386 protein-coding genes, 9 tRNA genes, 3 rRNA genes and 1 other RNA gene (2 of these 399 only partly in view) are annotated in these 461,373 nt (G+C 38.3%); 164 read left to right on the top strand and 235 right to left on the bottom strand.

The features are described from left to right. On the bottom strand, nucleotides 1–29 hold the start of the coding sequence (gene carB / locus PCNPT3_RS04325; RefSeq protein ID WP_015464650.1) for a carbamoyl-phosphate synthase large subunit. 3,202 nt of this gene lie to the left of the window's left edge; 29 of the gene's 3,231 nt are visible here — the first part of the coding sequence; it begins with the start codon at nucleotides 27–29; the stop codon falls past the left edge of the window. Nucleotides 30–56: 27 nt separating this feature from the next. Beyond that, nucleotides 57–1,196: a glutamine-hydrolyzing carbamoyl-phosphate synthase small subunit gene (carA, locus tag PCNPT3_RS04320; RefSeq protein WP_015464649.1), complete on the bottom strand. Its 1,140-nt coding sequence runs from the start codon at nucleotides 1,194–1,196 to the stop codon at nucleotides 57–59. Between the two features lie 546 nt (nucleotides 1,197–1,742). Here carA and PCNPT3_RS04315 point away from each other — a divergent pair. Continuing rightward, on the top strand, nucleotides 1,743–3,197 hold the full coding sequence (locus PCNPT3_RS04315) for an aminoacyl-histidine dipeptidase (RefSeq protein ID WP_015464648.1): 1,455 nt from the start codon (nucleotides 1,743–1,745) through the stop codon (nucleotides 3,195–3,197). 269 nt (nucleotides 3,198–3,466) lie between these two features. Next, nucleotides 3,467–4,921 carry an aminoacyl-histidine dipeptidase gene (locus tag PCNPT3_RS04310; protein ID WP_041771404.1) on the top strand — a complete coding sequence of 485 codons (1,455 nt, stop codon included), beginning with the start codon at nucleotides 3,467–3,469 and terminating at the stop codon, nucleotides 4,919–4,921. An 81-nt stretch (nucleotides 4,922–5,002) separates the two neighbouring features. Here the strand turns inward: PCNPT3_RS04310 and PCNPT3_RS04305 are convergent, their stop codons facing one another. From PCNPT3_RS04305 to yceD, 13 genes are all read right to left on the bottom strand, one after another. Continuing rightward, nucleotides 5,003–5,779 carry a TatD family hydrolase gene (locus PCNPT3_RS04305; RefSeq protein WP_015464646.1) on the bottom strand — a complete coding sequence of 259 codons (777 nt, stop codon included), beginning with the start codon at nucleotides 5,777–5,779 and terminating at the stop codon, nucleotides 5,003–5,005. Further along, nucleotides 5,773–6,789 (bottom strand): DNA polymerase III subunit, encoded by a 1,017-nt coding sequence (locus PCNPT3_RS04300; protein WP_015464645.1) that lies wholly within the window; start codon nucleotides 6,787–6,789, stop codon nucleotides 5,773–5,775. The genes PCNPT3_RS04305 and PCNPT3_RS04300 overlap by 7 nt, the downstream gene beginning before the upstream one ends. Then, nucleotides 6,790–7,446 (bottom strand): dTMP kinase, encoded by a 657-nt coding sequence (gene tmk, locus PCNPT3_RS04295; RefSeq protein ID WP_015464644.1) that lies wholly within the window; start codon nucleotides 7,444–7,446, stop codon nucleotides 6,790–6,792. Between the two features lies 1 nt (nucleotide 7,447). After that, on the bottom strand, nucleotides 7,448–8,446 hold the full coding sequence (gene mltG, locus PCNPT3_RS04290; RefSeq protein ID WP_015464643.1) for an endolytic transglycosylase MltG: 999 nt from the start codon (nucleotides 8,444–8,446) through the stop codon (nucleotides 7,448–7,450). A gap of 19 nt (nucleotides 8,447–8,465) precedes the next feature. After that, the gene (gene pabC / locus PCNPT3_RS04285) at nucleotides 8,466–9,281 is read right to left on the bottom strand and encodes an aminodeoxychorismate lyase (RefSeq protein WP_015464642.1); all 816 of its coding nucleotides are present in this window, start codon (nucleotides 9,279–9,281) and stop codon (nucleotides 8,466–8,468) included. Nucleotides 9,282–9,403: 122 nt separating this feature from the next. Next, nucleotides 9,404–10,645 (bottom strand): beta-ketoacyl-ACP synthase II, encoded by a 1,242-nt coding sequence (fabF, locus tag PCNPT3_RS04280; RefSeq protein ID WP_015464641.1) that lies wholly within the window; start codon nucleotides 10,643–10,645, stop codon nucleotides 9,404–9,406. 123 nt (nucleotides 10,646–10,768) lie between these two features. Beyond that, complete coding sequence (acpP, locus tag PCNPT3_RS04275) at nucleotides 10,769–11,002, bottom strand: acyl carrier protein (protein ID WP_015464640.1); 234 nt, start codon at nucleotides 11,000–11,002, stop codon at nucleotides 10,769–10,771. 270 nt (nucleotides 11,003–11,272) lie between these two features. Further along, nucleotides 11,273–12,007 carry a 3-oxoacyl-ACP reductase FabG gene (gene fabG / locus PCNPT3_RS04270; RefSeq protein ID WP_015464639.1) on the bottom strand — a complete coding sequence of 245 codons (735 nt, stop codon included), beginning with the start codon at nucleotides 12,005–12,007 and terminating at the stop codon, nucleotides 11,273–11,275. Nucleotides 12,008–12,009: 2 nt separating this feature from the next. After that, nucleotides 12,010–12,951, bottom strand: coding sequence for an ACP S-malonyltransferase (gene fabD / locus PCNPT3_RS04265; protein WP_015464638.1), 942 nt, complete (start codon nucleotides 12,949–12,951; stop codon nucleotides 12,010–12,012). Nucleotides 12,952–13,013: 62 nt separating this feature from the next. Further along, a complete protein-coding gene (locus PCNPT3_RS04260) occupies nucleotides 13,014–13,973 on the bottom strand; it encodes a beta-ketoacyl-ACP synthase III (protein ID WP_015464637.1) in 960 nt (319 codons plus the stop codon). Continuing rightward, nucleotides 13,963–15,006: a phosphate acyltransferase PlsX gene (gene plsX / locus PCNPT3_RS04255; RefSeq protein WP_015464636.1), complete on the bottom strand. Its 1,044-nt coding sequence runs from the start codon at nucleotides 15,004–15,006 to the stop codon at nucleotides 13,963–13,965. Before plsX ends, PCNPT3_RS04260 begins: the two co-directional genes overlap by 11 nt. 7 nt (nucleotides 15,007–15,013) lie before the next feature. After that, a complete protein-coding gene (gene rpmF, locus PCNPT3_RS04250; RefSeq protein WP_015464635.1) occupies nucleotides 15,014–15,187 on the bottom strand; it encodes a 50S ribosomal protein L32 in 174 nt (57 codons plus the stop codon). A gap of 17 nt (nucleotides 15,188–15,204) precedes the next feature. Then, a complete protein-coding gene (yceD, locus tag PCNPT3_RS04245; RefSeq protein ID WP_015464634.1) occupies nucleotides 15,205–15,729 on the bottom strand; it encodes a 23S rRNA accumulation protein YceD in 525 nt (174 codons plus the stop codon). Between the two features lie 125 nt (nucleotides 15,730–15,854). Between yceD and PCNPT3_RS04240 the strand changes: the two genes are divergently transcribed. After that, entirely contained in the window at nucleotides 15,855–16,433 is a 579-nt protein-coding gene (locus tag PCNPT3_RS04240; protein WP_015464633.1) for a Maf family protein, read from the top strand. Between the two features lie 205 nt (nucleotides 16,434–16,638). Here PCNPT3_RS04240 and uvrB read toward each other — a convergent pair whose 3' ends face one another. Then, nucleotides 16,639–18,648, bottom strand: coding sequence for an excinuclease ABC subunit UvrB (gene uvrB, locus PCNPT3_RS04235; RefSeq protein ID WP_015464632.1), 2,010 nt, complete (start codon nucleotides 18,646–18,648; stop codon nucleotides 16,639–16,641). Between the two features lie 1,239 nt (nucleotides 18,649–19,887). Here uvrB and PCNPT3_RS04230 point away from each other — a divergent pair. Further along, nucleotides 19,888–20,487, top strand: coding sequence for a YajG family lipoprotein (locus PCNPT3_RS04230; RefSeq protein WP_041771403.1), 600 nt, complete (start codon nucleotides 19,888–19,890; stop codon nucleotides 20,485–20,487). A 9-nt stretch (nucleotides 20,488–20,496) separates the two neighbouring features. Further along, nucleotides 20,497–21,042 (top strand): peptidylprolyl isomerase, encoded by a 546-nt coding sequence (locus PCNPT3_RS04225; protein WP_015464630.1) that lies wholly within the window; start codon nucleotides 20,497–20,499, stop codon nucleotides 21,040–21,042. A 61-nt stretch (nucleotides 21,043–21,103) separates the two neighbouring features. On the opposite strand, the gene minE is transcribed toward PCNPT3_RS04225, so the two are convergent. From minE to minC, 3 genes are read right to left on the bottom strand one after another with little or no spacing between them, the layout of a single operon-like run. Next, on the bottom strand, nucleotides 21,104–21,367 hold the full coding sequence (gene minE / locus PCNPT3_RS04220; RefSeq protein ID WP_015464629.1) for a cell division topological specificity factor MinE: 264 nt from the start codon (nucleotides 21,365–21,367) through the stop codon (nucleotides 21,104–21,106). Between the two features lies 1 nt (nucleotide 21,368). Next, entirely contained in the window at nucleotides 21,369–22,181 is an 813-nt protein-coding gene (minD, locus tag PCNPT3_RS04215; protein ID WP_015464628.1) for a septum site-determining protein MinD, read from the bottom strand. Between the two features lie 13 nt (nucleotides 22,182–22,194). Next, the gene (minC, locus tag PCNPT3_RS04210) at nucleotides 22,195–22,920 is read right to left on the bottom strand and encodes a septum site-determining protein MinC (RefSeq protein WP_015464627.1); all 726 of its coding nucleotides are present in this window, start codon (nucleotides 22,918–22,920) and stop codon (nucleotides 22,195–22,197) included. 125 nt (nucleotides 22,921–23,045) lie between these two features. Between minC and PCNPT3_RS04205 the strand changes: the two genes are divergently transcribed. From PCNPT3_RS04205 to PCNPT3_RS04185, 5 genes are read left to right on the top strand one after another with little or no spacing between them, the layout of a single operon-like run. Continuing rightward, entirely contained in the window at nucleotides 23,046–23,327 is a 282-nt protein-coding gene (locus PCNPT3_RS04205) for a YcgL domain-containing protein (protein ID WP_015464626.1), read from the top strand. 1 nt (nucleotide 23,328) lies between these two features. Further along, nucleotides 23,329–24,348 carry a lytic murein transglycosylase gene (locus PCNPT3_RS04200; protein WP_015464625.1) on the top strand — a complete coding sequence of 340 codons (1,020 nt, stop codon included), beginning with the start codon at nucleotides 23,329–23,331 and terminating at the stop codon, nucleotides 24,346–24,348. 2 nt (nucleotides 24,349–24,350) lie between these two features. Continuing rightward, the gene (locus PCNPT3_RS04195) at nucleotides 24,351–24,791 is read left to right on the top strand and encodes a YcgN family cysteine cluster protein (protein ID WP_015464624.1); all 441 of its coding nucleotides are present in this window, start codon (nucleotides 24,351–24,353) and stop codon (nucleotides 24,789–24,791) included. A gap of 11 nt (nucleotides 24,792–24,802) precedes the next feature. After that, entirely contained in the window at nucleotides 24,803–25,153 is a 351-nt protein-coding gene (gene arsC / locus PCNPT3_RS04190) for an arsenate reductase (glutaredoxin) (RefSeq protein WP_015464623.1), read from the top strand. Then, nucleotides 25,153–25,560: a DUF2069 domain-containing protein gene (locus tag PCNPT3_RS04185; RefSeq protein ID WP_015464622.1), complete on the top strand. Its 408-nt coding sequence runs from the start codon at nucleotides 25,153–25,155 to the stop codon at nucleotides 25,558–25,560. Before arsC ends, PCNPT3_RS04185 begins: the two co-directional genes overlap by 1 nt. 107 nt (nucleotides 25,561–25,667) lie before the next feature. On the opposite strand, the gene hda is transcribed toward PCNPT3_RS04185, so the two are convergent. Together hda and PCNPT3_RS04175 are read right to left on the bottom strand one after the other, a co-directional pair. Beyond that, entirely contained in the window at nucleotides 25,668–26,396 is a 729-nt protein-coding gene (gene hda / locus PCNPT3_RS04180; protein WP_015464621.1) for a DnaA inactivator Hda, read from the bottom strand. Between the two features lie 8 nt (nucleotides 26,397–26,404). Next, nucleotides 26,405–27,451: a DUF2066 domain-containing protein gene (locus PCNPT3_RS04175; protein ID WP_015464620.1), complete on the bottom strand. Its 1,047-nt coding sequence runs from the start codon at nucleotides 27,449–27,451 to the stop codon at nucleotides 26,405–26,407. A 280-nt stretch (nucleotides 27,452–27,731) separates the two neighbouring features. Here PCNPT3_RS04175 and purM point away from each other — a divergent pair, with 280 nt between their 5' ends. Together purM and purN are read left to right on the top strand one after the other, a co-directional pair. Continuing rightward, complete coding sequence (gene purM, locus PCNPT3_RS04170; RefSeq protein ID WP_015464619.1) at nucleotides 27,732–28,772, top strand: phosphoribosylformylglycinamidine cyclo-ligase; 1,041 nt, start codon at nucleotides 27,732–27,734, stop codon at nucleotides 28,770–28,772. Nucleotides 28,773–28,775: 3 nt separating this feature from the next. Next, the gene (gene purN / locus PCNPT3_RS04165; protein WP_015464618.1) at nucleotides 28,776–29,429 is read left to right on the top strand and encodes a phosphoribosylglycinamide formyltransferase; all 654 of its coding nucleotides are present in this window, start codon (nucleotides 28,776–28,778) and stop codon (nucleotides 29,427–29,429) included. 153 nt (nucleotides 29,430–29,582) lie between these two features. Here the strand turns inward: purN and PCNPT3_RS04160 are convergent, their stop codons facing one another. From PCNPT3_RS04160 to rnm, 6 genes are all read right to left on the bottom strand, one after another. Further along, complete coding sequence (locus tag PCNPT3_RS04160) at nucleotides 29,583–30,263, bottom strand: LrgB family protein (protein WP_015464617.1); 681 nt, start codon at nucleotides 30,261–30,263, stop codon at nucleotides 29,583–29,585. 1 nt (nucleotide 30,264) lies between these two features. Further along, the gene (locus tag PCNPT3_RS04155; RefSeq protein ID WP_015464616.1) at nucleotides 30,265–30,642 is read right to left on the bottom strand and encodes a CidA/LrgA family protein; all 378 of its coding nucleotides are present in this window, start codon (nucleotides 30,640–30,642) and stop codon (nucleotides 30,265–30,267) included. Between the two features lie 551 nt (nucleotides 30,643–31,193). Continuing rightward, nucleotides 31,194–32,024, bottom strand: a complete 831-nt coding sequence (gene galU / locus PCNPT3_RS04150) for a UTP--glucose-1-phosphate uridylyltransferase GalU (protein WP_015464615.1) — start codon at nucleotides 32,022–32,024, stop codon at nucleotides 31,194–31,196. Nucleotides 32,025–32,234: 210 nt separating this feature from the next. Continuing rightward, nucleotides 32,235–33,122, bottom strand: a complete 888-nt coding sequence (rluB, locus tag PCNPT3_RS04145; protein ID WP_015464614.1) for a 23S rRNA pseudouridine(2605) synthase RluB — start codon at nucleotides 33,120–33,122, stop codon at nucleotides 32,235–32,237. A 173-nt stretch (nucleotides 33,123–33,295) separates the two neighbouring features. Continuing rightward, the gene (locus PCNPT3_RS04140) at nucleotides 33,296–33,916 is read right to left on the bottom strand and encodes an L-threonylcarbamoyladenylate synthase (protein WP_015464613.1); all 621 of its coding nucleotides are present in this window, start codon (nucleotides 33,914–33,916) and stop codon (nucleotides 33,296–33,298) included. Then, nucleotides 33,913–34,773 carry an RNase RNM gene (rnm, locus tag PCNPT3_RS04135; protein ID WP_015464612.1) on the bottom strand — a complete coding sequence of 287 codons (861 nt, stop codon included), beginning with the start codon at nucleotides 34,771–34,773 and terminating at the stop codon, nucleotides 33,913–33,915. Before rnm ends, PCNPT3_RS04140 begins: the two co-directional genes overlap by 4 nt. 344 nt (nucleotides 34,774–35,117) lie before the next feature. On the opposite strand from rnm, the gene PCNPT3_RS04130 reads away from it, so the two are divergent. The 11 genes from PCNPT3_RS04130 (at nucleotide 35,118) to PCNPT3_RS04080 (ending at nucleotide 48,068) form a co-directional block, all read left to right on the top strand. After that, complete coding sequence (locus PCNPT3_RS04130) at nucleotides 35,118–36,704, top strand: anthranilate synthase component 1 (protein WP_015464611.1); 1,587 nt, start codon at nucleotides 35,118–35,120, stop codon at nucleotides 36,702–36,704. Between the two features lie 4 nt (nucleotides 36,705–36,708). Continuing rightward, a complete protein-coding gene (locus PCNPT3_RS14250; protein WP_015464610.1) occupies nucleotides 36,709–37,317 on the top strand; it encodes an aminodeoxychorismate/anthranilate synthase component II in 609 nt (202 codons plus the stop codon). After that, the gene (gene trpD / locus PCNPT3_RS14245; RefSeq protein ID WP_015464609.1) at nucleotides 37,318–38,322 is read left to right on the top strand and encodes an anthranilate phosphoribosyltransferase; all 1,005 of its coding nucleotides are present in this window, start codon (nucleotides 37,318–37,320) and stop codon (nucleotides 38,320–38,322) included. Further along, entirely contained in the window at nucleotides 38,316–39,734 is a 1,419-nt protein-coding gene (gene trpCF / locus PCNPT3_RS04115) for a bifunctional indole-3-glycerol-phosphate synthase TrpC/phosphoribosylanthranilate isomerase TrpF (RefSeq protein ID WP_015464608.1), read from the top strand. Before trpD ends, trpCF begins: the two co-directional genes overlap by 7 nt. 41 nt (nucleotides 39,735–39,775) lie before the next feature. Further along, complete coding sequence (trpB, locus tag PCNPT3_RS04110; protein WP_015464607.1) at nucleotides 39,776–40,966, top strand: tryptophan synthase subunit beta; 1,191 nt, start codon at nucleotides 39,776–39,778, stop codon at nucleotides 40,964–40,966. Beyond that, nucleotides 40,963–41,772, top strand: coding sequence for a tryptophan synthase subunit alpha (trpA, locus tag PCNPT3_RS04105; protein WP_015464606.1), 810 nt, complete (start codon nucleotides 40,963–40,965; stop codon nucleotides 41,770–41,772). The genes trpB and trpA overlap by 4 nt, the downstream gene beginning before the upstream one ends. A 215-nt stretch (nucleotides 41,773–41,987) precedes the next feature. Continuing rightward, on the top strand, nucleotides 41,988–42,560 hold the full coding sequence (locus PCNPT3_RS04100; RefSeq protein WP_015464605.1) for a septation protein A: 573 nt from the start codon (nucleotides 41,988–41,990) through the stop codon (nucleotides 42,558–42,560). Nucleotides 42,561–42,562: 2 nt separating this feature from the next. Then, on the top strand, nucleotides 42,563–42,868 hold the full coding sequence (locus PCNPT3_RS04095; protein WP_015464604.1) for a YciI family protein: 306 nt from the start codon (nucleotides 42,563–42,565) through the stop codon (nucleotides 42,866–42,868). A gap of 602 nt (nucleotides 42,869–43,470) precedes the next feature. Continuing rightward, nucleotides 43,471–44,772: an alanine:cation symporter family protein gene (locus PCNPT3_RS04090; protein WP_015464603.1), complete on the top strand. Its 1,302-nt coding sequence runs from the start codon at nucleotides 43,471–43,473 to the stop codon at nucleotides 44,770–44,772. Between the two features lie 9 nt (nucleotides 44,773–44,781). After that, complete coding sequence (locus PCNPT3_RS04085; RefSeq protein ID WP_015464602.1) at nucleotides 44,782–46,482, top strand: FAD-dependent oxidoreductase; 1,701 nt, start codon at nucleotides 44,782–44,784, stop codon at nucleotides 46,480–46,482. Nucleotides 46,483–46,820: 338 nt separating this feature from the next. Continuing rightward, nucleotides 46,821–48,068: a YeeE/YedE family protein gene (locus PCNPT3_RS04080; RefSeq protein WP_015464601.1), complete on the top strand. Its 1,248-nt coding sequence runs from the start codon at nucleotides 46,821–46,823 to the stop codon at nucleotides 48,066–48,068. Between the two features lie 151 nt (nucleotides 48,069–48,219). Here PCNPT3_RS04080 and dapD read toward each other — a convergent pair whose 3' ends face one another. Next, nucleotides 48,220–49,248, bottom strand: coding sequence for a 2,3,4,5-tetrahydropyridine-2,6-dicarboxylate N-succinyltransferase (gene dapD / locus PCNPT3_RS04075; RefSeq protein ID WP_015464600.1), 1,029 nt, complete (start codon nucleotides 49,246–49,248; stop codon nucleotides 48,220–48,222). A gap of 358 nt (nucleotides 49,249–49,606) precedes the next feature. Beyond that, nucleotides 49,607–50,413 carry a co-chaperone DjlA gene (gene djlA, locus PCNPT3_RS04070; RefSeq protein ID WP_015464599.1) on the bottom strand — a complete coding sequence of 269 codons (807 nt, stop codon included), beginning with the start codon at nucleotides 50,411–50,413 and terminating at the stop codon, nucleotides 49,607–49,609. A gap of 211 nt (nucleotides 50,414–50,624) precedes the next feature. Here djlA and lptD point away from each other — a divergent pair, with 211 nt between their 5' ends. The 5 genes from lptD to PCNPT3_RS04045 are packed head-to-tail and all read left to right on the top strand — an operon-like array spanning nucleotide 50,625 to nucleotide 56,968. Beyond that, nucleotides 50,625–52,955 (top strand): LPS assembly protein LptD, encoded by a 2,331-nt coding sequence (gene lptD, locus PCNPT3_RS04065; protein ID WP_015464598.1) that lies wholly within the window; start codon nucleotides 50,625–50,627, stop codon nucleotides 52,953–52,955. 10 nt (nucleotides 52,956–52,965) lie between these two features. After that, nucleotides 52,966–54,276 carry a peptidylprolyl isomerase gene (locus PCNPT3_RS04060; protein ID WP_041771398.1) on the top strand — a complete coding sequence of 437 codons (1,311 nt, stop codon included), beginning with the start codon at nucleotides 52,966–52,968 and terminating at the stop codon, nucleotides 54,274–54,276. Continuing rightward, the gene (gene pdxA / locus PCNPT3_RS04055) at nucleotides 54,273–55,283 is read left to right on the top strand and encodes a 4-hydroxythreonine-4-phosphate dehydrogenase PdxA (protein ID WP_015464596.1); all 1,011 of its coding nucleotides are present in this window, start codon (nucleotides 54,273–54,275) and stop codon (nucleotides 55,281–55,283) included. Before PCNPT3_RS04060 ends, pdxA begins: the two co-directional genes overlap by 4 nt. A gap of 54 nt (nucleotides 55,284–55,337) precedes the next feature. Beyond that, nucleotides 55,338–56,156 (top strand): 16S rRNA (adenine(1518)-N(6)/adenine(1519)-N(6))-dimethyltransferase RsmA, encoded by an 819-nt coding sequence (gene rsmA, locus PCNPT3_RS04050; RefSeq protein WP_015464595.1) that lies wholly within the window; start codon nucleotides 55,338–55,340, stop codon nucleotides 56,154–56,156. Further along, nucleotides 56,156–56,968, top strand: coding sequence for a symmetrical bis(5'-nucleosyl)-tetraphosphatase (locus PCNPT3_RS04045; protein WP_015464594.1), 813 nt, complete (start codon nucleotides 56,156–56,158; stop codon nucleotides 56,966–56,968). The genes rsmA and PCNPT3_RS04045 overlap by 1 nt, the downstream gene beginning before the upstream one ends. Nucleotides 56,969–56,990: 22 nt before the next feature. Here PCNPT3_RS04045 and folA read toward each other — a convergent pair whose 3' ends face one another. Continuing rightward, nucleotides 56,991–57,479, bottom strand: coding sequence for a type 3 dihydrofolate reductase (folA, locus tag PCNPT3_RS04040; RefSeq protein WP_015464593.1), 489 nt, complete (start codon nucleotides 57,477–57,479; stop codon nucleotides 56,991–56,993). Nucleotides 57,480–57,591: 112 nt separating this feature from the next. Here folA and PCNPT3_RS04035 point away from each other — a divergent pair, with 112 nt between their 5' ends. Beyond that, on the top strand, nucleotides 57,592–58,578 hold the full coding sequence (locus PCNPT3_RS04035) for a DUF2333 family protein (protein WP_442852367.1): 987 nt from the start codon (nucleotides 57,592–57,594) through the stop codon (nucleotides 58,576–58,578). An 85-nt stretch (nucleotides 58,579–58,663) separates the two neighbouring features. Here PCNPT3_RS04035 and PCNPT3_RS04030 read toward each other — a convergent pair whose 3' ends face one another. The 3 genes from PCNPT3_RS04030 to PCNPT3_RS04020 are packed head-to-tail and all read right to left on the bottom strand — an operon-like array spanning nucleotide 58,664 to nucleotide 60,271. Next, nucleotides 58,664–58,999 carry a PBPRA1643 family SWIM/SEC-C metal-binding motif protein gene (locus tag PCNPT3_RS04030; RefSeq protein ID WP_015464591.1) on the bottom strand — a complete coding sequence of 112 codons (336 nt, stop codon included), beginning with the start codon at nucleotides 58,997–58,999 and terminating at the stop codon, nucleotides 58,664–58,666. A 31-nt stretch (nucleotides 59,000–59,030) separates the two neighbouring features. Beyond that, nucleotides 59,031–59,495: a threonine/serine exporter family protein gene (locus PCNPT3_RS04025; protein ID WP_015464590.1), complete on the bottom strand. Its 465-nt coding sequence runs from the start codon at nucleotides 59,493–59,495 to the stop codon at nucleotides 59,031–59,033. Continuing rightward, nucleotides 59,495–60,271 carry a threonine/serine ThrE exporter family protein gene (locus tag PCNPT3_RS04020; protein ID WP_015464589.1) on the bottom strand — a complete coding sequence of 259 codons (777 nt, stop codon included), beginning with the start codon at nucleotides 60,269–60,271 and terminating at the stop codon, nucleotides 59,495–59,497. Before PCNPT3_RS04020 ends, PCNPT3_RS04025 begins: the two co-directional genes overlap by 1 nt. Before the next feature lie 469 nt (nucleotides 60,272–60,740). Between PCNPT3_RS04020 and rsmE the strand changes: the two genes are divergently transcribed. From rsmE to ruvX, 4 genes are all read left to right on the top strand, one after another. Beyond that, entirely contained in the window at nucleotides 60,741–61,469 is a 729-nt protein-coding gene (gene rsmE, locus PCNPT3_RS04015; RefSeq protein WP_041771397.1) for a 16S rRNA (uracil(1498)-N(3))-methyltransferase, read from the top strand. A 21-nt stretch (nucleotides 61,470–61,490) separates the two neighbouring features. Further along, nucleotides 61,491–62,438 carry a glutathione synthase gene (gene gshB / locus PCNPT3_RS04010; RefSeq protein ID WP_015464587.1) on the top strand — a complete coding sequence of 316 codons (948 nt, stop codon included), beginning with the start codon at nucleotides 61,491–61,493 and terminating at the stop codon, nucleotides 62,436–62,438. Nucleotides 62,439–62,661: 223 nt separating this feature from the next. Beyond that, nucleotides 62,662–63,285 (top strand): YqgE/AlgH family protein, encoded by a 624-nt coding sequence (locus tag PCNPT3_RS04005; protein ID WP_015464586.1) that lies wholly within the window; start codon nucleotides 62,662–62,664, stop codon nucleotides 63,283–63,285. After that, nucleotides 63,282–63,731, top strand: coding sequence for a Holliday junction resolvase RuvX (ruvX, locus tag PCNPT3_RS04000; RefSeq protein ID WP_015464585.1), 450 nt, complete (start codon nucleotides 63,282–63,284; stop codon nucleotides 63,729–63,731). The genes PCNPT3_RS04005 and ruvX overlap by 4 nt, the downstream gene beginning before the upstream one ends. Before the next feature lie 60 nt (nucleotides 63,732–63,791). Here the strand turns inward: ruvX and ung are convergent, their stop codons facing one another. Next, nucleotides 63,792–64,442, bottom strand: coding sequence for a uracil-DNA glycosylase (ung, locus tag PCNPT3_RS03995; RefSeq protein WP_015464584.1), 651 nt, complete (start codon nucleotides 64,440–64,442; stop codon nucleotides 63,792–63,794). A 335-nt stretch (nucleotides 64,443–64,777) separates the two neighbouring features. Here ung and grcA point away from each other — a divergent pair, with 335 nt between their 5' ends. Next, nucleotides 64,778–65,158 (top strand): autonomous glycyl radical cofactor GrcA, encoded by a 381-nt coding sequence (grcA, locus tag PCNPT3_RS03990; RefSeq protein ID WP_015464583.1) that lies wholly within the window; start codon nucleotides 64,778–64,780, stop codon nucleotides 65,156–65,158. 84 nt (nucleotides 65,159–65,242) lie between these two features. On the opposite strand, the gene tesB is transcribed toward grcA, so the two are convergent. The 4 genes from tesB to thrA form a co-directional block, all read right to left on the bottom strand. After that, on the bottom strand, nucleotides 65,243–66,124 hold the full coding sequence (gene tesB, locus PCNPT3_RS03985) for an acyl-CoA thioesterase II (RefSeq protein ID WP_015464582.1): 882 nt from the start codon (nucleotides 66,122–66,124) through the stop codon (nucleotides 65,243–65,245). 65 nt (nucleotides 66,125–66,189) lie between these two features. Beyond that, nucleotides 66,190–67,467 carry a threonine synthase gene (gene thrC / locus PCNPT3_RS03980; protein ID WP_015464581.1) on the bottom strand — a complete coding sequence of 426 codons (1,278 nt, stop codon included), beginning with the start codon at nucleotides 67,465–67,467 and terminating at the stop codon, nucleotides 66,190–66,192. Continuing rightward, nucleotides 67,464–68,423, bottom strand: coding sequence for a homoserine kinase (gene thrB / locus PCNPT3_RS03975; RefSeq protein WP_015464580.1), 960 nt, complete (start codon nucleotides 68,421–68,423; stop codon nucleotides 67,464–67,466). Before thrB ends, thrC begins: the two co-directional genes overlap by 4 nt. Before the next feature lies 1 nt (nucleotide 68,424). Beyond that, nucleotides 68,425–70,887, bottom strand: coding sequence for a bifunctional aspartate kinase/homoserine dehydrogenase I (gene thrA / locus PCNPT3_RS03970; RefSeq protein ID WP_015464579.1), 2,463 nt, complete (start codon nucleotides 70,885–70,887; stop codon nucleotides 68,425–68,427). A 563-nt stretch (nucleotides 70,888–71,450) separates the two neighbouring features. Here thrA and arcA (PCNPT3_RS03965) point away from each other — a divergent pair. Beyond that, on the top strand, nucleotides 71,451–72,170 hold the full coding sequence (arcA, locus tag PCNPT3_RS03965; protein ID WP_015464578.1) for a two-component system response regulator ArcA: 720 nt from the start codon (nucleotides 71,451–71,453) through the stop codon (nucleotides 72,168–72,170). Nucleotides 72,171–72,601: 431 nt separating this feature from the next. Here the strand turns inward: arcA (PCNPT3_RS03965) and PCNPT3_RS03960 are convergent. The 8 genes from PCNPT3_RS03960 to PCNPT3_RS03925 form a co-directional block, all read right to left on the bottom strand. Next, a tRNA-Leu gene (locus tag PCNPT3_RS03960) sits at nucleotides 72,602–72,687 on the bottom strand. A gap of 14 nt (nucleotides 72,688–72,701) precedes the next feature. Next, a tRNA-Cys gene (locus PCNPT3_RS03955) sits at nucleotides 72,702–72,775 on the bottom strand. Between the two features lie 16 nt (nucleotides 72,776–72,791). Beyond that, nucleotides 72,792–72,866: transfer RNA gene (locus tag PCNPT3_RS03950), tRNA-Gly, on the bottom strand. 765 nt (nucleotides 72,867–73,631) lie between these two features. Then, a complete protein-coding gene (gene ygjK, locus PCNPT3_RS03945) occupies nucleotides 73,632–76,199 on the bottom strand; it encodes an alpha-glucosidase (RefSeq protein ID WP_015464577.1) in 2,568 nt (855 codons plus the stop codon). 512 nt (nucleotides 76,200–76,711) lie between these two features. After that, nucleotides 76,712–77,272 (bottom strand): CDP-diacylglycerol--glycerol-3-phosphate 3-phosphatidyltransferase, encoded by a 561-nt coding sequence (pgsA, locus tag PCNPT3_RS03940; protein ID WP_015464576.1) that lies wholly within the window; start codon nucleotides 77,270–77,272, stop codon nucleotides 76,712–76,714. 122 nt (nucleotides 77,273–77,394) lie between these two features. After that, complete coding sequence (gene uvrC, locus PCNPT3_RS03935) at nucleotides 77,395–79,233, bottom strand: excinuclease ABC subunit UvrC (protein ID WP_015464575.1); 1,839 nt, start codon at nucleotides 79,231–79,233, stop codon at nucleotides 77,395–77,397. A gap of 8 nt (nucleotides 79,234–79,241) precedes the next feature. Further along, complete coding sequence (uvrY, locus tag PCNPT3_RS03930) at nucleotides 79,242–79,886, bottom strand: UvrY/SirA/GacA family response regulator transcription factor (protein ID WP_015464574.1); 645 nt, start codon at nucleotides 79,884–79,886, stop codon at nucleotides 79,242–79,244. Between the two features lie 473 nt (nucleotides 79,887–80,359). Continuing rightward, nucleotides 80,360–80,450 (bottom strand) — tRNA-Ser (locus PCNPT3_RS03925). Between the two features lie 337 nt (nucleotides 80,451–80,787). On the opposite strand from PCNPT3_RS03925, the gene aqpZ reads away from it, so the two are divergent. The 7 genes from aqpZ (at nucleotide 80,788) to PCNPT3_RS03890 (ending at nucleotide 90,408) form a co-directional block, all read left to right on the top strand. Beyond that, on the top strand, nucleotides 80,788–81,474 hold the full coding sequence (gene aqpZ / locus PCNPT3_RS03920) for an aquaporin Z (protein ID WP_015464573.1): 687 nt from the start codon (nucleotides 80,788–80,790) through the stop codon (nucleotides 81,472–81,474). Between the two features lie 473 nt (nucleotides 81,475–81,947). Then, nucleotides 81,948–84,029 carry a methyl-accepting chemotaxis protein gene (locus tag PCNPT3_RS03915; protein WP_015464572.1) on the top strand — a complete coding sequence of 694 codons (2,082 nt, stop codon included), beginning with the start codon at nucleotides 81,948–81,950 and terminating at the stop codon, nucleotides 84,027–84,029. A 473-nt stretch (nucleotides 84,030–84,502) separates the two neighbouring features. Then, nucleotides 84,503–87,082, top strand: a complete 2,580-nt coding sequence (gene leuS, locus PCNPT3_RS03910; RefSeq protein ID WP_015464571.1) for a leucine--tRNA ligase — start codon at nucleotides 84,503–84,505, stop codon at nucleotides 87,080–87,082. A 64-nt stretch (nucleotides 87,083–87,146) separates the two neighbouring features. Continuing rightward, nucleotides 87,147–87,677, top strand: coding sequence for an LPS-assembly lipoprotein LptE (locus tag PCNPT3_RS03905; RefSeq protein ID WP_015464570.1), 531 nt, complete (start codon nucleotides 87,147–87,149; stop codon nucleotides 87,675–87,677). A gap of 2 nt (nucleotides 87,678–87,679) precedes the next feature. Further along, the gene (holA, locus tag PCNPT3_RS03900; protein WP_015464569.1) at nucleotides 87,680–88,675 is read left to right on the top strand and encodes a DNA polymerase III subunit delta; all 996 of its coding nucleotides are present in this window, start codon (nucleotides 87,680–87,682) and stop codon (nucleotides 88,673–88,675) included. Beyond that, nucleotides 88,662–89,345, top strand: a complete 684-nt coding sequence (gene nadD, locus PCNPT3_RS03895; protein ID WP_015464568.1) for a nicotinate-nucleotide adenylyltransferase — start codon at nucleotides 88,662–88,664, stop codon at nucleotides 89,343–89,345. Before holA ends, nadD begins: the two co-directional genes overlap by 14 nt. Before the next feature lie 118 nt (nucleotides 89,346–89,463). After that, nucleotides 89,464–90,408, top strand: a complete 945-nt coding sequence (locus PCNPT3_RS03890) for a YeiH family protein (protein ID WP_015464567.1) — start codon at nucleotides 89,464–89,466, stop codon at nucleotides 90,406–90,408. A 306-nt stretch (nucleotides 90,409–90,714) separates the two neighbouring features. On the opposite strand, the gene PCNPT3_RS03885 is transcribed toward PCNPT3_RS03890, so the two are convergent. Then, complete coding sequence (locus PCNPT3_RS03885) at nucleotides 90,715–92,001, bottom strand: cation:proton antiporter (protein ID WP_015464566.1); 1,287 nt, start codon at nucleotides 91,999–92,001, stop codon at nucleotides 90,715–90,717. 306 nt (nucleotides 92,002–92,307) lie between these two features. Here PCNPT3_RS03885 and PCNPT3_RS03880 point away from each other — a divergent pair, with 306 nt between their 5' ends. After that, entirely contained in the window at nucleotides 92,308–93,729 is a 1,422-nt protein-coding gene (locus PCNPT3_RS03880; protein ID WP_015464565.1) for an MATE family efflux transporter, read from the top strand. Nucleotides 93,730–93,871: 142 nt separating this feature from the next. Further along, on the top strand, nucleotides 93,872–94,855 hold the full coding sequence (gene acuI, locus PCNPT3_RS03875; protein ID WP_015464564.1) for an acrylyl-CoA reductase (NADPH): 984 nt from the start codon (nucleotides 93,872–93,874) through the stop codon (nucleotides 94,853–94,855). A 362-nt stretch (nucleotides 94,856–95,217) separates the two neighbouring features. On the opposite strand, the gene PCNPT3_RS03870 is transcribed toward acuI, so the two are convergent. The 7 genes from PCNPT3_RS03870 to PCNPT3_RS03840 form a co-directional block, all read right to left on the bottom strand. After that, nucleotides 95,218–97,131, bottom strand: a complete 1,914-nt coding sequence (locus tag PCNPT3_RS03870) for a methyl-accepting chemotaxis protein (protein WP_015464563.1) — start codon at nucleotides 97,129–97,131, stop codon at nucleotides 95,218–95,220. Nucleotides 97,132–97,498: 367 nt separating this feature from the next. Continuing rightward, nucleotides 97,499–99,409 (bottom strand): methyl-accepting chemotaxis protein, encoded by a 1,911-nt coding sequence (locus PCNPT3_RS03865; protein WP_015464562.1) that lies wholly within the window; start codon nucleotides 99,407–99,409, stop codon nucleotides 97,499–97,501. Nucleotides 99,410–99,788: 379 nt separating this feature from the next. Further along, on the bottom strand, nucleotides 99,789–101,699 hold the full coding sequence (locus PCNPT3_RS03860; RefSeq protein WP_015464561.1) for a methyl-accepting chemotaxis protein: 1,911 nt from the start codon (nucleotides 101,697–101,699) through the stop codon (nucleotides 99,789–99,791). A 662-nt stretch (nucleotides 101,700–102,361) separates the two neighbouring features. Then, nucleotides 102,362–103,546 carry a DEAD/DEAH box helicase gene (locus PCNPT3_RS03855; RefSeq protein ID WP_015464560.1) on the bottom strand — a complete coding sequence of 395 codons (1,185 nt, stop codon included), beginning with the start codon at nucleotides 103,544–103,546 and terminating at the stop codon, nucleotides 102,362–102,364. A gap of 326 nt (nucleotides 103,547–103,872) precedes the next feature. Continuing rightward, entirely contained in the window at nucleotides 103,873–104,889 is a 1,017-nt protein-coding gene (locus PCNPT3_RS03850; RefSeq protein WP_015464559.1) for a lipoate--protein ligase, read from the bottom strand. Nucleotides 104,890–104,948: 59 nt separating this feature from the next. Then, a complete protein-coding gene (locus PCNPT3_RS03845) occupies nucleotides 104,949–105,266 on the bottom strand; it encodes a DUF805 domain-containing protein (protein WP_015464558.1) in 318 nt (105 codons plus the stop codon). Between the two features lie 142 nt (nucleotides 105,267–105,408). After that, entirely contained in the window at nucleotides 105,409–106,140 is a 732-nt protein-coding gene (locus tag PCNPT3_RS03840; RefSeq protein ID WP_015464557.1) for an SIMPL domain-containing protein, read from the bottom strand. A gap of 1,013 nt (nucleotides 106,141–107,153) precedes the next feature. Between PCNPT3_RS03840 and PCNPT3_RS03835 the strand changes: the two genes are divergently transcribed. Next, on the top strand, nucleotides 107,154–109,127 hold the full coding sequence (locus PCNPT3_RS03835; protein ID WP_015464556.1) for a transglycosylase SLT domain-containing protein: 1,974 nt from the start codon (nucleotides 107,154–107,156) through the stop codon (nucleotides 109,125–109,127). Between the two features lie 129 nt (nucleotides 109,128–109,256). Here the strand turns inward: PCNPT3_RS03835 and PCNPT3_RS03830 are convergent, their stop codons facing one another. The 3 genes from PCNPT3_RS03830 to rsmI all read right to left on the bottom strand — a co-directional run bounded on the left by PCNPT3_RS03830 (nucleotide 109,257) and on the right by rsmI (nucleotide 111,193). Continuing rightward, nucleotides 109,257–109,529: a hypothetical protein gene (locus PCNPT3_RS03830; RefSeq protein ID WP_015464555.1), complete on the bottom strand. Its 273-nt coding sequence runs from the start codon at nucleotides 109,527–109,529 to the stop codon at nucleotides 109,257–109,259. Between the two features lie 406 nt (nucleotides 109,530–109,935). Next, nucleotides 109,936–110,296, bottom strand: an RNA gene (gene rnpB, locus PCNPT3_RS13635) — RNase P RNA component class A. Nucleotides 110,297–110,332: 36 nt separating this feature from the next. After that, nucleotides 110,333–111,193: a 16S rRNA (cytidine(1402)-2'-O)-methyltransferase gene (gene rsmI / locus PCNPT3_RS03825; RefSeq protein WP_015464554.1), complete on the bottom strand. Its 861-nt coding sequence runs from the start codon at nucleotides 111,191–111,193 to the stop codon at nucleotides 110,333–110,335. A 119-nt stretch (nucleotides 111,194–111,312) separates the two neighbouring features. Between rsmI and PCNPT3_RS03820 the strand changes: the two genes are divergently transcribed. The 4 genes from PCNPT3_RS03820 to PCNPT3_RS03805 are packed head-to-tail and all read left to right on the top strand — an operon-like array spanning nucleotide 111,313 to nucleotide 114,778. Further along, nucleotides 111,313–113,244, top strand: coding sequence for a penicillin-binding protein activator (locus tag PCNPT3_RS03820; protein ID WP_015464553.1), 1,932 nt, complete (start codon nucleotides 111,313–111,315; stop codon nucleotides 113,242–113,244). Then, nucleotides 113,213–113,581, top strand: a complete 369-nt coding sequence (locus tag PCNPT3_RS03815; protein WP_015464552.1) for a YraN family protein — start codon at nucleotides 113,213–113,215, stop codon at nucleotides 113,579–113,581. The genes PCNPT3_RS03820 and PCNPT3_RS03815 overlap by 32 nt, the downstream gene beginning before the upstream one ends. Nucleotides 113,582–113,598: 17 nt before the next feature. Next, nucleotides 113,599–114,186 (top strand): SIS domain-containing protein, encoded by a 588-nt coding sequence (locus PCNPT3_RS03810; RefSeq protein WP_041771392.1) that lies wholly within the window; start codon nucleotides 113,599–113,601, stop codon nucleotides 114,184–114,186. 4 nt (nucleotides 114,187–114,190) lie between these two features. Beyond that, the gene (locus tag PCNPT3_RS03805; RefSeq protein WP_015464550.1) at nucleotides 114,191–114,778 is read left to right on the top strand and encodes a BON domain-containing protein; all 588 of its coding nucleotides are present in this window, start codon (nucleotides 114,191–114,193) and stop codon (nucleotides 114,776–114,778) included. A gap of 36 nt (nucleotides 114,779–114,814) precedes the next feature. On the opposite strand, the gene PCNPT3_RS03800 is transcribed toward PCNPT3_RS03805, so the two are convergent. From PCNPT3_RS03800 to PCNPT3_RS03745, 12 genes are all read right to left on the bottom strand, one after another. After that, entirely contained in the window at nucleotides 114,815–115,039 is a 225-nt protein-coding gene (locus PCNPT3_RS03800; protein ID WP_015464549.1) for a zinc ribbon domain-containing protein, read from the bottom strand. Between the two features lie 240 nt (nucleotides 115,040–115,279). Then, complete coding sequence (der, locus tag PCNPT3_RS03795) at nucleotides 115,280–116,746, bottom strand: ribosome biogenesis GTPase Der (RefSeq protein WP_015464548.1); 1,467 nt, start codon at nucleotides 116,744–116,746, stop codon at nucleotides 115,280–115,282. A 76-nt stretch (nucleotides 116,747–116,822) separates the two neighbouring features. Then, nucleotides 116,823–118,022 carry an outer membrane protein assembly factor BamB gene (gene bamB / locus PCNPT3_RS03790; RefSeq protein ID WP_015464547.1) on the bottom strand — a complete coding sequence of 400 codons (1,200 nt, stop codon included), beginning with the start codon at nucleotides 118,020–118,022 and terminating at the stop codon, nucleotides 116,823–116,825. Nucleotides 118,023–118,033: 11 nt separating this feature from the next. Then, complete coding sequence (locus PCNPT3_RS03785) at nucleotides 118,034–118,708, bottom strand: YfgM family protein (RefSeq protein WP_015464546.1); 675 nt, start codon at nucleotides 118,706–118,708, stop codon at nucleotides 118,034–118,036. A 26-nt stretch (nucleotides 118,709–118,734) separates the two neighbouring features. Beyond that, nucleotides 118,735–120,006 carry a histidine--tRNA ligase gene (hisS, locus tag PCNPT3_RS03780; protein ID WP_015464545.1) on the bottom strand — a complete coding sequence of 424 codons (1,272 nt, stop codon included), beginning with the start codon at nucleotides 120,004–120,006 and terminating at the stop codon, nucleotides 118,735–118,737. Between the two features lie 91 nt (nucleotides 120,007–120,097). Then, nucleotides 120,098–121,207 carry a flavodoxin-dependent (E)-4-hydroxy-3-methylbut-2-enyl-diphosphate synthase gene (gene ispG / locus PCNPT3_RS03775; protein WP_015464544.1) on the bottom strand — a complete coding sequence of 370 codons (1,110 nt, stop codon included), beginning with the start codon at nucleotides 121,205–121,207 and terminating at the stop codon, nucleotides 120,098–120,100. 48 nt (nucleotides 121,208–121,255) lie between these two features. Next, nucleotides 121,256–122,158, bottom strand: a complete 903-nt coding sequence (locus PCNPT3_RS03770; RefSeq protein WP_015464543.1) for a RodZ domain-containing protein — start codon at nucleotides 122,156–122,158, stop codon at nucleotides 121,256–121,258. 14 nt (nucleotides 122,159–122,172) lie between these two features. Continuing rightward, nucleotides 122,173–122,952 carry a type IV pilus biogenesis/stability protein PilW gene (gene pilW / locus PCNPT3_RS03765; protein ID WP_015464542.1) on the bottom strand — a complete coding sequence of 260 codons (780 nt, stop codon included), beginning with the start codon at nucleotides 122,950–122,952 and terminating at the stop codon, nucleotides 122,173–122,175. 128 nt (nucleotides 122,953–123,080) lie between these two features. Further along, complete coding sequence (locus PCNPT3_RS03760) at nucleotides 123,081–124,199, bottom strand: bifunctional tRNA (adenosine(37)-C2)-methyltransferase TrmG/ribosomal RNA large subunit methyltransferase RlmN (protein WP_015464541.1); 1,119 nt, start codon at nucleotides 124,197–124,199, stop codon at nucleotides 123,081–123,083. Nucleotides 124,200–124,297: 98 nt separating this feature from the next. Then, nucleotides 124,298–124,528: a FeoC-like transcriptional regulator gene (locus PCNPT3_RS03755; RefSeq protein WP_015464540.1), complete on the bottom strand. Its 231-nt coding sequence runs from the start codon at nucleotides 124,526–124,528 to the stop codon at nucleotides 124,298–124,300. Then, nucleotides 124,525–126,798, bottom strand: a complete 2,274-nt coding sequence (feoB, locus tag PCNPT3_RS03750; RefSeq protein WP_015464539.1) for a Fe(2+) transporter permease subunit FeoB — start codon at nucleotides 126,796–126,798, stop codon at nucleotides 124,525–124,527. Before feoB ends, PCNPT3_RS03755 begins: the two co-directional genes overlap by 4 nt. Beyond that, the gene (locus tag PCNPT3_RS03745; RefSeq protein WP_015464538.1) at nucleotides 126,795–127,025 is read right to left on the bottom strand and encodes a FeoA family protein; all 231 of its coding nucleotides are present in this window, start codon (nucleotides 127,023–127,025) and stop codon (nucleotides 126,795–126,797) included. The genes feoB and PCNPT3_RS03745 overlap by 4 nt, the downstream gene beginning before the upstream one ends. Before the next feature lie 177 nt (nucleotides 127,026–127,202). Here PCNPT3_RS03745 and yciH point away from each other — a divergent pair, with 177 nt between their 5' ends. Beyond that, nucleotides 127,203–127,529: a stress response translation initiation inhibitor YciH gene (gene yciH, locus PCNPT3_RS03740; protein WP_015464537.1), complete on the top strand. Its 327-nt coding sequence runs from the start codon at nucleotides 127,203–127,205 to the stop codon at nucleotides 127,527–127,529. A 59-nt stretch (nucleotides 127,530–127,588) separates the two neighbouring features. Here the strand turns inward: yciH and yacG are convergent, their stop codons facing one another. From yacG to coaE, 3 genes are read right to left on the bottom strand one after another with little or no spacing between them, the layout of a single operon-like run. After that, nucleotides 127,589–127,768 (bottom strand): DNA gyrase inhibitor YacG, encoded by a 180-nt coding sequence (gene yacG / locus PCNPT3_RS03735; protein ID WP_015464536.1) that lies wholly within the window; start codon nucleotides 127,766–127,768, stop codon nucleotides 127,589–127,591. A gap of 9 nt (nucleotides 127,769–127,777) precedes the next feature. Beyond that, nucleotides 127,778–128,512 (bottom strand): cell division protein ZapD, encoded by a 735-nt coding sequence (zapD, locus tag PCNPT3_RS03730; protein WP_015464535.1) that lies wholly within the window; start codon nucleotides 128,510–128,512, stop codon nucleotides 127,778–127,780. A 58-nt stretch (nucleotides 128,513–128,570) separates the two neighbouring features. Beyond that, on the bottom strand, nucleotides 128,571–129,167 hold the full coding sequence (gene coaE / locus PCNPT3_RS03725; RefSeq protein WP_015464534.1) for a dephospho-CoA kinase: 597 nt from the start codon (nucleotides 129,165–129,167) through the stop codon (nucleotides 128,571–128,573). A gap of 100 nt (nucleotides 129,168–129,267) precedes the next feature. Here coaE and nadC point away from each other — a divergent pair, with 100 nt between their 5' ends. After that, on the top strand, nucleotides 129,268–130,128 hold the full coding sequence (gene nadC, locus PCNPT3_RS03720) for a carboxylating nicotinate-nucleotide diphosphorylase (RefSeq protein ID WP_015464533.1): 861 nt from the start codon (nucleotides 129,268–129,270) through the stop codon (nucleotides 130,126–130,128). Between the two features lie 245 nt (nucleotides 130,129–130,373). On the opposite strand, the gene mutT is transcribed toward nadC, so the two are convergent. From mutT to PCNPT3_RS03705, 3 genes are read right to left on the bottom strand one after another with little or no spacing between them, the layout of a single operon-like run. Beyond that, nucleotides 130,374–130,757, bottom strand: a complete 384-nt coding sequence (gene mutT, locus PCNPT3_RS03715; protein ID WP_015464532.1) for an 8-oxo-dGTP diphosphatase MutT — start codon at nucleotides 130,755–130,757, stop codon at nucleotides 130,374–130,376. A gap of 56 nt (nucleotides 130,758–130,813) precedes the next feature. After that, nucleotides 130,814–133,537 carry a preprotein translocase subunit SecA gene (gene secA, locus PCNPT3_RS03710; RefSeq protein WP_015464531.1) on the bottom strand — a complete coding sequence of 908 codons (2,724 nt, stop codon included), beginning with the start codon at nucleotides 133,535–133,537 and terminating at the stop codon, nucleotides 130,814–130,816. A gap of 35 nt (nucleotides 133,538–133,572) precedes the next feature. Further along, nucleotides 133,573–134,511, bottom strand: a complete 939-nt coding sequence (locus PCNPT3_RS03705) for a M23 family metallopeptidase (RefSeq protein ID WP_015464530.1) — start codon at nucleotides 134,509–134,511, stop codon at nucleotides 133,573–133,575. A 30-nt stretch (nucleotides 134,512–134,541) separates the two neighbouring features. On the opposite strand from PCNPT3_RS03705, the gene PCNPT3_RS03700 reads away from it, so the two are divergent. Then, nucleotides 134,542–134,997: a DciA family protein gene (locus PCNPT3_RS03700; RefSeq protein ID WP_015464529.1), complete on the top strand. Its 456-nt coding sequence runs from the start codon at nucleotides 134,542–134,544 to the stop codon at nucleotides 134,995–134,997. 48 nt (nucleotides 134,998–135,045) lie between these two features. On the opposite strand, the gene lpxC is transcribed toward PCNPT3_RS03700, so the two are convergent. From lpxC to mraZ, 16 genes are all read right to left on the bottom strand, one after another. Then, on the bottom strand, nucleotides 135,046–135,972 hold the full coding sequence (gene lpxC / locus PCNPT3_RS03695) for a UDP-3-O-acyl-N-acetylglucosamine deacetylase (RefSeq protein ID WP_015464528.1): 927 nt from the start codon (nucleotides 135,970–135,972) through the stop codon (nucleotides 135,046–135,048). A 165-nt stretch (nucleotides 135,973–136,137) separates the two neighbouring features. Continuing rightward, complete coding sequence (ftsZ, locus tag PCNPT3_RS03690; RefSeq protein ID WP_015464527.1) at nucleotides 136,138–137,343, bottom strand: cell division protein FtsZ; 1,206 nt, start codon at nucleotides 137,341–137,343, stop codon at nucleotides 136,138–136,140. Nucleotides 137,344–137,387: 44 nt separating this feature from the next. Continuing rightward, on the bottom strand, nucleotides 137,388–138,632 hold the full coding sequence (gene ftsA / locus PCNPT3_RS03685; protein WP_041771389.1) for a cell division protein FtsA: 1,245 nt from the start codon (nucleotides 138,630–138,632) through the stop codon (nucleotides 137,388–137,390). Nucleotides 138,633–138,641: 9 nt separating this feature from the next. Next, the gene (locus tag PCNPT3_RS03680) at nucleotides 138,642–139,334 is read right to left on the bottom strand and encodes a cell division protein FtsQ/DivIB (protein WP_015464525.1); all 693 of its coding nucleotides are present in this window, start codon (nucleotides 139,332–139,334) and stop codon (nucleotides 138,642–138,644) included. A gap of 72 nt (nucleotides 139,335–139,406) precedes the next feature. Next, nucleotides 139,407–140,330: a D-alanine--D-alanine ligase gene (locus PCNPT3_RS03675; protein WP_015464524.1), complete on the bottom strand. Its 924-nt coding sequence runs from the start codon at nucleotides 140,328–140,330 to the stop codon at nucleotides 139,407–139,409. Continuing rightward, nucleotides 140,327–141,790 (bottom strand): UDP-N-acetylmuramate--L-alanine ligase, encoded by a 1,464-nt coding sequence (gene murC, locus PCNPT3_RS03670; RefSeq protein WP_015464523.1) that lies wholly within the window; start codon nucleotides 141,788–141,790, stop codon nucleotides 140,327–140,329. The genes PCNPT3_RS03675 and murC overlap by 4 nt, the downstream gene beginning before the upstream one ends. Next, nucleotides 141,787–142,878, bottom strand: a complete 1,092-nt coding sequence (gene murG / locus PCNPT3_RS03665) for an undecaprenyldiphospho-muramoylpentapeptide beta-N-acetylglucosaminyltransferase (RefSeq protein ID WP_015464522.1) — start codon at nucleotides 142,876–142,878, stop codon at nucleotides 141,787–141,789. The genes murC and murG overlap by 4 nt, the downstream gene beginning before the upstream one ends. Next, a complete protein-coding gene (ftsW, locus tag PCNPT3_RS03660) occupies nucleotides 142,868–144,082 on the bottom strand; it encodes a putative lipid II flippase FtsW (protein ID WP_015464521.1) in 1,215 nt (404 codons plus the stop codon). The genes murG and ftsW overlap by 11 nt, the downstream gene beginning before the upstream one ends. Beyond that, a complete protein-coding gene (gene murD, locus PCNPT3_RS03655; RefSeq protein ID WP_015464520.1) occupies nucleotides 144,075–145,412 on the bottom strand; it encodes a UDP-N-acetylmuramoyl-L-alanine--D-glutamate ligase in 1,338 nt (445 codons plus the stop codon). Before murD ends, ftsW begins: the two co-directional genes overlap by 8 nt. Nucleotide 145,413: 1 nt before the next feature. Next, nucleotides 145,414–146,496, bottom strand: coding sequence for a phospho-N-acetylmuramoyl-pentapeptide-transferase (gene mraY / locus PCNPT3_RS03650; protein WP_015464519.1), 1,083 nt, complete (start codon nucleotides 146,494–146,496; stop codon nucleotides 145,414–145,416). 23 nt (nucleotides 146,497–146,519) lie between these two features. Beyond that, on the bottom strand, nucleotides 146,520–147,944 hold the full coding sequence (locus PCNPT3_RS03645; RefSeq protein ID WP_015464518.1) for a UDP-N-acetylmuramoyl-tripeptide--D-alanyl-D-alanine ligase: 1,425 nt from the start codon (nucleotides 147,942–147,944) through the stop codon (nucleotides 146,520–146,522). Continuing rightward, entirely contained in the window at nucleotides 147,941–149,416 is a 1,476-nt protein-coding gene (murE, locus tag PCNPT3_RS03640; RefSeq protein WP_015464517.1) for a UDP-N-acetylmuramoyl-L-alanyl-D-glutamate--2,6-diaminopimelate ligase, read from the bottom strand. The genes PCNPT3_RS03645 and murE overlap by 4 nt, the downstream gene beginning before the upstream one ends. Then, nucleotides 149,416–151,251, bottom strand: coding sequence for a peptidoglycan glycosyltransferase FtsI (locus tag PCNPT3_RS03635; RefSeq protein ID WP_015464516.1), 1,836 nt, complete (start codon nucleotides 151,249–151,251; stop codon nucleotides 149,416–149,418). Before PCNPT3_RS03635 ends, murE begins: the two co-directional genes overlap by 1 nt. Continuing rightward, nucleotides 151,248–151,559: a cell division protein FtsL gene (gene ftsL, locus PCNPT3_RS03630; protein ID WP_232207371.1), complete on the bottom strand. Its 312-nt coding sequence runs from the start codon at nucleotides 151,557–151,559 to the stop codon at nucleotides 151,248–151,250. Before ftsL ends, PCNPT3_RS03635 begins: the two co-directional genes overlap by 4 nt. Before the next feature lie 8 nt (nucleotides 151,560–151,567). Then, nucleotides 151,568–152,509 carry a 16S rRNA (cytosine(1402)-N(4))-methyltransferase RsmH gene (gene rsmH / locus PCNPT3_RS03625; protein WP_015464514.1) on the bottom strand — a complete coding sequence of 314 codons (942 nt, stop codon included), beginning with the start codon at nucleotides 152,507–152,509 and terminating at the stop codon, nucleotides 151,568–151,570. Further along, nucleotides 152,509–152,967 carry a division/cell wall cluster transcriptional repressor MraZ gene (gene mraZ, locus PCNPT3_RS03620; RefSeq protein WP_015464513.1) on the bottom strand — a complete coding sequence of 153 codons (459 nt, stop codon included), beginning with the start codon at nucleotides 152,965–152,967 and terminating at the stop codon, nucleotides 152,509–152,511. Before mraZ ends, rsmH begins: the two co-directional genes overlap by 1 nt. A gap of 311 nt (nucleotides 152,968–153,278) precedes the next feature. Between mraZ and rsfS the strand changes: the two genes are divergently transcribed. The 5 genes from rsfS to PCNPT3_RS03595 are packed head-to-tail and all read left to right on the top strand — an operon-like array spanning nucleotide 153,279 to nucleotide 157,857. Next, the gene (gene rsfS, locus PCNPT3_RS03615; RefSeq protein ID WP_015464512.1) at nucleotides 153,279–153,605 is read left to right on the top strand and encodes a ribosome silencing factor; all 327 of its coding nucleotides are present in this window, start codon (nucleotides 153,279–153,281) and stop codon (nucleotides 153,603–153,605) included. Then, on the top strand, nucleotides 153,605–154,075 hold the full coding sequence (gene rlmH / locus PCNPT3_RS03610; RefSeq protein ID WP_015464511.1) for a 23S rRNA (pseudouridine(1915)-N(3))-methyltransferase RlmH: 471 nt from the start codon (nucleotides 153,605–153,607) through the stop codon (nucleotides 154,073–154,075). The genes rsfS and rlmH overlap by 1 nt, the downstream gene beginning before the upstream one ends. Before the next feature lie 2 nt (nucleotides 154,076–154,077). Next, the gene (gene mrdA, locus PCNPT3_RS03605; protein ID WP_015464510.1) at nucleotides 154,078–155,964 is read left to right on the top strand and encodes a penicillin-binding protein 2; all 1,887 of its coding nucleotides are present in this window, start codon (nucleotides 154,078–154,080) and stop codon (nucleotides 155,962–155,964) included. A gap of 1 nt (nucleotide 155,965) precedes the next feature. Next, nucleotides 155,966–157,063: a rod shape-determining protein RodA gene (gene rodA, locus PCNPT3_RS03600; RefSeq protein ID WP_015464509.1), complete on the top strand. Its 1,098-nt coding sequence runs from the start codon at nucleotides 155,966–155,968 to the stop codon at nucleotides 157,061–157,063. A gap of 17 nt (nucleotides 157,064–157,080) precedes the next feature. Next, nucleotides 157,081–157,857: a septal ring lytic transglycosylase RlpA family protein gene (locus PCNPT3_RS03595; protein WP_015464508.1), complete on the top strand. Its 777-nt coding sequence runs from the start codon at nucleotides 157,081–157,083 to the stop codon at nucleotides 157,855–157,857. A gap of 67 nt (nucleotides 157,858–157,924) precedes the next feature. Here the strand turns inward: PCNPT3_RS03595 and pmbA are convergent, their stop codons facing one another. Then, nucleotides 157,925–159,253: a metalloprotease PmbA gene (gene pmbA / locus PCNPT3_RS03590; protein WP_015464507.1), complete on the bottom strand. Its 1,329-nt coding sequence runs from the start codon at nucleotides 159,251–159,253 to the stop codon at nucleotides 157,925–157,927. 97 nt (nucleotides 159,254–159,350) lie between these two features. Between pmbA and yjgA the strand changes: the two genes are divergently transcribed. Next, the gene (yjgA, locus tag PCNPT3_RS03585) at nucleotides 159,351–159,866 is read left to right on the top strand and encodes a ribosome biogenesis factor YjgA (protein WP_041771386.1); all 516 of its coding nucleotides are present in this window, start codon (nucleotides 159,351–159,353) and stop codon (nucleotides 159,864–159,866) included. Between the two features lie 81 nt (nucleotides 159,867–159,947). Here yjgA and PCNPT3_RS03580 read toward each other — a convergent pair whose 3' ends face one another. Together PCNPT3_RS03580 and punR are read right to left on the bottom strand one after the other, a co-directional pair. Next, nucleotides 159,948–161,642, bottom strand: a complete 1,695-nt coding sequence (locus PCNPT3_RS03580) for a methyl-accepting chemotaxis protein (RefSeq protein WP_015464505.1) — start codon at nucleotides 161,640–161,642, stop codon at nucleotides 159,948–159,950. 159 nt (nucleotides 161,643–161,801) lie between these two features. Further along, complete coding sequence (punR, locus tag PCNPT3_RS03575; protein ID WP_015464504.1) at nucleotides 161,802–162,704, bottom strand: DNA-binding transcriptional activator PunR; 903 nt, start codon at nucleotides 162,702–162,704, stop codon at nucleotides 161,802–161,804. A 107-nt stretch (nucleotides 162,705–162,811) separates the two neighbouring features. Here punR and punC point away from each other — a divergent pair, with 107 nt between their 5' ends. Both punC and PCNPT3_RS03565 read left to right on the top strand, forming a co-directional pair. Then, nucleotides 162,812–164,035 (top strand): purine nucleoside transporter PunC, encoded by a 1,224-nt coding sequence (gene punC, locus PCNPT3_RS03570; protein WP_015464503.1) that lies wholly within the window; start codon nucleotides 162,812–162,814, stop codon nucleotides 164,033–164,035. 823 nt (nucleotides 164,036–164,858) lie between these two features. Further along, nucleotides 164,859–166,553, top strand: a complete 1,695-nt coding sequence (locus tag PCNPT3_RS03565) for a SulP family inorganic anion transporter (protein ID WP_015464502.1) — start codon at nucleotides 164,859–164,861, stop codon at nucleotides 166,551–166,553. Nucleotides 166,554–166,695: 142 nt separating this feature from the next. Here PCNPT3_RS03565 and tldD read toward each other — a convergent pair whose 3' ends face one another. The 13 genes from tldD to gyrA all read right to left on the bottom strand — a co-directional run bounded on the left by tldD (nucleotide 166,696) and on the right by gyrA (nucleotide 186,376). After that, nucleotides 166,696–168,141: a metalloprotease TldD gene (gene tldD, locus PCNPT3_RS03560; protein WP_015464501.1), complete on the bottom strand. Its 1,446-nt coding sequence runs from the start codon at nucleotides 168,139–168,141 to the stop codon at nucleotides 166,696–166,698. Nucleotides 168,142–168,670: 529 nt separating this feature from the next. Next, on the bottom strand, nucleotides 168,671–172,588 hold the full coding sequence (locus PCNPT3_RS03555) for a YhdP family protein (RefSeq protein ID WP_015464500.1): 3,918 nt from the start codon (nucleotides 172,586–172,588) through the stop codon (nucleotides 168,671–168,673). A gap of 2 nt (nucleotides 172,589–172,590) precedes the next feature. Then, entirely contained in the window at nucleotides 172,591–174,063 is a 1,473-nt protein-coding gene (gene rng, locus PCNPT3_RS03550) for a ribonuclease G (RefSeq protein ID WP_015464499.1), read from the bottom strand. Beyond that, nucleotides 174,053–174,628, bottom strand: a complete 576-nt coding sequence (locus tag PCNPT3_RS03545) for a Maf family protein (protein WP_015464498.1) — start codon at nucleotides 174,626–174,628, stop codon at nucleotides 174,053–174,055. Before PCNPT3_RS03545 ends, rng begins: the two co-directional genes overlap by 11 nt. Nucleotides 174,629–174,630: 2 nt before the next feature. Further along, nucleotides 174,631–175,104 carry a rod shape-determining protein MreD gene (mreD, locus tag PCNPT3_RS03540; RefSeq protein ID WP_015464497.1) on the bottom strand — a complete coding sequence of 158 codons (474 nt, stop codon included), beginning with the start codon at nucleotides 175,102–175,104 and terminating at the stop codon, nucleotides 174,631–174,633. Then, nucleotides 175,091–175,981: a rod shape-determining protein MreC gene (gene mreC, locus PCNPT3_RS03535; RefSeq protein WP_015464496.1), complete on the bottom strand. Its 891-nt coding sequence runs from the start codon at nucleotides 175,979–175,981 to the stop codon at nucleotides 175,091–175,093. The genes mreD and mreC overlap by 14 nt, the downstream gene beginning before the upstream one ends. 69 nt (nucleotides 175,982–176,050) lie before the next feature. Beyond that, nucleotides 176,051–177,094: a rod shape-determining protein gene (locus PCNPT3_RS03530; protein WP_015464495.1), complete on the bottom strand. Its 1,044-nt coding sequence runs from the start codon at nucleotides 177,092–177,094 to the stop codon at nucleotides 176,051–176,053. Nucleotides 177,095–177,859: 765 nt separating this feature from the next. Continuing rightward, the gene (locus PCNPT3_RS03525; protein WP_015464494.1) at nucleotides 177,860–179,227 is read right to left on the bottom strand and encodes a TrkH family potassium uptake protein; all 1,368 of its coding nucleotides are present in this window, start codon (nucleotides 179,225–179,227) and stop codon (nucleotides 177,860–177,862) included. Next, nucleotides 179,224–179,892 carry a potassium channel family protein gene (locus PCNPT3_RS03520; protein WP_015464493.1) on the bottom strand — a complete coding sequence of 223 codons (669 nt, stop codon included), beginning with the start codon at nucleotides 179,890–179,892 and terminating at the stop codon, nucleotides 179,224–179,226. Before PCNPT3_RS03520 ends, PCNPT3_RS03525 begins: the two co-directional genes overlap by 4 nt. A 121-nt stretch (nucleotides 179,893–180,013) precedes the next feature. Then, nucleotides 180,014–181,303 (bottom strand): 3-phosphoshikimate 1-carboxyvinyltransferase, encoded by a 1,290-nt coding sequence (aroA, locus tag PCNPT3_RS03515; RefSeq protein ID WP_015464492.1) that lies wholly within the window; start codon nucleotides 181,301–181,303, stop codon nucleotides 180,014–180,016. A gap of 12 nt (nucleotides 181,304–181,315) precedes the next feature. Next, nucleotides 181,316–182,416, bottom strand: coding sequence for a histidinol-phosphate transaminase (gene hisC / locus PCNPT3_RS03510; RefSeq protein ID WP_015464491.1), 1,101 nt, complete (start codon nucleotides 182,414–182,416; stop codon nucleotides 181,316–181,318). A gap of 38 nt (nucleotides 182,417–182,454) precedes the next feature. Next, nucleotides 182,455–183,543 (bottom strand): 3-phosphoserine/phosphohydroxythreonine transaminase, encoded by a 1,089-nt coding sequence (serC, locus tag PCNPT3_RS03505; protein ID WP_015464490.1) that lies wholly within the window; start codon nucleotides 183,541–183,543, stop codon nucleotides 182,455–182,457. A 112-nt stretch (nucleotides 183,544–183,655) separates the two neighbouring features. Continuing rightward, on the bottom strand, nucleotides 183,656–186,376 hold the full coding sequence (gene gyrA, locus PCNPT3_RS03500) for a DNA topoisomerase (ATP-hydrolyzing) subunit A (protein ID WP_015464489.1): 2,721 nt from the start codon (nucleotides 186,374–186,376) through the stop codon (nucleotides 183,656–183,658). Between the two features lie 250 nt (nucleotides 186,377–186,626). Here gyrA and ubiG point away from each other — a divergent pair, with 250 nt between their 5' ends. Then, nucleotides 186,627–187,367 (top strand): bifunctional 2-polyprenyl-6-hydroxyphenol methylase/3-demethylubiquinol 3-O-methyltransferase UbiG, encoded by a 741-nt coding sequence (ubiG, locus tag PCNPT3_RS03495; RefSeq protein ID WP_015464488.1) that lies wholly within the window; start codon nucleotides 186,627–186,629, stop codon nucleotides 187,365–187,367. 125 nt (nucleotides 187,368–187,492) lie between these two features. Here ubiG and phoA read toward each other — a convergent pair whose 3' ends face one another. Both phoA and PCNPT3_RS03485 read right to left on the bottom strand, forming a co-directional pair. Next, the gene (phoA, locus tag PCNPT3_RS03490) at nucleotides 187,493–188,902 is read right to left on the bottom strand and encodes an alkaline phosphatase (RefSeq protein ID WP_015464487.1); all 1,410 of its coding nucleotides are present in this window, start codon (nucleotides 188,900–188,902) and stop codon (nucleotides 187,493–187,495) included. 230 nt (nucleotides 188,903–189,132) lie between these two features. Continuing rightward, nucleotides 189,133–189,999, bottom strand: a complete 867-nt coding sequence (locus tag PCNPT3_RS03485) for a LysR substrate-binding domain-containing protein (protein WP_015464486.1) — start codon at nucleotides 189,997–189,999, stop codon at nucleotides 189,133–189,135. A gap of 125 nt (nucleotides 190,000–190,124) precedes the next feature. Here PCNPT3_RS03485 and PCNPT3_RS03480 point away from each other — a divergent pair, with 125 nt between their 5' ends. The 9 genes from PCNPT3_RS03480 (at nucleotide 190,125) to purU (ending at nucleotide 201,685) form a co-directional block, all read left to right on the top strand. Continuing rightward, nucleotides 190,125–191,255 carry an S-(hydroxymethyl)glutathione dehydrogenase/class III alcohol dehydrogenase gene (locus PCNPT3_RS03480; protein WP_015464485.1) on the top strand — a complete coding sequence of 377 codons (1,131 nt, stop codon included), beginning with the start codon at nucleotides 190,125–190,127 and terminating at the stop codon, nucleotides 191,253–191,255. Between the two features lie 73 nt (nucleotides 191,256–191,328). Beyond that, nucleotides 191,329–192,168: an S-formylglutathione hydrolase gene (gene fghA / locus PCNPT3_RS03475; protein WP_015464484.1), complete on the top strand. Its 840-nt coding sequence runs from the start codon at nucleotides 191,329–191,331 to the stop codon at nucleotides 192,166–192,168. Nucleotides 192,169–192,762: 594 nt separating this feature from the next. Continuing rightward, complete coding sequence (nrdA, locus tag PCNPT3_RS03470; RefSeq protein WP_015464483.1) at nucleotides 192,763–195,036, top strand: class 1a ribonucleoside-diphosphate reductase subunit alpha; 2,274 nt, start codon at nucleotides 192,763–192,765, stop codon at nucleotides 195,034–195,036. Nucleotides 195,037–195,111: 75 nt separating this feature from the next. Next, complete coding sequence (gene nrdB / locus PCNPT3_RS03465) at nucleotides 195,112–196,257, top strand: class Ia ribonucleoside-diphosphate reductase subunit beta (RefSeq protein WP_015464482.1); 1,146 nt, start codon at nucleotides 195,112–195,114, stop codon at nucleotides 196,255–196,257. A gap of 3 nt (nucleotides 196,258–196,260) precedes the next feature. Then, on the top strand, nucleotides 196,261–196,509 hold the full coding sequence (yfaE, locus tag PCNPT3_RS03460; protein ID WP_015464481.1) for a class I ribonucleotide reductase maintenance protein YfaE: 249 nt from the start codon (nucleotides 196,261–196,263) through the stop codon (nucleotides 196,507–196,509). 254 nt (nucleotides 196,510–196,763) lie between these two features. Beyond that, the gene (locus tag PCNPT3_RS03455; RefSeq protein WP_015464480.1) at nucleotides 196,764–198,407 is read left to right on the top strand and encodes a cation:proton antiporter family protein; all 1,644 of its coding nucleotides are present in this window, start codon (nucleotides 196,764–196,766) and stop codon (nucleotides 198,405–198,407) included. Nucleotides 198,408–198,617: 210 nt separating this feature from the next. Next, nucleotides 198,618–200,288, top strand: coding sequence for an asparagine synthase B (asnB, locus tag PCNPT3_RS03450; protein ID WP_015464479.1), 1,671 nt, complete (start codon nucleotides 198,618–198,620; stop codon nucleotides 200,286–200,288). Nucleotides 200,289–200,367: 79 nt separating this feature from the next. Next, nucleotides 200,368–200,844: a YchJ family protein gene (locus PCNPT3_RS03445; RefSeq protein WP_015464478.1), complete on the top strand. Its 477-nt coding sequence runs from the start codon at nucleotides 200,368–200,370 to the stop codon at nucleotides 200,842–200,844. Between the two features lie 4 nt (nucleotides 200,845–200,848). Next, a complete protein-coding gene (purU, locus tag PCNPT3_RS03440) occupies nucleotides 200,849–201,685 on the top strand; it encodes a formyltetrahydrofolate deformylase (protein WP_015464477.1) in 837 nt (278 codons plus the stop codon). Nucleotides 201,686–201,803: 118 nt separating this feature from the next. Here purU and PCNPT3_RS13495 read toward each other — a convergent pair whose 3' ends face one another. After that, nucleotides 201,804–202,346 (bottom strand): VC2046/SO_2500 family protein, encoded by a 543-nt coding sequence (locus tag PCNPT3_RS13495; protein WP_015464476.1) that lies wholly within the window; start codon nucleotides 202,344–202,346, stop codon nucleotides 201,804–201,806. 133 nt (nucleotides 202,347–202,479) lie between these two features. On the opposite strand from PCNPT3_RS13495, the gene PCNPT3_RS03430 reads away from it, so the two are divergent. The 3 genes from PCNPT3_RS03430 (at nucleotide 202,480) to PCNPT3_RS03420 (ending at nucleotide 206,285) form a co-directional block, all read left to right on the top strand. Continuing rightward, nucleotides 202,480–202,563 (top strand) — tRNA-Tyr (locus tag PCNPT3_RS03430). 129 nt (nucleotides 202,564–202,692) lie between these two features. After that, nucleotides 202,693–204,327 carry a tetratricopeptide repeat protein gene (locus PCNPT3_RS03425; RefSeq protein WP_015464475.1) on the top strand — a complete coding sequence of 545 codons (1,635 nt, stop codon included), beginning with the start codon at nucleotides 202,693–202,695 and terminating at the stop codon, nucleotides 204,325–204,327. 323 nt (nucleotides 204,328–204,650) lie between these two features. Then, a complete protein-coding gene (locus tag PCNPT3_RS03420) occupies nucleotides 204,651–206,285 on the top strand; it encodes a response regulator (protein WP_015464474.1) in 1,635 nt (544 codons plus the stop codon). A 168-nt stretch (nucleotides 206,286–206,453) separates the two neighbouring features. Here the strand turns inward: PCNPT3_RS03420 and hrpA are convergent, their stop codons facing one another. Both hrpA and queE read right to left on the bottom strand, forming a co-directional pair. Next, nucleotides 206,454–210,326 (bottom strand): ATP-dependent RNA helicase HrpA, encoded by a 3,873-nt coding sequence (gene hrpA, locus PCNPT3_RS03415; protein WP_015464473.1) that lies wholly within the window; start codon nucleotides 210,324–210,326, stop codon nucleotides 206,454–206,456. A 102-nt stretch (nucleotides 210,327–210,428) separates the two neighbouring features. Continuing rightward, a complete protein-coding gene (gene queE, locus PCNPT3_RS03410; RefSeq protein WP_015464472.1) occupies nucleotides 210,429–211,106 on the bottom strand; it encodes a 7-carboxy-7-deazaguanine synthase QueE in 678 nt (225 codons plus the stop codon). Nucleotides 211,107–211,216: 110 nt separating this feature from the next. On the opposite strand from queE, the gene queC reads away from it, so the two are divergent. After that, the gene (gene queC / locus PCNPT3_RS03405; RefSeq protein WP_015464471.1) at nucleotides 211,217–211,882 is read left to right on the top strand and encodes a 7-cyano-7-deazaguanine synthase QueC; all 666 of its coding nucleotides are present in this window, start codon (nucleotides 211,217–211,219) and stop codon (nucleotides 211,880–211,882) included. Between the two features lie 55 nt (nucleotides 211,883–211,937). On the opposite strand, the gene PCNPT3_RS03400 is transcribed toward queC, so the two are convergent. From PCNPT3_RS03400 to PCNPT3_RS03390, 3 genes are all read right to left on the bottom strand, one after another. Continuing rightward, on the bottom strand, nucleotides 211,938–213,404 hold the full coding sequence (locus PCNPT3_RS03400; RefSeq protein WP_015464470.1) for a glutamate synthase subunit beta: 1,467 nt from the start codon (nucleotides 213,402–213,404) through the stop codon (nucleotides 211,938–211,940). Further along, complete coding sequence (gltB, locus tag PCNPT3_RS03395) at nucleotides 213,404–217,921, bottom strand: glutamate synthase large subunit (protein WP_015464469.1); 4,518 nt, start codon at nucleotides 217,919–217,921, stop codon at nucleotides 213,404–213,406. Before gltB ends, PCNPT3_RS03400 begins: the two co-directional genes overlap by 1 nt. Nucleotides 217,922–218,315: 394 nt before the next feature. Beyond that, nucleotides 218,316–220,544, bottom strand: coding sequence for an NADP-dependent isocitrate dehydrogenase (locus PCNPT3_RS03390; RefSeq protein ID WP_015464468.1), 2,229 nt, complete (start codon nucleotides 220,542–220,544; stop codon nucleotides 218,316–218,318). Nucleotides 220,545–220,800: 256 nt separating this feature from the next. Between PCNPT3_RS03390 and PCNPT3_RS03385 the strand changes: the two genes are divergently transcribed. Continuing rightward, a complete protein-coding gene (locus PCNPT3_RS03385; RefSeq protein ID WP_041771379.1) occupies nucleotides 220,801–221,412 on the top strand; it encodes a pseudouridine synthase in 612 nt (203 codons plus the stop codon). Between the two features lie 78 nt (nucleotides 221,413–221,490). On the opposite strand, the gene lpdA is transcribed toward PCNPT3_RS03385, so the two are convergent. The 6 genes from lpdA to PCNPT3_RS03355 form a co-directional block, all read right to left on the bottom strand. Continuing rightward, nucleotides 221,491–222,921: a dihydrolipoyl dehydrogenase gene (gene lpdA / locus PCNPT3_RS03380; RefSeq protein WP_015464466.1), complete on the bottom strand. Its 1,431-nt coding sequence runs from the start codon at nucleotides 222,919–222,921 to the stop codon at nucleotides 221,491–221,493. A 190-nt stretch (nucleotides 222,922–223,111) separates the two neighbouring features. Next, a complete protein-coding gene (gene aceF / locus PCNPT3_RS03375; RefSeq protein WP_015464465.1) occupies nucleotides 223,112–224,695 on the bottom strand; it encodes a dihydrolipoyllysine-residue acetyltransferase in 1,584 nt (527 codons plus the stop codon). A gap of 96 nt (nucleotides 224,696–224,791) precedes the next feature. Further along, nucleotides 224,792–227,455 carry a pyruvate dehydrogenase (acetyl-transferring), homodimeric type gene (gene aceE / locus PCNPT3_RS03370; protein WP_015464464.1) on the bottom strand — a complete coding sequence of 888 codons (2,664 nt, stop codon included), beginning with the start codon at nucleotides 227,453–227,455 and terminating at the stop codon, nucleotides 224,792–224,794. Nucleotides 227,456–227,570: 115 nt separating this feature from the next. Beyond that, nucleotides 227,571–228,335 (bottom strand): pyruvate dehydrogenase complex transcriptional repressor PdhR, encoded by a 765-nt coding sequence (gene pdhR / locus PCNPT3_RS03365; RefSeq protein WP_015464463.1) that lies wholly within the window; start codon nucleotides 228,333–228,335, stop codon nucleotides 227,571–227,573. Nucleotides 228,336–228,764: 429 nt separating this feature from the next. Then, the gene (gene arfB / locus PCNPT3_RS03360) at nucleotides 228,765–229,184 is read right to left on the bottom strand and encodes an alternative ribosome rescue aminoacyl-tRNA hydrolase ArfB (protein ID WP_015464462.1); all 420 of its coding nucleotides are present in this window, start codon (nucleotides 229,182–229,184) and stop codon (nucleotides 228,765–228,767) included. Then, entirely contained in the window at nucleotides 229,175–229,789 is a 615-nt protein-coding gene (locus PCNPT3_RS03355; protein WP_015464461.1) for a tRNA-uridine aminocarboxypropyltransferase, read from the bottom strand. Before PCNPT3_RS03355 ends, arfB begins: the two co-directional genes overlap by 10 nt. 30 nt (nucleotides 229,790–229,819) lie before the next feature. Here PCNPT3_RS03355 and rrtA point away from each other — a divergent pair, with 30 nt between their 5' ends. Beyond that, a complete protein-coding gene (rrtA, locus tag PCNPT3_RS03350) occupies nucleotides 229,820–230,398 on the top strand; it encodes a rhombosortase (RefSeq protein ID WP_015464460.1) in 579 nt (192 codons plus the stop codon). Between the two features lie 354 nt (nucleotides 230,399–230,752). Here the strand turns inward: rrtA and PCNPT3_RS03345 are convergent, their stop codons facing one another. The 5 genes from PCNPT3_RS03345 to flgJ all read right to left on the bottom strand — a co-directional run bounded on the left by PCNPT3_RS03345 (nucleotide 230,753) and on the right by flgJ (nucleotide 240,416). Beyond that, nucleotides 230,753–232,663, bottom strand: a complete 1,911-nt coding sequence (locus PCNPT3_RS03345; protein ID WP_015464459.1) for a DUF3413 domain-containing protein — start codon at nucleotides 232,661–232,663, stop codon at nucleotides 230,753–230,755. Nucleotides 232,664–233,633: 970 nt separating this feature from the next. After that, nucleotides 233,634–235,340, bottom strand: a complete 1,707-nt coding sequence (locus tag PCNPT3_RS14385) for a flagellin N-terminal helical domain-containing protein (protein ID WP_015464458.1) — start codon at nucleotides 235,338–235,340, stop codon at nucleotides 233,634–233,636. A gap of 264 nt (nucleotides 235,341–235,604) precedes the next feature. After that, nucleotides 235,605–237,110: a flagellar hook-associated protein FlgL gene (gene flgL, locus PCNPT3_RS03335; RefSeq protein ID WP_015464457.1), complete on the bottom strand. Its 1,506-nt coding sequence runs from the start codon at nucleotides 237,108–237,110 to the stop codon at nucleotides 235,605–235,607. 241 nt (nucleotides 237,111–237,351) lie between these two features. Next, the gene (gene flgK / locus PCNPT3_RS03330) at nucleotides 237,352–239,433 is read right to left on the bottom strand and encodes a flagellar hook-associated protein FlgK (RefSeq protein WP_015464456.1); all 2,082 of its coding nucleotides are present in this window, start codon (nucleotides 239,431–239,433) and stop codon (nucleotides 237,352–237,354) included. Continuing rightward, complete coding sequence (gene flgJ, locus PCNPT3_RS03325; RefSeq protein WP_015464455.1) at nucleotides 239,433–240,416, bottom strand: flagellar assembly peptidoglycan hydrolase FlgJ; 984 nt, start codon at nucleotides 240,414–240,416, stop codon at nucleotides 239,433–239,435. The genes flgK and flgJ overlap by 1 nt, the downstream gene beginning before the upstream one ends. A gap of 145 nt (nucleotides 240,417–240,561) precedes the next feature. On the opposite strand from flgJ, the gene PCNPT3_RS03320 reads away from it, so the two are divergent. Then, a complete protein-coding gene (locus tag PCNPT3_RS03320; RefSeq protein WP_015464454.1) occupies nucleotides 240,562–241,896 on the top strand; it encodes a Na+/H+ antiporter family protein in 1,335 nt (444 codons plus the stop codon). Nucleotides 241,897–241,990: 94 nt separating this feature from the next. Here the strand turns inward: PCNPT3_RS03320 and PCNPT3_RS03315 are convergent, their stop codons facing one another. The 7 genes from PCNPT3_RS03315 to flgB all read right to left on the bottom strand — a co-directional run bounded on the left by PCNPT3_RS03315 (nucleotide 241,991) and on the right by flgB (nucleotide 248,167). After that, nucleotides 241,991–243,091, bottom strand: coding sequence for a flagellar basal body P-ring protein FlgI (locus tag PCNPT3_RS03315; RefSeq protein WP_015464453.1), 1,101 nt, complete (start codon nucleotides 243,089–243,091; stop codon nucleotides 241,991–241,993). A 186-nt stretch (nucleotides 243,092–243,277) separates the two neighbouring features. Then, the gene (gene flgG / locus PCNPT3_RS03310; RefSeq protein WP_015464452.1) at nucleotides 243,278–244,066 is read right to left on the bottom strand and encodes a flagellar basal-body rod protein FlgG; all 789 of its coding nucleotides are present in this window, start codon (nucleotides 244,064–244,066) and stop codon (nucleotides 243,278–243,280) included. 33 nt (nucleotides 244,067–244,099) lie between these two features. Then, a complete protein-coding gene (locus PCNPT3_RS03305) occupies nucleotides 244,100–244,846 on the bottom strand; it encodes a flagellar basal body rod protein FlgF (protein ID WP_015464451.1) in 747 nt (248 codons plus the stop codon). Between the two features lie 333 nt (nucleotides 244,847–245,179). Then, nucleotides 245,180–246,601, bottom strand: coding sequence for a flagellar hook protein FlgE (gene flgE, locus PCNPT3_RS03300; RefSeq protein WP_015464450.1), 1,422 nt, complete (start codon nucleotides 246,599–246,601; stop codon nucleotides 245,180–245,182). A gap of 12 nt (nucleotides 246,602–246,613) precedes the next feature. Further along, entirely contained in the window at nucleotides 246,614–247,312 is a 699-nt protein-coding gene (locus tag PCNPT3_RS03295; RefSeq protein WP_015464449.1) for a flagellar hook assembly protein FlgD, read from the bottom strand. Nucleotides 247,313–247,322: 10 nt separating this feature from the next. Further along, nucleotides 247,323–247,745 carry a flagellar basal body rod protein FlgC gene (gene flgC, locus PCNPT3_RS03290; protein ID WP_015464448.1) on the bottom strand — a complete coding sequence of 141 codons (423 nt, stop codon included), beginning with the start codon at nucleotides 247,743–247,745 and terminating at the stop codon, nucleotides 247,323–247,325. Between the two features lie 20 nt (nucleotides 247,746–247,765). Further along, complete coding sequence (gene flgB / locus PCNPT3_RS03285; protein WP_015464447.1) at nucleotides 247,766–248,167, bottom strand: flagellar basal body rod protein FlgB; 402 nt, start codon at nucleotides 248,165–248,167, stop codon at nucleotides 247,766–247,768. Nucleotides 248,168–248,230: 63 nt separating this feature from the next. On the opposite strand from flgB, the gene PCNPT3_RS14380 reads away from it, so the two are divergent. After that, nucleotides 248,231–248,359, top strand: coding sequence for a hypothetical protein (locus tag PCNPT3_RS14380; protein ID WP_269571699.1), 129 nt, complete (start codon nucleotides 248,231–248,233; stop codon nucleotides 248,357–248,359). Here the strand turns inward: PCNPT3_RS14380 and PCNPT3_RS03280 are convergent. Together PCNPT3_RS03280 and PCNPT3_RS03275 are read right to left on the bottom strand one after the other, a co-directional pair. Further along, entirely contained in the window at nucleotides 248,345–249,178 is an 834-nt protein-coding gene (locus PCNPT3_RS03280) for a CheR family methyltransferase (RefSeq protein WP_015464446.1), read from the bottom strand. The genes PCNPT3_RS14380 and PCNPT3_RS03280 overlap by 15 nt on opposite strands. Before the next feature lie 17 nt (nucleotides 249,179–249,195). Then, the gene (locus PCNPT3_RS03275) at nucleotides 249,196–250,128 is read right to left on the bottom strand and encodes a chemotaxis protein CheV (RefSeq protein ID WP_015464445.1); all 933 of its coding nucleotides are present in this window, start codon (nucleotides 250,126–250,128) and stop codon (nucleotides 249,196–249,198) included. Nucleotides 250,129–250,234: 106 nt separating this feature from the next. Here PCNPT3_RS03275 and flgA point away from each other — a divergent pair, with 106 nt between their 5' ends. The 3 genes from flgA (at nucleotide 250,235) to flgN (ending at nucleotide 251,840) form a co-directional block, all read left to right on the top strand. Continuing rightward, nucleotides 250,235–250,927: a flagellar basal body P-ring formation chaperone FlgA gene (flgA, locus tag PCNPT3_RS03270; RefSeq protein WP_015464444.1), complete on the top strand. Its 693-nt coding sequence runs from the start codon at nucleotides 250,235–250,237 to the stop codon at nucleotides 250,925–250,927. A gap of 151 nt (nucleotides 250,928–251,078) precedes the next feature. Next, the gene (gene flgM / locus PCNPT3_RS03265) at nucleotides 251,079–251,396 is read left to right on the top strand and encodes a flagellar biosynthesis anti-sigma factor FlgM (RefSeq protein WP_015464443.1); all 318 of its coding nucleotides are present in this window, start codon (nucleotides 251,079–251,081) and stop codon (nucleotides 251,394–251,396) included. Nucleotides 251,397–251,420: 24 nt separating this feature from the next. Beyond that, nucleotides 251,421–251,840: a flagellar protein FlgN gene (flgN, locus tag PCNPT3_RS03260; protein ID WP_015464442.1), complete on the top strand. Its 420-nt coding sequence runs from the start codon at nucleotides 251,421–251,423 to the stop codon at nucleotides 251,838–251,840. Here flgN and PCNPT3_RS03255 read toward each other — a convergent pair whose 3' ends face one another. After that, nucleotides 251,841–252,323, bottom strand: a complete 483-nt coding sequence (locus tag PCNPT3_RS03255; RefSeq protein WP_015464441.1) for an LPP20 family lipoprotein — start codon at nucleotides 252,321–252,323, stop codon at nucleotides 251,841–251,843. A 401-nt stretch (nucleotides 252,324–252,724) separates the two neighbouring features. After that, on the bottom strand, nucleotides 252,725–253,498 hold the full coding sequence (locus tag PCNPT3_RS03250) for a FlgO family outer membrane protein (RefSeq protein ID WP_015464440.1): 774 nt from the start codon (nucleotides 253,496–253,498) through the stop codon (nucleotides 252,725–252,727). Between the two features lie 339 nt (nucleotides 253,499–253,837). Between PCNPT3_RS03250 and PCNPT3_RS03245 the strand changes: the two genes are divergently transcribed. After that, nucleotides 253,838–253,913, top strand: a tRNA-Arg gene (locus tag PCNPT3_RS03245). Nucleotides 253,914–254,355: 442 nt separating this feature from the next. On the opposite strand, the gene PCNPT3_RS03240 is transcribed toward PCNPT3_RS03245, so the two are convergent. The 6 genes from PCNPT3_RS03240 to PCNPT3_RS03215 all read right to left on the bottom strand — a co-directional run bounded on the left by PCNPT3_RS03240 (nucleotide 254,356) and on the right by PCNPT3_RS03215 (nucleotide 261,126). Then, nucleotides 254,356–254,904 (bottom strand): disulfide bond formation protein B, encoded by a 549-nt coding sequence (locus PCNPT3_RS03240; RefSeq protein ID WP_015464439.1) that lies wholly within the window; start codon nucleotides 254,902–254,904, stop codon nucleotides 254,356–254,358. Nucleotides 254,905–254,914: 10 nt separating this feature from the next. Next, entirely contained in the window at nucleotides 254,915–255,070 is a 156-nt protein-coding gene (locus tag PCNPT3_RS14240; protein ID WP_041771251.1) for a DUF5993 family protein, read from the bottom strand. Nucleotides 255,071–256,797: 1,727 nt separating this feature from the next. Beyond that, on the bottom strand, nucleotides 256,798–258,123 hold the full coding sequence (locus PCNPT3_RS03230; protein WP_015464438.1) for a DEAD/DEAH box helicase: 1,326 nt from the start codon (nucleotides 258,121–258,123) through the stop codon (nucleotides 256,798–256,800). A 188-nt stretch (nucleotides 258,124–258,311) separates the two neighbouring features. Continuing rightward, the gene (locus PCNPT3_RS03225) at nucleotides 258,312–258,614 is read right to left on the bottom strand and encodes a YfcZ/YiiS family protein (protein ID WP_015464437.1); all 303 of its coding nucleotides are present in this window, start codon (nucleotides 258,612–258,614) and stop codon (nucleotides 258,312–258,314) included. A 161-nt stretch (nucleotides 258,615–258,775) separates the two neighbouring features. After that, nucleotides 258,776–260,428: a phosphoglucomutase (alpha-D-glucose-1,6-bisphosphate-dependent) gene (gene pgm, locus PCNPT3_RS03220; RefSeq protein ID WP_015464436.1), complete on the bottom strand. Its 1,653-nt coding sequence runs from the start codon at nucleotides 260,426–260,428 to the stop codon at nucleotides 258,776–258,778. Between the two features lie 56 nt (nucleotides 260,429–260,484). Beyond that, entirely contained in the window at nucleotides 260,485–261,126 is a 642-nt protein-coding gene (locus tag PCNPT3_RS03215; RefSeq protein ID WP_015464435.1) for a regulatory protein, read from the bottom strand. A 134-nt stretch (nucleotides 261,127–261,260) separates the two neighbouring features. On the opposite strand from PCNPT3_RS03215, the gene PCNPT3_RS03210 reads away from it, so the two are divergent. The 5 genes from PCNPT3_RS03210 to fur all read left to right on the top strand — a co-directional run bounded on the left by PCNPT3_RS03210 (nucleotide 261,261) and on the right by fur (nucleotide 263,661). Next, complete coding sequence (locus PCNPT3_RS03210; protein ID WP_015464434.1) at nucleotides 261,261–262,055, top strand: alpha/beta fold hydrolase; 795 nt, start codon at nucleotides 261,261–261,263, stop codon at nucleotides 262,053–262,055. A gap of 48 nt (nucleotides 262,056–262,103) precedes the next feature. Then, nucleotides 262,104–262,316: a DUF2788 domain-containing protein gene (locus PCNPT3_RS03205; RefSeq protein WP_015464433.1), complete on the top strand. Its 213-nt coding sequence runs from the start codon at nucleotides 262,104–262,106 to the stop codon at nucleotides 262,314–262,316. 78 nt (nucleotides 262,317–262,394) lie between these two features. Then, complete coding sequence (gene ybfE / locus PCNPT3_RS03200; RefSeq protein ID WP_015464432.1) at nucleotides 262,395–262,664, top strand: LexA regulated protein; 270 nt, start codon at nucleotides 262,395–262,397, stop codon at nucleotides 262,662–262,664. A 19-nt stretch (nucleotides 262,665–262,683) separates the two neighbouring features. After that, complete coding sequence (gene fldA / locus PCNPT3_RS03195) at nucleotides 262,684–263,211, top strand: flavodoxin FldA (protein WP_015464431.1); 528 nt, start codon at nucleotides 262,684–262,686, stop codon at nucleotides 263,209–263,211. Between the two features lie 24 nt (nucleotides 263,212–263,235). Beyond that, nucleotides 263,236–263,661: a ferric iron uptake transcriptional regulator gene (gene fur / locus PCNPT3_RS03190; protein ID WP_015464430.1), complete on the top strand. Its 426-nt coding sequence runs from the start codon at nucleotides 263,236–263,238 to the stop codon at nucleotides 263,659–263,661. A gap of 132 nt (nucleotides 263,662–263,793) precedes the next feature. Here fur and PCNPT3_RS03185 read toward each other — a convergent pair whose 3' ends face one another. The 4 genes from PCNPT3_RS03185 to clcA form a co-directional block, all read right to left on the bottom strand. Continuing rightward, nucleotides 263,794–264,411 carry a trimeric intracellular cation channel family protein gene (locus PCNPT3_RS03185; protein ID WP_015464429.1) on the bottom strand — a complete coding sequence of 206 codons (618 nt, stop codon included), beginning with the start codon at nucleotides 264,409–264,411 and terminating at the stop codon, nucleotides 263,794–263,796. A 526-nt stretch (nucleotides 264,412–264,937) separates the two neighbouring features. Further along, nucleotides 264,938–265,285: an iron-sulfur cluster insertion protein ErpA gene (gene erpA / locus PCNPT3_RS03180; RefSeq protein WP_015464428.1), complete on the bottom strand. Its 348-nt coding sequence runs from the start codon at nucleotides 265,283–265,285 to the stop codon at nucleotides 264,938–264,940. Nucleotides 265,286–265,347: 62 nt separating this feature from the next. After that, entirely contained in the window at nucleotides 265,348–266,082 is a 735-nt protein-coding gene (locus PCNPT3_RS03175) for a DUF6776 family protein (protein WP_015464427.1), read from the bottom strand. Between the two features lie 9 nt (nucleotides 266,083–266,091). Continuing rightward, entirely contained in the window at nucleotides 266,092–267,504 is a 1,413-nt protein-coding gene (gene clcA, locus PCNPT3_RS03170) for a H(+)/Cl(-) exchange transporter ClcA (protein ID WP_015464426.1), read from the bottom strand. Between the two features lie 180 nt (nucleotides 267,505–267,684). On the opposite strand from clcA, the gene hemL reads away from it, so the two are divergent. The 4 genes from hemL to rraB all read left to right on the top strand — a co-directional run bounded on the left by hemL (nucleotide 267,685) and on the right by rraB (nucleotide 272,469). Next, complete coding sequence (gene hemL, locus PCNPT3_RS03165) at nucleotides 267,685–268,962, top strand: glutamate-1-semialdehyde 2,1-aminomutase (RefSeq protein ID WP_015464425.1); 1,278 nt, start codon at nucleotides 267,685–267,687, stop codon at nucleotides 268,960–268,962. Between the two features lie 116 nt (nucleotides 268,963–269,078). Then, entirely contained in the window at nucleotides 269,079–271,349 is a 2,271-nt protein-coding gene (gene parC, locus PCNPT3_RS03160) for a DNA topoisomerase IV subunit A (protein WP_015464424.1), read from the top strand. 1 nt (nucleotide 271,350) lies between these two features. Beyond that, nucleotides 271,351–272,091 carry a 1-acylglycerol-3-phosphate O-acyltransferase gene (locus PCNPT3_RS03155; RefSeq protein ID WP_015464423.1) on the top strand — a complete coding sequence of 247 codons (741 nt, stop codon included), beginning with the start codon at nucleotides 271,351–271,353 and terminating at the stop codon, nucleotides 272,089–272,091. A gap of 9 nt (nucleotides 272,092–272,100) precedes the next feature. Next, a complete protein-coding gene (rraB, locus tag PCNPT3_RS03150; RefSeq protein ID WP_015464422.1) occupies nucleotides 272,101–272,469 on the top strand; it encodes a ribonuclease E inhibitor RraB in 369 nt (122 codons plus the stop codon). Between the two features lie 66 nt (nucleotides 272,470–272,535). On the opposite strand, the gene PCNPT3_RS03145 is transcribed toward rraB, so the two are convergent. The 5 genes from PCNPT3_RS03145 to PCNPT3_RS03125 all read right to left on the bottom strand — a co-directional run bounded on the left by PCNPT3_RS03145 (nucleotide 272,536) and on the right by PCNPT3_RS03125 (nucleotide 277,780). Beyond that, nucleotides 272,536–272,928, bottom strand: coding sequence for a DUF2750 domain-containing protein (locus PCNPT3_RS03145; RefSeq protein WP_015464421.1), 393 nt, complete (start codon nucleotides 272,926–272,928; stop codon nucleotides 272,536–272,538). A gap of 1 nt (nucleotide 272,929) precedes the next feature. Further along, the gene (ubiK, locus tag PCNPT3_RS03140) at nucleotides 272,930–273,193 is read right to left on the bottom strand and encodes a ubiquinone biosynthesis accessory factor UbiK (RefSeq protein ID WP_015464420.1); all 264 of its coding nucleotides are present in this window, start codon (nucleotides 273,191–273,193) and stop codon (nucleotides 272,930–272,932) included. A 161-nt stretch (nucleotides 273,194–273,354) separates the two neighbouring features. Continuing rightward, nucleotides 273,355–274,887, bottom strand: a complete 1,533-nt coding sequence (locus PCNPT3_RS03135; RefSeq protein WP_015464419.1) for a DUF3369 domain-containing protein — start codon at nucleotides 274,885–274,887, stop codon at nucleotides 273,355–273,357. Nucleotides 274,888–274,895: 8 nt separating this feature from the next. Further along, entirely contained in the window at nucleotides 274,896–276,587 is a 1,692-nt protein-coding gene (locus PCNPT3_RS13490) for a sensor histidine kinase (RefSeq protein WP_015464418.1), read from the bottom strand. Between the two features lie 290 nt (nucleotides 276,588–276,877). Beyond that, a complete protein-coding gene (locus PCNPT3_RS03125) occupies nucleotides 276,878–277,780 on the bottom strand; it encodes a TIGR01212 family radical SAM protein (RefSeq protein ID WP_015464417.1) in 903 nt (300 codons plus the stop codon). 185 nt (nucleotides 277,781–277,965) lie between these two features. Here PCNPT3_RS03125 and tcdA point away from each other — a divergent pair, with 185 nt between their 5' ends. Continuing rightward, nucleotides 277,966–278,766, top strand: a complete 801-nt coding sequence (tcdA, locus tag PCNPT3_RS03120; RefSeq protein WP_015464416.1) for a tRNA cyclic N6-threonylcarbamoyladenosine(37) synthase TcdA — start codon at nucleotides 277,966–277,968, stop codon at nucleotides 278,764–278,766. Between the two features lie 59 nt (nucleotides 278,767–278,825). Here the strand turns inward: tcdA and mazG are convergent, their stop codons facing one another. Further along, nucleotides 278,826–279,641 carry a nucleoside triphosphate pyrophosphohydrolase gene (gene mazG, locus PCNPT3_RS03115; protein ID WP_015464415.1) on the bottom strand — a complete coding sequence of 272 codons (816 nt, stop codon included), beginning with the start codon at nucleotides 279,639–279,641 and terminating at the stop codon, nucleotides 278,826–278,828. A gap of 339 nt (nucleotides 279,642–279,980) precedes the next feature. Between mazG and PCNPT3_RS03110 the strand changes: the two genes are divergently transcribed. Together PCNPT3_RS03110 and PCNPT3_RS13670 are read left to right on the top strand one after the other, a co-directional pair. Beyond that, entirely contained in the window at nucleotides 279,981–281,465 is a 1,485-nt protein-coding gene (locus PCNPT3_RS03110; RefSeq protein ID WP_015464414.1) for a sodium-dependent transporter, read from the top strand. A gap of 1 nt (nucleotide 281,466) precedes the next feature. Continuing rightward, nucleotides 281,467–281,580: a methionine/alanine import family NSS transporter small subunit gene (locus tag PCNPT3_RS13670; protein WP_015464413.1), complete on the top strand. Its 114-nt coding sequence runs from the start codon at nucleotides 281,467–281,469 to the stop codon at nucleotides 281,578–281,580. A 37-nt stretch (nucleotides 281,581–281,617) separates the two neighbouring features. On the opposite strand, the gene PCNPT3_RS03105 is transcribed toward PCNPT3_RS13670, so the two are convergent. From PCNPT3_RS03105 to lepA, 7 genes are all read right to left on the bottom strand, one after another. Beyond that, a complete protein-coding gene (locus tag PCNPT3_RS03105; RefSeq protein ID WP_041771374.1) occupies nucleotides 281,618–282,844 on the bottom strand; it encodes an aminotransferase class V-fold PLP-dependent enzyme in 1,227 nt (408 codons plus the stop codon). Between the two features lie 129 nt (nucleotides 282,845–282,973). Then, the gene (gene pdxJ, locus PCNPT3_RS03100; protein WP_015464411.1) at nucleotides 282,974–283,714 is read right to left on the bottom strand and encodes a pyridoxine 5'-phosphate synthase; all 741 of its coding nucleotides are present in this window, start codon (nucleotides 283,712–283,714) and stop codon (nucleotides 282,974–282,976) included. After that, entirely contained in the window at nucleotides 283,714–284,436 is a 723-nt protein-coding gene (gene recO / locus PCNPT3_RS03095) for a DNA repair protein RecO (RefSeq protein ID WP_015464410.1), read from the bottom strand. Before recO ends, pdxJ begins: the two co-directional genes overlap by 1 nt. Nucleotides 284,437–284,541: 105 nt before the next feature. Then, the gene (gene era / locus PCNPT3_RS03090) at nucleotides 284,542–285,444 is read right to left on the bottom strand and encodes a GTPase Era (protein WP_015464409.1); all 903 of its coding nucleotides are present in this window, start codon (nucleotides 285,442–285,444) and stop codon (nucleotides 284,542–284,544) included. Next, complete coding sequence (gene rnc / locus PCNPT3_RS03085; RefSeq protein WP_015464408.1) at nucleotides 285,441–286,136, bottom strand: ribonuclease III; 696 nt, start codon at nucleotides 286,134–286,136, stop codon at nucleotides 285,441–285,443. The genes era and rnc overlap by 4 nt, the downstream gene beginning before the upstream one ends. After that, nucleotides 286,137–287,057 carry a signal peptidase I gene (lepB, locus tag PCNPT3_RS03080; protein ID WP_015464407.1) on the bottom strand — a complete coding sequence of 307 codons (921 nt, stop codon included), beginning with the start codon at nucleotides 287,055–287,057 and terminating at the stop codon, nucleotides 286,137–286,139. An 87-nt stretch (nucleotides 287,058–287,144) separates the two neighbouring features. Continuing rightward, nucleotides 287,145–288,941, bottom strand: coding sequence for a translation elongation factor 4 (lepA, locus tag PCNPT3_RS03075; RefSeq protein WP_015464406.1), 1,797 nt, complete (start codon nucleotides 288,939–288,941; stop codon nucleotides 287,145–287,147). A 414-nt stretch (nucleotides 288,942–289,355) separates the two neighbouring features. Here lepA and PCNPT3_RS03070 point away from each other — a divergent pair, with 414 nt between their 5' ends. Further along, nucleotides 289,356–289,814 carry an RNA recognition motif domain-containing protein gene (locus tag PCNPT3_RS03070; RefSeq protein ID WP_015464405.1) on the top strand — a complete coding sequence of 153 codons (459 nt, stop codon included), beginning with the start codon at nucleotides 289,356–289,358 and terminating at the stop codon, nucleotides 289,812–289,814. A gap of 545 nt (nucleotides 289,815–290,359) precedes the next feature. Here the strand turns inward: PCNPT3_RS03070 and PCNPT3_RS03065 are convergent. Together PCNPT3_RS03065 and PCNPT3_RS03060 are read right to left on the bottom strand one after the other, a co-directional pair. Continuing rightward, nucleotides 290,360–291,742 (bottom strand): L-cystine transporter, encoded by a 1,383-nt coding sequence (locus PCNPT3_RS03065; RefSeq protein WP_041771250.1) that lies wholly within the window; start codon nucleotides 291,740–291,742, stop codon nucleotides 290,360–290,362. Between the two features lie 203 nt (nucleotides 291,743–291,945). After that, nucleotides 291,946–293,997, bottom strand: coding sequence for a S9 family peptidase (locus tag PCNPT3_RS03060; RefSeq protein WP_015464403.1), 2,052 nt, complete (start codon nucleotides 293,995–293,997; stop codon nucleotides 291,946–291,948). Between the two features lie 269 nt (nucleotides 293,998–294,266). On the opposite strand from PCNPT3_RS03060, the gene ald reads away from it, so the two are divergent. Beyond that, nucleotides 294,267–295,379 carry an alanine dehydrogenase gene (ald, locus tag PCNPT3_RS03055; protein WP_015464402.1) on the top strand — a complete coding sequence of 371 codons (1,113 nt, stop codon included), beginning with the start codon at nucleotides 294,267–294,269 and terminating at the stop codon, nucleotides 295,377–295,379. A gap of 150 nt (nucleotides 295,380–295,529) precedes the next feature. Here the strand turns inward: ald and PCNPT3_RS03050 are convergent, their stop codons facing one another. From PCNPT3_RS03050 to murI, 3 genes are all read right to left on the bottom strand, one after another. Beyond that, on the bottom strand, nucleotides 295,530–296,123 hold the full coding sequence (locus PCNPT3_RS03050; protein ID WP_015464401.1) for an HD domain-containing protein: 594 nt from the start codon (nucleotides 296,121–296,123) through the stop codon (nucleotides 295,530–295,532). 9 nt (nucleotides 296,124–296,132) lie between these two features. Next, a complete protein-coding gene (locus tag PCNPT3_RS03045; protein ID WP_015464400.1) occupies nucleotides 296,133–296,759 on the bottom strand; it encodes an HD domain-containing protein in 627 nt (208 codons plus the stop codon). A gap of 105 nt (nucleotides 296,760–296,864) precedes the next feature. Further along, on the bottom strand, nucleotides 296,865–297,680 hold the full coding sequence (gene murI, locus PCNPT3_RS03040) for a glutamate racemase (protein WP_015464399.1): 816 nt from the start codon (nucleotides 297,678–297,680) through the stop codon (nucleotides 296,865–296,867). A gap of 370 nt (nucleotides 297,681–298,050) precedes the next feature. Here murI and trmA point away from each other — a divergent pair, with 370 nt between their 5' ends. The 4 genes from trmA (at nucleotide 298,051) to PCNPT3_RS03020 (ending at nucleotide 302,596) form a co-directional block, all read left to right on the top strand. Continuing rightward, on the top strand, nucleotides 298,051–299,148 hold the full coding sequence (gene trmA, locus PCNPT3_RS03035; protein WP_015464398.1) for a tRNA (uridine(54)-C5)-methyltransferase TrmA: 1,098 nt from the start codon (nucleotides 298,051–298,053) through the stop codon (nucleotides 299,146–299,148). A gap of 378 nt (nucleotides 299,149–299,526) precedes the next feature. Continuing rightward, nucleotides 299,527–300,690 carry an aminotransferase-like domain-containing protein gene (locus PCNPT3_RS03030; RefSeq protein WP_015464397.1) on the top strand — a complete coding sequence of 388 codons (1,164 nt, stop codon included), beginning with the start codon at nucleotides 299,527–299,529 and terminating at the stop codon, nucleotides 300,688–300,690. Nucleotides 300,691–300,718: 28 nt separating this feature from the next. After that, complete coding sequence (locus tag PCNPT3_RS03025) at nucleotides 300,719–301,843, top strand: M14 family metallopeptidase (RefSeq protein ID WP_015464396.1); 1,125 nt, start codon at nucleotides 300,719–300,721, stop codon at nucleotides 301,841–301,843. 360 nt (nucleotides 301,844–302,203) lie between these two features. Further along, nucleotides 302,204–302,596, top strand: coding sequence for a hypothetical protein (locus tag PCNPT3_RS03020; protein ID WP_015464395.1), 393 nt, complete (start codon nucleotides 302,204–302,206; stop codon nucleotides 302,594–302,596). On the opposite strand, the gene PCNPT3_RS03015 is transcribed toward PCNPT3_RS03020, so the two are convergent. Beyond that, nucleotides 302,574–302,933 carry an HMA2 domain-containing protein gene (locus PCNPT3_RS03015; RefSeq protein ID WP_015464394.1) on the bottom strand — a complete coding sequence of 120 codons (360 nt, stop codon included), beginning with the start codon at nucleotides 302,931–302,933 and terminating at the stop codon, nucleotides 302,574–302,576. The two genes, PCNPT3_RS03020 and PCNPT3_RS03015, sit on opposite strands and share 23 nt — an antisense overlap. A gap of 238 nt (nucleotides 302,934–303,171) precedes the next feature. On the opposite strand from PCNPT3_RS03015, the gene PCNPT3_RS03010 reads away from it, so the two are divergent. Genes PCNPT3_RS03010 through PCNPT3_RS02990 form a run of 5 tightly spaced genes read left to right on the top strand, consistent with a single transcriptional unit; the run spans nucleotide 303,172 to nucleotide 306,932 of the window. Continuing rightward, on the top strand, nucleotides 303,172–303,501 hold the full coding sequence (locus tag PCNPT3_RS03010; protein WP_015464393.1) for an HMA2 domain-containing protein: 330 nt from the start codon (nucleotides 303,172–303,174) through the stop codon (nucleotides 303,499–303,501). A gap of 11 nt (nucleotides 303,502–303,512) precedes the next feature. Beyond that, entirely contained in the window at nucleotides 303,513–304,226 is a 714-nt protein-coding gene (locus PCNPT3_RS13485; protein ID WP_015464392.1) for a YtxH domain-containing protein, read from the top strand. Further along, nucleotides 304,216–304,479 carry a hypothetical protein gene (locus tag PCNPT3_RS03000; protein WP_015464391.1) on the top strand — a complete coding sequence of 88 codons (264 nt, stop codon included), beginning with the start codon at nucleotides 304,216–304,218 and terminating at the stop codon, nucleotides 304,477–304,479. Before PCNPT3_RS13485 ends, PCNPT3_RS03000 begins: the two co-directional genes overlap by 11 nt. Next, complete coding sequence (locus tag PCNPT3_RS02995) at nucleotides 304,479–306,539, top strand: heavy metal translocating P-type ATPase (RefSeq protein ID WP_015464390.1); 2,061 nt, start codon at nucleotides 304,479–304,481, stop codon at nucleotides 306,537–306,539. Before PCNPT3_RS03000 ends, PCNPT3_RS02995 begins: the two co-directional genes overlap by 1 nt. 15 nt (nucleotides 306,540–306,554) lie before the next feature. Beyond that, complete coding sequence (locus PCNPT3_RS02990) at nucleotides 306,555–306,932, top strand: hypothetical protein (protein WP_015464389.1); 378 nt, start codon at nucleotides 306,555–306,557, stop codon at nucleotides 306,930–306,932. Here PCNPT3_RS02990 and PCNPT3_RS02985 read toward each other — a convergent pair. The 7 genes from PCNPT3_RS02985 to ftsY all read right to left on the bottom strand — a co-directional run bounded on the left by PCNPT3_RS02985 (nucleotide 306,898) and on the right by ftsY (nucleotide 313,858). Then, nucleotides 306,898–307,722 carry a prephenate dehydratase gene (locus PCNPT3_RS02985; protein WP_015464388.1) on the bottom strand — a complete coding sequence of 275 codons (825 nt, stop codon included), beginning with the start codon at nucleotides 307,720–307,722 and terminating at the stop codon, nucleotides 306,898–306,900. The genes PCNPT3_RS02990 and PCNPT3_RS02985 overlap by 35 nt on opposite strands. A gap of 57 nt (nucleotides 307,723–307,779) precedes the next feature. Beyond that, entirely contained in the window at nucleotides 307,780–308,628 is an 849-nt protein-coding gene (gene rpoH, locus PCNPT3_RS02980; RefSeq protein WP_015464387.1) for an RNA polymerase sigma factor RpoH, read from the bottom strand. A gap of 155 nt (nucleotides 308,629–308,783) precedes the next feature. Further along, on the bottom strand, nucleotides 308,784–309,788 hold the full coding sequence (locus tag PCNPT3_RS02975; RefSeq protein ID WP_015464386.1) for an ornithine cyclodeaminase: 1,005 nt from the start codon (nucleotides 309,786–309,788) through the stop codon (nucleotides 308,784–308,786). 420 nt (nucleotides 309,789–310,208) lie between these two features. Further along, a complete protein-coding gene (locus PCNPT3_RS02970; RefSeq protein ID WP_015464385.1) occupies nucleotides 310,209–310,517 on the bottom strand; it encodes a hypothetical protein in 309 nt (102 codons plus the stop codon). 158 nt (nucleotides 310,518–310,675) lie between these two features. Beyond that, nucleotides 310,676–311,665, bottom strand: coding sequence for a permease-like cell division protein FtsX (gene ftsX, locus PCNPT3_RS02965; RefSeq protein ID WP_015464384.1), 990 nt, complete (start codon nucleotides 311,663–311,665; stop codon nucleotides 310,676–310,678). Beyond that, entirely contained in the window at nucleotides 311,658–312,338 is a 681-nt protein-coding gene (gene ftsE, locus PCNPT3_RS02960) for a cell division ATP-binding protein FtsE (RefSeq protein WP_015464383.1), read from the bottom strand. Before ftsE ends, ftsX begins: the two co-directional genes overlap by 8 nt. Next, entirely contained in the window at nucleotides 312,335–313,858 is a 1,524-nt protein-coding gene (gene ftsY, locus PCNPT3_RS02955; protein WP_015464382.1) for a signal recognition particle-docking protein FtsY, read from the bottom strand. Before ftsY ends, ftsE begins: the two co-directional genes overlap by 4 nt. Nucleotides 313,859–313,950: 92 nt before the next feature. Here ftsY and rsmD point away from each other — a divergent pair, with 92 nt between their 5' ends. Further along, nucleotides 313,951–314,553, top strand: coding sequence for a 16S rRNA (guanine(966)-N(2))-methyltransferase RsmD (rsmD, locus tag PCNPT3_RS02950; RefSeq protein ID WP_015464381.1), 603 nt, complete (start codon nucleotides 313,951–313,953; stop codon nucleotides 314,551–314,553). Between the two features lie 63 nt (nucleotides 314,554–314,616). Here rsmD and PCNPT3_RS02945 read toward each other — a convergent pair whose 3' ends face one another. Further along, complete coding sequence (locus PCNPT3_RS02945; protein WP_015464380.1) at nucleotides 314,617–315,405, bottom strand: AraC family transcriptional regulator; 789 nt, start codon at nucleotides 315,403–315,405, stop codon at nucleotides 314,617–314,619. A 397-nt stretch (nucleotides 315,406–315,802) separates the two neighbouring features. Here PCNPT3_RS02945 and PCNPT3_RS02940 point away from each other — a divergent pair, with 397 nt between their 5' ends. Further along, nucleotides 315,803–316,693 (top strand): DMT family transporter, encoded by an 891-nt coding sequence (locus PCNPT3_RS02940; RefSeq protein WP_015464379.1) that lies wholly within the window; start codon nucleotides 315,803–315,805, stop codon nucleotides 316,691–316,693. A gap of 224 nt (nucleotides 316,694–316,917) precedes the next feature. Here PCNPT3_RS02940 and PCNPT3_RS02935 read toward each other — a convergent pair whose 3' ends face one another. Genes PCNPT3_RS02935 through PCNPT3_RS02910 form a run of 6 tightly spaced genes read right to left on the bottom strand, consistent with a single transcriptional unit; the run spans nucleotide 316,918 to nucleotide 322,387 of the window. After that, nucleotides 316,918–317,316: a SufE family protein gene (locus tag PCNPT3_RS02935; RefSeq protein ID WP_015464378.1), complete on the bottom strand. Its 399-nt coding sequence runs from the start codon at nucleotides 317,314–317,316 to the stop codon at nucleotides 316,918–316,920. Between the two features lies 1 nt (nucleotide 317,317). After that, nucleotides 317,318–318,550 (bottom strand): SufS family cysteine desulfurase, encoded by a 1,233-nt coding sequence (locus tag PCNPT3_RS02930; protein ID WP_015464377.1) that lies wholly within the window; start codon nucleotides 318,548–318,550, stop codon nucleotides 317,318–317,320. After that, nucleotides 318,547–319,779 carry a Fe-S cluster assembly protein SufD gene (gene sufD / locus PCNPT3_RS02925; RefSeq protein WP_015464376.1) on the bottom strand — a complete coding sequence of 411 codons (1,233 nt, stop codon included), beginning with the start codon at nucleotides 319,777–319,779 and terminating at the stop codon, nucleotides 318,547–318,549. Before sufD ends, PCNPT3_RS02930 begins: the two co-directional genes overlap by 4 nt. After that, nucleotides 319,769–320,515 (bottom strand): Fe-S cluster assembly ATPase SufC, encoded by a 747-nt coding sequence (gene sufC / locus PCNPT3_RS02920; RefSeq protein ID WP_015464375.1) that lies wholly within the window; start codon nucleotides 320,513–320,515, stop codon nucleotides 319,769–319,771. Before sufC ends, sufD begins: the two co-directional genes overlap by 11 nt. Nucleotides 320,516–320,536: 21 nt before the next feature. Continuing rightward, nucleotides 320,537–321,997 (bottom strand): Fe-S cluster assembly protein SufB, encoded by a 1,461-nt coding sequence (gene sufB / locus PCNPT3_RS02915; RefSeq protein WP_015464374.1) that lies wholly within the window; start codon nucleotides 321,995–321,997, stop codon nucleotides 320,537–320,539. A gap of 21 nt (nucleotides 321,998–322,018) precedes the next feature. Beyond that, nucleotides 322,019–322,387 carry an iron-sulfur cluster assembly accessory protein gene (locus PCNPT3_RS02910; RefSeq protein ID WP_015464373.1) on the bottom strand — a complete coding sequence of 123 codons (369 nt, stop codon included), beginning with the start codon at nucleotides 322,385–322,387 and terminating at the stop codon, nucleotides 322,019–322,021. An 831-nt stretch (nucleotides 322,388–323,218) separates the two neighbouring features. Here PCNPT3_RS02910 and PCNPT3_RS02905 point away from each other — a divergent pair. Continuing rightward, nucleotides 323,219–325,177 carry an LTA synthase family protein gene (locus PCNPT3_RS02905; protein ID WP_015464372.1) on the top strand — a complete coding sequence of 653 codons (1,959 nt, stop codon included), beginning with the start codon at nucleotides 323,219–323,221 and terminating at the stop codon, nucleotides 325,175–325,177. Nucleotides 325,178–325,876: 699 nt separating this feature from the next. Continuing rightward, nucleotides 325,877–327,115: a RidA family protein gene (locus PCNPT3_RS02900; protein ID WP_015464371.1), complete on the top strand. Its 1,239-nt coding sequence runs from the start codon at nucleotides 325,877–325,879 to the stop codon at nucleotides 327,113–327,115. A gap of 509 nt (nucleotides 327,116–327,624) precedes the next feature. Here PCNPT3_RS02900 and PCNPT3_RS02895 read toward each other — a convergent pair. From PCNPT3_RS02895 to PCNPT3_RS02885, 3 genes are all read right to left on the bottom strand, one after another. Further along, nucleotides 327,625–328,764 carry a M28 family metallopeptidase gene (locus tag PCNPT3_RS02895; RefSeq protein ID WP_015464370.1) on the bottom strand — a complete coding sequence of 380 codons (1,140 nt, stop codon included), beginning with the start codon at nucleotides 328,762–328,764 and terminating at the stop codon, nucleotides 327,625–327,627. A gap of 580 nt (nucleotides 328,765–329,344) precedes the next feature. Next, nucleotides 329,345–329,488, bottom strand: coding sequence for a type B 50S ribosomal protein L36 (ykgO, locus tag PCNPT3_RS02890; protein WP_015464369.1), 144 nt, complete (start codon nucleotides 329,486–329,488; stop codon nucleotides 329,345–329,347). Between the two features lies 1 nt (nucleotide 329,489). Next, the gene (locus tag PCNPT3_RS02885; protein ID WP_015464368.1) at nucleotides 329,490–329,750 is read right to left on the bottom strand and encodes a type B 50S ribosomal protein L31; all 261 of its coding nucleotides are present in this window, start codon (nucleotides 329,748–329,750) and stop codon (nucleotides 329,490–329,492) included. A gap of 326 nt (nucleotides 329,751–330,076) precedes the next feature. Here PCNPT3_RS02885 and PCNPT3_RS02880 point away from each other — a divergent pair, with 326 nt between their 5' ends. Further along, nucleotides 330,077–331,243: an acyltransferase family protein gene (locus PCNPT3_RS02880; protein ID WP_015464367.1), complete on the top strand. Its 1,167-nt coding sequence runs from the start codon at nucleotides 330,077–330,079 to the stop codon at nucleotides 331,241–331,243. A 483-nt stretch (nucleotides 331,244–331,726) separates the two neighbouring features. Here PCNPT3_RS02880 and PCNPT3_RS13480 read toward each other — a convergent pair whose 3' ends face one another. The 3 genes from PCNPT3_RS13480 to PCNPT3_RS02860 form a co-directional block, all read right to left on the bottom strand. Then, nucleotides 331,727–332,575 (bottom strand): hypothetical protein, encoded by an 849-nt coding sequence (locus PCNPT3_RS13480; protein WP_015464366.1) that lies wholly within the window; start codon nucleotides 332,573–332,575, stop codon nucleotides 331,727–331,729. Continuing rightward, entirely contained in the window at nucleotides 332,568–334,289 is a 1,722-nt protein-coding gene (locus PCNPT3_RS02865) for a hypothetical protein (RefSeq protein ID WP_015464365.1), read from the bottom strand. The genes PCNPT3_RS13480 and PCNPT3_RS02865 overlap by 8 nt, the downstream gene beginning before the upstream one ends. Before the next feature lie 620 nt (nucleotides 334,290–334,909). Beyond that, nucleotides 334,910–334,994 (bottom strand) — tRNA-Leu (locus PCNPT3_RS02860). Between the two features lie 231 nt (nucleotides 334,995–335,225). On the opposite strand from PCNPT3_RS02860, the gene PCNPT3_RS02855 reads away from it, so the two are divergent. Further along, nucleotides 335,226–335,786 carry an RDD family protein gene (locus PCNPT3_RS02855; RefSeq protein ID WP_015464364.1) on the top strand — a complete coding sequence of 187 codons (561 nt, stop codon included), beginning with the start codon at nucleotides 335,226–335,228 and terminating at the stop codon, nucleotides 335,784–335,786. A gap of 107 nt (nucleotides 335,787–335,893) precedes the next feature. Here the strand turns inward: PCNPT3_RS02855 and lptG are convergent, their stop codons facing one another. Next, on the bottom strand, nucleotides 335,894–336,958 hold the full coding sequence (gene lptG / locus PCNPT3_RS02850; protein WP_015464363.1) for an LPS export ABC transporter permease LptG: 1,065 nt from the start codon (nucleotides 336,956–336,958) through the stop codon (nucleotides 335,894–335,896). Further along, nucleotides 336,958–338,055 (bottom strand): LPS export ABC transporter permease LptF, encoded by a 1,098-nt coding sequence (lptF, locus tag PCNPT3_RS02845; RefSeq protein ID WP_015464362.1) that lies wholly within the window; start codon nucleotides 338,053–338,055, stop codon nucleotides 336,958–336,960. The genes lptG and lptF overlap by 1 nt, the downstream gene beginning before the upstream one ends. Nucleotides 338,056–338,232: 177 nt before the next feature. On the opposite strand from lptF, the gene pepA reads away from it, so the two are divergent. Genes pepA through PCNPT3_RS02830 form a run of 3 tightly spaced genes read left to right on the top strand, consistent with a single transcriptional unit; the run spans nucleotide 338,233 to nucleotide 343,066 of the window. Beyond that, nucleotides 338,233–339,735, top strand: coding sequence for a leucyl aminopeptidase (pepA, locus tag PCNPT3_RS02840; protein ID WP_015464361.1), 1,503 nt, complete (start codon nucleotides 338,233–338,235; stop codon nucleotides 339,733–339,735). Continuing rightward, nucleotides 339,732–340,199 carry a DNA polymerase III subunit chi gene (locus PCNPT3_RS02835; RefSeq protein ID WP_015464360.1) on the top strand — a complete coding sequence of 156 codons (468 nt, stop codon included), beginning with the start codon at nucleotides 339,732–339,734 and terminating at the stop codon, nucleotides 340,197–340,199. Before pepA ends, PCNPT3_RS02835 begins: the two co-directional genes overlap by 4 nt. Next, the gene (locus PCNPT3_RS02830; protein ID WP_015464359.1) at nucleotides 340,199–343,066 is read left to right on the top strand and encodes a valine--tRNA ligase; all 2,868 of its coding nucleotides are present in this window, start codon (nucleotides 340,199–340,201) and stop codon (nucleotides 343,064–343,066) included. Before PCNPT3_RS02835 ends, PCNPT3_RS02830 begins: the two co-directional genes overlap by 1 nt. Before the next feature lie 64 nt (nucleotides 343,067–343,130). Here the strand turns inward: PCNPT3_RS02830 and PCNPT3_RS02825 are convergent, their stop codons facing one another. From PCNPT3_RS02825 to glpE, 9 genes are all read right to left on the bottom strand, one after another. Continuing rightward, complete coding sequence (locus tag PCNPT3_RS02825) at nucleotides 343,131–344,534, bottom strand: YfcC family protein (RefSeq protein ID WP_015464358.1); 1,404 nt, start codon at nucleotides 344,532–344,534, stop codon at nucleotides 343,131–343,133. Nucleotides 344,535–344,552: 18 nt separating this feature from the next. Next, nucleotides 344,553–345,662 carry an NAD/NADP-dependent octopine/nopaline dehydrogenase family protein gene (locus PCNPT3_RS02820; RefSeq protein ID WP_015464357.1) on the bottom strand — a complete coding sequence of 370 codons (1,110 nt, stop codon included), beginning with the start codon at nucleotides 345,660–345,662 and terminating at the stop codon, nucleotides 344,553–344,555. Between the two features lie 202 nt (nucleotides 345,663–345,864). Then, nucleotides 345,865–346,794, bottom strand: a complete 930-nt coding sequence (locus tag PCNPT3_RS02815) for a LysR family transcriptional regulator (RefSeq protein WP_015464356.1) — start codon at nucleotides 346,792–346,794, stop codon at nucleotides 345,865–345,867. Between the two features lie 161 nt (nucleotides 346,795–346,955). After that, nucleotides 346,956–348,476, bottom strand: a complete 1,521-nt coding sequence (locus PCNPT3_RS02810; RefSeq protein WP_015464355.1) for a YifB family Mg chelatase-like AAA ATPase — start codon at nucleotides 348,474–348,476, stop codon at nucleotides 346,956–346,958. A 265-nt stretch (nucleotides 348,477–348,741) separates the two neighbouring features. After that, nucleotides 348,742–350,241 carry an APC family permease gene (locus tag PCNPT3_RS02805; RefSeq protein ID WP_015464354.1) on the bottom strand — a complete coding sequence of 500 codons (1,500 nt, stop codon included), beginning with the start codon at nucleotides 350,239–350,241 and terminating at the stop codon, nucleotides 348,742–348,744. Between the two features lie 68 nt (nucleotides 350,242–350,309). Beyond that, on the bottom strand, nucleotides 350,310–353,555 hold the full coding sequence (locus PCNPT3_RS02800) for a glycoside hydrolase family 2 TIM barrel-domain containing protein (RefSeq protein WP_015464353.1): 3,246 nt from the start codon (nucleotides 353,553–353,555) through the stop codon (nucleotides 350,310–350,312). Between the two features lie 707 nt (nucleotides 353,556–354,262). Next, nucleotides 354,263–356,251, bottom strand: coding sequence for a transketolase (tkt, locus tag PCNPT3_RS02795; protein ID WP_015464352.1), 1,989 nt, complete (start codon nucleotides 356,249–356,251; stop codon nucleotides 354,263–354,265). A 363-nt stretch (nucleotides 356,252–356,614) separates the two neighbouring features. Next, on the bottom strand, nucleotides 356,615–356,956 hold the full coding sequence (locus PCNPT3_RS02790) for a DUF6572 domain-containing protein (RefSeq protein ID WP_015464351.1): 342 nt from the start codon (nucleotides 356,954–356,956) through the stop codon (nucleotides 356,615–356,617). 5 nt (nucleotides 356,957–356,961) lie between these two features. Further along, a complete protein-coding gene (gene glpE, locus PCNPT3_RS02785; RefSeq protein WP_041771366.1) occupies nucleotides 356,962–357,273 on the bottom strand; it encodes a thiosulfate sulfurtransferase GlpE in 312 nt (103 codons plus the stop codon). Nucleotides 357,274–357,400: 127 nt separating this feature from the next. Between glpE and rfaD the strand changes: the two genes are divergently transcribed. From rfaD to PCNPT3_RS02760, 5 genes are all read left to right on the top strand, one after another. Continuing rightward, a complete protein-coding gene (gene rfaD, locus PCNPT3_RS02780; RefSeq protein WP_015464349.1) occupies nucleotides 357,401–358,351 on the top strand; it encodes an ADP-glyceromanno-heptose 6-epimerase in 951 nt (316 codons plus the stop codon). Nucleotides 358,352–358,917: 566 nt separating this feature from the next. Beyond that, a complete protein-coding gene (waaA, locus tag PCNPT3_RS02775) occupies nucleotides 358,918–360,189 on the top strand; it encodes a lipid IV(A) 3-deoxy-D-manno-octulosonic acid transferase (protein ID WP_015464348.1) in 1,272 nt (423 codons plus the stop codon). A gap of 33 nt (nucleotides 360,190–360,222) precedes the next feature. Further along, the gene (locus tag PCNPT3_RS02770; protein ID WP_015464347.1) at nucleotides 360,223–361,266 is read left to right on the top strand and encodes a glycosyltransferase family 9 protein; all 1,044 of its coding nucleotides are present in this window, start codon (nucleotides 360,223–360,225) and stop codon (nucleotides 361,264–361,266) included. Between the two features lie 596 nt (nucleotides 361,267–361,862). Then, nucleotides 361,863–362,630 carry a glycosyltransferase family 2 protein gene (locus PCNPT3_RS02765; RefSeq protein WP_015464346.1) on the top strand — a complete coding sequence of 256 codons (768 nt, stop codon included), beginning with the start codon at nucleotides 361,863–361,865 and terminating at the stop codon, nucleotides 362,628–362,630. Nucleotides 362,631–362,990: 360 nt separating this feature from the next. Further along, a complete protein-coding gene (locus PCNPT3_RS02760) occupies nucleotides 362,991–363,704 on the top strand; it encodes a 3-deoxy-D-manno-octulosonic acid kinase (protein ID WP_015464345.1) in 714 nt (237 codons plus the stop codon). On the opposite strand, the gene PCNPT3_RS02755 is transcribed toward PCNPT3_RS02760, so the two are convergent. The 3 genes from PCNPT3_RS02755 to pgi form a co-directional block, all read right to left on the bottom strand. Beyond that, the gene (locus PCNPT3_RS02755) at nucleotides 363,680–364,696 is read right to left on the bottom strand and encodes an NAD-dependent epimerase (RefSeq protein WP_015464344.1); all 1,017 of its coding nucleotides are present in this window, start codon (nucleotides 364,694–364,696) and stop codon (nucleotides 363,680–363,682) included. The two genes, PCNPT3_RS02760 and PCNPT3_RS02755, sit on opposite strands and share 25 nt — an antisense overlap. A gap of 15 nt (nucleotides 364,697–364,711) precedes the next feature. Continuing rightward, complete coding sequence (locus PCNPT3_RS02750; RefSeq protein WP_015464343.1) at nucleotides 364,712–364,900, bottom strand: hypothetical protein; 189 nt, start codon at nucleotides 364,898–364,900, stop codon at nucleotides 364,712–364,714. 485 nt (nucleotides 364,901–365,385) lie between these two features. Further along, a complete protein-coding gene (gene pgi, locus PCNPT3_RS02745; RefSeq protein ID WP_015464342.1) occupies nucleotides 365,386–367,038 on the bottom strand; it encodes a glucose-6-phosphate isomerase in 1,653 nt (550 codons plus the stop codon). Between the two features lie 223 nt (nucleotides 367,039–367,261). Between pgi and ubiE the strand changes: the two genes are divergently transcribed. From ubiE to hemB, 8 genes are read left to right on the top strand one after another with little or no spacing between them, the layout of a single operon-like run. Next, nucleotides 367,262–368,017, top strand: coding sequence for a bifunctional demethylmenaquinone methyltransferase/2-methoxy-6-polyprenyl-1,4-benzoquinol methylase UbiE (gene ubiE / locus PCNPT3_RS02740; RefSeq protein WP_015464341.1), 756 nt, complete (start codon nucleotides 367,262–367,264; stop codon nucleotides 368,015–368,017). An 11-nt stretch (nucleotides 368,018–368,028) separates the two neighbouring features. Beyond that, nucleotides 368,029–368,655 carry a ubiquinone biosynthesis accessory factor UbiJ gene (locus PCNPT3_RS02735; protein ID WP_015464340.1) on the top strand — a complete coding sequence of 209 codons (627 nt, stop codon included), beginning with the start codon at nucleotides 368,029–368,031 and terminating at the stop codon, nucleotides 368,653–368,655. 26 nt (nucleotides 368,656–368,681) lie between these two features. Then, on the top strand, nucleotides 368,682–370,319 hold the full coding sequence (gene ubiB, locus PCNPT3_RS02730) for a ubiquinone biosynthesis regulatory protein kinase UbiB (RefSeq protein WP_015464339.1): 1,638 nt from the start codon (nucleotides 368,682–368,684) through the stop codon (nucleotides 370,317–370,319). Nucleotides 370,320–370,375: 56 nt separating this feature from the next. Then, on the top strand, nucleotides 370,376–370,594 hold the full coding sequence (tatA, locus tag PCNPT3_RS02725; protein WP_015464338.1) for a twin-arginine translocase TatA/TatE family subunit: 219 nt from the start codon (nucleotides 370,376–370,378) through the stop codon (nucleotides 370,592–370,594). Further along, nucleotides 370,594–370,983, top strand: coding sequence for a Sec-independent protein translocase protein TatB (gene tatB, locus PCNPT3_RS02720; protein ID WP_015464337.1), 390 nt, complete (start codon nucleotides 370,594–370,596; stop codon nucleotides 370,981–370,983). The genes tatA and tatB overlap by 1 nt, the downstream gene beginning before the upstream one ends. Next, nucleotides 370,980–371,744, top strand: a complete 765-nt coding sequence (gene tatC / locus PCNPT3_RS02715; RefSeq protein ID WP_015464336.1) for a twin-arginine translocase subunit TatC — start codon at nucleotides 370,980–370,982, stop codon at nucleotides 371,742–371,744. The genes tatB and tatC overlap by 4 nt, the downstream gene beginning before the upstream one ends. An 18-nt stretch (nucleotides 371,745–371,762) precedes the next feature. Beyond that, nucleotides 371,763–372,551, top strand: coding sequence for a TatD family hydrolase (locus PCNPT3_RS02710; protein ID WP_015464335.1), 789 nt, complete (start codon nucleotides 371,763–371,765; stop codon nucleotides 372,549–372,551). Nucleotides 372,552–372,562: 11 nt separating this feature from the next. Next, nucleotides 372,563–373,573 carry a porphobilinogen synthase gene (gene hemB, locus PCNPT3_RS02705; RefSeq protein ID WP_015464334.1) on the top strand — a complete coding sequence of 337 codons (1,011 nt, stop codon included), beginning with the start codon at nucleotides 372,563–372,565 and terminating at the stop codon, nucleotides 373,571–373,573. A 92-nt stretch (nucleotides 373,574–373,665) separates the two neighbouring features. Here hemB and PCNPT3_RS02700 read toward each other — a convergent pair whose 3' ends face one another. Next, entirely contained in the window at nucleotides 373,666–374,820 is a 1,155-nt protein-coding gene (locus PCNPT3_RS02700) for a Wzz/FepE/Etk N-terminal domain-containing protein (protein WP_015464333.1), read from the bottom strand. Nucleotides 374,821–375,178: 358 nt separating this feature from the next. Then, complete coding sequence (gene tsaD / locus PCNPT3_RS02695) at nucleotides 375,179–376,195, bottom strand: tRNA (adenosine(37)-N6)-threonylcarbamoyltransferase complex transferase subunit TsaD (RefSeq protein WP_015464332.1); 1,017 nt, start codon at nucleotides 376,193–376,195, stop codon at nucleotides 375,179–375,181. A gap of 251 nt (nucleotides 376,196–376,446) precedes the next feature. On the opposite strand from tsaD, the gene rpsU reads away from it, so the two are divergent. The 8 genes from rpsU to aspA all read left to right on the top strand — a co-directional run bounded on the left by rpsU (nucleotide 376,447) and on the right by aspA (nucleotide 386,617). Next, nucleotides 376,447–376,662, top strand: a complete 216-nt coding sequence (gene rpsU / locus PCNPT3_RS02690) for a 30S ribosomal protein S21 (RefSeq protein WP_015464331.1) — start codon at nucleotides 376,447–376,449, stop codon at nucleotides 376,660–376,662. 19 nt (nucleotides 376,663–376,681) lie between these two features. Then, nucleotides 376,682–377,125, top strand: a complete 444-nt coding sequence (locus PCNPT3_RS02685; RefSeq protein ID WP_015464330.1) for a GatB/YqeY domain-containing protein — start codon at nucleotides 376,682–376,684, stop codon at nucleotides 377,123–377,125. Nucleotides 377,126–377,204: 79 nt separating this feature from the next. Further along, nucleotides 377,205–378,950 (top strand): DNA primase, encoded by a 1,746-nt coding sequence (dnaG, locus tag PCNPT3_RS02680; protein WP_015464329.1) that lies wholly within the window; start codon nucleotides 377,205–377,207, stop codon nucleotides 378,948–378,950. A gap of 95 nt (nucleotides 378,951–379,045) precedes the next feature. After that, nucleotides 379,046–380,878 (top strand): RNA polymerase sigma factor RpoD, encoded by a 1,833-nt coding sequence (gene rpoD / locus PCNPT3_RS02675; RefSeq protein ID WP_015464328.1) that lies wholly within the window; start codon nucleotides 379,046–379,048, stop codon nucleotides 380,876–380,878. 192 nt (nucleotides 380,879–381,070) lie between these two features. Further along, nucleotides 381,071–381,147: transfer RNA gene (locus PCNPT3_RS02670), tRNA-Ile, on the top strand. 1,525 nt (nucleotides 381,148–382,672) lie between these two features. Further along, nucleotides 382,673–383,773 carry an O-antigen ligase family protein gene (locus PCNPT3_RS02665; protein WP_198006670.1) on the top strand — a complete coding sequence of 367 codons (1,101 nt, stop codon included), beginning with the start codon at nucleotides 382,673–382,675 and terminating at the stop codon, nucleotides 383,771–383,773. Beyond that, nucleotides 383,770–384,570, top strand: a complete 801-nt coding sequence (locus PCNPT3_RS02660; protein ID WP_015464326.1) for a glycosyltransferase — start codon at nucleotides 383,770–383,772, stop codon at nucleotides 384,568–384,570. The genes PCNPT3_RS02665 and PCNPT3_RS02660 overlap by 4 nt, the downstream gene beginning before the upstream one ends. A gap of 586 nt (nucleotides 384,571–385,156) precedes the next feature. Next, entirely contained in the window at nucleotides 385,157–386,617 is a 1,461-nt protein-coding gene (aspA, locus tag PCNPT3_RS02655; RefSeq protein WP_015464325.1) for an aspartate ammonia-lyase, read from the top strand. A 237-nt stretch (nucleotides 386,618–386,854) separates the two neighbouring features. On the opposite strand, the gene PCNPT3_RS02650 is transcribed toward aspA, so the two are convergent. Then, nucleotides 386,855–389,764 (bottom strand): UvrD-helicase domain-containing protein, encoded by a 2,910-nt coding sequence (locus tag PCNPT3_RS02650; RefSeq protein WP_015464324.1) that lies wholly within the window; start codon nucleotides 389,762–389,764, stop codon nucleotides 386,855–386,857. Nucleotides 389,765–390,257: 493 nt separating this feature from the next. Here PCNPT3_RS02650 and dcuC point away from each other — a divergent pair, with 493 nt between their 5' ends. Then, nucleotides 390,258–391,625, top strand: a complete 1,368-nt coding sequence (dcuC, locus tag PCNPT3_RS02640) for an anaerobic C4-dicarboxylate transporter DcuC (protein ID WP_015464322.1) — start codon at nucleotides 390,258–390,260, stop codon at nucleotides 391,623–391,625. A gap of 134 nt (nucleotides 391,626–391,759) precedes the next feature. Here dcuC and nsrR read toward each other — a convergent pair whose 3' ends face one another. Then, a complete protein-coding gene (gene nsrR / locus PCNPT3_RS02635) occupies nucleotides 391,760–392,209 on the bottom strand; it encodes a nitric oxide-sensing transcriptional repressor NsrR (RefSeq protein WP_015464321.1) in 450 nt (149 codons plus the stop codon). A 101-nt stretch (nucleotides 392,210–392,310) separates the two neighbouring features. Here nsrR and hmpA point away from each other — a divergent pair, with 101 nt between their 5' ends. Continuing rightward, nucleotides 392,311–393,495, top strand: a complete 1,185-nt coding sequence (gene hmpA, locus PCNPT3_RS02630; protein WP_015464320.1) for an NO-inducible flavohemoprotein — start codon at nucleotides 392,311–392,313, stop codon at nucleotides 393,493–393,495. Between the two features lie 214 nt (nucleotides 393,496–393,709). Here the strand turns inward: hmpA and cysG are convergent, their stop codons facing one another. From cysG to PCNPT3_RS02610, 3 genes are all read right to left on the bottom strand, one after another. After that, the gene (gene cysG / locus PCNPT3_RS02620; protein WP_015464318.1) at nucleotides 393,710–395,128 is read right to left on the bottom strand and encodes a siroheme synthase CysG; all 1,419 of its coding nucleotides are present in this window, start codon (nucleotides 395,126–395,128) and stop codon (nucleotides 393,710–393,712) included. A gap of 348 nt (nucleotides 395,129–395,476) precedes the next feature. Next, a complete protein-coding gene (gene mdh, locus PCNPT3_RS02615; protein WP_015464317.1) occupies nucleotides 395,477–396,421 on the bottom strand; it encodes a malate dehydrogenase in 945 nt (314 codons plus the stop codon). A gap of 123 nt (nucleotides 396,422–396,544) precedes the next feature. After that, entirely contained in the window at nucleotides 396,545–397,318 is a 774-nt protein-coding gene (locus PCNPT3_RS02610; protein WP_015464316.1) for a transporter substrate-binding domain-containing protein, read from the bottom strand. 382 nt (nucleotides 397,319–397,700) lie between these two features. Here PCNPT3_RS02610 and argR point away from each other — a divergent pair, with 382 nt between their 5' ends. The 3 genes from argR to hpf all read left to right on the top strand — a co-directional run bounded on the left by argR (nucleotide 397,701) and on the right by hpf (nucleotide 399,312). Beyond that, nucleotides 397,701–398,153 (top strand): transcriptional regulator ArgR, encoded by a 453-nt coding sequence (gene argR / locus PCNPT3_RS02605; protein WP_015464315.1) that lies wholly within the window; start codon nucleotides 397,701–397,703, stop codon nucleotides 398,151–398,153. 24 nt (nucleotides 398,154–398,177) lie between these two features. Then, nucleotides 398,178–398,576, top strand: coding sequence for a type IV pilin protein (locus PCNPT3_RS02600; protein WP_015464314.1), 399 nt, complete (start codon nucleotides 398,178–398,180; stop codon nucleotides 398,574–398,576). Nucleotides 398,577–398,877: 301 nt separating this feature from the next. After that, a complete protein-coding gene (gene hpf, locus PCNPT3_RS02595) occupies nucleotides 398,878–399,312 on the top strand; it encodes a ribosome hibernation-promoting factor, HPF/YfiA family (RefSeq protein WP_232207370.1) in 435 nt (144 codons plus the stop codon). Nucleotides 399,313–399,365: 53 nt separating this feature from the next. Here the strand turns inward: hpf and tyrA are convergent, their stop codons facing one another. Together tyrA and PCNPT3_RS02585 are read right to left on the bottom strand one after the other, a co-directional pair. Then, complete coding sequence (tyrA, locus tag PCNPT3_RS02590) at nucleotides 399,366–400,490, bottom strand: bifunctional chorismate mutase/prephenate dehydrogenase (protein WP_015464312.1); 1,125 nt, start codon at nucleotides 400,488–400,490, stop codon at nucleotides 399,366–399,368. After that, nucleotides 400,477–401,568 carry a 3-deoxy-7-phosphoheptulonate synthase gene (locus PCNPT3_RS02585; protein WP_015464311.1) on the bottom strand — a complete coding sequence of 364 codons (1,092 nt, stop codon included), beginning with the start codon at nucleotides 401,566–401,568 and terminating at the stop codon, nucleotides 400,477–400,479. The genes tyrA and PCNPT3_RS02585 overlap by 14 nt, the downstream gene beginning before the upstream one ends. Nucleotides 401,569–402,500: 932 nt before the next feature. Between PCNPT3_RS02585 and PCNPT3_RS02580 the strand changes: the two genes are divergently transcribed. The 7 genes from PCNPT3_RS02580 (at nucleotide 402,501) to PCNPT3_RS02550 (ending at nucleotide 411,169) form a co-directional block, all read left to right on the top strand. Continuing rightward, nucleotides 402,501–403,940 carry a YfcC family protein gene (locus PCNPT3_RS02580; protein ID WP_015464310.1) on the top strand — a complete coding sequence of 480 codons (1,440 nt, stop codon included), beginning with the start codon at nucleotides 402,501–402,503 and terminating at the stop codon, nucleotides 403,938–403,940. A gap of 133 nt (nucleotides 403,941–404,073) precedes the next feature. Continuing rightward, the gene (gene arcA / locus PCNPT3_RS02575; RefSeq protein WP_015464309.1) at nucleotides 404,074–405,294 is read left to right on the top strand and encodes an arginine deiminase; all 1,221 of its coding nucleotides are present in this window, start codon (nucleotides 404,074–404,076) and stop codon (nucleotides 405,292–405,294) included. A 64-nt stretch (nucleotides 405,295–405,358) separates the two neighbouring features. Then, entirely contained in the window at nucleotides 405,359–406,270 is a 912-nt protein-coding gene (arcC, locus tag PCNPT3_RS02570) for a carbamate kinase (protein WP_015464308.1), read from the top strand. A gap of 87 nt (nucleotides 406,271–406,357) precedes the next feature. Beyond that, nucleotides 406,358–407,362, top strand: coding sequence for an ornithine carbamoyltransferase (argF, locus tag PCNPT3_RS02565; RefSeq protein ID WP_015464307.1), 1,005 nt, complete (start codon nucleotides 406,358–406,360; stop codon nucleotides 407,360–407,362). A gap of 523 nt (nucleotides 407,363–407,885) precedes the next feature. Then, nucleotides 407,886–408,818, top strand: coding sequence for an aspartate carbamoyltransferase (gene pyrB / locus PCNPT3_RS02560; protein ID WP_015464306.1), 933 nt, complete (start codon nucleotides 407,886–407,888; stop codon nucleotides 408,816–408,818). Between the two features lie 10 nt (nucleotides 408,819–408,828). After that, the gene (gene pyrI / locus PCNPT3_RS02555) at nucleotides 408,829–409,293 is read left to right on the top strand and encodes an aspartate carbamoyltransferase regulatory subunit (RefSeq protein ID WP_015464305.1); all 465 of its coding nucleotides are present in this window, start codon (nucleotides 408,829–408,831) and stop codon (nucleotides 409,291–409,293) included. A gap of 787 nt (nucleotides 409,294–410,080) precedes the next feature. Continuing rightward, nucleotides 410,081–411,169 (top strand): methyl-accepting chemotaxis protein, encoded by a 1,089-nt coding sequence (locus PCNPT3_RS02550; RefSeq protein WP_015464304.1) that lies wholly within the window; start codon nucleotides 410,081–410,083, stop codon nucleotides 411,167–411,169. A 290-nt stretch (nucleotides 411,170–411,459) separates the two neighbouring features. On the opposite strand, the gene PCNPT3_RS02545 is transcribed toward PCNPT3_RS02550, so the two are convergent. The 7 genes from PCNPT3_RS02545 to gmhB form a co-directional block, all read right to left on the bottom strand. Further along, nucleotides 411,460–411,912, bottom strand: coding sequence for a GNAT family N-acetyltransferase (locus PCNPT3_RS02545; RefSeq protein ID WP_015464303.1), 453 nt, complete (start codon nucleotides 411,910–411,912; stop codon nucleotides 411,460–411,462). 147 nt (nucleotides 411,913–412,059) lie between these two features. Next, a complete protein-coding gene (glpD, locus tag PCNPT3_RS02540; protein WP_015464302.1) occupies nucleotides 412,060–413,559 on the bottom strand; it encodes a glycerol-3-phosphate dehydrogenase in 1,500 nt (499 codons plus the stop codon). A 650-nt stretch (nucleotides 413,560–414,209) separates the two neighbouring features. Continuing rightward, nucleotides 414,210–414,325, bottom strand: a 5S ribosomal RNA gene (gene rrf / locus PCNPT3_RS02535). Between the two features lie 218 nt (nucleotides 414,326–414,543). Further along, a 23S ribosomal RNA gene (locus tag PCNPT3_RS02530) occupies nucleotides 414,544–417,435 on the bottom strand. Between the two features lie 467 nt (nucleotides 417,436–417,902). Beyond that, nucleotides 417,903–417,978 (bottom strand) — tRNA-Glu (locus PCNPT3_RS02525). Nucleotides 417,979–418,047: 69 nt separating this feature from the next. After that, nucleotides 418,048–419,592, bottom strand: a 16S ribosomal RNA gene (locus PCNPT3_RS02520). Together the 16S, 23S and 5S rRNA genes with 1 tRNA gene alongside form the textbook arrangement of a ribosomal RNA operon. A gap of 496 nt (nucleotides 419,593–420,088) precedes the next feature. Next, on the bottom strand, nucleotides 420,089–420,649 hold the full coding sequence (gene gmhB / locus PCNPT3_RS02515) for a D-glycero-beta-D-manno-heptose 1,7-bisphosphate 7-phosphatase (protein ID WP_015464301.1): 561 nt from the start codon (nucleotides 420,647–420,649) through the stop codon (nucleotides 420,089–420,091). A 67-nt stretch (nucleotides 420,650–420,716) separates the two neighbouring features. Here gmhB and rcsF point away from each other — a divergent pair, with 67 nt between their 5' ends. Continuing rightward, nucleotides 420,717–421,091 (top strand): Rcs stress response system protein RcsF, encoded by a 375-nt coding sequence (gene rcsF / locus PCNPT3_RS02510; RefSeq protein ID WP_232207369.1) that lies wholly within the window; start codon nucleotides 420,717–420,719, stop codon nucleotides 421,089–421,091. A gap of 2 nt (nucleotides 421,092–421,093) precedes the next feature. Beyond that, the gene (gene tsaA, locus PCNPT3_RS02505; RefSeq protein WP_015464299.1) at nucleotides 421,094–421,783 is read left to right on the top strand and encodes a tRNA (N6-threonylcarbamoyladenosine(37)-N6)-methyltransferase TrmO; all 690 of its coding nucleotides are present in this window, start codon (nucleotides 421,094–421,096) and stop codon (nucleotides 421,781–421,783) included. Here tsaA and PCNPT3_RS02500 read toward each other — a convergent pair. Beyond that, entirely contained in the window at nucleotides 421,767–422,318 is a 552-nt protein-coding gene (locus PCNPT3_RS02500) for a rhomboid family intramembrane serine protease (RefSeq protein WP_015464298.1), read from the bottom strand. The two genes, tsaA and PCNPT3_RS02500, sit on opposite strands and share 17 nt — an antisense overlap. 61 nt (nucleotides 422,319–422,379) lie before the next feature. Here PCNPT3_RS02500 and PCNPT3_RS02495 point away from each other — a divergent pair, with 61 nt between their 5' ends. The 4 genes from PCNPT3_RS02495 (at nucleotide 422,380) to PCNPT3_RS02480 (ending at nucleotide 427,592) form a co-directional block, all read left to right on the top strand. Next, a complete protein-coding gene (locus PCNPT3_RS02495) occupies nucleotides 422,380–424,101 on the top strand; it encodes a proline--tRNA ligase (protein WP_015464297.1) in 1,722 nt (573 codons plus the stop codon). Between the two features lie 109 nt (nucleotides 424,102–424,210). Then, a complete protein-coding gene (locus PCNPT3_RS02490; protein ID WP_015464296.1) occupies nucleotides 424,211–425,218 on the top strand; it encodes an alpha/beta fold hydrolase in 1,008 nt (335 codons plus the stop codon). Nucleotides 425,219–425,229: 11 nt separating this feature from the next. After that, complete coding sequence (locus tag PCNPT3_RS02485; RefSeq protein ID WP_015464295.1) at nucleotides 425,230–426,024, top strand: Cof-type HAD-IIB family hydrolase; 795 nt, start codon at nucleotides 425,230–425,232, stop codon at nucleotides 426,022–426,024. 77 nt (nucleotides 426,025–426,101) lie between these two features. Next, the gene (locus PCNPT3_RS02480; protein ID WP_015464294.1) at nucleotides 426,102–427,592 is read left to right on the top strand and encodes a hypothetical protein; all 1,491 of its coding nucleotides are present in this window, start codon (nucleotides 426,102–426,104) and stop codon (nucleotides 427,590–427,592) included. Here PCNPT3_RS02480 and dacB read toward each other — a convergent pair. Continuing rightward, a complete protein-coding gene (gene dacB / locus PCNPT3_RS02475; protein WP_015464293.1) occupies nucleotides 427,589–429,004 on the bottom strand; it encodes a D-alanyl-D-alanine carboxypeptidase/D-alanyl-D-alanine endopeptidase in 1,416 nt (471 codons plus the stop codon). The two genes, PCNPT3_RS02480 and dacB, sit on opposite strands and share 4 nt — an antisense overlap. Before the next feature lie 373 nt (nucleotides 429,005–429,377). Here dacB and rraA point away from each other — a divergent pair, with 373 nt between their 5' ends. Continuing rightward, entirely contained in the window at nucleotides 429,378–429,893 is a 516-nt protein-coding gene (gene rraA / locus PCNPT3_RS02470; RefSeq protein WP_015464292.1) for a ribonuclease E activity regulator RraA, read from the top strand. A gap of 38 nt (nucleotides 429,894–429,931) precedes the next feature. Here rraA and PCNPT3_RS02465 read toward each other — a convergent pair whose 3' ends face one another. Continuing rightward, complete coding sequence (locus tag PCNPT3_RS02465) at nucleotides 429,932–430,165, bottom strand: cell division protein ZapB (protein WP_015464291.1); 234 nt, start codon at nucleotides 430,163–430,165, stop codon at nucleotides 429,932–429,934. Between the two features lie 144 nt (nucleotides 430,166–430,309). Between PCNPT3_RS02465 and PCNPT3_RS02460 the strand changes: the two genes are divergently transcribed. Continuing rightward, nucleotides 430,310–430,525 (top strand): DUF1653 domain-containing protein, encoded by a 216-nt coding sequence (locus PCNPT3_RS02460; protein ID WP_041771245.1) that lies wholly within the window; start codon nucleotides 430,310–430,312, stop codon nucleotides 430,523–430,525. 340 nt (nucleotides 430,526–430,865) lie between these two features. On the opposite strand, the gene cysE is transcribed toward PCNPT3_RS02460, so the two are convergent. Further along, complete coding sequence (gene cysE, locus PCNPT3_RS02455; protein WP_015464289.1) at nucleotides 430,866–431,645, bottom strand: serine O-acetyltransferase; 780 nt, start codon at nucleotides 431,643–431,645, stop codon at nucleotides 430,866–430,868. Between the two features lie 2 nt (nucleotides 431,646–431,647). Then, on the bottom strand, nucleotides 431,648–432,604 hold the full coding sequence (locus PCNPT3_RS02450; protein ID WP_015464288.1) for a cation diffusion facilitator family transporter: 957 nt from the start codon (nucleotides 432,602–432,604) through the stop codon (nucleotides 431,648–431,650). A gap of 346 nt (nucleotides 432,605–432,950) precedes the next feature. Between PCNPT3_RS02450 and PCNPT3_RS02445 the strand changes: the two genes are divergently transcribed. Then, entirely contained in the window at nucleotides 432,951–433,652 is a 702-nt protein-coding gene (locus PCNPT3_RS02445; protein ID WP_015464287.1) for a response regulator, read from the top strand. A 98-nt stretch (nucleotides 433,653–433,750) separates the two neighbouring features. Then, nucleotides 433,751–434,215 carry a tRNA (uridine(34)/cytosine(34)/5-carboxymethylaminomethyluridine(34)-2'-O)-methyltransferase TrmL gene (gene trmL, locus PCNPT3_RS02440; RefSeq protein ID WP_015464286.1) on the top strand — a complete coding sequence of 155 codons (465 nt, stop codon included), beginning with the start codon at nucleotides 433,751–433,753 and terminating at the stop codon, nucleotides 434,213–434,215. Nucleotides 434,216–434,309: 94 nt separating this feature from the next. Here trmL and recJ read toward each other — a convergent pair whose 3' ends face one another. Together recJ and dsbC are read right to left on the bottom strand one after the other, a co-directional pair. Further along, nucleotides 434,310–436,034, bottom strand: a complete 1,725-nt coding sequence (gene recJ / locus PCNPT3_RS02435) for a single-stranded-DNA-specific exonuclease RecJ (protein ID WP_015464285.1) — start codon at nucleotides 436,032–436,034, stop codon at nucleotides 434,310–434,312. A 365-nt stretch (nucleotides 436,035–436,399) separates the two neighbouring features. Beyond that, nucleotides 436,400–437,134, bottom strand: a complete 735-nt coding sequence (dsbC, locus tag PCNPT3_RS02430; RefSeq protein ID WP_015464284.1) for a bifunctional protein-disulfide isomerase/oxidoreductase DsbC — start codon at nucleotides 437,132–437,134, stop codon at nucleotides 436,400–436,402. Between the two features lie 230 nt (nucleotides 437,135–437,364). Between dsbC and PCNPT3_RS02425 the strand changes: the two genes are divergently transcribed. The 5 genes from PCNPT3_RS02425 to PCNPT3_RS02405 all read left to right on the top strand — a co-directional run bounded on the left by PCNPT3_RS02425 (nucleotide 437,365) and on the right by PCNPT3_RS02405 (nucleotide 441,730). Next, nucleotides 437,365–437,670, top strand: a complete 306-nt coding sequence (locus PCNPT3_RS02425; protein WP_015464283.1) for an ArsR/SmtB family transcription factor — start codon at nucleotides 437,365–437,367, stop codon at nucleotides 437,668–437,670. Nucleotides 437,671–437,684: 14 nt separating this feature from the next. Beyond that, nucleotides 437,685–438,107, top strand: a complete 423-nt coding sequence (locus PCNPT3_RS02420) for a YeeE/YedE family protein (protein ID WP_015464282.1) — start codon at nucleotides 437,685–437,687, stop codon at nucleotides 438,105–438,107. A 1-nt stretch (nucleotide 438,108) separates the two neighbouring features. After that, nucleotides 438,109–438,540: a DUF6691 family protein gene (locus PCNPT3_RS02415; protein WP_015464281.1), complete on the top strand. Its 432-nt coding sequence runs from the start codon at nucleotides 438,109–438,111 to the stop codon at nucleotides 438,538–438,540. Nucleotides 438,541–438,787: 247 nt separating this feature from the next. After that, a complete protein-coding gene (locus PCNPT3_RS02410) occupies nucleotides 438,788–439,384 on the top strand; it encodes an SPOR domain-containing protein (protein WP_015464280.1) in 597 nt (198 codons plus the stop codon). 21 nt (nucleotides 439,385–439,405) lie between these two features. Beyond that, the gene (locus tag PCNPT3_RS02405; protein WP_015464279.1) at nucleotides 439,406–441,730 is read left to right on the top strand and encodes a hypothetical protein; all 2,325 of its coding nucleotides are present in this window, start codon (nucleotides 439,406–439,408) and stop codon (nucleotides 441,728–441,730) included. Nucleotides 441,731–441,792: 62 nt separating this feature from the next. Here the strand turns inward: PCNPT3_RS02405 and relA are convergent, their stop codons facing one another. Both relA and rlmD read right to left on the bottom strand, forming a co-directional pair. Next, a complete protein-coding gene (relA, locus tag PCNPT3_RS02400; RefSeq protein WP_015464278.1) occupies nucleotides 441,793–444,006 on the bottom strand; it encodes a GTP diphosphokinase in 2,214 nt (737 codons plus the stop codon). Nucleotides 444,007–444,118: 112 nt separating this feature from the next. Further along, entirely contained in the window at nucleotides 444,119–445,456 is a 1,338-nt protein-coding gene (gene rlmD / locus PCNPT3_RS02395; protein ID WP_015464277.1) for a 23S rRNA (uracil(1939)-C(5))-methyltransferase RlmD, read from the bottom strand. A gap of 91 nt (nucleotides 445,457–445,547) precedes the next feature. Between rlmD and barA the strand changes: the two genes are divergently transcribed. After that, nucleotides 445,548–448,307, top strand: a complete 2,760-nt coding sequence (gene barA, locus PCNPT3_RS02390) for a two-component sensor histidine kinase BarA (RefSeq protein WP_015464276.1) — start codon at nucleotides 445,548–445,550, stop codon at nucleotides 448,305–448,307. A gap of 56 nt (nucleotides 448,308–448,363) precedes the next feature. On the opposite strand, the gene PCNPT3_RS02385 is transcribed toward barA, so the two are convergent. The 4 genes from PCNPT3_RS02385 to rplU all read right to left on the bottom strand — a co-directional run bounded on the left by PCNPT3_RS02385 (nucleotide 448,364) and on the right by rplU (nucleotide 451,512). Beyond that, nucleotides 448,364–449,452, bottom strand: a complete 1,089-nt coding sequence (locus PCNPT3_RS02385) for a mechanosensitive ion channel family protein (protein WP_015464275.1) — start codon at nucleotides 449,450–449,452, stop codon at nucleotides 448,364–448,366. 85 nt (nucleotides 449,453–449,537) lie between these two features. Then, nucleotides 449,538–450,704 carry an Obg family GTPase CgtA gene (gene cgtA, locus PCNPT3_RS02380; protein WP_015464274.1) on the bottom strand — a complete coding sequence of 389 codons (1,167 nt, stop codon included), beginning with the start codon at nucleotides 450,702–450,704 and terminating at the stop codon, nucleotides 449,538–449,540. Between the two features lie 222 nt (nucleotides 450,705–450,926). Further along, nucleotides 450,927–451,184, bottom strand: a complete 258-nt coding sequence (gene rpmA, locus PCNPT3_RS02375) for a 50S ribosomal protein L27 (RefSeq protein ID WP_015464273.1) — start codon at nucleotides 451,182–451,184, stop codon at nucleotides 450,927–450,929. A gap of 16 nt (nucleotides 451,185–451,200) precedes the next feature. Next, nucleotides 451,201–451,512, bottom strand: coding sequence for a 50S ribosomal protein L21 (gene rplU / locus PCNPT3_RS02370; protein ID WP_015464272.1), 312 nt, complete (start codon nucleotides 451,510–451,512; stop codon nucleotides 451,201–451,203). A 339-nt stretch (nucleotides 451,513–451,851) separates the two neighbouring features. Between rplU and ispB the strand changes: the two genes are divergently transcribed. Further along, nucleotides 451,852–452,823, top strand: coding sequence for an octaprenyl diphosphate synthase (gene ispB, locus PCNPT3_RS02365; protein ID WP_015464271.1), 972 nt, complete (start codon nucleotides 451,852–451,854; stop codon nucleotides 452,821–452,823). A gap of 54 nt (nucleotides 452,824–452,877) precedes the next feature. On the opposite strand, the gene PCNPT3_RS02360 is transcribed toward ispB, so the two are convergent. The 6 genes from PCNPT3_RS02360 to hflX all read right to left on the bottom strand — a co-directional run. Then, nucleotides 452,878–454,095, bottom strand: coding sequence for a Cache 3/Cache 2 fusion domain-containing protein (locus PCNPT3_RS02360; protein WP_015464270.1), 1,218 nt, complete (start codon nucleotides 454,093–454,095; stop codon nucleotides 452,878–452,880). 873 nt (nucleotides 454,096–454,968) lie between these two features. Continuing rightward, on the bottom strand, nucleotides 454,969–456,531 hold the full coding sequence (locus tag PCNPT3_RS02355) for a sulfatase-like hydrolase/transferase (protein WP_015464269.1): 1,563 nt from the start codon (nucleotides 456,529–456,531) through the stop codon (nucleotides 454,969–454,971). Between the two features lie 361 nt (nucleotides 456,532–456,892). Beyond that, the gene (locus tag PCNPT3_RS02350) at nucleotides 456,893–458,206 is read right to left on the bottom strand and encodes an adenylosuccinate synthase (protein WP_015464268.1); all 1,314 of its coding nucleotides are present in this window, start codon (nucleotides 458,204–458,206) and stop codon (nucleotides 456,893–456,895) included. 149 nt (nucleotides 458,207–458,355) lie between these two features. Continuing rightward, the gene (gene hflC / locus PCNPT3_RS02345; RefSeq protein ID WP_015464267.1) at nucleotides 458,356–459,222 is read right to left on the bottom strand and encodes a protease modulator HflC; all 867 of its coding nucleotides are present in this window, start codon (nucleotides 459,220–459,222) and stop codon (nucleotides 458,356–458,358) included. Then, nucleotides 459,222–460,397, bottom strand: a complete 1,176-nt coding sequence (gene hflK, locus PCNPT3_RS02340; RefSeq protein ID WP_015464266.1) for an FtsH protease activity modulator HflK — start codon at nucleotides 460,395–460,397, stop codon at nucleotides 459,222–459,224. Before hflK ends, hflC begins: the two co-directional genes overlap by 1 nt. Nucleotides 460,398–460,497: 100 nt before the next feature. Continuing rightward, nucleotides 460,498–461,373, bottom strand: the 3' portion of a protein-coding gene (hflX, locus tag PCNPT3_RS02335) for a ribosome rescue GTPase HflX (protein WP_015464265.1). It continues 417 nt past the right edge of the window; 876 of the gene's 1,293 nt are visible here — the last part of the coding sequence; the start codon falls outside the window, past its right edge — the gene reads right to left on this strand; its stop codon occupies nucleotides 460,498–460,500.

Here is a 461,373-nt window from a genome sequence, read left to right as displayed (position 1 = left end):
ATACTTTTTAAATCATTACGTTTTGGCATAGCTATTTTTACCTTTTATTGAATTTTTTATTGTTGTTTTTTATATTGCTGGATCAAGGTAATAAAATGATTAAATAAAGGGCCCGCATCATTAGGGCCGGGGCTTGCTTCGGGGTGTCCTTGGAAACTAAACGCAGGTTTATCGGTGCGCATTATTCCCTGTAACGATCCATCAAACAAAGAAATATGCGTGGCACACATATTATCTGGTAAGCTTTTTTCATCGACTGCAAAGCCATGATTTTGACTGGTGATCATTACTTTTTTAGTTTTTAAATCTTGTACCGGATGATTCGCACCATGATGTCCGAATTTCATCTTAACGGTTTTAGCGCCACTGGCTAACGCCAGTAATTGATGCCCTAAACAAATGCCAAAGATAGGTATATTTGTTTTTAACAGTTCAGAAATCGCATCTATCGCATAATCACACGGGGCAGGATCGCCCGGTCCATTGGATAAAAATATGCCATCAGGGGCTAAAGCTAAAACCGCACTGGCGGATGTTTTAGCGGGGACTACCGTCACAGAGCAACCTCTATCAACAAGCATACGTAAAATATTACGCTTAACGCCATAATCAAAAGCGACCACATGATAAAGACTGTCAGTGCTATCTTCCGGTAAACCTTGGGTTAATGTCCAGCTACCTTGTCGCCATTGATAACTCTCTTTGGTGCTCACATGTTGCGCAAGATCCATACCTTTAAGCCCAGGGAACTGCTGTGCTTTTTTTAATGCAGCCTCAACGTCAATATCATCTCCTGCCACGATACATCCCGAAAGAGCCCCTTTTAATGCTAATAAGCGAGTGAGTTTTCGTGTGTCTATTTCCGCTATTGCAACAATATTATGCTGTTTAAGATAAGTACTTAAGCACATTTGACTGCGGAAATTACTGACCAGTAAAGGTAAATCTCTGATCACGAGTCCACATGCGTGAATTGCCTCTGATTCTTGATCTTCATCGTTGATGCCGGTGTTACCGACATGGGGGTAAGTTAATGTTACTATTTGGCGGGAATAAGAAGGATCCGTTAATATTTCTTGGTAACCTGTCATCGAAGTATTAAAAACAACTTCACCAACACAGTAACCCTCAGCGCCAATTGCAACGCCTTTAAAAACAGTTCCATCTTCTAATATCAAAACAGCCGAATGACTCAAGATAACCTCCTTTAAACTATTCAAACCTTTTCATTTCACATCAAAAACAGTTTGAAAAGTAAACAATAAAAATAAAGTTTACGGTACTTAGCGGAAGCTTTTTTTTCCGCCAAATATCATAAAATTTGGCAAATTCGCAACAGCTTATAGATCTTATTAACAATTACCTAACATTATTTCATTTTTCGGTGCTTTATTTAATGGAATAACCTTTGGAACATCCATTTAGATTAAAAAGCAAGCGTAATACCTTGTAACTACGTATTTTAAAATTATTACTAGGAACAGATTAAATAAATCCCGCAATGTGCATTAAATAACCAACCTTTTACGGTCTGTTTTATTGCTTAATTTTTTCTAAAATACATCTCTTTATTACCTATTCCCCCTCTGTAAAAAAAAAAGATCTTAAATCCAATGCAACCCTATTAACTTCCACACATTCCCATAAGCATTTGATCATAATGGGATCCAAATTTAAAACCTACATAGCCTATTTGATATAATGTGCTTTCACGTCCTCCGTTTATTATAAGGTTTTTTATTATGCAAAGTTTACAGTCAACATTAGCTGCAGATGTTTGGTCTTATTTCGCCATTATTTGCTCTATTCCCCATCCTTCAAAACATGAAGAGAAGTTAAAAGCATGGATCAGCGCTTGGGCGGTAGATAAAAATATTGATTGCAGGGAAGATGAAGTTGGTAATTTAATATTAAGAAAGCCGGCCAGTACTGGATTTGAAAACAGAACCCCTGTGATCTTACAAGCACATTTAGATATGGTGCCTCAAAAAAACACCCATATAGAGCATGACTTTTTAGTCGACCCTATAAAACCCATCCGTAAAGGTGAATGGCTACATGCAGACAACACCACATTAGGTGCAGATAATGGCGTTGGCCTTGCCTCTTGTTTAGCGGTTCTCGCGGATAACTCAATACAACACGGCCCATTAGAAGTCTTACTTACCGTTGATGAAGAAACAACAATGGCCGGCGCAGAAGGCTTACAAAAAGGTACACTACAGGGCAAGATTTTACTTAATACTGACTCAGAGCAAGAAGGTGAATTATATGTAGGTTGTGCTGGTGCCATCAATATTAACGTCAGTTTTGATTATACTACAGCGCCTTGTAAAGCAGAGTCACAAGCTTTCGAAATAAGTCTTGATGGACTCAAAGGCGGTCATTCGGGTTGCGATATTCATCTGCAACGTGCCAATGCGATTTTAGTATTAGGTGAGCTTTTAAATAATATCGAGGGGATCTCATGGGATCTTGCTACCTTACAGGGCGGTAGTTTATGTAATGCTATCGCGCGTGACGCCAAAGCCATTATTGTTTGCTCTGAAAATGATGAAGTCGCACTAAAAACCTATCTTGAAAATAAAGAAAAAGAATTAACAACACAATTTAAACACAGTGAAAGTGGTATTGCGCTAAGCCTTAAAAAGGTAGCACTTCCAGACGTCGCATTAAGCTCTATCTCTAAAAAGAACATTTTAGATGCGATTGTGCAGTGCTTAGATGGTATTTATAGCATGGACAAAAATTTCGCAGATGTTATTCAAAGTTCAAGTAACTTTGGCGTGCTAAATCAGCATCACAGTAAACAGTTTTTTGAAATCGAAGTGTTGATCCGCTCTCAAGTTGAAACTGAAAAACAAATATTAGCAGAGATCATATACCAAAACTTTAAAAAACGTGGCGTAGATGCGCGTAAAGAACAAGATTACCCGGGTTGGATGCCAAATATAGACTCAGCTATCTATCGTTTAATGGAAGCACAATATATTGCTCTTTTTGATAAAAAACCAGAAACAATGATCATTCATGCTGGCCTTGAATGTGGTTTGTTTATTGAGAACTATCCGCAATTAGATATGATATCTTTTGGGCCTACCATCAACTTTCCACACAGCCCTGATGAAAAAGTAAATATTGCCAGTGTCGATAAATATTGGCAATTACTACTGGCAACCCTCAAAGCCATTAAGTAATTTAACGCCCTTTAAAGGCATTTATAAAGCCTCTTTAACAGTTTAGGGAAGCGATTAAAAAGATACTAACGCAAACATTTACTCTTATTAGCTACTGGTAATTTTAAGTAAATGGTATTAAAATCAACGGCCATACCTGTTTTAAGAGGCGATAGACGCCTCATTTAAGGCGCACACGCAAATACCCCGAGAATATGCGGGTATTATTTTTTGATGGGTTCGATGTAACCAAAACGATACTCATTGCAGTTTTATCAAAAGGTTATTTTATGCAAACATTACAATCAAAACACGCATCTGAAATTTGGTCTTATTTTGCCGACATCTGCGCTATCCCACACCCTTCTAAGCACGATGAAAAATTAAGACAATGGATAATAAACTGGGCACAAGAAAAAAACATAGAATGTGTTAAAGATGAAGTCGGTAATTTGATTTTAAAAAAACCTGCGAGCGCAGGCTTTGAAAATAAAAGTGCCATCATTTTACAAGCGCACTTAGATATGGTCCCTCAAAAAAACAGTAATACTGAACATGACTTTTTAGTTGATCCCATTCAGACGCACATTGATGGCGAGTGGCTACATGCAAATGACACCACATTAGGTGCCGATAACGGTATTGGCATGGCATCTTGCTTGGCAGTTCTAGCCGACAATACGTTGCAGCATGGTCCGTTAGAAGTCTTATTAACAACCGATGAAGAAACGGGAATGGTAGGCGCTTTTGGACTTAAAAGTGGTGCACTACAAGGCTCCATTTTAATCAATACAGACTCTGAGCAAGAAGGTGAATTATACGTAGGTTGTGCCGGTGGTATTAATGTCAATGTGAACATGCATTATGAAAAAATGGAAGTAGAACCGACTGATAGTGCTTACGAAATTACTTTAACAGGTCTTAAAGGTGGTCACTCCGGTTGTGATATTAACCTTGGGCGCGCCAATGCAGTTAAAGTACTTGTCTCTGTATTAAATAACCTAGCAGCCATTCCCTTCCATTTATCGACACTGCAAGGCGGTAGTTTACGTAATGCTATTCCACGTGAAGCCAGCACTATTATTGTGTGTGATAAGCAGTACCAAAACAGTTTAGAAACACTGATAGCGACATTAAATCAGCAATTAGTGAGCGAATTTAAAAATGCAGAAGACACCTTATCATTGCAAATCAAAAGCACCCTTTTACCGACTTCTATATTGACAAACAGTAGCCAAAAAAATCTCTTAGACTGTCTTTTCTCATGCCCAAATGGGATCGTGTCTATGGATGATAATTTTTCTAATGTTGTACAATCATCGAGCAACCTCGGTGTGTTGGAGCAAAATAAGACTAACCTGCGTTTTGAACTACAAGTCTTAGTACGCTCACAAGTTGAAGATGAAAAACAAAAAATAGCAGAGCAGATCAGTCAGCATTTTCAAGCTCATTTAGGAAAAGTGCGTAAAGACGGTAATTACCCAGGTTGGAAACCAAATGTTGAGTCCAAAATCTACAAAATAATGGAAGCACAATATATCAAGCTCTTTGATAATAAGCCCAAAACAATGGTTATCCATGCAGGACTTGAGTGTGGACTTTTTAGTGAGAAATATCCGCACTTAGATATGATATCTTTTGGTCCTACGATCAAATTCCCACATAGCCCAGATGAAAAAGTACATATTGACAGTGTTGATAAATATTGGAAATTATTGATCGCAACACTAAAATCTATCGATTAATAACGAAAAAGCCTTTCTCGGTTTAAGTATCATGATACTTAAACCGAGAAAGGCCACTATTACAAGAATATATACCCAGAACTATTTATACGCCCCTTTAAACAAACTAAAGAAGTTCTGCGTCGTAATTTTCGCTAACTCCTCCAATGATACATGTTTTAAATTCGCCACAAATTTTGCAACATCACGCGTAAATGCAGGCTCATTTTGTTTGCCACGATGTGGCACAGGTGCCAAATAGGGAGAGTCTGTTTCTACTAACAATCGGTTTAAAGGAATAGCCCGTATCACCTCTTGCAACTCCGTGGCATTTTTAAAGGTTGCAATACCTGAGACTGAGATATAAAAACCCATTTTCATCGCCTCTTCGGCCATAGCAAGCGATTCAGTAAAGCAATGTAAAACGCCCCCTACTTTCTCAGCTCCCTCTTCTTTTAAAATAGATAAGGTTTCTTGGCGTGCGTCACGAGTATGAATAATTAAAGGTTTATTGAGTTTAATTGCAACTCGAATTTGTTTGCGAAACGTATCTATTTGCCACTCTTTGGTTTCCGGAGAGTAAAAAAAATCTAACCCCGTTTCACCGATAGCGACGACGTTATTAGCGCTAGCATATTCTAATAAAAGCGCTTCATCGAGTTCGTCACCCGGGTACAAAGGATGCACGCCACAGGTACTGAAAATATTTTTATGGCCCGATATTAACTGCGCCATGCTTGGGTAATCTTCAAGCGTCACGCACACACTGAGGAAATAATTCACCCCTTGTGCTTGGGCTTTATTGATAACATCCGTTAAATCTTTATGCCGTGCGTCGTAATCAAGACGGTCCAAATGACAATGAGAGTCAACTAACATAAATGTTTTTCCTTAAATTCATTTTTTATTTCTATTAATAATGCATTGATCAATAGCTCTTTCTTTAATGCTTTTTGGTCACGTATCAAGTTTCGTGTTTTTAAAAGTTTCGCGGATAAATCACGTAAACTACTCAGACTAATTTGTGCACACCAAATATCAAGCTGAGGCCGAGCAAACGCGTAAATCGCGTCTTCATACAGGCCTTGAGGGTTTAATTTTATTTTTTGGATCTCATGTAACAGAAAAAATAATAGCTGTAAGCGTGCATGAGGCACTTTACTGAGAAAAGCACTAAAATCAAAGAGTGATGATGCATCTACTAACATTTTAAAGAGGCCTTCAACACAATCTCTGCGTTCATCAACCGCCAACCCAGCTTGCAATTCTTGTAAATAATTAAGCAGCACTAACGGGCAACTTTGAAATTGACGCAATACACCTAAATCAGTCACTTGTACATTTTGCTCATCTAGCCAGCTTAATAATTGCGCATCATTTGGCGTATGTATATGCTGATGTAATACGCGACTTAATAATGTTGGCATTAATTGGTGATGCGTATCAGCGAGTAAAATCAGGTAACTATTGCCTTGTGGCTCTTCTAACGTTTTAAGTAACGCATTGGCAGCTGCTTTACTCAGTAAAGCGCTATCTTTAATGAGTACGACTTTATTATCACCTAAATGCGGGCGCTCATTAAGCATATTAATCAAGGCGCGCACTTCATCAATGCCAATGGCTTTGTTATTTTCGCTTTTTAATATATAAAAATCTAAGTGATTTCCCGCACTAAATAATCGACAAGAATGGCAATGTCCACAGGCCCCGTTCGCCTGTTTATCTGAACATAATAGATAAACAGATAATTGTGATGCCAACTTATATTTTCCTAAGCCCACACTGCCGGTAAATAATAAACCATGGGCAAGGCGCCCTTGCTGATAGGTTTTTAATAATTCATTAAATACAGGGCTGAGCCATGGGGTTGAAACTTCTTTCTTTTGCATTTATTTTAAACTCACTAACCAATTATCTAATTGCTTAAAAATAGCTTTCTCTACTTGCGCAGGTGTTTTTGATGCATCAATCGTGACAGCACTTTCATCATCAGCCACCAAATTTAAGAACACTTGACGTGTCCGCTCAAAAAAATCAATGGCAAGACGCTCAATTCTGTCTAACTCACCTCGTCCACGCGCACGTTGTAATCCAAGAGCGGGATCAATGTCCAAATATAGCGTAAAGTCCGCTTTAAAATCCCCCAGTGACAATTGCTTTAATGAGTGGATAAAATGCATATCTAAACCGCGCCCGCCACCTTGATACGCAAGAGACGAGTAATTATGCCGGTCACCAATAACAATGTGCCCTTGTGCCAAAGCGGGTTTAATAACCGCTTCAACCAATTGCACTCTTGAGGCGTACATCAATAATAATTCAGCTTTATCATCGAGGCTTTCATCATTAAGATCCATTTTAATAATATCACGCATATATTCGCCCAGTTTAGTGCCTCCAGGCTCACGCGTGTAAGTCATTTTAGACGTAGGCACTCCCTGCTCTGCAAGCCAGTTACCGATATAGCGTATCGCGGTGGTTTTCCCAGCACCTTCTAACCCTTCGATCACAATAAATTTATTTTCTAATTTCTTCTGAGCTGACATGTTACTTTCCTAAAATATATTTTCTAACTGCACGCACATGCTCTTTTAAATTCTTTGAGAAATAAGACGTACCGTCACCTTTACTCACAAAATAAAGGTACTTTGTTTTCGCTGGATGTAAGGTTGCATATAAAGCTGCTTCACTTGGCATTGCGATGGGCGTAGGCGGTAATCCTTTGATGACATATGTGTTATACCGCGTTTTTTCACGTAAATGCTTACGGTAAATTCGCCCTTTATAATTATCCCCCATGCCATAAATGACAGTAGGATCAGTTTGCAAACGCATACCTAAACGTAAACGGTTAACAAAAACAGAGGATATTTTGTTTCTGTCACTCGCTAAGTTACTCTCTTTTTCAATAATAGAGGCCATGATCAACGCCTCGTAAGGCGTTTTATAAGGTAAATCTTTATCACGCTCAGCCCACAACCGCGCCAATATGTTTTGCTGATGCAGATACGCTTTTTTTATGATCTTGTAAGCGCTCATATTCGCATTGTAATGGTAGGTTTCTGGAAATAGTAAACCCTCTAGTTTTTTATGGGGGATGTTAAGCGCAGCAATGATTTCACTTTCTGTTTTTTGTAATGGCCGTAAAGAAGATTCTTTTTGTAAACTCACTAACCAGTCTTTAAAAGTGCTCCCTTCGACAAAGGTAACTTTGTATTGGTATTCTTTACCTTTATTAATTAAGGTTAGGATATCTAATAAATTAGAGCCTTCTCGAAGCTGGTAAGTGCCTGATTTTATAGCTGTTAACTCAGGATAACGTTTTGCAAGTAAACGCCACCATCCTAGATTTGGGATGATCCCCGCATCAAAAAACTTTTGACCTAATCGCGTAAAATTACTACCTGGTTTAACAACAAACAGCTGCGTTTTATCTATCAAAGGGGTTTTCAAATATTCCGTTAGTTGCTGCTGCACATAGATAAGCGTCCCCAACGTTAATATAATCATAATGCTGATCGTAATTGCGACTTTTTTTAAACACATTCGGTTTGCCTCTTTCACACTAATAATCAATAAGTACTTGCAACTGTGCACTTAATTTAAAATGCTTCGCATTATAACTGTGCTCATTATATTGCGTTACTGGGACAATCCCCATTAATGCATTACTTAAACAAAGCGCCTGCGCGCGATAAACATCCTTGATACTGACCTCTTGCTCGACGATAATCATACCATTCGCAAGGGCTGCCTGCATGATGTGTCGACGCTGCACGCCGGCAACGCCGCAATAATCTAAACGGGGGGTTACCCAGTTATTATCTAAATATAAAAAAACATTGGCACTACAGGCTTCAATAACATGCTCGAATTCATCACAAACAAGGCCTTCTAGTGCATGCTTACTCTCTAATTCATGTTTTATTAACACTTGCTCTAAACGATTTAATGTTTTGAGTCCTGCTAATTGTTGCTGGCGACCTAAACGCGTCTGGCATTGGATCAATGCGATACCACGTTTCTGCCATTGCAGGTAATGCTCAGGAAAGGCACTTGAACTGACGATACGTAAAACGTCTGTGCAAGGTAAAGTACTGTAGCCTCGCACCGTATTACCCCGCGTTAAAATCACTTTTATTACCGCGTGAGCGCTACTTTTTAACGATCTTGCGACGCTATCAACTTCCGCCGTTAATGCGATCCAGTCGACCTTTGGAAAAAATAATTTTTGAGCGCCGAGTTGTAAGCGCTGTAAGTGCAAGTCCCATAGGCATAATTGCCCATATTGTACTTTTATCGTTGAAAACAATCCATCTGCATAAGCCAGACCACGATCTAATGCACTGATCTGATTTTCTTCTATGCCGTTAATTAACATAAGATGTCTTTTATTTAGCTATAAAAAAGCCCGATTTGAAATCGGGCTTTTTTTATACCCCTTTTTAAATCAAAATATAGCGCTTAAAATGTTCTTTAAACCGCTATGCCTCGATATAAAAATTAGATACGTTTGAAAATTAATGAACCGTTCGTACCACCAAATCCAAATGAATTTGAAAGCGTGTATTCGATATGTGCAGGACGCGCTTTGCCGTCAGTGACATAATCAAGATCACAACCTTCACTTGGGTTCACTAAGTTAATAGTAGGTGGCGCTAATTGGTCGCGCAGAGCAAGAATACAAAATACAGCTTCAATTGCGCCAGCAGCTCCTAACAAGTGCCCTGTCATTGATTTTGTTGAACTCATCATGACATCTTTAGCAGCAGCACCCCAGATACTTTTAACAGCTTGCGTTTCAGCAATATCGCCCGCGGGTGTAGAGGTACCATGTGCATTGATATATTGAATTTGACTTGGTTCAATATGTGCGTCTTTTAATGCATTTTTCATTGAAAGTGCAGCACCTTCACCACTTGCAGGTGGTGACGTCATATGAAATGCATCGCCACTCATACCAAAACCAACGAATTCAGCGTAAATTTTAGCGCCACGTGCGACTGCATGTTCATACTCTTCAAGTACAAGTACGCCAGCCCCATCGCCTAATACAAAACCATCACGCGATTTATCCCAAGGACGACTCGCCGTTTCAGGTGAATCATTACGTGTAGATAATGCACGAGCAGCAGCAAAACCGCCCATACCGAGTTCGCTCGACGCTTTTTCAGCACCGCCCACTAACATCACATCTGCATCACCATATTGGATCATGCGCGCGCCCATACCGATACTATGTGTACCTGTTGTACAAGCCGTCGTTATCGCAATATTAGGGCCTTTTAGACCATGATTAATAGACACATGCCCAGAGATCATATTGATGATCGTAGCGGGAATGAAAAAAGGACTAATTTTACGTGGGCCACTTTTTTCTATATTACGAACATTGGTTTCAATCGTGGAAATGCCCCCGATCCCAGAGCCAATAGCAACGCCGATACGCTCAGCATTATCAGCCGTTACAACAAGGCCTGAATCTTCAAGTGCTTGAGCAGCAGCGACTACGCCATACTGAATAAAAGTATCCATTTTACGTGAATCTTTTTTACTCATATAGTCTTCAACATTAAAGTTTTTGATTAAACCTGCGAATTTACAAGCATATTTCTCAGTATCAAAGTGTTCAATATTTGCAATACCACTTTTACCTGCCTTGATAGCATCCCAAGACTCTTCAACTGAATTACCAACCGGTGTTAATAAGCCTAAACCCGTGATCACAACTCTGCGTTTTGACACTTTATATCTCCTACAATACAATTTATCTAAATAATTACTTTATGCGTATAAAACCATTATCTAGATAAACAGAAAAGACGGTCAAAGACCGCCTTTAAAAATTAATCTCGTACAAAGTAACGCTTATGCGCTTTTTTGAACGTAATCGATAGCTGATTGAACCGTAGTGATTTTTTCAGCTTCATCATCTGGGATCTCAGTATCGAACTCTTCTTCAAGAGCCATTACTAATTCAACCGTATCTAAAGAATCGGCACCTAAGTCGTCAACGAAAGAAGCTGAGTTAACTACTTCATTTAGTTGTACACCCAGTTGCTCTACGATGATGTTTTTTACGCGTTCTTCGATATTGCTCATTTTTATTTTCCTTTGTAGATACGCTAATGCGTTAATTGCGATAGTTTATTCTATCACGCTTAATATTCAAGTATTCTATCACTGGTTAGACCAGTTATACTCAGATTTATTTCAATAAACAGATGAAAATCAAATTTCATTAGATAAAGTGAAGTCTAACGCCTTTTCGCGATAAAGAAAAGAGATCTCAATATATTAGCATGGAAAAAGGCATCAATTCATCCCTTTTGCCCACTAATCACCTATCCAAAAAAAATTCAGGTTTATCAATTAAACCATGTACATACCACCATTTACATGGATAGTTTCACCGGTAATGTAAGCTGCGCCATCAGAGGCTAAAAAAGCAACAGTGGCAGCGATTTCACTGGCAAAACCTAAACGTCCTGCCGGTACATTGGCAAGCGTCTTTTCGCGTTGCTCATCCGTTAATGCTTTGGTCATATCTGTTTCAATAAACCCAGGTGCGACTGTATTAACCGTAATACCACGACTTGCAATTTCACGTGCAAGCGATTTTGTAAAACCAATCACGCCCGCTTTAGCGGCTGCATAATTCGCTTGCCCTGCATTACCCATAGTGCCGACAACAGAGCCAATATTAATAATGCGTCCCGCGCGTTTTTTCATCATAGGGCGCATCACCGCTTTGCTCATTTTAAAAATTGGCGTTAGGTTTGTATCGATAATATCATTCCATTCGTCATCTTTCATGCGCATTAATAAATTATCACGCGTAATACCCGCATTATTAACCAAAATATCAACGCCGATATAATCTTTTTTAATAACAGCAAAAAGGGCTGCAATAGAATCATTGTCGGTTACGTTTAAGACAAAACCTTTACCTGAATCGCCTAAATATTCACTAATAGCAGTAGCGCCTTTTTCACTGGTTGCAGTGCCTAATACCGTTGCTCCTAGAGAGACAAACTTTTCAGCGATAGCACGGCCAATACCACGGCTTGCGCCTGTTACTAATACTACTTGATCTTTCATTGTCATGATTATTCCCCTTGTACTGCACTTAATGTTGCTTCTAATGAATTTGCATCATTAATGAATTGCGCCGTAAAACTTTTATCAATACGGCGAACTAAACCACTTAATACTTTGCCAGGGCCCGCTTCAATTTGCATCGAAATACCTTGCTCTGCCATTGTTTTAATAATACGAGTCCATTGTACTGGGCAGTATAATTGGCGCACTAATGCATCTTTAATTTTATCAGCATCCGTTTCTGTTGCAACATCTACATTGTTAATTACTGCTATTTTAGGCGTTTTAAATTCGATATTTTTTAATGCAATGGCTAATTTATCAGCCGCCGGCTTCATTAACGCACAATGTGATGGTACAGAAACAGGTAAAGGTAATGCGCGTTTTGCGCCAGCCTCTTTACATAACACGCCAGCACGCTCAACGGCAGCTTTATTGCCAGCAATAACCACTTGCCCTGGTGAATTAAAATTCACTGGCGCCACAACTTCGTTTTCACAGGCCTGTGTACACGCTAATGCAACTTTCTCATCATCAAGACCAATAATCGCATACATTGCCCCCACACCAGCAGGTACCGCTTGTTGCATTAATTGACCACGTAATTCAACTAATTTAATCGCATCTTTAAAGTCCATCACACCGGCACATACTAGTGCAGAGTACTCACCTAAACTATGCCCAGCAATAATCGAGGGTAATGGTCCACCTTGCTCTGCCCAAACACGCCAAATAGCAACCGAAGCTGCCAATAATGCTGGCTGCGTTTTATCAGTTTGATTTAAGGCTTCGACCGGGCCTTGTTGTACTAATTGCCACAAATCATAACCAAGTACGTCTGTCGCTTCTTGATATGTTGCCAAAACAGAAGGATATTTTTGCGCAAGCTCACTGAGCATACCCAAACTTTGGGATCCTTGTCCGGGGAAAGTAAATGTAAAGTTTGTCATAAATTTATTCCTTAAAATAAAAAACAGGAATAAATTCCTGTTTTAAAATATTTTTATTGAGATCACATGCGAATAAGTGCGCTGCCCCAAGTAAAGCCACCGCCAAATGCTTCTAATAAAACGAGATGACCGGCTTTAATTTTACCTGAGCGAATGCCTTCATCAAAAGCGAGTGGCACAGAGGCTGCTGATGTATTTCCGTGCGACTCTAATGTTAAAATAACTTGATCCATCGACATGCCTAGTTTTTTAGCCGTTGCACTAATTATGCGTTTGTTGGCTTGGTGTGGCACTAGCCAATCGAGATCTTCTTTGGCAATATTATTAGCAGCTAACGTTTCAACGACCACTTGGCTTAATTTTTTCACCGCCACTTTAAACACTTCATTACCCGACATTGTTAAGTATGCGTTTTTATCCGCCTCTTTAGGGTCGCGCGATGCATTGGGTAATTTTAATAATTCACCAAAACGTCCATCGGCATTAATGTGTGTTGATATAATGCCTATTTCTTCACTCGCACTGACAATCACCGCACCGGCGCCATCACCAAATAAGATAATAGTCCCTCTATCAGAAGGATCGCAGGTAGCCGCTAGCGTATCAGCGCCAATGACTAAAATATGCTTTGCACTGCCGGCTTTAATAAAGTTATCAGCAATACTCAGTGCATAAGCAAAGCCTGCACACGCAGCTGACACATCAAAAGCGGGGATATTATAAATACCTAAAAAATTCTGCACTTCACACGCAGCCGATGGGAAAGCATTATGATTACTGGTTGTTGCTACAATAATTAAATCTAAATCACTGGCCTCGAGATCAGCCGCTTGCAATGCTTTTAAACCCGCTTCTTTGCCCATAAACGCAATCGTTTCGTCTTTATTGGCAATATGGCGTTCTTTAATTCCCGTACGTGTCGTGATCCATTCATCGCTGGTCTCTACCATTTTCTCTAAATCACTGTTACTACGTATCGCGATCGGTAAATAACTACCTGTACCTGTAATTTTACTGTTCATGTAATAAAAAATCTCGCTCTAATAAAACTGTTTCTAATTTATTCGCTATTGTTGTCGGGATCTGCCACTGGATCTCTTTGATAGCCTGCTCAATCGCATAACTCAATGCAACTTCATTCGCACTGCCATGACTTTTGACAACAATGCCTCGCAGACCAATTAAACTAGCGCCATTATACATATCTGGGTGTAAATGTTTAAAATGCTTTTTCAATATGGGATTTAACAGTTTACCTAATAACTTACTGTATAGGTTAGAATTTACTGCTTCTTTTAATTGGCGCAAAAAGACAACGCCCATTCCCTCATAGCTTTTTAAGGCAATATTACCACTAAAGCCATCCGTCACTACCACATCCGCAGGGCTAGAAAAAAGTTCATTCGCTTCAATAAAGCCAATGTAATTAATATGTTCTGTTTGCTCTAGTAACATAGCCGCGCGTTTAATAACGTCGCTTCCTTTGTTTTTTTCTCGTCCCACATTAAGTAGTGCAACCGCAGGTTTTTTTATCTGCTCAACTTGTGCACATAACTCACTGCCCATGATAGCAAAATTAAATAATGTATCACTATCACATTGCAATGTGGCACCTAAATCTAATAAGTAGGTGTGTCCTCGCCCCTTGCGAGGTAATCCTGTCACCAGTGCAGGCCGAGAGATACCCTCTAACATTTTCAATGACTGCTTAGCAAGTAACATTAATGCACCGGTATTACCCGCACTCACGCAGGCATCAGCTTGCCCTTTTGCGACTAATTCTAAAGCAACATGCATGGAAGTATTACGCATATGGCGCAGTACATAAATAGGATCGTCAGACATTGAAATTGCATGTTCAGCATGCAAAAATAATAAACGCTCATGCGTTAATAGATGATGTTTTTTTAAGAGGGGTATTATAATGGCGCGCTGGCCAACTAACGTTAAAAAAAGTGAAGGATTAAGTTGTAAGGATTTAACCGCGGCTAAAATAGAAATATGGGGGCCGAGATCGCCCCCCATGGCATCTAGCGCAACATGAAGTTTACGCAAAGCGAACTTATAGTTCGATTACTTTTTTGCCTTTATAGAAACCATCTGCAGTCATGTGATGACGACGATGAGTTTCACCAGATGTAGCATCAACTGTTAGTTGTGCTGGAGCACTTAGTGCATCATGAGAACGACGCATACCACGTTTTGAACGAGTTTTACGACTTTTTTGTACTGCCATGTTAAAATTCCTACTTGTTATTTGCGCTTTAGTTGAGCTAGAGCATCAAATGGGTTGGGACGTTGTGCTTCTTCTTCTTCAATCTCACCAAAGCTAACAACAAGTTTACTTTGATTACAATCTTTTATTGCATGCTTTGCAATTTGAGGAAGACTCAATATCAGCTCATCTTCAACTATTTGATGAAGATTTACCTCCCCATTTTGATCATAATAAATGGGTTCATACACGTCTGGTAAATTATTTTCCTGCTCTTCATTATGAACTGGACAATACGTAAATTCAGCTTCGCACTGATAAAGCATAGGCTCATTGCACCGTTGACAAGAAAGCTCTACTGCAACACTGACTTTCCCATGAAATATTCGCAACTTTTGTTGGTCAATATCAAATGAAAATGCGGTGTTGATATCAGATTGAATACTGATTGTTGATTCAGCGAAACGTTTCATCAAAGATTTGGGTAATAGAGATTCTATTTGCAAACCTTTTTGAGCAGCTTTAACCGGATCAACGCTAATCGGTAGTTTAACCTTTTGCATGAGGCGAATAATATAGATAGGGAAGTCGATAGTCAAAGAAAAAGAAACAATTTTATCAATTAGATTAGTATTATTATTTTTTTGCCCATAAAATAATAATACTATCCCATAACGAGTACTTATTTATGCTTAAAATTGTCTTAGCATCAACGTCACCTTTTCGTAAACAGTTATTTGAAAAATTAAACTGCCCTTTCGTGACCACAAAACCTAACATTGATGAAAGCCCCTTAGAAAATGAAACCGCAAAACAACTCGTAGAACGCTTAGCCATTGAAAAGGCACAAGCCTGCGCGAGCGAATTTAAGCATGCTTTGATTATTGGCTCAGATCAAGTATGTGTAAATAATGGCGAGATCTTGGGTAAACCGGGTGATTTTGAACATGCATTCTTACAGTTAAAAGCGGCCAGTGCCAAGAAAATTACATTTTATACTGGCCTTGCGCTACTCAATACAAAAACGCAGCAGGTACAATCTCTCGTCGAATCTTTTGTGGTGACTTTTAGGCCCCTCACTGATGAGATGATAACCAATTACCTGCATCAAGAACAACCTTACCAATGTGCGGGCAGTTTCAAAAGTGAAGGCTATGGCATTGCTCTGTTCGAGCGTTTAGAAGGTAAAGATCCCAACAGCTTAATTGGTTTACCCCTCATCTCTCTTATTAGCATGCTTGAAAAAGAGGGCGTTAAAATTATTTAACGCGGTATTTGCATATACTCGATGCTTTATTGGGCACTCGCGAATATGGCATCTATCTAAAAGTGCAACCCTTGTAAGAACTACCCCTCTTTATCGGTTGCAACGTGACACTGCTATTCAAATGAGCGCCCAAAAGGGCTATCCGTATCTGACTTACTAATTTTTCATCAGATGACGCATGGATTTAATGCAAGATTGTGTCGCATTAAGAGATTAAAATTAATTGCGCCTGTAATTCACTAATTTCATCGCGCAGTTGCGCGGCTTTTTCAAACTCCAAATCTTTTGCGTGCACAAACATCTGTTTTTCTAAACGTACCATTTGTTTTAGCAACGTTTTCTCGTTAGCCACTGGCGTTGCTTCTTTTTTCCACAGTTCAGATGTTCCCTTTCGCGACTTTTTAGGGCTACGTTTTCCCAATTGCAATATATCATCAACCGCTTTATTTAATCCTTGTGGCACAATATTATTATCAATATTATATTGATGCTGTAATTCTCGGCGCTGCGTCGTGATATGTATTGCCTTTTGCATCGATTTAGTGACTTTAGCTGCATATAATATCGCCTTGCCTTTAAGATGGCGGGCAGCCCTTCCCATTGTTTGAATTAAAGAGCGCTCCGATCGTAAAAAACCTTCTTTATCGGCGTCCAATATTGCCACTAATGAGACTTCAGGAATATCTAAGCCTTCACGCAGTAAATTAATACCGATTAAAACATCAAAAATGCCTAACCTTAGATCGCGAATAATTTCAATGCGCTCAACCGTATCCACATCCGAATGTAAATAACGCACTTTTACGCCATGCTCTGTTAAGTAATCCGTTAAATCCTCTGCCATTCGTTTAGTCAGCGTTGTCACTAAAACACGCTCTTTTAAAGGCACGCGTAAATTAATTTCAGATAATAAGTCATCGACTTGCGTATGTACGTCACGCACCTCAATCAAGGGATCTAAAAGCCCTGTTGGGCGGATAACTTGGCGCACAATATCCCCCTTTGATTTTTCAATTTCATAATCAGCAGGCGTGGCCGACACATAAATTGTTTGCGCCGCCAACTTTTCAAATTCACTAAATTTTAACGGTCGATTATCCAGCGCAGATGGTAAACGGAAACCATAATTCACTAGGTTTTCTTTGCGACTGCGATCGCCTTTATACATCGCGCCAATTTGAGGGATGGTCACGTGGCTTTCATCAATAATAAGCAAACTTTTCGCAGGGAAATAATCAAAAAGCGTCGGTGGTGCTGCGCCCTGATCTCGCCCAGAAAGGTAACGAGAATAATTTTCAATACCCGAGCAATAACCCAGCTCGGTCATCATTTCAATATCAAATAAGGTGCGCTCAGAGATACGTTGCTCTTCAATTAATTTATTATTGCTTAAAAAACTTTTTTTACGCTCAACGAGTTCCTCTTTTATACTCTTAATCGCTTTTATAATTTGCTCTCTAGGGGTAACGTAATGCGTTTTAGGATAAATGGTTACCCGTGCGAGCTTATCTAACGTTTGTCCGGTTAAGGGATCAAACACACTGATGTTTTCAACTTCATCATCAAACAGTTCAATACGTAACGCTTCTATTTCTGAATCAGCAGGGAAAATATCAATGATCTCACCGCGGACTCTAAAAGTACCTCGACTTAATTCCGTGTCATTTCTCGAATATTGCAAGTCCACTAAACGCTGTAAAATTTCACGACTCGAAATAAATTCCCCCACACTTAAATGTAACATCATTTTTAAATAAGCTTTGGGATCGCCAAGACCATAAATTGCGGAAACAGAGGCAACTAACACCACATCAGTACGCTCTAATAAGGCTTTGGTTGCAGACAGACGCATTTGCTCAATATGTGCATTAATGGCAGCATCTTTTTCTATAAAGGAGTCTGTGCTCGGTACATATGCCTCTGGCTGATAATAATCATAATAAGACACAAAGTATTCAACGGCATTATTAGGGAAAAAAGCTTTCATTTCACCATAAAGCTGGGCTGCTAATGTTTTATTGGGCGCCAAAATTAAGGTCGGACGATTTAACTGCGCAATGGTATTAGCAAGCGTAAACGTTTTACCGGAGCCGGTAACACCTAATAACGTTTGAAAAGCCACCCCATCTTCAATACCTGCCACCAAAGACTCGATAGCTTGGGGCTGATCGCCAGCCGGTGAGAATTTAGCATGTAATTCGAATTTTTTTTGCATATCGCATCGATACCTCAAGTATGTAAAGCAGTAAACCAAAGAGACTTGGCCTATCATCCTAACCGCGCATAGAGTGATGCTGCGTTGTGTATTATAACCGTAATGATGTGTTCAATTTTACGTGCTCTTTACGGGCAGTTTCAATGTCACCACCTCATGCAACAGATAAAATGCTCCCTTTCAAAAAAATCACACGTTGAATAGTCGAGGAAGCACATATCCGCTCAAACATCTAAAGCTAATATGTTTAAACATCGCGTCCAAGGCAAAATAAAAATCGAGATCTATGATACTTCAAGATGCAAAAGCAGCAAGAACAATTGGACACCGCTTCTTTGAATAAGCTAAAAATCCACTACATCTAATCACCCATCACTTTACTGTTATCACTCTCAATCGATAACTAAAAAGATAAGTACTCTAACGTATTTTTAAATAACAAGTCTATAAACGTCGCGAACACAAATAGGATAAAAGAATAAAAGGACAAAAAAAATACTTATTGTGGGTTAATTGTCTTTTCTCCATCAGATCTAGAAAAAATAAACACATCTAAGTCAAAATAAAAAGCTTTCTTTTTCTTGCTTAAAGTGCAGTGTACTTTAGTGGTAAAAACCAAGTTTCTGAGTGATTAATTTGTGATTGTCAATGCATTTATTTCTTATTTGACAAAAATAATACACATTATAGATTGACATTTAATCGGCCGTTAAAATATGATAAAAAATCAAACCAAATAGAAACCAGCCTCACTTGACATTAGTAACTCATTGTTTTTACAACGTTTAATTATTTGTTTGTTTTTGCACCGATCTAATCGAATGCGAGCGCTCATCAGCCTTGCAGGACTTTATAATAAAAGTTCCCACAGAGTTATCCACAGAAAAAGTGGATAACCTTCGCTAAGTGAGAGTACATCATTGCTGCTAGCCCCTAAACTTATTTTACAAGCAATTTTCAAAGAGAAACATCACCTTGCCATGCTTAAAAATCAAACTAATTAATTTATTTAATAATTTATTTAATATAAAAGTAGAAAAACAAAAAAAGGACTTTGATCATACTTATAAGAAAAAAATAACCCCTATTTCACATCTTATTTTCTTTTTTAATACTATTATTTCGCTATTTTGGATTTTTTTGATTAAAATTAGTTTTTATATTTATACTAAAAGGTGCTTTATCATGTTTCTCTCCCTCTCTTGTGCTCACCTAAATAACCAACCAAGCACACACAAAGTGCAACGTAGATTCAAAAACCTGCTTTCTGCAACAAGTGTGTTTATTTTATCCGCCTGTAGCTCTCAACCGCAAAATAGTGTCGCATTACAACTACCCACTATAAACGCGCCTACAACATCATTACAAAGCAATATGACGTGGCAGTTAACGGCCATGGATAGACGCATTGCACATTATTTAATTGCCATTAGTGATGGGGATGATGTCGCAACATTAATTAATGAAAAGAACAGTACACTGATGTTAATTAAAACGCGCTTACAAAACGCCTGGGAAAAACAACAATTAAACATTAAAGATGCAAACGATAGCGCCCCCAAAATAGAGATACACCTCATTAAACTACTCACTAACGTACAACAAAATACCTTCAGTTATACTCAAAGTGGCCAAATCCAGATAAAAATAAGTTTAAGTACGCAGCAAAAGCATTTTAGTAAAATGTTTAGCCAAAATTACTCTCAAGAAGGCGCCTTTAAAGCCGATGTTAATGATTTAACCACTAACTTAAATACGCAGCTCACGACTTTATTAAATAGCATCACTCAAGATACTGAACTTAATGCTAAACTACGCCTTTTAAATACGCCCATATAGGAAGATATAATGAAATTACTGATCCCTTTTTTATTGTTGATCACAAGTAGTGCCTTATTCGCACAGAGCCCCTCTAATGTCACGATTGAGACATCAAAAGGTAATATTGAGATCACTTTATTTGCTAAAAAAGCCCCTATCTCTGTGGCGAATTTTTTAGCTTACATTAAAAAAGATAACTATAAAAACAGTGTTTTTCATAGAGTTATCAATGGTTTCATGATCCAAGGTGGTGGTTTTTTAGCGAATGGACAAAAAATGCAAACTAATGGCGCCATTGAAAATGAATCGCATAATGGACTAAGCAACTTAAGAGGCACGCTTGCTATGGCAAGAACCAATGCGCCACACTCAGCTAAACGCCAGTTTTTTATTAATCATAAAGATAATTTATTTCTAGATGGCGCAATGAATAAATGGGGATATAGCGTATTTGGGAAAGTGGTGACGGGAATGGATATTGTTGATGAGATAGCGCTTGTTGCAACGAACAGTCGTGATAAACCACTACAACCTATTATTATTTATCGTATTGTTCTTAATACACAAAAATAATCATAACACTCAGGATCTCAAAAGCGTGCGATCCTGAGTACTACTTTAAACAAACAACCTATTAATAATTTTTAGGCATGGCAACATTCACTTCTAAGACAGAAACATCATCACCCTTATTACTAAACTCACATTTTACATCATCCGCTGTAATATCCATATATTTACGGATCACATCAACAATTTCTTTTTGCAACGCCGGTAAATAATCGGGAGAAATTGAATTTGAATGTTCATGCGCAACAATGATTTGCAAACGATCCTTCGCTTGTTTAGCACTGCCTTTTTTCGGCTTTTCGTGACGAAAATAACTGAGTAATCCCATTTTAGGCTCCAAATAAACGGCTTAAGAAGCCTTTTTTTGTATAAGTAACAAAACGAAATTCACGCTCGATACCCAGTAAACGATCCACTGCATCTTGGTAAGCTTTACCGGCATCACAATTAGGATTTAGAATAACGGGTTCACCCAAATTAGAGGCATTAAGCACATCTTGTGACTCGGGTATCACGCCTAACAAATCAATACCTAAAATATCATTGATATCATCGATACTTAACATCTCTTCTTTCTCGACGCGCTCTGGGCAATAACGCGTAATAAGCAAATGCACTTTTACCGGGTTTAACTCTAATTCAGAGCGTCGAGATTTACTTGATAACATGCCGGTAATGCGATCAGAATCGCGTACGGATGAAACTTCAGGGTTGGTCGTTACAATCGCTTCATCTGCAAAATAAAGCGCCATCATTGCACCCTGCTCTATTCCTGCTGGTGAATCACAAATAATATATTCAAAACCATCTGCTTTCAATGCTTGGATAACGCGCTCAACCCCTTCTTTACTTAACGCATCTTTATTGCGTGTTTGTGAAGCTGGGAGTATAAAGAGATTATCGATGCGTTTATCTTTTACTAACGCTTGTTGTAAATTTGATTCGCCATTGATCACATTGATCAAATCATAAACAACACGACGCTCACAACCCATGATCAAATCTAAATTTCGTAGACCAATATCAAAATCAATGATCACCGTTTTTGCGCCTGACATAGCAAGACCCGTTCCAATTGCTGCACTGCTCGTCGTTTTGCCTACGCCACCTTTTCCTGAAGTGACGACAATTACTTTTGCCATTATTTTCCCTTACCTAATTTACTTTATTTAAACTGGTTAATACAAGTTGTTCATCTTGCATTGAGACGACACAACTTTTTCCGGAAAATTCAACCGGTAGAGCATCACTTAATTTATACACGCCCGCAATAGAAACCAATTCTGGGGAAAAAGTTTGACAGAAAATAGACACTGTTTTTTCTCCCATCGCACCGGCTAACGCTTTACCTCGTAATGCGCCATATATATGAATATTACCATCAGCAATCACTTCAGCTCCAGCACCAACATCACCATTGATAATCAAATCACATTCTTTTGCGTAAATTTGTTGCCCAGATCGTACTCTGCCATTATGTATTTTTGTTTTAACTTGCGTATTGATCATTTCTTGTTCAATACTTTCTGTTTTTGGCTTTATATTCAAAGTCTCATTCTCTCGAATTTTTTCTTTTTTCTTAAAAGAATGCGATGAGCTTCTTAATATTGAAATCCCTTGAGTTTGAGCATTAGATTTTTGTGTTGCACTCAAATCTCCAGAGATCCCAACTAAAATAAACCTTTGAGCCGCGACTACTTTTTTTAACTCTAAAAAGTCAATTTCTAAATTATTATTATCAAGCGCTACAACCACTGGCGCATAGCTAAAAAAATCAGGTGCCATTAAGCGTTTTTGATTTAGCTCATCCGCTAAATCTATGAGCTCTGCGCACTTCACATTGACCACGAGTAGTGCAAAATTTAATGATTTTAATGCCATAACTATCCTATTTTTAACCTTTTATTGAATTGACTTAAAAATCAGTGAGTTTCTCTAAAAATTAAACCTGAATACATGTTATAGTTTGCATTCACATTAGGCAAGTAAAGGGTTGCATTCGTATTATGTTATGTGCAGTATACAAAAGTATTAGAAAATCACAAACTTATCTTTTTATCTCAAAAAGAGATGAATTTTCTAGTTTGCCCAAGGCCTTACTTGAAACCTTCGGTCCACCCAAATTAATTTCTATGATGAATTTAAAAAGTGGCAGTCAACTCGCTATGATAGAAGCAGATAAAGTGATCAAAGCGATACTATTACATGGCTATTACTTACAACTTCCTCCGCCTCCGATTGATAATTTAAAAGAACATAAAGAGTGGCTTGACCAAAAAGGAAACTAACATGGTATTACCGAGCAAAAAACCTCTACAAGCGATATTGAGTGTCTTACTCAGCTCTACAATATTCAGTAATTTTGCCTACGCTGAAAAGCTACCTTTTAATGATTACATTAACACCCTAAAAAAAGAGGCCATCACTAAAGGTATCGATAGCGATATTGTCAATAATGCCTTTCATAACGTTAAGTTTTTAAAACGTAGCGTGACCTCCGACAAGCAGCAACCACAATTTAAATTAAGCTTGGATGACTACCTAAGTAAGGCAGTACCCGAGTGGAAAGTAAAACGCGCGCGTAATGCTTATCGTGACAATTACACTTTATTGAATGAGATTGGAAAAAAATATAACGTGCAACCTCGTTTTATCGTATCTCTATGGGGTATTGAAAGTAACTTCGGACGTATCACTGGACGCCACGATGTTATTTCATCCTTGTCCACGATGGCCTACGAAGGTCGCCGTGAAGCTTTATTTAAAAAACAACTGTTTGCAGCCCTCTCTATTTTAGAAGCCGGTTATATTGAACAAGAGAATTTTTTAGGATCTTGGGCAGGCGCAATGGGACAAGTACAATTTATGCCTACCTCATACCTGCATTATGCGGTTGATCATGATGGTGATGGGAAAAAAGATATTTGGTCAAATCTTGGCGATGTTTTTGCTTCCGCCGCTAATTATCTTAAAATGGAAGGTTGGGAAGGATCTGAAACGTGGGGTCGACAAGTTAAACTACCGACGAATTTTGATCAGACACTCTTTGGTTTAAAAACAGAAAAAAGTTTGCAGCAATGGCAACAACTCGGTGTTCGTCGCTTTGAAGGTGGTGCATTACCTAAAGTGTCATTACAAGCATCCGTGATCAAACCTGATGAAAATGGCGACAGAGTCTATCTTATCTATAACAATTATAAAGTGTTAATGCACTGGAACCGCTCATATTACTTTGCAAGCGCAGTTAGCTACCTTGCCGAACGAATTAATAACCCACGCATTAGTGCACCGATCACGAGTAATAAATAAAAATGAGTCATTTTTGGGAAGAAAAAACATTATCACAAATGAACGCACAAGAGTGGGAATCTCTTTGTGATGGTTGCGGGAAGTGCTGTTTAAATAAAATTATTGATGATGAGACAGAAGAGCTACATTTTACCAATGTAGCTTGTAAACTGTTGCACACTAAAACATGTCAATGCCGTCACTACCCGCAACGTTTTAAATACGTAAAAGACTGTGTTAAAGTTTCTTTGGATGATATTGAGCAATTTCATTGGTTGCCAAAAAGTTGTGCATATCGCCGCCTTGTGGAAGATAAACCATTACCCGTCTGGCACCCTCTTTTGACAGGCAGTAAATCAGCAATGCATAAAGGCGGATTTTCAATTCGCGGTAAAGTTATTTCTGAGACCAAAATCGACATCACCTATTTAGACGAATATATCGCCACATGGCCGGCACAATAAAAGGAATCAAGATGACAGATATTACAATCTACCATAATCCGCAATGTACCAAAAGTCGTGCAACACTCGCGCTTATTAGTAACCAACAGAATAAGGTTACTGTCATCGAGTACTTAAAAGAGGCGCCGACGAAATCGCAATTACTGCATATTATAGGTTTACTCGGTTACAGCTCAGCGCACCAATTAATACGCTACAAAGAAGATATATACAAAGTATTGGCATTGAGCGATAGTAGCGATGAAGATGCATTACTTGAGGCTATGTGCAATAACCCTAGGCTGATAGAGCGCCCTATCGTATTGGCAAATAACCAAGCGCGTATCGGTCGCCCACCAGAATCTGTACTGGAAATTCTTTAATGAGCACACAACCGATCGCCAAAAAAACACATTTTTATCAGATCATTGCACAAATAGGTTATTTTTCATTACTCTTACTTGTCCCCTTATGGCATCTTTATTTATCGCCACCAGGATTCAATATCAACCCTTGGCTGATTACAAGTATCTGGCTTATCCCCCTGCTATTCCCTTTGCGAGGTATTTTAAGAAAGGATCCTTATACTTTTGCTTGGTGTGGGTTCATCGCACTGATCTACATCATGCACAGTACCATCATACTTTACAGCGAACCCTCAGAAGTACTGCTTGCTAGTATAGAGTTGTTTTTTTCGAGTCTATTTTTATGGGGATGTATCTATTTTGCCAAATATCGAGGTATTGAATTAGGTTTAAGTATTCGCAAAAAAAAGAAAAGCAAGCATTAACAATAGGATGTAAGAGATCGTTTTACCCTTTATTCGTGGCCACGTCGATTTAACATAGAGCAGATAAATCGATTGGCCCGCCATCCTCTTCTTCATATACGCCTAAATTACAAATCAAGCACCTCTTTAACAAAGGGGATCGTTAATTTGCGTTTTGCTTCAAGTGACGCATTATCCAAGCGATCTAAAGTATCTAGTAATGTATCCATCTCTCGAGAAAGCCTATTCAGTAAAAAACGGCCTACATCAACGGGTAATTTCATGCCTTTTAATTGTGCTCTAAGCTGCAGCGCACCTAATTTTTCTTCATCATTAAGAGGCTCAAGGTGATAACAAGCTCCCCATTCAAAACGTGATACAAGATCTTTTAACTCAATACCAATTTGCTTGGGTAAATGCATCGCACTGAGCACTAAACTTGCCCCTGTTGGACGATTTTCTTTATTATCTAACCAGCGATTATAAAAGTCAAAAAGGGCTTTTTCCCACTCCGCATTACCCGCAATAGCATCTATGTTATCAATACAAACTAATGTCACTGATTCCATATTTTCAAAAATATCTAAACTCATACCTTGATGATGATGCAGTGGTATATAAGATACACTTTCCCCACGCTCATCAACCTCACTACACAATGCATGCAATAAATGAGAGCGACCACTACCTGCATCACCCCACATATAAAGAACAGGCTCACCAAGACCTACCGCACTATTTTTTAATTGCGTTAATAAACTGGCATTTTTTCCCGGATAAAAACTCGCAAAAGTTTCATCATCTGGAAATTTTAATGCCAGTAAGGGATACTGAAAACGTAATTCATCCTGAGGCATAGCTCTCCTTAGTGCCAATCAAAGTAAAAAGGTTTACTTTCTGCTGGCATTGGGCGTAAATGTGGCTGTATCGCAAAGGCATTTGCAAAACTCTGTAGCCCACCTTTAATTTTAACTTTAAGACTCACTAAATTATGCTTAACACTTAATATCTGATAAGACGAAATAGATGGCATATCAGAGAGTAGTTGGTGCATTTTTGTTAACCTCGTTAACGAATTAATACCTTTAATATAAATGCGCTGATAAAATTTTTCATCCGTATTTTCTAAAATAGCATATTGACGCGCATAATAGTCACTAATAGCGTCCAACATTTGTTGGATAACCTCTGCTTTTTCGCCCTTTTTCACACTCGATAGTAATACTTTATTTTTTGAGGTACTAAAAAGTTGCCAAGATAATTGCCATTGAGTTGCATTAATTTGACGCAAGTCTGCACTGACGATATTTGCCACTTGATAACGCGTCGATGCACGAGCAAGTATATTATAAAAACGTCCAGAAACATCGCTCAGTGAGATAGCGAGGTTATCCTCCAAGTCCATTAAAGGAAATTGCAGAGGGATGCCTCGCGCCAGTTGCTCTTGCTGTATTGTTTCTGACAGCGTGCTATCAGCACGTCGTTGCAAATAACTGTCGGACACTAACAGGCGCCCTGATTGATCCGTTTTTATAAGCCATATCAAGGTAGTCGGACGCGTTTTACCCCAAATAGGTTGTTGCAAGGAACTCAGTACTCTATTAATTTTTTGCTCATCAAAGTTTGCAATAAAATAAGTGTGTTTTTTACCTTTATAATAGGAGAACTGCGCAAGCATCGCGTTGATGTCTTTTAATGAAAGCTTACTACCGGGTAAATGGTTGACCTCTTTATTACCTGACACTTTCACAAACACTTGCTGTAAGGCAAGTATTTTTAATGTAGATTCCTCTTGTCCTTGTCGTACAACTATTTTGCCTTGATAAGGATTTGAAAGTTGCGACCCAGTAGCCGAACCACAAAAAATCACTATCAAGATCAAAAACAATTGTTTAACTGAGAATAACTTCATGCTGCCCCCTATAAAATAATGGATCTCGATCATAAGCAGATATTTATCTATTGCAAGATGATAATGAACATTAAAGAATATAATTGCTGATATCCCTCACTATCTTATTTTTTAGTATAAAAAACAATCAAAAACAGATTCCATTAAAATATTTGTCACAAATCAAGGGATCTGCTCATAAATCATTAGATCCTAACGGGATTGCTGTTAAAATGCGCTTAGTTTTACAACTCAAATAAAAGCGATAAGCGCTTTTCACTTAATTTTGCGAGGATTGCAAGTGAGCAACGAAAAAACCTCTTTAAGCTATAAAGACGCGGGTGTTGATATTGACGCCGGTACAGCATTAGTTGAACGAATTAAAGGTGTAGCAAAACGAACTAAACGCCCAGAAGTAATGGGAGGTCTCGGAGGGTTTGGCGCATTATGCCAAATTCCAGCAGGCTATAAAGAACCTCTTCTGGTAGCCGGTACGGATGGTGTAGGCACTAAATTACGCTTGGCTATCGATCTTAAAAAACATGATACCGTCGGTATCGATTTAGTCGCCATGTGCGTCAATGATTTAATAGTACAAGGTGCAGAGCCTCTTTTCTTCCTTGATTATTATGCAACGGGAAAGTTAGACGTAGACGTGGCAGCTGCTGTCGTCACTGGCATTGGTGAGGGTTGTTTACTCGCTAATTGTTCTTTAATTGGCGGTGAAACAGCAGAAATGCCCGGTATGTACGCGAATGATGATTACGACATTGCAGGTTTTTGTGTCGGTATTGTTGAAAAATCTGAAGTCATTGATGGCACTAAAGTTGCCAGTGGTGATGCGCTTATCGCATTAGCATCAAGTGGCCCACACTCGAACGGTTATTCCCTTATTCGCAAAATTTTAGAAGTCTCTAAGGCAGATACCAATGCACCTTTTGCAGGTTCAACATTAGGTGATACCTTATTAACACCCACTAAAATTTATGTTAAATCGACACTTGAGTTAATTAAAAATTGCCCTGTACATGCTATTTCACATATCACCGGTGGTGGTTTTTGGGAAAATATTCCACGCGCACTACCTAAAGGCAGTAAAGCCGTGATTGATGGTGCAAGTTGGCAATGGCCTGAAATATTCACTTGGCTACAAAAAAGTGGCAACGTCACTGAAAACGAAATGTATCGCACATTTAACTGTGGTGTTGGACTCGTTATTGTCGTACCTGACAGTGAAAAAGAAAAAGCCATTAAAATATTAAATGAGCAAGGCGAAAAAGCGTGGTTATTAGGTTACATTGCGGATGTAACAGATGAAAATTCACAAGTTGAGATAAACTAACCCATGCAGACCAAAAAAATTATTGTGCTTATTTCTGGTGATGGCAGTAATCTTCAAGCTCTCATTGATAAATTACATCATCCTAAAGACGCTAAAGATGCATCGGAAATCGTATTAGTCATCAGTAATAATGCTGACGCTTATGGACTACAACGCGCAAAAGACGCAAATATTAAGCAGTTGGTTATCCGCAGTAATGCGCAAATAACACAAGCTGACTATGATGCGCTATTGAGTATTGAAATTGAAAAACAGCAAGCTGATCTGATTTTATTGGCTGGGTTTATGCGTATTCTTGGTGCACCTTTTGTGCACCAATATGGGCATAAAATGCTAAATATTCATCCTTCTTTACTGCCTAAATATCAAGGTATTAATACCCATCAACGCGCCCTTGATAATGCAGATAAAGAGCACGGTGCAACGGTTCATTTTGTTACCCAAGATCTGGATAATGGCCCGATTGTATTGCAAGCGAAAGTACCTGTTTTTGATGACGATAATGTAGATGAATTAAGCGCTCGTGTGCGAACACAAGAGCATTTAATTTATCCTCTGAGTGCACAATGGTTTTTATGCGGACGTTTAAATATTAATAAAGGTAAAGTAGAGCTCGATGGTAGAGCACTTTCACCGACAGGTTACGCGCCCGATTAAAAAAGAGAGATCTAAAAAAACCGACATTATTGTCGGTTTTTTTATGCGCTAAATTCCGCTATATACCTATATACCTATATACCTATATACCTATATAAGATAAGGCAATAATCGTTATTTATCTGTCACTCTAAGCTTAATGATTATTACGGGCTATACGATGCATAAGTGATATAAAATAGGCATAAATATCGCCGTTAATATGGCGCATACGATCAAAGCAAGTGATGAGAATGCACCAATTTCTTGATCGCCTTCTAACGCCTTAGCAGTGCCCAGTACATGTGATGCACAGCCAATAGCAATCCCCTTTGCCTGCTTGTTTTTTACGCCCGCCAATTGCAGTAAAGGCAAACCAAACGTCGCACCAAATAATCCCACAAAGACAACGATAGCAGCCGTTAATGACACAATCCCCTTTAAACTTGCACTGACTTGTACTGCGATAGGCGTCGTTATCGATTGCGGTGCAAGCGTTGCCGCCAGCTGCGCATTGGCACCTAATAAAGGCAGAAGGTAGAAAGCGAAAATAAAGCCAATTAAAACGGCTAATAAACAACTCAGCATAATTATTTTAAATTTTTCTTTGATCAAATGCCTCGCCGAAAAAAGAGGCACTGCAAGTGCAACAACGGCAGGCTCAAGTAACTGCGTTAATATACTGGTGCCTTGAGAATACTGGCCGTAGGATAAATCACCTAAAACGTGTATTAATATAAAAAATATGACCGTCAATAAAAAAGGGTGTAACAACGCAATAGGCTTTAATGCATAAATATATTTACTGATGAAAAAAACGCCAATCGTTACGGGTAACGCAAAATAAAGCCACATTTTAACGACCTCGCTTAGCATCTAAAAACTGAAATAAATGACCCACACTAATAAGAATAAATGACGTAGTAAATACGATTGAAAAAACAATCACCACCCAATTCTCTAAGATCACATCAAAATAATTAATGAGTCCAACGGCTAAGGGCACAAATAAAATAACCATATATTTCAAAAATACATTAGCACTCATCACTATCCATTGCAGTTTTACTATTCCCGAGCTTAAAGCTAAAAACAGTAAGATCAAGGCGATGATACTACCCGGAAATGGCATCGGCAATTGCGCAGCAATAGCTTTTCCTATCGCTGTAAATAAAAATATTAAAGCAAGTCCGCGCATAAACTCAAATATGTTTTTTAGTAATAACGTTTTCATTTTTACGTTTTAATCCTCATTTATACCCAAGGAATTAATTAAGTTTTCATGTGTTGCGCAGGAAAAATTAACACTAGCAAGGCATGAGTTGTAGGAGATAGTTGTTCTCACTTCAAAACTCACAACGCAGGGTGGGATAATTTCAACAAGCAAGACGGAGCACCTTTTTAGTTCCTTTGGTATTATTAACTCTGTATAAAATTGGGTCACCACTCTTTAAAGTCACAAACTTTTAACTAAAACCCAGCCAAAGATCACAATTTCAATGGAAATAGGGTGACAACTGTTTTTTGATTATATAAAAATTAATTGAAAAAATCATAAACTATTACAGAATATAACGTTATTTTGTACGAGAGAGAGCACTACGCGGGCAATGATATATCATGATTTAAGAGATAAGAAAAAAAGTGAGAAAAAGAAATGATGTGAGAGATAAAAACGCTGAGTGTATTGTTAAACGCCTCACTCCTTTATTTATAATAATAACAGCGTTAATATTCACTAATGTCGGTGAATATTTAACGCGTTATCATCTATCTTAAATCTTTTTATTCGCGATAAAGATTTTCATAAACGTAATTTGTTGCCTCAATAAATCCGGGTACACTGCCACAATCAAAACGTTTCCCTTTAAATTTATAAGCTAATACACGTCCCTTTTGGGCTTGCTCTAAAAGTGCATCGGTGATTTGAATCTCACCACCCTTGCCGGGCGCTGTATTTTTTAATATTTCAAATATATCCGGCGTTAAAATATAACGACCAATGATAGCCATATTACTTGGCGCCGTTCCCGGCTCTGGTTTTTCAACCATATCATCAACACGGTAAAGGTTGTCTTCAATTAAACTCCCTTTGATAACACCATATTTATGCGTTTCATTTTCAGGCACTTCTTCTACCGCCACAATAGAGCACTTATGTTTCTCATATAAAGCGACCATTTGCGATAAAACGCCCTGCTCCGCACCATCTTTTACGCACAGATCATCCGCTAAGACAACGGCAAAAGCCTCATCACCGATCAATTGTTGTCCGGTTAAAATAGCATGGCCGAGACCTTTCATTTGACGCTGGCGAATATAAGTAAAACTTGCTTGCTCCATGATCGCGCGGATATCTTGTAATTTATCTTCTTTAGGGGTGCCACTAATTTGATGTTCAAGTTCATAATTAATATCAAAATGATCACTTAATGAATGCTTACCACGACCAGTGACAATACACATGCCTGTCATCCCAGCTTCGAGCGCTTCATCAACGCCAAATTCAATTAAAGGCTTATTAACAATCGGCATCATTTCTTTGGGCATAGATTTTGTGGCAGGTAAAAAACGGGTACCGTATCCAGCGGCAGGAAATAAACACTTTTTGATCATACGTCTCTACTAAGATAAATTAAATGGGCCTATAAACTTAACACTTATTATGCAGACAAGAAATAAAAATGATATTTTTTATGCCGTTATATGTTTTTTATCAAACAAAATCTTCTCTCGAGCATTCCCAGCCCCAAAAAAAAATAAAAAAAAAGCAAAGTTCACTGACTTTGCTTTTTATAAAAACTAAAATAAAATGACACTTTTATTTTAGTGACGCGTTCTTGCCGTACTGCGACGACGCACTCCTGCTTTACGGTGCTGAGTGTGTTTTTTCACTGCGCGTCTGATACGTGCTTGCGTATTTTTAGTTTTATTGTCATCAACACGTACTTTAGTTTCCGTTTCTTTCGACAAATCGACTAATTTTCTAAAGTAATTGACTTCTTTTAGGTTCAGCTCTATCCAGCCACCTTGTGGAAGTTGCTTGTCTAAATGCAGGTGCCCATAACGAACACGCATTAAACGACTTACCTGTACGCCTTGGCTTTCCCATAAACGACGCACTTCACGTGTACGGCCTTCCGTTAATACCACATGATACCAGCGGTTAATACCCTCTCCACCCGCTTCTTTACCAGACTCTTTAATAGAAAGGAATTTAGCCTCACCATCTTCAAGTTTTACGCCCATACGTAAACGGTTAAGCATCGCATCATCGACGTTTCCAAAGATACGCACGGCATATTCACGCTCAACTTCACGGCTTGGGTGCATCATTCGATTCGCAAATTCACCGTCAGTGGTAAATAACAATAATCCTGATGTATTAATATCTAAACGACCAATCGAGATCCAGCGCGCACCATTTAAACGTGGTAGACGTTCAAATACTGTTTTTCTGCCCGCTTCATCACTGCGAGTACACACTTCACCTTCCGGCTTGTTGTACGCCAGAATACGACAAATTGTATTCTCTTCCGTAATATATTTAACCGTATGACCGTCAACACGCAATATTTGCTCTACAGTAACACGCGTACCAAGGCCAACAACCTGTCCATCTACACTAACGCGTCCTTCTTGGATCACTGTTTCCATCTTGCGACGTGAACCTAGACCAGATCGTGCTAATACTTTTTGTAACTTTTCACTCATCATTCTCTCCCTTGGGTAATTCTCATTATGCCAACTGATACTTGCATTATCGCTTGTATCCCTACTTTGCATGGAATACAGCTTGTCGCTATTTCCGTTAACATCTCACTTTTTGTGTCATTTGTTATGCATGGCAAAACATCTAGCACTTTTATAAATAATGTACTTAAATTCTATTGAAACGGACTAATATCCCCAGCACCTTCGCGCATAATAGCAATACTGTCTTCTGAAAAATCAATGACCGTCGTTGGCGACTCGCCTAAATAACCGCCATTTAAAATTAAATCGACCTGATTTTCTAATTGGTCGCGTATTTCTTCGGGATCATACTCTGTACTATCATTGCCCGGTAAAATTAAACTGGTCGTCATTAAAGGCTCGCCCAACAATTCTAATAATGCAAGTGCAATAATATTATCCGGAATGCGAATACCAATGGTACGTTTACTGGGATTCATTAAACGTTTTGGTAACTCTTTCGTTGATTTAAAAATAAAGGTATATGCGCCGGGGGTGTTCTTTTTTAACATACGATAGGCTTGATTATCAATCCGTGCAAATGTCGATATTTCAGACAGGTCCCGACACAATAAAGTGAAATTATGTTTTTTATCAAGGTCGCGTAAGTGGCGAATACGTTCAAGACCTTGTTTATTATCCATTAAACAACCCAGTGCATAACCCGAATCGGTCGGGTAAATGATCACGCCATTATTTTTTAATGTTTCGACCGCTTTTTTCAAAAAACGAACTTGTGGGTTTTCAGGGTGTACATATAAAAATTGACTCATGATTTCTTCTCTTTAAGGGCATCAACTACCGCCCAATCTTGCCATACTGGTATTGCGATCTCGGGTAAGTGTAAACCTTTACCCAGATCTCTCCAACGACCTACAAAATGAAAATCACTACCTTGAGATGCCAGTAATCCATATTCTTTACTCCACATCGCCAATTGTAAACGCATTTGTGGTGATTGTTGCCCGCGTGCGACTTCCATTGCATCGCCACCAGCAAGTTTAAATTCAGTAAATAATCGGCGCATCCATTTATTGGATAATTTATATTGATCCGGATGCGCTAAAATAGCTTGTCCACCCGCATTATGTATTGCCTCAATTGCAAGGTGCATATCGACCCAATTATGTGGGACATAACCAATATTGCCACGGCTCAAATACTTATCAAATACTTTGACAAAAGTAGGCGCTACGCCTTGCTCTACTAAATAGCGAGCAAAATGAGCGCGCGTAATGGCGCCCTCTCCCGCTAACGCTTTAGCGCCTTCATAAACACCTTCAATATTCGCTTTAGCAAGACGTCTGCCCATTTCTAAAGCGCGGATCTCGCGCTTTTCTTTTTGTAATAAAATAAGTTCTGATAATGCTTGATGTTGTACATCGATATTAACACCGACCACATGAATTTCATGATTTAACCAATTGGTGGTAATTTCTATGCCATTGATAAGTTTTATTTTCAAGCCTAAATCAGCAATGGCTTTATGTGCGGGCGCTAAACCATCGATAGTATCGTGATCGGTCAGCGCTAATATATCAACTTGTCGATTAGCAGCTCTGATCACTAATTCTTGTGGCGTTAATTGACCATCTGATGCAGTGCTATGCGAATGTAAATCAATTAACATATATTTCCTAAAAATAACCTTGACATTAATGCGCTTATCGCAAAGGATAGAAGCATAATTTTTATGGAATGCATGATATATGATTTTTAATACAATTACTCTTACTCTTTATTGGTGGCACTTATTCTCCCTTCGCGAGCAATGAGGTTTTTGTGTATAAAATTTTCCAAAACCAAATTTAAAAGCTCGCAAATTGCGGGCTTTTTTTGTATTTGGCGTTTAAAAAAATAATGGGAATAAATATGAACATCAGTAATAAGATCCTTTTTCGATATTGGCGATAATAAATATTCAGCAATAAAAGTCGAAATTTATTAATACGCTAAGATTTAAAGGATATAAAAATGAATACATTACACCCCATTGGTGTTTTAAAAAGCTTTCATGTTGAAAGCCGCTACGTACCAAAATCATTACCCCTTTTTCAAGTGTTAACGAAAAACACACATAATAATTTGTTGTTTGATTCTGCAGAAATCTCCACCAAAGCACATTTAAAAAGTATTATGTTACTCGATGCCTGTTTGAAAATAACCTGCCAGGGGTTACAAGTCACTTTTGAAGCCTTAACTGATAATGGCAAAGATTTGCTGGTTTTTATCACCCCTCAGTTTTCAATCCAATACATTATTAGCCAAAGCGCCCGAAAACTTTGCGTTATATTTCCAAAAGCAGATGCGGATATCGATGAAGAACAACGTTTAAAAAGTGCATCTCCTATGGACGCCCTACGCTGTATACTCGAAAAAATAAGAGTGCGTAGCCAACACCCTCAAGCACTTTTTTTGGGTGGTATTTTTGCTTATGATTTTATTGGCACTTTTGAGCAGTTAATCGACGTCACAGAAAGTACCAACATTTGCCCCGATTTTGTTTTTTATGTGGCTGAAACACTCCTTATTCAAGATCATCAAAATAAAACATGTGAAATTTTAGGCTCCGTTTTTGGTGGGCTATACAGTGATGAAAATGAACGGCGCATTCAGGCTCGCCTCTGTGAATTGCAAACTATTTGCGCTGACTTTAAAGCGCAAGAAATGCCGGTTATCCCATTACAAGGGAAAATAAGTACCGATGTCAGCGACCAAAAATACAAAAAAATTGTCACAGATCTTAAACAACACATTATAAATGGTGATATTTTCCAAGTCGTGCCTTCACGCAGTTTTTATCTGCATTGCCCCAATCCCATGGGCGCTTATGCAAAACTAAAAGAAACTAATCCTAGCCCCTATATGTTTTATCTAAAAGACAGTGAGTTCACCCTCTTTGGCGCATCTCCTGAAAGCGCATTAAAATATACAAAAGACAGTAATGATGTCGAAATATATCCTATTGCAGGGACACGCAGGCGAGGCTTTAACCCCGATGGTTCCATCAATAAAGATTTAGATAGCCGTTTAGAATTAGATTTACGCTTAGATAAAAAAGAAACGGCCGAGCATTTAATGCTGGTAGATTTAGCGCGCAATGATGTTGCCCGCATCAGCATACCGGGAACGCGCCATGTCGCAGAGCTGTTAAAAGTCGATCGTTACAGCCATGTGATGCACTTAGTCTCTCGTGTTGTGGGTAAATTGCGCACCGATTTAGATGCCTTACATGCGTATCAAGCGAGCATGAACATGGGCACTTTAGTTGGCGCCCCTAAAATTCGCGCATCGGATCTGGTGCGTAGCGTTGAGAAAAAACGCAGAGGCAGTTATGGAGGCGCAGTAGGCTATATTAATGGTCAAGGGGATATGGATACCTGCATTGTTATTCGCTCGGCGTTTGTTAAGGATGATATTGCACAAGCGCAAGCCGGTGCTGGCGTTGTCTTTGACTCCGACCCTACGCTTGAAGCGGATGAAACCCGCCATAAAGCGGCAGCCGTATTAAGCGCTATTGCACAAGCTCATGGTGTCACCCTTAATGATGTAGAGGTATAATTTGATGCAAACATCCCCTAAAAGCACCTTATATTTTCTCGATAACTTTGACTCTTTTACTTACAATTTAGTGGATCAGTTTAAAGCGCTCGGTCACCCGGTGAAAATTTTCCGTAATAACCAAAGTGCCCAGAAAATAAAAAAACACATGGATGACTGCCCTGATAATGTTTTACTTGTTTTATCACCTGGGCCCGGCGCGCCAAGTGATGCTGGTTGCTTAATAGAGTTGATTAAATTATGTCGCGGCAATATTCCCATGCTTGGTATTTGTTTGGGCCACCAAGCTTTAATTGAGCAATACGGTGGACGCATAATTAAAAGCGCTGAAATTGTGCACGGTAAATCCTCATTGATACAGCATTGTAACAATCGTATGTTTGCAAACCTTCCTCTGCCACTTTGCGTGGCACGTTATCACTCGTTAGTGGGTACTGACATTCCTGATGAACTTGAAGTGATTGCTGATTTTAACGGGATGTGCATGGGCGTTTATCACGCCAAAGATCGCGTGCTAGGTTTCCAGTTTCATCCAGAATCTATTTTAACCTGTGAAGGTGCACAGCTATTACAAAATAGCTTACATTTTTTACTCCAAGAAGGAGCGCATTAAATGCAGATATTAGAGCAGTTATATGCAGGCAATTCCCTGACTCAAGCGCAAAGTCATGATTTCTTCAGCCAAGTCGTTAAAGGTGAAATTGATCCCATCGTATTAGCTTCAGCACTCACCGCATTAAAAATAAAGGGTGAAAGCATTGCTGAGTTAAGTGGCGCGGCGAGTGCATTGATAGCGAATGCCAAAGCGTTTCCACGGCCAACTGAGCCTTGTACTGATATTGTCGGCACCGGAGGTGATGGCCTTGGCACCATTAACATTTCCACTGCCAGCGCCTTTGTAGCAGCAGCTTGCGGTTTAAAGGTTTGCAAACACGGTAGCCGTAGCGTTTCGAGTAAATCGGGATCGTCCGACCTATTAAGCGCCTTTGGGGTGAATGTTGATATGTCAGCGCAACGTGCGCGCCAATGTTTAGATGCCCTCAACATCTGTTTTCTCTTTGCGCCAGCATATCATGCGGGCATGCGCTTTGCGGCCCCCGTACGCAAAGCACTGGCAACACGATCTATTTTTAATTTATTAGGCCCCCTTATTAACCCCGCCCGTCCGAGTACGGCATTACTGGGTGTTTACGCGCCAAATTTACTGCTACCGATGGCAAAGGTGCAACAGCAACTGGGCATGCAACGTGTGATGGTGGTATTTGGCAGTGGCCTTGATGAAATCGCATTACATGGCGAAACGCAAGTTGCCGAACTGGTGCGCGGTGAAATTATTGAATATACACTCTCAGCCGACGATTTTGGGGTGAAAAATTATCCCCTTGAGGCAATATTAGGTGGCACGCCAACACAAAACAAAGAGATCATTGAACGTATTTTAGAAGGCCAAGGCACCCCCGCACAACAAGCTGCCGTTGCGGTTAACACCTCTGCATTATTGGTCATTAATGGCCTTGCTAATGACTTTAAAAGTGGCACTCAAATGGCGCTTAAAAGTATGCAAAGTGGCAAACCACTGCAACTCATAAAACAACTTGCGGAGATGAGCCAATGCTAACTGACAATCCTTTACAAAACAGCTGTTTACAAGATACGATTTTAGGTGACATTGTTAAAGATAAAATCCTTTGGGTTAAAGCGCGTAAAATAGCGGAGCCACTACAAAGCTTTAAAGAGACACTCGTCAATAGTGATCGCGATTTTTATCAGGCATTAACCCAAACTGACAGCGTTTTTATCCTCGAGTGCAAAAAAGCATCGCCTTCAAAAGGCTTATTACGCGCTGATTTTGATGTGCAACATATCGCGCGTCAATACGCGCCTTACGCCAGTGCCATTTCTGTTTTATGTGATGAAAAGTATTTTCAAGGCAACCTTGAATATATAAAAAAAGTACGTGACGTTTTAAAGCAACCCGTTTTATGCAAAGACTTTATTGTCGACAGTTACCAAATTTACTTGGCGCGCCATTACCACGCCGACGCCGTATTATTAATGCTATCGGTGCTCGATGACGAAACGTATCAAACGCTTAGCGATCTCGCGCAGCGCTTTAACATGGGCGTACTCACCGAAATAAGTAATGAGAGTGAGCGCCAGCGCGCCGTCGCCCTTAATGCAAAAGTCATTGGCATTAATAATCGAGATCTGCGTGACATGAGCATTGATTTACAACGCACTCAAACACTCGCCCTGAATATTCCCGAGGATAGGATCATTATCAGCGAATCGGGTATACAAGATCACAGCCAAATTGTGAAACTTAGCCAATACGCTCATGGATTTTTAATCGGCAGTACGTTAATGGCGCAAGATAATATTGATTTTGCCTGTCGTAAACTAATTTTAGGCGAAAACAAAGTGTGTGGACTCAAGCATGCTCGCCATGCAGCAGACGCCTATCAAGCAGGCGCTATTTATGGTGGATTAATTTTTGTTAAAAAGTCGCCTCGTTATGTCACTCTCAATGAGGCCCGTTTAGTCATGAATGGCGCGCCACTACACTACGTTGGCGTCTTTCAAAATGCAGAAATAACGATCATCATTGATATTGTTAAGCAATTAAACTTACGCGTTGTGCAACTGCACGGCGATGAAGATGCAACTTACATAAACGCGCTTAGATCGCAGTTACCCGCGCAATGTAACATTTGGAAAGCACATGGGATCAGTAACTCTCTGCCTGACTTTAGTGCTTATGATGTTGATAAACACCTGTTAGATACGCGTATTGGAACGCAGCAAGGGGGGTGTGGTAAAACCTTTAACTGGGATCTATTAAACGCCCTGCCAATCAAAAAAAATCAATGTATTTTAGCCGGTGGATTAACACCTGACAACGCTAAAGAGGCGGCTTCTATGGGGTTTTCTGGACTTGATTTTAACTCTGGTGTTGAAACACGCCCCGGTGAAAAAAACAGACCATTAATGATGCAAGCCTTTACACAATTAAAGCAATACCGGCGCTAATTCGACTCTCATAACTCACTCTTTTATTTAAGGTAATACAAATGCAAAAATTAAATCCCTATTTTGGACAATTTGGCGGTATGTATGTACCACAAATTTTAGTCCCAGCACTTAAACAATTAGAAAATGAATTTATTAGCGCCCAACAAGATCCTGACTTTATTGCCGAATTATCTGAACTATTAACCGAATACGCAGGCAGACCTACCCCGCTGACTTTATGTCGTAATTTAACCAAGGGTAAAAAAACCAAATTATATTTAAAACGTGAGGACTTATTGCACGGTGGCGCGCATAAAACGAATCAGGTGTTAGGCCAAGCCTTACTGGCTAAGCGCATGGGAAAACATAAAATAATTGCCGAAACCGGTGCGGGCCAGCATGGCGTTGCAACGGCCTTAGCTTGCGCTTTATTAAACCTTGAATGTAAAGTTTATATGGGCGCCGTCGATATCGAACGCCAAAAACCCAATGTTTTTCGGATGCGTTTAATGGGCGCAGAAGTAATATCGGTAAGCTCCGGCGCTGGCACCTTAAAAGATGCCTGTAATGAAGCATTACGTGATTGGGCAGGCAGTTTTGACGACACGCATTATCTATTGGGCACCGCCGCTGGGCCGCATCCTTTTCCAACTATCGTGCGTGAGTTTCAAAAAATAATTGGTGAAGAGGCTAAGCAGCAGTGCCTGAAAAAAGAAGGTATTCTGCCACATAAAGTCATTGCCTGTGTGGGTGGTGGCTCTAATGCTATTGGTATTTTTAATGATTTCATTGAAGATGAAAGCGTCGAGCTTATCGGCGTTGAGCCTGGTGGCTTAGGCGTAAAAACGGGCAAGCATGGCTGCCCTATTAAGCATGGCTCAAAAGGTATCTTTTTTGGAATGCACTCTTTAATGATGCAAGATGAGCATGGCCAAGTTGAAGAGTCTTATTCTATTTCTGCCGGACTCGATTTCCCATCAGTAGGGCCTCAGCATGCGCATTTAGCCGAAACCGGCAGAGCAAGCTATGTTAATGCTACCGACGCCGAAGCATTAGACGCCTTTCACGCACTCGCGAAACAAGAGGGCATTATTTGCGCACTTGAATCCGCACATGCTTTGGCACATGCTTTAAAAATCATTGAAAATGAGGATAAAGATCAGGTGATCATTGTTAATTTATCCGGCCGTGGTGATAAAGATATTTTTAACGTCGCTAAAATTTTTGAAGAAAAAGGAATTCTGTCATGAATAACCGTTATGCAACACTCTTTAATAACCTCAAGGCTAAAAAACAAGGGGCTTTTGTGCCTTTTGTTACCATTGGAGATCCTGATCAAGCGCGCTCTTTAGAAATAATTAACACCTTAATTACAGCGGGTGCTGATGCGCTTGAGCTAGGGATCCCCTTTTCAGATCCTGTCGCCGATGGCGTCGTTATCCAAAATGCATCTATTCGCGCTTTAAGCGCAGGCGCAACGCCAGATACCTGCTTTGCTATCATTAAAGAAATACGCGCATTACATCCCGACATTCCGATTGGTTTACTCCTATATGTCAATTTAGTTTATCGTAATGGTATCGAAAACTTTTATGAGCGCGCTAAAAATGCGGGCGTAGATTCCATCTTAATTGCCGATGTACCGTTACATGAAAGTGCTCCTTACCGTCGCGCCGCAAAAAAATATGGCTTGCAGCAAATTTTTATTGCGCCACCAAACGGCGATACAGAGACGCTTAAAAATGTGGCAGAGCACAGCCAAGGCTATACCTATTTACTAAGCCGTGCGGGCGTCACGGGAAGCGATGCAAAAGCGGGTATGCCCGTTGAAAACATGCTAAATACATTGCATCAATATAACGCGCCTCCGCCGCTGCTTGGCTTTGGGATATCGACGCCTCAACAAGTAAAAGAAGCAATCACATCAGGGGCCGCTGGCGCGATCTCTGGATCTGCTGTCGTCAAGATCATCGCCAATAATCTACAACATCAAAATAAATTACTCAGTGAGATGCATACCTTTATTAAAGAGATGAAAGCTGCTACCTTTAATTAAAACATTAAGGGCTTAAAGAAGCATGTGACGCGGCAGCGCACATGCTTTTGAACAAAATACGCTAATTTTTTATATTGTGTATTTAATAAACGAGAGGAAACATTTACATCATCTACTAACCCCCGTATAAAGAGAGACAGTTGTTGAGTTAATCAGTCAACTATAAAATCAGCATCGACACTACACTGCCATTTGATTAAACCAAAGAGAGAAAAATGAAACAATTACGCGAATTTATTCCCCTGATAGTCTTTTTTATTGTTTATAAGATGAGTGATATATATACGGCAACCGCCGCATTAATGATCACGATGACACTGAGTTTTATTTTGAGTTATTTTCAAAATGGCAAAAAAACAGATAAAATGCAGATCATCACTCTCGCCATGATCTTAGTTTTCGGCTCACTCACCTTAATACTACACGATGATGTTTTTATTAAATGGAAAGTAACTGCTGTGTATGGCTTATTTGCCATTGCCCTTTTTGTCACTCAATTTATATTTAAAAAACCTGCATTAAAACAAATGTTAGGTAAAGAGTTGATCCTACCAGATAAAGTGTGGAACACATTAAATAGCGCATGGATGCTATTTTTCATCGTGCTTAGTGTCCTTAACCTTTATGTTGCTTTTAATTTATCTCAAGAGATTTGGGTTAATTTCAAAGTGTTTGGTCTACTCGGTGCAACCTTGATTTTTACCGTATTAAGTGGTGTTTATATTTATAAATACCTGCCACAAGCTAAAAAAGATGAAGCCTCTGATATCAGTCCCCCAAAGGAGTAAATATGTTATATGTTATTTTTTCCGAAGATGTAAAAAACAGTTTAGCATTACGCGTTGCGACGCGTGAGGCTCACCTTGCACGCTTAGAAACATTGCAGCAACAAGGCCGATTATTAATAGCTGGCCCTAACCCTGCCATTGATAAAAGCGACCCAGGTGATGCCGGTTTTAGCGGCTCAACGGTGATAGCAGAATTTAACTCTTTAAGTGAAGCGCAAGCTTGGGCTGATGCGGATCCCTATCAAAAAGCTGGGGTTTACGCATGCGTAACCGTTAAACCCTTCAAACAAGTTTTTCCTAAAACTTAAACTTAATGGCATCTTTTAGATAATAAAAAGGTGCCATCTAAACTTAGGCTTAATTAATAGTTATCACTCATACAGGAAACAAGATATTCCCCTTCTATTTTTGACTTCGCTGCGTTCACTTGATTATTATATTGTAAATTTATTTTTTGATGAAAGCATAAGGTTAAAGAGGTGGATGTCCGGCTTATCTTATCCCACCAAAGAATACCTTCCATCGTTTGTCGATGTTCAGACTTGTTATCACTATATCTTCAAGAAAAATGGCTTTTAACTTCGAGCATCGTTCATCAGAGAGCATTAATCGGGCATGGTGATCTCGTTGTTTTTAGCGAAGTAAATGATACGAGATAGCCCTCCACTTCCACTCATAAAACACTTCTTTGAACAAAATACAAACAAATGTCAACAGCCCCTAGTCGTTTTTTTGTTTAAAAAACCATTTATTGTACTAGATCAACATTCATGATCGTTTATGACTCATACTGACAGACAATACCCACCTGTAGGTACTTCCGGTTAGTATACACCTAAGACAATTGTTGTTATAACTTTTTAAATTTATCTGTTATCGCGTTGATGTTGAATGAAAAAAGAGTAAATAAATGATCGCGACAGCTATTAATTTATCAAGTGAAATTTTGTGGGAGTTTTTTCTACCACTGCTTATTTTATTAGGCTTATTTATCAATATTAAAATGATAAAAAACCATGCAAGCCTGAGCAGACCTGACGCTACGCTGTGGGAATTTAATAAAATAAAAGGGGCTTTATCTATTTCATTAGCCTCTAAAGTGGGTACGGGAGCAATTATTGGTGTGCTTGCTGCTATGTGGGAAAGTAGTATAGACGGAGTGAGTACGGGCGTCGGTGTTGTTTTTTGGGTGTTTGTAGGTATTTTGTTTTTGGTCCCTATCACTTATTCAGAAGTGTTGTTTACTCAAATTTGCCAACAATCACCACGGGATTTTATTGCTACCCATCTAAATGAAAAATCAGCAACTATTTATGCCGTAGGTTTAGTTGCTCTCTATGCCTTTGGGTTTGTTGGATTTCAGTTGACAGGTGTGCAAACGGTGGTGCGATACGTATCAGAAACCTATCTAGACTATTCATTTAGCCCGAGTAATGCGCTACTTTATATCGTATTGCCCATTATTATTTTAGCTACTATGGTCATTATTACCAAAAGCCACCAGCTATTTATTAATACCCTTTCGTCACTCATTTTCTTTATTATCATTGCCTACCTGCTGTTTTTTTTGCTTTTTGTTTATCAAACCAGTTATTTTATTGGTGAGTACTTTAAACAGATAACGTCACAAATAATGAGCCTTTCAACGGTTGCCATTGGTTTGCCACTCGGGTTAATTATCGCTTTTCAACGAATTATTCAAATTAGTGAAACCTCATTAGGTACGAGTGCATTATCTAGCTCAGACAGAGAAAACTCACCTCGTCGAGAGGCACTTATCCAAACTATTTCGACATTAATCAGTATCTTTATTGCCGTTATTATTACCAGTTATATCTTTGCTTATGGACAAACTCATATCGAATCAGTCGCACTGTCTGCAAGTGGTTTTGAGCGCATCAGTGGTTATATCTTCACGGTGTTTTCTGTGACAGGTTATGCGGGGTTAGTGGTCGTATTACTGTTTTTTATTGTTTCTGGATTTACCACTATTTTAGGCTCATTTCATTATGTGAATACCAGTTTAAAACTTTCTGAAAATGGGATCATTATTACTTATATATTATTAATTTCTCTCTCTGGGGCCTTAAGTGTGACCCATTTTGAACTTATTTTTGAAGCATCCAATTTATTAATGTTTATTGTTGGTTTTATAAATTTACTGGCAATGGCACTCTTTATTTATAAAAAAACGTCAAATCTTAAATCTTAAGGATCTATTATGAACAAAAAAATATTAATTGTTGGTGGTGTTGCTGGAGGTGCTTCAACGGCAGCACGTTGTCGTCGTCATAGTGAAGAAGACACTATTATCATGTTTGAAAAAGGCCCACATGTCTCTTTTTCAAACTGTTGTTTACCGTATCACCTAAGTGGTGTTGTTGCTACAGCAGAAGAGCTCGTATTAATGAGCCCGAAGCAGTTTGCGGATCAATACAATATTGATGCGCGTGTTGCTAGTGAAGTCGTCTCCATTGATCGCGCGGCTAAAACAATTTTAGTGAAAAATGTTGAAACAGGAGAAGAATACAATGAACATTATGATAAATTGATTCTTTCCCCTGGTGCTAAACCTATTGTGCCCCCTATTCCAGGCATTGAAAAAGTAAATACTTTTTCAATTCGCAATGTGGTGGATATTGATCGTTTAAATAAATTTATCAAAAAAGGTGATACTAAAAATATCAGTGTGATTGGTGGTGGCTTTATTGGTGTTGAAACGGCTGAAAACTTAAAAGAGGCGGGATACAACGTTACGTTGATTGAAGCGATGCCACAGATTATGAAACCGTTTGATTACGATATGGTACAGATCCTTCATAAAGAGTTACATGATCATGGTGTAAACTTGATTGTTAATGATAAGGTTGAGCGCTTTTCAGAAAATAAAATAATCCTTAGTTCAGGCAAAGAGGTGGATACCGATGTTGTTGTAATGGCAATTGGTGTAAGACCTGAAACAGATTTAGCAAAACAAGCAGGACTTGATCTGGGTAAAACGGGGGCGATGAAAGTCAATCAAAATTACCAAACGAACGATGCAGATATTTATGCAGTGGGTGATGTGATTGAGGTTTATAGCTATTTATATAATGATTACTTCCAATTACCCCTAGCAGGTCCTGCTCAAAAACAAGCGCGTGCTGTTGCTGATCATATTAATGGTATGGCAATAGATAACCGTGGTTATATTGGTTCATCCGTGATCAAGGTATTTGATTATAACGCAGCTTCTACGGGTTTAAACGAGGGGATGATCAAAGCATTAGGGCTTAATCTCTGTTACAACACGGTTAACATTATTCCTAATGACAAAGTTGGTTTAATGCCATTTGGTGCGGTTGCACACTTTAAATTAGTCTATGAAGTGCCAACTGGGCGCATTCTAGGCGCACAAGCGATTGGTAAAGGTAACATCGACAAACGTATTGATGTGATTGCAACGGTGATCAAGTTCGGTGGCACGATTTACGACTTGAAAGATTTAGAGCTTTGTTATGCACCGCCATTTGGTACTGCAAAAGACATTGTTAACTTTGCAGGTTATGTAGCAACCAATTTAATGAACAGTGACTTTAAACAAGTACACGGTAGCAATATCCGGCCACTTGTTGAAAGTGGTGCATGTATTGTTGATGTACGTGAAGAAAGTGAATTTGCACAAAGTCATATTAAAGGTGCAATTAATATACCATTGAGTGAAATTCGTCAGCGTACTGATGAACTTCCTAAAGATAAACCACTCTATCTGCACTGCCGTAGTGGTCAGCGTAGTTATAATGCGGTACTTGCACTGCAAAATATGGGCTTTACCGATGTTTATAATGTATCCGGTGGTTTCATGGGACTTTGTTTCTATGAGTACTTTAATGATAAAACATTAAAGCGTACACCCATTGTAACTGATTATAACTTCGACTAAAAATGTCGTGACATAAATAGATAAATGATCTCCTAATGAGGTCATTTTTAGATACATACTCATGATGCTTCAAGGTACACAGTCAGCAAGGAAAATTGTTCCAAGATACTAGGCATAAAATTGAACTATCGCTATTTTATATAGAAATTTTATAACAACGCAGATTGGTGTAAATTGCCTTTTCCTACGGGGCGCAAGCTTGAAAATTAGCCCTACGTTGTAACAATCTAAAATTAAAATAACAATTACCTCATCTGTGCCTTACTCTGATTTCCTTATTTATATCTGACAAAGTAGATTGAGATAACATGAGTATCATTATAGATATTGGATAAAAAATGAATAAAACTCAGAATATATTAGGTGCATTTGTTGCCTTAAGCGTTGTTGTTTTTGGTGCCATGTTATTAAAAACAGATGCACTGTTTTTCCGCCTATTATTAGGCCTCGGCTTAGGTTATGCACTCACACGTGGTTTCCTTGGTTTTGCGGGTAGTGTTAATCGAGCTTATAACGGTGGCTCTACAAAGTTGATGATTGTATTAATGTTTATGTTTGTTATAACGGCAATCATTAATGCGGGATTTTTATTAAACGGTGAGTTAAGTCATTACGATTTGTGGATCAACCCTATCAACTTAGGCTTAGTGGTTGGTGGTTTGATGTTTGGCTTTGGTATGAGTTTTTCATCATGTTGTGCCTCTGGAGTGATGACTGATTTGGTGACTGACTTACCTCGCGCAGGGATCACACTGGTCTTTTTTGCTATGGGTGTTTACCTTGGTTTTCCCTTACAAAGTAGTTTACCAATGATCAAAGATACACTGTTTTCAAGTAGTAGCTTTGTAAGTAAAGGAGTCTTTATGCCCGATCTTTTTGGCAGTGGGTTATATGCTTACCTTGGTGCTATTTTACTGACCATTTTATTTGCTTCTATTGTTATTTACCTGTCGAAAAAATATGAAAGTAAGCGCCGTGCTTCTGGCACATTCTACGGTATAGATTCTGAAGTAGAGCAGGAAAAATTAGCTCAAACTGAAAAAACAGAGCAAATTAAACCTTTTAAATTGCTCTGTTGTGAAACTTACGAAAAATTGTTTGTCGCGCCGTGGTCAATGCAAACAGGCGCTGTGATGATCATTGTTTTGTTTACATTAATGTTAGCAACAACACAAATGGGCTGGGGAGCATCAACACCTTATGGTATCTGGTTTGGTAAAGGGATGATGTTATTAGGCGTTTCTGTGGAGAGTGTTGCCAATTTTGCTGATCGTCCTATTGGCATGTTTACAACGCCTTTTTTTGAACATCAAATCACCGTGCAAAATGTTGGTATTGTGATGGGGACTCTTATTTGTGTATTACTGATGGGGCGGTTTAGCTTTAAATCTAGCTATTCAGCAAAACACCTCATGTTATTTGCAATGGGTGGTTTGTTGATGGGGTTAGGAACTCGTTTTGCGAATGGCTGTAATGTAGGCGCCCTTTATACTCCGATTGCTAATTTATCATTATCAGGTTGGATCTTCTTAGTCTTCTTAATTACGGGCGGTATTTTAGGTAATAAAGTCGCCCAGAAAACATAACTTATATAGAGTAACGGTAACTTCTCATAAACGGGTGCCAGTATTTAAAGACGTTAGTCATCTTTTGACTATCTCTGACAATAAGGGCATCTTTTAGATAAGAAAAAAGGCGATATCATCGCCTTTTTTCTTGTTTTGCCGATGCTACCAATTAATTTGAATGCAGCATACTATTTAGTTCCACCGCACTCTTATTCGCTAAACATTCAATTTGACCAGTGATGGAATTACGACGGAAAAGAAGATCGTTTTGCCCCGCAAGGTCACGCGCTTTAACAATCTCAATTTGTGCGCCTGATTTATCAAGTAATTTAACTTTAGATCCCGCAGTAACGTATAAGCCCGATTCAATAGTACAACGGTCGCCCAAAGGAAACCCAAGGCCCGCATTAGCGCCCAATAAGCTATTCTCACCTATTTTAACGACCACTTTACCGCCACCACTTAACGTACCCATGATAGATGCACCGCCACCAATATCAGAGCCTTCACCGACCATAACCCCTGATGAAATACGCCCTTCAACCATACTAACGCCGGTGGTTCCTGCATTAAAGTTAATAAAACCTTCATGCATCACAGTAGTGCCCTTACCCACATAAGCGCCCAATCGCACGCGAGACGTATCGGCAATACGCACACCTTCTGGCACAATGTAATCCACCATTTTAGGGAATTTATCCACACAATCAACGCTGATAACATCCCCGTTTAAACGTGCTTCAATTTGACGCTCTGCAAGCTCAGGTAAATCAATAGGGCCTTTATTTGTCCAAGCAATATTATGTAATACAGAAAATATGCCGTCTAAGCTCAGTGCATGCGGTTTTACTAAACGATGAGAAATAAGCTGTAACTTTAAAAACCCCTGCGCCACACTTGCTGGTGCATCGTCCGTCTCTAAGATAGTTAACACTAATGGCTGAGTTGATTTAGCAGCTGCCACAGCAAAGTCAGCATTACTTGTTTCATCTGCGCCATTAAAGGCAGCACTTAGTTGCTCTGCTACTTCAGGACTTATTTCAAGCGTTACATTACCGCCTTGATAACCGCTAAGCGCGCCAACTATCGCGACTAAATCATCACTTGGAGCAAGCAATGGATAAGGATAAAAGACTTCTATGATTTTGTTTTGACGGTTTTTTGTGGCCGTACCAAACGCAAGTGCAAATGTAGACATAAGATAGCTCCGATGTGGAAATTTAAAAAAGTAGCAATATTAGTATATTGATACTAGAAATTGTATTTTGATTAAACGTTGTATTGTAATTAAAAACGGTATTGTGCTTAAAATCTGTATTGATATTAAAGCTGATATTGATATCAAAAGTTGCCTTCATCATAAAGAAGGCGTTTGTATATTTAAAGAAATATATAACAAAGACCAAAATTAATCGTAAATTCACTTTTTCATCGACTCGATGCCATTTCAAAAAGCAGACAAAAAAAAGATAATAATATAAGTCCTATATTATTATCTTTTAAAGACAAAATTTGGAGCGTTTATACCTCGCTAGGCGGTGTATTATCTCTCGCGTTTATTTTATCTGGCGAGTTTTACGCAGTAATTCATACGCTTTTTGAATGTCTTGTGTTTTTTCTTTGGCTAAGTTCATCATCTCTTCAGGTAAACCTTTCGATGCCAGTTTATCTGGGTGATTTTGACTCATTAATTTGCGATAAGCACGTTTAAGCTCTTTGTCACTCACATTTTCATCAACACCCAATATTTTATAGGAATCACTGCTACTTTGTTGCGATTGTTGCTGGCGTTGACCTTGATGATAGTGTTGTTGGCCTTCGACCATTTGCAGTAAACGATCTAATTCAAAACGTGAAAAGCCTAATTGCTCTGCAATAATGTATAGGATCGCTTTTTCACTTTCATCAATCGCGCCATCTGAAAATGCCACTTGGATTTGGATCCCCAAAAACATTTGCAACACATTACGATCACCTCGCACCATTTGTGCAAATTCAGACAACGTCTCCTGCAACGGGAAATTATCGTTTTTACCAAAGGCAAAAGACGCTTTTGCTTGTGCGCGCATCTCACCTTGCAGGCGCATTTGATCCATGTATGCATTGGCAACTTGAATGTCTGTGGTGGTGACTTGACCTTTCGATTTGGCCATGTGGCCCATTACCGAAAAGGTCGTATCAAAAAATATTTTTTGCCGAGCACGACTATTATTGGTATTCGAAAATAAGCCATTTTGCATATCAAAATTAATCGCCGTCGCACGATCAAAACGGTGCCCTAACCAAATACCTAATAACATCCCGAAAATATGACCAAACATAAAACCAAAAAAAGCGCCGAGTATCTTTCCCCAAATTCGCATAATGCTAAAAACCTTCTGTTCTAATATGAATTAAGCGTATATTGACTAACTATTTGTCTTTTTACCAATTTTTTACACAATTAACGACATTTAATCGAATATTTGTTAACAAAGATTGGAGCACCCGAGAGTTTGCTTTATGATAGCACTTTCTGTTTTCTATTTTTCAAGCATCATGTATTCTTTTTTATGGCGTTTCAGTGAGTAATTAATGTTTAAATTTTTCGCTTTATTTATTATTTTGTCCCCCTTTTTAACGCTCAATGCAGCCACTTTATCTGTCACGCCAGAAAACCATGAAAAAAATAAAGAGCAAACCGCCTCCATTCGCGCTACAAGCTCGCGTTCGACCCTTGAATTTTTCAACCAATGCTATCGAAATGTTCCCGCGGTGATCCCTAACACCTCAACGACACCCGCGAATCAATTACCGGTTAATATCAGTGCCTTCAATTTATTTGGTTTAACCGATAAACTTGTTTATCGTGATGATGTAGAGCTAACACATGACGATAAATTTTTATCTTCAAATAAATTAACTTATTTTGTAAAAGACAAACGCGCCATTGCAGAGGGGGATGTAAAATTTGTCAATGGTAACGTCACCTTGCATGCAAAACGCATTGCCACTGAAATGCAGACTAATCAAACCTCTTTTTATCAAAGTAATTATCAATTTCATGGACGTAATGGCCGAGGTGACGCTGCGCGCATTTTCGATAACGGACAAGATTTATACGAACTTAATGACTCGACATACAGCGCGTGCCCACCCGAAGATAACACTTGGTCATTAAGCGCAACAACCCTCTATATTGATAATAAAGAGGAAGTCGGTAGCGCCTATAACGCAGTGCTGCGCATTAAAGATGTGCCAGTCTTTTATTTCCCTTATATTACTTACCCTACGAGTGATAAGCGTAAAACAGGCTTGCTTTTTCCCTCTTTTGATCTGTCGACTAATAATGGTTTTACCATCTCTCAACCTTTATATATCAATATAGCCCCGAATATGGACGCCACTATTACGGCGAAAAGTATGCAAAAAAGGGGCACGCTACTCTCTGCAGAGTATCGCTACTTATTTGATATTGGTGGTGGTAAGTTTCAAGCTGAATATTTAGCTAATGATAAAATAACCGATGATAAACGTTACCTATACCACTGGGATCATAACGTTAGTTTTGCTAAAAATTGGAATTTCAACGCCACTTATTCAAGCGTCAGTGATGATTCTTATTTTAGTGATATTGATACCCCTTATGGTGAACGCAGTGATAACCAATTACTACAAACCGCCAATTTAAGCTATCGCACCAAAAACTGGAACAGTGAGCTTGAAGTTCGTAATTTCCAAATTTTAGGTAACGGCGATAGCCCGCATAAAGTGTTACCAAAACTTTCTTTTAATTTATACCAACCTTTGAATTGGAAAAGTTTACAACTTGATTTGTATTCCGAAATTTCACGCTTTACCCATGATGATGAAAACGTCTATACCGGTACGCGTGTTCATATCGAGCCTAAATTATCATTACCCTTATATTATGACTCAATATTTATCAATACCGAGTTAAAATATATGCTGAGTCTTTATGAGCAAGATATCCCAACGCTCTCTCAAAAATATTCTTGGTATCGTGACTTAGAAAGTCAAGTGCTACGCGCTATTCCGTCTTTTAAAATAAATTCAGGGGTGAATTTTGAACGCGATTTTACTTTTTTAAACAGCGATTATCGACAAACGCTGGTGCCACAAATACAATACTTATATGTGCCTTATCAAGATCAATCTGCCATTGGCCTCTATGATACAACCTTAATGCAACAAGATTATTATGGGCTTTTCCGCGATAACAAATTCTCCGGCTATGATCGCATTAGTGATGCAAACCAGCTCACTCTCGGGGTATCATCGAGCTTTCTTAATGCGCAGGGGCAAGAGAAAATGCGCTTTGCCATTGGTCAAAATTACTATATTACGGAGTCTGATGTAACATTACCCGATAAAACGCGGGTAAGCACCAGTAGCTCTTCTATTATTGGCGAATTTGATGTTAATTTTGCAGGGAAATACTTCTTACACAGTGGCTTAGAATGGGACAGTGAAAATAATATTATCAAGCGCGCTAATAGCACCTTTGAAAAACGCTGGTTCTATAATACCTATGCGCAGCTCAATTACCGTTATATTGCACCAACCGATAATGAGGACTTACAAGTCAACCAACTAGGCACTAAAATAAATTGGTCTATTAATGCGCAGTGGACCACTTTCGCCAGTTACTATTATGATTTAGAATACGATACCTCTTTTGAAAGTATTGTGGGTCTAAAATATCAATCGTGTTGCTGGGCAATTGGCTTAAGTTATGAAGAGCACATGTCGCCTTATTATGGCCCATTGTCTTCCATCAATGACAACTATACAACCGAACAAAATTTTAGCCTTACTTTTGAACTAATGGGCCTCGGTGGCGTCGGATACTCCGATGGAGATGAAAGTCTATTTGATTATGGCCGCCCTTTTTACTTACAATAATGGATATAAAATGAGATCGATACAATCCCTAATCGTGACAATGATCTGCACAATACTTCTGAGTGGCACCGTTGTCGCTAGCACTGAGCATCTAGATCAAATTGAAGCGATTGTTAATCAAGAAGTGATCTTAAGCAGTGATGTTAAGCGCATGGAAAAAGATATTCGCGCGCGTTATTTAAAAATGCAACAAGCACTGCCATCTAAGCAAAAGTTGCGTCAACAAATTCTCGATAAATTAATCAATGACAGCTTACAGCTACAAGTAGCAGAGCGCATGGGTCTGCGCCTTGATAACGCGCAAGTGGATCAAACCATCCAGCAGATATTAAAAAAAGAGGGTAAGAACATTGCCCAATATCAGCAAGAACTCTCTCGAAAAGGTCAGAGTTATCAAGCTTTTTCTGATAGCGTTCGTAATGAACTCACCATCAATGAAATACGTCAAATGCAAGTGCGTCAACGCCTTAACATTTCTGAACAAGAAATAAATTTAATGGTGCAACGTTTAAATAAAGACGGTAAAAAAAATACGCAGTTCCATTTTATTCACATTCTCTTAAAAACAGATCCAAATGCCCCTTTACACGCACAGCAACAAGCAAAAAAAATAATGCAACGCTTAGCACAAGGTGAAAGTGCAAGTAGCTTAGCGCGTCAATATTCTCAAGGCCCTAAAGCATTAGACGGCGGCGATTGGGGATGGCGAACAGTCGATGAGATCCCCAGTTTATTTGCAGATAAGTTTGATGAATTAAAAACGAAAAAAGGCGATATTCTTGGCCCTTTTAAAACGCGACTAGGTTTAAGTATCATTCAAGTTTCTGATAAAAAAGGCATAAAAAACACCACTACACTGGAAGTCAATGCACGCCATATTTTAATTAAATCTAATATTATTTTAAGTGATAAAAAAGCAAAATTATTACTCAACACCTATCGCCAAGAAATATTAGAGGGTAAAGCAAACTTTGCAGAGCTTGCGCGCGCGCACTCACAAGATCCTGGATCAGCAGTAAAAGGCGGTAATTTAGGCTGGGCAGATCCCAATATGTATGTACCTGAATTTAGAGACAGAGCGCAGTCATTACGTATTGGTGAGATAAGTAAACCCTTTCATACGATGCATGGCTGGCATATCCTTGAAGTATTAGAAAAACGTCAAGCTGATACCACTGAAAAAGCCAGTAAACAAAAAGCCTACTCTATTTTATATAAGCAACGTTTTCCAGCTGAGGTGTATGCCTGGATGAATGAGATCCGTCAAGAAGCTTATATTAAGATAGTTAATGATAAGCCAAACGCGGCGCAAAAAAAATGAACAGCATAAAATTTGCACCGATCATTATTACCGCTGGCGAGCCAAGCGGTATTGGTATGGATATTGTACAAGCACTGGCTAGCCAAACATGGTCATTGCCTATCGTAATTTGTTGTGATAAAAATTTATTAGCAATACGTATCAAGCAATTAAATAATCAGATTGAACTCATTGATTATGCCTTAAATACGCCCTTAGAAACATTAGGGTTGGGTCAATTATATGTTGCCCATGTCCCTTTAAAAAAAGAAGTTAAGACGGGACAACTTGATAAAGAAAACGCGCAATACGTGCTTGATATGTTGTCTTTTGCAAATGATGGGTGCCTGTCGGGTGCGTTTTCAGCCTTAGTAACTGGCCCTGTACATAAAGGCATTATTAATGATGCTGGCATTGCTTTTAGTGGCCACACTGAGTTTTTTGCGCAGCAATCAAATACTGAGTTAGTGGTCATGATGCTGGCAACAGAAGGCTTACGCGTCGCATTAGTCACCACACACTTACCGCTAAGAGACATTGCAGATGCCATCACCAAAGAGCGCTTAACCCATATTATTCATATTTTACAACGTGAACTTAAAATTAAATATGGTATAAAAAAACCGCGTATTTATGTGTGTGGTTTAAATCCTCACGCGGGTGAGAATGGACATATGGGCACGGAAGAAATTAAAATAATAGAGCCTGCATTACAGCAGTTACGTCAACAGGGCATTGATTTAATCGGTCCTTTACCTGCTGACACCTTATTTCAAGAAAAATATTTAAAAGATGCAGATGTGGTACTTGCAATGTACCATGATCAGGGTCTACCTGTTTTAAAGTATAAAGGTTTTGGTAAGGCCGTTAATATCACACTGGGCTTACCTTACATTCGCACATCAGTTGATCATGGCACCGCGTTAGATATTGCAGGAAGCGGTCTTGCTGATGCAAACAGCTTGTTTTGTGCTCTGAATGAAGCCATTAGAATGGTACAAAACACAACAAAAAAAATAAATCCATAGCGTCACTATTTAGAGTATTCTAAAGCGCATAAAATCAAGTAACAAGAGTAAAACATGAATAATAAAACCCATTTAGGCCACACCGCACGTAAGCGTTTTGGACAAAACTTTTTACACGATGATTACATCATCGACTCTATTGTGGCGGCAATTTCACCACAATATGATGATAATATTGTTGAAATTGGGCCTGGACTCGGCGCTTTAACCGAGCCTGTTGCAGAGCACGTAAAAACGCTTCATGTGATTGAATTAGATCGCGATCTTGCAGATCGTCTTGCTAAGCACCCGACGCTTTCTAAAAAACTAAATATTACCCAAGCAGATGCATTGCAGTTTGATTTTAGTCTACTTGCAAGTAAAGAGAAGCAGCTGCGCGTGTTTGGTAATTTACCTTACAATATATCAACGCCTTTAATGTTCCATCTTTTTGAGTACGCAGATAAAATTAAAGATATGCATTTTATGTTGCAAAAAGAAGTGGTTAACCGTCTTTGCGCCGGACCTAACTGTAAAGCTTACGGCAGACTAACGGTGATGGCACAGTATTATTGCAAAATAATCCCAGTGCTTGAAGTGCCACCGAGTGCTTTTATTCCAGCACCTAAGGTTGACTCTGCGGTTGTACGTTTAGAGCCTTATGACGTGCCTCCTTTTGTTGCTAAAAGCTTAAAAGCGTTGAATCAAGTCTGCTCTATGGCCTTTAATCAACGTCGTAAAACGATTCGTAATGGACTACGTGAATTATTAAGCGTTGAAGAATTACAATTGTTAAATGTTGATCATACTAAACGCGCTGAGAATGTGAGCGTTGAAGAATATGTGCGCTTAGCAAACTATGTAACCGATCGTAAAGAGAAAGCTGCAATATAATGGCAACTTATATCGTCGGTGATGTACATGGCTGTTTTAATGAATTAAAGCAGCTTTTAGTGCTGGCTAATTTTAATAAAAAAGAAGATGAATTATGGCTAACGGGCGACCTTGTTGCACGTGGCCCAGACTCTCTTTCGACATTGCGCTTTGTCAAAAACCTTGGCAATGCCGCAAAAATAATATTAGGTAATCACGATCTACATTTACTGGCGATATGGCAAGGCGTGCAAAGTGCAACACCACAAGATAACGTGGATGCTATTTTAAATGCACCCGATTGTCATGAATTATTAGATTGGTTACGTAAACAGCCACTGTTACTGCGCCATCCCAAATTTAATTTTATGATGGTGCATGCGGGTATATTACCGCAATGGTCTACCCATGAAGCGGAAAAGTTAGCGACAGAAGCGCAACATGCGCTTTGTGCGGATGATTTTAAACATGTACTGCAAACTATGTATGGTAATGCACCCAGTAAATGGTCTGCAACATTACAAGGGGATGCTCGCATCCGCTTTATTATCAGTGTTTTTACACGTATGCGCTACTGTTACCTTAATGGCAGTCTTGACTTTAAAAATAAGCTCCCTCCTGAAAAAAATAATGCTCACGAGCTTAAACCTTGGTATGAACTTAACGAGCATAGCCAAAGTAATAGCATTATATTCGGACACTGGGCAGCCTTACAGGGCAAGGTAACCAAAACTAACATCTACGCGTTAGATACTGGCTGCGTTTGGGGTGGGTATTTAAGCATGCTACGCTGGCACGATAAAAAACTATTTTCATGCCCCGCATCAATCTAGCTAAAAATGCGTTGCAAAAGCATTATACTCGCTCGAACGTCACAAATTGATAGTTATAGCCGTTTTTAGTATCTTTCAAATGCACATCACGTGCTACTTCCTTCCACGACCCTTGTTTTTCATAATCAGGAAAATAAGTATCACCGGCGACTTTAAGCTCAATAAAGGTTAAATAAAGGCAATCAACTTGTTCTAAATATTTTTCATAGAGACTCGCTCCACCAATGATCATAACCTCAGTTGCATCTTCAACAAGTGCTAATGCTTGCGTCATGCTTTGTACACACACCACCCCTTCTATACGCAACGTGGTATCTCGGCTAAGTACGATATTTTGTCGCCCCGGTAATGGAAATCCTATCGATTGATAGGTTTTTCTACCCATGATCACCGGTTTTCCTAATGTCACTTTTTTAAAAAATGCCAGATCAGCCGGTAAATGCCAAGGCATTTTATTGTCTAAACCAATCACTCTATCCGCAGCCATGGCAGCGATCATTGATATCTTCATCTTATTCCTTATAATTTTTTGCTCAGATTAACAAAATATTTACTTAATTGATGCATAATATTTCATGCTTTTGTTATGCTAAGTTAATCCTTTATTAAAATGGTGCATAAAAATTATGTTAGGAAAAAAATCGATCCTCAGTGTGACTGTCATTATTGCCTTTACTCTTTTTGCTATCTCCATTTGGTGGGGACAAATGCCTGATGCTTATAATGTTTTTGAAAAAACCAAACAAACAGCAAAACAGGAGCAGCAAACGATTGTTGTAGGCTACACGACCGTCTCGACTTTAATTGATGTCACAGAGTGGTTACTTGAGAAGCCCGGTGGTTTTTTAAGTAATGACATGATGCCACCGAGCTTAATGATGGACAATATGCCCGCATTTGAATACGGTGTTTTAGAACAAGTACGCGATTTAGCCTTGGTCATGCGTTTGGACTTTAGCCGTTCACAATCGCAATCTAGCGTCAATAAAGATTTAGAAAAAGCGCAGAGCAAATTAAATATTTCACATAAAAGTTGGCTATTTCCAAGCGCCGAAGGTGAATATAAAGATGCCATAAAAGCCCTAAAACACTACCGCTCACAGTTGGTTACCCATGAAGCACCTAATGCTCAATTTTATACCCGTGCGGATAACTTAGCCGATTGGTTACGCAAAGTTGAGAAACGTTTAGGCTCTATTTCCCAACATTTAAGTGCCAGTGTTGGCCAAGACCAATACGATATTTCTTTAGCTGGCGATCCGAGCGCGAAGCAATCCACAAAAACCGCTACAAATGCACAAATTAAAACAGATTGGTTAAAAATTGATGATGTTTTTTATGAAAGTAAAGGCGCGACTTGGGCAATTTTACAATTTTTAAAAGCGGCTGAAATTGATTTTGCGGATGTACTCAAAAAGAAAAATGCACAGGTAAGTTTAAAACAAATCATACGCGATCTTGAAGGTACGCAAGAAACCCTTTGGAGCCCTATGGTACTTAATGGTGATGGTTTTGGTCTATTAGCGAATCATTCATTAGTAATGGCAAATTATGTATCGCGCGCCAATGCTGCCCTCATTGATTTACGCAGTTTACTCGAGCAAGGCTAATAAAAGAGTTCGACAAAAAAAAGTAAAAAAAAGAGATCTCGTCGGTATGACAGATCTCTTTTTTTATACGATATTAATAATGCGCTTAAGCACAACATTTTTTATATTTTTTACCGCTACCACAAGGGCAAAGTGCATTACGTTTTGGCGTAGCTTGCACGCTCACTGTTTGGGGCTTATTTAAAAAATAATGTAACGGCTCAATATTTTCATCCCTATCAGCATTCACTTCAATACTTGCAAAGAGTTCATGCTCTTTTAGCAGTAATAACACTTCTTCTTTACGCTCTTGTGTTTGCACACTCAATTGTAATGGCGCATCTTCACTACCTGATTTAAGTTCGCGCTTCGTATTAAAACCACAGCTAGTGTGCTTAGGTTTCTTCGTTTTTCTACCTTTAAAGAAAAATTTATCTGACATCTTGATATCCTCAATATTAATGAGGCGCAGTTTATACTATTGGCCTGCCGCGGTAAATCAAAATGGACGGTAGAGCAAGACCAAAACTTAATGCGCTTAAAATAAACAGCGTGCGTAGCCCGTTTTCAGTAATGATTGCCATTATTTCGGGACTATAACCTGATGAATTAAGTTCCATCAAGCCTATCACTGTCGTAAATGCAAAACCACCCGGGATCATAGGGATCACGGAGGCAACTGTAAATACAGGCCGAGGTATAAGATGCTTACGCGACCAATATAAACCTAAAAATCCCATGGCACTTGAGGCTAAAAATGTAGCGCCTTCAATGGGCACGCCCGATGTCATTAATAAAAAACGTAAACTGTGCGCAAACGCGCCACCAATGGCACAATAAATAAGCATTTTCCGGGGGACATTAAAGACCATGGCAAAACCAACGGCAGGGATCCATGCAAACCAAGCATCGATTATAAATAATGTAAATAACTCCATTAGTGGATCCACCCTGATACGCCGGTTAGTAGCATTGAGATAACAATCCCAAAAGAGACGCTTATTGTAAGTAATGTAGCAAAGACCCAGCGCGCTATTCCCGTATTAATATAACCTTTAAGGACATCAGAAACCGCATTTATAAAGGGAAACCCTGGCACTAAAAGTAACACGGAGGCGGCCATTGCAATTTGAGGTTTCTCTCCAAATTCAAAAAAAACACCCAGACTTGCAATCGAGGTTGCTGAAAAAGCAGAGATAGCAAAAATCACAAAAGGATTGTGGTGCCGGGCTGCCAACTCTTGACGAAAAAACATAGCGATACTTGATGCGAAAAAAGTCGTCAGATAAACCTGCCAGTCGCCACCAAAAAAATGACTAAAGCTTGAACACGATAAACCAATCATAAAAATCACCAAATAACGATTGTATTTATAAGGCTTTAAACGATTTAAACGCTCTTTTACTTGACTAATATCTAACAATTTTTTTTCTAACATCAAACAAATACGTTGCACTTCACAGACCATTTGCATATTAATGCCTCGATCATAGCAACGACGTGTTGTGGTGACACAATCTTCACCAAATAAACTGGTCAAAACAATCGCATCAGAGCTTACCGAAAGTTCGATACTCGATGCGCCTAAGGCAATGCCTATGCGCTGCGTAGTTTGCTCCACTAAGCGGCTTTCGGCGCCGTGTTGCAGCAGTATTTGTCCTGCTTTTATTGCGATGCGTGTTAACTCGATTTGCTCTTCACGGCTTAAGACCATTAATTAAACATCCTTATTTCTAAATAGTTGGTTGTTACTCACAAAAGGGACTCTTGAAATTATTTTTATTTATCCCTTTTTTAAATGCACATATACCCATGTTCTCTCATCTGCTTTCTCCGCCTCTTTGATGATAATACCAAAGGAACTGAAAAGGAGATCCGCATTGCTAGTGTTAATTTTTCCTGCGCAATACATGGAAGCTTAATTAATTCCTTTGCTATAACAATTCAAGGCGCACCGCTTGTTAATCGTATTGCCTTTGCATTGGTTGCAACGCACCAATACTATTCGAGCATCCTGTGCACAGGGCTCATATTGCTGGATGCATGTGAGTATGCAACGATACATTGACTAATAGCTTAGCATTTTGCAGTTAAAATTATTCACCCGTATTATAAATAAAAAAAATTTATCGCCTATTTTCATTTATAATCATCTTTTACCATCAATAAATAGACATTCAATTATGCGCTATCCTAGATTTTACGATCCGCAATCTTTTAGTCTCCATAACGAGTTTGAACTTGCAGACAATGTCGCTCAACATATACATGTTTTGCGTCTTAAAGAAGGCCTTAATATCATTCTTTTTAATGGCTTAGGTGGACAATTTACCGCCACCTTAATAAACGTAAAAAAACGCAGTTGCACGGTGAAAATAACGGCTTTTACGCAAACAGACAATGAAAGCCCACTGCATTTGCATTTAGGGCAAGTTATCTCCCGTGGTGAACGCATGGAGTTTATTATTCAAAAGTCCGTAGAGCTTGGTGTTAATGAGATAACGCCTCTGCTTAGTGAGCGTTGTGGCGTAAAAGTAAATGTCGAACGTATGGCCAAAAAACACCAACAATGGCAAAAAATAGCTATCGCAGCTTGCGAACAATCAGGACGAAATATCGTTCCCATTGTGCACCCGCCACAACAGATGCAACAATGGTGTACACAATCAACAGATGCCCTGCAGCTCACTCTGCACCCGCGCGCATTGTTAAGCATTAAAACATTGCCCGATAATATCAGTAATATACGCCTACTGATCGGCCCTGAAGGTGGCTTAAGTGATGGCGAAATTAATTTAACCAAAACACTTAATTTTACCGAAACATTATTAGGCCCACGCGTATTACGCACAGAAACAGCAACACTAACTGCTATTAGCGCATTACAATTTCGTTTTGGCGATTTAGCCTAAATTTGAAAAAAAGGAACATATATGAGCATTAAAATTGGTATTTTGATGGATCCCATCGAAAATATAAACATTCATAAAGATTCAAGTTTTGCCATGCTTTTAGAAGCGCAGTCACGTGGTTGGGAACTTTACTATATCACCATGAAAGATCTGTACTTAGAAAATGGACGCTGTTTTGTAGAGAGTAAAAAGCTCAGCGTACAACGTAAAGAAAATGATTTTTATCAATTAGAGGCTCCTATTGACCACCCTCTTGCTGATTTAGATGCTCTGCTCATGCGTATAGATCCACCGTTTGATACTGAATATATTTATGCGACCTATTTACTGGAACGCGCAGAAGAAGAAGGCTGTTTGATCGTCAACAAACCTCAAAGTTTACGCGATGCAAATGAAAAGTTATTTACTGCGTGGTTTAATGAATTTACACCTGAAACATTAGTGACTCGTAATGCTAAAAAAATCCGTGAATTTCATCAAAAACATCGTGATGTTATTTTAAAACCGCTCGATGGTATGGGTGGCGCATCTATTTTCCGAATTAAAGAAAATGATGCGAATTTAGGTGTGATCATCGAAACACTGACTGAGCATGAAAGTCGTTATTGTATGGCACAGGCTTTTATTCCCGAAATTACACAAGGGGATAAACGCATCTTAATTGTTGATGGTGAGCCAATGCCTTATGCACTTGCGCGTATTCCAGCAAAAGGTGAAACACGTGGAAACTTAGCTGCGGGAGGACGTGGCGTAGCGCAGCCATTGTCTGAATCCGATTGGCATATCGCCAACTCTATCGGCCCTAAATTAAAAGAAAAAGGCCTTATTTTTGTTGGTCTCGATGTGATTGGGGATAAAATTACGGAGATAAATGTCACCAGCCCAACCTGCATTCAAGAGATAGATAAAGCTTACGGAACAAATATTGCAGGTAAATTAATGGATGCGATTGAAAAACGAGTACGATAACTTGTTATTTTTTTGCCATACTTATAGCAATGGAATTAATTAAGTGGTCGTATATTACGCAAGAAAAATTAGCACTAACAAGGCGTGAGTTGTAGGAGATAGTTGTTCTCACTTCAAAACTTACAACGCAGGTAGGGATAATTTTTAAAGCTAGACGGATCACTTTTTAGTTCTTTTTGTATTAAAGTACTCATTAACATATTGCACCTTATAAGGGGCTCATATGAAAGATAAAAACACACAGAATAGCAGGACAGATCTGCATGTAAGCAGCCAAAAAACAACGATTTTAAGTACGCTTAAAGATCATTTTTTAATTGCGATGCCCACATTAACAGATCCTTACTTTAAACAGTCTGTTGTCTATCTTTGTGAACATGACGCGCAAGGTGCAATGGGCTTTATTATTAATTTCCCGGTGAAATTGAGCATACAAGACTTACTCAAAAATGTTGATACTATCAAACATCAACCGCAGCCCCCGCTGACGCAATCCGTCTATCTCGGTGGCCCCTTAGAGCTTGAACGCGGATTTGTATTGCATAGCCCCATTGCTGATAGCTCGCAAAGTACGCAATTAAATGACGATTTATTAATGTCTAATTCTAATGCTGTTTTATCTATATTGGGCACCGATCGCGCGCCCGATAATTACATGGTCACGCTCGGCTATTCAAGTTGGAGCTCAGGTCAATTAGAGCAAGAAATGCAAGACAATCATTGGCTCACGATAAAGAGCGAAAATGATATTATTTTTGATATCCCCGTCGAGCTACGCTGGACAGAATCATTACGCCGTTTAGGTATCTCGCCAGAGCAGTTAAGTAGCACAACAGGACACGCATGATAGAAAAAGAGTTAGAAAAACCCCTAAAATCTCTGATGGGATTTGATTTTGGTAGCAAAAGTATCGGTATTGCGACAGGGCAAATGATCACAATGACCGCTCAGCCTCTACTGGCAATTAAAGCGCAAAATGGAATTCCTAATTGGGATAATTTAGAACAACTTATTAAAGAATGGCAACCCGATATGCTTATCATCGGTTTACCTCTTAATATGGATGGCACAGAGCAATACATTACCCAACGCGCCAAAAAATTTGCAAATCGTTTACATGGCCGTTTTGGCGTTAAAATCGCATTACAAGATGAACGTTTAACCACCGCCAGTGCCAAAGAATTTATCTTTGAACTCGGTGGCTATAAAGCGCTAGATAAAGGCAAGATAGACAGCGTTTCAGCGGCTTTAATACTTGAGAGTTGGATGAGCCAATATGTGATCCCTTCATAAAACGTGAAGAAGAGACGATATTAGACTTTTTTAAGCCCTCTTCATGAGGGCTTTTTATTTTTACCAATGTATAGGATCTTTGTTTTGCGTACTCAATAATTCATTCACTTGCTTAAAATGCTGACAACCTAAAAAACCTCGATAAGCAGATAAAGGAGATGGATGACTTGATGTTAAAATATGATGCTTTATGGGATCAATCAAAGCGGCTTTTTGTTGCGCATAATTTCCCCAGAGTAAAAATATCACACCACATTGAGAGTCATTAATTTCTCGGATGATATTATCGGTAAATACTTCCCAGCCTTTTTTAGCATGACTACCTGCCTTTGATTTTTCAACACTCAGCACGGCATTAAGTAATAATACGCCTTGCTTCGCCCAATGCGTCAAATCACCTGATAAGGGAACTTCAAAGCCACTTATACTGCTTTCTAATTCTTTATAAATATTACGTAACGAGGGTGGAATCTTCACGTTTTCAGGTACCGAAAAACTCAGTCCGTGCGCCTGCCCTTCACCATGATATGGATCTTGGCCTAAAATAACCACGCGAATTTTATCTAAAGGTGTCAACGTTAACGCATTAAAGCGTAATTCTTTGTCAGGAAAAATACTTTTTTCAAGTGCTTCCTGCTGCTTTAAAAACACGTGTAAATCTTGGTAATAAGCAAGACTACTTTGTTGCTTAATAAAATCATCCCAATTCACCTTACTCTCCTTTTTCTCTTATTATAAAAGAATACGTCTGCAGACACTCTTTTTCAGTTATCAACATCATATTAACAAAAAGCAGCTAAAATAAATAATGATCCTAATAAAACAAACACAAAATCCCGTATAATTGCACATTTAAAATTTGCATTGATACTGCTCAATAAAAAGCCACAAATCCCACAAAAATAATATGTGATTATTGATTTACATCAATTCAATCACGCCATATAATAAATTCAGATTTATTATATAGACCTATATGTTTAAATTATTTACATGCTTGTAACTAAATGACATATTTTATCTTTTACTTTTAAAAGGAGCTTATTATGGCTTTTGGTATTCAAATCACTAAATCTGAAAATCCTTCTCTGCTTAATTCATTTTGGTTATTAGATGAAGCAAATTCTAAAGCACGTTGCTTATGTGTTAAAGACAATGCTTATGTAGAAGATCAAGTTATTGCTATCAAAGATCTTGGACACATTGAATATAAAGAAATTGCGATTCAAGCACCTGCGGCACAAGAAGGTGGTCAACACTTAAACGTGAATGTTTTACGTCGTGAAACGTTAGAAGATGCTATCAAGCACCCAGAAAACTACCCACAATTAACTATTCGTGTTTCTGGATATGCAGTGCGTTTTAACTCATTAACGCCAGAGCAACAACAAGATGTACTAACGCGTACATTTACAGAAAAAATGTAATGCTCAAATGATTCTATTGTTCCCTATTTTATGAGAGCAAAAAAAAAGAAGCCATCGGCTTCTTTTTTTAACTTAAAAATAAAATTAGGCGTCAACGCTACTTTTCTTATTTCTCTTACGGATCAAACCTTCTTGAATGGTTGATGCGACCAACAAGCCTTCTTGCGTGAAAAACTGTCCACGGACGAGTCCTCGTCCATCTGAAGCAACCGTGCTTTCAACCGCATACAAAAGCCACTGATCTAAACTAAAATCATGATGGAACCACATGGCGTGATCTATCGTTACCACCTGCATATTAGGATCAAAAAAAGCAATGCCGTGGGGTTGTAACGCCGTAGGAAGAAAATTAAAATCAGACGCGTAAGCTAATAAATAGCGATGCACACACAAATCTTCTGGCATTTTACCATTGGCTTTAAACCAAACAAAACGCTTCGCAGGTGAACTCACAGGTTCGATAGGATGAACAAAAGTGACAGGACGCATTTCAATCGGCTTTTCCGCGACTAATTTCTCACAAATCCCCTCAGGCAAAAGATCAGAATGCATTAAAGCCATATCTTGTTCCGAAATAAGACTTTCCGGTTTAGGGACATCAGGCATCACATCTTGATGCTCAAAACCACTCTCCTTTTCTTTAAAAGAAGCGGTCATATAAAATAATACGTTACCATTTTGAATCGCCCTAACCCGGCGGATTGACAACGACTTTCCATCTCGGATACGCTCAACATCGTAAACGATGGGTTTATCAACTTGTCCAGAGAGTAAAAAATAAGAATGGAAAGAATGCACTTGCTGCTCGCTACGCACCGTTTCTTTTGCAGCGCAAAGTGCTTGTCCCATCACTTGTCCACCAAAAACAATGCCTAAACCTAAATCTTGGCTTTCCCCCCTAAATAAATTTTCTTCTAATTTCTCTAAGCTTAATTGTTTTAATAGATCTTTTAATACTTTACTCATTTTTACTCCAAAAAAAGAGCGAATAAGATATTATTCGCTCTTTTTATAATCTACTCTTTAATATTTTACATCGCCATTAAAAATTCACGTATCGCACTAAAATCAGCACCAAAGTCTTGAGACAATAAAGGAAGATCCGCACATGACGCTAAGGCTTCGGGAAGCTCGACATGATTGCCTAAAATATCTTCAACGCTCTCTTTGAATTTCGCAGGGTGTGCGGTACATAAGAATAACCCTGTTTCTCCGGGTTGCAACTGTTTTGTTAGCTCCGCGTACGCGATTGCGCCATGAGGCTCACATAAATAACCTAACGCATCTAACTCACGTAACGCATCGATAGTTTGAGAATCTGTTGTCACGCCATAACCTAAGCACTCTAAAGGCCAACCCTGCACATTAAATAATTCTTCAATCCGAGGCCAGTTATTAGGCGCGCTGACATCCATTGCATTTGATAACGTTGCCAATGTTTGTCGTGGCGTCCACGATTTTGTTTTTAAATAACGTGGCACCGTATCATTACTGTTTGTAGCAGCGATAAAACGTTTTACCGGTAAGCCTAATGCTTTAGCAAGCAAACCTGCCGTTAAATCGCCAAAATTACCACTGGGCACCGATATTACTAGGTTTTCACGTTGCTTCGCATCTAATTGCGCAAACGCTTCAAAATAATAACAAATTTGGGCCAATATTCGGCTAATATTAATCGAATTTGCAGAATTTAAGGCGATTGCTTCACGTAATTCTTGATCATCAAAGGCCTGTTTCACTATTGCTTGGCAATCATCAAACGTACCCTCTATTGCCAATGTTGTAATATTTTTACCCAAAGTACAAAACAGCTTCTCTTGCATCACACTGATTTTACCTTTGGGATATAAGATCACCACATTTACATTTTCCATTTCAAAAAACGCATGTGCGACAGCAGCCCCTGTATCACCCGATGTCGCCGTTAATATAGTGGTTTTTTTACCCGCATTAAATTGGGCTAAACACTGCGCCATAAAGCGCCCACCAAAATCTTTAAAAGCAAGTGTCGGCCCATGGAAAAGCTCTAAGGCATGAATATTTTCACTCACTTTGACGACCGGTGCGGGGAAGGTAAAGGCTTTTTCTAATATCGCATCTAAAACATCTTTACTGACTTCACCGCCCAACATATGCGCTAATATTGCACTTGAACGAGGCACTAACTCCATGCGTAACAAAGAGGCTAAGTTATCGAGTTTTTTAATTGAATCAGGAAAAAACAAACCTTGATAGCGGCCCAGTCCTTGCTTTAATGCTTGCTCAAAATTAACTTGCTCTGATCTGTCTTTAATATTATATAGTTTCATAATTTCCCTTCGAATACATGTGCGCCTTGTTCGTCAAGCTGACAAACATGACAAAAACCTTCTTCATTTTGAAGGAAATTGTTAATTAACCACTGCTCCATTTCCTGTGCTTTTTTAATATCATTAAAGACACTAAAAATAGTCGGCCCCGATCCTGATATCCCCATGGCGAGTGCCCCACAACGCTTTGAAAATGTTTTCGCAGCAAGAAAACCCGGGATAAGTTGGGCGCGATAGTTTTCTGCAATGACATCTTCTTGCAACAGTTTTGCAGCCATGGAAGCTTGCTGCGTATAACTCGCATGCACAAACGCACTTAAACGTCTGCCATAGGTTAATGTATCCGCAAGTGAGTATTGTTTCGGTAAAATATCGCGCGCACCCGCGGTTGATATAGAGGTACCCGGATAAGCAAGTACCCAATACCAATCTTTAAAAGACGGTATTTTTTGACTGATCACATTATTTTCCATGATCATCAGTTGCATTCCACCAAGATATGACGGCGCCACATTATCATAATGAACGCCACCACTAATTTTACCTTCCATCGCCCCCATTAACCCGAGTAGCGTTATCTCATCTAGCGGGTACTTATGCCAAGCATTGAGTGCGACTAAGGCGGCCACAATTGAACTCGAACTTGAACCGAGCCCACTGCCCACCGGCAAGTTTTTTTCGAGCACCATTGAAACAGGTAATAACGTTACGTCCGTCGCAAGTAAAGCCTCTTTAAATGCCTCATAACAATCAACCACAATATTTTGCTGTGGGGGTTGTGGCAATTTATGTGCAAATGGCCCGATTGATGAGAAATCAAAGGCAACCTCAGCAGAGCCTATTTGTACTCTGTCACCTAAATGCGTTGCATTTATTGGCGTCATCGCAGCACCTAACGCATCAAAACCCACACTTATATTGGCACTTGATGCGGGCGCATAAACTACAATAGACATATTAAATCTCCTTTTTCCAGTTTAGCGTGCGTAAAATATCAGCAAATAACCCAGCAGCTGTCACTTTAGCTCCCGCACCGTAACCTCTTAAAACTAAGGGAAGAGGCTGATAATATTGACTATAAAAAGCGAGGGCATTCTCCCCTTCTTTGACTTTATTTAAAGGGTCGTCCGCATCAACCGCCTGTATGCTACATTTACATTTACCGTGCTCAATACTGCCGACATAACGCAGTACTTGTCCTTTTGAAGCGGCTTCTTGTTGCCACTTTTTAAAATAAGCATTGGCATCATCTAAGCGCGCCATAAATTCATCCGTTGAACCACTGATATCAAAATCCGGTGGCAATGCAGATTGCACATCTATATCGTCAAGGCCGATTTGCATGCCAGACTCACGCGCTAAAATGAGTAATTTACGCGCCACATCTAAGCCACTTAAGTCTTCACGAGGATCTGGCTCAGTAAAGCCGATATCACGCGCTTTTCGCGTCACGGCTGAAAAATCTAAACCGGCATCTAACTGACCAAAAATAAAGGACAATGAACCCGATAATATGCCACTAAACTTAAGCAGTTGATCGCCCGCATTAAATAAATTTTGCATGTTTTCAATGACAGGTAAACCGGCTGCAACATTGGTATCATAAAGAAATTTACGACGTTGCTTAAGCGCGGTGCTACGCAAGGCCAGATAATAATCCATGCTACTGGTATTGGCCTTTTTATTCGCCGTCACCACATGAAATCCCGCATTTAGAAAATCAATATAAGTATCCGCTACTTGTTCGCTACTCGTACAATCAACAATCACTGGATTACAAATTTGCGAATCATTGACCAATGCTTGCATTTTATCTAACGCTAAAGGCTGTATCGACTGTGTCAGTTGGGCGCTCCAACCTTGTAAATCTATGCCTTTCTCATCAAGTAACATAACGCGACTATTAGCAATTGCACAAACACGTATTTGAATATTTCGACTCGCTAAACGCAGTTGTTGACGATGTACTTGTTCAATTAACGCACTACCAACCCCCCCACAACCAATGAGGAAAATATCAATATATTGGACATTACAAAAAAAGCTTTGATGGCAAGCTTGTACGGCTCGCAAGGCCTTTTTCTCTGCGACGACCACTGAAATAGAACGCTCAGATGAGCCTTGTGCTATCGCGGTAATATTAATAGAGGCTTGTGTCAGTGCGGTTAAAAATCGAGCTGCAACGCCTTTTGCTTTACGCATACCATCACCCACTAAAGAGATAATAGCCTGCTCTTTAATGACATCGATTGGCTCTAATAAGTTATTGTCAAACTCAAGGTTAAACTCTTCTTTTAACGCCTTTAATGTTGTATCCACGTCGATACTGTGAATACAAAAACTTAAACTATATTCTGAAGACGATTGTGTGATCAAAATAATAGAGATCCCGGCGCGCGATACAGTGCTAAAAATTCGCCCTGCCATACCCACAATGCCTTTCATACCCGGACCTGAAATACTCAGTACACTTAAGTCCGTTAAATCAGAGATCCCTTTCACTTCTAAATCTGACGTACTTTGCTCACCACCAATTAACGTCCCCGGAGCTTCTGGGTGATGGGTGTTTTTTATCAAACAAGGAATATGGTGCTGCGCTATGGGTGCGATGGTTTTAGGGTGTAAGACCTTTGCCCCAAAATAGGAGAGTTCCATCGCTTCGGCATAACTTAAAGCGCTAAGCAATGTGGCATTTTGTACTGCACGAGGATCGCAGTTATAAATACCATCGACATCAGTCCAAATTTCACAACATTGTGCTTTTAAACAAACGGCTAACACGGCAGCGGAATAATCAGAGCCATTACGCCCCAACACCACGGTTTCGCCTTTCTCATTACCCGCCGTAAAGCCAGGCATAATATGAATAGTATCGTCAGACAAGGCCATCGAAGCAAAGCGCTGACAAGAGAGATTAATATCAATTTGCGCTTCAAGATACCCGCCTTTAATGGAGATAAAGCTTTGCTCTGCTTGAAATTGTTTTACTAAATAACCTTTACTGAGCAATAATTCTTGCATGCAAATCACACTCAGCAATTCCCCTTTACAAAGAATTTTAGCTTCCACAGAGGCAGGGCATTGCCCGAGTAAGCGCACGCCTTCTAATAAATTACTTAACTTTTTAAGTTCTTCCGAAAATATTTTTTTCAAGATTGACGCATTATATTTCGGATTGCTTGCTTTTAAACCTTTCAGCAAAGAGGTGAATATCTTATGAATATCAACAACATGACGTTGAGCAGATCTACCTGTGCTCATTTTTTCAACGATAGAAAGTAAATTATTAGTTACGCCAGCTGGCGCAGATAACACTAAAGCGACTTGCGACTTTTTTTGTTGCGCAATAACAATATCAGCCACTTTTTCAAAACATTTTGCATTTGCTAATGACGTCCCACCAAACTTTAATACTCGCATCGTTTCTCCTGCATATAAAAATAAAAGCACGACTACATGCTTTGAATAACGTATCTACTCAGCCATATTTGCATAATAACGATTTAATATTATTTGCGATGGGTGTATAAGCGCTTGAATAACATCAAAAAAATAAAATATCAAAAATAAAACACTGACATATAATAAAGACTATTTAGTGAAAATTATAAAACGCTTATTTACTAACCTAAATTAAAAAAAGGGAGAAAGACAGCTTCTTTTATTTTTTATTTTAAAATTTAACATTAAATATAAAAAACCACTAAAAATAGGAACTATTACATTGATATATATCAAATTTATAGATATCTTGATGATCATTTGCTACCAATATAGTTGTGATCTCAATGTTAATTATTTATAGTCATAGCACAAAAAAAGAAGAAGAACGCTGTGTTAAGCTTTATTTGTCCTAATTTTCCTCTAAAAGTCAAAATAAAATCTACACAAATACAGGATCTTTGCAAAAGGGTTTTGTAATACGTTGACTTTTTTAGATCCATCTACACGGATGAAATATACTCAAAATATAGGAGTTTCCCATGTCTACTGCCAACATACTCATTGTTGAAGATGAATTAGTGACACGTAATACTTTAAAAAGTGTTTTTAAAGCGGAAGGTTACAATGTATTAGAAGCTAATGATGGTGATGAAATGCATCAGATCATTAAAGAAAACAATATTGACTTGATCATAATGGATATTAATCTTCCCGGTAAAAATGGACTATTATTAGCCCGTGAATTACGTGAAAATCAAAATATAGCATTAATATTTTTAACGGGTCGCGATAACGAAGTAGATAAAATATTAGGTCTTGAGATTGGAGCGGATGATTATATCACCAAGCCTTTCAACCCTCGTGAGCTTACTATTCGCACACGAAATTTATTAACACGTACGATGCAAGAAAACATTTACTTTGAAGAGGTCCGTCAAAAAGTAGAAAGTTATAAATTTAATGGCTGGACGCTTGAAATAGATAGCCGTTCATTGCTAAGCCCTACTGGCGAAGTTTTTAAACTACCACGTAGTGAGTTTCGTGCCATTTTACACTTCATCGAAAATCCAGGTAAAATTCAAACGCGTGCAGAATTACTGATGAAAATGACAGGACGCGAATTAAAAGCACACGATAGAACCGTTGATGTGACGATCCGCCGCATCCGTAAACATTTTGAAAGTATTGCCAATGGTAAAGAGATCATTGCCACTATTCATGGTGAAGGTTATCGTTTTTGTGGTGAGCTAGAGTCATAACCCGAACGAATTAATGTTGTACAAATAGCATTTATTTGTACAACAAGCCCTTTCTTAGCACTCTCTTAGTTTCCTTCGTTCTCATGCTTCTCGCTATGACGCATGACGCATGACAAAATAACGTCGCACGATGTCCCCAAGATCGTATCTATCCATGATCACTTAAAAATAGAAAATAAGAAATCAACAACATAGACGAGTTCAGTACATCGCTACATACAACGTTTCTAACGCATTATTTTTGCATATCCACACAATGCACATAAAAGCACAAAAACCCTCGTACGCGTCGTTATTGGCACTGAAAACACACCTAAGAACGGTTCATCAAACTATCCGTCAAATATACAATCATTAAAACAAAGCCTAGCGAACTTATCTTAAATTTTAAGCAAAAAAAAGCCTCGTATAAATACGAGGCTTTCTAAAACTGGTGCCCGGAGCGAGACTTGAACTCGCACACCCGTAAGGCGAGGGATTTTAAATCCCTTGTGTCTACCGATTCCACCATCCGGGCAAAACTTTTAAAATTGGAGGCGGAACCCGGAGTCGAACCGAGATGGATGGATTTGCAATCCACTGCATGGCCACTCTGCCATTCCGCCAAAATTTTAATCTAATTGGAGCGGCACAAGAGGCTCGAACTCTTGACCCCAACCTTGGCAAGGTTGTGCTCTACCACTGAGCTAGTGCCGCTTCATATTAGACTTACCAAAAAGTTAATGTAAACATTTCCCTTTCCGATGTGGCGCATTTTAAGGGTTTTCGCTCCTGAGTCAACCCTCTTTTAATGATTTTTAACTGTTCGCTGTTTTTTTGCACGAAATGTTGAGTTATAAAGCAATGTGTTAGGGTTAAGTGCCTATCTTGTCTTTTTTTTAAGCGCAGAGCTTTAATAAGTAACGTTGCTAACGTGCGCATTGTTTTTGATTGTGAGCACTTTTTAGTAAAATTTTTCAGAGATACAAAAGTGATCCTAAAAAAATACAACTAAAACTAACCAAGTCAGCATCTCAAAGGCTTCAATAAAAAAAGCCAAACTCGCAGCCAGCACTTGCCAATTTGTGATCTCACCAATAAATGAACACCTAGAAACGCACATAATTAAACTTGTAAAAATCGTGCAGAGAAAGATACTTTATCACCCACTATATCTTGATGTGAGATCAGTGGTTTACGTAACAGAAATATGAGAATAAATGTGATAGAAACAGAAAATATCAACTTTAATACTAATATTTCACCAACATTAGCTTGCGCTAGAAAACAATAAAGAGGTAACCCACTAAAATTAAAAACGAAAACGAAAACGATGCATTAGCCTAAATATACAAAGCAGTAAACGGGACCTTTCGCGTTTAAATCAAATCATCAGGCACTAACAGCGCCCGATGATTTGTATTAAAAAGAAGAAAAAATGCCAACATGACATATTTCCTTCTTTCTAACATATCGACATCACTAGAAAAAATCACGATATAACATAAACAAATGCGCAGAACTCCACGAGAAATTCGTGGCACCTTGCACCGCGCCTGTTTCGGGGTTGTAATTCTCACGAATTGCGCCATCACCGATCATACCTTGCGCATCTTCAAACAAGTCATCAGCTATCCGTCTTGCATCATCGCCATATCCATAACTTTCCATGCCTTTTACGCCAAAATAGAACTGATCTAACCAAACACGGCCACGCCAGTAAATTTCGGGATCGTAAGCAGGGTTTGATTGTGACGCCGTTGGTAATGATATGCCAGCACCCGGAAAGTGTGTTGAACTATCAAACTCATCCGGATCAAGCATCGTTTTAACGACCAAATCTGCATGCTCTTGTGTGGCAGCGCCATTAAATAAAGGACTCCATCCTTCAGGACCTCGACCACGTGCAACAATGGGTAAACCTGCACAGTCATTTGCTAATGGCGCAGGCGTCGTACCATCTGATAGCACATTTAATTTAATATCATAAAAGAAGCCTGAATCAGTATCGAACATACACTCGTTGATATAATGTTTTATTTTTTCAGCGCCCGTTATAAACTCTTTAGCACGCGCTTTACCCTCGACGCCAGTTGATACTAACTCGGCCATTTCGGCTAAATATTGATTATCACTGTACATATACGAAGCTTGATCGACTGACTCTTGCAGCATAGAGAAGCCCAGTAAAGCGCCCGTATCACCCACACGATTTTCAGCAAAACGCACTTGCCAATCGGCTTGTGCACGTTTTAAATCTCCAGCATATGTTTTATCTGCATACGCTTGTAATTGTTTCTCAGTGATAAAACCAAAGCGTGCCGCATTATCTTCCCCAGACTCCCAGCCTGTCGCCACCTGCGCGCCAACGCTAATATCAGTATATTTACCTTCATCTAATATCGTATTATAGTTATTGAGTCCTTTTATTTTATACCAAGTGGGCGTTGACGATTCATCCTTACCTATCACACTATCACCAAATGCATTTGCATCTTCAACCGAGTTCATCGCCACCCAAACATACATCTCACCCGTCTCTGTATTATGGGCGGGATCAACGGCGGCACCAAATTCAGGCACGCCATTGTGGTTATGATCGCGATTTGTAAGCCACCAATCATGGTATGCCACAAGTTTTGGATACATTTCATCTATCCATTTTTGTGCATCGTCCTTGCGTTCGAACTCCTTGATCAGAGCATGATAAACTTCCATCACCGACCAAGCTGCTAAAGAAGGTTTCGTATTACGCTCATTCCAGTTTTCCGAACCCGCGCCACCGCGGCTTTCCGGTAAGGTATAAGTCGCGACATCTAATAAATAACCCGCATCTTGTGGACGAATAATGTCATTATCTTGGATCTGATTTTGAAAAACTGTGCGGATATTATCCATCGCCACATCGGGATTAAAATGCGCCATCGCATAAGCTTGTTTCCACGTATCCCACGGCCACGTATTTGCCCCTGAGAAATAACGCGCAGTGACAGAAGGTGTTACGGTTGATTGCTTAATATCGCCCGCTTTAGATCGCCAATTACCGTTAAGCGTCATCATCGCTTTAACCGCCACACGTTGTTGCTCTGGGCTTGCATCTTTGTTGCTCAAACCATGCGCTAAATAACTATCCCAGCGATCAGATGATGCTTGCATATAACTACGAGGATTGGCAAAGATAGCAATTATTTTTTGTTTTTCTCGCACCACTTCAGCGTTATTGTGTAAGTTAGAGTATGTAGTATAGAATGTACTGCTTGTGTTACCTTGAATATATTGTGTTGCCGAAGCATCAAAATGCCTACCATCTACCACGTTAACGTTATCAATTGAGCGTTTAATAAGAAACTCTGCATCACTATCGTTACGAATGGTCCAAGTATCTTTCATTTCACCAAATTTAATGCTCAATCCATTCTCAATTGTCGCCATACGTCGATTATATTCAGGATATTTACTTTCAACTGATTGAACATCGCCAAGAGAAGAGTAATCCTGCACTAAATCCCCACTCCAACTTAATGCAAAAGACGTGTTTTTATCCATTAAATTGGTGATGGTTGTTTCAACTAAAGAGGTGCGATCTGTCACAAAGCGTAATATCATTTGCACGCTTACTTTATCGGTAGTCAGAACTTGTACTAATGCCCCAGGCATACTGTATATATTGGCATCTGCAGTGGACAAATCAAACTCTTCGCCTGTATCTGCATCACTTAATGTAAGCTTATCGAAACTTTCACCCGACATGAAATTAGCATATTCTTGCGACACCTGCATAATGCCACCGAATCCTCCGTAACCGCTTGCATCTTTTGGCAATAAGTGTCCATGCCAAGCGCCATTATCGATAAGTGCATTATATTTTAAATTTTGATAATCCTCACTGTCATAATCAAATAAATAACGTGGATCACCCTGCCTATCGATCACATTTTTAAATTCCGTGCTAGGTAGGGCCGGAGCCTGGCTATCTTCACTTTCATGACAGGCGCACAATACAAAAGAAGAGGCGATAACAACAGCCAGTAACTTTTTTTTAAATTTCATAATATATCCCTTTTTAAGTATAAACATAAAGTTCAGTGCATTTTAAGCTTGCAAGTAAAAACATCAACTCTAATAGGTTGATTTGAATTATGTTTTAAACATTATTATGTAACGAAGTGTAATAGCACAAGCGACCTCTAATAACAAAATGATAAGAGGATCGTAAGTTGATGATGATATCTAGAAGAAGTCATGTAGATGAGAGGCTAAATCAGAATAAAAATAAAGGGGCCTAAAGGGCCCTGTCAATATTAATACCAAAGGAACTAAAAAGGTTACCCGTCTTGCTTGTTGAAATTATCCCACCCTGCGTTGTGAGTTTCGAAGTGAGAACAACTATCTCCTACAACTCATGCCTTGCTAGTGTTAATTTTTCCTGCGCAATACATGAAAACTTAATTAATTTCTTTGCTATAAGTCCCTTTCTTTGCACAAAAATAAAATGTCTGCCTGCCACGCTAAAATAAAACTCGATACAATATATATTTTAGCGCATGAGGGCCAAGAGAAGCTTAAACGTCTGTCGCGCTCGACTTATTTAATGCAGGCCAAGCCACTTTTAAATAAACAAGCATTGACCATAACGTCAAGGCAGTCGCAATATACAAGAAAGTAAAGCCGACCCATTCCATCGCAACGTTATATTGCCAAATCAATAGAAATAACGCTAACATTTGCGTTGCTGTTTTTATTTTTCCAACCCATGAGACAGCCACACTCGCACGTTGCCCAACTTCAGCCATCCATTCGCGTAACGCTGAAATAACAATTTCACGACAGATCATAACCATTGCAGGGATAGTTATCCAAATAATAGCGTAATGATCCACAATCATCACTAACGAAACAGCGACCATAATTTTATCAGCTACCGGATCAAGAAAAGCACCAAAAGGGGTAGATTGATTTAAACGACGCGCTAAATAACCATCTAATATATCCGTCAGTCCAGCAAGCCAAAATACAAAGGCAGCAGCAAGAGCAGACCACTCAACGGGTAAATAAAATAAAACAACAAAAATAGGAATTAAAAAAAGACGAAAACCGGTTAATATATTAGGAATATTTAACATGACGTACCTTTTATTTTACATACTGATTTTGATACCAATTTTCACTAATAAGTGAAAACCGAGAGAACCTAAAAAGAGAATACTATTCTTGCATTTTATGCCTTAAAAATGCAAACGGTTATTTAATTATGTCCATGTAATTGTTCATAGATCCGCGTCGCCAAATGTACACTTATACCTGATAGTTTTGCAAGTTCATCAATCGTTGCCACTTTGATCCCTTGTAAACCGCCAAAATGATTAAGCAATTGCTGACGTTTTTTAACGCCAACACCTAATATATTCTCGAGTGTACTACTACGACGTTTTTTATCACGCTGACCTCGATGGCCCAAAATAGCAAAACGATGCGACTCATCTCGGATCTCTTGAATTAAATGCAAGGCGGGTGAATCACTATCAATATCTAAAATCTGATGGGTTTGCGCTAAAATCAAGGTTTCTTCCCCCGCTTTACGCGCCACCCCTTTTGCAATGCCCACCAGCAAGGGCCATTTAAGGGAGAGATTATCACGTAATTTATCCAGCACTTTCTCCGCTTGTGAAAGTTGCCCTAAGCCCCCATCAATAAAAATAACATCCGGGATATTTTCAAGGGTTTGCTTATCTTTAAAGCGCCGAGATAAAACTTGCGCCATCGCAGCATAATCATCACCGGGCGTGATCCCTTGAATATTAAAATGCCTATAAGCCGACTTTTTAGCTCCATTTTCATCAAAGACAACACACGACGCCACCGTTTTCTCGCCCATCATATGCGAGATATCGTAACATTCCATACGCCGTATGGGCGCATCTAGAGACAAAAAACCTTCCAATAACAAGTAGCGTTTACTAAGACTACTCTTTTTTGCTAAATGGCTACTAAGTGCCGTGATGGCATTGGTTTTAGCCAAAGCAATAAATTTACCGCGAGTCCCTCGCACATCCACTTTTAGTTGCACTTTATAATCGCAATATTCGCTCAGTAACGCCGTAAAGGAATGGCGATCAGTAAAGTCATCACTGAGTAATATTTCTTTGGGTACGGCGCGCCCATTTTGACCTGATAAATAGAACTGGCTTAAAAATGCCAGTAATAATTCATCCTTTGATGAATGTAGAGGCACTTTAGGAAAGTAATTGCGACTACCTAAAATGCGCCCCTGCCGGATAAACAGCAAATGAAAACTTGCCACACCTTGCTCATAAGATAGGCCTAACACATCCACTTGCTCAATATCACCACTGACCCATTGTTGCTCTTGTACTTTTTTTAATGACTGGATCTGATCGCGCCTAATGGCTGCTTTTTCAAACGCGAGTTGTGTACTCGCAGATTGCATTTCAACAATTAAAGTCTCTATAACCTGTTGGCTTTTACCTTGTAAAAATTCACTGGCTAATGCAACTTGATGTGAATATTCCTGCTCAGAAAATCCTTTAACACAAGGTGCAAGGCAACGTTTTAGTTGAAATTGTAAACACGCACGAGAGCGATTAGCGTAATAACTATCAGAGCATTGGCGAATAGGAAATAATTTATTCATTAAATTTAAAGAACTACGCACCGCGCTACCACTTGGGTAAGGGCCAAAATAAGTGCCTTTTCTTTTTTGATTTTTACGCCTAACTAAACTCAGTTGAGGGTGTTTATGCGCACTGAGAAAAAGGTAAGGATAGGATTTATCATCACGTAACAATATATTATATTTAGGCTTATATTGCTTTATAAAGTTATGCTCTAATATCAGCGCCTCGGTTTCAGTGTGTGTCACCGTCACTTCAATATGCGCAATATGGCTCACTAACGCGAGCGTTTTGGGGTGTTTTTGAGTCAAACTGAAATAGCTGTTTAAACGCTTCTTTAAGTTTTTAGCTTTACCAACATAAATAACCTCTTCGCGCACATCAAACATGCGGTAAACACCCGGCGCTGAGGTTAATGTATTAAGAAAGGCATTAGCGTCAAATAAATCCATTTAAAAAATTAGAGCATATCAGCATCAAGCATGCCGTAACGGATAGCTAAATGCGTTAATTCAACATCGCCATTAATACCCAGTTTTTCAAATAAACGATAACGATAGCTATTAATTGTTTTAGGATTCAAATTGAGTTGTTCTGAAATGTCGACCACGCGTTGGCCTTTGGTTATCATCATCATAATTTGCAGTTCACGCTCAGAGAGCATGCTTAAAGGATCGTCTGCGCAATCTGATATTTGAGATAATGCCATCTGCTGAGCAATCTCAGGAGCTAGATAACGTTGTCCACTATTCACGATACGGATAGCATTTAAGACTTCTTCAGGTCCAGCCGCTTTACTTAAATATCCGCAAGCCCCAGCTTGCATTACTTTGGTTGGAAATGGGTTTTCTGTATGCATGGTGAGCATAATGATTTTACTCTCTTCATTAAAGCGTAGTATTTTATGCATCGCTTCTAACCCACCAATACCGGGCATATTAATATCCATTAAGATCACGTCAGGAAAGTTATTCCGACACCATTTAACAGCATCTTCGCCACTTTTGGCCTCGCCAATAACCTTCATACCGCGGACATCATCAATAATACGCCGAATACCCGTACGCACTAATACATGATCATCAACCAAAAGAATGTTTATCAAAATGTCTCCTTTAATACCGATAAAGTATTAAATTTAATTAAATTTAGATGCGATGATAATGCGTGTTATATGTTGATATGTCGAGTCTCTTTATTGAGGCCGAAGAATACACTCTAAAATATGAATAGGTCTGAGCATACATGCATACCATATCACCTAAAAATGCTTTATCTGATACTCGCACAAATAACGATTCAAGATAACACCTTATAAAGGGTTATTTCCTTTACATTGGTTGCACCGTAAAATTGGTGTTTTTGCGAGAGCCCTAAAGGACTCGCGACTTGAACTTATCTTTGTCGTTGAGGTGTTATTATAAACATTATGTAGAATGGCTATGTTGAAATTTCACACGAAAACGATTGTAACGTCATGTACTCAGAAAACAGTATTGGCATAAAAGATAATATCCTAGAAGATATATTATTCTAGACAGCAAAAAGCCCACTACAATGTAGTGGGCTTTTTTAATGTGGCGGAGGAGGTCGGATTTGAACCGACGGAGAGCTATAAACCCTCGCTGGTTTTCAAGACCAGTGCATTCAGCCGCTCTGCCACCCCTCCAGAACAAGGCGGATAATAAGTAACTCAACGCACATTGTAAAGCGATAATACCAAAAAACCGTTTGTTTGCTGATATATTCAGCAATTCGTTTATTTTAACCACTAAATAACTTAGACACATGTTATTCGAGCGATTTTTCAAACGGATAAGCTCATTTGTATTATTGATTTTTCATCGAAAATATCGAGGGTATAGATCTTGCCCACATAAAAGATAACTTTTATGGCATTACTACACCTAATTTTTAATTATGCTCTATATTTGTTTTTAATATAATTTAGCGAATGTAAAAATCTAAATAACTTAAACACATAACGATCAAAAATAGGGATGCAGATGAACAAATATATGGCAGAATTTATTGGTACTTTTTGGCTGGTTTTAGGCGGCTGTGGTAGCGCAGTCTTAGCAGCCTCATTTCCCGATGTTGGCATTGGCTTATTAGGTGTCTCAGTGGCATTTGGTTTGACCGTTTTAACTATGGCCTTTGCTATTGGACATATTTCTGGTTGTCATTTGAATCCGGCTATTTCTATCGGCTTATGGGTCGGTGGACGCTTCGATGCCAAAGATTTATTGCCTTATATTGCATCACAAGTCTTAGGTGGTATTGCCGGTGCTGGGATTTTATATCTCATCGCCAGTGGACAAGCGGGCTTTGATTTATCATCAGGCTTTGCAGCCAATGGTTATGCTGAGCACTCCCCAGGCCATTACTCCATGACAGCGGCACTTATCATTGAGATCGTAATGACCGCTATGTTTCTGATTGTTATTATGGGTGCAACCGATAAACGCGCGCCAGCAGGTTTTGCGCCTATCGCTATCGGCCTGTGTTTAACATTGATCCACCTTATCTCTATCCCGGTTACCAATACCTCCGTTAACCCCGCACGTAGCACCGCAGTCGCTCTTTATGTTGGGGATTGGGCAACGTCTCAACTGTGGTTATTCTGGGTTGCTCCTATTATCGGCGCTATCATTGGCGCACTTATTTATAAAGTCATGGCTAAAGAGTCTTAATTTTATAAAGGCATACTATTTATCAAAAATAAGTAGTATTAATACCAATAGAATTAATTAAGTTTTCATGTCCTACGCCGAAAAAATGAGAACTAGCAAGGCGTGAGTTGCAGTAGAGTGTTGTTCTCACTTCAAACTCACAACGCAGGTAGGCATAATTTTAACAAGTAAGACGGATCACATTTTTAGTTCCTTTGGTATAAGGATGCGCGCTTACTCAAAGCGCGCTTAACTATCACTTGTTTTTGACTTGTTAAGTTTAAAAGCACTTGCTTAACAAATACTCTCCTATATATACACCTACTCCTATTATGGGCTCTCGTTAAAACACGAAATTAGTGTGTTTTATGTTCCAGTTTTGTTTGAATTTTGATCCTTTTAGGTTAATAACGCTATCAACTCTCGATTTGTTGAGGTAACCTGCCGTAAAGTTTAGATTAAGACACTGAAAATACAGAAATAAAAGGATTTATATGAAATTTTCAAGTATTAAGCAGCAGATATTATTATTCGGCGGGGTAAGCCTCATCGCAGTAGCCTTTACCATTATCATGTATAGCTACTACACCAACAATCAGCTATTACACATCACCCATGAATCTGTTTTGGAAAACGCAGAGCAATCTTTAAAAAACAACCTAACATTGCGCGCACAACTCGAAGCAACCAACATTAAGCTAATTTTTAATCATGCCATGGAAGTGTCTAATACTTATGCGCAAGCGTTTAGTCATAAAGATCCTAATATTTCATCAATAAGTCTCAATCAATTACTCAAAAACACATTAAAAAATGACCCTAATTTGCTCAGTGCTTATACTGGATGGGAGAAAAATGCATTTGTTCTTGATGACTTTTATAGCAACGCTAAAAGTCTGCAAAAAAGTGGCAACTATGCCCCCTATGTAAACCGCTCTGCTTCTGGCGAGATAGGGATCTCTGCATTAGGTGATTTTTATACAACAGAGCTCACCAAAACAGGGGTGCGTAATTCCGAGTGGTATCTGTGCCCAATGGAAACCAAAGCCGCCTGTGTGATAGAGCCTGCATCTTATGACGTACTTGGAAAACCGACGTTATTAAGCTCTTTTGTTGCTCCCGTTATACGCGATAATCAATATTTAGGTATGTTTGGTGTTGATTATTCACTTAACTTTTTACAAACAGTTGCCATCAATAGCGCTAAAAATATTTTATCCGGTCAAGCGCGCGTTATTATTTTAAGCCCTTCCGGTATTATCAGTGCTGACAGCAAAAAACACAGCAATGTCGGTAAAAAGATAAAACAATCTAATCTCTATAAAAACATTAAAGACAGAAAACTCAATAGCACAGTGATCAGCGCAGATAATCTAATCGCAAACGCGGGTTTTACAACGGTAAATACTCAAACACAATGGCAAGTTATTGTCATTGTGCCGGTAGATGTCGCACTTGCTGATGCCCGAAATATTGTCGCGCGGATAGACAGTGAATTTAAAGCAAACTTAAATGGCCAAATATTAGTGGGCAGCATCGCCTCAATATTAGGGCTTCTTCTAATGACTTTTGTGGCTCACTCTATTGCGGCCCCCATTAAAACCCTGCTCCTTCGAGTGCAAGATTTAACCCGTTCAGGTGGCGATCTTACTCAACAAATAACGCTCAACCGAAATGATGAAACGGGCCAATTGGCACGCTCATTAAATACATTTATTGAAAATGTACGCAATATTGTCAGTGATATTGCGGGTACGGTCGACTCTTTGACGCACAGTGTCAGCATGACAGCAGAAGCTACCACAAAGGGCCGAGAGCAAATACTCACACAACGTCAAGAAATAGAGCAAGTCGCGACTGCGGTGAATGAAATGGCGTCTACTGCGCATAGTGTTTCAGAAAACGCACAGCAAACAGAGCATGCGGTGCAATTAACACAAGAAGCGGTCGCCAAAGGGCAAAGTGTCGTGGCAGAAAATGCGACCGGATTACATGATCTGAGTGATAATGTACTGCAAACAACCCATGTTATTGAAGCGCTTGAACAACAAATTGATGAGATTGGTAGCATTTTAGACGTGATCCGTAATATCTCTAATCAAACCAATTTATTGGCCTTAAATGCAGCCATTGAGGCTGCCCGTGCGGGAGAGCAAGGTAAAGGATTTTCTGTGGTCGCAGATGAAGTACGTAATCTTGCCACTAAAACGGCGCATTCGACAGATGAGATCCAAACCATGATTGACTCTTTACGTAATAATAGTAAGCAAGCCGTTACCACCATGCAATTTAATCGAGATCTTGCCGAAAAATGTATGGCTCATGCTCAAAGTTCAGTACTAGCCCTTGATGAAATCAATCTACAAAGCAGTAAAATCCAAGATATGACGCATCAAATTGCAAGTGCTGCCGAAGAGCAAGCAGCGGTGACCGAAGATGTTAATCGCAGTATTGTTGCCATTAATGATGTGGCTGAGAAAATTGACCAGGGCGCGTCAATAGCACAACAAGAAAGTAATAACGTCGCGGCATACACCCATGATGTCCGAGGAAAAATAGACCATTTTAAATATTAGTCTTTAACCTAACAACAGAGACTCTCTAAGCCTGCTTTGCGCAGGCTTTTTTATCTTAAAATTTCCATATTACCTCCAGAGATTTTATAGGCCCTTCACGCGCAGATATCCCTTGTTAAGAGACTTCTTTTTTCATTTTTAACGCATACAAAGTATTCGAACTAGCGACGCAAAGAGCCCTCCCCTAATCTGACTTACTTATTTTTAACCTGAAGTAGCAGGCCTATAATACCAAAGGAATTAATATAGCTTCCATGTATTGCGCAGGAAAAATTAACACTAGCAAAGAGATAGTTGTTCTCACTTCAAAACTCACAACGCAGGGTGGGATAATTTCAACAAGCAAGACGGGTAACCTTTTTAGTTCCTTTGGTATAAGTAAGGCCTGCGGTGCATAATGATTGTTGCTTAGCAGTTGCTGCTGTATCCTAACAACTTACTTTTACTCATTTACATTGTCGGGCAGAATTAAAATGCAAAAGTCATATGATCCAAAAGAAATCGAAGCTAAATTTCAACAGCATTGGGAAACACAACAATCCTTTAAAGCCGTTGAAGATCCTTCAAAAGAAAAATATTACTGTCTTTCCATGTTCCCTTACCCAAGTGGTAAACTACATATGGGCCATGTTCGTAATTATACCATTGGTGATGTCGTTTCTCGCTATCAACGCATGCAAGGTAAAAATGTAATGCAACCTATGGGTTGGGATGCATTTGGCCTACCCGCTGAAAATGCAGCCATTAAAAATAATACGGCGCCAGCAGGATGGACCTACGAAAATATTGCTTACATGAAAAAACAACTCAAGCAATTAGGTTTTGGTTATGATTGGACGCGCGAAATTGCGACATGTAAACCCGAATATTACCGTTGGGAACAATGGTTCTTTACAAAATTACTTGAAAAAGATTTAGTTTACAAAAAAATGGCAACGGTAAACTGGGATCCAGTTGATCAAACCGTACTTGCTAATGAACAAGTGATAGATGGACGAGGCTGGCGCTCTGGCGCACTTGTAGAGCAAAAAGAAATTCCACAGTGGTTTATTAAAATCACCGCTTATGCACAAGAATTACTCGATGATTTAGACAAACTCGATGAATGGCCAGAGCAAGTTCGCACCATGCAACGCAATTGGATTGGTCGCTCTGAAGGTGTTGAAATGGACTTTCGTGTTGTCGGTAGCGATGAGAAACTTTCTGTCTACACCACGCGCCCCGATACAGTGATGGGCGTCACGTATGTCGCAGTAGCAGCGCAACATCCACTAGCGCAACAAGCTGCTAAAAACAATGCAGCATTAGCCGATTTTTGCAATAAATGTAAAAACGTAAAATTAGCAGAAGCTGAGCTTGCAACGATGCCTAAAGAAGGTGTCGATACAGGTCTAAAAGCGATTCACCCTATAACGGGTAAAGAAGTGCCAATTTGGACTGCAAACTTTGTATTAATGGGCTATGGCTCAGGCGCTGTTATGTCAGTGCCTGCACATGATCAACGCGATTATGAATTTGCAATACAATACGGACTTGACATTAATGCCGTCATTAAAGCTGCCGATAGCGATGTAGATGTTAGCGAAAAAGCGTATACCGACAAAGGTATTTGTTTTAATTCTGGCGAGTTTGATGGTTTAAACTTTGAAGAGGCCTTTAATGCTGTTGAAGAAAAACTAAGCAGTGAAAACAAAGGTAAGCGTAAAGTTAACTTCCGCTTACGTGACTGGGGCGTTTCTCGCCAACGTTACTGGGGAACACCTATCCCAACACTGACGCTAGAAGATGGCAGCATTGTTCCCGTCCCTGAAGATAGATTACCGGTGATTTTACCAGAAGATGTAACCATGAATGGTATTACGTCGCCTATCAAAGCAGATCTTGAGTGGGCAAAAACCACTTATAAGGGTCAAGTGGCGTATCATGAAACCGATACCTTTGATACCTTTATGGAATCGAGTTGGTATTATGCGCGTTATTGCTCACCTCAAAGTGACACACAAATGTTAGATCCTGAAAAAGCTAATTATTGGCTTCCTGTGGATCAATATATCGGTGGTATTGAGCACGCTATTTTACATCTATTATACTCACGTTTTTTCCATAAATTATTACGTGATTTTGGTTTAGTCAATTCTGATGAACCGTTCAAAAAATTATTAACACAAGGCATGGTACTCGCTGACGCTTTTTATTATGAAGATGAAAAAGGCGGAAAAGTGTGGATATCACCTAATGATGCGATCACGCAAACCGATGATAAAGGTAAAATCATCAGTGCCAAACTTGAAAATGGACAAGTGCTTATTTTTGATGGCATGTGTAAAATGTCTAAATCTAAAAATAATGGTATCGATCCACAGATAATGATTGATAAATATGGCGCCGATAGCGTGCGTTTATTTATGATGTTTGCGGCCCCTGCGGAGCAAACGTTAGAATGGTCTGATTCTGCATTAGAGGGCTCATTACGTTTCTTAAAACGTTTATGGAAACTAGCGAATGATCATATTGAGTTAGGTAGTGTGGATGCACTCGACATTAAATCTCAAAATGACGGGCAAAAAGCCTTACGCCGTGAATTACATAAAACCATCAAGAAAGTAACCGACGATATTGGTCGTCGTCAAACGTTTAATACGGCTATCGCATCGGTGATGGAACTGATGAACAAGTTACTTAAAGCGCCGACAAAAAATGCACAAGATCGTGCTATTTTACAAGAAGCATTAGTAGCAGTTGTTAAACTACTTTCACCCATCACGCCACATATTTGTGCAGAGTTATATGAACTCTTAGGTGAAAGTGATGAGATTTTAACCGCGCCTTGGCCATGTGTCGATGAATCAGCTTTAGTTGAAGATTCAGCACTTATTATTGTACAAGTGAACGGTAAATTACGCGCTAAATTAACGGTAAGTAAAAATGCCTCTCAGGAAAGTGTAGAGACACTTGCCTTAGGACATGAAAATATCGTTAAATTTACAGAGGGTAAAAATATTCGTAAAATTATTTTTGTTCCCGGTAAATTGTTAAATATTGTGGCGAACTAACCACTCTAAAGGCAACACCGAAAATGGTGTTGCCTTTAATTCTAATTATCTTTAAAGGCTTATTATGTTTATCTACACGCATCGACATTTTTACGCTAAATTACTTAGCTTCTTTACCGCCTTTTTATTATTGAGCGGTTGTGGATTCCACATTAAAAATAGTGATGGTCTGGTTGATAAATATCCACAAATTTATGTGAAAAGTACGCGAAATAGTGATTTAACACGATTTGTTTTGATTCGTTTACGTGGCGCTGGCATTGAGATTGTCGACACCCCAAATGAAAATGTGGCTAAACTGCTGATATCTTCGCCAAGGCGTAGTGAACGCACAATATCTCTGTACAGTAACGCTCAAAATGCAGAGCAAGAACTCGGTTATAATATTGAATATTCAATCACTCGCCCAGGGCAATTAACACAAAACTTCAAAGTAAACTTGTACCGTGATTTTTTAGATGATCCCGCCCAAGCTTTGGCAAAATCTCGTGAAGCTGAATTACTTACCAAAGAATTAGATATGATTGCAGCCGATCATATTATCAGCACCATGCTCTCTTTAAAAAGTACGTTGCCAAGCCCAAGTGAACCTTAAAAATGCGAATTTATCCCGAACAATTAGCACAACACTTAAAACAAAAAATACCCGCATGTATTTTAATATTTGGCGATGAGATCTTATTTTCATTAGAAGCCTTACAACAGATTAAAACGAGTGCAAAACAGCAAGGTTACTTAGAAATATTTCAATTTGATATGGGTGTCAATTTTGCCAGTGATGATATTTTTAACCACTTTGTAAGTCGCTCTTTATTTAGTGAAAAAAAAATAATTCTGCTTACACTACCTAAAACAAGCAAAGAAAATACCGCGTTTATCCGTGAGGTAACGCCTTTACTTAATGAAGATATTTTATTAATAATACAAGGCCCAAAACTAAACACACAACAAATGAACAGTGTTTGGTTTAAACAATTAGAAAAAATCGGACTCTTTGTTGCGACCTTAGCACCTAACCAGCAACGCTTCCCTCAGTGGATATTTCAGCGTTTAAAATCGTTACAGCTTGAAGCGAGTAATGAGGTTATTGAATACCTTTGTGTACATTTTGAAGGTAATTTATTAGGTGCTAAACAAGAATTTGAAAAATTAGCATTGATCTATCCAAAGCAAAAATTAACCTTGCAACAAGTCGAAAAAAATATCACCACGCATTGCCACTTTTCAATTTTTCAATGGGTTGATAGCCTGTTAGTGGGTGCACAAGGACGTTCTTTACGTATTTTAAAACAACTACAAAATGAAGATACTGAGATCCTTTTATTAAGTGCGACGCTTAGCAGTGAAATACAAAAACTACTTAAAATAAGTTACCAAAAGAACACAGTCGCACTTGAACAATTATTAGAGCAGCAACAACCAAAACTGTGGACAGCCAAAAAACAAATACTTAAAAAAGCATTAACACGATTAGATACGCAGCGACTTGAGCAATTAGTACAAATGTCAGCTCAGCTTGAAATTGCAATCAAAGTAGAGAATAGCCCTCAAAGTTGGCTTTTATTAGAGCGGATATGTTATGCCTTTATCTGATCCCAAAGTAACATCGATCGTCAAGCAACAAGCCATTGGTTTTTTAGGCGGTACGTTTGATCCTATTCATTTTGGTCATCTGCGCCCGGCTTTAGAAGTCTGTGAAAGAGTAAACCTACAAACACTCTTTTTATTACCCAACCATATTGCGCCACATAAATCATCCGCGCAGTGCAGTGCAACGCGGCGCGCTCATATGGTACGCCTTGCCATTAAAGCACAACCAAAATTACGTATCGATACACGCGAATTAAATCGCGCGCAGGCAAGTTACACGATTGATACCTTAAAAGAGCTTAAACAAGACTACCCGCATACTCCAATCTGCTTTATTATGGGTATGGACTCATTACTTAGCTTTGATAGTTGGCATCAATGGCAAGATATTCTTAATTATTGTCATCTTATCGTCTGCCATCGCCCCGGCTGGAAATGTGACTTTAATAACAAGATAAGCGCCTTACTCAAGGCACATAAAACATCGCATAAAGATGACTTACATTGCTTACAAGCCGGTAAAATATACTTCCAAGAAACAACCCAACTTGAAGTTTCATCTTCACAAATACGTGATGCGTTACAACAACATCGCAGTATTGATTATTTATTACCTAATAGCGTAATCGATTATATAAAAACACAACAATTGTATAAAAACACGCCTGATTAATATCGCGATCATACAGATCATTGCGATATAAACAAAAGTAAGCATTTCGAACAATAATAGCGATATTTAAGCGCGATCATTCAAACTATCTCAGTCCCATTTTCACCCTGGAAATATGATGCAAACACCCTCTAAAAAAAATTATAAATTCAAAGATCTTATCTTTTTTAGCACCGCTCTTTTCTGCCTAAGCCCCATTGTTAATTCTCCCGTTGCGTTAATACTCGGCTTTATATTGTTGAGTTTTGGTCTCGTCCCTACGTACATTGATACTGGCACTATCACTAAAAAATTATTGGCTTATTCGATTATCGGTTTAGGTTTTGGTATTCAGCTAGAGCAGGCTATCGAGGTCAGTAAAAATGCAATAGGGCTTATCTGCACCTCTATTTTTGGGGTATTAGTGATCGGCACATTACTTACAAAGTGGTTAAAAATAGATGCTAAAATGGGCCATTTAATTGCCTCTGGTACCGCAATTTGTGGCGGTAGCGCCATTGCTGCCGTTGCCCCTGCTATTAAAGCTAAAAACCAACAAATCTCGCATGCCCTTGCCGTTGTCTTTATTTTAAATTCAATTGCGCTTTTTGTTTTCCCTTATGTGGGCCACCTTTTAGAAATGAGTCAGCATGCTTTTGGTGTGTGGTGTGCGATTGCAATACATGATACCTCTTCCGTCGTCGGAGCCGCCTCTGCGTATGGTGATGAAGCCTTGCGTATCGCGACAACATTAAAGTTGTCTCGTGCTCTGTGGATAGTACCTCTTGCCTTGATAAGCGCCTTGGCCTTTAAAGAGCGCCGCCATAAAATACGCATTCCACTGTTTATCATTTTTTACTGCTTAGCCATTTTAGTTAGTAGTTACTTCCCTCAAGGGGGTGATATTTACTTGATTATTTTTAACCTATCAAAACATACTTTAGTTTTATGCCTGTTTCTCATTGGCGCGAGTATCACCTTGAAACAGTTCAAAGAGGCCGGTTATAAACCTTTACTACTTGGGGTTTGTTTATGGTTAATGGTGAGTGTTTGCTCGCTTATTTATATACTCTTTTTCTTATAACGCATCATGCAACGATAACAAGCAATAACAAGCAATAAAAAAGCGCAGACTCTATTTATAGAGCCTGCGCTTTTTATTCATTAGCAAGAGGATCCCATTTTCAGAGGCTTCAAAACAGCATGGGTTTTGAAGCGAGCGCCCAAAAAACACTCATTTTTATGCTTGATATGTTGTTATAAAATACCTATGTAAATAATGCCCAGGTAGAATAATGCCAAGGTAGAATGACACTTTTCAATTTGATGCAAAGAAACTATGCCTGAGCAGGCTTACTGACAGTGCATCTTGAAGTCTCATGAGTATCTACTACTTTTTATCGTGCGCATTTTGCCAAAGTTTGGCTTTTTCTATTAAAGGAATGATCGTTGATCCCTGGATCAATATCGAGAAAAACACCACCGCATAAGTCATCACTAATATGATTTCCCGTACATCAATATTTTTATCGGGTAAAACCATAATACCACTTGGAATGGCCATGGCCATAGCCAGTGCCAGACCACCTCGAAGACCCCCCCATGTTAAAATAGAGACAGAATAAGGATTGTAAACTCGGCAACAAGAAAAGCTAATATATGAGAGTTTAACGCTCAAATAACGCGCCACTAAAACAATGGGGATAGCAATTAACACCACTAACACATCTTCAATGTGAAAAGTAAATTGGAGCATGCTTAAACCGATCAATAGAAATAAAATACCATTTAAAAACTCATCGACAAGTTCCCAAAAATGATCTAATTGTGCTTTACTCTCCTTAGAAAAGCCTTTAATACGGGTCCAATTACCTATCATAATACCGGCAACTACCATTGAAAGAGGGCCTGATACACCTATCATTTGCGCGAATACATAACCACCCGTCGGGATCCCGACCGTCAGTAATAACTCCATCGCATGATCATCTGTCGCGCTGATCAAACAATGGAAAAAGAAACCGAGCACTAAGCCATATAAGATCCCGCCAATGGCTTCATGCAAAAATAACATACTCACTGATGAAACAGTCGGCTCACCCGTTGCAAAGGCAATACTAAAAATAGTCATAAAAATAATTAAACCAAAACCATCATTAAAAAGAGACTCCCCTTCTATTTGAATCGCAATTCGCTTTGGTGCTTGTAGTTTTTTAACGATCGCCAATACCGCGATAGGATCTGTCGGTGAAATAAGCGCGCCAAAAAGGAGGCAATAGATAAAATCAAACGGTAAGCCAATAAGTTGACATAAATACCAAAGCGCAATACCCACAAAAGCCGTTGAGAAAAGTGTCGCTCCTAATGCTAATATGGTTATTTCCCATTTTTGATCGCGCATATGATCCAGCTTTATCCCTAAACCACCCGCAAATAATAAAAAACCTAACATACCTTTTAATAGAAAACTTTCAAAATCAAGCCCTGCTAATTGGGCACTGGCAATTTCTTGCAGTTGAGTAAAGCCATTTTTCCCTGCGATAATAATGATCACCGACAAAAGTAAGGAGCCTGCGGTAATAGCGATAGTATTTTGCATATGTCCTATTTTGCTATTAACAAACGTAATTAGCATAGCGGCAGCTGCAATAAAGCAAAAGGTAGCATAAACTGACATCTTATATCCCATAAATAAATTGTAAAAAAAATAAGAGAACATTAATCATTAAAGGTGTAAATATCAATACCGAATTGTGTGTATTTTAACAATTATTTTACATGAACAATGCTTTTATTATCTAACAACACACTAGAAAGCCTTTAAATAAGGCTGACAAAATATATTAAATCCAATTTACAGAGCACCTTATATTTTTTTATTTTTTTTATAACTAAAATGAGAAATAAACAACACAAACAATTAATATCAAGTTAAAATGAAAACTACATCTTAATAAATTTAATAAAATAAAGAGAAATAAGCATGTCAGCAAATATCATTTTTATCGATGATCCTAAGCATATCCGTAAAACCTTTTGGAAATATGCAATTCCATCTCTGATCTCTATGTTGGCAAGTGGTTTATATCAAATCATCGATGGTATCTTTATTGGTTATTATATTGGTGCACACGGACTTGTTGCGATTAATATTGCTTGGCCCATTATTGGTATCATTATGGGCCTCGGTTTGATGATAGGTATGGGTAGTGGCAGTTTGATCTCTACTTACTTAGGTAAAAAAGAAAAAAAGAAAGCAGAGAATATTTTATTATCGAGCTTTATTTTAATTCTTATCTTTGGCGTTATTTCTTACTTTTTTATGCAACAGTTTGCGATCCCGTTAATGCGCATGCAAGTCAACTCGGAGCCCGCGCTTCAACTTGCAATTGATTACATGAAAGTTGAAACACTTTTTTCGGTGTTCATTATTGCCTCTATGGCAATGCCTTTTTTAGTACGTAATGATTTATCCCCAAACTTTGCGACCGGCTTAGTGATATTAGGTGCAATGATAAACTTAGCCTTAGACCCTCTGTTTATTGGCTATTTTGACTGGGGTATGAAAGGAGCTGCTTACGCAACCTCTATTGCACAAGCGTGTGTTAGCATTATTGCCCTCTATTATTTTTTTAGTGGCAAAGGTTACTTAAAAGTTAAAATTAAAAACTTTAAATATCAATGGAGTATTTTACAACGCAGCCTTTGTCTTGGTGCGTCTTCTTTTACCATGTATCTCTATTTTAGTTTTGTCATGGCGATACATAATCTATTATTTTCTCAATATGGTACTGAGCACAGTGTGGCAGCTTACGCCATTGTGGGTTATTTAATGATTTTCTATTACCTTTTTGCAGAAGGCATCTCTGAGGGAATGCAACCCCAAGTCAGTTACTATACAGGGGCGAAATCCACTGAAAATGTCAATAAAGTCCTTTTTTTATCCTTAAAAATAGTTTTAAGTGTGGGCGTATTGTGGATAATCGTACTTAATTTATTTCCGGCACCTTTTATAAAATTATTTGAAAATAATAATGTGATCCTTTTAAACGAGGCGATCACAGGCATACATTTACATTTATTCAGTTCCTTTTTAGATGGCTTCCTGGTCATTAGTACCGTCTATTTCCTATCCGTCGGCGAAGCTAAAAAATCATTGTTCGTCTCACTTGCAAACATGTTAATTCAATTACCTTTTCTTTATTTTTTACCAAAGATATATGGATTACATGGCGTCTGGCTGGCATTACCCATCTCTAATGTTTTATTAACCCTTTTAATTGCACCCATTTTATATTATGACATCAAAAATCGTAGAGCAAAAAACAGTCCAAAGAAGCCTTGTGACGATCCTAAAGAGATAAACAACAACACTTTTACGTCTGAAAAAAAATATAAGCCTTAATTAAAAACGGTTATACGCTCTTTTTGTATAACCCTTCTCCCTATAAAATAAAACCATATAAAATGACAAGCCCTCTTTTTTAATATGGTTTTAACATTTACACTGTCTACGTTTCCTTTTCTCCTTTGTATGGATATTATTTATGTTTAAAGCCTTAGTATTAGATCAAGTCGATAATAAAACGATCGCAGAAGTGCGCCAGATTGATAGCTCTTTTTTAGCCAATGAAGATGTTTTAATCGATGTAGAATATAGTTCAATTAACTATAAAGATGGTTTAGCTATCACAGGTCTAGGGCGCATCGTTAAAAATTTCCCGATGATACCCGGTATTGATTTATGCGGTCGCGTTATTACATCTAAAGATGCGCGTTACGCTGCCGGCGATAACGTTATTTTAACCGGCTGGGGAGTTGGTGAGAGTCACAGTGGTGGAATGGCAGAAAAAGCCAGCTTAAAAGGCGACTGGTTAGTCCCCCTTCCTAAGCAACTATCACCTCAACAAGCAATGATGGTTGGCACTGCAGGCTTAACCGCAATGCTTTGTGTACAAGCTTTAATTGATGCAGGTGTTAGCACCGAGGATGGCGAGATATTAGTGACCGGTGCAAGTGGCGGCGTTGGCACCGTTGCTATTGTTTTGCTTAGTGAGCTCGGTTACAAGGTCGTTGCTGCCAGTGGAAGATGTAAAGAAAACCAAGACTTGCTCCTTAGCCTTGGCGCAGTGCGCACTATCAGTAGAGAAACATTAGAAGAGCCTGCACGCGCATTAGAGAAGCAACTGTGGGCAGGCGCTATTGATACCGTTGGCAGTAAAATATTAGCCAAAGTATTAGCACAAATGCAATACAATGGCGCCGTCGCAGCGTGCGGCCTTGCCGGTGGTTTTGATTTACCGAGCACCGTGATGCCTTTTATTTTACGTGCGGTAAAACTTTTAGGTGTTGACTCTGTTTTATGCCCTTATACTAAACGAGTGGCCGCTTGGCAACGTTTAGCAACGTTATTACCACCACGTTTTTATCAGCAAGCTTGCCATGAAATAACACTAGATGAAGCTATCCCTTACGCAACAAAAATCATACAGGGTGAGATCACTGGTCGTACGGTTATTAAAATAAAATAAGTAAAATGCTAAAAGGGGCAATAATAATACCAAAGAAATTAATTAAGTTTTCATGTATTGCGCAGGAAAAATTAACACTAGCAAGGCGTGAGTTGTAGAAGATAGTTGTTCTCACTTCAAAACTCACAACGCAGGTAGGGATAATTTCAACAAGCAAGATGGGTAACCTTTTTAGTTCCTTTGGTATAATGCCCCTTATACCAATGGAATTAATTAAGCTTCCATGTATTGCGCAGGAAAAATTAACACTAGCAAGGCGTGAGTTATAGGAGATAGTTGTTCTCACTTCAAAACTCACAACGCTGGTAGGGATAATTTCAACAAGCAAGACGGGTAACTTTTTTAGTTCCTTTGCTATTAATTTAACTGAGTTTAAATTGTGCCACTATCGCGACTAATTGCGTATTACAACTGACAATGTCAGTACTAATATCTAAACTTTTTTGACCTTTGACCGTTAGCTCGACCACCATGTCTTGAATGGCGCTCATTTGTCGACTAATATCTTCAGTCACCGAGCTTTGCTCTTCGGCTGCCGTCGCAATTTGTGTTCCTAAATCATTAATTTCTAAAATTGATCCAGACATAGCATCAATACTTGAAATCGCTTTATTGGTATTATCCAAACTTTCATTACAACTTAGTTTGGTATGCGCCATTGCGCCCACCACAATATCAGCACCTTTACGCAGTTCATCAAGCATCAAATTAATTTCAGCCGTACTTTTTTGCGTCCTCGCAGCCAGATTTCGAACTTCATCGGCAACCACTGCAAAACCTCGACCTTGCTCTCCTGCACGGGCGGCCTCAATGGCTGCATTTAATGCAAGCAGATTGGTTTGATCTGCAATGTCCCCTATCACACTCAGAACCGTGGTTATTTGTAAAATATCCGCGTTCATCGTGGCAACACTGACTTCCATTTCCTCTATCTCTGTCGCCAAAGTACTTACACTATTTCCGGCATCACTCACAATCGCTTTAGATGCAATTGATTCATCCGTCGATTTTTGTGTAAACAATGCAGATTGAGCAGCACTTTCTGCGACACTGTCCGCCGTTGAGCTCATCTCGGTGATAGCCACCACAATTTGCTCTGTTTCTTGTGTATGTGCATTTAAAACATGCATATTTTCTTGTGCATCATTGGTTAATTCATTTGCACTACCACTTAACTGACAGGTTGCATCATTAATTTCTAACATCATCGATTGTAAATTAGACACGAATTGATTCACTGATCTAGCGATGTCATTCAAATCGTCTTTTGTATTGCCTACCTCAAGACGTTTAGTAAGGTCGGCATTACCCTCAGCTAAGCCTGCAATTGTTTCTTTTAAGGACAAAATAGGACGGTATAACTTATTCAACCAAAAAATAAGGATCACAATAGCCAAAATAATTAATGCGAATGCACTTGCAATAGATAAACGTAACGCCTCATCAAGACCTGCAAATATCTTATGCTTATCAACGCTCATCACTAATGTCCATTGCACCTCATCACTAAGAGAAAACGTTTTAAAAGAAGAAACTACTTCCGTATTGTTATATAAGTAGGTAAGTTCCCCCACCTTATTAGTTTGTGTTTTGCTTTTTAAAGCGAGTAATTGAGGATCATGATTAATATTCTCTATTTTTAATTGTTGATCCGTTGTCGCAATGCGCTCTCCATTGTGTGCGTATAAAGCAAGACTACCCATTTCAAGTTTATTTTCACCTAACATAGCATTGATGTTTTTTAAATCCACATCTGCTAACAACACGCCTTTAAATTTTCCATCCGAATACACAGGTTGTGCAATACTGATCAAATATTGCCCCTTCGTCATCGCATCTTCATAAATATTAGTAACAATACTTTTACCTGCTTGTTTCGCACTTTTATACCAATCTCGCGTGCGAGGATCATAAGTAGAAGGATCTAACTCACCATATTCAGAAGCATAACTGCTCCCATTACGATAGCCCATGACGACATTGATAGCATTTGTCGACAAACTAATTTGTTTTGTCATTAAAATTAGTTCATCTTTATTGGTATGTTCAGCAAAGCCAGGTGCAGTGGCCTGTAATGCCGATTTAACAGATAATATCCAACTTTTAATCTTAAGCGCTTCTTCTTTTACTAATAAAGTAGAGTGACGACTATTTTGATATTGGATCTCACTTGATAATTTTTGATAAGCAATAAAATTGGAAACACACAAACTCACCGCAACTAAAATAACGGAGGCCATAATAATACGACCTTTAAAACTTTTAAAAAAATTCATACTTTTCTTTCCCTGAATATATTTTTCTGCCTTTAATACACTAAGGATCCAAGATACTTAGCAGCTTAAATTCACAATGTGTCACGATAAAAGGAAATACTAGCATGAACGCTCGCTTTGCAATCAAATAAAGATCACTTAATAAACTATTATATTATATAAATATCACATACATAGCGCATTTTGTACATACAGCGAATAATATGAACCTTGATGCTGACGATATTCATAATTGTTAGGATTAAAATATTTATCCGAAGATATATTAAAATAGAGAAGATAAATCTCTTTTTATCTTCAGAAGAATTTATGAAAAAAAAAGAATGCCGAAGCATTCTTTTAAAAGAGAAAGAAAAATAATAAAGTATTAACTGAGTTTAAATTTGCCAACGATTGTTTCTAGTTGAGTATTACAATTAGATATATCTGTGCTGATATCCAAGCTTTTTTGACCATTATGACTCAGTGTATTTACCATTTCACGTATCGCCGTCATCTGTCGACTAATATCTTCAGTGACCGAGCTTTGCTCTTCTGCAGCCGTCGCAATTTGGACACCCAAATCATTAATTTCCATGATAGATCCCGACATAATATCGATACTCTCAATGGCTTTATTAGTGTTTTCTAAGCTTTCATTACAGCTTACTTTGGTATGCGCCATCGCACCAACGACGATATCAGCGCCTTTACGCAACTCGTCAAGCATACTATTAATTTCAGCCGTACTTTTTTGAGTGCGCCCTGCCAAGTTTCGGACTTCATCGGCAACAACCGCAAAACCACGGCCTTGCTCACCCGCACGCGCAGCCTCGATAGCAGCATTTAGTGCTAATAAATTAGTTTGGTCGGCAATATCACCAATCACCGTTAACACTTGACTGATTTTGAGAATGTCCGTATTCATATTACTAACACTGACTTCCATCTCATCAATCTCTGTCGCAAGCGTCGTGACACTTTGTCCGGCACAACTCACAATTTCTTTAGATGCCAAAGATTCATTACTCGACTTCTGTGTAAACAGCGCAGATTGTGCAGCACTTTCGGCAACACTTTCGGCCGTTGAGCTCATTTGCGTTATTGCCACTACAATTTGCTCTGTCTCTTGAGCGTGTGCATCTAATACCTGTGTGTTCTCATTCGCATCAGCAGTCAATGTATTCACACTTTTACCCAAATGTTTCGTCGACTGTTCTATTTCTAGCATCATTGACTGTAGATTACTCACAAATTGATTAACAGAAACCGCAATATCATCTAAATCATCTTTCGCATTAGATATCACAAGACGTCGCGTTAAATCAGCATTGCCTTGTGCAAGTGCACCTATGGTCTCTTTTAAAGATAAAATCGGACGATAAAAACGTTGTAATAAGACTATTAAAATAAAAATAGCGACGAGAATCAAACTCAGCGCAGTAATAATGGTTTGTTGAAATGCTTTAGCAAGGTCGGCAAATACGATATCTTTATCTGCAGTCATCACCAGAGTCCACTGCACACCATCATTTAAGGTAATATTTTCAAAATAGGAGATCGCATTAATATTTTGATAAACATACTCTAAATTACCTTCTTTACTTTTATCGATAGCTAATTTAAGTGCATTTAACTGCGGATCATTCTTTAACTTATCCTGACTGGATGAAGAGGTTGTTGAAGCAATACGAAGTCCATCTTGTGTATATAAATCAAGATCACCTATTTGAGGTTTACCGTTTAAAAGCATCGCATGGGTTGCTGTTAATTCTATATCCGCTAACAGTACACCTTTCAAAACACCATTTAAGTAAAAAGGCTCTGCGATCGAAACTAATTGATTTTTCGTTACCGAATCTTTGTAAATATTAGTAATAATTCCTTTGCCTGCGCGTTTCGCTTGCTGGTACCAACCACGGCTACGTGGATCATAACTCGATGGATCTCGTTTTCCATTAGCAGAATCAAAAGAGCTACCATCGCTATAACCGACTAATATCATGCTGGCAGGTGTTGTTAAATGGATATGCTTAAGCATTAAAACAATACTTTCTTGCTGTTTAACATCTGCGAAACCAGGCGCAGTTGCCTCAATAGCATCAATCATTGTATCTATCCAATTTTTGATTTTTAGCGATGACTCCTTGACTAATAAGGTCATATATTTATTATTTTGAGTATGCATCTCATTCGATAATTTTTGATATGCCAAAAAATTAGAAATACATAAACTGACAGCCACAAGTAATGCCGATGCGCTAATAATACGTCCTTTAAAACTTCTTAAAAATTTCATAAATCATACCTTCCTTAGAGATGATAGTAGTTAACTTTTTAAATTTATTGGTACCCTTTGTTTGCCTAGACATTTGTCCTTTAAAACTAAAAATCCATAAATAAAGTACTTTTTTGTTTTCATCATTTTTTCCTAAAACGAGATAACACTATTATAAAATAGCAAAAAAACAAAAAAAAACCACCTTTGTTAACAATAATTTAACATTCCCCGTGACTGATATCATAAAAAACAATCATTACACTCTGTTTTTAATAATATTAAAAACTTAATAATCTTAATTTTCCTTACTTACTCCGCGCCTCTCTTGTTTTAAAAACAAAAAAAAAGAATGCCGAAGCATTCTTTTAAAATAAAAGCGGTAGATCTATTTAAGTATTTAACTCAATTTAAATTTTCCGACTATCGCTGTTAACTGCGTATTACAAGTCGCAATATCAGCACTAATATCTAAACTTTTTTGACCGTTATGACTGAGTGTTGTGACCATCTCACGTATTGCTGTCATTTGACGGCTAATGTCTTCTGTGACTGAACTTTGCTCTTCAGCAGCCGTTGCAATCTGCACACCTAAGTCATTAATTTCCATAATAGAGCCTGACATAGCATCAATACTCTCTATCGCTTTATTAGTATTATCTAAGCTTTCATTACAGCTTACTTTAGTATGCGCCATGGCGCTCACAACAATATCAGCCCCTTTGCGTAACTCTTCAAGCATACTATTAATTTCAGCCGTACTTTTTTGAGTACGTCCCGCCAAGTTGCGAACTTCATCGGCAACAACTGCGAAACCACGTCCTTGCTCACCCGCACGAGCAGCTTCAATCGCGGCATTTAATGCCAATAAATTAGTTTGGTCAGCAATATCGCCAATGACCGTTAACACTTGGCTAATTTGTAATATATCGGTGTTCATATTACTCACACTGACTTCCATCTCATCAATTTCGCTTGCAAGCGTCGTCACACTTTGACCCGCAGAACTCACAATCTCTTTAGAAGCTAAAGATTCTGTACTTGATTGTTGTGTAAATAGTGCAGATTGAGAAGCGCTTTCAGCAACACTCTCAGCCGTTGAACTCATTTCAGTTATTGCCACTACAATTTGCTCAGTTTCTTTAGCATGCGCATCTAATACCTGAGTATTTTCATGCGCGTCGGCAGTCAATGTATCAACGCTTTTGCTTAAATATTTTGTCGCATCTTCGATTTCTAACATCATCGATTGCAAATTACTCACAAATTGGTTAACAGAGATGGCAATATCATCTAAATCATCTTTATTATTAGAAATAGTAAGACGACGCGTTAAATCAGCATTACCTTGCGCAAGTGCGCCAATGGTCTCTTTTAACAACAAAATAGGACGATAAAAGCGTTGTAATAATAATACTAATATAAAAATAGCAACAACGATCAACACGAGAGCAGTAATAATAGATTGCTCTAAAGCCTTACTCAAATCTGCAAATACAACATCTTTATCCGCAGTCATCACAACCGCCCAGTCAATATCATCACTTAATGAGATCTTTTTAAAATATGAGATCGCATTCATACTGTTATAGACGTACTCCAAGCTGCCTGTTTGATTATTATCAATGGCAATTTTCAGCGCATTTAGTTGCGCATTATTTTTTAAATCTTTTTGAGCAGAAGAGTTGATGGTAGATGCAATGGCGATTCCCGCCTGAGTATATAATGCAAGATCCCCTATCTGAGGCTTACTATGCTCCAACATGATATCGGCAACCGTTAATTCAACATCCGCTAACAACACACCTTTAAACTCGCCATTTAAATAAAAGGGCTCAGCAATACTCACCAGTTGTTTTTTCGTTAACGCATCATTATAAATATTAGTAACAATACCCTTGCCGGCTTGTTGTGCTTTTTTATACCAATCTCGAGTACGTGGATCATAACTAGACGGTTCACCTTTACCAAATTCAGAATCAAAAGAGATCCCATCGGTGTAGCCCACTAAGATATTACTCGCCTCTGTCGCTAAGCGAATTTGCTTCACCATTAACAGGCGACTTGCATCACTTCTGTTTTCGGCAAAGCCAGGTGCACTTGCGTTAAGCGCATTTTTAAGCGCGAATATCCAATCGTGAATTTTAAGTGAAGAGTCTTTCACTAAAAGTGTCATGTATCTATTATTTTGCTGATACATCTCATTTGATAATTTTTGATATGCCAAGAAATTAGACGCACACAAACTGACTGCGACTAATAATGCAGATGCACTAATAATTCGCCCTTTAAAACTTCTTAAAAAATTCATAAATCAGACCTTCCTTAGAAATGATACGTATTTATATTTATTAGCATCTAAAAAGTAATCGATTGTCGATTAATTTTTAAGTGTTTTTGTAATATTTATCTCAATTATATCTTTTATATCATATACATACTCATAAAACGAAGGTAATACTAAATATTTATAAATAAAGTGCATTTGTTTGTTTAATTAGTATTTTTTTATAAAATCATATTAAAATCGTTAAATTATAGCGGTAAAATAAATAAAGCAATATTGAAATTGTACGTTAAATAACAATGACATATACATTAAAAAGAGGATGCACCTCTAAGATCAAACAAACAACACCAGAAAAGCTTTTTAAAGCACTATATATCAAAAAATATAGGTATATTGTGCTTTGACAGCCCACCCTAAAACGACTTTTAAATGTCTAATATCAATACCCCCATCAGAATTAAAATTTTTAATCCTTAAAATAATCAATCCATCATCGTTTTATCGTAAGATAAAGAATACAAAGAGATCATGCCAGCATCATATGCGTATAAAACTGCACAAAGTCAGAGATAATTCCCTGTTTATAAAATATAACAGTGCGTAGCACAGAAAATAAAAGGCACTTTACAGGCATAAAAAAACCACGATAAACGTGGCTTTTAATTTTTATGTAATAAAAAATTCTAACGTGATTTAAATTTTTTGTTATCGGGTTTTAACGAAGATTCTGGTAATTCTTTTGTTGGTTCAAATCCCGCTATTATTTTACGCGGAATAAGCGCACCTAAACGTTTTTCGATATAGCACAAACTTCTAAAATCATCTCGAGACACAAATGAGATAGCATGACCCGTCGCACCAGCTCGCCCAGTTCGCCCAATGCGATGTATATAATCATCCGCTTGATCAGGAAGATCATAATTTATCACGTAATTTAAGTTATCAATATCAATACCACGAGATGCCACACCTGTTGCCACTAAATATGCCAATGTGCCCGCTTTAAAGTCTGCGAGTAAGGTTTCTCGTACACTTTGACTTCTGCCACTATGAAACGATTCGGCTTTAACACCTCGTTTTTCTAGTTGGCTCACAAGTTTTGCGGCGCCACGTTTAGTTTCTATAAAAATAAGGGCTTGATCCCACTTATTCTCGGTTATTAAATGGCTTAGTAATGCTGATTTTTTATCTTTATCAATAGGGATCAAATATTGATTTATTTTGGGCTTGTTATGTTTTTCTCTAATAGTTATTTGCACCGCATTTTCAATGGCAGTTTTTGCTAAAAAACGCACTTTAGGTGATAACGTTGCCGAAAATAATAAATTTTGTCGTATTTCTGGTAAACGCTCCAAGATTTTATTGATATCACCAATAAAGCCCATATCTAGCATTCTATCTGCTTCGTCTAATACCAGTATTTGTATCTCATCAAAGTGAATGGCACGTTGCGTATACATATCGAGTAAGCGCCCCGGTGTGGCCACTAAAATATCCACGCCAGCAATTAAGGCTTCTTTTTGCGAGGTATCATCAACGCCACCGTACATAGCAAGTGAAGTTAAGGATAAATGTTGGCTATACGCTTTGACATTAGCTTCTATTTGGATAGCAAGTTCACGTGTTGGCGTTAAAATTAACACGCGAATACGTTTAGCCCGAATTTCAGGCTCATCTTTTAAACGCTCTAAAATAGGTAAAACGAAGGCCCCCGTTTTACCCGTACCTGTTTGCGCGCAGGCAATCACATCTCTGCCTTTTAAAATAACAGGGATCGCCTTTTCTTGTATTGGGGTTGGTTTTTTATAACCAAGTTCAGAAATGGCCTGTAAAATTTGCGGGCTTAAGCCAAGCTTAGAAAATGACATGTAGGATCTCAATGTTAAAATAAATAAAAAAGGTAACTCATACCTCTGCAATTAATTAAGTGATCGTATATTACGCAGGAAAAATTAGTACTAACAAGACGAGAGTTGCAGGAGATAGTTATTCTCACTTCAAAACTTACAACGCAGGTTGGGATAATTTAAACAAACAAGACTGATCACTTTTTAGTTCTTTGGGTATTTAACCAAATAATAATATCTATTCTAACACGAAGATGAATGCTGCGTACACGCACAATAAAAAACTTCCCTCTGCGTATACACATGTCACTTAAAAATGTTTTCTCTGCACAGCCTCTGATAGTAGTTTAAGTGATCACTTCTATTAACCATTTTTGTAATTCAGTGAGATCAACGCGGCGTTCAGGAAACTGTGCAGTAACCTTATCAATAGCTTGTGTAAACGTCTGCGTATTAAATGTTTTATCTAAAATCAACCTAGAAAGCATCTCTAATGGTGCAGGATCTAAACTATCAGTAAACATTTTAGCTTCAACAATACATCCCTTTTGCACATTTAAGTGTAATTCAACGCCTCCCCATGTAAAACGTTCATCTAACGTATACATAAATTCAGGAGCCTGACCAAAATTCCATTGCCAACTACTTTGATGCTCAAACTTTTCCTTAAACCCCTCCTCCGTTAAAAACGTTTGCGCCGAAACATATTGAACTTCGGTACGCTCTCCATAATAATCACAAAAAGCATCAATAATGGCATCACAGACCTTTTCATGATCAATGCTAGGGGTGATCTCACTTAAATTAGTCACCCTAGCACGCACTGAGCTTATACCTTTGGCTTTTAATTTTTTAGGATCGGGGTTTAAATAATCTGCTAAACGGCTTAAATTTGCATTTAATAATAAGGTCCCATGATGAAAACCTCGATCTTTCGCTTCCCGATAAGCGGATCCTGAAAACTTTTTTTCTCCCTCATGATCTTCAATAACAAAATCATTACGGCCACTTGATTTAGCCTTAATGCCTAAGCTAAGTAACGCATCAAGAACGATCTTTGTAGAAATACTTTTATTATACTCAGGCTTACTCGCCATGAAGGTGAAATTAGTATTCCCTAGATCATGAAAGACTGCCCCTCCTCCTGTTTGTCTGCGTGCTAAGGTTATGCCATCACGTTGCATCTTTAAGGTGTTACACTCTTTCCAAGGATTTTGCGCTCGGCCAATGATCACACTATCAGCATTACGCCATAAAAAAAGAATACGCTTATCAACAGACATTGAGCGAAAGATCAGATCTTCTACCGCCAAATTAAAACAAGGCTCTGTACTGGTAGAAATCAAAATTCGAATACTAGACATAACAATCCTATGCACTTAAAAGAGAGAATAAAAAAAAACGACTTAACTACCTAGCAAGATTAAATTGACACCACAAAGACATCTTCTTTCGTTTTTTGCGCTAAAAGTACCAAGAGAATAATCAAACCAATAATGGGAATAAAACACAATAATTGCCACCAGCCAGAGCGCCCAGTATCATGCAAGCGCCGAGTTGCAATACTAATGCTGGGTAAAAAGATAACCACGCTAGCAATAACAGATAAAATCGTAATATTTAAAAAAGCTAACGAGACATTTATCACTAAATAAATAAGAACAAACATCCAATACTCTTTTCTGGGTGTACGGCCTTTAAAATCAGAATATTGCTTAAAAGCATTAATAAAATGGTTCATTTTTCCTTATCCTTGGTAGTAAAAACAAGATACGCCAACAAAAACGCACCGTTTTAATTTCATAAAAGTCATATATATATCACAATACAGACCATGTTTCACCTGTGTTATCTCCTTACTAGAAAAATACACAGACACAATGTTAATCGGTCAAAAAGAAAGTTACCCGCGTCACGACTCTGATATCTTTTTCGATTTTTTGCGTGTCACCATAGTTTTGTCCTGCGTCGCGAATGACAAAGTTACCTTGTTGCGCACGCCTGATCCCCCCTACCTTTACGCCTGCATTAATGGCAAATTCATTGGCTGCTAAACGTGCATTTTGAGTGGCTTCTTTTAACATGGCAGGTTTGATGCTATTGAGTTTGGTAAAGTAATAACTGGGCGCTCTATTTTGAAGGTCTAGCCCTTGCGCTATTAGCTGATTTAGTTTTGAACGAACCACTGCAAGTAAGCGTACTTTATCGGTACTGACCTCTATAATCCCCTCTAGCACATACTTTTCTTCAACCAATTTGCCATTTGCATCTCTAAACTCATCTTTTATATAATTAACCACCCCCGGAAGGATCTCTTCTGCACTAAAACCACTTTTTAATAATAAGGTGATTATTTTATCTTTATCTTGTTCTGATTTTTTATAGAGCGCAGGGATCTCTTTTTTATCGGTACCCGATACCGTATACGCGATTGACCAATAAGCTTGATCAGCTTCAACCTTACGTTCAGCAAGCCCCCTCACTTCAGCTGTATTAATAGCGATACGTGAATTATATAATGTTTGACTGATAAAATAGCCAGCCAGACTTAAGCCGCCAGCAAGTAATCCCGCACTTATTAATAGCTCTAAATTGTTTGATTTTTGTTTTCCCATCTCTTTCTCCGCCCCATAACACACGCAAGCGTGCTTTAATATAACAGCCGACTACAGGCCTTTAATGCAGTGTACGCTTCTGAGCCTCATTAACAAAGAGAGGTGATAGCCCGTTTGATCAAGCTTTCATTTATCTCTACATTCATTAAGAATATTTATAAAGACAAAAGATTAAAATCACGGGGATATTGCACCAATAGTCTTTTTATTTCTGACCCTGGGATATCTAATGTTTATTTCTCCATTTTCAGGTTGCATTGTAAGGAGTCACCATCAAAAAATACTGCGCAGTCATTAACTCAACAAGCCATTTACTCGTATTGATAACATCTAAAATAGAAACAGAGCCTGCTTATGTGAATATATATGTGTTTGAATTTTATTCGCATGAAAAACGTAAACTATGACATTTAATTGTTTCGCCAATGATTTAAAGTCAACCGCTTTACCTTCTTTTTGTACGATTAAAAATAACGTTTGCCTTACGATATTTTACAAATACATTTTTGTGGGGATGCCTATTGTTCCTAGTACTAATCTACTGCTTGTGCGCAATCTACTACCGGCGGATGAGTAAACTTTTTATCGTGTATCAAGTAGCGTATAAAGCTGTATTTTTTTGCGAAGTGACAATGACAAACATCTCATAAAAGTCTTTAATTTGACTTTAAATTACCTTTTATAAAACAATACGCCTACAATAACGTAATAAAAGAACAATAAACTAAAAAAAGGCTTATTTTACGAGTACTTAATTTAAAAAGTCAAAGAATACTGGGCGCACACTTGTTCATCATATACAGTGTCTATGATCTCATTTAACCTTTGCTGTGAGGAGCGACATATTAGTTACATTCGAAACGCTAAATAAAATTAATAACAGACTAAATATCGCGTAATAAAAAGGAAAAGGAAGCCTATAACCTACGCCTCTGTGTAATGCATTCTATTTTGTTCAATACAAAGTGCTGCTCGCACACAAATATACATGTTTATAAAAAGGCTCCTTTAATATGAAAGCACTGAAATATTCAACCTCCATTAGCGCTCATGTCACGCTCATTTTCCTGTCCTTATTCATATCTACATCCCTTAGCGCACGGCAGATAATACCCATTAATGAACAAGATTTATCTTCGATAGAAAAACAACGTGAAAATTATCAAAATGCAAAAAAAATGCTGTCATTAGGCAATTTTGATGAATATGCACAGTATAGAAATAAAGTGGGCAATTACGCATTAGCACCTTACTTAGATCATCAGTCTTTACTCTTACAATTGCAGAATAAAAACCCCAAAGAGATCAGTGACTTTTCAAAGCACTATGCTTCATTACCCTTTATTCGATCATTACCTTATAAATATTTAAGCTATTTAGGAGAAAACGAGAAATGGACTGAGTTTTTGACTTACTTCCCTAATGAGCCTTACAGTGAAAAATTACGTTGTTACTATTATCAAGCGACATTATCTGCAGGTGATTGGCGCAAAGCATGGCAAGGTGCAAATAAACTTTGGCTCAAGGGTGCCTCTGTACATTCGGCGTGTGATCCGTTGTTTGATTCCTGGGAGCAAGCTGGAGGCAAGACTGACACTCAAATATTAGAAAGAATGTCATTAACGTATGAAAAAGGTAATGGTCGACTCTTAAAAATATTAAACAAAACATTAAAATATCAAAGTAGCCAAAAAACAGCAGATAAAATGCTAGCGTTGCATAAAAATTCCAACGATGTAGGTAATTACGCTGAAATTAATGCTATCACTCCCCTTAATAAACGCATCGTCATAGCGACGTTTAAACGCTTAGTGAGAAAAGATATTGCGTTAGCCGTGCAACAATATCAACAAGTCGTTACGGGCCAAGACTTAAATGCAACGCAGCGCCAACTATTAGCGGATTTTGCCTCCTTTAGACTTTTTTCAACTAAAAATAAAGAACTTATCGATTGGCGAGACAAAATGATAGCAAAGAGCCACTCTAAATCCTTACTCGAATTTAGGATCCGTCTTGCTATTGGTCAGTCTGATTGGCCACGCGTAGAACAATGGATAGACAAGTTACAACCTAAAAATCAACTCAGTACTCGCTGGCAGTATTGGTTGGCACGTGTTGAGCTTAAAACTCAACGAGTAACGGCTGCGAATAATCGCTTACATGCTTTATTAGGTAGCCGAGATTTTTACAGTATTGCGGCAGCTGAGCGTTTAAATGAAAATATTAAATATCCCGTTTCAGTTGCAGATACGCCCCCTGCAGAGCCCGTTAAATTTAAAAAAGCACTATTGCGTATTCATGAATTATTAAAATTAAATAATGACAGTGATGCAAAACGAGAATGGCAATTTATTCTCACCCAAAGCAATTCGACGCAAGCACTTGAGCTTGCAAAATATGCAAGCTTACAAAAATGGTCTCATTTTGCAATTTTAGCGACTATAAAAGGCCGCCTATGGGAGTATATTAGCTTAAGGTTACCCATTGCTTACCAAGACTCTTTTGATTTATACAGTAAAAAATTCAACGTAAGTAAAATCACCATGATGGCTTTATCTCGTCAAGAAAGTGCATTCTCTCCACTGGCAAACTCTCCCGTTGGCGCACGAGGATTAATGCAAATTATGCCTGCAACGGCTAAATATACGGCCAAAAAAATGGGGTTTAACTATCAAGGCTCTGACAGTCTTTTTGATCTATCAACCAATATGAATATAGGGACAAATTATCTTAAAGGATTACTAACCGAATATAACGACAATCGGATCTTTGCTTTTATTGGCTACAATGCAGGCCCCAATAGAGTTAAGCGTTGGCGAGAAAGAAGTAATGGAACATTAGATGTATATGCCTTTATTGAAACGATCCCTTTTAAAGAGACACGAGGCTATGTGCAAAATGTTCTCATGTTTGAACGCTATTATCGTGATCTATTAGGCCTTAAAGGACAGTTTATAACTAAAAATGAATATCATACTAAGTATTAGCCTTCGATTGATATATCGTTGCGATTAAAGAAAAGGGAATAAGCATTAACAATGCTTATTCCCTTTTCGTTTTTAATGTACTTTTAATAAAGGTATTTAATAAAAAAACAGTGCGAGTGCCATTTTAATTTAACTCATTATTTCATCTTCGTCTAAACGATCCAATTTTTTTAAATAAGCAGTTTGGATGCACTCTAACTCAGCAACAGACAGAGGCGCTAATTTTGCATGGCAATATCGACACACTTTTGCATTTATTTGAACTTTTTCAGAACAATCAGGGCATTCTCTGGATTTTTCTACTTTTGCTTTTAGCATCTGCAAATCTTTTAAACGTTTTTTTCCCGCTAAATTATGAATAGCAAAAAAGATAATAACCATCAATATTAATATAAATAACATTCTATTTTCCTTCTTAAGGCCGCATCAAAACAACTTAAAACAAAGAACTTCTTATTTTCCCCTGTATGAATATAACTATCTTAGCAATATCAACAAATCCTTTTTTATATCCCCACGCTCACAAGTAGAAGATCTCACAAGACAAAATAATATCACGGCCCATTAATGCCTGTCAGTATCTCCGCTTTTTTAGTATGGGTTTATTTAAAATTTGAGAGTTCAAACAAAAATAGGGATCTATTTGAAAATAATGTCTTAATTTTTTACCTTAAAATTCACTCGGGTTTAAGTAAACAAAAAATCTATTTTAATACGAGTTGAGAAATCATATGACTAAGGAAAGGCTTTATTTTCGGCTGAAAATGAAAAAACCCATCAACAATAAATTGTTGATGGGTTTTAAAATGGTTGGAGTCGGCCGATAAGCCGGGTTCTGTCGTGGATCGTCATTCCTCTAGGCCGCCAATCACTCGACGGCTCAAGCAACCTACCCGCTTCCAGTATGGGCCATACCTCAGGAAGCCTATTTGGTTTTGCTTCAGGTGGAGTTTACCCTGCACTAATGATCACCCATTAGCCGGTGCGCTCTTACCGCACCCTTTCACCCTTACCGACAAATAAATTTGCAGGCGGTCTTCTCTCTGCTGCACTTGTCGTTAGCTTGCGCTACCCAGGCGTTACCTGGCACCCTGCCCTATGAAGCCCGGACTTTCCTCCCCTCTATAAACTATAAATAGCAATAAAGCGGCGACGATCTAGCCAACTCCGCAGTAATTATAACGCACTCTTTTTAGCGATGACAGTTATAAATTCTCTAATCCCCATTTATAAAGGTCATTTTTCTTTTGCTGATGGATTTGTGCTGTTAAAGCAGCCGCTTTTTTTAACGGAAGCTGATCTTTTAACAAACGTAATGTATTTAAGGCATCTTCAGGGATCCTATCCTCTTGTAAACTTGCCCCTGCTACCATTAACACAAACTCACCGCGACAATGATTGGTGTCTTGCTCTAGCCAAGTCAACATTTCTGATGCGGGAAAACTATAAAAAGATTCAAATGTTTTAGTTAATTCGCGGGCTATCACCAATTTACGTTCGCCACCAAAGATCAAGATGATCTGTTTAACCGTATCCATAATACGTCGTGGTGACTCATAAAATACCATGGTACGTTTTTCTTCGATCAACGCTTTTAATTTATCTTGTTTGCCTTTTTCTTTCGCTGGCAAAAAACCTTCAAAGGTAAATCGGTCTGTTGCAAGGCCGGCACTACTTAACGCAGTGATCACAGCAGATGGCCCCGGAATAGGGACAACATCAACACCAGCAGCGCGACACTCATTCACTAAATGATAACCGGGATCGCTGATTAAAGGCGTGCCTGCATCAGAAATAAGCGCGATGGCAAGGCCTCCTTTGATTTTTTCTATCAATACTTTGGCGCGATCGCGCTCATTGTGATCGTGTAACGCAAACATCGGTTTTTTTATTTGATAATGATGTAATAATTTACCACTATGACGGGTATCTTCAGCTGCAATAATATCCACCAACCGCAAAGTTTCAATCGCGCGATAAGTAATATCACTAATATTTCCTATCGGTGTCGCAATGATATAAAGTTTTGCTGGAAATGATGATAAAATCTGACTACTTTCAGACATTAGGGTCGCCTTAATAAAATAATATTGTTTAACTGAAGCCACAATATTACACTATAGAGCTAGGGTTACCTACCGCCAAATTAACTTGCTTATTTTGAGGCCTATCAAAGGATAATATTTTGAATTTTTTTACGTTTAAAAAAACTAATTATAAACTGTTAACTGTAGCATTAAGTTTTCTGCTATTAAGTGCATGTAGCACCTCGCTTTCAATGCGAGAAAACACCCCTCCAGCACTTTTTTCTCAATTAGAAAACAATGCGACTTATTATCTTGAGCAAACTAAAGTTGCTAATGATGAGGCGCGTACACCGTGGCAACTCGTCACATTACAAGCATTGATAAGTGAGCATAAATTAATACTGGCTCAGTCACTCATTGAGCACTTACAAAAAATACCTTTAGATGCACCTTTAACACTGTCTCAAAATGCCCATTTTACCCTTTTAATGGCAGATAAATTTTATGCAGAAAAAGATTTCGACAATGCGCAAAAGGCACTCAATCAAATTAATAAAGCAATTTTGTCTCCGCTTGCTTTAATACATTTTTATCATTTACAAATTGATTTAAATATCACAGCAGAAGCGCACTTAGAGGCATCTGAAAATATATTCCAGTTACTGCCACTATTAAGAGACGCGGACGATGACGAGCTACAAAAACAGCACGACAGTCTACTCAACCAACTTGCTTTATTGTCTCCTGATACTTTAGCCCTGCTAATACAAAAAAGTAGCAATACAACAACCGAGACTACGCAGCAAGCTTGGTACGAATTAGCTCAGATTTATCAAAGTTATCAATTACGCCCTAATCAGTTACTGCGTAAAGTAAATGCTTGGCAAACTCAATATCCTGCTCATCCGGCCTCTGACATTATTCCCTCTCAGTTAGTCAATATCGATATGTTAAGTCCTTATACTCCTAAAAGAATAGGCGTAATATTGCCCCTTTCAGGTCGTTTTGAATTACCTGGTAATGCACTGCAAACCGGTTTTTTAGATGCTTATTACAAGCAAATACAACAACAAAAAAGTAATAACACGTTTAATGAAGCAATGAGTGAAAACATATTCTTCTATGATAGCCAGACTCAAAACATGCAAGAAATTGAAGCACAACTTCGCCTTGATAATATTGATTTTGTGGTGGGCCCTCTGCTAAAAGAAAATATACAAACACTATTACCTTTAATTGAAGATATACCTACGCTAGCGCTTAATGCATTGAGCTCTGAAGATGATATTAACGCATTAGATGATGTGCAGTGGCATTATGCTTTCCCTCTTTCTCCTGAAGAAGAAGCGAAACAAGCAGCAGAGCTTATTACCTATCAACAGCATAAACATCCGTTAGTCATTGCACCAAAAGGATCTTATGGTGAGCGAGTTAGTTTGGCGTTTAGTCAGCGCTGGGAAAGCCTACACCCTGCAGAAAAAAAACCGATAGAGCGTCATTATTTTACGAGCAAACGTCAATTAGGCACCTTTGTAGACAGCGTATTACAAAATAAAGCCAGTAAACGCCGCATTTTACAAATGCAGGCGATCACTCTTCTGCCTTTAGAAACAGAAGTGCGCAGTCGCCGAGATATTGATGCTATTTATATTATTAGTAAACGTGATGAGCTTATTTTATTAAAACCTTTTATTGATGTATCGGTTAGCCCTTTTGCTAAAACAATTCCACTGTACGCAAGCTCTCGCAGTAATAGTTTAGATCGTAGCAAGCAAAATAAAGAGCTATCTCAGTTAATATTCTCTGATTCACCCTTTTTATTAGCCCAAAATCAGAAACGCTTAAATGCGATACAAAAAGAGTGGAAAAACAAATCTTTTAGTACACTACGCCTTTATGCATTAGGTTTTGATAGCTACCAACTCATCAACCAACTGGTATTTTTACAACATGATCCTAAAGCGACTTATAATGGTGCTATCGGTAAGCTTTCAGTCACTAAACATAATTTAGTACATGCGAAGCTCTCTTGGGCTAAATTTGAAAATGGGGTAATGTTTGACGTACCTGCGCCGACGACAGCCAAGTAACGCTAAAGGCAATAAAGCAGAGCAACAAGCCTTACTCTATTTACAAGAGCAAGGCTTAGTGCTTCTTTATCGAAATTACTATTGCAGCTATGGCGAAATAGACTTGATCATGCGCGATAAACAAACGTTAGTCTTTATTGAAGTACGTTATAGAAAAAATAATGCATTTGGAGGTGCATTAGCCTCGATAAGCCCGTCAAAACAGCGTAAAATAATTGCAACCGCAGCCTTTTTTTTGGCAAAGCAACAAAATGAATACGATTGTCGCTTTGATGCTGTTGCTATTGATGATAGCGCCACCTCACCACAATGGATCCAAGGCGCTTTTCAAGCATAAGATGAAATAATTCAATGATAAATAAAACCATACAAGCTCATTTTGCAGAGAGCATTCAAACTAAAATAGTGGCTGCAGAAGCCTTACCCGAAGCCATAGAAAAAGCAGCAAGAGCACTCAGTGAAGCGTTGCTACGCGGCAATAAAATACTTGTTTGTGGTAATGGAGGCGCGGCTGCACTAGCACAAATATTTGTCGCTCATCTGCTTAACAAATATGAAACGGATCGCCCCGCTTTACCTGCCATTGCTATCACCGCTGATTCAGTCTTGATTTCTGCTATCTCAACAGACAGTCATTTTGATGAGATTTATGCAAAACAGCTTTCTGCGATTGCCCAAAGTGGCGATATCCTGCTGGCAATCAGCCATGGAGGCAATAGCCGAAATATGATCCGCGCTGTTGAAACTGCGCTCAGCAAATCCATTCAACTCGTCGTTTTAAATGGTGTTGATGGCGGTGAACTTGCAGGTCTATTAGGCTCTGATGATATCGAAATACGTGCCCCAAGTGATAAAGGCTCCCGTATTGAAGAGATCCACCTTCTGGTGATAAACTGTTTAAGTGATCTCATTGATCAACAACTTTTCTTAAAAGTAGAATAAACACATGAAAATATATTTTAAAATTTTATCTTCTGTATTTCTAGCATTCGTATTACAAGGTTGTGCAGGAGGACTTATCATCGCAGCCGGAACAGCAGCCTATATCAGCAGTGATGAACGCAGTGTCACAGAGCAGTTCGATGACGGGAAAATTTCAAGTGATGCGCTCGATACTATCAACCAATTAAACATTGCTCGTGATGATTTACGCATTAATTTAATTACCAACAGCGGTTATTTATTAGTACTGGGCCAAGTAAATGACGCGCAGACAAAAGATAATATTTCAAAGAGTCTTGCGAAAATTGATGGTATAAAAGAGGTATATAATCAACTTCGTATCCAACGCCCCATTGATTTTTCGCAGCAAAGTAAAGATTCTTGGATCACCACAAAAGTTAAAAGTCAGTTCACCAGCGACGAGCGAGTGAACCCATTAAAAATTAAAGTGATCACCGAAAATAGTGAAGTTTTCTTAATTGCAAAAATTGATAGCAAGATGGCAAAATATGCCACCAATATTGCACGTAATGTCGACGGCGTAAAAAAAGTAAATCGTGTATTTCAACTTTCTGATGAAAAAAAAGATTAATCTGATATAAATAAGGACTCTAACAGAGTCCTTATTTTATACTTCTAACAAATGATAAATCGCCGTTTTTTTACTCTTCAACTCATTACACTTATGACACCAAAAATTAACGGCGCCACAAGCTTGAAGGCGCTCTAACTCATCGCCACAATCTTGGCAGTCAATCTGCAGTTTAAAATTAACTTGGCAATACTGACACTGGCGCTCTAACGGCCCTGTGCGTATAACGGGTTGCTTGCATCGCGGACAATCTAATTGCATCTAATGCTCCTTATTTGTGCCCTAAGGGCGCTTTACGCTAAAAAAACACCTTTTAAACACCTCCCATCATTGATAAATAAAATCGAGTAATACTCGAATGTAATGGTCGATAACTTGGGCTGCTTAAATAAAATCTACACATAAAAAAAGCACCTAATAAAGCGCTGATATTTGCTCTATTAAATGCCATAAAAGTATCACCTAATCAGTGACACTTGATTTACTAAGAAGAAAATAAATTTATTTTTTCTTCTTATTGTGGAACTTCATCATACGCTTACGCTTATGCATTTGATTTGGCGTTAGCTTATTACGACGCCCTTCAAATGGGTTAGTACCTTCACGAAATTCAATACGAATTGGTGTGCCCATAATACGCAATGAACGACGGAAGTAATTCATTAAATAACGTTTGTATGAATCAGGTAATTTTTTAACCTGATTACCATGGATAACAATCAATGGTGGATTGTAACCGCCGGCATGTGCATAACGTAATTTTACGCGGCGACTTTGTACCATTGGTGGATTATGATCATCTACAGCCATCGTCATAATACGCGTCAACATAGAGGTTGAAATACGCTTAGTTGACGAGTCATAAGCTTCTTCAACAGACTCATATAAATGCCCAACACCTGTGCCGTGCAATGCTGAGATAAAATGAATTTTAGCAAAATCGATAAAGCCTAAACGACGATCTAACTCCGTTTTTACACGCTCTTTATCGTAATCGGTCATGCCATCCCATTTATTAACGGCAATCACCAATGAGCGACCTGAATTTAACGTGTAACCTAATAAACAAAGATCTTGCTCTGCAATACCGTCACGTGCATCAATCACTAATAAGACAACATTCGCATCTTCAATCGCTTTCAATGTTTTAATGACTGAAAACTTCTCAACCGTTTCATTCACTTTTTTACGCTTACGTACGCCCGCAGTATCAATTAAAATATACTCACGATCGTCTCGGCTCATCGGAATATAAATACTGTCACGTGTAGTGCCGGGTTGATCGAAAACAACCACACGCTCTTCACCTAAAATACGGTTGATCAGTGTCGATTTACCCACATTAGGTTTACCAATAATGGCAAGTTTAATCGGCAAGTCAGCTAAACGCTGTTGCTCTCTTAACAGTTTTTCTTCATCATCTTCAATAAGTTCAGGATCAAGATCAAACTCAGCGTCATCAAGATCTTCAGAATGGTCAAAAAAGCCATCTAAAGCGGTATCAATCATTTTACGCACACCTTTGCCGTGTGCAGCCGCAATGTGGTAAACCTCTCCCAATCCAAGGGCATAAAATTCAGCACAAGCACTGTCAGCATCAATGCCATCAGTTTTATTTGCCACTATAAATACTTTTTTCTCTTGCTTGCGCAAATGATCTGCAATGGCTTGATCTGCCACCATTAGACCAACACGCGCGTCGACCATAAATAGCACGGCATCCGCTTCATCAATAGCAAGTAATGATTGGCCAGCCATTAAAGAGTCAATACCCTCTTCATCACCGGTGATACCACCCGTATCGATAACAATAAATTCATCTTCATCAAGCTTTGCTTGACCGTATTTACGATCGCGCGTTAAACCAGGAAAATCAGCAACAAGAGCATCTCTTGTGCGTGTTAAACGGTTAAATAGTGTTGATTTACCCACATTTGGGCGCCCCACTAAGGCTATCACTGGTAACATATTTACATAATCCTATACAAAAAAGCCCCTCGACAAAAAAGGCGAAGGGCTATTATACGTGCTAAGCACGATATTACTAATTCTTATTAAACAACGGCTTTTCGATTGCCACTATTTTACCACTACGCGTCTGTAAATACAGATAATTATTTGTTTCATACGGTGCGCTATATAGGCCATCTGAATCAATGAGTTGTTGTGCAACAAAGTGCCCATCTTCTCTATTTAACCAATGTAGATAACCTTGTGCATCACCAACCACAATATATTGGTTAGCAATACTCACTCCCGTTAAATTACGGTAAGTTAATTGCTTATTAACCCATAGTTGCTCACCACTGTCACTATCGACAGCAAAAATATAACCGCGCTGGTCGGTAAGAAATAATGTTTTTCCAGATAACGCTAACGCATTATATCCAGAATATTCTTTTGACCAAAGTTGCTGACCTTTAAGTAAATCAATCGCTAATAGATTACCGTTATAAGCTAATATATAAATAATACCATTATGTACAATTGGCGCCATATCCACATCAACGATACGATCTAATTCCGTTGCACCAAAAGGTCGAGCGACAGGAAGTTGCCAAAGTGGTTGACCATTTTTAAGCAAGGTTGTTGCAATAAACCCATCGGCACGTCCATAAACTATACCACCTTGCGCTATTACCGGCGTTGCACTGCCTCGCAATGTTAGCTTAGGTAGCTTATTTGTTAATGTCCAAAGCTCTTCACCTGTAACACTGTCTAACGCCGTCAAATCACCTCGACTCGTATGTATTATCACGATCCCTGATGCATAAACGGGTTGGGCTATCACCTCACCACGGACTTTAGCAAGCCACAACAAGTCACCCGTATATTTATCTAAGGCAAAAACTTGCGCATTTTCAGTGCCAATCAACAGCATATCTCCGGCAAGGCTTATGCCACCAGAAAAGCGCGCTGAGCGATTGAGTTTATTACTTTCATGCTTTGCAAAATTGACTGACCAAAGTGATTTTCCACTTTGCGCAGCAAACGCTTTTACTCGGCCATCGCGAGATGCCACGTAAACAAAGTCTTCATCCGCAACCGGTTGCAATTGTGAGTAATACTTATCAATACCCGATCCCACACTGTCTTCCCAAGCGATCTTAGGTTGATAGCTCGCCTCAAAAATAGGAAGCTCCGCCATTTTAACGACATCTTCATCACCTGAAAAAACAGAGCACCCACTCAGTAACAGAGCGCCAAGTCCCATACAAACGAGTTTATTTATGCGTTGCTTCATTTATTTCTGTCCTATTTATCAAGAACAGGTGCGGATACACTATCTGCTTGTTCAAGCGTTAGATCATTAAATTGTAACTGTAACAAAGGATCGATTCGCCCTTGGCTTGCTTCAATGCCACGTTTAAAAGCAAGACGTGCGTTTTCTAAATCATTTTGTAATAAGTAAACAGATCCTCGTGCTTGCTCAACTTGTGCCATAAAACTTTTTTCAGAGATCAACGCTAATGTTTCAAGAGCATGATCATATTCTTTTAGTTGCGCTTCTACGCGCGCCAAACGTAAATTGATCACTGGATTTAATGACTCAGAATAATCGCTGACTTGTAATTGTTTTAATTGTGTTTTAGCTAAATTAAAGTCTTTTTGTAGTACCGCTTCTTTGACTAAAGAAAGGCTTGCTAACAGCGCATAATTATTACCACTGTTGGCACTGATAAATTTCTCAATTACAGTAAAATCTTTATTTGAACCTTGTGCGGTAAACTTGATCATCATATCTGTATATTCTTGTGACACTTCCTCTTGAGAAGTTGCCGCCGAAGAATGATAAAAACGCCATCCCCACAATGAAGCTAAAACAACTAAGGCTGTAATAATAAAAGTATTACCATTTTTTTTCCACCATCCTTTGATGGCATCAACTTGCTGTTCTTCTGTTTCATAACCTTCGATAATATCAACCACGAGTAGTCCTCAATTAATTTGTTTTATTAAAAATAAGTAGGTAATACAGTAAGTAAGCTATCCATATCAACTGTTTGTTGATCTATTTTACCTGATAAGTCTTTTATTGTGACGCTGTTACCTTGTAATTCATCTTCTGCAATGATCAACGCTAATCGTGCGCCACTTTTATCTGCACGTTTCATCTGTTTTTTAAAGTTACCCGCGCCACAATGATGCATCATTTTAAGGTGTGGTAATTCAGTGCGAATTATTTCTGCCATTTTAAATCCAGCAAGATCTGTGTTTTCGCCCACTAACACACTATAAATATCAACATCTGATGCGATATCTTTATTGAGTTCAAGTTCATTTAACATTAAAACAATACGTTCAAGGCCCATCGCAAAGCCGACAGCTGGCGTCGATTTACCCCCTAATTGTTCTACTAAACCATCATAACGACCACCGGCACAAATTGTTCCTTGTGCGCCCAAGCTTGATGTTACCCATTCAAAAACAGTACGGTTATAGTAATCAAGGCCACGGACAAGACGTTCATTGATAACATATTTAATGCCGGCAGCATCTAAATATTTTTGTAGCTGTTTAAAATGCTCAACTGATTCATCATCTAAATGTTCAGATAATTTAGGCGCATCGACAAGAAGAGCCTGTACTTGCGGATTTTTACTGTCTAAAACGCGCATAGGATTGGTTTTCATACGGCGTTTACTGTCTTCGTCTAATTGGTCTTCATGCTTCTCTAAAAATGCAACTAAGACTTCTTTGTAAGCCGCACGTGCAACATTTGATCCTAATGAATTAATTTGTAATTCAACATGCTCATTAATGCCGAGCGCTTTCCATAATCGCGCTGAAAGTAAAATAACTTCCGCGTCGATATCGGCACTTGCCATACCAAAGGTTTCTACACCAAATTGGTGAAATTGACGATAGCGACCTTTTTGTGGGCGTTCATGACGAAACATCGGGCCGGTGTACCATAGGCGACGTTCTTGATTGTACAATAAACCATGTTCATTGCCTGCGCGAACACAAGATGCAGTGCCTTCAGGGCGAAGCGTTAAACTGTCACCGTTATCATCAAAGGTATACATCTCTTTTTCAACGATATCAGTCACTTCACCAATTGAACGTTTAAATAAAGCCGTACTTTCTACCAGTGGCATCCGAATTTCAGAATAACCATAACTGCTTACTACTTGTCGTAATAGTGATTCTAATTTTTGCCAAACAGGGGTTTGATCAGGAAGAGTATCATTCATTCCTCGTATAGCTTGGATCTTCTTTGCCACGATAATTTCTCAATGCAGTTAGTAAAAAAATAAACAAAGATTATAACGAAAAAGCCTCATTGATGTAAACATAACGGGCTTTTCAATAAAATTAAACTTTTATAATCAAATTTTTAGGATCTGTGCGACTTATGCGTGCACGAATTTTAGCTTCTAATTGGTCAATGACCTTATCATTATCAAAACGGTCTCTTTGACGCTTGCCATCTTCGTAGAATCCACTTTTATTGCGTCCACCGGTAATGCCGATGTCCGATATTAAAGCTTCACCAGGACCGTTAACAACGCAGCCAATAATAGAAACATCCATCGGCATGATCACATCTTCTAAACGCTTTTCTAGCTCATTCACGGTCGCAATAACATCAAACTCTTGGCGAGAGCAAGTAGGGCAAGCAATAAAATTAATGCCTCGGCTACGAATACGCAGTGATTTTAAAATATCAAAGCCAACTTTGATTTCTTCAACGGGGTCAGCAGCTAACGATACGCGTAACGTATCACCAATGCCTTGCGCAAGTAACAGGCCCATGCCCACAGCAGATTTAACACTACCACTGCGCAGTCCACCGGCTTCGGTAATGCCTAAATGCAAGGGTTGTTGGATTTCTTTGGCCAGCAATTGATAAGACTCAACAGCCAATAGTGCATCAGATGCCTTTACACTGACTTTAAATTCATCAAAATTAAGACGCTGTAAAATATCCACATGACGCATTGCAGATTCCACTAAAGCGGCAGCGGTAGGCTCTCCATATTTTTCTTGAATATCGGTTTCTAATGATCCGCCGTTAACACCTATGCGAATGGGGATATTATAATGACGGGCACAATCAACGACACTGCGAATGCGTTGTTCATTACCAATGTTTCCGGGGTTAATACGTAAACAGTCTACGCCATATTCCGCTACTTTGAGGGCGATACGATAATCAAAATGAATATCAGCAATTAAAGGTAAAGAAGTACGTTTTTTTATTTCTTTAAAAGCTTCAGCGGCATTCATTGTAGGTATAGAGATACGAACAAGATCTGCGCCCACCGCTTCTAAACGTTGGATTTGTGCAACGGTTGCATCAACATCGGTGGTTAATGTATTAGTCATTGATTGCACACTTATCGGTGCATCACCACCGACAGCAACATTACCGACCATGATCTTTTTTGACAGGCGGCGCACAATAGTGGAGGTATGGCTCATTCTTAATTACTCTTTATATTTAATTGTTATGATAGAGAGCCAAAAATATCAAGTCATTGGTAATACAAATACTGCGCTTTTTCCAGACTCAAAATTGTTTTTAAGGATCTCGTTTTGGTATTGTATTTCAACAACACTCGGATCGCCTAATTTTAACTGAAAAGGGGGCTCGCCTTGTAACGTTAGCACTCTCCCTCTTTTATATAAGCCAAATGCCACGCGTTTATTTTTAGCATCTTTGATCTCAGTCCAACAGTCTGCAGAATAAGTTAACGACATAGAAACTAAAAGAGGCTTGTTTTCTACAATATCTTTGGGGGTTTCTTTGTTGGCTACCTTGACACTGACCTCACTTTTAAGACTTTGTTCTGTTTTTTGTATTGGTGCACTTTCTTTGACTAAAGATTTTTCATCCGCTTGAGAAGGCACTACACTTTCATCCTCTATGTTATCAACAGGAATAGTGATCGCCATATTATGGATCTCTCGAGCTTGTTCATCTAGCTCAACGCTATTATTTATATTTATATCAAATTTAGAAAAATCATATATTTGTTGCCAATAATTCACAATTAATGCACCTAACAACATAATAACCAAGGTACTAAAAATTGCCCCCGTATGCTGACTTTTATTAAGAGCGGGGGTAAACAGACTGGGTTTAGCAAGTACTTTTTTTTCTTTGCGTAGCGCACTTAACGAAGTAAACTCTTCAAACGTGTCAAGATCATCTAATCCCACTAGCCTTGCAAAGTTGACTAAATATCCACGTAAATAAATAGGTGAACACTTTTTTTCTTCGAGGATTTTTTCCACAGAGAATTCAATGTTTTCTATAATGTTTTTATGTATATTAAGTTTTTCAACGACATCTTGAACAGAAAACTCACGCTGCATCCGTGCATTTTGTAACGCTTGTCCAAGAGGTAAATTCTGTTTATCACTGCTCATTTTTACCGCCACCATTAATAATCATGATTTAAATATTTTAATGCTTGTTGTGAATCTGGAAATTGAAGCACTAACGCTTGCGAGTATTTATCAAAACTTGCTTTTTTATTTTCAGCAGCGCTTAAACGAACCCACAACCATAAACTTTCTGCTGATGCTTTTTTTATTTTGTCATAACGAAGAAGACTTACATATGCATCTTCATACGATTTTTGATTTATATATAACCGTGCTAATGCCAGGTTAAGATAAACCTTTTGGGGCCCGTGAGATAATGCAGATTGATAATAATGTAATGCTTTACTTATCTTCCCTGATTTTTCAGCGCACATTCCCGCATTTTCATACGTATTTGCCACCGCATTATACGCGGACTGTTCGATTGCCTTTATAAAGGCTTGATCAGCAGCGTCATAACGCCCATCTCTGCATAAAAACGCCCCGTAATTATTATAAGTATCCGCATTATCACGCTCTAATAACAAGGCTTTCTTATAATAAAACTCTGCAAGATCACTTTCGTTCACCTTTTGATAGTAATAAGCAAAAACCCGATTAACGCTGGCATCCTCGGGTTGGTATTTTAAGGCCTTATCTAAATTTTCTTTGGCTAATTGCATGTTCTCTTGACGCAAATAAAGCAAAGCTAATTTAACGCGCGTTCTTGCAGCGCCAACAGGATCAAAGCGCATCACTGCACCAGCACCTGTATTTTTAGTTACAACAGTCACATCTCCAGATACACAACCTAAAAGTAAAGTTGTAGATATGAGGATGGCTAATATAAAACGCATAAAGTCCCTAAAAAAATTTAATACTTATAACAAAAGTAGATTAACCATATTGAACGAAATCAAATAATTTTTCATTGTTTTTTTATTGTAATCCAATATAGATCTAAAAAAAACAGATTATTTTATTTTTAACATTCTGAAATTGCTATGTTTTCACCCATTTGTCGTTTTCTCATGGTGCGTTTAGTTCGATCTATCACATCTCCCACAAGTTGACCACACGCAGCATCAATATCATCGCCTCGTGTTTTACGGACAATAACAGTGTAGCCATATTCCATTAAAACTTTATTAAAACGATCCACTCGGCTGTTACTCGGTTTCTTGTAACTGTTATCCGGGAAAGGATTAAAAGGAATAAGATTTATTTTACACGGCGTATCTTTCAATAAGATAGCCAATTCATGCGCTTGATCTGTCGAGTCATTAAAGTGATCTAGCAAGAGATATTCAATGGTAACCTTACCTCTGTTTGCTTTTGATTTTGCTATATAACGCTTAACACCTGCTAAAAAATCTGCAATGTTATATTTATCATTAATAGGCATCATTTGCGAACGTAATTCATCATTTGAGGCGTGCAGTGATATAGCTAAAGCCACATCGATGCGATCTCCTAAAATATCTAACGCGGGAACCACACCCGAAGTTGAGATAGTGACGCGACGTTTTGATAAAGCATAACCAAAATCATCAAGCATAAGCTCCATCGCAGGTATTACGTTATTTAAGTTTAGTAAGGGCTCACCCATACCCATCATAACGACATTAGTGATAGGTCTCTTACCACTCTCGCCCATGACGCCTACAATTTTTGCCGCACGCCAAACTTGACCAATAATTTCAGACACCGTTAAGTTTCGATTAAAACCTTGCTGCGCTGTAGAGCAAAAATTACATGCTAACGCGCAACCCACTTGCGATGACACACATAATGTTGCTCTGTCTTTTTCAGGGATATAAACGGTTTCGATATCTTGATCGCCAACCTTCATCACCCATTTAATCGTACCATCTTTACTACGTTGTTCAACGCGCACTTCAGGTGCCACAATTTCTGCACATAACGTTAATTTTTCACGCAGTTTTTTATTAATATTACTCATTTCTGAAAAATCGTCACAACCGTAATGATAGATCCACTTCATTACTTGCTCTGCACGAAAGGCTTTTTCACCCATATCAACAAAAAATGCACGTAAACCTTCGCGGTTTAAATTTAGTAGGTTTACTTTTTTAATACTCATGGGGCCCCATACAACAAAATCCAAAAAAAGGATTGTACAAAGGATAAACGAAGATAGCTAGGCAAAAAGACCTCCTCTTTAAAGAAAGTCTTTTACCATTATAGCGTAGTGATGATAGGGATTTGTTTTTTAGGCGAATAATCATAAAAAATAGTCTGTATACCCGCATCACCTTGGAGATGTATTGTTTTATACAATTTCCCGCGTTGTAGCAAAACTTGCATCATAGGGGCTAGTCCTTGCGCGCTTAAATGAAAATGAGTTAATAAACACGCTTCACTCACCCGCTCTCGTTGTTGCACATATTGTTTTATCGACTCTAAAATCATAAATGCACCTTTTGTTGCAATACATTACCGCGACGCTTTAATAAAAATAAAACGCTGAACATAATAAAAATCGACAGTGTAATATAAATAACACTTATTTTAGGTTGTTGCATAAAAGTCGCTATCTGATAATAAAGCGTGGCAACAATATACGCACTTAAGGTTGTCCACAGTGCAATAAATTTAGCCCACGTCCCACCAACTTCTCGCACAATTGCCCCCATAGCGGCGGCACAGGGTGCATATAATAAAATAAATAAGAGATAAGCAAAGGCGGCCTCCTGACTAACAAACGCTTTTTGAATGTTTTTATAAATACTCAAATCGACACCTTGCTCAGTAGCTGCAATATCTAAATTAGCAATATCACCGACATTTAACCCCAAAGGATCACCCATGCTTATACCAAACAAGTTCTCAGGGATAGTTTGCAAAGCCTCATTAAATTTATCTAATAATGAAAATGACGTTTCCTCAGGTATTGATGGCGTACTATAAAGATTGTTTAAAGTGCCAACCACCGCCTCTTTAGCAAAAAGACCGGTAATAATACCGACTGTCGCAGGCCAATTATCCGCTTTAACGCCCAAGGGAGATAAGATAGGCGTCACCCACTTTGCGCCTTGACTCAACACTGAATCTTGGCTGTCTTGGTGGCCAAAACTGCCATCTAAACCAATAGAGTTAAGTACATTTAATAATGTCACCACCAACACAATGATTTTCCCAGCCCCCAATAAAAAACCTTTTAATTTATGCCACGTTTTAATCAATGTACTTTTAAGCGTTGGAAATTCATAATCAGGTAATTCTAAAAACATATTTTCACTTTTACCGGGTAAAACAGTACGGCTTAATACAAACCCCGTTAATACTGCGACGCTAATACCGATAAAATACAAAAGAAAAACAATGTTTTGTCCATTATCAGGAAAAAAGGCACTGGCAAATAAAGCATAGACAGGTAAGCGAGCCCCACATGACATAAAAGGAGACATCACCACCGTTAATAGCCGTTCCCGCTCTTTTTCTAAGGTGCGAGCGGCCATCACGGCCGGCACAGTGCACCCAAAGCCGATGATCATCGGCACAAAAGATTTACCGGGCAAACCAAGCCATTGCATAAATCGGTCAATAACAAAGGCTGCCCGAGCTAAATAACCTGAGCTTTCTAAAATGGATAAAAAAAGATATAAACACGCAATCACAGGAATAAACGTAAGCACCGTTTGTATCCCATTTCCCATACCGAATGCCAGTATATTGATAAGCCAATCAGGCACTGACATCGCGCCTAATATAAGCGCAAAGCCATCTACAAAAACAGCCCCAGAAAACAGATCAAAAAAATCAATAAAAGCACTGCCTATATTGATTGAGAACATAAACATCAGATACATCACCAAAAGGAAAAAAGGAATGCCAATATATTTATGCAACGTGAATGCATCTATTTTTTCTGTGATAGACCGTCCTAAATGGCCTTCAATACGCACAGATTTCTGCGTTATTTGATAAATAAAACTATAACGCGTTTCAGCGATTTGTAAGTCCACATCGACCTTAATATCAAAAAGAAGCTCTGTTACTCGCCTTTGTTTATCTTTTGTAAAGTAGCGATTAAGCGAGCTATCTTTTTCTAAAACTTTAATAGCTAACGCACGCAGACCTAATGTACTCGGGTCAAACTGCTTTTCTAACGCACTAATAACCCCTTCTAGCTCATCACCATAATTAAGGCGTAATGCAACCCGTTTTTCTAATTGCAGGTGCACACTTTGTAGCTCCTTAATTAAGTTAGACACCCCCACTTTATCATGCGCACTGAGCATAAATAATGGGCAACCTAACTCTCTTGCAAGACGTTTCGTATCAATGCATAACTTTTTCTTTTTCGCCACATCGAGTTTATTTAACACGGCAACCACTGGCAAACCTAACTCACGAAGCTGTAAGGTCAGATACAAACTACGCTCTAAACAACTTGCATCAATAACATTAATAATGATATCTGGCATATTTTGCATGACATAATCAAACGCGATACGCTCATCAATAGAGCCCCCCAACGCATCCTGATCTAAATTATAAATTCCGGGAAGATCAATCAAGGTAACAACTTGTCCATTATGTAACTTAAAAGTACCTGTTTTTTTATCAACGGTAACACCACTCCAATTACCCACGCGCTGATGAGATCCAGTCAAGGCATTAAAGAGTGTTGTTTTACCCGAATTAGGATTACCTATGGTTGCAATAGTCAGGTTCATTTTTCAGCCTTAACGAGAATAAACTGGGCTAAGGATTTTCGCAGAGCGATACGATTATTTGCACAAACAACCGCCAAGGGGTCGCCCAAAGGAGCAACGCAGAGAAGATCAACTTTTGCATTAGGTAAAAAACCTAAATTAAGTAATTTCTTGCGTATTGCAACGTCCATATTTGACATATTAATAATATAAGCTGAATCGCCTACTTTTAAATCCGATAAAAACATGCATTACTCCCGAGTATTTGACTATCACCCATCTCTCTACTTATCTCTTTAATCGACACGGTTGTTAATAATTACCATTCACAACCATACTAGCTTAAAATACATTGTAGCGCATGGTTTTTCCGTGACAGTCCTTAATTATGTTAAGCTGAAAAAGAAATTAATAAGGAATATGCTATGGACTTTAATGATCTAAATCTCGTTTACTCTACTGACATAGGTAAAATAGAGCCAACCAAAGAAGAAAAATCTCCCCCTAAAAGTGATGGTATTATTCGTTTACACCGAGAAACTAAAGGCCGAAAAGGTAAAGGTGTGATTTTAATAAAAGGCTTACAACTCGATGAAAAATCGTTAAAGTCTCTCGCCAAAGAGATAAAAAAACGCACCGCAACAGGTGGCGCCATTAAAGACTTTGTGATTGAGATTCAAGGTAACGATCGTGAATTAATAAAACAAATACTCGAGAAGAAAGGTTATAAAGTGAAGTTTTCGGGGGGGTAAATGGATCATGTGACGGAGCATCATGATCCTCTTTTTTAACTAAAAATTAAAAGATAAAATCAATCGAAATATATACTTTTACTCGAAGATATTTCCGTAGATTCACCTTTAATAGCATGCGCTTCATTTGCCCACTCACCTAAGTCAATTAACTGGCAACGTTTGCAACAAAAAGGCCTAAATTTACTCGCCTCTACCCATAACACATCTTTTTTACACGTTGGACATTTTACTTGCATTTTTATTTCCTAACAACACGTCTGTTTAAAGACAATAGAATCAGAGAGATGATGCTCTATCTCTGCACTCATAAAGCGGATAGAATAACGATCCTTATGCCCACTCATCATTGGATAAACGGCATCATCATCGAGAATTTCAATGATCACAAAGCCACAGTTTTCAATTTGTTGTTGCTGAAAAAAACCATTGAGCGCTGTTTGTTCTGACATTTGACCTTGTGAACGCTTTATTTTTAAAAATAAAGAGATAGATTTTTCTAAAAAATAAAAATGCTCCATCCAATATTTAACGTCTTTTTGGCGTTTTTCTAACGTGTCATTAACCCAGAAATGATATTGAGGAAGATCAAAGTCACACGTGCCTGCTGGCATCGAAAAACGTTGTTTTAATGACGTTAAAAATCGATTTTGTTTAAAAAAGCGCAATTGTTTGGGCATCTCGGAAACACCATTCATAAACGTATCCATCTCAGCCAACAACGCATTAACGGCGTCGTGGTCAACGTCATCCACAGTTAGCCAACTTGCCATCTCTTCCATTAAAAGACGCAGATCTTTCACTAAATCATGGCGTATATCACAACGCTCTGTCATCTCTAACAAATCAAAAAAACCTTTAAAGAAGGCAACTAAATCATTTTTATTTTCAACATTGATACTTTCTTTTATTTGTAAAAAAAGAAATTCAAAGCGTAAATAACTACGATATTTCTCATTGAGAGGATATTCGAAAGTGATCATCTTTTATTTTTCACTCTTACTTAAATAGACCTAAATCGTACAGGAAAAAAGCATAAACTTAAATGCTAAAAGATCTAAATTTATGATCTAATTTGGTAACTTCATCTTTTAGCTGCGTTAAACTGGCCGTACTGTTATTGATAACAAAATCCGCTCGAGATAAACGCGCTTCTCGTCCAATTTGGCTTGCTATGATAGCTTTTATGGTTGCAATATCGGTATTATCGCGCGCGCTTACGCGTTGTAATTGTATTTCTTCATCCACGTCTACCACTAAACAATGATCACAAAAAACATCGAGGTTATTTTCAAATAGCAAAGGCGCTTCAAAAATCACATAATCTCCCCGCGCGTGTTGTAACTGCAATAACATTTCAGTTCGGATCAAGGGGTGTAATAACGCATTCAAATACGCTTTTTTATTCTCATCAGAAAAAATAATACGGCGCAGTAACGGCCGATTCAATTGCCCATTAATTAAAATTTCCGGACCAAAATAAGCACTAATTTCAGCCAATACAGGCTGATCTTTTTGAACCACTAAGCGCGCAATAGCATCCGCATCAATGATCACAACCTGATGCGCTAAAAACAATTTTGACAGTGTTGACTTTCCACTACCAATACCACCTGTTAAGCCAATAACGACTGTCATTGCATTCTCCTCAATAATTACGCTTATTTTATAGTGAGATCATTGCTATTGATAACCTATTAAGGTTATATTTGCCTTTTTAGTCATTGATGGAAACAATATGCGAGAACAAGAGATAGCAGAAAGCGTCCAACGAGCCTTAGATGAAGACTTAAAGGGAGACTCTGGCGTACAATGTGATATTACAGCACAACTTATTGCACAGAACAAACAAGCAAAAGCGGTGGTGATCACCCGTGATGACGCTGTTTTTTGTGGCCAAGCATGGACAATTGAAGTCTTTAAACAATTAGGCAATGATGTAAAAATCACTTGGCATGTTAAAGATGGTGATTTTGTACCCGCAAATAGTCCTCTTTTTACGCTTCAAGGCTCAGCGCGCTCCATGCTGACAGGTGAACGAACAGCATTAAACTTTATTCAGACATTATCAGCTATCTCAACACAAGTTAAAGCCTATATGGATTTAATTGCAACCACCCAATGTAAGCTACTCGATACGCGTAAAACGCTTCCAGGCCTGCGTAATGCATCTAAATATGCGGTTTTATGTGGTGGCGGACATAACCATCGTATTGGCCTTTTTGATGCTTATCTTATTAAAGAAAATCATATTTTAGCGTGTGGTGGCATTAAAGAAGCCATTAACATGGCTAATACTCACCACCCAGAGCTTTGGGTTGAAGTTGAAGTTGAAACGCTTGATGAACTTCGCCAAGCATTAGATGCAGGCGCACAGCGTATTATGCTCGATAATTTTACGATAGAAATGATGCAACAAGCGGTGTCACTCAACAAAGCACATAGCAACGTTGCAGATTTAGAAGTATCTGGCAATGTCAGTAAAAAAACTATCTTAGCTTTTGCCCAAACGGGTGTTGATTATATTTCTGTCGGCGCATTAACCAAGCATATTCAAGCCGTTGATCTTTCGATGCGCTTTGTCGATAACGACGAGTAATACCAAAAGAACTAAAAAAGTGATCAGTCTTGCTGGAAAAATTATCCCTACCTACGTTATGAGTTTTGAAGTGAGAGCAACTATCTCCTACAACTCACGCCTTGTTAGAGCTGATTTTTCCTGCGTAATACATGAAAGCTTAATTAATGCATTGCTATAAATAAAAATCTGCCTTAGTAAGGTAGACTTTTATTTTCCCTTACACACTTATCCCCATGTTATCTCAATGGATGGCTTACACTTTTTTAATTTAATTTTTCCAGAACACTCTTGTTAGCCTCTGGAAAATCATACTCACTTAATCCACTTGCACTCACCCAGCGCACTTCTTGATCTAAGTGAGAGCACACTTCACCCCGATACTTTTCAACCAGATAAAAATATAAATTCAATTGCCGATCGCCATAATCAAAATACACATGTTCAAGCAAATGATAATCAATGGCTACCAAACCGACTTCTTCTTCTAGCTCACGACACATCGCCTGAGCGGGTGATTCTAATGGCTCTACTTTGCCACCCGGAAACTCCCATTTCCCTCCTTGATGGCGCGTTAAGCCTCTAAGGCTCAATAAATATTGCGCCTTTTGATTTTTTACAATACCGATACTAATTTCTATTATTTTCATATTCTTTACACAAAAAAAATGACTCATAATGAGTCATTTTATTAAAAAAGATAAATTTAACCTAATTTACCATGACATTGTTTATATTTTTTACCAGAGCCACAAGGACAAGGCTCATTACGCCCTACTTTTCGATCCGTGCGCACGAAAGTATCATGCCCATCTGAGATTGAATCTTGAGCATCTGCATCGCTGTTTACTTCCGCATGCTGCATTTCAAGTTTAGCGCGTAACTGTGCTAAGCGATGTTGCTCTGCTATCGCATCGACTTCTTGTTGGCTTTGCACTTGCACCTTAGATAAAATAGCCACGACATCATGCTTTAAGTTTTCTAACATTTCTAAAAACATTTCAAACGATTCGCGTTTATATTCTTGCTTAGGATCTTTTTGCGCGTAACCACGTAAATGAATACCTTGGCGGAGATGATCCATCGCTGCTAAATGCTCTTTCCATAAAGTATCAATCGTTTGTAACATAACCGACTTTTCAAAGCCGTTTAATACTTGTATACCGACTTGCTCTTTTTTGGCTTGATAAGCGGCGCTTGCTGCCGTTAATATATTTTCACGAATTGTTTCTTCTGCAAGATTAGGCTCATCTTTTAACCAGTTTTGAATCGGCAGCTCAACTAAAAATTCACTTTTTAAGCGGCGCTCAAGTCCCGAAAGATCCCACTGCTCTGTTAATGACATTGGAGGCACGTATTGATCAATACACGTATTAAAGACATCATCCCAAATATGCTCTATCGTCTCATTGATCTCTTCTGAGTCCATCACACCATTACGTTGCTGATAAACAACTTTACGCTGATCATTGGCCACATCATCAAAATCGAGTAAAGATTTACGCATATCAAAGTTGCGTCCTTCAACTTTACGTTGTGCGTTTTCAATAGCGCGCGTTACCCATGGATGCTCTATCGCTTCTCCGTCTTCCATGCCTAATTTTTTCATCATGTTCGATACTTTTTCTGATGCAAAAATACGCATCAGAGGATCTTCCATTGATAAGTAAAAACGACTTTCACCGGCATCACCCTGACGACCAGAACGACCACGAAGTTGATTATCAATACGTCGAGACTCATGGCGCTCTGTCCCTATAATATACAAACCACCGGCGGCAATAACTTCATCGTGCTCAGCTTGCCAAGCCGTTTTCTCAGCGTCTATTGCAGCTTCAGAGCAATCGCCAAGTTTTGCAATACGGGCGTCAAGATTACCACCTAAAACAATATCGGTACCACGTCCTGCCATGTTAGTTGCAATAGTTACCGAGCCTAAAGCGCCGGCTTGCGCTACGATATCCGCTTCTTTTTCATGGAACTTTGCATTTAACACACTGTGTTTAATGCCTGATTTTTCCATTAATTGGGATAATAACTCCGAATTTTCAATTGAAACAGTACCCACTAAAACAGGTTGGCGACGCGTTAAACGCCCTTTAATATCTTTGACAATCGCAGCATACTTTTCGGTTTCAGTTAAATAAACCAAGTCGCCACCATCAAGGCGTGTCATCGGCTTATTCGTTGGAATAACAATGGTCTCTAAACCATAAATAGATTGAAACTCAAACGCTTCCGTATCAGCCGTACCCGTCATACCTGATAATTTTTCATACAAACGGAAAAAGTTTTGGAATGTGATAGACGCTAAGGTTTGATTTTCATTTTGAATACTAACATTTTCTTTGGCTTCAACTGCTTGATGCAAACCTTCAGACCAGCGACGACCAGGCATAGTTCGCCCAGTATGCTCATCAACAATAACCACTTCACCTTTGTCATTAACGATATATTCAACGTCTTTTTCAAATAATGTATGGGCGCGTAAAGCTGCCGTTACATGGTGTAATATCGTAATACTAGATGCCGCATATAAAGATTGGTTCTCTTCAAGTAGGCCTCTTTCGTGTAAAATATTTTCTACTTTTTCTTGACCACGTTCAGTAAGGAGAACCTGTTTATTTTTCTCATCTATCGTGTAATCACCCTCACCGATATACTCTTCCGTATCTTCTTTATCTTGACGCGTTAATAACGGGATAACAGAGTTTAATTGCGTGTACAAACTTGAATCACCATCAGTTGGTCCTGAGATGATCAAAGGCGTACGCGCTTCATCGATTAAGATAGAATCCACTTCATCGATAATGGCGTAATGTAACGGTTTCATTACACGCTGAGATGCATCAAATGCCATATTGTCGCGTAAGTAATCAAAACCAAATTCATTATTGGTGCCGTAAGTAATATCCGCAGCATACGCTTCTTTTTTTTCTTCTGATTGCATGCCCGATAAATTAATGCCCACACTTAAACCTAAAAACTCATACAGTTTTGCATTCCAAAGTGCATCACGTTTTGCTAAATAATCATTCACGGTAATAACATGTACGCCCTTACCGGATAACGCATTTAAGTAGGCAGCTAATGTAGCCGTTAATGTTTTACCTTCACCGGTGCGCATTTCTGCGATTTTATTTTCATTTAAAACCATGCCACCAATTAATTGAACATCAAAATGACGCATGCCAAATACACGTTCAGAGGCACTACGCACAACAGCAAAAGCTTCGACTAAAAGACTATCTTCCGTTTCTCCAGAGGCAAGGCGCGCTTTAAATTCTACGGTTTTTTCTTTTAACTGCGTATCAGTCAACGCAGTCATCTCAGGCTCTAATTTGTTTATTTCTATAACGAATTTACGTAATTTTTTTAAGTAGCGGTCATTGCGACTGCCTATTATTTTTGTTAGTAATTGTGTGATCATTGTATTTGTCTCATCATGTAAAAATATATTAAATTTTATTTGGCGGATTTTTTTTCATTATTTTGTCGCCGCAAATAATAATTTGGATTAATGCGCTTATCTCTTTTTAAAACCTCATAATGCACATGTGGCCCTGTTGACCTACCCGTGCTTCCCATCAATGCAACTTGTTGCCCTTTTTTAACAACATCGCCCACTTTTACTGATACTGACTGTGCGTGCGCATAACGCGTTACAAACCCCTTTCCATGGTTGATTTCGACCATTTTTCCATAACCACTGCGATGCCCAGAATAACTAACAACACCTGCTGCCGTTGCAATAATCGGCATCCCCATAAAACCGGCTACATCAACTCCTTTGTGCGACCTAAATTTCCCAGAAAAGGGGTCTTTACGCAAACCAAATGGCGAAGATAACCAAGATCCAGAACCTTTAACGGGGCGACCTGAAATATACAACTGATTTATGACGTGGTGTTTATCTAATGCGATTTCAAGGAAAGTGAGTTGATTTTTTTTGTTTTTAAGATCAACATCAAGTTTTTCAATCTTATTGAGCAAAGGTAAAAATGCACTTGCTTGTATATCTATCGTTTGTAGTCTGTCATTTTTAGGTTGCACACTAAAATCAAATTCTTTTTTTGGTAGATCTGATTTCTCAATAACCCGAGATCCTAACGCATTGAGTTGCTGTAGTTGGGCTTGAAGCTGGCTAATTTTTTGAGTTAATATTTGGAGTTTTTCATCCGTTTGCACTTTAATTAAATACAAATATTTGTCTTTTTCTACTTCTTTTTTTAGCATCGCATCTACTTTAAATGCATTAAACTGACCTTGGTAATGATCTTGGATCAACCAAATAGTAGCCATAATAAAGGCACTAAAAAAAACACAAACCAATAAAAATTGATTTTTTGTTAAAGAAAACAGAAGATCTGTTTTCTCTCTTGAATAGATAACCGTTATACTCATAGCTCTTTTTTCACTATAGATAAAAAATAAATGACTAGAATCTGTCAGCCTAAACCCATCTCTTCTCTATTGGAAAAAAATAGCTTACAACATGATGCTTCACTCATGACTCAACTTAACATTCTACTACAACACCAGCTAAAACAACATAAGATAGACGGTTGCCGTATAGGAAAATTAAAAAATGGGAGCTTGCTTATAGAAATGCCGAGCGCCTTATGGCAACAACGCTTGCAATTTATACGTAATGACCTCATGAGTGCATTACGCCAGCAATATCCGGCATTAGTCAGTATTAAATTTAAAGTTAACCCCAAACTTAATCTGTTAAAAAAGACCGTTAAACGAAAACCTCGAAATCAAATGAAAGTGGCGGCTAAAATGCCAATCGATGTCGCGAATTCTTTTTTAGCATTAGCTGAAAATGCAGAGCCCGAGCTAAAAAAAGCATTACAATCTTTGGCTAAATATGCAAAAAAAGAATAAAAAAAACCCGTTAATATTGATATTAACGGGTTTTTTAACAATTTTTTATTAAAAGGCTAAAGCAGGCTCAACATATTGTACGGGAGACTCGGTAGCTTCATCTTCAAAAGTAACCATTTCCCATGCTTCTTGATCGGCTAACAGAGCGCACAAGAGTTTATTATTTAAAGCATGCCCGGTTTTAAACGCTTTTAAATGTCCTAAGATAGTATGTCCTGACAAATATAAATCGCCGATAGCATCTAATACCTTATGTTTTACAAATTCATCTTCGTAACGTAAACCTTCTGGGTTTAGCACGCGAAACTCATCTAAACCAATGGCGTTATCAAGGCTTGCACCCAGAGCAAGATTATTGGCTTGTAATTGCTCAATACCTTTCATAAATCCAAATGTTCTGGCGCGACTGATCTCTTTTACAAACCATTCACCCGAAAACTGACTTTTAATGTGTTGATTTTGACCTTCAAAAATAGGGTGATCGAAATCAATTTTAAAATCTAAGCTGAAGCCATTATCTGAAGGTTGCAACTCCGCAAATTTACCTTCTTTTTCATCTTCGACGCGAATTGTTTTTTTCACGCGGATAAATTTTTTCGGTGTATTAAGCTCGGCAATACCGGCAGCTTGTAATAAAAAGATAAAGGGACTTGCACTACCATCCATTACTGGAATTTCTGGTGCATCAACATCGATGATAATATTATCAATACCGAGCCCAGCAAGGGCTGCCGAAAGATGCTCAATCGTCGAAATTTTATCGCCTTGTTCATTGACTAAACAAGTACATAATAAGGTTTCTTGCACGGCATGAGCGTGCGACTTAAACGTAACAATGGGATCTAAATCAATACGGCGGTAAACAATACCCGTATTGGCGCTAGCAGGATGCAACTCAATGGTTACTTTTTTCCCTGAATGCAAACCGATACCGGTTGATTTCACGCTTTTCTTTAATGTTCTTTGTTTGATCATTTTTAATCCTCCCACTAGTCACTTTAAACACGCACACTATATCAGTTTGAGACGGACATCACAAATCAGTGATTTTTTATGCCCGCCATTCTTTATGCGAATTTAACTGTTCTATTGTTGATATTTTTATCCGCTTCGTTATTAAGAAAGCGGATATAAAATATATTAATCGGCTTGTTTACGTAAAAAAGCAGGGATATCTAAATAACTACCTTCTGGTTTTTTAACGTCTTCTGTTACTTTTTTCTCTTCCACTTTAGTGGCTGTTTCCACTTTTTTGTCTTCAGAAATGATTTTTTCTTCGACAACGGCGGTTTCTAAAGGTAACGCTATTGGATCTGATTTTACTGGGCTTACATCAGATCGACGAACACCGAGTCCAGTGACAATAACTGTCACGTGTAATTCTGCATTATCGATACTTGGATCAACCGTAACACCAATAATGATTTGTGAGTCGTCTGATGCAAATTCACGTAATGCGTCACCGACCGTCTCATATTCATCCCAAGTAAAGTCCATACCTGCGACAATATGCACTAATACACCACGTGCATTAGATAAATCAACATCTTCAAGTAAAGGACATGCAATCGCTTGCTCTACCGCTTCTTCTGCGCGCTCTTCACCCGTTGCAATACCAATTCCCATCACAGCGGTCGTGCCAGCTTCGGTCATCACAGTACGTACATCAGCAAAATCGATGTTAATTTGGCTGTCTTCATTATTAATTATTGCAGAGAATCCAGAAACTGCATCATACAACACACCATTAGCGGCTTCTAATGCACCCAGAAAACTCACGCCTTTAGGTAATGATTTTTGTAATTTGTCATTAGGAATAATTAAAAGAGAATCAATATGCTCAGAAAGGCGTGCAATACCTTGATCTGCATAGTTAATGCGTTTTTTGCCTTCGAAAAATGACGGTTTAGAAACAACGCCAATAGTCAGCGCGCCCAATTCATTAGCAATTTCAGCAACAACTGGAGATGCCCCCGTTCCTGTACCACCACCCATACCGGCAGCAATAAAGACAACATCTGCACCTTCAAGTAATGCGCGAATATTGTCTTTATCTTCAAGTGCAGATTTGTAACCAATCTCAGGATTTGCGCCCGCACCAAGGCCATGCGTAATACTCGCACCTATTTGCAAACGAACATCGGCTTTAGATGATCGTAATGCTTGTGCATCCGTATTCAAAGCAATGAATTCAGCACCTTTCAGCCCTTGTGCAATCATATGATTAATTGCATTACCACCACCACCACCGACACCAACAACTTTAATGACGGCTTGCTCTCTGTGCTCTTCATCGACTATTTCAAACATTTGCTCTTTTTCCACTGTATTTAAATCATCAGACATTATGTATACCACCTTGATAAACAAATATATCGCTCAATTTTTCATTAAAATTCTTTCTTTATCATAGCTTTTAATTTATTAAACATTTGCATAAAACGACTTTCTTGATGCACGTCTTGCATCTCAGAATACTCATTATTTTTATAGCGTAATAGACCTAGGGCAGTTGAATATGCAGGAGACTCTACCTTATCTGTTAAGCCTTGTATATTTTGCGGTTTACCTATTCTAATTTGCATATTATCAAAAACATTTTCAGCCACACTCACTAAGCCTTCTATTTGTGCCGCGCCACCTGTGATTACAATCCCCGCTGCCAACTGACGTTGTAAGCCTTTCGTTGCAAAGCTACTTTCTAATTTATACAGCTCTTTTTTCACTAAGCCAAGTAACTCACTATAACGGGGCTCGATAACCGCTAACAAATCTTGACGAGGGATCTGCTTTGTTGCACGCCCCCCCACACCAGGTAACTCTATTAACTCACCTAACGTATTATTATCTAACACTAAACAGCCATGTTTTATTTTTACTTTTTCAGCAGACGGTAACGGTGAACTAAAAGCGATTGCAATATCACTGGTTACTGAATTTCCTGCATAATCAAGAACAACACTATGTTGTAATGCCCCACTAATATAGACTGATATATCCATTGTGCCACTGCCCATATCAACAACGCACACACCTAAATCTTTTTCATCTTCACTTAAAATCGCACTACTTGAGGCGACCCCTGAAAATGTCAGTTGATCAATGCATAATCCACAACGCTCAACCGCTTTTTCTAAGTTTTTAACTAAGTCATTATGGCAAATAATCAGATGTACATCTGCTTTTAATTTTACGCCAGAAAGACCGATAGGATTATGGATCCCACTTTGAGAATCGATGGAATAGCTTTGCGGAATAACATGTAATAAGCGCTGATCATCACGAATTTTTATCGAACGCGCATTATGTAATACACTTTCAACATCATAAGCACTCACTTCATGATCCTCGATAACCCAAGTCCCCGAGACATTAAGCGAGGTAATATGCGCACCTGATATCGATAAATTAATCGATGTTACTTTGCAATCAGCCATTTCTTCGGCTTCTGCCAATGCCTGATAAATGGCCATAACCACAGAATCTAAATCTGTAACAGCGCCTTTATCTACGCCTTTAACGGCAGCCTCCCCAACACCAACAATATTAATGTTACCATTATCAAGATGCTCACCAATGATCAACACGATTTTATTGCTACCAATATCAAGACCGACGGTATAACTACTTTCCATATCTAACACTCACTTTTTCTTTTGTTTCCAGCCAATAGCAAAACCTGTATCGTAACGTAAATCGACATAATCAATTTTATCGATATCGTATTTCCGTTCTAATAACGGAAATACCTTTAAAAAGTTTTGAATACGATCTAATTTTTGCTCTTGTCCTAAATTTAATTTAAAACTATTTTTAAGTACTATCCGTGTCGCTTGTCGTGCATCATTTTCTAATGACGCTATTTCAAAATCATTCACTTTTAATAATTGGCTAATTCTTTTATAAGATATCAACACATCATTTGCGAATTCATCTTTTCCATACAGAGAAACGTATTCCCCTTTTAATCCTTTTGGTGATGCATATACTATTTCACCAAAACGATTCAATAAATTTTTATCATTCCAAATAGCCACTATCGATTGTTCCACAATATGGATCTTGATAGTCGCGGGCCAACGCTTACGAATTGAGGCAGAATACACCCAAGGTAAAGCTTCTAACTGATGTTGTATCTCTGCAATTTCAAGCGTAAAGAAATTTAATCGGTCTTTTTGCTTAATTAGTATGTTACGTACATCTTGTAACAAAACATGCTTTTTCTCTCCGGTTAATATCAGTTCAGTCAGCGGTAATGACTGCTCATCAGTTAACCATGTTTTAATTTTTATAAAACTGTTTGCGATCAAGTACACTAGACCAATAAAGAATAACAAACTCAACAACTTAGGTAAATTTATTCTTTTTATTTTTACAGTTATATGCGATATATTTAACATAAGCAATTATTAAGCCAACGTTTGCGTTAATATTTCCAACACTAACTGTTCAAAACTATAGCCCGCTTGCTTCGCAGCCTTCGGCACTAAACTCGTTTCAGTCATGCCCGGCACACTATTAATTTCGAGTAAAAACCACTGTTTATTAGTGTCACGCATAAAATCTACGCGCCCCCAACCTTGGCAACCAATGGATGAAAAAGCGGCATTTGCCAATTTATTAAGCGTTTGCATCTCTTGATCATCAAGGCCACAAGGACAGTAATATCGTGTTTCCGTCGACTGGTATTTTGCTTGATAATCATAAAAATCATTGTCAGTTGCCATTTTTATAGCTGGCAACGCGGCGCCAGAAAGCATTGATACAGTGTATTCTTCGCCTTCTATCCACGTTTCAAGTAACACTTTTTTATCAAACTTAAATGCATCTAATAATGCCTTATTTAAGTCTTCGACATTATCTACTTTTGCCATGCCAATACTTGAGCCTTCGTTAACAGGCTTAACCATCACTGTTCCTGACAATTCTTTTAGTATATCTTTTGCTTGCGAGGGATCATAGTGGTTTTTGATGATAATTTGATATTTAGCAGTGGGTAAACCGACACTTTTCCAAATTTGTTTCGTTTTTGACTTATCCATCGTAATGGCAGAGCTTAAAACGTCGCTACCCGTGTAAGGTATTTGTAAATAGGTGAGTAAACCTTGTATTGTACCGTCTTCACCACCTCGACCATGTAAAACAATAAAGGCACGATCAAAACCTTGTGCTTTAAGTTGTGTTACATCATCGATTTTAGGATCTATCGCAATAGCATTAATGCCTTGCGCAACTAAGGCGGATAATACCGCTTGCCCAGATCTTAAAGAGACTTCGCGCTCAGCGCTCGTTCCGCCAAATAATACGGCAACTTTACCAAAATTTAAGCTCATGACGGTGTACTCTCTTGTTTCATTTTTTCAATATCTAATTTAAAAGCAGCTAATGTTTTCACCACTGCCCCTATATTTCCTGCACCTTGCGTTAACACTAAATCGCCATCTTCCATTATCTCAGCTAACGCTGCCGGTAATGCTTCTGGCGAGGGTACAAAAATAGGCTCTTTATTACTTTGCAAACGAATAGTGCGACATAATGATCGACTATCCGCCCCTGCAATTGGCGCCTCTCCTGCACTGTACACATCAAGTAATAATAATTGATCTACTTGCGCTAAAACATGAGCAAACTCTTCATAAAGATCTCGCGTTCGTGTATAGCGATGAGGCTGATACGCCATTACTAAACGCTTTTCAGGCCATCCAGCACGTACGGCATTTATCGTCGCTTGCACTTCGGTTGGATGATGACCATAATCATCAACCAATAAAACATTGCCTCGCCCTGTTGCAAACTCACCATATTGCTCAAAGCGGCGCCCTATACCTTCGAAATTATGTAGCGCTTCAATGATGAATTCGTCATCAATATTCTCTTCCATTGCCACTGCAATAGCAGCTGCTGCATTTAACGCATTATGCTTACCCGGCAAATTAAGTTGCACTTTAAGCACATCTTTATTCACACGATGTAAATCAAATTCACAGTGACTCCTTAATTGTGAAAAATTAGAGATACGAATATCTGCTTGCTCATGGAAACCATAAGTCACACATTGACGCGCGAATCGAGGGATCAAGCTTTCGACGACACTGTCGTCTAAACACACCACAGCCGTGCCATAAAAAGGTAAATTTTGAATGAAGCGCACAAAGGTATCTTTTAAAATTTCAAAATCGCCTTGGTAAGTATCCAGATGATCGGCTTCAATATTTGTAACCACTGATATCATTGGCTGTAGATGTAAAAAAGACGCATCACTTTCATCGGCTTCGGCAATTAAATAACGACTTTGCCCTAATTTTGCATTGGTACCCGCACTGTTCAACAGTCCACCAATCACAAAGGTAGGATCTAGTTTTGCTTGTCCAAATATACTTGCTATCAAACTCGTTGTGGTGGTTTTTCCATGCGTTCCTGATATTGCTATACCGTGACGATAACGCATTAACTCTGCCAACATTTCAGCGCGGCGCACTACGGGAATACGTGCTTGCTCAGCAGCTAATAATTCGGGATTGTTAGCATCGATAGCGGTTGATACCACCACCACAGAGGCGCCATAAATATTTTTTTGCTCATGGCCAATAAATATTTGCACGCCTAACGCGCGTAAACGGCGCACCACTGCATTTTCTGCTATATCAGAGCCTGTGATTTTATAGCCTTCATATGCTAATACTTCGGCAATGCCTCCCATTCCAGCACCACCAATACCAACAAAATGGATTTGTTTAACACTGCGCATTCCAGGGATAGTAGTGCGTATTTGTGCAAGATCTATATTTTTCATAATGAGTTATTCTTTTTATTCGTTAAAAGGGTTTCTTCACAGATAATGGCAACTCTCTCGGTTGCATCTATGATCGCACTTTCTTTGGCATTTTTAGCCATCACACTCAGTAATTCTCTATTTTGACTGAATGTCGACAAATAAGCACTTAATTTATCTTTACTAAGATCTTTTTGCGCTAATAATAATGCGCCTTGCTTCGTCACTAGCGATTGTGCATTTTTTGTTTGATGATCATCAACGGCATAAGGTAGCGGTACAAAAATAGCTGGTAAGCCAACGACGGCGACTTCTGCAACAGTTAATGCGCCCGCACGGCAAATGATCACATCAGCCCACGCATAAGCACTGCCCATGTCATTAATAAATTCTTGCACGTCTGCATTGATGCCTTTTTCACGATAAGCGCGCTGTAACGACTCAAAATGACCTTTACCACTTTGATGTAAAACACTTAATGTCTGAGCGTCAAAGTCAGCAATAACGCTTGGCAATAAATCATTTAATACTTTCGCCCCCAAACTGCCACCCACGACCAATACTTTCAATGCTTCTTTTTTAGACGATATTTTTTTTATGGGCAGAGATAAAAGCGATTTTCTAACAGGATTACCTACTAAAACAGCCTTCTTAGTGTTAAACGCACCCGAAAAGCCCATTAATACCTTTTTGGCAAAGCGCGATAATATACGATTAGTCAATCCAGCCACCGCATTTTGCTCGTGCAATATGACAGGGATCCCTAAACTCCAAGCAGCAAGCCCACCAGGGCCACTCGCAAAACCACCCATGCCTAACACCAAATTAACTGAGCGTTTTTTTAACACTTTACGTGCACTCACAAACGATTTAAGGATATGTATCGGCGCCATTAGTAAGGCTTTAAAACCATTTCCACGTACGCCAACAACATCGATAAAATCAATCTCATACCCATATTTTGGGACGAGTTGTGCTTCCATGCGGTTTTTTGTGCCCAGCCAGCTCACCTGCCATCCTTTATCACGCATGGTATCAGCAACCGCAAGCCCCGGAAATACATGACCTCCGGTGCCACCTGCCATCACGAGTAATGTTTTATTGCTCATTTATTTTAATTTCCTTTTTTTTACGTGCCGTTTTTTTCTGGCCATCGACATCCTTGTCATCAATATTTCGCCTTTCAAAATCAATTCTTAACAGTAGCCCAACCGCAAGAGCAATGGTCAATAAGCTTGAACCACCATAACTCACTAAAGGTAATGTTAAGCCTTTCGTCGGCACCATTCCTGATGCAGCCCCAACATTTACCGCTATCTGAAAAAAGAACCATATCGCAATACCTATCGCGACATAGCCTGAAAACACCAAATTATGTTGTAATGCCTTTTTACCAATCGAGAATGCTTTGTACACCAAGTAAAATTCTAAAATGATAACAATGGTTACCCCAATAAAACCTAATTCTTCTGCTAAAATAGCCATAATAAAATCAGTGTGTGCTTCAGGAAGGTATTCTAGTTTTTGGACAGAATTCCCCAGCCCCTCACCAAATATACCGCCTCGACCAAATGCCATTAATGACTGTGTTAATTGATAACTTCGACCAAAAGGATCTGCCCATGGATCCATAAACCCAAAAACACGTGCCATGCGATAGGGTGATACTAAAATTAAAGCCACAATAACGGCCAATAATGAGATCATTATGCCAATAAAAGAGATAAGTTTTGCATCGGCAATAAAAAGCATTCCCATCATCACCACCACAATAACAACCGTAGAGCCTAAATCTGGTTGTAATAACAATAATAATGAAAAGCCCGACAATATGATCAATGGCTTTATAAAACCTTTGATCGTATCAATCACTTCTTCTTGGCGGCGCACAAGATAACTGGCTAAAAATATAATAATGGCAAGCTTAGCAAACTCTGATGGCTGTATATTAATCATGCCGATACGTAACCAGCGATGCGCGCCATTCACTTCTGTGCCGACAATAAGAACAGCAAGCAAACCTAAAAAGGCGATACCTAGGAGTAACATTTGTCTTTCATACCAATGACGCACCGGAATACACACCATCCCCGCTATGGTCAACAAACAAAGTACGACATACAATGAATGCCGTTTTAAAAAACGAAAAGGATCATCAGATATGCTGATCCCTTCCTGAATAGAGGCAGAAGCCACAATCACCATGCCAATCGCCATCAAGCAAAAGGTCACAACGAGTAACTTCCTATCATAAGGGAGCGAGTCTACTTTCTCAGGCTTAAAGCAAGCCTTTAATGTTTCAAGTTTAAACATGATATTTTTTTTCCAAGGCATTAACGAGTGTTTTAAAGTGATCGCCACGTTGCATAAAGTTTTTATACATATCAAGGCTTGCACAAGCGGGGCTAAACATCACTATATCGCCAGCAGTGGCGGCTTGCTCTGCTAAACACACCGCCTGCGCTAAATCATCAACACGTTGAATGCGAGGATCCACGCTTGCAATTAAAGCTGCATCTTCGCCAAAACAAAAGATATCGCCTTGAACTTCATTAAAGACAGGCCGTAATAGAGAAAAATCGGCCCCTTTGCCTTGTCCCCCTAAAATCACATGCACTTTTCCGGAAATGCTCTGCGATAACCCCATCAATGCAGCCTGCGTTGCACCAACGTTGGTACCTTTAGAGTCATTTATCCAACGCACGCCGTGCACTTGTGCTACAAATTCACAGCGATGCTCTAACCCTTGATAATTTTCTAACACCGCTAGCATTATATTTTTATCAAGACCGACTGCATCCCCAAGTGCTAAAGCTGCTAAAGCGTTCATCCAATTATGTCTGCCACTGAGTTTTAATTTTTTTACGTTAAGTAGCGTTTCACTACCCATACTAATGAACGTTTCATTGTTTTGTTTTACAAGCTGAAAATCTGCATTTTCAGCGCCAAAACAGATCTGATCTAATGCACAAGACAAAGGTTTAGTTTGCGCATCTTCAATATTAAACAAGGCTTTTTTGCATTGCTGATAAATAATATGTTTGCTTTGAATATAATGATCATATGAGCGATATCGATCTAAATGATCGGCACTAATATTTAAAATGGTGGCAATGTCTGCATTTAAAGACGTGGTTGTTTCTAATTGAAAACTCGAAAGTTCTAAAATATATAAGTTAATATTAGGATCTAACAAATCTAAAGCAGGGGTGCCAATGTTTCCGCCGATCGCGACGTTTAATGGACTCGCGCTTGCCATCTCGCCTAATAAACTGGTTACCGTTGTTTTTCCGTTGGATCCGGTGATAGTGACCACTTTGGCATGTGCATAAGACGGCGTCTTAAGCACCCGTGCAAACAGCTCTATATCACCGATAAGCTCACAACCCGCATCTTTAACCTGTTGTAATGCCGGCGTCGCCAAAGCAATACCCGGACTTACCACCAACAATTTAAAATTAACTAAGAAAGACGCATTAAGAGGACCACAAAAAAGTTCAACACGCGCATCTAACTTATCTACGCCAGGAGGATGCTCACGTGTATCAAAAAGACTCACCTGATAACCTGCTCGTAAAAGAAAGTTAACACTCGATATACCACTTTTTCCGGCACCTATTACTGCGACTTGCTTTTTTGACATTTTAACGCACCTTTAAAGTCACAAGACCAATTAAAACTAACACAATCGTAATGATCCAAAAACGCACGATAACGCGAGGCTCTGGCCAACCTTTTTTCTCATAATGATGATGTATTGGCGCCATTCTAAAAATACGTTGTTTACGTAATTTATAAGAGCCCACCTGTAAAATAACCGATAGCGTTTCTATGACAAAAATACCCCCCATAATAACAAGAAGAATTTCTTGGCGCACTAAAACAGCAATAACCGCCAATAAAGCGCCCAATGCGAGAGAGCCAACATCGCCCATAAATATTTGAGCAGGATAAGTATTAAACCAAAGAAAGCCCAAACCAGCTCCCACCATCGTGCCACAAATAATAACTAATTCACTGGCGAGGGGAATATAGGGAATATATAAGTAATGCGCATAATTAACATGGCTTGTTAAATATGCAATTAAAGCAAAAGCGCCCGCTACCATCACAGTCGGCATGATAGCTAAACCATCTAGTCCATCGGTTAAATTCACCGCATTACTGGTTCCCACTATCGTAAAATAAACCAGAGGGATAAATAACAAACCTAAATAAGGCATGTATTCTTTAAAGAATGGCATTACAAAGGTCATTTCCGCTTCACTGGTCGAGGTCATCATGATCACCACCGCAATGAGCAGAGCAAAAACAGACTGCCAAAAGTATTTCCAGCGAGCAATAAGTCCATCTGGATTTTTACGGACGACTTTTAAATAATCATCAATAAAACCAATAGCGCCGAAAGACAGCATCGTAAATAAAGAGATCCAAACATAATGATTATCTAAACGCGCCCATAATAACGTCGACAACGTGATAGCCAGTAAGATCATCACCCCACCCATTGTCGGAGTGCCTGATTTACTAAAATGAGATTCTGGCCCATCATTACGTACTATTTGCCCTATTTGCATTTTTTGTAGAAAACGGATCAATTTAGGACCCAACCATAATGAAAATGCTAACGCGGTCAATAAAGCCATAACCATACGCACTGATAAATACGTTAATATATGAAAAAAAGTAAAATGATGTGCAAGTAATTCTGCCAGCCAAACTATCATTGGTGATCCCTATCTATTTATTATTATGTTTTTAATTTCGTGATGAAAGCGACAATCTCTTCCATTTTTGCACTCCGCGATCCTTTTATAAGCATCGTGGTAAGCTGTTCATTCTTATCTAAATATTCTTTTATAAAAGTTTTTAACTGTGTTTTATTGGCAAAATGTTGTGCCTTTTGTTGGCCCTTACAATGTAAATTAAACGCTTCGACTGTGTGTAAACTGTGTGTGCCGACGGCTAATAACAGAGGAACATTTTGCATAGCGGCGTACTCCCCCACTTTTTGATGTTCAAGCTCAGTATGAGTGCCTAATTCGCCCATATCCGATAAAATAAGCGCCTGCTTCGTCGATGTTGCACAAAGTACATTAATAGCGGCCTTTACCGAGGCTGAATTAGCGTTATATGTATCATCAATGATAGTGAGAAAATCATTCACTTCAATACGCGCGACGCGCCCAGAAACACCCGGCAATTGGGCTAATCCCTTGGCAACATTCTCTAACGAGCAGCCCAAGGCTACCGCCATACTCGCAACCGCTAACGCATTGCTTACATTATGTTGTCCGGGTATCTTTAAACTTATTGATTGTGTGCCCGTACAAATTGGGGTTTTTACATGCAGGATAAAATTGGCATTACCGTGTGCATCAAACTCAATCGCATCCGCAAAAAAGTTTGCCTGCGCTAACGTTTGTGAAAAAGTAAAAATGCATTGCCCTTGCGCTTGTAATTGACTTAAATACGTTTGCGAAAAATCTGCATCTAAATTGACGACTGCGGTCCCGTCTGCTTGTAAATGGCGCCAAATTTCACCTTTGCTACTCGCAACACCGGCAAGCGATCCAAAACCTTCTAGGTGCGCCGCCATGATATTATTAATCAAGGCAACTTTTGGCTGGACGAGTTGCGCTGTGTAATTGATTTCACCCGGGTGATTTGCGCCCAATTCAAGTACCGCAAAACGTGTGTTTTGCGTTAATCTAAGGAGCGTTAATGGCACCCCGATCTCATTATTAAAATTTCCGGCTGTCGCCAATAATGCACTGTCATCTTGACAATGCTCACGTAAAACAGCGCTTAATAATTCTTTACAGGTCGTTTTGCCATTACTTCCAGTAATAGCGATACAGTTGAGCCCTTTAATTTTATCGCGCACATAAGCACTTAATGCACCTAAAGCAAGACGCGTATCCGTCACCACAATCATTGCAATATCATGATCACTTGCTTGCTCAACTAACAGTGCTTTAGCACCTGTAGATATGGCGTTATCTAAAAACAGATGCGCATCAAAGTTTTCACCTTTTAAAGCCACAAACAATGCTTGCTCCGCCAGGTTTCGCGTGTCCGTTGCAATCGCATCTATTGATAATAAAGCATCTTTAGTGCGTAATAATTTGCCTTGCGTTGCTTGCGCTATTTCTTCAAGCGTTAACCGGATCATGCTTGTTCCTCTTTACGTAATGCCGTCAATAATTCACGATCACTGTAATGAATTCGCTCTTTACCTATAATTTGATAATCTTCATGACCTTTACCTGCCACTAAAATAATATCACCAGCAGATGCATGTTTTAATGCGTAGCGAATAGCCTCTTCACGAGAATGAATACATTGAACACCCTCTTTTTTAGTAAAGCCCGCTAAAATATCCTGCATAATGACAGATGCCTGCTCAGTGCGCGGATTATCATCCACCAAGATAACTTGGCTGGCTAATTTTTCTGCCACTTTAGCCATTTCAGGGCGTTTGCCTGTATCTCTATCACCACCACAACCAAATAAACAGATCAACTCCCCTTTTTGACTGTGTTGATGCAAGGCCTGTAACGCTTTTTCTAATGCATCAGGTGTATGCGCATAATCCACGACAAAGGTAATATCTTGTTTTGAAAAATAATACTGCTCCATTCGCCCTGGCACCGTATTTAACTTTAAAAATACTTTTTTAAGCTGGGTAATTGAAAAACCTTCGGCTAATAACTGACATAACACCGCACTTAAATTTTGAACATTAAAATGCCCGTAAAATGGCGCTGATATTTGCCCATCACCCCATGATGATTGGAAATTAAAACAGATCCCTTGTTTCTGATAAAATATCTCTTTAACGGTAAAATACTGCTTTTGATTTGTCGCTTTTCCATAGGATATCGCATCGCTAAATTCCGATAGCCACATCTCGCCTGTTGGATCATCGATATTAATAATACGTTGTTGCAGGGAATATTCGCTGAACAAACGTTTTTTGGCCAAGCCGTAGCACGCCATGGTGCCATGATGATCAAGATGATCACGCGTAAGATTAGTAAAAATAGCACTATAAAAGGGTAAAGCTTGTACCCGCCCTAAATCCAATCCATGCGATGACACTTCCATCAAAGTGTATTGCGCACCTTGTTGCTGGTAGGATGCAAGCTCTGCAAAAATCGAGATAGCATCTAACGTCGTATTTAAACTGCTTTTTAACTGTCCAAACAAACCATTACCAATGGTGCCCATTTGTGCATTTTTAACATCTAAAAGTTGCAATGCGTTCGCCAAAAGACTGGCTATTGTTGTTTTACCATTCGTTCCGGTGATACCGATTACTTTGTGTAAATTCTTTTTGGGAAAATAAAATTGATAGGCGATTTGACTGATCAAATAAGGCAATTTAAAAACTAAAATCTCAGCAACCTGAGCATGCATTTTAATATCACCGTGCTCCGCACTGTGCATTGTTTCAGATAAAACAACACATGCACCTTGGTGTATCGCTTTTTCAATAAAAGAGCGCCCGTCGAGTTGCGCCCCTTGTAAAGCGACAAATAATCCGTTTTTTTTGATTTCACGGCTATCTAAGCTCATCCCTTGCACATCTAGATTAGCTAAATAGGCAGGTACTTTAAAAGGCAACAATAAATCTAAACGCATTATAACGACTCCAATAACGTATAATTTGAATCCATCGCATCAGGGCGCACATGACTCAATAATAAAGCACTTTTCATGACGATCGAAAAAACAGGGGCTGCGACATCACCCGCATAATAATGATCGCCAGCAGGATCGTTGATCATCACAACTAATGAAAAACGAGGGTTGCTCACTGGCGCAATGCCTGCGAAAATAGCGACATAATCATCACCATAACCGCCACTGTTTGCTTTACGTGACGTACCGGTTTTACCGGCCACGCGATAACCATCTACGCGAGCTTTAAGCGCAGTACCCCCTTTTTGCGTCACGCCTTCTAACATATGCAGTACTTGATCTGCTATTTTTTTAGAGACCACCTGTTCACCACCGACAGGATTGGTGTTTTTCAAAATAGTGGTAGGATACTTTATACCCCCACTGCCTAAAATTGCGTAAGCTTTGGCAAGTTGTAACGTAGTAGTAGTAATGCCATATCCAAACGACATGGTTGCAAGCTCAAAATCAGACCAACGATGGCGAATGGGTAAATTGCCCACACTTTCTCCTATTAAAGAGATGCCAGTGTCATTACCAAAGCCAAATTGCGCCATGGTTTCTTGTAATTTTTCAGGCCCTAAACGTAACGCCAATTTACTGATCCCAATATTACTCGATTTTTTTAAAATCATGGCTAAATCAATTTTACCCAGATTATGACCATCACGAACTCTTCGCCCACCAATATGCATCCATCCGGGAGAAGTATTTATGATCTCATCAACTCGGGCTTTCTTGTTTTTTAGCGCACTGACAATAACTAAAGGCTTCACGGTAGATCCCGGCTCAAAGGTGTCGGCAATGGCTCTGTTTCGTGATTTATAGGCTTTATACTGGCTACGATCGTTTGGATTAAAAGAGGGGTAGTTCACCATGGCATAAATTTCACCCGTATGTACGTCTAATAGTACTAACGATCCTGATGTTGCATCATTCATTTTCACCGCGCGTTTAAGCTCACTGTATGCGAGTGACTGTATACGTTGATCAATACTGAGTTGTAAATTTCCTGCGAGTCTCTTCTTACTAATGATCTTAATATTCGCAATCACATTACCATCGCGATCTTTGCGCACACGTTTTTTACCATTTTGACCTTGTAAATAGGTGTTGTAGCTTTTTTCAATGCCTTCAATGCCTTTTGCATCTAAATCTGTAAAACCTAAAATATTGGCATTGATTTCACCCGTAGGATAATAACGATGCGATTCTAATTGACTCGCTATACCTCTGATTTTTAATTTTTTGATATATTGTACGATAGGATCATTTACTTGGCGTTTAAGATACACAAAACGCCCCCTAGGTTTACTGACCACCTTCGCTAATTTTTTCAGATCATAATTTAAGACTTCCGCTAATGCAGACCATTTTTTAGACTCATAAAATTTCTTTTTGGTATACTTCACTTTACCGTTACGAGTGTTAATTTCTTTACTTTCTAGCCATTGTTGCTTGGTAAATGCATACGCTTTTTTTACAACTTTAGGATCTACCCAAATCGCATAAGCAGGGACACTGATAGCTAACTCTTCACCATAACGATCTGAAATATTACCCCGATGCGATATAGACTGTGTTACACGTAGACTACGTTTATCCGCCTCATTACTTAAATAATCTTTTTCTATTACTTGAATATAAGCAAGACGACAAATCAAAGATATGCCAACCAGAACAATCACCGTACCCACAAAATAATACCGCCAAGGTGAAAATGAGTGATACACTTTTTTCTTTTTGGCTTGTTTTTTATTTTTTACGCGCACCACACTTTTTCTGATTTTTATCATAATTCAACCAGGACACTTTGCTTTATAGAAGCCTGCGTCATAGATAGTTTTTTCATCGCGATACGGCGAATACGACTATGCTCATCTAAGGTATGCTCTTCTATTAGTAAATTACGCCACTCTATTTGTAAGTTATCTTTTTGTTGCGACAATTTATCCTTTTGTGTGATCAATTCTCGCGTTTGGTGAGTCATATAAATATTAAAGAAGGCGCTGAGAACAAGCGCACCTCCTAAACCAATAATTAAGAGGTGGCGTCGCATATCCGCAAGGATCAATAACAATAAACTGGTTTGTTCTTCGGCCACATCTAAACTCACTCTGGTTGGGCTGTTTTTTTAGCGACACGTAACACTGAACTACGTGAACGTTTATTTTGTTCAATTTCGCCAGCACTCGGTTTTAATGCTTTTCCTTGTGCTTTCATGGTTTTCCCTGATTGCATTTGTGCATCTGTTAAGGGTAAACCCGGCGGATATTCACGGCCTTTTTCTTGCTTGCGGATAAAACGTTTTACTATTCTATCTTCTAATGAATGGAAACTTATCACCGATAACAAACCATCGATAGCTAAGATATCTAATGCCCCATCCAACACTTTATGGATCTCTTCAAGCTCACTATTTACGTAAATACGGATAGCTTGAAAACTACGCGTCGCAGGATGTTTCTTTTTCTCTCTTTTAGGGCATAAGCGTGAGATCAAATTCGCTAAATCTAACGTACGTAGGAAAGGGGTTTCTTCGCGATCAGCGACAATTGCACGCGCAATACGATAAGCAAACTTTTCTTCTCCAAAGGTTTTTAAAACCCAACTAATATCCTCCACATCCGCTTTTGCAAGCCACTGTGCAGCGCTGATACCCGTTGTTGGATCCATGCGCATATCTAAAGGGCCGTCGCGCATAAAGCTAAAGCCACGTTCGGCCTCATCAAGCTGTGGTGAAGACACACCAAGATCTAATAAAACGCCATCAATTTGTCCAGCCAAGCCTAATTCTTTAACATAATTTGCAAGATCTGAAAAAGGCCCGTGAATAATAGAAAATCGCGCATCTTCTTGCATCAATAGCTCTGCCGTTACAATCGCGCGAGGATCTCTATCGATCGCAATTAAGCGCCCTTTAGGCCCTAATTGTTTTAAAATATGACGAGAATGTCCGCCACGACCAAAAGTAGCATCAATATAGATACCCTCTTCTTTAATTGCTAAGCCGTTGACCGCCTCATCAAGCAATACCGTTATATGTTCAACCATTACAATGAAAACCCTTGTAAACTTTCTGTTAATTGATCACCTGTCGGAAGACCCAGTTGCAAATCTTGTTGCACCTGTTTTAGCCATAAGGCTTCATCCCACAGTTCAAATTTATTAAGTTGGCCTACCAACATTAATTTTTTTTCTAATTTTGCATGCGTACGCAGTATAGGGGCAATCAATGTGCGCCCGCCTTTATCTAATTCACTTTCACTTGCGTAGCCTAATATCAAGCGTTGTAGACGTCGTTGTTGTGGATCAGTACTGGATAACCCACTCAATTTTTTTTCAATGAGTAACCACTCATTTAAGGGGTACAGTAATAAGCAAGGTGATTGTAAATCAATGGTGCAGACAAATTTCCCCTGGCACATTTGCATTAATTCGTCACGATAACGTGTCGGAATAGCAATACGCCCTTTATTGTCTATGTTAATTGCACTTGCACCACGTAACATCGTTAAAATCCAATATAATAAAGAAAAAGACACCTTCTACTGCAAACAACACCCACTTTACACCACTTTTCACCACTTTTTACGACAATACTAATAAAGTATGCTTATTTTGCAAGAAAAGGATCCGTTATTTTAATGATTTTTATCACAGTCCCTCTAAATAACGTTTTACACTCTACTTTTTAAGTATATCTTTCTTGATTTCTCACTAAAAAGGTGAATTTATTATCAAGTAGGGTATAACTCTTCCGTGTGCATGTTATACTTATTCGCTATATAATTTTTAAATCCACTTTTTAAAGGAACATCCTTTGCAAGACCAACAATTAAAAGAATTTGTACTTGAACAACTTGAAGACATGAAAGCGAAAGATATCATCGTGATAGATGTATCTGGTACCTCCGATGTCACTGATACAATGATCATTTGTACCGGCAATTCAAAACGTCATGTACGCTCAATTGCAGAGCAAACCGCACTTGCTGCAAAACGTAAAGGTGAAGCACCTTTAGGTGTTGAAGGACTAGAGGACAGTAAATGGGTATTAGTCGACTTATTTAATATCGTGATCCATGTCATGCAAGACGAAACACGTCAATTTTATGATCTAGAAACCCTTTGGGGATACTCTGATTAATGAAAATTCAGTTGATCGCAGTGGGCACAAAAATGCCCGACTGGGTTGAAAAAGGATATCAAGAGTATGCACGACGTTTCCCTAAAGAGATGCAACTAGAATTAGTTGAGATCCACGCAGGGAAACGAGGAAAAAATGCGGATATAAAACGTATTTTGAAAAAAGAGGGAGAGCTCACTCTAACAGCCATCCCTAAAGGCAATAAAATTGTCACCCTAGAAGTTACCGGGCGGGCTTGGACAACTGAACAGTTGGCAGATGAAATGCGCAAATGGAAACTAGATGGGCGTAATATTAGTATACTAATTGGAGGCCCAGAAGGTCTTGCTCCGGAATGTATTGCCAAAGCAGAACAACGCTGGTCACTATCGGCCCTTACCTTACCGCATCCTTTAGTACGTATTATTACAGCAGAAAGTTTATATCGCGCTTACACACTGACCATTAATCACCCTTACCATAGAGAGTGATCGTGCAAAAAAAACGCATCAACATCAGAAACCATTCAGCAGAATCTTCTCTTTTTATGCGTCGTTCTATCGTCATCTTTATTGCCATCGCTATTTCACTCACCATCTTAGTCAGCAATCTTTATTATTTACAAATCACCTCTTTTAATAACTATCAAACCAGATCCAATGACAATCGAATTAGTGTGCAAATAGTCCCTCCAAACAGAGGCTTGATTTATGATAGAAATGGCATTATTTTAGCTGAAAATCGTCCCATTTATAGCCTAGAAGTCATTGTTAGAAACACCAAAAATTTACAACAGAATTTACGCGATTTACAAAAATTACTCTCTATTAGCGATAAAGAAATCGCCTCTTTTAAACGCCGAAATAATTATTCTCGATCCTTTAAAAGTATTGAACTTAAAGATCAACTCACCCAAAAAGAAGTGGCACTATTTACCGTTAACCAATATAAATATCAAGGTTTTTCAATCAGCGCCAACCTAAAACGTTATTATCCTTTTGGCGACAGTTTTACCCATGTATTGGGCTATATTGCCAAAATAAATGATAAAGATATTAAACGTATTAAAGCGCGAGGAGACAGCGCGCTCTATCGTGGAACACGCTATATCGGAAAACTGGGCATTGAAAAATCCTATGAAGGATTATTACATGGTAAGCCGGGTCGCCGCCAAGTAGAGGTTGATAGTTGGGGGAAAGTTATTCGTGTATTAAGCTTTACGCCCCCTGTTCCAGGTAAAGACATTAAATTAAATTTAGATGTAAAATTACAATTAAAAGGACAGGAACTCTTAGGCGATCACAGAGGCAGTATTGTGGTGCTTAATGCTAAAACAGGAGGCGTACTGAGCTTAATTTCAAATCCCAGTTATGATCCTAACCTTTTTGTACAAGGGATCAGCTATAAAAAATACAAAGCCTTATTGGACTCCAAAGATCGCCCTTTAATTAATCGCGCAACACAAGGACGCTACTCGCCAGCATCCACCATAAAACCACAAATGGCATTACTGGCATTAAATGAGAGTGTGATCACCGAGCACAGTAAGATTTATGATCCAGGTTGGTGGATAGTACCTGGCTCAAAACGCCGTTTTCGTGATTGGAAACGCTGGGGCCACGGATGGGTAGATGTCAATCATGCCATTGAACAAAGTTGCGATACCTTCTTTTACCACACAGCCTACAAATTAGGCATCGACAGAATAAATCCGTTTATGCGTAAATTTGGATTTGGCGATTACAGTGGCCTCGATATTGGAGAAGAAACCAAGGCTATCATGCCCTCTCGAGAATGGAAAAAGTCACGATTTAAAGCACCTTGGTACGATGGAGACACGATTTCAATTGGTATTGGGCAAGGCTATTGGACAACGACCCCTATTCAACTGGCTAAAGCTACGGCCATTTTAGCGCGCAGGGGGAAAATCATTGATCCCCAAATATTACGCGCCATTTTATCCGATGATGGTGCATTTACCCCGATACAAAGCACGCGGGCCCCGATCACATTAAAAAATAAACATTATTGGGATATCGCACTCAATGCAATGCTATCAGTGACGAGCAGTCGTGTCGGCACCGCGCGTCGCGCTTTTGCCGGCGTAGATTATACCGTTGCAGGGAAATCAGGGACCGCACAGGTCGTCAATATAAAAGAAAATGAGCGTTATGATGCAAGTAAACTTAACGAACGACATCGAGATAATGCGATGTTTGTTGCATTTGCCCCCTTTGAATCACCTGAGATAGTCGCTATTGTCGTATTAGAAAATGCAGGGGGAGGCAGTAGTCAAGCAGCCCCTATTATTCGAAAATTACTGGATGAATATTTTCATAATTCCTCTCCTGTTACCTCTTTGCAAGGGTTTAGTTTTTAATATGGTTAATATTCCTTCAAATAAAAGTATTTTTTATCGCTTACATTTAGATCCTTGGTTATTACTGGGGATTTTAATGTTAATGGGAGTCAGTTTAACCGTTCTATATTCTGTTGATGGTTATGAACTCGTTGAGCGCCAGTTGGTTCGCTTAGCGATTGCGCTGGGAACCATGTTTTTTTTGGCGCAATTTTCACCCGATTTTTATCAACGTTGGAGCCCCTTTATTTTTTCTGTTTGCGTCTTATTACTCATTGCCGTACTGATCTTTGGGCATACAGGAAAAGGCGCACAGCGCTGGCTAGATCTTGGTTTTACTAAATTCCAGCCTTCTGAAATAATGAAACTCATCATGCCACTGATGATTGCATATTACATCAGCCAAGACACCTTACCTCCAAAATTTAAAAATATTTTTATCGCTTTTCTACTGGTTATCATCCCCACCTTATTGATAGCCAAACAACCCGATCTTGGCACCTCTATTCTTGTCGCCTCTGCCGGTGTTTTTGTACTTTTCCTATCCGGTATATCTTGGCTCTATATTTTTATTGCAGGCGCAGCATTACTCGCTTTCGTCCCCATTTTATGGTTCTTTTTAATGCATGATTATCAGCGCGGACGCATTTTAACCTTACTGAATCCGGAAGCGGATCCCTTAGGTGCCGGCTACCATATTATCCAATCAAAAATAGCCATTGGATCAGGGGGGCTATGGGGGAAAGGTTGGTTACAAGGGACACAATCACAACTTGAATTTTTACCCGAGCGTCATACCGATTTTATATTTGCTGTCTTTTCAGAGGAATTTGGCCTAATTGGCGTTTTACTTTTATTAGCACTATATTTATTCATTATTTCACGAGGGTTGTGGATAGCGAATCAAGCGCAAGATGCTTATACTCGATTGGTCGCCGGCAGTATCACCTTGACTTTCTTTGTCTATGTTTTTGTTAATATTGGCATGGTGAGTGGTATTTTACCCGTAGTAGGTGTACCTCTGCCTTTAGTCAGTTATGGCGGTACATCCATCGTTACTTTGCTCGCAGGATTCGGGATTTTAATGTCGATTCATACTCATAAACGTTTTAATAGCTAATAATATAAAGAGCAATAATGAAAATTTTCAATATTTTAATACTGTGCATTAGTCTCTTAGTACTGAGTGCATGTAGTAGTAATCGTTACGCTATTAATGATGATCATGCACCTAATAAATCGAGCATCCCCCCTTTAGCGCATATAGAAAATGCATCGCCTCGTTATGAGCCCTACTCTCGTGGTGGTAATAAAGATTATAACGTGCGCGGTATTCATTATAAGGTTTTAAAAAATGTAACCTCCTTTACGGAGAAAGGTAATGCGTCTTGGTATGGGAAAAAGTTTCATGGCCACTTAACCTCTAATGGTGAGCGTTATAATATGTTTGCCATGAGCGCTGCCCATAAAAATCTGCCATTACCAAGCTATGTAGAAGTCACTAATCTCAAAAACAGTAAAAAGATCATTGTACGTGTTAATGATCGAGGCCCGTTTCATTCAAAGCGCATTATTGATCTTTCCTATGCAGCAGCAAAAAAACTCGACATGCTTGCATCGGGTACAACGCCAGTTTCAATCAAGTTATTACATTTTCAAAAAGAAAGTCCTTTTGTAAAAGGTGCATCAACAAAAAAATATTATATACAGTATCTCGTGACATCGCAGCAATCAAAAGCGCAGACGCTTGATGCTAAGTTATCAGATAAATATAACGTTGCGTCCACTTTCACGAAGCAAGGTAATAATTACCGCTTACGTTTAGGGCCATTAAACGGTGAAGAGACTGCACAGTCATTATTAAATAAAATGCGACCTCAATACCCTGGTGCCTTTTTAGTACCCATAAAATAAAAGTCCAAAAGACCAACACATACTCATATTTTTAAAGCATCATAAATATGAGTATGTGTGCAAACCTTTACAGTCCTGCCACTTTCATTTTACTGATTAAAATAGAGCCTGTCTTGAGGCTACTGCGAGGATCAACATCCGAGCCAATCGCTTGCATATCCATAAACATATCTTGTAATTTCCCTGCTATTGTAATTTCATGTACAGGGTAGGCAATCACACCATTTTCAATCCAAAAACCGGCAGCACCGCGTGAATAGTCTCCTGTAACCATATTTACACCTTGGCCCATAAGCTCCGTGACAAATAAACCGTTGCCCATTTCTTTAAACAGTCCTGCTAAGTCTAAATCACAATTAGATTTAACAAACCAATTATGGATACCGCCACTGTGACCTGTGCTTTGCATTTTTAATTTACGCGCAGCATAACCTGTTAATAAATACGTTTGCAAAACGCCGTCCTGCACAATTAGTGCATCTTTCGTTTTCCCGCCTTCTTGATCAAAAGGAGAGCTGGCGATACCTTTTATTATGTGAGGTTTTTCTTCTATGTTCATCCAATCGGGAAATATTTTCTGGTTTAAACTGTCCAATAAAAAGGTAGATTTACGATATAAGTTCATGCCACTAATAGCGCCCACAAAATGACCAAACAAACTCGTTGCCACTTCAGGTGAAAATATAACCGCTGTTTCTTGGGTTTTAATTTTGACAGCGCCAAGGCGCTCTACACTGCGTTTTACTGCATCGTTAGCAACCCACTGCGCAGAATACAGGTCGCGCATATCACGCGCACTTGTATAACTGTGATCACGTTGCATTTCCTCGCCTTTTTGCGCTATCAACACACAACTTAAACTATGGCGACTACTGGCGTAACTTTCTAAAAAATCATTACTATTACCATAAACACGTAAACTTGAGTGACTATTTACCGCTGCGCCGTCTGAATTTACAATTAATGGATCGCTATTTAAGGCAAATTCTTCACATTCTTTAGCCAGAGCGAGTAACTCATCGGTATTAAGTGCACTTGGGTGGTATAAATCTAAATCAAGCACCGAACGCTCTAAGCAGTCCGTATCTAACAACCCGGCAAACGTATCTTTACTGGTGTATTTTGCAATATCAATGGCAGCTTTTACGGTTGCATGAATAGCCTCCGGACTTAAATCTGCGGTCGATGCACTGCCTTTACAGTTTTGCACATAAACGCTGATCCCCATCGCACCGTCAAGATTAAACTCAATATTTTCAACTTCCCCTAAACGGGTGTTTACCGAGATCCCCGAGCTTTTTCCTAGTGCGACTTCCGCTTGATCTGCGCCTAATTTCTTTGCGATCATCAACGCATCTTGCACTGCATTTTCAAGTTGTTTTTTCTGCTCAATCATATTTTATCTACCAATGCTAAAAATTAAATTTAGAAAGCTAAAGAATACACGTATAATGTATAAAATACCCCTATTAATCTGTAACGGCAAAACTATTATGAATAAAAAAATTGAAAGTATAAATGATGAAGAGATCAGTAAATCACAAATAAAACGCGATGCGGATGCTCTAAAACTCATCGGTCATGAACTGATTGCCTTAAATAAAAAACAACTGGCTCAAATTCCAGCTAGTGAGTTGCTGTTTCATTCCATTGCCGTTGCCCATAAAATTAGCACTAAACATGAAGCACTGCGTCGCCAGATACAATTTATTGGTAAAGTATTGCGCCATGAAGACACTGACGCTATTAGCACTACACTAGATCGACTAAAAAACAAACATCAACAACTGACGCACGCTATGTTGCGTTTAGAAGCATTACGAGATGAACTCATTGAGCAAGGTGATCCAAAAATCAATGACTTACTCGATAAGTTCCCTTCTCTTGAGCGTCAAAAAATACGCCAATTCGTGCGTCTAATCAATAAAGAGAAAAAAGCAGAAAAGCCAGCTAAAGCGGCCAAAGCGGCCAAAGATTTGTTTATGTATTTAAAACCTATTTGTTTATAAAAAATACAGTCCCATAAAAAAAGGAGGCAATGCCTCCTTTTTTTTATGCTTGATCCAAAGCGCCCTTACACAAAAACGCTCTTAAATAGAAAATTGTGTTAATGATTTTTTTAATTGTTGAGCAATCATCGCCAGCTCTTTACTTGCTTTAGTGGTCAACTCAGCGCCTGTCGATGTTTTATCCGACATTGCACTTACCTGTACAATGTTTGTATTTATCTCCTCGCTTACGAGACCTTGTTGCTCAGCTGCGCGCGTCACTTGTTCACACATTACCGTTATTTCTGCAATTGAAGATGATATCAATTCAAACGCTTCACCCGACTTTTTAACTGCCACCACGGTACGCTCTGTTTGCTTTTGACTTTTATGCATAATATCAACGGCGCCTTCACTGCCCTTTTGTAATTGATCAATCATGCTTTGTATTTCTTTAGCCGAATCTTGCGTTCGTTGTGCAAGCGTGCGCACTTCATCAGCTACAACCGCAAAACCTCGACCATGCTCGCCAGCACGCGCAGATTCAATGGCTGCATTTAATGCCAACAAATTGGTTTGCTCTGCAATACTGGTGATCACGTCCATGACTTTATTAATACCATCACTTTGTTTTTGCAATAAACCTACCGTTTCAGTAGCCGTGCTGATATGTGCAACAAGACTATCGATTTCAGTGATTGCCTCGCCAATAATAACTTGCCCTGCAGCCGTGTTCTTATTCGCATCTTGAGCATGTTTTGCGGTTGTTCCAATACTTTCTGCAACGTCATTCACCGATGAGTTCATTTGATCCATCGCCGTCGCAATACGATCTGTTTCAGAGCGCTGCTGATTGATTATTTTTGAGGTTTCTTCAGTGAGATCTTGCATACCGGTAGAAGAGCGAGAAAGATCGCCGGTGATCCCAGATATTTCATTGATCATCGACAGCAATTTATTCTTCATACCACTCATTCCATGCAATAACTGCCCAATTTCATCTTTACTTGTAATGTTGATATTTTCTCGTAAATCTCCTGACGATATCGTGATGGCAGTGCGAATACCTTTTAAAATGAATTGGCTTAAAATATGACTGACAAATAATGCAATAAAAATACAAATTACGCCAAAGATAGCCAATGTTTTTAATGCATTTTGTTCATATTCTTGCGCCTTAGTTGCGCTTTCCTTCGTAAATTTCTGAACATTGCCTAACAAATCTTCGACTTCATGCTCTAACGCTATTTCTTCTTTTACTATTTGTTTCGACTTCAATAATGCACGAGAAACATGCCCCTCTTGAAATAAAAGAAAAGTGTCTTGTGCATGCTCATCATAGCTTTTATGGGCAACTTTAATATGCTCAAGAGATTTTAAAATTGACTTAAACTTAGATTTTTCTGTCGAACCTTCGCTTGAAGAAGCATACAAACTCAGCGCATGTTTGGCTTGTTTAGTGGCTAAATCTAATAGATTTTCTATTTTTTTTGTTTTTTCCATAAATACCGTCATTACGGTGTCTAGCTCTTTTTTTGCATTTTGATTAGTGCGCACCAAAGGGCCGTTATGCAAGCCTCGTTCAAATAATAACGCTTGCTCAAGTTGCCTAATGGTAATGCTAGAAAGTTGCTGGGATAGAGGAATATCCTCTTCAACTATAATGGTCAATTTATTACCGATAGTATTTAACGACAAACTAGCATAAACAAAGCTTAACAATAAGAATGCTAGCATCAAAAAGGAGTAACCTTGCAACTTAAACTTTAAAGGTAAATCTCTAAAAAATTGTATCATGCTCTCTCACCCTATATTTAATTTAGCCATTAAGTGTAGGATCGTTTTTATAAGTAGAATATTTTTTTTCCTATTGTGAGCTTGCGCGCACAAAATAAAATTCACTACACTTTAAGTTGCCTACGCGGGATGATAATAGTCGTTTTACAAAAAAACAGCTTACGCAAGCCATTGTTGATGTAGTTTTTCACTGTCCCCTAGATAATCTAATAGCCATGCGACCGCGGGTGTTAAACATTCATTTTTCCAAGCCAAGCAACAAGGACTTTCTTTGGGCACATCCAAAAGATCTTTTTTGATTAATTTCCCCGATGCTATCAATATTCGCGACCGATGCGTCGGCATGATGCCGACGCCTAAACCTGCCATGAAGCATTGCTCAGCGCTGTGCCAATTTGGGACAACTAAGCGCCTTTGATTGTCTAATAACCAAGTGGTACGTTTGGGTAATTTTCGCGAACTATCATCAAGGCATATACAAGGGTATTTGATTAAATCACTTTCTTTTAGTTTCCCTTCTTTTAGAGCAAGGGGATGATCTGGCGCTATCACAAAGTCCCATAATAACGAGCCCATCGCGCGATACGATATATTACCGCCAATGGGTACTACTGCCGTAGCGCCAATCGCAATATCAGCACGTCCATCCGCTAACGCATCCCAAACGCCATTAAACACTTCCATGGTAAGCAGTAACTCTACATCTGGAAATTGTTCGTAAAAATCAGCCACCAATTTATTAACACTGTCTTCGTGCACAACATTATCCAACGCAATAGATACACTGCTCTGCCAACCATTTGCAACACGCTGCGTTTGAAATTTAATATCATCCATCTGTTTTAATAATAAACGCGCTTGCTCAACAAAATAAATCCCTGCAGGCGTTAGTGCTACTTTTCTGTGCGAACGTTTAAATAAACTCACCGATAATTTATGTTCAACCCATTTAACACGATAACTGATTGCACTTGGCACTTTATGCAGCTCTAAAGCTGCGTTAGCAAAGCTACCGAGACGCGCCACCGCGTCAATAACCAACAGATCTTGATAGGAAAACATACGAATCAAATTTTTTGATGAAAGGGGTGAAAATATACCGTTTCACAAGCCTATATAGCAAGCATAAACTGTGAAATGTCTTAAAATAAAATTAATAAGAGAATAAAATGCACAATAAAAATAAAGCGATCCCTTATATCTGGCTATCAGGTTTAAGTATGCTCGGTTTTTTAGCAACCGACATGTACCTTCCTGCGTTTGATGTGATCCGTCAAGATTTAGGCACCAGCCAACAAATGATAGGCTGGTCATTAACTATTTTCCTTTTTGGTATGGCTGGCGGACAGCTTGTTTATGGTCCTCTTACCCAACGTTTTGGAAAAAAATTAGTTCTTTCTGCCAGTTTACTTATTTTTAGTATCGGCAGTATTATGTGTGCACTTTCAACGCAAATTGAAGGGCTTCTCTTCGGCCGTTTAATACAAGCACTTGGCGCTTGTGGATCAACTATTATTTGGCAGTCGTATGTTATGGAAAAATACGATGCGAAAACATCACAGCGTATTTTTGCAACCATCATGCCTTTAGTTGCATTGTCTCCGGCTCTTGCCCCTCTTTTAGGCGCAGTACTTGAAGCACATCTCGGTTGGCAAACCATTTTCTATGCATTGATCTTAATTGGTTCAATGTTAATGTTGCGCGCTAATTTAATTGATTTTAGTACGCCACAACAAGAAAACATGGCCGATGCACAGAGCGTTCCAAAACTCGGCGTTATTGCACAATACATCGAAATTTTAAAATCAAAAAAATTCACCGGTAACATGCTTATTTATGCAACCTGCTCAGCTGCTTTTTTTGCATGGTTAACGGGATCTCCTTTTGCAATGACAGCAATGGGCTATTCAGGTACCGATATTGGTTTTAGCTACCTTCCACAAACAGCTGCCTTTATTATCGGTGGCTATACTTGTCGCACACTGTTAAATAAATATGCATCTCAGCAAATTTTACCGTGGTTATTAAAGCTCTTTATTCTGAGTGTGATCGTCATGTTTGTTGTGGCAACTCAATTTACAACTGATAGCATTATCCCGCTACTTATCCCAATGTGCTTTATGGCAATGGCTAACGGCGCAATTTACCCTATTGTTGCTAATAAAGCGCTTTCAGAGTTTAGTAATAATAGTGCATCGGCTGCAGGCTTAATGAATTTCTTACAAATGATGTTCTGCGTTATTGCGAGTGGTATTGTTTCAGCGTTAAGCGAATATGGCGTCGTTGCGATGACAGCTGTGATGCTTGCACAAGCAGTGCTTGTCGTTATAGGTTATGGTTTTATTGCAAAATCTAATAAAGCAGAAATGCTAGAAGTTGCAAAAGCGAGCTAGTCTTAATTACATTGGCGTAGTATTTACTGCGTCAATGATCTTCCTCTAAATGACGCATTCGATATAAATACACTCGCTAATATACGGCTAAAAACAACGCTAAAAGACGGAAAAAACAAGGCATTAACAGAGTATAATTTATCTAAATAATCCCCACTTACACTTCCAGAAACAAAACCTAAAATAAGAATAAAATACAATTTAACACGTTTTTTATCGCTTCTTTCTTCCGTAAATATCAGCCAAAATGGGAAGTGTCATTACTTTCAGCCGGAGTACATAATCGCAGACAAAGATCTAAAATATCACCTATGATCGCATGACTATTATGACCACATTTCATCAATCAAATAATAAATATTTCAATAATTAATATATCAGTTTGGTCCTGCGATATTGGACGCAACATTTCCCCGAGCTACTTATACCCGTTTTATCCATACGATGTATTACCTCATGTTAAATATAATACGCAGTAGCACAAATAACAAAAGTCCTTAAAATCACGAAAATAGATAAAACGCGCCATTTGGGTGCGCGTAAACGCTATGAATGAATAATGTCACTGCTCAGTGCTTTCCATTATAAATCTATTAATACTTTAACGAATTTTCATCGATATGGTGTTACCTTAACTCGCACTAATCTTTAATATATGTATTTTTGACAAATAAAAAAGACCTATGTGATATTATAATTAGAAAATAAACCTTGTTCATAATCAATGGCAAATAAACTCATGAGTTAACCTCGCACTAACGTTTTGACTAACAACTCCTTTACTCCCTTTCTTTACAAAGAAAATTACGATGAAAAGAGCAATATGAAAACTATTTTTAAACCCAAATTATATACCTTATTAAAAAATGGAATTAGCAAAGAACAAGTTTTATCAGATATCTTTGCAGGTATTATTGTCGGTATTGTGGCCCTTCCTTTATCCATCGCATTTGCTGTCGCGAGTGGCGTCTCTCCGGAGAGGGGGATAATAACGGCTATTGTGGCAGGTCTTGTCATTGCAATATTTGGTGGGAGTAGAGTGCAAATTGGGGGACCTACCGGCGCTTTTATTATTATAGTTTTTGGGATAGTTCAAGAATATGGAATAGATGGGCTTATGATGTCAACTATTTTAGCCGGAATTATTCTCATAATATTTGGTTTTTTAAAGTTAGGATCTTTACTAAAATATTTTCCTCACCCTTTAATTGTTGGATTTACGAGTGGAATTGCGTTAGTTATTTTATCAACACAAATTAAAGATGCTTTAGGTTTAAATATAGAACATCTTCCCTCTTCATTTATTGATAAATGTATTTTGTACTTTAACAACATAACAAGCCTTAATATTTATGCTTTAATTACGACACTTATCACTATCTTTATCATTATTTGTTCAAAATATTTAACAAAAAAAATACCAGGTTCTTTTATTGCTATTATCCTTGTTACTTCTGTCGTTGTATTTTTTGATATCCCCATTAATAATATTGAAACGTTTTTTGGTGATATCCATAGTGAGATTTCATTTGCAATACCAAATTTAGATTTTGCAAATATTACTCATTATTTTGCCCCTGCATTAATTATTGCCATTCTTGGTGGTATTGAGTCACTACTATCAGCCGTTGTTGCAGATGGTATGATAGGTGGAAATCATCGTTCAAATACAGAACTTATTGCTCAAGGTATGGCAAATATTATTACTCCTTTTTTTGGTGGTATTCCCGCAACAGGTGCAATCGCCCGAACAGCAACAAATGTTAAAAATGGGGGAAGAACGCCTATCGCGGGAATAACTCACGCAATCGTTTTATTTCTAATAATGATGTTTTTTGCTGACTTAGCAAAATTAATTCCGATGCCTTGTTTAGCCGGAATATTAATTGTAATTGCATATAACATGAGTGAATGGAGATCATTTGTTTCCATCATTAAAACGTCTAAATTTGATGCTATTGTTTTATTAAGTACCTTTTTGCTTACCGTATTAGTGGACTTAACCGTTGCTATTGAAATTGGAATAGTATTATCCTCATTATTATTTATGAAAAGAATGGCGGATATTAATACAAACATTCAAATAGAGGATGATGACATTGATACTCTTGAAGAGTATAGAAATCTACCAGAAGAAATCGGAACATATGAAATTGCAGGACCACTCTTTTTTGCCTGTGCAAAATCATATACAGAAACAATTAAAAGTATTGCAAATAATAATAAAATATTAATAATAAGAATGAGATATGTTCCTTTTATTGATTCTACTGGACTAAATAACCTTGAAGAAACTATCAAATTTTTACATGATGATGGGATTGTTGTTATTTTATCCGGAACCATAGATTCTGTTTATGAAGATTTGAGAAAAAAAGGAATTGTTACTTTACTTGGAAACAATAATATCTTTAAACTATTTCCTAAAGCATTAACACAGGCAAGAATAATTAATGAAACAATTAATGAAACAATTAAAGGGGCAGATTCAACGTTGACGTTGAATCTGCAGCGCTAAAGAAAACTGTGCAACGGTGCCAGTGAGGTGTGGCACCGCCTGATGACTAAAGCCCAATAAACCAACTGCATTTATACTTCCAGCGAGAAAAGTAGAATAATGCAGTCCGTTTTATCTGTTTAAATATCTATTTGATGTTGTATTAGTTTGTTCCACCTACCGTTATTTGATCAATTTTCAATGCAGGTTGACCCACTCCAACAGGGATACTTTGACCTTCTTTACCACAAACACCGACCCCCGCGTCAAGGCACATATTATTGGCAACCATTGATATTTGTTGCATGGTTTCAAATCCATTACCAATTAAAGTTGCCCCCTTAATAGGTGTGGTTATTTTTCCATTTTCTATTAAATAAGCCTCTGAGGCAGAAAACACAAACTTTCCTGAGGTAATATCAACTTGTCCGCCACTAAAATTAGGCATATAAATACCTTTTTCTACGCTCGCTATTAATTCTTCTTGGTCATATTTACCATTGAGCATAAATGTATTGGTCATGCGAGGAAGCGGTAAATGTGCATATGACTCCCTACGGGCATTGCCCGTAGGCTCAACACCCATTAAGCGCGCGTTTAATTTATCTTGCATGTAACCTTTTAAAATGCCCTTTTCAATAAGTACATTACGCTGCGCAGGCGTCCCTTCATCATCAATATTAATGGATCCTCTGCAATTTTTTAAGGTGCCATCATCGATAATAGTACAATGCTCTGATGCTACTTTTTCACCAATTTTTCCCGCATAAACGGAGGCGCCTTTGCGGTTAAAGTCGCCCTCTAAACCATGGCCAACTGCTTCATGTAATAATATACCCGGCCAGCCAGCACCTAAAATAACAGGCATCATTCCGGCCGGTGAGACCTTGGCATCAATGTTTGTTAAAGCTTGATGCACCGCAGCTTTTGCATAACCAAATGCGCGAGACTCACCTTCAACGTTTTCGCTGAAATAAGTCAAATCAAAACGACCACCACCGCCAGCACTGCCATGCTCTCTTTTACCATTTTTGTTTACTAATACAGAGACACTAAAGCGCACTAAAGGGCGTATATCAGCGCCTAATGTGCCATCACTCGCTGCAATTAAAACCTCTTCATAAATAGAGTTTAAAGAAATTGTCACATCACAAACAGCCGGATCTAAAGCACGCGTAAAAACATCAACCTCTTTAAGTAAGGTTATTTTCGCCTCTTGAGCCATGCTATTTAACGGGTTAGATATTCCATAAACGAGAGGTTTTTGCTGTGGAAAAATTAATTTAACTTGTTTATCTTGGCCACTTTTAACAATACTACGGGCTGCGTTTGATGCATCTATAATGGCTTTTTCTGTTATTTGATCTGCATAAGCAAACCCTGTTTTTTCGCCACATACCGCGCGGATCCCAACCCCTTTGTCGATGTTATAACTGCCGTTTTTAACGATGCCATCTTCAAGTAGCCAAGATTCATGGCAACTTGATTGAAAATAAAGATCTGCATAATCTATTTTTGCTGAGCATAAGTGACTCAATCGTTTTTCTAAATCTTCAATCGATAATTGTGCAGGCGTAAGAAAAGAAGCACAAACTTGCTCAAAAGACATATTTTTTCCTTTATTTAAGTAGCGATAGATATTTTATATCACATCTATCACCCACTATATTTATATTAATTTTCATTGATAATACCAAAGGAACTAAAAAGGTTACCCGTCTTGCTTGTTGAAATTATCCCTACCTGCGTTATGAGTTTTGAAGTGAGAACAACTATCTCCTACAACTCACGCCTTGCTAGTGTTAATTTTTCCTGCGCAATACATGAAAACTTAATTAATTCCTTTGCTATAAGCTGAGTATACTCAACACCTAAATAGATCTAAAACAATTTATCTGGCTAATATTGTCACCTAAAAAACACCTCAGTGTCTTCTTAACGATAGTTTTTCGTCTGTATAAAGGATAAACCCACAGCATAGGTGCAGGTTATACATTAAAGAGATACCGCCATCGAATATAACAAAAAATGGCATTAAACAGCGTAAGAGAGATAACTCATCATATGCCCTTTAAACAATTAAAGCGCATATTTTCAAGCGCCTTATCACTCACCTTAAACGAGGTTCCTTCTCAGTATTATTTTTTAGACTCTTGGTTTTTCTGCGTACCCTTTTCTTTTTGTCTCTCTATATTTTGTAACTGAATCGCTTCTAAAGCCGCACTATTTTGTAATTTAACCTTGCCTTTTTGGCGTGAGAGAATACTCACCACAGGATCATTAAGCGCACCTTTGACTGAAAAATCAATACGCACAATAGCATCCACCACAGGCTCTAATATTTTAGTCAGTAATAACACAGCGGCTCCCGTTAAGGGATTGATGGCAAAAGCGGTCAACAAGGGTAAACTCGAGGTGACAGCCGGACTATAACTTAAATGATAATTGGTATCAAAATTAGGCAGGTCAATTAAACCACCTCCCGTCAGCTTTCCCGCTGAGCCGTTTAAGTAAAAATCATCATTTTTTATAATGCCATTGGTGATGGTGGCGCTTAAATTCATATCGTCAAAACTAAAGCCTTTCGCAAAAACATCTCCGAATTCCATATTTAAAGAACGCCTGATACCATCTAAGCTTAATATACTTAATAAACGCGCCCCTTTGTCGCTCACTTTCGTTATAGACCCATCGTTAAAATCAGCTCTAAAATCCCCGTTTAATGTCTTAAGGTTAAACTGCCATGGAGCGCCTATCCAGTTAAGCGATCCCTCTAATAACGCATCATTAGCCACCAAAGGACTGCTAAAACCAAAACGTTTGACTAAATCACCTTCTCTATTAGCAGTGCTTTTTATGCTCAGTGTCGTTTTATGTCTATCCCAAACACCTGATATTTTTGTTATTTCTTGGCCTTTACCAATATCCATTTTATTAATATTAAGTAGGTTTTTAGTCGGATATATATGTAGCGATAAAGGTGAAAGATCGATTTGTTTATAACGGCAGTCGAGACACTGAACAAATAATTCTGGATAATCAGTAATAAAATTACCACTCGTAGTGCCAGACTGATAAGTAGAGAGATCAAGTGATTGTAAATTCAACTTATCCAATACAACATCAATTCGTGCGGGCAATCCATCTCTGTACTCTAATTTTCCCTGTAAATCATTCGAAAATATATTTGCATACCAAACATCTTGCCCTGCGGTCATTTTTTTGAAAGCCTGTATATTTAATGCAAATAAAGGTTGTTCAAAAAGGCTAATACGTTTTATTTTAGCGCTTATTTTCTTGATGTTAACTAACGATTCATTCTTCTTTTTTGCGAAAAGTTGTGGGAGATCAACCTTAAGTTGTCGCCAATAATTAAACCAAGGCGTTAACACAATATTATCAAATTGCAGATGCACAGCCTGTTGGTTTTTCACTAATAGCGGAATATCTTTTTGGCCTAGGTTTAATTGTAAATAGGTTATTTTGGGCGTTTTATTGGTATAATTTAAAGCGCCATATAACGCCAATTTATGCTTGATTTTGAATACTATATTAGATTCCTGTTGATCCCCAGCAAGAGCCACCGATACAGGCCAAGATTGTAATGCATTTTTATGATACGGTGCTGGCAATAAAATGCGGACACCTTGCGTCTCTGACTTTAGGTTTACCTGATAATCATAGCCACTATTATAGGCATAAGAAAAGTTAACATCACCTTGCCACTCTATCTCTCCAGAGGCTTTTAATACAGGTAGCCAGGATGTTTTTTCCGATAACCTATCAAGGCTCCAGCTCCCACCTAAGTCCGCTTTTACATCGTAATGCGTTGCACTTTGAGTACTTGAAAAAGCAAGTTGTAACGCTTCATTATATAAAGTGGCTTCTATATTACTTGCCTGCAGCTCTGCATCTACAAAACTAAATTCGCCATTTACATGGCGTAAAGGGATATTAAGATCTGAACCGAATACAAAATCGATATCATTATCTTTTAATTGCACCACCCCTTCGATTCTCGTTTTATGTTTTTCCCGCGAGAAAGGGATACTTATTTTTAATTGACCCGAGACCTCTTTTTGTACATTAATAATATCTAACGCTTTGCCAACTGTTGATTTTAAAGGGGATATATTTAAGTAGTTATGTATTTTTTTAGCGTCATCACGAATATCGGCCAAAATAATTAAAGAGCCCTTCGGCGACAACGTATCCACATAACCGCTTAGTTTTCTTATCGAAAGATCCCCTAATGATGCTCGTTTAGCGGTCATTGTTAATGACGCATTTTCAAAAAACAAATCCAGATCAAGATCTGTCAGCCCTGGCCATTTTCCATAAAAATCATATTGTGCATCACGAACAGGTACCCAAGCTTGAAATATTCCCTCTTTTTTCCTAAAGGGATAGGCAGATAATGCCCCGTACCAAAGTATTTTCGCACCTTGTACGTGGCCTTTTTTAAGAGTGGGGGCAAGGTAATTAAAGACCCCTTCTCCAATGGCTTTAATGGGGTAATAATATTGCACTTTACTGGCATCATTGAGCGAGGCATAACTGTACAAACTTAAAAAAACCTGTTGGTTATGCGCTTTTTTATTGGGGATAAATAAAGAAAATTCACTCTTTGATTCGATGTCTGTTGTATTTAATACAATGTTATCACTAAATAACTTTAACCCTTTGGGGGTTTGTTGCCAGTATACATCGATAAGTCCCGATGTAATGGGCATCGCGCGACTAAATAAACCATCAAAGTAAACCTTTTGAGTCGGCAATTGAATGCTTAATAAACCGTTATCAACATCACCAGATAACGAAATTTCAGCATTACTTAATCCTGGGATAGCGCCTTTGGCTTTGTTTTTAAATGCACTTAAATGCACGAAAAACTGTCGCTTTTCAGATGCTTTCTTTTGCAACTTAAATTCATCTAAATTGGCATCTAATGCGATGTCTTTAAGTTTTAGTGCTTGCTCTTTTGCTGGGGGATTAAACAGTAAGTAAAAAGGCAATGCTTTTGCGAGCGTCACTCCTTTGACCTGCATTGCTACGTTGCTATTATCGCCAGTACCACTAAAGCTTAACGTACTATCTGCATTGTTATTTTGTTTTATTTGTACATCATAACTATCAAAGCGCCAGCCTTGACGCGAATTTGTTAATTGTAAATAGCCCGAGTTTAATTGCCAATCTTGTGTTTGAGAAAACTGTTGCCAACTTAACTGGCTAGGACGTAGGCGTACTTGTAGCGATTCTAGTCTTTTATCCGAAAAACTCAGCCAAGCTTGAAAGCCAATACGCGCATCGAGCAATGTTGCACTCGGGTCGATTTTCCCAGACAAATAGTTATTAATATTTAAGTTATTAGCTGCCACATATAATTCACCCTGTAGATCCTTTTCAGTATTTTCAACTTCACCACTTAAATTAAGTACAAACTGCAAAGCATCTTCATTCGGTGCATCTGACGTCTTTGCGCGTCCGACACCTTGGTGTAGTTTTCCTGAATTAACCCAGCGAAGCTCTTCAATAAAAACTGTTTTCTTAACCCCAAAATGATCATAAAAATGTAAGCGACTATTACTAATAGAAAAACGTTTTAATTGATTTAAAAAAATATTTTCTAGGGTACGCACCGTTAATGAAGGTTTATCGGCAGGATCAGTATCGCTAATATTACTTTTTAACGTTAAATCTGCTCCCTGGAGAGAGATGCGATTAAAATTAAGACGACGCTCAAAAATAGAATCCCAAAAATTCAAATGTAAAAAGAGGTGATCTAATTTAAGTGTAAAGGGGAGCCCTTTGGAATTGGGTAATTGTAACTGATTAAGGGTGACAACGAGACCTGAAAAATCAACACTAGCAGAAATATCTTCGACACTAAATTTTACGCTGTATTCCTCAACAAGCCAACTTGCAACTTGTTCTTTATAATCACCGACACTGACAAAAAAAATGCGAGCAGTGGTTAACAATGCTGCAAAAATAAACAGTTTTACAGCAATTAAAACGGAAAAACGCTTAAACCATTTTAGAGTGAAATGTTTCAAAGTTACATCATGACCACATCAAACTGCTCTTGACCGTAAAGTGGCTCGGCATAAATAGTCACCTCTTTAGACATAAATAAGATAAGTTCACCCAAACTATGAGATTCATCACCACGCAGTGCATCTGCTACTGCAGGTGAGGTATAAACAGCAAAGTGTTCAGCATCATAAGCACGGTTAACACGCAATATTTCACGCAAAACTTCATAACATACCGTTTCAACCGTTTTCACATAGCCACGACCATTGCATTGCTCACATGGGCTACAAAAAATATGCTCAAGACTTTCTTGAGTGCGCTTACGCGTCATTTCGATTAAACCAAGGGGTGAAAAATCATTAATATGTGTTTTAACGCGATCTTTACTCAACGCCAGCTCTAAGCTTGTAAAAACACGACGCTTATGATCATTCGACTGCATATCAATAAAATCAAGAATAATGATCCCGCCTAAATTACGTAACCTTAGTTGACGCGCTATCGCTTGCGTTGCTTCAATATTGGTATTAAAAATAGTTTCTTCTAAATTACGGTGGCCAACAAAAGCGCCGGTATTAATATCGACAGTGGTCATCGCCTCGGTTTGATCAATGATCAAATAGCCACCTGATTTCAGTTCTACTTTTCGCTCTAATGCACGTTGCACTTCATTTTCTGCATCAAATAGGTCGAAAATAGGACTTTCACCCGAATAATATTCAATTTTATCTTCAAGCTCAGGCACAAACTCATGAGTAAACTTTTGTAGTTCAGTAAATTTTAATTTTGAATCGATACGCACTCTGTCGATTTCTGTGCCAACAAAGTCGCGTAAAATACGAAAAGCTAACCCTAAATCTTGATACAGTAATTTGTTTTTAGATTTAAAGCGGGCACGACGTTTAAGTACTTTTGCCCATACGCGTTGTAAAAATGCAGCATCATGTGTTAATTCATTTTCTGGCGCGCCTTCGGCTGCAGTGCGGATAATAAACCCACCTAATTCATTGATACAGGTTTGAGTAATCGCTTTTAATCTATCGCGTTCAGAGGAACTTGCAATGCGCTGTGAAACACCCACATGTGAACTACCAGGCATAAAAACAAGGTATCGAGAAGGGACGGTAATATCGGTTGTTAGCCGAGCACCTTTCGTGCCGAGTGGATCTTTAACCACTTGCACCATTATATCTTGACCTTGGCGCACTAATTCAGAAATATCAGCAACTTTAAATTTAACTTTTTCCGTTTGTGCAACACATTCTGTGTGTGGCACGATATCTGACGCGTGTAAAAAGGCTGCTTTTTCTAAACCGATATCCACAAAAGCTGCTTGCATTCCTGGTAGAACGCGACAGACTTTACCTTTATATACATTGCCAACAATGCCTTTAGTACCTTGTCGTTCAATATGTAGTTCTTGTAATACGCCACCTTCTATCAATGCCACACGCGTCTCTGTAGGCGTAATATTCATTAATAATTCAACCGACATGATGCGCTCCTATTAAAAATTCTTTAATTAATTGATCTGTTTCATATAAAGGTAAGCCAACAACCGCGCTGTAACTCCCACTTATATGTGTCACAAATTTACTTGCAAAGCCTTGAATAGCATAACCTCCCGCTTTATCTTGAGGCTCTCCACTTTGCCAATAATCTGTAATTTCTTGTGTCGTTAAGATTTTAAAGGTGACCGCCGTTTTAACAACAACAGAGGATCCTTTTTTGCCATCATATAAGGCAACAGCTGTAAATACATGGTGCGTTTTAGCGGATAATCTCTGCATCATTTGCAAAGCATGTTGCTGGTTTTGGGGCTTTTCAAGCACTTCGCCATCAATAACCACAATGGTATCGGCGCCCAACACTATCTGCTGCTTATCACTATTCATAAAGCCTGCTTGCGCTTTTTGTGTGGCTAAGCGTAATACGTAATCTTCTGCGAGTTCACCGCTATTTTGGCACTCTTCTATATCGGCTTTAACGCAACAAAAAGACACGTTGATTTGTTGCAGAAGTTCGGCGCGACGAGGTGAACGAGAGGCTAAATATATCATGATCAAAGTACCTTAAAGCGAATACGCACCATTCGTAAAAAAAGAAAAAACCAAGGCCAAATAAGCATCGATGAAAAAATAGACCAAAAATAACTTTTATGTAATAAGATATCTTGCTGAGTCGATGCTATCCAATACAATGACAACTTAATACATAACGCGGCAATACCAATCAATAGCGTTGTTTGTACCAGTGTAAAATAACGAATTCGTTGAAAATCAACGCAAACAAAATATGCGAGTAACGAAAAGAGTAACGCATGCATGCCTAACATTGAGCCTAATAGAATATCCAATATTAGGCCAATAAAAAAAGCATGTACAATACCGATACGTTGCGGCGTAGCGAGTACCCAATAAAAAATAATTAAAATCATCCAATCCGGACGAAAAGCATTTAAAAAGATGGGCAAAGGAAATATGGCACACAACAAAGCCACGAAAAATGTAATATATATAATACTATAGTGGCGCATTCTCTTTTATTGCCTCTTTCTCTAGTGTCGTTTTGTCTCGTTTTGCCTGATCTTTATCAGAATTGTGCCACAATAATAATAAATAGTGACTTTGTCCTAACTTGGTAACAGGCGTCGCTTCAACATCCGCATAGGCTGCCCCTTTTGTATATTTAAAGTGGCTAATGGTTGCCACCGGATAGCCTTCAGGAAAACGACCGCCAAGGCCTGATGTCACTAATAAGTCACCCTCTTTTAAATCAGCATTACTAGGGATAAAAGGCACATCTAATTTATTCCAAGAGCCACTTCCGTGCACAACGGCGACTAAATCATTACGTTGCACTCGAACCGGAATACCATGACTTGCATCGACCAAAAGAAGCACGCGACTCGTTAAACTACCCACCTCTGAAATTTGCCCAACCACACCGACATCATTAATCACAGGTTGCCCTAAATACACTCCATCGAGTGCACCTTTATTAATTAATAATTGATAACGAAAAGGATCAGATCGCAAGCTCATCACTTCTGCAAGCATACGTTTACTGGTAAAATCACGATGTGAGTTGAGTAACTTACGTATTTTTTTATTTTCAAGCTGCAACTGAGAAAGTAATAATCGGTCTGCGGTGAGCAATGTATTTTCTTTTTCAAGGCGTAGGTTACGCACTTTTAATTCTTCGCGCGTTACTACTAATTTTGAAAAAGAGGAGACGAATGATTGAGGAATATCCGCAACATACTGAATAGGGCTAACAAGAGAATTAAGGTACAACCGAGAGGATGCAAATAAGTTATATCTACTTTCTGCAACAAGCAAAATAAGCGATATGACAATGATAACGATGAGTCTTAATAAGTACGAAGGTCCGCGCGAGAAAATAAGTTTCATGGTTACCGAAAAAATAATAAAAAGAAAAAGAAAAAGAAAATGGCAATAGCTTAACTATTGCCATTTTTATCAATCAGTTTGAAATAAATCACTACCGTAGGTATCAATCATTTCTAAGGCCATACCGCCCCCACGAGCCACACATGTTAATGGATCATCTGCAACAATAACGGGAATACCTGACTCTTCAGATAGTAGGCGATCTATTTCACAAAGAAGCGCTCCCCCACCCGTTAAGATCATGCCTTGTTCAGCAATATCCGCAGCCAATTCTGGTGGCGTTTTTTCTAAAGCCAGCATCACAGCTGAAACAATACCACTTAATGGCTCTTGGATTGCTTCTAAGATTTCATTACTGTTTAACGTAAAGCTACGCGGAACGCCTTCTGCAACATTAACGCCACGTACTTCAATTTCTTTAACTTCATTAATCGGATAAGCAATCGCGATACTTTTCTTAATACGCTCAGCCGTCATTTCTCCAATAATACAACCATAATTACGACGCACATAACTAATAATTGCTTCATCAAATTTATCACCGCCAACGCGAACTGAAGACGCGTAAACAACACCATTTAATGAAATAACTGCCACTTCGGTAGTACCACCACCTATATCAACGACCATTGAACCTTTCGCTTCAGAAACAGGCATGCCTGCACCAATAGCAGCAGCCATAGGCTCGTCAATTAAAAATACTTCGCGTGCGCCCGCACCTTGTGCAGATTCACGAATAGCACGACGTTCAACTTGTGTAGAGCCACATGGCACACAAACTAAAACACGTGGGCTAGGACGTAAAAAACTATTGTTGTGCACTTGCTTGATAAAATGCTGTAACATTTTTTCAGTAATATAAAAATCAGCAATCACCCCATCTTTCATCGGACGAATTGCTTGAATGTTACCGGGCGTTTTCCCGAGCATTTGCTTCGCCGCATGGCCAACTGCAGCCACACTTTTTCCAGCTCCATTTTTATCTAAGCGGATAGCGACAACAGAGGGTTCATCAAGAACAATCCCCTGGTTTTTAACATAAATAAGTGTATTTGCTGTTCCTAAATCAATCGATAGATCGTTAGAAAACATACCTCGAAACATTTTAAACATGAACGATTTCCAAAAGAGCGTAAATTAAGGACTGTACTGTACCAATCCCCTCATATTTCAGCAAGAAAAGAAAGTAAATAGCGTATGAGATCGTTGTTTTTGTCTCATTTTTTACGTTTAAATGCATAATTAACCAACAATGACAAAAATATTATTAATAAATCACCACTGTTTTTCTAAGCAAAGGGCCGATTATAAAATCAAAAAATTCAGTAATGAGAAAAACAACCCAATATAAAAACCTTATATTAATAAAACCTAAAGTAATGTCGCCCTTAATAACTTAAATAATATCATTGAGAATAAAAAATGCCGTGCCGTTACAGATACAACATTAGAAAATTAATTTTTATTTATAAGTACTCGCTAGGGTAACGGTAAAAGCGTAGCCATTACTAATAGTTATCCCTCATCATCGCACACAAAAAAAGTGTTTTTGCTATCACCCTAAATGGCTCACAGTGCGCTTATCTTGGTTGTTATATATTTTGGAGGAGGTTTTATAAAGCATCCATAAAGATGTTTGATAAGGTATAAGGGCTCTAAACGTAACCATTGTTGAGAGTTATTCCCTTTTCTTTGATTTTCGAGCGAAGAGATGTTTTCGCTATCTGATCGAGAGCACCGAAATAACATTATCTTTTGTGGCGGTGTTAGATATGTGTTGTTATTAAAGCATCAATGTAAAATAACACGACTTACATGTATGCCGATAAGATAAGCCCACGAACATGCTGATTTTGAAGCAGCATGTCAGGGGAGATATCAACCCGCAAACACGTGACCCTCAGGATATTTTAACAATGTTGGCTTAGGTCTGGCCAACATATATGCCAATGTTAAAGGCCCTATTCGGCCAATGATCATCACCACTATCATGATAACTTTACCCGGCTCTGAAAGTTGCGCCGTTAATCCCGACGTCAACCCTACCGTTGCAAACGCTGAAATAGTCTCAAACATAACCATCGACATAGGCGCATCTTCGCTGATCATCAGCGCAAACATGGCGCCAATAAGCACCATAAAGCTCACCACAATAATGGCTAAACATTTTGTAACCGTTGACCAGGGGACCGAACGTTTTAAAATAACGACTTTATCGTTTTGCCTTAAAAAAGACCACGTTGATATCATCGCTACGACAAAAGTAGATACTTTTATCCCGCCTCCCGTTGAGGTTGAACCGGCTCCAATCATCATTAACACCATCAAAACCAACAATGCGGGATGCGTTAAATTTTCCACCGAAATACTATTAAAACCCGCGGTACGCGCTGTTGCAGATTGAAAAAACGCAGCCAACCACTGCTCGCCTGTACTGAGTATACCGAGGGTACTCATATTATCTTTTTCTAAAAACCAGAACAGAAGCGTGCCCACTAAAAGTAAACAAGGCGTCGCAATAAGCATGATTTTAGAATGTAGCTGTAAATGATTAAAACCACGCAGTCGATTACCGTGTAGATCTGATATCACCGTAAAACCGAGGCCCCCTAAAATAAATAGGCCTGCTATCGTAAAGTTCACAGTAGGATCACCGACAAAACTCGTCATACTGTCGCTAAACAATGAAAAACCCGCATTATTAAAAGCAGAAACCGCATGAAATAAAGCGCTGAACACCCCCTCTCGCCAGCCCAAAACAGGGACAAATCGAAAGGATAAAAAGATCATGCCGATCAGCTCAGCGACGCAGGCAAAAACAATAATATGTTTTACTAAACGGCGTAAATTAACGGAATTATTTTGCCCTAAGGCTTCTTTGGTTATCGATTGCTGACGTAAACTAATACGTAATCCAAACATATACAATAAAATAGCCGACAACGTCATTTGACCCAGCCCGCCAATTTGCATCAGTAGCATTAATAAGATTTTACCAGACACACTAAAATGCGACCCTGTATCTACAACGCCTAGTCCCGTCACACTAATTGCAGACGTTGCCGTAAATAAAGCGTCAATAAAACTCAGTCCAGACACGGAAAAAAAAGGAGTGGTTAATAAAAGAGCAAAGGGCAATAAAATGGCTAAAAAACTAACTAAAATAACCCGAGGCTCAGACCAGCGTTTTTTACCTTTTTTATTTTTTAAATGTAAAACGCCACTTTTCTTATATAAAACACTCATAAATTATTCAATTGCTCTTTAATTTTACTTTCTTGGCCTGCAATGATCAAAATATCTCCCACTTCAAGCTTGGTATCGCGATCTGGGTGGTTATACAGAGTAGCGCCACGTTTATACGCTAAAATAGACGTTTCATCACAGACGCCACAGGGATGTTCATGCAGAGGAGAACCAAAATATTCACAACTTACCACCACCTCAGTAATAGCAAGCCCACTGCCAAGAGACAGATAATCAAAAACGCGCTGATCAAGCATATTACGCGCAATACGGATCCCCATGTCACGCTCTGGACTGATAATTTTATCTGCGCCTATCTTTTTTAATATTTTTGCGTGATATTTGTTTTTCGCTTTAACCCATACAGCTTTGGCACCACATTCTTTGAGCACCAAGGTGGTTAATATACTGACGTTTATGTCATCACCAATGGCGACCATCACAATATCGTAATCTTCTAATTTTAACTCAGCAACGCTTTCTTCATCACCACAATCAGCAACCACGGCATGACTTACAAATTCAGCGGCTTTTTTTACAAAGCTCTCTACAATATCGATAGCCAATACTTGTGCGCCTTGATCTGCTAACTCTTGACAAAGCGCCATACCAAAACGTCCTAAACCGATCACCGCAAACTGTTTGTTATGTAGATTCTTTTTCATTACGTTTACTCTTTACATTAAATTTACAAAGGCATTAGACAACGAAGAGCCCTGCAATTGCAAGGCTCTTTTTATGTTTTATATATGTTTATCACTTAATATTTTTGTCTTTATTTCACATTTAATAACAACTTACACTGCTAAATTTATTGAAAAAATCAGGAAACGTTTTAGAGGTGCACTGAGGATCATTGATGCTCACGCCCGTTTTAGCCAAAGCCACTAACGAAAAACACATGGCAATACGATGGTCATCATAAGTATCAATACAAGCATCTTTAAATACTTTTGGTGGCGTAATACTGATGTAGTCCTTACCTTCGACAACCTCTGCGCCCACTTTACGCAACTCTTTGGCCATGGCATATAATCGGTCTGTTTCCTTCACCCGCCAATTATAAATGTTACGAATGTGCGTGGTGCCTTTTGCAAAGAGAGCCACCATCGCAAGCGTCATTGCTGCATCAGGGATATGATTAAAGTCCATATCAATCGCTTTTAACGGCCCTTTACTCGCTTTAATATAATCATCGCCCCACTCTATCTTGGCGCCCATCGCTTGCAGCGCATCAGCAAAAGCAATGTCGCCTTGAATGGATTTTTTACCGACCCCTGTCACTGTAATAGAGCCACCCGCAATCGCGCCGGCAGCTAAAAAATAAGAGGCAGAAGAAGCGTCGCCCTCAACTAAATAGTCGCCAGGCGCCGTATAGGTTTGCTTACCTTTAACGATGAAGGTTTGATAGTTATCATGCTCAACCTCAACACCAAAGTCTTTCATGATTTTCAACGTAATTTTTATGTAAGGCTTAGACACTAATTCGCCGATAATTTCGATACGAGTATCCGCACTTGCCATTGGCGCTGACATTAAAAAAGCCGTTAAAAATTGACTCGAGACACTGCCGTCTATTTTTATATTGCCACCTTTAAGACCTTGGCCTTGAATGCGCAGTGGCGGATAATTTTCAGTTCCTAAATAACTGACTTTGGCGCCCGCATCTCTTAAGGCATCAACGAGAGAGCCAATAGGTCGCTCAAACATGCGCGCTTCACCCGTTAAGACATAATCGCCTTGGCCTAAACATAATGCTGCACAAAGGGGGCGCATGGCAGTGCCCGCATTGCCTAAAAAGAGTGTTAACTCACCCATTTCTTGGGTATTAAATGCACGCCCAAGACCGATTATCGTACATTGTGTTTTTTGCGCAGATAAACTTACCTTAACCCCTAACTTTTGTAGCGCACTGAGCATATGCGCGACATCATCACTATCAAGTAGGTTGGTTAAATGCGTCGTACCTTTACTTAAGGCTGCCAGTAATAAGGCGCGATTAGACAGGCTTTTTGAGCCAGGAAGGTTGATTTCACCCTGCACTTTACGGATGGGTTGCAGACGCAGTTGTTGCATAGTTTGACTCTCTTATTTTAAGACGTGCGTTAATGCACCTTTAAAGCGCTGATTTTGTGTTTCTGTACCAATGCTAACGCGTAAATGATTTTTTAATCCATATGGACCCAAAGGTCGTACTATCACCCCTTCTTTTAATAATGCCTGATACACATCATCTGCAGAGCGTTGTACATCTACCATAATAAAATTGCCTTCCGAGGCAATAAAATCAAGAGAGCTACGTTTAAAGTAGTCACTTAAATTTTTCATTCCGGCATTATTTAATGCGACTGTTTGTTGTAAATAAGCGCGATCATTTAAGGCGATAAAGGCAGCTTTAAGCGCCAATGCATTACAATTAAAAGGCTGGCGAATACGGTTTAATATTTCGGCTATCGATGAATTTGATAAACTATAACCGATGCGAAGCCCCGCTAAGCCATAAGCTTTAGAAAAGGTGCGCAGCACAATCAAATTAGGAAACTCAACTATCCACGCACTACTGTCTTCGGCATGCTCTACATTCACATACTCAAAGTAAGCTTCATCTAGCACTACTAAAACGTGTGTAGGTACGCGTGAAATGAATGTTTTTAAGGCATCAGGCTTTAAAAAGGTTCCCGTAGGATTATTCGGATTTGCAATAAAGACAAGTTTAGTGCGAGGCGTAATAGCATCTAACATTGCCTCTAAATCATGCCCGTATTCACGCGCAGGTACCACGACGGCGCGCGCCCCAATCGATTGAGTCAGCAAACCGTAAACAACAAAAGAATACTGCGCAAAGATAACTTCATCAGATGCGCAGACAAAAGCATGGGTCAACATTTCTAATAAATCATTAGAGCCATTACCCAAGGTAACTTGCGCAGCTTTTAATGCGTATTTATCCGCTAACGCTTGTTTTAAATAATGGCCATTAGCATCCGGATAAAGTGAAAGCTCATCGATACATTCAATTAAGCCTTTTTTAACAGCAATACTTACGCCTAATGGATTCTCATTAGAGGCTAATTTAACAATATCCGTAATGCCCATTTCACGTGCAAGTTCATCACTGGGTTTACCTGGCTGATAAGGGTGTAATTTTTGCACCCCCACATTGGCTAACTTTAAAAAATCAGTACTCATGAAAATCCTCTATTATCCCCTATCATGCAGGCTATTATCTATATATTATCTTTTTCAAAATCAGCCATAAACTTAACCAAAGCTTGTACGCCAGCAAGAGGCATGGCGTTATAAACGCTCGCACGCATTCCACCTACCGATTTATGCCCTTTTAGGGTTAATAAACCCGCCGCTTTTGACGCACTTAAAAAAGCACTGTTTAAACTTTCGTCCACCAGCGTAAAAGGAATATTCATACGGCTACGTACCGATTTATCAATATTATTTTCATAAAAGTTACTGCTGTCGATAAACGAGTAAAGTAGCGACGCTTTCTCTATATTTCTTTTTTCTACCTCAACTAAACCGCCTTGTGCTTTTAACCATTTAAAAACAAGGCCCGCTAAATACCAAGAATAAGTAGGTGGCGTATTGTACATTGAATTAGATTTGGCCTGTATTTCATAATCAAAAATAGAGGGAATAGCGCGCCTTGCGTGACCAATTAAATCCTCACGAACAATCACAATCGCTAATCCTGCAGGGCCTATATTTTTTTGCGCGCCTGCATAAATAAGACCAAATTTTGAAACGTCTATCGGACGCGATAAAATCGTTGAACTCATATCAGCAACTAAAGGCACAACACCGGTTTCTGGAATTTCAAAAATTTCAATACCATCTACGGTTTCATTAGGGCAATAATGTACATAAGCAGCGCCCGCATTAATCGGCCACTGCGCACACGGTAAGACACTGGTTTTACCTTGCTCGGTGATGGTGATTATATTTGTATCGGTAATACGTGCATATTTTTTAGCTTCAAGCGTCGCAGATTTTGACCACTGCCCCGTTAGTAAGTAGTCGGCTTCTAACTTATCACCTAATAAATTAAAAGGAATAGCTGAAAACTGCCCCCGTCCACCACCATGACAAAAAAGGACTTTATAATTATCAGGAATATCCATTAAATCGCGAAGATCTTGCTCCGCCTCACTGGCCATTGCCATATATTCAGGACTACGATGACTCATTTCCATCACCGAAACACCATTGTCTTGCCAATTACAAAATTCCTTTTGGGCTTGTAACATAACATCATGAGGCAACATTGCAGGGCCGGCACAAAAATTAAATATGTTATTCATGGTATCGCTTGTCCTTGTTTATAAAATCAAAAATCCAGAGGGCTGTCTTATCCTACAAGCCTAAAATAAAATAAGCGACTTATGTCGCTTATTTTATTGTTACCATTTTTACTTATTCAGAAAGCGTCTCATCGTTGCTTTCTGTTATTTCGGGATCCAGCTCGGCTCCCTCTTTCTGCTCAACTGGGATGTTTTGTGTTGTTTCATCATCCTCATAAACAGGTAACTCATGTACCTCTTCAATGCGTTGTAGCGCCACTATTTTTTCATCATCACGCGTACGGATAAGCGTCACGCCTTGGGTATTACGTCCCACAATTGAGACACCATGTACCGGAGTACGCACTAACGTTCCACGATTTGAAATCAACATGATCTCATCGTTTTCATCAACTTGTACTGCGCCAACAACTTTACCATTACGCTCACTCACTTTAATCGAGATAACGCCCTGCGTCGCACGACTCTTCGATGCATAATCGCTCAATGGAGTACGTTTACCATAACCATTTTCAGTACAGGTTAAGATGTGCCCCGTTGCATTCGGTACAATTAAAGAAACCGCTTTTTCGCCTTCTTTAAGTTTGATACCACGTACACCCGTCGCAGTACGTCCCATTGGACGAACCCCTTTAAACTTGATCTCTTGTACGCCATTTTCATCGAGTACAGGGTTACCTTGCTCATCGACAACTAAAGTTTCTTCTGCTTCTTTAAAGCGTACAACTTTACCCGCATCTGAGAATATCATGATCTCATTCTCACCATTGGTTATCAATGCGCCAATCAGTTCATTATCATCATTTAAGTTGATAGCAATCAGACCACTTGCACGAGGACGACTATAAGCACTTAATGCTGTTTTCTTAACCGTACCATTGGCCGTTGCCATAAATACAAATTTATCATCATCATAGGTACGAACCGGTAAAATAGCGGTGATACGTTCGCCTTGCTCTAACGGTAAGATATTAATAATCGGACGACCACGTGCTTGACGAGATGCTAAAGGCAATTGGAATACTTTTAACCAGTATAAACGTCCACGCGTAGAGAAACACAAGATAGTATCGTGTGTACTTGCCACTAATAACTTATCAATAAAGTCTTCGTCTTTCATTTTCGTTGCTGATTTACCTTTACCACCACGACGCTGCGCTTCATAGTCGGTGAGTGGTTGGTACTTCACATAACCTTCATGCGATAGCGTCACGACAACATCTTCTTCAGTGATCAAGTCTTCCATACAAAGATCTGTCTCAGACGCGGTGATTTCAGTACGACGAGCATCTGCAAAATTAGCACGAACATCGTTTAATTCTTCAGTGATCACTTCCATTAGACGATGAGGGTTTTCTAAAATAAATAACAGAGCAGTGATAATTTCAATTAATTCTTTGTATTCATTTAATATTTTTTCATGCTCAAGACCCGTTAATTTATGCAAACGCATATCCAAAATGGCTTGGGCTTGTGTGTCTGTCATGAAGTACAAATCATCACGCATACCAAATTCAATCGCAAGTCCATCTGGGCGCGCAACATCAACACCTGACGCTTCTAACATCGCTGCGACATTACCGAGTTTCCAGCCTTGTGCTTGTAATGCAGTTTTTGCTTCAGCAGGCGTTGATGAATGACGAATAAGCTCAATGATAGGCTCAATGTTCGCCAATGAAATCGCCAAACCTTCTAATAAATGCGCACGGGCTCGTGCTTTTTTCAATTCAAACACGGTGCGACGTGTTACCACTTCACGGCGATGCAAGATAAATGCATGTAACATTTCTTTTAGGTTCAATAATTTAGGTTGGCCGTGATCCAGGGCTACCATATTGATACCAAATGACGATTGCATTTGTGTTTGTGCATAAAGGTTATTTAAAATAACCTCCCCCACTTCACCACGTTTCACTTCAATCACCATACGCATGCCGTCTTTATCTGACTCATCACGCAGTGCACTGATACCTTCTATTTTTTTATCTTTAACTAATTCAGCAATTTTTTCAATTAAGCGTGCTTTATTAACTTGGTAAGGTAGTTCATCAACAATGATCGTTTCACGACCTGTTTTTTCATTGACTTCAACGCGGGCTTTAGCGCGGATTTTTAATTTTCCACGACCGGTTTTATAACCGTCAATAATGCCTTTACGGCCATTTATAATGCCCGCGGTTGGAAAATCTGGACCGGGGATATATTCAATTAATTGATCAATAGTAAGATCAGGATTATTAATTAACGCTAAGCAACCATCAATCACTTCACCTAAATTATGTGGTGGGATATTGGTTGCCATACCAACCGCAATACCTGATGAACCATTAATAAGTAGGTTAGGTATTTTTGTTGGCATTACTTCAGGAATAAGCTCAGTACCATCATAGTTGGGTACAAAATCAACCGTTTCTTTATCTAAATCGGCCAATAATTCATGCGCGATCTTATCCATACGAATTTCGGTATAACGCATTGCAGCCGCGCTATCCCCATCTACAGATCCGAAGTTACCTTGTCCGTCAATCAACATGTAACGTAATGAGAAATCTTGTGCCATACGTACGATTGTATCGTAGACCGCAGTATCACCATGTGGATGGTATTTACCGATAACATCACCAACAACACGTGCTGATTTTTTATAAGGTTTATTCCAATCATTACGTAATACGTTCATCGCAAACAAAACGCGACGATGCACAGGCTTAAGGCCATCACGTACATCAGGCAAAGCACGCCCAACAATAACGCTCATTGCATATTCAAGATAAGAGTTCTTTAATTCATCTTCAATGTTAATTGGAGATACATCGGGTGCAAATTCACTCATAGGGATAGAGATCCTTAAATTTTTAGGGTGGACCAGTTTAACATAAAGCCAACACTAATGATTGCTTCTTTTATGCTTTAAATGGCCTTATATAAGCGCTATGGGTTAAATAAGCCCCTTTGCTTTGATTAGGTTGTTTTTTGAACAGCTTGTTTTTGTGTAAAATCGCTTACAGAGCCAAATAAATGCATTTATAAAACAAACAATATTGGGTACAATCTCTGTCTTTGAATTAACAGAGTACACCTGCATGTCTCAAAATATCCCATCCACTGAAAATGATAAATACGAAGAAAATGTAGATCCTAAAGAAATTGAAAAATTTTCAGCTATGGCGACGCAATGGTGGGATCTTGAAGGCGACTTTAAACCCTTACATATGCTAAATCCCACACGCCTCGAATATATCGAACAAGGTGTTGATGGTTTATTTGCTAAAAGTGTCGTTGATATTGGCTGCGGAGGGGGAATTTTAGCTGAAAGTATGGCAAAAAAAGGCGCTAAGGTGATTGGTATTGATATGGCACATGCCTCATTACAAATCGCACGTTTACATGCCTTAGAGACGGCAACCACATTAGACTACCAAAAAACCACAGCAGAGGCCTTTGCCAGCGAACATAAAGCGCAATTTGATGTGGTGACTTGCATGGAAATGCTAGAGCACGTTCCCGATCCCGCTTCTATTATCCAAGCGTGTTGTTCTATGCTAAAGCCCGGTGGCAGTGTGTATTTCTCAACCATCAATAAAACAATGAAAGCTTACTTGATGATGATATTAGGCGCAGAGCATGTATTAAGGTGGGTACCTAAAGGCACTCATGAATACAAGAAGTTTATTCGCCCTTCTATCTTACTGGCAGCAATCGATAACACCTCATTAAAGTGTGTCGATTTATGTGGCGTTGAATATCGCCCTTTACATCATGATTTTCACATTACAAAAAATGTCTCTGTTAATTATATGTTGCACTGCATTAAAGCTAAATAGTATTAAAACGCAATAAAACAAATGCACGTTAATAAAAATCCGACGTTATCAAAAAACAAATAGCGTCGGATTTTTGTAAAAGAAGAAGCCGATTTAAAACCGTATTACCTCTTTATTAATGATACTTATTTAATACCGAGGGCGCGTTTCATTGTAAAGAAGAGATCTGTTTGATCCGTTAAACCGACAATATTACCCGCATAAGGGCCATATGCTGCAACGCGAAGTTGTGCTCCCGTATGACCCATACTGTCGCCTTCCGAATTACCGTAACTTATCGCCATGGGTGCACCATCTTTTGTCATTAATGCTTGGGTTAGCCCTGGTGCTTTTGTCTCCGGGTACACAATTTGTGACGCATGCGCATGATCAGCGGTGACTATCACTAATGTATTGCCCTCTTTTTTAGCAAATGCTAGCGCGACCTGTACCGCTTCATCAAGATCGACCGTCTCACCTATTTGTCCACAGGCATTCGCCGCATGATCTTGTTTATCAATCGATGCACCTTCGACTTGTAAGAAAAAACCTTTAGGTGAATCTTTTAATAAATTAATCGCGACTTCTGTCATTTCACCTAATGTAGGAATGTTTTCAGTACGAGCAGGATTGTTTTTACAGATCACGGCCGGTTTATCTAAGTTGCCATGATAAGACGCTTTAGGTCCAAGCCAGCGTACCGGCATGTTACCGGGTGAAAATAGCCCGAGTAAAGGATGTTTTTGATCCGCTTTTTTAATACTTTGCATCTCTTTGACATTACTCACTAATTGATAGCCGCGAGCCAGTGCTTGTGCTTTTAATGTTTTACCGCGCCATTGCCCACTTAACGCTTTTTCTGAAAACGTTGCAGATCCACCACCAAGTACCACATCTGCACGCGTATTTAATAATTGCTCAGTAATCGATCCTTTGCCACCATTTTTAAGTAACGCTTCAGGACATTTTTTTGCCGTCACATTAGGTCCATAACATTTTCGTTGTGATACATGTGAATATAATGCAGCTGGCGTGGCATCTTGAATTTCAGCAGTAGATACATTCCCCGTGGCTTTATGTGCTTTTTTTGCAAGCTCAAGAATAGTAGGGTGTGCATTGCCAAAAACATCGACGCCTAATGCACCATTATATGTTTTAACGCCCGTTGACCACGCCGTCGCAGAGGCTGCAGAGTCCGTGACATAATCAGGTTTTTGTGTTTTTTTATTAAGGGAATAATGCGTATATTGGCCTGTTAATGGAAGTGCATCAATACCAGGAAAGAAACCACCAGCACCATACACATAGTTACGTGCAATCGTAATTTCTGAGTCGCCCATGCCATCGCCAATTAATAAAATCACATTTTTGGCACTCTTATTATTTTCTAGCATTTTTTGAAGCTCTGGGCTGATATCATTATTTAAGCGCCTGGCTCCTCCTTGTTGGGTTATATCACCCTGTGCACTGCGATCTAAGAATTGATTATTTGCATATACCCCAGGTGTTGCAAAAAAACCCATTAAAGCCAGTGCTGTCAATGCTGATGTTTTCATAATATTCCTAAGTTAATAATGTCTGTGCCGAGGAGACTAACCTATCTTTATTACATATTTATGGCACTTTTATGAAGAAAAATACACCAGCATCACTTTTGCTATGCAAGTCAGTAGATACCCCATAAAAATTTAGCCACCTAACACTCGCATCTAAGATGAACTATCTGCATTTATTTTTAATGCTTATCAGCGAAAACGCGCCCTATTGGTGCTATATCACATACTTTTTATTGTAAATTATTTGCCAAAAAGTCAATTAATAGCCGTATTTTAGGTGCAACATAACGATTTTCAGGATAAATAGCCCAAATAGCCTCATCGTTTGGGCGCACACTGTCTAACACTCTAATAAGTTGACCGGACTTAATATATTCATCTACATAGTCATTTGCAAGCTGGATCAAACCAATGCCTTTAAGCGCGGCATCCACCAGCCCAATACCACTATTACAGCGTATATTACCTTTAACGCGTATATTCTTTTCTTTACCTTGCTCATTAAAATGCCACATATCGCGCGTGCCTAATAAGCAATTATGTGTTCGCAATTCAGAGGTTGAGTGTGGCACTCCAAATTTTTCAATATAGGCTGGTGAGGCGCACACATAAGTTGAGCGTAGCGCCAATTTTTTAGCCAATAAATTAGAATCTTCTAAGCTCCCAAGACGAATAGCTAAATCAAACCCTCCCGCCAATAGATCAATTCGTTGATTACTCAACTCACTAATGATCTCTATTTGGGGATGTAATTTTATAAAATCATTTAATAACGGTTGAATTTTTTGCTCACCAAAGGTGATAGGGGCAGATAGTTTTATCGATCCTGATGCTTGCTGTTGTAAATTACTCAATGCATCTTCCGCAGCTTTTAAGCCTTCTAATACATTTTTACAATCTTTATAAAATAGTTGCCCTTCTTGAGTCAAACTCACTTTACGAGTACTACGATAAAAAAGTTTAATATTTAATCTTTTCTCTAATGCGCTCACTTGCCGACTGACTTGCGCTGTCGAAATATGTAAGTTCTTAGATGCCATGGTAAAACTTTGCGTTGCAGCGACTGCCACAAATTCATTGATCCCTTGCCAACTCATTATTACATCCTCGTAAAAGTGATTTGCATTTTAGGTGTATTATTATTTATTCAGTAACGACTATAATCATCAATAACAGAACAGACAAGTAGAATAAACAATCATTACTCAAAAAGGACAATACAATGACAGATAAATTTATCAAATCTAAGGCCGCTATCGCTTGGGGTCCTAATCAGCCTTTATCTATTGAAGAAATAGATGTCATGCTACCGCGTAAAGGTGAAGTATTAGTTAAAATCATTGCATCTGGTGTTTGCCATACCGATGCATTTACTTTATCCGGTGATGATCCTGAAGGCATTTTCCCCGTTATATTGGGCCATGAAGGTGGCGGTATTGTTGAACAAATTGGCGAAGGCGTAACCAGTGTTGCTGTCGGCGATCACGTGATCCCTTTATATACGCCGGAATGTGGTGAATGTGAATACTGCCTTTCTGGAAAAACAAATCTATGCCAAAAAATAAGAGAAACGCAAGGTAAAGGCTTAATGCCCGATGGCACAACTCGCTTTTATAAAGATGGCCAACCTATTTTTCATTATATGGGCTGCTCTACCTTCTCTGAATACACTGTTTTACCTGAGATAGCTCTCGCTAAAGTAAATCCAGATGCACCTTTAGAAGAAGTTTGTTTACTCGGTTGTGGCGTAACCACAGGCATGGGCGCAGTGATGAACACGGCAAAAGTAGAGGAAGGCGCGACCGTCGCTATTTTTGGAATGGGAGGCATTGGTCTTTCTGCTGTTATTGGCGCAACCATGGCAAAAGCGAGCCGTATTATTGTGATTGATATTAATGAAAGCAAATTTGCACTTGCTAAACAATTAGGTGCAACCGATTTTATTAATCCTAAAGATCATAAAAAACCTATCCAAGACGTTATTGTTGAACTCACCAATGGCGGTGTCGATTATTCGTTTGAATGTATTGGTAATGTCGATGTGATGCGCAGTGCATTAGAATGTTGTCATAAAGGTTGGGGCGAATCTGTGATCATCGGTGTTGCCGGTGCAGGTAAAGAAATTAGTACCCGTCCTTTCCAACTGGTCACAGGGCGAGTTTGGCGTGGCAGTGCTTTTGGTGGCGTAAAAGGTCGTACAGAATTACCTGATTATGTTGAACGTTATCTACAAGGTGAATTTAAACTTTCTGATTTTATTACCCACACGATGGGCCTTGATAAAATTAATGATGCCTTTGATTTAATGCATGAAGGTAAAAGTATTCGCAGTGTGATCCATTTTAATCTTTGATCCTATCAATAATCCTTTTCAGCTTTAAATCCATCTAAAGCTGAAAAGGCCTTTAAACAGAGAGCATTTTCTTATGATCATTGAAAACATTAGCAGTAATAAAGTATTTAATGGCTGGCATAAACAATATTCACATGCCTCCAACGTACTTCATTGTAATATGCGTTTTGCCATTTTTTTACCCCCTCAAGCCACAGCAGTAAATAAAGTCCCGGTTGTATATTGGCTATCAGGCCTGACCTGTAACGATGAAAACTTTATGCAAAAAGCAGGCGCGCTAAAAATAGCGGCTGAATTAGGCATCGCAATTGTAGTGCCCGATACAAGTCCTCGTGGTAATGATGTACCCGATAATAAAGAGTATGATCTGGGCATGGGAGCGGGCTTTTACGTCAATGCGACACAGGCACCTTGGAATACACATTATCAAATGTATGATTATGTATTGCATGAATTGCCAAAACTCATTGAAGCACATTTTCCTGTCAATGACGTGCGCTCTATCAGTGGTCATTCAATGGGAGGCCACGGCGCATTAGTATTAGCTTTACGTAATCCAGAAGTATACCGTTCTGTCAGTGCATTTAGCCCTATTTGCGATCCGCTACATTGCCCTTGGGGAACTAAAGCAATGCGCGCCTATCTCGGTGATAATACCGACACTTGGGCTAAATATAATGCCAGTGAACTCATTAAAAAAACGAAAAGTACGTTACCAATACGTATTGAACAAGGTGAGAGTGATCCTTTTTTAAGTGATCAATTACATCCACAAACGTTTATTGATGCGGCTAAAGTTAATAATCACCCGATTATTTTTAATTTACAACCGGGATTTGATCATAGTTATTACTTTATTAGCTCTTTTATTGAAGATCATTTACGCTTTCATGCCCTTTATTTAAAAAGTTAAACACACGATAACATTTGTTTTACAGCCCATTATCTTTATTAACAATGATGAATATGGGCCGTAAAACACACAAAAAAAATAAAATATAGGGCTCTTCTTTGCCTATCAACAAAAAAACTATTTTTCCGCGTTATCTAGCACACCTTAATGAAAACTAATCTGCCTTATCTTTTTTGCAAAGGTGCGTCATAAAAAAAAACAAAACCACACCTAAATCAACGCGCTATTTTTCTTGTGCTTTTTTATTAATCGAAGTAATAAACATGAAAAACAAGATACAAGCTGAATTTCTTATTAAAAATTATACACTCTTTTTAAAGTGCAAAAATATTCTAAATAATTATTGCATTTTACTAAAAACAGCTACGACTTAAAGACAAATGTTAGTAAGTACCAACACAAATGTCAGTTCTGATTTTATACACAATTTTATCCACAATAAGAAGAAAATTATTCACTTGAAAAAAAATAAAAACACGCTATCTTGTGTCTCCAGTTTCATACAAACACAATATATAGTGTTTTTGTGGGAAAACGCGGATCGTATAGATAACGATCAACGTCTTGTGATCATCACTCAATTAAGGCTGACCGATGAATAAAAAAATCTTTGTAACCAAACGTAATGGCTCGACAGAATGTCTCGATCTTGAAAAAATTCACCGCGTTATTACCTGGGCATCGGAAGGTTTAGAAAACGTCTCGGTATCACAAATTGAGTTAAACTCCCATATTCAATTTTATGATGGGATCCGCACCAATGACATTCATGAAACCATTATAAAAGCAGCCGCCGATCTTATCTCAGAAGACTCGCCAGATTATCAATATTTAGCGGCTCATTTAGCTATTTTCCATCTACGCAAAAAAGCATATCGCCGTTTTACGCCTCCTAGTGTCTTTGAACATGTGAGTAAAATGGTTTCAAAAGGTAAATATGATGCTCACCTGTTAGAAGATTACACTAAAAAAGAATTCGAAAAGATGGAGAAGTTTATCGATCACAAAAGAGATTTAACATTCTCTTATGCGGCCGTTAAACAACTTGAAGGTAAATACCTTGTACAAAATCGAGTTACTGGGGAAATTTATGAAAGCCCACAATTCTTATATTTGTTAGTCGCAGCATGTTTATTTAGCAATTATGATAAAAAAATACGTTTAGATTATGTGCAACGCTTCTATGATGCTATCTCAACCTTTAAAATTTCATTACCCACGCCTATCATGGCAGGTGTACGTACGCCGACAAGACAGTTTAGTTCTTGTGTTCTCATTGAAGCGGACGATAGCCTTGATTCAATTAATGCGGCAGCGAGTTCAATTGTAAAATACGTTTCTCAACGTGCCGGAATTGGTATTAATGCAGGACGTATCCGCGCATTAGGCAGTCACATTCGTGGTGGTGAAGCATTTCATACAGGTTGTATTCCTTTTTATAAGCACTTTCAAACTGCCGTTAAATCTTGCTCTCAAGGGGGCGTTCGTGGTGGTGCAGCAACCATTTTCTATCCCCTTTGGCATTTAGAAGTCGAATCTTTATTAGTGCTTAAAAATAACCGTGGCATTGATTCAAACCGTGTACGTCATCTTGATTATGGTGTTCAACTGAGTCGCCTCTTCTATCAACGTTTAATTGATAAAAAAGACATCACCTTATTTAGCCCTTCAGATGTCCCTGGCCTATATGATGCATTTTTTGAAGATCAAGATGAATTTGAGCGTCTCTATACGCTTTATGAGGGCGATGACAGCATTCGTCAGAACTCTATCAGCGCAGTAAACTTATTCTCTTTATTAATGCAAGAGCGTGCCAGTACAGGCCGTATTTATATTCAAAATGTAGATCATTGTAATACGCACAGTCCTTTTGACAGTAAAGTTGCCCCAATACGCCAAAGTAATTTGTGCTTAGAAATTGCGTTACCCACTAAACCGCTTCGTCATATTATGGATGAAGAAGGTGAAATTGCGTTATGTACGCTTTCGGCTTTAAATTTAGGCGCGATTAAATCTCTCGATGAATTAGAGCCACTTAGTGAACTTGCAGTGCGCGCATTAGATAATCTGCTTGATTACCAAGATTATCCGATTATTGCAGCTAAAAACAGTTCAATGGCACGCCGCACACTGGGTATAGGCGTTATCAACTATGCTTATTACTTAGCAAAAAATGGGGTTAAATATTCAGATGGCAGTGCCAATAATCTGACCCATAGAACTTTTGAAGCCATTCAATTCTACTTACTAAAAGCGTCAAATAAATTAGCAAAAGAGCGTGGCGCTTGCCCTAAATTTAATGAAACACGTTATTCACAAGGTATTTTACCGATTGATACGTATAAAAAATCAATCGATAGTATTTGTGATGAAAAATACCACCTTGATTGGGAAACGTTGCGTAAAGATATTGTTAAACATGGTTTACGTAATTCTACATTGTCGGCATTAATGCCTTCAGAGACATCAAGCCAAATATCAAATGCAACGAATGGTATTGAGCCTCCACGTGGTTTTATCAGCATTAAAGCCAGTAAAGATGGTATTTTAAAACAAGTGGTTCCTGAATTTGAGAAATACCGTGAAAATTATGAATTATTATGGGACATCCCAAATAACAAAGGTTATATAAATTTAGTTGGCATTATGCAAAAATTTATCGACCAAGCTATTTCTGCTAATACAAATTATGATCCGAAACGTTTTCCTAACGAAAAAGTATCGATGACCACCCTTTTAGGTGATCTTTTAACGGCTTATAAAATGGGATTGAAAACGCTTTATTATCATAATACCCGTGATGGTGCGAGTGATGAAAATGTCATTGCAGAAACGGATGACTGTGCCGGCGGCGCGTGTAAAATTTAACTCTTTTAAGATAATAACGGATCCGTGTGAGCCGTTATTATCTTGATATTAATCTCTAGACTTGAGGAATACCCCATGGCCTATACTACTTTTTCAACAATTCCCAATGATGCATTAAAAGAACCCATGTTTTTTGGTAACCCAGTCAATGTGGCACGTTATGATCAACAAAAATTTGAAGTGTTTGAGAAACTCATTGAAAAACAATTAAGTTTCTTCTGGCGCCCTGAAGAAATCGATGTGAGTCGAGATCGCATTGACTTTATGAACTTACCAAGTCATGAGCAACATATCTTTATTTCAAATTTAAAATATCAAACATTGCTTGATTCTATCCAAGGTCGTAGCCCTAATATGGCTTTGCTTCCGATTGTCTCTTTGCCGGAGCTTGAAACATGGATTGAAACATGGTCATTTTCTGAAACTATCCATAGCCGTAGCTACACTCACATTCTCAGAAATTTATTTACGGATCCGAGTGAAGTTTTTGAAGATATCGTGACCAATGTGGAGATCCAAAAACGCGCGTCAGATATTGCCCAATACTATGACGCATTGATCCATGCCGTACAATTTATGCAATTACATGGTTTAGAGCAGTCTAAAATTGAATATCTGGATCTCGATGGCAACCCTGAAAAACTCACGTTGCGCGTTATTAAGAAAAAATTATACCTTTGCATGTGCTCTATCAATGCATTAGAAGCCATCCGCTTTTACGTTTCTTTTGCCTGCTCATTTGCTTTTGCTGAGCGCGACTTGCTCGAAGGTAATGCAAAAATTATAAAATTAATTGCCCGTGATGAAGCGTTGCACTTAAACTCTACGCAGCAAATACTTAACATTTGGGCCGATGGGAAAGATGATCCTGAAATGGCAGAAATTGCCATTGAATGTCACGCCAAAGGTCGAGATATCTTTTTAACAGCAGCGGCTCAAGAAAAAGAATGGGCGGCATACTTATTTAAAGATGGCTCAATGATTGGCTTAAATGAAGTTATTTTATGTCAATATGTTGAATACATTAGTAATGTGCGTATGCAAGCGATTGGTTATGAAGCGCCTTTTGAAATAAAAAACAACCCTATCCCTTGGATAAATCACTGGCTAATTAGTGATAATGTACAAGTTGCCCCACAAGAAGCTGAGATCAGTTCATACCTTGTCGGTCAAATTGATAGCAAAGTCGATACTGATGAACTAAGCAGTTTTGAACTATAGAAAATGACTTTCATCTGCACAATTAATAAGCAACACTACCTTTTTGATAAGCAAAAAAGCTTACTTGAAAACTTAGAAGCGCATGCACTCAGCCCTGAGTTCCAATGTCGAGATGGACATTGTGGTGCATGCCGCTGTTTGCTTATTAAAGGCCAAGTTAACTATCCAAATATCCCCCTTGTTTATTTACGTAACAATGAGATTTTAACCTGTTGCAGCCGAGCAGATGCAAACATAGAAATAGCATTATAGAAACAGATAAAAGCGCCGAAAACATTTTTATGGCGCTTTTATGCTCTGCTCTTATTTTTTTATGTGGCAGGTGTTAACAACGCTTTTTATTTTATTATTTTATGATAACTTAGTGAATACTCACCGCACAACTGCGTAATAAACTACTGTAATGCGTACAAAAAGCACAAAATAACTGAAATTAAAGCAGATTTATTGTATTAATTAATTTATTCTCTAAAATACATCAATTAAACAACTCATTAAGTGAATGCATGGATCATACCCTACTACTTTTTATTGGTACCGCCTTTAGTTTTGGGATGCTTATTAATATGACAGGCCTACCTCCTATGGTGGGTTTCTTAATTGCAGGTTTCGCACTTAATTACTTAGGTTTTGAAGAAAGCCAAACACTCAGTACACTCGCCCATTTAGGCGTCACGTTATTACTATTTTCGATTGGTTTAAAACTCAATATTCGCACTCTTTTAAAAAGGGAAGTTTGGGGTGGTGCCAGTATTCAGATGTTTTGCAGTGTACTTTTTTACAGCCTACTTCTGCTTATTTTTAAACAACTTGGTTTAAGCTTTTTTAATCATTTAGACACCCCTGGTTTAATTTTAGTCGCCTTTTTACTTAGCTTCTCAAGTACTGTTTTTGCCGTGAAAATTCTTGAAGCCAAAAGTGAAACAAATTCACTTTATGGACGAATAGCTATTGGCATGTTGATCATGCAAGATATCTTCGCCGTGCTATTTTTAACCATTTCAGTGGGTGAGCTTCCCTCCATCTGGGCTTTTGGGCTTTTTGCCCTTCCTCTGTTGCGTCCTATTTTGTTTAAGTTACTTGATAGGGCCGGCCATGGGGAGTTATTGGTTTTATATGGTGTATTTTTAGCCTTAGGCATGGGCGCAGGTTTATTTGAATATTTAGGCTTAGAGGCCGATTTAGGCGCCCTTGTCGCAGGTATGCTACTCGCAAGCCATCGCACGGCTAAAGATATGGCCAATGCATTATTTAATATGAAAGAAATATTTTTAATTTGTTTCTTCTTAAGTATCGGCTTAAAAGGCCTCCCTAATATTGATCACTTTATGATAGCGATCCTGTTATCTTGCCTTTTATTGGGTAAAACAGCTTTGTATTTCTTTACGCTAACCAAATTCAATCTACGCTCTCGCACCTCTTTATTTGCGGCGTTTTCTCTTGCCAATTACAGTGAATTTGGACTCATTGTTGCATCCTTAGCTTATGCTAAAGGCTGGTTATCTTCCGATTGGCTCACCATCACCGCCATTGCGGTTTCACTCAGCTTTATTATTTCAGCCTTACTCAATAAATACTCAGATCCTATTTACAGTCACTTTACGCACTCTTTGAAACGCTTCCAATCCAAACGTTTACATAAAGATGATCGTCCTGTACGGGTAGGTGATGCTCAAATATTGGTAATGGGTATGGGCCGTATTGGCGTCGGTGCATATGATGCCTTAAAAATACATTATGGAAAAAAAGTCATGGGGGTCGATTATGATCACCAAACGACTATCAAGCATCGAAAATTAGGGAGACGCGTGATCACCGGCGATGCACTCGACTCTGATTTTTGGACTAAATTACAGCTCACGGATAACATTAAACTGATATTACTGGCAATGCCGGATCATAACGGTAATCGTTACGCCGCCGAGCAATTAAACAAAATAGATCATTATAATTTTAAAGTTGCCGCATTAGCGCACTATAAAGACGATGAAAAAGAATTACATAAACTCGGTGTTGCCCCAGTGTTTAATATGTATGAAGAGGCGGGTTCTGGATTTGCTCACCATGTATGGGCAGAGCTTGCCGACACGTTAAGTGAAGAAAACGCCCTTAAAGAGACTAAAAATCCAAATGTTAATTTTGAAGAATAATCATATCTATGAATACGCTAACGCAACCTCTCTGTCGCGTTAGCGTTCACTTTCACCTTCCCTTTTTATTTACCGCCTTGCGCTGCAATAAAAATAAACGCCTTTATAAAGCAACGTGCTATTCTCTAATTTCGTTCTGTTTTGCAGACGCAAATAGAAATTGAATTAAATAAACCCTGACTTAAAAGGGTAAAGAAAAAGGTAACCTTTATGTGCTCTATTTTTTGTGTACTCGATATAAAAGGTGATGCACTTGCATTACGCAAAAAAGCAATTGAAATGTCTACACTTTTACGTCATAGAGGTCCCGATTGGTCTGGTATTTACGCCTCAGAAAAGGCCATTTTAGTACATGAGCGCCTCTCTATTGTCGATGTAGAAACAGGCGCGCAGCCTCTTTTTAATGAAGATGAAACCCACATTCTCGCTGTTAATGGTGAAATTTATAATCACCAACAACTGAGCCTTGCATTAAAAACAGATTACCCTTTTAAAACCAAATCTGATTGTGAAGTGATTTTGGCACTATATGCAGAAAAAGGCGCCGATTTTTTAGATGATCTTAATGGCATGTTCGCTTTTTGTCTTTATGATGCAAAAAAAGATAAGTACCTTATTGGTCGCGATCATTTGGGAATTATCCCACTGTATATGGGCTGGGATGAAAAAGGTAACTTTTATCTTGCTTCAGAAATGAAAGCATTGATGCCAGTTTGCGTGAAAGTAGAAGAATTTCCAGCAGGACATTACTTAGACAGTGAAATCGGTGTTGTCACCAAATACTACCAACGTGATTGGATGGAGTATGACGCGGTCAAAAATAACCAAGGTAGCCCTAAAGATATCGCAGTAGCCCTTGAAGATGCCGTTAAACGCCAACTCATGTGTGATGTGCCTTACGGCGTACTGCTTTCGGGTGGATTAGACTCGTCTCTTATCTCCGCTATCACCCAAAAATTTGCTAAAAAGCGTATTGAAGATAACGATGGATCTGATGCTTGGTGGCCTCAACTGCATTCGTTCTCAGTGGGCCTAAAAGGCTCTCCTGATTTAGCAGCAGCTGAAAAAGTAGCAAAAGAGTTAGGCACCATACATCATCCGATTATTTTTACAGAGCAAAACGGTATTGATGCGTTAAAAGAAGTAATTTACCATTTAGAAACTTATGATGTCACCACTATCCGCGCCTCTACGCCAATGTATTTAATGGCGCGAAAAATTAAAGCGATGGGCATTAAAATGGTCCTTTCGGGTGAAGGTGCTGATGAAATATTTGGCGGATATTTATACTTTCATAAAGCGCCAAACGCAAAAGAGTTTCATAATGAATTAAATAGAAAACTCAATAAACTACACCTTTTTGATTGCCTACGCGCCAACAAATCAATGGCAGCTTGGGGCGTTGAAGCGCGCGTACCTTTCTTAGATAAAGAGTTTTTAGATGTCGCAATGCGCACTAATCCCGATCTTAAAATGATCACCGGTAAACGCATCGAAAAAGATATTCTTCGTGAAGCGTTTAAAGGCCAATTATTAGATGAAGTGTTATGGCGTCAAAAAGAGCAGTTTTCTGATGGCGTAGGTTATAGCTGGATTGATACTTTAAAAGCCTATATTGAAACGCAAGTGAGCGACCAAGAACTTGAAAGCGCTGAATTTAAGTTCCCAATTAATACGCCTGACACCAAGGAAGCTTATTTCTATCGCTGTATTTTCAAAGAACACTTCCCTCTGGACAGTGCTGCGCTCTGCGTGCCTTTTGGAAAATCAGTTGCTTGCTCTACGGTTGAAGCTTTAGCTTGGGATGAAAGTTTCCAGAAAAATGCAGATCCATCAGGACGCGCTACCGGTATTCACAATGATGCCTATAACGCCAAATAGCAGCCAATAAAACAGAGTCACTTCAAATCACTTAAACTGACCTGCTTTGCGGGCAGTTTAAGACATAAGGTAAACATCATTGCAAAGCCCTAACACTTGTCCATGTCGTAGCTCTCAGCCCTATCAAACCTGCTGCTCCCCCTTGCATCAAAACCTGCAACAAGCACAAACATGCGAGCAATTAATGCGCGCACGTTACAGTGCCTTCATTTTGCAATTAGGTGAGTATTTATTTAATACTTATGATGCAGACTTTCGAGGTGAGTTAACCAAGGAACAATTATCTGAGCCCAGTTTGACATGGGTAAACTTAGAGATAATTGCGACCGAAAGTTTAAAAGTGCAAGGGTTTGTGGAATTCAAAGCCTATTATATTGAAGCAGACACGCTCACCTACCACCATGAACGCTCCAACTTTATAAAAAAAAATGACCATTGGTTCTATTGCGATGGTGTTTTTTATCCTGCGAATAAGAGTATTACGATTAAACGCAATGATCTTTGTCCTTGTGGTAGCCAAATAAAATATAAAAAATGTAAGCATTTAAGGGAATAAAACCATGCAAAAAAAAATATTATTAACGGATTGTCCTGACAGTAAAGGCCTCATTGCTCACATTACAAATGTCTGCCAAAAAAACCAACTTAACATTATTAAAAACAATGAATTTGTAGATCATCAACACCAACGTTTTTTTATGCGCACCGAGCTCGAGGGGTGTTTTGATAATTGCACCTTACTCGAAGATTTAGATTTTTATTTACCTAAAGGCTCAAGTCGTCAATTAGTCTCACAGCAGCGTAAACGTATTGTGATATTAGTGACGAAAGAAGCGCACTGTTTGGGTGATATTCTGATGAAGAGTACTTATGGCTCAATGGATGTCGAAATCGCAGCCGTGATAGGTAATTACACGATATTAGAAGATTTAGTGACTAAATTTAACATTCCTTACCATTGCATTAGTCATGAAGGGATATCAAGAGAAGAGCACGAAGATAAAATAATGCAATGTATTGCACCTTATCAGCCAGATCTCGTCATTTTAGCGAAATACATGCGCATATTAAGCCCTAAATTTGTCAGCGCTTATGCCAATAGATTAATTAATATCCATCACTCTTTTTTACCCGCTTTTATAGGTGCGAGGCCGTATCAACAAGCCTTTGATAGAGGCGTGAAGATCATTGGTGCAACCGCCCATTTTGTAAATAACAATTTAGATGAAGGGCCCATCATTACGCAAGATATTGCGCATATTGATCATGCTCATAACGTAGAGAGCCTGATCAAAGTGGGCAGAGATGTTGAAAAATCAGTGTTAAGCCGTGCGTTACAGCATCTCATTGACGATAAAGTGTTTGTTTACGCTAATCGCACCGTGGTGTTTAAATAAAGGCATAAAAGAAAATAAATACAAGATCAGGCGTCACAAATAAGGCTTGTTGCATTTTCTCTCGCAATAAAGAGAAACGTGGCGCTTTTATACGCTCGATGCAGGTGAGATGATAGGATTAATAATGTGCATGTATTTTTATAGGCCGACCACTGAGTTGCATTGCCTGTAGGTTCTGCATCAGTTGATGATCCACGCCACCGCTTACATCCGCGCTTAACGCCCCCGCGAGTGGCATTTTCCCCGCAAGACGGCGCTGCGCCAGTAACGACAAATTATCCACCACATCACTGCTAATATCCGCTGATGGTTGACGCGATAGCAAGGCTTCATTATTCAGTAAATAACGTAAACGAATACTGCTGAAGCGTTGTGCCTGCACGTCACTATTTAACGCTTTTGCCTGTGTTAATGTGATCCCCTCATTAACTAATGGTTGAGGCTCACTTAAACAAAATGCATCTCGTAATGCTAATTTTTTTAGTGGATCTTCTTTATTGTCCGCTAGACTAAATTGTGAGAAATCTCGGACATCGCTCGAGAGCAAACTCAATAACAAATTAAATTTATGTCGAGCACCGCTTGTTAGCGCAATATTTAATTGCGATCCCAATTGCCATTCATTAATTAATAAAGCCGGTGCGTTTTGCTCAACATTCATACTATGATTCATTATTTATTAAACACAGAAGATATATCGGCAACAATCTGATTTTATTTAATGTTTTTCACAGTTATTTACTATTTAAGCTTCACAATCAGAAATAATCTGATATTATCGGTTGCGTAATAAAGGAGGGGTTCCCGAGTGGCCAAAGGGAGCAGATTGTAAATCTGCCGCGTAAGCTTCGGTGGTTCGAATCCACCCCCCTCCACCATTTCTTGCCAAAATCAATTGTATCTTATTAATTTAAAAGTCTTTTTCTTATATCTCTAGCCTACTTATAACAATCCCCTGTTGTTTCCTGTTAATATAAAGAATGCTTCATAAAGAGAGCAAGGAAATAATGTTTAGCTATAAAAATAAAAAAATTCTTATCGTTGATGATCAAAAAGCATTTCACGTTATGCTCAAAACAATGCTGACCAATCAAGGTGCAAAAAGTATCACCTTCGCAGATACTGCTGACAGTGCGATGCGCTGTGCCCATCGTCGTCTTTTTGATATTTATCTCGTTGATTATAATTTAGGCGCGGGAAAAAATGGCATACAATTACTTGATCACCTACGTAAAAAAAATCTTATTCCAGTGCATGCTTTATGCTTTATCATTACCGGAGATAACACCAAAGGCATGGTCCTAACCGCCATAGAAAAAGCCCCTGATGATTATTTAATGAAACCTTTCTCGCCCACACAACTACTTAATAGGCTCACTAAAGCGGCGCAGAAAAAAGACATGTTAATGGATATTTTGAAAGCATTAAAAAGTAAAAATTATGCACAAGCCATCTTTTTATGCAAAGAAAAAATTGAAAAAGAACCTAAATACACCACCCTTTGTAAAAATATGCTCGCCGATATTTATATTACAACTGAGCAATACCCTGAAGCAGAAAGCATATTAAAAGAATTAGTCAATAAACGTGCATTAATGCAAACCAGTATTAGTTTAGGCCAAACCTATTACCTGCAAGATAAACTCAGCGAAGCTATCGCTATTTTACAAGACATTGTTTTACACCGCCCTTTACAAATAAAAGCGTATGAATGGTTAGCACGCGCTTATAAAAAAAAGGGTGATTATAATAAAGCGCTGTCGACGCTAAGCACTGCTGCCAATATGACCAATCACAGTATTGAGCGTCACCAAGAAGTGGCACTATTAGCAAAAGAGATGCATGAGCATAAAATTATGCTCAATAGCCACCACGCTATATTAAATTTAAGTCGAAACTCTTTCTATCCTGACCCTTGCTACTTAGCAAATTACATTCACAGCATTATTGATTATGCGCAGTTTACTGATGATATCAATAATAAAAAATCAATATTAAAAATGGTCAATTCAGCACTTTATCAAAGCCGCTTTGAAGAAGGCAGAAATGATAATTTTGACTTTAATCAGTTTGATTTTCTTTGCCAAGCCAAAATATTCTTTTCTTTAAATGAGCATTTAAAAGCAAAACGTCTTATTTTAAAAACAATACATAACAGTGACAAAGTCATTAATGAAATAGACACCACGACACTCTGTGAAAGTGTACTTTCTCTGCTTGATATTGGTGAATTTGATGATGTAAAACCCTATTTAGATGAGCTTAATCGACGTGATATTATCGATCCTACGATGCAGGCTAATATTGAAGAGCACACAGGAAATAATTTAAGTATGCGTATCAGTGCATTTAAAGCGCATAATAAAGAAGGAATTGATGCCTTTAGAAATGGTAATTATGTTTACGCATTACAATCGTTTAATCGCGCCCTCAAATTAGAGCCTTTAAACTCCGGCGCTCTTTTAAACAGTATACAAGTATATCTAAAGCAGCTTTTAAGCAAAGAAAAACATCAGCGCCAAGAGCAACTTCAAGCATGCCAAGCAAAATTTAATTTATTACGTAATACACATTTATCTCCCGACCATCGACAACGCTATAATGATTTACAAAAAGAATTTAACATCGAAAAAAGAAATTAAAAAACACCCACCTGTTGATACTTTTAGAACCAAAATTTTAACAGAATTGTTCTACATTAATTTCTTATAACAGCATGCCACAACGAAGATGAATTAAAGTCTCGTACCTGACCAATGATCTTGATCTCACAGATATCACAGATATCACAGATATCACAGATATCATAATATGCCCTTCTTTTTTTCACCATTTTTCTTTTATATATATTTTATTATTAGGTTTTATTGTTATATTTTTTTGTTATATTTCGTATTTTTGCATATTTACATCTCCTGTCTACTGTTAACATCTAAACATCCTTATTAACGTTAGCAGGGAACTAATGTTTAACTATCAAAATAAAAAAATTCTTATCGTTGATGACCAAAAAGAATTTTCAGTCATGCTCAAAGCGATGATCAGCCATCAAGGCGCAAAAAGCATTACCTTTGCGGACAGTGCTGATAGTGCAATCGACTGTGCCCATCGTGACTTTTTTGATGTTTATTTTATTGACTATCATTTAGGGGCGGGTAGAAATGGCATACAATTACTCGACTACTTACGTAACAGCAATCTTATTCTAGTGTCTGCGTTATGCTTTATTGTTACCGGCAACAGTAACCAAGATATGGTATTAAGCGCTATTGAAAAAGCGCCCGATGATTATTTAATAAAACCTTTTTCACCGACGCAATTACTCAATAGACTCACTAAAGCTACCCATAAAAAAGATATGTTAATGGGTATTTTAAACGCGATAAAAGACAATAATCTTACCCAAGCCATTCTTTTATGCCATGAAAAAATTAAAAGCACATCAAAATACAGCACACTATGTCAAAATATACTCGCCGATATTTATATTAAAACAGAGCAATACAGTGACGCCGAAAAAATATTAAAAAAACTCGTCAATAAACGCGCCGTAATACAAACCAGCATTCGTTTAGGGAAAACCTATTATTTACAAAATAAACTCAATGAAGCGATCGCTATTTTAGAAGATATTATCTTACATCACCCGTTACAAATTAAAGCCTATGAATGGTTAGCGCGCGCTTACAAAAAAAATAACGATCACAATAGAGCGCTATCAACTTTGACAGCGGCGGCGAACATGACCAATCACAGTATTGAGCGCCACCAAGAAGTGGCACTATTAGCAAAAGAGATGCATGAATATAAAATCATGCTCAATAGCTATTACGCGATATTACTTTTAAGTCGAAGATCCTTTTATCCCGATCCTTGCCATTTAGCCAATTATATTCACAGTATAATTGACTATGCACGATCCAAAGATGAACTTCATCATAAGAAATTGATTTTAAAAAAAGCAAGATCGACACTTTATCAAAGTCGTTTTGAAGAGGGTAAAAATAAGGGTTTTGACTTTGATCAGTTTGATTTTCTTTGCCAAGCCAAAATATTCTTTTCTTTAAATAAGCATTTAAAGGCAAAACGTCTTATTTTAAAAACCATACATAATTGTGAAAAATCCGTATCTGACATCGACACCACAACGCTATGTGAAAGTGTACTTTCTCTGCTTGATATTGGTGAGTTTGATGATGCTGCGCCCTATTTAAAGGAACTAAATCAGCGTGACATTATCGATTCGACGATGCAAGCTAATCTTAAAGAGCATACGGGCAATAATTTAAAGGTACGTATCAATGCATTTAAGACACTAAATAAAGAGGGTATTAATGCATTTAAAAAGGGCGATCATAGCCAAGCATTACACTGTTTTCATCAGGCACTTAAACGAGAGCCCTTAAATTCAGGCTCTATCTTAAATAGTATCCAAGTGTATCTTAAACTGCTCCTAAGCGCAGAAAAGCTGCAACGTAAGCAGCAACTTCAAGCCTGCCAAGAAAAGTTTAATTTATTACGCCATACTCATTTATCGCACCATCATCGACAACGTTACAATGATTTGCAAAAAGAATTTAATATTGAAAAGGTAAATTAATCTACCTTATACCAAAGGAATTAATTAAGTTTTCATGTATTGCGTAGGAAAAATTAACACTAGCAAGGCGTGAGTTGTAGGAGATAGTTGTTCTCACTTCAAAACTCACAACGCAGGGTGGGATAATTTCAACAAGCAAGACAGATAACCTTTTTAGTTCCTTTGGTATTATCCCTGTAATTGCGCTAATTTTAATTTCACACGTTTTGCCGATATTGGGTAAGCCGTTCCTAATTGTTGCGCAAAGAACGACACACGTAACTCTTCAATCATCCAGTATATTTCGGCCAATAATGGATTTTCTCTTTCATTACTGCGCATCAAATTACAAAGTGCTTGATAACGCTCTTCTAATTCATGCAATGCCAGAGTATGCAACCTATCTTGATTTTGATCTGCTCTTAATTTCTGCAAACGTTTTTGTAGCGCGTCTAAATAACGCTTAATATCCACCAACTTCGCCAGCCCACTTTGACACACAAATCCCGGATAAATTAAACGCTCTAATTGTGATTTTATATCACCGTGTGCAAAGATCATTGATAGGTCTAGTTTGCCTTTTAAATTTTTATTAATCGCATAGGCAAGCGTTAATATTTGCTCAACTAATAATGTAATATGTAATGTTTTATCTGCCAACTCAGCACGCACTTTCTCTTTTTGTAAGCTGAAAGCTTGTGCGTCGCGAGGCGTACTTTGCCCATCTAAAATACTATCTACCGCGCAAGAAATACAATCATTAATCAGATCTTGTACTTGCCCAAAGGGATTAAAATACAGCCCTAATTTAGCTTTGTTGGGTAAACTTTTTTGTAAATATTTAATCGGTGATTGTACATTTAAAAGCACTAAACGCCGTAAACCCTGCAGGTTCACACGATCAGCCTGAGCCTTATCATCAAATAACTCAATGGCCACACTTTTATTCTTATCAACCAATGCCGGGTAGGCTTTAACCTCATAACCACCATGATCTTTTTTAAAGGATTCGGGTAACGCGCCAAAATCCCAATCCAATAATTGTGTTTTTTCAATACTTTGTTTGGATATTTTAGATAAACTTTTTTTAACAACACCGGCTAATTGATGCTGTAACTCTTCTAAATCTTGCCCTAATGCCACGCTTTTACGGCGCTCATCAATAATATTAAATTTAATGCGTAAATGACTCGGTAAAGCCTGCAGATCCCATGACTTTTCAGGAATTTTAACCCCTGTCATACGTAACAATTGTTTTTCAAACGCAACCAACAAAGGTGTTTCAAAGGGGATCATAGCAGCCATCGCAGCATTGGCATAATTGGGAGCTGGTACAAAGTTACGACGCATCACTTTGGGTAATGTTTTAATTAAGGCCACCAATAGCTCTTCACGCAGTGCCGGTATTTGCCACGCAAAATCAGCACTTTTGATTTGATTTAATAACGCCACAGGAATATCGACGCAAACGCCATCTTGATTTGTACCTGGCTCAAAAGCATAACTTAATTTAAGTTTAAAGGGCCCTTGTTGCCAAACATCAGGATACGCTAATGATGTTATTTTTTGTGCATCATGCGCCATTAAATCATCACGTTGATAATTTAATAAATCGGCTGTTTGTTGTTTTTCTTTATTCCACCAGCTATCAAACTGCTGTGCACTTGCAACGCTTGCAGGGATACGTTTATCGTAAAATAAAAATAAGGTTTCATCATCGACTAAAATATCTCGACGTCGAGATTTATGCTCTAAATCTTCAATATCTTCACGTAATACTTGGTTGTCTTTGAAAAATTTATGACGCGTCATAAATTCACCTTGCACTAAAGCATCACGAATAAATAATTCACGACATAATGCAGGATCAATATTGGTATAGGTTACTTTACGTTTTACAACAATAGGTAAACCAAAGAGAGTTTGGTTTTCAAAGGCGGCCACTGTGCCTGATTTTTTCTGCCAATGAGGCTCACTATAACTACGCTTAATAAGATGCGCTGCTTGTTGCTCTACCCACTCAGGCTTAATACGCGCACTGACTCTGCCAAATAATTTTGAGGTTTCAACGAGCTCTGCAAACATTGCCCATTTTGGCTGTTTTTTAAATAAACTTGAGCCCGGAAACATAAAGAACTTACTGTTACGTGCGCCTAAATAATGTTGCTCTTTATCTTTAAAGCCGATATGCGATAACAACCCCGATAATAGCGCTTGGTGAATAGCATCAACGTCTGCCGCATGACTGTTTATTTTAATATCTAACTCATCGGTAACTTGTTTGATTTGAGCGTAGATATCTTGCCACTCACGCACCCGCATATAAGCTAAGAAATCTTTTTGACACATGCGTCTAAATTGATTACTAGTGAGCGCATGGCGTTGCTCTTTTAGATGATCCCACAGATTAACATAAGCCATATAATCTGAGTCTTTATCATGAAAACGGCGATGCTTTTCATCTGCTGCTTGCTGCTTATCCATCGGACGTTCACGAGGATCTTGAATACTAAGGGCGGCACTTATCAAGATAACTTCATGCACACAGTTATAGTCTTTAGCGGCTAAAATCATCCTTGCAAGGCGCGGATCAACCGGCAACTTTGCCAACTGCCTGCCTAATGGGGTTAATTTGTCACGCACATCTTTTGCATTGAGATTTACGGCGCCAAGCTCTTCTAATAAGCTTAAACCATCCTTAATATTTTTATCAGCAGGCGGTTGTACAAAAGGAAATTGATTTAACTCCCCTAAACCCAAAGCCAGCATTTGTAATATAACGGAAGATAAATTAGTACGTAGTATTTCAGGATCGGTAAACTCAGGACGCGATAAAAAATCATCTTCACTGTATAAACGAATACAAATTCCGGCGCTCACACGCCCACAGCGCCCCAGGCGTTGCGATGCGCTCGCTTGTGATATCGCTTCAATAGGCAAACGTTGCACTTTAGTGCGGTAGCTATAACGGCTTATACGTACTGTACCGGTATCGATGACGTATTTTATACCCGGGATCGTTAATGAGGTTTCTGCCACATTGGTAGCAAGGACGATACGCTGACCTTGATGGCTTTGGAAAATACGGTTTTGCTCTGCGTTGCTAAGACGCGCGAATAAAGGTAATACTTCTGTATCACGTAAATTACGCTTATTTAGAGCTTCTGCCGTATCCCTAATTTCACGTTCACCGTTCATAAAAATAAGAATATCGCCACGGCCACAACGCTGCAGTTCATCAACGGCCTTAAAAATACCTTCAATTTGGTCGCCATCTGCATATTCATCGAGAGGACGATAACGTGTTTCTACCGGATACGTTCGTCCTGAAACCTCTATCACAGGGGCATCATCAAAGTGCTTTGAAAATCGTTTAGGATCAATCGTTGCAGAGGTAATAATAACTTTTAAATCGGGACGTTTTGGTAATAAGCGTTTTAAATAACCCAATAAGAAATCAATATTCAAACTGCGCTCATGCGCTTCATCAATAATAATAGTGTCATATTTACTTAAAAAGCGATCACTTTGGATCTCAGCCAATAAAATACCATCGGTCATCAATTTAATATAAGAGTTTTCACTGACTTTATCGGTAAAACGGACACGGTAGCCGACTGCATCACCCACTGTGGAGCCTAATTCGTGCGCAATACGCTCAGCAACCGTGCGCGCAGCTAATCGTCTTGGCTGAGTATGCGCAATCATCGCGCGTACACCTAAGCCTAACTGCATACATATTTTAGGAATTTGTGTGGTTTTACCTGAGCCCGTCGCACCGGCAATGATCACCACTTGATTATTTTTAATGGCCTCACTGATCTCGTCTTTCTTTTCACTCACCGGAAGATCAGGATACGTTATCTCCGGCATATGATCACGGCGGTACTGACACTTGTCCATTGAGACTTGGATATCACAGGCTATTTTTGTCAGCCCTAATGACGCTTTTTCTGCATCTTTGATCTGGCGATTATTAGCCAATCGACGTGAAAATTTAAACTTATCTTTCAATAATACGTTATCAAGATGTTTTTTAAGGGAATGCACACAAAGCGTCAAAATAATTACCTAAGCAAATAGCAAAAAGAGATCCTAGCAAGCAGATAAACAAAGCGCAACGCCTTGATCAATAAGAAACCAAGATCTATAAAAACAAAAAAATTAATCGATATCTAAGTACTTATGTAATTGTACCGATAAACGCCAATTTCGTGCGATACAGGTACGCATACACAGCGCGGTTGCATTGGCTTTTTGAGAAATAGGCTGTAAACAAATCGTTTTATTATGCGTATCACCTAAGCGCGCTAATAGCGCATCGAGTTGCTCGATATCTTTTTGCGTGCCCACGGGATGCTTAATTTCATCCGCGCGTTGTAACGCAGATAACAACACCTCTTTTTTAGCGCGCATATTCACTTTAGGCGACACCGTTACCCAACTTTTTGCATCGACAAGAATAGGATAAGTACCACTGGTTTCAATTTGAGTTTGAAAGCCATGCGCGTGTAATAAAGCAGTCAGAGGGCGTAAATCAAATATGCATGGCTCACCACCGGTGATGATCACAAGCTTCGCCGTGTATTCTAGATTTTTAATTTCGGCTAAAATATGCTCAGCGCTCACATCAGCCCACTGCGCAGAGCTATTGCTTAAATCTGTGACCAAGTTTAAAGGCACTTTGTCGTTTTCATTTGCAGACCAAGTATGCTTAGTATCACACCAAGCGCAGCCCACATCACAGCCTTGTAAACGAATAAAAATAGCGGCACAGCCGGTGTGCACACCTTCACCTTGAATGGTTTGAAATATTTCATTTACTTTGTAGTTATTTTGCATTACACGTTATACTCAAAAATTAGTCAGGATCTTAACAAATAAAGCGATAAAGCGCTTATTTGTTTACAGGGATCTTTTTATAAATGAATCTCCCAGGACATACAAGAAAAATGAAAAAAAAAGTTGTTGTGATCTACTCCGGAGGTATGGATTCTTATACCGTACTACATAAAGCGCTTGAAGAAGGGTTAGTGCCTTTTGCTTTAACGTTTGATTATGGGCAGCGTCATATTAAAGAAATTTCGGTAGCCAGAGATGTGTGCTTAAGCCTTAATGTTGATCATAAAATTATTGATATCTCATCCATTAATGAGCTTATTGGCGGGTCATCTTTAACCGATAGTAGCATTGAGGTCAGTAGCGGTGAGTATGAAAATAATAATATGATCAACACCGTTGTCCCTAATCGTAATATGATCTTGCTATCGATGGCAATTGGCTATGCCGTGTCTATTGGCGCTGAAAAAGTATATTACGGGGCGCACTCGGGCGATCATGAAATTTACCCAGATTGCAGACCTATTTTTGTAGAAAAAATGAATGCGGTGGCAGAAGTTGCCAATTATGAAAAAGTCAGTATTTATTCACCCTATTTAAACAGTGATAAAATAGGCATTTTAAAAGATGGTTTGCGCATGGGACTCGATTATAGCAAAACATGGACTTGCTATAATGGTCGTGAGAAATCGTGTGGCGTTTGTGCGAGTTGTATCGAACGTTTAGAGGCTTTTTCGAAAAATGATCTAAGCGATCCTCTCGATTATGAAAAAATATAAGCCGTTTTAAAGCAAAAAAAAGCCTTAACATACTAATATGTTAAGGCTTTTTTATTTAAGATTGCATTAATGAACTTGAGATGCATTCTAAATTTGAATTACCCATCAGATAAATATCAATCGCCCGAGCACACTCTCGGCCTTCATTAATACAACGCACTATCAATGATTGCCCGGTGCGCATGTCGCCAGCCGCAAAAACGCCCATTTGACTCGTTTGAAAATCGGTGGTTTTAACATTACCACGATCATCAAGCGCAATATCTAATTGTGCGAGAACGCCCGTTGGCTCAGGGTGTAAAAATCCCATCGCTAAAAAGGCTTTAGTACAAGGGACGCTACGCTCAGTTCCCGGTACTTCCTTAAAGTTAGGGCGCTCACCAGGGGCTGCACTTTGCCACTCAATATCGGCAATGATAAGCTCTTTAACGTATCCATTTTCATCACCTTTAAAGGCTTTAGTTAAGATAGACCATTTACGATCAACCCCTTCTTCATGCGATGTCGTGGTTTTTAAAATCATCGGATATGACGGCCAAGGCATATTCTCATTACGTTTTTCAGGTGGAATAGGCATGATTTCAATTTGTAATATCGATGCAGCACCATGACGATTTGAAGTGCCGACACAATCTGATCCCGTATCACCACCACCAATCACAAGCACGTGATCATCTTGAGCATGAATTTCTGGCGTTTTTAAATCCATCGCATTAGCGCGGCGATTATTTTGCCCCAAAAACTCCATCGCAAAATGTACACCTTTAAGATCACGCCCTGGAATAGGTAAGTCGCGAGGCACTGTTGAGCCTCCCGTCAAAAGCACGACGTCATGTTTTGTGCGTAGCTCGCTCGCATCCATCGTCACGCCAATATGTGCATTAACGACCATTTTAATACCCGCGGCTTCAAGCACCGAAACTTTACGATCAATAATATCTGATCCCAATTTAAAGTCAGGAATACCAAAACGCAGTAAGCCCCCCACTTTTTCGTCGCGCTCATAAACCGTCACAAAATGACCCGCACTATTGAGTTGCTCAGCGGCAGCAAGTCCAGCAGGGCCAGAGCCTATAATTGCAATACTTTTACCCGTACGTGCTGTCGGTATTTTAGGCTTCACATAGCCTTCTCGATAAGCCGTTTCGACAATCGTTTTTTCGATATTACAAATGGTGATAGGATCTTGATTGATCCCCAATACGCACGAGGTTTCACAAGGCGCAGGACAAACTCGCCCAGTAAACTCGGGGAAGTTATTCGTTGAACTTAAAATATGCCAAGCTTCTTCCCAACTATCTCGATACACCGCATCGTTAAACTCAGGAATAATATTACCAATCGGGCAACCGTTATGACAAAACGGCACACCACAATCCATACAACGTGAAGCTTGAGAGCTGATTTTATCGCTAAACTCGTCCATTTTAACGAATTCTTTATTATTTTTAAGACGCTCAGTAACACTTAGCTTACCGGGTAACTCACGGCCTAATTCTAAAAATCCTGTCGCTTTACCCATTATGCATCTCCTTTGCTACGCGAAAGTAATGCAGCTTTATAATCACGCGGCATTACTTTGATCATTTGCGCAAGACTCACCTCAACATTGCTAAGAAATTCAGCGGCAAGTTTCGACTGAGTCAATTCAAAATGTTTACTGATTTTAGAGATAAGCAAAGCTTTATCTTCTGCATCTAAGGGATCTAAATCCACTAACTCTTTATTACAACTGCGAGCAAAAGCGCCATCCTTATTATAGACATAAGCAACGCCCCCACTCATACCGGCTGCAAAGTTACGCCCAGTACGTCCGATATTGATCATTAAACCACCGGTCATATATTCACAACCGTGATCGCCAATACCTTCCACAACGACTTCAGCGCCCGAGTTACGTACACAAAAACGCTCTCCCGCCATACCATTAATATATGACTCACCCGAGGTTGCACCATAAAAACATACATTGCCCACGATAATATTATCTTTAGCAATCAGGTTTGAATTACGATCAGGGAAAACAACTATTTTCCCGCCAGAGAGTCCCTTACCCCAATAATCATTGGCATCACCTTCTACGGTAAATTCAACGCCTTTAGCAAGGAAACAACCAAACGATTGTCCTGCTGAGCCTCTGAATTTAACTTGCATTGCGAGCGGCAGGCCTTTATCACGGTAAACCTTAGATATTTCATTAGAGAGCATGGTGCCACAACTGCGATCGGTATTAATAATGCTCATCTCAGCACTCACCGCTTCACCACGTAATAGTGCCGGTTGTGCTAATTTTATCAATTGACGATCTAATACATTTTCTAAATGATGTGCTTGCTGCGTTTGATTAAAACGTCCATCATTTTTTGCTATGACTTCTTTAAAAAGTAAGGTATTTAAATTGATGTTTTTATATTTCCAATGCTTAATATTGTCACGTACTTTTAAGCTTTGTGTTTGCCCTACCATCTCAGTGATAGTGGCATAACCTAATGCGGCCATGTTTTCACGCATACCTTGCACCAGATATTGAAATAACGTCACCACATCTTCAACACGCCCATCAAAACGTTCACGCAGCGTTTTGTTTTGCGTCGCAATACCAACAGGACAAGTGTTTAAGTGACACTTACGCATCATAATGCAACCTTCAACAATTAAAGCTGCCGTTGCAACGCCCCATTCTTCCGCGCCAAGTAACGTGGCAATGGTTAAATCACGAGGTGTTTTCATCTGCCCGTCCGCTTGTACAACGATACGGTTACGCAAACCATTTTTCATTAAGGTTTGATGCGTTTCTGCAAGACCGAGTTCCCAAGGTAATCCGGCATGGCGAATAGATGACAAGGGAGAGGCTCCCGTGCCGCCATCAAACCCAGCAATAAGCACAACATCTGCTTTAGCCTTACAAACACCGGTTGCAATGGTGCCGACGCCCGCTTCTGATACGAGTTTTACATTAACCCTGCCGTGACGGTTGGCATTTTTCAAATCGAAAATCAATTGCGCCAGATCTTCAATGGAGTAAATGTCATGATGAGGTGGCGGAGAAATAAGACCAACACCCGGGGTTGAATGACGTGTACGACCAATCCAGTCATCGACTTTATGACCGGGTAACTGCCCACCTTCACCGGGCTTCGCACCTTGTGCCATTTTAATTTGGATCTCGGCTGCATTGGTTAAATAGTATGAGGTAACACCAAAACGCCCTGATGCGACTTGTTTTATCGCAGAGCGCTCCCAGTCGCCGTTGTCTTTGACGAAAAAGCGTTGTGGATCTTCACCGCCTTCACCCGAGTTTGACTTAGCACCAATGCGGTTCATCGCAATTGCCAGCGTCGAATGTGCTTCATGAGAAATAGAGCCAAAGCTCATTGCGCCTGTCGCAAAACGTTTCAATATTTGCTGCGCCGATTCCACTTTATCGATATCTATCGGGCCATTTTCGCTAACCACAAACTCAAATTGACTGCGCAGCGTCGCCGCGTCATCACCTTGTGCATCAACGACTTCAGCATATTTTTTAAATTGAGCATAATCTTTATTACGTGTTGATTGTTGTAATAAAGAAATAGTTTCTGGATTAAAGAGATGTTTTTCACCACGTTGTTTCCATTGGTAAACACCGCCCACATCTAAACGTTGCATTGGCACTTCACGCAGTGGGTAAGCAAAACGATGACGCACTAATATTTCACTGCCAATATCATCAATACTTAAACCTTCGATGCGGGTAACCGTACCGGTAAAGTACGCATTAACCACACTTTTACTAATGCCTAAGGCTTCAAATATTTGTGCACCTTGATAAGACTGAATAGTCGAAATGCCCATTTTTGAGAATATTTTTAAGAGTCCAGCATCAATTGCAAGCTTATAAAAAGCAAAGATATCGGCCACTGTTTTATCTTTAGCTAATCGATTTTTAGACTGTAAATCAACTATCATCTCTTCAATTAAATAAGGGTTGATAGCTGAGGCGCCATAGCCTATCACGGTTGCAAAGTGGTGCGTTTCACGTACATCACCCGTTTCAACAACAATGTCACATAATGCGCGCAGGCCACGCTTAATTAAATAATGGTGCACAGCACCCGTCACTAACATCGCGGGAATGGCAGCGTGATCCGAGGTCGCATTGCGATCGGATAAAATAATAATAGAATAGCCATCATGCACGGCATCTTCTGCATAACGACATATACGCGCTAATGCTTTTTCTAAATTCCCCGTTTCACCCGTTGCTAAAAAGAGGGTCTCGAGGGTTTTAGCTTGCAGATGTTTATCATCTAACGCACTGATTTTTTGTAACTGAGAATTACTTAAAAGAGGAGAGCTCAATTCAAGTTTATGACAATGCAATGGTGTTTCGGCCAATAAGTTTTGGTCTTTTCCGAGGTAAGTCGTTAATGACATAACCATGCGCTCACGAATAGGATCGATAGGCGGATTAGTCACTTGGGCAAAAAGTTGCTTGAAATAATGAGATAAATGTTGTGAGTGGTGAGAGAAAATAGCCAAAGGCCAATCAGCTCCCATCGCACCTAGAGGCTCTTTCGCATCTTTAAACATCGGTAAAATAATATCACTGACTTCTTCAGAGCTAACGCCGAACGCTTGTAGCCTGCGCAACAATTGTCCATCATTAGGTTGTATATTTACCTCTAAAGGTGCTGGTTGCGTCTCTAATGTGACTAAATTATCCGTTAACCACTTCGCATAAGGTTGCTGCTCTGCGACGCCCGATTTAATTTCATCATCAGAAATAATACGGCCTTGCTCTAAATCAGCAACAAAAATACGACCCGGTTGTAAACGACCACGTAATTTAATATTTTCAGGTGCAATATCCACCACACCCGTTTCGGATGCCATTATCAAGAAGTCATCGTTGGTGACACAATAGCGAGAAGGACGTAAACCATTACGATCAAGTGTTGCGCCAACTTGCACGCCATCGGTGAAACAAACTGAAGCGGGCCCATCCCAAGGCTCCATTAAATTCGCATGATATTGATAAAAAGCGCGACGGTCGCTATCCATCTCTTTATTTTCTTGCCATGCTTCAGGGATCATCATCATTAACGCATGTGGTAAACTACGCCCAGATAACACTAACAATTCCAATGCCATATCAAAACTTGCAGAATCTGACATGCCATCCGTGCAGATAGGCATTAACATTTCAAGTTCAGTGGCACTAAAGAATTTAGCTTCTAATAAGGCTTCACGCGCCTTCATCCAGTTAATATTGCCACGAACGGTATTTATTTCACCGTTATGCGCAATATAACGAAAAGGTTGTGCTAAGCGCCAACGCGGAAAAGTATTGGTTGAAAAACGCGAATGCACTAAAGCAAGTGCGGTGACCATACTCGGATTTTGTAGATCTAAGAAGTACTGAGGAACCTGCTCTGTGGTGAGCTGGCCTTTATATACAAGTGTTTTATAAGAGAAGGTATTAATATAAAAATTATCTTCAATACCAGACACTGACTCTAAACAGATCCGGGTCGAATAATTACGTAAAATAAATAACTTACGCTCTAATTCTGCCGGCGCCATGTTTTCGCCACCGGTGACGAACATATGTTCAAACTGAGGCTCACTGCTCAGAGGATCTGCCCCGATCATCGAGTTATCTGTTGGTAATACCCGATAACCTATGACTTCAAGCTGCAAACGCTCTGCGGTGCGCGCTAAAATATCTCGACATTGACTGCGCTGATCTGCATTTTGAGGAAAAAGAATTGATCCCACCCCATATTGATCTGCCTTTGGTAACTTCAGGCCATTTTTTAATGCCTCGGTCACTAAAAACTCATGCGGTTTTTGTAATAAAATTCCAGCGCCATCACCACTACAGGGATCGCAACCTTGACCACCACGATGTTCCATACGCGCAAGCATCTCAAGAGCTTGAGTAATGATTAAATGTGATTTTTTATTTTTCAGGTGGGCAACAAAGCCGATACCACAAGCATCATGTTCCATTTCTGGTACATAAAGTCCCTGAGCCGTTTGCTCTTTCTTCGTCATAAATATGTCCTTCATTAAGAGAAGAGAACAATGCATGCATCACTCTATTCTCTCTTATTTACCGTTATACTCAGCTTGTTGACGGATAACACAAAACCAACAACAAACAATTAATTTTTATCCAAGGAAGTTTTCTTTGTGGCATAATAAAACGGCCAAACCCCTCTCCAAATAAACAACGCACATAGCCATCGTGTAAGCATAAGCTCATACATTATTGTTCTATATAACGGGCGTAATTATGATGACATTCTACCGTTTAAGGCGTTAAATATCTAATTTTCTTAATTTTTTCAAAAGATACATCGTACCCTCCATGCATGCTCTACTTGCATTTTCTATGGCGCATAAAAAAAGGTGCTAAAAAGCACCTTTAAAAATGAAAGTAAATAACCTAAATTGAAGAAATGGCATCATTAAAAATTTGGCTTGGGCGCATCAACGCACTCACTTTAAGAGGGTCCATATCAAAATACCCACCTAAATCAGCAGCAACACCTTGTACCTCATTAAACGTTTGTATAATCGTTTGCTCGTGCATCGCTAACTTTTCCGCTAAGGGTGCAAATCGCGATTGCAATACACTATCTTGGCTTTGCGCTGCCAATGCCTGCGCCCAATACATCGCAAGATAAAAGTGACTACCACGATTATCAATCTCGCCGACTTTGCGAGAAGGCGATTTATCTTCTTTTAGGAACTGGCTATTGGCAATATGCAAGCAATCTGCTAATACTTTCGCTTGTGCACTTTTGGTTTTTTGAGCGACATCTTCTAAGGAGACGGCTAACGCTAAAAATTCTCCTAACGAGTCCCAACGTAAGTGGTTCTCTTGCACAAATTGTTGTACATGTTTTGGCGCAGAGCCTCCGGCGCCCGTTTCAAACAACCCACCACCGCTAAGTAAAGGCACGATAGAAAGCATTTTTGCACTGGTGCCAAGCTCTAAAATAGGGAAAAGATCGGTTAAATAATCACGCAACACATTACCCGTTACCGAAATGGTATTTTCACCCGCAAGGACACGCGCTAAAGTAAATTTAATCGCGACATTTGGCGCCATAATACGAATATCTAACCCTTGCGTATTATGATCCTTTAAATAAGCCTGCACTTTAACAATCAAGTTTCGATCATGAGCACGCGCTTCATCGAGCCAAAAAACAGTCACTTGCCCGGTTGTTTTAGCACGACTAACCGCGAGACGTACCCAATCACGAATAGGTAAATCTTTTGCCTGACACATACGCCAGATATCACCTTTGTCAACGCTATGCTCCATTAACACCTTACCCGCATTATTCACAACGCGCACTTTACCGGCGCCTTGCATTGCAAAGGTTTTATCATGAGAGCCATACTCTTCGGCCTTTTGCGCCATTAAGCCAACATTAGAGACATTACCCATAGTGCGAGGATCAAAGGCGCCATGTTCACGGCAAAAATCAATACTGGCGGCATAAATACCGGCATAACAACGATCAGGAATAAGTGCTTTGGTATCTTCAAGTTGCCCTTGATCATTCCACATTTTCCCACTACTGCGTAACATAGCCGGCATCGAGGCATCAATGATCACATCACTCGGTGAGTGTAAATTAGTAATACCATTATCCGAGTCTACCATCGCAAGGCTTGGACGCGTTGCATAAACAGCTTTAATATCCGCTTCAATTTGTTCTTTAAGTGCACACTCTAAGGTGGCGATTTTAGCATAAACATCACCTAAACCATTACGTTCGTCAACGCCGATTTCTTTGAACGTTTGTGCATGTTTAGCAAACACATCTTTAAAATAAACAGACACCGCATGACCAAACATAATAGGATCTGATACTTTCATCATGGTCGCTTTAAGGTGCAATGAAAGCATGATGTTATTCTCTTTAGCATCTTGCATTTGCATTTCAAAGAAGCTGCGTAGCGCCGTGACACTCATGACAGAGGCATCGATCAATTCATCTTTTAAAACGGGTGTTGATGCCTTTAATACCGTAATTTCACCCGTATTATTTACAAATTCAATTTTTACATCATCATCTTGGCCTAAAAGGTGGGATTGTTCACTGCCATAAAAATCATCCTGTTGCATATTGGCAACATGTGATTTTGACTCTCTCGACCACGCCCCCATGCGATGTGGATTGTCTTTTGCGTATTGTTTAACCGCATCTGCAACACGTCTATCTGAATTACCTTCACGTAATACAGGATTAACCGCACTGCCGAGCACTTGCGCATAACGCGCAGCAATATCACGCTCTTCATCCGAACTTTGCGTTTCTGGATAATCGGGTAAAGCATAACCATGTGCTTGTAATTCTTTGATGGCAGTTTTTAATTGTGGAATGGAGGCACTGACATTGGGCAGCTTAATAATATTAGCGCTGGCATCTTTAACCAAAACGCCTAATTCGGCTAATGCATCAGGGCGTTGCTGCTTGGTCGATAAATAGTGAGAGAATTGTGACAAAATACGCGTTGCTAATGAAATATCTCGCGTTTCAACGACAATATCTGCCACATTGGTAAAAGCATTAACAATAGGTAAAAGAGAATAGGTCGCTAATGCCGGGGCTTCATCGGTGAGTGTATAAATAATTTTTACTGATTTATCGGTCATATTATATCCTTTAACAAGCGTGATAAGAGGTGTTTTTTGGGGCACCTATAATTGTTGCGATTTTGTTACTTTATAGTCAGTTAGAGCATTATCATAGCGAAAACAACTAAATAGTCCAATAAAGCTGACCAGCAGCGTCTTTTATTGAGATATAAATTTAATTTGTGAGAAGCGTATTACTGATATCCTGTTACACTCTTTTTATTTCTATTAAGGCGCTAACGTGCATCATAAAACCAAGCAACATGCCGATAATATGGCACGAAGATCTTCTTTAAAACGCCCTCAGTATGCCCGTAATGAAAAAAAGACGATAACGAGCGCCACACGTAAAATCATTTTATTTAATAAACCCTTTGATGTTTTGTGCCAGTTCACCGATGACGCAGAGCAAGGCCAACGACGTACTTTAGCCGATTATATCGAGGAAAAAGAAGTCTATGCAGCAGGGCGTCTTGATAGAGACAGTGAAGGACTACTACTGCTAACTAATGATGGAAAATTACAAGCTCAAATAACGCAGCCAAACAAAAAAACAGATAAAACATACTGGGTACAAGTCGAAGGCGCACCAACGGATGCCGATCTTGATAAACTTCGCCAAGGCGTCATTCTTAAAGATGGCTTAACCTTGCCCGCTAAAATTGAATTTTTAAAAGACGCGAAAATTTGGCCCCGTGTGCCCCCTATACGTCAACGTGAAAACATTCCCACCACTTGGCTAAGCATTACCATTTGTGAAGGACGTAATCGCCAAGTAAGACGTATGACCGCTAACATAGGCTTTCCTACGCTACGACTCATTCGTTACTCTATTGGCCAATGGAACATCGAGGGGATTGATAACGGCCATTATAAAAAAGCCTAACATTAACCGCGACACATATAAAAAAGGCCATTTAGTAATACACTAAATGGCCTTTTTTGTTTTTATATATATATCAGCTTATTTCTTACGCTTTACCGCTTTTGCATTTGGTAAATCAGTAATAGAGCCTTCATAAATTTCAGCAGCTAGGCCAACTGATTCATGTAATGTTGGATGCGCATGAATAGTTAATGCGATATCTTCAGCATCACAACCCATTTCGATAGCAAGACCAATTTCACCTAATAACTCCCCAGCATTAGTACCAACAATCGCGCCACCAATAATACGATGCGTATCTTTATTAAAGATAAGTTTAGTCATACCATCAGCGCAATCAGATGCGATAGCGCGACCCGATGCAGCCCAAGGGAACACAGATTTCTCATAGTTGATGCCTTGCTCTTTTGCTTCTCTTTCTGTTAAACCAACCCACGCCATTTCAGGCTCAGTGTAAGCAATAGAAGGAATTGTTTTAGGATCAAAGTAATGTTTTTTACCTGAAATAACTTCAGCTGCAACATGACCTTCATGCACACCTTTATGCGCAAGCATAGGTTGACCCACAACATCGCCAATGGCATGAATATGTGCAACATTAGTCAGCATTTGTTTATCAACTTCAATAAAGCCGCGATCAGTAACCGTGATCCCCGCTTTTTCAGCATCTAACGATAAACCGTTTGGAACGCGGCCAACTGCAACCAATACCGCATCATAAGCTTTTGCTTCAGCAGGTGCATTTTTGCCTTCAAAAGAAACATATAAAGCATCTTCTTTCGCTTCAACAGCCGTTACTTTCGTTTCTAACATAATATTGAATTTATTTTTAACTTTCTTAGTATAAATCTGCACGATATCTTTATCCGCAGCAGGTACTAATTGATCTGCAAACTCAACAACATCAACATCAGATCCTAATGATTTATATACTGTTCCCATTTCAAGGCCGATAATACCGCCACCTAAAACAAGTAAGCGTTTTGGTACACAACGTAGTTCAAGTGCATCTGTTGAGTCCCAAACACGTGAGTCATCATGTGGAATAAAGGGTAATTTAACAGGGCGAGAGCCCGCTGCAATGATTGCATTATCAAAGGTAATAGTCGTTTGACCATCTTCACCCTCGACGACAAGGGTATTCGGACCCGTAAATTTACCAAAACCTGTCACAGTCGTAACTTGACGCATTTTAGCCATGCCTTGTAATCCACCCGTTAACTGGGTAACTACTTTATCTTTCCAAATACGAATTTTATCAATATCTGTCGTTGGTTCACCAAATAAAACGCCATGCGCAGCCAATGCTTTTGATTCTTCAATTACTTTAGACACGTGCAATAAAGCTTTTGATGGGATACAACCCACGTTTAAACAAACACCACCTAAGGTGCTAAATTTTTCAACTAAAACGGTTTCTAAGCCTAAATCTGCAGCACGAAAAGCAGCAGAATAACCCGCAGGGCCCGATCCTAATACAACAACTTGTGCTTTAATTTCTTTACTCATCTTGACCTCTATTTTGGATATCAATAATGCCAACACTTAAATACCTGTTAATTGTATTTAAGTGTTAAATAAATGCAAAATATATGCTCGACAAATGCCGACCAGATAACATTATTTAGAAAATATAAATATAATTAGTGTGCGATATGCCTTGATGAAAGACATCTAACATATCGCCACTGAGCTTAAATTATAAAATTAATGTACGTAGATCTGCTAGATAGTTATTAATAGCCGTAATGAAACGCGCGCCATCAGCACCGTCAATAACACGATGATCGTAAGATAATGCAAGTGGCACCATCAAACGAGGTTTAAACTCAGTACCATTCCAAACCGGTTTCATTGCTGATTTAGAAACACCTAAAATAGCAACTTCAGGTGCATTTACGATAGGTGTAAATTGTGTACCACCAATACCGCCAAGGCTTGATATAGTCATACTACCACCTTGCATATCTTTAGCGGTTAATTTACCTGCACGTGCTTTTTTAGATATTTCGCCTAATTCACGAGAAATATCATAGATGCCTTTATTAAGTACATCTTTTACAACAGGAACAACTAAACCATTTGGCGTATCAACCGCAATACCGATATTGAAGTATTTTTTCAACACAATACTTTCACCATCACTTGATAATGCAGAGTTAAAGTTAGGGTATTGTTGTAATGCTTTAGCTACCGCTTTCATCATAAATACAAGCGGGCTAATTTTAAGACCAAGATCTTTTTTAGCGGCGATTGCATTTTGCTCTTTACGGAACGCTTCAAGCTCTGTGATATCGGCTTCATCAAACTGCGTTACATGTGGAATAGTTACCCAGTTACGATGTAATGTTGGGCCAGATATTTTTTGTATACGCGATAACGGCTTAATTTCTACATCACCAAACTTAGAATAATCAATATTGGCATAAGCTAATACTTGTAGACCATTACCCGTGCCACCGCCACTTTTAGCGATTTGTAGCTGACGTTTAACATATTTTTGAACGTCTTCTTTACTGATACGTCCTTTACGGCCAGTCGCGGTGATTGCGCCCAGCTCAATATCGAACTCACGTGCGATACGGCGTACTGATGGAGACGCTTTGATATCTGCTGGTGCTAGTGCAGGCGTTGGTGCAACAACCGGCGCTGGCGCTGCTTTAGGCGCTGCAACTTCGGCTACAACCGGAGCAGATGCAACAGTTGCAACAGGTGCAACAGGTGCGCCACTTGCTTGTACTTCCAACATTAATAATAAAGTGCCTTCAGATACTTTATCGCCCGCTGAAATTTTAATTTCTTTTACAACACCCGCAAAAGGCGCGGGTACATCCATTGACGCTTTATCGCCTTCAACAGATAAAATATCTTGATCAGCTTCAATGATATCGCCTACTGCAACTAATACTTCAGTCACTTCAACTTCATCACCACCAATATCAGGTAAACAAACTTCAACGACTTCAACGCTTGCAGAAGCACTTAGCGCTTCAACAGGGGCTACAACTCTTGGAGCGACGACAGGTGCATCCGTTGATGCGCTACCTGCAACATCAACGATGATAACAACTTGGCCTTCAGAAACACTGTCACCCACGTTCATTTTAATTTCAACGACTTTACCTGCAAATGCTGCTGGCACATCCATTGACGCTTTATCACCTTCAAGTGAGATAATATCTTGATCTTCTTTGATCATGTCTCCCACAGAAACTAAAATTTCAGTTACATCAGCTGCATCAGAGCCAATATCAGGGAGTAAAAATTCTTTTAATTCAGACATAATATTTTTCCTAAAAATACGCTAAATACTCAAGCTAAAGCGAGTCTTATTTTATGACGACAGACTCGCACTTAACATTAAGTTTTTGCAAAATGGTTATGCAAACAATGGATTAATTTTGTTTGTGTCAATGTTAAACTTAGCGATAGCGCCTGTTACCACAGACGTTTTGATCTCACCACGTTTAGCAAGTTCAGAAAGGGCAGCAATCACGACATAACTTGCATTAACTTCAAAATGCAGACGTAAATTAGCACGACTATCTGAACGACCAAATCCATCCGTACCCAACACTTTATAAGTGCTTGATGGGATGAATGCACGTACTTGCTCTGCATAGTTTTTCATATAATCCGTCGCAGCAATCGTTGCGGCATCACCTAATACTTGCGTAATGTACGGAACCTGCGCTTTATCTTCAGGATGCAACATATTCTTACGTTCAATATCTTGACCATCACGGGTTAATTCATTAAATGAGGTTACCGAGAATATATCTGAAGCGACATCATATTCTTCACTTAGTATTTGAGCTGCTTTACGAACTTCATTCATAATAGAGCCAGAGCTTAATAACTGTACTTTAGTAGTACCCGTATGAGACTCTAATTTATAAATACCTTTACGAATACCTTCTTCAACGCCTTCAGGCATTGCAGGCATTGCATAATTTTCGTTCATAACAGTGATGTAATAGAAAACATTTTCCTGTGTTTCACCATACATGCGCGCAATACCGTCTTGTACAATAACGGCGAGCTCATAAGCAAACGTTGGATCATAACTAATACAATTTGGGATCGTATTTGCTTGAATGTGACTGTGCCCATCTTCATGCTGTAAGCCTTCACCATTTAGTGTAGTACGACCCGCTGTAGCACCTAATAAGAAACCACGTGCTTGTTGATCGCCAGCAAGCCAAGCCATATCACCAATGCGTTGAAAACCAAACATTGAGTAATAGATGTAAAATGGGATCATTGGTAAATCATTAGTACTGTATGACGTGGCAGCCGCTACCCAAGAAGACATTGAGCCAAGCTCATTGATCCCTTCTTGTAACACTTGTCCTGATGTAGCTTCTTTGTAGTAAGAAACAACGCCACGATCTTCTGGCGTATATTCTTGGCCATTCGGGTTATAAATACCAACTTGACGGAATAAACCTTCCATACCAAAAGTACGTGCTTCATCAGCAATGATTGGCACAATGTTTTTACCAATGTTTTTATCTTTAAGTAATGTATTTAAGATCCGAACATAAGCCATTGTGGTTGAAATTTCACGTTTTTGCTCTTTTAGTAAAGGCGCAAATTTCTCAAGTGTTGGCACTTCGAGTTTTTCAGTGAATTTCTTCAGGCGCTTTGGCGTATAACCTTTTAATGCCTCACGACGAGCATGTAAATAGGTATGCTCGACGCTGCCTTCTTCTAATGTTAAGTAAGGAAGTGTTTCAACTTTTTCATCACTCAGAATATCTTGTAAACCTAAACGATCACGCAAGCTAAGTAGCGTTGCATGTTTCATCTTTTTCACGCCATGGGCAATATTTTTACCCTCAGCAGCTTCACCCATACCGTAACCTTTAACTGTTTTAGCTAAGATAACCGTTGGTTTGCCTGCTGTATCTTCTGCATTTTTAAACGCAGCATAGAGTTTTGATACATCATGTCCGCCACGTTTAAGTGCGAATATTTCAGTATCACTCATATCGGCAACAAGGGCTGCCGTTTCTGGGTATTTTCCAAAGAAATGTTCACGTACATACGCGCCATCTTTTGATTTAAAGGTCTGGTAATCACCATCAACAGTTTCGTTCATTAATTGTAATAATTTACCCGTGCTATCTTTTGCAATTAAAGCATCCCAATTACTACCCCAGATAACTTTAATAACGTTCCAGCCTGCGCCAGTAAATAAGCCTTCTAACTCTTGGATAATACTACCGTTACCGATAACAGGGCCATCTAAACGCTGTAAGTTACAGTTGATAAGGAAACATAAGTTATCAAGCTTCTCACGTGATGCAAAAGATAACGAACCGCGTGATTCAGGCTCATCCATTTCGCCATCACCCAAGAATGCATAAACACGCTGAGCAGTGGTATTTTTAAGTCCACGTCCGTCTAAATATTTTAAGAATCGCGCTTGATAAATAGCCGAGATAGGACCAAGTCCCATTGATACGGTTGGGAACTGCCAAAACTCAGGTAACAATTTAGGATGCGGGTAAGAAGGAAGACCTTCACCGCCTACTTCTTGGCGGAAATTATCTAACTGGGCAGCACTTAAACGCCCTTCAACAAATGCGCGCGCGTAAATACCAGGAGAAATATGCCCTTGGTAATAAACGAGATCGCCACCATCAGTCGCATTGGCAGCTCTGAAAAAGTGGTTAAAACATACTTCATAAAAAGCAGCTGCTGATTGGTAAGAGGCCATATGCCCCCCTAAATCAAGCTCTTTTTTTGAAGCGCGCATAACAATCATTATCGCATTCCAACGAATGATTGAACGAATACGTTGCTCAAGTTTCATATCACCCGGATATGCAGGCTCTTGGCTAAGAGCAATGGTATTTACATAATTAGTATTAATACCATGTGCTAAATTAACGCCTTCTGAACGCGCTTTCTCAATTACTTTTTCAAGTATAAATTGTGCACGCTCAGAGCCTTCATCTTCAAGGATGGTCGCTAGTGCGTCAAGCCATTCTGAAGTTTCTTGAGCATCAATATCACTGTTTAAAATGTCAATCATGACACATTCCTTCTCTATTACTGAAAATCTTGATCTAAAGATCAAGTGGTTGGTTTAGTAATTATTTCGATTACTTACTGTATTAAAATTTACCTTTAATAAGCAGTCGAAATGATTACTTTTTATCTAAATGCAATGATCCTAATTCACATTTAAAAATACTTTTTTCATCGAGCATTAACGAACGCGTTTCTTCTATATAAATTAAGTGTTGCGCTGATGCGTTTTGTGCAACTAAGGGTAACTTCGACAATATTGCCTCTAATAACTGTACTCTATGTTGATGTATCTTGTTCGCAACCTCAGGAACCCGATATAACTGCTTAATATTATCGGCAATATTTTTTTCTAATAATGGTTTTATGCTTCTGGCCAAATGTAAAAAGACAACATTGTGCGATGCTTCTATGACAGCCATATGAAAAAGCGTGATCTGCTGGATCTCTAACTCTAAATCATTATTTTTTTGAGCACTCTCAATCGCATCAAAACACGTTTTTATTTTACTTAAATCGTCAACATTACCACGCAACGCTGAAAAATAAGCAGATACGCCTTCTATAGCATAGCGAAATTCAAGAAGATCATATTGCGACCTAGGATTTGAATTTAATAATTCAAAAAGTGGGTCTGCTAATTTCTTATGCAAATGCGCTTGAACATAAGTGCCTCCACCTTGGCGGCGCATTAAAAGACCTTTGCTCTCTAAACGTTGGATAGCTTCACGTAAAGAAGGACGAGATACATCAAACTGCTCAGCAAGAGAACGCTCAGGAGGTAACTTTTCTCCTACAGCGAGAGTCCCTTCTAAGATCATCGCTTCGATGCGATCTTCTATGACATCTGCCAATTTAGGTTTCTTAATTTTTGCGTAAGCCATGCGACCCTTATTGCTCTATTGTAAAATGGTATGACCAATTCACTTATGACGAACAAATTAACAATTTTTTAAACAATTGTCTAGTTTAAGTTGATCTGTGTCAAAGAATTGAGTCGACAATAAAGAGCCCGATTAATAATTAGGCGCAAACTGTTCAAAGGCTAGCAAACCCGAGCGATCTTTGTTAATGAGTTGTTACGCGTTTTACGCTGAAATACACAAAGTGTCAAAAAATATATTGTCATATAACCATCAAAAAAATAACCGCACTTAAATTTAGATCCTATTGATTCGTGCCATAACAACACTAACATCAAGTTTTTGTGAGGATCTCCCTTGCTTTTAATAACAAAATTATGCGTATTTCTATTGAATTTAAACCGTAAGATAAAAAGAAAAGGTGAAGATATATATAAACAAATAAATAAACTAATAATCGATGTGTTTATTACGTAAGTTTTTTGTTTTACCGCGCAATGTTTTCTTATCCATACGTCGGCGTTGTGAGGATTTAGTGGCTTTTGTTGCTCTGCGCTTTTTTTGGATAACCGTCGCCTCTAAAATTAAGGCTTTTAAACGCAATAAAACATCTTGCCTATTTTTTTCTTGAGTGCGATGTTGTTGCGCTTTAATAATGATCACACCATCAGCCGTGATACGATGATCCGATAACGCTAATAAACGTTGCTTATAAAAAGCGGGTAACGTCGAGCTTTTTATATCAAAACGCAAATGGATAGCACTCGAGACTTTATTGACATTTTGCCCTCCCGCGCCTTGTGCACGGATAGCAGTAAGCACATACTGCCAATCAGCAATTTCTACTCCATTAGAAATTTTTATCGACATTCAGACTCTCCTTGCAAATAATTTTTTTCGTAAAGGCCACTGGGCATTCTCTGTATTTGGTAATCTATCATGGCATTAAAACTCTCTAATAACGGTTGATATTTAGTCTCTGAATTTTCTAATTGTGATAATAAATAATAACCCGCTTCAACCGTTGATAAACCATCTTCTCGTGGCGATTTACGAATACGATAGGCACTTTTTTGGTAGATCGAAAATGAAACTTTTGGCAATTTTAGTAAAAAAGGATTATTCATTAACAATTTATGGGCTTTTTTCCAACTGCCATCGAGCAAAATAAATTGACTATATTGATCAACCTTATACTGTGGGCTAAGTTTCTCTGCGAGGATAGCATCTTCCCCAGGGAAAACTAAAAAACAATTATTAAGGTCAAAATCTTGCTCATTAAAATGTGTTGCTGTACTTATTTTAACGCGCAGTAATGATAGTGATAAGATTTTAGCCGTTCCTATCGCTTTTTTATGTTCACTAGGATCTTGTAATATATGTAAAAAATATTGATTATCTAGTTGTTTGATGGTGTTACAGATACATGCTGATAGTGCTTTTAAACACGTTACACAACGCAATCTTTTGCTCATACTAAAAAATCTCTTTAGAAAAGGATATTAATGCGCTCTTTACTTATTGAACTCACTCTACTTATCAGTCTCACTTTGATTGTTTATTTTTTACAACCCAGTGCGATGCAATACTTAGCATTCTACCATACTGGCTTACAAGAGTTAGAATTTTGGCGCTTAATAACGGCAACTTTTTGCCATACTAATTTTAACCACCTGTTAATGAATATCAGTGGATTATTGGTTTGCGTATTTTTATTTATCGATACGTTCAAAAAAGTACGATTGATACCCATGATTATTTTTAATAGTGCTTTTATTAGTGTTATGATTTTTTACTTCGATCCAAATACCCTCTGGTATGTTGGCTTTTCTGGTGTGCTACATGGATTATTTAGTTTTGGCGTCTGCTCAGACATCACTAAAAAAGATCGGTGGGGCTATCTTTTAGGTCTCTGTATATTTGCGAAGATAAGTTACGAGCAAGTCTACGGTGCAAACGCCATGACGATAGAGCTCATTAACGCGCCTGTTTTAACGAATGCGCATTTATATGGCGCGCTTGCTGGCATTGCTTTTTTTATACTACAAAATATAAGCGTTCTCAAAGCATTATCCACGCGATAACAACACAGTTAGAAGCCTATGCAGGTAACTAAATACAGAGGTGCAGATAGAGGTTTATATTCCTCCGCTCGAAAAGTGTTTTCTTTCTCAAATTACAACAGAGAAAAAGGCAGATATGGAGCCTCTGTTACGAATTTAAAATCAGTTAAATAATGCAGTCGGCCTTTGTTATCCTGCGCAATCTCCCTTAACAATAAAAATGCGAGATTGGTTAAATATTCGCCCTAACGTTAACCTTTATTAACGCGTCTATGAACGAGAATAGTGAGAAAATCATGTATTGAAAAACACGTTGTTTATGGTAAACGATCACCATAAACCACGTAATTTAAAATCAATAGTGCATATGCCTGTTCACTTATTAAAACGGCTTATCTCTAGCAACGCTTGTTGTAAGTGTTTAAAGTTTATCTCTTGATCTTTTATTGGTCGGTTGGTTTTATCAAGCAACTGATACTGCCCGGTTGCGCCCACCTCCAAAATTGATCCCTTCTCTAAAATAGCGTAACCACTATAATTAGAAGATAATATCCACTGTCGCTCAACTCGCTTACCAAGAAGATCTAAACCGACCGAATAATCTCCCGGTGAGTTTCCCACCCCTAAGTAATTTTTCATTAATGTCGGCACCACATCTTGGTGACTCGTTAAATCATCAGCTTGCCATTGCATCGTTTCACTTTTTATTTTTGCACCAATGATGGCAAAAGGGACATGCACCTGAGCATCGGTAAAGTTACTATTATGCCCCCAGAAGTTGAGTTTATTATCATTTAATTCTTGGGCGTGATCGCCAGTAATGATGACGATGGTATTATCCAAATCACCGCTATCTTTAAGCTTATCTAACACTTTTTTTACCAGACTATCCACAAAATGGACGCTGGTTTTATAACGATTTAAAAATTGCGTGGTGTCAGTGTCATTATTGAGTTGTAAGTAATCAACCTCACTCAGCATAGGCTCAAAACGATGAGGGTAGTCATCTGGAAAATCATAACCATGAGGCGCATCATAAAATAGAAATGAAAATGCGGGTTTACTTTTATCCCGGTTGCTATACCACTGCAACCAATCTTTAGTCAGGTCTTTATCTAAATCGGATGGTCTTTTCCCTTTTGAACCCATTCTCAAATTAGCAACGTTACGAAATACGGTTTGATCAAACTCCGGTTTTCTTAACTGAGCAGCAGCAAAAATACCTAAATCATAATTTAATGCTTGCAATCGATCTAATAACACAGGCGCTTGTTGATTCGCTAAAAACCCATGCCAATACGTACCGGGAATGCCGTAGAAAAGGCCAAAAATTCCGGTGCGTGTCGCATTACCCGTTGAAAGGTGATGCTTAAAAATCATGCCAGATTGTGCATATTTCCACATATTAGGGGTATTTTCAGCATTAAACGTATCCGCACGCCATGAATCCACCACTAAAAACATAATATTAACCGGCTTATCAACTGGCACAGTCTGTAATGGCTTTAATGGATAATTAAGATCACTTTTAACGCTTATTTTCATCGCATTTTGACGAGATAGTGCCTCTTCATTTAACAATCCATACTTTCTCATCAGAGAGTTTGATGTCGCGGGATAAAAGAGAGGAAGATATCGTTTAACCATAGTCACAGGCTGATATGCATTGGCAGCAGCCCAAATATGGATTCCATGTGTCGCTAATAATGCAAAAAATATGATCATGGCAAATTTTCGCCCTAATCTATGCTGAGTGATGCCAGCCGGTTTTTCAAGCCAATTGATCAAAGAAAACTGTGCAAGTAAAAGCAGGAATATACCGCCAATCACAGTCAACCAGGTGACTAATGGAAAACTAACCACTTGACCAGAAAGCACTAACTCAAGCACGACCGCATTAATATGAAAGCGATACTGCGCAAACACTAATGTATCGATAATTAAAAACGCAATGCCAATCGATGCAATGAAAGCCTGTAATAAATTCCTTGGCATTTTCCCCAATAAAAGTACCGGCAGTGAAATAAGCCCCATCACTAACGCTAACAGCGCCATTTGGCTAAAGGTTGCGACAACAATAAATGTCACCCCCATTATATCTGACGGAAATTCAGGTAGAAAAGTAAAATACCTTGTCGCTACCATTAATGCTATCAATGCATTAAACAGGATAAACCAAGCGTGGGCATGAATACGTTGTTTTATAGACACTCTAAAATCACTCCAAAATTTATTATAAATTTTACAAATAACAGTGCGATATTGTAGCACTCTATAATGTTTCATTAGATTTTCTTTTTTATATGTAAAAACATAACGTTAGACATTTTATTATACATATAGTCTTTTTCCTTTAATGTGAAAATTCATCTACATTCTAAAAACATCTACTATTTTGACACTTTCCAATGCCTTAGCATGTTGGGATCCGTTCCAAAATTGCAGACTAAAAGCACCGGGTTTTTTAATAAAATAAAAGTTTAAGATCGATACGGTTTACAACATATCGAGGTATTCATTATTGAAAAATAATACGTGTTTTAAAAACTAAGCACTTAGGCGCACATTGATAGGTAAGAAGCCAAATAATCTTGTGGCGCTTATTATACCAAAGGAACTAAAAAGGTTACCCGTCTGCTTGTTGAAATTATCCCTACCACCGTTGTGAGTTTTGAAGTGAGAACAACTATCTCCTACAACTCACGCCTTGCGAGTGTTAATTTTTCCTGCGCAACACATGAAAACTTAATTAATTCCTTTGCTATTACTCTCATCTATAACCCTGCCTTATTCACCTTTTTTGACTCTAAAAACACAACTTCATCTTGAGTGGCAATTTTTTGTCACTTGCCCTTATTTCTATCCATGTGACATGTATTTGAAGTGATCATCAGAGGGCTTAGTTATATTCCCAATTAGCAATCATGGGCAGTGATTCAGCGTAAGCTTGAACATGAAGGCAAGCATTGAAGGTTGTAACGATTAATTATTTTTAACGCTAACGACTCGCAGGCGTAATTATTTATTGCATTGGAGTGTGACAGGTATGGCTAAACACGGATGACGTGGCCCGTTTTACTCACCTAATTAAAAAGGGATGGCCTGAAATGTTAAATAATTAAAACAGAAAAAGGCAGCTAAGCTGCCTTTAAATGGGTGGATCATCGGAGAAAATGAGAGTAAAAACCAAAGAAATTTTCACCCATTTTACCTGTGTAAATTAGTTATTAATAACTAATTTGCATACTTGAAGGTATTAACCTTGTAATAGCTTTAATACACTTTGTGTGCTGGCATTTGCTTGCGCAAGCATAGATGTACCCGCTTGTTGCAAGATTTGCGCTTTACTCATTTTCGCTGTTTCTGCCGCAAAATCAGCATCTTGAATACGTGAATTTGATGCTGATAAATTTTGTGACACATTTTCTAAGTTGGAAATAGTTGAGCCCAAACGGTTTTGAATTGCGCCCAATCCGGCTCTAGATTCCGATATTTTAGATAATGCAATATCAATACGCCCGAGACTTTCAGACGCTTTTTTCGATGTTCTCACGCTTAAACCTAACTCAGTCACAGCAGAGCCACCCACATCATTGATGCCCAATTTAGCAAGCGCAGCAATTTTATCCGCTTCCGTCGCAGCACCACTCGCAATAACGATATCACTGCCATCTTTAGCCGTTAATATCATGGATCCCGCGGGAATACTCGCCGTCGCAGTCACCCCAGTTGCATCTGTTAATTTATTAATCGCCACCATTTTATCATCTATGGTAGTGGCACTTGTATCAATTAATTCAACGCCATTAATGGTTATTTTATCCGCATCTAAAAGTTCACCTGCACCCGGTGCATCTGTTAATACAGAACTACCATTGGTGATCATAAAACCAAACTTTTTAGTGTCTGTATTATCCCCAATCGTACCGGTCGTACCAACACCGACTTCTATTGGACCACCATCTTGACTGGTTAATCCCATGTAACCTTCAAATGTTGCAGCTTCAAGACCAGAATTTGTCACATTACCACCGACAGTGATTGCAAAGCCTGTATCATTATTTAAAATTAAGCGACCATCTTTGCCGACATTTGCAGTCACACCTTTAACATCACGGTTAATTGTTTCCGCTAAATTTTCCATTGAAGAGGTTGCGCCCAATGTAATATTGGCACCGTCACCGACTTGTATGGTTAAACCATTGGTAATACCCGTTACATTGATGCCATCAAAAGATTGGCCTTCAACCACGTTATAACCTTTTGCCGTTACACCCGTTAAAGCGGTTTGAATATTAACAGCTTTAACCATCGCAACCGCTTGACCACCATCGGTATCTCCAATTTCAGGTAGATCAATACCATTAATAGATACTTTACCAGCAGGTATTGCAGCGTTACCATCAATGACGCGGCCACTGTTTAAATCGCCTTTATTAACACCACCATTTAAGCCTAAATCAGCAGTTGTCACCGCATCAATACCAAATGTTAAGTTTTCACCTGCATTCGCCCCGATTTGTAGGGTCGTTGACTTATTTGAGCCGTCGAGTAAGTTAGTACCATTAAATTGTGTGGTATTGGCGATACGATCTAACTCTTCATAGAGTTGATCAATTTCTTTTTGGATGGACTCTTTATTTGATGCTGAGTTAGTATCATTGGCAGCTTGCACTGACAGCTCACGCATACGTTGTAGTATATTGGTCATTTCATCCATCGATCCCTCTGCCGTTTGCGACATTGAGATACCATCATTAGCATTACGTACTGCTTGGTTTATTCCTCGGATCTGCGATTGCATTCCCGTTGAAATAGCCAGACCAGCAGCATCATCTTTCGCACTATTAATACGTAAACCTGATGATAGTCGTTCCATTGCTTCATTACTTAGCAATTGACTTTTATTTAATTGGCGCTGCGCATTGAGCGACATGATATTAGTATTTATCACTTGTGGCATAATTTACTCCATTATTCCTTGGTCATTCCTTACTCAGAAAAATCGGTAATTTTTATATTAATTACCGTCAATTTTTACTCTCAAGGAATTTAATGCGATTTACATGCCAACTTTTACAAAAACGCCTAAAAAAGTAACCATTAGGCTTTAGATTCAAGTGCTTAGTGGGTGTTAAGTAAATTAAATTAATTATTTTAAAAGGATTTTTTTTAAACAAAAAAAAAGAGGCAATGATTGCCTCTTTTTTTCGGTTAAATACAATGCCTATAACAACTTAAATAAACTCAATGATTGCATTTGCATAAAGGTTTGCTGTGTTATCTCAAGTAAGCTCATCTGCATTTTAAATTCACTAATAGCAGAGGCCATATCTAAATCTTCTAAATTGGATAACGTTTTTTGATTGGTTAGTTTAAAATCTAATGTCGATTCATGCTGATTAATAATCGTTCTGCGCCGAGCACCTACAGATGTCACTACGGTAGATACATTTTGCATTGTATTGTCAATTTGATGACGCACTGTATCTAAACGCATTTCACGTTGCGCCGTTGGACCATTATCATCACCCGGCATCATTAAGGCATCAATGGCATCTTGGATCGTAGAAAAAATATCTTTGGTACCACTTTGTCTTAATGAAAAGCTATCAAACTCATTAACTTGCCCTTTTAACTTGGTTTTTATACCATTAAATTCAATAGATTGACCTTCTTCATACGTCGTCGGCTCAATGTATTTGGTCATTTTGTATTGATCGCCATTGCTTGGCATACCTGAGACTTCAATGGAAATACCATTTACCGTAATTTCTTGCTGCGGATTATTCGCATTATAAATACTGGGTAAAGAGGATTGATTGTTGATACGAACTTCAAATTCACCCGGCACTAATGTCGCGACAAAATCGATACTAACGTCACTGCCTGCAGCTGGATATACGCTATTAGGGTTAACACTGCCAATATTGGCATCCGTAAGATCAACTTTCGAGATTTTAATCGAAGCACTGCCCGTTACACTTTGCTCCGCAGTGCTATAAACAGAATATTTTTTTGTGCCAACAGGAAGCGTTTCACTGATTGAAATATTATAATCTTGATCTGGAAACTGGCTTGCTACTTTACTATCAATGATAGATGCAACATCTAAGACGCCTGAGCCAGAGTTATTAGGATTGGCTTCTGCGACAAAACTGCCATTACCTTCAGGTACTTGCATAAAAATTGCAGAGCCAGGATCATTACCTTGAATAGTAACACCCGGACCAATTTGATAAGACGTATCTCCCTCATCACCATGGTACTCAATCGTACCAAATTCATTTTTTTGAAAGGGCAGAGTATCCACTTCAAAACCGGAAAAAATATACTGGCTATTGCCATCTTTTGTATTGGCAACACCAATTAATTCTTCACGAAGATGCTTAAGCTCCGTCGCTATCGCTTCACGCCCATCGGCACTGTATGTCGCATTACCCGAGCTCACCATTAATTCACGCATACGTTGCAAAATATTAGTACTTTGCGCTAATGAGATAGATTCTAATGCATTGGCAGTTTCTGCCATTTCACCATTTTGGACATGTTGATCTGCCATTGAAAGGTCTTGCTTTAAGCGTTGAATAGTCGCAATTGCAACGGCATCATCGGAGCCATTGATCACTCTTTTTTGTGTGGATAGGTGAATATTTTTTTCACTCAATTCGCTTTGATTATTAAACACACTTTGTGTATTACGCTGAAAAAAAACTTGGCTAGAAATACGCATACTGACCTCTTTTGAAAATGAGCCTATCACTCACGTTTAAACTTGCAAGATACGTACCAATTTTAATTTAAATGTTTATTTATACCAAAGGAATTAATTTAATTTTCATGTATTGCGCCGGAAAAATTAATACTAGCAAGGCGTGAGTTGCAGGAGAGTGTTGTTCTCACTTCAAAACTCACAACGCAGGTAGGGATAATTTCAACAAGCAAGACGGATCACTTTTTTAGTTCCTTTGGTATTATCTAACCGCTTGTAAAATAGTGTCAAAGAGTTCACCCGCAACAGATATAACGCGAGCAGCTGCACTATAATGCTGTTGGAACATCAGTAAATTTGCAGCCTCTTCATCCATATTAACGCCACTCACATTTTCAACACGTTCAAAGGATTGCTGCTGTAAAATAGTGGCAGATTTCATAGAGATGTCCGCATTTGCCGTTCTTGAGCCGATTTCAGAAATCATGCCACTGTAAATATCTTGGAATGTGGCTTTATTATTATTCATTATTTTTTTGCCTTGTAAGGCTGCCATTTCTAAAATATTACTGTTATCACCATCCCCTGTTTCATTATAATTTAATGAAAATATATCACCTACCAATGGCGATCCTTGATACATTTCAACATCTATTCCCGCAATATTAAAAGTGACTTTGCCACTGAGTAAATCAGGGGTGACCGTTAGCCCTGTTAATAAGTCACCGTTGCTTTTAGGAGGAACATAATTATTCGAGGATCCCGGTACTAAACTTATTATATTGCCATCTTTATTGACGATATCATAAGTCAGGACGCCTCCTGTATTGCCCGTGATCACGATGGAAAGTGGCTCATCTTTTTTCATATAAAGGGGATCTAATGGATCATGTAATGCGCTGACGCGTAACTGTGCTGTCCCGTTATTTTCTTTTTTTTGTATTACATTTATTTCTGCACTTGCGGCTGCTATTTTTTCAGGGTTTTGATGCTGTAACGTGGCTTCTTGTGCGCCTAAACGCGTTGGACGCAGGCTAAACTTCTTACCCACTTGTGGTGGATCTGCTGCAATAATGGCATCAATACCTAAACTAAGTCCCGTATTAGGAAGATCCACGCGCTTCGTTTTAGACAAATCATTAATAGAAACAGCTTGTGTGTCCCCTGTTCTATTATTGGTTAATGTAAACGCTATTTTTTCTGCAGTTGTTGCCGTTGCTGCTTGATAATCATTGACTTCTAAAGTGAACTCATCCGCAGATAATAAACTCAAATCATCGACACGTAGACTTAATTGCGCACTCCCTAAATCATCATTATGAGCAAGTACCCTATTTTTCATACTCTGTCGCGAATTTATATCATTAAAAATATCGCCACCAATTTTCCCTTCTAATGTTTGACCTTGTTTTTGCTGTTCATTCATTGAATGGGTCAAGCCCATTATATTTTGGCCTAATTGATTAAAGGCTTTTTCAATATCATTATTACGCACATCAAATAAAGCAGATATTTTACCACCCATGCGTACGCCATCTAATTTCACCAGATTACCATTCACATTCATGGCAAGTTCTTGGCGCGAAGGATCGGGATCGCCATTGACTGAAATTATATTCAATGAGGTTGTACCCATGACTATCGATTGGCCACTACCCACATAAACATTGACCATACCATTTTTGACGGGAACAACAGATACATCAACAAATTCACTTAATTTTGCAATGGCGCGATCGCGTTCATCTAATAAATCATTGGAGCGACTATCTCCACCACTGCCGAGTACCGCCGCAATTTGTACATTTAATTGTGCAACATTCTCTGCAAGTGTGGTTAATGTTTTAGCCGAATTGGTAATGTCATGATTGATACTGTTATATTGAATTTCAAGGTTGTCATAAAGACGATGATATTGATTGATCATATTCGAAGAAGACTCTAAAAAAACTTGACGAGATTCCAACATATTAGGATGATCTGCAACCCCATTTATCGCTTTAAAAACTTCTAAAACAGGTTTTGTTGCCGATGTACTGCTATCAGAAAGCAGTGCATCTATTTGATTGGTTTGTGTGAAAACTTCTTTACTATAAGCCAATTGCGAGGTGTTCATGACATTTTCTGTAAAGGCAAAACGATCATAGGCACGTTCAATACTGTTTACCAATGCACCTCGACCAATAAAGTTACTGCCGTAGCGATCTGCGCCACCCGTAACCACCTCCACGCTTTGGCGTGAATAACCTTTGGTATTGATGTTGGCAATATTATGCCCAGTTGTCGCTAAACTTGCCTGTGAAGAGTGAATACCCGACAAGCCAATTTGAAATAAATCTGCCATTAGTTTTTATCCTCTTTTAATATTTCCTTAAAGGACTCACTTTGCATAATAGATTGCACTTTCGTTGCGTAAAGAGGATCGGTTGCATAACCCGCTTGCTGTAATTTTTCAATATACGCACTGCCATTCGTGCCTTGCTCTAATGCACCTTGATAACGTTTGCTTTGCCCTATAAATTGGGCATAATCATTAAAACTTTGTGCAATATTTTCATACGCTCGAAAATGTGAACGTCGTTTTACTGCCACACCATTTTCTACTTCTATACTTTCTTTGGCGACGCGGCCACCAGACCAACTTGCATTTGCTTTTATATTAAACAAATTAAAACTGCTGTTATTTTGTGCATCATTGATGATCTTTTTACCCCAGCCGGTTTCTAGTGCAGACTGTGCAATCAAGACTTCCGGACTGATACCCAATACTTTCGCCACTTTTTTGGCATACGGTAACAAGGTATTAATAAATGATTTTTTATCCGTAAACGCCAAGGTTTCTGAAGATGATTTCACTTTTGGCGCTCTATCGGCCATGCTAAATTCCATCGGTGCTGCTTTTTGGTTAATAGCAAAAGCGGTGCTTTCTTTCTCTATCGGAAACGCCGTTGTTTTATAGGTATTTGGCATTTGCAATTGGTCTAAGGGAACCGATTCGGTAGAGCCGGCAATAGAGGTTGGATCTAACTGTCTAACCAGTGCATCTGCAAGCCCAAGCGAGCCATGACGACTGATATCAAGTGCCAATTGCTTATCTTGCATATCTGTATAGAACTTCGTTTGTTTGTTATTAAACGGACTATCCGTTTCAAACGCTTCATTGGCTTCACGCATCGATTTTATCAGCATCGTCGCAAACATAGCTTCAAATTGATTAGCCACTTCACGAATAGCGCCTTTATCATTAGCAAGCGCTTTTTGACGCAATTGATCTAACCCTTGCAGATCAAAATAATTACTTGCTGGTGTGACACTCTGATTCGACATAATTCGCCCTGTGATTACCCTTAAGATGTTCTTTTACACATTAAGTATCTAAGCAAAAACAATGCCAAAATTGATTTTATAATTTTCTTTATTAATAACATAACTCACGTAATATGATCCCATTCATAACAATTAAGGAGCTTTTATGCTAAATCCCGTTGTCCTCGCTGTCTGTATCATGTTAGGACTGTCACTAATGCGCGTTAATGTGGTTGTCGCTTTAACATTAAGTGCCCTCATTGGCGGTTTAAGCGCTGGACTTTCACTCTCCGATACGGTGAGTGCATTTGAAGGTGGGTTAGGAGGAGGTGCAACTATTGCCCTCAGCTACGCGATGTTAGGTGCATTTGCCGTTGCTATCTCAAAATCTGGAATAACAGACTTACTCGCACACGCTGTGATCAAACGTATTCAAGGCCAACATCCTGAAACGCTTTCTAATACCATTAAGTATTCTGTGTTGATAATGATCATGCTGATGGCACTTGCATCACAAAATGTTATCCCCGTGCACATTGCTTTTATTCCTATTTTGATCCCGCCTCTACTTTCCGTCTTTAGCAAGTTTCGCTTAGATAGACGCCTCGTTGCATGCATTCTGACTTTTGGCTTGATCACACCTTATATGGTACTACCTATCGGCTTTGGTGGGATTTTCTTACATAATATCTTACTTAAAAATTTAGCTGAGAATGGTTTGCATGTTACCGCGAGCCAAGTTCCTCAAGCCATGATTTTACCGGCTCTTGGCATGGTGACCGGGCTATTAATTGCCGTTTTCTTTAGCTATAGAAAGCCACGCGATTACGCGACCGATATCAAACCTAAAAATAGTCAAGCAGACAGCACATTAAAACCGGTCAATAAACGTCATTTAATTGTCGCCTGTATTGCGATTGTCGCGACATTAAGTGCACAACTATACTCTGGCTCAATGATTATTGGCGCTCTAGCAGGATTTGTCGTCTTCACTTTTGGCGGTGTAATAGCTTGGAAAGAGACGAATGACATCTTTACCCAAGGTGTGCACATGATGGCAATGATAGGCTTTATTATGATTGCGGCTGCAGGTTTTGCAGCCGTTATGAAAGCAACAGGTGGCGTAGAAAGTCTCGTTCAACTTTTATCTACCTCAATTGGCGACAATAAACCGATAGCTGCACTCTTGATGCTAGTGATTGGCTTGTTAGTAACGATGGGCATTGGTTCTTCTTTTTCAACAATCCCTATTTTAGCGACCATTTATGTTCCGCTTGCAGTGGCTTTTGGCTTTTCTCCTATGGCAACTATTGCTTTAGTGGGTACAGCGGCAGCCCTTGGTGATGCAGGTTCCCCAGCCTCAGATTCTACATTAGGGCCAACGTCTGGACTCAATGTCGATGGTCAACATGATCATATTTGGGACTCTGTTGTACCTACCTTCCTACATTATAATTTACCGCTTATCGTGTTTGGTTGGATAGCAGCCATGACCCTATAAAAAAATGAGGCAGTAACATCGCCTCCTTTTATAAAAAAAGGCAAGTCACATGAACATGACTTGCCTTTTTTATGTTTTTTATTTGCGACAAACATTAAATAATGATCAGTTCACCTTGTAACGCGCCCGCCTGTTTTAATGCTTCTAATATCGCCATCAAATCACCTGGGGCCAGTCCCACTTGATTTACCGCTCGCACTAAATCATTCAGACTGACACCCGTATCAAAAGTAAACATACGACTGTCTTCATTGGTGATCGTTATCGTACTGTTATCGGTCACTTTCGTTTTACCACCCGCTAGTGCATTCGGCTGGGTCACCGTTTTATTTTCACTGATAGTGACGCTAATACCCCCATGCGTAATGGCAGTTGGTAATAATTTCACATCTTGGCCAATAACAATCGTACCCGTACGTGAGTTCACTATGATTTTAGCAGCGCCTCGAGCGGGCTCAAATTCTAAGTTTTCTAACGTTGACATATAAGAGACACGTTGCGATATATTACGTGGCGCAAGAACACGAACAGAGGTTGCATCCAATAACGTTGCCGTATTAGCACCCACTAAATTATTGATAGTATCAGCCATTCTTTTAGCCGTCGTAAAATCTGATTCGTGCAAATTAAAGGTTATCGTATCTCCATGGGAAAAGGGGGAAACCACTTCACGCTCTACAATCGCGCCATTAGCAATGCGTCCGACTGTTGGCGTATTTATCACCACTTTTGAGCCATCGGCACCTTCGGCTCCAAGCCCACCAACGACGACGCTACCTTGTGCAATCGCATATACATTGCCATCAACACCCTTTAAAAAAGTTTGTAGTAATTCACCACCACGTAAACTTTTGGCTTCACCAATAGCAGAAACCGTAATGTCAATTTTTTGACCGCGCTTTGCAAAGGCTTTTAATTCTGCAGTGATAGCTACTGGTGCTACATTTTTTATTTTTAATTTTTCACCAATCGGAATGTTGATACCAAAATTACGCAACATAGTCGCGAATGCTTGCTCCGTAAACTTACTGCTTTTTTCGCCCGTACCCGGTAGACCAACGACTAAACCGTAACCCACTAATTGGTTACTACGAACGCCTTGCACACTCGCGATATCTTTAATACGCGCACTGTAACTGGCGCCACTAAAAATTAATAATAAAAATGCGATCACGACCTGCGTCAAACATTTCATGGAATTCCCTTAAATTTATTACACCGGCCAATAATGGCCATAAAAAAATGTACTTAACTAACATTATATATTCATCGTACTGCACAGGCAAAATCAGAAAACCAAATCAGATTTGCATAAAATTGGCACAATTTTAAAAAACTTAAAGATCAATGACATCACATGACACGTTACATTTAATTAAATTTATAATTGCTGACTAACATAAGAAAGCATTTCATCAACCGCAGAAATTACTTTTGAGTTCATTTCATAAACTCGCTGACTTTCAATCAAATTAACTAATTCTTCCGTTACATTTACGTTAGATGTTTCTAACATACCTTGACGTAAAAACCCTAAACCATCTCCACCCGGGACGCCTTGTATCGGCGCGCCACTTGCTCCGGTTTCGGTGTATAAATTCTCACCCATAGGCTCAAGACCCGATGGATTAACAAAATCGTTTACGTTAATTTGTCCAACCACCTGGTTTTCAACTTGTCCTGCGATACGCACAGACACTTCACCCTCAGAGCCAACACTAATAGAAAGTGCATCATTAGGAATTTGAATTTGTGGCATCAAAGCATAACCCGATCCAGGTGTTACGATAATACCATCTTCATTTAATTGAAATTGACCATTACGGGTATAACCAGAACTACCATCCGGCATTTCTATTTCAAAAAAGCCACGACCATCAATCATAATATCTAAAGAGTTTTTAGTCGTTAATGCATTACCTTGTGAAAAGTTTTTTTGCACTGCAACCACTTTAGCACCCGCACCAATCATCAGTCCCGATGGTAATTTAGTATTTTGAGTCGCGTTTGCCCCCGGCTGATTGATATTTTGATAAAGTAAATCTTCAAAAATAGCACGGCTTTTCTTAAAACCAACGGTACTTGCATTGGCAAGGTTATTTGAAATAGTTGCCACATTTGTTTGTTGAGCGTCAAGCCCAGTTTTACTGATCCATAAAGCCGGATGCATATACTTACTCCTTAATTCGTTAAAATAATCAAGTTACACGACACGTAATAATGACTCTGAAGCTTTATCCATCTCTTCCGCTTTTTTCATCATTTTAACTTGCATATCAAATTGTCTTTGTAAATTAATCAGACCGGTTAATTCACTACTCATATTCACATTAGATGCCTCTAACGACCCACTCTCTATCGATACTTTGGCATCTACTATTGGATCGTTACCATCAATACGTCGGTATAAACCATCTTCACCACGTAATATATCGCGGATATTGGGGTTCACTAGTTTGATTTGTGCTATTTCTTCCATTGCATCCGCTGGCGCACCTTCGGGTCTAATTTCGACCATGCCATCCTTACGAATATTAAATTTTTCCACCGGTAAAGGGATAAAAATAGGCGCCCCTTTTTGGCTTAATACTTTATTCCCAGTTGAATCAATGAGAAAACCTTCGGGGTTAATATTTAATCCACCGGCACGAGTCATTGCTTGGCCGCCCATTTTAGAATCAACCATAAACCAACCTTCGCCTTTGATTGAAATATCCAAATCGCGTTGGGTCATTTGCAATATGCCACTTTCAAAATTTTGCCCAGGGTTTTCGGCTAAGGAGAATACCCGTGTTGGCAGACCTTCTCCGTAAGCTTGCATACTGCGAGCTTGTTCAAAACTAGATTTAAATCCCGTTTTATTGGCATTCGCTAAATTATTAGCATGAATGGCTAAGGCATTCATATTCTCTTTCGCACCAGACATTGAGATATAAAGCAGGCGATCCATATTGATTCCTTAATCGATTAAAATCGAAAGATACTATAATGTTTAAAATTTATTTACTTAAACATTAAAATGCAAAAAATATGCCAAAAAGAATGAACGGACATAATAAATAAAAAAGAAAGGATACAGGTGTAACGCGGGTACATAATAACGAGGCTATTTCACGATAATTAACATGTAATAAGCAATCAAGATACTTTGCCCACTCACACGCTTAAATACGAAGATATCGCGGTAGATAGTGTCTTCTCATGCTTGATAACATAAAAAAAGAAACAAAAACGCACCTGAAACGGTGCGTTTTAAAAACAGATAAGCAGAAAAAATGAAAAATTAACGGATCTGCAGTATGGTCTGTTGTAAGGTATTATTAATTTCTAATGCACGCGAGTTGGCTTGGAAATTACGCTGCGCGGTGATCAAATCGACCAACTCTGTCGTTAAATTGACATTAGATTGCTCTAACGCAGCCGAGTTAACCGCACCAAACGAACCGGAGTTTGCTTCACCTGCCAATGGTTCACCTGAATTTTGCGTGGCTATCCAAGATGATCCCGTTTGCGTTAAACCTTGCTCGTTACGAAAACGTACAATACTTACCCGAGATAAAGGCTGCGAGGTACCATTACTGTACGTCGCTTTTACTAACCCATCTTTACCAATTTCAACCCCAGTTAAACGCCCCACAGTCAAACCGTTTTGCTCAAGTGATGTCACCTCAAAGGCAGATGAAAACTGCGTTGGCGTTTTAAAATTTAATGTAAAACGTTGCGCGCCATCAGCCCCAGGAGATAAAACCCCAGCACCATCACCACCGGCAGCCGAACTCGGATCGTCAACACCTAATGATTGAAAGGTTAATACGACAGGAGAACTGCCTTTATAAGCACCCACAGAGTCAAATTTTAATACGGCGCCGGTATGTACATTACCATCTTTATCTACATAACTGGCAGCTTGTGGCGTACCATCAGCTACCCCATCACCATCAGCATCAACGTCATAGGTACCTGCAACTTGACCAGTTCCACCCGCTTTATCCCAAACATCGACGGGCTTACCATCAACTGTAACAAACGTTATCCACTGATTTTCACCGGTATAAGAAGCATTTTCAGGCTTCACATAATAGGTCGTCGTAATATGTGATTCGCCTAATGAATCATAAATCGTTACCGAGGTTGCATTGTTATAAGTATCTGGATCATCAGGATCAAATTTTGCCGGATCTAAGGCCTTATCACCCGCAGGTAAATTTAATGTAATGCCAATTTCAGAGGTGGGTATTGGCGTACCTGCTGTTTCTGGAATTTGTATCGGCTGCGTTGTACTTAAACTGACCGATGAAGATGTACCATCTTCATTAACCGGGAAAGCTTGTAAATAGTTACCACTATTATCAACAACAAAGTTTTCACTGTTTAATTTAAAAGTACCTGAACGGGTATAACTTAAGTCTCTATCTTCAAGGTTACCCGCAGTGGCAAAGAAACCACTACCCGTAATAGCGAGATCTAACGGATTTTGTGTGAATTTCAAACTACCTTGATGAAATTGTTGCGCAACGGCAGCGGTAGAAACACCATCACCCACTTTAGTTTTACTGTTAGTAAATAAGGAATTCGCATAAACACTTTCAAATTCTGCACGGGATTCTTTAAATCCTACCGTATTCACATTGGCAATATTATTCGCCGTTGAGTCTAAATCCGTTTGCGCAGCTGATATTCCACTTAATGCAATATTAAACGACATAATATGTTCCTCTTATTTGTTTTCTGCAACTTCAATTGCATCTACCAGTTTAATGCCAGACAATCCTTTCAAATTTAAACTTACGCCGGCTTGCCCCCCGCCTAAACTTACACTTTCGACATGCGCATACACATTTGATTCTAATCTTTCACCTTTACCATTCACCATGCCATGGGCATTAAAGGTGTACTTACCTGGAGCAACGCGTTTTCCTTGACTGTCTAAACCATCCCAATTGAAACGCTGATTTCCCGTGTCAATATCACCCAAAGTCAATGTTTTAACGACAGCTCCATTTTTATCTTGGACATCAACCATCACGCTATAAGCACCTGTTTTAGTACTTAATGAGCCTGATAGCCCTTTATCTTCCATTGAATAACCCGTATCACTCGGGATCAATACCTTTTTACCCACCAAGGAAGAGGCTTCTAGTGCTTGGCTTGAACTCAATACCCCTTTTAATCCTGCAAATTCATTACCCATTTTAGTAATGCCTTCTGCTGTTGTAAATGATGCCATTTGTGCAATCATTTCGGAGTTATCGACCGGTTTAAAAGGGTCTTGATAAGCAAGTTGTTGTGAAAGCAACGCAAAGAAATCTTCCTGCTCAAGTTGTTGCTTTTTATCCACATCTTTATTTGCAGACACTTGCTCTGGGGTTAATGGTTTATTTAAGTTTAAGAGACTATTAGTATTAATTCCGCTCATCATTTATTCCCTAGCCTTTGCCCATTTGTAATGTACGGCTTAGCATTTGCTTAGCCGCATCGGCGATTTGTACATTTGTTTGATACGAACGAGACGCACTGATCATATTTGCCATCTCTTCCATCACGTTCACATTAGAATGATAAACAAAACCATCTTTATCTGCAGAGGGACTATTCGGCGCATATTCTCGAGCCAAAGGCGCATCACTCTCCACAATACCTAAAACTTTAACACCAACACCACTGCTGCTTAGAGCACCTTTGGCTTTGTTAAGTTCGGCAGCAAAAACGGGATGACGAGCACGATAAGTTTTTTCGCTACTGCTACTAACACTATTGGCATTTGCCAAGTTACTTGCTGTTGTATTTAAACGTACCGATTGCGCACTCATACCGGTAGCAGAAATATCTAAAATACGAAATAAACTCATAATAACTCTCCAAAAAGTGTTTACTGCCCTTTAATAGCTTTACGTAAACCCGATATTTTACTATTTAAAAAATCTAAACTTGCTTGATACTGTAAACTGTTTTTCATGAACAAATTACGCTCAACTTCTGCATCAACATTATTACCATCCCCCGTATCGGGTTGATTTCCCGTACGATAATATTGATTTGATTGCTGCATTGAAAATGAATGACCGGTGCGATGTATCTCATTGGTACGACTTAATGAAATACCTGAGCCAGATCTCGCACTTAAAAGCGCTTCTTTAAAATTAAGATCGCGCGCTTTATAATCAGGTGTATCTGCATTTGTTAAATTACTCGCTAAAATTTCTGCGCGACGTGAACGAACACCCAAAGTGTACTGATGCATTCCAAGTGCTTTATCAAAATTAATCGCCATAATTTTCTCCTATGCAATTAACTATGCAACCACTGTGCCAAAAAGATAAAAGGTAGTATTTTTATGCAGATAAGTAAAATGAGAGACTTTCAAGCGGAAAGGGGAGGACGTGGAGATCTTGTCATAAAAAAAGAGGCAAATGTTGCCTCTTTTTTATTAAAAGAGGCAACAACGACATTACTTATCTTTTAATTGATAAATAATACCCGGGTTACAACGGACCATATTAAATTTATCAGTAAGTGCGGTAATCGACTCGGAAGCCCCCAATACCAGATAGCCTCCAGGATTTAATGCGCCTGCAAATTGATTTAATATTTTAGATTTAACATCGCCAGAGAAGTAAATAAGTACATTACGACAAAAAATAATGTCAAACTTTCCCAAACCCGCATAACTATCTAATAAATTATAACTTCTAAAGCTCGTCATTTTCTTGACGTCTGCTTTTATTTGCATTTTTCCAGAGCCATCAGGCAAAGCGTCAAAGAATTTTCTTTTACGATCATCAGATAGGCCTCTAGATAACGCCAACGTGTCATAAATACCCGCTTTACACTGTTCTAACATCGTATTAGAAATATCAGTACCAATGATTTGCACATTCATACCTAACACGGCTTTTTGTTTTTGATATTCAGCTGCAGTCATCGCAATGGAGTAAGCCTCTTGTCCCGAAGAACTTGCAGCTGACCACATTTTGATACTTTTCTTATTTTTTAATATTTCAGGAAACATTTTAGAGCTTAATAATTCAAAAGGGTAACGATCTCGGAACCATAATGTTTCATTAGTTGTCATAGCATCAATAACAGCCGTCCGTAATGATCGATTCTTATAACTCATCGCTTCGTTAATTAAATTAGTAAGTGTATCGATTGCAAATATATCCATTAATGGGATCAATCGACTTTTCACCAAATATTGTTTATTTCCCCCAAGTACAATGCCACATTGCACTTCTAAAAAATCTGAAAACTTTTTATAAATATCTTCGGAAAGCGCTCTCACAAATATAATCTCTCTTTTTAATTGTTTTGATCATCTAAATTAATGACTTTTTGTACTGCTGTGGCCAACTCATCAGGGTTAAACTTTGCAATAAAGTCGTCAGCCCCCACTTTTTTAACCATGGCCTCATTAAATACACCACTTAATGACGTATGTAAAATAATATGTAGGCCAGCCAATGCAGGATCAGCCTTAACCTCCGAGGTTAGGGTATAACCGTCCATTTCAGGCATTTCAACATCTGAAATCATTAACGCATAACGATCTGTCACAGATCCTGTTTTCGATATCTTTTTAAGTAAATCTAATGCTTCTTTACCATCTTTTACCATATCGCATTCTAAACCTAATGCGGTGATAGCTCTTTGTATTTGTCGTCTTGCTACCGACGAGTCATCCGCAACCAGTATTTTTTTATCTTTAATTTTTTCTTTAATAGTAGGATCAATCACATCTGCAGTAACATCGGTATTAACAGGTGATATTTCATCTAATATTTTTTCAACATCTAAGATTTCGACTAAATCACCATCGATTTCCGTCACTGCCGTCATATAGTTAAAGCGTCCAATACCATTAGGTGGTGGTAATATATTTTCCCAGTTAATATTGATAATACGCTCGACAGCGCCAACGAGAAAACCTTGAATTGAACGGTTATATTCTGTAATAATAATAAAACGCTCTTCAACATTTTCTATCGCACGCCCGCCTGTTGCAAGGTTCATATCGATAACAGAGATAGTTTGCCCACGAATATGCGCAATACCACGAATGGTTGGGTGTAATTTAGGTAAGCTAGTTAAAGGGGGACACTGCAATACTTCTTTGACTTTAAAAACATTAATACCGTAGCGCTGTTTACCGCCTAATTTAAAGAGTAGTAATTCTAAGCGATTTTGCCCGACTAATTGAGTTCGCTGGTTTACTGAGTCTAACACGCCTGCCATATAATCTTCCTTTTCTCTTATAACTTATCAAAGAATCATTCTATAATGATGCTTAATAATTAATTAAACTCTATTGAGTGCTTATTCATCCATAAATAGGATCTTTATGTTAATACGTTTTTTTATCCTTTATATCAGTTTAGGCTGTTCTGCTTCTTTTGCTGAAACTAATTATAAAAAAGACATCGAAAACTTCGCAGAAACTCTTATTCTTAATGAATATAATGCAATATATCCAAAAAACAATGAACAAAAAACCTCTATTATCGCAGTTCCTTTAAATAAAAGAATAACATACAAGAAATGTTTATCTCCTTTTTTAGGTGAGATTGTGTCAGGAAAATTAAAAAACAACGTATCGGTCAAAGTGACATGCCCCAATAAGCCACAATGGTCAACTTATGTACGCGTCCGTTCTCATCGACTTTTCCGCACCATCATCAGCGCTCAAGCTTTGCGTAAAGGTGAAACATTAAACAATAACAATATAAAAGTGACTTATTTAACAAAATCCCAATTGCGAGGTGGTAGCTTTTCACAAAAGAAAATACTTATCGGTAGCCGCCTCAAACGTAATATGGGTGCTCAAAAAATAATAAAAAATAGAGATGTTTGTTTTGTCTGTCAAAAAGATCAAGTGATCATTAGCGCAATAAAAGCAGGATTAGTAATTAAAACTTCAGGAATAGCCCTAAATAATGCTAATATTGGAGAATCTGTTAGAGTCAAAAATTCACGTTCTCAACGTATTGTTGTGGGCACCGTCTCTGCACAAAAAGAAGTACAAGTTACTTTTTAGAGTAAATTGCACTTTATTTTAGAGACGTATTGTTTTAATATTTCACATTGTTAAAAAAACTTTACATTTAAACACTTTTTTTTGTTTTTTTACTAAAGAAAGTACGCGTTTCGCCGATATAATATAAACATGATACTTTTGGAATATAATTATGAGCATCAACATTAACCGCCAAGCGACACAAAAAAACATTGTGGTTGAGCAGCATAAGGCTCAGGCGCAAAAATCATCTGTCAAAAACGCACAAAATGTTAATAATGATCAACATAAAGATTCTGTGCAATTAACGTCACAAGCGAAGAATATAAATAAAATGCAACAACAAGGTGCGACAGAGCCCCAAGTAAACAAACAGCGTATTGAATCACTAAAAGCCGCTATCACTAACGGTGATTATAAAATCAATACAGAACGACTCGCACAGCGCCTCAGTCAATTTGAAGGTGATTTTAGTCGAATTCTGAAATAAGTTTTAAGCTGAGATAATTAAACAATGCCTATTGAAAAGCTAAATCGACAATTAATATTAATTAATGAATTGCACCTGATATTGGAGCAAGAAACGACGTGTCTAAAAGAAAAGAGCTTTTCTCATCTCAGTGAAATTTTGAAACAGAAACAACAAAAATTAACTTTAATCGCAGAGCTAGATAGCGTTTTATCGCGTCCGGCCGATTTACAACAAATAGAAAATTCAACAACGGCTCAGGAAATAAAGAAAGAAATTCTTTCTTGCCTTGCTAAATGCCAACATATTAATAGTATTAATGGAAAATTAGTAGAGTTAGGTATGCGCAGTAATAAACATCTGACTCAACTTATCAAGCAAGCAACAGGAAAGAACAGCATCACCTATGATCAAAAAGGGATGCTAAATAGTGGTCAACTTTTAGGTAAAAACATTCAGGCATGATCAATAATAAATCGCTTTCTTACGCGGCTTTGATTGTTCACCTATGATATTTGAATACGGTAACGCTTTCATATCCAGAACTAACTCCGTAATATAAAGTTTACCTTCATGGTAACTTTTTAACACCCGAGCACCTCTAACTAACCCCCGAACCTTACTTCGAACACGAGCGCTTTGTATATGCACACCAGAAAGCTCGGTTTCAGAACTCAGTAACACGCCATATACTTGCTCTGCCATTTCTTTATAAGCATCCAATTTAGATGCTTTGATAGCGTTTAGTATTTTTTCTTCTAAGGTTGCCCCTTTTTGAGTCGCAACAGGTGCATAACCGACAGAGGTAAAGCTATGCACGTCAGTTTGCTCTTTTAGTTCTTCTTGGGTTGGCAATAACATATTATGTGATATTGGCGTACATGAAAAAAGAAACAAAGTACTACAAAGCAATACTGACAACGAGCGATAACATCGATTAATGTTCATTAATATATCCTTGCTAAAAAACGAAAATGGCAATGCTAATCAAGCAAGAATTAAGCCAGCTTCGACTAAAAAAACACTTTTCACCTAAGCATTGCGCTTTTATCGACAAATATAAGTCACTATCTGTTCTTATTTAAAGAGACATCGATAACGGCTACCAGTATTTACGAGTAGTGCTAATAGGAGAGAGTGTAATACAGAATGGATGAGTGATATTAGGAATTTCTCATGTCTACCTGACACTTGAGGCGTCCTTTGACTTACATCTATAGCATAAAGTAGATTTATATATGCTTAGGTATAAAAGCAAAAATGCAACGAGATAGGTTCGTTGCATTTTTTGTTTTTTATTGGCACCTAAATAACACGGCGAATAATACAAAGCTTTCAGTTTGCTAGCGCTATTTAACCAAGTGAACTTGCGCTCGGTTGTTACGTATTTGTTGGCTATTTCTATTATAATATTGATTAGTGCGATAATCGTATTCCCCCCCCACAAACATACCATGAGGAATAAAAGCACTGCTGGTAGATTCCACAATACTAGTATCGGTATTGACGATACGTACATTTAAAATAAGCCCTTCTTCATTGCGAGACATTGTTCCGGTAAAAATACGGCGCACATCTATATTTTTATTTAATCGTTTCCAGTCGCGAGTTAGTGCGAATTCACCTCGTGAGGTGATCTGAATATCTCCCGTCAATTTATAATCGACAACCTGCAATTGGCGGATATGTAATTCATGGATAAATAACTCCGTTACTGTCTGCCCTATCCAGTTGGTTTTTTTATGATCATTCAAATCGACTAGAGATGTTAATGCAATCGCTTCGCCTCTGTATCGAGTGGGAAAGTTAACCAATAATTGGTCGGCCATCTTACTGACAACTTCTGATAAAATCAGTGATTTCTCACCATTAAAAGAATATAACTTGCCGTACCCCTCTACTTGCGAAGTTTCTCCTGGTAAAAAAGCACTTTTACCAGAATTACTATATGAATTAGCAATATAATAATAAAGATACTCGCCATCACGATTATTTTGATTTTCTAATACAGGTTGGTAATTTTGGGGGAGATCACTTGCTGTCGAAACTTGCTCTACAGGCTCAAGAAGAGCGCAGCCCGAAAGAAACAATATAACACTGAATGCCGACAATAATTTTTTCATTCAATACCTACCTAATTATAATTCTAAAGAATGCTATGGATAATTTACTTAGCTTATCGGCACCCGCCCCATAAACTTTAATAAAGTTACACGGATTAAAGCACTTCCTTTCATAAAGTGGCAATATATACCACATCCAAGCTAATACTTACCTAAATACTAAATAAAGCAAAAATCGAGCCAGATTTATTTAGCTATTTTATTACTATAAATTAGCGACCTAATTTGGATATAAAAAAACAAAATAATAAATATCTCTTATTTTTCCCATTTAAAACAAAGCGTTTAAATCTATTGACGCATTTGCATATTCACATAGCTTGAGTATAATCAACGCATCTCTTCATAGCTCAACAGGATAGAGCACCCGCCTCCTAAGCGGATGATTTGGGTTCGAGTCCCGATGAGGAGACCAATTAAAGCAACACAAATAAAACCCAATAATAAACTACAGTTGTTAATTGTTTAAGCGTGTTATTACCATCAACTCTCATTCCCACCTTTAAATTTAATGTCCTAATCCGCATGCTAGATTGCAGTTAAAAAATCACAAATAATTACGTAGATCCTTTGTTAATTTTGTTTTATAAAATTAAAATTAATTTATATCTTATACCAAAGGAATTAATTAAGTTTTCATGTATTGCGCAGGAAAAATTAACCCTAGCAAGGCGTGAGTTGTAGGAGAGTGTTGTTATCACTTCAAAACTCACAACGCAGGGTGGGATAATTTCAACAAGCAAGACGGGTAACCTTTTTAGTTCCTTTGCTATTAGATTAGAATTTTCGACAAAACCTTAGTACCTTGTTCTCGCATATTAATAGAACGGACAATGTATGCTATGTCCGTTTTATATTTAATTAAATAACCAATATTGAATAGGATCAGAGGGGCATTCGAAGGGACCACATTCTGCAAAAGTACTCAACACATTAAGTAGAGTAACGAAAAGTACAAGGGCAATTGCTACTTTACTTAGCACCGGCATTTGTACAAATGTTTGGTACTTTATTTCTTTATATTGTGAAGAAAATGACAACATGACAGCGCTTCCGAATACGATCACAACGAAAGAAATGAATGCCCAAGTATAAAAATGAAAAGAGAAGAAGGGATCACCGTAAAAAGGAGTACCGGGAATAACATGTAGTGAAATTTGTCTAAGAGCGACACCTGCACCAAATAAAGCCCCAAAGATCATAATGCCGTAATGCGATGTTCTTGGGCCATATACAACATTACACAGTAGACCAAATAAAACAGCAACAAATCCAACGCGTTGTAATAAGCATAAAGGACAAGGTAACTCTCCTGCAACAAATTGAGAATAGAAGGCGAACATCAACACAAAAGTGATTGCTATGGCGCCAAGTGCATTAAGTTGTCGTGAAAATGATTGAGTCATATTTTGCATCCTAGAGTAAAATAGAGAGTGAGTCGCTTGCATGATGTGAGAGCCAAAATAAACTCACAATGATAGATAGACTAAAAGCGTAAATAGCCAATTTTCGATTACCTTTTATTGCTAATAAGATAGCGGTGAAATATAAAAAAAATATTAATGTCATCATAAAATTCTCCTTGCTGAGTTATTGCAGGATAATTGTGTTAGCGAATATTTATACTTTCATTAACAGAATCAAAACTGCCGTTATATATGGATATCAATTATCCGGTTCAATATTAAGTACATAAGCACTAAGTGGTATTTAAAACTGTCGTTAGCGGATCATTAACCTCCCCTCTTCTTAACTACTTATTAATAAATTTTATTGTGAAAGACTAGAAATTTAATAGAATAAACCGATATAATCGGGTGCATTCTCGTAACAACTTATACAACACGCAACGGGATACTACTATTTATGTTGAAGCGTGACGGAAAGATCTCATCTTTCGTGAATGCTATTATTTGAGATATCGCACATGGAAATAACATGTCACTTTCTATTTTATGCAAATAAACTTGCCCTATAAAAGAATCAAAAGAGTTGCGCCACTTTTAACTATATTTTATAAATTCTTTGCAGGTGTACGGCGTTATCCCCCTCCTGACTCGTTTATTATTTATAAGACGCAAAATGACCATATCACCATCATCGAAGATGATTCTACGCATTTCCCTAAAAGTAGATAATGGCTAGCATCAAGCCCCTGATTTTTTACAGAAAAAGGTCGACCTCTAAATATTCGTAGATGCCTATCAGCTTAAGGATTAATAAATCGACTTAACAACCCCATCAACCTGTTCACGGCGTCAAAAAAACCAATTTACTTATAATGAATTTAATTTGCTTTCTATTACATTTCTGCTTTTAACTAAATTAATAAAGCTAATAACAAAGCATTTCACACAGCACAATGCATTAACGTAAATTTAACATTAATGTAACACGCGCCATTATAACTTTTTTAAAGAAAAAAACTACACTGCACTTTATCATGTGATACCAAAAGAATTTAATAGAAGATAGGATTTACCCAGTCTCTTGTGCATAGACACTTTAGATGCTCAACTAAAATCTAAAAACATCCAAGCGCGACTTACTTGATCGACTCAATTAATAATTTAAAAAATATTTTGAGCACTATTTTTTACAGTGTGATGGGTTAATCGGGATGTGTTTGTCATCAATATAGTATTTTCAGTAAGCTCACCTTAAGTATTTTTAAAACGCACCACAAAGTGTTTTTAGCCATGTGTAGCATGATAAAATAATATTTTTCAGGAAAAAAATTAATGTCGGAGACGATACGTTCATGAGTATCGTTTGTATTAAAGGAGGGAGGTACTTACATCAAGTGCTTGCTAACGCCACTATAAACACTGATTATCGAGTTTATCCATTCTCCTTGCGAAAAGAAATGAAACAACTCAGTATGGATAAAGAAATATAAAAAAAACAGTACATTTTTGGCAGGGAAATTAAATAAAGTTTGGGTATATTCGAGTAAGTCGCTCTAGATATCCCATAAAACAATTCTATAATGCACTACAACTGAGCCGTAGTGCATTTTAAGATCGGCTTGAATGTCCCGCTAAAATCATCAGTAAAGAAGAGCTAAATATGTACAGAACACTGCACGACGGTTGTTTAAACGCTACCATACACGCAGTATCATGCATAAGTTAAAACTTTTCGTGACGCAACGTCAGCCTCTAAAGTAACAACACAGTGAGCGCGTGCGTGGCTAACAACTGATTAAATCAGCAGTGTAAGCCAAGAGCAGGAACTCTGTCTTAAAATTTGTGTAATTACCTATCATTAACTTTATCGAATATCTTATCGATAGGTGATTACGCAGGCTCATCCATTTTTGGTTTACGGCGCATCGGCGCAAAACCAACATCTTTGGCTTCGTAAAACGTTTTATTAGGCACTGATTTTTGTTTTTTAGCTTTTACTGCCACTTTCTTTTTCTGTGCATTTTGCGCAAATTTATTTTTAGAAACTAACGCCTTCTTAGGAGCCAGTCCTTTAAATTTAGTCTTTATGCCAGCAACATTTGAAAATGAAATGCTTTGTTGTACAAATGCTTCTACTTTTTTAAAATTCAGCCAGTCTTTTGGACCAATAATTGAGATTGCATCACCTGTATCGCCAGCTCGCCCGGTGCGCCCTATACGATGTATGTATTCTTCCGTATGTTTCGGAATATCAAAGTTAATAACATGGCTTACATTTAATAAATCCAATCCTCTTGATGCAATATCCGTGGTCACTAATATTTTCACTTTACCTTTAGAAAAGGTATCCATGATTTTATTACGTTCACTTTGCGCAAGATTGCCATGCAACGCCACTGAGTTGCATTCTTTGTCATTTAAGATAGTACTTAAACGCTCTGTATCTTTACGTGTTGCAGTGAAAATGATCAGTTGTTTAATATTTTCATTTTTTACAAAATGAAATAATAATTTTTCTTTTTGCTTTAAATTATCTGCAAGGTAAAAACGTTGTGTGATTTGACTGTGTTGCTGATTTTCATCCCCGATCGATATACGTACCGGTGATTTTAATAATTGAGTTGCAAAATCATTTACTTCAGCGTGCCCTAATGTCGCAGAAAATAATAATGTTTGACGTAAGCGATGCTTAGCTTCCTCGTTAATGGCTTTGAGTTGCTCCGCAAAACCAAGATCTAACATACGATCCGCTTCATCTAAAATTAATAACTCTAAACCATGAAGATGTAATAAACCTTTCTTAAGGTGATCGACAATACGCCCCGGCGTGCCCACAACAAAATGCGGGTCTCTATCTAGTTGCTTAACTTGATCATTAAAGTTTTCACCGCCTAATACTAACGTTGACTTAAGCTTCGTATTCGACACTAATAAACGTAGCTGCGAGTATACTTGTTTAGCCAGTTCTCGTGTCGGCGTTAATATTAATACGCGAGGATCACGCTTAGTTAACGCGCGGGTTTTCAATACGCGTTGCATCGCCGGCAATAGAAAAGCCATTGTTTTACCCGAACCCGTTTTTGAGGATGCTAATAAGTCTTTTCCAGCAACTGCCAGCGGAATGGCTTCAGCTTGGATCTGTGTTGTTTCTGTAAATCCCAAATGGGCAAGGGATGTAATTAAACGGTTATCAACGGGTAAATCAGCAATGAGCAAAGGACTCTCCAAGTGAGCAATAAAATAATAAGGGGGGTAGTATAACGATTAAGCGATCAAAGAAGAAATGAAGATTGTAAAAATTTAAAAATAGATAAAAATAAGAGCGCTTACCTAAAAAATATTTCTTCAAAAAAACAAAGAAGACAAAAAGAGTTTAAAACACAAACTCTTTTTGTAACATGGGATTAAATAGCACTGAGACCCATTTCGAAGATCAATTTTTCAGCAGTACATTCAAATGTAAAAGTCACTTCAATATGAAAGATTTCCTCTTTTTGAGTTTCTTCTGTACTGATAATAACGCTTTCAAAACGTTTTTTGGCTGCATCTATGTATTTTTTAGCCATTTTGTTAACGCCGTCAAGTGAGCTACCTTTAAACGGTAAAACAAAAACAGTATCGTCCGCATTGATAACACTACCCAACTCTACAAAGCTCCCACACGCTTCACATACATCAGTTGTTTCTGCATTTTTATTTTCGCTCATTATGTATCCTTATTTTTTTGTATATAGATTAATTATAAAAAGACACGCTAAAGTCGTATTCATTCGCCTTTTATGCGACGCCTCTTTTAAAAAAGAAAAATATAAAAGAGAGCCGGTAACGACCGCTTTATATTTCGCTCTTTCATTTTATTTAAAATGCACTAGACGCCTGCATCACTAAAGGCTTGTGCCACTATTTTCTTTGCTTCTTGCTGAATTTTACGTAAATGCGTTTCGCCTAAAAAAGATTCTGCATAAATTTTATAAATGTTTTCGGTGCCAGATGGACGGGCCGCAAACCAACCATTTTTCGTGCTCACTTTTAAACCGCCAATGGCAGCGCCATTACCTGACGCATGGGTGATTTTATCAATGATAACCTCACCTGCAAGCATGCTCGCTGTTACTTGCGCCGCACTTAAATTTGCCAGCACTTCTTTTTGCTCAGGACTTGCTGGCGCATCAATACGCTGATAAATCGGTGTTGAAAACTTTTCCGTAAACTGCGCATAATATTGAGCGGGATCTTTACCCGTCACCGCCACAATTTCAGCGGCTAACAAAGCTAATATAATGCCATCTTTATCGGTGCTCCATACGCGTCCATTTTTACGTAAAAAAGATGCTCCGGCGCTTTCTTCTCCACCAAAACCAAATTTACCACTGTGCAGCCCTTCTACAAACCATTTGAAGCCAACAGGCACTTCTGAGAGCTCTTTGCCAAGATCAGCCACCACTCGGTCAATCATTGAACTAGAAACTAATGTTTTACCTACTATGGTATCGTTTGGCCATTCACTACGATGTGTGAAAAGATAATGTATCGCAACCGCTAAATAGTGGTTAGGGTTTAATAAACCTGCACTCTTCGTCACGATGCCATGCCTGTCATAATCTGGATCATTTGCGATGGCGATATCAAAGTTATCTTTTAATTTGATAAGCCCTGCCATTGCATACGGTGATGAACAATCCATACGAATACGCCCATCTTTATCCAGCGTCATAAAAGAGAACGTCGGATCGACATGATCATTTACCACTGTGATATCTAACGCATATGTTTTAGCGATCACAGCCCAATAATCGAGTCCAGCTCCACCTAATGCGTCTACTCCAATTTTAATGCCTGCTTTAGAAATAGCCTCTAAATCAAGCACATTTTTAAGATCGTCTACATAAGGCTGAATATAATCATAATGCTCAACTAAATCAGATTGCATCGCTTCGGCAAATTCATCCTGTAAAATATCATCCAAATTATCATCCAAAATAGCATTAGCACGATCTTGGATAATTTTAGTCACCTGACTATCTGCAGGGCCACCATGAGGAGGATTATATTTAAAACCACCATCTTCAGGAGGGTTATGCGATGGCGTGATCACAATGCCATCGGCTAAACTTTCAGGATGCGCTTCATTATATTGTAAAATAGCATGAGATATTACCGGCGTTGGCGTATAACCACCGTCTTTTTGTACTACCACTTTAATACCATTAGCCACTAATACTTGCACCGCAGAGGCAAAAGCCGGCTCAGATAAGGCATGCGTATCTTTACCGATAAACATAGGCCCCGTATAACCTTGCTCCTGACGATATTCAGCTAACGCCTGCGTTATCGCTAAAATATGTAACTCAGTAAATGAATTATTAAATGCACTACCTCTGTGCCCAGACGTGCCAAAAGACACTTGCTCTGCATGTAAACTCACGTCGGGTAAATTAAGGTAATATGCGGATACTAACTTGGGAATATCTACTAAATCGCTTGGCGTTGCATGAAGACCTGCTCGTGCATGTATTGTCATAATGTTTTTAGCCCTAAAATATTAAAAAATATACTGTTTATCTTAATAAGAAATCTCTAAATAACGTGTTGAATTTGATCAACCAAATGTGCAGGGTAGCCCATTTCCACCATCATTTTCGTTAATATAATACGTTTTCGCCCGGTATTGGCATTGGTCACCACCCAAAAAGGTGTATGTGGAATTTGACGAGGTTTACTGGCAACAAACTGCGCTAATTCATCGCTATTGTCAGATGCTAACAACGACTCTAAATGTTGCCCTAAATAATCACGAGATCGCCCTTTCGCCGCTTTTGCTGCGCGCACGAAGGCTGCATTATCTTCGTAATACATCGCCGTTAGCATCATTTTGAATTTATTGGTGATCACCGTTTCTTTTTTAAACACATCATGTTCAAACAACATCCGAATACCTTGTGACAACGCAAAAGGCAGAGCCGTTGCTCTCGATTCTATTAGTGGCTCTTCCTGACTCAAAGCCGTATTCACGGTAATATTTTCACGGCTACGCATCGCCACATTAACTATCGCGTCAACAGGCGTTTTATCTTCAGCTCTTTGCACTTGCTCGCTTTGTAAGTCTATTTTAGGTAATGCAAGTAAGCGGCGCAGTATCTGTGACGGCGTTTCGCCAAACTCTTTTATATTCGCCAAAATATATTTATATAAATCGTCTTCTATCTCAATATTTTTCATACAATCACCATCTTACCCGAGTACTTTTCATACTTTCAAAACAATTAAAAACCGTGCAAATATTACAACTGTGTTAAACTTTTAACGCCTAACCTCAATACTTGTCTTTTTATTTTCACTTAAAATCAGATCTTATGCTACTAAATTACCAAATAAAAAAAGCACTTAAACATGACGCGACCGATAAAAGCGAAATTATTTTCCTATTACATGGATTATTTGGCAGTTTAAGCAACCTTGCATTACTCGCTAAACACCTAAATACAACGCACCATATTGTTTTAGTCGACCTGCGTAATCACGGACAAAGCCCGCAAAGTGATAGCATGAGCTACGCTTTAATGGCCGAGGACATTTTTGATCTCGCCGATAGTTTAAACATCAACACCTTTTCATTGGTAGGTCATTCAATGGGCGGAAAAGTAGCAATGGCTTGCGCATTAAGCTCTCCACAACGCATTAACAGCCTCGTAGTGGCAGATATTGCACCCGTTATCTATGAAGACAAACACAGCCCTGTTTTTGAAGCATTAAATTCTCTTGATTTTAGCCAATATAAAACGCGATACGAAGTAAATGAGGCCCTTTCTCAAAAGATTGATAGCGCAGAGGTACGTAGTTTTTTACTCAAGTCATTACATAAAGTAGCACAAGGGTTTATCTTACGCTTTAATCTGAAAACGCTTTATCAACACTATGAGAATATTCGTGATTGGCCATACAAAGATGCGGTTTTTAATAAAAAAATACTGTTTATTAAAGGCGCTGATTCCGATTATATTCTACCAAGTTACCAAAACGACATTTTAAAACAATTCCCACACGCGCAGGCTAAAATTATTCAACAAGCGGATCATTGGTTACATATACAAAAAGCAAAAACATTTAATCGCTTAGTTGAACAATTTTTTCAAAAAAACGCACGGTAATTAAAATAAAGATATGTTATATTCCTCTTTTTGAATGAAGCCTAAATTATGTTACAACAATATACGGATCAAATTGAGACTATTGGCCTCTATGCTTTTTATTTATTGTTGTTTTTATTAATGGGTCTCTCTGTTCAAGATGTATTAAAGCGTAGTAACGTGCCTAAATATGGACGTAATATTGTCTGGGCCGTATTGCTATTTGGTTGTGTTGGCTTTATTTTTAAAGCAATCATAGAGATCCTTTGGACCAACACATAAATTAATAGCAATTAATGACGCTACCTGCAAAATTAATGCAGATAAATAGTTATCATACAATTACTTTTAGGTAGAAAAATGGCAAAAGAATCATCAGATCGTATTACTCACGATCTATTTGCTGATGAGGTACGTCCAGGTAGACCTAAAAGCAATCCTCATTCACGTAAAGTTCAGCTTAAAATGAATAAGCAACAACAAATTTTACGAGATAGAGAAAAAGGTTTAAAACGTATTGAATTAAAAGTTGATAGCACACTGTTTAATGTTCTAAATCAACTGTCGAAAGAGCAAGAAATCAGCCGTGGTGAATTGATTAATCAATTACTACATGCACAATTAAACTAATTTAAAAAGGTAGAAACAAATGGCGAGTGTTGGCATTTTTTTTGGTAGTGACACCGGTAATACTGAAGCTGTTGCAAAAATGATCCAAAAAGAGTTAGGCAAAAATTTAGTTGAAGTTAAAGATATCGCCAAAAGCAGTAAAGAAGAAATTTCTGAATTTAGTTTATTACTTTTTGGTATCCCTACTTGGTACTACGGTGAAGCGCAATGTGATTGGGATGATTTTTTTCCGGATCTTGCTGAAATAGATTTTACAGACAAATTAGTCGCTATTTTTGGCTGTGGCGATCAAGAAGATTATGCAGAATACTTTCTTGATGCTATGGGTCAGCTCGGTGAGATAGTTGAAAGTAAAGGTGCTATTATTATAGGTAATTGGCCAAGCGAAAGTTACGATTTTGAAGCATCAAAAGCCGTTGTTGACGACAAGCACTTTATTGGCCTCGGCATTGATGAAGATAGACAACCAGAACTAACAGCACCCCGCGTTAAAGCATGGTCAAAACAAGTTTTTGACGAAATGTGTTTAGCAGAGCTTGCTGATTGATTGATAAATAGAGAAGGAAACATTATGTCTTTAGAAAATGAAGCATTAAAAGAAGCAGGATTAAAAGTAACTTCTCCTCGGGTTAAAATTTTAAAGTTATTAAAATGGCCTGAAAATCAACACCTTAGCGCAGAAGAGTTATATCAAAAATTACTTGAGCAAGGCGATGAAGTGGGTGTTGCTACCGTTTATCGTGTATTAAACCAATTTGATGATGCCGGCATTGTGACGCGTCATCATTTTGAAGGTGGTAAATCTGTTTTTGAGTTAGCAAATCAAGAGCATCACGATCATCTTGTTTGTCTTAAGTGTGGGCATGTATCAGAGTTTAACGATCCCATTATTGAAAAGCAGCAACAACTGATTGCTGACCACTATGGCATTAAGCTTACTAACCATAGTCTCTACCTTTATGGCGAGCCACTTAATGGAAAATGCGAGCACAAATAAATAATAAAAAGTCCAAACAATTTATTGTTCGGACTTTTTTTATCGTCTATTTCATTCTCCGCAAGTATCCTTACTGACACTTTTAGATCCTGTTGACACCAACTCGTTACAACAAATGCGCTCTACTAGGCGTTAATTAGCACTTAATATCGGCAACGATAAATGCCAATACAAGGCAGCAAGGCGTAGTGATAACGCACCTAATATAGCAATGATCATCACCACTATCGGCTCTAACCCCATATAACTACAACCCACATATAATAACGCCCCAAATAAAGATGCCGTTGCGTAAATCTCTTTTTGCAACACAAAGGGGATCTGACCGGTTAACACATCGCGGATCATGCCGCCAGCAACGCCCGTCACGCAGCCCATAGCAACCACAATAAGCGGTGAAAATCCTAGCAACATCGCTTTTTGCGCGCCAACAACCGTAAAGATAGCTAAACCAAAAGCATCCCACATTAATAATAAATAAGGCGGTACTTTATGTAAACGCCGTAACCATAAAACAGAGACAAGCACGCTAATAAATACCACATAAATATAATTATTATCATGGATCCAAAAAACAGGCGTTGCGCCCATCATGATATCTCGAGACGTGCCCCCACCTACCGCAGTTACTGTGGCGATGACCAAGAGCCCAAAAGGATCCATACGTAATCTTGTTGCCACTATAACACCCGACACAGCGCAACTCATTGTTCCTAACATATCAAATATATAAAGGTAATCTTGCAACATTTAAAAATCCATTTACTGTGAAAAAATACGACAATACGCCTGATAGGCGAAGGTTTCCCAACGTTATAAAGCACGCTAATACTCGAACATATAGGATTTGTATCGGAGAGGCTTTACTTCAGTTAGTGTCAAAGCCTTTTTGTTGATAACAAAACAAAACCGAAAGCAGTATATAGGGCTCAACTTTTATTAAAACACTGAGCCTATAATAAAGTGACCTGCAATAGTTTTTATTTTTCTTTTTTGATACTTATACCCATGACACTTCAAGATACAAAATCAGCAAGCCAGATTAGGCTTCGCTTCTAGGCATAAAATTGAAACATAGTTATTCTATATTGATGTTTTATAACAACACATCAACATAGACGATAAGTTCAATTTGGCGTTCCTTGGGGCGCTAGTTCGTATATCTCCTACGTTGCAACCAATGAAAAGAGAATAACCATGAACAAGGTTTGCGCCTTTAATTGCTATCTTCACTCTCGCCGGATAAAATATCTTGAGCTAACATAGGTATATAACGCTAGATAGAGAAAGAAGACCCACAACCACACGTTGCTGTTGCATTTGGATTGTCGACAAAAAATCGAGAGCCATCTAAACCACTTGTGTAATCAACCGTACCACCCACAAGATATTGTAAACTCATTGAATCTACCACTAATGTTACACCATTTTTCTCAATGAGAGTGTCGCCTTCATTGATTTTCTCATCAAATGTGAAACCATATTGAAAGCCAGAACAGCCACCACCGGTCACATAAACACGTAATTTCATGGCAGGATCTTCATCAACCATTAATCCTTTAACTTGATTAGCAGCACTCTCACTAAAATAAATGGGCAATGCCATTTCTACACCAGAACTCATGGTAACCTCTAAACATGTTTAATTAAGTGTATTATCTAATACCCGACTAATTAGTTCAACTATTATTGAGCCTCCAATAATGGCCGTGTTGGTTTATCATACTCGCTTAAAGGCGTATTTGATTTATTTACAAGCACACGCCAATCATAGCTATGTTCTATTGTTTGGGGCTTGTTGTGCCTATCACCTTGCACATTTAACGTGATCAACACTTCATCAACCTGCATTTCTTCGGGTAACGAAAATGCCCCTTTTAATTTTTGAAAATATTTGAATTTAAACGTATTTTCCGAATTATCGGTGAATTTTTTTAAACTTTTTTTATACAACTTATCCTGCTCGACAAAAGAAACCTGTAACTCAAGTTGACCTTCTAAAAGGCGCTGTCCCTTTTGTAATTGCATTAATACTAGCTCATATTCCCAAAGCATCGAGTGCTTATTTTTTTCAATATTAAAAGAATATATTTTTACCCCACGCTCTTCCTTTTCGGGGGCTATAACCCTTTCATAAAAATATATTTTGTTTTTAGCTTCTGCCAATGTGCTATTTAAACCCTTATTTTTATCTATTAAGGCTTGTATCGCTAATTTATCAAGTTGTGCTTGAATTTCAAAACGCGCTATTTTTTTCACTCGGAGCAACCGATCTTGAGTTTGTTCGGTCAGTTGCTGTTGTGTCTGTAATAATTCAGATTCTAAAATAGTTTGCTTGAATTTTCCTAATAAAAATCCGAGTAAAAGACAAAATAAAGAAACTACTAACCATTTAATAAAGCTTTTCCGTAAGCGTTTCAAGTTAACCTCTTATTTCTTTTTAGATTTAAAGCGAAACATCGCTTTACGTGTTTTATCTGCACGTTTTTGACGCATTGATAAGCGCATAGTACGTTCCAGTAATTGTGTGTAAATAGGGCGACCTCCCAATGCTTGCGCTACCATAGTAGCGCCTAAGCAGGTCACAATAAGTGGCAATATCATTTGATAATTACTGGTCATTTCAATCACCAGTAAAATACCCGTTATCGGGGCGCGTACTGTCGCCGCGAACAACCCCCCCATGCCAGCAATCGCAAAGGTGCCTGGCATACTCACCAGTTCAGGGAAAAATTCATGCGCCCCTAAACCAAATAACATACCAAATAAGGTGCCGAGAGCCAATGTGGGGGCAAAAACACCGCCCGGTGCTCCCGAGCCAAAACTCAGTAATGTAGTAAGGATACGAAATAAAAATATAACAAGCAAACCACCGGCAAAAAACTCACCACCTTCAACCTGCGGAATAAGCTCTAAGCCACTAAACGCAATATGCGGAGATAACACTGATAAAGCGCCAAATACGCCCCCTAAAAACAACCCAACACAAACAAAACGCCAACGCTGATTTTTATGAATAAAAAGATACATATCTTGTGTTGCCAAAATCATTTTATTAAATAATACCCCTAATACGCCAAAACAAAAACCCAGAAGGAGATATAACCATAATGACATTAAATCAGGATGAGAATATTGAGTAACGGTCACCACGGCTTGCTGATCCGTCATAAAACGCATCACAATAGTTGCCATCACAGCGCTAATGAAAACACTTTTTGTCGATGTTAAGCTGTAATTAAATTGTGATCGCATCTCTTCGATAACAAACATAATGCCAGCCAAAGGCGCATTAAAAGCGGCTGCAAGACCGGCAGCGGCCCCTGATGCAAGCAGGGCTTGCGCATCTAATTTATCCATTTTAAAAGTATCAGATATCATTCGGCCTATATTTGCACCTAACTGCACAGAAGGCCCCTCTCTGCCCAACGCCATACCACTGCCCAAAGCAAGTAGTCCACCAAAAAACTTAACAGGAAGCACGCGCTTCCATCGTACGGGGCGCATGCCCTCCATCGCCCCTTCGATTTCTGGAATACCACTGCCTCCAGACTCGGGTGCAAAACGGTGCGTAATGTAAAATGCGAGACCTACCATGACAGATGATATGGGAATGGCCACCAACCAAAGAGGTAAACCCGGTGAGCTATACTGCTCTATTAATTCAACACGAAAAGCACCGATCCAATTAATGCATCGGTCAAAAAAAGCAGAAAGTGCGCCAGCTAAAATACCAATTAATACGGCTAACCAAAGTAATAATGCACTTTTTTTGTTGGTGAAAAAATAACCAACGAGGAATTTGAAAAGGTCTACAAGGATTTGAATTATATTTCGTTTCATAGGAGATAGACTGCTTATTTTAAAAAGTAAAAGGTATAGCGACAAAAAAATGATGATTATATAAAATAAATAAGTAAAAGTAATATGATGTAGGGCATTAAATGTGTTGTTTTCATGTTTTTATGTTTTTAATATATCTGTTATATTGACGCTTTTAATGCCATATAACAAGGATCTTCCATGAGTAACTCACAAACACTCTTCACACGTGCCCAAGATATTATTCCCGGCGGTGTTAATTCACCTGTTCGAGCATTTAATGGTGTCGGTGGAGGTCCTCTCTTTATTGAGCGTGCTGATGGCGCTTATATTTTTGATGCGGATAAAAAGCAATACATTGATTATGTTGGATCATGGGGACCAATGATCTTGGGTCATAACCATCCCGCCATCAAAAAAGCAGTATTAGATGCCGTAGAAAATGGCCTAAGTTTTGGCGCACCGACTGAAATTGAAATTATTATGGCAGAGAAAGTGCGTAGCTTAGTGCCTTCAATGCAACAATTACGTATGGTGAGTTCAGGCACAGAAGCAACCATGAGTGCGATCCGTTTAGCACGTGGTTATACATCGCGTGATAAAATCGTAAAATTTGAGGGTTGTTATCACGGCCATGCCGATTCACTTTTAGTTAAAGCGGGATCTGGCGCTTTAACACTAGGACAACCAAGCTCTCCCGGTATCCCTGCCGATTTTGCCAAACATACGTTAATTGCCGATTATAATGATTTGGCCTCTGTTGAGGCTTTATTTGCAGAGTACCCTGATGATATTTCCTGTATTATTGTGGAGCCGGTAGCTGGAAATATGAACTGTATTTTACCACAACCTGGTTTTTTACAAGGCTTGCGTAAAATATGTGACAAATATAATGCACTATTTATTATTGATGAAGTAATGACTGGCTTTCGGGTCGCTTTAGGGGGTGCACAAGCTTATTATGATGTGATCCCAGATCTAACCACACTTGGAAAAGTGATTGGTGGCGGAATGCCTGTTGGCGCCTTTGGTGGTAAAAAAGAGATCATGCAACACATTGCTCCAACCGGCCCAGTTTATCAAGCAGGCACGCTCTCAGGAAACCCTATTGCTATGGCGGCGGGTTTAGCTGCTTTAACTGCGTTAGATACTCCAAATTATAAACAGCTGGCACAAAAAACCGAAAAACTGGCATTAGGCTTACAACGTGTTGCCAAAGAAGAAAATGTCGCATTGAGTGTTAATTATGTGGGTGGGATGTTTGGCTTCTTTTTTACTGAACAAGAGCAGGTTACAAACTTCGAGCAGGTGTGCAACTGTGATGTCGATAAATTCAAAAAATTCTTTCACTTGATGTTAAATGAGGGAATATACCTTGCACCCTCTTCCTTTGAAGCAGGATTTTTATCTTTAGCACATAGCGATCAAGATATTGAAAATACTTTGATAGCCGCTAAAAAAGCGTTTGCACAGTTATAATTTTTTAAGGCAGTGCTATTAAACTGCCTCTTTAATCTTTGATGCGGGGATATACGTTATATACCTTTTTATAACGTTATCCCCCTTTTATCTTTCGTTAAACAAGGTCATTAACCATGAGTGACAAACAAAATTTAAGCTTACAAGGGATAGAACAACTCCCTTTAGCTAAATTTACCGAAGAAGCTTACTTAAACTATTCCATGTATGTGATCATGGATAGAGCATTACCACATATCGGTGATGGCTTAAAACCCGTGCAACGCCGCATCATTTTTGCCATGTCCGAATTAGGCTTATCGGCACTTTCCAAACATAAAAAATCAGCACGTACTGTCGGTGACGTACTAGGTAAATACCATCCTCATGGAGATAGTGCTTGTTATGAAGCCATGGTATTAATGGCGCAACCATTTTCATATCGCTACCCTCTGATTGATGGCCAAGGTAACTGGGGCGCCCCCGATGATCCTAAATCATTTGCTGCGATGCGTTACACTGAATCTCGATTATCTAAATTTTCAGAGTTATTACTCTCTGAAATAGCGCAAGGTACAACAGACTGGAAACCTAACTTCGATGGCACATTACAAGAGCCTGAGTTACTGCCCGCGCGTTTACCTCATATATTACTAAATGGTATCACCGGTATTGCCGTCGGAATGGCAACCGATGTCCCTCCGCATAATCTGCGCGAAGTAGCAGAAGCCTGCTTACATATTATTGATCATCCTAAAGCGACACTGAGCGATATATTAGAGTTCGTACAAGGCCCCGATTATCCGACTGAAGCTGAAATCATTACCCCGCGTCATGAAATTAAAAGAATATACACATCGGGTCGTGGAAGTTTTAAAAGTCGCGCTGTTTACCACATGGAAGAGGGTGATATTGTCATCAGTGCATTACCGCACCGCGTCTCTGGTGGGAAAATATTAAAAGATATTGCTAAGCAGATGATCGATAAAAAGTTGCCGATGGTTGCCGACTTACGTGATGAATCCGATCGTAATCATCCGACTCGTTTAGTTATTGTGCCACGCTCAAAACGCATCGACACTGAAGCTTTAATGCATCATTTATTTGCATCCACTGATTTAGAAGTTAATCATAAAGTTAACTTAAATATGATTGGTTTAGATAAGCGCCCACAAGTCAAAGGGCTACTTAAGATATTAAATGAATGGCTCGTGTATCGTAAGCGCACAGTGCGCAGGCGCTTACAATTTAGACTCGACAAAATCGAAACACGCTTACATCTATTAGAGGGGCTATTAATTGCCTACTTAAATATTGATGAAGTCATCGAAATCATCCGTAATTATGATGATTCAAAAGCGGAGTTGATCACTCGATTTGATCTTTCGGAACGTCAAGCTCATGCCATTTTAGAGATAAAATTACGTCAACTAGCAAAACTAGAAGAGATTCAAATTCGTTCAGAAATGAGCGACTTAAATACCGAAAAAGACAAACTTCTTCTTTTATTAAACTCCGAACGTCGCTTTAATACGTTACTCAAAAAAGAGATAAAAGCAGATGCACTTAATTATGGCGACGCGAGGCGATCGCCTCTTGTTGAACGCTTAGAAGCGAAAGCGTTAACGGAAAAAGAACTGCTTCCTAATGAGCAGATCAGCGTGATTTTATCGCGACAAGGCTGGATCCGTTCCGCTAAAGGCCATGATGTAGATGCCCAAGCTCTGAATTATAAAACCGGTGATGAGTTCTTGATCAGCGCCCAAGGTTGCAGCAATCAAAGTGCGATATTTATTGATGCCAGTGGACGCGCCTATTCACTCGACGCACATTCACTGCCTTCTGCACGCTCTCAAGGCGAGCCATTAACCGGTCGCTTTAATCAAAATGAACAATGTGCGTTTGTGAGTGTGCTACTCGGTGATGACAACGACCAATATATTATTAGTAGCGATCATGGTTATGGTTTTATTGCTAAATTTAGTGATATCAATAGTCGTAATAAAAATGGTAAAGCACTTATTAACCTAAGTGAAAATGCCTATTTACTACCCGTTCAAAAACTCAGTAACAATGCAGATGATTTATGTTTAACCATTAGTAATGAAGGACGGATGCTGATATTCCCAGTAAATAGTTTACCGAACTTAAGCCGTGGTAAAGGCAATAAAATGATCAACATCATGGGCGCAAAAGCGACTAAACGTGAAGAATTTGTTACCATGTTACGGATCATTCCAAAAGAAGGCTCTGTTACGTTACATGCTGGAAAACGGAAACTCACACTAAAAGCAAGTGATTTAGTGGCTTATCAAGGTGAACGAGGCCGTCGAGGCGGAAAGTTACCACGCGGTTTACAACGTGTAGACAATATTGACGTTATTAAAATGTCCGAAGAAGAGAGTTAAAATGTTATTTATCATTCGCTTTATCATGCTTACTTTTACTATTATAGGGCTAAGCATTTATTCTATTTTTTATTGCGCATTAAGCCCCCGCAATCCTAAAAACACCTATCATTTTGCAATATTATTTAGCAAAATGGCTTGGATGGTCGGCTTAAAAGTCACTTATCGTGTGCCTGAAAATGCCAAAAACTATGGTCCTGCCGTTTATATAGCAAACCATCAAAATAGTTACGACATGATCACGACCACTGGCGCGGTGCAACCGAACGCCGTGACAATTGGTAAAAAAAGTCTCGTTTGGATCCCTTTCTTTGGTATTATTTATTGGTTAACCGGTAATATTTTAATCGATAGAGACAATCCAAAAAAGTCAAAAGATACGATAAAAGATGTAGTGAAACAAATGCATGATAAAAAAATTGCAGTGTGGATCTTCCCTGAAGGTACGCGCAGTAATGGTAAAGGCTTATTACCTTTTAAAATGGGCGCTTTTCATACAGCATTACAAGCGGAGGTGAATATCATTCCCACCGTTGTATCGTGTACCCATCAACAAGTTAAACTTAATCGTTGGGATAATGGCGAAGTCATTGTGGAAATGTTAGATCCCATTGATATTACCCAATATAAAAAACGCGAGATCCGCCGTTTAATGAATGATTCACATGCGCTTATGTTAGCTAAATATGAGCAATTAAATAAAGAAGTTAGACGCTCAGATGACAAAAACTGTTGCGGTTAAGGATTTAAAATGACAATAGAAAATGTAAGCTCAGCAGAGCGATTACAAGAACTTGCAGAAGAAACACAAGATATTGTAGAAGCGGTACTTGAAGATGGTAGTAACCCCGATGCCATTTACATGATTGAGCATCATCTCTCATGTAGTAATTTTGACATCTTAGAAAAAGCGGCCGTTGCCTGCTTTAAAAAAGGCTATGAAGTCACGGACGCTGAAGAATTAGAGCTTGAAGATGGCAGCATTATTCTGGCTTTTGATGTAGTTCTTGAAATGCACTTAGATGAAGAAGATATCTTTGAGGATGTTGAAAAATTATTCCACTTAGCAGAATCTTTTAATATTAATTATGATGGTTGGGGTACTTACCCTGAGCAATAATTGAAAAATGAGATAGCGACATTAGAATACACGTTTATCTATGTCGTTATCTCATGTTGTTATTTTTTAATGTAGTTCTTCAGCTTCATTTTGACTAATATCTTGCGCTTTTTCTAGTAATGAATTTTTTACGACTTGTGCTTCTATTTCAAGACCGTATAAATTCTCATCCCAGTTTAAACCAGCAAAAACTTGTTGTTTTTGCATTCCATCAAGCCATGAATCTAAAAACACGCCCAGCTCAATTGCGGTGATTTTATAATCAGCCCACTCTGAATTTTGTAATTTTTTAGCCAGTTTCTCACTTGACCAAAATAGATACACCGCCTGTGCATCACTATTATCATGTGCGTGGCAATTGGCCCAACCATTATCTTCACTAAAAAGACCATATAAAACTAACGAATCACAGACATCACCAACAAAAGCTTCTGCATTTTTTAAATATTGTTCTTTCATCTTATTTCTCAGCCTTTGGCAATTCAATCAACTTTTCAAATGCATCCATTTTAGCTTCCATCTCCGCTAATTTTTCACGGGTACGTAATAACACATGCGTTTGTACATCAAATTCTTCACGGCTTACCATGTCTAATTTTCCGAGTTGCGCTTGTAATATTTGTTTTATTTTTCTATCTACATCACTACCAAAACTCTTAACACCTTCTGGCATTGAATCTGCAATTTGTTTGGCAATTTCTTCTAATTTTTGCGGATTAAACATGAGTCGCTCCTTAATTTTAAAAGTTATTGTAATTTTTATTACGCTAAAAAGTAACTACTTTCCGAGACTAATTAACGAAAATAAGCCTTTTAACGAAAAAAAATGTTTTTTGGATCTTATCGCCTCGCTCATATGCAACTTTATAAGACATTCTCTCGCACTTATGGATCTAAATTTTGTTGGTAAATTTTAGTAAATGCGCTGTAATTATCAAGGAATAATTGGCATAACTGCGGGTCAAAATGACTGCCCGATGATTTCTGTATTTCATTTTTTGTATCTTCTAATGTCCACGCTTTTTTATAGCAACGCACACTGCATAAAGCATCAAAAACATCGGCTAAGGCAGTTATGCGCCCTTCTAAACTTATTTCTAGCTGGCTTTTCCCATTAGGGTAACCCCTGCCATCCCATTTTTCATGGTGATCAATCGCCAAATTAGATGCCATATTTATAATACAATTATCTGTATCTTTTAAAATTTCCCAGCCTTTGATGACGTGTAATTTCATCTCGTTCCACTCATCTTTATCAAGAGGGCCTTGTTTTTTTAAGATACGATCGGGGACGCCAACTTTTCCAACATCATGTAACTGTGCGGCCAAAAAAATATTTTCACAAAAATAACTATCTTCTCCATTTAATTTGGCTAAAAGGGCCGCATACAATCCAACGCGCATTACGTGTTTTCCCGTTTCTTTTGAGTGCGATTCCATCGTTCCACCCAATAAAGTGATCACTAATGCTTGTGTCTTCGTTAATTCTTTGAGCAACAATATATTTTCATAGCAGAGCAACACATTACGTAAAAACAAATCAATCATATTCACTTCTGTATCATCTAAAACCTGCCGAACCTTAAAGGCAAAAATAGTTTCAACGCCTCTTTTAGACTTGTGAAAATAAATATAATAATCACCATCGTAAAAGTTACACTTTAGTGTCAGTGCCTTATAAAACAAATCTCGCTCTTTAATTTTAAAGTCAATGATCTCATTATGAGAAAATAGATCAACTCGATCACCCTTAGTCGAAAACATATTCAATTTATTTTGCATCTTAGAAATAGCAAATGCTTCTTTGGTGTCTGTTAGTATTTTTGTTGAGCTAATATTTAAGACCAGTTTCATTTGTGAAAAGACAGTGGCCACAAAATTAAATAAATCACCCACAGCCGAGATGTGCGCAATAGAGTCAATTACTTGCTCTAATATACGGCGATGCTTTTGCAGTAAGCAAATGTCTCGATAAGCACGTAAGGAGGTGTAAAAAACAGATTCTAAATCGGCTTGGCGTAATTCTGTTTTATTTTTATAGCCATCAATATCAAAGTCGCGGATAATTTGTTGTTCAGGCGCAAGCCCCGGCTGACCGGTGCGTAAAATAATACGCGTAAAACGATTATTCATATCTTGGCGAATAAACCGAGCCACCTTTAGTCCTGCATGGTCACTTTCCATGACCACATCAAGTAATACAAGTGCATAAGCTTCATTATTTGATAACAACTCACACGCTTGTGTTGCTGAATAGGCATGAAAAAAACGCATTTTTTTATCTTCAAACATAAATCGTTTCATGCTCAAAGTGGTACTCAAATGTACATCCTCTTCATCATCAACAATCAAAATGTTGTAATATTCACTTTTTTTATTTGTTTTTATTACCTCAGTTTCTTTTGCTAACCAATCCACATATACTCCTATAGCCCTTCACTGGGCTGCCTTTTAAATGGAAATTTAACTAAAAATACACTGCCTTTTCCAAGCTCAGACTGACATGTAATTCTGCCTTTAAGTTGATGCACTACTAAATTGTATACAATACTAAGGCCCAAACCACTGCCTCCATTACCTCTTTTTGTCGTATAAAAAGGTTCAAATATTTTTTTACACACATCCGGCGCCATTCCCAGGCCATTATCGGATACCGTTAATAACATAACGCCTTTTTCATACTCCAAATTAAAAATTATTTTTCCTTCTTTTTGTCCTTGAGAAAATCCATGGATAAAAGCATTCATCACTAAGTTCGTCGTGATTTGAGAAATAGCCCCCGGAAGAGTTTCTATTAAGGGCTCGTTTTTAGGATCTGCTATTGTAATTTCAAGACTGATCGCACTGCCTTTTAGCGCGTGCTGTAAACTTAAAAATACTTCTTGTAAATATTCACTCATTTTGAAAATGCGTACATCTTCACAGCACTGATCCACTGCGATTAATTTAAAACTACTAATGAGCTTTGCTGCACGCTGTAAATTAGTCAATAATAACCGGCAACTTTGCTCACAATCTACCCCATACATTTCTAATTCAGAGCGCTTAAGTTGATCGTTTTCTAGTGACTTTAATAAAGACTGCGTTTCATCTTGAAGGTGAGACGCTATCGTAAGCCCAACACCTAATGGGGTATTAACTTCATGCGCAATACCGCTCACTAAATTTCCAAGTGAAGCCATTTTTTCAGATTCAACCAATTGATTTTTAGTGGCCTCCATTTCATGCATTACGCTTTTTAAATTTTCCCTGTTTTCAAAGAGATCAAACGTACGGTCGGCAACTTTTTTACGCAATGATTTTACAAATAACGTGTTTATTTGTTTGCTCATATGCAGGTTATATAGCATTAACAAAAATAAAACCAAAAACAAAAGAAAACTTAAACAAACACTGTATTGATTAATTAGCCTGAAAAGATGTAATCGTTGTAGGCTACGTTGCTCAGATGCCTGTAATAACTCATTGAGACTATTGAGCAATGTTGATTTTTCTTGTAAGTAGGCTTTGCCATAAAGTAATGGAAATGCAGGGAGAGTATTATTTTTTATGCTGTGATTATTTTGTTTTTGGGGGTAAACCGATACCAATTTAAACGCATTTAGTTCTCGCATTATAAGTTTTTTAAAACTTTCTTGTATCTGTGCTAATAACAGATTTTCTGCCTCAGTTTTCTTTTCTTCCTGTAAAGTATAATTAATCTCACAAGGTTGTTGCTTTATTTTTAGTGTTTCTAAACTTATTTTAGACTCTAATAATTGCGTATAAATATTGATTTTACTATGTTTATCAATACTATGCTTATCAATGCTATGTTTATGAATACTATGTGATGCGTTATTTTCGCATAAATGCTGTAACGTTTTTTTATAGGAATAAAAATATCGGGGATCAGAATTTACTCGATAAGCCAGTGAGAGCATGGTCATTTGGTCACTATATAAACGCAAATGTTCGATAAAGGAATTGGTCACCTGACGATTTTTTTCAGTCAAACGGAGCTTTCCCATACTCGATATAGAAGCGTAAAATAAAACGCCCAATAGTATTACGCAGGTAATAGCGGCCCAATGCAGAGGCAACAAATCACTTTTTTTAAGAATAAACAGCTTTTTCATCGCGCCCCCTACATTAACTATGTAATTCATTTTAATGAATTAATAGCAATTTGTATGAAAAACACACTCACTATGCGATCTGGTACGATTTAAGCTGAAATATATATACTCATGATACTTCCGATACAAAATCAGCAAGCCAGATAGGGCTTAGCTCTTAGTCATACAATTGAAACAAAGTTATTCTACATTGATATTTTATGCCAACACCTCAACATCAAAGGTAAGTTCAGCCACTATTCGAACTAGTACCGGATAAAGCATTTTGGGATAACATGGGTAGCTCTTATTTATTGGGACCCTTGGCCTCCTGATTGTTGCATTAGTTGGCACATTCTATTTTGTACTGGCCAGCGTTTTTCACACCATAAAGGGGCTAATAATTCGCTTATTTTGGCAGTGGCAGATATCCGGTGGTAAACAACGTCTAACGGCGTCTTTTGAATAAGTTGTACTGCAATTTGACTGTATTGTTCTAATGATAGTGTATTTATACGCCCCCGTTGCCAAACTTTGGCCATTGTAGCCCCGCGAACGATATGTAACGGGTGTAATTTTAACCCATCAACACCTATTTCAATAACGCGCTGTAAACTGTCGACGTTCTCAGCACAACCTTCATTAGGCAAACCGATTATCAAGTGAGTGCAGACTTTGATGCCTCTTTGTCGTGCTTTTTTACACACTTTTTCATACGACGCGAAATCATGGCCTCTATTGATATGTTTTAACGTTTTATCATGGGCGCTCTGCAGGCCAAGCTCTAGCCATACCTCATAACCTCGCATCAAGTAACTACTCAGTAAGTTTAAAACGGCATCCGACACACAATCAGGGCGAGTACCCACGCACAATCCTACGATGCTACTGTCAGCAACCGCTTGCTCATATAAGCTCGCAAGTAGCTCTATTTCAGCATAAGTACTAGTATATGCCTGAAAATAGGCAATGAATTTTTTTGCTTTATGTTGCACTTCGGCGCGACGTAATTGCAATTGCATCTTGATACTTTGTTGCGCTTGCGTTTCATCAGCGAAGGCTGCTACATTACAAAAGGTGCATCCTCCTTTACCTATCGTGCCATCTCGATTTGGACAACTGAAATCACCATGTAAGGTCAGCTTATGGATTTTTTCACCATAGCGTTTTTTAAAATCCAAACCAATTGTATTAACAAAATCCGTTAATTGCATAAAACATACTTCATTACGTAAAAGATAACTATACCCATAATACTTAAATACAGGTAGGCGCTTGATCAATAAGAATACGATCAACGTATCCCTGCCTACTAAAATTAATATATCTGAATATTCAATAGATCCTTTCTTACTTTTATCAGTATAATCTGTATTTTTATCCCTTTTAAAGAGCAGTCATGACAGAGCAATATGAACTACGTTTTGGTGGTATTAAACGCCTTTACGGTAGCAAAGCATTAACAACATTTAAAAATAGTCATTTTTGTATTGTCGGTATTGGTGGCGTAGGATCATGGGTCGCAGAAGCGCTTGCTCGCTCCGGCATTGGTAAACTGACTTTAATTGATATGGATGATTTATGCATTACCAATACTAATCGCCAAGTACATGCTTTAAATAGCAACATTGGTAAGCAAAAGATAGAAGTCATGGCTGAGCGTTGTAAAGAGATCAACCCTGATATTCAAATCGTATGTATTGATGATTTTATTGATAAACAAAACTGCTTTGATTATTTATCAGCAGATATGGACTACATTTTTGATGGCATTGATAGTATTCACGCCAAAGTCGCATTAGTTGCTCATTGTAAACGTAATAAATACCCATTACTTACCTGTGGGGGCGCGGGGGGGCAGTTAGATCCGACGCAAATTCAAGTGATCGATTTAGCGCGCACCATCCAAGATCCTTTAGCAGCTAAAGTGCGCTCTGAATTACGCCGTCATTTTAACTTTACCAAAAATCCCAAACGTAAATTTAGAGTCGATTGTGTTTTTTCAACAGAGCAACTGAGTTATCCCGACATGAATGGGGAAGTTTGCAGAGAAAAAGCAGATGCAGATGGCAATATGAAGATGGATTGCGAAAGTGGTTTTGGGGCATCTACCATGGTAACGGCAAGCTTTGCCTTTATTGGGGTCAGCTTTATGCTTAAAAAAATGCTTAAAAAACACAAGGCACTCTCTGAAATTTAGTTAAGAAAACTTATCGTACGCGCGCATTTACTCGAAATGTAGCGCGCGAGTAGTATAACTTACTGATTAAGATCTCTTTTTACTTGATCCCAAATGGCATCTAACTCATTTAAAGAGCAGTCTTGCATGTTTTTTCCTTGGGCTTGAACCGCGAGCTCAACTAAACGAAAACGTTTCTCAAATTTATTATTTGCTTGGCGTAACGCCGTTTCAGGATCACTTTTTAAATGGCGCACTAAATTGACAGTTGCAAACAGTAAATCCCCCAGCTCATCTTCAATTCGCGCCTGTTTTTGAATAACACTTAAATCATCACGCTGAACTTCCACTAAAACTTCATCAAGCTCTTCTTTTATTTTATCCACAACAGGCTTTAAATCATCCCAATCAAAGCCGACACTTGACACACGTTTTTGTATTTTATATGCGCGATTTAATGCGGGTAATGCGCTCGGAATATTATCTAACACACTACTTGATGAGGCGTTTTTTTGTTTACGCTCTTTGGCTTTTTCAACTTCCCAATTGGTTTCAATCTCTTTTTCCGATGAAAAATTTATATCCTTAAAAACATGAGGGTGACGACGTATTAATTTTTCATTCACACACTCGACAATTCCCTCAAAATCAAAAAGAGACTGCTCTTTAGCTATTTGCGCATAAAAAACAACATGAAAAAGAAGATCGCCTAACTCTCCTTTTATTTCTTCATTGTCTTTCTCGGCAATCGCATCCACTAATTCATAAACTTCCTCAATAGTATGCGTCGCCACCGATGCAAATGTTTGTTTTTTATCCCATGGGCAACCATTTTCAGGGGAGCGTAATTGACGCATAATATCGAGTAATTTATTCATTGCATTGCTTTGTGTCATTTAGATCTCTTTTTAAATAGATAAAACGCGATAACGCCTTACTCTTAATGAAAATATACTCCCTTTAATGCTTACTTTCTAAGCCTAAATGGAGATAGGAAGGTGTTATAGCTCACTTTTATAGGGTAATAAAAAACAGCACTCGCCGCACCTTATTTATTTTTATCTTTCAATAAAATCGTCATTATAAACAATCTTATTAGCCTATTTATGGCCGATAAATATTGGTAATAATGACAATGCTACTCTAATCTTTAAAATCATAGGCGCGTAATACCTGCGTCTGTTTTTGCAGTCCATGTATCGAGGGTAAAAGGATATCACTAAAAGGAACTTATTATGCAACGAGAACAATGGGGATCGCGCGTTGGTTTTATTCTCGCAGCCGTAGGCTCAGCAATCGGTCTCGGCAACATTTGGCGTTTTCCTTATATGGCTTACGAAAATGGGGGCGGTGCATTTTTTATCCCTTATTTATTTGCGATGCTCAGCGCGGGGATCCCCTTTATGATCCTTGAATTTGCCATGGGTCATAAATACAGAGGCTCTGCACCCAGTGTCTTTAGTCGGCTTAATAAAAATTATGAATGGTTAGGTTGGTTTCAAGTTGCGATAGCTGCCATCATCGCAATTTATTATGTTGCTGTTATTGGTTGGGCTATCTCTTATTTTAACTTTTCTTTCACCCAGAGTTGGGGCTCTGATACCAATACTTTTTTCTTCAAAGACTTTTTACAACTTAATGATGATAATTCACCGCTGCAATTAGGCGCTTTGCAGTGGCATATTTTACTGCCCATGGGGATTGCTTGGGCCATCACCTTTGTGGCTGTTTTTACTGGCATAAAAGGAGGCATAGAGCGCATAAATAAGGTAATGATGCCGCTTCTTTTCATCATGATCTTAGCCCTCATTGCGCGCATGATCTTTTTACCCGGCGCATTAAATGGCTTAAATTATCTTTTCCAACCTGACTTTAGCAAGATAGCAGATCTCAATGTTTGGTCGGCTGCCTATGGACAAATATTTTTTACGTTGAGTGTCGGTTTTGCCATCATGCTCGCATATTCAAGCTATCTTCCTAAAAAATCCGATATAACCAACAATGCTTTTATGACCGTTTTAATTAACTGTGGATTTTCTATTTTAGCGGGAATTCTGATTTTCTCTATTTTAGGGAATATGGCCTATGTCCAAGATAAACCCTTAACAGAGGTCGTTTCATCGGGTGTAGGACTCGCCTTTGTCACCATCCCCGATGCCATTAATTTATTACCTGCACCGTATATTTTAGGGCCTTTGTTCTTCTTTGCTCTAGTGGTTGCCGGCATCAGTTCACATATCTCTATCATTGAAGCGGTCACCAGTGCCTTTATCGATAAATTAAAGATGCCCCGTAAGACGGCGGCCATTGTGATTTGCTTAAGTGGTTTTCTTGTTTCCTCATTATTTGCAACAAATGGAGGCTTATTATTACTCGACTTGGTTGATTACTTTATGAATAACATTGCGTTGCTCGCCAGTTGTTTGGTTGAATTAATCATCATGGCTTGGATCATTAAACTCAGCGATATTCATGAGCATATCAATCATGTCTCGGAATTTAAGATAGGTTATTGGTTTCAAATTTGTTTACGCTTTATTAGCCCCTGTGTCCTTATCCTTATTTTAGGCGCCAATATTTTTACAACCCTAACCTCTGGATATGGCAACTATAGTCACCTTGCCTTATTAATCATTGGCTGGGGATCGCTGTGCATTATGTTTTGTGTGGCTATTTTTATTAATTATAAAACAACGACTTCAGCTTTAAAGGAGAATTAATATGAGCACAAGTGCCATTATCATGATGTTATTAGGCTTAGGAATAACCTGGGGAGGCGCCGCCTTTTGTATTTATAAGGCGATGCACAGCGTTGAGGAAGAACATTCGGAATAAAAGAGTATAAAAGAGAACTTAGTCTCTCTTATTGGATTTATTTTAACAATAAAAGTACTTTTTTAAGTGCCTTTATAAAGACTTTTACTTCATCGAGGGTGTTATAAATCGAGAAAGACACGCGCACCGTACCACTATTATCAAGTAATGACATTAATGGCATCGCACAATGCGTACCACTGCGTAGAGCAATACCTTGTGCATCTAGCAGCATAGCTATATCACTATGGTGCTCACCTTTTATCATAAAACTAAGTAGCCCTGACTTTGCAATACCTGCGCAATAAACCTCGACGTCTGGTATTGCAAGTAACGCGCTTTCAGCGACGGCTAATAACATTTGTTCATGTAACATTAATACTTTGCGATCGTAACTATTTAAAAAATCAATGGCGGCAGCAAGGCCAATTACCCCTGCAATATTAGGCGTACCCGCCTCAAATTTAAAAGGTAATTCATTGTAAGTACTTGTCTTAAAAGAAACACTTTTTATCATTTCCCCACCGCCTTGCCAAGGTGGAAGCGCCTCTAATAAATGCTGCTTTCCATATAAAACACCGGTGCCTGTCGGTGCAAATAATTTATGACCAGAAAACAAATAGTAATCACAATCTAATGCTTGCACATCAACGGGAGTATGCGCAATTGCTTGCGCTCCATCGATGATCACTTGCGCGCCAACTTCATGAGCAAGCGCGATCATTTCAGAAATTGGGTTAATAATACCTAAGGCATTTGAGATATGGGTGACCGATACAATTTTTGTTTTTTTATTTAATAAGGTGCGGTAGGCATCCATGTCTAATTGATGATCATCTTGTAACGGGATAACTTTTAATACTATTTTTTTTGTTTCAACTAACATTTGCCACGGTACGATATTCGCATGATGCTCTAAAGAAGAGATCAATACTTCATCTCCCGCTTGTAGTTGCGTACCTAATATATGGGCTAATAAATTAAAACCTTCCGTTGTTCCTTTTGTCCAAATGATCTCTTTCGTGCTTTTTGCATTAATAAAGTCGCGCACCACCGCGCGTGAATTCTCAAAGCTACGTGTTGCACGCATTGCCAATTGATGCCCAGCCCGGTGCACGTTAGCATTATCATGTAGATAAAAATAACTTATCGCATCAATAACTGAACGAGGTTTTTGGGTACTGGCTGCATTATCAAAATAAATTAATGCATGCTCATTGATATTTTGCGCAAGAATAGGGAATTCTTCACGTAACTCGTGCACTAAGAATGGTATTTTTTGCATATATCCTTCATTACCTATCACAACAGATAACATATCATCGATGCATGATATTTACCCTTTAGCATATTAAGCGCAACTTATCGTGCGCTTTCACTGGTCATTTATTTTATGCTACAAACGGCATAATACTTAATAATGCGCGGTGCGCCCTTCTATCATCAAGCGCTTCATTTCTTGCACTGCTACCGACAACCCATCTACCAAGGCGCGCGCAATAATGGCATGACCAATATTTAACTCAATGATTTCAGGCAAGGCTGCGATCGCTTTTACATTATGATAATTTAAACCATGACCGGCATTCACTTTAAGGCCTAAGCCATGAGCATAGGTTGCCATCGATGCGACACGTTGTAATTCTAACGCTTGCATTTCATCATCTAATGCATCTGCATATTTTCCAGTGTGTAATTCAATATAAGGCGCGCCACTCGCAAGTGCCGCATCTATTTGATTTTTATCTGCATCAATAAATAAAGAAACTTGAATGCCCGCCTGCGTTAAACGTTGCACTGCGCTACGCGTTTTATCCAAGGCGCCAGCAACATCTAACCCACCTTCTGTCGTAAGCTCCGCACGTTTTTCAGGCACAAGACATACAAAAGCGGGTTTTGTTTTAATGGCGATATCGATCATCTCATCGGTTATCGCCATCTCTAAATTCATACGGGTTTGTAGTGTTTGCGCCAAAATGGCAACGTCACGATCGATAATATGACGTCTGTCTTCACGCAAATGAATAGTAATACCATCTGCCCCAGAGGTTTCAGCGATGCCGGCAAGATGCGCAGGCTCAGGATAACAAGTCCCACGCGCATTACGTAGTGTTGCGACATGATCGATGTTGACACCTAATAATAATTTACTCATTATTTAATTCCTTCTGTCGTCTTAAATAAACGCCGACTGTGTAATGGTTTATTACCCAATAAATGGGCTAATGCTTGTCGACAAAATCGTTTTGCAGGGCTTAGAAATTCAGCGTTGCTAAAGTTTCTCTCGGCAAGCGCTTGTATTTGCAGACCACTGTAAACATGCTGTTTTTGATGAATAGCTTGTTTGGCAAAAAAGCCCTGTTGTTGCAGATATTGGTAATCAAAACCGGGTTCGATAAGCTCATCACTGTAAATATCTTGCGTAAAGTTAACCCCATAGCCAAGGCTTTCAAGTAACGTTAATTCAAAATTACGCAGCGCTATTTGTGCATGCTGGTTATCTTTTGCACCTGCAAGCGCAAGTAATGTATCTTGGTAGCAAGAAAACAAACCATCACAAGCCGTTTCCGCTTGTAATAAACGATACAGCAATTCATTGACGTACATTGCCATATATAAACGTTCTCCGACTAAGGGGACAACTTGTGTTTTTGCTTCTATTGATTTTACGGTTTTAAGACTAGAGCGACCAAAGTAGGTTGCTTGCAACAAGGTAAAGGGTTGTGCGCAACCACGTCGAAGACGGGTGCTACTGCGCCCACCTTTATAGATTAAACTTACTTTACCAATATCTTGGCAAAAAAGATCTAATAAAAGGCTCGTTTCTCGGTACGGACGCCGGTGTAAAATAAAGGCATTATGACACTCAATCGACACAATTTAATTCCTCTATTTTAAAAATGAAGAGATAAACGATTTTATTAAAATGTAGCGAAGAGTCATCCACTAAAAGAGCCGAGGACTCTCCGCCATAGTATTTAATTACTGTTTATAATCATCACCGTAACCAAGACTGTGTAATGCGCGCAGATCATCAGCCCAACCTGATTTCACTTTTACCCACACCTCTAAATACACTTTTGCATCAAATAAGGCTTCCATATCAAGTCTTGCTTGCGTACTGATAGCTTTTATTTTTTCACCTTTGTTACCGATAACCATGCGTTTTTGACCTTCACGCTCCACTAAAATTAACGCATTAATATGCAACAGGCCATTCGCTTGTTGCTTAAATTGTTCAATTTCAACGGTCACTGAATACGGTAATTCATCCCCTAAAAAGCGCATGAGTTTTTCACGGACTATTTCAGATGCCATAAAGCGAGAAGAACGATCGGTGATATAGTCTTCTGGGAAATAAAATTCAGACTCAGGTAACGCTTCTTGCGCCCACTGCCTGATTTTTTCTATGTTATCGCCTTTTTTCGCAGACATTGGCAAGATATGTTTAAAGTTATAACGCTCGCCAAGTTCTTGTAAATGCGGAAGAAGTAACTCTTTATCTTCTACATTATCAATTTTATTTATCGCTAAGACAACTGGACATGTTAAGTATTTAAATTTACTTAACACCATCTCATCATCTTCATTCCAATGCGTACCTTCAACCACAAAGATAACCATTTCTACATCATTAATAGAGCTTGATGCTGCTCTGTTCATTAAACGGTTAATAGCACGTTTTTCTTCAACATGTAATCCGGGTGTATCAACAAAAATAGTTTGATATTCACCCTGCGTATCAATACCTAAAATACGATGCCGTGTCGTTTGTGCTTTACGTGAAGTAATACTTACTTTTTGCCCTAATAAGGCATTGATAAGTGTTGATTTTCCAACATTTGGACGGCCAACTATCGCTACTAAGCCACATTTATGAGTCATACTTTATTTCCTAATAATGCAACTAACATTTTTTCAGCCGCAATTTGCTCTGCTTTACGACGACTAGTACCTTGTCCCTGCACAGCTTCTATTCCATCTATAATACAACTCATTGTAAAACGCTGGTTATGCGCTTCACCACGAATTTCTAGCACTTCATACAAAGGTAAGCCTTGCTTACGTGATTGTAAATGCTCTTGTAAACGTGTTTTAGGATCTTTTTGTCCTATGCCCGGCTCAATCGTCGTTAAACGACTGTTAAACCACGCCAGTACCAAACGATCTACACTATTGATATCTGAATCTAAAAAGACAGCACCAATAATAGATTCAACACCATCAGCAATAATAGAGTCGCGACGAAAGCCACCACTTTTTAATTCGCCAGGGCCTAAAATCAAGGAGTCACCAAGTTCAAACTCACGTCCTATTTCAGCTAACATTTTTCCACACACTAACGTTGCACGCATGCGACTTAAGTCACCTTCATTCACTTTAGGGAAACGTAGATATAAATCAGTAGAGATCACGAAGCTTAAAATAGAATCGCCTAAGAACTCTAAACGTTCATTATGTGCACCCAGTGCACTTCGGTGTGTAAGCGCTTGTTTCAATAATGCAAAATTATTAAATTTATAACCGATCCGTCTTTCTAAACGCTTCAGTTCTGTTTCTTTCATTTTATTACTCATTTATTTAATTCCACCGATCCGGTTGAAACGAACACCACTTGGTATCCATGTCGGTAACACGCCATTAGGATCACGATAAAATTCAAAACTGATCCAAATTGCTACCGCTTTACCCACTAAGTTTTTCTCTGGAACAAATCCCCAATAACGGCTGTCTTTACTGTTATCACGGTTATCTCCCATCATAAAATAATGCCCTTTTGGCACTATCCACTCGTAAGCATATGTTTTTACATCTTCTTGTTGATAATAATAAGCGACTTGATCGCGACGATACGGGTTTACCAATATCTTATGCGCTACACTGCCTAAGATTTCGCTATACTTTTGCATCGTCACTTCTTCATCTTGGTATTTTTCATCACCGATATATTGCATATCCAGCGCTTTATAAATACCACAATCACCACTATCACAAGCTTCTATAATATAAAGTTGCTTATCTTTATAAACTATTTTATCGCCAGGCAAACCCACAACACGCTTGATAAAGTCAACACGCGGATCTTCAGGGTATTTAAAAACAGTGACGTCACCGCGTTTTGGTTCACCAACAGAGATCAATTTATTTTGCCAAATAGGCTCTTTAACACCATAAGAAAACTTTTCAACCAGAATAAAATCTCCGATCAATAACGTCGGCATCATAGAGCCTGACGGTATTTGAAAAGGTTCATATAAAAACGAGCGCAAGATAAAAACACACGCTATCACAGGGAAAAGTGAACGCGCATTTTCAATCAGTATGTTTTCAGGTGCGATACTGGCTAAAACTTCTTCATCGAGCTCAACCGTTGCTTGTTGCTGCGCCATTAAACGGGCTTTTTTTCGAGCAGGTCCCCATTTTAATTTATCAATCACCCAAATAATGCCGGTAAGCAGAGTGATAATTACTAATATTAATGCAAATGTATTCGCCATATTAATTCCTTAGCATTTAAAAACAAAATGCGTTGAACTATCATCAACGCATTTTATGCAGTCAAAACATCCCTTAATAATGTAGGATTATTTGTCTTTTCCGATATGTAATACGGCTAAAAACGCTTCTTGAGGGATATCTACATTACCAATCGATTTCATACGTTTCTTACCATCTTTTTGTTTTTTAAGCAGCTTTTTCTTACGTGATATATCGCCACCGTAACATTTAGCCAATACGTTTTTACGTAACTGACGCACTGTTGTACGCGCAATAACTTTAACGCCGATAGCGGCTTGGATCGCAATATCAAACATCTGTCTTGGGATCAATTCTTTCATTTTATCCACTAATTGACGGCCATAATTTTCAGAATTTTCTCTGTGCGTGATCAAGGCTAAAGCGTCAACACGATCGCCATTGATAAGCACATCAACACGTACCATATCCGCCAATTGAAATTTCACAAAATTATATTCGAGAGATGCGTAGCCACGACTGGTTGATTTTAAACGGTCAAAAAAGTCCATGACCACTTCACCCATTGGAATATGGTAAGTTAATGCCACTTGTTTCCCGTGATAAATCATATTCGTTTGCACGCCACGCTTACCAATACATAAGGTGATAACATTACCTAAGTACTCTTGAGGCACTAAAATATTACACTCAGCTATCGGCTCACGGATTTCATGGATGTCATTCACCGCAGGTAATTTAGCGGGGCTATCCACATATTGCACTTTGCCATCATTCGTTTCAACTTCATAAACCACGGTTGGCGCTGTCGTTATTAAGTTTAAATCATATTCACGCTCTAAACGTTCCTGAATGATCTCCATATGTAGCATGCCTAAGAAGCCACAACGGAAACCAAAGCCTAAAGCCGTTGAATTTTCAGGCTCATAAAAAAGTGACGCATCATTGATACTCAACTTAGTCAATGCATCTCTAAAATTCTCATAATCATCAGAGCTTACCGGGAAAAGACCGGCATAAACTTGTGGTTTAACGCGTTTAAATCCTTTTAATGCTTCTGATGCAGGATTTTTCATCAACGTTAAGGTATCGCCCACTGGCGCGCCTAATATTTCTTTAATGCCGGCAATCACATAGCCAACTTCGCCTGCTTTTAAAATACCGGTTTCAACTTGTTTTGGCGTAAAATGGCCCACTTTATGAACTTGATGCACCCCACCTGTCGACATAACTTGCATTTTATCGCCGACTTTAATTTGACCATTTTTAATACGAACTAACGAGACAACACCTTGATAACTATCAAACCAAGAATCAATGATCAACGCTTGTAAAGGCGCATCAACATCGCCTTTAGGTGGTGGAATAGAGCGCACAATCTCTTCTAAAACCAAATCGATACCAAGACCTGTTTTAGCAGAGCAACGCACCGCATCTGTCGCATCAATACCAATAATATCTTCGATTTCTTCAGCAACACGCTCAGGATCAGCTGCCGGCAAATCTATTTTGTTTAAAATAGCAACAACCTCAAGGTCCATTTCTAAGGCGGTATAACAGTTAGCTAATGTTTGCGCCTCGACACCTTGGCCTGCATCAACAACTAATAACGCACCTTCACAAGCGGCCAGAGATCGTGATACTTCATAAGAAAAGTCAACATGCCCAGGTGTATCTATAAAGTTAAGTTGATAGGTTTCACCATCGTTAGCTTTATAATCTAAAGTAACACTTTGCGCTTTGATAGTGATGCCACGCTCACGCTCAATATCCATTGAATCTAAGACTTGCGCTTCCATTTCACGATCACTTAAACCACCACAAGTGCTGATTAAACGATCTGAAAGAGTGGATTTACCATGGTCGATATGAGCGATAATAGAGAAGTTACGAATATTTTTCATTAAGCGGTTAATACCTTATAGATACAGAAACGATAAATTATACCGAAACCACCTAAGGAGCAAAGAGCCAGCAAGAAGCTTGGGTATATTATTGAGCATGCATTCTACCCAATTTATAGGCCGATCGCTATCTTTAAAGTCACTAACTCGTCGCCATTTTATCTCTTTTAAAAAAACACAAAGTCGACAAAACAGACTATCATTGTTCATTAATAAAGCGCATTTAGCGTGCTCTGTTTCACAAATAAAAATATACTTTATGATGTATATTCTTTTTTTATGAAAGAGATTAACTAGATCTTAAAATTTAGCTTACAATACGTTTGCTTTTTTAGGGATGATTTATGGCATAGGCCAAAAGCACCGAAAAAAGATTTTTCCATTATTTTATCTTATCTTTGAGGTTATTTTATTATGAAATCAAACACATCAGTGTTGCTCTCGATCGCAGTTGCGATTTTAGGTTATATCGTTATTTCTCTATTAGAAAATCCACTTGATGGCGCATTATTATTTGCCATCGGCGCGCTTTGCAGTGGTTTAATTATTCAATTTATGGGTTCAACTAAAACAAAAGATACAGAGCATGAAGATGCGGAAGTAGATTTTGATACCATTACGCTTTATGTTGGTAACCTACCTTACCGTGCAAATGAAATTGCGATAAGAACGCTTTTCTCCGAACACGGGAAAGTGCTATCAGTGCGTTTAATGAAAGATAAGCACACGGGGAAACGCCGTGGCTTTGGATTTGTTGAGATGCCAGAAAAAGATGCACTTAATGCCATTAATGCATTAAATGAACAAGAGTTCCAAGAACGTTCATTAAAAGTAAGAGAAGCAAATGAGCGCGCACCTCGTGCCGATGCTTAACTTGTTATAATGAAAAGAATATAAACACAACTTAGTGTTTATATTCTTTTTTAAACCCCATCCGTAATACCCCAGGCTAAATTTTATATCCAGCAGCTAAATATCAATAAAAAGACACTTACACCCTGACGCTACGCCCATTGATATTCAATAAATCTATAATTTTATTAAAGTTATCAAATTGTGTAACAATCACATTCTCTTTTTCAGCCTTTCCAAATATATTCTTTAAGCATACAAGACCCCCGCTAACTATTGATGCTCAGCCGGCTATCTGACCCATAAAGGTGACCTTTGCTAATACTTATCCCCTTTAATCATAATAAGATCCCCTAATACGCGATTAAATCACGCTGCATAGTGTTGAGTAGCCGTTATAAAAGTAAAGATAGCGAATGCTTGATAAAGTATTTTGGACTTAGCTTCTAGGCATAAAATAAAAATAAGGAAATAAGTATCAGGGATATCATAAAAAAAAAGCTAACGAAGTGTCAGTTACAACACTTCATTAGCCTTTAGGGTAACTTTTTAAAATGCGTTATCGATCAGATTTCACATTTTACATTCTCAATAGCCTCTTGAGATACTTTCTCTTTTTTACCTAATATACGTTGCGTAAGAATGCCGGCCGTCATTGCACCACTCACATTTAACGCGGTTCTTGCCATATCAATTAACGGCTCAATAGAAATAAGTAAGGCAACTATGGTCACGGGTAATCCCATTGATGGTAAGACTATTAATGCAGCAAAAGTAGCACCACCACCGATACCTGCAATACCAAACGAGCTGACGGTTACAATCGCAATAAGTGAAACTATAAAGTTAAAATCAATTGGGATCCCCATCATAGGTGCAACCATTACCGCAAGCATGGCAGGGTAAATACCCGCACAACCATTTTGACCTATCGTTGCGCCAAAGGTCGCCGATAGATTTGCAATAGCAGGTGATACGCCTAATTTATTAATTTGTGTTTCAACATTAAGTGGGATCGTCGCTGCACTACTACGCGAACTAAACGCAAATGTTAATACAGGCCAAATATTCTTGAAAAACTGCATTGGATTAATACCGAAGACAGACACCAATAAACCATGTACGACAAACATTAATAAGATGGCAACATACGACGCCACAATAAAACCAAATAGATTTAAAATATCCCCACCGTTAGATGTCGCAACCACTTTAGTAAGTAGCGCTAAAATACCATAAGGCGTTAACGCCATGATCATTTTAACCAAACGCATAACAATAGATTGGATCGCATCTGCAAAAAGAATAATAGGGCCAGCAAGCTTTTCATTTTCTAAGCTTACTTTACGTGCCGATACACCTAATAATATTGCAAAAATAACAATGGCAATGATAGAGGTAGAGCGCGCACCCGTTAAATCTAAGAAAGGATTTTTAGGGATGAAACTCAGTAACATATCTGGGATAGTTAATGCACTCACGGTTTCAAGGCGAGCAGGTAATGATAATGCTTTTGCAACCTCTCTTGAGCCTTCCGTTAATCCGGCTGCCGTCAAACCAAAACCTTGTGCAACCATAATGCCCACAACGGCTGCTATCATCGTTGTAAAGAGTAAAATTGAAATAGTAAGAACACTAATTTTTCCTAGCGATCCTGATTTATCGAGTTTAACGACCGCTGAAAACATCGATACAAATATCAATGGCATAATGATCATTTTTAATAAACTGACGTAACCACTGCCAACGATATTAGTCCACTGCAATGTTTCAGCTATCAGCTCTTTTTGATCTGCATATACAAACTGTAAAGCAAGACCAAATAGGCTACCTAAAATCAAACCAATCAAAACTAAACGTGACAAGGGCTTTTGTTGTCGTTGCTGAGTATACGTTATGAAGAGAAGTGCGAAAAATATCGCCAAGTTGATCATTAATACCATATCTATTCCTATTTATATGTTGACGACGGAGGTGCATCAAAACGTGCTATTCCATAATAAGTGCGAATATTAAACATAAAATGACAGGATGAATAAGTATTAAACGTTATCCCTTATATGAAAAAGTTATATACAAATAAAAAGGGTAAAAAAAAAGCTAACGAAGCGACCACTAGGCGCTCGTTAGCTTTTTAAAAAAACACCGTGTTTTATGCGTTTTTACTTAAATTAATTAAAAACGAGAATTCGCGTGCGGTATCTTCTAAATGTTTAAAACGTCCCGATTTCCCACCATGACCGGCTTCCATATCGGTATACAATAATAACTGATTATTGTCGGTTTTTAATTCACGTAATTTAGCGACCCACTTAGCAGGCTCCCAATACTGTACTTGAGAATCATGTAAGCCCGTTGTCACCAATAGATGCGGGTAATCTTGTGCTTTTACTTGATCATACGGACTATATTGAAGCATATAGTCATAGTATTGTTTCTCATTAGGATCGCCCCATTCATCGTACTCTCCCGTCGTTAATGGGATTGAGGCATCAAGCATCGTTGAAAGTACATCAACAAAAGGCACAGCAGCCACCACACCTTTATATATCTCAGGGGCCTGATTGATGACAGCGCCCATTAAGAGCCCGCCCGCACTTCCCCCCATGGCAAAAACGCGATCTTTATGTGCATAACCTAGCTCAACCAATGCTTTTGAGACATCTACAAAATCATTAAAGGTGTTTTGCTTGTTAAGTAACTTACCGTCTTCATACCAGTGTCTGCCTAGCTCTTCTCCACCACGAATATGCGCAACAGCGTACACAAAACCTCTGTCGAGCAAACTTAAATTCTCAGAGCTAAAACCAATATCTAAACTGTAACCGTATGAGCCATATGCGTATATCAAGATAGGATTCTTATGATCAAATAATGATTTACGATACACCAATGACACCGGTACTTTTTTTCCATCACGCGCTGTAACCCAAACGCGTTCACTCTGTAAATCCGCGGCGTTAAAATCGCCCATGACTTTACTTTGCTTTAATAAGATAGTTTCGCCCGTATTTAAGTCTAATTCATATACAGTAGAGGGCGTTGTAAATGAGGTGTATTGGTAACGAAACTTAGTACTATTTGCATCTGGATTATAATGACTAAATACCGTATAGGTCGGATCTTTAAACGCTAATGTTTTTGACTCGCCACTTTTGTGATGTATTTGACGCAGTGATGGCAAGCCATCTTTACGCTCTTCAACAATCAACCACTCCTGCATTAATTCATAACCTTCAAGTAGCACATCTTCACGCGCCTCAATTAAAGTGTCCCATGATGAGGTGTCTTTATTGAGAGCATTTTGGGTGCTTTTTAATGCAAAGTTTTTACCGCTAATATTAGTGCGGACATAAAATTTATTTTGAAAGTGATCAATACTATATTCATGATCTCGGGTGCGCGCTAAAAAAGTCGAAAACTTACCCGTACTATTATTTGCATCGAGTAACAAGCACTCGGATGTCTGCGTACTATCAATACAGATAACGATATATTGCTCAGAGCGTGTTTTATAAATATTGACATAAAAAGTATCATCTTTTTCTTCATAAACAAGCACATCATTTTTTACATCGTCACCTAATTTATGACGATAAACACGATAAGGCAACAATGTTTTTTCATGCTTTTTTACATAAAAAATAGTTTCATTATCATTGGCCCAAACCACACTCGATATGTTTTCAATGACATCACTTAACGCCTCACCTGTTTGCAAGTTTTTAAAACGCAAAGTGTATTGCCTGCGACTGAGCGTATCTTCCGAGTACGCCATTAGCATTGAATTCGGCGATAACGTTAAATCACCGAGTTCATAAAATTCATGTCCGTGTGCACGTTCATTACAATCTAAGAAGACTTCCTCTACCGCGTCCATTGAACCTTTTCGGCGGCAATAAACACTCTGATCTTTACCTTCATCAAAGCGAGATATATACCAAAAACCTTTCTTGTAGTAAGGAACCGATTCAAGCATAGGCTCCTCGCGCGCGACCATTTCATGATATAACTCATCTTGTAATGTTTGTAGCGGTTGCATTTGCTCTTTGGTATAGGCATTTTCTGCATTAAGATGCGCAATAATTTCTTTATCTTCACGATCATCATCACGTAGCCAGAAATAATCATCTTGGCGAATATGCTCATGACATTGATGCTGGTACGATTTTTTCTTAGCTATCGGCGCTGCTATTTTCTTCATATTAAAAACTCATTAAAAAATAATAAACACATGGTAGCATCTTTTTCATTTTGCCAATAATAACGCGGATCAACGCAACCAATACCCACACAATAAATAAGTTTATATTTTTTTATGTTGCGCAGTGACTCTTTTAATAAAAATAAAGACCAATAACTGTGCGTTTGCTAACCTTTTTATCTTTATTTTTTTGACTGTATTAAAAGCCCCCCCTATTCTGTGAAATCTTATTTTACATAAAATAAGTCAACGATTTTATAGGAGTTTATATGTATATAGGTATACCTAAAGAGATAAAAAACAATGAATTTCGTGTGGGATTAACACCCTCAAGTGTCGCAGAACTCATAAGTCACGGGCATCATGTTTATGTACAAAAAGATGCGGGAATGGGGATCGGTTTTAGTGATAGCGATTACACCAATATTGGCGCAGAGATATTAGACAATGCACCCGATATTTTCGCTAAAAGTGAAATGATCGTAAAAGTCAAAGAGCCCCAAGCAAATGAATGTGCAATGTTACGCCCCGGACAAATCTTATTTACCTATTTACATTTAGCCCCTGATTTAAAACAAACTAAAGCACTCATCAAAAGTGGTGCAATTTGTATCGCCTATGAAACGGTCAGTGATGATGCAGGGCAATTACCCTTATTAGTCCCAATGTCAGAAGTTGCTGGACGCATGTCTATTCAAGCTGGCGCATTTGCACTACAAAAATCAAATGGTGGTTCAGGCTTGCTACTTGGAGGCGTTGCCGGTGTTGAGCCTGCTAAAGTCGTGATCATTGGCGCGGGTATTGTGGGTCAAAATGCGGCGCAGATGGCAATCGGACTCGGGGCTGATGTGGTAATTTTAGATAAGAAAATTGCGACACTGCGCCATATCGATGAATTGTTCCACGGCCGAATTCGCACGGTTTATTCTACTAAAGAAGCCTTAAAAAACCACCTTATTGATGCAGATCTTGTTATTGGTGCCGTCTTAGTGCCGGGAGCAGCAGCCCCTAAACTCGTCTCTAAAGAGATGATAAAAGACATGAAAAAAGGCTCTGCTATTGTTGATGTTGCTATCGACCAAGGCGGATGTTTTGCCACATCACACGCAACAACGCATGAAGATCCAATTTATATAGTGGATGACGTTGTGCATTATTGTGTTGCTAACATGCCAGGGGCTGTTGCGCGTACTGCCACACAAGCGCTTAATAATGTCACCTTACCTTATGTGTTAAAACTTGCTAATTTAGGCTACAAAGAAGCCTTTAAACAAGATAAACATTTACTTAATGGTCTTAATGTTTATCAGGGAAAGATCACCCTTTTAGAAGTAGCAGAAGCACATGATCTTGAATATCAAGCACCCGCTTCAATGCTTTAAAAGCATAAAACTGATAAAAACAAGCGTGTATTGTTTTTATCAGCTTCGCATAAACGCATATTTACCATATAAGTATTTTATCTGTAGATAATTCATTATAAAAGTCTCAATGCATTTAATCCCGAGTATCCACCTTTTATACAATCAATATCAGCCAGCAATTAACCAACCGTTTTTAACTGCGATCTCAACTTGTAATCGCACATGCTCCCACAATTTAGGGGCACTTTTTTCTAATAATTGATTACGCGTTAGCACTTGCTGTGCATGCACTTTATGAGTAACCCAACTTCCGCCTTCGGCTGCCATATTTAGTAATACGGGTAATATTCTATCGATAGACTTAGCAAAACGAGCATCCGCCGTAATTGCGTCTTCAAACTCTATCCACAATGCTTGCATTTTTTGATACTGCGCCTCTGGTAATAATGAAAATAAACGCTGCGCGGCTGCTAACTCTTTTTTAGCTTGTAACTTATGGTCGCTTGCAGCCGCAAAAGCAAAAAGATCACCCGCATCAATTTCAATCACATCATGGATCAAAAGCATTTTAATCACCCGATCAATATTTATTTTATCAAGCGCATGCTCGGCTAATACTTGAGCTGCTAGCGCAATATGCCAACTGTGCTCCGCACTATTTTCAGCGCGCGCATTATCACTTTGCACGCGAGTTTGGCGATAAACCGCTTTTAACTTGTCGATTTCTAAAATAAATTCAAATTGCTGAGTAACGTTGTTCATACATATTTCCTATATTTCAGTTTCTAGTTGTTGTAAAAATTGGTGCATAAATAAGGTGCGTTTTTGAGCTTCTTGACGTGCACTTTTACAATTAAAAGAGTTTTCTAAGCGTAGAAGTTTGCTATAAAAATGATCTAACGTATAGCGCATATCATTCGCTTTACGCGCTTTGCAAAAAGCATCCTCTAATGAATATAAATCCCGATTTAAAGTATTACCAACTTGTAAGCAGCGGCTAATGCCTATGGCTCCCAATGCATCGAGCCTATCTGCATCTTGTAATATTTTAGCTTCAAGGGTCTTTGGCGTAACCTTTGCACTGAAACTGTGCGCGGTGATAGCATGGTGGATAGCAGGAAAATATTTTTCAGGGTAATCTATTTGCGCTAAAAAAAGTAAGGCTTTATCGGCTGCCATCAAAGAACTTTTTGCACGCTGAGGATGATCTTTTGCTAAACAAACACAATCATGTAAGTAAGCACTTGCTACAACAACACTTGTACAGGCGTTTTCTGTTACCGATAATTGTTTCGCTGTTTTAACGACACGTAAGATATGCTTAATATCATGTGCTGCATCGCTGTGCATTTGCAAACGTATAAAGTTAAGAATTTTCTTTTCAAAATGCGCGTTCAAAAAACACCTCTTATGAAAAATGTTAAGAACTCTGCCCATGTTACCTCAATGTGCTTTATCTGGCACTCGCGAAGATAGTCATTCAGGCGCAATTCTTATTAATGGTTATTCCATTTCTAGGGGAAGAAATAAAGAAAAAGAAGAAAAATGACGGATTAAAAAAGCATGTTCAAGGGCGCATTGTTGCTTATTTTTTTGTGTATAAAAAGCATGGTGTTGAGGCATTCCTATTGAACACTGTACAGGTAATAACTTCTGTACCCTTTTTGCGATCGCCCCTCCAGAGTCTACTAGTTGGATATTTCCACCAAAACAAAGTTCAATGTCTGCTTTTAAAAGCGGAAAATGTGTACAACCGAGTACAATGGTATCTGGGCGGCGCGCTAACATTAACCATTCTTTAAAAATATCACTTAATTGTTTTTGTAGCATCATATTATCGATAGGCAATGCACTTAACTTACGCTCTGCAAGCTTCACTAACGCCGTTGACGCGAGTGTTAACACCTGTTTTTTAGTCGCAAATTCATCAATCAAAAGAGACGTATATTCACGCGTTATGGTTGCAGGTGTCGCAATAAGGCCAATAATATTATTTTTTGTTAATTGGCATGCTGGCTTGATGGCAGGCACAACCCCTACTATGGGGATGCTAAAATGTTCTCGTAATGTTTTTAACGCTATCGTACTTGCCGTGTTACAAGCAATCACAATCAAATCAACGGGATGTTTTTTGGTAAAATCAGTTAATAAGCAGAGTAAACGTTGAGTTAATACTTCCTTTGTTAATTCACCATAAGGAAAATAAGCATTATCAGAAAGATAATAACAACTGAGTTTGCTATTTTTTTTTCTTATCTCTTCAAAAATCGATAAACCACCGACACCTGAATCAAAAATTAAAATTTGTTTAACTGACATCTCTTACCTAGTTTTTTGCGTCAATACTTATGATGCCGTTATAATACTGCAAATTGAGAAAATCCACGACGTAAATTGTGGCTTAGATTTGAAATTACCTTCATCTCCATGATACTTCAAGATATAAAATCAGCAAGCCAAATTGAGCTTAGCTTCTTGGCATAAAATTGAAACAATGCGAGCCTATATTGATGACAGAACGACTATCTGAGCGAGTTCCTGATAAAGCATATTGATCTAACAGACTGAGATATCACCGTTTCAATCAAAGCTTGGTGTAACATACATAAAAAATAACAATAATAATTCTGGTAACTGACGCTAGATCCTTTACTATCTAGCCCCCATAAAATCACCTAAAGAGGTTAAAATGAGTCTACAATTTGTTGATCCTGATAATTATGACATGCAACTAAATGCCAAAAAAACACTTTTCAATGAACAATTTGTTGATTTTAACCTACCTGATCTCGAAATTTTTGCATCGCCAAAATTGCATTACCGTATGCGTTCTGAATTTCGCGTTTGGCATGAAGGTGATGATCTTTATTACATTATGTTTGATAAAGAAACCAAACAAAAAATTCGAGTGGATCAATTCCCACCCGCAAGTGAGCTTATCAATGCTTTAATGCCACAATTGATAAACCTCATAAAAGTCTCTAAAACATTACGTTTCAAGCTTTTCCAAATTGATTTCCTTTCTACTCTTAGTGGCCAAATATTAGTCAGTTTGCTGTACCATAAACAGCTAGATGAACAATGGGTTGAAGAGCTAAATGCATTAAAAGCGACATTATCGAAACAATTCGATATCAACTTTATGGGCCGAGCTAAAAAACAAAAATTGATACTCGATAAAGATCATGTGATCGAATCTTTAGAAGTTGATGGCAAAACACTTATCTATCAACAAGTAGAAAATAGCTTCACACAACCTAATACAGAAGTTTCAATTAAAATGTTGGAATGGGCGATCGATTGTACGCGCAATAGCGAAGGTGATTTGTTAGAGCTTTATTGTGGTAATGGTAATTTCTCTATCGCCTTAGCAAAAAACTTTAATAAGGTATTAGCCACTGAAATCGCAAAACCCTCAGTGCATTCTGCGCAATATAATATTGCAGCAAACCATATCGACAACCTAACTATTATTAGAATGTCTGCAGAAGAGTTTACTCAAGCCCTTAATAAAGTACGTGTTTTTCACCGTCTTGAAGGTATTAATTTAGACGATTACCAATGCAATACTATTTTTGTTGATCCTCCTCGTGCAGGACTTGATGATGAAACCATCAAAATGGTGCAAACTTACGATAATATTTTGTATATTAGCTGTAACCCTGAAACATTAAAAAGTAATCTTCAACAATTTGATGCAACACATAAAGTGGAACGTTTTGCCTTATTCGATCAATTTCCATATACCCATCATACCGAAGCGGGCGTTTACCTAATCAAACGTTAATATTAAAAATATTATACTCCCCCTAAAAAGCCACGTTTAAAATGTGGCTTTTTAGTCTTAAGCACTCTGTAAGCCTACCGCCTTCAGCGCAAACATGTGTTTAAAATACTGACCTAACGAACTGTTTTATTGATGAAACACGCATATGAATCAGCCATGCCACGCATTTTAAAAAGTTTAATTTTTTATATGGGTCGCTGACTATTGCAGTGCTCTTTCACACATCGCACTTTACTGATATCTTTAGTGTTCGACATTTAAACATCGAATACACGACATATGTTATGACGCCTCGTTTAACATGCATGCATCTATTGATAAGCAAACACAACATAAACTCCAACATATTGTTTTATCAAAATAATAATGGGAATAAATATGGAAATAGCGCACTCATTACAACAAATAAAATCCTCTTATATACGAGAGATATTAATTGCGGCTGCAGATAAGAATATAATATCGCTAGCAGGCGGATTACCCGATGCAAAAACGTTCCCCCTTGATTTAATGAAAGCGACATTTAAGAAGCTTACTGATATGCCAGAAGTCTTCCAGTATGATGCGACTATCGGCTATGCGCCTTTATTAAAATACCTTTCGCATTATTATCAATTAGCTCCAACGCATATTGCGATGATTTGCACCGGCTCACAACAAGGCCTAGATCTTATTGCTCGCGCCTATATCAACCCCAATGACTGTATTATCATGGAAGCGCCTAGCTACCTTGGCGCAATGCAAGTTTTTGGCCTTGTACAAGCCAATATCCAAACAATTTCAACAACGCATGATGGCCCAAATGTCAGTGAATTAGAAGATGCCTTTATAAAACACAATCCAAAAATGTTTTATGGCGTGCCTGACTTCCACAACCCTACCGGTATCTGTTGGTCACTTGAAACACGCCAACAAGTGGCAAAACTGTGTATTCAATATGATGTCACCTTTATTGAAGATGCTCCCTATCGTGAATTGAGATTTACGGGTGAACCCTTACCCATGGTGTCTCATTTTTGTGCAGATAACGCGATTGTTTTACGCTCCTTTTCAAAAATTGCATCACCAGGGCTAAGAATCGCTGCTGTCACCGCTAAAAAAAGCTATTTAGAGCCTCTACTAAAAATAAAACAAGGCGCAGATTTACATTCAAGCGTGCCGATACAAGCCTTGCTTCTTGATCTATTACAGCACCCCGATTTCCCAGAGCATATCAAAACCATACAGTCCCTTTATAAAAAACGTTATCACGTTTTATTCTCGGAATTAAAAAAACAACTTCCAGAAGGTTGTGAACTGAAACCTGTCGATGGTGGAATGTTTATATGGTTATCACTGCCCCCTTGTGACACGTTTGCACTGGCTAAAACACTGATTAAAAATGGTGTAGCCGTTGTCCCAAGCCCTGTTTTTTATCCGCACCCTGAGAATACACCCTCAGCGCTGCGCTTAAACTTCACCAATGCAAATTCAAGCGAACTGCGTGAAGCGGTATCGCGTTTATGTCGCGTTTTAAATGCTACGTTAATATCTACTCAGTAAACCAACACATTAAGAAGTGAGTCAAAACATGAAAATCTTTAGTAACTTTGAAAGCGCTAATATCGAAATAGTAACAGCCGAAAGTGCCGAAAATATACAATTACGCATTCCTGTTGATAATCAAAGCGATATATCGCAATGGTTTCATTTCCGTTTAGAAAGCAAGCCACACCAAGAGCATACCTTTAGTATCTTAGGCTTGGCAAAATCTGCATATCCTCAAGGCTGGGAAAATTATAATGTAGTCGCTTCTTATGATCGTAAAGAATGGTTCCGTATTGCAACAACATTTGATGGCGACACTTTAAGCTTTAAGGTCGCACCCGAATATGCATCTATGTACTTTGCCTACTTTGCGCCCTATTCAAATGATCGCCACCAAGATTTACTGCACTATGCACAAACACAATCAGGTTGCCAATTACAAACACTAGGGCTCACTTTAGATGAGAATAACATCAGTTTATTAAGCATTGGTGAGCCAAGTAAAACGAAAAAGAATATTTGGATAACGGCGCGTCAACACCCCGGTGAGACAATGGCACAATGGTTTGTTGAAGGCTTATTGCTGCGTCTTTTAGACGAAACGGATACCGTTGCTCGTGCACTTCTTGATGTTGCAGTATTACATATTGTTCCAAATATGAACCCTGATGGTAGTATCCGCGGACATTTACGCTGTAATGGTATCGGTGTTAATTTAAACAGAGAATGGCAGTCTCCATCGATGCAACGCTCACCAGAAGTGTTTTTTGTGCGTGAAAAAATGCTTGAAATAGGCGTTGATATGTACTTAGATATTCATGGCGATGAAGCTATTTCTTATAATTTTGTTGCCGGTAGTGAAGGTGTTCCATCTTATAATAAAAAAATGGAAGACTTAGAAAATACGTTCAAACAGGCACTCTTAACTATCACGCCTGAATTTCAAGATGAGCACGGTTACGACAAAGATAAACCCGGTTGCGCTGATTTAACCATCGCCTCTAACTGGGTAGCAGAGCAGTTCAAATGTTTATCTTATACACTTGAAATGCCTTTTAAAGATCATATCAGCCATGCAGATGAAAGATATGGTTGGTCGCCAGAACGAAGCATTGCCTTTGGTCAGGATACTTTAAGTGCAATTTGGGTAACATCAAAAAAACTATAGCCCCATACTAAAAACCACAACATTCAATCTGGCGAGCCCTTATTGAATGTTGTCACACTAAATCGGCATCTCACATAAAACTTTTATGCATAAAAAAGCCTATAAAAGATGAATTCTTTTATGCTCAATTTTTTTATACCTTAACCTTTCTATAAAAACACGTTAATAACATACACTTAATTTTCATTTTAATTTTTAATTAATGTAGTAAATATATTCCCTCTAAAAAAAACATATAGTAGCGTTATCCCTCGTTTTAAATAAGTAAAAATCACCACTTTAATATGCTAGAGTTAATGGTAATAGTTATTACTTAAAGGTGTTGTTATCAGTTCTGCATTAAAAAAACTTAGCAAAAAGATGAAGAAAACAGAGATATTTGTCTCTGATCTGAACTTAAATAGCTTACGTAATAAAGATAAGACGACTTTACAGTCTGAACTGTTACATATCGTAAAACAAGGTGGTAGCGAGTTTATAGCTGAAATAAAAATCCCCTTACTGCCTATTATTTCTTGGTTTAATGATACGAATAACACACTGGATAGCAATACGTTTCAGGAGAAAAAACAAAAGACGAAAAACAAAAATAAGGATCCAAAAAAGACAAAAAAAGAAAATGAAAAAAGATTAAATATCGTCACTTTTAGCAGTAAAGCGTTTAAAAACCCTCCCTGTAAAAAATGCCCTGCCCTTAATAAAGGTCTGTGTAAATGCGCCCTAAAATATTTTAAATCGCAGCAATTGCAGTAACGACACCTACACCCAATGCTTTTTTAGCAGCAAACATCAACACGCCTTTAAGCACTGACTTTGTTCCCTTGCGCATCGCATTTTCAAAAAAACAATTTTTTTGACTTTCCATCAACCAATGGTGGCTCGTTAACGTTTCGAGTAATGTCTCTAACGTTATTTTATTCTCACTAAAGGTGATTGCGACCGATCCTGCATACTTTTTATGTTTAACATTTAAAATACCGTCTACTTTAGTCAGTTCGCTAATAAGAGAGGCAACTTTATCTCGGTTTTCAAAAATATAATCTGAACGAATACGCACGCGATTATTTGTTTTATGAATATAAACTTGCATAGAGCTTCCATTATCAACGTTAATAAAATGTAAATAGTACCTAAGCACAAACACATTAGCAATGGAAATAATTATCATTTGCATTTCAAGAAGATATAAAATTATCACACTCTATTTTTTTAGTTTTGTGAGTAATATCACTCAAATATGAATTATTTTATAACCAAAATCCCTCGACTGTCTTTTTATTGTCTAGAGTATTCTCATCTATATAGCAATAAGGTGATCGCCCCCCCTCATGACAAGTCCTTTTATTAATGATTTATTTAAACTTAAGCAATGGCTTTCGATTAAACACCATATTCCCGGTAGGATCCGCCTTAAATTTTGTTTTTCTATCTTAACAAAAGCAATGTATTTTAATAAATTCAAAGATGATATACAAAAATCACCTTTAATAAAAAACTACCAATTAAATTTAGCGACAGGTAGTTTGCTCGTTGAATATGATGAAACGATCATCCCTTCTTATCTTCTTGACCAATTATTAATGGACGATGAAATAAAATCCCAAAAAGCCTTTCAAACATTAACGACTATTCTGAGTCAATACCACGACTTAACATAACGGAGAAAAAAATGAGTGATAATAAGCACCAATATCCTTATGGCAGCTACCCTTGGCCTCAACATCCAGGTTTTACGGAGCAGCCAACACAAGAGCAAGCACAGGCTTATGCGTCAATGCCACCTCCCGGCTATTATCCTTATCCAGGTTGCCCTCCTTACCCAGCGCCAAATCCATACTATATGCATCCAGGCCATGCTTATCCACCACCTCCGCACATGCATCATGGACAACCTCATTATGAACAACCTGAAAATGATGCGCTTTTCCAACAAGCACAAGGCATGGTCGAAGGATTGATGGGAGATCAAGCCGGAATGCTGAAAGATATTCTATCTAAAATGGGAATAGACGATAAAGAATTCTGGAAAGGCGCCATGATAGGTGCAGCAGCTGCCCTGATCTTAGGTAATGAGAACGTACGTAATAATATGATGGAAATGTTCAGTGGTGCCACTGATATATTAAAAAATAGCACTGATAAAATAAAAGAAAATGCAGCTAAAGCAAGCTCATCTATAAAAGATAACGCCTGTAAAATGAGCGCTTCCGTTAAAGACACAGCCAATACCAGCAATGAAATATTTAAAGATACTTTTAATGCGGGAAAACAAGGCTATCAAGAGTCTGTACAACGCCATCAGCAAAGCAAACAAGACGCTACTCAGCCAACTGCAGATGAGCATGATCTAATGAATGAAGAGGAAAATAAAGATGAAAAATAATCCATATTATACTAATCCCTATGCACACCATGGTCACGCTCATGGCTCCCATAAAAACAATTTTCTTATTGGTCTTGCAGCGGGCGCTGCCATTGCGACATTGCTCAGTAATAAAAAAGTACAAAGTACGCTGAGCAAAACAGGGACTAAAGCATGGTCAGCTGTACGTGGTGAGATGGAAGAACTTAAAGAGCGCCTTGAAGATACTCAAGCTGAGCTCGATTATTATCGTAATTTAAACAAAGACGTGTAATGAATAAATTAATCGTTAAAAGTTATTACCCGGGGCGTATTCGCTTTAAATTAGCTATTTTAGCGCATTTTGAAAATGCAGCTGGATGGCTAAAACAAGGCTTACTCGCTATCCAAGGCGTTAAATCTGTGCGTATAAATCAAGCTGCAAAAAGCCTTGTTATTGAATATGATCCCCTGCTTCTTAACAATGACGTTTTAAAACATCGACTACAACAAATCGATTTAACACAAGCCTCCGATATTGAATTAGATCATGAATATACGAAAGGTGAAATAACACTTAACTTGCTTGGCTCATTAAGCACCCTCTTTTTACCAGGCAGAATAGGAGCGTTAACAACACTACCTTTAATTGCTGATACCATTTTTAATGGCGCGAAAATACTAGCTGATAAAAAAATAAAAGTAGAGGTGCTCGATGCTATCGCGCTCTCTCTTTCTGTGTATCGAGGCGATTATAAAACGGCCATGTTAACGCAGTCACTGCTCACTTTAGGTGAGTATATGGAGCAACAAACCAGTAGAAAAAGCGATCAGTTACTTGCGGAGCTAATGCAACCCAAAATTAGTGACGTTTGGATAGAGCGCGATAAACAAAAAATACTAATCAAATCAGATAAAATAAAACAACAAGAAATATTGGTACTCGGCCCTGGAGATGCGATCCCTGTTGATGGACATATATTATCCGGAGAGGCGTTAATTAATCAAGCCTCTTTAACGGGCGAAAGTGTACCTGTTGCGCGCGAGTCCGGCGCTTATGTTTATGCGGGCACTCTAGTCCAAGAGGGCAATATAAAAGTCATTGCTGAAAAAGTGGGCTGTGAAGCTACGACGGCGCGTATTGCACAGTTTATTGCCAGCTCACTATCACAAAAAAGTGAGATACAAGAAGTTACCCAAGAGATGGCGGACAGACGTGTGAATATCACACTCGCCGTTGGAGGCGCGGTTTTTGCTCTCACTCAAGATATTAACCGAGTGGCTTCTGTGTTTTTAGTGGATTACTCTTGCGCCCTAAAATTAAGTACTCCTGTTGCCTTTAAGTCCATGATTTATCGGGCGGCCAAACAAGGAATATTACTCAAAGGGGGCCGCGCTATTGAGCAAGCAGTCAAAATTGATACCTGTGTTTTTGATAAAACAGGCACACTTACCTACGGTGATATGGAAGTCAGTGATGTCATTTGCCTCGATACTAAAAATAATGCAAAACAATTATTAGCAATAGCGGCCTCCGTAGAAGAGCATTGCCATCACCCGCTATCACAAGCGATTGTCAATGCAGCCAAACACCACAAATTACCCCATATTGAGCATGGTGAAGTTGAATATGTGATCGCACACGGTTTAAAAAGTCATCTTAATGACAAAGAGCTTATTTTAGGCAGTCGACATTTTTTAGAGTCGCATGAAGGTATTGATTTTAAAAATCATGAAGAGACCATTGAGATACTTGAGCAACAAGGTTTACATCTTCTTTTTGTTTCTCATCATCAACAACTGATAGGCTTGATAGCCCTCAAAGATCATTTACGTAAAGAGGCCTATGAAGTCCTGCAAGGCCTTAAAAAACGGGGCATTAAAAAGCTGGTTTTATTAACGGGTGATAAGCAAGCCCCCGCCGATAAACTGGCGAAGAAATTAGGGATAGATGTTGTTTTTGCACAGGCAACACCCGAAGACAAAGCCAATATTGTAAAGCAGTTACAACGACAAGGCGATAAAGTGCTGTATATCGGTGATGGCGTCAATGACGCCCCCGCATTAACCATGGCCGATATCGGTTTAGCCATGAATAAAAGCACTGAGCTTGCACAACAAACTGCCGATGTTGTGCTCTTACAAGATGATTTATACGGCATTGAAAAGATGCTCGATATCAGCCATGAAGCGATGCGCCTTATTAACAGTAACATTCGCTTAGCAGAAGTCGTTAATACTGGAATTATGGGGGCAGCAGCTTTAGGCTGGCTTAATCCAGCCGCCAGTGCACTGCTACATAACGGCACAACATTAGCCGTTATTTTGCGCTCATTAGCGGCTAAAGATGCATGATCTAAAGGAATAAAAATGCCATATTATCAAAAAAAACCACTTAATACGGGTATGCCTCGTCATGTCATGGGTCACTTTGTCAGTGGTGCCATCGGCTCCGCGGTCGGTAGTGCGAGCATTAACTATGCGCGTTATAAAGATAAGCAAATAGATAAAAACACACTTTATCGTGATAGTAGCAAAGCTTTTTTACAAGGCGGGATATCTACTGCTTGCGCGATTGCAAGTGCAAATAAAATCGGTGAAGGTAATTATTTAGGCGCATTACTTTGTGTTGCATTAGGCACATTAAGTGTTTGTGCCATTGAAAACAAATATAATCCTCAAAAACAAGATGCGCCGAAAACGCTAAAAAGTATCACGCTTTTGGATAAGAGCCAAGTACCCGAATAACGTGATCATTCTTAATATTTAAAATGGCAAGCTTAATGTTTTCATCTTGCTGATGCCCATCAATATCAATAAAGAAATGGTACTGCCCAAACTGCGATTTAGTCGGCCGAGACATGATTGAGGTAAGATTCACTTTTTGGGCAGCAAACGCATTAATAATATTACCTAATACCCCCGGACAATCATTGTCATTTTTAACCACTAAGGTCGTTTTATAATTCACGGCAGGTTGATAAATACAGGGCTCAGTACTTACGACTAAAAATCGAGTTTGATTATTTTCATAATTAGTAATGTTTTCGACCACCGAGGACATTAAACATTCTGATTTTAATGCATGCTTAGGCACAACAGCCCCCGCGCCTTTACCTTTTTTTTGCGCTTCCACCAGTGAGCTTATATTACTTTGTGTATAGTGCACACGTATATTATTTTGCTGCTCAATAAACTCAGAGCATTGCCCATAAGCCACAAACTGCACAAAAACATCGGTTAATGGACCGTCACTTTCAGAGTAACGCACAAAAGAAAACTGAATAGGTAGTAAATATTCAGCAATAATATTTAAAGATGTCTCGAGTAAATGATCTAAAACGACTTGCACATAGCCTTCTGATAAATTTTCTATCGGTAAAACGCCAAACTCACAATGCACTCCAATCGCTCTAAAAGTGTCTGAGAGCGATTTGAAGTATTTTATTTCGTGATTTAAATTTTGCGTTTTAATAAATTGCTGAGTAGCAATGTCAGAAAATGTATTAGGCGGACCTAGCGTTGCGATTTTCGCCATAGAATTAACTACCTGAAGTAAGATCAAAAAAGGTAAGCGTTGCTTACCTTTGAAGTGTTAAAATTGCATATTGGACTGTAATTTTTTAATGGCATTGGCTTCAAGTTGCCTGACTCGCTCAGCAGAAATACTGTAACGCGCAGCTAAGTCATGCAACGTCGCTTTAGGCTCATTTAACCACCGGCTACTAATAATATCTTGGCTTCGCTCATCTAATGAGGATAGTGCCGAATGTAATTGACGCTTCATATTAGACTGAGAATTTTCAACTTCAACCAGTAATGCTACATCTGCATTTTTATCTTCTAAATATTGTACCGGTGCAAAACAATTTTCATCATCGTCATCACCTGTTAAATCAAACGAATAATCGTGCCCGTTTAAACGTGATTCCATTTCCAGCACATCTTTTGTGCTCACATTCAAATTGTTAGCAACATTTTCCACTTCATCTTTGCTAAACCAACCTAAACGTTTTTTAGCTTTACGTAAATTAAAAAACAATTTACGTTGTGCTTTGGTCGTCGCAATTTTAACAACGCGCCAATTGCGAATAACATATTCATGAATTTCAGCTTTGATCCAATGCACAGCAAAAGACACAAGACGTACACCAACAGTGGGGTCGAAACGTTTGACCGCTTTCATTAAACCCACATTACCTTCTTGGATAAGATCCGCGATAGCTAAACCATAACCTGCATAGCTTTTTGCAATATAAGCAACAAAACGTAAATGAGACATAACCAATTTTTTAGCTGCGTCTAAATCACCTTCATAAAATAAACGTTCTGCTAATGCTTTTTCTTCTGAGGCAGAAAGCATTGCAAATTTATTTACCGACTGAATATAAGCTTCGATGCTCCCTTGAGGAACCAAGCCCATTGAATCGATTTTTTTAATCATATCGCCCCTTAAACCATTATATTGCTAAAAAGTAACACGCTTACTCAATTGCTTATTATATACCCGTTCACCTTTAAGATGCAACAATGACGCCTTATAAAGGCATCTTCAATGATGCTCCACATATAGCATGGAGCATCACTTAGCTTTTTATTTTAAAGTAGTGAAAACAGATTTTTAACATCATCCATTTCTGGGATCAAATTCATTTCCGTACCCAAATTATGTTCTTTTGCTAAGCTATAAACAAGCCTTAAGACAGAATAATCTTCAAGTGCAAACCCAACTGAATCATAAAGAATTAGGCCATCTGTTGCGACATTTAAGTGCTTATTACCTTTAATAATTTCATGTAATTCAGTGCAACTAAAATCATCATCTAACTGCTGAATTTCACCTTCTACTTTTGATTGTGGTAAATATTCAACCACCACAGTCGCACGCTCTACTAGCGATTTTTCAAGCTCTGTTTTACCAATACAGTCTCCGCCTAAGCCATTTATCAAAACATCACTTTGGATCATGTCATCAGTTAATACAGTTTGTAATCTTTTATCAGCAGTACACGTCGTAATAATATCAGCACCTTTGATTGCCTCAATAACATCCCGACAAGGTGTCAGTTTCACATCAAATTTTTCCATGTTTGCTTGGAATTTTTTCATGGCTTGCGCGTCAATATCAAAAAAGCGCACTTCTTCAATATCAAAGATAAACGAATGAGCTAAATACTGAAATTCACTTTGCGCACCAGTACCAATCAAGGTAAACACTTTGCTATCTTTTTTAGCTATGTGTTTTGCAACCATTGCAGAGGTAGCGGCGGTGCGTAACGCCGTGAGTAACGTCATCTCAGAAAACATCAATGGCTCACCCGTTGCCGTCTTAGATAGTTGACCCGTTGCCATTACGGTCATTTTAGATTGCTCTGGATTTTTAGGGTGTCCATTCACATATTTAAAAGAGTACATGTCTGCACTACTGATCGGCATTAATTCAAGAACACCTTTTTCGACATGATTCACAATACGAGCGCATTTGTCAAAATCATCCCAATTTTTATAATCTTCTTCCAATGTTGCGATTAACTGCAAGAAAAAGTCTTTATATCCAATTTTTTGGATAAGCGTTTTTATATCATTAATTTCGAGTACAATCATGTGTACACCTCCACGTAAATAAAGCCATAAACAGACCTCACTCAGCCCTTTTAATTTTTAAAAGAGTAGCGAAATAAAATTGAAGAGAGATCGGTTTTTATTAAAACATCATATAAAATGACAAGTTAAATCTCGATGTACTAAATAGATGAAATCTTAGTAGGTATATATAACGAGAGCGAAAAACATTATCTGTGAGTTGATTTAAAAGAAAGATAAATAAATTAATAACGTGATTACAATAGCAATTATTGAATTTATCTGTCTAAAAACTACTACGTAATGAGTACGTTTTGGGGTAATTATAGACAATAAATTTAAAAGTATTTTAAAAAAAACAGGGCAGTTTAAAAAAATAATAAGCTTTCAACTGGTCCTATTTGTTTAACATTTAAACGATAATGAGTAACAAAAGGGAAGTTAACTATCTAGTAAAAAATTTAAATAAGTTCTTTCTTTTAAGCGGCGCTTAAGCAAACGTGACAGCCAATAAGCACCTAAAGATTGATCCTTGATCACACTTCTAAAGTGAAGGCTTTTGACTAAAATATCATTTTCATTCGAGACATCAAAAGTACTATAAGCTATCACAGTACCATCTAAACGAACAACAAGTAGTTCCTTACAATTGTTGAGCCGCGCATCTTGAAATAATCCACCTTCGTAAATCAAGGCCTGACATATCGGTGAACATATTGAGGTTAACTTTACATCAATAACTGTATTCATTTCAGCTCCTAAAAACGTCGTTTTCGTGACCGTCTTCACATCTTACAAGTAAAAATAAAGATATCAAGTAAGATCTCTTTATTTACATTGTATCGGCAGAAATAACACCGAAACATCACATTTGTATTTAAAATCACCACATTTAACGCAATAGACACTTATCTAGGACTTATTTTGTACAAATATTGTTTAACAGAAACATAAGACGTCAGCAAACCTAATGTTGTTGATACCCCTAATAATAATAATGTTTCGTTAATATTCAAAAATGCTATCTCAAATTGCACCTGATATAAGCGCATTAAATTAAGCACGCCTTGTTCTAGGGCAAACACGAGGACAGAGGTCAGTAACCATGCTATCACGCCCCCTAAAAACCCATACCACGCACCCGCATACAAAAAAGGTCGACGGATAAAATTATTGGTTGCCCCAACCAATTGTAGGACTTCAATTTCAGTGCGTTGATTTAATATATTTAACCGAATGGTATTACTCATTATCAGTAATATCGAAATTAAGAGTAATAATGCAACCGTGACAACAATATCGACCAATAATGCGACTATCGCTTGAACTTTTTCAATCCAATCAAGATCAAGGCGCACTAAATTCACTTCTTGTTCATTTTTTAACTTTTCAACCAGTAACTTACTGCTCACTATATCCATCGATTCATTGTTAGGAATAACCACCAGCACAGCAGGTAAAGGATTCTCATCTAAATAACTCAATGCTTTTGAAAATCCAGACATCTCTTTAAACTCTTCGAGTGCCTGATATGACGATATATAAGTAATTGAAGCAATGTCGTCATACATGCCTAATTTATTGATCAATACTTGTATACGCTTCTCGGAAATATCTTTTTCTAAAAATAAACTAATTTCTGAAGCGCGATCCCATTGCGCTGTCACACGTTCAATATTTTTATAAAAAACATGAAAAACACTGGGAAAAGAAAGTGCAATCCCTAAAACCAAAACGGTCATAAAGGTTGCTAAAGGTGTTTTCCATAATGCGAGAAAACTACTGATAATTTGATCATAGTGTTGATGAGTCCAAGCTGAAAAACGTCTTAACAAAGACACTTTATTTATTCGAGGCGAGGTGACTAAACGCTTATTCTTTTTAACATGATCAACCATTATGAGCCCTCATTAGACCATCATTGATCATTTCACCCTTTTTGAGCGTTAAAGTCCGATAACGCATCTTTGCTATTAATCCTAAATCATGTGTCGCTATCAATACTGACATGCCATATTCATTAAGTGATTCAAATAAATTTAACATCTCCAATGATAAGGTCGGATCAAGATTTCCCGTTGGCTCATCCGCTAATAATAACGGGGGCTGGTTTATAATAGCGCGCGCAACACCAACACGCTGTTGCTCGCCACCAGAAAGATGAATGGGAGCGAAATTTTCTTTGCCTAATAAGCCGACTTTTTCAAGCGCATCTAAACTACGACGCTTTATCTCACTGCGACTATAACCTTCAATCAAAAGAGGCAAACCGACATTATCTAATACACTATGATTCATTAACAAACGGTGATCTTGAAAGATCATACCAATATGTCTGCGTAAATAAGGGATGTTGTTACCACTTATTTTACTTAAATCATTACCATTTAATACAATACGTCCCTTTGTTGGGCGCTCCATTAAACTGATAAGTTTTAATAATGTACTTTTACCCGATCCAGAATGGCCCGTTAAAAAAGCCATCTCACCTTGTTTAAGATGAAAATTAACTTTTTTTAATGCGCAATTATCTGCCGAAAAATATTTACTCACCTCTTCAAATAAAATCATTTTAAGGGGTCATCCTTTGCTGAATTTTCTTCTTTACTAAACAGTGCATCTATAAATTCCTGCGCATTAAATTCTCTTAAATCATCAATACCTTCACCCGTACCAATATAACGAATAGGTAACTTAAATTTATCTGCTAGCGAAAAGATGATCCCACCTTTTGCTGTGCCATCTAATTTGGTTAACGTTATCCCCGTTAGTCCCACCGCTTTATTAAATAAATTCACTTGGCTAATGGCATTTTGCCCCGTGCCCGCATCAATGGTTAGCATGATCTCATGTGGCGCACTGGCGTCTTTTTTGCGCATAATACGCACCACTTTAGAAAGCTCATCCATTAAGTGATCTTTATTTTGTAAACGCCCCGCCGTATCCGCAATTAAAACATCGACGCCACGTGCGCGTGCCGCATCCATAGCATCAAATAAAACAGAAGCACTATCCGCGCCAGTTTGCTGCGCTATCACAGGGATATTATTACGATCCCCCCAAACTTGTAGTTGCTCAACAGCAGCCGCCCTAAAGGTATCGCCAGCAGCGAGCATGACAGAAAGGCCCTGTTGCTGATATTTTTTCGCTAATTTACCAATAGTAGTAGTTTTACCAACACCATTAACGCCAACCATTAAAATGACATAAGGCGATTTTGATTTATCAATGACCAATGGCTTTTCTACTGTCGCCAATATTTCACTTAAATCTTCTTTTAATAAACTGTATAAAGCTTCTGCATCTTTAAGTTGTTTGCGATTTGCATGTTGGGTTAAATTTTCAATTATTTTTAACGTTGTTTCAACGCCCATATCCGCAATGATCAGCTGCTCTTCTAGCTCTTCAAAAAGATCCTCATCGATTTGTTTTCCTTTAAAAATAGAAAATAAACCACTGCCTATCGTCAATCGACTTTTTGTTAGACTTTGTCTAAAACGTGCAAAGAAACCTAATTTATCGTCTTTATCTTCACTTTTTTCTGCTTTTAGGCGAGCGGCTTCAAGGAGCGACGCTTCTATACGTTCAGCTTCAATGCGCTCAGCTTCTAGGAGCGAGGCTTCTATGCGTTCAGCTTCTATGCGTTCAGCTTCTATGCGTTCAGCTTCAATACGTTCAGCTTCAATACGTTCAGCTTCAATACGTTCAGCTTCAATACGTTCAGCTTCAATACGTGCAGCTTCAATACGTGCAGCTTCAATACGTGCAGCTTCAATACGTGCAGCTTCAATACGTGCAGCTTCAATACGTGCAGCTTCAATACGTGCAGCTTCAATACGTGCAGCTTCAATACGTGCAGCTTCAATACGTGCAGCTTCAACACGTGCAGCTTCAACACGTGCAGCTTCAATACGTGCATCATCAATAGGATCATCAAATAAGATGATTTCAACATTTTCATCTGTATTTTGAAGTGCTTCTTCTTTGAGTGCTTCAAGTAATTTTGCTTTCTCGTCTAAAGCGGTTGTTTGCGTAGACGTTTGTTTTGATTTTTTCCCAAACCAGGAAAATAGACCTTTATTTTTTGACATTAATTAAAACCTTACTCACAACCTATTTGACCTGCTAAAATAGCAGCTATTATTTTGTTATATTACCATTATCTGCGCGGACTAAAAATTATATGGGTAAAAATCATCAAGTTAAATCTCACGATCGTAGCATTAAATCAAAAAAAGGCGGATTTATTCGTCTTATTTCAGGAAAATGGCGAGGTAAAAAACTTGCAGTGCTTAATATTGAAGGTTTACGCCCAACAACAGATCGTACTAAAGAAACCCTTTTTAACTGGTTAATGCACGATATACACAATGCAAACTGCCTTGATTGCTTCAGTGGCAGCGGTAGTTTAGCCTTTGAAGCACTGTCTAGATCAGCGCAAAGTGTGACTTTACTTGAACGTGATAAACTCGTTTGCCAGCAATTAAAACAAAATTTACAAAACTTAAAAGTAGAAAATGCACTCGTTATTGAAACAGACAGTATTAGTTATTTACAACAAATAGCAAAAAAATCCTTTAATATTATTTTTATTGATCCCCCTTTTAATCAATCATTATTACAACCTTGCTGTGATGCTCTAGAAAAAAATAATTATTTGGCCGAAGGTGCCTTGATCTATGTCGAAATGGAAAAGAGGATCTCCCATTTTAGTGCACCCGAGACTTGGACACTATTAAAAGAAAAAGGCACGGGACAAGTTATATATCAACTCTATAAAAGATAACTGAATCGGCTCTACTCACCTTTAAAGTGATAAGTTGCAATAGACACACTCTACACCAAGTATTTACAGTTCACGTTGCTGTTTATACTTTTCGGGTGTTTCGCCTGCAAACTTTTTAAACATACAAATAAAAGGGCTGGCTTGATTATAACCCAGTGATAAAGCAACGCTTTTTACCGTTTCACCTTTTTGCAATAACTCTAAAGAGTATAAATAACGCATACGTAAACGCCATTGTGTGTAACTCATTGCAAGTTCACTCTGAAATATTCTAGCCAGTGTTCGCTCCGTAGTATGTAATTTTCCAGCCCAATCCAAAAGCGAGAGTATCGATGTTGGATCCTTTTCTATATAAGTAAGAATGGGAGCTAAATATCGATGTCCACTGGTCGGTAAAAAGTGTTGTTCAACTCCACTTTCCAAAAACTGATCTAACAAAACCTGCACTAAGCGTTTATCTTGCTCTGTTTGCGCTATGGATAATTTACGTTTTCGAAAGACGTCAATAATGGCACTCACCACGCCATTGACTTTCATCATGCTAGTTTGCTTGGGAAAGAGTTCAGATAATTTATTGGAAACATTAAAAGAGCAATAATTGAGTTGTTTTCGATTATAACTGCAATGTTCGACGCCCGCAGGTATCCACACCGCTAGATGGGGAGGAAGTAAAAATCGATTTTTATCTACATGTACTTCAAGCGTCCCACCTTGGGTAAAATTCAATTGCCCCCAATCATGTGCATGTAGACGCGTTTCAGTATTTGAGGAGAACACGTCAAAGTTCATAAAAACATCAACAGGCGCTTTGTCTAATGCTAAATGCGGATAAACATTTTTTGTTTTCTTCAAAACGCACTCCTTTTTAATCTTCCACGCGTATATTCGCATTTTTAACGCATGGCATAGCAATGTAAAAAAGTATTTAATTAAAAAAATAACTAGAACTTTCATTTAACTTTCAATTAATTACGATAACACTCAGTCATTAATCTTGACAAAAAAATTATAAAATTTGCTTTTTTAATGATCCTGTTTTCTTTTTGAATAAATTGTCTACTTCTCGCGTGAAATGTCTTTTTACCAATATCTGTAACTATAAAGACGAGCTATGATAGCGCCATATTCATATTAACGTACAAGAAAATTTAAGGATGTAAGGGGATTATTTTCTATTAAGATCATTGCCCCATAAAAACATGCTTAAAAGTCTATTAAAACATAAAAAACACTACTTATTGGAAAGAAAATGAACTACCTACTCCCTTTTTTTACGGTTGTTATCTGGGGTGGAAACGCCATTATTAATAAAATGGCAGCATCCGTCATCGAGCCCAGTGCAATGAGCTTTTATCGTTGGTTTCTCGCTTTTTTACTACTCACCCCTTTTTGCTTATATGCCAGCATACGCCAATGGCCAAATATTAAGCCTAATTTAGCTAAAATTGCATTTCTGGCTTTACTTGGGATGGTGTTAAACCAATCGCTTGGTTATTATGCAGGGCTCAGTACTAGCGCATCAAATATGTCGATGATCATTTCTCTCGTACCTTTGATCACTATCTTTTTAAGTGTGCCTTTACTCTCTAAAAAACTATCGGTGATGACGGTGATCGCCGCCTTAATTTCTATTCTAGGTTTAGCTTATATGTTGGGAAAAGGTGATCTTCTTTATTTTTTAAACAACCCACTCAATCAAGGTGACGCCTTAATGTTAATGGCGACTGTCGTCTACGCAGCGTATTGCGTCTTACTAAAACGCTGGAAAATGCCACTTTCAAATTGGGTTTTTATTTACGTTCAAGTTGTTTTTGCCGTTATCTTTTTAACACCGCTATGGCTGAGCAGTACGCATCTTATCGCCCCTGTCAGCGCGATCCCTTTAATCGCTTACGCTTCGATATTAGCGTCTATTATTGCCCCCTGGTTATGGGTTAAATCCATTCAATTGATTGGTGCAGATAATAGCGCTATGTTTATGAATTTATTACCCGTTGTCACGATTTCTCTTGCGGTTACCCTGCTTTCTGAAAATTTATATCATTATCATATTGTGGGGGGAATACTCGTTATTACAGGGGTGATATTCGCGCAAATTCGTTGGCCTAAATTTAATCGATTACGTTTTAAAAATACATAGGCAGGACTTATACCCATCGGCTTAAAGATGAAAAGCCAGTAAGCCAGATAAAACTTAGCTTCTCGGTATAAACATCAACGTAGTTATTTTACATTGATGTTTATACCCAGACTTCAACGATTTAGATAAGTTCGATTACTCGCCTTTTGTGAGCCAACTTCATATTGCATCGCCCCCCTGATACACAGACCATCTCCTCCTTATAGCTAAGCTCTAATCTATTTTTATAGACTATCTAATTGCTTATAAATCTTTTTTAACATTGCCTGCATCCCTTGATCGCGCGTCGGTGTTATTTGCGCTTTAAGATCAAAGGGCAAAAGCGCTTGGGCGATATCAAAGTTTCTAATTTCCCGTAGCGTCATACCTTGTAATAAAAGAAGGAGCATAGCAGCCAGCCCTCTCACAATGGCAGCATCACTATTGACGCTCAATATCACTTTTTCATCCGCAAGAGAAATTTTAACCCAAACCCGACTTTGACAACCTATTACCGCATATTTATCAATTTGATCAGACGCAGGCAAAATGGCATATTTTTCGCCTAATTCAATAATATAAAGATATTTCTCTTCCCAGTCATAGCAACGATTAAAGTTTTTTAATAATTTCTGTCGATTCATTTTATTTCCCTAGTAAGCGCACAATACGTATTAAGCCCTTTACCAAAGCGTCTATTTCTGATTTTTCAGTGTAAAGTGCAATAGACATTCGACACATCGAGGTTTGCTGATAGTGCTTTAATAAAGGCATAGCACAGTGATGCCCGGTACGAATAGCAATACCATAACGATCTAAAAAAGTACCAACATCGAACGCATGAATACCTTCAAGGTTAAAAGCGATGACGCCAGAGCGCAGATGTAATGGCATATCACCATAAATTTTAAGCGAGGCAATAGATCGTAGCGAAGCATCAGCATAAGCCATGAGTTTATTTTCGTGTTGCGCAATACAATCAAGCCCAATGTCATCAATATAATCAATGGCACTTCCCAATCCAATGATCGCACTGGTATTTGGCGTTCCGGCTTCAAACCGATACGGCGCCTCAACAAATTGGCTTCCCTTAATGAGATCAACAACAGATATCATGGCGCCCCCCCCCTCCATCGGAGGCATACTTTGTAATAATGAATATTTACCATAAAGCACACCGCATCCCGTTGGACCGTAAAGTTTATGCCCCGAAAACACATAAAAATCACAATCTAATGCCTGTACATCTATTTTGTGATGCATCACGCCCTGCGCGCCATCGACTAACGTCAGTGTATTATTGGCGCGACACCGTTTAATTATTTCACCAATCGGATTTAATGTCCCGATAACATTAGACACGTGAGTAACTGCCAATAGCCGTGTTTTAGAGGTTAATAAACAGCCTAATGTTGATAAATCTAACCCGCCCTGTGTATCGATGGGCCAAACGACTATTTTTAAATTTAAACGTTGCGCTAATATTTGCCACGGCACGATATTTGAGTGATGCTCCATTTCCGTAATAATAATTTCATCACCTGCGCGCCAATGCTCACCACCAAAGCTCGAGGCAACCAGATTAATCGCCTGCGTAGCGCCACGTACAAAAACGATTTCTTCACGTGTTTTGGCATTAATAAAGCCTCGTACTTTATCGCGCACCGCCTCCATCATAATGGTCGCATTACTACTTAACTGGTGAATACCTCGGTGCACGGCTGCATTTTCAAAACGATAAAAATCATCGATACGCTTTAATACCGACAAGGGTTTTTGCGCTGTAGCAGCGCTATCTAAATAAACTAATTTTTGATCATTAATAGACTGTTGTAGCAGTGGAAACTGGCTGCGAATATGCTCAATGGGATAGCTCATATTTTTACCTCACTTAAGTTTTTATCGATATGTGCAACAACAAAATCTTTAAGATCTGAAACCTTAATAAGATCGGTTAATGCCATCGCGAACGCTAACGTCAGTATTTTTTTTGCTCTCTTTTGAGATATGCCTCGACTTTGCATATAAAAAATTTGCTCTTTATTAAGCGTTCCCGTGGTACAACCATGACTACATTTGACATCATCGGCATAAATTTCAAGCTGAGGTTTACTATTAATTTGGCAAGTATCACTTAATAATAAATTATGATCTTGCATTTGAGCATCCGTTTTAATCGCATCTTTTGCCACTTTTATCATGCCATTAAATACGCCTACAGCTTGATCTTGAACGATGAACTTATGTATTTGCAGGCTTTGACAATAAGTGGCTTGATGTTCAAGATAGGTACGAGAATCGTAAGTTTGCTTGCCTTTAGGTAAGGATAAACTGTGCATGCTTAAATGGCTATTCTCACCCTTTAGCCGGCTACTTGTGTGGTGGCGAATAAGATCACCTGACAATAAAAAACAGAGACTTCTCACCTTTGTATCCCGCCCAAGATGAAAATCATTATGGGAAAAATGATAACTATTTTCTTGAACGCACACTTTATAATGATCTAACGAGGCATTATCTGCGATGTTAAACACACATCTAGCCCCATTAAACTGGGCGGTTTCAAAGCTATCTAAATTAACAAATTGTTCAATCACCACCCCTTGTGCGCCTGACTCAATAGAGAGTTGATGGTAGCTGTGCGTCATTTTCCCCTGCGCATTATTAATGTGTAATAACAGAAGTGGCTTCGTCTCTATCTTATTTTTAGGCAAGCGGATCTGCTGTGCATTCACACTGAAACTTTCATTGATTAACTGAAATATTTCACTATTAATTGCCTCCTCAAACTGCCCGTTGATATCTGTAATAGAATACGAGCCAAGTTCTTGGCTACTTAATAATGGCTGATAGTAACCATTCACAAACACCACCAAATAACAGTCAAGCGTCAGTGCCAGTGCGTGTACTTTATCAATAGAGATACTCTTTTTCGTACTAAGACAAAAATCAAGCTGATAAAATTTGTCTAGTTTCGTGTAACGCCAATGCTCATCTTTAGCATTTGCAAACCCAGTCGACAAGGCTTGCTTCCAAATGTCTTTCTGGCTCATTTTATGCAACTGCGCATTTAATTTTTTAAGGACGACCGCCGCGTTATTGCTCATCAGCAACCCAGCCATATCCTTTCTCTTCTAATTCGGCAACCATCGAAAAACCACCCGATTTAACGATTTTCCCATTCGCTAATACATGCACATAGTCTGGCCGAATATAATCTAAAATACGCTGATAATGAGTAACAATAATAAAGGCCCGCGTATTATCTCGTAAACTATTCACCCCATGCGAGACTTCTTTAAGCGCATCGATGTCTAGACCTGAATCTGTTTCATCTAAAATACACAAAGAGGGCTCTAACACTGCCATTTGTAATATATCATTACGTTTTTTTTCTCCTCCTGAAAAAGCCACATTTACAGATCGCTGTAATAGATCTTTAGGCATATTAAGTAGTTGTATTTTTTCATCAATTAAGTCGACAATATCAAAACGATCTAAGGCATCTAATCCATTATATTTACGCACAGCATTAATAGACGCTTGCAAAAAAAATTGATTAGAGACGCCAGGTATTTCAACGGGGTATTGAAAGGCTAAAAATATACCTTCACCCGCACGCTCATTTGGCTCTAAATCCAGTAAATTTCTACCTTTAAAAAGTATACTTCCCGATTCAATTCGGTAAGAGTCTCGACCCGCTAAAACACTCGCCAGGGTACTTTTACCTGAGCCATTAGGCCCCATGATGGCGTGCACTTCGCCCGCTTTAATGTTGAGGTTTATCCCATTTAAAATCATATTTCCATCAACACTTACATATAAGTCTTTAATTTCTAACATTTTAACACCTCACTCCATTTACTAGCCCACGCTATGTTCAAGGCTAATGGCTAATAATTTTTTAGCTTCAACAGCAAACTCAAGGGGTAATTTAGAAAACACATCTTTACAAAAACCATTAACAATCATTGAAATAGCATCTTCTTCGGTAATACCACGCTGCGCGCAATAAAATAATTGATCTTCCCCTATTTTGCTGGTCGTTGCTTCATGCTCTATTTGCGAACTACTATTTCCAACTTCTATATAGGGAAATGTATGCGCGGCACAGTGCGTCCCTATTAACATCGAATCACATTGCGTAAAATTGCGTGCATTAACGGCGCTGGGTAAAATTTTAACCAAACCTCGATAAACATTTTCACTTTCACCGGCACTGATCCCTTTGGCAATAATGGTTGAGCGGGTGTTTTTACCTATATGGATCATTTTCGTACCGGTATCTGCCATCTGTTTGCCAGATGTTAAGGCGATGGAATAAAATTCAGCGATCGAGTTATCCCCTTTTAATATAATACTTGGGTATTTCCAGGTAATAGCCGATCCCGTTTCAGATTGGGTCCACGACATCTTGGATCCAGAGCCCTCGCAAATTGCGCGCTTGGTGACAAAATTAAGGATGCCACCTTGGCTATCTTTTCCTGCAAACCAATTTTGCACGGTAGAGTATTTAACTTGTGCATCTTTAAGGATGATGACTTCAACGACGGCCGCATGTAATTGATAAGTATCATGAGAAGGGGCTGAGCAACCTTCTATATAGCTGACATAACTGCCTTCATCAGCGATTAAAATCGTACGCTCAAATTGCCCTGTTTGTGCTGAATTGATACGAAAATAGGTGGAGAGTTCCATCGGACAATGTACGCCTTTAGGGATGTACACAAAGGTGCCATCAGATGCAACCGCCGCATTTAGTGCCGCAAAAAAATTATCACTAGGAGGTACCACACTACCAAGATATTGTTGTACTAGCTGGGGATGTTGATGAATGGCTTCATTAAAGGAGCAAAAAATAATACCTTTTTTCGCCAATTTATCACTAAAGGTTGTTTTTACCGAAACGCTATCAAAAATAGCATCAACCGCAATATTATCGCGCTCAGACATTGGCACGCCAAGTTGCTCAAAGGCATCTTCAACTTCTTTATTTAAAAATTCCGACGCGCTATCATCACAACAACCACCTGCATTACCATTAGGTGCTGAATAATAACTATATTGCTGATAATCTAAAGGTTTATACTCACCTTTTAGCCAATGAGGCTCTTCCATGCTCAGCCAAATTTCAAATGCTTTAAGCCGAAAATCGAGCATCCATTGAGGCTCATTACGTTTAGCTGAAATAGCGCGCACAACTTGCTCATTAAGGCCTTTTTGCAAGCTATCAGAGTCGACCTTGGTAAAGAAACCCGGTTTATAGCTTTCATCATCAACCCAATCTTGGATATCTTTCTGTATGCTAATGTTACTTTCAGTCATTTTTATTTCTCAATAACATATCTAAACATTAAAGCTTTCACCACAACCACACGTTTGTGATGCTTTTGGATTACTATAAGTAAACATGCTATTGAGCCCAATGGTGACATAATCAACCGTGGTACCATCAACATATTTTATCATGTCTGTACTGACAAAAAGTTTTCCGCCCTTTTTTTCAAACACTAAATCATCGATCAGCTTTTCTTTTACCAGACTTAGATCATAAGCAAATCCGGCACAACCGGACTTTCTGACACCGAGGCGCAGTCCCAATAATAGTGGATCTTGTGCTATTAAAGATAAAATATATTTGGCAGCATTAGGGGTTATCGATACCCCTAAGTATTGCTCGTCATTCGGCTTAAAAAAATTAACGTCTGTGGACATAATCAAAGGCTCCATAAAATAATCTCAACCACCCAATAGTAATGATTATCATGCGCATATCAACCATTGTTTAATTGTGGGTTATTTTTTAAGCGAATATATTCAATTACCCCTCTAAAAAAACCACAAACCTTTGTTTTATAGTTGAGAAGTATTAATGCTTACACATATTTTCTCTGTACCTATTCATCAATAAATATCGCGATCATATGAAATTAATCCTTAACCAATAAATAGCAATAACAAACAGATCTGTGGCATTGATTTTTCAGTTACACCTATCACAAGGACTAAAATATAAGTAAGGATGAAAATAAAGTACATTTCTAAAGACAAGAGCATTGCTTTGGCGTGAAAACGCGCGGATAACTAGGCTTCAACATTGACGCTAGCTACTTTTATTCATCGATAATAAACTATCTAGATAAAAAATAATTCATGGGTCGATCCCCCATAAAAAATCTAATATCATGACGTTAAACTAAAAAAACACTGATAAGTATTAGAGATAAAAAATAAAATTCACTATAAATTATTTTCAAAAAGTACATAGCCTCAATCACGATATAACGAATTTACTGAAAACTTGAATTTAAGTACATTTACAACAAAAAAGTCACTGACACTTCAGTGTTAGCACAATTTCCCTATTGTATTATGCTAACTATACTCATAAAATAATGGCAACTCTCGATATAAAGGGACCGCCTTATTTATTGGATCGCAACATTAACTTAGAGACATAAACTAAAACATCAACCTTACATTCAATCGTCAAAGGAATAGATGACGATAATTACTTTAAATATAAATTAATGGAATAATTTAATAATGAACGAAATTTTAAAAAAAAAACTAGGTATTGCTTATCCTATATTAGCCGTCTTTTTATTGTATTTACTCATACTCACCTTTTCACGCTTAAGCTTAAGCATCTGGCATTTCGAACGCGTTAACGCCGTCGAGGGGTGGTTACCTATTTTTCTTAGCGGTTTGCGTATTGATATATCGAGTCTCTGTTATCTCCTTATATTACCGACACTTCTGACCTGCCTTTTTGCGAGTAATTCAAAAGTAGGTAAACTATGGCTAGTGTTTTTTCGGGTTTGGATTGTTCTTGGGTTGTGGTTCATCGTTTATATGGAAGTGGCGACCCCTGCCTTTATTTTAGAGTATGACGCACGCCCAAATAGACTCTTTATTGAATATTTAATTTATCCCAAAGAAGTCTTTTCAATGTTATGGGGAGGGTATAAATTAGAGCTCTTTATTGGCAGTATCGTTAGCCTCTTCACACTGTTTTTTGGATGGAAACTAAGTGCTTATTTAGTTACCAACCTTAGGTTTTCTCCTTGGTATTGGCGCCCCCTTCTCGCAATAACAATGTTGCTATTAGCTTTTATTGGTGCGCGATCATCTCTTGGGCATCGACCATTAAACCCAGCAGTCGTTGCTTTTTCTACCGATCCTTTAGTGAATGATTTAGTCTTAAATTCGGCATATTCAATGTTATTTGCGGTAAAACAAATGAGCTGTGAAGATAACGCCTTTAAGCATTACGGTAAAATGAAAGAGCAAGATATTATCGATAATATTCGCTCTACAATGGGCAAAAACAGCTTAGATTTCCCTTACCCTAAACTGCCAACCATGACAGCACATACTGCGTCTTATCAAGGGAAACCGAAAAACCTCGTAATTTTATTGCAAGAAAGTTTAGGGGCTCGTTATGTTGGTGCATTAGGAGGATTACCACTTACCCCAAATCTTGATACTTTAATACAAGAGGGTTGGAGTTTTACTCGTTTATACGCAACAGGCACACGCTCAGCACGTGGTATTGAAGCTATGGTAAGTGGTTTTTCTCCGACGCCGGCTCGCGCAGTTGTTAAGTTAGGTAAAAGCCAAAGTAACTTTTTTACGATTGCAGATTTACTAAAAAGCAAAGGTTACCATACGCAATTTGTATACGGCGGGGAAAGTCACTTTGACAATATGAAAAGCTTTTTCTTAGGCAATGGTTTCTCTGACATTCAAGATTTTGCTACTTTTGATGATCCAGAATTTGTAGGATCATGGGGGGCATCTGATGAAGATTTATACCAACAGGCACACACTCAATTTACACAATTAAATAAACAAGATAAACCCTTTTTCAGTTTAGTCTTTACCTCATCAAACCATAGCCCTTTTGATTATCCCGATGGAAAAATCACACCTTACAATAAGCCCGCACAGACCCGTGAAAATGCAGTTAAATACTCAGACTTTGCGCTTGGTAAATTTTTCAAACAAGCAAAATCATCTGATTATTGGGATAATACAATCTTTATTGTTGTAGCAGATCATGACTCCCGAGCTTATGGCGACCAATTAGTGCCTATCAATAATTTCCACATACCGGGCGTTATTATAGGTAAAGGTATTGCACCAAGAAAAGACGATCGCTTAACCAGTAATATTGATTTAGCACCTACTTTATTATCTTTAATTGGTATTGACAGTATTAATCCCATGATTGGCCATGATATGACGAAGGACATTCCTAATAAAAATTTACGCGCTATGATGCAGTTTTATAAGAGTTTCGCATGGATGGATAATAATAATGACGTTGTCATTTTACAATCCGAAAAAGACGCACTTGGTTTTAGCTATGATCCGATATCCAAAGATTTAACCTCTAAAAAAATGCCTAAATCTATCATTAAAAAGGCGAAAGCAAATGCGCTTTGGGGTAGCTTAGCCTACGATAAAGGTTATTATCGTTCGCTAAATACAACGCGATAATAATTGTTTTATTTTTATCCAAAGTTATACGTACATACGCCCTGAATAATGGGGCATGTGCGTATTAAACAACGATCACCTAAATAGCTAAAGCCCTTCGAAAGGGGTTAAACAACATATTATAAGCGTACTTAATAATCTTCAATCTATAATATAAAAATTTTAGATCGTTTTTTCCGTCTATTATCCATACTGATATTAAGCGACTTGCTTCTTAACCTGCATCCAAAAATCAAAGAACAACTCACAAACATTCTCATCCTAAATGCGTTCTGTTTTAGATAAAGAGCCTTTTTTATACGCATATAAAATCAAATAAGTATCTAAATTGATATAAGTCAAATTAGATCCCAAATAAAAACATGCTTGAGTTGGCAATTTACCACAAAAAAAACCTACCACTTTATACATAGATAAGCACTTAATTTGCATAATTTGTTATGTAAATTAAATGATGATATCCACCACCTAAAACAGTTAAAAATCAAATTCAATAGAATCAATAGTTTAAAAAAAACACTATCATTTAAATCCTTTGTAATAAAAAGGGTATTTCGCATAATAAAGCATTTAAAATCAATCAGATCGAATGTATTCAATGATTTTTTTGTGAGTAAGTTCAAAGATTGTTCGTTCCTAATACGTATACTCCAGCCACCACATGGAATTATAAATCATATAAAATAGGATACATATCGTATGACTAGCGACATCATAAAAGCATCAAGAAACACTGACAACGCACCAAAAAGTGCTCTATCTACACAGACAGTTGCATTCTCTCATTATAATAATATTTCAGCTCAATTACCGATTGATCCTAAAACAGGTAACATGGTCGCTGGCGGTGTTAAAGAGCAAACTGAACAGTGTTTAAAAAATATTAAAGCCATCGTAGAAAGTATCGATCATGTTATGGATGACGTGGTTAAAATGACTATCTTTGTTAAAGATATCTCAGATCTTGCAGCTATCAACGAAGTTTATAAAACATTCTTCCAAAGCTACCTTCCTACACGTACTACTGTTGCAGTAGCTGCGTTACCTATGCAAGGTGCATTACTACAAATTGAAGCGCTTATCTCAAATGGCGAAGGTACAACACCACAAGCGGCTTGTCCTCTTATCAAAAATGCAAGAAACACAGAAAATGCACCACAATGTGCTATCTCTACACAAACTGTTGCATTCTCTCATTACAATAACCTTTCAGCTCAATTACCTGTTGATCCTAAAACAGGTAAAATGGTAACGGGTGGTGTTAAAGAGCAAACAGAGCAATGCCTAAACAACATGAAAGCGATTTTAGAAAGCATTGATCATGTAATGAATGATGTTGTTAAAACAACTATCTTCCTTAAAAACATTGCTGACATTGACGTTGTAAACGAAGTTTTTGCAAAATTCTTCCCAAGCTACGTTCCTACACGCACAACAATTAGCGCGTCAGCATTACCAATGGATGCTTTGATTGCAATTGATACCGTTGTTGCACACGGAGACGGTACAGCACCACAACTTCCTGAAGATTCTCGCCTACTTATCATTGAAGCAAGCAATACTGAAAATGCACCAAAAATGGATTATTCACATACCGTTGCTTTTTCTCATTACAATAACGTTTCTGGTCAATTACCTGTTGATCCAAAAACAAATGCAATGGTAGCCGGTGGAATAAAAGAGCAAGTTACACAGTGTCTTAATAATATTAAAGCTATCATCGAAAGTGTTGATCACGTAATGGACGATATTGTTAAAGTAAATATCCAAGTTAAAAATATCGAAGATATGGATGCACTTAACGAAGTTTACACAACGTTCTTCAAAGGCGACCTTCCTGCGAGAACAGTAGTAGCAGTATCTGCTATCCCAATGAATGCATTAGTACAACTTGATGCAGTGGTTTCTAACTGTGAAGGTACGCCTCCACAAGCATAAACCATATTATATGTGTCAGTTTTAGAACTGACTTTAGTGAGGATCTTACTAATGTAAGATCCTCATTTCTAGTAATAGCCCTTCATATATTAACTATCTCAGACTTTTTAGTGCCATCACAAGATCACTCTTTTATACACTTCCAGCTACGACATCTACTCTAAATATAGAATTAAATCTATTTGATTATTTCCTTCCTAAACCGTTTTCCCACAGCTTAATACGAAAGCCCATACTCTAAAAAATAGAATGCATTGAATAATAACATTTGAAAAAAGACTCTCTTTAGCTCCACATAATAGATAACAAACAGATGACTAAAAGAGATGAGAGTGATGTGTTGATGAATGATGGTTATGGTTATGGTTATGGTTATGCCAAAATAAAATCGAAGCTTTAAATTGTATTTATATAAAAAAACCTCAATGAATATTGAGGTTTTTTATCTTTGTTTTTTCCCCTTACTATTTACCATTCTTCAATAAATAATGGAGTAAAATGCACCTTTCTTAATTAGCCTTTAAGTATTTTTCATTACTCAAAAACTCAAGAACGATATTTACATTATCACTTACTTGCTTGTCTACACGACCAGGAAATATTTCACTTAATTTATCTAAGCGATCAAATTCAGTATGCCAAATTTTTCCCCATTTAGTTTCTGCATCTCTATCACAAGCGGTTTTAGTCTTGCTATCATAACAATCCCACAATTTTGGATTCGTAGTTTGTGAATATCCATCATATCCGTCATGACCGTTAATATTAAAGTTAGTTGCTTCTACATAAGCAATCGGTATCCCTGCACATGCAAATCCTGCGTGATCAGACCATGATCCGGTTTCGCCTTCTGGATATCCAGCTAGTGTTGGATGAATAATATATTTATTATCATCTCCATTCACATCAATAGAAGCTTGTAACATCGCATCTCTAATGCTGGTGCCTTTATTGTAATCAGACTCGGTAAGTCCTAACTTCTCACAAACTGATTTATACTCTTCATAATCAGAATGTGCAGCGTGAACATAAACAATATCTCCCCCTCCGATCGTGTCATAATTGATCATGGCGATGACATTATCTAAATCACCATCTACCAGGGCTTGTTTTACATAAGCAAGAGAGCCATTCAAGCCATTTTCTTCTGCGCCAGGAATTAATATGCGAACATTATAAGGTAATTCGATTACCTTCAATTTTTCAGCAATGGCAATAGCAGCAGCAAGGCCAGCGCCGTTATCTGTAGCGCCTAAAGAGCCATGATCTACGCCCGTAGAATCATAATGAGCAGAAAGTACAATCGTTTTATCTTGCGCACCTTTTTTTTCAATAATATAATTATTAGACTCATAAGTAGTCTCAACATCTTTCACTTTTTTGGTGTAAGTAAAAGGTTGAACTGTTACATCATAACCAAAACCTGTTAACTTATCGTAGATCCACTCACCCATTTCTATTTCTTTAGCTGTACTGGCTTTTCTAGCTCCAATTCCCTGCGTTTCATCTGCTATTTCAACCAAGTAATCTATCGCTTTAACACCGTAGTTAATGTCTGTATTTTCATCGACTTTCACATTGTCACTATTACAACCAGAAAGCGTAAGAGCTACCATCAGCATCGAATAACAAAATATATTTTTCTTCATAAATGTCCCTATTTAATTGAATTGAATTTAATTGTTTATTATTTCGCCATTAATTATCTCAACATAAACAATAACTAACCGTGATATCTATCCTATTTTGATTTTGATTATAATTACATGATGGATTTATGACATGTATCACAAGCCAGATCACAGTGAATTTAATCGCATTTTCCTGTCCGTGGATAAATACTACATACGGATGTACAGGTTTTTTGATGACATAACTTTGCAAAGGTAAATCCATTCAAAAATACAGGAAATAATTAGATTTAATGAGTCCCTTTAAAATTAATTTTGCACGGATCAGCACAAAAAATAAAAAATATTAAAAGCAGAAAATTATCTAAGGCATATATTTAATTTATTAGCGGGTATTTAAGAAATGTAGATAAGCTTTAAATTATGCGAGGAACAATAAAGCCCTAGCGTAAGCTAAGGCTTTGTTGTTTTATGTATAGCTTAAACGAACTTAAACTGACACACGTTTTGGAGTGGGATTTTTAATTCATGGATACACAATTTAGTCATTATAAACCTTTGAATCGAATAAGATCACACTCTGCCGTTATATTAAAGCTTAAGTACGTTTTTTCGTTCCTCCCTGAACGGCTTTGAACCTAGGGTTCGCCTTACAAATAACATAAACACGACCACGACGTTTAACAATCTGACAATCTGGGTGCCTCTTCTTAGCACTTTTAAGTGAACTTAAAACCTTCATATCACACCTCTTTTTTACTATTTGAGCCACTAAAGCGGCGATTAAATAGTGCGACTCGACCATCACTTTGAAGCATTTTTTGTTTTCCTGTATAAAACGGATGCGATTGACTAGATATATCTAATGCAACATATGGATATATAATTCCCTCTATTTCTATTGTTTTAGCCGTTTTCAATGTAGAGCCTACAATAAAATATTTATCGACAGCTATATCGTGAAAAGCAATTTTTTGATAATTTGGGTGTATACCTTTTTTCATTACAACTCCTAAGTGTTATGTTATAACATAACACTTAGCTTATCACGATGGTAATGATAATCAATACTATTAATTGATGCGTAATGTAATTAATGCGTCTTTACACTCATTATAAATACGAGGATCATGTGAACATTCTTTATTTAGAATTGTATTGGAGCTCATTGGGATTTGATGCACACTGCAATAACACATAAAATATATAGCTAAAAAGTATATATTTTACACTCGCCTATCAAAAAAATACTAGCTGGACTAACATTGAACGGGAGTTAGTGACTTTCACTAAATTCAAAAAATTCATAATGAGATCACAAGGTCATTACATGCCCAAACGCCCCTTTTTTCCGGCTCTAGAATCTTTACGTGGTATTGCAGCATTACTCGTTGTTTTTTACCATATTGATTGGTTATACCCAGCCCATTCACTTGGCTTTATCCGTAATGCAGGGCTAATGGTAGATCTATTCTTTGTTCTGTCAGGGTTTGTTATGGCACTCAGTTATGGTGATAAACTGGGTAATAAAATTAGTATTAGTGCTTTTTTATCAGCCCGTTTTTGGCGACTTTACCCTTTACACCTTGTTTTTTTATTCGTGTTTTTAGCGATTGAGTTAGCTAAATATTTAGCTGAAACATACATGGGTATTACAGCAAATAACCCCGCATTTTCTTACAACAATGCGGAGTCTTTTATACTTAACCTTCTATTACTTCAATCTATGGGATTACAAGAGCACAGTTCTTTTAATGGCCCGAGTTGGAGTATCAGCGTTGAATTTTATACTTATATATTATTTGCAGTTGTCTGTATATTTACCCTTAAAAATTCATTTAGAACCACATTTAGCCTATTATTAGCGACCTTATCACTTGCAACCATTATTAGTCTCGGTCAAACAAGCTTAACCTTTAACGGCGAGTTTAGTTTTTTTCGATGCACCTATGGGTTTTTCATCGGGGTATTCGCACATCGACTCTATCAATTAGCCCAAGTTAAACCGATAGCTTACTTATCAAAGACTAAAGAATTATTTTATACAGTGCTATTACTCTCTATCTTGTCTTATTTACTCTTAATAAAACATGATAATCAACTGGAGTTTTTTATTCCGCCTGTCATCGCATTACTTATCCTATTTTTAGTTATATACCCACAAAGTTTTTTATCAAATTCATTAAATTTCTCTCCTCTTTTATGGCTAGGAAAAGTATCCTATTCTATTTATATCTCTCATATGGCATTTATCTGGCTTACAGTCGCAGTACTAAGAGTGATATTTAAAATTAAAGTGGATCCTCAAACTGATATTATATTAACCTCACCACTGCTTGGCAGCATAGCTACAATCATCCTAGTGTGTTGCGTTTTAATTAGTGCTCACTTTAGTTTTAAATATATTGAAGATCCCTGCCGTATATATGGCATAAAAAGACGCAACCAAAAATCGAACTTACTATCAAAAGATGAAAGAAAAGACGGCTCTGCATGAGTTCTCAATCAGAGCGCTCAGATTTCGGCTTTATTCGTGCAATAAGAGAGTTACTTATTCTTTGCCATCAATAAATCAGCTTAATGACGCAGAGAAATTTCAAAGGACAGAGAGGGATAATAAATGGAAGTAAAAGATCTGAATTTAATCGAACTTACTCAAATAAAAATACCACACGGATGAAGATAGCAATTCAAGACGCAACCCTTATTACAGGTATTCGAGCATGCGCACAACAGGGCAAGCCCAATGAGATAGTTGCTCTCACGTAAAAACTCTCAACGCAGGGAGGGATAATTTTAACAAACAAGACGGATCGCTTTTTAACGCCTTTGGCATTAGCTAAAAATGCGTATAGAAATAACATCTATTACACGTTACGTCTCCCACAAAAAAATAAAAAACAGTTAGGTAGCTAATGGAGGGCATTTTTGTCTTTTAATTTTTAGAATAAAAATAAGATCTACCCCCAACTCTTTTCAGTTAATTAAATATTGATCGCCATGCTCTTTTCAACCATTGCAATAAGGACTTTATGAAGGAATAAACGAGCCAAAGTAAAACCAAAATAACCCCAATTAAAACACTCCACCAAAATGCGTCCATCAGTGCTGAATTTTCCTTTTCGGGCTTTTCAGCTTCAGGTGATTGTGCTATTTCACTTAAGGCTTTAGATATTTTATCTGATACAGGATCTAGTTTAGAAGTAAAATTACTTTGGTTATGGTTTAGCATTACATCAAATTTTCTTGTCTTATAGCCTTTATTACTGACTTCAACGCGATATTTCCCCTGTTTTAACGGCATTCCGAATTTATATTTTGGTATGATATTAACAATTCTTACTCTTGCAGACGCTGGAATAGTGATGATTTCCAAAGGGTATACTTTTAAGCCTTTTTTCCAAAACTTTAATTCAACTTGATTTTTACCTCTATTCGAAACAATTACTTTTCGCTTAATCGCTTGTTTCTTATTGTCTTTGGGCGTGGCTTTTAACCAATAAGTACCCATGGCTAAAATAGCGTTATTATTCAATTTAAAGCCATTTGCATAACGTTCTCTAGAAAGCGTGATCGACTCGATGTCTTTCATATTGATGATTTCTAATACGCCTCTCTTTTTACGAGCGGATATCAATTGATATTCATTTTCTTTTATTTTTTCTGTCATCTGCTTTAAACCAGGGATCTTGGTAAATACCCCCGTAAATTCTTCAAAAATGCCATCTTTAAATTTATTTTTAATCGTCTTTTTAATATCAGCATGTGTCGCATTCGAGAAGGCACACATAAGTAGCAACACACAAAATGATGAAATAAATTTATGCATCTTCTCCCCCAATAATATCCAACAGAATGTTTGATAGTTCAGGTACTGCATCACCCAACAAATCGACAATCATCAATGCGGTATCCATATCACCATGACTTTGTATGTGATCATGAATAACGGCATCAACCGCAGTTTTATTTTGTAAGTAGAGTTCTTTAGCACTACTTTTCATCAGATCTTCCAATGCTTCACCACGCAAAGCCTTCTCAAGCGACTCAGTCAGTTGATTAGACTTCTCAGTATTAGCCTTAATATCTAAGGCTGTTTGTGTTTTTAAGTCGATGACATGATTATCTATATCCTCTTTATTTACTCCCATTAACTGGGCAAAGAAGGCACTAATATTTGATAACGCCACCACCTCAAAAATTTTATTTTCAACGTCGGATTTCGTTGGTAAATGTTGTTTCTCGGGCAGGCTTAACATACACACTTCAGGATCAGGTAGTGTGCCATTATTACCGGATGATATCTCAACGCCATCGATAACTAATCGCCAGTTAAATGACATTCCAAATACTAGCAATAACATGCTACCACTCGGGAATTGAGTACCATCCATTGTGATTTTTTTATGGCTAAGTTCACTCCCCCAGATGCCTGCTCTGCGCTTATCCGATTCTATATCAAGCTGACACATGTAATTAATTTCTAAACAAGCCTTAGATCGGGGAAAATCAATCCCTACCGATGAGGCATGAAAATCAACAATATCTTCTCCAACAAAACGTTTCCGCCCTTGATTAAATACACCAACCAACTGCTTTTCCAATATATTATTCGCGATGTGGGGTTCAGGGTAAGTAAATCGAAGATGTTCCGGGCTGTTAAGCACTATTGAATCAAAATCAGATAGGTTATCCTTTGCTAGTGCCTTTGATTTCAAATAAACAAAATATTTTTCCATAAATAGTTTTGGCTCTAGTGCTCCACTATTTAAGGCGCATATTTCTATATCAGTACTTTCACTTATCGGTTTATAATTTTTATTATGCTCAGCTTTAACCACAATATCGTGGTGCCCGGATCGCACAATCTCATTTAACATATCTAGAAATGCAGAGTTTAAACCTTGTGCAAGGTAGCTTTCACGATATATCTGTAATTTCAAAAGACCGCGTTGATTAATTGACTTAACCGCCTCGTCTATTTTCTTTTCCATACCTTTACAATGTAAATGCCTTAATAGTTTACTATGAGACCATTTAGTAAAATTTTCATATTCTAATTTACTATCAGCCTGCATTGCATATTGCCATTTTCTATCGGTATGACGGTGTCGAGACAGATATGACAATAACAACATAAAGGTTAATAATGTTCCTAAAAACTGCCCAAAGCCTAAATAATAAGGTTCGTATGGATAGCTTTCAACGAGTAAATCAGTCAATTTATCGGACATTGGATAAACAGTTTTATAATCTAAAGAGAGTAAAACGGGAGTGGCTAATGCCTTTATCGGCAGTGATCTATTTTCTTGCCAAGCAAATACAGTTTGTACTTTACCTTCATAGGTAAAAATACGATCTGTATATATCTGATACTTTACAGATCCAAACATGATGGTAATTAACCAAACGACAATACCAATCAACATATAACGAGAGAAACGACTTAACTTAATTCGCCAGATTGAATCAGGTTTTGATTTGGCAAGTTGGCGAAGATACATCCAGCAAACAATGCAACTAAGAATAATAATTTTTATCATGACGAGTCCATTCGTTATGTGATAGATGATATTAAAAAATATAATCTTGATAATTAGACTCACATTAACTTAAAAAACTTTTATTTCAATAAAAATCCTTTATTTCTAATATGTTAAACAAAAAAGTCAAACCTAATTATCCCTAAACACTCCAATCACTCATTAAAAAACAGAACTTGGGCTCTAAAGTACAGGCATTCCCGCTAACTTATTACTTTGTAAATATTGCCTATTACATCTACGAGAAAAACAAAAATATATCAAAGTAGAGGAGAGTATTGGATCGATTAAGGTTGTCTGCACACAGTGCCTACAAGTAAAAGTAATATAGATGGATGGGGCTAATTCTTAGGCGTTATAACTTAAGTTTATTGTTGGCTATTTTTAGAAATACTATTTGCAGGAAGATAAGCTTTTTATTGTGTCGTATACATACTTCGAAATGCTACCCGAGGGGAAATTTTAAGCGCCATGCATTTCGAATACCGATTTTTAATCCTTTACGCACATCTATTTTACAAACGATAAAAAGCAGTACAGATTAAAGTCCGTATTCATTATTTTAAGTTTATTTTAGGCATAAAAAAACCGACTCAATAAGTCGGTTTTTTTATGTTTTATGGTACCGCTGGACGGACTTGAACCGTCACTCCTTTCAGAACCGGATTTTGAATCCGGCGTGTCTACCAATTCCACCACAACGGCATTGATTTAATATAAAACCAATCTTCATAAGACGCGTCGATTATACCGTGCCAGTATCATCTGACAAGCCTTTTTGCACAACAAAAGTGTAAGCGCTTAAAAAGCCAACAAATAAGACGTGTTTGGTGCATAAGATCGCACAACGACGCCTCTTTTTGTGATCCCGAATATAAATAGATGCCAATACAAAATGCCTTTGTTACACTGCGACTTCACTATTAAGGAATTATAATGCCTAAACGAACGCCCAAAAAAGTACTAACTCCAACATTACAAGATGAATACCAGCGCTGTCCTCACGCCAATTTATGGCGACGACTTGGCGCGTTTACTTATGATCTTTTAGCACTAGCTGCCGTCATGATGCTGGCTGCGATCATCGCTATTTTACTCGTATTACTCCTAACTAAAATAGGTGTAGTAGAAATAGAGCCTTATCAAGATATCGCGGGTTACTTAGCGCACAATACTTTTTTTGCTGCTTATTTAGGGTTTGTTATCGTGGCTTTTTATAGCTATTTCTGGGTTTGTGCAGGACAAACTATCGGTATGAAAGCATGGCGTTTACGCGTGCAAAATACTAATGGTCATAATATAACCCTTATGCAATCTATTATTCGCATGGCGACTTCTGCTTTTGGATTAGGTAATTTAATGGCTATTTTCCCAAATCGGAATGCATTTCAAGATCTTTGGGCAGAATGTGAGGTCATTGTACTAAGCAAGCAGCTCAATAATTGGAAAGGTTTTAAAGGTATGGGATTTATGGATAAAGATAATAGCGAAACTTAAATATAAATTAAGGTTGTCGTTATTTTTAAGAGGCAACCTTAATTTAAAATTTAGAGTCTAGAATTTACAACGCAGTAGCTATCTCAAACGCCACTTAATAATTTAACTTAGCTCTGCCGTCTTAAAAGATACATCGCGATACATAAAACCAACATACTCGGTAATAATGCCCCTAATAAAGGAGAGAGACCAAAGACTAAACTTGCCGGGCCAAATAACTCCCCTGACACATGAAAAGCAAAGCCACTGGCTATCCCAAGTATCAAACGCGTCCCCATCGTCACAGTGCGTAAGCCGCCAAAGATAAAAGAGACCGAAAGTAGCATCATCACGACAACCGTAAAGGGTAGAACCGCCTTACGCCATAAGATCAATAAATATCGATTAGCGTCTTGTTGATTATTTTCCAAATACGTTATATAACCATAAATGTCACGCATCGACATTTTACTCGGGTCGCTCAATATGACATCGAGTTTTTTCGGAGTAAGATCTGTCTGCCAAACATCGCTATCTTTATGCTCAACGTTCGTTCGATCACTCTCAAATTTTGTCCATGTACTGTCTTCAAGTAACCAGTATCCACCTCTATAAGACACTTTTTTTGCTAAAACAGCATGATCCAGTTGCATACTTTCATTAAAGAAATAAAATCTAACGTTAAACAATTCAGATTGACTATTCATACGTCCAATACTGATAAATGCATCCGCATCTTTAACCCAAACGCCATATTTATTACTGACACTGCTTTGACCACTGCGTGCTAAGTCGCGCATAGAATAAGCTTCTTTATCGGTCACAGGCGCCACAAACTCAGCTAATAACATAACCGCAAATACCATGGGTACCGCTGTTTTTAGTACGGCACCTGCGATGCGAAATTTTGACATGCCAGCAGCTTGCATCACCACAAGTTCACTACTACTTGCTAAACTTCCAAGCCCAATTAAAGCGCCAATTAACGCGGCCATCGGGAAAAACACCGTCATTTCAACCGGCATTTTTAAAAGCACAAAATATCCAGCAGCAAGTACATCATAAGATCCTTGCCCTACACTGCGCATTTGCTCTACAAATTTAATAATGCTACTTAATCCAAGCAGAACAAATAAAGTTAAAAATGTTGCAGCAAAAACAGTTTTACCTATGTAACGATCTAAAATACCCATTATGAATTCCGCGGCTTTTTAATATATTTAGTTTTCTTTACAAATTTACCGAGGCTTTTTAAATGCAAGAAAACACCTCCCAGTAAAAATACAATTTGTACGCCCCAAATACTCAGTATTGGTAACGTTCCTTCTTCTATTAAACTTTTTGAAGTACTGAGTAATAAAAAGTAAGTCAGATAAAGCGCAAGTGCAGGCATAAGCTTAGCATAGCGCCCTTGTCTCGGATTGACTTTAGCTAATGGCACCGCCATAAATGTCAGTAGTAAAATAGATAACGGAATAGCCATTCGCCACTGTAATTCAGCGCGTGATTTATCATCTGTTTGTGTCAATAAGATGGAAGTTGGTAACGCGCTCACGCCGCGAGAACGGCTACGGATCTCTCGATTTGCAATATGCACCTCATAACTCGAAAAACGACTACTATCAAATTCATGTTCGCCCACATTACCCGTATAACTTTGACCATCCTCTAACGTTAACCATGTACCGTCCTCTTTTTCTTGAACGCTCCCATGTAACGCGGTTATAACAGAGGGCGCTTTGTTTTCATCACTCGGCCAATATGAGGCAAAAATTCTCTCTAGTTTTTGTCCTTCATGATATTTTTCAACATAAACGACGCCACCATTTTCAGATGATTTATGAAAACGCCCTTCTATAAGCGTCGCAACACCCGCATCTGACTCTGCTTTTTCAATAACAGCTATCATTTCGTTTTCAGCGCTAGGCGCTAAATATAAACTGTTAAAAGAAGCAAAGGCAAAAGTGAAAAAAGAAAGTAAAAGAGTTGCCTTTAAAACACTATTAGGGCTATAACCACATGATGTCATTGCCACCATTTCACTTTCACTATGTAACCTGCCATGCGCAAATAATATCGCCAAATAAAAACTGATAGGTAACATTAATGTCCCTAATGTTGGCAAATTAAGGTATAACAAAGTCAGTACCAGATCAGGGGCTATCACACCATTGATCGCTTGCTCTAAAATTGCGATAAATTTTTGGCTAACAAAAATAAGAAGTAAAACAAAAAGAATACCAAACTGGCTTTTAAATGTTTCCAGCATTAAGTAACGACGAAGTATCACTTAGCTCTCCAGTGTAAAATAAGATCTTATGAAAAAGGGTAAAGTAGTGAATTAATAAACTAATTACGGTAACATAACCGTTTTTTATTTTTAAATTGCACTGGACGCTATAATAACTGTATTTTAATTAAAATAGCATCGTTAATCTCAATATAATCGGCTCACTCAAGGATAAATATGGATTTTTTCATAAAAAGTGGCTCTCCTGAAAAGCAACGCAGTGCTTGTATCATCATTGGTATCTTTGCTACTCGCCGTTTGTCGGGCCCTGCAGAGCAAATTGACAGCGTGAGTGACGGTTATTTAAGCGCATTATTACGTCGAGGTAATATTGAAGGAGAAATAGGTCAGATCCTATTTTTACAACAAATCCCAGGCGTACTCAGTGAACGCGTCTTATTAGTGGGTTGTGGTAAAGAGCGCGAGCTTAATGAAAGTAATTACCAAAAAATAATTCAAAAAACCATGCAAACACTTAACGAAAGTGGCACTTTAGAGGCTATTTGTTTTTTATCTGAATTACATATTAATGGCAAAGACAATTATTGGGCAATCCGTCAAGGGATTGAAATCACAAAAGACACTTTGTATTCTTTTGATAAATTTAAAAGTCAAAAAACAAAAAAAAGGCGCGCTTTACATAAGTTGACTTTTATCACCCAGAGTCGCAAACAACTTAGTAAAGCTGAATTAGCCGTAACCCACGGAAAGGCCATATCGTCAGGTATTAAAGCCTGTAAAGATTTAACAAATATGCCGGCAAATATTTGTACCCCCCTTTATCTAGCCGAGCAAGCACAACAATTAGCTGAGCAACACGAAAAAATAAGCGTCAGCATACTTGATCAACATGCCTTAAAAGATCTCAAAATGCACAGTTACTTGGCCGTCGCACAAGGATCTAGTAATCCCGCTTACCTTTCTTTATTACATTACAAGGGCGGTGAAACAGCACAAAAACCTATTATTCTCATTGGTAAAGGCGTCACTTTTGATTCTGGAGGCCTTTCTTTAAAAGGAAGTGCGGCCATGGATGAAATGAAATACGACATGGCAGGTGCAGCTGCGGTTTATGGCACATTAAAAGCGATTGCAGACTTAAACTTACCTTTAAATGTTATTGGTATTCTCGCGGGCGCTGAAAACATGCCAGCAGGTAATGCTTATCGCCCAGGCGATATTCTAACGACGATGTCTGGACAAACGGTTGAAGTTTTAAATACCGATGCAGAAGGACGTTTGGTTTTATGTGATGTGTTAACTTATGTCGAGCGTTTCGATCCCGAGTGTGTTATTGATATTGCAACACTCACAGGTGCCTGCATTGGTGCATTAGGACATAATATTAGCGCCTTATTAACGCCACATAATGGTTTAGCACATGAATTATTAAAGGCCTCACAACAAGCCGGTGATAAAGCATGGCAATTACCGATGGATGATGAATATCAAAGCCAATTAGAGAGCCCCTTTGCCGATATGAACAACTTAGGTGGAAATGCAGCAGGCACGATCACTGCAGCTTGCTTCTTATCTCGTTTCACCGCAAAATATACATGGGCACATTTAGATATTGCAGGTACAGCTTGGCGCCCAGCAGGCCCAAATAAAGGTGCAACAGGTCGCCCTGTCGCACTACTGACACAATTTTTAATTAACCGTAGTGATGATCAGCAATGAGCCAAGTGACTTTTTATATTTTAGCCGAAGATCAAACACATAATATCCCAGCACAAATTGCCCAAGCGTGTCATTTGGCAGCGTTTTATTATCAGCAACAAACAAAGGTATTTATCTACACCGAAAATAAAGAAGATGCTTTTATTGTTGATGAATACTTATGGCAATTTGATGGTGACAGTTTTGTTGCACACAATTTAATGGGTGAAGGACCGCGCTTTGGTAGCCCCGTTGAAATTAGTTGGGAGCCAACAACACAGGTACGCCCAGTATTAATTAATTTAAGTTCTGAGGTCCCAGAATTTTCTAAAAATTTCAAACAGATCATTGACTTTGTTCCCGTTGAGGAAACATTAAAGATGACTGCACGCAGACGCTACAGTGCCTATAAAAAATTAGGTCATACTCTTTCAACGACACACGTAGAAAGCCTAAATTCAATCAATAAAATAGAAGATAAGTGATGGAAAAAACATACAACCCCAGTGCCATTGAACAAAAAAATTACCAACGATGGGAAGAAAAAGGTTACTTCAAACCTCATGGTGACACATCAAAAGAAAGTTTTTGTATTATGATCCCACCCCCTAATGTGACCGGTAGTTTGCACATGGGTCATGCTTTCCAAGATACGATCATGGATACCATTATTCGTTATCAACGTATGCAAGGTAAAAATACACTTTGGCAACCTGGAACAGATCATGCGGGCATTGCTACGCAAATGGTCGTTGAGCGTAAATTATTTGCAGAAACGGGCCAAACACGCAAAGAGCTAGGACGTGAAACCTTTATTGATAAAATTTGGGAATGGAAAGAAGAATCTGGTGGCACTATTTGTAAGCAAATGCGTCGTTTAGGCACATCTGTTGATTGGGATCGTGAACGTTTTACCATGGATGACGGCTTGTCTGAAGCGGTAAAAAAAGTATTTGTCGATTTATATAATGATGATCTTCTGTATCGCGGTAAACGCTTAGTTAACTGGGATCCAAAACTACATACTGCTATTTCAGATCTTGAAGTAGAAAGTAAAGATGTACAAGGCTCTATGTGGTATTTCCGTTACCCATTAGCGGATAATGCGACCACATTAGACGGTAAAAACTATATTGTGGTAGCAACAACGCGCCCAGAAACAATGCTGGGTGATACTGGCGTTGCCGTTAACGCTGAAGATCCGCGTTACCAGCACCTTATTGGTAAAAATATTATTTTACCGTTTACGCAACGTCTGATCCCAATTATTGCCGATGAACATGCTGATATGGAAAAAGGCAGTGGTTGTGTAAAAATAACACCCGCACATGATTTTAACGATTATGAAGTCGGTAAGCGTAACAACCTTCCAATGATCAATATCTTAACTTTCGACGCGAAGATCCGTGAAAGTGCTGAAATATTTAACAGCCAAGGTGAAAAAAGCGATAATTATAGCGCAGAATTACCCGCTCAATTTATCGGTTTAAGCCGTGAAGATGCGCGTAAAAAAGTAGTTTCTGAACTTGAAGCTTTAGGCTTAGTTGAAGAAATAAAAGCACACGCATTAGTGATCCCTTATGGTGATCGTGGCGGCGTACCTATCGAACCTATGCTTACAGACCAATGGTATGTACGTGTTGAACCGCTAGCAAAAACAGCGAGAGAAGCGGTTGCAAATGGTGATATTAAATTTGTACCCCAACAATATGAAAACTTATATAACTCATGGATGAGTGATGTACAAGATTGGTGTATTTCACGTCAACTATGGTGGGGACATCGTATTCCCGCTTGGTATGATGAAAATGGTAAAGTGTATGTTGGCCATGATGAAGAGCAAGTTCGTAAAGAGCATAATTTAGATGCATCCATCAAATTAAGACAAGATGAAGATGTATTAGACACTTGGTTCTCTTCTGGTTTATGGACATTTTCAACCTTAGGTTGGCCTGAAAAAACGCTGGATCTTAAAACATTCCATTCAACGGATGTTCTGGTGACCGGTTTTGATATTATCTTTTTCTGGGTTGCGCGCATGATCATGATGACCATGCACTTTATGAAAGATGAAGATGGCAAACCGCAAGTTCCCTTTAAAACCATTTATATGACCGGACTTATTCGGGATGAAAATGGTGATAAAATGTCAAAATCAAAAGGCAATGTACTTGATCCTTTAGATATGATTGATGGCATTGATTTGGAAAGCTTGGTTAAAAAACGTTGTGGCAACATGATGCAACCGCAATTAGCTAAAAAAATAGAAAAGCAAACACGAAAAGCATTTGCAGACGGTATTGAGCCCCATGGCACCGATGCACTGCGCTTTACTTTAGCTGCAATGGCATCAACCGGTCGTGATATTAACTGGGATATGACCCGCCTTGAAGGCTACCGAAATTTCTGTAATAAACTATGGAATGCCAGCCGTTACGTGATCATGAGTTGTACTGAGCAACCTTGTGGATTTAATGATGATGCTAATAATGAGCAACAACTTAGCATTGCAGATCGTTGGATCTTAGGGCAACTACAAACAACCATTAAAGATTATCGTCATGCACTCGATACCTATCGCTTTGATATTGCGGCTAATATTTTGTATGAATTTATCTGGCATCAATTCTGTGGTTGGTACTTAGAGTTAACTAAACCGGTCTTATTTAAAGGCAATGTTGCAGAGCAACGCGGCACCCGCCATACGTTAATATCTGTACTTGAAACTTTACTGCGTTTAGCACACCCTATCATGCCCTTTATGACCGAAGAAATTTGGCTACGTATTAATAAAGAGCTTACTGGGTACACAGGTGAAAGCATCATGCTTGAAGCCTTCCCTGAAGTGAATAACGACTTAATAGATACACAAGCCGTTGCAGATCTTGAGTGGCTTAAAAAGGTTATTGTTGCGATCCGTAATATTCGTGGAGAGATGGATATTAGTCCGAAGATCCCGCTTAATTTACTGGTTAAAAATGCAAGTGAAGATGATGATCGTCGTTTTTCTGAAAATGCGGCCTTCTTAGCGGCGCTTGCTAAACTTGAGAGCGTGACGATTGTTGCAAGTGGCGAAAGTACACCGGTTTGCGCAACTGCATTGGTCGGCGCTCTCGAGCTGTTGATCCCGATGGCAGGTTTAATCGATACTGAAGCAGAGCTCGCTCGTTTGAGTAAACAACTTGAAAAAGCCAGCAAAGAGCTTGCTAAAATATCAGGAAAACTTAGCAACGAGCGCTTTGTCAGTAATGCCCCTGAAGCGGTTATTAACAAAGAACGTGGTAAAGAAGCTGAGTTACAAACCACTTGTTCTAAATTAGAAGAGCAAATCAAAACGATTAAAGCCCTTTAAATAAAAAAGTCCGCTTAATTTTAAAGCGGACTTTTTTTATCTTTAAATTACATCCAAAATTATACTAGCTAAAAGTAACAGCAAAACTCAGTAATACCATGATCATAACGGACAACATGGCTATCAATGGCAACGTAAATTTAAGCCATGACGCATAACTCACCCTACCAATAGCAAGCGCCCCCATGACCACCCCCGATGTCGGTGTAATAATATTAGGCAAACCCGATGCAGACTGAAATGCAGTCACCACAAGTTCTCGCCCAACACCTGCAAAATCAGCTAACGGAGCCATAATAGGCATCGTTAATACAGCAAGGCCCGATGATGATGGGATAATGAAACATAATACGACTTCTATCCAATAAATTGCATTGATAAATACGATATCATTTAGCCCGCCTAATAAACCCTCAGCAAAAAACAATATACTATGTGTGATATTACCATTATCCATGATCACCACTAAGCCACGAGCAATGGCGATGATCAATGCCACGCCCAATAAATCCCTTGCCCCATCAATGAAGCTATCTGTTAATTGTGTTTCAGATAAACGCGCAACCAGACCGATAACAATACTTGCGCCAATAAATAGCGCAGAGAGCTCCGCCATCCACCAGCCACCTATCGAGACGCCCCAAACCATAATAGAAAAAGAGAGTCCAAAAAGGATAAGCACTATTTTATGGTTATTGGTTAGACTTAATTTAGTGTTACTTTTATCATGTAAAAAATGTTTTTCATTAGCCTCTTTTTGGGATGCTACTAATGATTTAGAAGGATCTTTTTTTATTTTTTTCGCATAACGCATCACATAAATAACACAAAGTAGCCAACCAACTAATAATATAATGGCACGTAATCCGAAGCCTTCCATAAAATTAATACCGGCTGCATTTGAAGCAATAACAGTTGCAAACGGATTGATCGTCGAGCCTAAACAGCCGATACCTGCACCAAGCATAATAATAGCAACACCAACAATAGTGTCGTAACCTGCGGCAATCATCACAGGGATTAATAAAATATAAAATGGCAATGTTTCTTCTGCCATACCATAGACAGTGCCTCCCATTGCAAATAATCCCATTAAAATAGGGATCATCCACTTTTCTCGGCCTTTAAGGCGAGTCATCGTTGCAGCGATTCCGGAATCTATTGCGCCCGTCCTGGTTACTACGCCAATAAATCCACCTATGATTAAAACGAATAATGCAATATCAATCGCCCGCGCACTATAAGTAGCGGGATCATAAAACCCTTGCACGGGCGCCATTAACACCTCAACAATACCTTGAGGATTAGCATCAACCGTCTGATATGATCCCACTTTAGGGACTTCTTTGCCTAACTCATCATTCATTATCATTTGATATTGACCTGCAGGAATGATCCAAGTTAAACAGGCCATTAACACGATAAGAGCGAATAGAATGGTATAAGCAGATGGGAATTTAAATTTCATTGTTAGTATCTCCTTATATTAAGCAATAAATTTCATTATTTGAGCAACTGACATATCAGCTAACCCCATTTTTTTTAACGTCCGCCCCGAGATAAAATAATTTTCACTATTATAAGCATTATCTATATGTAAGCAGGAAGTCACGAGGGGCGTTGCGGTATTGGTTAATAGGCCAAATTCATGACAGGGAACCAATAAATAAGCTGCATCTTCAGTAATATAGCGGCTTGATGCAGAATTTGGTGCACTATTTAATTTTCCATGTGTTTCAGAGGTTCTATTTACTTCATAAACATTTTCACATTGCATCGCATACAACGCATTCATCGCATCGAGTTCAGGCACCAATTCTAAACCTAATGCAAGGCCAATATTAATACGCTCTTTTTCCATCACAGATGCAGCCTTAGCCGTTGATTTAGAGCAACAATCTTTATAGTAGTTAAATTCACCATTAAAATTTTCCAATAAACCCATGCTCAGCGTCGTTAATAAAGGATGTCCGCCAAAATTAATATTTTCAAGCCCTGCACAAATAACATTTTTGAGAGGCTTTAATGGAAGAGGCATAATAGATTGTAATTTTGCAATGGCGTGTGTCGTTTTATGAGCAGGAAAGGCTGCAACAGGTAAGAATTCTTTCATCCCTAAAATGGCAATTGTTGCTGGTGCCACAATACGTGTTGCCCAAGGTATTGATATAGCATCTACAAACGTAATATCGAGATGTTGATAACCTTGCTCTATTTTTAAACGGTTTAAAACTAGGGATCCATAATTACCCGGCATAAGCATAATAATTTGCCCATCCTTTAAATGGGGTAACATTTTAATGAAAAGAGGCTCTTGTGCGAACGAGGGGACTGGTAAAATTAATAACTCAGAAAAGGCAATCGTTTCTGCTAAATCACGAGTGACTTTGTGAATAGATTGAAAACCGGAGTAGGTTAAATCCACATCATTATATGAGGGTAATGCGGTGATCCCACCTTGATTTTTTATATCGTCAAGAGCTTGATCGAAACCACTTGCACCGTATAAGCAAACTTGTGCACCCTCTAATGAAAAATGATAAGCGGCGGTTAAACCCGCATTACCTGTCCCTATAACCGAAACTCGTGTTGACATAATAACTCCTTTATGATGATTTAACTTGATACCTCAGCATAAAAAACAGCGTTATTTTAAACAATGTCAAAAAAGTTAGGTTGTATACAAAAAAGTAATACCTCTACCTACCAAACCCCTATCTAATTGATTTGAAAGGTGTATATTGTTTTTTTATTTTAAAGTTGAATGCTTAATAACTGTGATGTTCACCTCGATTATTTTATTTGTTTTTATCTAGATTGATTATCGGGCCAATATTTAATGCAATATTGGCCTCATCCGCACAGGCTTTAAAGTGCTCAATAAATAATGAAGCGTAGCGATGTAAAGGTTTTAATGACGGGTATAATATTGAAAATTCAAAGGGTAATGAAAATTTTAAGGGGCGCATAACAACGCTATCAGACTCTGTGGCGGTATATGCTGTAAAAGGGTCGGTGATAGCAATACCAACACACTCTTTGACTAATGCAGCAGCTGTACTTGCGAAGGAGACTTTAACGCTCTCTTGAACACTTATATTATAACGACGTAATAATCTATCCACCTTCAACTGCGTACGATCTTTTTCATGGCGAATTAAAATAAGCCCCGCCAGATCATAAATATCAATACAGTCTAACTTTGCTAAAGGTGAAGATGCAGGAATGAGACAAACGCATTCTGTGATCACTTTTTGCGACATCACCCCAGGATGATCACCATCAATTAATGCTAAACCAATATCAATCGTTTGGCTTTGTACGCGTTGCAAAACACTTTCTGAGCGCTCCGTTTTTACCGATAATTTCATTTTACCTGATTGCTTTAAAATAGACGCTAAAATACGCGGTAAAAAGCAATCTGAAAATAACGGCATGATACCTATTTTAAAACTACCAAAATGCAGACCACTGATTGATACTGCTGCGCGATCTAAACTGATCAACGCATCAAATACATTAGCAACTTCAAAGTAAAAAGCTTTACCTTCGTCACTCAATAATAAACGGTTACCTTTGCGAATAAAAAGCTTAAAACCAACCTTTCTCTCCAAAGCAGAGATACTCCGACTGACACTCGGCTGACTAAGATTAAGACGCTCCGCCGCACTCGTTACGGTTTGGCACTCAATCACTGCCCGAAATGCATTTAACTGTGATAATTTCATCGTTTAAATTTCTTCCTTGTTTTTACTCTTTAATAAAATAATAACAGAAGAGGTTTAACAATTATAAATTTCACTCTGACAAATGTGAGCCCGTAACTTATTTATTAATAACAACTTTACCTTTGTATTCATCATTGGTTAGTCGCATTTTCAACAACACGTTAATTATCTAAAATACTTTTTAATAATCTATCCATGGCTCGATAATTGAGCGCTTCATATAAATGATCGCGCGTAATATTCTCACAATGCCCCAAATCAGCAATACTACGCGCCACTTTCAACAAACTATGCCAAGCGCGAATAGATAATCCCATTTTATCTAACGCCCCCTCCAAAAATAGAGCATCTGCAGGCGTAAGCTGACAAAATAAAGCCACCTCTTTTACATTTAATGCATTATTTAATTTTCCTTGTCTTGATATTTGTCTTTTACGTGCACTCGCAACCCGTGTTTGGATCTGCTGACTACTTTCATTGTTTATGGTTTGACCCATTTGTGAGCTGGCCAGGATCCCTTTGGGTAATAAAGGCACCATGATTGATAATGCAAATCGATCTAAAAATGGCCCTGATAAACGCCCTAAATAACGTAGAATTTGATCCGGTGTACTGCGCCTTTTCTCTCCACTGATAAACCCACAAGGGCTCGGGTTCATGGCTGCAATTAACTGAAAATTAGCCGGAAATGTCACTTGCTGTAAAACACGGGAAATACTCACGTTTTTAGTTTCTAGCGGTTGACGCAAACTATCAAGCACGGCGCGAGGAAACTCGGCAAGTTCATCTAAAAATAAAATACCGTTATGCGCCAAAGATATTTCACCCGGTTTAGGACGAGTGCCCCCTCCTACTAACGCAACTAACGATGCACTATGATGTGGCGCTCTAAAAGGGGGCTGATAACCATTTTCTCGTACCTGTCCGCACACAGAGTAAAGGGTTGCCGTTTCGAGAGCCTGCGCTTTCGACAAAGCGGGAAGTAACGTCATAAAACGCTCTGCTAGCATACTTTTACCGGTGCCAGGTGGACCGATTAATAATAAATTATGCTGACCTGTGGCGGCGATTTCTAATACGCGCTTGGCTTGTTGCTGACCTAGCACATCACTAATATCTGTTTTTTGTGGTTTGTCTTCATGTGTTTGTTCTAACACACAAGGCAACTCGATTTTACCCAGCATAAATGCACACACTTGCGTTAAACTTCGAGCAATCAAGGCAGGATTTCCTGTTAAAGCAACGTCATTTTGATTCGCTAAACATATTAATAAACTTCTATTTTTTTTATTGGCAGCAAGCGCGCAAGGAATAATGGCATCGACAGGGCGAAGCTCTCCTGACAATGCAAGCTCAGCAATACATTCAAAATGCTCAAAGGGGGCTGCTGGAATTTGCTCAGAGGCAATTAAAATAGCTAATGCTATGGCAAGATCGAAACGTCCGCCCTCTTTAGATAAATTAGCAGGCGCTAAATTAACAATAATACGTTTATTATGTGGCCACATAAAATGGCTATTGATGATCGCACTGCGCACGCGTTCTTTGGCCTCTTTCACCGATGTTTCAGGTAAACCCACCAAGGCAAACGTCGGTAAACCACGACTCAAATGCACTTCAACAAGGACTTGTTTTGCATCAATACCTAAAACGCTCCTACAATACAACGTTGCAATCGCCATTACATTCCCGCTTTCATACATGAATAATAAAGAAGATAAAAGTACATGCTAAGTATATACCAAGAGAATTTAATGGCGTTTTATGCCCCTTATTGAATGCTTTAACGCACTCACGCTGAATTGGTTTTCAAGCTCACTACGTGATGAAAATGATAACGGGCATAGAGCACAGGAGAGGTGACAATAAAAAAGGAATAAGAAATATGAAACTTCTTATCCCTTTTTTTATACAAAGGTAAAATTTTAAATTTAATTGAGCATTTCTTTATATCTTATTAAATAAAGAATTATCATCTGGATTTTTAACTTTCCAACGATTAAATAAATGACCAACATACGTAAATACGCCGATAATGCTTACTGGACCTAAAATCACTTGGATCAACGATCCTGAGAAATTATCAGCCCAACTTTCAGGACCCGGGATCAATGCAGCGACGGTCGCAGCGATAAAGATAATAAACATAGGAATAACCGCAAGGATAGGCCACACTCTGCTTTTACCTAAAAAATAGAAATCTCTATCAAAATCTTTATTATTAGGTTGCAGACGTAGTTTGACATAACCAACTAACATAAACATAACCGGAATAGTCGCTGCCCCGCCATCAAGATTTTTAACCGCTATCAATATGGCATTCATACCTGAATTAAATTGTCCTAACATGAACAGAACAAGAATAATGGATACTAATATCCCCTGCATTTTTAATGCGTTAATAGGGGTTCCTTCCTTATTAACTTCTGATAAACGATCCCCAAATATACCTTTTGGTGCATCCACAAATAGCATTTTTACAGGTGCAGATGTCCATAACATCAAAGATCCACATAATGTAGTTAATAACAGGAACATCGCAATAACATTAGTCCACCAGCCTGGAAATCCAAGTTGTTGGAATGCAACATAGATTGCCGACATTAAGCCCAGTTTCGACGCTTCATCTGCAGGTAAAATCTCATTCAATAAAAGAGAACAAACGACAATGACGAGCGAAAATATAGTAACATTTAATAGTAAACCAATTTTAAAAGAGCGCTCTCCACCTTTAATATTTCGTTTGTAAGCAGCAAGAGCTTCAAGGCCCCCCATTGATTGTAACGCCCATGACATAGAAGCTATCTTAGTCCATGATAAATCTATCCCTACTAAATATTCAGGCACAATAACCTCACCATTAAAGGTGATAGCGCCCTGTGATATTTTATAAACGGCAGCCACAATAAAGACCATAGTTAATGCGAAACCAGCATATCCCGCAAAGGATAATAAACGTGATAACCATTTAGGGCCTTTCATTGATACCCAAGTAGCAAGCCAAAACAAAGCAATACAAGCAATGCTGATAAGCGGCTTAAACCAGCTAAGCTCCGTTAAATTTGTAACATATTCGATATCGCTTGAGAACATGTACAACGCATAAGTAATAATATTTGGTAAAAGATCTACAAAATAAAAAATATTGACATAAAAGTAGAAAAATCCAGCAATAAATCCATATTTTCTCCCTAAAATTAAATTAAGCCATGTTTGATAACCACTCTCTGATTCTTGAACCTTCTTAAGTGAAGAGAGTTCGATGATCATAAACGTATAGGGAATTGCATAAATTAAAGAAGCAAAAGCATACAACAACCACGAGTTATATCCCCAATCGGTATATTGGGACACCACCCCTTTTAAAACAAAGCCGCCTCCTGCAATAGAGAAAAACAAAAATGTCATTAACGACATTTTATAACGAGTATCAGATTCTTCTGGCATGTCTATTATCCTCATTTATAAAAGATAATTAACCAATGCCATAACAGCATCGGTTAATTTATGATGTGCTATTTATGGCTTACTGGATGCATGTAAAATGCGTAATGGTATTCTTGAACCGGCAACTGATAAATACAAGGAGGAAGTGATCCCCATGAATTTTGTCCACCGGTACCCATCTGTGCCAAATCGACATTTAAGGTGGTTACATCACCAGGCTGAACGTCTACACCATGTTTTTGAGACATTGGCGTTAAACCGGAGGCACTGTTTGAGTCCATATCGGCAACAAAATCAAGCTCATCTGCAGAGAAAGGCCAAGCACTGGCATTCAAAAGTTTATCATCCGCAATTATCTCTAATCCGGATCCCTCTTTGTTGGTTAATCTAAACCAACGCACATCGGTTTTATTGCCAGTTTCTTGAGGACGAGGATACGCATGGAACTGCTCCCACGTTGTTCCCCCGTAAATCCCCAGCTTAGCCCCTTTTCTATCTGCGTAGGTTTCTACAGGGCCCCGACCAAACCACTGCACATACTTAAATTCGGCAGCTAGGGTTAGCTGTGTACCAAAACGCATCATGATAGGAAGGCTCAGATCTTTAGGTATAAAATCAGCTTTTACATGCACATCACCCGTAGAATAGACGCAATAAACAAACGTAAACTCACTACAAATACTCGCCATATTAAATTTAACGGTTACTCTAAATTCATTATCTGAAACGCGCGCTGTCTCGAAAGACTGAACGTCTCGTAAAACACCCGCATCCTTCCAAATAGCAGCCCATTGATGCGCATTAGCACCTAAATCATTATCGGTTAAACCACGCCAAAAATTAGGGATCAAGCCAGACGTTAAAATATTTGTCCCTTTATGCGTATATTCAATAATATCGCCCGTTTTACGATCAAAGATAAGATCAAAGTCTTTGCCTTTAATGACAAGCTCAGTGTCGCTCTCTTTGGTGATTAGTTTTTCCTGTGATGGCTCATTGATAGGCGTGAAAATTTTACGATCCGTTAAGCTAAACTGCTCCCATGCAACTTCATAAGCACTTCCGAGCATTGGATGTTCATTTTTAGTCACCGCGCTTAGTGTAATTAAGACGTCATCTCGCCCATTAAAAGAACGCTCGTTTAAAGGGATTTTAATCTCAGTAGATAAACCGGGTTCAATTGGAACAGTACCTACTGTTCCCGTAAAAAGAAGGCTACCCGCTTGGCTTATTTCATAGTTTATTTCTAAATGATTTAAAGTGATAAAATCATACTTGTTGTGCACTTCAAAACGACCAGATCGTAAATCAACCCTTGAGAATTTAACCGGTGAATATACTTTTTTAACTTCTGCCATATGTGGATGAGGAACGCGATCAGCTCCGACTAAGCCATCGTTCATGAAATTGCCATCCGTCGGCATGGTAGGATGATAATCTTTACCATATCCCCAGTATTTTTGGCCCTTATCATTGGTAAGTTCAAGAGAATGATCCATCCATTCCCAGATAAACCCGCCTTGTAAATTGTCATTTTTATCAATTATTTTCCAATAATCACCCAGGATCCCGATTGAATTTCCCATCGCATGAGAATACTCAATCATGATCATAGGTCTCGTATTCTTTTGTTTCGCAAATTCTTCAAGGCGTTCTAGTGTGGGATACATCGGGCAAACGATATCTGTATAAGGCATCTCTCCTGCCGGTTCATATTGAATAGGTCGACTGCTATCTTTTGACTTTATCCATTGATAAAGCGTCTCAAAGACACAACCCGTACCGGCTTCATTACCCATAGACCAAATAATGATACAGGGGTGATTTTTATCTCTCTCAACCATCGCCTGTACTCTATCTAAATGAGCAGGGATCCATGACTCTGTATTACCAATTTGAGTATCTTCTTCTAAGGCAAGAGGATGCGATTCAATATTTGCTTCATCAATTACATAGAGTCCATATTCATCACAAAGCTGATACCAGCGTGAATGACATGGAAAATGACTAGTACGTACCGCATTGATATTATGCTCTTTCATCAAGCGTATATCCGTTAGCATGTTTTCTTCCGTTGGTACATGGCCTAACGTAGGGTGTAATTCATGACGGTTAACACCTTTAATTTTAATCGCTTTCCCATTGATAGTTAATAAGCCATCGATAACTGCGATTTGTCTAAATCCCACTTTATGGCTTGTGGTTTCGATTACTTCATTATGATCATCTGTCAGTGTCATCAATAATGTATATATGTTGGGCGTTTCAGCGGTCCATAAACGTGGCTCATTAATTTCACCATCAAAACAAAGATGGCTCTGATCCTTCATATCCTTGATGATTTGTTGCTTGGAGAAGATAATATTTAAGTTATTGGCATCATCGAGTAATTCAACCGTTAATTTCATTTGTGCGCTTTCGTCACTATAATTCGATAAATCGACTGATAAATTATAAGAAACTTTTGAATAGGGAGGCGTTAAATCATATTTAAAATTAAAATCATAAATTCTTGTTTTTCCCGTAGAGTAAATAAATACTTCACGTTCGAATCCTGACATATCAAGCATATCTTGTTTTTCAAGATAACTCGCATTAGACCATCGATAAACTTCAACACTAATATTATTGCACCCGACTTTTACATGTTGTGTGATATTAAATTCGGCAGGATTTTTTGCATTTTGACTATAACCAACACGGATCCCATTGATCCAAATGAAGGAAGCGGTGCGAACACCGGCTAAATGCAAGAATATTTCTCGGCCATCCCAACTCTCATCTAAAAAGAACTCGCGTTTATATGAACCAACGGGATTATAATCTCTTGGAATTTCGGGCCAATTAGTTGTAAATGGGTAGCGCTCATCAATGTAAATCGCATTATCAAATCCTTGAGCCTCCCAATTCCCCGGCACTTTAATACTATCCCAAGCCTGTGTATCAAAATTTTCTTCATAGAAATATTTAGGTCGAGAAATAGGATTTAATGCACAGTTAAATCGCCAGATACCATTAAGAGATAAATAATTTTTAGCATTTTCAGGACGATTCAAAATCGCTTGCGCTCTATTGATAAAAGGAAAAGCAAAAGGCCGAGGTTTTTCTTTATTAATACCATTAATGTGGTGCTGCTCTAGCACTTTAGGGACATGATCATTTTCTTCGTATAACGCATTTATCTCTTGCTCATCATAAATCACAGCGCAAGGAATAAGCGGCGCTTCCTTCTCGCTATTAATCGAATGTTGATCTAATTCTTTAGGTTCATGTAAATTATTTATTTGTTTTTCATCAAAAATAACCGTAGGCATAAGAGCCTCCATAAGTAAGATTAAACACAACAAACTCAAAAAATAATATTAAGAAAATAATTCAAAAGGTGTTCATTTTAATTTGAGTTCACAAAATAACCGACGAACTAAAACTTTACTAAAAAACTGATAGTGTTTGCTTCGCCGTAATTTAACGAGGACAATACCACTTAAACTACAGCGTAAGTACACTATGAATCACAAAAAATCATGACTAAGAACGTTGAAACGTCTTAAACCCACATTAATTTAGTAAAACTTTACTGAAAGTTTAAAGCCACTGTAAATTGCATCACCTTAAATAGATGCAATCTCATTAGCACCACGCTGTCTTTTCCTTAAAAATAAAAAGATTAAAAACCTAAATTTTTATTTGCATTACTTCTTGAATTTTTTATATAAGGCATAAGAGAACACTATAAAGTGGATAATTTAATTACCTCTCTACTCATCGCGTAATAGCTAAAACCTGCTTTTTTTACAACTAGAAAATAAAGAAGAGATAGTGCTATTTAGCAATGCATTAAAAATGGGTAAAGGGCTCTGCGGGAAAGTATTTGGACGCTATTTAACTGGCAATACAATAGAAAAAATATTGAAAATTTGAAAATATTCATTTCAACTTTACCGGAATATAAGACACAAAAAAACCGCGCTAAGCGCGGTTTTTAATTAACAATATCAACTACATGATATCGATTTTTAACTTATAGTGAATTCGCCGTGTTGACGACATTTTCAACAGTGAAGCCAAACATTTTAAAGAGTTGATCCGCTGGTGCTGATTCACCAAAAGTAGTCATCCCAATAACTTTACCGTTTAAGCCCACATATTTGTACCAGTAATCAGCAATACCCGCTTCAATTGCAACGCGTTTACTGATATTTGATGGTAAAACAGACTCTTTGTATTCGTCACTTTGTTGCTCAAAAACATCCGTTGAAGGAATAGAAACAACTCGCACTGCTTTACCTTGCGCCGTTAACTCTGCATAGGCATCAACTGCCAATTGCACTTCTGAGCCAGTCGCAATTAAAATTATCTGTGCTGGTTTATCACTGTCTAGTAATACATAACCACCTTTCGCGACATTAGCGAGTTGCGCTGCATCACGAGGCTGTTGTTGTAAGTTTTGACGGCTAAAAATAAGACATGTAGGGCCATCAAGACGCTCAATCGCACTTTTCCAAGCAACAGCAGATTCAACAGGATCACAAGGGCGCCATAAATCCATATTAGGCGTTAAACGTAAACTCGCCATTTGCTCCACAGGTTGATGCGTCGGGCCATCTTCACCTAAGCCAATAGAGTCATGTGTAAACACTTGGATCGCGCGTTTTTTCATAAGCGCCGACATACGTAAACCATTGCGAGCATATTCCATAAACATTAAGAAGGTAGCACCATAAGGGACAAAACCCTTATGTAGCGCTATACCATTAATAATGGCTGACATAGCAAACTCTCGTACGCCATAATGTAAATAGTTACCCGATGCATCTTCAGCCGTAATTGCTTTGGTACCTGACCACATGGTCAGATTAGAAGGCGCTAGATCAGCTGATCCTCCTAACATTTCTGGTAATATTTTAGCAAATTCTTCAATACAGTTTTGTGACGCTTTACGTGTTGCTATATGGGTAGGTGCATCTTGTAACTGCTTAATATATGCGCTTGATTTTTCTTCCCAATTAGCCGGTAATTCTTCATTAGTACGACGTTTAAATTCAGCTGCTAATTCAGGATAAGCTTCACTATAAGCGGCAAAGCGTGTATTCCAATCTTGCTCTGCTTGTTGTCCTTTTTGCTGAGCATTCCAAGCACTGTAAATATCTTCTGGGATCTCAAAGTCGCCGTATTTCCAACCTAATGCTTTACGTGTTGCAATGATTTCATCTGCGCCTAATGGTGCACCATGACAATCATGTGTACCTTGCTTCGCAGGTGAGCCAAAACCAATAATTGTTTTACAACAGATCATCGTTGGCTTTTGAGTTTCAGCTTTCGCCGCTATAATTGCATCTGTTAGCGCTTTTGCGTCATGTCCGTCAACTGAAATAACATGCCAACCATAGGCTCTAAAGCGTGCTGGAGTATCATCTGTAAACCAACCTTCTACATTACCATCAATTGAGATACCATTATCATCCCAAAATGCAATTAATTTACCCAGACCTAATGTGCCCGCTAAAGAACATGCCTCATGAGAGATACCTTCCATTAAACAACCATCACCTAAAAAGGTATAAGTGTGATGATCTACAATATTGTGACCGGCTTGGTTAAATTGTGCAGCCAGTGATTTTTCGGCAATAGCCATACCAACAGCATTCGTCACCCCTTGACCTAATGGCCCCGTTGTCGTTTCAACGCCCGGTGTATAACCAAGCTCTGGATGCCCTGGTGTTTTTGAATGTAATTGACGGAATGATTTAATATCTTCAATACTTAAATCATAACCACTTAAATGTAGTAGAGAGTAGAGCAACATTGAACCGTGACCATTAGATAGAATAAAACGATCTCTATCGACCCATTGTGGGTTGGTTGGGTTATGTTTTAAAAAGTCAGTCCATAATACTTGTGCGATATCAGCCATCCCCATTGGGGCGCCGGGGTGACCTGAATTAGATTTCTGAATGGCATCCATGCTTAAGGCGCGAATGGCGTTAGCTAACTCTTGACGAGAAGGCATAAAACTCTCCTGATTTGGTTTAGTATGATCATTGAAAATAAACTCGTAACACATTTAGTTTAAAACTTAAAAATATACTTTTAAAATAAACACAGCACACTTTTAATTACTTATTTTAAAATATGATTTATATACATAAATGCGCTCTAATATAAAATTAGGCTAGTGGTTAATAAGCTCTAATTGCGCGCGATTATGCCAAATAAAAGGCGCTATTGATAATAAAAAAAACAATAGAGCCTATATTTTTTATAAAACATAAAAACGCGATGAATTAACCCCTGTTTTTTAATAAATCTTTATTTCAAAACATATTTTCCTAAAAAATATGCAGGAGACATTTCATTTTCAACGATTAGACATTTAATTCTCATATCCCATTTTTTTATCGGGACCAAAAATAAACACAATGTTCTTTGAAAATAAAATTTGCATGGTTTTATCTAAAAAGGCAATTGCATTTTCACTCGGGTAATAACGCAATATTAATTCAATAGCAATATCACACCCTTTACTTTCCGGTAAACATTCAGCCAACTTTCCCGACTCGATAAAATACAAATACGTATTTATTTTTTCTTGTAATGTAAAAAGGTGCACATCTTTAGCGTCCCACGCTAAAGGATCGATAATAGATAAGAAAACACGCTGAGCCTCTTTATCTACAGAAAATGCATCTATTTTATCTGTCTCTCTCACACTCATTTATTTTATCCTTGGTGACTATCTATACGCCAATCTTGAAAGCCTTTTTCGACACTGTAAACCTCTACATAGCCCTGAGCACATAAATATTGCGCAACACCTTTACTCGAATTTCCGTGATAGCAGATCACATATAATGGCGTTGAAAATTGAACCTCATCCATAAACTTACTAATAGAATCATTGCTTAAATGAAATGATCCTTGCTCATGATCTTTAGAAAATGTTTGTGAGTCGCGAATATCAACCAATAATCCTTCGCCTTTTTTTAATCGTTGTTTAACTTCTTTTATCTCTATTAACTTAAATGTTTGCATACATCCCTCAGATCCCATCATTTCCCCCATAATAAATGATAATTAAAATGAAAATACTAAAAAAAGGCTTAAATATCTAATAATGACACGTATACTTACTTTTCAATCATATTTTAGAGGTGAGCAAATGTTCATAGTTACCGGTGGTGCAGGTTTTATTGGCAGTAATATTGTTAAATCGTTAAACCAACGAGGTATTACTGACATACTCGTTGTAGACGACCTCACAGATGGCAAGAAATTTGTTAACTTAGTTGATTTACAAATCATGGACTACATGGACAAAGATGAATTTATTACACAAATTCTATCCGGCCAAGATTTTGGACATATTGACGCCATTTTTCATGAAGGCGCCTGCTCTGCCACCACTGAGTGGAATGGTAAATTCATGATGGAAAATAACTACGAATACTCAAAAGATTTATTACATTACTGTATTGAAAGAGATATTGCTTTCCTTTACGCCTCCTCCGCTGCGGTTTACGGTGGTAATGACACCTTTAAAGAAGAGCTACAATATGAGAAACCTCTCAATGTCTATGGTTACTCTAAATTCCAATTTGATCAATATGTACGAAGAATTTGGGATGACGCAAAAGAGCATAATGAAACATTGCCTCAGATTGTAGGATTTCGCTACTTTAATGTTTATGGCCCTGGCGAACAGCACAAAGGCAGCATGGCGAGCGTCGCCTTCCATTTGAATAATCAAATAAATGCAGGTGAAAATGCAAAATTATTTGAGGGCGATCATAAGCGCGATTTTGTATACGTGAGCGATGTTTGTAAAGTTAATTTATGGTTCTTTGACAACCAAGTATCCGGTATTTTTAATTTAGGTACCGGCCAAGCCGAATCCTTTTTAGAGGTCGGTAATGCGGTTGTAAAATACCACCAAGAAAATGTAAACAGCACAGCAGAAATCGAGCGCATTACGTTCCCTGACCATTTAAAAGGCTGTTACCAAAGCTTTACTGAAGCAGATTTAACACGCCTTCGTGCCGCAGGCTATGATGCAGAGTTTAAGTCTGTCGCTCAAGGCACAGCAGAATACATGGCGATATTAAACCAATAATTTTCACCTGAGCTTTAGAGGGAAACTTAACGTTTATATTGATATGTAAGTTAACGTCAGATTTTTCCTCTTCTTTGCCCTGCAATTCTCTTTTAAATCGGGTTATCACGTTGGTAGCCTATTTAAAATTGAGCGGTCTTCTATTCTCTCCTCATTGCTTTGTAGAAAAACATATTGAATCTGTTTTTCTATCTATTATATAATATGCAAGATATAAAAATCATACAAATACCGATTTACAGCAAGCAAACGAACAAACACTTTTTTGTCTCTATTTATGATGTTTCTCGTTCATGACGTCTAACAGTTAAACTCTAAATTTATGCACTGGCTTAAGTAAAGCTGACTTTATTACTTGCACTTCTAATGGCGAAATTCCAACTATGTAGATTGTTGGAATTAAAAAAAACGTGAGAAAATTAGATATTAATAATAGGAATTGGGGGTGATTTTTTACTTATATCAGATTTAAACAAGACCGTGCAAAAAGAACTGCACAGTTAAAATAAAACAATAAAATCGGTGCTTTGGTACTCTTTATCTCAACTTTAAAAATGTAGGTAGCAATGTTAAACATTTTGTATTCTTTATTATTTTACCTTGTTTCTCCCTTTTTTATCTACGCCTTATATAAGAAAAAAAAGGGAAAACCGACTATTGGTAGACGCTGGAAAGAGCATTTTGGTTACCCACCGAAGCTTAAAAGCACACAAAATCCCATTTGGATCCACGCAGTTTCTGTGGGGGAAGTGATCGCTGTCAGCCCTTTTATTAAACAATTTAAACAAAAATATCCAACACAGAGTATTGTTCTCACCACAACGACTAGCACAGGCGCAGCACAAGCCGAAAAACTAGGGCCGCTAATAGAACATCGCTATATGCCTCTGGATTTTAGCTTTGCCATAAAACGCTTTATTAAAATAATTTCACCTCAACAATTAATTATTATGGAAACAGAACTCTGGCCCAATACGCTTGCTATAACAGCAAAGCACAATATCCCGATCACTATCTTAAATGCCCGCTTATCTGAACGTTCTTTTTTACGTTACCAAAAAATAAAAGGGATCTTTGATCTACTCGCTAAAAATATTGATCTTATTTTATGCCAAACTAATGAAGATGCGACTCGCTTTATTAGTTTAGGAATAAAAGAGAAAAACATACAAATCACAGGCTCTATAAAATATGATATTAACATTGAAAATGTTGACATCATAAAGGCCAAAAACTTAAAAAAACAAATAGAAGATCGCCCTGTTTGGATTGCTTGCAGCACCCATAGTGGAGAAGACGAAATATTATTAAACGCCCATAAAAACTTATTAAATAAGATCCCAAATGCATTACTGATCTTAGTGCCTAGGCATCCAGAGCGTTTTAGTAATGTTTTATCTCTGATCCAAAGCCTTAAACTAAAAAGCCTAGCGCGCAGTAGTCAAAGCCCTCTTACTAAAGATGTTGAAGTTTATTTGGCTGATACGATGGGAGAGATGATGGCTTTGATATCTGTCGCAAATGTCTGCTTTATGGGGGGTAGTCTACTTGGAGATAAAGTCGGAGGACATAACTTACTTGAACCTGCCTATTTAGGAAAACCTATCTTAAATGGCCCTAGTTTTTATAATTTTAAAGAGATTGCTACACAATTAATAAATATAAAAGCCTGTACTATTTGTCACAATCAAAACGATATTTTCCAAAATTTAAACACATTATTACGTAGTGAGACATTACAAAAAAAACAGGGGAGCGCAGCACAACAAATGGTAGAAAAAAATAAAGGCGCAATAAGTAAATCAATTCATTACTTAGAAAGATTTATTTCGTTATAATGTTTTATATTTGCGCTTCATCATAGGTTATTTATGCCCTTATTTACATCAGCACCTAATTCTTTATGCATTTTACGCTTAAGCGCTATCGGTGATGTTTGTCATGCCATTGCAGCCGTGCAAGCGATACAACGCGCTTGGCCACAAACGAAAATAACCTGGATAACCGGTAAATTAGAAGCGCAATTACTTGCTCATATTAGTAATGTACAGGTTATTGTTTTTGACAAAAAACAAGGTTTAAAAGCCTATACATCTTTATATAAAACACTTAAAAACCAACGATTTGATGCTTTACTGCATATGCAATCAGCATTACGTTCCAGCATGGTTAGTTTATTAATAAAGTCCCCCATTAAAATAGGCTTTGATAAAGAGCGAGCAAAAGATGCGCAATGGCTCTTTAGCAACCAAAAAATAGACAAAAGTAATAACCCACACGTATTAGACGGCTTTATGGGGTTTGTGAAAAAATTAGGAATTAATGATACTGATGTGCAGTGGAATATTAATATTCCACTGGCAGCTACACAAAAAGCAAAAAATATCATCAATGGTCAAAAGACGTTTATCATTTGCCCAGCCACCAGCAAAGCTTATAAAAACTGGACAAAAGAAGGCTACCTCGCACTTGCAAAACATGCTTTAAATCTTGATTATCAAGTGCTTATTTGTGGCGCAAATACTCAAACAGAGCATGATTTTGCGCGTTATATTATAGATAATACGTCGCCAAAATGTATTAGCTTAATAGGGAAGACTAGCTTAATTGAACTCTTGGCCACCATTCAACAAAGTGATCTTATCCTTGCTCCCGATACTGGCCCGACACACATGGCAACAATGGTTGCAACGCCAGTCATTGGCCTATATGCACACCACAACCCTAAACGTACCGGTCCTTACGGTGGTCTTAAAAACGTGATCAGTGTTTATGAACAATGCATTTACCACGAAACAGGTGAAAAACCAGACACATTACCATGGCGCGCCCGCGTTAAAGATGAAAACGCAATGCAGCAAATATCAACATCTGATGTTATTGATCTTTTTAATAAAATAATACAGAAAAAATAATTTCTCACTGAAAATCATAGACGAGAACCCCATATAGATGGCCTATGCGCCATCAAACATATGCTATTATTTTTTATGCTAAAAATATCAGCATAAAAATATAATCTAAGCTTATTACACGATACAACGTCACATATTTTGTTTTTTAACCGTTAGCCACGTGCTATTAATGGCAGTATTAATTACCCGCCAACTCATAATGATATAAAGCTAAGCTTACCTAAAACACAAAAAACGAAATATTATATTTGTTTTCATCGAGACTAACGCAATCCTCTCACGTTTAAAAATATGAAACCAAAAGCACCAAAAATCGATTTCAATGATTTGTAGGAAAAATTATGATCCCACGAATGCGGTTCTAATAACGGATCACTGTCATTAACAAACCTATTTCAGACGTCATTGTCATTTATTTCTCGAAATTTTTCTGTAAAATAGGCATTCTAAAAGTAGTATTAATAATATCCCTCTTTTGTATGGCAATAATCATTTTAATAGCCTAGGGATAATACGCATATTCAATGAATATATACATATAAAACAGGCGCTAGCGCTAAAGAACACACAGTCATAAATCAAGCAGGAACAAGTATATGCCAAATAAAATCAGTGCCATTATTATCACTAAAAATGAGCAGGATAATTTACCGAGTTGCTTAGATTCATTACACTGGGTTGATGAAATTATTATTGTCGATTCGGGTAGCCAGGATAAGACCCAAGAAATAGCGCTTAGCTATAACGCAAAATTTTATTCACACCCTGACTGGCAAGGTTTTGGTAAACAAAAGCAACTTGCCCAGCATTATGCTTCGAATAAATGGATCATCGCAATCGATGCCGATGAAGTAGTATCAAGCGAACTACAGGCTTCTATACAGCACGCAATAACCGACGCTCCCCATAACACTATATTCAAAATAATACGTAAAACTTGGGTTTTTGGACGATTTTTAGAGCATTCAGGTTGGGTTAATAAAATAGTCCGCGTCTACCCTAAAAATATCGCCAACTATAACGATGCGCTCGTACATGAAAAAGTAGTGTCCAATAAAAATGTCGATGTGAAAATTCTCGATGGTGATTTACTGCATTATTCTTATGGGAATATAACTGATTATTTAGTGAAGTCTGCAAGTTACAGTAAAGCTTGGGCCGATTCAAAACAACAAGAAGGTAAAAAAGGCAGTCTTTGCCAAGCCATATCTCATGCTTTAAGCTGTTTCTTTAAAATGTATTTACTAAGAAGAGGTTTTTTAGATGGTAAACAAGGATTCATTATTGCGATCTTATGCACACACTATGTTTTTGCTAAATACACCGATCTTTGGATCAGAGAGAATGATCCGAGACAAAAATAAAATATAACTGAAAAAAATAACACTTTAGGGCGTTATTTTTTTGTTATAAAACTAAGAAATGGCATTTTTATGCATCCCAGCAGAATGCCACTAATCTACCATGTTTTTGAGTTTTCTTGCGTCGCAGGACAAAGGCCACCTATCATACATCTTCGTTAGCGAGTGAAAGGCCAAATGTTTTGATGTAACATAGGTATTAACTAAGTTAGCGATAAAGAGATATAAAACTATATACTGAATGTGATTCAGCTCATTTATAAATATTGGATTTTTTGTGCTTATTTTATCTAAGTACTTCAAAATAGTAAAAGTTATGGATAATTCCATCTATCTAAAATAAGCATGACGTAAAGAGACAAAATGAAACAATCTAATTCAGCAGATAGTCACATTACCTATGATCCAGCCTTAATAAAAGAAGCTTCTCCAGTGCATTTTAGCGCCCTATATTGGCAAAAAAACAACGCTATCATAGGATCTGCTAAAGGACGTGGTACCACGTGGTTTATTCAATTAGAAAAACTACAAGGTGCCTTACGTCATTATCAACGAGGAGGATTGTTTGGCCGTATAATTAAAGATCATTACCTTTTTTTAGGATGGTCTAAAACGCGTAGCCTACAAGAGTTTTCATTATTGAATTTTCTTATTCAACAAGGTGTCCATGTACCCAGGCCAATCGCAGCGCTTGCTATAAAAAAACGATTTACCTATCAAGCAGATCTCATCACTGAAAAAATAAATGAAGCACAAGATCTTGTGTCTATTTTACAAGAGACTACTTTAGATGCGGATATTTATAAAAAAATAGGCCAAGAAATCGCTAAAATGCATCAGGCACAAGTTAACCATAGCGATCTTAATATCCATAACATTTTAATCGATGCTAATAAAAAAGTGTGGATAATTGACTTTGATAAATGCGCAAAGCAGCACGGTAATGCTTGGAAGTCTGGAAATTTACAGCGCCTTAAGCGCTCATTCTTAAAAGAGCAGAAAAAACGCAATATTTTATGGTCTAATAATGATTGGGAAATATTAAAAGAGGCTTATTTAGTCGCATCTGCCACATAAAAACTTTGATACCAGCGAACAAATTCAGCGATCCCTTTCTCTACACTCGTATTGGGTTTATAACCCAGTACATCAAATAAAGCTTGGCTATCAGAAAAAGTTTGATAAACATCACCGGCTTGCATCGGCATAAATTTCTTGTGCGCTTTCATTTTTAACGCGCGCTCTAACGCCTCGATAAATTCCAATAAACGCACAGGCTCTCCATTACCAATATTATATATTGCATAAGGTGCAGAGCTACTTGCTGGTGAGCCATTTTCAGGTGTCCAATCCGCTTGTTGTGTAGGGGCTTTATCTTGAATACGTATAATACCTTCAACAATATCATCAATATAAGTGAAATCTCGCCACATATCACCGTGGTTATAGACTTCAATTTCATCCCCATTAATGATCTTCTCGGTAAATTTAAAAAGCGCCATATCGGGGCGTCCCCAAGGACCATACACCGTAAAGAAACGTAGTCCTGTTGTAGGGAGTTGATATAAATGCGAGTAAGAATGTGCCATCAATTCATTCGCTTTTTTGGTCGCCGCATAAAATGAAACGGGATGATCAGCTCCTTTTTCCGTAGAAAAAGGAATTTCATTATTTAAGCCATAAACAGAGCTAGATGAAGCATAAATGAGATGTTTTATCTTATAATGGCGACACCCTTCGAGTATATTAAGATGACCAATTAAATTGCTGTCAGCATAAGCAAAAGGGTTTTCAATAGAGTAACGCACTCCGGCTTGTGCGCCTAAATGGATCACGCGCTCAAATTTTTGTGTTTTAAACAACTCGGGAAGCGCGATCCTATCCGCTAAGTCCATCTTAATAAATGTAAAAAGAGGGTTTTTTATACGCTCTAAACGCGCATATTTTAAACGTACATCATAATAGTCATTTAAGTTATCAATGCCGATAACTTCATGCCCTAATGCAGTTAAGCGCTCGACCACGGCGCTAGCAATAAACCCAGCTGCCCCTGTGACTAAATATTTCATTGCTAACTCTCCTTTTTAATCACAAGAAAACAGATCGCGAGTGTATATCTTATGCTTAACATCTAAAAGCTCAACCACCGTTGATTTTTTCTGATTAATTAAAGCGACTTTATCAATATCAAGTAAAATATCGTCATTATGTTGCGCTAATAATACGGTCTTTGATAAACCAACAGAGCCTGTACCCTCGATCGTTATTTGCATGTTCACACTCTAATATTAAAATGTTTTTCGCTAAAAAATAAGATCACGATACTAAATGATAACTCATTTTATTCACCTAGTATGTTATACCAGTGTTACTTAAATATGCAAAGAGAGAACGTCAAATTTGACTTGGTATAAAATATTAATAGAGTCACTCTACATTCGTATTTTATAAAAACGAAGATGAACTGATGTAAGTTTTCCCTTTAAGGCTCATCCAAGACTACCTTAGCGTGACAACCAATGAAAAAGAATAAATGTCACAATACTAAGCCTTAAGCCATTTTCAGAGAGAGTAAGTACCTGAATGCTCAATATTAAAGCGTATAAATTGATAATGGCATTTACTCTATTAACTCACCATTTTTTAACATTATCCAAAAGTGTAGTTGAATTTATGCTTACTTTGGTTTTTAGACATAAAAAAGCCACTATCAAGAGTGGCTTTTTTAATCTTAATTAAAAACTAAGTTTCTTTGCGTTTATTTCCAAGCTTTCCAAGCATTGATGAGTCCATTCGTCGAACTATCATGTGCAGTCACGCTTTCTTCATTACCTAAAGCCGGTAATATTTGTCCCGCAAGCTGTTTTCCTAACTCAACGCCCCATTGATCAAAGCTAAAGATGTTCCAAATAATACCTTGTGTGAATATTTTTTGCTCATACATCGCCACTAACTGACCTAATGTTTTGGGTGTTATTTTATTCACCAGAATAGAGTTAGTTGGCTTATTACCTGTAAACACTTTAAACGGTAACAAACGCTTTATTTCATCTTCACTTTTCCCTGCGGCCATTAATTCAGCCTGCACTTCTTCAGCCGTTTTACCAAAAGCAAGCGCTTGTGTTTGTGCAAAGAAATTAGATAATAATTTTTGATGATGATCGCCCACTGGGTTATGGCTTTGCGCTGGCGCGATAAAATCACAAGGGATAAGTTTTGTACCTTGATGGATCAATTGATAAAAAGCATGTTGACCATTAGTACCCGGCTCTCCCCATATAATAGGACCCGTTTGATAATCAACTGCCTTGCCATTACGATCTACATTTTTACCATTTGATTCCATATTACCTTGCTGAAAGTACGCAGGGAAACGGTGCATATATTGATCATAAGGTAATATCGCTTCTGATGCGGCGCCGTAGAAATTATTATACCAAATACCAATTAACGCTAAGATCACGGGGATATTGTCTTTAAATTCAGTTTGCGCGAAATGTTGATCCATTTCATGTGCGCCATCGAGTAAACCTTCAAAGTTTTTAAAACCAATACTTAATGCGATAGATAGACCGATCGCAGACCAAATTGAATAACGACCTCCGACCCAGTCCCAAAATTCAAACATATTTTCAACATCAATACCAAACTCTTCAACCGAGCTTGCATTGGTAGATAACGCCACAAAATGCTTAGCTATATGTTTTTTATCGTCTGCAAAGTTAAGGAACCAGTCTCGTGCACTATGGGCATTGGTCATTGTTTCTTGCGTTGTAAATGTTTTAGATGCGATTAAAAAAAGTGTTGTTTGTGCATCTAACTTCGCTAATGTCTCGACTATGTGCGTTGCATCTACATTCGATACAAAATGCGTTTTTATACCTTCAACTTGATAACTTGCAAGCGCCTCTGTCACCATATATGGACCAAGATCAGATCCACCAATACCAATATTAACAATATCTGTGATAGCTTTTCCGGTATAACCTTTCCACTCACCTGAATGCACTTTGTCACAGAAAACTTGCATCTGTTTTAAAACTTTATTGACCTGAGGCATGACATCACTACCGTCAACTAAAACAGGCGTATTACTGCGATTACGTAATGCAGTGTGTAACACCGCTCGATTTTCTGTTTCGTTAATAATTTCACCCGAAAATTGCGCTTTAATCGCACTTTTCAAATCCACTTCATCCGCCAATTGTATTAACGTATCAAATATTTCTTGAGTAATTAAGTTTTTCGAAAAATCTACGAGTAGCTCGTCATTTAATGAACTTGAAAAACGTGTAAAACGATCTTTGTCTTGAGAAAAAAGATCTTTAAGTTGCATATCGGTATGACTATCAAATAACAATTGTAATTTAGACCAAGCGGCAGTTTGAGTTGGGTTAATATTTTTTAACATAGATAGATTCCTGAGATGTGGCCCTAATGGCATTTTTAAATTAACAGATCTTTAACCAAGCGCAAAGATGCTCTACTATAAAGAGCCTCTTTTTATATTTTAAATCAAAAAAAATGCAAACATAGTAACAAAAAGTAACACTCTTTTGCAGTATGACAAATAAGTGCCAATCAGGTATTATCTGATACTCTTATTAGTAAATTGAACACGGGCAGAGTAGACAATGAATAAGGCACCAGAAAATACCACACATTTTGGTTTTAAAACCGTTGATGAAGATAAAAAAGTAGAACTCGTTGCAGAAGTGTTCCATTCTGTCGCAGCAAAATATGATGTGATGAATGATGTTTTGTCTCTGGGGATCCATCGCCTTTGGAAACGTTTTACAATTAATTGTTCTGGTATTAGAAAAGGTCAAAAAGCACTTGATTTAGCCGGTGGGACTGGCGATTTAACCGCCAAATTCTCACGTATCGTAGGCCCAACAGGGCAAGTCGTATTAGCAGACATTAACGACTCCATGCTAAAAGTGGGACGCGCTAAGCTACGCGACTTAGGCATCGAAGGAAATGTGGAATACGTACAAGCAAATGCGGAAGAATTGCCTTTTCCTGACAACTATTTTGATGTGGTCAGTATTGCATTTGGGTTACGTAACGTCACCGATAAAGATAAAGCGCTTGCCTCTATTTACCGTGTATTAAAACCAGGTGGACGATTACTCGTCTTGGAGTTTTCAAAGCCCATATACAAACCTTTAAGTAAATTCTATGATTTTTATTCTTTTAATATTTTGCCTAAACTCGGAAAGTTAATTGCCAACGACAGTGAAAGTTACCAATATCTTGCTGAAAGTATTCGCATGCACCCAAATCAAGAAACCTTAAAAGAAATGATGAACAAAGTAGGCTTTGAAGGTACAGAGTTCTTTAATTTAAGTGCGGGTATTGTAGCGTTACACCGCGGTTATAAATATTAAACGAGGCACTTATGTCCCTAAATGATTTGTTTTGTGCAGCCCTAGAAACAGGCCTAAATAAGTTACAAGAACTAGACGGCAGTAGCAAAAAACAACGAAAAAAACTTGCTGAACGCGTTATTGCTATTACATTTAAAGAATTTAATAAATCCCTTTATTTTGTGATCAGCGAGCAACAAATCGATATACTCAGTTCTTTTGATGGATCAACAGACTGCACTATTCAGTTAAGTGTATTTGCACTGAATGATTTAAAAAACAATCAGAAACTAACCATGCTTATTCGTGAAGGCCAATTGGATGTTATTGGTGACATACAACTCGCTCAACAATTTGCCCAATTAATCACTACCATGGACATCGATTGGGAAGCTTTATTAGCCAATAAAATAGGGGATGTACTGGCACATAAGTTGTGCTATCTCGTCAGTAAAGGGCATCAACAAATTAATAGACAATTACAGCAAAAAACAACGCAACGAGTCGCCCTGATCCTTGCCGAAAAAAACATTGCGCCAATAGCGTTAGAGGTCGCATTCTTTTGTGATGAAGTCAGTGAGGTAGATCAACAACTATCCGCTTTAGACGCGCGTTTTAATAACCTTTACACGCAGCTAACACTTGCTATCAATAGATAGCATAAAGTATCAACACTGGATATTGCATGATAAAATTTACAGAAATTTCTCGCTTATATACCCTAAATAAAACATTTATTGAATATGGTTTAATTGAGTTTGTCCCCGTCGGCAACCGCCCTCTTATCTATTCAATTATACGCATCTGCCTTTTTTGGGTTCGCCGTAAATATAAAAATTTAAGTTTAGCTGAGCGCTTACGTTATAGCCTGCAATCTCTTGGTCCCATTTATATAAAACTAGGTCAAATGTTATCAACGCGTAGGGATTTATTGCCCCCTTTGTATGCGGATCAACTGGCGCATTTACAAGACAATGTTCCCCCTTTTTGTGGTGAGCTAGCAAAACAGGAAATAGAACGCTCTTTAGGGAAACCCATTGAAGCACTTTTTTTAAATTTTGATAAAAAAGCATTGGCTTCCGCTTCTATCGCCCAAGTACACACTGCAACATTAATTGCAGATAACCGAGAAATCGTCATAAAGGTTATCCGCCCAAATATTAAAAAGACTATCCAAGCAGATCTACAATTAATGAAATGGATAGCACAATTAATGCAACGTTTTTTAAAAGAAGCTGACAGGTTGCGCCCTGTTGAAGTGCTCGGTGAATATGAAAAAACAATTATTGATGAGCTAGATTTAATGCGAGAAGGTGCTAATGCCATTCAACTTCGCCGTAATTTTTTAAATTCAAAAGTACTTTACATCCCCGAGATCTACTCTGATCTTTGCACCAAAAATGTATTAGTAATGGAGCGTATCTACGGTATTCCAGTCTCTGATATTGAGGCATTAAAAGCACAAGGAACTAACCTGAAATTACTTGCAGAGCGTGGTGTTGAAGCCTTTTTCAGTCAAGTTTTCAGGGATAGTTTTTTCCATGCAGACATGCATCCTGGTAATGTGTTTGTCTCCTATGAGCACCCTGAAGATCCTCTTTGGATAGGTATTGATTGTGGTATCGTTGGCACCCTAAATAATGAAGATAAACGCTATTTAGCTGAAAACTTTCTCGCCTTTTTCCATCGCGATTATCGACGCGTTGCACAATTACATGTTGATTCTGGATGGGTACCGGAAGATACCCCCGTCGAAGAATTTGAATTTGCTATCCGTACAGTGTGTGAGCCTATCTTTGAAAAGCCATTGGCAGAGATCTCTTTTGCAGCCGTATTAGTCAATTTATTTACGACAGCGCGCCGCTACAATATGAAAGTGCAACCGCAATTGGTTTTATTACAAAAAACACTTCTTTATGTCGAAGGATTAGGCAGACAGTTATATCCTCAACTCGACTTGTGGGATACCGCAAAACCCTTTTTAGAGAATTGGGCCAAAGAGCAGATAAGCCCTCAGCAATTACTTAAAACTTTTAAGAAAAAACTACCTTTTTTATTAGAAAAATTACCCGAGATCCCGGAGCTAATTTACCATAACTTAGCCAATGGAAAATCAATTCAGCGTCAACAGATGTTATTAATTAGCACGCTTAACAAACAACAGAAACAAAATAGCAAAGGTTATTTTTATTCTGCAATTGGGGCAACAAGCACACTTGTTGCCACCTTTGCTTATTTACAAGGCGATAGTCAATTTGCAATGCTGGCGAGTATTCCCGCCATTTTTGCATGGTTACTTGCTTGGCGTCAGATTAATCGCTAATATACTTTTCAGACTATGTTACAAATTATTAACTTTATTTAAAATAGGAAATATTTATGGGTGGGATCGGTATTTGGCAATTAGCAATCATTGCAGTTATTGTAGTTTTATTATTTGGCACTAAAAAATTACGAGGTATGGGTGATGATTTAGGTGGCGCTATAAAAGGCTTTAAAAAAGCATTAAAAGAAGAAGAGCCTGCCAGTTCTCTAGAAGAAAAAAAAGACGAGAATGTTACAAATAAAAAAACAAACACTGAAAAAGATGGCGAATAATGTTTGATATTGGTTTTTGGGAAATGATGCTGGTCGGGGTGATCGGCCTTATCGTATTAGGCCCTGAACGATTACCTACCGCGATACGTAGCGTAATGCGTTGGATAAATAGCGCCAAAAAATTAGTTAATTCGGTCAAAAATGACATATCTCAAGAATTAAAGTTACATGAGATGAATGAAAATATGATCAAAGCAACTAAACAAGGATTTGATGAACTCGATCCTGATCTTAAAAAATCGATTGAAGAGATGCGATCTATCGCAAAAGAGGTCACAAAACCTTATAAAGATACAGTGCAGACCTCTAATAACGAAGAGACACAACAAGAAACAACAGCGCACACAACACAAACCAAAGATACCGCTGAAAAGGACGTAATACGATGAGCGCTGAAAAATCTGGCACTAAAAAAACAGAGCATAGCTTACCGTTGATCTCTCATTTACTTGAACTTCGCGATCGCTTATTACGAGTTATCGCGATTGTTATTGCGCTTTTCTTTAGTTTAGTCTTTTTTGCCAATGACATTTACCATTACTTAGCAATCCCTCTAACCAGTCAACTTCCCGAAGGCTCAACCATGATCGCAACGGACGTTGCAACCCCTTTTTTCACTCCCATAAAATTAACCATCGTCTTATCTATTTTTATTGCTATCCCGGCCATTTTATACCAAGTATGGGCATTTATTGCGCCCGGACTTTATAAACATGAGCGTAAACTGGTAGCTCCCTTAGTGATAAGCAGTGCTTTTCTTTTTTATCTGGGTATGGCCTTTGCTTATTTTGTGGTATTTCCTATCGCGTTTTCCTTTTTCACCAGTACCGCACCAGAAGGCGTCATTATCGCCACGGACATTAGTAGCTATTTAGATTTTGTTTTAAAATTGTTTTTTGCCTTTGGCTTGGCATTTGAGATCCCAATTGCAACACTCGTGTTGTGTTGGACGGGAGCGACAACACCGAAGCAACTTAAAGAAAAACGCCCTTACATCGTGGTAGCAGCCTTTATTTTCGGCATGCTTTTAACCCCGCCCGATATTATTTCACAAACACTACTCGCGATCCCCATGCTTATTTTGTTTGAATTAGGCCTGTTATTTACACGTTTTTATGTCCCAAAAGAAACATTAGCACAAGACTCATAACGAGGTAGGAAGCTTAGCATGATAGATATTGGCATTAATCTTACCAACTCACGCTTCGATAAAGACGTTGAGACTGTCATCTCCAATGCTAAAGAAGTCGGTTTACAAGCATTGCTGATTATTGGCACAAGTATTAAAGAAAGCCAAAAAGCCATTGCGCTTTGCGCCACAGATAAAGACTTTCTTTATTGCTGTGTCGGCATTCATCCACATGACGCTAAAACATTAACCGATGATAGCATCGGTATTTTACGTCAATTAGCAAAAAACGCACAAGTTAAAGCCATTGGTGAGTGTGGACTCGACTTTAATCGCAATTACTCCACGCCCCAAGAACAAGAAAAAGCATTTACAGCGCAACTTGCCCTTGCTGTAGAGTTACAATTACCGGTATATATGCATCAGCGCGATGCCCACGCGCGTTTTATTGAATTATTAAAGCCTTATATCAACAAATTACCTAAAGCCGTTTTACACTGCTTTACGGGATCGAAAAAAGAACTCGAAGAGTGTTTAGCGCTCGGCCTATATATTGGAATAACCGGTTGGGTTTGTGATGAGCGCAGAGGTTTGGACTTGTTAGATTTACTTAAATACATCCCGAGTGATCGTTTAATGATTGAAACGGATGCGCCTTATTTATTACCACGATCAATGCGCCCAAAACCAAAGTCCAGCCGTAACGAGCCTAAATATTTACCTTATATCGCAACGACTGTCGCTCACGCTAGAGGCGAGACTTTGACTGAGTTAATACAAAACACAACTAAAAACAGCCAACATTTTTTTAATATTCATCCCATTTAAAAGGATCTGCAATGACGCTTTCATCTCACTTTCCAGCTCGTCGTTTACGTCGCTTACGTAAGCATGACTTTTCTCGTCGTCTTGTTGCTGAAAATCAATTGTCCGTTAATGATTTAATTTACCCGATGTTTGTTATAGAGGGGCGCAATCGCAAAGAGCCAATCTCATCAATGCCAGGAATAGAGCGACTGTCTCTCGATTTACTAATAGAAGAATGTATCTGCATTGAAGCCTTAGGTATTCCCGCTATAGCTCTTTTCCCAGTGCCCTCAGCTGACATAAAAACGACTATGGCAGAAGAGGCTTATAATAGTGATGGCCTCACACAACGCGCGGTACGTAAAATAAAAGAAGCATGCCCAAGTTTAGGCGTGATCACCGATGTCGCATTAGATCCTTTTACAACTCATGGCCAAGATGGGATCATTGATAGTGATGGCTACGTGTTAAATGATATCACCACGGAAATATTAGTTAAACAAGCACTATCACACGCTCAAGCAGGCGCTGACATCGTCGCCCCCTCGGATATGATGGATGGTCGCATTGGCGCTATTCGCCAAGCGTTAGAAAATGCAGGTTACATAAATACTCAAATCATGGCGTACAGTGCCAAATACGCCTCAAATTATTACGGACCATTTAGAGACGCTATCGGCAGTACGGGTAACTTAAAAGGCGCTAACAAATCAACTTACCAAATGGATCCTGCTAACAGTGATGAAGCACTACACGAAGCAGCGATGGATATTAGTGAAGGGGCGGACATGGTGATGGTGAAACCTGGCATGCCTTACCTAGATATCGTGCGCCGTGTTAAGAGTGAGCTACAAGTTCCAACATTTGCATATCAGGTCAGTGGAGAGTACGCCATGCATCAAGCTGCCATTGACAATGGTTGGCTCAAAGAAAAAGAATGTATTATGGAGTCTTTATTATGCTTTAAACGCGCAGGAGCAAATGGTGTATTAACCTATTTTGCAAAACGGGTGGCTATTTGGTTAAAAGAAGATCACATATAGTTCTCGCTCTATAACGATTTTATCTTAATAAAAAAGGCTTCCTAATGAGAAGCCTTTTTTATTGTAGAGATTAAAAATAATGTTTTTTATCTCTACTCTTGCTCTTCTTTTTTCGTGATCCAAAAATGTCGAACTAAAAGAATGGAAATGGATAATAGCCCCGCTAATAATGTTGATAATACAACAATCCGCGCACGTTTAGGGGCTGCTCTATTTAATGGAGGCTCAACTCGGTTTAAATAACGAAAGGGAACAAAAGAGGCATCGTCAGTAAGCGTTAATGTATTCAAGGCATTTAACGTTATCTGTTTTTCTACCAGTAACGGCTTAAAAAAACCTACGTCAGTTATCGACTTTAATACCACTATTTTTGCTTTTAATGCTTTAGTACCCAGATTAATAGGAAATAAGAGATCACTTTGACCGAAATCTGATTGATAGTTAACAATATTCGCTTCGGTTGCGATTTGATATGCATATTCAGCCTTTTTCAATAACGATGCTAATTCATTTTTTGCTTTTTCTTCTACTATCCGCTGAGATGTTAATAACGCTTGCTTAGCTGCTTTTATAAAAAGAGAAAACTTATTAACCTGCGTTGTTTTTACCTGCTCACTGACAAACTTAATATATTTATTTAGCAATAACGCTGAATTCTTCGACGATGTAGCACGAAAAGACAGTTCTACAACTGAAGCCTTTTTATCAACAGAAGCGTGTATCCTTCCCATCCACCTTTGTAGTTCTTGTCGATAACTTTTTGTGGCTAAACTGACAACTGCGTCTTCGTAATTATCTATTGATACTTTAATGTCATGATCGTCTAAGTAAGCTAAAAATGTTGCATCTTGTTGCAAAAACATTTTTTTACTAGAGGCCGAATTAAAAGAGCGCACAAAAAGAGAAAAAAGGATCTTAGGTTCAAAAAGCGCATCAAATTCATGAGCCTTATTTTTATATTTAGACTCATGTAAAGGGTTGTTTAATATCACACTCACAGCTTTGCTTTGTTGATATAACGTAGCAACATCCGTTAGTTGAGGTTCAATTACCTGACCTTTTGCGATCCACCATTGTTGCGCATTTAACGCATAATAAACAGATCCGATGACAGAAACTGCACAAAGAATACCTATTAACCATTTCCCTTCCCAGATAACATGAAAAATTTCTATTAAATCAATTTCATCAATTTGATTGATATTATCATTTTTTTTATCTACATTATATTCAGGTGTTTTAGTCATAAAATTTTCAGTGCTTATGTTTAGTGTCAACAAAAAGTATAAGCTATAACATAACACATAAAATACACGAGCCTTTATATTTTTTTTATATATTATTTTAAATTACAAGATAAAAACATAAATACGCTTTATATATAAAGAGTTACAGCGTCCTATAAACTTTAACTAAACATTTTAAATGCAAGAAATTATGACAAACAAAAGGACTAAGATTTAAGAGTCTCACTTTAATAAAAAATAAACTAATTGTATCGAGATCACTCCCTTTTTCTATATCCAAAATATATTTATTCAAAAAGAAATAGTGAAAAAAAATTATCTATTTTATCCCTTTGATAATTAAAGATGAAATTTGCATTCAACGTACGCTTGGTAAATCTTCTAACGGCCAGCGCGGTCTTGCTTGAATCGCTAAATCAACAAATTGCCCCGCTTTTAAGCGTTGCATTCCCGCATACGCTATCATTGCGCCATTATCAGTGCAAAATTCATTACGAGGATAAAAAACTTCTCCTCCCATATTTTTCATCAACGTAGCCAGTTGCTCACGCAAAGCAATGTTTGCACTCACGCCACCGGCTACAACCAATCGTTTTAGACCCGTTTGTTTCAATGCACGCTTACACTTTATTGAAATTGTATCAATGACTGCATCTTGAAAAGCCAGTGCTATATCCGCTTGTGTTTGCGCATCTTTTCCTTCTCGAGCAATGGTTATCGAGGCGGCTGTTTTCAGCCCACTAAAGCTAAAATCAAGCCCAGGCTTATTGGTCATAGGTCTAGGGAAGATAAAACGCTTTGGTACGCCTTTCTCTGCCATTTTAGCGAGACGAGGCCCCCCTGGATAATCTAACCCTAATAATTTTGCCGTTTTATCAAAAGCTTCGCCTGCAGCATCATCAATGCTTTCACCTAAAACATGATATTCACCAATATTATCAACCTTCACCATTAAGGTATGCCCACCTGAAACAAGCAACGCTAGAAAGGGAAATTCAGGTTTATTTTCTTCTAACATGGGCGCCAACAAATGCCCTTCCATATGATGCACCGCAATAGCAGGTTTTCCCCAAGCGAAGGCTAAGCTTCGGCCTATACAGGCGCCCACTAGAAGGGCTCCAACAAGTCCAGGCCCTGCAGTAAAGGCAATGGCATCAATATCGTCTTTAGTGCTCTTAGCGTCGAGTAGGGCCTGTTTTATTAAGGGAATTGTTTTACGCACGTGATCTCTTGACGCCAATTCAGGCACCACACCACCATAGTCCGCATGTAAAGCCACTTGACTATATAATTGATGTGACAAAAGGCCTAAATCGTCATCATAGATGGCGATCCCTGTTTCATCACAAGATGTTTCAATTCCCAAAATACGCATAAAAGAAAAAGTCCTAATTGAACGTTCATAAAAGAGTAAATAGTTTACCTTTTGCGCACCTTTTTTTCTACTTAAAATAAAATATGTAGCTAACTAGATGCAGTTAAACTAAGATCAATGTTACAGATTTGATTTTTTATCAAATATAAGTTCAGTAATCCTTTACTTTTGCACCTAAATAGGATTAAAATCTCGCACCATTTTAAATGCATTGGTCGCTTTACGACCGTAACCATAAAGGTAATAGGCACATGCCAGTAATTAAACTTCGTGAAAACGAACCCTTTGACGTAGCACTACGTCGTTTCAAACGTTCTTGTGAAAAAGCAGGTATTTTAGCTGAAACACGTAAACGTGAATACTTTGAAAAACCAACAACAGTTCGTAAACGTGCAAAAGCTGCAGCAGTTAAACGTCACTTGAAAAAACTTTCTCGTGAAAATGCTCGTCGCGTTCGCCTTTACTAAATAAAACTTAAGGTTTTATATGTCTTTGAAAGTGAAGTTAAAAGAGCAACAAATACTCGCTATGCGAGCGAAGGATAAAGTGCGCTTGCGTACTATCCGTATGTTGCTTGCTGCTGTAAACCAAATTGAAATAGATGAACGTATTGAGCTAGATGATGATGCAGTGACGGCTGTTATTGTTAAATCAGTAAAACAACGTAAAGATTCTATTAACCAATTTGAAAAAGCAAACCGCACTGATCTTGTTGATATTGAAAAGACAGAGCTTGTGATCTTACAAGAGTTTCTGCCTCAACCGCTCAGCTCTGCTGAAGTGAATGCTTTAATCGAGCAAGCTATTGCTTCAACAGAAGCAGGTGGCATGCAAGATATGGGCAAGGTGATGGGCATACTTACAAAAGATATTCAAGGACGAGCGGATATGGGTGAAGTAAGCAAACTTGTAAGAGCCAGCTTAATTTAAATATATCTTCTTGTAACGTATTAAAAGCCTCATACTTATTTATTAAGTCTGAGGCTTTTTTATTTAAAAAGGTTTTACAATGGCAGGACGTATTCCACAAAATTTCATCGATGATCTTATCGCTCAGACTGATATTGTTGATGTGATCGATAGCCGTGTAAAACTGAAAAAACAAGGCAAGGATCATCGCGCGAGTTGCCCCTTTCATAATGGAAATAATAAATCATCCTTTTCTGTGAGCACCGAAAAGCAGTTCTATCATTGTTTTAACTGTGGTGCGAGCGGTAATGTTCTCACTTTTATTATGGAATATGACGGTGTAGAGTTCGTCGATGCCATCGATATTTTAGCCGAACAATTGTCCATTGAAGTGCCTCGCGAAGAAAATAACAATGCAACATCAAGCCCAACACAAACTATCGATAGGAAAGATCTTTATCAGATAATGGCTGATATTACGCATTTTTATCAGCAACAACTTCGTCAGCATATCAATAGTGAAAAAGTAATTAATTACTTAAAAGGGCGGGGCTTATCCGGGAAAACAGCTCAACACTTTAAAATCGGCTACGCGCCAGATGGTTGGGATGAAGTGCGAAAACGTTTTGCAACCTCACCTGAACAAGAAAAAAAACTCATTGATATCGGCATGCTGATCAGTAAGTCAACAGAAGGTGCGGGGAGTTATGATCGTTTCCGAGATCGCCTTATGTTTCCTATTTATGATCGTCGGGGCCGTGTTGTAGGCTTTGGCGGACGCGTATTTGATAATAGTGAACCCAAATATCTCAACTCACCAGAAACGCCCCTGTTTCACAAAGGTAAAGAGTTATATGGTTTATACCATGTAAAACAAGCCTACAAAGACATTCCACGCATTTTAGTCGTCGAAGGCTATATGGATGTCGTTGCCTTAGCTCAATTTGGCGTAGACTATGCAGTCGCATCATTAGGCACTGCTACAACCGCTGATCATATACATACTCTTTTTCGTCATAGCAGTGAAATAATTTGTTGTTTTGATGGTGATAAAGCCGGCCGAACCGCCGCTTGGCGAGCACTTGAAAATGCACTTCCCTACTTACAAGATGGGCGTACGCTGCGTTTTATGTTTTTAGAGGAAGGCGAAGATCCCGATAGTTTTATTCAAAAAAAGGGTAAACAACACTTTGAAACACTCGTAAAAGAAGCATTGCCTTTTTCTGATTTTCTCTTTCAACACCTATTAACGCAAGTGGACATGAGCAATAGAGACAGTAAAGCTAAGTTAGCACAACTGGCTATTCCTCTCATTTCTCAAATGTCAGAAAGTGTCTTTAAAGAGATGATGGAAGAACGTTTGATCACGTTATTAGGGATAGAAAAAAGCGCATTAATAAAATTAATGCCTAAAGCCTCAACGTTATCAGCCCCCAAACAAAGCAAAAAAGTAACGCCGATGCGCTTGGCCATTTCTTTAGTGCTACAGCATCCCAACATTGCTTATGACTTGCCATTATTTCCTGAATTTAAAGAAATAAAACTTCCGGGTTTATCTTTATTAGATCAACTCCTTGATATTTGTAGAACAGCCCCCCATATTAACACGGGACAGTTACTTGAATATTGGCGAGACAAACCAGAAAGCCGTCAATTAAAACAACTCGCAGTATGGAATAACCAAGTTGACGAGGGAAAATATGAAGATGTTTTTTTAGATATCTTAGAAAATTTCTTAACCCTTCATATTGACCAAAAAATTGAACAGTTAAAAATGAAGTCACGTAAAGGCGAAACATTAACAAGTACAGAAATATTACAACTCGCTACTTTGCTGGCTCGCTAGCATTTAAAAATCAAACTAGAAAAAATTAGATAATAAGCGTATAATACAGCGCTTGAATTTTTTAAAATCACCTCTTTTTATTTTGGACGGGATCTATGGCTCAAACACCTCAATCACAGCTCAAAGAGCTTATTATTAAAGGTAAAGAAAAAGGATTTCTAACTTACGCTGAAGTTAACGATCATTTACCGCAAGACATTTTTGAAGCAGAACAGATCGAAGATATCATCCAAATGATTGGTGATATGGGTATAAAAGTTTATGAGACCGCACCTGACGCTGATGAGATCAGCTTAGGTGAAGAAAGTAATGATACAGCCGATGAAGATGCTGTAGAAGCGGCAGCTCAAGTACTTGCAACCGTAGAATCTGAAATCGGTAGAACGACAGATCCTGTGCGTATGTATATGCGCGAAATGGGAACGGTTGAGCTTTTGACGCGTGAAGGCGAAATTGTTATCGCTAAGCGTATCGAAGAAGGGATAAAAGAGGTACAAACTTCTGTATCTGAATATCCTGGCACGATCACAGGTTTACTTGATAATTGGGATAGCTACGAAGCCGAAGAAATGAAACTGACGGATATGATCAGTGGCTTTATAGATCCAAATGATGATATGACCCAAGCGCCTACCGCAACTAATGTTGGCTCAGAATTAACTGACGCACAAAAAAAAGATAACGAAGAAGAAGACGAAGAAGAGGAAGGACCTAAAGGCCCTTGTCCTGAAGAATCGGCTGAAAAATTTACAGAACTTCGACGCTTAAATACCATTGTTGAAGATATGATTGCAAAGCACGGACGTGCACACGCAAAAACGCGTACGGCGATCAATGCACAAGCTGAATTTTTCCAACAGTTTAAATTGATCCCTAAACAATTTGATCGGATGGTAAAAACGATTCGTGCGTCTATGAATATGGTACGTACGCAAGAACGTCTTGTTTTAAAAATCTGTGTTGAACAAAACAAAATGCCTAAAAAAGCTTTTATTAGCTTATTTAAAGGTAATGAAACCAACAAAGCTTGGTTAGATGCAATTTATGCAACCGAAAAAGAATATGCTAAACGCATAAAAGAATTCGATGAAGATTTAGTTCGTTGCATTCGTAAAATGGCTTTAGTTGAAACACAAACAGCATTAACCATTATCAATTTAAAAGAAATCTCACGTAAGATGAGTATTGGCGAAGCAAAAGCACGCAGAGCTAAAAAAGAAATGGTTGAAGCGAATTTACGTTTAGTTATCTCTATTGCGAAAAAATACACTAACCGAGGTTTACAGTTCTTAGATCTTATCCAAGAAGGTAATATCGGTTTAATGAAAGCGGTTGATAAGTTTGAATATCGTCGTGGCTACAAATTCTCGACTTATGCAACTTGGTGGATACGTCAAGCGATCACACGCTCTATTGCGGATCAAGCTCGCACTATCCGTATTCCCGTGCATATGATCGAAACGATAAATAAATTAAATCGTATTTCACGTCAAATGCTCCAAGAAATGGGACGCGACCCACATCCAGATGAACTGGCTGAGCGCATGATGATGCCTGAAGATAAAATTCGTAAGGTACTTAAAATTGCGAAAGAGCCTATTTCAATGGAAACACCCATTGGTGATGATGAAGATTCACACTTAGGCGATTTTATTGAAGATACCACCATTGCTTTACCCGTTGATTGTGCGACAAGTGAAAGCCTTAAAAATGCAACCAATGAAGTATTAGAAGGACTAACAGCTCGAGAAGCTAAAGTCTTACGTATGCGTTTTGGTATTGATATGAATACCGATCATACTCTTGAAGAAGTGGGCAAACAATTCGATGTGACACGTGAACGAATTCGTCAAATTGAAGCGAAGGCATTACGTAAATTACGTCATCCAAGTCGTAGTGAGCAACTTCGTAGTTTCTTAGACGAATGATCTAAATAATAAAAAACCCTGCTTTTGCGGGGTTTTTTATCACTGAAAGAAACAAATTACCAACTTATATAAAATAATGTGTAAATGTTGTCGAATAATTCAGCAAACGCATCAGATATGCTAGACATGAAAATACGAAGCTTATATACTCGCACTTCAAGTTTACTTACATTTAATTAAATGTAGAAATAAGGCCCCTTAGCTCAGTTGGTTAGAGCACACGACTCATAATCGTTAGGTCCCCAGTTCAAGTCTGGGAGGGGCCACCACATTCAACATCAAAGACGCTTTTTAGCGTCTTTTTTGTTTTATAATCCACAGATTTAATGCACAAGTACAATTTGTAATATCCCAAATATTTAATAACATCAGAGATAACACCAACAAAATGTTATCGATGCAGTGTTACTATGGTTAAAAACACCACGCCATCAAACGATACAAAAACAAACGAGCAAAATCAAAGATAAACAATTCAACCTTTCATGGTGATGGGCTAAATACTTAGGATAAAAGCTAACACTACAAAGCAAAGCTTATTTTATGATGTCGATGATTTTTGTCATAAACTCCCTTCCAAAATTAAAAACATAATTATTTTGATGGAACTCGTAAAAACCTGTTATACCGCTTCATCAATCTACTGTTCGATCTGATCAGCCCCTCTCGTACTTATTTTTATCAGTTAAAATAAAAGATAGATCAACTGAAATAATGACTGAACACTTAAACTGTAGTATTTACTTTGCATTCCATTAGGGGTCGTGGCTACGAGGTTTGAATTAAATCACCAACGATCGGGCGAGACAATACTATCCGAAATTACATTGGTTTTAAAAAAACATCGCCTCAGTTGAGTATTTAAAATGAAGCTGAAGAAGAGACTAACAACGAAACTTAAGCCAAACTAGTAGCGGAGCATATGCGCGCTATTACGGCTTTGGTGTTATGTCCTTTAATGTTGAATCTAACTTCATGAAATTAAGCGCAACATTTTTTAAAAAATAATATGTTGTGCTTAATTTCCACGTTTTAAATTATTGATCTACACTTTCGGCATATGTACACCAAAATTTAGTTTCATTAATGGACAAGGCTTACCATTCGAACCACTACCACTCTTTGCGCAGACGTTCTTGTAAGCCTTTTGCAATGATTTTAAGAAACTTTATTGGTGAAGGAGTAAAGTGGCTTAGAATTCGTATTGTATTTTTATTTTATTTTACCTAAAATGGCAACTCAGCATTAAGCCTTTCATTAGGCCTATCTCGTTGATATAAATTTTTATAGCGTTTCTTTCTTTCTTGTTTATAATTGACTTTTATTTTTGATTGCAGGGAAGCTAAATAGGTGACATGGAGGTATACAATTAGTCATTGCCCCTTAATTATGGGTATTTATCAACGGCAAACTGATGTAATGGTGCACAACGAGCAAGCTAACCTGTCGTGTAAATCATTTCGCCTTCACAAATCGCCTAATATGTAGCGCGTTCCTTGATAGTACTGTGACGGATCTTTTCTACAATCATAAAAAGAAAGATCAACTAAACTCGATATAACATGAAAACTGCGATATTTAGTTTGTTATGTCATAATCACTCAATTTATATAATATATAATATATTATGAACACCTTAGGTTTATCAATCGTATGACAGCATGCCGTATTTTTTTTTATAAATTAAAAAAGACATATTCTAATCAACAATTTTTGTATCATCTTTACAGTGTGTTACCCTTTTTATTATCATTAACTTCTATTCTCTGGTTTCGTAATGGCCATAAATCCATTGTGATCGTTGCACTAGTATATCTAATTATTAGATTATTCGTACAGAGTAAGAAAATAATCACTACCAATATATATAACAACCCTTGGCTGAAATATATATTGTTACTCTCGATATTTTCTATTTTTAATTATTGTTACAATAGTACTGGCAGTATAGAAGTTCGCTCTCTTTTAGTTGTTTTTACCTTACTGTTAGTAACACCAAAAAAAACCTTTAATTTAAAAAGTTTACAATATTTATTATTTGCAGGTGCCGTTAATATCACCGCCATTATTGTTTATTATCAAATAATCGAACCTACAAACCGATTTGATTGGCCGGTTAATGCTATCCCTTTAGCTACAATAGCTGCATTTTTTTCTATCAGTTCTTTAACGATGCTCATTAATAACATTAAGAATAAACATAAGGCTATATTATGGATATCATTAATCTTATCAACATATGCAACCCTACTAACCGAGTCTAGAGGCCCTATAATAGCGCTTATAATTATACTAGGTTTAAGCGGTTACTATTACCTTCTGCGCAGTAAAAAGTTAATCGTTAAAGTAATGGCAATTGCTCTCGTTGTCGTCATTGGTTTTTTATCAGTTAAACCTTATATGAGCGCAAGAATAACTCAAACAATAAATGAGGTTAAACATTTAGAAAAAGGTGACTTTAGTACCTCCATCGGCTTAAGATTGCAAATGTACCAACTAGGATGGACACTAATAAAAGAAAAACCTATTCTCGGTTATGGTAAAACGTTACAACCAAAATTAAATGACTTACTCGATAAAAAACAAATAACACCAAGCGTTCATCGTGTTGTATCTTGGACATTTCATAATAACTTTATTGAAAAACAAGTGAACTCGGGGATATTGGGCTCTTTGCTCCTAATGTCTTTATTTATATATCCTATTTATCTAACAAAAAAACATTCTCCTGTTATTAAGTGTTTAGTAATAAATATCTCTCTATTATATTTTCTATGTAGCTTTGTAGATACCCCCTTTACTACTGGTCAAAGCTTAATTATTTACCTTATAATGATCGGCTATATTGAGAGAGCAGGAAGTAACTTAAATAACATACAAAGAGAAAAAGAATGAAAGTAGAAGTCATTATGAGCGCTTATAATAATCCTAGAGATTTAAAATTAGCACTCGATTCTTATGTTAGGCAAACATATAAAAACTTTAGTATCTGCATCGCAGATGACGGTTCAGAAAGTACAATAGAAGCTTTAATTAAAACGTATGCAACGCTTAATATTAGGCATGTATGGCAAGAAGATAAAGGTTTTAGGAAAGCAAAAATATTAAATAAAGCAATCAAAACAAGTACTGCTGAATATATTATTTTTACCGATGCCGATTGTATTGCATCTTCTATGTTTATTCATGATCACATGGATCAAGCATCTTCATCCCATGTAGTGATAGGCGTGCGAGTATATATTAAGAAAAAACTATCAACAAAATTAAGAGAGAATAGACTTGATCCTATTAAATTAGATTCAGGCGTTTGGCTCGTAGTACAATCAATATTAGGACGCTTAACTAAACCAGAGCAGGCCCTTCGTTATCCTGATTGGAGTTTGCCATATTTACATAAAATAAAATCAAGTATGGTGGAATTTGGATCTAATATTGCAATACCAATGGAAAACCTAATACAAATAAATGGCTTCGATGAGGATTTTCAAGGATGGGGATATGAGGATAGTGATTTATTAAGGCGCTTATATTTAACGGGCCTTACGCCTAAAGGTGAATTTGGACGATGTGTCCAATATCATTTACAGCACAAAGTTAACGCAGAAAATGATAATGCTTTAGATATGTTTATGAGTAAAACAAAGGAAAAAAACATACAATGCAAACACGGAATCAATACGCTTGAGTAGTAGTGTATAATAGATACTCGTCATCTTTTGGTGTATTGGGATGTTTTCCCACATTCTGACTACGTGCAGTGTTGAGTATGATCTGATTTTTATCTCTTATTAAAAAGGAGCGAAAAATCAGGATAAACTCAACATTAGGTAGTTGCAAATGTGTGAACGAAGTCTCCTAGCATTTATCGTATGAGATAAGACAGATGTATGAGTGTCATCTTCGCATTACATTTATCACAACATGCCACCAAATTCCTGACAAAATAAACTGACACTCACTTTCACCTGTTGTGATCCTTTAGTTACAAGTCGTATGCAATGGCAAAGCAATACTGATGCTCACAAACGAACTAAACACATGATCCCAGATCATTAATCATGATTTACATCCCATTTCGCTCCGAAATTTTTTAAATAATAACATAAGTTGATCTTCGCTATAGAATATCCCCTAAAGGGAGAGGATCCTATACTGGGTAAGATGATACATTTGGAATGTATCTATCACCCATGCTTGCGAATGGATTCCTTACAACAGCTGGTTCAATATATTAATTTTTATTCTTTTAATAAAAATTTTCATTAAGGCTTTGTTATGTCTCAAACAGTTTCTCTAGATAAAAATGCAACAACATTAAATATTGCAACGCGTACAGAAGAAGATTTACTTGGTAAACGCCAAGTTCCCGCAGATGCTTATTGGGGAATTCATACTCTTCGCGCTATCGAAAATTTTAATATATCTAATAGTACCATTTCAGATGTCCCTGAATTTATACGAGGCATGATATTCACGAAGAAAGCAGCCGCTATGGCAAATAAAGAATTAGGCGCTATTCCATCGGATGTAGGCCAATATATTATTAAAGCGTGTGACGTGATCCTCGATACAGGGAAATGTATGGATCAATTCCCATCTGACGTATATCAAGGCGGTGCAGGTACATCGGTTAATATGAATACAAATGAAGTGATTGCCAATCTAGCACTTGAGTTAATGGGTAAAGAAAAAGGTGATTACGACATTATCGATCCCAACGATCATGTTAATAAAAGTCAGTCCACCAATGACGCTTATCCTACCGGTTTTCGTATTGCCGTTTATAATAGTTTAATGAACATGATTAAATCTCTTGAGTATCTTAAAGGCTCATTTGATGCAAAAGGCAGTGAGTTTTCTGAGGTTTTAAAAATGAGCAGAACTCAACTTCAAGACGCTATCCCTATGACGGTAGGTCAGGAATTTAACGCGTTTGCCATCTCGATTAAAGAAGAAATTAAAAACATTAAATATACGGCTAATTTATTACTTGAAATTAATTTAGGTGCAACAGCCGTTGGAACCGAGTTAAATGCCATCAAAGGTTATCAACTCTTAGCGGTTAAAAACCTTGCTGATATTACAGGATTAGCGTGTACTCCCGCTGAAGATCTTATTGAAGCAACCTCCGACTGTGGTGCATATGTCATGGTGCATAGCGCGCTTAAACGTACCGCTGTTAAACTATCTAAAATATGTAATGATTTACGTTTACTTTCATCAGGCCCTCGAACTGGTTTGAATGAACTTAATTTGCCAGAATTACAAGCAGGCTCATCAATCATGCCCGCTAAAGTAAATCCAGTCATTCCTGAGGTTGTAAACCAAGTTTGCTTTAAAGTAATTGGCAATGACATTACTATTACCTTTGCAGCAGAAGCCGGTCAATTACAACTTAATGTGATGGAGCCTGTTATTGGACAAGCATTATTTGAATCAATTTCACTACTTAATAATGCGTGCATAAACCTACGTGATAAATGCATTACAGGTATTACTGTAAATAAAGAAGTTTGTGAAAAATTTGTATTTAATTCTATCGGCATCGTTACTTATTTAAACCCATTAATTGGTCATAAAGAAGGTGATATCATCGGTAAGATTTGTGCCGAAACAGGTAAAAGTGTCCGAGAAGTTGTTCTAGAGCGCGCGCTGCTGAGCAAAACAGAATTAGATGACATTTTTTCAGTACAAAATCTAATGCATCCTCAATATAAAGCAAAACAGTACAACTAAGATATTCATCCTTAATGACATCGCGCGGCCTGAATAATAAAACCGCGCTGTATCCGTACGGATATTAATATCGGAGGGCGTCCGAACGTAACAATAAAAAAAGTAGCCCTATTGAAGTGACCCCCAATGGTTGGACAACCAATTACTGGGGGTCTTTTTATGTCCAAATATAGTAAAACTTTTTTTATTATCCACCAGCAATATCAAAATATAGCGTTATCAATCAAAATAATTTCCTCAATGGCTCAGCACTGGCCATTTTATTTTTGATTTATCAATCGCATTTTTACAACTAAGTGCATCATTGCCTCTATAATTTCGACATCCCCAAAACTCACCTTTTTTACTACTCCTTAGTAGCATCTCCGCACCACATTTATCACACAAAGGCACTACATCGTGACAAGATGAGTTTAAACAGGCTTTAAAGCCTACATATACCGTTTTTGTCATCAGGCTATGGCACTTAATGCAAGCTCTTTCTTTGTAAGCGCACAGAGGGAAATGAGAGCAATAATAGAAATGGCCATAACGGCTAACCCCCGCTTTTAACACACCAGTTTTACAGACTAAACAATGGCTTTGATGAGCCTGTTTTGGCGAACTCTCATCGTCAAATTCATTCAGTTCAATTTCATATTCACTAATCAACTCTTGCACAAAAATACTGGAATTTTGCATATCAGCAATAATATAAACGCGATTTTTAGCGCGCGTTAATGCAACATAAAACAAACGACGCTCTTCACTATGTTCAAACGTTTCTTCTTTAGCAAGTAAGGCATCTAAAATAGCAGGCGTTGCTTTAGAGGAAGGAAAACCATGCTTACCTGTTTTCATGCCAATGATCACCACTTGATCCGCTTCTTTACCTTTCGCGGTATGAAATGACTGTGTTTGTATCTTTAATATGGGATATCGTTGATTTAAACGTGTAAGGGTTAATTTGTCCGGTAATAAAAACCAAAAACGAGCAAGTAAATACACACTTGTCGGTTTATTAGCTTTACGCGCAATCGCACTTAATACCTCGTCAAGGGCACCATTCGTTATTTCATCAATGTTATTTGGAGTTGAAAGGGTAAGTGTTCGCTTACACAACAATGATATAGCAGGCAGACTCACCTGATCATTTGCTATGATCGTTTTATATATTTGAGAAGGATTTTTAGAGATAAAGTCAGTGGCGACTTGCGCTATTTTATTATTAAAACGAAAAGTACGATCTAATTCAGTTTGAGTTGTATGACCAAAATAATGTGAAAAACTGGTTGTCAGCGATACATCCGCGCCATTGAAACGATAAATAGCCTGCCAATCATCGCCAACAGCAAAAATTGAACTACCTTGACAGTTATCACGTAGCGCCTTCACAAGACGAGCACGAGGCTCTGATATATCTTGGAACTCATCGACCATAATATAACGCCAAGAGGGCTTAAATTGCCCACTTTGAATATACATTAACGCCTTAGAGATCATATCTTCAAAATCAATTTCATCACGGCTTAGTAAATGTGCTTGATAAGCTTTAAAAAGGGGTTTTAATAACGTAAATGCTTTCGCCATTTGCTTTTTATCTTGAGCTGTCTTAATGATATTTTCTTCTAACTCAGCATCTAAGCAAGCACTCTTATATAAACTCACTAACTTGGTAAATATTTCTGCAAGCGCGCTAATACGCCCACTCTTCTTTAAACTCGCAAGCATTGCTTCAGGAGGTAATAATTCACATTCTAGGTGTTTGTTTTTTAAATGTTTAGCAAGTTTTTTGAATAAAATATCTTTTTTATGATCCGCATAGGTTAATTCAATACATTGCGTTTTATGATGCTGATGCGTTTGCCTCTTCCATTGTATTGATGCCTGATATTCCTCTCTATTGATATAAGGCGCCGTATCTCCATTTTCATCGATGCCGTAATACTCTATATAAATATTTAACTCTACTAAAAAGAAATCGGGCTGATATTGACGGTGCTCTCTGTTTTTTACATCAAACGCATAATTAGCTTCATACTGATATTCAATACCATGATTAAATAACCAATTAGCAATATACAACTCACCAAAACTTTTAACCCTCTCCCCTTTTAAGGTGCGTATATCATTATCAATTAAGTATTGATAATAATCGCCCAAACTTTCAAACTCAAAGTCGTTCTTTTCTACATAATAATATTTACTAAAATATTCTAAAATTAAAGAACAATACGCTTCATTATTGTAAATTAACCCTTCAAAATATGTCTGGATCCATTTTGCTTTGGCTTTTTCATCACCTGCAAATATCGATAGGCAAGGTTTAGCGCCCTCGACCTGCGCAATAATGCTCTGCCCAAGACTGTGAAAAGTGGTTGCGCTGATTTTATCAGTACGTAGCTTGTCGACTATTCTAGCGTCCATTTCATCGGCAGCCGCTCGCCCGTAAGCGAGCAGTAAAACATCTGAGTGCTGCGCTTGCAGACTATTTAATAAATAACCAGCACGGCCCACCATGACACTGGTTTTTCCGGTTCCCGCTCCCGCAAGTAACAGGTTATTATCGTCATCGATAACACAAGCGCGACGTTGTTTAAGCGTCAAGGGTTTCGACTCTACGTCATCAAAAAACGTTTTAAAGAGTGATAGTTGCTGATTAATATACGCTTCACGGCGTATCTCTATGTCCGCCTTTGACCAGCTCTGATAATCAGATAACAAACCGATTAAAGTCGCTATTTCATCAACGACATTAACTTTCGTCACCCAGGGATACCAGCGCACATACTCCTCTTGTATCGCCAATTTAATATGTTGCACTGTCGATTGGCGCAGATATTTCTGACGAATATATTTATCAATATTGATAATTATATTTTGCAGACGCTTCTTATTGGCCTCTATCCATAAATTTTCACAGTGTATTTGTAGATTAATAGAGGTACGAAAAGCCATTTTCGTTAGTGTGTAGTTTTTTTGGGAAGTATAAAACGAAATATTTTTACCCCATAAACCGGAGCGAAATTTAGGGGGAGAAACGAGCAAATGCCATGCGATCACTAAATGCTCGCCATTGACGACTAACGTTATATTATTTTCATCGAAACAGAGTTTCGTTGAATGACCAAAAAAACGACCAAAAACACTAGAATTGATTGATTTCACAGAGAAAAAAGACCTAATAAAGAAAAGAAGCGAACCATTATTCTAGCAGTAGCAGATGTCTTAACATAACAAAAAAGGCTTAGCTGACTATTTAATAGAGCCTAAAAAACATCTTTTATATACAGAGCGTAATTAAGACCCAAACACGGCACCGCTAAATGTTCAAAAAAGGACACTGGCACAGTAAAACGAAGAAAAATAGAATATGAATAAATAATAAACAATAAAAAATAAAAATATAAAATAAGAATAAAATAAATAATTGATGCATTATTAAATTTAAAACAAAACTCATGCATCAAATTGCCGACATATGGCTTAATAAAGGCAGGCGACGCACTAAACAATGCTAGTTATCCCGAATTTAAGTTAATTAACAACCTAAATATAAGATACATCACAAATATGTGCCGTTTATATCTATTCACCCTAGATAATTGATACCTTACTTTAACTTCTAATACTCAACCATATCATTCTACAAGGCAACCTTATGCTAGAATTATTTATTGGCTTTATCATTACCGTCTCTGTCGGTTATTTCATTATTAAACGATATAATGCAACAGGGATCTTACTCACCGCCGGCGTTATTCTACTTATCATCACAGGCTTACTTGGAAAAAGTATCCTACCCGATAATATTACGCCTACCGGCAACATTCTCACCGATGCACTTGAATTTATTAAATATATGTTGCGATATCGAGGCGGTGGTTTAGGAATGCAAATCATGCTTTTATGTGGTTTCGCAGCTTATATGACAAAAATAGATGCCAACAATGTTGTCGTCAAAGTATGTGCACGGCCTCTAGCGTTTATAAAATCGCCCTATATATTACTTGTAGTCGCCTATTTTGTAGCCTGCTTAATGTCACTTGCAGTCAGCTCTGCAACGGGTTTAGGCGTATTATTAATGGCAACATTGTTCCCGATGATGACAGCGATGGGTATATCACGCGCAGCCGCCGCGTCTGTCTGCGCCTCACCGGTAGCTGTCATATTATCACCCACTTCAGGTGACGTAGTGATTGCTGCAGAAAAATCAGGTATACCACTTGATCAATTTTCACTGGGCACTGTATTACCCGTTTCCATTGCAGCCGTCATTACAATGGCCATCGCTATCTTTTTCTGGAATCGATATTTAGATAAGAAAAACAACACGCCAATGGTTAAAACAGATATAACCACCATTAACGTTACCGCACCGAGTTATTATTTCATTCTGCCATTTTTACCTATCGTTGGTGTATTCTTATTTAACGGCTCTACTATCCCAGGGGTAAAACTAGATATTTATACCATTGTCGTTATGTCTATCTTCATTTCTGCCGTTGTTGATTTCATTAGCAAACGCTTTAATGGCAAAGAAACGCTTGATGATTTAAGTGTATGTTATGACGGTATGGGAGATGCTTTTAAAAGTGTTGTTATGCTTTTGATCGGAGCAGGGGTTTTTGCTCAAGGATTAATGTCTATCGGCGCTATCGATAACTTAATTGGCTTAGCAGAGCAAGCGGGTGCAGGCGGGATTGCATTGATGTTAATTTTAACAGGTATCACCATGGTAGCAGCCATCGCAACAGGCTCCGGTAACGCGCCCTTTTTCGCATTTGTCGAATTGGCACCCGCATTAGCCGGTAAATTAGGATTACACCCCGCATTTTTAATAATACCAATGCTACAAGCCTCAAACCTTGGTCGTACAATATCACCCGTTTCTGGCGTTATTGTCGCAACAAGTGGCATGGCTAAATTAAGTCCATTTGATGTTGTTAAACGTACATCCGTTCCCGTTCTCGTTGGGCTAATTACGGTTGTGATAGGAACAATTATCACCGTACCTATGAGTCTTTAACTCACTTTAGTTAATATATCGACATAGGGTTTGCATGTTAAACGTGCAAACCCTATTTTTATCTGAGCCACTATCTATCAATAGAAGATTTATATTAATGCACTAAAACGGATTAAAAACATTTTGACCTAAAATCAGAGCTCTCCCTTATTGCCACCAATAGGTACGCCCAATAAATTAACCAATGGCACATTATCTTCAACTAAGCTTAAGATTGTATGCTTATTTAGCTCTGCCAAAAATGCATTCGTAGCACTCGCAAGCACCCCCTTAAGCTGACAAGCCCCCACAATATGACAAAAACCAGCATTACAATTAACGATGTTCATCGATTCCATATTTTGAATCACATCACCTAAAAATATTTTATGCGCATCAATACCTAATCTAATTCCTCCATTTTTCCCACGTACCGCATCGATATAGCCCAATTTAGACAATTTACTGATCACTTTAACCATATGATTTCGAGATACATTATAAATATTAGCGACGCTTGATATGTCTGCTAATTCTCCTTTGGGTAATATAGCCAAATAAATCAATGTACGTAATCCATAATCGGTAAATGTAGTTAATTGCACGGCGCCTCCTTTTTAAAATTTTAATAAGCTTGTTGACTAAAAGAAATAGGATCGGTATAAAGATAACATGTATTTTAAATGCAACTTATAAAGGTTTCAATATGATCTCAGAAAAAACAATAAAAATCGTCAAATCGACAGCGCCTCTCATTGCTCAAACAGGCACTAAACTTACCACCCATTTCTATAAACGTATGTTTAAGCATCATCCTGAATTACTCGATATCTTTAATATGAGCAACCAAACAAAAGGCGCGCAACAAGAAGCACTCTTTAATGCGATATGTGCATACGCCAATAATATTGACAATTTAGCGGCCGTATTGCCTGTTGTTGAAAAAATAGCGCAAAAACACAGTAGTTTTATGATAACAGAAGCTCAATATAATATTGTTGGCGAGCACTTACTTGCAAGTATTGATGAGCTACTTTCTCCAGGCCAAGAAGTCATTGATGCTTGGGCTGAAGCTTATGGCGTTCTTGCGCATATATTTATCACGCGAGAAGAAGATATTTATAAAGAAAATGAAAATAAATCAGGTGGATGGCGTGGTAAACGAGCGTTTGTTCTGACCGAAAAAAAAGCAGAAAGCCAATGTATTAGTAGTTTCACTTTCAAAGCCGTTGATGGTAAAAATGTCTCTCATTTTATGCCAGGACAATATATCGGTATTTACTTACACCCTTCTCAATTTAAGTATCAAGAAATTCGTCAATACAGCCTCTCTTGCTCTCCTCGCGATGATAGTTATCGCATTTCAGTTAAACGCGATGTAGAGGGTGTTGTTTCTAATTATTTACATAACGAGCTTAATGTCGGTGATGTGGTTTCATTAAGCTCACCTGCCGGTGATTTCTTTTTAGATATTACTGAGAGTCGCCCGGTTACACTGATATCTGCAGGTGTCGGTCTGACGCCCATGTTATCGATGCTAGAGAGTTTAACGGCACATAATACATCGGTGACGTGGTTACATGCGACTGAAAATGGTCAAACCCATGCGTTTAAAAAACATGTGCAAGCACTCATCGCCAAACATTCACATATGCAAAGCACGATTTGGTATAACTCTCCTTTAGACTCGGATCTCATTAACGAGGATTATCAACACCAAGGGTTCATGAAGTTAGACGCGCTGTTCGATAAAAAAATTGATCCTAATATGCATTATTATATATGTGGGCCCATTGCTTTTATGCAATATGTCGCACATGCACTGACCGATCTAAAAGTGCCAAATGAAAATATTCATTACGAATGTTTTGGACCGAATAAAATCATCTAAAAAAAGGGATAGATGCTTTGTAAAAAGCATCTAATAGCAAAGGAATTAATTAAGTTTTCATGTATTGCGCAGGAAAAATTAACACGAGCAAGGCGTGAGTTTCAGGAGAGTGTTGTTCTCACTTCAAAAATCACAACGCTGGGTGGGATAATTTCAACAAGCAAGACGGGTAGCCTTTTTAGTTCCTTTGGTATAACCCTAAGTATACTTATTGTTATGATAGATTAACTAAAAAGGGATCTCTTGATAATTTAGTGGCATTTTGAGCATTAAACCAACTTAATTTATTCGCTAAGCTCACGACTTCACCAATGATGATCAATGTGGGACCTTGCGCGCCTCCCCCTAACAACGTTAGCTCCTCTAATGTTCCTAATATCACATGTTGCTCTGTTGTGGTGCCATGACTTATTAAGGCTACCGGCGTTTTCTTATCTCGGCCAAAATGCAACAGTTGTGTCTGTATTTTCTCTGTTTGTAATAATCCCATATAAACAACTAAGGTGTGCATTGGGCTTGCTAAAGCCTGCCAATTTATTTTTTCACCCTTTGATTTTTGGTGCCCAGTAACAAAAGTGACCGATTGAGCAAAATCGCGATGTGTTAAAGGGATCCCCGCATAAGCACTACAACCAGAAGCGGCCGTTATCCCTGGCACAACTTGAAAAGAAATACCCGCATCAAGTAACTCCTCTAATTCTTCACCTCCGCGCCCAAAGATGAAAGGGTCGCCACCTTTAAGGCGGACTACTTTCTTGCCTTGTTGTGCGAACTCAATAAGCATTTTATTAGTACGGGCTTGCTCAACATAATGATCGCCTGCTTTTTTACCAACTGAGATAAGATCTGCATCCCGACGTACTAAGTCTAAAATATCAGAAGAGACTAAACGATCATATAAAACGACATCAGCCTGTTGCATTAACTGTAGTGCTTTTAATGTCAATAAAGAGGGATCTCCAGGTCCAGCTCCCACTAAAGCAACATCACCACTACTCGGCTGCGAGCACAGAGCGTTTTCCATGAGTTCCACGGCTTTTTCTGTTTTACCTTGCTCTAGTAACGTTCCTAGTTTTCCATTACCAAATAATTTCTCCCAATACCGACGACGTAAAGAAACATTTTTAATTTTATCCTTTACACGATGTCGAAATTTTCCGGAAATAGCGGCCAGACGTCCAATGTGCATCGGCAATAAGGCCTCTAAACGCTCTCGAATTAAACGCGCTAACACGGGCGCGGTACCCGAACTTGAAATAGCCACAATGATCGGTGAACGATCAACAATGGAAGGCATGATAAAACTCGATAACAGAGGTGAATCGACTACATTCACCAACAATTGACGCTCTTCAGCGGCCCTTGCAACCTCCGCATTAATGTCATGATCATTCGTAGCTGCAATAACCAGCCATTGTTTATCTAATAATGCAACGCTAAATGCTTGAGGGATAAGACGCACTTCTTGTGCTTGTGCCTTTGCCTTTAAAAGAGGATGAAACGCCAAGGCGCAAATACTCACATTAGCACCCGCTTTTAATAATAAATGCACTTTCCGAAGAGCGATATCACCGCCTCCGACGACCAAGCAAGCACGATTTTCTAACTTGGTAAAAATGGGTAAATAATCCATATAACACTCAGCTTAATTTTCAAAGTGCATACTATAAAGAAATATACTCAGGAGTAAAAACATTAAAAAATGAAATTAATATGCTTTCTTCGTGATCTCTTCTTTTTTATACTTAAAGTTTGAATTTTAAAGCTTATTTCCAAGTAACAAAACGTATCATTAATAATAGTTTAAAGGCTCTACCTAAAAAGATAAAGTGAGTTTGAGTGAGGATACTAGGATGGGTTAACGCTTTTCATTGTATGCGATAAAATGAAAATAAAGATAAATATCGACAAGCTTAAATGATAATAAAAAAAAGACCCATCAATATGGGCCTTTTAAAAATCTTTTGGCAAAGGTTACTTATTAACTATTATTTTTTACAAATTCAATGCCTTTTTCAATATCAGCATGCAACAATTCAAGCATCTCTTCTTTTTTCTTGTCTTCAAAATCGCTCAATTCACCATATGGTAATACACGTTCAATGCCTTTTTTACCTAACAATAAAGGTTGAGTGAAAAAAGGTGAACAGCTATTTCCGCCATCGACATAAGCATTTTGTATAATGCCTTGCTTACCAAGTAAAGCGTGTACTAAATTAACACCAAAAATAGAGGCAGCTCGTGCCATTGATAAAGTAGCAGATCCCCCGCCAGCTTTAGCATTCACGACTTCAGTTCCTGCATTTTGAATGCGCTCAGTTAAATCAATCACCTCTTGATGAGAAAATTGCACACCTTGCACTTGCGATAAAAGGGGTAAAATAGTACTACCACTGTGCCCACCAATAACATTAACGCGAATATGCTCTGCGGGGAGACCTTTTTTCTTAGCCACAAATTCTTCTGCTCGAATAACATCAAGCGTGGTAATTCCAAAAAGTTTATTTTTATTATAAACCCCCGCATTTTTCAACACTTCAGCGGCGATAGCAACCGTGGTATTAACGGGATTGGTTATAATGCAGATACAAGCTTGAGGGGCAACTTCTGCGACATGCGTGATCAAGTTTTTAATGATCCCCGCATTAATGTTAAAAAGATCATTACGATCCATACCGGGCTTACGAGCAACGCCCGCAGAAATTAAAATAACATCCGCACCTTCTAATGCAACACAGATATCATCTCCTACATAGCCTTCTACATTTACGCTGGTTGGTATATGGCTAAGATCTTTAGCAACACCCGGTGTGATTGGCGCTACATCATAAAGCGCCAAATCTGAATTTTCTGGAAGATCTAACTTTAGTAATAATGAGAGTGCTTGACCAATTCCACCAGCAGCACCAAGAACAGTAACTTTCATAAAAATCTCCATAAACTTTTTGAATTTAAAATAGTTTAATCAATATTCTGAGATTCTGTGAAAAATGTTAACCAAATGTGATCTAAGATGAAAAATACAGCGGAAGTTATAACATTCCTCGATCTAGCGTTGATTTTCTCCCTTAAAATAATGTTTAAATATTTTAAGATAAATACCATTTTCTTTTATTTGACTCAGACCTGTATTTAACTGTTGTTGTAATGTTTTATTCCCTTTTTTTATCGCAATACCATATCCACTCGAAAAAGAAGCTAATAAAGGGCCCGACATCTCAGACAGTATATAATCCTGATTATTTTTAACTTTGTTTAAAAAAGTTAAAATAACAGCTCGATCGCCAAAGATAGCATCAATTTGCGCATCTTTAAGCGCATTAAACGCATTTATTAATGTCGGATAAGGAATAACAAAACTATCATGCGGTTTAAATTTCGTTAAATAATCCTGATTTGATGATGCTGCTTGCACTGCTATAAATTTACCATTTAATGAAAAAATGTCTTCTGTATCGGCAAGTCTTAAAAAGACAGGATCAACTTTATAATAACTGTTTGAAAAATCGACATCTTGCAAACGCTCAGAGGTGATATCTAAAGCTGCAATAACGGCATCAAAACGCCCAAATTTTAAGCTTAATAACAGACTATCAAAACGTTGATTTTGAAAACTACAATCAAAGTCCATCTGCTCACAAATCGCCTTCGCTATTTCAATATCGAAACCTTGCATCTTGCCTTGCGCATCAAGGTATTCAAATGGATAGTAATTTGCTTCCGTCGCAAAACGAACCACTTGTTTATGAGTAACTTCCTCTGCTTGGGTAAAAGCAGAAAAGGAGAATATAACTGCAAAAAATAAAATATAAAATCTGGGCATAATACGTAAACATCCTAAGATTGATGATCTTTATACTCCCTCATTTAACACCTATCGGCTTTATTATAAAGAGAGTAACTTAACGAAAAAACACCTCTAGCTTAATTATCCCAAAAATATCAAACACGAGTGCCTGTATTCTACATGAGTATGGCATAAATAATCTAAGTAAGATTGATAGCGCTAATGAGAGAAATCTAGCAGCGCCCTTTACTAATACCTTGGGAGTAGACCAAAAATGTAAAACAACAACCGCGCTATGCATCACTTTGCATAAAAAATAAATATAGTGCATACTTATGCACCAGAATAAATTGATAATTGATTAAAAGTCTTTATGATAGCCTTTCTTATTTTCTGAACTAACCTGAGTAATAATGATATGACACAGTCACATGAATTAATGAATGTTTTTAAGTCTTTATTAAAAGAAGAACGATTAAGCTCACAAAGTGAGATCGTTGATGCATTACAATCAGCAGGCTTTCATAAAATTAACCAGTCGAAAGTCTCACGCATGCTGAGTAAATCAGGCGCAGTAAGAACACGCAATGCTAAACGTGAAATAGTATATTGCCTGCCTGCCGAATTAGGCGTGCCCAGTGCAGGTAGCCCATTAAAGAATCTTGTCTTAGATATAGATCATAATGGTAGCCTTATCGTCGTTCAAGCAAGTCCAGGCTCTGCGCAACTTATCGCTCGGTTATTAGACTCTATCGGAAAACGCGAAGGTATATTAGGCACCCTTGCAGGAGATGATACTATTTTCATTACTCCCACCGATCTCAGTAAAATAGACGAAACCTGTAAAGTAGTTGAAAAATTATTTGAATAACACAGACTAATATAAGGCGGGATCATGTCTAAGTTTTCCGCATTTACTTTGATTGAACTGTTAATTTGTATTGCTATCATTGCCATATTGAGCGCACTAAGCTATCCCAATTACGTATCCTTTATCACCCATACGCGCAGAGTAGAAGCAATACACACCTTAATCAACGCACAATTAATACAAAGTAGTCATCATCTTTTACATCCCAGCTATACAACAGATAAATCTTTATTAGAGTTAATGGATACTGACTATTATCAATTTTCAATTTTAAGCGCTGATGAGACAACTTATTTACTCGAAGCGGCAGCACAAAAAGGCAGCCAACAAGAAAAAGATACCGATTCATGTATAACGCTTCGTGTTGATCAAGATGATAATTATTCGGATAAAAATGAACAGCCAAATCCCCATTGTTGGTAATGTATGCATTTTGATAGCATCAAGGTTTCTATTTCGATTAAAAATATAAATAGGTCTAAACTTAAGTGAGAATACTTAAAAAGGAAGGACAGAATTAGGGATTAAAAGGAGAAAAGGCAGGTAACTTATCCATTCAACAATGCCCTAAAATTTGTGTTTCAACAAGTAATTCTTGTTTTTTTTATACAGAAAATAACGCGTGCTCATAGATCACACCTCTTCTTATCAAAAGCCGATCAAACGTGACCGATATCACTTTTAAAATTTAAGAAAACGTCTAATCTATTTATGAGCACAATAAGTGTCTAACCAAAAGGTGTCTTATATGAGAATTGAAATTACTAGCAGACAAATTACTATTACTGACACAATGCGTAGCAAAATAGAAGAGCGCTTTCAAAAGCTAGAAAAGTTACAAATCCCATTAATTAATCCACACTGTATCATCACTAAAGAGCCGCAAGGCGTGAAAATTGAAGCGAAGATAGGTGTACCGAATGGCAAGGTATTTGCACATGCAGAGCATGATGATCTTTATATCGCCATTGGTCAATTATTTCAGAAAGTTGAACGCCAACTCAATAAATATCTACATAAAGACGAAGCAAGTCGCGCTAAGAACCATGGCAAAGATCTTTGTCGAAATGGGGATATTTCCGGAGAAATGAGCGAAGAAGATGATATCGAAATTGAATCTGATGTGGAAATCAAGATGAACAAAGAATTCAGCTCATAATGAAACCAATCTAAGGAGAAAAAGGAGCTTTACGCTCCTTTTTTTATACACATTTATTTATCATAAACACGTTTATCATAGGCTTGTTGTAGTAATGCCCGGCTTTCATCCATAAACAGCGAAGAATAATCACCCATCCAATCGGTGACAGATTGAAAACGTTTAATAAAAGCGTCCCTATCAGAGGTTTCTAATAACTCAATGGCAATAGAAAAATGCTGATGATAACGTTTTATCATCGCTAAATTTCCCTTTTGAGAAAGAATAATATCCGCATATAGCGCAGGCTCTTGTGCAAATAATCGACCAACCATCGCCAACTCTAAACGATAAATGGGAGAGCTAAGATCCAGTAACTGCCCTAAATCTGCATTCATTTCTTGTAAGTGCACACCATACACAAAACTCGTAAAATGACGTAATGCTTGGATAAGCGTCATTGATTCATCATGTGTCTTAGCATTAACGCAATAGAGTTGTGCTCCCCATATTTTCATTTGCTCAATCAACCAAGCATACTTATCAGCACCACGCCCATCACAGTACACTATCACTTGTTTTGCAAAGCTAGATATATCAGGTCCAAACATAGGGTGCAACCCAACGACAGGCCCTGAATGAACATCAAGCATCGCTTGTAAAGGCGCACTTTTAATACTCGTAATATCCGCTAAAATGCAATCATCAGGTAAGTATGAAAGTTGATTTATCACCTCAACGGTCACATCAATAGGTGAGCCTACAATCACGAGTCCCGCTTTACTGCAGAGTTGTTGCGCCTGATCCCAATTAGATCGCCCTAAAATATCTACCTGGTAGCCTGATAAGGTAAACATTTCGACAAAACGTTTACCTAATAAACCATTGCCACCAATCATCACGATACGTTTTAATTTCGGGTTAACGGTTTTAAAGCCAGCATCATGCTCATTCGCATAAGATTCTCGCATAGTACGTCGTAAAATATCTTCGATTAAATCTTCAGGTACACCTTTAAGTTTTGCCTCTTGACGACGAGAAGCAAGCATAGACGCTTCTCGCTCTGGCACATAAATAGGTAATCCATGTTTTGTTTTGACAATACCGACTTCGGCCACTAAACGTAATCGCTCCGCTAATAAATCAATGAGTTTTTTATCTACGCTGTCTATTTTGTCGCGTAATTTACTTAATGGCATGATGGTTATCTCTTCTCGAGTGTAATGTTTCTTTTAATAAATCATGGGCTTGAGAAAATAACGCTTCAGTGCTCTTCCAATCAATGCACGCATCGGTCACCGACACTCCATATCTTAGATTCGAAACAGGCAACACGGCGGCTTGATTGCCACTATTAAGGTTACTTTCAAGCATAATACCAATAATCGATTTATTACCTTTTAAAATCTGATGGAAAACATCATTGGCAACCAATGATTGTAATTCATGATTTTTATTTGAATTTTCATGGCTACAATCAACAATTAAAATATTTTTCATCTTTGCTTTATCGAGAGCTTGTTCCGCTAATGCAACATTTAGAGAGTCATAATTGGGTTTTCCACCACCACCGCGTAAGATCACATGGCCATCTTTATTACCCGTTGTTTGTAACAATGCACTTTGCCCATTTTGATTAATACCCATAAAACGATGACTTGATGCAGCCGACTGCATTGCATTAACCGCCGTTGATAAACTGCCATCAGTGCCATTTTTGAAACCGACAGGCATGGATAAACCACTTGCCATTTCTCTGTGTGTTTGTGACTCAGTTGTACGCGCACCTATCGCAGCCCAGCTAAAGAGATCACCGATGTATTGTGGACTTATCGGATCTAACGCTTCTGTTGCAATGGGTAAACCTAATTCAGATATCCACAACAAAAGCTCTCTTGCTTTTTTTAAACCCGCTTCAATATCAAAAGAGTCATCCATATAAGGGTCATTAATCAGTCCTTTCCAACCAACTGTGGTACGCGGTTTTTCAAAATAGACGCGCATCACTATATATAGCGTATCTTTATACTGATCATGTATTTTCTTCAGGCGGGTTGCATACTCTTTAGCAGCGTCTATATCATGAATCGAGCAAGGACCACAAATGATCAGAAGTCTGGGATCTTTTTTATGAATAATATTAGCAATAGTTTGTCGCGCGCGATTAATGAATTGATACACATAAGCAGAAACGGGAAGTTGTACTTTAAGCTGTGCGGGTGTAATTAATACAGTTTCTGATTCAATGTAAATATTTTCATTTTCAAGAGTTGTCATATTCTTCTCGTGGACAGTTGATTGTAAATGCATCATAGCATAAGAAATAAACAGATCTTGTCACCAGATAAATAACATAATAAAAGATTTTAAAAGATAAAATCTCAAATTAACAAATAGGTTAATGAAGAAGTCTACAATAAATTTTTGATGGAAAAAACAGCGGAAAACACACCTCTTTATGAGTATATTTATATAAAAAAGTATTTTTTTAACAAATCAGTACAAATAAAAACGGCCAAAAAAAACAAAACGAACACAAAATAACCAATAAAAAGTAACAAGTAGACCAATAAAAAATACTTGCTCACTTTGACGAGCACTTTCCAACCTGAAAAGCATGATGAAGATCATAATATCATCATATTTCAACTATTTTTATAATTTAGGCTCCCATGCATAAACCATACATAATGTAATCGTTTACCCTCTAAGTTAATAGCGTAAAAATTCATTAATTAAGCATAATTAAGCGACAAAAAAGAAAAAAAAACCAAAAAAAATCAAACAACACCACTGAAAATCAGCTTGGTAATCTTTTGACTTTTAAAATTTATATATATCTAGCATTTCAACAAAAGCGCCAATACGTGCATATTAATGCTGTTTTTTCAAAAAAATATTCACCTTTTCCTTTTACAAAAAACTTGCAGTTTTATCTGTAGTGATGAAATGTGATCCACCTAAAGATTAAATAATGCTTAGGTCTTTATACTTCACTACGTAAATAAAAAGGTTTGAAATGATCACTGTAATGCTCCAGCAACTTTGTAACATATTGATAACATTAGAGTGAGAGTGCGCAGCACAATGGAGCCACCCTAGTTTTACACCCAATATCTACAAAAAGTTAAAAAATGAGCACCTCGGTTTTTTTGAACTAAAAACCTAAAAATCTAGCTAGACAACCATAAAGTAATAGGGATAAAAATATGACTACAAACACGGACAAAAATGTGGAAGAGGAAAAAGGCTTTAAATTCCCCTCCGCTTATACCATCTTATTTGCATTAATTGCGCTTGTCGCACTAATGACGTGGGTAATTCCCGCCGGTCAATATGATCGCGAAATGAATGAAAAAATTGGCAAGGAAGTGCCAATCACAGGAACTTACCATTTAGTTGAAGGTAATCCTCAAAATCTCGTTGATGTTTTATTAGCCCCTATTGATGGTTTCTATGATCATAATAGCTACCAAGCAGCAGCTATCGACGTAGCATTGTTCATCATTATTATTGGTGGATTTTTAGGTGTCGTAACTAAAACAGGTGCTATTGACGCAGGTATTGAACGCGTTACTACACGCCTAAAAGGTAGAGAAGAACTCTTAATACCGATACTAATGGCACTTTTTGCTGCCGGCGGTACGATTTATGGTATGGCAGAAGAGTCTCTCCCGTTTTATACATTATTAGTACCCGTCATGATGGCAGCACGATTTGACCCTGTTGTTGCAGCAGCTACCGTATTACTAGGTGCTGGCATTGGCTGTTTAGGATCAACTATTAACCCATTTTCAACTGTTATCGCAGCGAATGCAGCCGGTATTCCTTTTACTGATGGCATCTTACTTCGTGTTGCAATCTTAGTGATTGGTTGGGTAATTTGTGTTCTTTACGTTATGCGTTACGCAAAAATGGTACGAGCGGATCAGTCCAAATCGATTGTTTTTGATAAATACGAAGAAAATAAAGCACATTTCTTAGGTAGTCGTTCAGATGATGGTTCAATTGAATTTACAACTACACGTAAAATCGTTCTAACTATGTTTGGATTATCTTTTGCCATCATGATTTGGGGTGTATCTGCAGGCGGTTGGTGGATGGCTGAGATTTCAGGCATGTTCTTAGGTGCTTCAATTCTTGTAGGCTTAGTTGCACGCCTTAGTGAAGAAGAAATTACATCTACCTTTATTGATGGTGCACGTGATTTATTAGGTGTTGCATTAATTATCGGTATTGCACGTGGCATCATGGTGATCATGGATCGCGGTATGATCACAGACACAATCTTAAACTCGGCCGAAGGTATGGTAATGGGCTTATCAGCCGTTGTCTTCGTCAATGTAATGTTCTGGATAGAAATTCTACTTTCTTTCTTAGTACCTTCATCTTCAGGTCTTGCTGTTCTAACCATGCCAGTTATGGCTCCCCTTGCTGATTTCTCTGGTGTTAGCCGTGACCTTGTTGTTACAGCATACCAATCAGCATCAGGTGTCGTTAACTTAGTAACACCTACTTCAGCCGTTGTTATGGGTGGTCTTGCTATCGCACGAGTTCCTTACGTACGTTGGGTTAAATGGGTTGCTCCTCTTTTAGTCATCTTGACTGTAATGTGCATGGTGATGTTGAGTATCGGCGTAATACTTTAAGTATATATAAGTTTAGATAGAAGGAGTTACGTAAAATTAAACAAAAAGAAAATGGAACGAAGAGTTAAAACAAACGATAAGTAATTTTTTATTAACCATATTCAATTAACATTTTATAGAAAGGAATGGAAGTATGAGTAAGTTATATGTAGGTTCAGAAATCGGTCAATTACATCGCGTTTTAGTACATAGACCTGAGCGTAGTTTGACACATTTAACACCTTCAAATTGCCAAGATTTATTATTTGATGATGTATTATCTGTTAAACGTGCAGGTGAAGAGCATGATGTATTTACGCAAACAATGCGTGATCAAGGTGTTGAAGTTTTATTCTTACGTGACACTTTAGCTGAAACTTTAGCGATTAAAGAAGCAAAAGAATGGCTATTAAGCGTACAAATTTCTGAGTACCGTTTCGGTATGAACTTTGCACGTGACGTACGTGGGTTCTTAGAAGAGCTTCCAAATATGGAACTTGCTTCAATCTTAATCGGTGGCTTAAGCTACGGTCAGTGCCCAGTAAAATCAGATTCTATGATGCAAGATTTGCATCAAGCAAATGATTTTATTATTACACCATTACCAAACCATTTGTTCACACGTGATACATCATGCTGGATCTATGGTGGTGTTTCAATCAACCCTATGGCAAAAGTGGCTCGTCAAAGAGAAACTAACCATTTGCGTGCGATTTACCGCTGGCACCCAAGCTTTACTGGTGGTGATTACATCAAATACTATGGTGAAGAAGATCGTCAATATGATCTATCAACCATCGAAGGTGGTGATGTACTGATTATTGGTAAAGGCTCTGTATTAATTGGTATGTCTGAGCGTACAACGCCACAAGGTGTTGAACATCTAGCTTCAGAACTATTTAGAACAGGTCAAGCAAAACAAGTTATTGCTATGCAACTACCTAAGCATCGTTCATGTATGCATCTTGATACAGTAATGACGCATCTTCAAGAAGATACGTTCTCTGTATACCCAGAAGTTATCCGTAAAGATATCCAATGCTGGAGCCTAACGGGTGATGAGTCTGGTGCAATCACTATGGCGAAAGAAGGTTACTTTGTTAACACTATCGAAAAAGCACTAGGTGTTGGCAAATTAAATCTTATCACTACTGGTGGTGATAGCTACGAAGCTGAGCGTGAGCAATGGAATGATGCAAACAACGTATTAACAGTTAAGCCTGGTGTTGTCATTGGTTACGAACGTAACGTATTTACTAATGAAAAATACGACAAAGCCGGTATCACTGTATTACCAATTCCAGGTGATGAACTTGGTCGTGGTCGCGGTGGCGCACGTTGCATGAGTTGCCCAATCGAACGTGATGGTATCTAAGTAATAACAATACATTGCATTTAACTTATCGTTAAGTGCAATGTTCAATAAAGAGAATAAGATTATGACAAAAAAAACCGTTGTTGTTGCATTAGGTGGAAATGCTCTACTGCGTAGAGGCGAGCCTTTAGAAGCGGATATTCAACGCGCTAATATCGCAACTGCTGCTAAATCAATTGCAGAAATTGCTAAAGAGTATAATGTAGTATTAGTTCATGGTAACGGCCCTCAAGTCGGATTACTTGCATTACAAGGCTTAGAATATAAAGCGGTTAAACCTTACCCTTTAGATGTATTAGGCTCTGAAACACAAGGTATGATCGGTTATATCTTAATGCAAGAACTTAAGAATTTACTACCTGAAATGGACGTTTCTTGTTTACTAACACAAATGCGTGTTGACGAAAACGATCCCGCTTTCCAAGATCCAACAAAACCAATTGGTCCTGTTTACACTGAAGAAGAAGCAACTGAACTTGCTGAAAAACACAACTGGACAATCAAACCAGATGGTAAACATTTCCGTCGCGTTGTGCCAAGTCCATTACCTATTGGTATTATTGAAGATGATGCGATCACTACATTAATTAAACAAAACCATTTAGTAATTTGTACTGGCGGCGGTGGCATTCCAGTAACGAAAGTAGATGGTAAATTAGTGGGTATTGAAGCTGTTATCGATAAAGATATGTCTGCAGCCTTCTTAGCAAAACAGCTAAATGCAGATGCACTATTGATCCTAACGGATACTGACGCTGTTTATCTTGATTGGGGAAAACCAACTCAAGTTGCATTGCGCAAAACAACGCCAGCTGAATTAGATAAATATACTTTTGACGCAGGCTCTATGGGTCCTAAAGTTCAAGCTTCTTGTGAATTCATCAAAAAAGGTGGCTCATTTGTAGGTATTGGTACTTTAGACGCAGGTCTACGTATTCTTAAAGGCGAAGCCGGCACAAACATTGTTGCTGAATAAGTACTAATTAAAAATAATAATCATAACATTGGTCAGCAATTTATAACTAAAGACACTGACCAAACTATATATATAAAGGATAATATCATGGCTTTTAATCTTCGTAATCGTAACTTTTTAAAACTATTAGATTTCACTCCGCGTGAGATTCAACATATGTTAGAGCTTGCTGCTAACCTTAAAAAAGCCAAATATAATGGTTATGAGCAAAAAACCCTAACAGGTAAAAACATTGCGTTAATCTTTGAAAAAGGTTCAACTCGTACACGTTGTGCATTTGAAGTTGCAGCTTATGATCAAGGTGCAAATGTTACATATTTAGGCCCAACAGGATCTCAAATTGGTCATAAAGAATCAATGAAAGATACTGCGCGCGTACTTGGCCGCATGTATGATGGTATTGAGTACCGTGGTTTTGGTCAAGAGATCGTAGAAGAGCTAGGCGCACATGCGGGCGTTCCTGTATGGAATGGTCTAACAACTGAGTTCCACCCTACACAAATCTTAGCTGATTTCTTAACGATGCAAGAGCATGCTGAAGGCAAAAACTTAAATGAAATTTCTTTCGCATACTTAGGCGATGCACAAAACAACATGGGTAACTCTTTGATGGTTGGTGCTGCTAAAATGGGTATGGACATTCGTCTTGTTTCTCCAAAAGAATTTGCTCCTGATTCAGAATTAGTAGCAACTTGTCGTGAAATTGCGGCTGTAACTGGCGCAAAAATCACACTAACTGATGACATCAAAGCCGGTGTTGAAGGTTGTGATTTCTTATACACTGACGTTTGGGTATCTATGGGCGAGTCTAAAGACGCTTGGGATGAACGTGTTAAATTAATGACACCATACCAAATCAACATGGATATGATCAAAGCAACAGGTAATCCTAAAGTTAAATTCATGCATTGTCTTCCTGCGTTCCACAATGATGAAACGACTGTTGGTGCTGAAATCTCAGAAAAATACAACATGAAAGGCTTAGAAGTAACAGAAGAAGTATTTGAATCTGCACATTCTATCGTTTTTGATGAAGCAGAAAACCGCATGCATACAATCAAAGCAGTTATGGTTGCGACTCTTGGTGCATAACCACGAGTAAATTAACTTTGAGCATCAACATCTTTATGTTGGTGCTTTTTTTTGCCTGCATTATTACCCTTTAAGCATCCCAGCTAACAGATATATATCAATATCCCACATAAAAAATATTCCACTCCAATAATTAAAATTCAACTTTTCCATTAAAAAGAACAAAAAACAAAACAAATAATCAGTAATACATTGTTATAGTTAAACAAAATAGAAATCGCCTTGTTTCTTTGAAGTGTTTGCGTGGTAATTTAATTATCGGAATTAAATAAAGTCACGTGCGACAGATACATTTATTGGGGCACCTCTAATATATAAATTTAAACATTGGATTTATTCTAATAACGAGTATATAATCCGCTCAATTTAATGACTGGAACGCTTATAAAATGCGCTATATAAATCACGATCATGTATTTAAAAAAATCCAGTTGTACCTTATTCATATTTAAAAAGTCTTCTATTGCAGAAGGCTTTTTTTTTGCCTGTTGATAAATCGAAAATACGTAAAGAGGAAATAAAAATGAGCAATACGTTATATCAAAAACACATTATTTCAATTCCAGAACTCAGTAGAGAAGAGCTAGAGCTTATTGTCGAGACAGCGGAGAAGTTAAAGCGTACGCCTGATCCAACGTTGCTAAAAAATAAAGTCATTGCTAGTTGTTTCTTTGAGCCCTCTACACGTACTCGCTTATCCTTTGAAACAGCAATACAGCGCTTAGGTGGCACAGTGATTGGTTTTGATAATGCAGGTAATACATCGCTTGCGAAGAAAGGCGAAACACTTGCAGATTCAGTACAGGTCATCGCCTCTTATGTCGACGCATTTGTGATGCGCCACCCACAAGAAGGGGCGGCTCGCTTAGCCTCTGAATTCTCTAATAACACGCCTGTTATCAATGGTGGTGATGGGTCAAATCAACATCCAACACAAACCATTTTAGATCTTTTTAGTATCTTTGAAACACAAGGACGACTCGACAACTTAAATGTTGCCTTTGTGGGTGACTTAAAATATGGCAGAACAGTACACTCTTTAACGCAAGCGTTAGCAAAATTTAAGAATATAAAGTTTTTCTTTATCTCCCCTGAAATATTAGCGATGCCAGCACATATTTATCAAGAATTAGATGATGCAAACATTGAATATAGTATTCATAACACAATAGAAGAAGTCGTTGCTGAACTCGATATTTTGTACATGACCCGCGTACAAAAAGAACGCTTTGATGAATCTGAATATGCGCATATTAAATCTGCTTTCATCTTAAAAGCTGACATGCTCCAAAACGCACGTGAAAACATGAAGGTATTGCACCCTCTACCACGCGTTGATGAAATTACCATTGATGTCGATAAAACTAAGCATGCTTACTATTTTCAACAAGCAGAAAATGGTGTTTACGCACGAGAAGCGTTACTTGCACTCGTTCTTAATGAAAAATTAAATTAGGATATAGATCATGATCAAGAAAACAAAATTACAAGTTGAAGCGATTAAAAATGGTACGGTTATCGATCATATTCCTGCAACACTGGGGATCAAAATATTAAAATTATTTCAAATCGATAAAACCCATCACAGCGTGACTATAGGCCTTAATTTACCATCTTCTGCCATTGGCCATAAAGACATTATTAAAATAGAGAATGTTTTTATCACCAAAGATCAAGCCAATTTATTAGCGCTGTATACGCAAAATGCAACGATTAACCAAATTAAAGATTACGAAGTATCTGAGAAATTCCAACTGACTTTACCCGAAAAAGTAAATGCTGTTTTTAGTTGCCCTAATAGCAACTGTATTACACATAACGAACCCGTTGAAACCAGTTTTAATGTACTTAGTAAAGATGACGTTTTATTCTTACGTTGTAAATATTGTGAGAAAGTATTCTCTCGAGAGATTATGGCAGAATGTAACTAGTATTATTTGAAGTGAAATTAATAAGCTCTTAAAAATTATTAATTTCACTTCAATCTAAATATAAAACATCACACTCACTCGTAATATACAAAACAACAGCTTCATAAAAAAATACAACATTACAACAGACACTAAATGCTCACTCGTTTTTGTTACTCCCCGATAATTCTTCTCTCTATATTGATTTCACTACCGATGTATAACAAAGAAGCCCGTATTTAAATTTCTTTATTTTATGATCATTCATGGTCCCATAAACGATGCTTTTAATCGACCAGATCAAAATCTCGATATTGTGATGGCCATGGAGATGATTTTCACGCGGGCACTTATGTAGCAGTCTCACCTGTAGCTTGGGATGATGGGTTAGCATCTAATACACAACAAAATTCAGACCTACAATTTGTAGCGGAAAGAACAATGGCCTTTTTTATAAACAGACACCTGAATGCATAAAAGTAATTTTCATAGAATTCTATTGAGTGGTGAAGATCCCCTCGCTCAGTAAACAAGTAACAGTAACTTCCCTCTCCTCTATATATTAGATATTTTTCCCCTGCTCCTATTTTAAATGCTCACTTTACGTAGCCTTTAATCTGTATTGTTGTGACTTTCTCGACTTAATCAAATTTTCATTTTTTTATTAAATATCAATGATTCTGTAGAAAAACGGCATTAACTCGACACTTTATTCACAAAAAAATTATATTTGTAACATTTACCGCGCCAATTGTCTTTATTATGTCTACCATACATACATAAAGTCAATTATTTGTAGAGGGATTCAATGTTTGTTTTACAATCAAAGTATGGTTTGCTGTTTGAACAACATGGTGGTTTACAACAAGAAGTGAATGATCTAAAGCTTAGAAATCGTAATTTAGAGCTTAAAAATCAAGAGCTATCTGATCGCTTAGCGGATCCATTTAATGATCCCGATGTTAAATTTGAACATATGCTCCTTAAGTGCGCTGTTGAGTGTATTAGTCGTATTGAAGATGTTAGAGAAACGGTACTTTCTTCATATCAAGCCATTGAATCTGAGAGCCAAGCAAGTAACCAAATTAATGGCTTACTTGATATATCCAGTACATCTTTAAAGCATATGGTTTCTGAAATGCACGATCTCACCCACAAAATGGGAGGAATGACAGAGAACATATCAGGTTTGTCACAGATGGCTGGCAGTATTAATTCTTTCGTTTCAACTATATCAAAAATTTCTGACCAAACAAATTTACTTGCATTAAATGCGGCCATAGAGGCTGCTCGTGCAGGGGAAGCTGGCAGAGGATTTAGTGTGGTTGCAGATGAAGTGCGCTCTCTTGCTAATAATACCAATACATCAGCAAATGAAGTTGCAGAATTAGTTAATGGGATCATTAAATCGACCTCAGAGACAGTAGATTCTGTCAGTGACATCCAAAATAGTAATAGTCAATTATCCGGCGGGGTAGAAAAACTAAATGAACATTACGCTTCCATTATTACGTGTTGCTCTTCAATGAAGAATACGATCACCCATGCTTCCTTACGTACTTTTATTCAAACAGTAAAATTAGATCACATTGTATGGAAAGGCGATATCTATGCTGTCGCCTCAGGCCTAAGTACCAAATCAATTGATGACTTCTCGAGTCATACGATGTGCCGACTGGGTAAATGGTATCAAAGTACGGGATCTGAAAGTCACAGTGAGCTATCTGCCTTTAGAAGACTTGATGAACCACATAAAGAGGTTCATAGGAATGGAGTTGAAGCTTTGGTTTTAATTTTAAGTGGCGATAAAGAAAAAGCGATTGTACATTTACGCGCGATGGAAGATGCAAGTAAAATAGTCATGCAGTATCTTGATGAAATAGCAGAGCATCACTAAAATTCTAGAGCAACATATATCCTAAACTGATATGTGAGCGTAGTAATACTTTAAATTTAAGGAGGCTTAACGTTTAGTTCGTTAAATCTCCTTTGATTTTTTGAGATTGAATGCGATTTCTACTGTATTTATATAATTAAACGAGCCTAATTTGTTATAAAATTAGTGAAAGACCCGCGCAGTCCCCCCCCCCCCCCAAAAAAAATAAAGTAAGTATCTAACCACCAAAGAAAAGAGTTTTATTAAATTTCATACCCTTTATTACAAAACGTGTCCTTTAGCGTATCTCATTATTTAGCTAAACGCATATCAATATGTGCGATATCATCTTCTAAATACACTGATGAGATGCATTGAAATCCATAGCTTCGATAGAATGTTTCTAAATATTCTTGTGCGCCAATATCAATACTTTCACCAGGCCAAAGTCTTTCACATTGTTTCAACGCTTGCTCTATCAGTTGATGCCCAATTCCTTTTCCTCGTTCACTTTTAGTAATGGCGACACGGCCTATACTCACATTTTTAAAAGAGATCCCAGCGGGAAGTAATCTTGCACAGGCAATAATTTCATTATTTTCTATTGCGAATAAATGATAAACACCTTTCATAGTATCTTTACCATCAAGCTCTGCATAGGCGCAGGCCTGCTCAACTACAAATACATTCACTCTTAATTGCATAAGCGCATAAAGTTGCTCTGTTGATAGTTCATTAAACGATAAAACGTGCCATGTGATCATCAGCTATAACCTATAGTGAGTAATATTGATACGTTTAAATATACCAACGAAAATAGTGTTTGGCATTATATTTAATATCTAAAGTGACGCCTTAAATGAAATAATATTAGTTGCCTGATAAATTCTCTCGATGCTCATCGCTTATTTTCATATCTTTAATTTCATATATGACGCGATCGCAAGTTTCTGATCATCGCTTAAATAAATGCCTAATTTTGTCCTACGCCATAACATATCGTCTAACTTTTTTACAAACTCATATTCAATTAGATAGTCTATTTCTCGTGCATAAACGCCAGTAGCAAAAAACATTCCCATGTCTTCTTCCTCATGTACATCTTTAAATATTTTCCATGCTAACGTACCGTATTGATCAATATAACGTTTTGCCGTAGATATATTTAACCATGGAAAATCAGATCTAATATTTTTACATAATTGTTCTTTTGAGCAACTAAAATCCCCTCCAGGTAACGCTTCATACTCAGTCCACGGTCCCCCTGCAGACGGAAAAAAAGAAGCTAGATGTAACATAGCTGATTCAGCTAACCTCCGGTAAGTTGTTAATTTACCGCCAAAAATCGAAAGTAAAGGGGCTTTATTCATGTTTTGTTGTAACGTCAGCGTATAATCACGCGTTATTGTTTGGGGGGAATTCGTTCCATTATCACATAAAGGGCGAACGCCACTATAAGACCAAACTATATCACTCTTATTTATCTGCTTAACAAAATGATCATTTACCACATTGATTAAATAATTAATTTCATCTACAGATACTTCTACCTCTCGAGGATCACCTTCATAGCTCACATCTGTTGTTCCTATCATGGAGAAATCGTGCAGATAAGGGATCACAAAAACGATGCGTTCATCTCTATTCTGTAAAATATAGGCATACTCTTCATTATGTATTTTAGGTACAACAATATGAGAACCTTTTACTAGGCGAATATTACGAGGAGAAGTTGTTTTTAAATGTTCATCAAAAAATTGTTTTACCCAAGGCCCTGTTGCATTAACCAATACTTTACTTTTGCGAATAAAATGTCGCCCTGATGTTTCATCCACTATACTGACATGCCAGATCCCCTCTCGATCTTCTGCGTTAACCACTCGGCAATAATTATGCACTTCTGCACCACGCTCCTTTGCATCGATTACATTTAAAATTACTAAACGAGCATCATCCACCCAGCAATCAGAATATTCAAAACCTATATTAATGTCTTTTTTGAACAAACCAGATACCGCTAAATCAACTTGATGAGAGGATCCTAAAATACTGCGTTTTCCCAGATGATCATATAAGAAAAGACCCATACGTATCATCCAAGCAGGTCGTAAAAAAGGACGATGAGGAAGACGAAAACGCATGCCTTTTACAATATGAGGTGCTTTGCGTAATATGATTTCTCGCTCGGCTAATGCTTCTGATACTAACCGGAAATCATAATGCTCTAAATAGCGTAATCCGCCGTGTAATAATTTAGAACTCGCGGATGATGTTGCAGATGCAAAATCTTTCGCTTCAAATAAGGCGACTTTTAATCCTCGGCCCGAGGCATCTGCAGCGATACCGGCTCCGTTGATACCACCTCCGACGATAATGATATCTAGAAGTTCATCTTCTTTTTCTCTTTGCATAATTATCCTATTAGCACCAATATAGAAGCTAACATTTGTTATTTACTGATGATATCTAAGGGTAGTCACTTGTTGTCACTTGATCTAATCTCCATCTATATTTTAACGGATTTATTTAATGTGCAATGCAGACAAACTCGCCCCACTTAGCGTTGCTTATTTCCTATCTGATAGTAAGTCATAGGCAATAAAAAACCCAGTCGACAAAATCGACTGGGTTATTCTTTCTTTTCTAAAAATAGGTACTTGGGCGATGGACAGGATCCAACGATCTCATCCGATCAAACACTTGCTTGCCGGCAAACTCGCCCCTAAAATCACATAATATGCTTCTGCCTACGCCGCGCTGTTTATTTCCCATGTGAGAGTGGTCATCTAGCCAAGCTAATAACGAAAAAACCCCAGCACATCAAAGAAGGACTGGGGTTTATCGTTGGAATTTATTAAGAGAGGCGCTTGGCGACGGTCGGGATTCGCAGAGCTCACCCGCTCGTATACTTGCCTGTCGGCAAACTCGCCCTACTATCACACAATATGTATCTGCCTTCGGCAGGCTATTTATGTTCCATGTTCGAGTAGGTCATTGCCAAGCCTTTAACGAAAAAACCCCAGCCCTTCGTAGAAGGACTGGGGTTTATCGTTAATTAGGCGCTTGGCGATGACCTACTCTCACATGGGGAGACCCCACACTACCATCGGCGCAACTGCGTTTCACTTCTGAGTTCGGCATGGGATCAGGTGGTGCCACAGCGCTATTATCGCCAAGCTAAAAATCTTAATTAGAAAAGCTGGATTGTGTCTAATCTTGCAATTTGTTTCGTAAAATATGTCTTCGCAAACGTATTTGATTGATTACAATCATCTCTTGGTTACTCAATACAATACTTCAAATCTAAGTCTTAATATCTTCACTCTCGCAAAAGAAGATTAATAATCTTCTCAATACTCGAATCTTTTATTAAGCTCAATACTTTTGGGTATTGTATGGTTAAGCCTCACGGGTAATTAGTACAAGTTAGCTCAATACATTACTGTACTTACACACCTTGCCTATCAACGTTGTAGTCTCCAACGGCCCTTTAGGGAGCTTAAAGCTCCAGTGAGAACTCATCTCGAGGCTCGCTTCCCGCTTAGATGCTTTCAGCGGTTATCGATTCCGAACGTAGCTACCGGGCAATGCCATTGGCATGACAACCCGAACACCAGCGGTTCGTCCACTCCGGTCCTCTCGTACTAGGAGCAGCTCCTCTCAATTCTCAAACGCCCACGGCAGATAGGGACCGAACTGTCTCACGACGTTCTAAACCCAGCTCGCGTACCACTTTAAATGGCGAACAGCCATACCCTTGGGACCGACTTCAGCCCCAGGATGTGATGAGCCGACATCGAGGTGCCAAACACCGCCGTCGATATGAACTCTTGGGCGGTATCAGCCTGTTATCCCCGGAGTACCTTTTATCCGTTGAGCGATGGCCCTTCCATTCAGAACCACCGGATCACTATGACCTACTTTCGTACCTGCTCGACGTGTCTGTCTCGCAGTTAAGCTGGCTTATACCATTGTACTAACCTCACGATGTCCGACCGTGATTAGCCAACCTTCGTACTCCTCCGTTACTCTTTAGGAGGAGACCGCCCCAGTCAAACTACCCACCAAACAGTGTCCCAAACCCCGATTCAGGGGCCATGGTTAGAACTCAAAACATACAAGGGTGGTATTTCAAGGTTGACTCCACCAAATCTAGCGACCTGGTTTCATTGCCTCCCACCTATCCTACACATGTAGGCTCTAAGTTCACTGCTAAGCTGTAGTAAAGGTTCACGGGGTCTTTCCGTCTAGCCGCGGGTACACAGCATCTTCACTGCGATTTCAACTTCACTGAGTCTCGGGTGGAGACAGCATGGCCATCATTACGCCATTCGTGCAGGTCGGAACTTACCCGACAAGGAATTTCGCTACCTTAGGACCGTTATAGTTACGGCCGCCGTTTACTGGGGCTTCGATCAAGAGCTTCGCGCAAGCGCTAACCCCATCAATTAACCTTCCAGCACCGGGCAGGCGTCACACCCTATACGTCATCTTACGATTTAGCAGAGTGCTGTGTTTTTAATAAACAGTTGCAGCCATCTGGTATCTTCGGCCTACAACAGCTCCATCCGCAAGGGACTTCACCGTCGTAGGCGTACCTTCTCCCGAAGTTACGGTACCATTTTGCCTAGTTCCTTCACCCGAGTTCTCTCAAGCGCCTTGGTATTCTCTACCTGACCACCTGTGTCGGTTTGGGGTACGATCCTTTATTATCTGAAGCTTAGAGACTTTTCCTGGAAGCATGGCATCAATGACTTCATCACCGTAGTGACTCGACATCGTATCTCAGCGTTAGTAGAAACCCGGATTTACCTAAGTCTCCCGCCTACATACTTGAACCTGGACAACCATCGCCAGGCCCACCTAGCCTTCTCCGTCCTCCCATCGCAATAATAAAGGGTACGGGAATATTAACCCGTTTCCCATCGACTACGCCTTTCGGCCTCGCCTTAGGGGTCGACTCACCCTGCCCCGATTAACGTTGGACAGGAACCCTTGGTCTTCCGGCGGGGGGGTTTTTCACCCCCCTTATCGTTACTCATGTCAACATTCGCACTTCTGATACCTCCAGGATGGTTTACACCTTTCCCTTCGACGGCTTACAGAACGCTCCTCTACCATGCATAATAAATTATGCATCCGCAGCTTCGGTGATATGTTTAGCCCCGTTAAATCTTCCGCGCAGACCGACTCGACTAGTGAGCTATTACGCTTTCTTTAAAAGATGGCTGCTTCTAAGCCAACTTCCTAGCTGTCTAAGCCTTTCCACATCGTTTCCCACTTAACATATACTTTGGGACCTTAGCTGGCGGTCTGGGTTGTTTCCCTTTCCACGACGGACGTTAGCACCCGCCGTGTGTCTCCCATGATTGCACTTGTTGGTATTCGGAGTTTGCATAGGGTTGGTAAGTCGGGATGACCCCCTAGCCTAAACAGTGCTCTACCCCCAACAGTGATACATGAGGCGCTACCTAAATAGCTTTCGAGGAGAACCAGCTATCTCTTGGTTTGATTGGCCTTTCACCCCCAGCCACAAGTCATCCCCTAATTTTTCAACATTAGTGGGTTCGGTCCTCCAGTTGATGTTACTCAACCTTCAACCTGCTCATGGCTAGATCACCAAGTTTCGGGTCTAATCCCAGCAACTATTCGCCCAGTTAAGACTCGGTTTCCCTACGGCTCCCCTAAACGGTTAACCTTGCTACTGAAATTAAGTCGTTGACCCATTATACAAAAGGTACGCAGTCACCGAACTAAGTCGGCTCCTACTGCTTGTACGTACACGGTTTCAGGTTCTATTTCACTCCCCTCACAGGGGTTCTTTTCGCCTTTCCCTCACGGTACTGGTTCACTATCGGTCAATTAGGAGTATTTAGCCTTGGAGGATGGTCCCCCCATATTCAGTCAGGATTTCTCGTGTCCCGACCTACTCGTTTTCACTATAAAGAAGTTGTCATATACGGGACTATCACCCTGTATCGTTGCACTTTCCAGAGCATTCTACTAACTTCTAAACAGCTTAAGGGCTGTTCCAATTTCGCTCGCCGCTACTATCGGAATCTCGGTTGATTTCTTTTCCTAAGGGTACTTAGATGTTTCAGTTCCCCTCGTTCGCTTCGTTAAGCTATGTATTCACTTAACGATGACACTAAGTGCCGGGTTGCCCCATTCGGAAATTCCAGGATATAACGCTTGTTATCAACTCCCCTGGACTTATCGCAGATTACCACGTCCTTCATCGCCTCTAATTGCCTAGGCATCCACCGTGCACGCTTATTCACTTAACCATACAATACCTAAAGATACTGTCTTTAAGCATTTTTATGAATATTAATAATATTCAAAAAACACATAAGATTATAAAATTTAGATGTTATATGTCGTTTCCAAGACGCTTGCGATCCTCATATTTTACTATGAAAAACACATTCGTTTTTCGTGCACCTATCAGTTATAAATAACTGAGTAGATACGTACAAACTGCACTTCACTTACGTGAATTACAGCTGTTTTTATTTTTGCTTGATTACAGCAATTAATGTAAACATTAATTACTGAGAACAATTTCGTTTATACTTAACGTAATATGCATATGTAATAAAGCATCCAGTGGATGGTTTATTATGCTAATACGTTAAGTAAGAACTTTATCAGCTTTCCTAATTGTTAAAGAGCAGTGTTAAAAAAACACTTGATAATTATTTCAAATTAAACAGTTATCAAGTGATTCTCTGGTTTTTTAATGCCTAGATTTTGGTATCCCCAAGGGGATTTGAACCCCTGTTACCGCCGTGAAAGGGCGGTGTCCTAGGCCTCTAGACGATGGGGACCAAGAACTTTGTGCGCTTTATCATTCTAATCAAACAATCTGTGTGGACACTAAACGTGTTTCTTTCGTATAAGGAGGTGATCCAGCCCCAGGTTCCCCTAGGGCTACCTTGTTACGACTTCACCCCAGTCATGAACCACACCGTGGTCATCGCCATCCCCGAAAGGTTAAGCTAATGACTTCTGGTGCAGCCCACTCCCATGGTGTGACGGGCGGTGTGTACAAGGCCCGGGAACGTATTCACCGTGGCATTCTGATCCACGATTACTAGCGATTCCAACTTCACGGAGTCGAGTTGCAGACTCCGATCCGGACTACGACAGACTTTATGAGATTCGCATACCCTCGCAGGTTAGCAACCCTTTGTATCTGCCATTGTAGCACGTGTGTAGCCCATCCCGTAAGGGCCATGATGACTTGACGTCGTCCCCACCTTCCTCCGGTTTATCACCGGCAGTCTCCCTAAAGTTCCCGGCATGACCCGCTGGCAAGTAAGGATAAGGGTTGCGCTCGTTGCGGGACTTAACCCAACATTTCACAACACGAGCTGACGACAGCCATGCAGCACCTGTCTCAGAGTTCCCGAAGGCACTCATCTATCTCTAGGTGATTCTCTGGATGTCAAGGGATGGTAAGGTTCTTCGCGTTGCATCGAATTAAACCACATGCTCCACCGCTTGTGCGGGCCCCCGTCAATTCATTTGAGTTTTAACCTTGCGGCCGTACTCCCCAGGCGGTCTATTTAATGCGTTAGCTTTGAAACCCACGGCATATAGCCACAAACTTCTAATAGACATCGTTTACTGCGTGGACTACCGGGGTATCTAATCCCGTTTGCTCCCCACGCCTTCGCGCCTCAGTGTCAGTCTTTGTCCAGGTGGCCGCCTTCGCCACTGGTATTCCTTCAGATCTCTACGCATTTCACCGCTACACCTGAAATTCTACCACCCTCTACAAAACTCTAGTCAACCAGTTTCAAATGCAGTTCCAAGGTTGAGCCCTGGGCTTTCACATCTGACTTAATTAACCACCTACGCGCGCTTTACGCCCAGTAATTCCGATTAACGCTCGCACCCTCCGTATTACCGCGGCTGCTGGCACGGAGTTAGCCGGTGCTTCTTCTGCGAGTAACGTCACAGATAGCAGTTATTAACTACTACCCTTTCCTCCTCGCTGAAAGTGCTTTACAACCCGAAAGCCTTCTTCACACACGCGGCATGGCTGCATCAGAGTTTCCTCCATTGTGCAATATTCCCCACTGCTGCCTCCCGTAGGAGTCTGGACCGTGTCTCAGTTCCAGTGTGGCTGGTCATCCTCTAAGACCAGCTAGGGATCGTCGCCTTGGTAAGCCATTACCTTACCAACTAGCTAATCCCACTTGGGCTACTCTAAACGCGCAAGGCCCGAAGGTCCCCTGCTTTGGTCCGTAGACATTATGCGGTATTAGCAGTCGTTTCCAACTGTTGTCCCCCACGTTAAGGCATATTCCCAAGCATTACTCACCCGTCCGCCACTCGTCAGCAAAGTAGCAAGCTACTCTCTGTTACCGTTCGACTTGCATGTGTTAAGCCTGCCGCCAGCGTTCAATCTGAGCCATGATCAAACTCTTCAATTTAAAGTTTAATTTGCAATGTTGTTACCAACAATGCAACTCAATATTACTGACTAAAACTAAGTAACTAATCAACTAGTGAAAAGTACTTGTTGTTATTCTGAATTAATGAATTAATTCGTGTGTCACTGATATTGATTCTTTTTGTCCTCTTAATGAAGTTGCAAAGCAAAATCACCATAAGGACTTTTTTGAAATCATCATCTAGTGCCCACACAGATTGTTTGATTAAATTGTTAAAGAGCGTGCCTTTCGGCAGGTGCGTATAATACGTCACCAGTGAGATTTGTCAACGTTTTAATTAAGTTAATAATCAAATCGTTGTCTCACCAAACACCGCGGTAACTCGCGTTACTTGCTGTGTCTGTGGGGTCGCATTATAGGGAGTTCAGCAACATTGGCAAGCGTTTTTTGCATAAAAAACGCTTATTTTAAGATTTAATTTTTATACCTAAGTTAGCCACAACTTATGCACATTTATTGATGAGTTACCCACAATTCAAGCGAGTTTTTCAAACATTTCTTTTAAATCCTCAAAAACATCCGTCGCCAAGGCTTCGCCTTCGCTCGTGATCTCTTTTCCTGATCGTACTAAATAGTTATTTTCGATACCCGCTGCGATACCCGCTTGTATATCCGAGATCTTATCTCCTACTAATATAGATGCAGTGACATCTATATTTAACTCTTTAATGGCTTCCAGTAGCATGCCAGGTTTTGGCTTACGGCAATCACACTCGACTTTATACTCTCCGAGTCCATGCTCACTATGGTGCGGACAATAATAAATACCATCTAAGTCCACGCCTCTATCTGCTAGAGACCAATCCATCCACTCTGTTAATGTCTGAAATTGATCTTCTGTGAAGTAACCTCGGGCAATACCGGATTGATTAGTAATAAGCACTAATAAATAGCCCTTCTCTTTAAAGCCCTGTAATGCGTCTATTACTCCCTCAATAAATTCAAAATCATCTACTTTAGAAATATAGCCATGATCAACATTGATCACACCGTCTCTATCGAGAAAAATGGCACGTTTTGCGTTAGTTACTGTCATACTGTTTCCTATTATCTTTTTATCGATGCTATTATCGCTTTTTTTCATTTATTATAAAGAATTTATTATGTTGCGTTTTACTCTTTTATTTACAACTCTATTACTCGGCGCCTGTAGCCAATACCCTTTTTCATCTAATGTTGATAAACAAAATTTTTCGACTTATTTTAAACCGAGTAGCGTTACTATATATAGTAAAGAAGAAGCGACAAAATTAGACGCACAATGGTTAGGCGCTATTACGGGTAGCAGTTGCCAAATAGAAATAAACGATCGCCCCGCAAGTAAAGCCGATGCGCGAACCAAAGCGCGTATTAATGCAGCTAATTTAGATGCTAACGGCATTGTATTTCAAACCTGTGTCACTTTTGAAGCCGATAGTAGCTGCTTATCTAATGTAATATGCTACGCACGCGCTATTTCAGTAGAGCAGGAAAAATAAAAATGCTGACGACTATTGCTATCATGCACAGCCCCTATAAAGAAAAATTTGCAGTACCTCGTCAGCCAGGGCTAGTCCCTAGCGCGAAAGGTTTACTGGAAATACTGCCTCCTTATAATGATATCAATGCTTTTTCAGGTTTAGAGTGTTTTAGTCATTTATGGCTGATGTTTATTTTCCATAAAAACAAAACGCAAGAGACATGGAGTCCAATGGTACGCCCTCCGCGTCTTGGCGGTAACAAACGCATGGGTGTTTTCGCAACACGCTCGCCTAATCGGCCCAATCCTATAGGCCTGTCTTTAGTTGAGTATCATGGCATCGTTCAAAAAAAAGGTAAGCTATTCTTACAAATTAGCAGCCTTGATCTTGTTGATGGCACGCCCATTGTTGATATTAAACCTTATATTCCTTATGCCGATGCCAAACCCGATGCTAAAGCAGGGTTTGCTCAGCACATACCTCAACTATTAATGCAGGTCCAATTTTCAGAACAAGCGCTACACTTTTTACATAATAAGCCAGAGCTTGCATTGTTGATCCAAGAAGTATTACAACAAGATCCCCGTCCTGCCTATAAAAAGGGTAAAGAAGACACAAAAATCTATGCCATGCATTTACTCGACTTTAATATCTACTGGCAAAACACCTTAGATTGTTGCACCGTCACCGCCATCAAACCCTATGCTTAGCAAATAAGTAGCCACTTATCGCCCCACAAAGTGCACCTAAAAAGTGACTTTCAAAAGAAACACTCGAGTACGTTGGCAACACGCCCCAGATAAGTCCACTGTAAAAAAATAGAGTTAAAATAGAAATAATAATATGCATTATTTTTTTACGCACAATGCCATAAATAATTAAATATCCCCAAAACGCATAAATAATGCCACTCATACCTACATGTACACTATTTCCACGTGCAAATAACCACACTAAAATCCCCGTACAAACTAATTGTAAGAAAAATATGCAATAAAAACGTTTAACACTTCTAAAACCAATCAAAGTTGAAAAAATAATAAAAGGAAAAAAGTTACTGCTTAAATGTATCCAGTTAACATGTAAAAAAGGAGCAAATAATATCCCATAAAGCGTAGCCATTGAGCGCGGGTGGATCCCATATTGCGTTAAATGCAGGGGCAACAACATATTTATCACTAAAATAAACCCACAAATCACCATGATAAAGAGACTTACTTTAAGACTTTGTAGATACTGCTTCATTTAATCCCCATTGTTAGATAAAATCGCTTCTTTATATTGACCTGAAAACTTAAGGATTACCATGCGCACGACCCAGTATTTACTTTCAACTCAAAAAGAAGCGCCTAGCGATGCCGTTATTGTTAGCCACCAACTTATGTTACGTGCGGGTATGATCCGTAAACTAGCATCAGGTTTATACACTTGGTTACCAACCGGTTTACGTGTTTTACGTAAAGTGGAAAACATTGTTCGTCAAGAAATGGAGCGTGCAGGCGCAGTCGAAATATTAATGCCTGTCGTACAACCAGCAGATCTATGGGTTGAGACTGGCCGTTGGGATAAATATGGTGGTGAATTACTGCGGCTTAAAGATCGTCATGATCGCGATTTTGTACTCGGTCCAACGCATGAAGAAGTTGTAACTGAATTAGTACGTAAAGAAATTAATAGCTATAAACAACTCCCTCTGAACCTTTTTCAGATTCAAACTAAATTCCGTGATGAAACGCGCCCTCGTTTTGGTGTGATGCGCTCACGTGAATTCACCATGAAAGATGCATATTCTTTTCATCTTGAAGATGAGTGTTTAGAAAAGACTTATCAAACCATGTTTAGTGCATATTGCCGTATATTTGAGCGCCTTGGCCTTGAATATCGCCCTGTTATTGCAGACAGTGGTAGCATTGGTGGCAATTCATCACATGAATTCCATGTTTTAGCGCCAAGTGGTGAAGATGCTATCGCTTTCTCATCTGAAAGTGACTATGCTGCTAATGTTGAAAAAGCGGAAGCACTGGCTCCTACATTCGATCGCCCAGCGGCCACTCTCGATGTAAAAACGTTGGAAACACCGAACGTACACAGTATCGAAGATGTATGCCAAGCGTTAAATGTACCTGCGACGCAAACGTTAAAAACATTACTGGTTGAAGGTATTGCGCAAGAAGGACAAGAAACGCCGATTGTCGCCCTTGTTTTACGTGGCGATCATAGTTTAAATGAAATTAAAGCCTCTAATATTCAGGGTGTTTCAAACCCACTTGTATTTGCTAATGAAACGCAAATTAAAGAAGCAGCTGGTTGTGATGCTGGCTCAATTGGCCCGATGGGTTTATCCCTACGTATTATTGTTGATTTAAGCGCAGATAAATTAGCAGACTTTACTTGTGGGGCGAATGAAAATAGCCAACATTTAACGGGTGTAAACTGGGATCGTGATATTAAAGATTATGAAACTGCAGATCTTCGTAATGTTCAAGAGGGCGATCTTAGCCCTTGTGGTAAAGGTACATTAAGCATTACCCGTGGCATTGAAGTTGGCCATATATTCCAATTAGGCAAAACCTATTCAGAAGCGATGAATGCCAGCGTACTAAACCAGCAAGGCAAAAATCAAACGCTAACGATGGGCTGTTACGGTATTGGTATTTCACGCATTGTAGCGGCTGCTATTGAACAAAATAATGATGCTAATGGCATTATTTGGAATGAAGCATTAGCTCCCTTCTCTGTCGTGATCGTGCCGATGAACATGAAAAAATCTCATCGCGTTGCCGATCTTGCTGAAAGATATTACGCAGAATTACAAGCAGCAGGCATTGAAGTACTCTTTGATGATCGTAAAGAGCGCCCAGGCGTCATGTTTGCCGATGCAGAGCTAATTGGTATTCCACATATGCTGATCATTGGTGATCGCAGTATTGATAATGGCGTTATTGAATACAAAAACCGTAAATCTGGCGAGAAACAAGACGTCAAGATTGAGGATGTTATCGCCTTCATTAAAGAGCAACGTAGCTAAGTTTTATTATATAAATTAGCCAGTATTTTATACTGGCTAATTCTTTTAAAATACCGGATACTAAGTATTAAAAATAGACACCTACTTTCAACGATGGATGGCTTTTTTAATGAGTATGCCCCCTCCCAACTTAACACTGCAAACATCAGACGAAATTAACACGCCTAAAAAACAACAAATAGATGCTTTTTGGCACCTACATGCATTATTTCATACGTTTCAAGGTGTTGATGATAAAACAATCAGCCATGTTAGTATTGCCACGGGTAATTCACGGGTTATTGTTATCAGTCAAGGGCGCAGTGAAACGACGCTTAAATATAAAGAATTGGCTTTTGAGTTAAATAAACAAGGTTTTGATATTTATCTTATCGATCATCGGGGACAAGGTTTTTCAGAGCGCTTTGGAGGGTCAAAATCACGAGGTCATGTTCGGTTTTTTCAAGATTATATTACCGATTTTAATACTTATATATGTAGCCTAGCGCTACAACAAAAATATACGCATCGCTATTTACTCTCGCATTCAATGGGAGGCGCGATAAGCGCACTCTATTTAGAGCAATATGCACACCCATTTCAAGCCAGTGTCTTCTTTTGCCCCATGCTATCTTTTAAATTTTACGGATTTCCTGCTTACATCATCCAAAATATTGCTTTATGTAGCGCATTCATAACGTCTCTGTTTAGCCCTAAAGCGTGTTATGTGCCTTTTGGAAAAGACTTTAGTATGCCCCTTTTTAAAAAAGGACCGTTTACCTCGAGTAGTGAGCGCTTCAACGACTTTAAACAAACACTGCAACAATATCCACAGACACAATTAGGCTCTCCCACCATGCGTTGGTTAGCAACGAGTATAGACGCCACAAAAAAAGCCATTAGAAATGCCCATAAAATTAATATCCCCATACTCCTCTTCCAAGCGGAAGATGATGCCATCATTAGTGCAACGGGTCAGAATGCATTTTTTAAGAATCTAACGAGAAATAAATATAACCAATTTGTAAGTGTTGACAAAGCCCAACATGAAATATTAATCGAGCGCGATGAGATTAGACAACCAACGCTGACTAAAACGCTTTCTTTTTTTAAAAAAATAGAACAATCAATAAAATAAGGTATACATATATGTACAAAATAGCCATCTCCGATCTTGATGGAACATTACTTGGCCCGGATCATCGGATCTCAGTAGAAACAAAAAAAAGCATTTTAAATTGGATCCAAGATGATCGTAAATTTGTGATCGCAACAGGTCGCCATTACATTGAAGCGAAACACCTACAAAAGGATATTAATGAGCCTATTTATCTGATCACATCAAATGGTGCGCGCGTACATGATAAACAAGGAAATATTATCCATGCACAAAATATCGATACGGCTATCGTAACGGAAGTTTGTCAGACTCAATTTAATAAAAATATACAAGTTAATCTTTTTACCGACAATGAGTGGTTTGTTAATTTTATAATACCCGAACATATGGAAATGGATCTAGGAGCCGGATTTCATTGTCAACAATCAGACTTAACCCGTATAGACAGTAGCAAAGCAATTAAAATATTTTTTTGGGGCGAACCTGAGCTATTGCAGCCTATTTATGAAATGCTCAATAAAAAATATGGAAGCCGAGTTAACCTCACATTTTCGCTCGACAAATGCTTAGAAATGATGGATGCAAATACCAATAAAGGCACCGCTGTACAAGCCGTTTTAAAAGCGAAAGGACTGCGCACTGAAGACGCTATCGCTTTTGGTGATGCGATGAATGATGTAGAAATGCTAAGCTTAGTGGGTAAAGGTATTTTAATGGCAAACTCACAAAAAGCATTATGTGCAGCCCTGCCCAACGCAGAAAAAACCTGTAGCTCAAAAGAGCATGGTGTTGCTGTGATGCTTGATCATATATTACAGGGATAAAATCCTTAAAAAAGAGTTAAACGCGCGAGTCTGATTTGTGTATATAATAAGACAACTCACTTTTATAAAGGCCTCCTATGCGTTTTTCTCTTTACCTGTTTTTTAGTTGTTTGTTTTTTTTGCTCAGCGCATGCAGTAGCTCAACCTCTGAGCTTGCTATAAAACAGAACTTAGGTGCAACACCTTTTACATCCGCACCGGCAGAGTCTTTTAAAGGTGAGCTGAAATTTATAGGGAAACAGACTTACTTCACGCCTTGTGCAACAGACGATCTTTTTTTAATCCGCAACGATACAAAAATAAAAGACATATACAGCCAACTTAATCGGATTAAAAATACACCTCTCTATATTGAATTATCAGCGGAAATATACATTACCCCAAATGACAAAGAGGCGCGTATGCGCGTTGATGATATCTATTATCTCACCCAAAAAAACATTTTATTACAATGTGCAAAGCATGCGGGACCTTTTAGCTTAAAAGCCCAAGGGGCATCTCCTTTTTGGCGTTTAACCGTAGATAAAAACCTTATTCTTTTAGCGTCAAAAGCCATAAATCAAGCGTATAAGATAACCAAAGAGCCTATTGTTTCTTCAAATCAGACCTCGATAGTGGCAACCAATGAGCAAGGTAAAATGCTGCGCTTAATTTATCAAGAGAGTCCCTGCTATGCATCTAAAAACAAAGAATATTGGGGATATAAAGCCCAATTAGAAACCCCTTGGAATAATTTTAGCGGGTGCTTAAAAATCCAAGCTACACCAATAACAAATAATGTGATGGGTGATTATCAAAGTACAGAGCAGAGTGATCTCATCAGCTTAAGTCTCAACGCGCAGCATCAGGTTGTTTTCAATCAGAAAACTGAAAATATTATAAAAACAGGATTTTGGAAAAACAAATCAGCAGATGAGATTGTGATCATGCTGACTAAGCAGGGTAATAATCCCTTACAAGAAGAATATGTTTTCTCTCGCACACAGCAAACGCTGCGCGCGGTGGCTATCAACAAAAACAATCAAAGAAGCCCCTTACTCATCCCGCTTATTTTTACCAAGGTAACGAAGCAGGTAAAACCTGCATTGCTCACCCCGACCGACGCAAAAAACATCAATCCAAATGAGCGCCTCGATAAAAAAGTGCAACATGCATTAGCCGTTTATTTTCACGCTCAAAACAGCGATCCTAAAAACACCCAATTTAGTGTCGTAAAATATGACTTAAATGATGATGGCATCAATGACGCAATCATTATGCTTGATTGGTGCAACCGCAGTAATGCCTGTGAGATGTTGATATTTAAAGGTACAAAAACAAAAGAGGCGTACATTTTTAATAGTCGTATCTCCGCAGTAAAAACACCTCTCAATGTGACCACAGATCTTCATTATTTATGGAAAAGCTTATTATTTAAAACAGATCAACAAAGCTTTCTTCTCGATTTTGATGGCATTAATTACACATTAAAAATAAAAGTACCTCTCGAGAAGAATAAAAAGACAACCTCTACCAGTCACCTTTTATTTAATAATGCACCAATGTATTGGAACAAAATTGTAAATTAATCATTTCCAAGCAATACAATACGTTTTAAAAATTCTCGTTGAAAATGATCTTTTGATACTAATACGCTCACAGATGCACTTTTAAGGGGTACATAAGCATTGAGAAGTACCACAAAAAGCATGTCACCACGCGCGGTACTCACGCGCCCTAATAAGTTACTGACACCTTTCATAGAGCCAGTCTTAGCAATCACTTTTTCGGTTAATAAAGTATCATGCACCCCTCGATGGTACTTTAACGTACCATCTTTTCCCGCAATAGGAAAAGAGGCGAGTATATGTAATGTTTTATCATGTTTATAAATATAATTTAACACTTTCATAAACAGCTTGCTGCTCATTAAATTATGTCGAGATAAGCCAGATCCATCGACTATATAGCTATTTCCAAGATCAATGCCCTGCTTCTCTAATATCAATTTAAGGGCCAAAGCACCATTACGAAAGTTTCCTGATGTATTAAAATAATGTGCACCTAATGTTTTAAATAAACTGTCGGCAATTAAATTATCTGAATTTTTTAGCATCTGCAGTAATAAACGATCGAGTGTTATTGATTGATGCGTTACCAATTTATCGGATACAAGGTAAGCGCTATCTTCTCGTACCTGACCTGTTAATTTAATACCCACTCTTTTTAATTCGCTTCGGATAATTTCGGCTGCATAGTTAAACGGATCATTTACCGCGAAAGCCAAAGGAAATGCACCGCTTCGAGGCACCATACAACCCCAGAGATGATATCTATTATTTTCGTGTCGCGTTATCTCTAAATCACAGAAAGCTTTCTGTTTCTCTTCTACACTTACAATCTGCACATCACTGCTAATACGCATAGGCTCATAAGGTGGAATAAATAATGAGGCCGTTTTACCATCGCCACGGCCTAAATTACCTAGAACACAATTTTTATTAACAATGATCGCATGACTCGGCGCGGTATAACAGACACCAAGATCATTCCACGCTTGCCCATTACTCCATTGGTAGCCATTAAATGCATGACTATTTAATAAAAAATCACCTTTTATATTTTTTATTCCGAGAGATTTTAAGCGTAATAACATCTTGCGAATATCCACGCGTAATAGTGTTGGATCGCCTACAAACTGAAAACTTAAAGAGCCTTGATAATTGCCGAGAGAGATCTTATCGCGAGATCCTCGAATGCTTGTTTCAAAGCGAAAATCATCCCCTAGATATATTTTAGCTGCCAGCGCTGTTAAAACTTTTTGTACACTCGCGGGAGTCCGTAACGTATTAGCATGATGAGATACCACTGTTTTTTGTGTTGCAGCATCCACAACCAAATAGGATAATTGCGTCCCAGGTGGTAAAAACCGTTCTAAATCTTGCCATTCATTTGCCCAAAGCGTGCTACAGAAAAAAAAAGAAACTAAAATTTTATACATTAAATTATTCCATAAAAGATGAATGGTTATGCTAACAAAAATAGATAACGCTTGTTAGTCTCAAACAAAGTGGCAAGTCCATAATGTACGATTAGATTAAAGATATAATAAGCCTTCATGGCTTTAAAATCATAGTCTCATGGGTATTTATCTACAGATAAAATATAAATAAAATGTAAAAAAATAGCAAGCAAAAGTATAGCCTAACGTTAAACTTTAACTAAGCCTATTTTTAGCCTAACAAGCATTGCATTCACACGCACAAACTGGTATAAATTTTTAAAACATCGCGTTTCATACAGGCAATCCATTGTAAATGAAGCCGTTCCGTTTATACTTGAATAACTCTCTATAACCATAGGCGAACTAACCCATGCAATATAATACATCTCTTCTTTGTGATATTTATGCAGACACTATTGATGTTGTTGAACCTTTACTCACTAATTTTGGTGGGCGAAATTCATTTGCAGGAGAAGTTGTCACTGTCAAATGTTTTGAATCTGTTGGTCTTATTTATAAAGCTCTCGAAGAAAATGGCACGGGTAAAGTGTTATTAGTTGATGGCGGTGGATCTATACGTCGCGCATTAGTTAATGTACATATTGCAGAGCTTGCTATTGAAAACGGTTGGGAAGGCATTGTTGTAAATGGCTGTGTACGTGAAGTTGCCCAACTAGAAGAAATGGATATAGGTATTCAAGCTATTACGGCTATCCCTGTAGGTGCAGATGATACTGAAGTAGGTGATATCAACGTGCCGATTAATTTTGCTGGCGTGACCTTCTTACCAGAAGATATTCTATACGCAGATAGCACGGGTATTGTTATTTCTCCTGAGCCTCTCGATGTCGATGAACTCGAAGAAGAAATCGAAGAAGAAGAATAATTAGAAGATAAAAAAAGGCCTGTAAACAGGCCTGTTTTTTAGAGTAGGCTTTCTTCAGCCTGTTCTATTTTCCCGACTAGCGCACTTAAACGTGACTGCCACTGTAGATGCTCATCAGTAAGCTTAGTATTTTCTGCTTGTAGCACGTCATTTTTTTCAGCTAGCGTTAATTTGTCATCTTTTAAATCTTCAACTTCCATTTGTAACAAAGCAATATTGTCCACTGCATTGTTAATTTTACTTTCTAGTTTTTCCAATAGATCTAATGTCATTTAATTCGCCCCTTAAAGGAATTTGTTCAATTTTCTGAGAATAAGCATTCCTGCCCTCTTATTCAACCTTTGTTTTGCTTTTAGGTAAATAAAAGTGAACATGTTACTCTTTTCCCACTTTTAAGTATAATAAGTGAGAGATAAATGCACAATTCAATTCCCTGTGGGAAATATCAGCATTACAAAGGAAATTTTTATCAGGTGCAAGGAATTGCAATACACAGTGAAACAGAAGAAAAAATGGTTGTTTATCGACCACTTTATGGCGCACAAGATTTATGGGTGAGACCACTTACAATGTTCACCGAAAATGTTGAGATTGATGGTGTGATACGAGCTCGATTTGTATTGGTTGACTAAATATCTTGCCCAATTAATACTGATATCAGAGTGAAAACACTGAAGTTGATACCGTCAATACAACCTCTTTTTTATTGGTTGATTAAATATCTTGCCCAATTAATACTGATATCAGAGTGAAAATATTGAGGTTGATACTATCAATCCAACCTCTTTTTTATTGGTTGACTAAATATCTTGCTCAATTAATACTGAAATCAGAGTGAAAACACTGAAGTTGATACCGTCAATACAACCTCTTTTTTATTGGTTGATTAAATATCTTGCTCAATTAATACTGATATCAGAGTGAAAATATTGAGGTTGATACAGTCAATCCAACCTCATTTTCTATGGCAGACTAAATATCTTGATCCATGGATAGTGATGGCATAGCGCAAGATGGGTGCCCAACGATTTTTGCAGGAACCCCTGCGACCGTGGTGTGCTCAGGAACAGCCTCAAGTACCACACTACCAGCACCAATTTTAGCCCCCACTCCGACTTCAATATTACCCAACACTTTGGCCCCAGCACCAATCATCACACCTTGACGTATTTTAGGATGTCGATCGCCACAATTTTTACCGGTTCCCCCAAGGGTTACACCTTGTAATAAAGACACATTATCTTCAATCACAGCTGTTTCTCCAATCACTACGCCTGTCGCATGATCAAACATAATGCCTTTACCTATGGTGGCGGCAGGGTGTACATCAACCGCAAACAATTCTGAACTGCGATTTTGTAAGTACAGCGCTAAAGGTCGACGGTTTTGTTTCCACAACCAGTTTGCAATGCGGTGTACCTGTAACGCATGAAATCCTTTAAGGTATAATAAGGGTGTTGAAAAATCACCCACAGCAGGATCTCGCTCTTGTACTGCGATAATATCAGCCATCGCAGCATTTAAGATCTCAGGATCATTGCTGAACGCATCTTCAATAACTTCACGAACTAAAATAGCCGGCATGGTACTACTATCAAGTCGTCCTGCTAATTGATAACTTAATGCGGATTTTAAATCTTTATGGTTGAGTATTGTCGAATAAAAAAAACTCGCTAGAATAGGCTCATTTGCTGAATATCCCCAAGCTTCATCTCTTATTTTATTCCATAATTGTTCTTGTAATAGCGACATTATTACGTGTCCTTAGTTAAGTTTTGAGTACGCTCTTCGGGGGCGTAATTATTGCGTTTGTGCAATGGGACCATTGATAAAGGATCTAAATGAATCAATATATCCGCATGCGCAAATGATTTCTCTAGTATATATTCAAGTTTCTCTGATTTTTTATGTGCTTCAAGTAAAGTTTGATCATCATCTAATTCTAAATGTAATTGAATAAACTTAACATTACCCGATTGACGTGTACGCAAATCATGCATCCCACGAACGCCTTCTATATGGCTAACTGCTTTAATTATCCGCACTTCATCTGCTTTGGATAATTGCTTATCCATTAATGCATTAATAGATTGTAAGCCAATTTCCCACGCCCCATAAAGTATATAAAAACTGACTAAAATTGAAAATAAAGCATCGATCCAATACCAACCAAATCCCGTTAGAATAATGGCTAATAACACGGCGCCATTTAACACAATATCCGTACGATAATGCAATGAATCCGCTTTAATGGCCATACTACCCGTTTTTTTAACCACATAATTTTGAAACAAAACTAAAGCTAATGTGATCACAACAGAAAATATCATGACAATAATACCGATATGACTAGACGTCATTTGCTGACCATTAATAAACGCAGCAATACCATTAAACATCAAAAACACGGCAGAACCAGTAATAAAGGCGGCTTGAGAAAGTCCCGCTAAGCTTTCTGCTTTACCATGACCAAAACGATGATCATCATCCGCCGGTTGTAAGGCTATTTTTATGGCGAGTAAATTAATAATAGAAGTTGTCACATCCATTAGGGAGTCGGTTAAGGCTGCTAATACACTCGCAGAGCCTGTCAGAAACCAAGCACCTAATTTTACAACAATTAATAACGAGGCGGCAAAAATGGCAACACGCCCTGCAAGATTTACTAATCTTGCATAATCATCTTGTTTATATTCAGCAAACAAACCCAACCCCTTTCCTATAAATGAGCTATCATTATAAACGCTTTATTTAGCGAAACCAGATAGCGGTGATTTTAGGTACACAGAAACACAATTAAATGACATCTCTACATTAAAACGTTAAAATAACAACAAAAATTTTATAAAAAACATTGCAAAACGACTTACAAAAAAACAAGATACAGTTTATTATAAGCGCAGTTAAAATATAACTTAAGTTAAGTAATATTCTTTAAATACGAATGGATTTGAATTGAAGATACATTTAATTTTTCTCTTATCTCTATTTTTAGATTATTTGCCTAATTTCATAGACAAATTACCTAAATAGAGACGTTCTTATTAAGGTAATTACATGAAAAAACTACTTCTAATTGATGATGACAAAGAGCTTGTCTCTTTACTTTCCGACTTTCTTCGCAAAGAAAACTTTATTGTAGATATCGCCTTTGACGGTGAACAAGGATTACAAAAAGCCCTATCGGGTGATTATGACATGTTGATTTTAGATGCGATGATGCCACGAATGAATGGCATGGATATGTTAAAATTATTACGCCAAAAAAGTGATGTACCTGTACTCATTCTTGCCAATAAAGGCGATCCTATCGATAAAGCACTCGGCGTAGCAATGAATGCGGATGATTATCTTACAAAACCTTTTTGTGAACGCGATCTATTAGCGCAAACACTCTCAATTTTACGCCGAAATCAGCATAAAAAAATTGACCCAAAAGACATGATATCGTACTTAGATGTGCAACTTTATCATGATCAACAACAAGTTATATGTCAAAACTTTACCATTGAATTGACCACCACAGAATTGTTGTTACTTGAAACTTTTTTAACCCATCCCGGTAAAATATTCTCTAAAGTAGAGTTAAGTGAAGATATTTTAGGTAAGAAATTACTGCCCTTTGATCGTAGTATTGATATGCACCTCAGTAATATTAGACGCAAATTACCACCACGCATCGACGGAAATACTCGCGTTAAAAACTTTCGTGGAAAAGGTTATATGTGGGTTGAAGATACATTACAAATTCCCGCTTAAAATCATAAAACTAAATAGGCGCTAAAATCTTGATGTATGTAAGGGATCGCTCTACAATTGGATCTCTTTTCAAATTTACCGCCTAGAAGGTCACTACCATGATAGAAATTGCACTTTTTGAACCCGAAATCCCACAAAATACAGGCGCTATCATTCGCGTTTGTGCAAATACAGGGTGCATTTTACACCTCATTGAGCCTCTAGGATTTGATTTTAATGAGAAAAGAGTGCGTAGAGCCGGCTTAGATTATCATGAGATTGCCAATATAAAACACCATAAGAACTACCAAGACTTTTTAGAGTCAGTTAAAGGCAAACGTATTTTAGCGTGTACGACCAAAACAACAACCTACCACAGCCAAGCAAATTTCCAATCCGGTGATGTATTACTTTTTGGTCCTGAGACTCGCGGATTACCGAGCGAATTACTTGATGCATTACCCTTAGAGCAAAAATTACGTATTCCTATGCAACCCAATAGTCGTTCAATGAACCTTGCCAATGCCGTTTCTGTTTTTGTATACGAAGCATGGCGACAACTTGATTTTAATGGCGCAGTGTAATAAATACGCCCTCTTCACGTTAACGTCGAGAGAGATAAAGCAAAGTAACAGACCCGCTTTGTCTCGACGTTCTATTCTTAATTGAACTCCGGTTTTAACGCACCTCTAATAACTCAATCAATAATTGTACATTACTTGCGCCTCTAAACTCATTTACGTCGAGACGATAAGCACAAAAAACCTGACGTATACGAGGATCCGGCCAAATATCCAAATCCACATTAAAAGCAATCGCATCAACCACCGTACCTTCGCACTCTAATACCATTTTAAGGTGTTTTTCACCCACTAAACGTTGCTCTATTATTTTAAAATACGCATCAAATAAAGGCGCGGGAAAGCCCTGTCCCCATGGCCCTGCATTACGCAGTTCATATGCTTGCTCCAAGGTTAAATCTTTACCCTGCAAGGGGCCATCTGAAAGTAACACATTTTGTAAAATATCAGCGTCAACTTGAGAAGCTAATACTTCATTTAAGCCTTGTTTAAAACGTTCAAAATCCGTCGCTTTAATTGACAAACCAGCGGCCATCGCATGACCACCAAATTTCAAGATCATCCCTGGCATTTTTTTGTCTAGCAAATCTAATATATCGCGAATATGTATGCCAGCTATAGAGCGAGCAGACGCTTTTATCTCAGTATCATTCGCTTTAGCAAAAACAAAGGTAGGTCGGTAATAACGCTCTTTTATACGCGAGGCCACTAAACCGATAACGCCTTGATGCCAACTTTCATCAAATAAACAAATCGCATAAGGCATGTTTTTTTCATCTAACGCTAAGTTTTCTAATGCCTGTAAGGCTTCTTCTTGCATGCCTTGCTCTATCTCACGGCGCGTATGATTCAGAGCGTCTAATTCTTGTGCTAACAAATCAGCTTGCACTGCGTCTTCACATAATAATAATTCAACGCCGTGGCGCATTTCGTCAAGGCGTCCCGCTGCATTTAATCTTGGCCCTAAAGAAAATCCTAAATCACTGGCCACCAATGAATGCTGCGCGCGTTTAGCAACTTTAATTAAAGCACTAATGCCTAAGCGGCAAGCACCGGCCCTAATGCGCATCAAACCTTGCTCAACCAAAGTGCGATTATTCGCATCTAAGATCACCACATCGGCAACCGTACCTAAGGCGACGATATCTAAAAATTTAGTTAAGGTCGGAGGGCGTATACCCTTATCTGAAAAGTGATCTTTTTGGATCATATAAGAGCGTAATGCTGACATAATATAAAAAGCGACGCCTACTCCCGCCAAATTTTTACTCGGAAATAAACAGTCCTTTTGATTCGGATCGACAATGACATCTGCATTAGGTAATACCTCTGCAGGTAAATGATGATCGGTGATAAGGACTTGTAATCCTTTTTCTTTTGCGTAAGCCACCCCCTTAATACTCGAAATTCCATTATCCACTGTTATTAATAATTGAGCGCCTTTAGCAATCGCTAAATCCACACTTTCAGGGGTCAAGCCATAACCGTAATCAAAACGATTGGGTATCAAGTAATCAACGTTCATAAACCCTAATTCACGCAAACATAATAGACTTAACGCCGTACTGGTTGCACCGTCGGCATCAAAATCGCCTACAATCACGATTTTTTTCGCACTTAATAGCGCTTGATATAATAGTGAGCAGGCTTCAGATATACCTTTTAAAGAAGAGGCTGATAACAAGGTTTTGGTACTGAGATCTAACTCGCTAACCGAGGTTATGCCACGATCAATATAAAGTTTTTGCAATAATGCAGAGCAAGGAAGGGTGAGTTCATTGAGGAAAATACGTTGACGTTGCTTTAATTTAATACGAGGCATAATAAAACTCTATGAGTTAAAGATGCTTAAATCATACTGTAATCAAGGCAGAAGGTAAGATAAATTTATATAAAGAGATAAATGATAAAGATAAAGATAAATAGATCTTAATTTAAGATCTTAAATCCCACTAAATACGACTTAAAGATACAATATGAGAGTCAATTGCACGCTATCGAGACATAAAATTTAACTTTTACATTGAGCCCCTATCGCTAAGCACTCAGGCGTTAATGCGAAATAATGATCAACAGAGGTTACTGTGTAGCGAGCCTAATAATATATCTTGCAGACATAAAAAGGGGCACTTGAATGTGCCCTTTTATTCTTTATTTACTGATTAAAAATATCAGCACTATAAAGGGTTATTTACCCTCTAACTGTTGTAATAACTTCGTAGCCGGTAAATAACCCGGTTTTAATGAGCCATCTTCTAATACAATGGCGGGAGTACCACGGACACCAAAAAACAAACCAAGTTCATATTGCTCTTTGATCGTATTCGCACATTGCTTCGGATCAAGAGATTGGCGTTTCATCGCTTTATCCATTGCTGATTTAGGATCGCTCGCACACCAAATAGAGGTCATTATATTATATTCTGACGAATTTAAACCTGCACGAGGGAAAGCCAAATAACGCACGGTGATGCCTAATTTATTATAATCGGCAATCTCCGAATGAAGTTTTTGACAATAAGCACAAGAAGTATCAGTAAAAACAGTGATCACATGTTTTTCATTTGCAGCTTTATAAGTGATCATGTCATTAGAAAATGCCTTTAACTTATTCTGTCTTAATGACGCCAAGCTACTTTCTGTAATATTTTTCATATTATTATCGATATCATAAATACTACCATAAATGAGATATTGAGCATTTTTACTCACATAATAAATCCCACTATTGGTTAATACTTCATACAAGCCTTCAACCTTTGACTCTTTAATACTGGTCACCTGTAACGAGATCTGTTGCATCTTTTTACTGATACTCGCCACACTTTGCGCATCAACTTTAGACTCAGCAAAAGAGAACGTTGATACAAGTAGCAAACTTAAACTGACTAACAAACGTTTTTTAAGAAAAGAAAAAAACATACAACCCCTTAGACATTAAATAAATACAATTAATGGAAGTATACCCAAGAGCGATAAATATGTAAAAGTACGTTTTGCATATTTTTTATACATGTAAATAAAAAACAGATCCCAGTACAGGCGTTATTTTTCACTATGCAATAAACGGGCCTTAACATTAGCAAAATCTAATTGACAAACTTCTAATTTAGAATAACCTAATAAATAAGTTTATATAAAAGGATAAAAAAATGCACAATCAGTTAGATTCGATCCACCAACAATCTAAAGAAGCCAGCAAACTACTAAAAATCATGGCGCATGCTGATCGTATGGTTGTACTGTGTTTACTATCAACCTCTGAAATGAGCGTCAAAAATTTACGAGAACACTCCAAGTTAAGCCAATCTGCTTTTTCTCAGCATTTAAGTGTCCTCCGGAAAAATAATATCGTAAAAATAAGAAAAGAAGCACAACATGTTTTTTATTCCCTTGCCGATGAACGTATTCGATTAATACTTAACGCTTTACAGCAAGCATTTTGTCCCGATTTATAAAATAGGAGCTATACATGCAAGATTTTAATCCATGGCTATCTTTAGCGGGAGGCGCTTTATTGGGACTCTCTGCTACTTTGTTATTATTATTTAACGGTAAAATAGCAGGGATCAGTGGTATTTTAACTGGCCTGCTTCCCCCTTATCAAAAAGCTTCCATCTGGAAAATTACATTTTTAATCGGGATGATCTTAAGCGCCTATTTACTTTCAGCTTGGACTTTTCCTTTTCCTGAATTAATAGATCAAAATTTTTATATGATAATTCTTGCTGGCCTACTTGTTGGATTCGGTACGACGCTGAGTAATGGCTGTACCAGTGGCCATGGCATTATAGGTATAGGCAGATTATCAACACGCTCTATTGTTGCGACTCTTACCTTTATGAGTAGCGCTATTGTTGTCGTTTTTATTCGCCAGTTATTAGGAGCGCTATAGTATGTTACAAAAAACAACAAAAGAGCTTATTATTGCATTGTTAGCAGGCTCATTATTTGGTGCAGGCATGCTGGTATCAAACATGGTCAACCCACAAAAAATCATTGCCTTTTTAAATGTCAGTGGTGACTGGGATCCAAGCCTCGCATTTGTGATGATAGGGGCTATCGGCGTTTTTTCACCTATTTATCATCTGTTCATTAAAAAACGTCAACAAGCTATCTATGGTGAACCTTTAACATGCATACAACATAAAAATGTAGATATGCATTTAATTATTGGCGCCGTTATTTTTGGTATTGGTTGGGGCCTCGGAGGATTTTGTCCTGGCCCAGCTATCACTAGTATGGCCAATATCAGCCCTATTATTGTTATATTTATTGCAAGCTTACTACTTGGCTCTTTTTTAGGCAGACGATATAAAAAAGATTAAAGTGATGCCCTCTCTCAATGAAACACTTTCGCTAAAACGAGATAAACAGAGATAAACAGAGAGACCATTACATAATAGAACAAACTTTCATCACAATTATTAAATATAAAAGGCTTATCATTGATTATTCAATATAATAAATCCTTTTTTATATTATGTGTGCTATAAATATTGACAGCTAAGTCAAATACTTAAGATATATATGTTAAATTAAATATTTGTTTTCTAATTACACCAGAGAGATGTTATGAAATTAAATCACAAAATCATGTTGTCCAGTCTACTTATCATCAGTCTCAGTGGCTGTTCGGCTCTCACATCCCAACCTTCTGAAGAAATGTTGCGTATTGACCAACAACAAGGTGAGCTGGAAGCGGTGCAGTTACAGCAATCCGAAACAAATTCAAAAATTAATGAGTTGCAAGCGGATATTGCAAGCTGGAAAATCGTTGAGCCCAATATTAAACGTCTCGTGAGTATTGAAGATGAACTTAATGCACTGATTGAGCAACTGGCTACATTAACTCAAAAAACACAACAAGAAGCACTTGTTCAACAGGCAAAACAAATCCAAAAACATAATGGAAAATCATATGCCTTACAACTGGCTTCTTTACGCAGTGTAAAACAAGTACATAACACTTGGAATAAACTACAGAAAAAGCACCCTAATCGCCTTGATAACTTGGATGCACGTTACCAAAAAGTGCAAGTTAAAGGACGTACTTATTATCGATTAAAAGTAGGTAACTTCAGTAAAACTCAAGCCAAAAATAACTGTAAGTTACTTAACAAGCGTGGTGTTGCTTGTATCGTCACACCTTATTCAGGCACCCCTTTATAGATACATAATATAAGAATAGCAATGCGGCGACTCGCTTTACGCAAACTCACCCCCTCTTTACCACAGAGTGCGTTATTTGCTGCATTGCTATTACTCTTATTTGTTAGCCCTGCGAGTCAAAGCAGTGCCGTCTCCTCAGCCACAAATATATTATCCGATCCTTCTTTTTCTCAGTTACTAAGTCTTATTCAAAACAAAAATCACCCTAAAGATGCAGAGTTCCAAAACTCACAGCAACAACAAGTTAATGAACTGGCACAACTCGTGGATGAGAACTCATTATTTAACTCTTGGTTTAGCTTTGATTTTGACACAAGTCCCATTGATGAAGCCTTTGTTAACGACAATAGCGCGCTTATTTTGCCATGGAAATCAAGTATCTCTCAAGCTAATAATGATCCCATTATTGATGTTCAACTTAATGGCTCAACAACTCAATCACACACAAATTCAAGTTATTCAGTCCTTGCACAAGACTATATTGGCCCCTTAAAAAGCACGTTATTTATCAGTGGTGATAAAGACATAAATGTCGAAAATATACGCCTTAATTTTTCGCAATATGATGATAAAGCTCGCTTACTGGGGTTTTTAAAAGCCACACAATTTGAATTTGGTGATATCACCGCAACGAAAACAGCGTTAGCACATACCGCAGGCTTAGGCCGAGGGTTTCGTGTGTCTAATGAAAAGCCAACCGCGACAGATAATAACCGCTCTACCAGTTTTCATGGTGACATACAGCCCGGCTGGGAAGTTGAATTACATCAAAATGGGATATTGATTGCACGCACTATTTCCGACAACGTGGGCTATTATGCATTTAATGATGTTCAACTTTTTTTCGGTAACAATCAATTTAAACTTATTTTTTATGGGCCTCATGGAGAGGTGCGCACCGAAAATCAACATCTGTACATTAACAGTAATAGCCTTAAAACAGGCCAAGAAAGTTATTCTTTTTCTCTGACAGATTTCGAAGAAACACTGTTTAAAAACAATAATACAGCGGCCATTAAACAACAGGGTTGGCTCTATACTGGGGTTTATAATATAGCGCTAACAGACTGGTTCTCAACGCACTCTGCGTTACAATACTTTGCAGGCCGGAACATGAGCGACCGTGCAAACTATTCTTTTGGTGCCGATATGATCTTTAAAAATCGCCTTTTATTAAGTGCAGATTTCCAACATGACGATAAAAGTCGCCAAAAAGTTGCTTTTTCAGCACGCACACAGATTGCGCGCCATGCATTTTCCATTTATTACCAATTACAAGAGCCTCTTTTTTGGCAGAGCGCCGAAAAAACAACCTTTGAGCAACAACTATCACTTGATATGTTTGATGAAGAAAATTTACTCAATATGTACCTAGAGCAATTTGCTTTAAATATGAATGGTGATCTATTTTTCAACTCTCGCATCCCCCTACATTATCAAAATGTTTGGCGAAAAACATTGTATAAAGATGATTACAAACGTGAAGATGTATCTAACCAAATAGCATATTACAGCCCTGAGTTTTCAGCCATCCATCACGTTACTTGGCAAAGGCATCACTATACAAAAGAGCATAATTACGAATGGAATATTAGAGGGTTTTTAAGATTACAACGCCAATTCGGCGGTGTTTATACGCGTTTACAAGCGACTTACGAACTAGAGCCAAAAAAAGAGATAAAAAAAATACAGACTCGATTTTCAATGCCGTTAAATGCGCATATAGGCACACAGTTAGATTTTAGCTATGATAAAGATGAAGATACCTATGATGGTACTTTTGGAGTGAATTGGCAATGGCGTATGTTTACGTTTAATACCTCGCTCATCTATGACAATGAAAAAGATTTAACCGCTAAAATCTCCACACAGTTTAGTTTCGCATCCAAAAAAAGTATGAATAAGAATATAAAGACCGCGGGTAACCGTGCTTATCAAAGTAAAGATGAAGCGCGTCATTTAGACACCTACACCCCCTTACCCCAAGGCGTTAAAGTACGCAGAATATCAGAGAAAAAACTCAATGATAGAATTGAACAAAGTTTTTCCGATAATATCGTCAATGCGACGCAACTTAATAAGCCAGTAAAACAAGGCTATGTTGTCACCCTTGGCACTTTCTCGTCTCTCTCTCCACTGAAAAAGTACTGGTATAGCATCGACCATAAATACAATAACGCACTGCAACAACAGATTTTTTATGTTGAGAACCCTGAAACCGGACGTATTAACTTAAATATGGCAATGTATGCGGATAAGCAACGAGCACTCCAAGCCTGTTCACATATTGCGTCACTGTCCTTTAAATGCAAAATACAAAGCATTAAATTTGCAGGTGACTCATAAACTAAAGGCTTCAGACCTACACACTCATTTAGTGCAAGCAAAGCCCTTAGCCTTATAAAAAATTATAAGCGTCGTACGCCCGTCACATCCTGCAATAGATTTAATTGATTGATCAGTTTATTAATATCTCCATTGTTTTGCACTTCTATATTTAAGTCTATCACTGCAATGCGCAGTTTAAAGTTAGAGGTACTATTCATACTTAACATTTTCACTTTTTCATTACTTAAAAAAGTAGTGATATCTTTTACTAAACCATTTCTATCTAGCGCTTCAAGACGAATAGTTAATGCATAACCCGAGCTTTGTTTATTACCCCACGTCGCTTCAATGATGCGCTCGGGATGCGCTTCACGCAGGTCATCTAACTGCACACAATGTTTACGGTGCACTGAAATACCTCTACCTTGGGTGATATAACCTTCAATATCATCGCCAGGTACAGGTTGACAGCAACGCGCAATAGAATGCATTAAATTACCCACGCCATCGATAATAATATTATTGCCAGAGACCTTTGGCGTCGGTATATGACGGCGTTTTTCTAGTGCTTCAAGTACCGCTAAATCTTGCTCTTCTAATGTTTGTTGATGATGATGATTGTTTAAAAAATGTAATAACTGATTAATACGTAAATCACCATTCCCTATTCCTGCAAAGATATCATCCGCACAATTTACGTTAAAACGCGCAATAGCAGGCGTCACATCGGTTAATTTAAGTTTCATTTTACTCAGTTCAACCTCAAGTACTTCTCGCCCAGCTTGTACATTTTTATCTCTATCTTGTTTTCTGAACCAGGTTGCAATTTTATGTCTTGTTCGAGGTGCTTTAATATAACCCAATGATAAATTTAACCAATCTCGGCTAGGATTTTCTTCTTTTTGCGTCAATATTTCAACTTGGTCGCCCGTTTTAAGTTGATAAGTAAACGGCACAATATGGTTTGATATTTTGGCACCAATACAACGATGCCCAATTTGACTGTGAATATAATACGCAAAGTCTAAAGGCGTCGCGCCCGCAGGAAGATCGATAACTTCGCCCTGAGGGGTAAAAACATAAACGCGATCATCAAAAACTTGACTACGCACCTCTTCGACTAAAGAATCATCTTCGGCAATATCTTCTTGCCACGCCAATAGCTTACGTAACCATGCAATTTTTTCTTCATAGCCACTGGCAGACTTTCCACCGGCCGTCCCTTCTTTATATTTCCAATGCGCAGCCACGCCAAGCTCTGCATCATCATGCATTTTTTGGGTGCGAATTTGTACTTCGACCGATTGCCCTTGTGCCCCCAACACGACCGTATGGATCGATTGATAGCCATTGGCTTTAGGATTCGCAATATAATCATCAAACTCACTAGGGATATGATGCCATTGGGTATGAATAGCGCCGAGGGCTGCATAACAATCTTGTAACTTTTCAACGACGACGCGTATCGCGCGCACATCAAAAAGCTCTTCAAATTTAAGATTTTTTTTCTGCATTTTTAAATAGATACTGTAAATATGCTTAGGGCGTCCATAGGCGACGCCTTGTACATGTACCTCACCGAGTAATTCTTGTACACGTCCGACAAAGTCCTGAACATAGTTTTCTCTGTGCATGCGCTTTTCAGCAAGCTGCTTAGCAATTTTTTTATAGATAGTCGGCTGTAGATAACGGAAGGCTAAATCTTCGAGTTCCCATTTTAATTGCCCGATGCCAAGACGGTTGGCTAACGGTGCGTAAATGGAGGTCACTTCTCTCGCCAATAAAACCTTAGTTTCTTCACTGGCATTTTTAACTTGTCGTAAATAACAAATACGCTCAGCGAGTTTTATCACCACAGCGCGTACATCTTCAACCATCGCAAGTAGCATATGTCGTAAATTATCGACTTGAGACGCGCTTATCTTATTTAAACCTTGGTATTGTAATGCTCTAAAACCTTCCATTTCAGCAGCACCACAAACGAGCTTCGCAATACGCTTATGCCATAATTCATGTACTTTTTCAGGGCTTAATATTTGATTATCTAAAAGAGGGAAAACAAGCGCTGCATTTAATGTATCCATATCCATATTCAAGGTCACCAAGATTTCAACCATCTCAGTGCCTAATTCTAATAAGGGATATTGCTTAGGATCGGTGCACAGGCTGATCACTTTTTCGTAGTTTTCTAATAAACTATGTTGATCCTGAAGGCTCAAGTTGAATGTTGTCACCCATTTTTGAGGGTTTTTTTGTGCAGTTTGATAAAAATGTGTATCACGAACAGAAACCATTAAAAACTCCAAAATTCGATTACAATGCAAAATACCCTAAGATATTGATGCCAAAAAATGTTTACTCTTCTTAATTACAATAACAGCGATCCTATCTTTAACTCTTTAATGCCTAACAACGTAAAAATAACGCCATTGATTCCATATGCTTGGTTTGAGGAAACATATCTAATAAACCTAATTTATCTAATTTATAACCTTTTTCAAGTAATAAATAGCTATCTCTTGCCAGTGTCACCGCATCACACGCTATATACACTATATGCGAGACTTCTAAGGAAGCAATAAATTCCATACAATTAAAAGCCCCCGCACGTGCAGGATCTAACAATACTTTAGTAAACTTTTGTTGTGCCCATTGTTGCTTGTAAATATCGTTACTGCTTAAATCTGCTTGGTAAAACTCGCTATTATTCACGTTATTCAATTGTGCATTATGGCTTGCTCTCTCCACCATTTGTTGCACACCTTCAACACCGACCACCTTTTTCACTTGGCGCGCTATCGGTAACGTAAAATTTCCTAATCCACAAAAGAGATCTAATACCGTATCATTCTCATCAAGCGCTAACCACTGTATGGCTTGCTTCACCATCTTTTGATTAACCTGTGCATTCACCTGTAAAAAGTCAGTCACTGAAAATTCAAAACAACAATTCCAAAGAGGCAACGAATACGTCAATTTATTAACGCCAACCAATAACTTAAATTCATTACTTTGAGGTTGAGAAAAAAAGTTTAACTGCTGCTGGTTTGAAAATTCTTCTATACGTAAAGTATCTTTTTTAGTCAGCGCTTTTAAATGTCGTAATAAAACAATGGCGCCTTGTTCACTATTTAATAACTCGACGTGCCCTAAATGCTCTTTAATATCTAAACTATTGAGTAAAGAGTGTAAAGGCTCAATTAAAATTTCAAGTTGCGGTAATAAAACCGGACATATTTTTTGCTTAATAAGTTGATTTGTCTGCGCTAAACGAAATCCCATATTGAGCTCTTTACGTTTTCTATCAAACTGTAAGCCAAATCTCGCGGTGCGACGATATCCCCATGGGGAGCTATAAACAGAAGGCGCTAAGCTAATATTATTTAATTTAGCAAAACGCTGAAATAAACTTTTAAGACCCGCCTCTTTAATGACTATCTGCGCGCTTTGCTCAACATGCTGTAACTGGCACCCGCCACAATCATTGTAATGCATACAATGCGCATCAATACGATCGCGACTGCTTTGATTTATTTTTTTTATGGTACCCTTTAAATAACGTTTTTTATCTTCCATTATTTGTACATCGACACACTCATCTAATAAAGCACCGTCAATAAAAATAGGTTTTCCTTTAATCGAAGCCATTCCTCTGCCTTGATGATCTAATTTTTCTATTTTTATATTTTTTAATATACGATTTTTTGTACTATTTTTGGGTGTTGCTTTAAAGAACTGAGCCATAAGTTATTCACAGGTAAGACAAGCTATGCCATCATAGCTTTAACAATGCTATTGTCACACAAACACAGATTAAAAGTTAGATATATTACCTATGACAAAATACGGTTTACGCGCACAAGTTATCCTTTACACCATTTTACCGACCATACTTATTGGTGGGATTTTGGCTACCTCTTTCACTGTCTATCGCTTTCAACAAGCGAATGATTATTTAATTAATTTTGCTATCAACATTACCGAGCCTTTAGCCATTACCAGTGAATATGGTATGCAAGATGAAACGCGCACGATATTGCGCAGAGTCACCGGTGCTACGCACCGAAAAAATAGTGGCATCATAAAAAGCTTAACTATTTTTGACGCTCACAATAAAATTTTTGTTACCAGTAATTTCCATCGCGACTTTGAGATCCAACGTTTGCCTGATGGCGTGGCGATCCCTGAATATACAACCGTTTCGTATTATGGTGAAAATATCATTGTTCGCACCCCCATTATCGACGAAGGTGATTTTTTAAAATATCAACTGACGTTTGAAACGCCCAGAAAAATACTCGGTTATGTTGCCCTTGAGATAAATCGTTCACAAGTTAGCTTACTATTGTATCGGGATATTGTATTTTCCTTTTGCATCGTTTTTCTCGGGATCCTCTGTAGCCTCTACTTTGCATTCAAACAAGCACAACGCATCACGGCCCCAATATGCAAGATGGTAAATGTAGTAGAGAAAATCAGTCTAGGGCGACTTAATTCTCGTGTAGAAGGCGATTACTCAGGAGAAATCTATTCGTTACAGCACGGTATAAACGAAATGGCGATGGCAATGTCTAAGCATCATCAAGAGATGCAAGAAAGCATTGATTTAGCAACCAGTGAATTAAGAGAAACATTAGATCAAATGGAAGTTCAAAATATCGAGCTTGATCTGATCCGTAAAAAAGCACAACAAGCGGCTAAAGTTAAATCCGAATTTCTGGCCAATATGAGCCATGAACTGCGCACCCCTTTAAATGGGGTGATAGGATTTGCACGGCAATTATTGAAAACTAAAATGACCAGTAGCCAAGTTGATTATTTAGAAACCATTGAGCGATCAGCTGCTAACTTACTTCATATTATTAATGACATTTTAGACTTTTCTAAAATTGAAGCTGGCAAGCTTATGCTTGAACATATTCCTTTTGATTTGCGTGATTGCATCGATGAAACCATGTATTTATTAGCGCCTAGTGCACACGAAAAAGGGCTAGAGCTCAGCGTTTTAATTGACGCTAACGTTACCCAGTCGGTATTAGGGGACGCTATGCGTTTACAACAAATTTTAACCAACCTTATTGGCAATGCCATTAAATTTACACAACAAGGTGATATTGAAGTTAAAATCCAACAAGTTGCGGATAAAAAAGGTTTAATAACATTAAAAATAAGTATTTCTGATACTGGCATTGGTATTTCGAAACAGCAACAAGCTCAGCTATTCTGCGCTTTTGGCCAAGCTGATAGCAGTATTACACGCCAGTATGGTGGCACCGGACTTGGTTTAGTGATCACTCAAAAATTGATCCAAAAAATGCAAGGCGAAATCCATTTTTACTCGGTTGAAGATCAAGGCTCTACTTTTTGGTTTAATATTAAATTTGAAAAAAATAGCCATGAACTCTTAAGTATATTACCCACCGAGCGATTACAAGGCTGTGATATTTTAGTCTTTGAAAAAAACATTCCTTCCGCGCATGCTTGTATGCAATTACTGGCACAATGGAAAACCAAACCCTGTATCGCACACACCGAAAAACAATGGCAAAAATCGTTGCATAAAAATTATGATAGTATTGTTATTGGGCACAGTCACAGTGCAGATATTCCGGCTCTTTTAACCCATATAAGCCAAGCTCAAAATTACACTAAAAATGTTATCGTACTGATAAATAGCAACAATATCAGGCTCTATGAACGCTTAAAAGCCAGCGCCATTAATCATTGTTTATGCAAGCCCATCAGTCATAAAAACTTTGCCAATGCCTTGCTTGAAAATAGACCTGAAATACCAAGATTACGACACTTAAATCATCCTCAAAAGATAATAAAAACGCAGATGTCAGTGCTTGCTGTCGATGATAACCCCGCTAATTTAAAACTTATATCGGCCATGCTAAATGATATAGCAACACATATTGTAACCTGTGTTAATGGGATTGAAGCGGTCGAACTTGCTAAAAACAATAAATTTGATCTTATCTTTATGGACATACAAATGCCTCGCTTAGACGGCATCAATGCCTGTTACCAGATTAAACAACAAAGTATTAATAGCAAAACGCCTATTATTGCGGTGACGGCGCATGCCTATCCGGGAGAAAAAGAACAATTTTTAAAACAAGGGATGGATGATTGCTTAGCCAAACCAATTGATGAAATAGCGTTACAACAAATAATTCAACGCTGGCATAACGTTGAGATGCCGAATAAGCCAAAAGCATTCTCTCTTTCTCCTCAAGAAAAACAACTAAATGTATCCTTTGATTGGGCCTTAGCATTAAAACAATCAGCAGGAAAAGAAGATCTCGCCAAAGAAATGTTAGCGTTATTTTTAGATGAATTTCCAAGTATGCACAAATATACAGAAGATTTTATGTACACTAAAATTAAAGCTGAGACGTTTGCTCAAATCTTACATAAATTTCATGGAGGTTGCAGTTACAGTGGCGTACCAAGGCTTATTAATATTATTAAAGAGCTTGAAAAAGGCATGAAAAAAAATCAAAACGCAGAGCAGCTTAGCCCTGAACTCCTTGAATTATTAGATGAACTTGAAAACATTAAACAGGCTATCCCGAAGGATCTATTATAAAATAGCTAAAAGCCCCCTTATTTTATTAAATAAGGGGGCTTTCTATAAAAAGGGTATTAGCTCAAAGGGGCTCCGGATGGCATATCAAAGTGCAATTGGCGTACTGGCACTGCAAATTCAGCGTCATTTTGCGCAACAATATCGGCGACTTTTAATAATACATCTTGCTTTATTTCGTGAAAACGCACCCAGTTAGTTGTTTTAGTGAACGTATAAATGAAGAAGTCCAAAGAGCTTTGATTAAAGAAATCAAAATTTACAATGATCGTTTGTCGATCATCGATTTCTGGGTGTTTTTCTAACATTTCACGGACACTTTTAATAATCTGTGGTATTGCTTCAATATCGCAATAACGTAGTCCAAATGTTTCTTTAATACGTCGGTTACTCATGCGCGATGGATTTTCAACCACTATTTGCGTAAATAAACTATTCGGCACATACAACGGGCGTTTATCAAACGTTCGAATTCGGGTCACTCGCCAACCGATATCTTCTACAGTGCCTTCAATGGCTTTGTCAGGGCTACGGATCCAATCTCCCACTCGAAAAGGTTTATCAAGATAAATCATAAGGGCACCAAACAGGTTAGACAGTAAATCTTTACCCGCCATACCCACAACAATCCCCCCCATACCACCAAAAGCAAGAAGACCCGAAATACTCACCCCTAAGGTTTGAATGAGAGCTAAGGTAAAAATAACCCAAATAGATAATTTACCTAATTTGGCCATTGCCACGACGGTCGTCGTATCTTTATCTTCAAGTGCCACAAAAGTACTTTCTGCTTTTTTAGCTAAACGCCAAAAAGCCCAAAATATCAAAAACAAAATCGCTATTTGCTGCATCGTAGGGAAATATGTAACAAGACTTATATGTTGTTTATCCGCCAGAATACGCAACCCCATGGAGATCCCCATAGAGATGATCAGCCAATTCATCGGTCGGTAAATTGCAAACCATGCAATGTCATCCCAATTATTAACGGTTCGCGCAATGATCTTTTCTGTTTTCTTCGCAAAGCTTCGCCAAGTTACCAATAAAACGAATGCAATAACAAAGACTAAGACAACATTAAGGATCCAGTTGTCGATGTTGAGTGAAATCAATAAATTTTGTAAATATAGCTCAGCTGCTTCAATCACAGATTTATTCCTCTCTTAAAAAAAAACCTACTTTTGATATTATCAAACGTAGGTTTTTTTTAGAACACAATGATGATATATAACATTATTCTCGAGTATAAATCACTTCCATCGTCTCGTCATCATCATCTTCATCTTCTTCTTCTTCAATATAGCTATCCGTAACGTCATCCATTGCAGATTCATGGTAATCATCCCATTGGAACTCTACTTGTTGGCGCTCTTCTTCCGCTGTAAATTCTTTTGGCATCTCTTCTAGGTGATTCGCAACGTTTTGACAAACTGCCTGCGTACCCGTTTTCGAAATAGCCGCCACTTTATACACTGGACCTTCCCACTCTAAGCGCTCAATGACCGTTTTCATAATTACGTCAGCATCTTCAGCAGGCATTAAATCGATTTTATTAAAAATCAACCAACGCTCTTTGGCTGCTAATTTAGGGCTATGTTTTGCTAATTCTTCAAGAATAACCACGGCATTGTCAGCGGGGTCACTACCGTCAGCCGGTAACAAATCAACCATATGTAATAATACGCGACAACGCTCTAAATGGCGTAAGAAACGCGTTCCCAGCCCAGCGCCTTCTGAAGCACCTTCAATTAATCCTGGGATATCTGCAATCACGAAACTACGTCCATGACCCATACTCACAACGCCTAGATTAGGAATAAGTGTTGTAAAAGGATAATCGGCAACTTTAGGTTTGGCAGCTGAAACACTGCGAATAAACGTCGATTTACCCGCATTAGGCAAACCAAGCATTCCCACATCGGCCAGTAATAAAAGCTCTAATTGTAAATTACGAACTTCACCCAGTGTGCCGTCTGTTTTTTGACGAGGAGCACGATTGGTACTGGTTTTAAAACGCGCATTACCTAAACCATGGTAACCACCTTTTGCCACCATCAATTTTTGTCCCTCAGAGGTTAAATCCCCTAAGATTTCACCCGTATCTTCATCACGAGCACGTGTGCCCACAGGAACTTTGATAACCAAGTCTTTACCACGAGATCCTGTACAATCACGAACACTGCCATTTTCACCACGTTCAGCGGCATAAAAACGTATAAAACGAAAATCGACTAATGTATTTAAGTTTTCATCAGCTTCAAGGTAAACATCACCACCATCACCACCATCGCCACCATCCGGGCCACCACGAGGTATATATTTTTCTCGGCGGAAGCCGATACAGCCATTGCCACCATCTCCAGCGTCAACCTTTATTTTTGCTTCATCAACGAACTTCATTACAACCTCCAAGAAAACCTATGTTCACACTGCTATTAATACAGTCTGAACGAATATCTGTGCTTATGCTTGTACATCACAAGTAGCATAAGCCTACTATGACTCTATTATACTTATTTCTATTTACAAAATACTTTCGTACCTTTTAATCTGCGGATAGAAATAAATACAAAAAAAAACCCCGCATCTGCGAGGCTTTTATAATTCTAAGTTGAAAGAAGCTTATTCAGCAACAATACTTACGAATGAACGTAAAGGCTTGCCTTTCTTCTCGAATTTAACAGTACCAGTCGCTTTAGCGAATAGTGTGTGATCTTTACCAAGACCAACATTTGTACCCGCATGGAATTTAGTTCCACGTTGACGTACAAGAATGTTACCAGCTAGTACTGATTCGCCACCAAAACGTTTAACACCTAAGCGTTTACTTTCTGAATCGCGACCGTTATTAGTACTACCACCAGCTTTTTTATGTGCCATTTTTAATAACTCCTAATTAAGCGTTAATCGCAATAATTTTAACTTCAGTAAACCATTGGCGGTGACCCGCTTGAGTTCGTGAATGCTTACGACGACGGAACTTAACTATTTTAACTTTTTTACCACGACCGTGTGCAACTACTTCAGCAGTTACTTTACTTCCTTCAACGTATGGAACACCAACTTTGATGTCTTCAGCGCTTGCAATAAGAAGAACTTTATCAAATTCAACTATTGCTCCTGCTTCTACATCTAGTTTTTCCAAACGAAGAGTTTGTTCAACAGCAACACGGTGTTGCTTGCCACCACTTTGGATAACAGCGTACATGTTTATTACTCCGTTCAGGCATCTCGTGCTATTTGTTTTTTAAATCAGCTACGAGAGCGCACTTATTAATCTCAATGGTGGCGGATTCTACGGCAAAGTCATGCCTTTGGCAATGCATTTAAAGAAAAATATACTAATTATATGAAACATAAAAAAATAGGGGTTAGTTTTTAAAAAAAAGGGGGGGCTAATGTTGATTAAACATGAAAAATAAGGGGTTCACTAAGGCTACCGCTATCTAATATTGTTAAAACATATTCCATCTGTAGTTGAGAAAAAGCAAATAACACGCAATAATAACAATCTTTAATAGTATGAAAATGGGAATTTTTAATGTCTATGGATATAAAACACATCCAACAAATCTCAAATACAGAGATGGCTAAAGTTAATGCATTGATAAGTAAGCAATTAACATCAGATGTCGCACTTATTAAGCAACTTGGATTTTATATCGTCAATAGCGGAGGCAAAAGAATTCGCCCGTTGATCACCATATTGGCAGCAAAAGCACTTAACGTGCACAGCGAGAAAATAACCAAACTTGCAGCCATCATTGAATTTGTGCATACCGCAACATTATTACATGATGATGTTGTTGATGAATCCGATTTACGACGTGGAAAAAAAACGGCCAATGCCTTATTTGGTAATGCCGCCAGTGTGCTCGTAGGGGATTTTTTGTATACACGCTCTTTCCAAATGATGAGTGAATTACAAAATTTAAAAGTGATGGATGTTTTATCCCGCGCCACAAACATTATTGCCGAAGGTGAAGTTCTTCAATTAATGAACTGTAATGATGCCAATATCAGTGAAAAACTGTACATGGATATTATCTATTATAAAACAGCCAAACTCTTTGAAGCTGCAACGCAGCTTGTCGGCGTATTAGCAGAGCAGACTCCCGAAATAGAATTGGCCTTACTTAATTACGGAAAATACTTAGGCACCGCTTTCCAGCTCACCGATGACGTGATGGATTATACCTCTAACGCGCAAGAGATGGGAAAAAACAGTGGCGACGACCTAGCGGAAGGAAAACCTACTCTACCCCTGATTTATGCCATGAAAAACGGCACCGAAAAACAAAAGGCATTGATTAAAGATGCGATTGAAAAAGCCAATGGCATGCAACACTTCGACCTTATAATGGAAACATTGGCATCTACAAATGCACTTGAATACGCACAAGCGCGTGCCCAAGAAGAAGCAGATAAAGCCATCGAAGCGATTGCTATCTTGCCTAACAACCAATACAAAGAGGCATTGGTTAGTCTTGCGCATTTAGCTGCAAATCGTAAAACATAACGTCATATCCTCTATTATTATTTAAATAAACATAAAAACGCCTTGTTTTTATGTTTATTTATCGCCTCGCATCTTACCGACTAACTCATTTAACTGCAGAGCTACAACAGAGACCCCTTTTATAAGTTGATGCATCTCATTTTTTGATTGCAAAGGTGTTTTCTCAACAGTCATTCGCGTCTCTCCACGTCCGAGTTGCACCATATACTTACTTATCTTAGTTAACTGTTGGGTGATACGTTCGATATAAATATTGAGTATAAATAAGGTCACCAAAGCCGACAATAAAGATATTAATGCGATAGAAAGCAATAAATCTCGACTTTGTTTAGTGAGCTCTTGTACTGAGCCACCGGCAAATAAACGCCAATTCCAGCCCGGTACATCTGCATACACTAAATACTTTTGCACTTTTTTACCTTTTTCCGTAATAGTAAAATAAAGAGGCGCTTGTACCTGTTTAAAACTTTTAAGTAAGGGCGCCTCACCGTGTATATCTAGATAGTTTTGAATATTTTCTTTTTTTGTATATGAGGGGTGATAAATATAAGCACCAAAATTAGTGCCTGAATTACTGATAACAAAACTGGTGCCTGTTTTACCCCATAAAATATGATCGAGGTTATCAAAAATGGCTAAAGAGGCTTTATCAAGAGAGACAAATAATGCGATCACGGCGCGCACTTCTCCTTGATAAAAAACAGGTTTGTAATATATTAAATAATTATGGTTAAACAAAGTCTGCTTTGCATACGACTCTTTACCATCGAGTAAACTTTGATAAGCAATATTGTCATGGTTCAATAATGTGCCAATGGCACGTTCTCCATTTTCTTTGACTAAGGTAGTACTTATCCTTAAAAAATCCTTACCGGAGCGTACAAATAACGTCGACTGGATCCCAGTGTCTCGTTGAAATTGATCGCTAACACTAAAATCATGTAATAAAGAAATCCCGTTTATTTGCAAGTCAAACACATCATATTCGCCCATACGGACTTTTTTATTAGTGAACGACAGACCTTTTAAATAACTAAATTCAAAAGCCCCTTCTAACGACTTTATTTTATCCACATAAATATAAAACTGGCTTGATACCGTTTTAGCCAATACCTGTATTCTCGCTTGCTCCGCTAATACAGATCTGTTTAATGCCACTTCAGATGAATACTTAGCAACAAAAATAGAAATAGATAAAAAACCTAACAGTAAAAAGAAACTTATGGTCATTTTTAACTGAACGGCAATGCTTTTAGTTTTTATAAAATCCACAAAACCTCATTAATTATTGCTAACACTCTGAAATGTTTTAACTAAATGCTTCTGACTAATGCATTTTAAGTGTCACTTCAATTTTCACTAAAAATGAAAACTATCAAAGGTTATCATAACGTTTTTTTATTTAACTTTACTTTATAACGTGCAGTAATATGCCATCATTAAATTACAAGACAGCTTTGATTTTAATGTGTTTTCTGTGCGCCATGTATTTGCTTTTTTAAAATTTAAAGCACCTACTACACGACAAAATCCGCACATAAGAAGTAAAGCGCCTTATATCGAAATCAAAATATAGAGTTAAATATTTATAGTGTCAATAAAATGCCATTAAAAATTAACAGGTTACAAAAAAAAACTTCCAAAAGAACGAAAAACCACACTTTAAAAAATGTTTTGTTTTATATCATAAACGATACCGAAAAATAATATATGTTATTTAATTTATATTTTTTTCCGTGAAAATAATATAATCGAAGATGAATAATTCAACGTAATGATCACCAATAAAAACATGAATACGCTTTTCTAAGCAATAGCATTCCCGCTTCTATACATAGTGTATTATTATAAAAATAAGGGAGAAAAGCGCGTGGACCGAATCGAAGTCAACATGAGGCCTTGTTAATTTTAGCATCCTAAAATACAATTAAAACATCAATTAATAACCACAAACATAAAGGCAAGGCGTGATAATCTAGTGTGTTTTATTCAGTAAATATCAGGATAATAGTTTGATTCTTTAGACAAAAAAAAGATATGTAGGTTTAACGAAAAAATAAAGCCCGCCTATAAAAATAAAAATGTGTCAAACAACATGTTTATTTGTCTAGGCGGGCGACTCTCTTAAACATAAACTTTAAAAGCTTATGTATATGCGTTTAGGACCGTCTCGACCACTTCCGTTGGACGCCATGGATCTCCCGTATTTTCTAACCAAGGCATTAACTCTTCTTCTATGAGTTTTTTTACCAACGTTTCGTTATCACTCGCTATATTTTTCATTTGATAAGGATCATTTTGATTATCATGTAATACAAAACTCAATGCTTTACCAATTTTCCGATCAATCACTAAAGTATATCGATCTGTACGCACACCTCTGCGCCCATAAGATTGCGCGCCATAAGGCATAAAGGTATAAAATTGTGACGTAGGATGTTTATCACCTTGCATCCCTTTTACCGTATTAGCAAAGTTAGTCCCTTCCACTGTATCTGGGATCAAATCTTGCATCCCCATCAGACCTAATATCGTCGGATAAATATCGGGTGCTGAAAATAAGATATCACTACTACCCGCGCTTAATGTACCCGGCCAGCGAAATATCATTGGAATACGCATTGATTCTTCGTAATGCACATTTTTGGTAGGTTTACCATTTGATCCCATACAACAGCCATGATCAGAGAAAAAGACAACCAAAGTATCTTCCGTTAGTTTTAAACGATCTAATTCATCAACAATGCGTCCAAATTGATCATCAACACCATGGATCATTGCCATATATTCTTTGAAATATTTTGGGCCATAGCCGGGAGTATAATCTTTATCCCATTTTACATTTGGTCTTGTATTTAAACTCTCTGATGTTTGCCCTTTATATTTATCCAAATATTTTTGAGGCACTTGATCATAAGGTGAATGCGGAGGATTCATAGAAACAACAAGACTAAAGGGTTTATTACTGTCTCGGTACTTACCATCTTCATTGCGTAAATATTTTATGGCGATATCTGCTTCATGCTCAGGACTCCATTGATTAATATGCAATGGCTTATCCCTTGGTGTTTCATTAGTCCAATACATTGGATTTAAATGCTTATCATGTGTGCCGTATGAATACCAAAAATCAAATCCATGGCGACGCTCTGGTGGCGTCCAATCATTCCAATAACGCCCTTCCATCGGATTGTTGTAACTCGGTACGAACGGCGCTTTAGGAACATCTAAATGCCATTTACCAATATAACCTAAACTATAATCCTGCTCTTTTAAAATATCTGACCAAGTTAATGCATTGGCTTTTAACTCGATACCAAAATCACTACCCGCAAATTTTCCAGGCGTCGGAGCATGGCTATTACCTTGTAGCCCATTACGATATGGATATTGCCCTGTCATTAGCATGCCACGGAAAGGTGTACACAAAGGAAAGTTAGAAACCGCTTGTTTTAATATCACACCTTGCTTAGAAAATTTATTAATATTGGGAGTATGCGATGGATCTTGCTTCATAAACCCTAACGCCTGCGCGCGCATTTCATCTGGGAATATAATTAATAGATTCGGTTTTTTATTATTATTTAAAAACGACGAACCTACTTTTGTAGATGCTAATGACGTAGCACAACCGGTAGTTAAACCGGTCGCTGCGACAGCGCCACTTGCCAACATCCCTTTGAGTAAGCCCCTGCGAGTAATGGACATAAATTTTTCCTTAATATATGCAAAAGTAAAATCACACTGCGTTAACCACACAAAAATTAAGTGTAGTAATTTAAAGACAAAGTGTAAGCCAGTGAAACCAAGTTAACAACCAAAGCGATCACAAAGAAAGAAATTGAAGAAAACAAAAGGAAAAGCAAGGTTTTTTTATTTTGTGGGTAAAATTAAATATTAAGAAGAGAATGTAGAAATAAAAAACACGCTGGTATTATGCTTTAGCACATCACATATTTAGAATCTGAAAAAAAGGCATAAAAAAACCTTAGCATATACAATGCTAAGGTTTTTTATATGTCTTGATATACAATTTAATTAATAAACATATAACAAAACATGACTTATATTAAGAAAATGGATTAACGCGGATCATCGTTTCGTGACGATCAGGCCCCGTAGAAATAATATCCATTGGCACGCCTGTTAATTCTTCTAAACGTTTAATATATGCTTTTGCATTTTCAGGTAGTGCATCAAAACTAGTAACACCAAAAGAGATCCCATCCCAACCTGGCATACTTTCATATAAAGGCACTGCGCTCTCATAACCTTCAGCAGACATCGGCGGCACATCAACCACTTTACCATTAGGCATACGGTAACCAGTACAAATTTTAATCTCTTTCAAACCATCTAAAACATCAAGTTTTGTAAGACAAAAACCAGTAATACCGTTTAATTGTACTGCGCGTTTAATAGCAACTGCATCAAACCAACCCGTACGACGTAAACGCCCTGTTGTCGCGCCAAATTCATGACCAACAGTACCTAAGTGTTTACCCACTTCATCAAGTTTATCAACACCATCATATAATTCAGTTGGGAACGGACCTGCACCTACACGTGTTGTATATGCTTTAACAATACCTAATACATAGTTAAGGTGAGTAGGACCAAAGCCACTACCTGTTGCAACACCACCGGCCGTTGTATTCGACGAGGTCACATAAGGATAAGTACCATGATCAATGTCAAGTAACGTACCTTGTGCACCTTCAAATAAGATATTGTCGCCACGTCGACGTGCTTTATCTAATTCGTCAGTAACGTCGATAACCATACTTATCAGTAATGGCGCCATTTCCGTCATTTGTGCAAGCACATCGGTATAGCTTATTGGCTCAACATGATAATAGTTTTCTAATTGGAAGTTATGGTATTCCATGACTTCTTTTAGTTTCACAGCAAAAGTGTCCATATTAAACAGATCGTCAATACGTAAACCACGACGCGCTACTTTATCTTCATAAGCAGGACCGATACCACGACCTGTCGTACCGATGGCTTTACTGCCTCGTGCTTTTTCACGAGCCATATCCAATGCGGCATGGTAAGGAAGAATAAGCGGACAGCCTTCACTGATAAAGAGTCTATCTTTAGCCGGAACGCCACGCTCAGCAAGCATGTTCATTTCATTAAATAATGCATCTGGAGCAAGCACCACACCATTACCGATCACACACTTAACATTTTCACGTAAGATACCCGATGGGATCAAATGTAAAACTGTTTTTTGTCCGTCAATAACTAATGTATGCCCTGCGTTATGTCCACCTTGATAGCGAACAACCCATTGCGCTTTATCTGTTAGTAAGTCTACAACCTTACCTTTACCTTCGTCACCCCATTGAGTGCCAAGAATTACTACGTTTTTTCCCATCAGAATCACATTTTCTCTAGCGAATTGAGATAAGATTTTAGCAAACATTGATTGTATTGATCAATCGCTTTATGCTCAAATTTGCTATATGTTCAAATTTTAATCATAAAAAAAGGCGGTCACCCGCCTTTTTTTGATTTACTTGAAACTTAACCCTTTGTTTTCATAAACTTAAAGAATTCAGAATCAGGACTTAAAATCATCACATCATTTTTATCAGAAAAACTTTTTTCATACGCGCTCATACTACGTAAGAAAGCAAAGAATTTAGGATCTTGAGAATAGGAATCAGAATAAATCTTCGAAGCCGTCGCATCACCGACACCACGGACTTCTAGTGCTTTTTTGTTTGCTTTTGCAAGCATAATAGACACTTTACGATCAATGTTTGCACGAATGACCTCAGATTTTTCTTGGCCTTGTGAACGATGCTCTTTCGCTACCGCTTCACGTTCAGCGCGCATCCGTTTATAGATACTAATGCTGACTTCATCCGGTAAATTAATTTTCTTGATACGTACATCAACAACTTTAATACCCAACTCAGATGATCTTGCCATCCGTTTAAGTGCCGTTTCCATTAATTGGCCACGTTTACCTGAAACAATATCTTTAATGCTATGCGAGCCTATTTCACTACGCAATCCATTATTAATTTTACGTTTCAATAACGCTTCAGCTTGCATTTTATTACCACCCGTTGCCAGATAATAAACCGATAAATCATCAATTTTCCATTTTACATAAGAATCGATAATTAAATCTTTTTTCTCAGAGGTAACAAAGCGATCTGGTTGATCATCTAACGTTTGGATACGTGCATCCATCACCCTAACGGTGTCAATGAAAGGCACTTTAAAATGTAGACCCGGTGGGTAAACGACAGGTTTACCGTCGCTATCACGTTTTACTTTACTAAATTGTAAAACAATACCATTTTCGCCTTCATTGACAATAAAGGTACTGCTGAACAATCCCAATAATAAAGCAACAATAAGAATTAATATTTTATTCATTAGTAACTTCTCCCCGTTGTGCGTGTACTACGAGAAAGTCGGTCACTGACACTCGCGCGATCTAATGCTACATCTTGTGCTTCTTTTAAAACACGCGCATCAAGATCTGATATCGGTGACTTTGAAGACTTTCTTACCGAGCCACTATGATTCATCAGTTTATCAAGCGGTAAAAATGTCATATTAGATCCCGACTTATTATCAATTAATACTTTTGATGTATTACTTAATACTGTTTCCATCGTTTCGATATAAATACGTTGACGCGTGATCTCTGGTGCACTTTGGTACGCAGGTAAAAGTTTATTAAACCTTGCCACTTCACCTTGTGCTTTTAAGACAACACCTTCTGTATAAGCTTGTGCTTGTTGCTCTATACGTTTAACTTGACCACGAGCAAGAGGCTCTTTAGCACGCTGATACGCTTCTGCTTCACGTACAAAACGTTCTTCATCTTCTTGCGCTGAAATCGCATCATCAAAGGCGGCTTTTACTTCTTCAGGCGGACGCGTTTGTTGTAAATTCACATCAACCACTTCAATGCCTAAATTATAAGGCTCAATGATTTTATCAAGCATTTCCCATGCTTCTTGACGCACCACTTCACGACCTGTCGTTAATACATCATCCATTGTTGAATGACCAACCACAAAACGCAGTGAACTGTCTAATGCTTGTAGCAAACTATTATCTGCATTGGTTACGCTAAATAGATACTTTTCTGGGGCGATAATGCGGTATTGAACTTCCATGGAAACTTTAACCACATTTTCATCTTCCGTAAGCATAAAACCACTGGTGGGCATTGTGCGAAACGCTTTAACATTAATAGGAATGATCTTATCAATGAATTTTGGATGCCAATGTAAGCCGGGTTCAACCTGTCCATTGTAAGCGCCAAAACGTAGTACAACACCACGATCTGATTCTTTGATTGTATACCAGCCACTGAAAAACCAGATGATAGCAAGCACACTAATAATAACCATCACGGCTAATTTACTATGGTTGCTTTTGCCATTTTTGTTTGAATTTGGTTTTTTACCAAATAAAGAGCCGATAGTGTCACTCAGCTTTTGAAAAATAACATCCAGATCAGGTGGACCTTGATCTTTTTTCTTTCCACTGTTGTTCCACGGGTCTTTATCATCTTTTCCCGGTTCGTTCCAAGCCATAGTTAGCTCCCGATTAAATAATATAAGTTATTGAATATTGGAATGTAGCAATGTTCTCTCAAATAAGAAAGAGAACTTGACATAATATGTTCATTGAATGCTATTTGTTTGCCTTTATGCAAGCATCTAGCACACCTAAAAACTGCTTACGCAAGCGAGATAAATCGACATTGTTAATACGAATATCAACTAAACAATCTCCATTTTCTGCATAAGACTCATTTACGATACAATTAATTTGGTACAGTTGAGCGCGTAATTTACCTTGCTCTGGTGGGATACATAAGTGTAATTCACGGATTTGACCCGATAATAAAGAGCTTAATGCACTTAATAATAAATCGCTTCCTTCTCCCGTTTTTGCCGATAACCAAACACGTATTGGCTTACCTTCATCATCTAAATCTATATGCGGTTTTAAATCATCTAAGGCATCGATTTTATTCATAATGGTGAGTTGTGGCACATCACCCGCATCGATATCATTTAAAACAAGTTGCACCGCATCGATGTTATCTCGATAATTTTCATCGGAGCAATCAACGATATGTAATAATAATGTGGCTTCACGCGTTTCTTGTAATGTCGCTTTAAAAGCAGCCACTAAATCATGGGGTAAATGACGAACAAAACCCACCGTATCCGCTAAAATACAATTGCCGACATCTTGGACCTTAATTTGTCTTAACGTGGGATCTAACGTAGCAAACAACTGATCAGCAGCATAAACATCTGCACCCGTCATATGATTAAATAAGGTTGATTTTCCCGCATTGGTGTAACCTACCAAAGAGACCGTTGCAATCTCACCGCGTACGCGCGCACGGCGACCTTGATCGCGTTGCTTGGCAACTTTAGCTAATCGGCCTTTAATGGCGGTTATTCGCTCACTCAGTAAACGTCTATCACTCTCTAACTGTGTTTCACCCGGGCCGCGCATGCCCACGCCACCTTTTTGTCTTTCAAGATGCGTCCA

It is taken from the genome of Psychromonas sp. CNPT3, from assembly GCF_000153405.2.
GTDB lineage: Bacteria > Pseudomonadota > Gammaproteobacteria > Enterobacterales > Psychromonadaceae > Psychromonas.
The sequence above is the reverse complement of the archived record's forward strand: the minus strand, read 5'-3'. Positions and strand labels throughout refer to the sequence as shown.

Excerpts from the sequence above, each read along its gene's own strand:
- lepA (WP_015464406.1), bottom strand. The coding sequence starts at position 288,941 with ATGAAAAATATTCGTAACTTCTCTATTATCGCTCATATCGACCATGGT.
- pmbA (WP_015464507.1), bottom strand. The coding sequence starts at position 159,253 with ATGATTGAGCAGAAAAAACAACTTGAAAATGCAGTGCAAGATGCGTTG.
- mltG (WP_015464643.1), bottom strand. The coding sequence starts at position 8,446 with ATGTGTTTAAAAAAAGTCGCAATTACGATCAGCATTATGATTATATTA.
- ubiG (WP_015464488.1), top strand. The coding sequence starts at position 186,627 with ATGTCTCAAAATATCCCATCCACTGAAAATGATAAATACGAAGAAAAT.
- PCNPT3_RS03645 (WP_015464518.1), bottom strand. The coding sequence starts at position 147,944 with ATGATCCGGTTAACGCTTGAAGAAATAGCGCAAGCAACGCAAGGCAAA.
- ftsY (WP_015464382.1), bottom strand. The coding sequence starts at position 313,858 with ATGTCAAAAAATAAAGGTCTATTTTCCTGGTTTGGGAAAAAATCAAAA.
- flgK (WP_015464456.1), bottom strand. The coding sequence starts at position 239,433 with ATGGCAGATTTATTTCAAATTGGCTTGTCGGGTATTCACTCTTCACAG.
- PCNPT3_RS02905 (WP_015464372.1), top strand. The coding sequence starts at position 323,219 with ATGAACGAAATTTTAAAAAAAAAACTAGGTATTGCTTATCCTATATTA.
- PCNPT3_RS03530 (WP_015464495.1), bottom strand. The coding sequence starts at position 177,094 with ATGTTTAAAATGTTTCGAGGTATGTTTTCTAACGATCTATCGATTGAT.
- pilW (WP_015464542.1), bottom strand. The coding sequence starts at position 122,952 with ATGCGTTTTATATTAGCCATCCTCATATCTACAACTTTACTTTTAGGT.
- PCNPT3_RS02895 (WP_015464370.1), bottom strand. The coding sequence starts at position 328,764 with ATGAAGAAAAATATATTTTGTTATTCGATGCTGATGGTAGCTCTTACG.
- PCNPT3_RS02885 (WP_015464368.1), bottom strand. The coding sequence starts at position 329,750 with ATGAAAAAAGGTATACACCCAAATTATCAAAAAATTGCTTTTCACGAT.
- rng (WP_015464499.1), bottom strand. The coding sequence starts at position 174,063 with ATGTCGGTTGAATTATTAATGAATATTACGCCTACAGAGACGCGTGTG.
- PCNPT3_RS03755 (WP_015464540.1), bottom strand. The coding sequence starts at position 124,528 with ATGATTTTAGAGTCGATAAAACAATATGTGCAACAACGAGAGCGGGTG.
- sufD (WP_015464376.1), bottom strand. The coding sequence starts at position 319,779 with ATGAGCAATAACGCGGCGGTCGTCCTTAAAAAATTAAATGCGCAGTTG.
- mraZ (WP_015464513.1), bottom strand. The coding sequence starts at position 152,967 with ATGTTACGTGGTGCAAGTGCAATTAACATAGACAATAAAGGGCGTATT.
- glpE (WP_041771366.1), bottom strand. The coding sequence starts at position 357,273 with ATGCAAACATTTAAGTTAATAGAGATAAAAGAAGTTAAACAACGATTA.
- djlA (WP_015464599.1), bottom strand. The coding sequence starts at position 50,413 with ATGCGAATTTGGGGAAAGATACTCGGCGCTTTTTTTGGTTTTATGTTT.
- acpP (WP_015464640.1), bottom strand. The coding sequence starts at position 11,002 with ATGAGCAATATCGAAGAACGCGTAAAAAACATCATCGTAGAGCAACTG.
- sufC (WP_015464375.1), bottom strand. The coding sequence starts at position 320,515 with ATGTTAGAAATTAAAGACTTATATGTAAGTGTTGATGGAAATATGATT.
- ftsE (WP_015464383.1), bottom strand. The coding sequence starts at position 312,338 with ATGATTTTATTTGAAGAGGTGAGTAAATATTTTTCGGCAGATAATTGC.
- yceD (WP_015464634.1), bottom strand. The coding sequence starts at position 15,729 with ATGCAAAAGGTTAAACTACCGATTAGCGTTGATCCGGTTAAAGCTGCT.
- PCNPT3_RS02545 (WP_015464303.1), bottom strand. The coding sequence starts at position 411,912 with ATGATCACATGGCACGTTTTATCGTTTAATGAACTATCAACAGAGCAA.
- PCNPT3_RS04310 (WP_041771404.1), top strand. The coding sequence starts at position 3,467 with ATGCAAACATTACAATCAAAACACGCATCTGAAATTTGGTCTTATTTT.
- PCNPT3_RS03700 (WP_015464529.1), top strand. The coding sequence starts at position 134,542 with ATGACTAGAATCTGTCAGCCTAAACCCATCTCTTCTCTATTGGAAAAA.
- PCNPT3_RS03355 (WP_015464461.1), bottom strand. The coding sequence starts at position 229,789 with ATGAGCAAAAGATTGCGTTGTGTAACGTGTTTAAAAGCACTATCAGCA.
- dsbC (WP_015464284.1), bottom strand. The coding sequence starts at position 437,134 with ATGTTTTTTTCTTTTCTTAAAAAACGTTTGTTAGTCAGTTTAAGTTTG.
- PCNPT3_RS04045 (WP_015464594.1), top strand. The coding sequence starts at position 56,156 with ATGGCAACTTATATCGTCGGTGATGTACATGGCTGTTTTAATGAATTA.
- PCNPT3_RS02485 (WP_015464295.1), top strand. The coding sequence starts at position 425,230 with ATGTACAAAATAGCCATCTCCGATCTTGATGGAACATTACTTGGCCCG.
- PCNPT3_RS03015 (WP_015464394.1), bottom strand. The coding sequence starts at position 302,933 with ATGCAAGTTTATATTCATAAAACAAATAATCGCGTGCGTATTCGTTCA.
- PCNPT3_RS02700 (WP_015464333.1), bottom strand. The coding sequence starts at position 374,820 with ATGACTAAAACACCTGAATATAATGTAGATAAAAAAAATGATAATATC.
- ftsX (WP_015464384.1), bottom strand. The coding sequence starts at position 311,665 with ATGGTTGATCATGTTAAAAAGAATAAGCGTTTAGTCACCTCGCCTCGA.
- PCNPT3_RS04200 (WP_015464625.1), top strand. The coding sequence starts at position 23,329 with ATGGTATTACCGAGCAAAAAACCTCTACAAGCGATATTGAGTGTCTTA.
- rsmI (WP_015464554.1), bottom strand. The coding sequence starts at position 111,193 with ATGTCTGAAAGTAGTCAGATTTTATCATCATTTCCAGCAAAACTTTAT.
- yacG (WP_015464536.1), bottom strand. The coding sequence starts at position 127,768 with ATGCAAGTAAAATGTCCAACGTGTAAAAAAGATGTGTTATGGGTAGAG.
- ftsW (WP_015464521.1), bottom strand. The coding sequence starts at position 144,082 with ATGTTTAAACTTGAAACATTAAAGGCTTGCTTTAAGCCTGAGAAAGTA.
- PCNPT3_RS03305 (WP_015464451.1), bottom strand. The coding sequence starts at position 244,846 with ATGGATCGCCTGCTTTATATCTCAATGTCTGGTGCGAAAGAGAATATG.
- parC (WP_015464424.1), top strand. The coding sequence starts at position 269,079 with ATGAGTGACAAACAAAATTTAAGCTTACAAGGGATAGAACAACTCCCT.
- argR (WP_015464315.1), top strand. The coding sequence starts at position 397,701 with ATGACACAGTCACATGAATTAATGAATGTTTTTAAGTCTTTATTAAAA.
- rfaD (WP_015464349.1), top strand. The coding sequence starts at position 357,401 with ATGTTCATAGTTACCGGTGGTGCAGGTTTTATTGGCAGTAATATTGTT.
- PCNPT3_RS03050 (WP_015464401.1), bottom strand. The coding sequence starts at position 296,123 with ATGAACAACGTTACTCAGCAATTTGAATTTATTTTAGAAATCGACAAG.
- PCNPT3_RS03025 (WP_015464396.1), top strand. The coding sequence starts at position 300,719 with ATGAAAATCTTTAGTAACTTTGAAAGCGCTAATATCGAAATAGTAACA.
- rnm (WP_015464612.1), bottom strand. The coding sequence starts at position 34,773 with ATGTTAATTGATTTACATTCGCATAGCACTGCATCAGATGGTCAATTA.
- PCNPT3_RS02975 (WP_015464386.1), bottom strand. The coding sequence starts at position 309,788 with ATGATTGTACTCGAAATTAATGATATAAAAACGCTTATCCAAAAAATT.
- PCNPT3_RS13490 (WP_015464418.1), bottom strand. The coding sequence starts at position 276,587 with ATGAAAAAGCTGTTTATTCTTAAAAAAAGTGATTTGTTGCCTCTGCAT.
- PCNPT3_RS02445 (WP_015464287.1), top strand. The coding sequence starts at position 432,951 with ATGAAAAAACTACTTCTAATTGATGATGACAAAGAGCTTGTCTCTTTA.
- purU (WP_015464477.1), top strand. The coding sequence starts at position 200,849 with ATGCAAAAAAAAATATTATTAACGGATTGTCCTGACAGTAAAGGCCTC.
- PCNPT3_RS03425 (WP_015464475.1), top strand. The coding sequence starts at position 202,693 with ATGTTTAGCTATAAAAATAAAAAAATTCTTATCGTTGATGATCAAAAA.
- PCNPT3_RS02815 (WP_015464356.1), bottom strand. The coding sequence starts at position 346,794 with ATGAAATTATCACAGTTAAATGCATTTCGGGCAGTGATTGAGTGCCAA.
- serC (WP_015464490.1), bottom strand. The coding sequence starts at position 183,543 with ATGAATAACATATTTAATTTTTGTGCCGGCCCTGCAATGTTGCCTCAT.
- PCNPT3_RS02985 (WP_015464388.1), bottom strand. The coding sequence starts at position 307,722 with ATGGCGAAAATCGCAACGCTAGGTCCGCCTAATACATTTTCTGACATT.
- punC (WP_015464503.1), top strand. The coding sequence starts at position 162,812 with ATGCACAATAAAAATAAAGCGATCCCTTATATCTGGCTATCAGGTTTA.
- PCNPT3_RS02460 (WP_041771245.1), top strand. The coding sequence starts at position 430,310 with ATGCACAATTCAATTCCCTGTGGGAAATATCAGCATTACAAAGGAAAT.
- fabD (WP_015464638.1), bottom strand. The coding sequence starts at position 12,951 with ATGACAAACTTTACATTTACTTTCCCCGGACAAGGATCCCAAAGTTTG.
- PCNPT3_RS04095 (WP_015464604.1), top strand. The coding sequence starts at position 42,563 with ATGTTATATGTTATTTTTTCCGAAGATGTAAAAAACAGTTTAGCATTA.
- ubiK (WP_015464420.1), bottom strand. The coding sequence starts at position 273,193 with ATGTTTAATCCGCAAAAATTAGAAGAAATTGCCAAACAAATTGCAGAT.
- rlmH (WP_015464511.1), top strand. The coding sequence starts at position 153,605 with ATGAAAATTCAGTTGATCGCAGTGGGCACAAAAATGCCCGACTGGGTT.
- aroA (WP_015464492.1), bottom strand. The coding sequence starts at position 181,303 with ATGCAACAACTGCGTCTGCAACCCATCCGTAAAGTGCAGGGTGAAATC.
- PCNPT3_RS03760 (WP_015464541.1), bottom strand. The coding sequence starts at position 124,199 with ATGAGTATTAAAAAAGTAAACCTACTAAATTTAAACCGCGAAGGTTTA.
- rsmH (WP_015464514.1), bottom strand. The coding sequence starts at position 152,509 with ATGGTTGAACATATAACGGTATTGCTTGATGAGGCGGTCAACGGCTTA.
- folA (WP_015464593.1), bottom strand. The coding sequence starts at position 57,479 with ATGAAGATATCAATGATCGCTGCCATGGCTGCGGATAGAGTGATTGGT.
- PCNPT3_RS02880 (WP_015464367.1), top strand. The coding sequence starts at position 330,077 with ATGCCCAAACGCCCCTTTTTTCCGGCTCTAGAATCTTTACGTGGTATT.
- PCNPT3_RS02600 (WP_015464314.1), top strand. The coding sequence starts at position 398,178 with ATGTCTAAGTTTTCCGCATTTACTTTGATTGAACTGTTAATTTGTATT.
- rlmD (WP_015464277.1), bottom strand. The coding sequence starts at position 445,456 with ATGGCTCAGTTCTTTAAAGCAACACCCAAAAATAGTACAAAAAATCGT.
- PCNPT3_RS14380 (WP_269571699.1), top strand. The coding sequence starts at position 248,231 with ATGCAGATAAGTAAAATGAGAGACTTTCAAGCGGAAAGGGGAGGACGT.
- ykgO (WP_015464369.1), bottom strand. The coding sequence starts at position 329,488 with ATGAAGGTTTTAAGTTCACTTAAAAGTGCTAAGAAGAGGCACCCAGAT.
- PCNPT3_RS02355 (WP_015464269.1), bottom strand. The coding sequence starts at position 456,531 with ATGTCCATTACTCGCAGGGGCTTACTCAAAGGGATGTTGGCAAGTGGC.
- PCNPT3_RS03860 (WP_015464561.1), bottom strand. The coding sequence starts at position 101,699 with ATGAATTTTTTAAGAAGTTTTAAAGGGCGAATTATTAGTGCATCTGCA.
- flgC (WP_015464448.1), bottom strand. The coding sequence starts at position 247,745 with ATGAGTTTATTTCGTATTTTAGATATTTCTGCTACCGGTATGAGTGCG.
- tsaA (WP_015464299.1), top strand. The coding sequence starts at position 421,094 with ATGCTGACGACTATTGCTATCATGCACAGCCCCTATAAAGAAAAATTT.
- PCNPT3_RS02805 (WP_015464354.1), bottom strand. The coding sequence starts at position 350,241 with ATGCCAGAAGAATCTGATACTCGTTATAAAATGTCGTTAATGACATTT.
- PCNPT3_RS03770 (WP_015464543.1), bottom strand. The coding sequence starts at position 122,158 with ATGAGCAGTGATAAACAGAATTTACCTCTTGGACAAGCGTTACAAAAT.
- rodA (WP_015464509.1), top strand. The coding sequence starts at position 155,966 with ATGGTTAATATTCCTTCAAATAAAAGTATTTTTTATCGCTTACATTTA.
- PCNPT3_RS03845 (WP_015464558.1), bottom strand. The coding sequence starts at position 105,266 with ATGAACCATTTTATTAATGCTTTTAAGCAATATTCTGATTTTAAAGGC.
- arfB (WP_015464462.1), bottom strand. The coding sequence starts at position 229,184 with ATGTCGATAAAAATTTCTAATGGAGTAGAAATTGCTGATTGGCAGTAT.
- barA (WP_015464276.1), top strand. The coding sequence starts at position 445,548 with ATGACAAAATACGGTTTACGCGCACAAGTTATCCTTTACACCATTTTA.
- fur (WP_015464430.1), top strand. The coding sequence starts at position 263,236 with ATGTCTTTAGAAAATGAAGCATTAAAAGAAGCAGGATTAAAAGTAACT.
- PCNPT3_RS03850 (WP_015464559.1), bottom strand. The coding sequence starts at position 104,889 with ATGTCTAGTATTCGAATTTTGATTTCTACCAGTACAGAGCCTTGTTTT.
- punR (WP_015464504.1), bottom strand. The coding sequence starts at position 162,704 with ATGTTTTCCTATCAAGATCTGTTGGTTATTGACGCGGTGGCGCGTCTC.
- PCNPT3_RS02610 (WP_015464316.1), bottom strand. The coding sequence starts at position 397,318 with ATGCCCAGATTTTATATTTTATTTTTTGCAGTTATATTCTCCTTTTCT.
- mreD (WP_015464497.1), bottom strand. The coding sequence starts at position 175,104 with ATGCGCCACTATAGTATTATATATATTACATTTTTCGTGGCTTTGTTG.
- pgi (WP_015464342.1), bottom strand. The coding sequence starts at position 367,038 with ATGTTAAAAAATATTAACCCAACTCAAACTGCCGCTTGGTCTAAATTA.
- glpD (WP_015464302.1), bottom strand. The coding sequence starts at position 413,559 with ATGCAAAGAGAAAAAGAAGATGAACTTCTAGATATCATTATCGTCGGA.
- PCNPT3_RS04260 (WP_015464637.1), bottom strand. The coding sequence starts at position 13,973 with ATGAACAGTAAAATTACAGGTACAGGTAGTTATTTACCGATCGCGATA.
- argF (WP_015464307.1), top strand. The coding sequence starts at position 406,358 with ATGGCTTTTAATCTTCGTAATCGTAACTTTTTAAAACTATTAGATTTC.
- arcA (WP_015464578.1), top strand. The coding sequence starts at position 71,451 with ATGTCTACTGCCAACATACTCATTGTTGAAGATGAATTAGTGACACGT.
- PCNPT3_RS03870 (WP_015464563.1), bottom strand. The coding sequence starts at position 97,131 with ATGAATTTTTTTAAAAGTTTTAAAGGTCGTATTATTATGGCCTCCGTT.
- lpdA (WP_015464466.1), bottom strand. The coding sequence starts at position 222,921 with ATGAGTAAAGAAATTAAAGCACAAGTTGTTGTATTAGGATCGGGCCCT.
- PCNPT3_RS03635 (WP_015464516.1), bottom strand. The coding sequence starts at position 151,251 with ATGATAAAAATCAGAAAAAGTGTGGTGCGCGTAAAAAATAAAAAACAA.
- PCNPT3_RS03705 (WP_015464530.1), bottom strand. The coding sequence starts at position 134,511 with ATGAGTATAACGGTTATCTATTCAAGAGAGAAAACAGATCTTCTGTTT.
- PCNPT3_RS02995 (WP_015464390.1), top strand. The coding sequence starts at position 304,479 with ATGAATAAATTAATCGTTAAAAGTTATTACCCGGGGCGTATTCGCTTT.
- hflC (WP_015464267.1), bottom strand. The coding sequence starts at position 459,222 with ATGAATAAAATATTAATTCTTATTGTTGCTTTATTATTGGGATTGTTC.
- PCNPT3_RS04005 (WP_015464586.1), top strand. The coding sequence starts at position 62,662 with ATGAAAGATAAAAACACACAGAATAGCAGGACAGATCTGCATGTAAGC.
- PCNPT3_RS03240 (WP_015464439.1), bottom strand. The coding sequence starts at position 254,904 with ATGACTCAATCATTTTCACGACAACTTAATGCACTTGGCGCCATAGCA.
- PCNPT3_RS02760 (WP_015464345.1), top strand. The coding sequence starts at position 362,991 with ATGAAACAATCTAATTCAGCAGATAGTCACATTACCTATGATCCAGCC.
- tyrA (WP_015464312.1), bottom strand. The coding sequence starts at position 400,490 with ATGCCATTAAGTAAATTACGCGACAAAATAGACAGCGTAGATAAAAAA.
- bamB (WP_015464547.1), bottom strand. The coding sequence starts at position 118,022 with ATGAAGCAACGCATAAATAAACTCGTTTGTATGGGACTTGGCGCTCTG.
- rnc (WP_015464408.1), bottom strand. The coding sequence starts at position 286,136 with ATGAGTAATAAAATGAAAGAAACAGAACTGAAGCGTTTAGAAAGACGG.
- rpmA (WP_015464273.1), bottom strand. The coding sequence starts at position 451,184 with ATGGCACATAAAAAAGCTGGTGGTAGTACTAATAACGGTCGCGATTCA.
- nrdB (WP_015464482.1), top strand. The coding sequence starts at position 195,112 with ATGGCCTATACTACTTTTTCAACAATTCCCAATGATGCATTAAAAGAA.
- PCNPT3_RS03210 (WP_015464434.1), top strand. The coding sequence starts at position 261,261 with ATGCTACTAAATTACCAAATAAAAAAAGCACTTAAACATGACGCGACC.
- rpmF (WP_015464635.1), bottom strand. The coding sequence starts at position 15,187 with ATGGCAGTACAAAAAAGTCGTAAAACTCGTTCAAAACGTGGTATGCGT.
- PCNPT3_RS04205 (WP_015464626.1), top strand. The coding sequence starts at position 23,046 with ATGTTATGTGCAGTATACAAAAGTATTAGAAAATCACAAACTTATCTT.
- fghA (WP_015464484.1), top strand. The coding sequence starts at position 191,329 with ATGATCATTGAAAACATTAGCAGTAATAAAGTATTTAATGGCTGGCAT.
- phoA (WP_015464487.1), bottom strand. The coding sequence starts at position 188,902 with ATGAAAACATCAGCATTGACAGCACTGGCTTTAATGGGTTTTTTTGCA.
- ispG (WP_015464544.1), bottom strand. The coding sequence starts at position 121,207 with ATGAGCCATACCTCCACTATTGTGCGCCGCCTGTCAAAAAAGATCATG.
- tcdA (WP_015464416.1), top strand. The coding sequence starts at position 277,966 with ATGACAGAGCAATATGAACTACGTTTTGGTGGTATTAAACGCCTTTAC.
- PCNPT3_RS02350 (WP_015464268.1), bottom strand. The coding sequence starts at position 458,206 with ATGGGAAAAAACGTAGTAATTCTTGGCACTCAATGGGGTGACGAAGGT.
- PCNPT3_RS02790 (WP_015464351.1), bottom strand. The coding sequence starts at position 356,956 with ATGAGTGTGAGAGAGACAGATAAAATAGATGCATTTTCTGTAGATAAA.
- hisC (WP_015464491.1), bottom strand. The coding sequence starts at position 182,416 with ATGAGTACTGATTTTTTAAAGTTAGCCAATGTGGGGGTGCAAAAATTA.
- feoB (WP_015464539.1), bottom strand. The coding sequence starts at position 126,798 with ATGAACCTGACTATTGCAACCATAGGTAATCCTAATTCGGGTAAAACA.
- cgtA (WP_015464274.1), bottom strand. The coding sequence starts at position 450,704 with ATGAAGTTCGTTGATGAAGCAAAAATAAAGGTTGACGCTGGAGATGGT.
- flgM (WP_015464443.1), top strand. The coding sequence starts at position 251,079 with ATGAGCATCAACATTAACCGCCAAGCGACACAAAAAAACATTGTGGTT.
- PCNPT3_RS04020 (WP_015464589.1), bottom strand. The coding sequence starts at position 60,271 with ATGGTCTTAAGCCGTGAAGAGCAAATCGAGTTAACACGCATCGCAATA.
- pgm (WP_015464436.1), bottom strand. The coding sequence starts at position 260,428 with ATGACAATACATGCACGAGCAGGTCTTCATGCAACGCCAAGCGATTTA.
- PCNPT3_RS03225 (WP_015464437.1), bottom strand. The coding sequence starts at position 258,614 with ATGAGCGAAAATAAAAATGCAGAAACAACTGATGTATGTGAAGCGTGT.
- tkt (WP_015464352.1), bottom strand. The coding sequence starts at position 356,251 with ATGCCTTCTCGTCAAGAGTTAGCTAACGCCATTCGCGCCTTAAGCATG.
- PCNPT3_RS13485 (WP_015464392.1), top strand. The coding sequence starts at position 303,513 with ATGAGTGATAATAAGCACCAATATCCTTATGGCAGCTACCCTTGGCCT.
- PCNPT3_RS02825 (WP_015464358.1), bottom strand. The coding sequence starts at position 344,534 with ATGAAATTTAAATTCCCATCTGCTTATACCATTCTATTCGCTCTTATC.
- dapD (WP_015464600.1), bottom strand. The coding sequence starts at position 49,248 with ATGTCTACATTTGCACTTGCGTTTGGTACGGCCACAAAAAACCGTCAA.
- era (WP_015464409.1), bottom strand. The coding sequence starts at position 285,444 with ATGACTCATAAATGTGGCTTAGTAGCGATAGTTGGCCGTCCAAATGTT.
- rraB (WP_015464422.1), top strand. The coding sequence starts at position 272,101 with ATGACAATAGAAAATGTAAGCTCAGCAGAGCGATTACAAGAACTTGCA.
- tatA (WP_015464338.1), top strand. The coding sequence starts at position 370,376 with ATGGGTGGGATCGGTATTTGGCAATTAGCAATCATTGCAGTTATTGTA.
- clcA (WP_015464426.1), bottom strand. The coding sequence starts at position 267,504 with ATGAAACGAAATATAATTCAAATCCTTGTAGACCTTTTCAAATTCCTC.
- PCNPT3_RS14385 (WP_015464458.1), bottom strand. The coding sequence starts at position 235,340 with ATGCCACAAGTGATAAATACTAATATCATGTCGCTCAATGCGCAGCGC.
- PCNPT3_RS03800 (WP_015464549.1), bottom strand. The coding sequence starts at position 115,039 with ATGCAATTAGATTGTCCGCGATGCAAGCAACCCGTTATACGCACAGGG.
- rsmA (WP_015464595.1), top strand. The coding sequence starts at position 55,338 with ATGAATAATAAAACCCATTTAGGCCACACCGCACGTAAGCGTTTTGGA.
- mraY (WP_015464519.1), bottom strand. The coding sequence starts at position 146,496 with ATGATAGTTTGGCTGGCAGAATTACTTGCACATCATTTTACTTTTTTT.
- ruvX (WP_015464585.1), top strand. The coding sequence starts at position 63,282 with ATGATAGAAAAAGAGTTAGAAAAACCCCTAAAATCTCTGATGGGATTT.
- lepB (WP_015464407.1), bottom strand. The coding sequence starts at position 287,057 with ATGGCGAATACATTTGCATTAATATTAGTAATTATCACTCTGCTTACC.
- flgG (WP_015464452.1), bottom strand. The coding sequence starts at position 244,066 with ATGCATCCGGCTTTATGGATCAGTAAAACTGGGCTTGACGCTCAACAA.
- PCNPT3_RS02685 (WP_015464330.1), top strand. The coding sequence starts at position 376,682 with ATGTCTTTGAAAGTGAAGTTAAAAGAGCAACAAATACTCGCTATGCGA.
- PCNPT3_RS02855 (WP_015464364.1), top strand. The coding sequence starts at position 335,226 with ATGCCTAAACGAACGCCCAAAAAAGTACTAACTCCAACATTACAAGAT.
- nadC (WP_015464533.1), top strand. The coding sequence starts at position 129,268 with ATGCGAGAACAAGAGATAGCAGAAAGCGTCCAACGAGCCTTAGATGAA.
- rrtA (WP_015464460.1), top strand. The coding sequence starts at position 229,820 with ATGCGCTCTTTACTTATTGAACTCACTCTACTTATCAGTCTCACTTTG.
- trpD (WP_015464609.1), top strand. The coding sequence starts at position 37,318 with ATGCAGATATTAGAGCAGTTATATGCAGGCAATTCCCTGACTCAAGCG.
- yjgA (WP_041771386.1), top strand. The coding sequence starts at position 159,351 with ATGAATAAAAAAATTGAAAGTATAAATGATGAAGAGATCAGTAAATCA.
- PCNPT3_RS04305 (WP_015464646.1), bottom strand. The coding sequence starts at position 5,779 with ATGTTAGTTGACTCTCATTGTCATTTGGACCGTCTTGATTACGACGCA.
- thrB (WP_015464580.1), bottom strand. The coding sequence starts at position 68,423 with ATGTCTATTGTAGTTTATGCGCCCGCATCAAGTGCCAATATAAGTGTG.
- PCNPT3_RS04225 (WP_015464630.1), top strand. The coding sequence starts at position 20,497 with ATGAAATTACTGATCCCTTTTTTATTGTTGATCACAAGTAGTGCCTTA.
- PCNPT3_RS03565 (WP_015464502.1), top strand. The coding sequence starts at position 164,859 with ATGAAAACTATTTTTAAACCCAAATTATATACCTTATTAAAAAATGGA.
- rpoH (WP_015464387.1), bottom strand. The coding sequence starts at position 308,628 with ATGATTAAAAAAATCGATTCAATGGGCTTGGTTCCTCAAGGGAGCATC.
- zapD (WP_015464535.1), bottom strand. The coding sequence starts at position 128,512 with ATGATCACTTTCGAATATCCTCTCAATGAGAAATATCGTAGTTATTTA.
- minD (WP_015464628.1), bottom strand. The coding sequence starts at position 22,181 with ATGGCAAAAGTAATTGTCGTCACTTCAGGAAAAGGTGGCGTAGGCAAA.
- PCNPT3_RS03185 (WP_015464429.1), bottom strand. The coding sequence starts at position 264,411 with ATGTTGCAAGATTACCTTTATATATTTGATATGTTAGGAACAATGAGT.
- PCNPT3_RS02910 (WP_015464373.1), bottom strand. The coding sequence starts at position 322,387 with ATGTCCACAGACGTTAATTTTTTTAAGCCGAATGACGAGCAATACTTA.
- nadD (WP_015464568.1), top strand. The coding sequence starts at position 88,662 with ATGCCTTTATCTGATCCCAAAGTAACATCGATCGTCAAGCAACAAGCC.
- queE (WP_015464472.1), bottom strand. The coding sequence starts at position 211,106 with ATGCAAAATAACTACAAAGTAAATGAAATATTTCAAACCATTCAAGGT.
- rpoD (WP_015464328.1), top strand. The coding sequence starts at position 379,046 with ATGGCTCAAACACCTCAATCACAGCTCAAAGAGCTTATTATTAAAGGT.
- PCNPT3_RS03865 (WP_015464562.1), bottom strand. The coding sequence starts at position 99,409 with ATGAAATTTTTAAGAAGTTTTAAAGGACGTATTATTAGCGCATCGGCA.
- hemB (WP_015464334.1), top strand. The coding sequence starts at position 372,563 with ATGACGCTTTCATCTCACTTTCCAGCTCGTCGTTTACGTCGCTTACGT.
- PCNPT3_RS02495 (WP_015464297.1), top strand. The coding sequence starts at position 422,380 with ATGCGCACGACCCAGTATTTACTTTCAACTCAAAAAGAAGCGCCTAGC.
- flgB (WP_015464447.1), bottom strand. The coding sequence starts at position 248,167 with ATGGCGATTAATTTTGATAAAGCACTTGGAATGCATCAGTACACTTTG.
- PCNPT3_RS02465 (WP_015464291.1), bottom strand. The coding sequence starts at position 430,165 with ATGACATTAGATCTATTGGAAAAACTAGAAAGTAAAATTAACAATGCA.
- hmpA (WP_015464320.1), top strand. The coding sequence starts at position 392,311 with ATGATCTCAGAAAAAACAATAAAAATCGTCAAATCGACAGCGCCTCTC.
- holA (WP_015464569.1), top strand. The coding sequence starts at position 87,680 with ATGCGAATTTATCCCGAACAATTAGCACAACACTTAAAACAAAAAATA.
- asnB (WP_015464479.1), top strand. The coding sequence starts at position 198,618 with ATGTGCTCTATTTTTTGTGTACTCGATATAAAAGGTGATGCACTTGCA.
- PCNPT3_RS04185 (WP_015464622.1), top strand. The coding sequence starts at position 25,153 with ATGAGCACACAACCGATCGCCAAAAAAACACATTTTTATCAGATCATT.
- PCNPT3_RS03525 (WP_015464494.1), bottom strand. The coding sequence starts at position 179,227 with ATGAGTGTTTTATATAAGAAAAGTGGCGTTTTACATTTAAAAAATAAA.
- PCNPT3_RS02865 (WP_015464365.1), bottom strand. The coding sequence starts at position 334,289 with ATGATAAAAATTATTATTCTTAGTTGCATTGTTTGCTGGATGTATCTT.
- PCNPT3_RS04060 (WP_041771398.1), top strand. The coding sequence starts at position 52,966 with ATGAGATCGATACAATCCCTAATCGTGACAATGATCTGCACAATACTT.
- PCNPT3_RS04090 (WP_015464603.1), top strand. The coding sequence starts at position 43,471 with ATGATCGCGACAGCTATTAATTTATCAAGTGAAATTTTGTGGGAGTTT.
- PCNPT3_RS03255 (WP_015464441.1), bottom strand. The coding sequence starts at position 252,323 with ATGAACATTAATCGATGTTATCGCTCGTTGTCAGTATTGCTTTGTAGT.
- lptD (WP_015464598.1), top strand. The coding sequence starts at position 50,625 with ATGTTTAAATTTTTCGCTTTATTTATTATTTTGTCCCCCTTTTTAACG.
- cysG (WP_015464318.1), bottom strand. The coding sequence starts at position 395,128 with ATGGATTATTTACCCATTTTTACCAAGTTAGAAAATCGTGCTTGCTTG.
- PCNPT3_RS04155 (WP_015464616.1), bottom strand. The coding sequence starts at position 30,642 with ATGAAAACGTTATTACTAAAAAACATATTTGAGTTTATGCGCGGACTT.
- murG (WP_015464522.1), bottom strand. The coding sequence starts at position 142,878 with ATGAGCAATAAAACATTACTCGTGATGGCAGGTGGCACCGGAGGTCAT.
- pdhR (WP_015464463.1), bottom strand. The coding sequence starts at position 228,335 with ATGGCTTACGCAAAAATTAAGAAACCTAAATTGGCAGATGTCATAGAA.
- PCNPT3_RS02835 (WP_015464360.1), top strand. The coding sequence starts at position 339,732 with ATGAGCCAAGTGACTTTTTATATTTTAGCCGAAGATCAAACACATAAT.
- PCNPT3_RS03905 (WP_015464570.1), top strand. The coding sequence starts at position 87,147 with ATGTTTATCTACACGCATCGACATTTTTACGCTAAATTACTTAGCTTC.
- PCNPT3_RS03880 (WP_015464565.1), top strand. The coding sequence starts at position 92,308 with ATGTCAGCAAATATCATTTTTATCGATGATCCTAAGCATATCCGTAAA.
- arcC (WP_015464308.1), top strand. The coding sequence starts at position 405,359 with ATGACAAAAAAAACCGTTGTTGTTGCATTAGGTGGAAATGCTCTACTG.
- hemL (WP_015464425.1), top strand. The coding sequence starts at position 267,685 with ATGAGTAACTCACAAACACTCTTCACACGTGCCCAAGATATTATTCCC.
- gltB (WP_015464469.1), bottom strand. The coding sequence starts at position 217,921 with ATGACGAAGAAAGAGCAAACGGCTCAGGGACTTTATGTACCAGAAATG.
- trpB (WP_015464607.1), top strand. The coding sequence starts at position 39,776 with ATGCAAAAATTAAATCCCTATTTTGGACAATTTGGCGGTATGTATGTA.
- pyrI (WP_015464305.1), top strand. The coding sequence starts at position 408,829 with ATGATCAAGAAAACAAAATTACAAGTTGAAGCGATTAAAAATGGTACG.
- sufB (WP_015464374.1), bottom strand. The coding sequence starts at position 321,997 with ATGACTGAAAGTAACATTAGCATACAGAAAGATATCCAAGATTGGGTT.
- ftsZ (WP_015464527.1), bottom strand. The coding sequence starts at position 137,343 with ATGTCTGATGATTTAAATACAGTGGAAAAAGAGCAAATGTTTGAAATA.
- PCNPT3_RS03295 (WP_015464449.1), bottom strand. The coding sequence starts at position 247,312 with ATGAGCGGAATTAATACTAATAGTCTCTTAAACTTAAATAAACCATTA.
- coaE (WP_015464534.1), bottom strand. The coding sequence starts at position 129,167 with ATGACAGTCGTTATTGGCTTAACAGGTGGTATTGGTAGTGGAAAGTCA.
- PCNPT3_RS02550 (WP_015464304.1), top strand. The coding sequence starts at position 410,081 with ATGTTTGTTTTACAATCAAAGTATGGTTTGCTGTTTGAACAACATGGT.
- PCNPT3_RS03110 (WP_015464414.1), top strand. The coding sequence starts at position 279,981 with ATGCAACGAGAACAATGGGGATCGCGCGTTGGTTTTATTCTCGCAGCC.
- dnaG (WP_015464329.1), top strand. The coding sequence starts at position 377,205 with ATGGCAGGACGTATTCCACAAAATTTCATCGATGATCTTATCGCTCAG.
- ftsA (WP_041771389.1), bottom strand. The coding sequence starts at position 138,632 with ATGGAAAGTAGTTATACCGTCGGTCTTGATATTGGTAGCAATAAAATC.
- murE (WP_015464517.1), bottom strand. The coding sequence starts at position 149,416 with ATGCGTTTAGATTTATTGTTGCCTTTTAAAGTACCTGCCTATTTAGCT.
- pgsA (WP_015464576.1), bottom strand. The coding sequence starts at position 77,272 with ATGTTAAATATTCCTAATATATTAACCGGTTTTCGTCTTTTTTTAATT.
- PCNPT3_RS03215 (WP_015464435.1), bottom strand. The coding sequence starts at position 261,126 with ATGAAAAATATTGAGATAGAAGACGATTTATATAAATATATTTTGGCG.
- PCNPT3_RS03675 (WP_015464524.1), bottom strand. The coding sequence starts at position 140,330 with ATGAGCTTAAATTTTGGTAAAGTTGCCGTATTATTTGGCGGAACGAGC.
- PCNPT3_RS03885 (WP_015464566.1), bottom strand. The coding sequence starts at position 92,001 with ATGTCAGTTTATGCTACCTTTTGCTTTATTGCAGCTGCCGCTATGCTA.
- PCNPT3_RS04175 (WP_015464620.1), bottom strand. The coding sequence starts at position 27,451 with ATGAAGTTATTCTCAGTTAAACAATTGTTTTTGATCTTGATAGTGATT.
- PCNPT3_RS03320 (WP_015464454.1), top strand. The coding sequence starts at position 240,562 with ATGCTAAATCCCGTTGTCCTCGCTGTCTGTATCATGTTAGGACTGTCA.
- yfaE (WP_015464481.1), top strand. The coding sequence starts at position 196,261 with ATGACTTTCATCTGCACAATTAATAAGCAACACTACCTTTTTGATAAG.
- ubiE (WP_015464341.1), top strand. The coding sequence starts at position 367,262 with ATGAATAAGGCACCAGAAAATACCACACATTTTGGTTTTAAAACCGTT.
- PCNPT3_RS02765 (WP_015464346.1), top strand. The coding sequence starts at position 361,863 with ATGCCAAATAAAATCAGTGCCATTATTATCACTAAAAATGAGCAGGAT.
- PCNPT3_RS04085 (WP_015464602.1), top strand. The coding sequence starts at position 44,782 with ATGAACAAAAAAATATTAATTGTTGGTGGTGTTGCTGGAGGTGCTTCA.
- queC (WP_015464471.1), top strand. The coding sequence starts at position 211,217 with ATGAAAAAAAAAGTTGTTGTGATCTACTCCGGAGGTATGGATTCTTAT.
- PCNPT3_RS02425 (WP_015464283.1), top strand. The coding sequence starts at position 437,365 with ATGCACAATCAGTTAGATTCGATCCACCAACAATCTAAAGAAGCCAGC.
- PCNPT3_RS03390 (WP_015464468.1), bottom strand. The coding sequence starts at position 220,544 with ATGACCGATAAATCAGTAAAAATTATTTATACACTCACCGATGAAGCC.
- PCNPT3_RS03000 (WP_015464391.1), top strand. The coding sequence starts at position 304,216 with ATGAAAAATAATCCATATTATACTAATCCCTATGCACACCATGGTCAC.
- rcsF (WP_232207369.1), top strand. The coding sequence starts at position 420,717 with ATGTTGCGTTTTACTCTTTTATTTACAACTCTATTACTCGGCGCCTGT.
- PCNPT3_RS02810 (WP_015464355.1), bottom strand. The coding sequence starts at position 348,476 with ATGGCGATTGCAACGTTGTATTGTAGGAGCGTTTTAGGTATTGATGCA.
- PCNPT3_RS04140 (WP_015464613.1), bottom strand. The coding sequence starts at position 33,916 with ATGAGTCAATTTTTATATGTACACCCTGAAAACCCACAAGTTCGTTTT.
- PCNPT3_RS03070 (WP_015464405.1), top strand. The coding sequence starts at position 289,356 with ATGAAATCAAACACATCAGTGTTGCTCTCGATCGCAGTTGCGATTTTA.
- yciH (WP_015464537.1), top strand. The coding sequence starts at position 127,203 with ATGGACTTTAATGATCTAAATCTCGTTTACTCTACTGACATAGGTAAA.
- ygjK (WP_015464577.1), bottom strand. The coding sequence starts at position 76,199 with ATGAAATTTAAAAAAAAGTTACTGGCTGTTGTTATCGCCTCTTCTTTT.
- PCNPT3_RS02580 (WP_015464310.1), top strand. The coding sequence starts at position 402,501 with ATGACTACAAACACGGACAAAAATGTGGAAGAGGAAAAAGGCTTTAAA.
- PCNPT3_RS13670 (WP_015464413.1), top strand. The coding sequence starts at position 281,467 with ATGAGCACAAGTGCCATTATCATGATGTTATTAGGCTTAGGAATAACC.
- PCNPT3_RS03480 (WP_015464485.1), top strand. The coding sequence starts at position 190,125 with ATGACAGATAAATTTATCAAATCTAAGGCCGCTATCGCTTGGGGTCCT.
- PCNPT3_RS03400 (WP_015464470.1), bottom strand. The coding sequence starts at position 213,404 with ATGGGTAAAGCGACAGGATTTTTAGAATTAGGCCGTGAGTTACCCGGT.
- PCNPT3_RS04130 (WP_015464611.1), top strand. The coding sequence starts at position 35,118 with ATGAATACATTACACCCCATTGGTGTTTTAAAAAGCTTTCATGTTGAA.
- PCNPT3_RS02935 (WP_015464378.1), bottom strand. The coding sequence starts at position 317,316 with ATGAATCGACAGAAATTATTAAAAAACTTTAATCGTTGCTATGACTGG.
- PCNPT3_RS02415 (WP_015464281.1), top strand. The coding sequence starts at position 438,109 with ATGTTACAAAAAACAACAAAAGAGCTTATTATTGCATTGTTAGCAGGC.
- gshB (WP_015464587.1), top strand. The coding sequence starts at position 61,491 with ATGAGCATTAAAATTGGTATTTTGATGGATCCCATCGAAAATATAAAC.
- PCNPT3_RS03455 (WP_015464480.1), top strand. The coding sequence starts at position 196,764 with ATGGATCATACCCTACTACTTTTTATTGGTACCGCCTTTAGTTTTGGG.
- PCNPT3_RS02750 (WP_015464343.1), bottom strand. The coding sequence starts at position 364,900 with ATGCAAATAACGATCGAGGGTACAGGCTCTGTTGGTTTATCAAAGACC.
- uvrB (WP_015464632.1), bottom strand. The coding sequence starts at position 18,648 with ATGCAAAAAAAATTCGAATTACATGCTAAATTCTCACCGGCTGGCGAT.
- PCNPT3_RS02755 (WP_015464344.1), bottom strand. The coding sequence starts at position 364,696 with ATGAAATATTTAGTCACAGGGGCAGCTGGGTTTATTGCTAGCGCCGTG.
- lptG (WP_015464363.1), bottom strand. The coding sequence starts at position 336,958 with ATGGGTATTTTAGATCGTTACATAGGTAAAACTGTTTTTGCTGCAACA.
- hda (WP_015464621.1), bottom strand. The coding sequence starts at position 26,396 with ATGCCTCAGGATGAATTACGTTTTCAGTATCCCTTACTGGCATTAAAA.
- purN (WP_015464618.1), top strand. The coding sequence starts at position 28,776 with ATGCAGACCAAAAAAATTATTGTGCTTATTTCTGGTGATGGCAGTAAT.
- relA (WP_015464278.1), bottom strand. The coding sequence starts at position 444,006 with ATGGTTTCTGTTCGTGATACACATTTTTATCAAACTGCACAAAAAAAC.
- PCNPT3_RS04240 (WP_015464633.1), top strand. The coding sequence starts at position 15,855 with ATGCTTAAAATTGTCTTAGCATCAACGTCACCTTTTCGTAAACAGTTA.
- PCNPT3_RS03420 (WP_015464474.1), top strand. The coding sequence starts at position 204,651 with ATGTTTAACTATCAAAATAAAAAAATTCTTATCGTTGATGACCAAAAA.
- PCNPT3_RS02490 (WP_015464296.1), top strand. The coding sequence starts at position 424,211 with ATGAGTATGCCCCCTCCCAACTTAACACTGCAAACATCAGACGAAATT.
- rraA (WP_015464292.1), top strand. The coding sequence starts at position 429,378 with ATGCAATATAATACATCTCTTCTTTGTGATATTTATGCAGACACTATT.
- tldD (WP_015464501.1), bottom strand. The coding sequence starts at position 168,141 with ATGTCTTTTGAGCAAGTTTGTGCTTCTTTTCTTACGCCTGCACAATTA.
- PCNPT3_RS02900 (WP_015464371.1), top strand. The coding sequence starts at position 325,877 with ATGACTAGCGACATCATAAAAGCATCAAGAAACACTGACAACGCACCA.
- PCNPT3_RS03580 (WP_015464505.1), bottom strand. The coding sequence starts at position 161,642 with ATGATACAATTTTTTAGAGATTTACCTTTAAAGTTTAAGTTGCAAGGT.
- PCNPT3_RS02420 (WP_015464282.1), top strand. The coding sequence starts at position 437,685 with ATGCAAGATTTTAATCCATGGCTATCTTTAGCGGGAGGCGCTTTATTG.
- recJ (WP_015464285.1), bottom strand. The coding sequence starts at position 436,034 with ATGCCTCGTATTAAATTAAAGCAACGTCAACGTATTTTCCTCAATGAA.
- rluB (WP_015464614.1), bottom strand. The coding sequence starts at position 33,122 with ATGAGTGAAAAGTTACAAAAAGTATTAGCACGATCTGGTCTAGGTTCA.
- PCNPT3_RS03060 (WP_015464403.1), bottom strand. The coding sequence starts at position 293,997 with ATGAAGAAAATAGCAGCGCCGATAGCTAAGAAAAAATCGTACCAGCAT.
- PCNPT3_RS02940 (WP_015464379.1), top strand. The coding sequence starts at position 315,803 with ATGAACTACCTACTCCCTTTTTTTACGGTTGTTATCTGGGGTGGAAAC.
- galU (WP_015464615.1), bottom strand. The coding sequence starts at position 32,024 with ATGATCAAAAAGTGTTTATTTCCTGCCGCTGGATACGGTACCCGTTTT.
- PCNPT3_RS02410 (WP_015464280.1), top strand. The coding sequence starts at position 438,788 with ATGAAATTAAATCACAAAATCATGTTGTCCAGTCTACTTATCATCAGT.
- aqpZ (WP_015464573.1), top strand. The coding sequence starts at position 80,788 with ATGAACAAATATATGGCAGAATTTATTGGTACTTTTTGGCTGGTTTTA.
- cysE (WP_015464289.1), bottom strand. The coding sequence starts at position 431,645 with ATGTCGCTATTACAAGAACAATTATGGAATAAAATAAGAGATGAAGCT.
- PCNPT3_RS03595 (WP_015464508.1), top strand. The coding sequence starts at position 157,081 with ATGAAAATTTTCAATATTTTAATACTGTGCATTAGTCTCTTAGTACTG.
- grcA (WP_015464583.1), top strand. The coding sequence starts at position 64,778 with ATGGCTTTTGGTATTCAAATCACTAAATCTGAAAATCCTTCTCTGCTT.
- aceF (WP_015464465.1), bottom strand. The coding sequence starts at position 224,695 with ATGTCTGAATTAAAAGAATTTTTACTCCCTGATATTGGCTCTGATGCA.
- murI (WP_015464399.1), bottom strand. The coding sequence starts at position 297,680 with ATGTCAGTTAAACAAATTTTAATTTTTGATTCAGGTGTCGGTGGTTTA.
- uvrC (WP_015464575.1), bottom strand. The coding sequence starts at position 79,233 with ATGGATTTATTTGACGCTAATGCCTTTCTTAATACATTAACCTCAGCG.
- PCNPT3_RS03125 (WP_015464417.1), bottom strand. The coding sequence starts at position 277,780 with ATGCAATTAACGGATTTTGTTAATACAATTGGTTTGGATTTTAAAAAA.
- PCNPT3_RS03805 (WP_015464550.1), top strand. The coding sequence starts at position 114,191 with ATGAAAATATATTTTAAAATTTTATCTTCTGTATTTCTAGCATTCGTA.
- trpCF (WP_015464608.1), top strand. The coding sequence starts at position 38,316 with ATGCTAACTGACAATCCTTTACAAAACAGCTGTTTACAAGATACGATT.
- PCNPT3_RS02480 (WP_015464294.1), top strand. The coding sequence starts at position 426,102 with ATGCGTTTTTCTCTTTACCTGTTTTTTAGTTGTTTGTTTTTTTTGCTC.
- leuS (WP_015464571.1), top strand. The coding sequence starts at position 84,503 with ATGCAAAAGTCATATGATCCAAAAGAAATCGAAGCTAAATTTCAACAG.
- aspA (WP_015464325.1), top strand. The coding sequence starts at position 385,157 with ATGTCTCAAACAGTTTCTCTAGATAAAAATGCAACAACATTAAATATT.
- PCNPT3_RS03485 (WP_015464486.1), bottom strand. The coding sequence starts at position 189,999 with ATGAGTTGGCAAGGGATCAATGAATTTGTGGCAGTCGCTGCAACGCAA.
- PCNPT3_RS03835 (WP_015464556.1), top strand. The coding sequence starts at position 107,154 with ATGAAAGCACTGAAATATTCAACCTCCATTAGCGCTCATGTCACGCTC.
- PCNPT3_RS03030 (WP_015464397.1), top strand. The coding sequence starts at position 299,527 with ATGGAAATAGCGCACTCATTACAACAAATAAAATCCTCTTATATACGA.
- PCNPT3_RS04315 (WP_015464648.1), top strand. The coding sequence starts at position 1,743 with ATGCAAAGTTTACAGTCAACATTAGCTGCAGATGTTTGGTCTTATTTC.
- fldA (WP_015464431.1), top strand. The coding sequence starts at position 262,684 with ATGGCGAGTGTTGGCATTTTTTTTGGTAGTGACACCGGTAATACTGAA.
- minE (WP_015464629.1), bottom strand. The coding sequence starts at position 21,367 with ATGGGATTACTCAGTTATTTTCGTCACGAAAAGCCGAAAAAAGGCAGT.
- PCNPT3_RS02710 (WP_015464335.1), top strand. The coding sequence starts at position 371,763 with ATGATAGATATTGGCATTAATCTTACCAACTCACGCTTCGATAAAGAC.
- mdh (WP_015464317.1), bottom strand. The coding sequence starts at position 396,421 with ATGAAAGTTACTGTTCTTGGTGCTGCTGGTGGAATTGGTCAAGCACTC.
- PCNPT3_RS03010 (WP_015464393.1), top strand. The coding sequence starts at position 303,172 with ATGACAAGTCCTTTTATTAATGATTTATTTAAACTTAAGCAATGGCTT.
- acuI (WP_015464564.1), top strand. The coding sequence starts at position 93,872 with ATGTTTAAAGCCTTAGTATTAGATCAAGTCGATAATAAAACGATCGCA.
- PCNPT3_RS02830 (WP_015464359.1), top strand. The coding sequence starts at position 340,199 with ATGGAAAAAACATACAACCCCAGTGCCATTGAACAAAAAAATTACCAA.
- der (WP_015464548.1), bottom strand. The coding sequence starts at position 116,746 with ATGTTACCAGTGATAGCCTTAGTGGGGCGCCCAAATGTGGGTAAATCA.
- PCNPT3_RS03745 (WP_015464538.1), bottom strand. The coding sequence starts at position 127,025 with ATGTTTTTATCGGATTTAAAAGTAGGCGATTCAGCTTATATTATTAAT.
- fabG (WP_015464639.1), bottom strand. The coding sequence starts at position 12,007 with ATGACAATGAAAGATCAAGTAGTATTAGTAACAGGCGCAAGCCGTGGT.
- PCNPT3_RS03105 (WP_041771374.1), bottom strand. The coding sequence starts at position 282,844 with ATGCAAAAAATACCATTCTTAGTGCACGAGTTACGTGAAGAATTCCCT.
- gmhB (WP_015464301.1), bottom strand. The coding sequence starts at position 420,649 with ATGACAGTAACTAACGCAAAACGTGCCATTTTTCTCGATAGAGACGGT.
- flgN (WP_015464442.1), top strand. The coding sequence starts at position 251,421 with ATGCCTATTGAAAAGCTAAATCGACAATTAATATTAATTAATGAATTG.
- rsmD (WP_015464381.1), top strand. The coding sequence starts at position 313,951 with ATGGGTAAAAATCATCAAGTTAAATCTCACGATCGTAGCATTAAATCA.
- PCNPT3_RS14240 (WP_041771251.1), bottom strand. The coding sequence starts at position 255,070 with ATGATGACATTAATATTTTTTTTATATTTCACCGCTATCTTATTAGCA.
- PCNPT3_RS04160 (WP_015464617.1), bottom strand. The coding sequence starts at position 30,263 with ATGTGGCTTTATTTTGCGTTACCCGTAACGATTGGCGTTTTTTTCATC.
- erpA (WP_015464428.1), bottom strand. The coding sequence starts at position 265,285 with ATGAGTTCTGGTGTAGAAATGGCATTGCCCATTTATTTTAGTGAGAGT.
- PCNPT3_RS04030 (WP_015464591.1), bottom strand. The coding sequence starts at position 58,999 with ATGTCAGATAAATTTTTCTTTAAAGGTAGAAAAACGAAGAAACCTAAG.
- PCNPT3_RS02405 (WP_015464279.1), top strand. The coding sequence starts at position 439,406 with ATGCGGCGACTCGCTTTACGCAAACTCACCCCCTCTTTACCACAGAGT.
- PCNPT3_RS03345 (WP_015464459.1), bottom strand. The coding sequence starts at position 232,663 with ATGAAACATTATAGAGTGCTACAATATCGCACTGTTATTTGTAAAATT.
- PCNPT3_RS04300 (WP_015464645.1), bottom strand. The coding sequence starts at position 6,789 with ATGCAAAAGAAAGAAGTTTCAACCCCATGGCTCAGCCCTGTATTTAAT.
- rsmE (WP_041771397.1), top strand. The coding sequence starts at position 60,741 with ATGCGCTATCCTAGATTTTACGATCCGCAATCTTTTAGTCTCCATAAC.
- PCNPT3_RS14250 (WP_015464610.1), top strand. The coding sequence starts at position 36,709 with ATGCAAACATCCCCTAAAAGCACCTTATATTTTCTCGATAACTTTGAC.
- PCNPT3_RS02930 (WP_015464377.1), bottom strand. The coding sequence starts at position 318,550 with ATGAGCTATCCCATTGAGCATATTCGCAGCCAGTTTCCACTGCTACAA.
- dacB (WP_015464293.1), bottom strand. The coding sequence starts at position 429,004 with ATGTATAAAATTTTAGTTTCTTTTTTTTTCTGTAGCACGCTTTGGGCA.
- flgJ (WP_015464455.1), bottom strand. The coding sequence starts at position 240,416 with ATGTCGAATCAGAGTGTCACACCAGCAAGTAATTATTTTGATCTGCAA.
- PCNPT3_RS03890 (WP_015464567.1), top strand. The coding sequence starts at position 89,464 with ATGCAAACACCCTCTAAAAAAAATTATAAATTCAAAGATCTTATCTTT.
- flgE (WP_015464450.1), bottom strand. The coding sequence starts at position 246,601 with ATGTCGTTTAATATTGCATTAAGTGGAATATCAGCTGCGCAAACGGAT.
- murC (WP_015464523.1), bottom strand. The coding sequence starts at position 141,790 with ATGAAAAATATAGATCTTGCACAAATACGCACTACTATCCCTGGAATG.
- waaA (WP_015464348.1), top strand. The coding sequence starts at position 358,918 with ATGTTAAACATTTTGTATTCTTTATTATTTTACCTTGTTTCTCCCTTT.
- PCNPT3_RS02820 (WP_015464357.1), bottom strand. The coding sequence starts at position 345,662 with ATGTCAACACGAGTTTCGGTTATAGGGACAGGTAATGCGGGTTTAACC.
- arsC (WP_015464623.1), top strand. The coding sequence starts at position 24,803 with ATGACAGATATTACAATCTACCATAATCCGCAATGTACCAAAAGTCGT.
- thrA (WP_015464579.1), bottom strand. The coding sequence starts at position 70,887 with ATGCGAGTATTAAAGTTTGGTGGGACGTCATTAGCAAATGCAAAATGT.
- PCNPT3_RS13495 (WP_015464476.1), bottom strand. The coding sequence starts at position 202,346 with ATGAATGTTGAGCAAAACGCACCGGCTTTATTAATTAATGAATGGCAA.
- mutT (WP_015464532.1), bottom strand. The coding sequence starts at position 130,757 with ATGAAAATAATAGAAATTAGTATCGGTATTGTAAAAAATCAAAAGGCG.
- murD (WP_015464520.1), bottom strand. The coding sequence starts at position 145,412 with ATGTCAAAAAAGCAAGTCGCAGTAATAGGTGCCGGAAAAAGTGGTATA.
- PCNPT3_RS03840 (WP_015464557.1), bottom strand. The coding sequence starts at position 106,140 with ATGGGAAAACAAAAATCAAACAATTTAGAGCTATTAATAAGTGCGGGA.
- ispB (WP_015464271.1), top strand. The coding sequence starts at position 451,852 with ATGGATATAAAACACATCCAACAAATCTCAAATACAGAGATGGCTAAA.
- PCNPT3_RS03855 (WP_015464560.1), bottom strand. The coding sequence starts at position 103,546 with ATGTCATTTTCTAAGCTTGGCTTAAGCCCGCAAATTTTACAGGCCATT.
- tatB (WP_015464337.1), top strand. The coding sequence starts at position 370,594 with ATGTTTGATATTGGTTTTTGGGAAATGATGCTGGTCGGGGTGATCGGC.
- tatC (WP_015464336.1), top strand. The coding sequence starts at position 370,980 with ATGAGCGCTGAAAAATCTGGCACTAAAAAAACAGAGCATAGCTTACCG.
- lpxC (WP_015464528.1), bottom strand. The coding sequence starts at position 135,972 with ATGATCAAACAAAGAACATTAAAGAAAAGCGTGAAATCAACCGGTATC.
- PCNPT3_RS03205 (WP_015464433.1), top strand. The coding sequence starts at position 262,104 with ATGTTACAACAATATACGGATCAAATTGAGACTATTGGCCTCTATGCT.
- PCNPT3_RS03830 (WP_015464555.1), bottom strand. The coding sequence starts at position 109,529 with ATGTTATTTATATTAATATTGATGGTTATTATCTTTTTTGCTATTCAT.
- PCNPT3_RS03020 (WP_015464395.1), top strand. The coding sequence starts at position 302,204 with ATGAAGAAAACAGAGATATTTGTCTCTGATCTGAACTTAAATAGCTTA.
- pyrB (WP_015464306.1), top strand. The coding sequence starts at position 407,886 with ATGAGCAATACGTTATATCAAAAACACATTATTTCAATTCCAGAACTC.
- minC (WP_015464627.1), bottom strand. The coding sequence starts at position 22,920 with ATGGCATTAAAATCATTAAATTTTGCACTACTCGTGGTCAATGTGAAG.
- PCNPT3_RS03520 (WP_015464493.1), bottom strand. The coding sequence starts at position 179,892 with ATGAAAAAGAATCTACATAACAAACAGTTTGCGGTGATCGGTTTAGGA.
- rplU (WP_015464272.1), bottom strand. The coding sequence starts at position 451,512 with ATGTACGCTGTTATCCAAAGTGGTGGCAAGCAACACCGTGTTGCTGTT.
- PCNPT3_RS02585 (WP_015464311.1), bottom strand. The coding sequence starts at position 401,568 with ATGACAACTCTTGAAAATGAAAATATTTACATTGAATCAGAAACTGTA.
- PCNPT3_RS13480 (WP_015464366.1), bottom strand. The coding sequence starts at position 332,575 with ATGCATAAATTTATTTCATCATTTTGTGTGTTGCTACTTATGTGTGCC.
- PCNPT3_RS02660 (WP_015464326.1), top strand. The coding sequence starts at position 383,770 with ATGAAAGTAGAAGTCATTATGAGCGCTTATAATAATCCTAGAGATTTA.
- gyrA (WP_015464489.1), bottom strand. The coding sequence starts at position 186,376 with ATGAGTGAATTTGCACCCGATGTATCTCCAATTAACATTGAAGATGAA.
- PCNPT3_RS04195 (WP_015464624.1), top strand. The coding sequence starts at position 24,351 with ATGAGTCATTTTTGGGAAGAAAAAACATTATCACAAATGAACGCACAA.
- PCNPT3_RS03155 (WP_015464423.1), top strand. The coding sequence starts at position 271,351 with ATGTTATTTATCATTCGCTTTATCATGCTTACTTTTACTATTATAGGG.
- PCNPT3_RS03145 (WP_015464421.1), bottom strand. The coding sequence starts at position 272,928 with ATGAAAGAACAATATTTAAAAAATGCAGAAGCTTTTGTTGGTGATGTC.
- ybfE (WP_015464432.1), top strand. The coding sequence starts at position 262,395 with ATGGCAAAAGAATCATCAGATCGTATTACTCACGATCTATTTGCTGAT.
- PCNPT3_RS02735 (WP_015464340.1), top strand. The coding sequence starts at position 368,029 with ATGTCCCTAAATGATTTGTTTTGTGCAGCCCTAGAAACAGGCCTAAAT.
- PCNPT3_RS04025 (WP_015464590.1), bottom strand. The coding sequence starts at position 59,495 with ATGGAGTTATTTACATTATTTATAATCGATGCTTGGTTTGCATGGATC.
- PCNPT3_RS02970 (WP_015464385.1), bottom strand. The coding sequence starts at position 310,517 with ATGAATACAGTTATTGATGTAAAGTTAACCTCAATATGTTCACCGATA.
- PCNPT3_RS03385 (WP_041771379.1), top strand. The coding sequence starts at position 220,801 with ATGGCACGAAGATCTTCTTTAAAACGCCCTCAGTATGCCCGTAATGAA.
- tesB (WP_015464582.1), bottom strand. The coding sequence starts at position 66,124 with ATGAGTAAAGTATTAAAAGATCTATTAAAACAATTAAGCTTAGAGAAA.
- PCNPT3_RS03545 (WP_015464498.1), bottom strand. The coding sequence starts at position 174,628 with ATGATATATTTAGCCTCTCGTTCACCTCGTCGCGCCGAACTTCTGCAA.
- mazG (WP_015464415.1), bottom strand. The coding sequence starts at position 279,641 with ATGACACAAAGCAATGCAATGAATAAATTACTCGATATTATGCGTCAA.
- tmk (WP_015464644.1), bottom strand. The coding sequence starts at position 7,446 with ATGTCAGCTCAGAAGAAATTAGAAAATAAATTTATTGTGATCGAAGGG.
- PCNPT3_RS03315 (WP_015464453.1), bottom strand. The coding sequence starts at position 243,091 with ATGAAATGTTTGACGCAGGTCGTGATCGCATTTTTATTATTAATTTTT.
- PCNPT3_RS02770 (WP_015464347.1), top strand. The coding sequence starts at position 360,223 with ATGCCCTTATTTACATCAGCACCTAATTCTTTATGCATTTTACGCTTA.
- PCNPT3_RS03275 (WP_015464445.1), bottom strand. The coding sequence starts at position 250,128 with ATGGCAGGCGTGTTAGACTCAGTAAACCAGCGAACTCAATTAGTCGGG.
- hflK (WP_015464266.1), bottom strand. The coding sequence starts at position 460,397 with ATGGCTTGGAACGAACCGGGAAAAGATGATAAAGACCCGTGGAACAAC.
- PCNPT3_RS02500 (WP_015464298.1), bottom strand. The coding sequence starts at position 422,318 with ATGAAGCAGTATCTACAAAGTCTTAAAGTAAGTCTCTTTATCATGGTG.
- pepA (WP_015464361.1), top strand. The coding sequence starts at position 338,233 with ATGGATTTTTTCATAAAAAGTGGCTCTCCTGAAAAGCAACGCAGTGCT.
- flgA (WP_015464444.1), top strand. The coding sequence starts at position 250,235 with ATGTTAATACGTTTTTTTATCCTTTATATCAGTTTAGGCTGTTCTGCT.
- ubiB (WP_015464339.1), top strand. The coding sequence starts at position 368,682 with ATGATAAAATTTACAGAAATTTCTCGCTTATATACCCTAAATAAAACA.
- trmA (WP_015464398.1), top strand. The coding sequence starts at position 298,051 with ATGAGTCTACAATTTGTTGATCCTGATAATTATGACATGCAACTAAAT.
- mreC (WP_015464496.1), bottom strand. The coding sequence starts at position 175,981 with ATGAAACTTATTTTCTCGCGCGGACCTTCGTACTTATTAAGACTCATC.
- PCNPT3_RS03250 (WP_015464440.1), bottom strand. The coding sequence starts at position 253,498 with ATGAAAAAATTATTGTCGGCATTCAGTGTTATATTGTTTCTTTCGGGC.
- PCNPT3_RS04100 (WP_015464605.1), top strand. The coding sequence starts at position 41,988 with ATGAAACAATTACGCGAATTTATTCCCCTGATAGTCTTTTTTATTGTT.
- PCNPT3_RS02990 (WP_015464389.1), top strand. The coding sequence starts at position 306,555 with ATGCCATATTATCAAAAAAAACCACTTAATACGGGTATGCCTCGTCAT.
- PCNPT3_RS03915 (WP_015464572.1), top strand. The coding sequence starts at position 81,948 with ATGAAATTTTCAAGTATTAAGCAGCAGATATTATTATTCGGCGGGGTA.
- trpA (WP_015464606.1), top strand. The coding sequence starts at position 40,963 with ATGAATAACCGTTATGCAACACTCTTTAATAACCTCAAGGCTAAAAAA.
- dcuC (WP_015464322.1), top strand. The coding sequence starts at position 390,258 with ATGCTAGAATTATTTATTGGCTTTATCATTACCGTCTCTGTCGGTTAT.
- aceE (WP_015464464.1), bottom strand. The coding sequence starts at position 227,455 with ATGATTGACATTTTAAACAGTGATATTGATGCTCAAGAAACTTCAGAA.
- pdxA (WP_015464596.1), top strand. The coding sequence starts at position 54,273 with ATGAACAGCATAAAATTTGCACCGATCATTATTACCGCTGGCGAGCCA.
- PCNPT3_RS02800 (WP_015464353.1), bottom strand. The coding sequence starts at position 353,555 with ATGCCTACGGTTATTTTTGATGAAAAACAAATAAATAATTTACATGAA.
- PCNPT3_RS04080 (WP_015464601.1), top strand. The coding sequence starts at position 46,821 with ATGAATAAAACTCAGAATATATTAGGTGCATTTGTTGCCTTAAGCGTT.
- thrC (WP_015464581.1), bottom strand. The coding sequence starts at position 67,467 with ATGAAACTATATAATATTAAAGACAGATCAGAGCAAGTTAATTTTGAG.
- ald (WP_015464402.1), top strand. The coding sequence starts at position 294,267 with ATGTATATAGGTATACCTAAAGAGATAAAAAACAATGAATTTCGTGTG.
- rpsU (WP_015464331.1), top strand. The coding sequence starts at position 376,447 with ATGCCAGTAATTAAACTTCGTGAAAACGAACCCTTTGACGTAGCACTA.
- nrdA (WP_015464483.1), top strand. The coding sequence starts at position 192,763 with ATGAATAAAAAAATCTTTGTAACCAAACGTAATGGCTCGACAGAATGT.
- flgL (WP_015464457.1), bottom strand. The coding sequence starts at position 237,110 with ATGCGTATTTCTAGCCAAGTTTTTTTTCAGCGTAATACACAAAGTGTG.
- secA (WP_015464531.1), bottom strand. The coding sequence starts at position 133,537 with ATGATCACACAATTACTAACAAAAATAATAGGCAGTCGCAATGACCGC.
- pabC (WP_015464642.1), bottom strand. The coding sequence starts at position 9,281 with ATGTTAATTAACGGCATAGAAGAAAATCAGATCAGTGCATTAGATCGT.
- trmL (WP_015464286.1), top strand. The coding sequence starts at position 433,751 with ATGATAGAAATTGCACTTTTTGAACCCGAAATCCCACAAAATACAGGC.
- tsaD (WP_015464332.1), bottom strand. The coding sequence starts at position 376,195 with ATGCGTATTTTGGGAATTGAAACATCTTGTGATGAAACAGGGATCGCC.
- arcA (WP_015464309.1), top strand. The coding sequence starts at position 404,074 with ATGAGTAAGTTATATGTAGGTTCAGAAATCGGTCAATTACATCGCGTT.
- pdxJ (WP_015464411.1), bottom strand. The coding sequence starts at position 283,714 with ATGAGTAAATTATTATTAGGTGTCAACATCGATCATGTCGCAACACTA.